General features: G+C 69.4%; 289 protein-coding genes, 4 tRNA genes and 1 riboswitch (1 of these 294 cut by a window edge). Of the genes, 142 read left to right on the top strand and 151 right to left on the bottom strand.

All coding sequences use genetic code 11. The annotated features are described in order from the left end of the window. Positions 1 to 347 precede the first annotated feature (347 nt). The 4 genes from BIX52_RS13430 to BIX52_RS13415 all read right to left on the bottom strand — a co-directional run bounded on the left by BIX52_RS13430 (position 348) and on the right by BIX52_RS13415 (position 5,304). Entirely contained in the window at positions 348 to 1,142 is a 795-nt protein-coding gene (locus BIX52_RS13430) for a hypothetical protein (protein ID WP_139312771.1), read from the bottom strand. A 107-nt stretch (positions 1,143 to 1,249) separates the two neighbouring features. Then, the gene (gspM, locus tag BIX52_RS13425) at positions 1,250 to 1,915 is read right to left on the bottom strand and encodes a type II secretion system protein GspM (protein WP_157956258.1); all 666 of its coding nucleotides are present in this window, start codon (positions 1,913 to 1,915) and stop codon (positions 1,250 to 1,252) included. Positions 1,916 to 2,465: 550 nt separating this feature from the next. After that, positions 2,466 to 3,482, bottom strand: coding sequence for a PilN domain-containing protein (locus tag BIX52_RS22885; protein WP_075221550.1), 1,017 nt, complete (start codon positions 3,480 to 3,482; stop codon positions 2,466 to 2,468). Positions 3,483 to 3,513: 31 nt separating this feature from the next. Then, on the bottom strand, positions 3,514 to 5,304 hold the full coding sequence (locus BIX52_RS13415) for a GspE/PulE family protein (RefSeq protein WP_205647821.1): 1,791 nt from the start codon (positions 5,302 to 5,304) through the stop codon (positions 3,514 to 3,516). A 383-nt stretch (positions 5,305 to 5,687) separates the two neighbouring features. On the opposite strand from BIX52_RS13415, the gene gspD reads away from it, so the two are divergent. The 8 genes from gspD to BIX52_RS13375 all read left to right on the top strand — a co-directional run bounded on the left by gspD (position 5,688) and on the right by BIX52_RS13375 (position 12,686). Then, positions 5,688 to 7,811 carry a type II secretion system secretin GspD gene (gene gspD, locus BIX52_RS13410; protein ID WP_157956257.1) on the top strand — a complete coding sequence of 708 codons (2,124 nt, stop codon included), beginning with the start codon at positions 5,688 to 5,690 and terminating at the stop codon, positions 7,809 to 7,811. After that, positions 7,808 to 8,377, top strand: a complete 570-nt coding sequence (locus tag BIX52_RS13405; RefSeq protein WP_205647820.1) for a prepilin peptidase — start codon at positions 7,808 to 7,810, stop codon at positions 8,375 to 8,377. The genes gspD and BIX52_RS13405 overlap by 4 nt, the downstream gene beginning before the upstream one ends. Positions 8,378 to 8,416: 39 nt before the next feature. Then, positions 8,417 to 9,622 carry a type II secretion system F family protein gene (locus BIX52_RS13400; protein ID WP_075221548.1) on the top strand — a complete coding sequence of 402 codons (1,206 nt, stop codon included), beginning with the start codon at positions 8,417 to 8,419 and terminating at the stop codon, positions 9,620 to 9,622. 8 nt (positions 9,623 to 9,630) lie between these two features. Further along, on the top strand, positions 9,631 to 10,107 hold the full coding sequence (gene gspG, locus BIX52_RS13395; RefSeq protein WP_075221611.1) for a type II secretion system major pseudopilin GspG: 477 nt from the start codon (positions 9,631 to 9,633) through the stop codon (positions 10,105 to 10,107). After that, positions 10,104 to 10,640 carry a GspH/FimT family pseudopilin gene (locus tag BIX52_RS13390; protein ID WP_075221547.1) on the top strand — a complete coding sequence of 179 codons (537 nt, stop codon included), beginning with the start codon at positions 10,104 to 10,106 and terminating at the stop codon, positions 10,638 to 10,640. The genes gspG and BIX52_RS13390 overlap by 4 nt, the downstream gene beginning before the upstream one ends. Before the next feature lie 20 nt (positions 10,641 to 10,660). Continuing rightward, the gene (locus BIX52_RS13385; RefSeq protein ID WP_075221546.1) at positions 10,661 to 11,038 is read left to right on the top strand and encodes a prepilin-type N-terminal cleavage/methylation domain-containing protein; all 378 of its coding nucleotides are present in this window, start codon (positions 10,661 to 10,663) and stop codon (positions 11,036 to 11,038) included. A 146-nt stretch (positions 11,039 to 11,184) separates the two neighbouring features. Beyond that, positions 11,185 to 11,763 carry a hypothetical protein gene (locus BIX52_RS22880; RefSeq protein WP_075221545.1) on the top strand — a complete coding sequence of 193 codons (579 nt, stop codon included), beginning with the start codon at positions 11,185 to 11,187 and terminating at the stop codon, positions 11,761 to 11,763. Then, complete coding sequence (locus BIX52_RS13375) at positions 11,760 to 12,686, top strand: type II secretion system protein GspK (protein ID WP_139312770.1); 927 nt, start codon at positions 11,760 to 11,762, stop codon at positions 12,684 to 12,686. The genes BIX52_RS22880 and BIX52_RS13375 overlap by 4 nt, the downstream gene beginning before the upstream one ends. Before the next feature lie 50 nt (positions 12,687 to 12,736). Here BIX52_RS13375 and BIX52_RS13370 read toward each other — a convergent pair whose 3' ends face one another. The 5 genes from BIX52_RS13370 to rpiA all read right to left on the bottom strand — a co-directional run bounded on the left by BIX52_RS13370 (position 12,737) and on the right by rpiA (position 18,140). Continuing rightward, entirely contained in the window at positions 12,737 to 13,180 is a 444-nt protein-coding gene (locus BIX52_RS13370) for a host attachment family protein (RefSeq protein ID WP_075221543.1), read from the bottom strand. Positions 13,181 to 13,211: 31 nt separating this feature from the next. Beyond that, positions 13,212 to 14,282, bottom strand: coding sequence for a dipeptidase (locus BIX52_RS13365; protein WP_075221542.1), 1,071 nt, complete (start codon positions 14,280 to 14,282; stop codon positions 13,212 to 13,214). A gap of 156 nt (positions 14,283 to 14,438) precedes the next feature. Then, positions 14,439 to 15,437 carry a TRAP transporter substrate-binding protein gene (locus tag BIX52_RS13360; RefSeq protein WP_075221541.1) on the bottom strand — a complete coding sequence of 333 codons (999 nt, stop codon included), beginning with the start codon at positions 15,435 to 15,437 and terminating at the stop codon, positions 14,439 to 14,441. A gap of 26 nt (positions 15,438 to 15,463) precedes the next feature. After that, positions 15,464 to 17,341 (bottom strand): TRAP transporter large permease subunit, encoded by a 1,878-nt coding sequence (locus BIX52_RS13355; protein WP_139312769.1) that lies wholly within the window; start codon positions 17,339 to 17,341, stop codon positions 15,464 to 15,466. 112 nt (positions 17,342 to 17,453) lie between these two features. Continuing rightward, complete coding sequence (gene rpiA / locus BIX52_RS13350; RefSeq protein WP_075221539.1) at positions 17,454 to 18,140, bottom strand: ribose-5-phosphate isomerase RpiA; 687 nt, start codon at positions 18,138 to 18,140, stop codon at positions 17,454 to 17,456. A 127-nt stretch (positions 18,141 to 18,267) separates the two neighbouring features. Between rpiA and BIX52_RS22875 the strand changes: the two genes are divergently transcribed. Then, positions 18,268 to 19,293, top strand: coding sequence for a hypothetical protein (locus tag BIX52_RS22875; protein ID WP_139312768.1), 1,026 nt, complete (start codon positions 18,268 to 18,270; stop codon positions 19,291 to 19,293). Here BIX52_RS22875 and BIX52_RS13345 read toward each other — a convergent pair. From BIX52_RS13345 to BIX52_RS13330, 3 genes are all read right to left on the bottom strand, one after another. Continuing rightward, positions 19,178 to 21,760, bottom strand: coding sequence for a glycosyltransferase (locus tag BIX52_RS13345; RefSeq protein WP_108676565.1), 2,583 nt, complete (start codon positions 21,758 to 21,760; stop codon positions 19,178 to 19,180). The two genes, BIX52_RS22875 and BIX52_RS13345, sit on opposite strands and share 116 nt — an antisense overlap. A gap of 230 nt (positions 21,761 to 21,990) precedes the next feature. Next, entirely contained in the window at positions 21,991 to 23,019 is a 1,029-nt protein-coding gene (locus BIX52_RS13340) for a LysR family transcriptional regulator (protein ID WP_083548481.1), read from the bottom strand. A 443-nt stretch (positions 23,020 to 23,462) separates the two neighbouring features. Next, positions 23,463 to 24,269: a S49 family peptidase gene (locus BIX52_RS13330; protein ID WP_075221535.1), complete on the bottom strand. Its 807-nt coding sequence runs from the start codon at positions 24,267 to 24,269 to the stop codon at positions 23,463 to 23,465. A 202-nt stretch (positions 24,270 to 24,471) separates the two neighbouring features. Between BIX52_RS13330 and BIX52_RS13325 the strand changes: the two genes are divergently transcribed. The 3 genes from BIX52_RS13325 to BIX52_RS13315 all read left to right on the top strand — a co-directional run bounded on the left by BIX52_RS13325 (position 24,472) and on the right by BIX52_RS13315 (position 29,250). Further along, entirely contained in the window at positions 24,472 to 25,650 is a 1,179-nt protein-coding gene (locus BIX52_RS13325) for an FIST signal transduction protein (RefSeq protein ID WP_083660235.1), read from the top strand. Between the two features lie 88 nt (positions 25,651 to 25,738). Continuing rightward, positions 25,739 to 28,636, top strand: a complete 2,898-nt coding sequence (locus BIX52_RS13320) for a PAS domain S-box protein (RefSeq protein WP_170126423.1) — start codon at positions 25,739 to 25,741, stop codon at positions 28,634 to 28,636. Continuing rightward, positions 28,633 to 29,250: a response regulator transcription factor gene (locus BIX52_RS13315; RefSeq protein WP_075221533.1), complete on the top strand. Its 618-nt coding sequence runs from the start codon at positions 28,633 to 28,635 to the stop codon at positions 29,248 to 29,250. The genes BIX52_RS13320 and BIX52_RS13315 overlap by 4 nt, the downstream gene beginning before the upstream one ends. Before the next feature lie 112 nt (positions 29,251 to 29,362). Here BIX52_RS13315 and BIX52_RS13310 read toward each other — a convergent pair whose 3' ends face one another. Next, the gene (locus BIX52_RS13310) at positions 29,363 to 30,760 is read right to left on the bottom strand and encodes a Rossmann-fold NAD(P)-binding domain-containing protein (RefSeq protein ID WP_075221532.1); all 1,398 of its coding nucleotides are present in this window, start codon (positions 30,758 to 30,760) and stop codon (positions 29,363 to 29,365) included. A 288-nt stretch (positions 30,761 to 31,048) separates the two neighbouring features. Between BIX52_RS13310 and dusA the strand changes: the two genes are divergently transcribed. From dusA to BIX52_RS13275, 7 genes are all read left to right on the top strand, one after another. Continuing rightward, positions 31,049 to 32,029, top strand: coding sequence for a tRNA dihydrouridine(20/20a) synthase DusA (gene dusA / locus BIX52_RS13305; protein WP_281249203.1), 981 nt, complete (start codon positions 31,049 to 31,051; stop codon positions 32,027 to 32,029). 338 nt (positions 32,030 to 32,367) lie between these two features. Next, a complete protein-coding gene (locus BIX52_RS13300; protein ID WP_075221530.1) occupies positions 32,368 to 33,129 on the top strand; it encodes an adenosylcobinamide-GDP ribazoletransferase in 762 nt (253 codons plus the stop codon). A 287-nt stretch (positions 33,130 to 33,416) separates the two neighbouring features. Next, positions 33,417 to 33,872, top strand: a complete 456-nt coding sequence (locus BIX52_RS13295) for a retropepsin-like aspartic protease family protein (protein ID WP_425426684.1) — start codon at positions 33,417 to 33,419, stop codon at positions 33,870 to 33,872. Positions 33,873 to 33,881: 9 nt separating this feature from the next. Next, a complete protein-coding gene (gene cobT, locus BIX52_RS13290; RefSeq protein ID WP_075221528.1) occupies positions 33,882 to 34,898 on the top strand; it encodes a nicotinate-nucleotide--dimethylbenzimidazole phosphoribosyltransferase in 1,017 nt (338 codons plus the stop codon). Between the two features lie 252 nt (positions 34,899 to 35,150). Further along, the gene (locus BIX52_RS13285; RefSeq protein ID WP_075221610.1) at positions 35,151 to 35,744 is read left to right on the top strand and encodes a uracil-DNA glycosylase family protein; all 594 of its coding nucleotides are present in this window, start codon (positions 35,151 to 35,153) and stop codon (positions 35,742 to 35,744) included. Positions 35,745 to 35,807: 63 nt separating this feature from the next. Continuing rightward, positions 35,808 to 37,337 (top strand): cryptochrome/photolyase family protein, encoded by a 1,530-nt coding sequence (locus BIX52_RS13280; protein ID WP_075221527.1) that lies wholly within the window; start codon positions 35,808 to 35,810, stop codon positions 37,335 to 37,337. A gap of 96 nt (positions 37,338 to 37,433) precedes the next feature. Further along, the gene (locus BIX52_RS13275) at positions 37,434 to 38,237 is read left to right on the top strand and encodes a hypothetical protein (RefSeq protein ID WP_075221526.1); all 804 of its coding nucleotides are present in this window, start codon (positions 37,434 to 37,436) and stop codon (positions 38,235 to 38,237) included. A 38-nt stretch (positions 38,238 to 38,275) separates the two neighbouring features. On the opposite strand, the gene BIX52_RS13270 is transcribed toward BIX52_RS13275, so the two are convergent. Further along, on the bottom strand, positions 38,276 to 38,512 hold the full coding sequence (locus tag BIX52_RS13270) for an Lrp/AsnC ligand binding domain-containing protein (protein ID WP_075221525.1): 237 nt from the start codon (positions 38,510 to 38,512) through the stop codon (positions 38,276 to 38,278). Between the two features lie 296 nt (positions 38,513 to 38,808). Beyond that, positions 38,809 to 38,906, top strand: a riboswitch (TPP riboswitch). On the opposite strand from BIX52_RS13270, the gene thiE reads away from it, so the two are divergent. Both thiE and thiD read left to right on the top strand, forming a co-directional pair. Then, a complete protein-coding gene (thiE, locus tag BIX52_RS22870) occupies positions 38,901 to 40,343 on the top strand; it encodes a thiamine phosphate synthase (protein WP_139312767.1) in 1,443 nt (480 codons plus the stop codon). It overlaps the preceding riboswitch by 6 nt. Further along, the gene (gene thiD / locus BIX52_RS13250; protein WP_075221524.1) at positions 40,340 to 41,137 is read left to right on the top strand and encodes a bifunctional hydroxymethylpyrimidine kinase/phosphomethylpyrimidine kinase; all 798 of its coding nucleotides are present in this window, start codon (positions 40,340 to 40,342) and stop codon (positions 41,135 to 41,137) included. Before thiE ends, thiD begins: the two co-directional genes overlap by 4 nt. 42 nt (positions 41,138 to 41,179) lie before the next feature. On the opposite strand, the gene BIX52_RS13245 is transcribed toward thiD, so the two are convergent. Further along, a complete protein-coding gene (locus tag BIX52_RS13245) occupies positions 41,180 to 42,094 on the bottom strand; it encodes an SMP-30/gluconolactonase/LRE family protein (protein WP_075221523.1) in 915 nt (304 codons plus the stop codon). 36 nt (positions 42,095 to 42,130) lie between these two features. Beyond that, a complete protein-coding gene (locus BIX52_RS13240; RefSeq protein ID WP_075221522.1) occupies positions 42,131 to 42,517 on the bottom strand; it encodes a GFA family protein in 387 nt (128 codons plus the stop codon). A 137-nt stretch (positions 42,518 to 42,654) separates the two neighbouring features. On the opposite strand from BIX52_RS13240, the gene BIX52_RS13235 reads away from it, so the two are divergent. Continuing rightward, positions 42,655 to 44,373, top strand: a complete 1,719-nt coding sequence (locus BIX52_RS13235; protein WP_108676571.1) for an ABC transporter ATP-binding protein — start codon at positions 42,655 to 42,657, stop codon at positions 44,371 to 44,373. A gap of 89 nt (positions 44,374 to 44,462) precedes the next feature. On the opposite strand, the gene BIX52_RS22865 is transcribed toward BIX52_RS13235, so the two are convergent. Continuing rightward, on the bottom strand, positions 44,463 to 44,666 hold the full coding sequence (locus BIX52_RS22865) for a hypothetical protein (RefSeq protein ID WP_139312766.1): 204 nt from the start codon (positions 44,664 to 44,666) through the stop codon (positions 44,463 to 44,465). Positions 44,667 to 44,903: 237 nt separating this feature from the next. On the opposite strand from BIX52_RS22865, the gene BIX52_RS13230 reads away from it, so the two are divergent. The 4 genes from BIX52_RS13230 (at position 44,904) to BIX52_RS13215 (ending at position 49,822) form a co-directional block, all read left to right on the top strand. Continuing rightward, positions 44,904 to 45,437, top strand: a complete 534-nt coding sequence (locus tag BIX52_RS13230) for a hypothetical protein (protein WP_075221520.1) — start codon at positions 44,904 to 44,906, stop codon at positions 45,435 to 45,437. Positions 45,438 to 45,447: 10 nt separating this feature from the next. After that, positions 45,448 to 45,939, top strand: a complete 492-nt coding sequence (locus BIX52_RS13225) for a phage holin family protein (RefSeq protein ID WP_083660233.1) — start codon at positions 45,448 to 45,450, stop codon at positions 45,937 to 45,939. Continuing rightward, positions 45,936 to 47,693: a DUF3618 domain-containing protein gene (locus tag BIX52_RS13220; protein ID WP_075221519.1), complete on the top strand. Its 1,758-nt coding sequence runs from the start codon at positions 45,936 to 45,938 to the stop codon at positions 47,691 to 47,693. The genes BIX52_RS13225 and BIX52_RS13220 overlap by 4 nt, the downstream gene beginning before the upstream one ends. A gap of 242 nt (positions 47,694 to 47,935) precedes the next feature. After that, positions 47,936 to 49,822, top strand: coding sequence for a mechanosensitive ion channel family protein (locus BIX52_RS13215; protein WP_075221518.1), 1,887 nt, complete (start codon positions 47,936 to 47,938; stop codon positions 49,820 to 49,822). A gap of 87 nt (positions 49,823 to 49,909) precedes the next feature. On the opposite strand, the gene BIX52_RS13210 is transcribed toward BIX52_RS13215, so the two are convergent. After that, positions 49,910 to 50,143 carry a hypothetical protein gene (locus BIX52_RS13210; RefSeq protein WP_139312765.1) on the bottom strand — a complete coding sequence of 78 codons (234 nt, stop codon included), beginning with the start codon at positions 50,141 to 50,143 and terminating at the stop codon, positions 49,910 to 49,912. 143 nt (positions 50,144 to 50,286) lie between these two features. Between BIX52_RS13210 and BIX52_RS13205 the strand changes: the two genes are divergently transcribed. Beyond that, the gene (locus BIX52_RS13205) at positions 50,287 to 51,234 is read left to right on the top strand and encodes a dihydrodipicolinate synthase family protein (RefSeq protein WP_108676564.1); all 948 of its coding nucleotides are present in this window, start codon (positions 50,287 to 50,289) and stop codon (positions 51,232 to 51,234) included. Positions 51,235 to 51,460: 226 nt separating this feature from the next. On the opposite strand, the gene BIX52_RS13200 is transcribed toward BIX52_RS13205, so the two are convergent. The 5 genes from BIX52_RS13200 to BIX52_RS13180 all read right to left on the bottom strand — a co-directional run bounded on the left by BIX52_RS13200 (position 51,461) and on the right by BIX52_RS13180 (position 60,911). Beyond that, the gene (locus BIX52_RS13200) at positions 51,461 to 53,128 is read right to left on the bottom strand and encodes a TolC family outer membrane protein (RefSeq protein ID WP_083660232.1); all 1,668 of its coding nucleotides are present in this window, start codon (positions 53,126 to 53,128) and stop codon (positions 51,461 to 51,463) included. A gap of 82 nt (positions 53,129 to 53,210) precedes the next feature. Next, the gene (locus BIX52_RS13195) at positions 53,211 to 54,536 is read right to left on the bottom strand and encodes an HlyD family type I secretion periplasmic adaptor subunit (protein ID WP_083660231.1); all 1,326 of its coding nucleotides are present in this window, start codon (positions 54,534 to 54,536) and stop codon (positions 53,211 to 53,213) included. Further along, entirely contained in the window at positions 54,533 to 57,979 is a 3,447-nt protein-coding gene (locus BIX52_RS23480) for a type I secretion system permease/ATPase (RefSeq protein WP_205647818.1), read from the bottom strand. The genes BIX52_RS13195 and BIX52_RS23480 overlap by 4 nt, the downstream gene beginning before the upstream one ends. 108 nt (positions 57,980 to 58,087) lie before the next feature. Then, positions 58,088 to 59,308: a capsule biosynthesis protein gene (locus BIX52_RS13185; RefSeq protein ID WP_157956255.1), complete on the bottom strand. Its 1,221-nt coding sequence runs from the start codon at positions 59,306 to 59,308 to the stop codon at positions 58,088 to 58,090. A 487-nt stretch (positions 59,309 to 59,795) separates the two neighbouring features. Next, a complete protein-coding gene (locus tag BIX52_RS13180) occupies positions 59,796 to 60,911 on the bottom strand; it encodes an alkene reductase (protein ID WP_075221606.1) in 1,116 nt (371 codons plus the stop codon). Between the two features lie 216 nt (positions 60,912 to 61,127). Here BIX52_RS13180 and BIX52_RS13175 point away from each other — a divergent pair, with 216 nt between their 5' ends. Together BIX52_RS13175 and BIX52_RS13170 are read left to right on the top strand one after the other, a co-directional pair. Next, positions 61,128 to 62,918 (top strand): IlvD/Edd family dehydratase, encoded by a 1,791-nt coding sequence (locus tag BIX52_RS13175; protein WP_108676563.1) that lies wholly within the window; start codon positions 61,128 to 61,130, stop codon positions 62,916 to 62,918. A 167-nt stretch (positions 62,919 to 63,085) separates the two neighbouring features. After that, positions 63,086 to 64,027: a 2-dehydro-3-deoxygalactonokinase gene (locus BIX52_RS13170; RefSeq protein ID WP_211098179.1), complete on the top strand. Its 942-nt coding sequence runs from the start codon at positions 63,086 to 63,088 to the stop codon at positions 64,025 to 64,027. 279 nt (positions 64,028 to 64,306) lie between these two features. Here the strand turns inward: BIX52_RS13170 and BIX52_RS13165 are convergent, their stop codons facing one another. From BIX52_RS13165 to BIX52_RS13140, 6 genes are all read right to left on the bottom strand, one after another. Then, positions 64,307 to 64,552 (bottom strand): hypothetical protein, encoded by a 246-nt coding sequence (locus BIX52_RS13165; protein WP_075221511.1) that lies wholly within the window; start codon positions 64,550 to 64,552, stop codon positions 64,307 to 64,309. Between the two features lie 262 nt (positions 64,553 to 64,814). Further along, positions 64,815 to 65,522 carry a phosphoadenylyl-sulfate reductase gene (locus BIX52_RS13160; protein ID WP_075221510.1) on the bottom strand — a complete coding sequence of 236 codons (708 nt, stop codon included), beginning with the start codon at positions 65,520 to 65,522 and terminating at the stop codon, positions 64,815 to 64,817. 53 nt (positions 65,523 to 65,575) lie between these two features. Beyond that, positions 65,576 to 66,358: a ferredoxin--NADP reductase gene (locus tag BIX52_RS13155; protein ID WP_075221509.1), complete on the bottom strand. Its 783-nt coding sequence runs from the start codon at positions 66,356 to 66,358 to the stop codon at positions 65,576 to 65,578. 13 nt (positions 66,359 to 66,371) lie between these two features. After that, positions 66,372 to 66,776, bottom strand: a complete 405-nt coding sequence (locus BIX52_RS13150) for a DUF934 domain-containing protein (protein WP_075221508.1) — start codon at positions 66,774 to 66,776, stop codon at positions 66,372 to 66,374. Continuing rightward, entirely contained in the window at positions 66,763 to 68,433 is a 1,671-nt protein-coding gene (locus BIX52_RS13145; RefSeq protein WP_075221507.1) for a nitrite/sulfite reductase, read from the bottom strand. Before BIX52_RS13145 ends, BIX52_RS13150 begins: the two co-directional genes overlap by 14 nt. Positions 68,434 to 68,452: 19 nt before the next feature. Next, a complete protein-coding gene (locus BIX52_RS13140) occupies positions 68,453 to 68,746 on the bottom strand; it encodes a DUF2849 domain-containing protein (RefSeq protein ID WP_075221506.1) in 294 nt (97 codons plus the stop codon). Positions 68,747 to 68,974: 228 nt separating this feature from the next. On the opposite strand from BIX52_RS13140, the gene BIX52_RS13135 reads away from it, so the two are divergent. Beyond that, a complete protein-coding gene (locus BIX52_RS13135) occupies positions 68,975 to 69,493 on the top strand; it encodes an Lrp/AsnC family transcriptional regulator (RefSeq protein ID WP_075221505.1) in 519 nt (172 codons plus the stop codon). Positions 69,494 to 69,572: 79 nt separating this feature from the next. Here the strand turns inward: BIX52_RS13135 and BIX52_RS13130 are convergent, their stop codons facing one another. Beyond that, a complete protein-coding gene (locus BIX52_RS13130) occupies positions 69,573 to 70,568 on the bottom strand; it encodes a GGDEF domain-containing protein (protein WP_075221504.1) in 996 nt (331 codons plus the stop codon). A gap of 255 nt (positions 70,569 to 70,823) precedes the next feature. Further along, positions 70,824 to 71,249, bottom strand: coding sequence for a Fur family transcriptional regulator (locus BIX52_RS13125; protein ID WP_075221604.1), 426 nt, complete (start codon positions 71,247 to 71,249; stop codon positions 70,824 to 70,826). Positions 71,250 to 71,439: 190 nt separating this feature from the next. Between BIX52_RS13125 and BIX52_RS13120 the strand changes: the two genes are divergently transcribed. The 7 genes from BIX52_RS13120 (at position 71,440) to BIX52_RS13090 (ending at position 78,171) form a co-directional block, all read left to right on the top strand. Then, entirely contained in the window at positions 71,440 to 72,225 is a 786-nt protein-coding gene (locus tag BIX52_RS13120) for a DeoR/GlpR family DNA-binding transcription regulator (RefSeq protein ID WP_075221503.1), read from the top strand. A 55-nt stretch (positions 72,226 to 72,280) separates the two neighbouring features. Continuing rightward, positions 72,281 to 73,813: a glycerol-3-phosphate dehydrogenase gene (glpD, locus tag BIX52_RS13115; RefSeq protein WP_075221502.1), complete on the top strand. Its 1,533-nt coding sequence runs from the start codon at positions 72,281 to 72,283 to the stop codon at positions 73,811 to 73,813. A 110-nt stretch (positions 73,814 to 73,923) separates the two neighbouring features. Then, complete coding sequence (locus BIX52_RS13110) at positions 73,924 to 75,027, top strand: ABC transporter ATP-binding protein (protein ID WP_075221501.1); 1,104 nt, start codon at positions 73,924 to 73,926, stop codon at positions 75,025 to 75,027. A 3-nt stretch (positions 75,028 to 75,030) separates the two neighbouring features. Then, complete coding sequence (locus BIX52_RS13105; RefSeq protein ID WP_075221500.1) at positions 75,031 to 76,098, top strand: ABC transporter ATP-binding protein; 1,068 nt, start codon at positions 75,031 to 75,033, stop codon at positions 76,096 to 76,098. Then, positions 76,095 to 76,964 carry a carbohydrate ABC transporter permease gene (locus BIX52_RS13100; protein WP_075221499.1) on the top strand — a complete coding sequence of 290 codons (870 nt, stop codon included), beginning with the start codon at positions 76,095 to 76,097 and terminating at the stop codon, positions 76,962 to 76,964. Before BIX52_RS13105 ends, BIX52_RS13100 begins: the two co-directional genes overlap by 4 nt. After that, complete coding sequence (locus BIX52_RS13095; protein WP_075221498.1) at positions 76,961 to 77,791, top strand: carbohydrate ABC transporter permease; 831 nt, start codon at positions 76,961 to 76,963, stop codon at positions 77,789 to 77,791. The genes BIX52_RS13100 and BIX52_RS13095 overlap by 4 nt, the downstream gene beginning before the upstream one ends. A 113-nt stretch (positions 77,792 to 77,904) precedes the next feature. Beyond that, positions 77,905 to 78,171: a DUF2160 domain-containing protein gene (locus BIX52_RS13090; protein ID WP_075221603.1), complete on the top strand. Its 267-nt coding sequence runs from the start codon at positions 77,905 to 77,907 to the stop codon at positions 78,169 to 78,171. A 23-nt stretch (positions 78,172 to 78,194) separates the two neighbouring features. Here BIX52_RS13090 and BIX52_RS13085 read toward each other — a convergent pair whose 3' ends face one another. Beyond that, positions 78,195 to 78,524, bottom strand: a complete 330-nt coding sequence (locus BIX52_RS13085) for a hypothetical protein (protein ID WP_075221497.1) — start codon at positions 78,522 to 78,524, stop codon at positions 78,195 to 78,197. 216 nt (positions 78,525 to 78,740) lie between these two features. Between BIX52_RS13085 and BIX52_RS13080 the strand changes: the two genes are divergently transcribed. From BIX52_RS13080 to flgF, 5 genes are all read left to right on the top strand, one after another. Then, positions 78,741 to 80,471, top strand: coding sequence for an ABC transporter substrate-binding protein (locus BIX52_RS13080; protein WP_075221496.1), 1,731 nt, complete (start codon positions 78,741 to 78,743; stop codon positions 80,469 to 80,471). 178 nt (positions 80,472 to 80,649) lie between these two features. After that, positions 80,650 to 80,733, top strand: a tRNA-Leu gene (locus BIX52_RS13075). Positions 80,734 to 80,940: 207 nt separating this feature from the next. Beyond that, complete coding sequence (locus BIX52_RS13070) at positions 80,941 to 82,995, top strand: calcium-binding protein (RefSeq protein ID WP_139312764.1); 2,055 nt, start codon at positions 80,941 to 80,943, stop codon at positions 82,993 to 82,995. 206 nt (positions 82,996 to 83,201) lie between these two features. Next, entirely contained in the window at positions 83,202 to 83,984 is a 783-nt protein-coding gene (locus BIX52_RS13065) for a DUF1217 domain-containing protein (RefSeq protein ID WP_075221494.1), read from the top strand. Then, positions 83,985 to 84,707, top strand: a complete 723-nt coding sequence (flgF, locus tag BIX52_RS13060; RefSeq protein WP_075221493.1) for a flagellar basal-body rod protein FlgF — start codon at positions 83,985 to 83,987, stop codon at positions 84,705 to 84,707. A gap of 81 nt (positions 84,708 to 84,788) precedes the next feature. On the opposite strand, the gene BIX52_RS13055 is transcribed toward flgF, so the two are convergent. Continuing rightward, complete coding sequence (locus tag BIX52_RS13055; protein WP_139312763.1) at positions 84,789 to 87,014, bottom strand: hypothetical protein; 2,226 nt, start codon at positions 87,012 to 87,014, stop codon at positions 84,789 to 84,791. A 276-nt stretch (positions 87,015 to 87,290) separates the two neighbouring features. Here BIX52_RS13055 and BIX52_RS13050 point away from each other — a divergent pair, with 276 nt between their 5' ends. Continuing rightward, positions 87,291 to 87,941 carry an HdeD family acid-resistance protein gene (locus BIX52_RS13050; protein WP_075221491.1) on the top strand — a complete coding sequence of 217 codons (651 nt, stop codon included), beginning with the start codon at positions 87,291 to 87,293 and terminating at the stop codon, positions 87,939 to 87,941. 6 nt (positions 87,942 to 87,947) lie between these two features. On the opposite strand, the gene BIX52_RS13045 is transcribed toward BIX52_RS13050, so the two are convergent. Then, complete coding sequence (locus BIX52_RS13045; protein WP_075221490.1) at positions 87,948 to 88,604, bottom strand: haloacid dehalogenase type II; 657 nt, start codon at positions 88,602 to 88,604, stop codon at positions 87,948 to 87,950. 193 nt (positions 88,605 to 88,797) lie between these two features. Here BIX52_RS13045 and BIX52_RS13040 point away from each other — a divergent pair, with 193 nt between their 5' ends. Together BIX52_RS13040 and BIX52_RS13035 are read left to right on the top strand one after the other, a co-directional pair. Continuing rightward, positions 88,798 to 89,652, top strand: a complete 855-nt coding sequence (locus BIX52_RS13040; RefSeq protein WP_075221489.1) for a branched-chain amino acid aminotransferase — start codon at positions 88,798 to 88,800, stop codon at positions 89,650 to 89,652. A gap of 141 nt (positions 89,653 to 89,793) precedes the next feature. Continuing rightward, positions 89,794 to 90,390 (top strand): superoxide dismutase, encoded by a 597-nt coding sequence (locus BIX52_RS13035; RefSeq protein ID WP_075221602.1) that lies wholly within the window; start codon positions 89,794 to 89,796, stop codon positions 90,388 to 90,390. A 477-nt stretch (positions 90,391 to 90,867) separates the two neighbouring features. Here the strand turns inward: BIX52_RS13035 and BIX52_RS13030 are convergent, their stop codons facing one another. The 3 genes from BIX52_RS13030 to msrB are packed head-to-tail and all read right to left on the bottom strand — an operon-like array spanning position 90,868 to position 93,725. Then, a complete protein-coding gene (locus BIX52_RS13030) occupies positions 90,868 to 91,188 on the bottom strand; it encodes a hypothetical protein (RefSeq protein ID WP_075221488.1) in 321 nt (106 codons plus the stop codon). After that, complete coding sequence (locus BIX52_RS13025; RefSeq protein WP_075221487.1) at positions 91,185 to 93,308, bottom strand: S9 family peptidase; 2,124 nt, start codon at positions 93,306 to 93,308, stop codon at positions 91,185 to 91,187. The genes BIX52_RS13030 and BIX52_RS13025 overlap by 4 nt, the downstream gene beginning before the upstream one ends. Continuing rightward, a complete protein-coding gene (gene msrB / locus BIX52_RS13020; RefSeq protein WP_075221486.1) occupies positions 93,309 to 93,725 on the bottom strand; it encodes a peptide-methionine (R)-S-oxide reductase MsrB in 417 nt (138 codons plus the stop codon). It lies immediately after the preceding gene. A 140-nt stretch (positions 93,726 to 93,865) separates the two neighbouring features. Here msrB and BIX52_RS13015 point away from each other — a divergent pair, with 140 nt between their 5' ends. From BIX52_RS13015 to BIX52_RS12960, 11 genes are all read left to right on the top strand, one after another. Continuing rightward, positions 93,866 to 96,223 (top strand): putative monovalent cation/H+ antiporter subunit A, encoded by a 2,358-nt coding sequence (locus BIX52_RS13015; protein ID WP_075221485.1) that lies wholly within the window; start codon positions 93,866 to 93,868, stop codon positions 96,221 to 96,223. Then, complete coding sequence (locus BIX52_RS13010) at positions 96,220 to 96,633, top strand: Na+/H+ antiporter subunit B (protein WP_075221484.1); 414 nt, start codon at positions 96,220 to 96,222, stop codon at positions 96,631 to 96,633. Before BIX52_RS13015 ends, BIX52_RS13010 begins: the two co-directional genes overlap by 4 nt. After that, complete coding sequence (locus BIX52_RS13005; RefSeq protein WP_075221483.1) at positions 96,633 to 97,235, top strand: NADH-quinone oxidoreductase subunit K; 603 nt, start codon at positions 96,633 to 96,635, stop codon at positions 97,233 to 97,235. Before BIX52_RS13010 ends, BIX52_RS13005 begins: the two co-directional genes overlap by 1 nt. 4 nt (positions 97,236 to 97,239) lie before the next feature. Beyond that, on the top strand, positions 97,240 to 98,871 hold the full coding sequence (locus BIX52_RS13000) for a proton-conducting transporter transmembrane domain-containing protein (RefSeq protein ID WP_083660228.1): 1,632 nt from the start codon (positions 97,240 to 97,242) through the stop codon (positions 98,869 to 98,871). After that, on the top strand, positions 98,871 to 99,347 hold the full coding sequence (locus BIX52_RS12995; protein WP_075221482.1) for a Na+/H+ antiporter subunit E: 477 nt from the start codon (positions 98,871 to 98,873) through the stop codon (positions 99,345 to 99,347). The genes BIX52_RS13000 and BIX52_RS12995 overlap by 1 nt, the downstream gene beginning before the upstream one ends. 44 nt (positions 99,348 to 99,391) lie before the next feature. Next, on the top strand, positions 99,392 to 99,667 hold the full coding sequence (locus tag BIX52_RS12990) for an MrpF/PhaF family protein (RefSeq protein WP_425426683.1): 276 nt from the start codon (positions 99,392 to 99,394) through the stop codon (positions 99,665 to 99,667). Continuing rightward, positions 99,664 to 100,017, top strand: coding sequence for a monovalent cation/H(+) antiporter subunit G (gene mnhG / locus BIX52_RS12985; protein ID WP_075221480.1), 354 nt, complete (start codon positions 99,664 to 99,666; stop codon positions 100,015 to 100,017). Before BIX52_RS12990 ends, mnhG begins: the two co-directional genes overlap by 4 nt. A gap of 242 nt (positions 100,018 to 100,259) precedes the next feature. After that, positions 100,260 to 100,703: a Ros/MucR family transcriptional regulator gene (locus tag BIX52_RS12980; protein WP_075221479.1), complete on the top strand. Its 444-nt coding sequence runs from the start codon at positions 100,260 to 100,262 to the stop codon at positions 100,701 to 100,703. 839 nt (positions 100,704 to 101,542) lie between these two features. Beyond that, on the top strand, positions 101,543 to 101,947 hold the full coding sequence (locus BIX52_RS12970; protein ID WP_083660227.1) for a helix-turn-helix domain-containing protein: 405 nt from the start codon (positions 101,543 to 101,545) through the stop codon (positions 101,945 to 101,947). After that, positions 101,944 to 102,714, top strand: coding sequence for a DUF6456 domain-containing protein (locus BIX52_RS12965; RefSeq protein WP_205647817.1), 771 nt, complete (start codon positions 101,944 to 101,946; stop codon positions 102,712 to 102,714). Before BIX52_RS12970 ends, BIX52_RS12965 begins: the two co-directional genes overlap by 4 nt. A gap of 58 nt (positions 102,715 to 102,772) precedes the next feature. Further along, complete coding sequence (locus BIX52_RS12960) at positions 102,773 to 103,189, top strand: SufE family protein (protein ID WP_075221476.1); 417 nt, start codon at positions 102,773 to 102,775, stop codon at positions 103,187 to 103,189. A gap of 84 nt (positions 103,190 to 103,273) precedes the next feature. On the opposite strand, the gene BIX52_RS12955 is transcribed toward BIX52_RS12960, so the two are convergent. Then, complete coding sequence (locus BIX52_RS12955; RefSeq protein ID WP_075221475.1) at positions 103,274 to 105,973, bottom strand: hypothetical protein; 2,700 nt, start codon at positions 105,971 to 105,973, stop codon at positions 103,274 to 103,276. 299 nt (positions 105,974 to 106,272) lie between these two features. Between BIX52_RS12955 and BIX52_RS12950 the strand changes: the two genes are divergently transcribed. Both BIX52_RS12950 and BIX52_RS12945 read left to right on the top strand, forming a co-directional pair. Continuing rightward, positions 106,273 to 107,991 carry a thiamine pyrophosphate-requiring protein gene (locus BIX52_RS12950; RefSeq protein WP_075221474.1) on the top strand — a complete coding sequence of 573 codons (1,719 nt, stop codon included), beginning with the start codon at positions 106,273 to 106,275 and terminating at the stop codon, positions 107,989 to 107,991. A 93-nt stretch (positions 107,992 to 108,084) separates the two neighbouring features. Continuing rightward, on the top strand, positions 108,085 to 108,933 hold the full coding sequence (locus tag BIX52_RS12945; protein WP_075221473.1) for a fumarylacetoacetate hydrolase family protein: 849 nt from the start codon (positions 108,085 to 108,087) through the stop codon (positions 108,931 to 108,933). A 49-nt stretch (positions 108,934 to 108,982) separates the two neighbouring features. Here BIX52_RS12945 and cnbZ read toward each other — a convergent pair whose 3' ends face one another. From cnbZ to BIX52_RS12870, 15 genes are all read right to left on the bottom strand, one after another. Next, positions 108,983 to 109,735 (bottom strand): 2-amino-5-chloromuconate deaminase CnbZ, encoded by a 753-nt coding sequence (gene cnbZ, locus BIX52_RS12940; protein ID WP_075221472.1) that lies wholly within the window; start codon positions 109,733 to 109,735, stop codon positions 108,983 to 108,985. A 95-nt stretch (positions 109,736 to 109,830) separates the two neighbouring features. Next, positions 109,831 to 110,550, bottom strand: a complete 720-nt coding sequence (locus BIX52_RS12935; RefSeq protein WP_075221471.1) for an ABC transporter ATP-binding protein — start codon at positions 110,548 to 110,550, stop codon at positions 109,831 to 109,833. Then, entirely contained in the window at positions 110,543 to 111,316 is a 774-nt protein-coding gene (locus BIX52_RS12930; RefSeq protein WP_075221470.1) for an ABC transporter ATP-binding protein, read from the bottom strand. Before BIX52_RS12930 ends, BIX52_RS12935 begins: the two co-directional genes overlap by 8 nt. Continuing rightward, positions 111,313 to 112,293, bottom strand: coding sequence for a branched-chain amino acid ABC transporter permease (locus BIX52_RS12925; RefSeq protein WP_075221469.1), 981 nt, complete (start codon positions 112,291 to 112,293; stop codon positions 111,313 to 111,315). Before BIX52_RS12925 ends, BIX52_RS12930 begins: the two co-directional genes overlap by 4 nt. A 10-nt stretch (positions 112,294 to 112,303) precedes the next feature. Continuing rightward, entirely contained in the window at positions 112,304 to 113,170 is an 867-nt protein-coding gene (locus BIX52_RS12920) for a branched-chain amino acid ABC transporter permease (RefSeq protein ID WP_075221468.1), read from the bottom strand. A 204-nt stretch (positions 113,171 to 113,374) separates the two neighbouring features. Next, entirely contained in the window at positions 113,375 to 114,622 is a 1,248-nt protein-coding gene (locus tag BIX52_RS12915) for an amino acid ABC transporter substrate-binding protein (protein ID WP_075221467.1), read from the bottom strand. A 138-nt stretch (positions 114,623 to 114,760) separates the two neighbouring features. Further along, positions 114,761 to 115,660 (bottom strand): LysR family transcriptional regulator, encoded by a 900-nt coding sequence (locus BIX52_RS12910; RefSeq protein WP_075221466.1) that lies wholly within the window; start codon positions 115,658 to 115,660, stop codon positions 114,761 to 114,763. 22 nt (positions 115,661 to 115,682) lie between these two features. Further along, complete coding sequence (speB, locus tag BIX52_RS12905; RefSeq protein ID WP_075221465.1) at positions 115,683 to 116,627, bottom strand: agmatinase; 945 nt, start codon at positions 116,625 to 116,627, stop codon at positions 115,683 to 115,685. A 1-nt stretch (position 116,628) separates the two neighbouring features. Next, the gene (gene speB, locus BIX52_RS12900; protein WP_075221464.1) at positions 116,629 to 117,642 is read right to left on the bottom strand and encodes an agmatinase; all 1,014 of its coding nucleotides are present in this window, start codon (positions 117,640 to 117,642) and stop codon (positions 116,629 to 116,631) included. Further along, positions 117,639 to 118,505 carry a polysaccharide deacetylase family protein gene (locus BIX52_RS12895; protein ID WP_075221463.1) on the bottom strand — a complete coding sequence of 289 codons (867 nt, stop codon included), beginning with the start codon at positions 118,503 to 118,505 and terminating at the stop codon, positions 117,639 to 117,641. Before BIX52_RS12895 ends, speB (BIX52_RS12900) begins: the two co-directional genes overlap by 4 nt. Before the next feature lie 337 nt (positions 118,506 to 118,842). Further along, entirely contained in the window at positions 118,843 to 120,084 is a 1,242-nt protein-coding gene (locus BIX52_RS12890; protein WP_075221462.1) for a cytosine deaminase, read from the bottom strand. Continuing rightward, positions 120,081 to 121,136, bottom strand: coding sequence for an ABC transporter ATP-binding protein (locus tag BIX52_RS12885; protein ID WP_075221461.1), 1,056 nt, complete (start codon positions 121,134 to 121,136; stop codon positions 120,081 to 120,083). The genes BIX52_RS12890 and BIX52_RS12885 overlap by 4 nt, the downstream gene beginning before the upstream one ends. After that, positions 121,133 to 121,909 carry an ABC transporter permease gene (locus BIX52_RS12880; RefSeq protein ID WP_075221460.1) on the bottom strand — a complete coding sequence of 259 codons (777 nt, stop codon included), beginning with the start codon at positions 121,907 to 121,909 and terminating at the stop codon, positions 121,133 to 121,135. Before BIX52_RS12880 ends, BIX52_RS12885 begins: the two co-directional genes overlap by 4 nt. Next, entirely contained in the window at positions 121,909 to 122,754 is an 846-nt protein-coding gene (locus tag BIX52_RS12875) for an ABC transporter permease (RefSeq protein ID WP_075221459.1), read from the bottom strand. Before BIX52_RS12875 ends, BIX52_RS12880 begins: the two co-directional genes overlap by 1 nt. Before the next feature lie 72 nt (positions 122,755 to 122,826). Continuing rightward, complete coding sequence (locus tag BIX52_RS12870) at positions 122,827 to 123,954, bottom strand: polyamine ABC transporter substrate-binding protein (protein ID WP_075221458.1); 1,128 nt, start codon at positions 123,952 to 123,954, stop codon at positions 122,827 to 122,829. A 213-nt stretch (positions 123,955 to 124,167) separates the two neighbouring features. On the opposite strand from BIX52_RS12870, the gene hemN reads away from it, so the two are divergent. From hemN to BIX52_RS12825, 5 genes are all read left to right on the top strand, one after another. Beyond that, positions 124,168 to 125,520, top strand: a complete 1,353-nt coding sequence (gene hemN / locus BIX52_RS12865; RefSeq protein ID WP_075221457.1) for an oxygen-independent coproporphyrinogen III oxidase — start codon at positions 124,168 to 124,170, stop codon at positions 125,518 to 125,520. 303 nt (positions 125,521 to 125,823) lie between these two features. Next, positions 125,824 to 126,492, top strand: a complete 669-nt coding sequence (locus tag BIX52_RS12860) for a protein-L-isoaspartate O-methyltransferase family protein (RefSeq protein ID WP_075221456.1) — start codon at positions 125,824 to 125,826, stop codon at positions 126,490 to 126,492. 291 nt (positions 126,493 to 126,783) lie between these two features. Next, the gene (locus BIX52_RS12855; RefSeq protein ID WP_205647815.1) at positions 126,784 to 128,100 is read left to right on the top strand and encodes a TolC family outer membrane protein; all 1,317 of its coding nucleotides are present in this window, start codon (positions 126,784 to 126,786) and stop codon (positions 128,098 to 128,100) included. Positions 128,101 to 128,343: 243 nt separating this feature from the next. After that, on the top strand, positions 128,344 to 131,979 hold the full coding sequence (locus BIX52_RS22475) for a calcium-binding protein (protein WP_083660224.1): 3,636 nt from the start codon (positions 128,344 to 128,346) through the stop codon (positions 131,977 to 131,979). A 790-nt stretch (positions 131,980 to 132,769) separates the two neighbouring features. Continuing rightward, entirely contained in the window at positions 132,770 to 135,940 is a 3,171-nt protein-coding gene (locus tag BIX52_RS12825; RefSeq protein WP_083660223.1) for a S8 family serine peptidase, read from the top strand. A gap of 95 nt (positions 135,941 to 136,035) precedes the next feature. On the opposite strand, the gene BIX52_RS12820 is transcribed toward BIX52_RS12825, so the two are convergent. The 4 genes from BIX52_RS12820 to BIX52_RS12805 form a co-directional block, all read right to left on the bottom strand. Next, positions 136,036 to 139,191 (bottom strand): efflux RND transporter permease subunit, encoded by a 3,156-nt coding sequence (locus BIX52_RS12820; protein WP_075221454.1) that lies wholly within the window; start codon positions 139,189 to 139,191, stop codon positions 136,036 to 136,038. Then, on the bottom strand, positions 139,188 to 140,870 hold the full coding sequence (locus BIX52_RS12815; RefSeq protein ID WP_170126422.1) for an efflux RND transporter periplasmic adaptor subunit: 1,683 nt from the start codon (positions 140,868 to 140,870) through the stop codon (positions 139,188 to 139,190). Before BIX52_RS12815 ends, BIX52_RS12820 begins: the two co-directional genes overlap by 4 nt. Positions 140,871 to 141,163: 293 nt before the next feature. Continuing rightward, positions 141,164 to 142,885, bottom strand: a complete 1,722-nt coding sequence (locus BIX52_RS12810; RefSeq protein WP_075221452.1) for an AMP-binding protein — start codon at positions 142,883 to 142,885, stop codon at positions 141,164 to 141,166. Further along, positions 142,882 to 143,739 carry a phytanoyl-CoA dioxygenase family protein gene (locus tag BIX52_RS12805; RefSeq protein WP_075221451.1) on the bottom strand — a complete coding sequence of 286 codons (858 nt, stop codon included), beginning with the start codon at positions 143,737 to 143,739 and terminating at the stop codon, positions 142,882 to 142,884. The genes BIX52_RS12810 and BIX52_RS12805 overlap by 4 nt, the downstream gene beginning before the upstream one ends. Before the next feature lie 221 nt (positions 143,740 to 143,960). Here BIX52_RS12805 and BIX52_RS12800 point away from each other — a divergent pair, with 221 nt between their 5' ends. After that, positions 143,961 to 144,791, top strand: a complete 831-nt coding sequence (locus tag BIX52_RS12800; protein WP_075221450.1) for a GntR family transcriptional regulator — start codon at positions 143,961 to 143,963, stop codon at positions 144,789 to 144,791. On the opposite strand, the gene BIX52_RS12795 is transcribed toward BIX52_RS12800, so the two are convergent. Beyond that, entirely contained in the window at positions 144,742 to 145,494 is a 753-nt protein-coding gene (locus BIX52_RS12795; RefSeq protein ID WP_205647814.1) for an SDR family oxidoreductase, read from the bottom strand. The genes BIX52_RS12800 and BIX52_RS12795 overlap by 50 nt on opposite strands. A gap of 348 nt (positions 145,495 to 145,842) precedes the next feature. On the opposite strand from BIX52_RS12795, the gene BIX52_RS12790 reads away from it, so the two are divergent. From BIX52_RS12790 to BIX52_RS12735, 12 genes are all read left to right on the top strand, one after another. Further along, the gene (locus BIX52_RS12790) at positions 145,843 to 146,802 is read left to right on the top strand and encodes an oligopeptide/dipeptide ABC transporter ATP-binding protein (RefSeq protein WP_083660220.1); all 960 of its coding nucleotides are present in this window, start codon (positions 145,843 to 145,845) and stop codon (positions 146,800 to 146,802) included. Next, positions 146,799 to 147,653 (top strand): ATP-binding cassette domain-containing protein, encoded by an 855-nt coding sequence (locus BIX52_RS12785; RefSeq protein ID WP_075221449.1) that lies wholly within the window; start codon positions 146,799 to 146,801, stop codon positions 147,651 to 147,653. The genes BIX52_RS12790 and BIX52_RS12785 overlap by 4 nt, the downstream gene beginning before the upstream one ends. Beyond that, the gene (locus tag BIX52_RS12780; protein ID WP_075221448.1) at positions 147,650 to 149,293 is read left to right on the top strand and encodes a GMC oxidoreductase; all 1,644 of its coding nucleotides are present in this window, start codon (positions 147,650 to 147,652) and stop codon (positions 149,291 to 149,293) included. Before BIX52_RS12785 ends, BIX52_RS12780 begins: the two co-directional genes overlap by 4 nt. 120 nt (positions 149,294 to 149,413) lie before the next feature. Then, entirely contained in the window at positions 149,414 to 150,673 is a 1,260-nt protein-coding gene (locus BIX52_RS12775) for a metal-dependent hydrolase family protein (protein WP_157956254.1), read from the top strand. A gap of 299 nt (positions 150,674 to 150,972) precedes the next feature. Beyond that, complete coding sequence (locus BIX52_RS12770; protein WP_075221446.1) at positions 150,973 to 152,232, top strand: aminotransferase class V-fold PLP-dependent enzyme; 1,260 nt, start codon at positions 150,973 to 150,975, stop codon at positions 152,230 to 152,232. Then, positions 152,229 to 153,218: an ABC transporter permease gene (locus BIX52_RS12765; protein ID WP_075221445.1), complete on the top strand. Its 990-nt coding sequence runs from the start codon at positions 152,229 to 152,231 to the stop codon at positions 153,216 to 153,218. Before BIX52_RS12770 ends, BIX52_RS12765 begins: the two co-directional genes overlap by 4 nt. Next, on the top strand, positions 153,215 to 154,177 hold the full coding sequence (locus BIX52_RS12760) for an ABC transporter permease (protein WP_205647813.1): 963 nt from the start codon (positions 153,215 to 153,217) through the stop codon (positions 154,175 to 154,177). The genes BIX52_RS12765 and BIX52_RS12760 overlap by 4 nt, the downstream gene beginning before the upstream one ends. 155 nt (positions 154,178 to 154,332) lie before the next feature. Further along, positions 154,333 to 155,880 (top strand): ABC transporter substrate-binding protein, encoded by a 1,548-nt coding sequence (locus BIX52_RS12755; protein WP_075221594.1) that lies wholly within the window; start codon positions 154,333 to 154,335, stop codon positions 155,878 to 155,880. An 87-nt stretch (positions 155,881 to 155,967) separates the two neighbouring features. Beyond that, positions 155,968 to 158,058 carry a hydantoinase/oxoprolinase family protein gene (locus BIX52_RS12750; protein ID WP_075221444.1) on the top strand — a complete coding sequence of 697 codons (2,091 nt, stop codon included), beginning with the start codon at positions 155,968 to 155,970 and terminating at the stop codon, positions 158,056 to 158,058. Beyond that, complete coding sequence (locus tag BIX52_RS12745) at positions 158,055 to 160,088, top strand: hydantoinase B/oxoprolinase family protein (RefSeq protein WP_075221443.1); 2,034 nt, start codon at positions 158,055 to 158,057, stop codon at positions 160,086 to 160,088. Before BIX52_RS12750 ends, BIX52_RS12745 begins: the two co-directional genes overlap by 4 nt. 7 nt (positions 160,089 to 160,095) lie before the next feature. Continuing rightward, the gene (locus BIX52_RS12740; protein ID WP_075221442.1) at positions 160,096 to 161,214 is read left to right on the top strand and encodes a 2-aminoethylphosphonate--pyruvate transaminase; all 1,119 of its coding nucleotides are present in this window, start codon (positions 160,096 to 160,098) and stop codon (positions 161,212 to 161,214) included. An 8-nt stretch (positions 161,215 to 161,222) separates the two neighbouring features. Continuing rightward, entirely contained in the window at positions 161,223 to 162,260 is a 1,038-nt protein-coding gene (locus BIX52_RS12735) for a C-terminal binding protein (protein ID WP_075221441.1), read from the top strand. A 141-nt stretch (positions 162,261 to 162,401) separates the two neighbouring features. Here BIX52_RS12735 and BIX52_RS12730 read toward each other — a convergent pair whose 3' ends face one another. The 7 genes from BIX52_RS12730 to BIX52_RS12700 form a co-directional block, all read right to left on the bottom strand. Next, a complete protein-coding gene (locus tag BIX52_RS12730; protein ID WP_245803191.1) occupies positions 162,402 to 164,207 on the bottom strand; it encodes an ABC transporter ATP-binding protein in 1,806 nt (601 codons plus the stop codon). Positions 164,208 to 164,221: 14 nt separating this feature from the next. Beyond that, the gene (locus BIX52_RS12725; RefSeq protein ID WP_083660215.1) at positions 164,222 to 165,136 is read right to left on the bottom strand and encodes an ABC transporter permease; all 915 of its coding nucleotides are present in this window, start codon (positions 165,134 to 165,136) and stop codon (positions 164,222 to 164,224) included. Continuing rightward, entirely contained in the window at positions 165,133 to 166,074 is a 942-nt protein-coding gene (locus BIX52_RS12720; RefSeq protein ID WP_075221439.1) for an ABC transporter permease, read from the bottom strand. Before BIX52_RS12720 ends, BIX52_RS12725 begins: the two co-directional genes overlap by 4 nt. A gap of 244 nt (positions 166,075 to 166,318) precedes the next feature. After that, entirely contained in the window at positions 166,319 to 167,875 is a 1,557-nt protein-coding gene (locus BIX52_RS12715) for an ABC transporter substrate-binding protein (protein ID WP_245803190.1), read from the bottom strand. Between the two features lie 56 nt (positions 167,876 to 167,931). After that, positions 167,932 to 168,645 carry an SDR family NAD(P)-dependent oxidoreductase gene (locus BIX52_RS12710; RefSeq protein WP_075221438.1) on the bottom strand — a complete coding sequence of 238 codons (714 nt, stop codon included), beginning with the start codon at positions 168,643 to 168,645 and terminating at the stop codon, positions 167,932 to 167,934. Between the two features lie 149 nt (positions 168,646 to 168,794). Beyond that, positions 168,795 to 169,955: an NAD(P)/FAD-dependent oxidoreductase gene (locus tag BIX52_RS12705; RefSeq protein WP_075221437.1), complete on the bottom strand. Its 1,161-nt coding sequence runs from the start codon at positions 169,953 to 169,955 to the stop codon at positions 168,795 to 168,797. Then, a complete protein-coding gene (locus BIX52_RS12700) occupies positions 169,952 to 171,292 on the bottom strand; it encodes an NAD(P)/FAD-dependent oxidoreductase (RefSeq protein ID WP_075221436.1) in 1,341 nt (446 codons plus the stop codon). The genes BIX52_RS12705 and BIX52_RS12700 overlap by 4 nt, the downstream gene beginning before the upstream one ends. 442 nt (positions 171,293 to 171,734) lie before the next feature. Between BIX52_RS12700 and BIX52_RS22470 the strand changes: the two genes are divergently transcribed. The 3 genes from BIX52_RS22470 to BIX52_RS12690 all read left to right on the top strand — a co-directional run bounded on the left by BIX52_RS22470 (position 171,735) and on the right by BIX52_RS12690 (position 177,096). Next, on the top strand, positions 171,735 to 173,813 hold the full coding sequence (locus BIX52_RS22470) for a hydantoinase/oxoprolinase family protein (RefSeq protein WP_108676561.1): 2,079 nt from the start codon (positions 171,735 to 171,737) through the stop codon (positions 173,811 to 173,813). A gap of 10 nt (positions 173,814 to 173,823) precedes the next feature. Further along, positions 173,824 to 175,467, top strand: coding sequence for a hydantoinase B/oxoprolinase family protein (locus BIX52_RS22465; RefSeq protein ID WP_083660214.1), 1,644 nt, complete (start codon positions 173,824 to 173,826; stop codon positions 175,465 to 175,467). 132 nt (positions 175,468 to 175,599) lie between these two features. After that, positions 175,600 to 177,096 carry an amidohydrolase family protein gene (locus BIX52_RS12690; protein WP_075221435.1) on the top strand — a complete coding sequence of 499 codons (1,497 nt, stop codon included), beginning with the start codon at positions 175,600 to 175,602 and terminating at the stop codon, positions 177,094 to 177,096. A 71-nt stretch (positions 177,097 to 177,167) separates the two neighbouring features. Here the strand turns inward: BIX52_RS12690 and BIX52_RS12685 are convergent, their stop codons facing one another. Both BIX52_RS12685 and BIX52_RS12680 read right to left on the bottom strand, forming a co-directional pair. Then, entirely contained in the window at positions 177,168 to 177,632 is a 465-nt protein-coding gene (locus BIX52_RS12685) for a nuclear transport factor 2 family protein (RefSeq protein WP_075221434.1), read from the bottom strand. A gap of 154 nt (positions 177,633 to 177,786) precedes the next feature. Beyond that, a complete protein-coding gene (locus BIX52_RS12680) occupies positions 177,787 to 178,335 on the bottom strand; it encodes a carboxymuconolactone decarboxylase family protein (RefSeq protein WP_075221433.1) in 549 nt (182 codons plus the stop codon). A gap of 106 nt (positions 178,336 to 178,441) precedes the next feature. On the opposite strand from BIX52_RS12680, the gene BIX52_RS12675 reads away from it, so the two are divergent. After that, positions 178,442 to 179,359, top strand: a complete 918-nt coding sequence (locus BIX52_RS12675) for a LysR family transcriptional regulator (RefSeq protein ID WP_075221432.1) — start codon at positions 178,442 to 178,444, stop codon at positions 179,357 to 179,359. 71 nt (positions 179,360 to 179,430) lie between these two features. Further along, positions 179,431 to 180,696, top strand: coding sequence for an ArgE/DapE family deacylase (locus BIX52_RS12670; protein ID WP_075221591.1), 1,266 nt, complete (start codon positions 179,431 to 179,433; stop codon positions 180,694 to 180,696). A 6-nt stretch (positions 180,697 to 180,702) separates the two neighbouring features. On the opposite strand, the gene BIX52_RS12665 is transcribed toward BIX52_RS12670, so the two are convergent. The 7 genes from BIX52_RS12665 to BIX52_RS12630 all read right to left on the bottom strand — a co-directional run bounded on the left by BIX52_RS12665 (position 180,703) and on the right by BIX52_RS12630 (position 189,601). Continuing rightward, a complete protein-coding gene (locus tag BIX52_RS12665) occupies positions 180,703 to 181,470 on the bottom strand; it encodes a maleate cis-trans isomerase family protein (RefSeq protein ID WP_075221431.1) in 768 nt (255 codons plus the stop codon). Positions 181,471 to 181,478: 8 nt separating this feature from the next. Then, positions 181,479 to 182,909: an amidase gene (locus BIX52_RS12660; protein ID WP_075221430.1), complete on the bottom strand. Its 1,431-nt coding sequence runs from the start codon at positions 182,907 to 182,909 to the stop codon at positions 181,479 to 181,481. A gap of 9 nt (positions 182,910 to 182,918) precedes the next feature. After that, the gene (locus BIX52_RS12655; protein ID WP_075221429.1) at positions 182,919 to 184,226 is read right to left on the bottom strand and encodes a TRAP transporter large permease; all 1,308 of its coding nucleotides are present in this window, start codon (positions 184,224 to 184,226) and stop codon (positions 182,919 to 182,921) included. 46 nt (positions 184,227 to 184,272) lie between these two features. Then, on the bottom strand, positions 184,273 to 184,827 hold the full coding sequence (locus BIX52_RS12650; RefSeq protein WP_075221428.1) for a TRAP transporter small permease subunit: 555 nt from the start codon (positions 184,825 to 184,827) through the stop codon (positions 184,273 to 184,275). Positions 184,828 to 184,885: 58 nt separating this feature from the next. Then, positions 184,886 to 185,920, bottom strand: a complete 1,035-nt coding sequence (locus BIX52_RS12645) for a TRAP transporter substrate-binding protein (RefSeq protein ID WP_075221427.1) — start codon at positions 185,918 to 185,920, stop codon at positions 184,886 to 184,888. Between the two features lie 852 nt (positions 185,921 to 186,772). After that, positions 186,773 to 186,849, bottom strand: a tRNA-Arg gene (locus BIX52_RS12635). Between the two features lie 208 nt (positions 186,850 to 187,057). Then, positions 187,058 to 189,601, bottom strand: a complete 2,544-nt coding sequence (locus BIX52_RS12630) for a heavy metal translocating P-type ATPase (RefSeq protein ID WP_075221425.1) — start codon at positions 189,599 to 189,601, stop codon at positions 187,058 to 187,060. Between the two features lie 104 nt (positions 189,602 to 189,705). Here BIX52_RS12630 and BIX52_RS12625 point away from each other — a divergent pair, with 104 nt between their 5' ends. Then, positions 189,706 to 190,107, top strand: coding sequence for a MerR family transcriptional regulator (locus tag BIX52_RS12625; RefSeq protein WP_075221424.1), 402 nt, complete (start codon positions 189,706 to 189,708; stop codon positions 190,105 to 190,107). 68 nt (positions 190,108 to 190,175) lie between these two features. Here the strand turns inward: BIX52_RS12625 and BIX52_RS12620 are convergent, their stop codons facing one another. The 13 genes from BIX52_RS12620 to BIX52_RS12560 form a co-directional block, all read right to left on the bottom strand. After that, positions 190,176 to 191,081 carry a F0F1 ATP synthase subunit gamma gene (locus tag BIX52_RS12620; RefSeq protein WP_075221423.1) on the bottom strand — a complete coding sequence of 302 codons (906 nt, stop codon included), beginning with the start codon at positions 191,079 to 191,081 and terminating at the stop codon, positions 190,176 to 190,178. Then, positions 191,074 to 192,723, bottom strand: a complete 1,650-nt coding sequence (locus BIX52_RS12615) for a F0F1 ATP synthase subunit alpha (RefSeq protein ID WP_245803189.1) — start codon at positions 192,721 to 192,723, stop codon at positions 191,074 to 191,076. Before BIX52_RS12615 ends, BIX52_RS12620 begins: the two co-directional genes overlap by 8 nt. Continuing rightward, positions 192,710 to 193,438: a F0F1 ATP synthase subunit B gene (locus BIX52_RS12610; RefSeq protein ID WP_075221422.1), complete on the bottom strand. Its 729-nt coding sequence runs from the start codon at positions 193,436 to 193,438 to the stop codon at positions 192,710 to 192,712. Before BIX52_RS12610 ends, BIX52_RS12615 begins: the two co-directional genes overlap by 14 nt. A 1-nt stretch (position 193,439) precedes the next feature. Further along, a complete protein-coding gene (locus tag BIX52_RS12605; RefSeq protein ID WP_075221421.1) occupies positions 193,440 to 193,685 on the bottom strand; it encodes a F0F1 ATP synthase subunit C in 246 nt (81 codons plus the stop codon). Next, the gene (locus BIX52_RS12600) at positions 193,682 to 194,374 is read right to left on the bottom strand and encodes a F0F1 ATP synthase subunit A (RefSeq protein ID WP_075221420.1); all 693 of its coding nucleotides are present in this window, start codon (positions 194,372 to 194,374) and stop codon (positions 193,682 to 193,684) included. Before BIX52_RS12600 ends, BIX52_RS12605 begins: the two co-directional genes overlap by 4 nt. Further along, on the bottom strand, positions 194,367 to 194,858 hold the full coding sequence (locus tag BIX52_RS12595) for a hypothetical protein (RefSeq protein ID WP_075221419.1): 492 nt from the start codon (positions 194,856 to 194,858) through the stop codon (positions 194,367 to 194,369). The genes BIX52_RS12600 and BIX52_RS12595 overlap by 8 nt, the downstream gene beginning before the upstream one ends. After that, on the bottom strand, positions 194,855 to 195,202 hold the full coding sequence (locus BIX52_RS23675) for an AtpZ/AtpI family protein (RefSeq protein ID WP_083660212.1): 348 nt from the start codon (positions 195,200 to 195,202) through the stop codon (positions 194,855 to 194,857). Before BIX52_RS23675 ends, BIX52_RS12595 begins: the two co-directional genes overlap by 4 nt. Next, a complete protein-coding gene (locus tag BIX52_RS12585; protein WP_075221418.1) occupies positions 195,199 to 195,621 on the bottom strand; it encodes a F0F1 ATP synthase subunit epsilon in 423 nt (140 codons plus the stop codon). Before BIX52_RS12585 ends, BIX52_RS23675 begins: the two co-directional genes overlap by 4 nt. Next, positions 195,618 to 197,129 carry a F0F1 ATP synthase subunit beta gene (atpD, locus tag BIX52_RS12580; RefSeq protein WP_083660250.1) on the bottom strand — a complete coding sequence of 504 codons (1,512 nt, stop codon included), beginning with the start codon at positions 197,127 to 197,129 and terminating at the stop codon, positions 195,618 to 195,620. Before atpD ends, BIX52_RS12585 begins: the two co-directional genes overlap by 4 nt. Before the next feature lie 9 nt (positions 197,130 to 197,138). Further along, the gene (locus BIX52_RS12575) at positions 197,139 to 198,548 is read right to left on the bottom strand and encodes a bifunctional enoyl-CoA hydratase/phosphate acetyltransferase (protein ID WP_075221417.1); all 1,410 of its coding nucleotides are present in this window, start codon (positions 198,546 to 198,548) and stop codon (positions 197,139 to 197,141) included. 3 nt (positions 198,549 to 198,551) lie between these two features. Then, positions 198,552 to 199,328 carry an enoyl-ACP reductase FabI gene (gene fabI / locus BIX52_RS12570; RefSeq protein ID WP_075221416.1) on the bottom strand — a complete coding sequence of 259 codons (777 nt, stop codon included), beginning with the start codon at positions 199,326 to 199,328 and terminating at the stop codon, positions 198,552 to 198,554. Positions 199,329 to 199,336: 8 nt separating this feature from the next. Continuing rightward, positions 199,337 to 200,998, bottom strand: coding sequence for a PHA/PHB synthase family protein (locus tag BIX52_RS12565; RefSeq protein WP_245803195.1), 1,662 nt, complete (start codon positions 200,996 to 200,998; stop codon positions 199,337 to 199,339). A 597-nt stretch (positions 200,999 to 201,595) separates the two neighbouring features. Further along, entirely contained in the window at positions 201,596 to 202,423 is an 828-nt protein-coding gene (locus BIX52_RS12560) for a universal stress protein (RefSeq protein WP_075221415.1), read from the bottom strand. A gap of 255 nt (positions 202,424 to 202,678) precedes the next feature. Here BIX52_RS12560 and BIX52_RS12555 point away from each other — a divergent pair, with 255 nt between their 5' ends. Together BIX52_RS12555 and BIX52_RS12550 are read left to right on the top strand one after the other, a co-directional pair. Then, positions 202,679 to 203,035: a hypothetical protein gene (locus tag BIX52_RS12555; RefSeq protein ID WP_075221414.1), complete on the top strand. Its 357-nt coding sequence runs from the start codon at positions 202,679 to 202,681 to the stop codon at positions 203,033 to 203,035. 169 nt (positions 203,036 to 203,204) lie between these two features. After that, positions 203,205 to 203,615 (top strand): hypothetical protein, encoded by a 411-nt coding sequence (locus BIX52_RS12550; RefSeq protein ID WP_075221413.1) that lies wholly within the window; start codon positions 203,205 to 203,207, stop codon positions 203,613 to 203,615. Here the strand turns inward: BIX52_RS12550 and BIX52_RS12545 are convergent. The 3 genes from BIX52_RS12545 to BIX52_RS12535 all read right to left on the bottom strand — a co-directional run bounded on the left by BIX52_RS12545 (position 203,612) and on the right by BIX52_RS12535 (position 206,112). After that, positions 203,612 to 204,541 carry a trypsin-like peptidase domain-containing protein gene (locus BIX52_RS12545; RefSeq protein WP_075221412.1) on the bottom strand — a complete coding sequence of 310 codons (930 nt, stop codon included), beginning with the start codon at positions 204,539 to 204,541 and terminating at the stop codon, positions 203,612 to 203,614. The genes BIX52_RS12550 and BIX52_RS12545 overlap by 4 nt on opposite strands. A gap of 4 nt (positions 204,542 to 204,545) precedes the next feature. Then, complete coding sequence (locus BIX52_RS12540) at positions 204,546 to 205,325, bottom strand: hypothetical protein (protein WP_075221411.1); 780 nt, start codon at positions 205,323 to 205,325, stop codon at positions 204,546 to 204,548. A gap of 277 nt (positions 205,326 to 205,602) precedes the next feature. Continuing rightward, entirely contained in the window at positions 205,603 to 206,112 is a 510-nt protein-coding gene (locus BIX52_RS12535; protein ID WP_075221410.1) for a 2'-5' RNA ligase family protein, read from the bottom strand. A 289-nt stretch (positions 206,113 to 206,401) separates the two neighbouring features. On the opposite strand from BIX52_RS12535, the gene aspS reads away from it, so the two are divergent. Both aspS and BIX52_RS12525 read left to right on the top strand, forming a co-directional pair. Continuing rightward, a complete protein-coding gene (aspS, locus tag BIX52_RS12530) occupies positions 206,402 to 208,207 on the top strand; it encodes an aspartate--tRNA ligase (protein ID WP_075221409.1) in 1,806 nt (601 codons plus the stop codon). A gap of 16 nt (positions 208,208 to 208,223) precedes the next feature. Continuing rightward, entirely contained in the window at positions 208,224 to 209,525 is a 1,302-nt protein-coding gene (locus BIX52_RS12525) for a cation:proton antiporter (RefSeq protein WP_075221408.1), read from the top strand. A 530-nt stretch (positions 209,526 to 210,055) separates the two neighbouring features. On the opposite strand, the gene BIX52_RS12520 is transcribed toward BIX52_RS12525, so the two are convergent. Continuing rightward, complete coding sequence (locus BIX52_RS12520) at positions 210,056 to 213,784, bottom strand: vitamin B12-dependent ribonucleotide reductase (protein ID WP_075221407.1); 3,729 nt, start codon at positions 213,782 to 213,784, stop codon at positions 210,056 to 210,058. 669 nt (positions 213,785 to 214,453) lie between these two features. Between BIX52_RS12520 and BIX52_RS12515 the strand changes: the two genes are divergently transcribed. Continuing rightward, positions 214,454 to 214,873, top strand: coding sequence for a DUF3830 family protein (locus BIX52_RS12515; protein WP_075221406.1), 420 nt, complete (start codon positions 214,454 to 214,456; stop codon positions 214,871 to 214,873). 35 nt (positions 214,874 to 214,908) lie between these two features. Beyond that, positions 214,909 to 214,985 (top strand) — tRNA-Pro (locus BIX52_RS12510). A 238-nt stretch (positions 214,986 to 215,223) separates the two neighbouring features. Here BIX52_RS12510 and BIX52_RS12505 read toward each other — a convergent pair. From BIX52_RS12505 to BIX52_RS12485, 5 genes are read right to left on the bottom strand one after another with little or no spacing between them, the layout of a single operon-like run. Further along, the gene (locus BIX52_RS12505) at positions 215,224 to 216,465 is read right to left on the bottom strand and encodes an energy transducer TonB (protein ID WP_075221405.1); all 1,242 of its coding nucleotides are present in this window, start codon (positions 216,463 to 216,465) and stop codon (positions 215,224 to 215,226) included. Further along, on the bottom strand, positions 216,465 to 216,881 hold the full coding sequence (locus BIX52_RS12500) for a biopolymer transporter ExbD (RefSeq protein ID WP_075221404.1): 417 nt from the start codon (positions 216,879 to 216,881) through the stop codon (positions 216,465 to 216,467). Before BIX52_RS12500 ends, BIX52_RS12505 begins: the two co-directional genes overlap by 1 nt. Beyond that, positions 216,878 to 217,282: an ExbD/TolR family protein gene (locus BIX52_RS12495; RefSeq protein WP_157956253.1), complete on the bottom strand. Its 405-nt coding sequence runs from the start codon at positions 217,280 to 217,282 to the stop codon at positions 216,878 to 216,880. Before BIX52_RS12495 ends, BIX52_RS12500 begins: the two co-directional genes overlap by 4 nt. A 37-nt stretch (positions 217,283 to 217,319) precedes the next feature. Continuing rightward, positions 217,320 to 218,042, bottom strand: coding sequence for a MotA/TolQ/ExbB proton channel family protein (locus BIX52_RS12490; RefSeq protein ID WP_245803188.1), 723 nt, complete (start codon positions 218,040 to 218,042; stop codon positions 217,320 to 217,322). Further along, positions 218,039 to 218,485, bottom strand: a complete 447-nt coding sequence (locus BIX52_RS12485; RefSeq protein ID WP_075221403.1) for a hypothetical protein — start codon at positions 218,483 to 218,485, stop codon at positions 218,039 to 218,041. Before BIX52_RS12485 ends, BIX52_RS12490 begins: the two co-directional genes overlap by 4 nt. A 465-nt stretch (positions 218,486 to 218,950) precedes the next feature. On the opposite strand from BIX52_RS12485, the gene BIX52_RS12480 reads away from it, so the two are divergent. The 4 genes from BIX52_RS12480 (at position 218,951) to BIX52_RS12465 (ending at position 223,088) form a co-directional block, all read left to right on the top strand. Then, positions 218,951 to 219,874, top strand: a complete 924-nt coding sequence (locus BIX52_RS12480; RefSeq protein ID WP_075221402.1) for an aminotransferase class IV — start codon at positions 218,951 to 218,953, stop codon at positions 219,872 to 219,874. Between the two features lie 120 nt (positions 219,875 to 219,994). After that, a complete protein-coding gene (locus tag BIX52_RS12475; protein WP_075221401.1) occupies positions 219,995 to 221,422 on the top strand; it encodes an amidase in 1,428 nt (475 codons plus the stop codon). Between the two features lie 194 nt (positions 221,423 to 221,616). Beyond that, positions 221,617 to 222,501 carry an MBL fold metallo-hydrolase gene (locus BIX52_RS12470; RefSeq protein ID WP_205647812.1) on the top strand — a complete coding sequence of 295 codons (885 nt, stop codon included), beginning with the start codon at positions 221,617 to 221,619 and terminating at the stop codon, positions 222,499 to 222,501. Further along, positions 222,498 to 223,088 (top strand): pyroglutamyl-peptidase I family protein, encoded by a 591-nt coding sequence (locus tag BIX52_RS12465; RefSeq protein WP_075221399.1) that lies wholly within the window; start codon positions 222,498 to 222,500, stop codon positions 223,086 to 223,088. The genes BIX52_RS12470 and BIX52_RS12465 overlap by 4 nt, the downstream gene beginning before the upstream one ends. 75 nt (positions 223,089 to 223,163) lie before the next feature. Here BIX52_RS12465 and BIX52_RS12460 read toward each other — a convergent pair whose 3' ends face one another. Next, positions 223,164 to 224,189 carry a DnaJ C-terminal domain-containing protein gene (locus BIX52_RS12460; RefSeq protein WP_075221398.1) on the bottom strand — a complete coding sequence of 342 codons (1,026 nt, stop codon included), beginning with the start codon at positions 224,187 to 224,189 and terminating at the stop codon, positions 223,164 to 223,166. Positions 224,190 to 224,283: 94 nt separating this feature from the next. Here BIX52_RS12460 and pdxH point away from each other — a divergent pair, with 94 nt between their 5' ends. Continuing rightward, complete coding sequence (gene pdxH, locus BIX52_RS12455; RefSeq protein WP_245803187.1) at positions 224,284 to 224,898, top strand: pyridoxamine 5'-phosphate oxidase; 615 nt, start codon at positions 224,284 to 224,286, stop codon at positions 224,896 to 224,898. A 142-nt stretch (positions 224,899 to 225,040) separates the two neighbouring features. Here the strand turns inward: pdxH and BIX52_RS12450 are convergent, their stop codons facing one another. The 15 genes from BIX52_RS12450 to BIX52_RS12380 all read right to left on the bottom strand — a co-directional run bounded on the left by BIX52_RS12450 (position 225,041) and on the right by BIX52_RS12380 (position 242,016). After that, positions 225,041 to 226,543, bottom strand: coding sequence for a methyl-accepting chemotaxis protein (locus BIX52_RS12450; RefSeq protein WP_075221396.1), 1,503 nt, complete (start codon positions 226,541 to 226,543; stop codon positions 225,041 to 225,043). A gap of 82 nt (positions 226,544 to 226,625) precedes the next feature. Next, complete coding sequence (locus BIX52_RS12445) at positions 226,626 to 227,942, bottom strand: glycoside hydrolase family 3 N-terminal domain-containing protein (RefSeq protein WP_083660207.1); 1,317 nt, start codon at positions 227,940 to 227,942, stop codon at positions 226,626 to 226,628. A 212-nt stretch (positions 227,943 to 228,154) separates the two neighbouring features. Continuing rightward, positions 228,155 to 230,233, bottom strand: a complete 2,079-nt coding sequence (gene parE, locus BIX52_RS12440) for a DNA topoisomerase IV subunit B (RefSeq protein WP_075221395.1) — start codon at positions 230,231 to 230,233, stop codon at positions 228,155 to 228,157. Positions 230,234 to 230,448: 215 nt separating this feature from the next. Beyond that, positions 230,449 to 231,147 (bottom strand): sterol desaturase family protein, encoded by a 699-nt coding sequence (locus BIX52_RS12435; protein WP_075221394.1) that lies wholly within the window; start codon positions 231,145 to 231,147, stop codon positions 230,449 to 230,451. Between the two features lie 265 nt (positions 231,148 to 231,412). Beyond that, positions 231,413 to 231,505, bottom strand: a tRNA-Ser gene (locus BIX52_RS12430). A 196-nt stretch (positions 231,506 to 231,701) separates the two neighbouring features. Then, on the bottom strand, positions 231,702 to 233,144 hold the full coding sequence (locus tag BIX52_RS12425; protein ID WP_425426679.1) for an NAD(P)-binding domain-containing protein: 1,443 nt from the start codon (positions 233,142 to 233,144) through the stop codon (positions 231,702 to 231,704). Beyond that, entirely contained in the window at positions 233,138 to 234,454 is a 1,317-nt protein-coding gene (locus BIX52_RS12420; RefSeq protein WP_075221392.1) for a TRAP transporter large permease, read from the bottom strand. Before BIX52_RS12420 ends, BIX52_RS12425 begins: the two co-directional genes overlap by 7 nt. Further along, a complete protein-coding gene (locus tag BIX52_RS12415) occupies positions 234,451 to 235,032 on the bottom strand; it encodes a TRAP transporter small permease (protein WP_075221391.1) in 582 nt (193 codons plus the stop codon). Before BIX52_RS12415 ends, BIX52_RS12420 begins: the two co-directional genes overlap by 4 nt. A 3-nt stretch (positions 235,033 to 235,035) precedes the next feature. Then, positions 235,036 to 236,049, bottom strand: a complete 1,014-nt coding sequence (locus BIX52_RS12410; protein ID WP_075221390.1) for a TRAP transporter substrate-binding protein — start codon at positions 236,047 to 236,049, stop codon at positions 235,036 to 235,038. Positions 236,050 to 236,115: 66 nt separating this feature from the next. Beyond that, positions 236,116 to 237,093: an NAD-dependent epimerase/dehydratase family protein gene (locus tag BIX52_RS12405; protein ID WP_075221389.1), complete on the bottom strand. Its 978-nt coding sequence runs from the start codon at positions 237,091 to 237,093 to the stop codon at positions 236,116 to 236,118. 140 nt (positions 237,094 to 237,233) lie between these two features. Further along, the gene (locus BIX52_RS12400; RefSeq protein WP_075221388.1) at positions 237,234 to 238,508 is read right to left on the bottom strand and encodes a TRAP transporter large permease; all 1,275 of its coding nucleotides are present in this window, start codon (positions 238,506 to 238,508) and stop codon (positions 237,234 to 237,236) included. Then, positions 238,505 to 239,053, bottom strand: a complete 549-nt coding sequence (locus BIX52_RS12395) for a TRAP transporter small permease subunit (RefSeq protein ID WP_208990390.1) — start codon at positions 239,051 to 239,053, stop codon at positions 238,505 to 238,507. The genes BIX52_RS12400 and BIX52_RS12395 overlap by 4 nt, the downstream gene beginning before the upstream one ends. A 33-nt stretch (positions 239,054 to 239,086) precedes the next feature. Continuing rightward, positions 239,087 to 240,157, bottom strand: coding sequence for a TRAP transporter substrate-binding protein (locus tag BIX52_RS12390; RefSeq protein WP_075221387.1), 1,071 nt, complete (start codon positions 240,155 to 240,157; stop codon positions 239,087 to 239,089). An 11-nt stretch (positions 240,158 to 240,168) separates the two neighbouring features. Beyond that, complete coding sequence (locus BIX52_RS12385; protein WP_075221386.1) at positions 240,169 to 241,068, bottom strand: putative hydro-lyase; 900 nt, start codon at positions 241,066 to 241,068, stop codon at positions 240,169 to 240,171. A gap of 72 nt (positions 241,069 to 241,140) precedes the next feature. After that, the gene (locus tag BIX52_RS12380; protein WP_083660205.1) at positions 241,141 to 242,016 is read right to left on the bottom strand and encodes a LysR family transcriptional regulator; all 876 of its coding nucleotides are present in this window, start codon (positions 242,014 to 242,016) and stop codon (positions 241,141 to 241,143) included. A 696-nt stretch (positions 242,017 to 242,712) separates the two neighbouring features. On the opposite strand from BIX52_RS12380, the gene BIX52_RS12375 reads away from it, so the two are divergent. The 11 genes from BIX52_RS12375 to BIX52_RS12325 all read left to right on the top strand — a co-directional run bounded on the left by BIX52_RS12375 (position 242,713) and on the right by BIX52_RS12325 (position 259,181). Then, positions 242,713 to 244,992, top strand: coding sequence for a DUF2497 domain-containing protein (locus tag BIX52_RS12375; RefSeq protein WP_211098177.1), 2,280 nt, complete (start codon positions 242,713 to 242,715; stop codon positions 244,990 to 244,992). A gap of 180 nt (positions 244,993 to 245,172) precedes the next feature. Next, positions 245,173 to 246,411, top strand: a complete 1,239-nt coding sequence (gene ccmI / locus BIX52_RS12370) for a c-type cytochrome biogenesis protein CcmI (protein WP_075221384.1) — start codon at positions 245,173 to 245,175, stop codon at positions 246,409 to 246,411. Between the two features lie 140 nt (positions 246,412 to 246,551). Then, positions 246,552 to 247,076 carry a cytochrome c maturation protein CcmE gene (ccmE, locus tag BIX52_RS12365; RefSeq protein WP_075221383.1) on the top strand — a complete coding sequence of 175 codons (525 nt, stop codon included), beginning with the start codon at positions 246,552 to 246,554 and terminating at the stop codon, positions 247,074 to 247,076. Between the two features lie 232 nt (positions 247,077 to 247,308). Further along, positions 247,309 to 249,294: a heme lyase CcmF/NrfE family subunit gene (locus BIX52_RS12360; RefSeq protein WP_075221382.1), complete on the top strand. Its 1,986-nt coding sequence runs from the start codon at positions 247,309 to 247,311 to the stop codon at positions 249,292 to 249,294. Then, on the top strand, positions 249,291 to 249,824 hold the full coding sequence (locus BIX52_RS12355; RefSeq protein ID WP_245803186.1) for a cytochrome c-type biogenesis protein: 534 nt from the start codon (positions 249,291 to 249,293) through the stop codon (positions 249,822 to 249,824). Before BIX52_RS12360 ends, BIX52_RS12355 begins: the two co-directional genes overlap by 4 nt. 111 nt (positions 249,825 to 249,935) lie before the next feature. Further along, complete coding sequence (locus BIX52_RS12350) at positions 249,936 to 251,168, top strand: bifunctional alpha/beta hydrolase/OsmC family protein (protein ID WP_075221581.1); 1,233 nt, start codon at positions 249,936 to 249,938, stop codon at positions 251,166 to 251,168. A 144-nt stretch (positions 251,169 to 251,312) separates the two neighbouring features. Further along, positions 251,313 to 252,866 (top strand): Do family serine endopeptidase, encoded by a 1,554-nt coding sequence (locus tag BIX52_RS12345; protein WP_075221381.1) that lies wholly within the window; start codon positions 251,313 to 251,315, stop codon positions 252,864 to 252,866. Positions 252,867 to 253,147: 281 nt separating this feature from the next. Further along, complete coding sequence (locus BIX52_RS12340; RefSeq protein ID WP_075221580.1) at positions 253,148 to 253,828, top strand: response regulator transcription factor; 681 nt, start codon at positions 253,148 to 253,150, stop codon at positions 253,826 to 253,828. Between the two features lie 42 nt (positions 253,829 to 253,870). Next, complete coding sequence (locus tag BIX52_RS12335; RefSeq protein WP_083660204.1) at positions 253,871 to 255,376, top strand: sensor histidine kinase; 1,506 nt, start codon at positions 253,871 to 253,873, stop codon at positions 255,374 to 255,376. Continuing rightward, entirely contained in the window at positions 255,366 to 258,197 is a 2,832-nt protein-coding gene (locus BIX52_RS12330) for a bifunctional [glutamine synthetase] adenylyltransferase/[glutamine synthetase]-adenylyl-L-tyrosine phosphorylase (RefSeq protein WP_075221380.1), read from the top strand. The genes BIX52_RS12335 and BIX52_RS12330 overlap by 11 nt, the downstream gene beginning before the upstream one ends. Before the next feature lie 219 nt (positions 258,198 to 258,416). Next, positions 258,417 to 259,181, top strand: coding sequence for an HpcH/HpaI aldolase family protein (locus BIX52_RS12325; RefSeq protein ID WP_075221379.1), 765 nt, complete (start codon positions 258,417 to 258,419; stop codon positions 259,179 to 259,181). A 68-nt stretch (positions 259,182 to 259,249) separates the two neighbouring features. Here the strand turns inward: BIX52_RS12325 and BIX52_RS12320 are convergent, their stop codons facing one another. Together BIX52_RS12320 and pepN are read right to left on the bottom strand one after the other, a co-directional pair. Further along, positions 259,250 to 261,757, bottom strand: coding sequence for a PAS domain-containing sensor histidine kinase (locus BIX52_RS12320; protein WP_245803185.1), 2,508 nt, complete (start codon positions 261,755 to 261,757; stop codon positions 259,250 to 259,252). A 530-nt stretch (positions 261,758 to 262,287) separates the two neighbouring features. Beyond that, positions 262,288 to 264,858, bottom strand: a complete 2,571-nt coding sequence (gene pepN / locus BIX52_RS12310; RefSeq protein ID WP_075221377.1) for an aminopeptidase N — start codon at positions 264,856 to 264,858, stop codon at positions 262,288 to 262,290. Positions 264,859 to 265,047: 189 nt separating this feature from the next. On the opposite strand from pepN, the gene BIX52_RS12305 reads away from it, so the two are divergent. After that, a complete protein-coding gene (locus BIX52_RS12305; protein ID WP_108676569.1) occupies positions 265,048 to 266,262 on the top strand; it encodes an acyl-CoA dehydrogenase in 1,215 nt (404 codons plus the stop codon). Positions 266,263 to 266,334: 72 nt separating this feature from the next. Here the strand turns inward: BIX52_RS12305 and BIX52_RS12300 are convergent, their stop codons facing one another. Next, positions 266,335 to 268,125, bottom strand: coding sequence for an aminopeptidase P family protein (locus tag BIX52_RS12300; protein ID WP_075221376.1), 1,791 nt, complete (start codon positions 268,123 to 268,125; stop codon positions 266,335 to 266,337). 206 nt (positions 268,126 to 268,331) lie between these two features. Between BIX52_RS12300 and BIX52_RS12295 the strand changes: the two genes are divergently transcribed. Further along, entirely contained in the window at positions 268,332 to 268,553 is a 222-nt protein-coding gene (locus BIX52_RS12295; protein WP_075221375.1) for a hypothetical protein, read from the top strand. A 65-nt stretch (positions 268,554 to 268,618) separates the two neighbouring features. Here the strand turns inward: BIX52_RS12295 and BIX52_RS12290 are convergent, their stop codons facing one another. From BIX52_RS12290 to BIX52_RS12250, 9 genes are all read right to left on the bottom strand, one after another. After that, on the bottom strand, positions 268,619 to 269,485 hold the full coding sequence (locus tag BIX52_RS12290; RefSeq protein ID WP_075221374.1) for a 50S ribosomal protein L11 methyltransferase: 867 nt from the start codon (positions 269,483 to 269,485) through the stop codon (positions 268,619 to 268,621). A gap of 167 nt (positions 269,486 to 269,652) precedes the next feature. Beyond that, the gene (locus BIX52_RS12285; RefSeq protein ID WP_075221373.1) at positions 269,653 to 270,264 is read right to left on the bottom strand and encodes a glutathione S-transferase family protein; all 612 of its coding nucleotides are present in this window, start codon (positions 270,262 to 270,264) and stop codon (positions 269,653 to 269,655) included. A 117-nt stretch (positions 270,265 to 270,381) separates the two neighbouring features. Further along, positions 270,382 to 270,867 carry a F0F1 ATP synthase subunit B family protein gene (locus BIX52_RS12280; protein WP_075221372.1) on the bottom strand — a complete coding sequence of 162 codons (486 nt, stop codon included), beginning with the start codon at positions 270,865 to 270,867 and terminating at the stop codon, positions 270,382 to 270,384. Next, complete coding sequence (locus tag BIX52_RS12275; protein ID WP_083548338.1) at positions 270,860 to 271,501, bottom strand: F0F1 ATP synthase subunit B; 642 nt, start codon at positions 271,499 to 271,501, stop codon at positions 270,860 to 270,862. Before BIX52_RS12275 ends, BIX52_RS12280 begins: the two co-directional genes overlap by 8 nt. Positions 271,502 to 271,507: 6 nt before the next feature. Beyond that, on the bottom strand, positions 271,508 to 271,735 hold the full coding sequence (locus BIX52_RS12270; RefSeq protein ID WP_075221371.1) for a F0F1 ATP synthase subunit C: 228 nt from the start codon (positions 271,733 to 271,735) through the stop codon (positions 271,508 to 271,510). A 50-nt stretch (positions 271,736 to 271,785) separates the two neighbouring features. Further along, positions 271,786 to 272,553: a F0F1 ATP synthase subunit A gene (locus tag BIX52_RS12265; protein WP_075221370.1), complete on the bottom strand. Its 768-nt coding sequence runs from the start codon at positions 272,551 to 272,553 to the stop codon at positions 271,786 to 271,788. A gap of 61 nt (positions 272,554 to 272,614) precedes the next feature. Beyond that, positions 272,615 to 272,980, bottom strand: a complete 366-nt coding sequence (locus BIX52_RS12260; RefSeq protein ID WP_075221369.1) for an AtpZ/AtpI family protein — start codon at positions 272,978 to 272,980, stop codon at positions 272,615 to 272,617. 577 nt (positions 272,981 to 273,557) lie between these two features. Then, positions 273,558 to 274,643, bottom strand: a complete 1,086-nt coding sequence (locus BIX52_RS12255; RefSeq protein ID WP_075221368.1) for a calcium-binding protein — start codon at positions 274,641 to 274,643, stop codon at positions 273,558 to 273,560. A 788-nt stretch (positions 274,644 to 275,431) separates the two neighbouring features. After that, positions 275,432 to 276,748: a glycoside hydrolase family 3 protein gene (locus tag BIX52_RS12250; RefSeq protein ID WP_083660201.1), complete on the bottom strand. Its 1,317-nt coding sequence runs from the start codon at positions 276,746 to 276,748 to the stop codon at positions 275,432 to 275,434. Positions 276,749 to 277,174: 426 nt separating this feature from the next. Between BIX52_RS12250 and BIX52_RS12245 the strand changes: the two genes are divergently transcribed. The 10 genes from BIX52_RS12245 to BIX52_RS12200 all read left to right on the top strand — a co-directional run bounded on the left by BIX52_RS12245 (position 277,175) and on the right by BIX52_RS12200 (position 288,172). Next, a complete protein-coding gene (locus tag BIX52_RS12245) occupies positions 277,175 to 279,598 on the top strand; it encodes a hypothetical protein (protein ID WP_075221367.1) in 2,424 nt (807 codons plus the stop codon). Positions 279,599 to 279,696: 98 nt separating this feature from the next. Next, positions 279,697 to 281,232, top strand: coding sequence for an ATP-dependent DNA helicase (locus BIX52_RS12240; RefSeq protein WP_075221366.1), 1,536 nt, complete (start codon positions 279,697 to 279,699; stop codon positions 281,230 to 281,232). Positions 281,233 to 281,352: 120 nt separating this feature from the next. Continuing rightward, the gene (guaB, locus tag BIX52_RS12235) at positions 281,353 to 282,852 is read left to right on the top strand and encodes an IMP dehydrogenase (RefSeq protein WP_075221365.1); all 1,500 of its coding nucleotides are present in this window, start codon (positions 281,353 to 281,355) and stop codon (positions 282,850 to 282,852) included. After that, positions 282,849 to 283,349 (top strand): hypothetical protein, encoded by a 501-nt coding sequence (locus BIX52_RS12230; protein ID WP_075221364.1) that lies wholly within the window; start codon positions 282,849 to 282,851, stop codon positions 283,347 to 283,349. Before guaB ends, BIX52_RS12230 begins: the two co-directional genes overlap by 4 nt. Positions 283,350 to 283,415: 66 nt before the next feature. Further along, entirely contained in the window at positions 283,416 to 284,702 is a 1,287-nt protein-coding gene (locus BIX52_RS12225) for an RsmB/NOP family class I SAM-dependent RNA methyltransferase (protein ID WP_075221363.1), read from the top strand. Between the two features lie 4 nt (positions 284,703 to 284,706). Beyond that, positions 284,707 to 284,916, top strand: coding sequence for a DUF1289 domain-containing protein (locus tag BIX52_RS12220; protein WP_075221362.1), 210 nt, complete (start codon positions 284,707 to 284,709; stop codon positions 284,914 to 284,916). A 55-nt stretch (positions 284,917 to 284,971) separates the two neighbouring features. Then, a complete protein-coding gene (locus BIX52_RS12215) occupies positions 284,972 to 285,601 on the top strand; it encodes a 2-dehydro-3-deoxy-6-phosphogalactonate aldolase (RefSeq protein ID WP_075221361.1) in 630 nt (209 codons plus the stop codon). Beyond that, the gene (locus tag BIX52_RS12210) at positions 285,601 to 286,527 is read left to right on the top strand and encodes a sugar kinase (protein WP_075221360.1); all 927 of its coding nucleotides are present in this window, start codon (positions 285,601 to 285,603) and stop codon (positions 286,525 to 286,527) included. Before BIX52_RS12215 ends, BIX52_RS12210 begins: the two co-directional genes overlap by 1 nt. A 287-nt stretch (positions 286,528 to 286,814) precedes the next feature. Further along, positions 286,815 to 287,234, top strand: coding sequence for a VOC family protein (locus BIX52_RS12205; protein WP_075221359.1), 420 nt, complete (start codon positions 286,815 to 286,817; stop codon positions 287,232 to 287,234). Next, positions 287,231 to 288,172, top strand: a complete 942-nt coding sequence (locus BIX52_RS12200) for a 2-hydroxyacid dehydrogenase (RefSeq protein WP_245803184.1) — start codon at positions 287,231 to 287,233, stop codon at positions 288,170 to 288,172. The genes BIX52_RS12205 and BIX52_RS12200 overlap by 4 nt, the downstream gene beginning before the upstream one ends. Before the next feature lie 6 nt (positions 288,173 to 288,178). On the opposite strand, the gene BIX52_RS12195 is transcribed toward BIX52_RS12200, so the two are convergent. Continuing rightward, positions 288,179 to 289,951, bottom strand: coding sequence for a TRAP transporter permease (locus tag BIX52_RS12195; RefSeq protein WP_075221358.1), 1,773 nt, complete (start codon positions 289,949 to 289,951; stop codon positions 288,179 to 288,181). Positions 289,952 to 290,023: 72 nt separating this feature from the next. Then, positions 290,024 to 291,013 carry a TAXI family TRAP transporter solute-binding subunit gene (locus BIX52_RS12190; RefSeq protein ID WP_075221357.1) on the bottom strand — a complete coding sequence of 330 codons (990 nt, stop codon included), beginning with the start codon at positions 291,011 to 291,013 and terminating at the stop codon, positions 290,024 to 290,026. Positions 291,014 to 291,427: 414 nt separating this feature from the next. Here BIX52_RS12190 and aceE point away from each other — a divergent pair, with 414 nt between their 5' ends. The 7 genes from aceE (at position 291,428) to BIX52_RS12155 (ending at position 301,048) form a co-directional block, all read left to right on the top strand. Next, on the top strand, positions 291,428 to 294,082 hold the full coding sequence (gene aceE, locus BIX52_RS12185) for a pyruvate dehydrogenase (acetyl-transferring), homodimeric type (protein ID WP_075221356.1): 2,655 nt from the start codon (positions 291,428 to 291,430) through the stop codon (positions 294,080 to 294,082). Positions 294,083 to 294,107: 25 nt separating this feature from the next. After that, the gene (gene aceF, locus BIX52_RS12180; protein WP_245803183.1) at positions 294,108 to 295,379 is read left to right on the top strand and encodes a dihydrolipoyllysine-residue acetyltransferase; all 1,272 of its coding nucleotides are present in this window, start codon (positions 294,108 to 294,110) and stop codon (positions 295,377 to 295,379) included. Between the two features lie 10 nt (positions 295,380 to 295,389). Next, complete coding sequence (lpdA, locus tag BIX52_RS12175) at positions 295,390 to 297,144, top strand: dihydrolipoyl dehydrogenase (protein ID WP_075221354.1); 1,755 nt, start codon at positions 295,390 to 295,392, stop codon at positions 297,142 to 297,144. Positions 297,145 to 297,333: 189 nt separating this feature from the next. Beyond that, the gene (locus BIX52_RS12170) at positions 297,334 to 298,236 is read left to right on the top strand and encodes a metal ABC transporter substrate-binding protein (protein WP_075221353.1); all 903 of its coding nucleotides are present in this window, start codon (positions 297,334 to 297,336) and stop codon (positions 298,234 to 298,236) included. A 165-nt stretch (positions 298,237 to 298,401) separates the two neighbouring features. Next, positions 298,402 to 299,274 (top strand): manganese/iron ABC transporter ATP-binding protein, encoded by an 873-nt coding sequence (locus tag BIX52_RS12165; RefSeq protein WP_075221573.1) that lies wholly within the window; start codon positions 298,402 to 298,404, stop codon positions 299,272 to 299,274. A 35-nt stretch (positions 299,275 to 299,309) separates the two neighbouring features. Beyond that, positions 299,310 to 300,200, top strand: coding sequence for a metal ABC transporter permease (locus BIX52_RS12160; RefSeq protein ID WP_083660248.1), 891 nt, complete (start codon positions 299,310 to 299,312; stop codon positions 300,198 to 300,200). After that, complete coding sequence (locus BIX52_RS12155; protein WP_075221351.1) at positions 300,197 to 301,048, top strand: metal ABC transporter permease; 852 nt, start codon at positions 300,197 to 300,199, stop codon at positions 301,046 to 301,048. The genes BIX52_RS12160 and BIX52_RS12155 overlap by 4 nt, the downstream gene beginning before the upstream one ends. 99 nt (positions 301,049 to 301,147) lie before the next feature. Here the strand turns inward: BIX52_RS12155 and BIX52_RS12150 are convergent, their stop codons facing one another. The 12 genes from BIX52_RS12150 to BIX52_RS12095 all read right to left on the bottom strand — a co-directional run bounded on the left by BIX52_RS12150 (position 301,148) and on the right by BIX52_RS12095 (position 317,685). Beyond that, entirely contained in the window at positions 301,148 to 301,471 is a 324-nt protein-coding gene (locus BIX52_RS12150) for a hypothetical protein (RefSeq protein WP_075221350.1), read from the bottom strand. Next, the gene (locus BIX52_RS12145) at positions 301,471 to 303,861 is read right to left on the bottom strand and encodes a chemotaxis protein CheA (protein WP_083660200.1); all 2,391 of its coding nucleotides are present in this window, start codon (positions 303,859 to 303,861) and stop codon (positions 301,471 to 301,473) included. The genes BIX52_RS12150 and BIX52_RS12145 overlap by 1 nt, the downstream gene beginning before the upstream one ends. Before the next feature lie 70 nt (positions 303,862 to 303,931). Beyond that, positions 303,932 to 305,611, bottom strand: a complete 1,680-nt coding sequence (locus tag BIX52_RS12140; protein ID WP_083660199.1) for a chemotaxis protein CheW — start codon at positions 305,609 to 305,611, stop codon at positions 303,932 to 303,934. Positions 305,612 to 305,655: 44 nt separating this feature from the next. Continuing rightward, positions 305,656 to 307,569 (bottom strand): methyl-accepting chemotaxis protein, encoded by a 1,914-nt coding sequence (locus tag BIX52_RS12135; protein ID WP_075221571.1) that lies wholly within the window; start codon positions 307,567 to 307,569, stop codon positions 305,656 to 305,658. A 553-nt stretch (positions 307,570 to 308,122) separates the two neighbouring features. Beyond that, positions 308,123 to 310,444: a xanthine dehydrogenase family protein molybdopterin-binding subunit gene (locus BIX52_RS12130; protein WP_108676558.1), complete on the bottom strand. Its 2,322-nt coding sequence runs from the start codon at positions 310,442 to 310,444 to the stop codon at positions 308,123 to 308,125. A gap of 3 nt (positions 310,445 to 310,447) precedes the next feature. Next, positions 310,448 to 310,900: a (2Fe-2S)-binding protein gene (locus BIX52_RS12125; protein ID WP_075221348.1), complete on the bottom strand. Its 453-nt coding sequence runs from the start codon at positions 310,898 to 310,900 to the stop codon at positions 310,448 to 310,450. A gap of 75 nt (positions 310,901 to 310,975) precedes the next feature. Further along, the gene (locus BIX52_RS12120) at positions 310,976 to 311,449 is read right to left on the bottom strand and encodes a hypothetical protein (protein WP_108676557.1); all 474 of its coding nucleotides are present in this window, start codon (positions 311,447 to 311,449) and stop codon (positions 310,976 to 310,978) included. Next, on the bottom strand, positions 311,446 to 313,185 hold the full coding sequence (locus BIX52_RS12115; RefSeq protein ID WP_075221346.1) for a methanol/ethanol family PQQ-dependent dehydrogenase: 1,740 nt from the start codon (positions 313,183 to 313,185) through the stop codon (positions 311,446 to 311,448). The genes BIX52_RS12120 and BIX52_RS12115 overlap by 4 nt, the downstream gene beginning before the upstream one ends. Positions 313,186 to 313,372: 187 nt before the next feature. Continuing rightward, on the bottom strand, positions 313,373 to 313,975 hold the full coding sequence (locus BIX52_RS12110) for a QcrA and Rieske domain-containing protein (protein WP_075221345.1): 603 nt from the start codon (positions 313,973 to 313,975) through the stop codon (positions 313,373 to 313,375). A gap of 338 nt (positions 313,976 to 314,313) precedes the next feature. After that, on the bottom strand, positions 314,314 to 315,240 hold the full coding sequence (locus BIX52_RS12105; protein ID WP_075221569.1) for an efflux RND transporter periplasmic adaptor subunit: 927 nt from the start codon (positions 315,238 to 315,240) through the stop codon (positions 314,314 to 314,316). A gap of 5 nt (positions 315,241 to 315,245) precedes the next feature. Beyond that, positions 315,246 to 315,449 (bottom strand): DUF1656 domain-containing protein, encoded by a 204-nt coding sequence (locus BIX52_RS23265; protein ID WP_157956252.1) that lies wholly within the window; start codon positions 315,447 to 315,449, stop codon positions 315,246 to 315,248. Next, positions 315,439 to 317,685 (bottom strand): FUSC family protein, encoded by a 2,247-nt coding sequence (locus tag BIX52_RS12095; protein WP_157956251.1) that lies wholly within the window; start codon positions 317,683 to 317,685, stop codon positions 315,439 to 315,441. Before BIX52_RS12095 ends, BIX52_RS23265 begins: the two co-directional genes overlap by 11 nt. A gap of 473 nt (positions 317,686 to 318,158) precedes the next feature. On the opposite strand from BIX52_RS12095, the gene BIX52_RS12090 reads away from it, so the two are divergent. The 6 genes from BIX52_RS12090 to BIX52_RS23670 are packed head-to-tail and all read left to right on the top strand — an operon-like array spanning position 318,159 to position 326,178. After that, positions 318,159 to 319,778, top strand: a complete 1,620-nt coding sequence (locus BIX52_RS12090; RefSeq protein ID WP_139312761.1) for a flotillin family protein — start codon at positions 318,159 to 318,161, stop codon at positions 319,776 to 319,778. Further along, positions 319,775 to 321,061, top strand: coding sequence for an urea ABC transporter substrate-binding protein (locus BIX52_RS12085; protein ID WP_342743832.1), 1,287 nt, complete (start codon positions 319,775 to 319,777; stop codon positions 321,059 to 321,061). The genes BIX52_RS12090 and BIX52_RS12085 overlap by 4 nt, the downstream gene beginning before the upstream one ends. A 54-nt stretch (positions 321,062 to 321,115) precedes the next feature. Continuing rightward, positions 321,116 to 321,985, top strand: a complete 870-nt coding sequence (locus BIX52_RS12080; RefSeq protein WP_075221341.1) for a branched-chain amino acid ABC transporter permease — start codon at positions 321,116 to 321,118, stop codon at positions 321,983 to 321,985. Next, a complete protein-coding gene (locus BIX52_RS12075; RefSeq protein WP_075221340.1) occupies positions 321,982 to 323,022 on the top strand; it encodes a branched-chain amino acid ABC transporter permease in 1,041 nt (346 codons plus the stop codon). The genes BIX52_RS12080 and BIX52_RS12075 overlap by 4 nt, the downstream gene beginning before the upstream one ends. Positions 323,023 to 323,026: 4 nt before the next feature. After that, positions 323,027 to 323,755: an ATP-binding cassette domain-containing protein gene (locus tag BIX52_RS12070; RefSeq protein WP_075221339.1), complete on the top strand. Its 729-nt coding sequence runs from the start codon at positions 323,027 to 323,029 to the stop codon at positions 323,753 to 323,755. Further along, positions 323,752 to 326,178 carry an amidase gene (locus tag BIX52_RS23670; protein WP_245803182.1) on the top strand — a complete coding sequence of 809 codons (2,427 nt, stop codon included), beginning with the start codon at positions 323,752 to 323,754 and terminating at the stop codon, positions 326,176 to 326,178. The genes BIX52_RS12070 and BIX52_RS23670 overlap by 4 nt, the downstream gene beginning before the upstream one ends. A gap of 25 nt (positions 326,179 to 326,203) precedes the next feature. Here the strand turns inward: BIX52_RS23670 and BIX52_RS12060 are convergent, their stop codons facing one another. Continuing rightward, entirely contained in the window at positions 326,204 to 327,259 is a 1,056-nt protein-coding gene (locus tag BIX52_RS12060) for a YeiH family protein (RefSeq protein WP_083660193.1), read from the bottom strand. Positions 327,260 to 327,374: 115 nt separating this feature from the next. On the opposite strand from BIX52_RS12060, the gene BIX52_RS12055 reads away from it, so the two are divergent. After that, a complete protein-coding gene (locus BIX52_RS12055; RefSeq protein WP_075221338.1) occupies positions 327,375 to 328,280 on the top strand; it encodes a LysR substrate-binding domain-containing protein in 906 nt (301 codons plus the stop codon). Here BIX52_RS12055 and BIX52_RS12050 read toward each other — a convergent pair. The 10 genes from BIX52_RS12050 to BIX52_RS12005 form a co-directional block, all read right to left on the bottom strand. Then, positions 328,277 to 329,500, bottom strand: coding sequence for a hypothetical protein (locus BIX52_RS12050; protein ID WP_075221337.1), 1,224 nt, complete (start codon positions 329,498 to 329,500; stop codon positions 328,277 to 328,279). The two genes, BIX52_RS12055 and BIX52_RS12050, sit on opposite strands and share 4 nt — an antisense overlap. Beyond that, the gene (locus BIX52_RS12045) at positions 329,497 to 330,483 is read right to left on the bottom strand and encodes a glycosyltransferase (protein ID WP_075221336.1); all 987 of its coding nucleotides are present in this window, start codon (positions 330,481 to 330,483) and stop codon (positions 329,497 to 329,499) included. Before BIX52_RS12045 ends, BIX52_RS12050 begins: the two co-directional genes overlap by 4 nt. A 128-nt stretch (positions 330,484 to 330,611) precedes the next feature. Further along, positions 330,612 to 332,720, bottom strand: a complete 2,109-nt coding sequence (locus BIX52_RS12040; RefSeq protein ID WP_075221335.1) for a 3-hydroxyacyl-CoA dehydrogenase NAD-binding domain-containing protein — start codon at positions 332,718 to 332,720, stop codon at positions 330,612 to 330,614. Positions 332,721 to 332,816: 96 nt separating this feature from the next. Next, positions 332,817 to 333,443 carry a CoA transferase subunit B gene (locus BIX52_RS12035; protein ID WP_075221334.1) on the bottom strand — a complete coding sequence of 209 codons (627 nt, stop codon included), beginning with the start codon at positions 333,441 to 333,443 and terminating at the stop codon, positions 332,817 to 332,819. Continuing rightward, a complete protein-coding gene (locus BIX52_RS12030; protein WP_075221333.1) occupies positions 333,443 to 333,763 on the bottom strand; it encodes a hypothetical protein in 321 nt (106 codons plus the stop codon). Before BIX52_RS12030 ends, BIX52_RS12035 begins: the two co-directional genes overlap by 1 nt. Next, positions 333,763 to 334,467 (bottom strand): CoA transferase subunit A, encoded by a 705-nt coding sequence (locus BIX52_RS12025; RefSeq protein WP_075221332.1) that lies wholly within the window; start codon positions 334,465 to 334,467, stop codon positions 333,763 to 333,765. Before BIX52_RS12025 ends, BIX52_RS12030 begins: the two co-directional genes overlap by 1 nt. Positions 334,468 to 334,654: 187 nt before the next feature. Beyond that, complete coding sequence (locus BIX52_RS12020) at positions 334,655 to 335,554, bottom strand: CAP domain-containing protein (protein ID WP_075221331.1); 900 nt, start codon at positions 335,552 to 335,554, stop codon at positions 334,655 to 334,657. A 119-nt stretch (positions 335,555 to 335,673) separates the two neighbouring features. Next, positions 335,674 to 336,996, bottom strand: coding sequence for a PQQ-dependent sugar dehydrogenase (locus tag BIX52_RS12015; RefSeq protein ID WP_075221330.1), 1,323 nt, complete (start codon positions 336,994 to 336,996; stop codon positions 335,674 to 335,676). A gap of 180 nt (positions 336,997 to 337,176) precedes the next feature. Continuing rightward, positions 337,177 to 338,025, bottom strand: a complete 849-nt coding sequence (locus tag BIX52_RS12010; RefSeq protein WP_075221329.1) for a sugar phosphate isomerase/epimerase family protein — start codon at positions 338,023 to 338,025, stop codon at positions 337,177 to 337,179. Between the two features lie 329 nt (positions 338,026 to 338,354). Continuing rightward, complete coding sequence (locus BIX52_RS12005; RefSeq protein WP_083660192.1) at positions 338,355 to 339,317, bottom strand: hypothetical protein; 963 nt, start codon at positions 339,315 to 339,317, stop codon at positions 338,355 to 338,357. Between the two features lie 175 nt (positions 339,318 to 339,492). Here BIX52_RS12005 and BIX52_RS12000 point away from each other — a divergent pair, with 175 nt between their 5' ends. The 7 genes from BIX52_RS12000 (at position 339,493) to BIX52_RS11970 (ending at position 344,835) form a co-directional block, all read left to right on the top strand. Continuing rightward, the gene (locus tag BIX52_RS12000) at positions 339,493 to 340,464 is read left to right on the top strand and encodes a YihY/virulence factor BrkB family protein (RefSeq protein ID WP_075221328.1); all 972 of its coding nucleotides are present in this window, start codon (positions 339,493 to 339,495) and stop codon (positions 340,462 to 340,464) included. Positions 340,465 to 340,601: 137 nt separating this feature from the next. Further along, positions 340,602 to 340,865: an usg protein gene (locus tag BIX52_RS11995; RefSeq protein WP_075221327.1), complete on the top strand. Its 264-nt coding sequence runs from the start codon at positions 340,602 to 340,604 to the stop codon at positions 340,863 to 340,865. A 181-nt stretch (positions 340,866 to 341,046) separates the two neighbouring features. Beyond that, positions 341,047 to 341,430, top strand: a complete 384-nt coding sequence (locus BIX52_RS11990) for a PH domain-containing protein (protein WP_075221326.1) — start codon at positions 341,047 to 341,049, stop codon at positions 341,428 to 341,430. Between the two features lie 118 nt (positions 341,431 to 341,548). Further along, positions 341,549 to 341,926: a PH domain-containing protein gene (locus BIX52_RS11985; RefSeq protein WP_075221564.1), complete on the top strand. Its 378-nt coding sequence runs from the start codon at positions 341,549 to 341,551 to the stop codon at positions 341,924 to 341,926. Next, the gene (locus BIX52_RS11980; protein ID WP_205647810.1) at positions 341,923 to 342,435 is read left to right on the top strand and encodes a class I SAM-dependent methyltransferase; all 513 of its coding nucleotides are present in this window, start codon (positions 341,923 to 341,925) and stop codon (positions 342,433 to 342,435) included. The genes BIX52_RS11985 and BIX52_RS11980 overlap by 4 nt, the downstream gene beginning before the upstream one ends. A 207-nt stretch (positions 342,436 to 342,642) precedes the next feature. Next, positions 342,643 to 343,578, top strand: a complete 936-nt coding sequence (locus BIX52_RS11975) for a hypothetical protein (protein WP_075221325.1) — start codon at positions 342,643 to 342,645, stop codon at positions 343,576 to 343,578. A gap of 276 nt (positions 343,579 to 343,854) precedes the next feature. Further along, positions 343,855 to 344,835: an acetamidase/formamidase family protein gene (locus BIX52_RS11970; RefSeq protein WP_075221324.1), complete on the top strand. Its 981-nt coding sequence runs from the start codon at positions 343,855 to 343,857 to the stop codon at positions 344,833 to 344,835. Positions 344,836 to 344,997: 162 nt separating this feature from the next. Here BIX52_RS11970 and BIX52_RS11965 read toward each other — a convergent pair whose 3' ends face one another. Continuing rightward, positions 344,998 to 347,535, bottom strand: a complete 2,538-nt coding sequence (locus BIX52_RS11965; RefSeq protein ID WP_075221323.1) for an SH3 domain-containing protein — start codon at positions 347,533 to 347,535, stop codon at positions 344,998 to 345,000. A gap of 320 nt (positions 347,536 to 347,855) precedes the next feature. On the opposite strand from BIX52_RS11965, the gene BIX52_RS11960 reads away from it, so the two are divergent. The 3 genes from BIX52_RS11960 (at position 347,856) to ureC (ending at position 351,889) form a co-directional block, all read left to right on the top strand. Further along, positions 347,856 to 348,944, top strand: a complete 1,089-nt coding sequence (locus BIX52_RS11960) for an AI-2E family transporter (protein ID WP_157956250.1) — start codon at positions 347,856 to 347,858, stop codon at positions 348,942 to 348,944. Between the two features lie 137 nt (positions 348,945 to 349,081). After that, positions 349,082 to 350,020: a SphA family protein gene (locus tag BIX52_RS11955; protein WP_075221321.1), complete on the top strand. Its 939-nt coding sequence runs from the start codon at positions 349,082 to 349,084 to the stop codon at positions 350,018 to 350,020. A gap of 171 nt (positions 350,021 to 350,191) precedes the next feature. Then, on the top strand, positions 350,192 to 351,889 hold the full coding sequence (gene ureC, locus BIX52_RS11950; RefSeq protein ID WP_075221320.1) for an urease subunit alpha: 1,698 nt from the start codon (positions 350,192 to 350,194) through the stop codon (positions 351,887 to 351,889). A gap of 7 nt (positions 351,890 to 351,896) precedes the next feature. Here ureC and BIX52_RS11945 read toward each other — a convergent pair whose 3' ends face one another. Then, on the bottom strand, positions 351,897 to 352,463 hold the full coding sequence (locus BIX52_RS11945; RefSeq protein ID WP_075221319.1) for a hypothetical protein: 567 nt from the start codon (positions 352,461 to 352,463) through the stop codon (positions 351,897 to 351,899). Positions 352,464 to 352,595: 132 nt separating this feature from the next. Here BIX52_RS11945 and BIX52_RS11940 point away from each other — a divergent pair, with 132 nt between their 5' ends. Together BIX52_RS11940 and BIX52_RS11935 are read left to right on the top strand one after the other, a co-directional pair. After that, complete coding sequence (locus BIX52_RS11940) at positions 352,596 to 353,228, top strand: urease accessory protein UreE (RefSeq protein ID WP_075221562.1); 633 nt, start codon at positions 352,596 to 352,598, stop codon at positions 353,226 to 353,228. Continuing rightward, positions 353,194 to 353,984: the 5' portion of an urease accessory protein UreF gene (locus BIX52_RS11935; RefSeq protein ID WP_075221318.1), read on the top strand. 358 nt of this gene lie beyond the right edge of the window; only the first 791 of its 1,149 coding nucleotides appear in the window; it begins with the start codon at positions 353,194 to 353,196; its stop codon lies beyond the right edge, outside the window. Before BIX52_RS11940 ends, BIX52_RS11935 begins: the two co-directional genes overlap by 35 nt.

The following is a 353,984-nucleotide window of genomic DNA, read 5'->3' as shown; positions in this document are numbered from 1 at the left end:
GACGAAGATCGCCAGAGAGCAACTTGGGCATGGTGGCTGGCCCTCCACCGCCAGCCACCATGTTGAATCAGAATGCTGCTGATTCGGGAATCCCCTGCCGATTCACTCTGAGCGCGAAGCGCTCTAATCGAGGCTCGTCTACGCCTGCTGTGCGCCCTGCATCGCGGTCCCTCGATCACGCCGCGCAGTCTCGATCCCGCGGCGCCGAGGCGGGGGGCCTAAGCAAGCGCGTCGGCGGCGGCGACGGAGCGGCCCATTGCCTGACGCCGCAAATGGTGGGGCAAAACCGACCGTTGTGCCGCCTCCCGCGGTGGGTGCCGGGCGTGCCCCCGCGTGCCGAGAGGGCGTCAGCGTTCGATCTTCAACTCGCCGCGCAGGATTTTCACCAGCGTGTCACTGGAGACGTCGGAGAGGGCGTGCCGCGGATAGGGGGTCGGATTGTCCGGCTCCGGGTCGGGCGCGTCGGCATGTGGGCGGCCTGGATCGAAGAGTTGCAGCGCCACACTCTGGTCGCCGTCCGAAAGGGTGATGCTGTCCGCTGCGACCGCCTCCACCGTCCAGCGGCCGACGATGTCGCCCGGCTGTAGCGAGACGGTCGTTCCCTCCTCGAGATCCTCAACAATGGCAACGACGCGGCCGCTGAGCTCCATCACGCCGATGAGGACGAGCTCCGGCTCGGCCTCGACAGGCGCGGGCGGCAGCACGACGCGGCGCGGCGCGGCCGAGGGCGGCCGCCGCGTCGGCGAGAAGAGGGGGCGCGCACGGGCCGCGGCGCTGAGGTCCGCCCCGCGACCCGCCAGCGGATGCGCCGCCGTGCCGACGTCGCCGCCCGTCTGCGCCGTAGCGCCCCCCGCGGCGAACAGCGTTGCGGCGAGGATAAAGATTGCACGCAAACCGAAGGCGCGCACGCAGGAGCCACCGCGCGCGAGCAGAACCAAACCGAGCCGTGAGGCGATTAGCGCTACCGGACCGCCCATAAGGCGACCGCGGGCGGCCACGGCAAGTGCGGGCAGATGCATCGCGTGCTTGAGCTGGGGGGCAACGGCACACGCGGCCCTGGCGACTACGGGAGCGGCGACTGCTGGCATCGCGAAGGCGAACATGGCGAGCGTGAGGCGGGTGACCGTGGCCAGAGCGACCACGACGCAACCGCTTAGGACCGAAGGCGGCGCGGGAAGGCGAAACGCGGGGAGCGGGATCGGACGCAGCGCAATCGGGGCGACGAGAAGCGTGGAGCAGGTGGATCTGATCATACCGCATCCTCGGGACGGAAACCGCGAACGACAAGTTCGACCCGGAGGCGAGGCTCACCGGGCGTAGCCTCTCCGGCGACGGGCGAAGCGGTCATCGACAGCGCGTCGATTTTCAGAAGCGGCAGCGTGGTTTCGATCGCCGTCAGCGTGTCCAGCATCTGCCCGTTGTTGGCCTCGAACGTCACCCTGAGGCGGATGTCGCCCGGCCCCTCGGCGGGTTCCGGCTGGAAGGCGGCGATGGCGGCCCCGCTGGCGGTCAATATCGCGCTGAGCCGGGCCTGCAGTGCCGCCCCCGCCAGCGCGGGCGAGGCGCCGGGGAGGTAGATCGCGCTCTCGTCCGGCGCGCCCGGACCGGCCAGCCGGCCGATGCGCGCCCGCAGGGGTGCCATCTCGACCGCCCGCCGTTCGATCGCCGCGCGGGTCTCTCCCAACGTGACGAGATTGACCGCCGCTACGGAAAGAAACGCGAGAGGTCCGCCGACGAAGAGCGCCGTCGCCGCAATCCGCATGCCGCGGGAGGCCAGCGCGCGGGGGGCGGTGGTCCGGCCTTCGAGAGGCGCGCCGCCGCGTACGGGTTGTCGGCTGAGCATGGGGGCATGCCCGTCGGCGGGGTCGCTGCCGGCCACGGGGTCGCGTCCAGCGACCGGCTCGTGTCTGGGCATGGGCTCACGTTCAGGCAAAGGGGCATGCTCGAGGACGGATCCCCGGCCGGGCATTGGGGCACGTGCGGGGACGGCATCACGTCCAGGGAAGGGTTTGTTGCCCATCACGGGGTCGTGTCTGGGTACGGGCCCACGTCCAGGCACGGAGACATATCCGAGGACGCCTTCGCGGCCGGGCAGGCGGTGCATGCGGGCACGGAATTGTGTCCAGGCACGGGGTCGCGGTCGTGCAGGGAGGTGCGTCCTGGTGCGGATCCGCGTTCGGGGACTGGGGCATGTCCAAGGGCGGAACCGCCGACGGACACGGAGCCTCGTCCGAGGACGGGGTCGTGTGGCGGGGTGGCGTCGTGGAAGGGAACCGGGTCGCGTCCGGGCACAGGGACGAGTCGGGGGCCGCGGACAGGAACGGGATCCCGTCCCGGCGCACGAACGTGTGTGGGGTCGCGGTCGCGGCAGCGCTGCAGGACGCTGCGGCGGACGGCGCCGCGTCTGGGCACGAGGTCGCCTCCGGTGGTGGGGGCGCCGGTGGGGTGCCGGGGCGCGGCGGGCGTCATTGGGGGGGCTCCGCGGTGGGGGCGGGTCGTGTGGCCAGTATGTCGAACCGGTCCGCGCCGCTGTCGGTTCGCACGACCGGGGCGCCGAAGCGCACGTCCGTCAGGCCGGTGGTGCCGTCAGCCCCGCCCAGGCCGTCCAGCAGGGCGACGAGGCCGGGGGCGTCGTTCGTCAAACCGGCGAGATGCAGACTGTCCGGTTCGATCTGAAGCGCCGTGAGGTACGTGGCGTCCGGCAGCCGCTCGGCCAGCGCATCGATCAGAACGGTGACGCTCCACGTCTCGCCCGCCGCGGCGAGAAGCCCCGCGGCGCGGTCCCCCCCGCCGCTCGCGGTCCGGGCGACCAGCGCCCTGCGCAGACCCGCAAGGTCACGCTCGACTGTGGCGAGGGCGGTCTCCTCGGCCCCGCGCAGCACCTCCGTCGTCACCGCAGCCGCGCCCGTCAGCACCAGTGCGAGCGCGCTGTAGACCGCCACCGCTCGCCTCAGCCCGGCATGCGACGGGGCGCGGGCGCCGCCATGAAGGTCGATGAGGAGAGGCGCCTCGGGCGCGCCATCGTCGACGCCGAGGGCGGTCACGGTGAGCCCGAGGTCCGCCATGGCTCTGTCCGCCGCGGCGGCGGTGGCGGCTGAGGTGGCGGCGAAGGCGACCTCCATCTGCCTATCCGCCCCCGGCGCACCGGCGGCGGCGTAGCCGAACACCACCTGCGACGGATCCCACGGGGTCAGCCTGTCCAGCCGGTGCCGCAACAGCGCTTCAGCGAATTCGCGGCCCTCGGCGGGGAGGGAGACGGTGCGCGTCAGCACCTTGTCCGGTGCGAGCCGCACCTCCACGGTGCCGCGATGGCCCTTCGCCTCGGCCGCCGTCACGGGCACGGCGCGGCCGCCCTTCACGCGCACGAGCGCATAGCCCTCCGCCGTCTCGCGCGCGACGAGGCGCACCCCGCCGCCGCGCACGGCCAGCGGCGCAATCACCTCCGCGAAGGCATCAACGAGACGACCCGTCAGACTGACCATTCACACATCCACTCTCGCCGCATCGCCCGCCTCAGCCGGCGATGCGCACGACCTCGTCCACCGTCGTCATCCCGTCCGCCACCTTGGCGAGACCGTCCTCCAGCATGGAGCGCATGCCGGCCGCCCGCGCCGCCGCTCCGATCGCGTCCGGGTCCGGCACTCCGCGCACCAGTCCGGCGATGGCCGGGGTCACGCCCAGGACCTCGAAGATCCCGACCCGCCCGCGATAGCCCGACTGGCCGCACGCCGCGCAGCCCTTCGCGCGCATCCCCCGCGCGTCCGGCGGGACGGCGCCCGGAACGCCGAGCGATGCCGCCACCGGGGCCAGCGCCTCGCCCGGCTCCGCGCACCGCAGGCACAGCCGCCGCACCAGCCGCTGCCCGACCACACCGCGCAGGGTCGACGCGATCAGGTAGGGCGCCACCCCCATGTCCACCAGCCGCACCACAGCGTCGGCGGCGCTGTTGGTGTGCAGCGTCGTCAGCACCAGATGCCCCGTCAGCGCGGCCTGGATGCCGATCGCCGCCGTCTCACCGTCGCGCATCTCGCCCACCATGATGACGTCGGGATCGTGCCGCAGGAAGGCCCTCAGCGCGCTCGCGAAGGTCACGCCGATGGCCGGGCGCACCTGGGTCTGATGAACGCCCGCGATCTGGTACTCGACAGGGTCCTCCACCGTCACGATCTTGCGCGCCGGGTCGTTCAGCATGCCGATGATGGTGGCGAGCGTCGTCGTCTTCCCGCTGCCGGTGGGGCCGGTGACGATGAGGATGCCGTGCGGCTCGGCGATGAGGTCCGTCACCGACGCGCGGTCCGCCGCCCCCATGCCGATGCGCGACAGGTCCAGCAGACGTGTATCGCGCAGCAGGATGCGCAGCACGGCCGTCTCACCGTGCATGGTGGGCATGACGGCGACGCGCAGATCCGCCTCCGCCTGGCCGATGCGCACGTTGGCCCGCCCGTCCTGCGGCAGGCGCCGCTCGGCGATGTCGAGCCCGGCGAGGATCTTGATGCGTGACAGCACCGCCGGGGCCATCGCCCGCGGCAGTGCCGGTTCGGCGCGCAGCAGGCCGTCCACCCTGAGGCGCACCTTCAGGTGGTCGCGCTCGGTCTCGACGTGGATGTCCGTCGCGCCGAGCTCCACCGCGCGCTCCAGCAGGCCGTCGACCAGCCGCACCACGGGGGCGCCGCGGGCGAGGTCCTTCAGCGTGTCGATGGACTCCTCCAGCACCAGCGCCGGGTCGGCGGCGGGCGCCACGGCGGCGGGCGGGGGGCTTTGCGCCGGTGCGGCGGCGTCCGCCCCGTCCAGCAGCACCTCGATGTCCTCGAACGAGGCGACCGCCAGCGGCAGAGCCTCGCCCGCCGCCATGCGCACGGCTTTGATGGCGTCGCTCGACGACGGGTCGGCGACCAGAAGCAGCCCGCCCCCGGCACCGTCGGCGAGGGGGCAGATGTGGGCCTCGCGCAGGAAGCGGCGCGACAGGTTGGCGATGGCGGGGCGCAGCGCGCCGAGCCCCTCGATGTCGCGGCAGTCGAGGCCGGAGGCGGCGGCGGCGGCCTCGGCGATGGCGTCCGCCGGGGCGGCACCCGCCCGCCAGGCCGTTTCGAGGTCGCCGTGGCTGGCGAGGAGCGCGGCGAGATCGGCCTCGCCGCTCATCGTGCGGGACGGTGCGGCAGCGGACACCAAGGGCCGTGGCGCGCCGGGCTCGGTCGCTGGCGACATGGGCGAATGCTCGGGTGAGGGCGGCGCGGACGAGGGAGACGCGGGTGAGGGCGGCGCGGGCGAGAGGGACGGGCCGAGGCCGCCGGGGTGGTCCGTCATGGTGCCGCCTCCTTCCCGCCGTGCTCCACTTGGCGCGCCCGGCGATGGATACGCCCAAGTCATACCGTGGCGACATGTCGATGTTTTCGCGCCGGACGGGTCCGACACAGATATGACCAAGGCCTGCCTGGTGTCGCGCCCTGAATAAGCGCACCTTGTTGCCAAGATACATCGCGCGGCACCGAATGTCCGGCCCGAAGCCGCCACCATTCACCTTTCGTGCATGAACCGCGTATAACTATTGCGCTAAGAGTTGGCCAGTGCGGTGTCTATCCCGGTGCCGCCGATGTGGAGTGTCCGCCAACGCCGGTCCGGCGCGTGCGGAGGAGGGTGGCGTGAGTTTGCGCGCGGGTGCGGCACATTTGCGGGCGGTCGTGTGCCTTGTGGCCGCGGCTGTTGTCGTCCTCGCCCTCGCCGGATGCGGCGCGCGCGGCCCCGCCGCCATCAACGGCGCGTTCCAGAACGAGCCTATCTTCGGCGACCTCAGCGCCCGCTCGGCCAAGAAGGTCGCGCCCGCCACGGCCCAGGGCCTCGTCCCGCTCGACGGCACCATCGGCACCACCCAGACCTTCACCGAAACCGCCGGAACCGACGCCCCCGGCGGCGGCGCCCGCGGCGGGTCGGCTGCGGCGCAGGCGTTGGGCTCCGCCGAAACCTTCCGCCTCAACTTCGACAATGCCGATCTCGCCCAGGTCGTGCGCTCCATCCTGGCCGATGCGCTGCAGGAAAATTACACCACCAGCGGCACCATCTCCGGCACGGTGACGATCTCGTCCGAGCGCCCGGTGCGGCGCGAAGAGCTTCTCGCGATCCTGGAGAACCTCCTCGACGGGGAGGGCTATGCGCTGGTCAAGACCGCGTCCGGCTACCGTGTCGAGCCGAGCGGATCGTCTCCCGGCCGGGTCGACCGCGGGCGGGAGCTGCCGGGCTACGGCGTCTCCATCGTGCCGCTGCGCTACGTGTCGGTGGATACGATCTCCACCATCCTGCAAGGCTTCGTGGTGCCGACCGACAACCTGTCGATCAGCGTGGCCGAGAACGCCATCGTCGTGCGCGGACCCAGCGGCAAGCGCGCCGAGGTGGTGGAGGCGGTGCAATCCTTCGACGCCGATTGGATGCGCGGTCAATCCGTCTCGATCTTCGAGCTGCGCCGGGCCAAGCCGGCGGACGTGGTGAGCGAACTCAACACCATCTTCGCCAGCGAGGAAGAGAACGTCGCGGCGGGTGCGATCCAGTTCAAAGCGCTCAACCGGGTGAAGGCGGTGATGGCGGTGACCAAGAGCCGCGATCTGATGCGCCGCGCCTCCTCCTGGGTCCGCCGTCTCGACATCGGCAACGCCAAGACCACCGAGAACGTCTTCGTCTACCGCGCCAAGCACCGCAATGCGTCCGAGCTGGCGAGCGTGGTGGGCGGGCTCTTCAACGCCGACACCACGACCTCGCGCCAGCCGGAACGTGGGGCACGCGCCACGGTGGAGAGTGCCTTCGCCGCCGAGAGCACGGGGCTGCGCGACCGCTTCGCCGACGCCGCGTCCGCGCTGACGGGCGAGGAGGTGGCGACCGACATCGACCTCACCACCGGCAACCCGGACAGCCCCATCAAGGTCAGCGCCGACGTCGCCAACAACGCGGTGGTCGTCTACGCTGACGGCGCCACCTACGAGAAGATCCTCGCCACCTTGAAGGCGCTCGACGCGACTCCGGTGCAGGTGGCGATCAACGTCACGATCGCCGAAGTGCGCCTCACCGATCAGCTCGAATTCGGCGTTCAGTACTTCGTGAAGAGCAGGAGCGTGGGCCTCGACCGCGACGTCGGCTCCGCCTCGCTCTTCACCGAAGTCGCCAACACTCTGCAAAAGCAGATCCCCGGCTTCAACTTCGTCGTCGGCTCCGACGCAAATCCCGACGTCATCATCTCCGCGCTCGACGCGATCACCGACGTCGAGGTCCTCTCCTCGCCCTCTCTGGTCGTGGTGGAGAACGAGACGGCCTCGCTCCAGGTGGGCGATTCGGTGCCCGTCACCGTGCGACAGGCGCAGAGCGTGGAGAACGTGGACTCGCCGATCGTCAATCAGGTGGAGTTCCGCGACACCGGCATCATCCTGGAGGTGACGCCGCGCATAGGTGACAACGACATGGTGACGATGAAGGTGAGCCAGGAGATTTCCGCCGTCGCCTCGGACGCCGGCAGCCTGACGCCGACCTTCTCGCGCCGCCGGGTCAACAGCGCCATCTCGGTCGCCAACGGGCAGACGGTGCTGCTCGCGGGAATGATCTCGGCGCGGCGGGAGTCGGGCGATCAGGGGATCCCGGTGCTGAAGGACGTTCCGGGGGTCGGCAAGCTCTTCTCGGACACCTCGAAGGGGTCGCAGCGCACCGAGCTCGTGGTGCTGATCCGCCCTGTGGTGATCCGCTCCGGCAACGATGCGCAGTCGGTCGCCGAGGAATTGCGGATGCGCATGCCGATCCTGTCCGGCCGCGACGCGCCGGTCGCGAAGAAGAATTGACGGCTCTGCCGGGCGATCACGGCATCGCGGCGCCGACCGCCGCGGCGGCAGGGGCGGGCCTTTGGACGGCCGTGATGCTGTCGGCCGTACCGGGCGCCGCGCCGTGGGCGATCGGCGGCGCCGTGTTCGGCCTCCTCGCCTGGGTCACCGTTGAGGACGCGCGCAGTTTCACCATCCCGGACCTCGCACTGGCGCCGCTCGCCGGCATCGCCGGAGCCGCGGCGTGGGATGCGGGTGTGCCGCTGTGGCAGATGGCGCTCGGCATCGTCGCGCCCGCCGCGGCGCTGTGGCTGGTGCGTGAGATGTTCTACCGCCGCCGCGGGGTGGACGCTCTGGGGTTCGGCGACGTGAAACTTGCCGGCGTGCTGGGCCTCCTCCTTGGGGTAGAGGGGTTCGCGTTGGCGCTCCTCGCGGCAAGCATGGCGGGGCTCGCCTTCGCCGGGGCGTTGCGCCTTGCCGGGCGGGACGTGACGGCCGAGACGAAGCTGCCGCTGGGCGCCTTCCTCGCCCCGGCGGCCTTTGCTTTATGGTGCCTGCCCGGCGGCGGCACGGCGGCGCTCTGGTAAGGCCCGGCGCCCGGAACGAGGGAGCCCGAAGGAGAGGCAATGGCGCGGTTCGACTACCGGGCGATCGACGCGGCAGGCAACCTCGCGGGCGGCTCCATCGAGGCGGGGTCCGCGGGCGAGGCGCTGGAGGCCGTGCGCCGTGCCGGCCTCACCCCGCTGGAGGCGCGACGGGCCGCGACGCGCCGCACCCTGCGTGACCTCCTCGCCCCGGACCCCGGCGCCGCCCCCGTCACCACCTTCACCACCGACCTTGCGATGCTGCTGAAGGGCGGCGTCACGCTCGCCGACGCGCTGCGGATCCTCGCCGAGCTGGAGCCGCGGCGTTGGCTGCGCGCGCTGATCGCGGCCATCCTCGCCGACATCACCGCCGGCAAGAGCCTGTCCGAAGCGCTGGCCCGGCACCCCAAGGCCTTCCCGCCCGTCTACGCCAAGACGGTGGAGGTGGCCGAGGCCGCCGGGCGACTGGAGGAGGCGCTGACCGGCCTCGCCGCCGAGCGCACCCGTGCCGAGGCGCTGCGGCGCAAGGTTTCGTCGGCGGTCGCCTATCCGGCCTTCCTGGTGGTGGCGGCGCTCGGTGTGCTCGCCTTCGTGCTGCTCTACGTGATCCCCCAGTTCGAGACCGCCATCGCCGGGTTCCGCGGCCAGATGACGGGGTCGGCGCTCCTCGTCTTCGACCTGTCGGCAGCGGTGCGCGCCCATGCCGACCTCATCGGCTCCGGTCTTACGCTGGTGCTGGCAGCGGCGCTTCTGGCCGGGCGGATCGGCGGCGGGCGGGGCCTTTGGATCGGCCTTGCCGCGCGGCTCCCGGTGACCCGGCCGATCGTGGCGCATGCCGAGGCGATGGCCTTCTGCCGCACGCTCGCCGTCCTCACCGGCAACGGGGTCGACATTTCCACCGCGCTCAGGCTGATCCGCGGGGTGATGCGCCGTCCGGGCGCGGCACGGCAGGTGGATGCGGTCACCGCCGAGGTGCGCCAGGGGCGGCGCCTGTCGGACGCGCTGACCGAGGCGGGGCTGATGTCGCCCCACGTGGTGCAGATGCTGCGGATCGGCGAGGAGGCGGGCGAGCTCGGCCCCGCCGCCGCCCGTGTCGCGGCCTTCTACGAGGTGAAGCTGGAGGCGGCGCTCGGCCGGCTGACGGCGGTGCTGGGACCGGCGCTGATGATCCTCGTGAGCCTCCTCATCGCCTGGGTCATCATCTCGGTGATGTCCGCCCTCATCGGCATCAACGATCTTCTCCTATAGTGGGCGTCATGAACCCTTCTCGTCTCCGTACCCGCATTCCTACCCCGTGCCGCTCCCTTGCTCGCCCCGCCGGGCGCGCGCCGCGGCGGGATCGTTCGGCCGGCTTCACGCTGGTGGAGCTACTCGTCGTTCTCGTCATTCTGGCGCTGGTGATGGGGCTGGTGGCACCGCGGGTGCTCGGCTACCTGTCCTCCTCGCGCGAGCGGGCCGCGGCGTTGCAGATCCAGTCGCTGGGCGCTGCGCTGGACCTCTATTTCATCGACGTCGGCCGCTATCCGAGTGCCGCCGAAGGGCTGGGCGCGCTTGTGCAGCGCCCGGGCGGGCTCGCGCGTTGGAACGGTCCCTACCTGCAACAAAATACCGTTCCGCTGGACCCCTGGGGCAACGCCTATGCCTACGCCGCCGAGGGGCCGCAGAGCTACACCATCGTCTCCCATGGGCCGGACGGGCGGGCCAGCGGCGGCGACGACATCGCCCCGCGATGACCCCGCGGCACCGCGCCGACATCCCTCCGCCGCTCCCCACTGCCACCGGTCTGCGGCGGCTGAACGGCGCGGGGGCGGTGGCGGCAGCGCGCCGCGGCACCGCGGGCTTTGCGCTGGTGGAGGCGATGCTGGCGCTGGTGCTCGTGGCGTTGGTGGCGGCGCTGGTGCTGCCCTGGGCCGGACCTGCGCGCGGCCGCATGACGCTCGACGCGGAAGCGCAGAGGGCGGCGGCCCACCTGAAGGCGGCGCGCGACGTCGCCGAGCGCACGGGTTTGCCGGTCGCCGTCAGCCTGAACCCGGCCGGGGACGCGCTGGTGGCGAGAGCGGACGGGCAAAGCGGGTCCACAGTCGGTGGGGCCGGAACGCTGGCCCTCGCACCCGGCGTCACCGCGAGCCTCGCCGCGCAAAGCGGGCGCATCGTCTTCGGGCCGGGCGGGGCGGCTGAGGCGGGCACCCTGCGCCTCCTCTTCGGGGATCGGTCCGTCACCATCGCCGTGCGCGCTTTTACCGAGGCGGTCGAGGTCGTCCCGTGACGAGGCGCAGGGCGTGCGGGGTGGACGGGTTCACCCTGGTGGAGGTGCTCGTCGCGCTTGCGGTGCTGGCCGCGGTCGGCATCGCCATCCAGCGCGGCATCGTCGCCGCCACGGGTACGGTGGCGCGTGCCGCGGAGGTCGCCTCCGCCGAGCGCGTCGCCCGTACGCTGCTCGACACGCCATTGCCGCCGGGTGCCGCGTTGGCGCCGCGCTCCGGCACCGCCGGCCCGCACCGCTGGACGATGCGTTTCGAGCCGCTGGCCTTCGCTCCCGCCCGTGTCGGTGAGGGTGCGGACAGCGTCACCTGGTCGCCGGTCCGGGTGCGCCTGACCGTATCGGCCGGGGCGGCAGCGCCCGTCACCGTGGAGACGGTGCGGCTGGTGGCGGACCGTCCATGAGGCGGCCCGTTTCGGAGTCGTACGACGCCGCAGCACGCGGGCCGCGCTGTGTCGGCCGGTGTCTGCCGGCACGCGAGCGGATCGGCCGACCGCCGCATGCCGAGCGATCCCGGAATGGACGGCGGGACCGGGCGGGCGGCTTCCTCATGGTGGAGGCGCTGGCGACGCTTCTCCTCAGCGGGCTCATCCTTCTCGGCCTCGCCTCGCTGCTCTCGCTGATGGCGGCCGCATCCGACCACGCCGCGGTCCGTGCGCAGCGCATGGAGCGGGACGGGCGTCTGGCGATCGCGCTCCGGCGCGACTTGGCCGCCGCGCTCCCGTTACGCGGGGCGGACGGGCTGACGATCTTCGACGGCGCGGCCGACCGTGTGACCTTCGCTGCCGCCGCCCCCGGCGGGATCGTGAGGGTAACGCTGCAGGCCTCGAACGGCGGCCTCCTGCGGGCCACGAGCGCGCTCACGGACGCCGCCGCAGGGACCGCGCCTTCCATGATCGCGCGTCAGCCGGTGCGCTTCCGTTTCGCGGGACGGGCCGCGCCGGGGGGAGCCGAATTCCTCGCCGACACATGGCCCAGCGGCCCGCGTGTGCCGGACGCGGTTCTCGTGGAGTTCGGCGGTCTCGTCGACCGCGTGGCGCTGAGGGCGAGCGCGGATCCGGGATGCGCCGCCGCACCGGATGCGGACATCGCCTGCGCCGAGCGACCCGCTCCAGAGGTCCCCCGATGACCCCCCCGCGCGCCGCCCGCCTGGACGCCGCCCCCTCGCGCGCCACCCGCCCGCGCGCCGCCCCCTCGCACGCCGCCCGCCCGCACGCCACTTGCCCGCCGGGACGCGGAGATGCCGGCTTCGTACTTGTCGCGGTTCTTGTGGTCCTGGCGTTGATGGCGGGGATCGTCGCGGCAGCGTCCCTGGCGGCGCGCGGGGCGGCCGGCAGTGTCCGCCTCGGCGCCGACATCCTGGCGGCCGATGCGATGGCGGACGCCGCCGTGAACCTCGCCGCCTTTCAGCTCTATGGCCTGAACCTTGGTCTGGCGGAGGTAAACGGTCAGCGCATCGTCTTCGACAACGGCACCGCCAGCATCACCGCCATCCCCGAGGCGGCGCGGATCGACCTCAACGCCGCCGCGCCGGAGGTCCTCGCGGCGCTGTGGCGGGGGCTTTCTCTGGGCGGGTCGGGCGAGGCCTTCGCGGCCGCCATCGAAGCGCGCCGCCAACAGGCCGCAGCGTCCGCCAGCGACGCGGCGCCCCGCCCGCCCGCTGTCCAAAACGTGGCGGCACTCGGCTCGCTGGGGGGCGTCGGTCCGGACGCGCTCGCGGCGCTGGACCCTTATGTCACGGTGTTCAATCCCGGCGGGGGTGTCGATCTGCTGACGGCGCCGCGGGCCGTCCTCGCCACGCTTCCGGGGGCGAGCCCGGCCGCGATCGACGCGGTGATCGCCCGTCGCGCCGACGCGCGCGATGCCGCTGAACTCGGCGCGCTGCTGCCGGCGGCGGGGGATCAGGCCGCCACCGGGCGCGCCCACCGGCTGACGGTGACGGTGGAGCATCCCGCGCTGGCCCCGCGGCGGACCGAGGTGGTGATTGCGCGGGGCGCTCGCCCGGGCGCGCTCTACCACGTCCTGGCGTGGCGGTGGCTCGCGGGCCCATGAAAAAAGGGGCGGGCCTGCGGCCGCCCCTCGTGCTTCCTGGCCTTCAGGTGTCAGGCGTTGATCAGCGCCTTCTCGATCTCGTCGATCGGGTGGTTCGTCAGTGCCTTCGGCACGTCGAAGACCAGACGTTCCTCCACCTCTTTGTGAAGGTTTTTCCGAAGCTCGCCCAGCACCTGCGGCGGTGCGGCGATGATCAGCTTCTGATATTCGCCCCTGTGCGCGGCCTTGTAGAGCCGCTCGGCGATCTCCTTGGCGAAGCGCTCCTTCTCCAGACGGTGCCAGTCGGTCTCCTCCACCGCGCTCTTGTGGCCGATGCCGTTGTCGGCACGGCGGCCGGGCGTGTCCGTCCCTTGCTCGCGCGTCGGCGGATTGTCATGCGCCATCTCGCGCACGACCGAGAGGTTCGGATGCGCGTCGTCGCTGCCGTTTTTCAGGAACAGCGCCTTCTCGCCGTCGCCGACCATGACCCATGCATCTGCTGGGATCGTATGCATGATTGATTGCCTCCCGTTAGTTGGCGGGGAGTCAATGAGCGGGCGGGGCGGCGGTTCCTGCGGTGAGAGCCTGGGTGCGTGACAAGATGTCCATCCAATTGCGGTAGCAGATGGCGTCGATCAGGTCGGCTCCATACCCGGCCTGCTGCATCAGATCGACCAGACGAGGAAGGCCCGCCGCGTCGCCGATGCCGGCCGGGATTACCGCGCCGTCGAAGTCCGAGCCGAGCGCGACGCCGCGCGGGCCGAGTTTCTCGAGCATATGGTCGAGGTGCCGGCGCATCGCGTCCAGCGGCGTGTCGGGGTCGCGCCGGGCATCGTCGCGCAGGATGAAGGTGGCGAAGTTCAGCCCGGCGACGCCCTCGCTGTCGCGGATGGCGTCCATCTGCGCATCGGTCAGGTTGCGCGAGCCGGGAGAGAGAACGTGGGCGTTGGAGTGGGTGGCGACGATGGGCGCGCGCGAGTGCCGCACCACGTCCCAGAAGCCCTTCTCGTTGAGGTGGCTCATGTCGAGCATCACGCCGAGATCGTTGCACGCCTTCACCAGGGCGATGCCGCGGTCGGTCAGCCCTTCGCCGATGTCGGGCGTGGAGGGGAAGCGGAAGGGGACGCCGTAGCCGAACACGGTGGGGCGGCTCCACACCAGGCCGAGGGAGCGGACACCTGCGGCGTAGAGGGTCTCGAGCTCGTCGAGGTCCGGGCCGATGGCTTCGGCGCCCTCCATGTGGAGCATCATGGCAAAAGCGCCGGCCTCGTTCGCGGCCTCCACCTCGGCCGGGGTGCGGCAGATCTTCACCGCACCACGGGACCGGCGCTCGATGCGGAAGGCGATGGCGAGTTCGGCGAGCGTCACCTCCAGCGCGCGGGGCTGGGCAAGGCCTGCGGGCGGCGCGTCGACGCTGCCTTGCGGCGCGGGCTTGGCGCGCTGCGGCTCCTCCCACACGAAGGTGGCGAAGATGCCGCCCATCATCCCGCCTTGGCGGGCGCGCGGAAGGTCGAGATGGCCGTCCGCATTCGTGCCGAGGAAGCGCTCGCCCGTCCGGTCCTTCTGCCACAGGCGCAGGAGGGCATCATTGTGCCCGTCGAAAATCCGCTGAGTCATCCGCTCCGTCCATGGCCTCCGTGAGGGTGGGTGAGCCGGCGTGCCGGTCTGCCGAGCCCGCAGGACCGTGGCCCGGCACGCTGTCGTGTCCGGATCGGCGCTGCCCGCAGGCCACCGCCGTTCCGGGTGCGAGTGTCGGCCGCCGGGCGCGCCGCGTCAACGCGCCGCTTCGATCGCCTTCAGAGCGTCCGCGGCGGCGGGGGACAGCGTGGCCACATACTCTTGCACGAAGGGCGCGACGGCCTCGCGCCAGGGCGCCTGATCGACCTTCACCAGGCGGGCGCGCTGGCCCTCGGCGCGGGTCATCGCCTCGTCCTGCTCGGTCTCGGTGAGGGTGTTGAAGTAGGCGGCCGCCTGCTGCGCCGCGCTTTCGAAGAGCGCCTGGTCCTCCTCGGACAGGCCGTCCCAGAAGGCGCGGTCGAAATAGACGACGCCGATCGCCCAGATGTGCGCCGTCTCCGACAGGACCGGCGCGACCTCGAACAGCTTCAGCGCTTCATAGCCGGATTTCGTCATGTCCATCGCATCGACGACACCGGTGCCGAGCGCGGTATAGGCCTCGGTGATCGGGAGTGCGGTGGGCTCCGCGCCGAGATAGCGCCACAGGGCGATGTGGAGGTCGCTCTCCAACGAGCGCATCTTCAGCCCCTCGAGCTGATCGGGTGTGGTGATCGGCTCTTTGCCCAGGAGGTTGCGGGCGCCGAAGATGATGAAGGCGGGCGTCTCGAACCCCTGTTCGCGGTAGGCGGCGCGCAGCTTGGCGCCGAGCCCGCCCTTCATCGCGGCCATGATGTGCTCGCGCCCGGTGAAGACGAAGGGCAGGTCCAGCACCGTGCCTTCCGGCACCCAGGTCGTGAGGTTGGCGACGGTGGAGAGGGCGCCGGTGATGGAGCCGAGTTGCACCCCCTCGGCCTCCTCCTTCTCGCCGCCGAGCGCACCGTTGGTGACGATGTTGAAGGTGTAGGTGCCCGGCCGGCCGGCTTCGACCAGCTCGGCGAACCGCTCCCAGAACAGGCTCTGCGGTTTCTCGGGCCCGTATTGGGACGTGACGGTCAGCGCCTCCGTGGGCGCCGCGTCCTGCGCCATGACGGGCGGAGCGGTCGCGATGGCGGCGAGGAAGGTCGCAGCGAGGGCGGCCGTGGCGGTGCGGAACATGGGCGGCTCCTTGGGTCAGACGTGGCTCAGAAGAGCCTGGCGAGGCCGGACGTGAGGGCTGGCAGAGCAATCAGCAGCGCGAGCCCCCCTGTCAGGGCGGTGAGATAGGGCAGCACCGCCCGGTAGACCCCCCCGATATGGGTGATGTCCTTTACCACGAGAACAAGGATGCCCACAGGCGGCGTCAATCCGCCCAGGAGAAGCGCGACCGTGAGGACGAGGGTGGTGTGGATCATGTCGCCGCCGGCGGCCGGGACGAGGACGGGGAGGAGGAGGAGGATGGCGGCGCCGACGTCGAGCACCGTGCCGATGACGAGGGCGATGGCAGCGGCCGCGGCGAGGACGAACCAGGGCGGGCCGTCGGGCAGGAAGGCGGCGGCGTTGAGGCCGCTGGTGGCGAAGACGAAGCCGACCGGCGCCGCGGCGCCGATGAGGAGGGCGACGCGGCCGGATTGGCGCGCCGCCTCGCCGAGCGCGTCGACGAGCGCACGCCCGCCCGCCTTGGCGGCGAAGAGGGCGGACATGAGCGCGGCTGCGAGCCCCGCCTCCACCGATGTGACGAGGCCGAAGCGCAGCCCTCCCAGCACAGTGACGGCGATGATGAGCGGCGGCACGAGGCCCCAAAGCACCGCCGCCCCCGTCTCCGCCGGTGGTGCGGCCGCGCTCACGGGCGCCGTTCGCGCCGCTGCCGCTTCGGCCGGTTTGATCCCTGCGACGGGATTTGCCCAGCGCCGGGGTGCAGCGTCCGCGTCTGTCGCGCCGGTGGGTGTGGTGGTGGCGCCCGCGGGGGGCTCAGCGGGAGACGCGACCGCAGCGGACGGGGCGGTGACAGGCGTGATTCTGACCGCGAGCCACAGCGCGGCAGCGAGGACGAGGCCGCCGCCGAGGCCCGCGATCCACAGCGCGCCGACCGACTGGTCGGTGGCCGCCGCCGCCAGAAGCAGCGCGATGGACGGCGGCAGGATGTTGGGGAGCACCGCCGAGGCCGCGGTGATGGCCGCCGCCCGCGCGGCCGGATAACCCGCCGCCACCATCGCCGGAACGAGCAGCCGTGCCCCCAGCGCCGCATCGGCGATGGAAGAGCCCGAGACGCCGCCGAAGAAGGTGCTGGCGATCACGTTCGCCTCGCCGAGCGCGGTGCGTCGCCGCCGTGCGAACCAGGTGGACGCCGCGACGAGCTTGTCGCCGACGCCGCCCGCCAGCATCAGCGAGGCGGACAGGATGAAGAGCGGGATGGCGAGGAGCACGTAAGGCGACAGGCCGCGCATGACGTTCTGCGCCAGCGCCGCGTCGGACAGGCGGCCGGGCGCGACGGCCACGCCGGCGACGAGGGCGAGCGCCACCGGCACCCTGAGCGCGAGCGCGAGCGCGAAGACGGCGGCTCCGGCGAGCGGCCCCTGCGGCGGCAGCGGCGCCACTGCGGCGGCGATGCCGAGCGCCGCGCCGAGGGCGGTCCACGGCCCGTGCAGCGTGCCGGCGAGGGCGGCGATGGCGAACACGGCGCCCGCCACATAGCGCCAGCCGCGCGGGATGGCGAGCACCGCTTCGGTCCCGCCGAGGCGTGTCGCCGCGCCGATCAGCCCGGCGGCGATCGTCGCCACCGCGAAAGCGGTGAGGGCGGTGGCGAGGGTCCCGCGCGGCCCGTCCGGCACGTCACCCATCAGCGACGGGAGTGCGGAGAAGGCGAGTGCGGTGAAGATCCACCCCGCCACCAGCGACGCGCCGACCACCGGCAGCCCGAACCAGCGCGCCGCGATGTTGAGGGCGAGCGCGGCGACCAGGCCGCCGAGCAGCAGCGCCCCGGCCCCGTCAGCCAGGCGCGGCAGTAAACCCGGTCTCCTGAGCGTTACGGCGAGGAGTGCTCGAAGCGGCCCCCGCCGGTCCGCCGCTGCCGCAGATGGCAAGGTGTCCGCGGGTGAAGCCGCGTCGGTGGGAGGCGGGGCCGCCGCGTCAGGGGGCGCGTCGGCGGAGGCGGGAGCGTCGGCGGGAGGGGGGCGGCGGGCGATGGCGGCGACCTCAGACCGGGGTCAGGCGCCGCACGTTCTTGCCGTCGGACACCAGAGCCTCGCTGGCCATGCCGATGAACAGGCCATGCTCCACGACACCGGGAATGGCACCCAACGCCGCCGCCACCGCCTCCGCGTCGGCGATCCGCCCGAAGGCGCAGTCGACGATGAAGTTGCCGTTGTCGGTCTTCAGCGTCTCGCCGCGCACCTGGCGCAACTTCGGCTCCACGCCCAGCCGCTGGCGGATCAGATGCGCCGTCGACGCCCAGCCGAAGGGCGTGATCTCCACCGGCAGCGGGAAGGCGCCCAGCGTGTCCACAACTTTGCTCTCGTCGATGATGACGACGAAGCGGGCGGCCAGCGCCTCGACGATCTTTTCGCGCAGCAGCGAGGCGCCGCCGCCCTTGATCAGCCGCAGCGTCGGGTCGGCCTCGTCGGCCCCGTCGACGGCGAGGTCCAGGGTCGCGGGCGCGTCCGGGCCCATCATGTCGACGATGGCGATGCCGGCGCGGCGGGCGGCCTCTTCCGTGGCGCGCGAGGTGCAGGCGCAGGGCGGCAGGGTGAGCCCGCCCGCCACGCGCCGGCCCAGCGCCTCGACGAAGAAGGTCGCCGTGGAGCCCGAGCCGAGGCCGAGCCGCATACCGGGTTCCACCAGGTCCGCCGCGGCCTCCGCCACGCGCCGTTTCGCATCGCTCATCGCGTCTCCTGCCAGCCCATCATTGCCGTGTGTTGATCCGAGCCCGAGATTGGCCCTATGCACCCTAGCGTGACCTTCGGGGCGGATCCGTTCTTTCCCGGTGTGTGATCTACTATGGAGTGTCCGCTTGGACAACGAAGCGCCCCCATCTGCCCCCGGCGAAAAGACGGCTGCCCCCGGAGAAAACAAGTCCGCCCCCGGCGAGCCGAAACGGGTCGTCATCCATATCGGCTCGACGAAGACCGGAAGCTCGGCGCTTCAGACCGCGCTCTTCAAGCGGCGCGAGGAGCTCAGCGGCCAGGGCGTGCATTATTCCAAGCTCGGCGTGCACTTCAACCACGAGGGCGTGCCGTCCGGCGCGCACCATCTCCTGTCCGCGGCGATCCACCCCGGCGCGTGGCGGATGCATCTGGCGGACCTGCCGGAGGACCGCGAGGCCTACTTCCGCGACACCGCGCGCCAGATCGTCACCGACGCGGCGGCGGAGAACGCGCACACGATCGTTCTCTCCAGCGAATATTGGTGGGGGTCCTGGCCGATCCCGATGTACCGGGCGATCGCCGCCGCCTTCGCCCCGGCACGGTTCGAGGTGGTCGCCTTCATCCGCCGGCAGGACGAATGGGCGATGTCGTCCTACCTCCAGGCGGTGAAGTCGGGCGAGACGCGCGACTTCCGCGACTGGGCCGAGCGGGCGCTGTTCAAGCCTGGATCGGGGCTGAACTATTTTCGCGTGATCAATCGCTGGTCCTATCTTCTGGGCGCCAAGGCCACCCATGTGCTGCGCTACCAGGACACCAAGGACAACGTCTTCGCCGCCTTCTGCGACACGCTGGGGATCGACGTCGACCGCTCGATCCCGGTCGCGCGCGTCAATCCGTCGCCCTCCGCCGAAGGGGTGCAGAAGCTGCTCCAGGTCAACCGCGCGGCGGACATGGACGATGCCGCCAAGCGAGCCGCACGGGCCGAGGTGATGGGCGCCCACCGCTCCACCGGCCCGCTCGCCATGCTGCTGACGGCCGAGGAGCGGGAGGCGACCTTCAGAGAGTCGCGGGAATCGGACGCTCTAATCGTTCGCCGCTTTCTGAAGCGGGAGCTTCCTCTGTTCGACATCGAGGATCTGGAGCGGGCAGAAGAGCCGGCGCCCGCTCCCTGAACCACTCCACCACCGGGCTCGGGTTGCCGTGATTGTGCGGCACCTCGGGCTTCCACGCCGCGTCGAGGTCGATCGCGAGCAGCGCGTCGTTGAGGGCGAGCGGATCGTCCTTCAGGTGCGCGTCGAGCAGGACGCCGCGCGGATAGGCGGCGACGCGCTCGCCCTGGGCGCCGAGGTCCAGCGCCGCCGTCGGCAGGTGCAGCGCCATCGGCACCGACAGGGTGAACACGTAGGTTTCCGGCCAGATCGACGAGATGAGGGCGAGGTCCGGCTGCAACGCGGTCAGCTTGCGGATCGCGTCCGCCTCGCCGGCATAGCGGCCGTGGACGGTGACGTGCTTGCCGGTCTTGATCTCCTTCAGCGACGTGTAGCCGATGATGTCGATGTGGATCGGCAGGTTGCGGTGCTCGATGTCCTTGATCATCGCGTGGATGAGCCACGCCCCCTTGTGCGGGCCGATGGCGCCGACGATGGCGATGCGCCGCACGCCGTCGCCGCGTGAGGGCTTCTCCAGCGGCACCGCATCGTCCAGGTCCGGCTCCGGGTGGGGGTGGACGGCGACTTTGGCGACGTCCGTGATGCGGCGGGCGCGCAGGGCGGCGGCCTCGGTCGGCGCGCTGACGACGTCCGCATCGGCGAGATAGTCGCGGAAGAGGGCGCGCCAGTCGTCGATCCTCACCCACTCGAACGCGCTGGAGGAGGAGGCGAGGCACGAGACGCAGCGGCTGGCGTCGGTCTCGCCGCAATAGGTGCCCTCGGCGTCGAGGAAGGTGAGGCGCGGGCACAAGGGCTGGTGGTCGTGCCAGACATGCCAATAGGGCTTGCCGGAGCGTTTCAGCGCGGCCATGAGCTGGCCGATGGACCCGGCCGTCAGCCCCGCGAAGGTGTTCATGTGGACGAGCTCGGGGTCCAGCACCTTGATGATGCGGTCGAGCAAACTGTTATGCCGCTCGATGTTCAGCTCTTCGAGGTTGGGCAGGTACGGAAGGCCGCCCTCGTTGAATGCGGACACCTTCACGAAGCCCTGCACCTGCGTCTGCACGACGATGGCGCGGTCGGCGACCTCCTTCATCCCGGCCGCGATCAGCGCGGCGTAGGTGTTCTTCAGGTAGGTCTCGATCCCGCCGCCGCGTGTGTGGGTGAAGAACAGGATGGAGATCGGCCCCATCGCCTCACGCAGGCGGGCGATGTCGAGGAGGATGCGCGAAGGGAGCAGCGGGTCGGCGGACACGTGGCGCTGCACGCGGCCGGCATAATCCGGGTGCTTCTGGGCCAGAAGCTCCTGCGCCTTCTGCGAGCGGCCGGACTGGCTGGGCCCGAACGAGGCGGACCCGAAGTGGCGCACATAGATGCCGGTGGCGAACACGTTGCGCCAGCCGTTCTTGGTGGCGCGCATGGAGAAGTCGCACTCCTCGCCGTAGCCGAGGCCGAAGGTTTCGGCGTCGAACAGGCCGACCTCGCGCAGCGCGGTGCGGCGGATCGCCATGCAGAAGCCGACCCCTGTCGGCACGTCGACGATGGTGTTGCCGTTCGCCTCGAACGCCAGACGGTCGAGCGTGGCGGAGGGAACCTCCAGCTCGAAATTGTTGTCGACGGCGTTGATCGGATAGCTCGCGATCGTCGCGTTGTTGGACATCGGCGTGACGGTGGCGATGCTGGGATTGTCGCGCAGCGGCTGCATCAGCCGGTCCAGCCAGCCGTCGTGGACGTAGGTGTCGGAGTTCAGGAGCACCACGTCGCGGTGGTCGTTCTCGGCCATGCCGCGGTTGACGGTGCCGACGAAGCCGAGATTGGTCTCGTTGACGAGAAGGCGGATGAGGCCCTTGGCTTCCAGCATCTTCAGGAAGGCGCTGACCTCGGGCTCGGGCGAGCAGTCGTCGATGACGAGGCATTCGCACGGCGTCTCGTTGCGCGCGGCGAGGACGGACCAGATCGTCGCCGCCGTATGCGGCAGGCTCTTATAAACCGGGATGATGACGTTGACGGCCGGCGCGGTGGGCGGGTCCACCTTGGCGGGGGCGAGGCTGTCCCACGCGCTCTCGTCCGGAACGGGCGGCAGGATCAGGCCGTCGCACGGCGCTTGCAGGGCAACGCGGCGCGCGCGTGAGACGGTGGCGCTGCGGCCTTCGTTGCGGCCGTGGGTCACCCAGTGGCGGAACGGGTTGATTCCCGCCGCGGCGACGTCGCCATAGGTTTCGAGATAGTCCCGCGTGGAGAAGAGTTCGGACGGGTCGCGCCCCTCTTTCCACCCGATCATGATGTAGTGGCGCGCGGGTCCGAAGACCATCTTGCGCAGCTCGGGATAGGTCTCGAGGTAAAACTGATTGTCGAAGTGTTTGATGATGTCGCGCCGCTCGGCCATGTAGCGCCTGGCGTTCATCGTCCACTGGATGTGCCAGACGATGGACTGCGGATGACTGGCGAACCCTTTGAGGGTCGACCAGCGCAACAGGAAGGGGAGCTTCAACGCGACCACCTCACGGCCGGCGCCGAACCGGGCGCCACGGGACACTCGACGGCCGTGGGTGCAGTGCAAGGGATGAACGGCGGATGAAGATCATCCGCGATCGTCCCCGTTGACGAGATAGGACGTGCGATGCGCACCGTGGGCCTCCGAAACGATGGCGGAGGCTTACGGTGACCCATGAGGCCGATCAACCCTCCGCATCGATCCGCGGACGCGATAGGAGGGCTGCTTCAGGCGAGACGCTGTGACGGGTCCGCAGGAGGAGTGCGGTCGGCCCCGGCCGCCACAGCCGTCTTAGGGGTGAAGACGGGACCGCGTTCCGAATAGCGTTCGGCGCCCGGCCACAGCTCCTCGTCGGCCAGTTCGCGCACCACCGCCTTCAACTCCTGGATGACGGCGCGCGTGGTCTGCGACACCGGCCGCTGCGAGGATGTGGCGAGGATGAGCGTGCGCCACAGCATCGGCTCGGAGATCGGCCGCACCATGAGCCCGTCCTCCGGCGTGACGGCGCCGCGCGGCAGGATGGTGGCGGCGTGGTCCTCGCGCACCATCGACTTGATGGCCTCGATGGAATCGACCTCCGACCGCACGACCAGCGTCAGACGGGCCTGGGCCGCGGCGCGCTCCACCATCAGGCGAAGGCCGTGGCTGCGGCGCGGCAGAACGAGGCCGTGGTTGGCCGCATCGGTCAGGGTGATCGGCGCGGTGGTGCGCTCGGCCGTTCCGTCGGCCACGGCGAAGACGAGTTCTTCGCGCAGCAGCGGCTCGGTGAGGAAGTGCTGCGTGCGGGTCGCGTCGTGGAGGATGGCGACGTCGAGCAGGCCGTTGGAGAGCCATTCGTTGACGTAGCCGGAGAAACCCTCGGTGAACTCGAGGTCGAGTTCGGGATGGGTCTTGGCGACGCGGCGCAACAGCGGCGGGGCAAGGTAGCGGATCACCGTCGGCGTGGAGCCGATGAGGAGCGTCCCCTTGGCGACGCCCACCGTGTCGCGCACGTTCTGCTCCGCGTGGCGCACGGCCTCCAGGATCTCGCTGGTGTGGGCGTAGAGCTGCTTTCCGGCTTCGGTCAGCTTCACGCCGCGCCCGTTGCGGAAGAAGAGAGGCGTGCCCAGCGCCTCTTCGAGATTGGCGATCTGCCGGCTGACGGCGGGCTGCGCCACGGACAGCGCGGCCGCGGCGCGCGAGACACTCCCCGCATCGGCGACACGCTTGAAATAGCGAAGCTGCTTGATTTCCACTTGGCGGACCCTCGCGGTCAAGGATGGACGCCGGGTGGCTCGGCGGCCCTTGGTGTTGATGTTCTCCTCGGATCACAGATCCACGGACGGCCCCGGCCCCTGCACGCGGCAGGGCGGCAGCGTTTGGCGACGCGCCAGGGTGGTGTCGGGATCGGACGTCATGTCAGGGCAGATCATCACCATGACGCCCGGCAGCCGAACCGCCGGGCGGGGAAATGCGGCCGGCTTGCTGGCCGCCGCATTCGTGCGCATCATCGCTTTGTGGACACTATGCGGCGTGCATTGTGCGAGGATTGCCTGCCGAACGACGATAGGAAGACTAGCCGCTAGTCGCCTCTTCTCGTCACGCGATGGCAGATAGATGCCGCGTGCCGGCCCGGCCGATGCTCGGCTGAGCCGGACCCGTCAGTCACCCGAGCGCCGGAGGGGCAGCGGCAGAGGCCGGAACGCCGGGGACCGAAGCCTCAGAGGCCGAAGCGCTGCCACATCAGGTGAGCGTGGGTGGCGCCGATCAGCGCCTCGGCGGACGGAGTGGCCGCCAGCCCCAGCCGCCGCAGCAGCGACGGGCGCGTGGTGGAGACCGTCTTGAGCTTGATCTTCTCGCCATAGCGCGCCGTGAGGACGCTGCGCATCTCGCCGAGCTGGTCGACCAGGCCGAGCGCGAGACCCGCCTCGCCGGACCAGAAGCGGCCGGTGAAGAGGTCCGGATCGTCCGACAGCCGCGCCCCGCGCCGCGCCTTGATGGCGCCGACGAAGGCGGCATGAACGTCCGCCTGTACCGCGTGCAGGATCGCGATGTCCGACTCCTTCTCGGGCTTGAACGGGTCCAGCACAGACTTGTTCTCGCCGATCGTGTAGACGCGCCGCTCCACGCCGATCTTCTCCAGCAGCTCCGGAAAGCCGAAGGTGGCGGTGACGACACCGATGGAGCCGACGATGGACGAGGGGTCGGCAACGATCTCGTCCGCCGCCGCGGCGAGCCAGTAGCCGCCCGAGGCCGCCACGTCCTCCACGAAGGCGATGGTGGCCTTGTCGTGCTTCTTCGCCAGCGTCTGAATGCGCTGGGCGATCAGCGAGGACTGCACCGGCGAGCCGCCCGGCGAATTGACGACGATGGCGACAGCCGGCCCCTTCATCGCGAACGCCTTGTCGAGCGCGCTCTCCACCGCCGCCAGCGAAAGGCCGGGGCGCAGCGGCGAGCTTTGGCCGATCACCCCCGCCAGCCGGACCACGGGAACAACGGGTGCCTTCCATCGGGGCCAGATGCGCATGCCTTGCCTTTCAACGCGGTCGCGGCGGCCGGGGCGGGCGCCGCACCGTTCGTACCTATGGTGCCGCGCCGGAGGGCGCCAGTTGCCGGGCCTTGGTCCAGGCTGTCGCACCGGTCCTTGCGTGCAGGCGGCCCGCGGTCCGCGGCAAGGCCCTCGCGACGGGTTCACCTTATGACGGGGGAAGGGTCTGTCAGGGGGCGTGATGCACATCGAGATCAAGGTGTCGACGGCTGAGACCGCGGCGGAGGCGGTCGCGGATCTCGGCCTGGGTCCGGCCCCCGATTTCCTCGGCGCCTACTTCACCCAAGGTCACGAGGCCGACGGGATCGTCCGCGCGCTGGCCTCGTTGAACGCACGCGCCCTCCACGGTGCGACGTCCTGCCGCGGCGTTCTCAGCGCGGCGGGAATGACCGCGGGCGGCACCGTCCTCGGCGCCTTCGCCGTCTATGATCCGGACGGCGACTACGGCACCGGCCTCGCCGCCAAAGGCGAGCATCCGCGGGCGAGCGCGCGGCGGGCGATCGGCGAGGCGCTGTCGGCCGCCGGGCGCCGCGGCGAGGTGCCCGATCTCGTCTGGCTCGCCACGTCGCCCGGCGAGGAAGAGGCCGTGATCGCCGGGATTCACGACGAGGTGGGGGCGGATGTCCCCATCCTCGGCGGTACCGCGGCGGACGACGGCGCCGAGGGCCGCTGGCGCGTCCTCTCGTTGGCCGGGGCGCTCGCCGACGGCATCGTCGTCTCCGTGCTCTTTCCCTCGCAACCGCTGAACTTCGCCTTCCACTCCGGCTATGCGCCGACCGAGTGCCGTGCCGTGGCGACCCGGACCGAAGGCCGGCGCCTCCTCAGCCTGGGCGACCGGCCCGCCGCCGACGTCTATGCGGCGTGGATGGGCGATCCCGCCTGGGCCGCGCGCAACGGTATGGTCTCCAAGGTCATCGCCGAGACGTCGCTCGCCCCGCTCGGCCTACCCGCCAGCAGTGTGGCCCAGGTGCCTTATTATCGTCTCGTCCACCCTGTCGCGGTGCACGCCGACGGGTCGCTCGAACTCTTCGCCTCGGTCGCGGAGGGGGAAGAGGTGGTGCTGATGCGCGGATCGGCCGACGGTCTCACCGCCCGCGCGGGGCGGGTGGTCCGCCGCTCGGTCGACGCGGGGCGGCAGCGCGCGGCGCCGCTCGGCGCTCTCGTCGTCTATTGCGGCGGGGCCATGATGGCAGTGCCGGACCGCATGGACGAGGTGGCCGCCGACATCGCCCGCGCGCTCGGCGGAGCGCCCTTCCTCGGCGTCTTCACCTTCGGCGAGCAGGGGCGCATGGGCGACGGGGACAACCGCCACGCCAATCTGATGATCTCATGCGTCACCTTCGGCGTGGGTGACGCATGAGCCGTGTCGCCCACGGTCGGGTGCACGGCGCACAACGCCCGGCCCAGCTGCCGGTGGTCGAATGCGCTCCCACATGGAGACGACGGCGATGACCGACGACGAAGCGCTGCGCGAGGCGCTTCTCGAAATCACGCATCTGAGGGCGCGCGAGGCGGCGGCCCTGCGCGAAGCGAACGCTTTGCTGCGGGGGATCCAGCGGATGAACACCGCGCCCACCCCCGGCGCGGCTCTGATCGAGCTTTTGCACTCCATCGCCTCCACCATGCAGTGCGATTGCGTGGCGGTGGTGCACGACCACGATGGCGACGCGCTCTTTCACCCCAAGGTTGGGGGTAAGCTCGGCCGCATCCTGCCGGGGGCGGGGGCGCAGGTGACGAAGAAGTCGCGCCTCGTCCTCGACCTGGCGCTGACGACGTGGTGGGCGCAGGAGACGGGGCCCTATCGTAGTCTCGCCCTGGTGCCGATCGCCATCAACGGCGAAGCGGCGGCGATCGCCTGCTTCTCGGCGATGCCGGGCTCCTTCACCAAAGCCGACATCGCGCTCCTCAACCGCCTCAGCGAACTCGCGGCGCAGGCCCTGGCGACCCAGGAACTGGCCGAGCGCAACGCCCTCCTGGCCGCGGTGATCGACGGCGCGCCGCTCTCCGTCACCATCGCCGACGCGACGCGCCAGGACGCCCCGCTGATCTACGTGAACGACGCCTTCTGCCGGATGACCGGATACGAGCGGCGCGAGGTTCTGGGCAGGAATTGCCGGTTCGTGGCGGCCGATCCGCCCGCCTCGCCCGAGCGCCAGCGCCTCAGGCGCGCCGTGGAGACGCGCGGCACCGGACAGTTCGAGCTCACCAACAGGCGCCGCGACGGCTCGACCTTCAACGTCGACCTTACGCTCTATCCCGTCGTCCTTCAGGGCCAGCGCCACTATCTGGTGGCGAGCCAGACCGACACGACGGAGCGCCGCGCCGCCGAGCGCGAGCGTGACGATGCGCGTCACCGGATGGTGGCGGCGCTTTCGGAGGCGTCGGAGGGCTTCCTCATCCTCGACGAGGCGGGGAAGGTGGTGCTCGCCAACGCGCCATGGCGCTCCTTTTTCCCCGGCGCCCCGTGCGGCTGGGCGGAGGGGCGCCAGTTCGTCGACATCTGGGCCGACCGGCTGATCATCGAGGGACTGGGACGCGCGGAGGCGACGGAGCGGGCCGCCGCTCGCCTCGCCGCGATGCGCACCGGCCGCCGCGACCACGAGGAGGTGCTGTCGGACGGCCGCGTGGTGCTCCTCTCCGAGACGGGATTTGCCGGCAGCCAATGCCTGTGCGTCGCCACCGACGTGACGCGGCTCGAACGGTCCAAACGGGAACTGGCGCTGCGTGCGGCGGCGATCGAAGGCGCGCAAGACGGCATCGCCATCACCAACGAGGCGGGGCACATCCTCTACATGAACTCCGCCTATCTGGCGATGTTCGGCTATGACCATGGAGAGGTTCTGGGCCGGCCCTGGCTGATGCTCTACGGGACGGAGGAGGCCGACCGGCTGCAGCGCCACGCGGTCCCGCTGTTGACGTCGAGCGGAAGTTGGCGCGGCGAGATCCCCGGCCGCCACAAGTCCGGCGCGAAGATCGACCAGGAGCTTTCGCTGACCCTTCTGCGAGGGATCGGGCTCGTCTGCCTGACCCGCGATATCGGCTCGCGCAAGCGTCAGGAGGCGGAGAATCTGCGCCTGCGCGAGCAGCTCCACGCCGCCCAGCGCCAGGAGGCGATCGGCGTGATCGCCGCCGGGGTGGCGCACGATTTCAACAACGTGATCGCCGCCATCGCCGGATCGGCCACCCTGGTGGCCGAGAGCGAGGAGGTGGGCGAAGGCGACCGCGCTCATGCCAGACGCATCCTGACGGCGAGCGAGCGGGCCAAGAACCTCGTCGGCCGGCTCCTCGATTTCGGCAAGCGTCGCAGCACCGCCAAACGCATCAACGTCGCCGAGTCGCTCGCCGAGGCGTCCGATCTCATCGCCGCCTCCGTCACCGCGGCGATCGATGTGCACCTCGAAATTCCCGACGAAGCGGTGCCGGTGGTGATCGATTCCACCGACTTCCTGCAGATCGTCCTCAACTTCGTCATCAACGCGCGCGATGCGATCACCGCGGCCAACGGGCAGATCACGGTCGAGTTGGTGGCCGAAGCCGATCCGGCGGCGTTCGGGACGGCGGTCATCGGGTCCGCCCGGCCGGGGACGCTCTATTCGGCCGTCACCGTGACCGACAATGGCAGCGGGATCGACCCAGGCAGGTTTGGCGCAATCTTCGAGCCTTATATTTCGACGAAGGGCAAGGACGGGACCGGTCTCGGCCTTGCCGTCGTGGCCGAGCTCGTGCGCGAGGCGGACGGGATCATCGCCATTCGCTCGACGCTGGGAGAGGGAACCGTCTTCACCGTTCTGTTGCCGTGCGCCGACCAGCCCCGATCGGACGAGCCGCCCACCGGGTTGGGGGCGGGGACGAGGACGGGAGCGGGCAGGGGGACCGGCGCCGGGAGGGATAGTCTTGCCGACCTTGGCGAGGGCTGGAAGCCGGCCGAGCGGACCGCTCTCAACCCCATGACGGGAAGTGCGCCGGACCTTGCGGGCCGCATCCTTCTCGTCGTCGACGACGATGTTGAGGCGGGTGCGGCGACGGCCGCCGCGCTGGAGCGGATGGGCGCCGAAGTCGCCCAATGCAACGACCCCGAAGATGCGCTCGACGCGGTGCGCGACGACCCGGAGGCGTGGGACGCGCTGATCACCGATTTCGAGATGCCGAAGCTGAATGGCGGCGCGCTGTGTGCGGCGGTCCATGCGCTGCGGCGGGAACTGCCGTGCGTCTGCGTGACCGGACGCCGGGACGTGCGCCTGTCGGACGCGCCGTTCGCGGCGGTTCTGACCAAGCCGGTCAATCCGTCCGAGCTGGCCGCCACGGTGGCGGCGGCGCTCATCAGAAAGGAAAGGGTGCTGCAATGAAGGTGCTCGTCGCCGACGATCACGAGCTGGTGCGGGACATGCTGGCCGCATTCCTCGAGCGTGAAGGGGACTTCGAGCTCACCACGGTCTCCGACTATGAGAGCGCGGCGGAGGCGATCCGCACGACCGGCCCCTTCGACCTCGTGCTGCTCGATTATCAGATGCCGGGAATGAAGGGACTCGACAGCCTGACGGCGGCGATGGCGTTGAACGCGCCGCTTCCCGTCGCGCTGATGTCGGGGACGGCCGACAAGCGCATCGCCGAAGGGGCGCTGAAAGCGGGCGCGGCCGGGTTCGTGCCGAAGTCGATGCCGGCCAAGTCGTTGGTCCACGCGGTGCGCTTCATGCTGGCCGGCGAGCAATATGCGCCGATCGCCTTCATGACCGCGCCTGAGGCGGAGGAGGCGGCGCATCCCCTAGCGGACAAGCTGTCGCCGCGCGAGTTGGAGGTCCTGGAAGGGTTGTGCAACGGCCAAGCGAACAAGGAGATCGCGCGTGATCTCGGCCTCGCAGAGGTAACGGTGAAGCTGCACGTGCGCACGCTGGGCCGCAAACTGGGCGCCCGTAACCGCACCCACGCGGCGATGATCGCCAAGGAATCCGGCATGTTCTGACCCTGTCGGCGGCGCGCCCCATGGAGCCGGCCGGCCGCAAGAAGCGCTCGCGCCGGGCCGGCAGCCAAGGGCGCGGCCAAGGATGGTGCCGCGCGTCACGCGAGGCGCCTCCTCAGTGGGAACGGCACTCCGGTCCGGCATCATCCAGCGCGCAGGCGTCGATGATCGGGATCAGCCCGGCGCGCGCCGCGAACCTCTCCGGCCCGGCCCCGCTCTCCTCCACCTCGTCCAGCCGGCAGCCGACGGCGCCGATGTCGTGAAGAGCGCACGGACGGGCGAGGATCAGAACATCCGCCCACTCGGCCACATCCTGCGCCGTGGGCATCATCATGTCGTCGAGCGTGAAGGCGAGCGCCCTCAGCGTCGGCCCGGAGTGGCGGCGCATGGCGATGTCGTCGACGAACGGGAGCACCGTCGTCACATCCTCGTCGTGCACCGCGACGTCGATGCCGCATTCCTTCAGTTCGGCGATGACGTCGAAAATCGCGCTGTCGCCGGGCGCGCCCGCCTTCAGCGGCAATCCCACGATGCCGACCCGCACGGGCGCCCATGACCTCGCCTGCGCGACGATCTCCATCACCTGCTGCAACTGACAGACCGGCGCGTCCTCGGCGGGCCCGGGATCGTCCTCCACCTCCACCTCTACCTCCTCCTCCGGCGGGACGAGGACAGCGGCCGCCGAAGGGCCGAAGGCAGCCGCCGGCACGATCGGGCGAACGGGTTCGGCGGTCGCGGCGGCGATGCCGAAGGGATGGCGCACCGAGCCGCCCGCCGCCACAAAGGGCCGTCCCGCGACCTGCCACGCCCCGTCGATAGTCTTCATCATTTCGGCGATGGTGATCGTGGTCAGCGTGGGCAGGGGGTCGAACACCGAGTAGACCCGCTCGACGAGGGCGGACGCGCGCCGGTCGGATGCGCCGATCACCGTCTTCGCCGGGTCCCGGAAATCCGACACCGCGTGACCGGGGCGCACGAAGTCCGGCACGAAGGCGACGCCGAAATCCACCCCGGCGGCGAGGCCGGATGCCGCCTCGATCCGAGGCACGAGCGCACCCATGGTGGTGCCCGCGGGAACGGGCGTCCGCATCACGATCACGTGGTAGTCGCGCCGCCGGGCGAGGCCTTCGCCGATGCGGTCGGCCAGCAGAAGCAGCGGCGTCGTGTCCGGTTGGCCCGCCCCGTCCTCTTCCAGGTCGAGGGCGATGATGGAGAGTTCGGCGGCGGCGACCGCGTCGGCGACCGAGGTCGTGGCGGTCAGCCGGTCTGCGTGCCGCGTCCTTTCGATGAGGGCGAAGAGGCCGGTCTCGTCCACCGGTGAGCGCCCCTCGTTCAACGTCGTGACCCGCGCGGGGTCTGTGTCGGCGGCGTGGACGCGGTGCCCGGCGCTGGCGAGGCACGCCGCGGCCACCGTGCCGCCACGCCCGAGCCCCAGCACGGCAATGGACGGAAGCCCCGAGAAGATGGTCTGGGCCAACCCGGTCACGCGGGGGAAGCTCATCGTCGGCGTCATGGCTGTGTCCTCGCTTCATTGACGTATGACGACTTTAATCGGTTGCCTTCTGCGATCATGCGCGGCGAAGGTTAGGAGCGAGGCGCGGCAGGCGCACGGCGCTGGACGAAAGGCGAGCGCTGCAAGGCGCGTGTCCCATGCGGTCAGCGGCGTGACGTGCGGCGGACAGCGTGACGCGAAATCGTGCAGCCGGTCCCTGACCTTTTGGCGAAAAAGTCGCGTCCGGGTGTTCGCTCCGGGCGCCGGGTGACGATATGAAGGCGAACCCCCGACCGCTAGTGGATGCCCGTGACACGTCAAATCGCCGTCGCCCCGATGATGGATTGGACCGACCGCCATTGCCGTGTCGTCCACCGCCGCCTGAACCCGGACCTTCTCCTCTTCACCGAGATGGTGACGGCGAAGGCGGTCATCTTCGGCGACCGCGCCCGCCTGTTGGACTATGACGCGGAGGAGCATCCGCTGGTGCTGCAGCTCGGCGGCAACGACCCGCGCGAGCTGGCCGAGGCGTCGCGCATTGCCGCCGAATGGGGCTACGACGAGGTGAACCTCAATGTCGGCTGCCCGTCGGACCGGGTGCAGGGCGGCGCCTTCGGGGCGTGCCTGATGCGCGAGCCGGAGCGGGTCGGCGACTGTCTGGCGGCCATGGGCGAGGGCGGCCTGCCGGTCTCGCTCAAGTGCCGCCTGGGGGTGGACGATCAGGACATCGAGACCGCGCTAGACGCCGTGGCCGACCGGGCGGTGGCCGCGGGCGTTTCGGCCATCTGGGTGCATGCGCGCAAGGCTTGGCTGGAGGGCCTCTCGCCGGCGCAGAACCGGGACATTCCGCCACTCGACTACGGCCGCGTCCACCGGCTGCATGCGCGGCTGTCCACTTTCGTCGGCATCAATGGCGGGATCGGCGACGCGGCGGCGGTGGCCGAGCAGCTCGCCGTGGTGGACGGGGTGATGATCGGCCGCGCCGCCTATCAGCGGCCGGGTCTTCTCGCCGAGCTCGCCGGGCGCGGCGCCCTGGCCGAGCGGATCGCCGTGGCGCGGTCGATAGTGGATTATGCCGCGCGCTGGTGCGACGGGGGCGGGCGCCTTGCCCCGGTGCTGAAGCCGCTGCTGGGGCTCTTCCACGGTGAACCCGGCGCGCGCCAGTTTCGCCGTACCTTGTCGGAGGAGGGCCACCGGGCCGAGGCGGGGCCGCACGTCCTCGCCGGCGCGCTCGACCGTCTGGAGGACGAGGCGGCACGGGCCGCGGCCCGCCGCGCCCTCGCCGCATGACGCACCGCGTGCCGTCGCCGGCCCATCCATTGCCGTCGCACCCGGCGCTCCGCCGCGGGGCGGCTGACCGGCCGACGACGGGCCGCTCGACGACCGGACGCCCCACGATCGGCCACACCATGACTGGACGCGCTGTGACCGGACGCCTCGTAGCCGGCCGCACCCTGACCGGACGCCCCGACACCGGACTCGGCATGACCTGCCGCCCGGCGCTCCACTGCCGGGCGATTGGCCGCCGGGCGACTGACCGCTCGACGGCAGACCGCATCACAACCCGCCGCCCCGCGCCGCTCCGCCAAGCCGCTTCGCCCCCCACGCCTCGAACCTGACGCCCGCACATGACGCCCGCATTCTCCGCGATCCGCGCGACGGTCGCCTTCTATTCCCGCCTGCCGGTGCCTTATCCGCAGGGCGTTTCGCTCGCCCGGTCCGTGTGGGTGCTGCCCGTCGCGGGTGCGCTCATCGCGCTCGGCCCGGCGCTCCTCGGCGCGCTCGGCCTGTGGTTCGGCCTGTCGTCATTCGCCGCCGCCTTCATTACGGTGATGGGCCTCGTCATCGTCACCGGCGCGCTGCACGAGGATGGGCTCGCCGACTGCTGCGACGGATTTTGGGGCGGCTCGACCCTGTCCCGGCGGCTGGAGATCATGGCCGACAGCCGCATCGGCACCTACGGCGTGCTCGGCCTCGTCGGCGCGGTGGGGCTGAAGGTGGCGCTTCTGGCCGATCTCGTCACCGCGCTCGGCGGGTGGGCGCTGCCGGTCTTCGCGGCGGCGGCGGCGGCGGCGCGCGCGGTGGCGCTGTTCCCGTGGGCGGGTCTGCCCAACGCGCGCCCCGGCGGTCTCGCCGCCACCATGGGCCGCCCCAGCGCGCGCGAGTTCCGGGCCGCCATCTTCATCGCCATCGGTGTCACCGCGGTGCTCACGCTCCTCATTTCGCCGCTCGGATTCTTCCTCGGCGCGATGGCCGCCGCGGCCGCTGCCAAGGGCGTCGCCAGCCTCGCCGATTCCAAGATCCGCGGTCATACGGGCGACGTCATCGGCGCCGCAGTGGTCATGGCCGACCTTTCATATTTGGCCGCCTTCACTATCTCTCTGCCCTAGAGGGCGGGGGTGGCATGGGTTTGACGGCAAAGGCGGCGGCAACATTTTTCCGGACGGGAATCGCCGGGTTGGCGCTGCTGACGGCCGCCATGTTGCCCGCCGCGGCCCAGTCGCCTGCGGGAGCCTCGCCCGATATCGTCTCCATCGACAACTCCGGACCGATGGCGGTGAAGCTCGTCATCATCCTCGCCGTGCTGCTCGTCGTCGTCTTCGCCGCGCGGCAGGTGCGCATCGGCGAGCTCATCCGCACCGCGGTCTTGTGGATCGCCATCTTCGTCCTCGTCGTCATGGGCTACACCTACCGCCATCATCTGGAGGGCGTCGGGCGGGACATGATCTCGGTGCTGATGCCCGGAACGCCGATCACGCGGGGCGAGAGCGTGACCGTTCACCGCGGCTTCGGCGGCCAGTTCGTTCTCGCCGGGGAGGTGGGCGACACGCCGATCACCTTTTTGTTCGACACCGGGGCGAGCACCGTCGTCCTCTCCGCCGCCGACGCCCGCCGCGCCGGCTTCCACGGGGAGCGGCTGGACTACCGCATCCCCGTCATGACCGCGAACGGCATGACTCAGGTCGCTCCGGTGCGGCTGTCGGAGATCTCGATCGGCGGGATCACGGTGGAGGACGTGCGCGCGGCGGTCGCAAAGCCCGGCGACCTTGACTCAAGCCTCCTCGGCATGACCTTTCTCAACCGGCTCGAGGGGTACGAAGTGCGCCGCGACCGCCTCGTTCTCAACCCTTAAAGTTCCTTCGTGACCCAGACTTCGCCGTTCGACGATTTCCGCGCGCTCGCGCACACCCCTTCGCCCGACACCGCCGCCGCCGTCGCCGCCACCGCGGCGCGCGAGGCGACCCTCACCAAGCCCGCCGGATCGCTGGGGCGGCTGGAGGAGATCGCCGCATGGCTGACCGCCGTTACCGGGCGCGCCCCGCCGAAGGTCGATCACCCGCGCGTCGTCGTCTTCGCCGCCAGCCACGGTGTGGCCGAGCGCGGCGTGTCGGCCTTCCCGTCCAGCGTGAACGGGCAGATGTTGGCCAACTTCCGCGCCGGCAAGGCGGCGATCAACCAGATCTGCGGCGCCTACGGCATCGGCCTCTCGGTGTTCGACCTCGCGGTGGACGTACCGACCGGCGACATCGTCGAGACGGACGCCTTCGCCTCCGAGCGTGACACCGCCGCGACGATGGCCTTCGGGCTGGAGGCGACGGCCAACCGGGTCGACCTCCTCGGCCTCGGCGAGATGGGGATCGGCAACACCACCGTGGCCGCCGCCCTGTGCGCTGCCATTCTCGGAGGCACGGGGGCCGAGTGGGTCGGCCCCGGCACCGGCGTCACCGGCGCAGCGCTGACCGCCAAGGCCGTGGCGGTGGACGCCGCCGTCGCGCGCATCGCCGGCGAGCGGGACCCGCTCAGGATCCTGATGCGCCTCGGCGGGCGGGAGATCGCGGCGATGGTCGGCGCGATCCTCGCTTCGCGCACGCAGAGCGTCCCGGTGGTGATCGACGGCTTCGTCGCCACCTCCGCCGCCGTCGTGGTGCATGCGATGGACCCGTCCGCGATCAGCCATTGCCTCTTCGCCCACCGCTCGGCCGAGACGGCGCACGGACGAGCCCTCGATGCGCTCGGCGTGGCGCCGCTCTTGGATCTCGGCATGCGGCTCGGCGAGGGGACGGGTGCGGCGCTCGCCATGTCGATCGTGAAGGCGGCGGCAGCCTGCCATTCGGGCATGGCGACCTTCGCCGAGGCGGGGGTGGACGGCCCCGCCTGACCCACCGCAGCATGCCGCCGAAGCTTGCGACCTCATAGGCCCGCCGGAGCCGAGATGCCCCGTCCCACCGACACGCCCCGCCGCGCCGACACGCCCCGCCGCACCGAAGCACCCGGCCCGGCCGACACGCCGCGCCGGCAACGCGCGCAGCGCCGCGCGGGTGCGTTCACCGGGCCGGCCGTGACGGAGGCGGCGACCCGCTCCTGCGCGGCCGCGGCGGGCGATCCGGCGCTGGCCAAGCTCACCGGGGCCATGGCCGTGTGCCGGATCTGCGCCGACCGCCCGCTCGGTGCGCCATTGCCGCACACGCCGCGGCCGATCTTCCAGATCTCGCCCACCGCCCGCATCGCCATATGCAGTCAGGCGCCGGGCAACCGCGCCCATATGGCGGGGCGGCCCTTCTTCGACCCGTCGGGCGTGCGCCTGCGCGCCTGGATGGGCCTTTCCGAGGCGACCTTCTACGACCCGGCCCAGGTCGCCATCATCCCCATGGGTTTCTGCTTTCCGGGCTACGACAAAGCGGGAGGCGACCTGCCGCCGCGCACCGAATGCCGCGCCACCTGGCACGACGAAGTGTTCGCCGCGATGCCCTCGCTCCGGCTGCTCCTGTGCATCGGCCGCTACTCGCTCGCCTACCACCTGCCCGAGACGCGGCGCCTGTCGTTGACCGCCATCGTCGGCGCCTGGCGCGAGATTGCCGAGAGGACCGCGCCGCGCACCGTCATGGCGTTGCCGCACCCGTCCTGGCGCAACAATGCGTGGCTGAAGAAGAACCCGTGGTTCGAGGCCGAGCACCTGCCGGACCTGCGCGCGCGCATCGCCGCGATCCTGGCCGCGCCGGCCTGACCCCTCGCCACGCCCGCCGGCGGCGCTAATTGCGACGGTCCGCAATCCAAGGAAGGGGCGAGGATGACGGTGCTGCGCTTCGTGCTCGGCGATCAGCTGGACCGCAACGTGTCCGCGCTGGCGGACCTCGCGCCGGGCGACGTGGTGCTGGGCTGCGAGGTCGCCGCCGAGGCCACCTATGTGCGCCACCACAAGCAGAAAATCGCCTTCCTGTTCAGCGCCATGCGGCACTTCTTCGCCGGGCTCGAGGCGGACGGATACGTCGTCGACTATCGCCGCTACGGCCGCCACGCCACGTTCACCGAGGCGGTGGTGGCGGCGGTGAAGGCGCATGGCGCGACCCGCGTCGTCGTCACCGAACCGGGAGAATGGCGCGTGCTCGAGGAGATGCGCGGGTTCGAGGCGGCGGCGGGCGTGCCGGTGGAGATCCGCTCCGACGACCGCTTCTTCGCCGACCACAGCGATTTTCGCCGCTTCGCCGAGGGGCGCAAAGAATTGCGGATGGAATATTTCTACCGCGATTTGCGCCGCACCACGGGCATCCTGATGGACGAGGACGGCAATCCGGCGGGCGAGCGGTGGAACTACGATCAGGAGAACCGCAAGGCGCTGCCGAAGGGGGCCGCCGCGCCCGCGCGCCCGTCCTTCCCGCCCGATGAGGTGACCGCCGAGGTGATCGCCTTCGTGGCGGAGGAGTTCGCCGACCATTTCGGCACGCTGGAGGCGTTCGACTGGCCGGTGACGCGGGGTGACGCGCTGGTTGCGCTCGACGCCTTCGTCGACACGTGCCTGCCGACCTTCGGCGATTTTCAGGACGCGATGAAGGCGGGCGAGCCGCACCTTTTCCATTCGCTGCTGTCGCCGATGATCAATTGCGGCCTCTTGCGCCCACGCGAGGTGGTGGACCGGGCCGTCGCCGCGTGGGAGGCGGGGGCGGCGCCGCTCAACGCTGTGGAGGGCTTCGTGCGGCAGATTCTGGGCTGGCGTGAGTTCATCCGCGGCGTCTACTGGCTGAAGATGCCGGCCTATCGGGACACCAACGCGCTCGGCGCCGCGCGGCCACTGCCGTCCTTCTACTGGACGGGCGAAACGGACATGCGCTGCATGGCCGAGGCGATCGGCGCCACCCGCGACCACGCCTATGCCCACCACATTCAGCGGCTGATGGTGACGGGCAACTTCGCGCTCCTTGCCGGCATCGCTCCGGCGGAGATCGAGGAATGGTATCTCGTCGTCTATGCCGATGCCTATGAGTGGGTGGAGCTTCCCAATGTTCACGGCATGGCGATCTTCGCCGACGGCGGCGTGTTCGCATCCAAACCTTATGCGGCGTCGGGAAGTTATATCGACAGGATGAGCGATTATTGTGGCGGTTGCCGGTACGACGTGAAGGCGAAGGTGGGCGAGGAGGCCTGTCCCTTCAACTACCTCTACTGGAACTTCCTGATGGAGGCGCGCGAGAGGCTGGCGCGCAACCCGCGTGTCGGGATGATCTACCGCACGTTGGACAAGATGGACGATGATCGCGTGGCGGCGATCCGCCAGTCGGCCAAGACATTCCTGGATGGAATGGACGATCCGCCCTTAACCTAAAAGTAAGCTTGTCGATCGTGTGGCGCTTGACGTCTGGAATGCGTTCACTTTTGGCCTTATATTGGCGTGCGTTTGAGCGTGGTGAAGGGCAATGGTATGAAGTACGACGTCGTCCGGTTGTGCACAGGCGTGTTACTGCCCGTCGTCCTGTCCGCTGCCGCCATCGTGCCGGCCTCGATGCTGTCCGCAAGCACCGCGAGGGCGCAGAGCCAGGACCTTCCCCCCGCCGCCGCCGAGACGCGCGACACAGGCCGCATCTTTCTCGACGGCCGGGTGAGCGACGTCTATGTCGACAATTTCAAGACCATCGTCATCATGGCGCAGGCCCCGCAGTCGAACTGCCCGTCGAACCAGTACGTGTACGAGCGGGACCGTCCGAAGTGGCTGTACGAGACCGGGCGTCTCCTGGTCGCGGCCGAGGAACAGGCGGACATCCGCATCTCCTTCACCTGCTATAGCGGGCTTCAGAGCATCAATGCGCTGCAGTTCTTGTCGCCGGCGACACGGCGGATGGTGGCCGGAACGCCCGGACAGGGGCGCATCGTGCCGACGTCGGCCAACCCGCAAGGGATCGTGATCCCCGCCTCGCGCACACCGGGCACACGGCAGCCCACCCGCGCGCCGGACGCCAGCGCCACGGCGACGAGCCGGGCCGATGTCGGCCTCGTCGTGCGGCCGGGAACGGGCATTGCCCCGCCGCCTGCGGTCGAAGGTCCTGCGCCGAACCCGCTGCCGAGCGGCGGTGCGGCCCAAAGCGGCGCCTTCCCGCAGACCCCGCAGGGCATGGCCGCGCCGCCCGCCGGAACGCGCCCGTCCGGCGGCATACCGAGCGCTGGCATGCTGCCGCCTCCGGGGAGCACGCTCTCCGGCAGCGGGCAGGCGCTTCCGCTTCCCAACTGAGCCTACGGCGCCGCCGGAGAAGCCGCGGCGACGCGCCTTCAGAAGGCCTTGAAGGTGATGATCGTCTTGGTGTCGAGGATGCCGGGGATCGCGTGCACCTTCTCGTTCACGAAATGGCCGATGTCGCTGTCACGGTCGACGTAGAATTTCACGATCAGGTCGAAATCACCGGCCGTGGAATAGATCTCTGAGGCGATTTCCGCATCCGCCAAGGCGTTGGCCACTTCGTAGGCTCGGCCGAGCTGGCATTTGATGAGGATGAAAAACGGCGTCATGGGCACCTCCGGTTCCGGCTAGATGCGCCCAAAGAGGGACCGCCGGCAAGTCCTGAGCGCCGGTCATCAAGCACTGCACGCCGCTCATCGCGCCCCGCCCGTGCGCTTGGGGGGCGCACCGTCTCGATCCTCCGGCCGAACCTTCCGCCGTCCTCCGCAACGCCCCGGCCACCGGGCGGATCGGCCGGTGCGCCTCCCGCGCAAAAACCCGCCGACCCACCGTGCGCATCTGCCGCGCGCGGCATGGTGCGCCGCGCGAGGGGAGTTGGCGCTGGGGCCAAAATTCCGTACAGATGATGCCCCCAAGGGGGTGCCTCCGGGCTGAGAGGCCACGCGCCGACCCCTCGAACCTGCTCCGGGTCATGCCGGCGAAGGGATTGGAGAACAGGTGAAAGAGACCACCATCAACGCGCTGCGCTTTGCCGACGACCGAGCCAGCGGCGCCGCCGCACCCGCCGCCCCCGAGCCGTTCGACCCCATGCACGTGGCCAGCACCCTCGGCCGCCTCGTCATGGCCCACCCGCGCATTCACGCTCTCGTCGCGCCGGTGGCCCAGCCTCTCGTCGCCAACATCGCGGCCAGCATCGGCATCGACATCTCGATGACGATCGACTCCGACGAGGTGCGCCCGATGGCCGCCGGTTCAGGCGCGCTTTGCATCAACCTCGGCATGCTGGACGGACCGCGCCGCGCCGGAATCCTGGCGGCCGTGCGTACCGGCCAGCCCTTCATGCTGGACCCGGTGAAGATCGACCGCGTGCCCGCCCGGCTCGCCTTCGCGCGCGAGCTTCTCGCCTACGGGCCCAAAGTGGTGAAGGGCAACGCGGCGGAAATGGCCGCCCTCGGTGCCGTGCCGGACGGGACCGTCGCCGTCACCACCGGGGCCGTCGACCGCCTGTCCGTGCGCGGTCCGGCCGGGGATCGGACGATCTACCTCGCCAACGGCACCTCCAAGCTGGACCGGGTGATCGCCACCGGCTGCTCGGCGGGCATGCTGATCGCCGCCGCCCTCGCCATCGAGGCGGACCCGCTGCTCGCGGCGATCGCCGGCCTCAGCCTCCTCAACGTGTCGGCCGAGATGGTGGCCCCCGCCAATCCCGGCCCCGGCTCCTTCACGGTCGCTCTGCTGGATGCCGTGGGCACCGCCGATCCGCATGATATCGCCGCGCGCATCCGCGTCGCCAAGCCGCCGCTGGACCCGCGCCTCTACCTCGTCCTCGGCCCCAAGGAGCCGGACCCGGTGCGGCTCGTGCGCAGTGCCACCGCCGGCGGCGTCACCCTCGTCCAATGGCGTGACAAAGGCGGCGACACCGCCGTTCAGGTGGCGGCCGTGCGCGCCCTCGTCGCTGCGACCAACGTGCCCGTCCTCGTGAACGATCGGGCCGACGTGGCGCGCGCGGCCGGTGCGGCGGGCGTCCATGTGGGACACGGCGACCTCTCCGCCCGCGAGGCGCGCGAGATCGTCGGCCCGGCCGCGATCGTCGGTCTCACCATCCATTCGATGGCCGAGGCGGAAGCGGCCGACGATGCGCCGATCGACTACGCCTCCGTGGGCGGCGTGTTCGAGACGACGAGCAAGGTCAATCCCAACCCGCCCATCGGCATCGACGGGTTCGCCCGCATCGCCGCGCGGCTGCGCCTGCGCCGGCCGGATCTTCCGGTCGTCGCCATCGCCGGGATCGACGAGGCGCGGGCCGAAGAGCTCGCCGCCGCCGGGGCGGACGGTGTGGCCGTCATGGGCGCCATCACAAAGGCCGCGGCACCGGGTGAGGCGGCCGAAAAGCTGCGCCGCGCCTTCGCCCGCGGCAAAACGGCCGAGGTGCAGTCATGATCGCGATGACCATTGCGGGCTCGGACTCCGGCGGCGGCGCCGGCATCCAGGCGGACCTGAAGACCTTCGCCGCGCTCGGCGTCTACGGCACCAGCGTCATCACCGCGCTGACGGCGCAGAACACCGTGGGCGTGCAGGGGGTCTATCCGATCCCGGCCGACTTCGTCGCGGCCCAGCTCACCTCGGTGTTGAGCGATATCGACGTTGCCGCCATCAAGATCGGCATGCTGGCCGACGTCGCCGTCATCGACCGCCTGGCGGACATGCTGGCCGCGGTCGCCGTGCCGGTGGTGCTCGACCCGGTCATGGTCGCGACCTCCGGGGACCGGCTGGTGCCCGACAACGCCGTGGCGGCCCTGCGCGACCGGCTGTTCGGGGTCGCCACCATCGTCACCCCCAACGTGCCCGAGGCGGCCGTCCTTCTCGGCACGGCCGCGGCGCGAGGCGAAGCGGAAATGCGTCAGCAGGCCCTGGCGCTCGCCGATCGAGGCCCCGCGATCCTCCTGAAGGGCGGCCATCTCGACGGCGGCGAGAGCGTCGACATCCTGTGCATGGACGGGCGGTGTGAGCGGCTGACCTCGCGCAGGGTTGCCACCCGCAACACCCACGGCACCGGGTGCACGCTGTCTTCGGCGATCGCCGCCTATCTTGCGCGCGGCGCCACGCTGGCGGAGGCGGTCGCAGGGGCGAAAACCTACATCTCCAAGGCGATCGCCGCCGCGGACGACCTCGACATCGGCCGCGGCCACGGACCCGTGCACCACTTTCACGCGCTCTGGCAGGGGGTGGAATAGCCCCTGCCTGTCGCCGCCGCTTAGGCCGCCATCCGCGCCGGGTCAGACCGGGTAGGGCATCCCGTTCGTGGCGAGGTATGTGGCGTAGAGCGAGGTGGTGCCGCAGATGTAGAGCCGGTTGCGCTTTTGCGTCCCCCAGCACACGTTCGCCACCACCTCCGGCACCTTGATCTTGCCGATCAGCGCGCCGGACGGGTCGAAGCAGTGCACCCCGTCGCCCGCGCTGGACCAGATGTTGCCGTACTCGTCCAACCGGAAGCCGTCGAACAGGCCATAGTCGCAGGTGGCGAACACCTCACCGCCGGACAGCGCGCCGTCGTCCACGGAGAAGCGGCGGATATGGCGCGGACCGTCCGGCACGTGGCTGAGGCCGGTGTCGGCGATGTAGAGCATCGAGTAGTCCGGCGAGAAGGCGAGGCCGTTCGGCTTCACGAAGTCCGTCGCCACCGCCGCCAGCGCGCCCGACGCCGGGTCGAACCGGTAGACGTATGACGCGCCGATCTCCGACACGGCGCGCGCCCCCTCATAGTCCTTGTCGATCCCGTAGGTGGGGTCGGTGAACCAGATCGACCCATCCGCGTGGACGACGACGTCGTTCGGCGAATTGAGGCGCTTGCCGTCGTAGCGGTCGGCGAGGATGGTGATGGAGCCGTCGTGCTCGGTACGGGTGACGCGCCGGCCAGAATGCTCGCACGTGACGAGCCGCCCCTGGGCGTCGCGCGTGTTGCCGTTGGCGTGGTTGGAGGGCGAGCGGAAGAGGCTGACGGTCTCGCTCCCCTCGTCGTAACGCAGCATCCGATTGTTGGGGATGTCCGAGAAGACGAGGCTGCGCATGCCGGCGAAATAGGCCGGGCCCTCCAGCCAGCGCCCGCCGGTCCACAACATGTCCAGCGCGCAGTTGCCGAGGATCAGCTTGCGAAAGGCGGGGTCGAAGATTTCCAGATGATCCTGGATCATGGGCAGTCCTCCATCGTCGTTTGTTTTTATGGCGGCTCAAGGCCGGTTGCGCTCGTATTGCTCTGCGCCGGGAAGGGGGGCGAGCCAAGCCGCACGCCGGTCGACCCAAAGCTCGAACGTTGGGATGAGGCCGGACGCATCGTCGAGCGCACCCAGACGCACCTCGGCATCGGGATCTCCGTCCATCGTGGCGAAGAGGGGCGTGCCGCAGCGGGGGCAAAAGTGCCGGTGATCCGTCGTCTCGCGCCAAGAGGCGGTCGTGCCGGTGACGGTGAGGGCGGCCAGGCCCACGACCATGTAGGCCATGAAAGGTCCGCCCGTCTCGCGCTGGCAGGTGGTGCAGTGGCAAAGGCCCACCGCCTCGGGCTCCGCCGCCACGCTGAAGGTGACGGCGCCACAATTGCATCGTCCTCGGCGCGCCATCCGCGGCACTCCCCCTTTGTGGCGGCCCGCGCGGCGCCTGCTGCAAGGCAGGGTCCGGCCGGCATCCGTTGCTCGCCGTCTCCGCGGCGCTTACACCGGGGCACCTTGCCCCACCTGCCGTCTCCGGTCACGCCATGATCTTGCGAAAGTTCTTCGCTTATTACGCCCCGTTCAAAGGCCTTTTCGTGTTGGACTTCGGCAGTGCCGTTCTGGCCGGACTCCTTGAACTCGCCTTTCCCATGGCCATCAAGGTCTTCATCGACCGGCTCCTTCCGGCGGGCGACTGGCCGCTCATTCTCCTCGCGGCGGGCGGGCTCCTGGTCGTCTACCTCTTCAACGGGGCGCTGATGGCGGTTTGCACCTATTGGGGGCACATGCTCGGCATCAACATCGAGACCGAGCTGAGGCGCCGCGCCTTCGACCACCTGCAGAAGCTGTCCTTCTCCTTCTACGACAGCGCCAAGACCGGGCACCTGACCGCGCGCGTGACGAAGGATCTGGAGGAGGTGGGCGAGCTTGCCCACCACGGGCCGGAGGAGATCTTCCTCGCGGTGATGACGTTCGTCGGCGCGCTCATCCTGATGCTCTCGGTCAACGTGGAGCTGGCGCTGATCGTGGCGGCGATCGTTCCCTTCATCGGCTGGCTCACGATGGCCGTCGGAACGCGCATGACGAACAATTTCCGCCGCCTGTTCCGCAGCATCGGCGCCTTCAACGCACGGCTGGAGGAGAATATCGGCGGCATGCGCGTGGTGCAGGCCTTCGCCAACGAGGCGCACGAGACCCGTCTCTTCGCCGCCGACAACGCGCAATATCGCACCATCAAGCTGCGCGCCTACCGTCTGATGGCGGTGAACACGGCCATGTCCTATCTCGGCCTCAGGCTGATCCAGCTCATCGTGATGGTGGCGGGCACGTGGTTCGTCATCGCGGGCGAGCTGACCGCGGGCGGCTTCGTCGGCTTCTTGCTGCTGGTGACGGTGTTCTTCAAGCCGATCGAGCAGATCAACCGCGTGATGGAGATGTATCCGAAGGGGATCGCCGGCTTCCGCTCCTACCTCGATCTTCTGGCCATTGCGCCGGACATCACCGACCGGCCCGGCGCCAAGGACGCGCCGCCGCTGAAGGGGGACATCCGCTTCGAGGGGGTCGATTTTTCCTACACGCGCGGTCTTCCGGTGCTGAAGGGGATCGACCTGACCATCAACTCCGGGGAGACGGTGGCCTTCGTCGGCCCCTCCGGCGCGGGCAAGACGACCATCTGCTCGCTGCTGCCCCGTTTCTACGAGCCGCAGGCCGGGCGGATCCTCGTCGACGGGATCGACGTGCGCGACATGACCACCGCGTCGCTCCGCCGGCAGATCGGCATCGTCCAGCAGGACGTGTTCCTGTTCGCCGGGACGATCCGCGAGAACGTGGCCTATGGGCGTCTCGGCGCCAGCGAGGCGGACATCGAAGCGGCGGTGCGCGCGGCCCGGATCGAGGACATGGTGGCCGCGCTGCCGGACGGCCTCGACACGGTGATCGGCGAGCGCGGTGTGAAGCTGTCCGGCGGGCAGAAGCAGCGCCTCGCCATCGCGCGCATCTTCTTGAAGGACCCGCCCATCCTGGTGCTGGACGAGGCGACCTCGGCGCTGGATTCGGAAACCGAACGGCAGATCCAGGCGTCGCTGGCGGCGCTGTCGGAGGGGCGCACGACCCTGGTCATCGCCCACCGTCTGGCCACGATCCGCGGGGCGGATCGCATCGTCGTGGTGACGCCGGCCGGTGTGGCGGAGGAGGGCCGCCATGCGGATCTGATCGCGCGCGGCGGGGTCTATAGCCGCCTGCACCGCACGCAATTCGCCGCCGAATAGAACGGCGCCGCCGGTTCGCCGCCGCGGTCGCCGGCGCCACCGCCGCCCGCGATAATGAACGCGGCGGGCAGCCTGCCCCGCCGTATATCTCACCCGCACCCGGTGACGCCGCCGAGGCCGCCGTGAGGTGCCACGCCTTCCATCCTGCATGCGGTGCTGCCCCGCCGATGTCGGCCGTCGCTTTCATCCGCGATCACATTGGGAACGAAATCCGCTTTTCCAGATTTCTCCGCTGATAGGGGGAGAGGTGCGGCCGTGCGTATGCCGGCTGCCGATGCGATGTCGAAGGACATGATCTTTTGTCCATAACCCCACTCCCTACGGAACCGCGCCACGGGCCGCGACGTTCAAGACATAACTGTCTCGCGAAATGAACGAAAAGGAGAAAGCCGGTGCATAGCCTCATCTATTTGGTCGGCTTGGTTGTGGTGGTCCTCTTCATTCTCAGCCTGTTGGGCCTCGCCTAAACCGTCCCGGCTCATCCTAGCCACATCTTGGCATTGCCAGACAAAGCCTGAGGAGCAGCTCCAATGTCGACGAAAGAGAACTTCGAGCGTGAGGCCCAGTCCGCCAGCGACAAGCTGCACGAGGCCTCCGACACAATCAAATCGTCCGCCCACGAATATGCGGACGAAGCCAAGCGGACCGCCAACGCCTATGCCGAGCAGGGCATGGCGACCGCGGCCGGACGGCTCAACGATTTCGCGTCGGCCGTGCGCCGCGCATCCGACGAGCTGAACCAGCGCGATCAGGATTTCGCCGCGCGCCTCGTCTCCCACGCCGCCTCGAGCCTCGAGGACATCGCCAGCTCGGTGTCGCACACCTCGATGGACGAGGTCGTCACGTCGGTGAAGGGTTTCGCCCGGCGCAACCCGGCCGTCTTCGTCGGCGGTGCGGTTCTGGCGGGTCTTGCGGCAGGACGCTTCCTGCGCGCCAGCGGCGAGCGGCCGCATTATCCGCCGACCGGGCAGGCAGCGCCGCACACCGGCTACACGCCGCCCGCATCCTACACGCCGCAGGCGGCCCGTCCGCCCGTCGCCCCCGCCAACTCCACCCCGAAGTGAGGCGCCATCCATGACCTATCATGCCCCTCACCGCCCCGACGAGCCGAGCGCGATGGCCGAGGCCCTTGCCCATACCCGCTCGCTGCCGGACCTTCTGACGAAGCTTTTCCGCGACGTCTCCGATCTCTTCCGTAAGGAAGGGGAGCTGATCCGCTCGGAGATGCACGACAAGGTGAACCAGCTTCAGATGGGCGTCGGCAAGATTGCCGCCGGTGCCATCGTCGTCCTGGTCGCGCTGATCGTTCTGACCCAGGCGCTGGTGGTGGCCGTTGCCAACCTCATCACCGCCGTGGCTGCGAGCGGTGCCGAGAACACCGCCGCCGACGTGGTGGCCGCCAACACAGGCTGGGCCTCTCTCATCGTCGGCGCCATCTTCGCGGCCGTCGGTGCGTTCCTGATCCGCTCGGGCACGACCGACCTCAATGTCGAAAATCTCACGCCGGACCGCACGGCCCTCCAAGTGCGCCGCGACGCCGAGCTTGCGAAGGAGCAGATGCAATGAGCCGTTCCACCACGCAGATCGAGCGCGAAGTCGAGGCCCAGCGCTACGAGGTCGAAGAGACCCTCGACGCTTTGCGCGCCAAACTGTCGACCGCCAACATCGTCGACAGCGTCACCCGGTCCTTCACCTCCGCCGGAGGCCAGGGCGGCGAGTTCCTGAACAATCTCGGCCGGCAGGTGAAGGAGAACCCGCTGCCGATCGCGCTGACCGGAGTCGGGCTGGCCTGGCTCCTGATGAGCCAGAACAAGAAGCCTGCGCCTCTTTATGCCGGTAGCCCGACGGCCCAGGTCGCCTATGACCGCGCCCGCTTCGCCGCGGACGAGGCCCGCTTCGGCGCCGAATACGCCATTGCGCAGCTGAAGTCCGGCGCTTACGCCATGCGCGGCACGGCGACGGCGGCCGGGATCGGCGCCTACGACCGGGCCCGCTACGCGGCCGATGAGGCGCGTCACGGCGCCCAGTACGCCGCCGCCCAGCTTCGTGCGGGTGCCTATTCGGTGCGCGACACGGCCGCCTCCGCCGGGCAGAGCGCCTATGACCACGCGCGCTACGCGGCGGACGAGGCGAAGTACGGCGCCCAATATGCCGCCGCGCAACTGCGGTCCGGTGCCTACGCCATGCGTGCTGCCGCCCACGGGGCCGGGCAGAGCGCCTACGACCACGCCCGCTTCGCCGCCGACGAGGCCAAGCACGGCGTCGACTACGCGGCCGCGCAGCTGAAGTCCGGGGCCTATGCGGTGCGTGACACGGCCGCCGTGGCCGGTGCCCGTGCCTACGACCAGGCCCGCTTCGCCGCTGACGAGGCCAAGCACGGCGCTCAGTACGCGGTCGGCCAGCTGAAGGCGGGGGCCTATGCGGTGCGCGACGCCGCCGCCGCCGCGGGCGCCGTCGCCTATGACCGCGCGCTTTATGCCGCCGACGAGGCGCGTCACGGCGCGGAATATGCGGTGTCGCAGCTCAAGGCCGGCGCCTACTCGGCCAAGGCGGCCTCCCGCCAGGCCTACGACCAGGCCCGCTTCGCCGCCGACGAGGCCAAGCACGGCGTCGAATATGCGGCCGGTCAGCTGAAGGCGGGGGCCTACGCCGTCTCCGCGTCCACCAAGGAGACCGCGCGGGCGGCCTACGATCAGGCCAAGTTCGCTGCGGACGAGGCGCGGCACGGTCTCGCCTATGCCGGCGACCAGTTGAAGGCCGGCGCCTACGCCGTGAGCGACGCTGCGACGGCGGCGCTCGACACGATCTACGACCACGCCCGCTTCGCCGCCGACGAGGCGCGCCACGGCCTCGACTACGCCAACGCGCAGCTCAAGTCCGGTGCCTATGCGGTGTCGGATGCGGCGTCCTACGCCTACTACAGCGCCCGTGACGCGGCCTACGAGGCGGCCGACCACGCCGCCTATTATGGCCGCCGCGCCAAGCGCAACGTGGTCGACTTCGTCACCGAGGAACCGCTGGCGGCCGCCGCCATCGGCATCGCCGCGGGCGCTTTGATCGGCGCGCTGCTCCCCTCGACCCGTGTCGAGGACGAGTATGTCGGCCCTTATCGCGACACGCTGCGCGATGAGGCGATGGACTTCGCGGCGCAGCAGGCCGAGCGGGCCGAGCGCGCCGCCGAGGCCGCAGTCTATGCAGCCGAGAAGTCGGCCAAGGAGGAGGGTCTCCTGCCGCAGGACGACGGCAAGACCGTCGCCGAACGGGCCGAGCACGTGGTCGACGAGGCCAAGAAGGCGGCAAAGGAAAAGGCGAACGTCTGAGGACGCCGCTGCCCGGCGATGCTGGGATCGAGAAGAGGGAAGGGGCGCTTCGGCGCCCCTTTTTTCGTGCGCGGATCGCGGCGAGAGCCTGCGACCGGGACGATCATCGGAACGATCACCGCCGATCTGCCGTTGGCTGAGCGAGCACGTGTGGTCTCGAAGGGGGAACCCGGCGGACCGCCCCCAGGGCTGCGCCCGGACATGGTGCCGCGCCCCCGACCCCGAACCGACGAGGACAGAGGATGACGCGAGGCCGCTTCGCCGCCATACTCATCTTAGCGAGCGCCATCGGCATCGGCGCCTTGGTCAATACCGCCGCCGCGCAAAGCTCGGAGAATGACGGCGGTCCGACCTTCCGCATCGACGTGTTGAACGGCGGTCTGCCCGCCGCACCCGAAATCCTGGATCTCACGACCCCGCGCTCGGCGATGGAATCCTTCGTCAGCGCCGTGAACCGGTCCGACTTCGCCGCCGCCGCCCATGTGCTCGACCTCTATTTCGTCGACGAGGAGGAGCAGCGCACGGTGGGCCCGCGCCTTGCCGAGCAACTCTCCTTCGTTCTGAAGCGCAAGATCCCCGTGGACTTCGGCCGCCTGCCGGATCGGCCGGACGGCATGGACACGACGGGCAGCGACCGCGAGCCGATGGTGGGCACCGCGCGCAAGAGCCTGCAACTGGGCACGCTGGACCTTCCGTCGTGGCCGGTCACCGTGCGCCTCAACCGTGTCCAAGTCGGCGACCAGGACCCCGTGTGGGTGATCGCGCGCCAAAGCGTCGAGCATATTCCCGGCCTTTATGCCCGGTACGGCCCGACCGCGTTCGAGCGGGCGCTGCCGGAGGTGCTGCGGGCCGAAACCTTCGCCGGCATCCTCCTTTGGGAGCTGATCGCGATCCCCCTCCTGGCGGTTTTCGCGATCGCGTCCGCGTGGCTGACGTGGACGGTGATGTCGAAGGTGGCGCAGCGCATTCCGATCGCCGGGGTGGCGGCGGCGATCTGCCGGGGACGTCTGCCGACCGCGCTCTTCGTGATCGGCGTCCTTCTGCAGATCACGGTGACGTCGCTGTTCGAGTTTTCCGCGGCGACCGATGCGACGATCTCGGTCATCTTCTGGATCCTCATCATCGCGGCGCTGGTGTACGGGGTCTCGCGGACGCTGGACACGATCATCGACTTCACGTCGAACCGCTATCTGTCCAACATCGACACGCCGGAGAACACCAGCGCGCGCCAGTGGTACACGAACCTGTCGGCCGCCAAGCGCATCGGCGTCATGTTTGTGGTGGTGGTGGGGCTGGCGGTCGCCTTCTCCTCGCTGCGGGTCTTCTCCAACTTCGGCATGTCGCTTCTGGTCTCGGCCGGTGTGGCGACGGCGATCTTCGGCCTCGCGGCGCAGACGGTCCTGGGCAACATCCTCGCCTCGCTGCAACTGGCGCTGGCCAAGCCCATCCGCATCGGCGACGCGGTCTATTATGACGACCATTGGGCCTATGTGGAGCAGATCAACTACACCTATGTGCAGCTGCGGACCTGGGACCTGAAGCGGTTCATCGTCCCGGTGAAGCACTTCGTCTCGAACCCGTTCGAGAATTGGACGATGGCCGAGCCCAAGATGATCCTTCCGGTGCTTCTGAAGCTCGATCACTGCACCGACGTCGAGGAGCTGCGCCAGGTGTTCCAGCGCTTCGCCGCCGAGGACGAGGAATGGTCCGAGGGCGAGGAGCCGAAGGTTCAGGTTATCGACCATGACGAGGAGTCGATGTCCGTGCGCTTCTATTGCACGGCGAACAACCCCACCGCGGCGTGGGACCTGCACTGCCGCATGCGCGAAAAGCTGCTGGCCTATCTTCGCGACAAGGGCGCGCCGCAGGTCCTGCCGCATACGCGTCTCTCGATCATCGCGAACAACGCGGCGGGCACCGGCGATGTTGGCGACATGAGCGACACGGGCGGCGACACGGGCGACGGGCGCGAGACGGACGGCGACGGCGGGAGGGACACCGCCCTTCGCCGTGCCGACGACGTGAACGAGGAGACTCGCAAGAACGCGCAGCGCCCCGGCGGCGGGCCAGACACGATCAAGCGGTCGGCCGAGGACGCCGACGGAGAGGACCTCGACGCCGCCGAGTAGCGGGCGTCACGAGAGCCGCGGTGGGCCGGGGCGCGCCGCGGCGGGTCGGACGGCGCGCGCGGCCGCGGTGGTGCGCCGGTCCCGGCCTCACCGGTAGAGGTTCCGGCCGTGGCCTTTGGTGACGAACATTTCGCGGTCTCCAGTGAGGATCCAGACCAGCTCGTCGATATTCGAGATCATCTGGTCCGCGGAGGCGCGGGCCAGGGAGCGCGGGGGCGAGCCAGCCCGAAGCTCGATCATGGCCTGGCGGCAGTGTCCGAGACGGGCGACGACGGTGTCGCGGTCGACGAAGGGGAGTGAGCGGCGTGTCATGCTGACCATGAACCACATGTTCCGCATTTGTTCTAGATGCGATTTGGCCATGGCGCCATTTTGACCATGCTGCCGCTGGAGGCTGGCTTTGAGCGCGCCATGGGGGCATGGTAGGTGGCAAAATATGTGATGATCGTCTCAGGAGGAAACAGGTGGCTCATCGTTTGACGGAGGAGGCGCGCGGCGTCTTCATCATTTCGGCAACTCCGTTTCTCGACGACGGCGCCATCGACCACGCCAGCATCGACCGGCTGACCGACTTCTACCTGTCGACCGGAGTCGACGGCATCACCATCCTCGGCATGATGGGCGAGGCCCCGAAGCTGACGGGTGCGGAGTCCGAGGCGGTGCTGAAGCAGGTGCTGCGCCGGGTGGACGGGCGCGTTCCGGTGGTCGTCGGCGTGTCGCAGGCCGGGTTCGACAACATGTTCGCCCTGGCGCGCACGGCGATGGACGAGGGCGCCGCCGGCGTGATGGTCGCTCCCAACGCGGCCGCCAAGACCGAGAGCAACGTCATCTCGATGTTCGAGTCGATCGGCAAGAGCCTGGGCGACACGCCGATCGTCTATCAGGACTTCCCGCTCACCACGAACATGCCGATTTCGCCGGGCGGCTTCGTCACCCTGGCCGAGGCCGTGCCGACGGTGGTGATGCTGAAGCACGAGGACTGGCCGGGCCTGCCGAAGCTGACGACGATCCGTCAGACGTCGGAGAAGCGCGGCACGCGGCGGGTGTCGATCCTGTGCGGCAATGGCGGGCTCTATCTGCCGCAGGAGCTGGGCCGCGGCGCCGACGGTGCGATGACCGGCTTCGCCTATCCCGAGATGCTGGTGGAGGTGGTGAGGCGTCACCATGCCGGCGACGTCGACGGGGCCGAGGACGTGTTCGACGCCTACCTCCCGCTGGTGCGTCACGAGCAGCAGCCGGGCTACGGCCTCGCGGTGCGCAAGGAGATTTTGCGCCGGCGCGGCATCATCACCTCCGCGGCCACTCGCGCTCCCGGCCCCAAGCTGGACCCGTTCGGCCACCAGGAGCTGACGCGCCTGATGGACCGCCTCTCGCGCCGCCTGGACGGGCGGATGGCCACCGCCGCGCAATAAGCGCGGCGGCCGGACATGGGCCGCGCCCCGTTGCGCGGCGGCCTGAAAGCGGCCGCGCAACGGGGCGCGGGCTCGAGTGGACGGCCCGGCAGGGGGGGGCGTTGAAAGAGCCGGCCAGGCGTCGCTGATGCAAGGTGAGGCCCGGCCAGGAGAAGGCCCTACTCAGCACCGCCGATCCGAGGACGCGGCGGGTGGGGACAGCGGCGGGCGAGCCGGGGCGCCGGCGTCAGCGGCCGTCCGGGGTGCGAAGGCCCGCCCAGCGGTCGGCGACGGCGGTATAATGCTCGGCCGGGTCGTAGCGCGGTACCGCGAGGCCCAGAACCGAGGGGTCGAGCTGGCCGAGTTCACGCAGAAGCTGGAAGCCGGCGGCATCGCGCTGCCGCTCCGCCTCCGCCTCGATGATCTGCACCCGGATCAAATCGCGCTGCGCATCCAGGACGTCGACCGTCGTGCGCTGGCCCACTCGCAGCTCCTCCAGGATCCCGTTCACCGCGCGCTGGGCGACGCCGATGGACCGGCGCGCCGAGTCCAGCGCCTCAAGGGCCGTGCCGTAGGCCGCCCACGCCGAGGCGATGTCCGATCGCGTCTCGTTGCGCGCCACGTCCACCCCGATGCGCGCGCTGCCCAGTGATTCCTTCGCCTGCCGCACCCGCGCCGAGACGCCGCCGCCCTGGTAGATCGGCACGGACACGTTCACCCGCACCTCGGCCGACTCGGTGCGGTCGGCGCTGCTGGTGCCGGCCTGCACGCCGACGCGCCCGGTCAGGCTCACCGTCGGCAGCCTCTCGCCCTCCAGCGTGCTCACCTGAAAGCTCGCCGCGTCCACCTCGTGCATCGCCAGTTGAATGTCGGGATTGTTCGTCTGGCCCTGCGTCAGCGCCTCGGACAAGGACTGCGGGACGAGGTGGCTGAGGTCGATGTCGAGCTTCAGGTTGCCGGGGTCGACATTGCTGAACTCGCGAAAACGGGCCTCTGCGGCGCGCGCCTGGGCGCTCTCCTGCAGGAGCAGCGACTCCACTTCGCCGAGCCGCGCCGTCGCCTGGTCGACGTCCGTGCGCGTGCCCTCGCCGAACCGCTGGCGGTCGCTGGCGGCGCCGATCTGCTCGCGCAGGAAGTCCACCTCGCGCCGGCGCAGCACCTCGCCCCGGCGGAAGCGGCGCACGTCGAGGAACGCCACCGCCGTCGCCAGGATCACGTCCTGCTCGGTCGCACGCAGGCGCTGCCGCTCGGCCTGCACCCCGGCATGGGCGGCGCGGGTCGCGTTGCGCGTGCGGAAGCCGCGGAAGAGGGGCTGCGTGACCTCCAGCGCCACGATGCCGTCCGGCCGGTCGTCCGTCACCGTTCCCGAGCCCGTGGAGGTCGGCACGTTGACGTTGCGCTCGGTTCCGAGCCCTCCATTGGCGGTCAGCGCGATCGTCGGCCGGTTCAGCGACTTGGCGATCGCCACCTCCTCGTCGGCCGCGCGCAGGTCGGACCGGGCGCGGTTGATCACGGGGTTGGTCTGGTAGGTGGAGCGGAACGCGTCCGAGAGCCGGCCCGCGGTCTCCACGCCGTCGCGGGGCGGCGCGGGGGAGGTGAGGGAGGCGGGGGAACGCACGGCGCCCGGCGGCACCGGGTCGTCGTAGCGGACGAGGGGGTCGCGATCGTCCGGCATCGGGTGGACGGTGACGCTGGTGCGCGCCTCCATCAGCTCCGTCTCGGCCGTCGCGGGGGCCGCGATGGTGGGGGAGTGCAAGGACTGGGGGGCAACGAAAAATTGGGCGCTGGAGGTCACGGCGGCGGACGAGGACAGGTCGGCTGACTCGATGGCCGCCAGTTGAGGTCCCGGTCCGGACGCGCGCGGCCCGCACGAGGCGACGCCCACAGCAATCAGGCAAAGGAGTGAGACACGCATAAAACCGCCTTCAAAAGACGGCCTTAGGGTGAATGGGCATGGTTAACGGGGCGCTAACCCCGCGGCGGCCGGGGCGTTATCCTCAGCTTTCGGTAAACGTGATGTGCGCCGCGTTGATGAGGGGTTCGATCAGGTAGTCGAGCACCGTGCGCGAGCGGGTCTGGATATAGACCTCGGTCGGCATGCCCGGCACCAGGACGGCGTTGCCGAGTTTCTCGCGCTCGCTCTGCGGCAGGGTGATGCGGCTGGAGAAGTAGGGCTGGCCGGTGGACTGGTCGATCGTGCGGTCGGCGGAGATGCTGCTCACGGCGCCCTTCAGCCGCGGGGTCGTGCGGCTCGGCAGGCCGCTGAAGAGAACGTCCGCCTCCTGGCCGATCGACACCTCGTCGACGTTGATGGGGGCGATGCGCGCCTCGATGACGAGGTCGTCGCTCTGCGGCACGATCTTCATGAGGAGGCCGCCCGGCGCCACCACGCCGCCGATGGTGCTGACGGCGCTTTCGTGGACGATGCCGCCGACCGGGGCGCGGATGGCGACGCGGCTGAGCTCGTCATCGGCGGCGACGTTGCGTTCCGACAGGGTGGCGATCTCGGTCTGCAGGTCGGAGATTTCGGACAGCACGGTGCGCTGAAACTCGGTCTCGATCTGGAGCACCTGGACGCGGATTTCGGCGATGCGCCCACGCGCGGCGGCGATGCGGGCGACGAGGTCGCCTTCCTCGCCGCGCAGCCGGGTAGCTTCGCGCCGCCGCTCGGTCACCCGCGCGCGCGGGACGAGGTCGCGCCGTTCGAGCTGGGTCAGGTCGTCGAGCTCTGCGGTGACGAGTTCGATCTCGTCGCGCTTGGCGCCGAGCTGGGCCTCCATGCCGCCGATCTGCTGCTCGAGCTGGGCGATCTGCTCGCTGAGTTGGGCCGTCTGGCCGTCCAGCGTCGCGCGGCGGACGCGGAAGACGGAGCGCTGGCCGTCCAGAAGCTCGGCGACAAGCGGCTCGTCCGCGCGCTCCAGCAGGGTGGGGGCGAAGGTGATCGCGTCCGACTCGTCGCGTTCGGCGGCGAGGCGGTCCATGCGGGCGTTGAGGGCGGTGAGCTGGGCGGCGACGAGATCGCGTCCGGCGCGCGGCTGCGTGTCGTCGAGTTCGACGAGGAGGTCGCCGGCGGCGACCCGGTCGCCGTTCTCCACGTAGATGGCGGCGACGATGCCGCCTTCTCGGTGCTGGATCTCCTTCACGCGGCTGTCGACGGCGACGACGCCTGAGGAGACGACGGCGCCGGAGACGTTGGCGACGGCGGCCCATCCGCCGAAGCCGAAGACGAGGGCGGCTGCAGCGATGGCGCCGAGGCGCAGGTAGCGCCCTGTGGAGACGGCGAAGATGGGCGTGTTCGGATCGTCCTCGGCGGCCATGCTCATTCAGCCGCCTCCGGCTTGCCGGCCGGGCCGTGCGGGGAGGCCGGTTTCACGGCAGGCACCGCCTCGCGCGGACGGGCCGTTGTGGCAGCCGTGACGTGCGGTGCCGCACCGCCGGCCACACCCGTGCGGCCTGGCGTATCGGCGTTGCGGGACGCGGTGGCGCTGCTGACTTCGGACGCTTCGCCGGGCGCATCGGAGTCGCCGTGGACGCTGGTGTTGCTGGCCGCGGTGGTGTTGCCGGACGCGTCGGCGTTGCGGACCGCGGACGCTTCGCCGGGCGTGTCGGCGTTGCCAGGCGCAGCAGTGTAGACGGGGGTAGCGGCATGGCCGGGCGATGGGGGTGGGGTGGACTGCGTGGCGTCGGGAGCGGGCGCCACATCGGCGCACAGCGCCGCGGTGTAGGCGGAGAGGTAGGGGGACAGGGCGTCCGGCTGCCAACCCACCGCGGTGGGGGCGGTCTGCGCGTCTGGCGCTGCAGAGGCATGATTTGCGGGCCGTTCGGGCGGCCAGCGGGTTTGCGGCGTGAAGGGATCGTCGGCGGCCCAGTCGATCGGTCCGCGCAGGTCCTCCGGCGGACGAGGCGCCGCGCGAGGGCCGGGTGCATCGCCGGGGTCGAGGGCGAGCGGTTGGACGGGACGCGCGTCGCGGGCGGGCCGTGGCGCCGTCGCCGTGGCGGTTTCGGGCGCGGCCGGGGCGGGGCCCGGCCGGTTTTCGTCGAGGGCCTCGTCGTCGGTGGGGATCAGCCACGCCTTGTCCGGGCTGCGGCGCCTGCGAAGGCGCAGCGGAGGCGTGGAATGATGCACGCTGTCGGTCGCAGATGATGCGGCGACGGGCGCCGTGGGGGCGGCCTGCGAACTCGCGCCCTGCCTTTCCGTGCCGGTCGCGGGCGCCTCCGCCGCAATCGGCCCCGGAGAGGACGGCTCGACTTCGGCAGATGCGGTTCCGGTCGGCTTGGTTTCGGCCGTCATTGTTTCAGCCGGCACTGTTTCGAGCGGCCTTGTTCCGGTCGACGCTGTTTCGGGCAGCCCTGTCTCGGGCGTCCGGAGCGCGGTCGCCGGGGCGCCCGATGGCTCGGTTGCGGGCGGCGCCGCGGGGGCAGTGGCCGTTGCGCTCGGCTGCGGGATTGGGGTCGGCGATAGAGGCCGCTCGGGCGCGGTCGAGGTCATCGTCGCCGGGGCAGCGCCGCCGTCAGTCGTTGCCGGTTCGGCGGGCGAGGTGGCATCGGCCTGCGGGACGGGCGAGGTTTCCTCGCGCGGCGGGCCGGCCGCCGGCGGAGTGGCCGCCGGAGCTGGGGCGACGGGCTCTGCTGTGGCGGCGACGTCGTTGGAGCGGAGCGCCGTTGCAGCGACCGGGGCGGCGGTCGGCGCAGGCGTTGCGGCAGGTGGTGGGGCGAACGGCGCGACGGCCTGCATCACTGTCGCCGCGGAAGTGCCGTAGAAATTCGGGATCGGATGAAGCACGGGTCCGCGTGAGGGCGCGGCGGCGGCTGCGGAGGACGGCACGGCGGCAGACGGCGCGGCGGAAGACGGTGGTGCGCTGTGGACGAGCGCGAGGCCGGACGCCTCGCCGCCACCGGCAAAACGTGGCTGCGGGCGGGCCGTGGTACCGGGGCCCGTCGCGGCCACCCCGCCCACCGGCACGCTGCCGGGCATCCCACACCCGTGCATCCCACCGCCGCGGACCGGAGCGCCCGAAAACGGGGCGCCGGGCATCATCATGGCCGAGGCGTAGGCGGGGGGAGCGGTCGGCGGCGGTGCGGAGACATCGGCCACCGGGCGGGTGACGCGGCTCAGCACCTCGTCGCGGGTGCCGAAGTCCTTCACGCGGCCGTCCGCCAGCATCATCAGGTGCCCACAACTGGCGACGGCCGAGGGACGATGCGCGATGACGATTGCGATGCCGCCACGCTCACGCACGGCGAGGATTGCGGTGCGAAGCGCCTCGTCACCCTCCGCGTCGAGGTTGGAGTTCGGCTCGTCCAGCACCACCAGGAACGGGTTCTTGTAGAGTGCGCGCGCCAGGCCGACACGTTGGCGCTGCCCGCCGGAAAGGGCCGCCCCCGCCTCGCCGATCATCGTGTTGTAGCCCTGCGGCAAGGACAGGATCAGCTCGTGCACCCCCGCCTGGCGCGCGGCGTCGACCACGTCGTCCGGCGCGAAGTCGGGGTCGAAGCGGGCGATGTTGTCGGCCACTGTGCCGGGGAAAAGCTCCACGTCCTGCGGCAGGTAGCCGATGTGCGCGCCCAGCGCCCCGGCCGGGTATTGGTTGATCGGCGCGCCGTCCAGCGTCACCGCACCGCGCACCACCGGCCATACGCCGACGACGGCCCGCGCCAACGTGGACTTGCCCGAACCCGACTTGCCGATGATGCCGAGCGCCTGCCCGGCGTCCAGGCGGAAGGCGACATCGCGCACGATGGGCGTCTGCGAGCCGGGGGCGATCACCGTGATCGTCTCGGCCGCCAGCGTTTTGGTGGGGGCCGGCAGCGCCATACGCTCGATGTCCTCCACCGCCTCCACCGTGGCGCTGAGCCGGCGGTAGGACTGCCGCGCGCTGAGGAATTGGCGCCAGTTGCCGACCGCCGATTCCACCGGCTGAAGCGCACGGCTCATGATGATCGAGGCGGCGATCATCGCGCCCGGCGTGATATATTGATGAACCGCCAGATATGCGCCGAGGCCCAAGACCGCCGACTGCAGGCCGAGCCGGAACACCTTGGTGATGACGCTGGACGTCGACACGATCTCCGCTGCCCGGCCGTTGGCGCGCAGGAAGGCGCGGTTGACGCTGCGCCAGACCGAGCCCAGCCCGTCCAGCATCCCCATACCGCGCACGACTTCCGCATTGCGCCGCGTCGCCTCGGCAAAGCGCGACCGGCGCAGCCCCGCGGTGTTGGACTGGGCGACGGCGCTGCGCGCGGTCCTGTCGGTGATGATGGCGATGGCGAGGAGGATCAGCGCGCCCGCGGTCGCCAGCAGGCCGAGCGCGGGGTGGATGAGGAAGACGACGGCGAGGTAGATCGGCATCCACGGCACGTCGAACAGCGCGGTCATGCCGTTGGACGAGAAGAACTGGCGGAGCTGGTCGACATCGCGGATCGGCTGGGCCTGCTCGCCCATGGGGCCGAGCTTCATCGGCGCGTCGACATAGGTGGAGAAGGCGGTGTAGCCAACCTCATCGTCGATCGTATGGCCGACGCGGATGAGGATGCGCTGGCGCACCAGGTCCAGGATCGCCATGAAGACGTAGAGGATGACGACGATCGCCGACAGGGCGACCAGGGTCGGCACGGAGCCCGACGCGAGCACCCGGTCGTAGATCTGCAGCATGTAAATCGGCCCCGTGAGCATCAAGAGGTTCACGAGGCATGAAAAGAGCGCCACGCCGATCAAAGCGGACCGGGCGGCCTTTAAAATACGCGACTGTAACGATGTGCCGGACATTAAAACCCACTCCACGCGAGCCTGTGGCCGACGAACCGTAGCACCGAACGCATGTGCGGCACGAATCGCGGCGGACCCCAGGTCCGCGCAATTTAGCGGATCGCGGCTTTACCGCACATTGACGCCCATGGCGCGCGCGCCTTCGAGGCGGGGTGGGGGCATCACGAACATGTCGCTGAGGCCGATCTCGGCCTTCACCCGGCGCACCACCTCGGCCGCGCCGACCTCCATTCCGAGCGGGTGATAGAAGCTGCCCTTGAGCTGGGTGGCCCGTGCCAGCGCCTTCACGAAGGTGGCGACATACTCCGTGTCGGGCTCTTTCGGGTCGCTCCAGAAGGTGTCCAGCGGCTGCTGATCGGTGAGGTCGGGCAGGTTGTAGACGGCGCTCCCCAGGGCCTTGGTCGGCCGTCCGGCCCGCAGCGCATAGAGCCCCACGGTGGAGTTCACCAGGATGACGCCGGCCGCGTTGTCGAGCATGTCCTGCAGCGACCCGGCGGCGATCATGCGGATGCGCCCGGTCAGGGCGTGCGTGCGCTTGATGCGCTTCAGCGTGTGGCGCCAGTTCTCCAGCCCGCTGTCCAGCGGATGGATCTTCACGAGAACGGACGTCTCCTTCGGCGCATGGGCCGCGAAGGAGGCGAACACCTCGTCGATGAATTCCGACAGCTTGCGGTAGGGGGAGTTGTCGCGGATCTGGTAGTCGACCTCGAGCTGCAGCGGCACCAGGAAGTAGGGTTTGTTGTTGGCCAGTATCCGCTCGAGCTGGCGCGGCGCGCGGTTGCGGGCGATCTGCCGGCGGACGAGCTGCGGGATCCACGCGGCGTACTCGCGCACGGGGCTCGTCGGCTTGTCGTCGTCGAAATGGCGGTAGACCAGCGAACCGGCCAGGCGCGAGAAGTTGTAGGCGACGTCGTGGAACGCCTCGTTGGTGAAGAGGTGCCGGTAGCGGATGACGTCGTCGATCGGCGGCGCGTCTGCGGCGATCCTCTCGATATGGGCGCGGTCGATGGGAAAGCGCGAGTAGCAGCCCATGCCGCCCGGCTCCAGCGTCAGCCAGTCGGGCCTGAGGTAGCCGTTTTCGATCGCGTAGGGCACGACGCCGACATCGCGCGCCACCCGCTCGGCCACCCGGTGGTAAGGCAGGCGGTCGGCGAAGTAGATCGTATCCGTGATGCCGTGCTCGGCGATGATCCGGCGCAGGAAGGGCTCGAACGCCTCCAGCCGGCCGCGGAAGGAGATGCCGCGCCCGCCCGCCAAAAGCCAGTCCCCCGCGTGCAGGAGGATCCGGGTGACGGGAATGCCGTCACCTTCCAGATGGCGCTCGAGCACGGAGAAGAATCTGGTTGGCGGGCCTTCAAGGAGCAGGACCCGCCGCGCAGAGGTTAGCGACATGACGGGATCGGACCTCGGACGACATTCACCCGTGTTGTCCAACGCCACGCCGTGCCGCTTTGCAAGACGTTTGAAGGTAAATAATTGAGCATACGGTTACCGCGCGCGCCTCGGGCCACGCGGTCCGGCGCGGGCGGCACCCTAGTGCGCGGCACCCGGCCGCGGGCTGATTTGGCTCAAATCGCCGCCTGCCGCGCGGAGATTTCCGGCCGAGGCGGGCGGCGTGATGCGCGGCCGGCGCGCCCGGCCGGTCGGCACAGGCCGCGCCGGCCGGCGAGGCGCTATGCGTTATGGGCAACGCAAGCGCACCTGCCTGTCCACAGGCTGTGACCGCCCGAACACGCGGACCGCGCCGTCTTCGAGCGGCGCGGTCCGTCCGTCGCAGCGATAGGGTCGTCGCAGCGGCTGGGGCGGCCGCAGTGGGTCAGGCGGTCGCAGCGGCGGGGGCGCGCGGATAGTCCGTATAGCCCTTCGCGCCAGCGCTATAGAAGGTGGACGGGTCGGGCGCGTTCATCGGCAGGTCGTGGGCAAGCCGGGTGACGAGGTCGGGGTTGGCGATGAACGGCCGCCCGAAGGCCACCAATTCGCCCTTGCCCGCTGCGAGATCCGCCTCGGCACGGGCCGCATCGTACCCGCCCGAAAGGATGATCGTGCCGCCGAACGCGCCGCGGATGGCATCCTTGATCGACTGCGGAACCTCCGGCGCGCCCATCGCCGAATGATCGACGATATGGATGTAGGCAAGGCCGAGGCTGCCGAGTTCGGCCGCGAGCTGCGTGAACTGCGCGTCCTCCCCGTCGTGGTGGCCGAGCCCGTTGAAGGCGCCGTAAGGGGAGAGGCGGATGCCGGTGCGCCCCGCACCGATCGCGTCGGCGGTGCGGCGGGCGACCTCCACGGCGAAGCGGTTGCGTGCCTCGGCCGAGCCGCCCCAGCCGTCGGTCCGCTGATTGGTGATCGGGTTCAGGAATTGGTCGATGAGGTAGCCGTTCGCGCCGTGCAGCTCCGCACCGTCGATTCCGGCGGCGACCGCGTTCTTCGCGGCGCTCACGAAATCGTCGATCGCGGCATGAATCTGCGCTTCGGACATGGCGTGCGGGGCGGGGTGCGGCTGCGGGCCCTCCTCGTCGGTGTACATCTCACCGGGCGCGGCGATGGCCGAGGGGGCGACACCCACACCACCGTCCGGCAGGTTGAGCGGGTGGAAGATGCGCCCCGAGTGCATGAGCTGCATGAAGATCTTGGCCGGGCCGGAACGGTGCACCGCGTCCGCCACTTTGCGCCAGCCGGCCACCTGTGCGTCGCTGTAGATGCCGGGGATGCGCGGATAGCCGAGCCCGTTGCGCCCGGGCGCCACGCCTTCGGTGATGATGAGGCCGGCGTCCGCGCGGGCGCCATAATATTCGGCCATCAGGTCAGTCGGGATGTTGCCCTCGGCCCGGCGGGTGGCGCGCGAGCGGGTCATCGGCGCCATGACGACACGGTTGGCGAGCGGGATACCCGCCAGATCGAACGACGAGAAAAGGTGCGGATAGGGCGGCATCGGGATCTCCATTCAGCCGTTCAACCACGGTGTGCGGGGCTGAAGTGGGGCGTCCGGAGGCGAATGCAATAGCAACAAATGTCGTGGCACACATTCCGGTTTGCACGACCTTCACAGGCCGCGGCGGCGCGCAACTTGCGCGAACGCATCCGCTAATTGGTTGTGCGAGTCCTGGTCCGGGTTTAGTGAAATTCCAACTTCTGGGGGATTCTGTCCGTGGCCGACACATCAAAAAAACTACGCAGCCGCGCTTGGTTCGACGACCCGTCCGACCCGTCCGCGACCGCACTATATCTCGAGCGGTATCTGAACTGGGGTCTGACCCAGGAAGAGCTGCAGTCCGGCAAGCCCATCATCGGCATCGCGCAGACCGGCTCGGACCTTTCGCCCTGCAACCGGCCGCATATGGAGCACGCCAAGCGCATCCGCGAGGGTATTCGCGAGGCGGGCGGCATCGCGCTGGAATTTCCTGTCCATCCCATCCAGGAGACCGGCAAGCGGCCGACCGCGGCGCTCGACCGCAATCTAGCCTATCTCGGCCTCGTCGAGGTGCTGTTCGGCTACCCGCTGGACGGCGTGGTGCTGACGATCGGCTGCGACAAGACCATGCCCGCCTGCCTGATGGCGGCGGCCACGGTGGACATTCCCGCGATCGCCTTCTCCGCCGGGCCGATGCTGAACGGCTGGTACAATGGTAAGCGCACGGGCGCGGGCACCATCGTCTGGGAAGCGCGCCGGCTGCTCGCCGCGGGCGAGATCGACTACGAGGGCTTCATCGACCTCGTGGCGTCCGGTTCACCGTCGCCCGGCTACTGCAACACCATGGGCACGGCGACGACGATGAACTCCCTTGCCGAGGCGCTGGGCATGACGCTGCCGGCCCAGGCGGCGATCCCGGCCCCGCACAAGGAGCGGGGGCAGATGGCCTACCGCACCGGCCTTCGCATCGTCGACATGGTGAAGGAGGACCTGAAGCCGTCCGACATCCTCACCAAGGAGGCGTTCGAGAACGCGATCGTCATCAACTCGGCGATCGGCGGCTCGTCCAACGCGCCGATCCACATCAACGCCATCGCCAAGCACATCGGCGTGGAGCTGTCGCTGGCCGATTGGGAGCGTTGCGGGCTGGACATTCCGCTGCTGGTGAACCTGCAGCCGGCGGGCGAATATCTCGGCGAGGACTATCACCACGCGGGCGGCGTTCCCGCGGTGGCGGCCGAGCTGATGCGCCACGGCAAGCTGCACGAGGGCACCATCACCGCCAACGGCAAGACCACGGGCGAGAACTGGAAGGCGGCGCAGAACAAGTGGCCCGACGTCATCCGCTCGTTCGACACCGCGCTGAAGCAGCATGCGGGCTTCCGCGTGATGAGCGGCAACCTGTTCGACGCGGCGATCATGAAGCTCTCGGTGATTTCGCCGGAGTTCCGCGAGCGCTACCTCTCGAACCCGGACGATCCGGACGCGTTCGAGGGCCGCGCCATCGTGTTCGACGGGCCGGAGCACTACCACCACGCGATCGACGATCCGGAGCTGAAGATCGACGCCACGTGCATTCTCTTCATCCGCGGTGCGGGTCCGGTGGGCTATCCGGGCGGCGCCGAGGTCGTGAACATGCGTGCGCCGGACTATCTCATCAAGGCGGGCGTCAACGAGCTGCCGTGCGTGGGTGACGGGCGGCAGTCCGGCACGTCGGGCACGCCGTCGATCCTCAACGCCTCGCCGGAAGCGGCGGTAGGTGGCGGTCTGGCACTCCTCAAGATGAACGACCGCGTGCGGATCGACCTGAAGAAGGGTACCGCCAACATCCTCATCTCCGACGAGGAGCTGGCCGCACGTAAGGCGGCGCTCGAAGAGGCGGGCGGCTTCCAATATCCCGAGCATCAGACCCCGTGGCAGGAGATTCAGCGCGGCTGCGTCGACCAGTTCAACGAGGGCATGGTGCTGAAGCCGGCGGTGAAGTATCGCAAGATCGCCCGCACCTTCATGCCGCGTCACAGCCACTGACGCGGATCGTCACCACGAAGGCGGCCCGTTCCGGTGGTCCGGGACGGGCCGGCCGTCGACCCTCCTTCCACGCGACGCCGCACCGCCGCTGATCGCGGCCGGGCGGCTCCCCCTCTGCCGAGAGCCACGACCATGACGAGACATCGGCGCCCGCTGGCGTCCCCGCTGTGCCCCGTGTCGGCCTCATGCTGATCGGCGTCGACTGGGGCACGACCCGGCTGCGGGCCTACCTGATCGGCGCGGACGGCTGGCCCGTCGCCCGCAAGGACAGCGACGACGGTCTTCTCAACGTCAAGGACGGCGACTTCGCCGGGGTGTTGGAGCGCACCGTCGGCCCCTGGCGGGAGGATGCGCCGGAGGACACGCCGGTGCTGTTGTCGGGCATGGTCGGATCCCGCCAGGGCTGGGTGGAGGCGCCTTATGTGGGCGTTCCGGCGACGGCCGAGGCGCTTGCGGCCCATTGCGCCACGGTGGAGACGCCGCTCGGCCTGGTGCGCATCGTTCCCGGAGTCGCCATCGGCCAGACGGTCCCGCGCGGGGGGCTTGCGCGCGGCGACGTGATGCGGGCCGACGTGATGCGCGGCGAGGAGACCGAGGTGATGGGCGCCTTGGAGGCGCTCGGCGGTGATGCCGGCACCTTCGTGCTCCCCGGCACGCACTCCAAGTGGGTGACGGTGGAGGGCGGCGCGATCACCGACTTCTCCACCTACATGACCGGCGAGATCTTCGCCGCCATGAAAAACCACACCATTCTGGGCAAGATGATGAGCCGCGATGAGGCGGACCGCGAGGCCTATCTCGGCGGTGTCGCGCGCGGTCTGGCGCTGGGGCCGGGCGGCGAGCTGATGTCGGCGTTGTTCGGCGTGCGTGTCGAGGGTCTGATGGGCCGCCTGCGCGAGGCGTCGGCGGCGAGCTATCTGTCGGGCCTTCTGATCGGCGCCGAGGTGGGGGCCGCGTCGCGGGGCGCATCGTCGGTCACCATCGTGGCGGCGGCGGCTCTGGCCGAGCGGTATGCGCGCGCGCTCGAGGTGGCGGGTGTCGAGGCGCGCGCCGCCCCGCCGGACACCGCCGCGCGGGGCCTGGCAAAGATCGCCGCCGCGCTGAGCTGACGGCCCCGCGCGCCGCTGACCTGCGAAAGAGGCCCGGAGCACAGACGACCGGCGAGAGGCTGGGCAACGCGCACCGGCGAGAAGTCAGGCGCCGAGCGCACGCGGGACAGTCGGAGCGTCGCACGCCGGCAAGTCACCGCACCCTAGCGGGAAAGCCAAGCACCGCGTTCCTGCGCTTCGTACAGGCCGGAGAGGCCGGAAGCGAGGACAGGCGCCGCACGTACGTGGGATACGGTGAAAGTCCCATCCGCGAGAAGCGGACGCCGCCGGTGAAAAGGGTTAGGCGCCGCGCTGCCAGCGGCGCATCAGGATATAGGCGACGCCCAAAGCGGCGACGGCGGCCACCGTGAACGGGGCCGCGAACAGGGTGACGGCGCGGTCCAGAGGGATCGCGCCGTGCTCGGCGAAGGCAAAGCCACCGCCTGCGGTGATCTGACGTACCGCCAACACGAGGGCGAAGACGTCGGCGGCGCAGACCGCCAGAAGAGCGGCCAGCCACGTGGATTCCGAACGCCATTTCGCCATCTGGGCCTCTCCCTCGTACGGGACGGCCTACGGTGCGGGGCCGTCCTTCCGATCGGACGCCGAACCGCGTTCGCCCGCAAGGCGACGCGCGGCAAACCCGTTTTCGCCCTTGGAATGGGGTGGACGAATGGCTGGGGCTGAACGGGCGGGCCTTGCGTGACGACCGGCCGGGCGGCGGGATTTTCACCGGCGGCTCGTAGCCGACCGGGCGGGAGGGAACGGCGGGCGGCGCGGTCGGCGCAGCGGTGTCAGCGCTGGGCGGTCAGCGCATCCAGTGGATGCCGCATTCCGTCTTGCCGGAGTCGCCCCAGCGGCCGGCGCGGGCGTCCTCGCCGGCGGCGACCCGCGCGGTGCAGGGGGCGCAGCCGATGGACGGATAGCCGTCCGCCACCAGCGGATGGCGCGGCAGATCGCGCGCGTCGATGTAGGCGTCGACATCCTCCTGCGACCAGGCGGCGATCGGGTTCAGCTTCACGTGCCGCCCGTCCGCCTCGATCACCGGCATCTGCCGCCGCGCGAAGGTCTGATGGCGCCGCCGCCCGGTGATCCACGCATCGTAAGGACGCAGCGCACGGGCCAGCGGATGCACCTTGCGGATGGCGCAGCAGGCGTCCTGATCGCGGGCGTGGAGCGTCCCGTCCGGGTCCTCCTTCGCCAGCGCCAGCGGCTCCGGGTAGAGGTCGATGATGTTGGTGAGGCCGAGGCGCTTCGCGATCTCGTCGCGGTAGCGCAAGGTCTCGTCGAAGTGTTTGCCGGTCTGCAGGAAGAGGACGGGCAGGTCCGGCTTCACCTCGGCGACGATCGACAGCATGGTGACGGAATCCGCCCCGAACGACGACACCAGCGCCATGCGTTCGGGGAAGAAGTGATAGGCCATGGTCCCGATCAACTCGGCCGGGGACAGTTCGCCGTAGCGGCGGTTGAGGTCGTCGGCACGGTCCTCGACCGAAAGTGTGCAGGTGTCGAGCATGGCGCTCTCCTCGGAAAGTCCGAAGAAAAGGCGGCGGGCAGGGGCCGGTCAGCCTAGCCCACGAACGCCTTTTCGATGACGTAACGTCCTGGTCGCGAGACGGAGCCTTCATCGAGGCCGGCCGCTTCGCACAGGTCCTTGGTGTCGTTCAGCATTGCGGTGGAGCCGCAAATCATCACGCGGTCGGTGTCCGGCGACCAGGGCGCGGTGCCGGTCACCTCGAACAGGTCGCCCGAGCGCACGAGGTCGGTACAGCGCCCGACGAGGGTGTTCGGCCCCGGCTCCTCGCGCGTCACGGTGGCGACGTGGTGCAGGCGGTCGCCGACCAGCTCGGACAACATCTCGTCGCGGCGGATCTCGTCGACGATGTCGATGCCGTATTGCAGCTCCGCCATCTGCCGGCAGGTCTGCACCAGGATGACCTTCTCGAACCGCTCGTAGGTTTCCGGATCGCGCGCCACGGAGGTGAAGGGCGCGATGCCGGTGCCCGACGAGATGAGCCACAGATTGCGGCCCGGAATGAGCGCGTCGTGGATCAGCGTGCCGGTGGCCTTGGGGCGCAGCAGGATCTCGTCGCCCGGCTTGATGTGCTGGAGGCGAGACGTCAGCGGCCCGTTCGGCACCTTGATCGAGTAGAATTCCAGCTCGTCCGCCCAGTTGGGGGAGGCGATCGAGTAGGCGCGCAGAAGCGGCTTGCCCTCGTTCATCAGCCCCAGCATGGCAAACTCGCCGGAGCGGAAGCGGAAGCCTGAAGGACGGGTGGTTTTGAAGGAGAACAGATCGTCGGTATAGTGGTGGGTCGACAGAACGGTTTCCGTCGGAATCACTGCTGCCATGGGGCGCTCCGTATTACTGACCGTGCCTTGCGGCCCAAAGGCCGTGCTCGGGTCCACGGCTGCCGCGCCTTGGCGTATACAACTCTCGCACCGTGAGGGACATGGCGTTGGCCCATGCCGCCTCACCCATGCGTGCAACGCTCTCATCCGTCACGGCGATGGCGTCGAAACCGGACTGGAAGGCGTGGCGCGCCTGGTCGGGAACCAGCGGACCGGCGGCGATGAGGCGGCCCTGATATCCCAACGCCCGCAGCGCGTTCGCGACCGAGTAGCCGCGACCGTCGCCATAGCCGCCGAAGCGCACGGTGACGACCGGCTCGGCCGGCAGGGTGTCGGGCACCGTGTCGCCGGAGAGCTCGAGGCCCAGCTCGATCGCCTCGTGACGGGCGAACTCGCCTTCGTGTTCAAGCAGCCACATGGAGAGGCTCCTCATAAATGGCGGTCTTGAAGACGGCCTTGCCGACGCGCTCGTAGGTGGCGACGAAGCTCTCGTTCGCCGTCCTGTGCTCGCGCCAGGTTGCGATGATGCGGGCGATCACGGCGGGGACCTCCTCGGCCGCGAAGCCGGGGCCGAGGATCTCGCCGACGGCGGCGTTCTCGTCCGCCCGGCCACCCAGCGTGATCTGGTAGCTTTCCTTCTCCGCCTTGTTGAGGCCGAGGATGCCGATGTTGGCCGCATGGTGATGGCCGCAGGCGTTGATGCAGCCGGAGATGTTGATCGTCGGACCGGACGGGTCCTCGCCCTTGGCGCGGGCGTCCGCCTCGATGGCGGAGATCTGCGCCGAGAGGGCCTGCGCGATGGGGATCGAGCGGGCGGTGGCGAGGGCGCAATAATCAAGGCCCGGGCAGGCGATGATGTCGCTCGTCAGGCCGATGTTGGCGGTCGCGAGGCCGGCCTCCACCAGCGCCGCGAACAGCGCCTTGAGGTCGGCCTTCCGAACGAAGGGCAGGACGACGTTCTGGCGGTGCGTCACGCGCAGCTCGGCGCGCGAGTAGCGCTCGGCCAGCGCCGCCAGCGTGCGCATGTCCTCGCCCGTGGCGTCGCCCGGAATGGCGCCCGGCGCCTTGAAGGAGACGGTGACGGCGGCATAGCCCGGCAGCTTGTGGGCGGTGACGTTCTGGTCGAGCCAGGCCGCGAAATCGCCTTCCGCTTCCAGCCGCACGTCTGCTTCGGCCGGCACGTCTGCGATGTCGAAGTGGGCGGCGATCCGGTCATATTCGGCGCCGGCGACGTCGAACACTGAGAGGTCGCGCCCCTCCATGTCGGCCTTCACTTCGGCACGGTATTCCTCGAGGCCGAGCTCGGCGACCAGGATCTTGATGCGCGCCTTGTACTTGTTGTCGCGCCGACCGTGCAGGTTGTAGACGCGCAGCATGGAGTCCAGCGTCGGCAGCAGGCGCTCGAAGGGAACGCCGGCCTCGAAGAGCTGGGCCACGCGCGGCGTCCGCCCCTGGCCACCGCCGACCCACACGTCATAGCTCGGACGGCCGCCGTCCACGCCCGGATAGGCGGTCAGGCCGATATCGTGGAACTTCATCGCCGCGCGGTCTTCGGCGGCGCCGATGACGGCGATCTTGAACTTGCGCGGCAGGAAGGCGAATTCCGGGTGCAGGCTGGACCATTGGCGCAACAGCTCGCACGTCGGGCGCGGGTCGATCAGCTCGTCCCCCGCGACACCGGCATAGGCGTCGGTGGTGACGTTGCGGATGCAGTTGCCCGAGGTCTGGATCGCGTGCATCCCGGCCTCGGCCAGAATGTCGAGCATGTCCGGCACGTCTTTGAGCTGCGTCCAGTTGAATTGCAGGTTCTGGCGCGTGGTGAAGTGGCCGTAGCCGCGGTCGTAGCGGTCGGCGAGTTCACCCAAGGTGCGCATCTGGTCCGCCGACAGGGTGCCGTAGGGGATGGCGATGCGCAGCATGTAGGCGTGAAGCTGCAGATAGAGGCCGTTCTTCAGGCGCAGCGGCTTGAACTCGTCCTCGGTCAGTTGACCGGCGAGGCGGCGGTTCACCTGGTCGCGGAACTCGGCCGCGCGCGCGGCGACGAACGCCTGATCGTATCCGTCATAATGGTACATGATGGGTCCCTTGAGGGGCTTAGGCGGCGGACGGGAGGGCGATGGACGGCCCCGCGAGGCGATGGCGCTCGCGCAGAAGCACCGGCAGGTTGGTGGCCGGGTCGAGTGCCATCAGATAGGCGCCGACGACGCGGTTGCCATCCTCTTCGCTGCGGGCGATCTCCTCGAGCGCGGCGCGGCCGTCGGGGCCTGCGCGCTCAGCCTTGGCGATGTCGGTCGACCAGTCGTCGCCGGTCCAGTAGACGATCGCGCCGGTCATGATCTCGTTCGCCGTCAAGACGGAGGGGCCTTGCAGCCGCTTGTCTTTCGCCATCGGTCCAACTCCACCTTTTCCTTGTCCGCATGCCCGCATGGGGTCGGACGATGCGTCGCGATGCGCGGGGGCCGAGAGAGACTCGCTCTGGCCGCGATCGTGAGGTTAAAGATGACTTTGTCCCGTCCGAGTGACAATATTCGGAACGAAATAAGACGGTTCGCTATCGCGGGCCGGCTGCCGCGGGAAAATTTCCCGGCGGCTCATCGATGAAGGAAATATCCCGCGATGGACGATCTCGATCGCAGAATTCTCACCATTCTGCAGCAGGACGCGACGCTGCCCGTGGAGCGGATCGCCGCCATGGTGAATTCGTCCAAGTCCCCGGTTTGGAACCGGATTCGCAAGCTGCGGGAGATGGGGATCATCGACCGGCAGGTGGCGATCCTCGACCCGCAGAAGGTGGATCGGGGCGAGACCTTCTTCGTGATGGTGAAGACGTCGCAGCACGCCAAGGACTGGCTGGACCGCTTCGCCAAGGCGGTGGAGGAGATGGGCGAGATCCTGGAGGCGCACCGGCTGGCGGGGGAGATCGATTATATTCTGAAGGTGCGGGTGCGCGACACGCGGGCCTTCGACGCCTTCTACAAGCGCCTGGTGCGGGATGTGGAGCTGTTCAGCGTGACGTCCCAGCTTTCCATGGAGACACTGAAAGAGACGACGGCGCTGGATCTTACCGCGGAGCAGGAGTCCGGCGAGGCGGAAGGAGCGGCGAAGCGCGGCGGGCAGGACGCGCGGGGGCAGTGACGCGCGGAAAGGATGCGCGGGGGCAGGGAAGAGGCGGCGGCGAAGCGCGGTCCGGTGGACGGGGCGGGTCGACTGCCGCTCACCCCATGGCCGCGACGGCGGACCAGGGGAGCGACACCGGATCGGCTGCGGTCCCCTTGGCGGGGACGCTGTTATAGCCGACGCGGATCTGGTTGCGGCCGCCTTGTTTGGCCGCGTAGAGCGCCGAATCGGCGGCTTTCAGCCAGGCCGAGACGTTGACGACTTCGGGAAAGAGAGGGGCGACGCCGAAGCTGGCGGTGATGCGCAGGCCCTCGACCCCCGGAATCGCGAGCCCTGCGATGGCGCGGCGCGTATGATCGAGCAGCGCCATCACCTGGTTGAGCGAATGGCCGGGGAAGACCACGGCGAATTCCTCGCCGCCCAGACGGCACAAGATGCCGTCGCGACCCAGAATGCGCCGCAGCGCTTCGGCCACGGTGCCGAGGGCGATGTCGCCGATCGGGTGGCCGTGCTCGTCGTTGATGCGCTTGAAGTGGTCGAGGTCGATGATGGCGAGCACCGCGCCGGTGGTGCGCTGGCGCGTCTGAAACAGGGTGCGCAGCTCGTCGATGAACGGGGCACGGCGGGTGAGGCCGGTGAGATCGTCCGTCTCGGCGCGGTCGCTGAGGTCGAGCTTGCTGGCGATGCAGCGGGCGAAATGGTTGAGGATCACGCCGTCGCGCTCGGCAAAGGCGCGCGGGCGATCGTCGGCGGCGATCACGGCGCAGCGCTCGCCGCGCGCGGTGACGATGGGGGCGCCGAGCAGCGCTCCGGCGGGGACGAGGCCGCCCGCGTCGGGAGCCGTCTCGGACAGGTTCTTGAAGATGGGGACGGGGCTCGCGATCGCCTCCGCGCTGAACGCGGCGAGGAGGGGACTGACACCGTCGTCGTGTCCGAGCGGGGTGGGGGCGAAGACGAGGCTGGCCGACGGGACGTCGAGGACGAGGCGGATCGTGTCGAGGATGGGCTCGCAAAGGCGCTGCCGTGCGTCCACGTTGGCAGGGCTGAAGCCGGGCGGTCGGCCGAAAATGATCGTCCTGGCCGTATCGATCAAAACCCTTCCTCCAGGTGCAAGTCTATCATCTTGGAGAAGGATGCGGCGCGGCCCTTTCGAAGCGATGTCCATCCCCGGCTCAATCCAATCCGGGTCCGCTCCGACCGGGCCGAGGCGATCCTCCGGCACCGGTGAATTATGGCAAATCCTTGATCGGATGAAAGTCCATCACGGGTGACTTTGTCGCACTGGTAAACAATGGCGTTCATAAATTGCGCCAAACCTGCCGGGCCTGCCGTCACCCTCTTGTCCGCGCTAGGGTTTCCTGATCCGCCTGCAGTAGAGTTCGAGACGGTGCCGCACCACCTCGTAGCCGAGCTCCTTGGCGATTTCGGCCTGCAGGCGCTCGATTTTGTCCGACGCGAACTCAATGACGTCGCCCGTGTCGATGTCGATGATGTGGTCGTGATGGGGTAGATCGGCGGTCTCGAACCGGGCCGGTGTCCCCTCGAACACGTGCCGGTGGACGATCCCCTGGGCCTCCAGCGCGGCGAGGGTGCGGTAGACGGTGGCGAGCGAGACCGTCTCCTCGATGTCCTTGGCGCGGCGGTGGAGCTCGTTGGCGTCCGGATGGTCGCCCGATTCGGACAGCACCTTCAAAATGGCGGCGCGTTGGCGCGTGATGCGTACGCCGTCAGCCCTCAGGGCTTGTTCCAGTCGGTCTGCTGCGGCCTCGTCCATGGCCGCACCATACTGGCTCGCGGCGGCGCGGCAAAGCGGGGGCTTGCGGCCCTCGGCCGGACGCCGGGCGCGGCGCGGGGCGGCTTGCATTGTCGCGCGGGCAGCGCGCACATTTCGCGGCAGATTCGGCGGGGATGCGGGCAATGCGTCCCGCGGGCGGCCCGGCCGCGCCGGGCGACGGAGGGGGGACATGGTGGATCTGACACGCCCGGCGGACGTGGCGCAGCGCCAGGACGCGATCGTCGCCCTGGCGCGCGAGCAGGGGCGGGTGACCGTGGACGGCCTCGCCCTCCACTTCGACGTGACGCCGCAGACGATCCGGCGCGACCTCAACGACCTCGCCGCGCGGCAGATCCTGCAGCGGGTCCACGGCGGAGCGGTGTTCTCGTCCGGCGTCGCCAACCTTGAATATGAGAAGCGGCGGCAGATGGCGGCGGCCGAGAAGGCGGCGATCGGCCAGGCCGCGGCGGCGCTGATCCCGGACGGGGCCTCGCTCTTCGTCAACATCGGTACCACCACCGAGGCGGTGTCCGAGGCGCTCGCCGGGCACGACGCGCTGATGGTGATTACCAACAACATCAATGTGGCGAACCGCATGCGGCTGCACCCGAAGTTCGAGGTGGTGATCGCCGGCGGCGTGGTGCGCGGCTCGGACGGCGGCATCGTCGGCGAGGCGGCGAGCGACTTCATCCGGCAGTTCAAGGTTGATTACGCGGTGATCGGTGCGTCCGCCATCGACGCCGAGGGGGCGCTGCTCGACTATGATTTTCGCGAGGTGAGGGTGGCGCAGGCGATCATGGCGAACGCGCGACACGTCATCCTGGTGAGCGACGCGTCCAAATATGAGCGGTCGGCGCCGGTGAGGATAGGCCACATCAGCCAGGTGCGCTCGTTCGTGACGGACAGGGCGCCGGACGCGCTTGCAGCCGTGTGCCATGCGCATGACGTGAGGCTGATCGAAACCAGCCGGGGCTAGAACGAACGCGCGTCATGTTCATTTGACATTCGGTTTGGGTTCACCTAACCGATGAATGAGGGAGGCGCGCGTGGATCAACACGATCAATATGACGTTCTGGTCATCGGTGGCGGCATCAACGGCTGCGGCATCGCGCGCGACCTCGTGGGCCGCGGCTATTCGGTGATGCTCGCCGAGAAGGTGGACTTCGCGTCCGGCACCTCCTCCTGGTCGACCAAGCTGATCCACGGCGGCCTGCGCTATCTGGAGCATTACGAGGTGCGCCTCGTTCGCGAAGCGCTGATCGAGCGTGAAGTGTTGTGGGCGATGGCGCCGCACATCATCCGCCCGCTGCGCTTCGTGCTCCCGCATCACAAGGGCCTGCGTCCGGCGTGGATGCTGCGGGCGGGGCTGTTCGCCTACGATCATCTGGGCGGGCGCAAGATGCTGCCGCCGACCGACGAGCTCGACCTGCGCACCCACCCCGCCGGCGCACCGCTGAAGGACGAGTATGTGCGCGCCTTCGAATATTCCGACTGCTGGGTCGACGATGCGCGCTTCGTCGTCCTCAACGCGCGCGACGCCGCCGACCGCGGCGCCGATGTGCGCACCCGCACCGAGGTGGTGAAGGCCGAGCGGGAGGGGAACAGCTGGGCCGTGACCCTCGCCGGGCCGGACGGTGAGGAGGCCGTGCGTGCGCGCTGCCTCGTCAACGCCGCCGGGCCGTGGGTCGACCATGTGCTGGGTTCCGCGCTCGGCCGGGCGGATGCCCACAATGTCCGCCTCGTCCAGGGCAGCCACATCGTGGTGAAGAAGCTATTCGACCACGACAAGGCCTACATATTCCAGAATGAGGATGGGCGGATCATCTTCGCGATCCCCTACGAGGGCGCTTTCACGCTGATCGGCACCACCGACCAGGACTATGAGGGCGAGCCGCGCGACGTGGCGATTACCGAGGCGGAGACGGATTACCTGCTCGCCGCCGCCAGCGAATATTTCAAGCGCCCGGTGGAGCGGGACGCCATTGTGTGGACCTATGCCGGCGTGCGGCCCCTGTTCGACGATGGCGCCTCGAAGGCGCAGGAGGCCACGCGCGACTATGTGCTGAAGGCCGAAGGCGGGCACGGCAAGCCCGCGCTCCTCAACATCTTCGGCGGCAAGCTGACCACCTACCGCAAGCTCGCCGAAGCGGCGGCGGAGAAGGTGGGCGCGCTGATCGGCGTGAAAGGCAAGAGCTGGACCGCCAAGGCGCCGCTGCCGGGGGGCGACATGCCCATCTCCATCGCCGCCGCCTTCGGGGAGCGGCTGCGCCAGACCTATCCCTGGCTGGACGGCGCGTTGGCGGACCGCCTCGCCCGGCTCTACGGCGTGAAGGCGCAGGACATTTTGCGCGGTGCCACCGGCCCGGCCGACCTGGGGCGGGACTTCGGCGCCGGGCTGACGGAGCGTGAGGTGAGCCACCTCATCGAGACCGAATGGGCGCGGACCGCCGAGGACATTCTGTGGCGGCGCACCAAGCTCGGCCTGGTGATGGCGGCGGACGATCAGGCAGCGCTCGCCGCCTACATGAAAGAAACGACGGGACACGCGCAAAACGCGGCCTAAGATAACGGTTGTGGCACTGGCGGGGGACAACCTCTGCGGCGCCGCCCACCGCGACGACGATGCCGGAACCAACCGGCGGATGCGGCCAACCTGCCGCGAAGGGAGAGGCGATGCTGGAATTGCGCAGCGTGGGCAAGCGCGTGGGCGAGGAGACGCACCTTGCGGACATCTCGCTGCGCCTGGAGCCGGGCTCGCTCAATGTGCTGCTCGGCCCGACGCTGTCCGGCAAGACCAGCCTCATGCGGCTGATGGCCGGCCTCGACAAACCCACAAGCGGCACCGTCCACATGGACGGCAAGGACGTGACCGGCGTTCCCGTGCGCAAGCGCGACGTCGCCATGGTCTACCAGCAGTTCATCAATTATCCGGCGCTGTCGGTGTTCGAGAACATCGCCTCGCCGCTGCGGATCGCCGGCAAGCCCAAGGCCGAGATCCGCGCGACGGTAGAGCGGGTGGCGGCGCTGCTGAAGCTGACGCCGTACCTCGACCGGCAGCCGCTGCAGCTTTCCGGCGGGCAGCAGCAGCGCACCGCGCTCGCCCGCGCGCTGGCCAAGAATGCGCGCCTGGTGCTACTCGACGAGCCCTTGGCCAACCTCGACTACAAGCTGCGCGAGGAGCTGCGGGCCGAGCTGCCGAAGATCTTCGCCGAGTCCGGCGCGATCTTCGTCTATGCGACGGCGGAGCCTGAGGAGGCGCTGCTTCTCGGCGGCCATACCGCCACCATGAAGGAGGGGCGGGTGACGCAGTTCGGCCCCACCGTGGACGTCTATCGTCGTCCCAACACGCTGGACACGGCGCGCACTCTCTCCGACCCGCCGCTGAACTATGCGTGGGTGCGCAAGTCTGGCCGCCGCCTGCTGCCTGAACTGGCCGACGCGCGGCAGCCCGATTTCGACGAGATCCCGCTGCCGGAGCACTATGCCGGCCTCGGCGACGGTAGATATGCCCTGGCGATCCGCCCGCATCACCTGCGCCTCCACCGCGAGGGGCCGAACGACGTGGAGCTGACGGGATCGGTCGTCAGCACCGAGATCACCGGGTCCGAGACCTTCCTGCATGTCGATCTCATCGACCGCTGGATCATCCTGGCGCCGGGCATCCACGACCTGGAGCCGAAAGCGATGGTGAGCGTCTACTTTTCGCGGCAGGACATCATGCTGTTCGGCGATGACCTGAAGGCGGCGGACACCGCGCCCCTGTTCGAGGGAGCCTGAGCCATGGCCGAAATCACGCTCGACCATATCGGCCACGCTTACGGCCCCGCCAAGAGCCGGTCCGATTACGCGCTGAAGGAACTGCACCATGTGTGGAGCGACGGCGGGGCCTATGCGCTTCTCGGCCCCTCCGGCTGCGGCAAGACCACGCTCCTCAACATCATTTCCGGCCTGTTGACGCCGTCCGAAGGCCGCGTGCTGTTCGACGGGCAGGACGTGACGCATCTGCCGCCCGAAGCGCGCAACATCGCCCAGGTGTTCCAGTTCCCCGTGGTCTACGACACGATGACGGTGGCCGAGAACCTCGCCTTTCCGCTGAAGAACCGGGGCGTCGCGCGGCCGGTGATCGCGGCGCGGGTGGAGCGCATTATCGCCATGCTGGGTCTGACGGCGGAGGCGAACAAGCGCGCCGCCTCGCTGACGGCGGACATGAAGCAGAAGATCTCGCTCGGCCGCGGCATGGTGCGCGAAGACGTCGCCGCCATCCTGTTCGACGAGCCGCTGACCGTCATCGACCCGCATTTGAAATGGCAGCTCCGCTCGCAGTTGAAGACGCTGCATCGCGAGTTCGGCCACACCATGGTCTACGTCACCCACGACCAGACCGAGGCGCTGACCTTCGCCGACACCGTCGTCGTGATGTACGAGGGCGAGGTGGTGCAGGTCGGAACGCCGCAAGACCTGTTCGAGCGTCCGGCCCACACCTTCGTCGGCTACTTCATCGGCTCGCCGGGCATGAACGTCCTGCCCGTGGCGTTGGACGGGGCGGTGGCGCGCCTGGGTGGCGAGGCTGTGGCGCTGCCGGGCCGTGCGGTGGCCGCCAAGGGGGCCGTGACCGCGCTCGGCGTGCGGCCGGAATTCGTCGTGCTGGGGGACGACGGTCTGCCGTTCACCGTCGTGCGGGTCGACGATATCGGCCGCGAGAAGATCGTTCACGGCACCATCGCCGGGGTGGCAGTGGCGGCGATCCTGCCGGAAGGCGCCGCGGTTCCGGCAATGCCGCGCGCCAGCTTCCGCGCCGAAGGCATCAACGTCTACGCCGACGACTGGCGCATCGAGGTGGCGGCATGACCAAGACCGAAAACAACCGCGCCTGGTTCCTCGTCCTGCCGGTGCTGCTTCTGGTGGCGATGAACGCGATCCTGCCGCTGATGACGGTGGTGAACTACTCGCTGCAGGAGAGTTTCATCGCCGGCTTCTGGGACTGGGTCGGCACCCGCCATTATCAGGACGTTCTGGCGTCCGAGCGCTTCCATGCGGCGCTGATCAGGCAATTCGCGTTCACGTTCATCATCTTGATCATCGAAGTGCCATTGGGTGTCGCCGTGGCGCTGGCGATGCCGAAGAAGGGGGCGTGGGCGTCGCTCTGCCTCGTCCTGATGGCGCTGCCGCTGCTCATCCCGTGGAACGTGGTCGGCGCGATCTGGAACATCTTCGCGCTGCCGGAGATCGGCCTGCTGGGCTGGGGCCTCAATGCGCTCGGCTTCGACTACAACTACACCAACCAGCCGATTTCCGCCTGGATCACCGTCATCCTGATGGACGTGTGGCACTGGACCTCGCTGGTGGTGCTGCTCGCCTATGCCGGGTTGCAGTCGATCGACGAGGCTTATTATCGCGCGGCGAAGATCGACGGAGCGTCCCGCTGGGCCGTGTTCCGCTACATTCAGCTCCCGAAGATGAAGACGGTGCTGATCATCGCCTTTCTTCTGCGCTTCATCGACTCCTTCATGATTTACACCGAGCCGTTCGTGTTGACCGGCGGCGGGCCGGGCAACGCGACGACGTTCCTGTCCATCGACTTGGTGAAAGCGGCGGTGGGTGAGTTCAACCTCGGCATCGCGGCGGCCATGTCGATCATTTACTTCCTGATGACGCTGCTCGTCTGCTGGCTCTTCTTCACGCTGATGACCAAGGACAAGGAGGGCCAGGCATGAGCGCGCCCGCCCGGCCGACCGCGCGCCGCATCCCGCTGAAATGGCTGGTGCCGACGCTCTACATCCTGTTCCTGATGCTGCCGATTTATTGGCTCATCAACATGAGCTTCAAGACCACGAACGAAATCCTCGGCGGGTTCAGCCCGTACCCGAAGAACTTCACCGTCGACTCCTACGTCGAGATCCTGACGAACCCGGCGTGGTACATGGGCTACGTCAACTCGATGATCTACGTGGTCCTGAACACGGTGATCTCGGTGACGGTGGCGCTGCCCGCGGCTTACGCCTTCTCGCGCTACCGTTTCATGGGCGACAAGCACCTGTTCTTCTGGCTGCTCACCAACCGGATGGCGCCGCCGGCGGTGTTCGTCCTGCCCTTCGTCGAACTCTACTCCTCGATGGGCCTGTTCGACACCTATTGGGCGGTGGCGCTGGCACACTGCCTCTTCAACATCCCGCTGGCGGTGTGGATCCTGGAGGGCTTCATGTCCGGCGTGCCGAAGGAGATCGACGAGACCGCCTACATCGACGGTTATTCGTTCCCCAAGTTTTTCGTGAAGATCTTCATGCCGCTGATCGCATCGGGCATCGGCGTCACCGCCTTCTTCTGCTTCATGTTCTCGTGGGTGGAGATGCTGCTCGCAAAAAACCTCACCACGGTGGCCGCCAAACCCATCGCCGCGGTAATGACGCGCACCGCGTCCACCTCCGGTTACGAGCTTGGACTTCTGGCCGCGGCGGGGGTGCTGACGATCATCCCCGGCGCGATCGTCATCTACTTCGTGCGCAACTATATCGCCAAGGGCTTTGCCCTGGGGAGGGTGTGATGTCCGCCACCTTCACACGCCTCGCCGTCGCGGCGGCGGCGGTTCTGGTCACCGCCCCGGCCTTGGCGCAGGCCGCCGACCCGACGATCGCCGAACGCCTCGGCCTCGGCTGGATGGCGTGGACCTGGCAGACGGCGGTGTTCTTCGCCGCCATCGCCGCGTCGCTCCTGGCGATGACCTTGTGGGAGTGGGTGCGCCCCGGCGGTCACCCGCGCCACGGCGTCCTCGGCCTCACGACAACGCGCGGAGACCGGCTGTTCATCTCGCTGCTCGCCGCGGCCTACATCCACCTCGGCTGGCTCGCCCTCGCCACCGGGCCCTTGTGGATGGCCTCGCTCATCGCGCTCGCCGTGGCGCTCCTCGTCTTCCTCTTCGTATGACGGGGATGGCGCGGCTTCCCGCCTCAGGTGCGCCGGCAGGCCATCGAATTGCCGCCCTTGTGGTCGTGCAGGGTCAGGCTGCGCCGCGTCGTCTCGAACACGGAATAGTGGCCGCCGTCGGTGGTGAAGAGGCCGTAGTCGGCGTTCCCGCCGGTCTCGATCCAGGCGATCTTGCGGCTGTCCTCGCCGACGGTGACGGCCTGGCTGGTGAGCACGACCTCGGTCTCGCCGCAGCGCCAGTCGCCGACAAAGGCGTCGCGGCCGAGGTCTTCCTTGCCGCTCATGCAGCCGGCGACGAGGCCGACCACGGCGGCCCCCGCCAGCCAGAAGGTGAAGCGAACTCCAAAACTCATCGCGTCCTCGCTGTGTGCGAACCGGCCTTCTATAGCGCGGGCGCGGCCCCGCCGTCCGAGGCGGCGCGGCCACACCGGCACTTTCTCCCCGCAATCATGGCGCCCGCCGAGGGTGCCGTGCGCGGTCTCCACCCCCGCCGCCTGCGGGTCCCTCCGGCGTGCCCAGCGCGGCACCGGCACGCCCCCACACCAACGACAGTCTAGGGAAGGACAAACATGAAAAAACTACTTCTGGCCTCCACCGGCGCGCTGGCGCTGGCCGCGGCCACACCGGCACTCGCCGACATGGCGGCCGCCGAACGCTGGATCGACGACACCTTCCAGCGCTCCGCCCTCTCCAAAGAAGAGCAGATGGCGGAAATGCAGTGGTTCATCGACGCCGCCGAGCCCTATCGCGGCATGGAAATCAACGTGCTGTCGGAAACCATCCCGACCCACACCTGGGAATCGGAGGTGCTCACCAAGGCGTTCGAGGAGATCACCGGCATCAAGGTCAATCACCAGCTTCTCGGCGAGGGCGAGGTGGTGCAGGCGGTCCAGACCCAGATGCAGACCAACCGCAACCTCTACGACGCCTACGTCAACGACAGCGATCTCGTCGGCACCCATGCGCGACTGCAGGCGGCGGTGAACCTCACCGACTGGATGGCGGGCGAGGGGGCGGACGTCACCAATCCCGGCCTCGACCTCGACGATTTCATTGGCAAGGACTTCACCACCGGGCCGGACGGCGCCCTGTGGCAGCTTCCCGACCAGCAGTTCGCCAACCTCTACTGGTTCCGCAAGGACTGGTTCGACGACGAGGCCAACAAGACCGCCTTCCGCGAGAAGTACGGCTACGAGCTCGGCGTTCCGGTGAACTGGTCCGCCTATGAGGACATCGCCGAATTCTTCACCAACGACGTGAAGGAGATCGACGGTGTGCGCATCTACGGCCACATGGACTACGGCAAGCGCGCGCCGGACCTCGGTTGGCGCATGACCGATGCGTGGCTCTCCATGGCGGGCGCCGGCGACAAGGGCCTTCCCAACGGTCGCCCGGTCGACGAATGGGGCATCCGCATGGAGGAGGGCTCGTGCAATCCGGCCGGCGCCTCGGTCACCCGCGGCGGGGCGACCAACGGTCCGGCGGCGGTCTACGCCATCGCCAAGTGGGACGAATGGCTGCGCGGTTATGCGCCCCCTGCTGCGGCGTCCTACGATTTCTACCAGTCGCTCCCCGCGCTCAACCAGGGCAACGTGGCGCAGCAGATCTTCTGGTACACCGCCTTCACGGCCGACATGGTGAAGCCGAAGTCGGAGGGGAACCAGACCGTCGACGACGAGGGGATGCCGCTGTGGCGGATGGCCCCGTCGCCGCATGGCCCCTATTGGGAAGAGGGCATGAAGGTCGGCTATCAGGACGTCGGCTCGTGGACCTTCCTGAAATCGACGCCCGTCGACCGGCGCAAGGCGGCCTGGCTCTACGCCCAGTTCGTGGGGTCCAAGACTGTGGACACCGAGAAGAGCCACGTCGGCCTGACCTTCGTGCGCGACTCCACGGTGAACCACGAGAGCTTCACCGAGCGCTCGCCGGCGCTGGGCGGGCTCGTCGAGTTCTACCGCTCGCCGGACCGCACGCGCTGGACCCCCACCGGCGTCAACGTGCCGGACTATCCGAAGCTGGCGCAGCTCTGGTGGCAATATATCGGCGACGTGAACGCCGGGAACTACACGCCGCAGGTGGCGATGGACCGTCTCGCCGGTGAGATGGACCAGATCATGGCCCGCATGCAGCAGGCGGACGAGAAGGCCAACGTCTACGGCGGCTGCGGCCCGCGGCTGAACGAGGAGACCGACGCGCAGGCTTGGTTCGACAAGCCCGGCTCGCCCAAGCCGAAGCTCGATAACGAGAAGCCGAAGGGCGAGACGATCGCCTACGAAGAGATCATCAAGCAGTGGCAGTGAGCCACGTTGCGTGATCGGGCGGGGCGCCGAGGCGCCCCGCCACCTGCGCCGCGCCGGCCCTTGGCATGACGCGGGGGGGCGCGCTAAGACCGGCGGCGGAAGGGCCCGCGCCGCGCGCGCCGCGCCGCTTCCCGCCGAGAGATCGTGGCAGACGAAAATCGCCTGCGATTTCAACGCTGCGGGCGTGATGGAATGGTAGACATACCGGACTTAAAATCCGGAGGCGTAAGCCGTGCGGGTTCGAGTCCCGCCGCCCGTACCAGTTTCACCGCCTGCGATACGCCATACCGTTGACGCTAAAGGCGGATCGCGCCTTCGCGAAATCTTCCCGCTCCCTGCGATCTCATGCGCCTAAGCAAAACGTGAAGGCGCCACCGCAAGAAATCGTTGAACGAACACACGCCGCATTGTACCGCGATTTCTATACGTTGCCGCTATTTTCGGCGGTTGCTTCTGCGGGAGTGCGGGCGTGCCAGATTTCGAGTCTGCGTTTCCTCTTGGCGTATCGTCCTTGTCGCTCGGCGACACCGGCACCCGTCCCTCCCTGATCGGCAACGCCGGTTGGCTGACCGACGTGCCCCGCCCGAGCGAGGCCCTTCTGTCGCCCGGCGCCGCACCGTCGACCGAGAAACTCGGCCTGCAAATTCTCGTCTACGATCCCGTCACCGGCGCGGTGGAGGACCTTACCGAAGGCGCCCGCGGTTTCGGCAACTCGTCGCTGCGCTATGCTTGGTCGGTCGAGCAGATGGACGGGGACATCCTCGTCGGCACCAACTATTTGAACACCGACGCGCTCGGTTACATGAAGTTCTTCTTCAGGCTCGACGCGGGTCTTCTCACCCCGGAGGATCTCGCCGACCGGCGCGCGGTCATGTCGACCATCGGCTACGGCGCCGATCTCGAGGACTCCGACTTCGGCATCTACCGCCTGCGGGACGGGGAGTGGACGCAGGTGCTGGGCTCGTCCATCGAGCCTGACTTTTCCGGCGCGGGCGTGCGCGAGATGCGCCAGATCACCGTCGACGATGGCGGCACCGCGCGCACCTTCCTGTTCGCCGGCCTCACCAACGACGCCATTCCGGGCGCGGCGACCGACGACACGGCCCAGTTCTGGGTCAGCGAGGACCGCGGCGACACCTGGGATCAGATCACCACGGGCCCCTCCGCGCCCGGCTCCACCAACTCCGGCTACCGCAGCATCGTGGTGTGGAACGACGTGTTGGTGATGGGGACGCAGGACGCCAGCGGCGGCGCGCTCTGGTCCTACGACCCCCTCACAGGCGAGTGGGTGCTGATCGACATCGTCGAGGACATCGACATCATCACCATGCTGCAGGTTGTGGAGGAGCCGAGCGGGCAGCAGGCGCTTTATTTCGGCGCATCGTCCGGCGTCATCGTCGAGCAGCCGGTGCGGCTCTACCGTTATGTGGAGGCGGCGGGTGTCTGGTCCGGCGAGGAGGTGACCCCGCACAGCTTCACCCGTCAGGACGGAAGCCGCATCCACCGCGTCGGCGAGTCCGGCGGCGCGGACGAGGACGGCAACCCCCTCGGCCTGATGGAGAACCCGTTCAACGACGACAGCGTCATCGAGATGTGGGTGGCCAACGGCAAGCTCTTCTACGGCACCGCGGACGACGACGGCGCGGCGGCCGTCGCCTACGTCACCTTCGCCGACCGGCCAGGCAATCCGGTCGACGCCGACGCGTGGACCCTCGTCACCGCGGACGGCTTCGGCAACCCGAAGAACGCGTACATCTGGTCCTCGGCCGTCGACACCTCCGGCGGGCCGGGCGAGGACGTGATGTATATCGGCACCTTCGACAAGAGCTTGGGGTTCGACATCCTGACCTCGACCGACGGTGATACGTGGGAATTTCTGACCGAGGACGGGCTCGGCACCGTCAACAACTGGGGCGCGCGCGAGCTCGATATCTACGCTACCGACCCTACCAAGCTCCTGGTCGGCACGGCGAGCACGTTCTATCCCCCGGCGATGGACGAGGCGCCCAATGACGACCTGATGGACCGCCGCCAGGTCGCCGAGGGCCGCGCGCCGCTGGAGGGCGACGGACGCGCCGACTGGCTGATCGGCAAAGTCCGGGCGGATGTCCTCATCGGCAACGGCGGTGACGATTTCATCACCGGCGGCGGCCGCGGCGACAGGATCGAGGGCAACACCGGCAACGACGACCTGTCCGGCGAGGGCGGGAACGACGTCATCGACGGTGGCTTCGGCAACGACTACATCGCCGGCGGGGCCGGGCGCGACATCATTCACGACGGCGACGGTGAAGACGTGATGGCCGGCGGGCGGGGCCGTGATCATTTCATGCTGACGGTGGACGGCACGCTCGACGTGATCGTCGACTTCGATCCCGCGCGCCGGGGCGACCGGCTGAGCTTTGCCGGCGTTCCCTCCTGGTTGCCTGAGGCCGTGCAGGGCGCGCACGGCGTGGAGTGGCATGTGAACGGTGTGGCGGAGGTGGTTCTCCTCGGCCTCAGCCTGGACGACCTCACGCTCTGACGCGGCGCCTTCCACACGTGGAGAAGCTGCGGCCCGCGGGGGCCGAACCGCCGCCGGGGCCTGCGGACCTGTCCCCGGCGTGGCGCCGCGGATCGCGCGTGCGCCGGCCCCAGCCTCACGCAATCGCTTCAAAGCAGGTTGTGCCCCGCGCTGGGCTTGAAAGGAGTGTCCGAGTCGCCGCAGCGCGCCTTTCAGGAGGACGAACGATGTCCGTCGCAGTGACCTACAGGTTGTACGCCTCGAACCTGGACCGCCAGCTCGAAATCACCGCCAAGCAGGGCCCGGTCCGGCTCGAGGCAGAATATTATCTCGAAAATTACAGGAATGTGACGTCGCTGGACGAGTTCCTGGACGACACGCGCTTGTTCACGACCGCGATGAAAGCGTTCGGGCTCGAGGAGATGGCCTTCGCCAAAGGCTACATGCGCAAGATCCTCGAAGAAGGCATGACCGACCCGAACTCCCTGGGCAACCGCACGACGGACCCGCGGATCAAGGAGTTCGCGCGCGCGTTCGACTTCGAAACCTTCGGCGATCTCACCATGGCCCGCCAGAAGACCGGCCAGGAGGTGGTGGACAAGTTCATCCGCCAGCAGATGGAGGTGAACGCCGGCGAGCTCGACGGGGAAGGGGTGCGCCTCGCGCTCTACTTCCAGCGCAACGCGGGCGACATCAAGAGCCCCTACGACGTGCTCGCCGACAAGGCGCTCACCAAGGTGGTGCGGACCGCGCTCGGCCTGCCCGACGCCTTCTCCAGCGCCGACATCGACCGCCAGGCGGCGGTGTTGGAGGAGCGCCTGAAAGACTACGACTTCAAGAATGTCGAGGATGTGAGCAAGTTTCTCACGCGCTTCACCGCGCTGTGGGACGCGACGCAGGTGACGACCCAGGACCCGATCCTGGGGCTGTTCAACGTGGGCGGCAGTTCTCCCACCGTCTCCCTCGACCTTGCGATGACCCTATCCAACCTACGCCTTGGAGGTGCCTGAGTGGCATCGGAACTTTATGTGTCGCTGTCTGGCCAAAAGGTCATGGAGACGCGACTTGCGACGGTGGCGAACAACGTCGCCAACATGCGCACCGGAGGCTTCCGTGCCGAAACGGTGAACTTCGATACCGTGCTGTCCGACTACAAGTCCGACCGCGTCAACTTCGCCGCGCTCGGTCAGACGCACATCGACCGCGCCCAGGGGCCGATCGAGCCGACAGGCAACCCGCTCGACATGGCCATCGTGGGCGACGGCTGGTTCGGCATCGAGACGCCGGCCGGCCTCGCCTATACGCGCGATGGGCGCTTCACGATCAGCCCCGAGGGCGACCTGAAGACGATCACCGGACACGGCGTGGTGGACGAGGGCGGCGCTCCGATCCAGCTCAACGCCAACGGTGGGCCGGTCGCCGTCGGGGGCGACGGCTCGATCATGCAGGATGGGCGCAATGTCGGCGTGTTCGGTCTCTTCGTCTTGCCGGAGAGCGCCAACCTCAGCCGCTACGGTGATTCGGCGCTGCTGTCGGACGTGCCGGGCGAGCCGGCGGTGGACCGTCTCACCAACGGCGTGCGGCAGGGCTATCGTGAGGGATCGAACGTCAATCCGATCAAGGCGATCGCCGATCTCATCCAGATTCAGCGCGCTTTCGATCATGCCACGAGCGCGGTGGGCGACCGTGAGGAGAGCCTGCAACGCGCCGTGCGCACCTTGGGCGCGGACTGACGCGAGGGCGCATTCCAACGGCGCTGCCAGGTGGCGATGAGACCAAGGCCGGGCGTTCCGCCCGGCCTTTTCGCGTTTCGATCAGTCGTAGCCGAGCAGGGCGCAGGTCCGGCGGTAGTCCGGGTTCGTGGTGAGGCTGTGCATCATCTCGTCCGACACGGGGCGGCGCGGGCGGGGAGCGATGTCGGCCGAACGGCGCCCGCTGTCGCCGGTGATCTTGCGGTAGTCGGCCCACGTGGCGGACCATTCCGGATCGAACGGAACGCCCAAGGTCGTAGTGGCGGCGCGCAGCCACGCCTCCGGCGCCTCGGTGAAGGCTTCGTAGGTCATGAAGCCGTTGGCGGCGGCGTATTCGGCGAAGCGGGCGAAGCCTTTCATCACCGGCGCCAGCATCTCCGGCTTGGCGAAGCGGGAGGAGAGCATGCTGAGCCAAACGTCCAGAGGGTGGCGGGTGGTGATCAGAAGCGTGGTCTCGAAGCGGGGGGCGAGCAGGTCCACCAGGCTGGGACGGTAGGACGGGGGGAGGCCGCCGCCGCCCAGATAGTCCACATAAGCCCAGTCGCGCAGGACGAGCCGGGTGCCGCGCCGTCCCGCGTCACGGGCGAGCGCGTCGATGATGTCGACGACTTCCGCGGTGCCGCTCTCGGCGATGTGGCGAAGGTCGGTCTTCAGCGCGTCGGACAGGCCGAACCAGCGTTGGTATTGGTAGAGCGGGTTGAAGGCGCCGAGGGCCACGCTGGCGTGCGGATGGATCTCGCTGAGCAGCGTCACCCCGCCCATGGTGCCGATGCATTTGGAGATGGCGGTTCCGCCGCTGCTGGCGAGGTGCGAGACGATGCCGATCACCGGCCGCTCGCCGCGCGCCGCCGGGCGGACCAGGGGCAGAGGTTGGGGCAGGGGGGACGTGCGGCGATAGTCCGGCACCAGGCGCGCAGGCACCGAGAACCGCGAGTGCACGGCCTCGTGACGCAGCCGCCGCGACAAGGCGAGGCTCGCGGCGGCAAGGCCGTCGGACCCCGATGCGGCATGGCCGAGCGCCGCGGACGCGGCGTGCCCTTGGTCTACGGAAGTGGCTGCTGCTGCGGGGGTCGTGCCATCGTCCTGCGCGGGCGCATTTGCCCGGCCGACCCGTGCGGGCGTAGGGGGCAGCGGATGGGGCGGCCCGGCGTCCGCGGGAGGAGCGTGCTTCGCTTCGTCCAGCGCGGCGAGGCGGGCGGCGTTGCGCGTCAACGTCTCATCCAGGCTGGCGATGACGGCGGCGAAATCCTTCGCGTCCATCTCGGCGAGGCGGAGGAGTTCCTGGGCCAGGATGTCCAGCCGCAGGTTCGGCTCCATCACGTCGTCATAGGCCTCGTCGAGCACGGGGCCGAAGGTCTCGAAGCCGAGCGCACGCACGAGGCGCAGCGCATGCGGGCCGCCGAGCACCACGAAGGGCAGGCGCTGGGCGATCGCGCTGCGCACCAGCGGCGGGATGCGGATGACGCTGCCATAGGTCGCCGCCTCGTCGGCGATCACGGCGAGATGGCCGGCCGGTGCCGTGGCCCGCGCAGCGCGATCGTCCGCGGCCGGCGGCATGGCCGCTGCGAAGGCCGCGACGCGCTCGGACAGCTTGTTGGCGGGCGTGGCCTTGTAGCGCTCGATCCGGTTGATCAGCGACGCGGACACGTCGAAAGCGCTCCCCGTGCCGTAGTCCCGCCCGGCCAGCAGGCCCCCTTGGAGCAGGGTCGCGCCGAGGATCACGCCGTGCGCCGTGTTGATCGCGCCGGCGAGACTGAAGCGCAGATCTGGACGGTCGGTCGAAACCGGCGGTTCGGCCTCGCCGGGGATCGGACCCAGCAGCACCAGCCTGCAGGGTGGCGCTTCGCCCTCGGCGGCGGCGTCCACCTGGTGGATGACGGCGAGGTTGGACGTCGCGAGAGTGATCGCCCCCGGCGGCAATGCGCGGGCCCTCAGCGCTTCGGTGAAGGCGGTGAGGGCGGCGGCATCGCGCTGCAGCGGCGGTCCGGCATTGGCGAGAACGAGGGCGAGGTCCCCGGCCCGCATCATCGCCTCCATGGGCGGTGTGACGGCATCCAGCGCACCGCTCAGCGCCGGCACTGTGTTGGCGGCGACGAGGAGCACGCAGGACGGGTGCTCTCCGCCGGATGTTTCGCGCGCGGACCCTCGATCGGCCACATCCGCCGCGAGCCAGCGCGCGGCGTGTCCTGCAGCGTCCGCCAGCGGCAGCAGCGGTGCCGCGGGTGGCCACCCCAATGCGGCGAGGAGGCGCGATGCGGCAGCGGGGGGCAAGTCGGTAAAAAGCGTCACGTCAATCGTCCGATGGCACCGCGTGAGGGGGCGGCGCGGTACAGCCCGTCGCCGTGCTTGCTACACCCGCACGGCCCGCGAGGCCAACGCGCCCGTCGCATCCGGCCGCCGCCCCTCGTGAGCCGCGCCCCCGTGAGCCGCGGAACGCCGGCACGCGGATGGATCTGCCGCGACGCTCACGCGAATTTTGGTGCCACAGCGAACTTTTGACATGGCGGGAACGGTCTGAAAGACCCATGACTTCCTAAAAGCTTTCCTTATTGGATCGGAACCGACATGACCGTCCCCACAGCATCCTACCGCGACCCGCTCTACGGCGACCTGACCCTGAACTGGAAATGGATGCTGGGGCTCGGCCTTCTGATGGCGGTGCTCGGCATCATCGGCCTCGGCATGACCTATGCGTTGACGATCGTCGGCGTGGTCTGGTTCGGCGTGCTGGCCCTCATCGGCGGCGTCGCCCAGGTCTTCGATGCCTTCAAGTACAAGGGCTGGAAGAGCTTCGGCGCCCACCTGCTGCTCGGCCTTCTCTACCTCGTCGCCGGCGTGGTCCTCATCGTCATGCCGGTGCAGTCGGCCTGGTGGCTGACGCTGATGATCGGCGCCACATTCATCGTTACCGGCGTGCTGCGCGTCTTGATGGCCTTTCAGATCCGCGGCGGCGGCGCGGCGGTCCTGTGGCTCGGCCTGACCGGGGCGGTGTCTGTCGTGCTCGGCATCCTCATTTTCGGCATCGTCGATTTTCCGAGCGCCGAGCAGATCGCGACGCCGGAGGCCGCCGCCACGTGGTTCCAGCAGTGGGGCTGGATCATCGGCCTCTTCATCGCCATCGAGTTCATCGCGCAGGGTGCGGCGCTGGCCGGTCTGGCGCTCGCTGCGCGCAAGTTCGGCTCGATGGGCGGGCCGGGCGCCGGCAGCGCCGCCTGATACCGCTCAGACGCCGGCAAGGCCCGTCAACGACGAGAGAGTCACCGCGGGGGCCATGTCCCGATATTCGTCGGGCGCGCCGCCGCGGTTGATCCACACGGTGCGGAAGCCGAAGGCCGTCGCCCCGGCGATGTCCCAGCGGTTGGACGACTGGAACGACACCGCTTCGGGATAGACGCGGAAGCGGTTCGTCACCAGCTCGTAGACCGCGGGAAGGGGCTTGTAGGCTCCCAGCGTATCCACCGAGAGGATATCGTCGAGCAGCCCGCCGATGCGCGCCGCCTTCACGGCGAGCTCCAGCATCGCCTGGCTGCCGTTGGAGAGGATCGCGGTCTGCGCGCCGGCCTCGCGCAGCTGCGTCAGGACGTCGATCACCTCCGGGTAGGCGTCGAGCTCGCGGTAGGCGTCAAGCAGCGTCTCGCGCATGGATGACGGGGCGGAGGGGACGGTTTTCAGCGCCGTATCCAGTGCATCCTCCGTCAGCGACCAGAAATCGCGATAGCGCCCGGCGAGGCTGCGCACCCAGGAATATTCGAGCTGCTTGGTGCGCCACACGGCCGACAGCGCATCGGCATCAGGACCCACCTCCGCCGCATGGCGCCGCACGGCGGCGTGAACGTCGAACAGGGTGCCGTAGGCGTCGAAGACGTAGACGGAATGCATGACGGTCCTCCTCGCTCATGGCTAGCCGATCGGCACCGCCGCGGCCAGCGCGGAGCGGGGCCTCACGTCGAGCCGATCGACGCAAAGCAGGATGGAGACGCCGCCGTTGCACCCTTTTGCGCCCAGCCGCACACATGGCGTGCTTTTCATCAGGCGAACCAGCCCTTAAACCTTCATGCGTTGGAGGGCTCTCATGGCTGAATGGTCGCAAACTTGGACGTGGATCGACGGCGCTTGGCACGCGGGCAATCCGCCTTTGCTGGGGCCGCGGTCGCATGCATTCTGGCTCGGCTCGTCGGTATTCGACGGGGCGCGCGCCTTCGAGGGGGTGACACCCGACCTCGATCTGCATCTGGAGCGCGTCAACGCCTCCGCCCTCGCGATGAACCTGAAGCCGACCATGAGCGTCGGCGAGATGATGGAGCTGACCGCCGAGGGCGTCGCCAAGTTCCCGTCCGGCACGCCGCTGTACATCCGGCCGATGTATTGGGCCGAAGAGGGCGGGGCCTCCGCCGTGGCGCCCAACGCCGATTCCACGCGCTTCCTTTTGTGCCTCTACGAGACGGCGATGCCGGAGGTGAAGAGCTACGCCATCACCGTGTCGCCCTTCCGCCGGCCGACGATCGAGACCATGCCGACCAATGCGAAGGCGGGCTGCCTCTATCCGAACAACGCCCGCGCCATCCTGCGCGCCAAGGAAAAGGGGTTCGACAACGCCCTGGTGCTCGACATGCTGGGCAACGTCGCCGAGCTCGGCAGCTCCAACATCTTCATGGTGAAGGACGGGATGGTGGTCACCCCGCGTGAGAACCGCACCTTCCTCGCCGGCATCACCCGCACCCGCACCATGGCGCTTCTCGAGGCGGCCGGCTACCGCGTCGAGGCGACGACGCTCTCCGTCGCCGACTTCATGGACGCCGACGAGATCTTTTCCACCGGCAACATGGGCAAGGTGCTGCCGGTGACGCGGATCGAAACGCGCGAGATGCAGCCCGGACCGGTCTTCCACAAGGCGCGGCAGCTTTATTGGGATTATGCCCACGCCTGAGATGGCCCTCATCCCTTGCGATTTATTGCGCGTTCCCGTGGGTGCAGGGCGCCCGACCGTTGAAGCGCTCCTGGGACGTGCTACTTGCAGGGGGATCGAAATGCCGCGCTTATGCGCGGCGCGATGACTGGAGAATATAACGTGGCTTTCGAACTCCCCGAACTGCCGTATGCGTACGACGCCCTGGCGCCCTACATGTCCGCCGAGACGCTCGAGTTTCATCACGACAAGCACCACCAGGCGTACGTCACCAACGGCTCCAAGCTTCTGGAAGGCTCGGGCCTTGAGAACGAGTCGCTGGAAGATATCGTGAAGAAGAGCTTCGGCACCAACGCCGGCCTCTTCAACAATGCCGGTCAGCACTACAACCACATCCACTTCTGGAAGTGGATGACTCCGAACGGCGGCAAGGGCACCATGCCCGGCGAGGTCGCGGCCAAGATCGACAGCGATCTGGGCGGCTACGACAAGGCCCGCGCCGACTTCCTCGCCGCCGGTGCCGGTCAATTCGGGTCCGGCTGGGCCTGGATCGCCGTGAAGGACGGCAAGCTCGAGATCATGAAGACCCCGAACGGCGAGAACCCGCTGGTGTCCGGCGCCACGCCGATCCTCGGCGTCGACGTGTGGGAGCACTCCTACTACATCGACTACCGCAACGCCCGCCCGAAGTACCTGGAAGCCTGGTTCGACAACCTGGTGAACTGGGAATATGTCGCCGAGCTGATGGGCAAGGCGTAAGACCTTCGGCCGGGCCTCGCGCCCGGCCGTTTCGTTTTGGCGTCTGGGTGGCCGGCGGAACCCTGCGTGCGCATCGGCGGCCGCCTTCCCGCGCCAGCGCCCCGCGAGGGCGTTCCACCGGCGCACAGGCGGCGCCGTTCCCGCGGCAGCGCCCCGCGAGGGCGTTCCCCCCTCGCGCTCCCCCTGAAGTCGGCTGTTGCCGACTTCAGCATCCATGATGCCCAACTGCGCAACAGCGCAGTTGGGTTCGCCACCGGGCAGGGGTCAGTTCGGGCTGAAGAAGCCCGAGCCTGACACCCTGTAGCGAGCCTTCCGAAGTGGTGTGACGGCATCAAGCACCCATGCTCCCCATGCTCGACCGGCCCCCAAGAGGCCGGCCTGCGCGTGGGTCCGCGTGGGTGCTTGACCCCGCCCCACGTCTTCAAGCGCTGAGATGCTCTGGCATCGTGTGGGTCTTTGGCGCCGACCGCGCTGCCCTCAGCGGCGCTGCTCGCACTGGTTCAGGATGATGCGGCCCATGTTGCCGACGATCCAGAGACGCCACGCGGTGCAGGCCTCCAGCGTGTCGAAGCAGCCGACATAGGACAGGCCCGTCGTCGCCATGCCCGCTGATTCGCCCGATATGCGGCCGACGATCGGCGCATTCGGATGCGTCCGGCAGTCGGGCGTGCGCTCAGCCGCGGTGTAGGTCCACGGATTGTCGGCGTCGATCCGGCCCGCCGACACCGGACCGGCCGCCGCCAGCGACAGAGCGGTCGCCGCACAAATCGCCAGAAGACGAGGGGCGATGCGTGTCATGTCGTCTCCTTTTCGCCGGCCTTGCCGAGCACGGACAAGACGAAAGCCTGCACCAGCGCCACCTCGCCGAGCCGCTTGAACCGGCCCGATGCGCCGCCATGCCCGGCTTCCATGTTGGTCTTGAGCAGAATGAGCGGGTCGTTGGTGGCGCTCGCCCTGAGGCGCGCCACCCACTTGGCCGGCTCCCAATAGGTCACCCGCGGGTCAGACACACCCGCCAGCGCGAAGATCGCCGGGTAGGCCTGCGCGGTCACGTTGTCGACCGGGGAGTAGCCCTTCATCCGCAGGAAGGCGGACGGGTCGCGGATCGGATCGCCCCATTCCGGCCACTCCGGCGGGGTGAGGGGAAGCGTGTCGTCCAGCATCGTCGTCAGCACGTCCACGAACGGGACTTCGGCGACGATCGCCCCGAAGCGGTCCGGCGCGCGGTTGGCGATGACGCCCATCAGCATGCCGCCCGCCGAGCCGCCCTGCGCGGCGATCCGGCCCTTCGCGGTGTAGCCCTCGGCGATCAGATGGTCCGCCGCGGCCATGAAATCGGAGAAGGTGTTCTCCTTGTGCGCGCGCCGGCCCTGGTCGTACCAGTCGAACCCCTTGTCCATGCCGCCGCGCACATGGGCGATGGCGTAGACAAAGCCCCGGTCCACCAGGGAGAGCGAGTTGGCCGAGAAGGACGCCGGGATCGTGATGCCGTAGGAGCCGTAGCCGTAGAGGAGGCACGGCGCGGTGCCGTCGATCGGCGTGTCGGCGCGGTGGTAGAGGCTGACCGGCACCAGGGCACCGTCCGGCGCGGGCGCCATCAGGCGGCGCGTGACGTACTGCCCCGCATCGTGGCCGGACGGGATGACCTGGCGCTTGCGCAGACGCCTCTCGCGCGTCGCCATGTCGTAGTCCCACACCTCGGTCGGCGTGGTCATCGACGAATAGGTGAAGCGCAGCCGGTCCGTCTGGAACTCGTAGCCTTCCGAGATGCCGAGCGAATAGGCCTCCTCGTCGAAGGCGATCTGGTGCTCGTCACCGTCGGCGAGGCGGCGGATGACGATGCGCGGCAGCGCGTTCTCCCGCTCCAGCCAGACGAGATAGTCCTGGAAGACGATCATATCGACGATGAGGACGCCCGGACGGTGCGGGACGATGTCCTCCCAGTTCTCCCGTCCCGGCGCGTCCACCGGCGCGCGCACGATGCGGAAATCACGCGCATCGCGGTTGGTGCGGATGAAAAGCTGCTCGTCGATGTGGGCGATGTCGTATTCTTCCTCCTCGAGACGCGGCGCCACCAGCACCGGCTCCGATGAGGGGTCGTGCGCATCGACCAGCCGCACCTCCGACGTCTGATGGTCGTGGCTGTCGATCACGATGAAGCGGCCCGACAGTGTCCGCCCGACCGAGACGAAGAAGCCCGAATCGGCCTCCTCGTAGAGCGTCCTCGGCTCTGCCCCCGGCTCCAGCGCCAGCACCTTGCCGGGGCGGTGGTTGTCATCCACCTCGATCGCGAGGACGGTCCGGTTGTCCCCGGCGACGGTGACCGACGGCGTCACCCTCTCGTGCAGGATCGTGTCGGCGCCGGTGGAAAGATCGCGCCAGGCGAGGGTGAAGAGCTCGCCGCCGGAGCGGTCCGAGGTCCAGGCGAGGTGCGTCTGGGCCGGGGAGTGGGCCGCCGAGCCGAGTTTGAAGTAGCCGGCCCCGGCCGCCTCCTTGTTGGCGTCCAGCAGGATCTCGTAGTCGCTGGGCGGGGCGTCCGGTGCCGCCGCGTCGCCGAGGTGGCGGTACATGCGGATGAGGCGCGGCTGTTCGTCGCCCTCCGCGTAGGTCATGCCGTAGGCGTAGTTGCCGTCCGGCGTCGGGACCGACCAGTCGTCCTCGGCGATGCGGCCGCGCAGTTCGGCCACCAGCGTTTCCTTCAGCGCCTCAACCGGGGCGAGTACCGCCTCGGTATAAGCGTTCTCGGCGCTGAGATAATCGTGGATATCGGCGGCGAGGACGGACGGGTCCGCCATCACCTCGCGCCAGTTCTCCGCGCGCAGCCAATGATAGGGGTCTTCGAGCGTCACGCCGTGATGGGTGACGGTGACGGGGCGCCGGTCCGCGACCGGCGGCTGGCTTGCGCGCTTGTTCAGCATCTACTCGTCGTCGGGTTGGAAGGTCAGGGCAGCCCCGTTCATGCAATATCGCAGTCCCGTCGGTCGAGGCCCATCGGGAAAGACGTGGCCGAGGTGCGCATCGCATTTGGCACAACGGTTCTCGGTCCGCCGCATGAAAAGCGAGCGGTCCGCGTGGTCCTCCACCGCGTCTTCGGTGATCGGGGCGAAGAAGCTGGGCCAACCGGTGCCGGAATCGAATTTCGTTTCCGATCGGAAGAGCGGCGCGCCACAGCACACACACGTATAGGTTCCGGTCCGCTTTTCGTTGTTGAGCGGACTCGTGAAGGCCCTTTCGGTCCCGTGCCGCCGTGTGACGCGGTATTGCTCAGGCGTCAGGGCGCTGCGCCATTCTGCATCGGATTTTTGGACTTTCGTTTCGTCGTCTGCCGTGGACATACTTGTGCTCCATCACGTTCGTCATGCATATGCGCCGCTCGATAGTGAACTTGTAGTGCCGAAGCGTCGCGTATGATCTTTGGCGCCCTCATCGTCTGCCGACCGACGGAGCCCGCTCTTTGACTGTCCCTGCCGACTTGATGCTGTGGGTCGCGCTCGCCCCCTTCGGGGCGGCCGCCCTGGCGCCAACGCTCGTCCACAAGCTGGGCGCCAAAGCCGGATGGATCCTCGCGATCGTCCCGGCGGCCCTCTTCCTGGGCTACGCTTCCATGATTCCCGAGGTGTCGCACGGGGCGACCTTGCGGGCCGGCGTCGACTGGGCGCCCGCACTGGGCATCCGTTACGCACAGCTCATCGACGGGCTGTCCCTCACCTTCGCCCTCCTCGTCACCGGCATCGGCACCTTCATCGTGGTCTATGCGGGCGGCTATTTGAAGGGGCATCATCACCAGGGCCGGTTCCTGTCGTTCCTGCTGTTGTTCATGGGGGCGATGCTGGGGCTTGTCGTCGCAGACGACCTCATCTCGCTGTTCGTCTTCTACGAGCTGACCTCGATCACGTCCTTCCTGCTCATCGGCTTCGACCATACCCGCGAGCCGGCCCGCCGCGCCGCGGTGCAGGCGCTCGTCATCACCGGCGGCGGCGGCCTGGCGCTGCTCGCAGGGCTGATCCTCATGCGCATGGTGTCGGGCGAGACGTCGGTGGCGGGTCTCCTCGCCTCGCCGGACGTCTTGCGCGAGGCTCCGGCCTACACCGCCATTTTCATTCTTGTCTGCCTCGGCGCCTTCACCAAGTCGGCGCAGGTGCCGTTCCATTCGTGGTTGCCGAACGCCATGGAGGCGCCGACCCCGGTGTCGGCCTATCTGCACTCGGCCACGATGGTGAAGGCGGGCGTGTTCGTTCTGATGCGCTTCGCCCCGACGCTGGACGACACGGCCCTGTGGCACACGGTGCTGCCGCTGTTCGGCGGCGCCACCTTCCTCACGGGCGTCATCCTCGGCATCCGCCAGACGGACCTGAAGCAGATCCTCGCCTACACCACCGTAGCCTCGCTCGGCCTTCTCGTCATGCTGACGGGCCTCGGCACGCAGTATGCGGTGGCGGGCGCGGTCGCCTACCTCTTTGCCCACGCGCTCTTCAAGGGCGGCCTCTTCATGGTGGCGGGCTGCATCGACCATGAGACCGGTACCCGCGACATCCGCCTGCTCGGGGGCCTTGCGGGCAAGATGCCGGTCACCTTCGTCGCCGCGCTGCTGGGCTGCCTCTCCATGGCCGGCCTGCCGCCGATGATCGGCTTCGTCGCCAAGGAGGTGATGTATGACGGCGTGTGGCAGATCGGCGGGGTTTCGGTCGCCACCATCGTCGCGGTCGCCGGCAACGCGCTGATGTTCTGCATCGCGCTTTCGCTGCTGCTCCCGTTCTTCAAGAAGCCCGGCGAGATGCCGAAGAAGCCGCACGAGGGCTATCCGTCGCTGTGGCTGGGGCCGATCGTCCTCGGCGGCGTGGCGCTCGGCTCCGCGCTCATGCTGGAGACGACGGTTCATGCGCTGATCGGGCCGATGACGGGCGCCGTTCTCGGCGAGGCCGTGGAGCTTCACCTCCATTTGTGGCCCACAGGGCTTTATCCGCCCGTGGTGCTCACTCTGGTGACGGTCGGGGCCGGGCTCGTCCTCTTCGCGCTCTACACGGTGGTGCGCGGCGGAGTGGGCGCGGCGCTCGACGCCATCGGCTGGGGGCCGGACCGCGGGTTCGACCAGCTCCTCGGCGCGCTCATCGGCCTTTGCGTGCGGGTAACCCACCTCGTCCAGCCGGGGCTGATGCAGCGTTATGTGACGACCACCTTCGTGCTCCTCGCCATCGCGCTGCTGGCCCCCATCGCCATCGACGGTCTGCCGGCGCTCTCGCTTCCCTCGGACCTCTCCGAGCCGCAATATTTCGTGGTCATCGCCTCGGCGATCGCCGGGCTGTGGATCGTCATCATCGCCAAGTCGCGCCTGGTGGCGATCGTCTCCCTCGGCGTGCAGGGCGTGATGGTGGCGCTCATCTTCATGCTCTACGGCGCGCCGGACCTGTCCTTCACCCAGTTCATGGTCGAAACGCTGTCGGTGATCATCCTCGCGCTGGTGATGACCCAGCTCGATCTCGAAATCGAGGATCACCGCCTGAAGGGTCACATGATCAAGGACGCCACCATCGCGTTGGCGTGCGGCCTCGGTTTCGCCATCGTCCTCTATGGTGTGGTGCAGCAGCCGCTCGACCTGCGCCTGTCCGACTTCTACATGACCTACGCCTACGACATCGCTCACGGCCGCAACGTCGTGAACGTGATCCTGGTGGACTTCCGTGCCCTCGATACGCTCGGCGAGATCGCCGTGGTGATGGCCGCGGGCTTGGCGATCCTGGCGCTGCTGCGCCTCGGCCCGCTGGCCCGCTCCGAGCCGTCCGACAGCACGATGACCGCAACGCGCAAGGCGTCTTCCGGTGAGGTGACCTCATGAATTCGCTGATCCTCCGCACCATCGCGCCGTTTCTGGCGGCGCTGATGATGCTGTTCTCGGTCTTCGTGCTGCTGCGCGGTCACAACGAGCCGGGTGGCGGGTTCATCGGCGGTCTCATCGCCGCGTCCGCGCTCGCCATCTACGGCATCGGCTCCGGAGTGGACACGGTCCGGCGGGCGATCGTCGTTCATCCGAACGCGATCGCGGGGGCGGGTCTCCTGATGTCGGCCGTCGCCGGTCTTTCGGCGATGTTCATGGGGCGCCCGGTCCTCACCGGCCTCTGGTGGATCCCGGTGGTGGAGGGGATCGAGATCCCGCTCTCCACCGTCCTCGTCTTCGATGTCGGCGTTTATTTCGTCGTCCTCGGCTCCCTCGCCTCGATTGCACTGACCCTGGAGGAGGGCGACTGATGGAAGCGATCTTCAGCCTGGTGGTCGGCCTCTTCTTCGCCGCCTCCATCTATCTGATGCTGTCATCGCATCTGGTGCGCATCCTTCTGGGCGTGTCGATCTTCGGCAACGCGGTGAACCTCATGATCTTCACCGCCGGGCGTCTGGGCGGGCCGGCCCCGCCGGTGCTGGCGGAAGGGACGCATCACAGCGTCTACCCCGAGGGGGCGGCGTCGGCGCCGATCGGCCACACCGGCGAAGGCCTCGTTCCCGGACCCGAAGGCGCCGCCCCGGCGCACGGTGGTACTCTGGCCGGCGCCGACATGGCGGTGGCGCCCGGCGCCGATGCCGCGGTGCCGAGCGTCGGCATCGAGCCGACCGGGGCGGTCAGCGATCAGATGTCGAGCCTGGCCGGCGCGGCCTCTTCGGCGTCGGACATCCTGGGTGCGACGGCCAATCCGCTGCCCCAGGCCCTCATCCTCACGGCGATCGTCATCTCCTTCTCGATCTTCGCCTTCCTTCTTGTGCTCACCTTCCGTGCCTATCAGTCGATGGACACCGACAACGTGGACGATATGCGCGTTGCCGAGGTCGAGCCGGTCCGACCGCCGCTTGGGTACTGACGACATGCGGAAACTTCTTCTCCCGGCCACGGCGCTCGCCGCCGCCGCCCTGTTCACGTCCGCGGCCGCAGCGGCGCCCACCGGCGACTTGCGCGCCGAGGCGATGATGCCCGGCAGCACCCCCTTCACGCCCTGGCTGACGGTGCTGCCGATCCTCATCCCGCTTCTCGGCGCGGCGTTGACGATGATGCTGCGCCACAAGGTGACTTGGCAGGCGCCCATCGCGATGGCGGCGGTCGGCCTCGCCACGCTGTTCGGCTTCCTCCTGTTCGCCGAAGTCGCGGTGAATGGGCCCTTGATCATGGCGGCGGGCAACTGGCTGCCGCCCTTCGGCATCGTCATGACGGTCGACCGCCTCGGCGCGCTCTTCGTGGTGGCGACCGCGGTGGTGGGGCTGGCCGGCCTCATTTATGCCCGGCGCGATATCGACGAGAGCCGCACCCGGTTCGGCTTCTACACCTTCTACTGCCTGCTCATCGCCGGGGTGTGCGGCAGCTTTTCGACCGGGGATATCTTCAACCTCTACGTCTGGTTCGAAGTGTTCCTGGTGTCCTCCTTCGGACTGATGATCCTGGGCGGGGAGAAGCTGCAGCTCGACGGCGCGGTGAAATACGGCGTGCTCAACCTCATCGCGACGACGATCTTCCTGATCGCGGTGGGGCTGCTCTACGGCTTCACCGGGACGCTCAACATGGCCGACATCCGCGCCGTGATCGCAGCGTCCGACGGTGCGCCGGTGGCAACCGTCGGGGCGCTCTTCGTGATGGCCTTCGCGATGAAGGCCGCCGCCTTCCCGATGCACTTCTGGCTGCCGGCCTCCTATCACACGCCGCGCGTGGTGGTCGGGGCGATCTTCGCGGGTCTCCTCACCAAGGTCGGCGTCTATGCGCTGCTGCGCGTGCTCGTCATGCTGTTCGGCGCCGAGGGCGAATTGTTCTATCCGCTGATCGGCTGGCTCGGCGTCTTCACGGCGATCATGGGCGGCATGGGCGCGCTGGCGCAGACCAACCTGCGGCGGATGGCGGCCTTCCTGGTCGTCTCAGGCATCGGCGTCATGCTGGTGGGGCTCGGCCTCGGCAGCAGCGCGGGGCTGACGGGGGCGGTGGTCTACGCCGTCCACTCCATCCTCGCCATGATGGGGCTGTTCCTGGCGATCGGTCTCGCCGAACGCTTCGGCGGCGGGGCGACGGCGGCCGGCGCCGACATCTATGCCCGCTCCAGCCTCGTGGCGGGGCTCTTCCTGGTGTTCGGCTTCGCCGCCGCAGGGTTGCCGCCCTTCTCCGGCTTCTGGCCCAAGCTGATGCTGGTCCAGGCGTCGCTGGAGACGTCCGGTGTCCTCGGGATCGCCGGCGTCGTCGCGATCATCCTGTCCGGCTTCCTCACCACGGTCACGGCGGGCAAGGCCTGGGCTCTCACCTTCCTGAAGCCTGCGGCCGAGCGCGGCCCGGCGCCGGTGGCGGCCGCGGCGGAGGCGGTGAGCGTGCCGCGCAGCGGGCAGGCGGCCGTGGTGCTCCTCGCCGCGCTCGTCCTTCTCCTCGGCCTCGTTCCGCAACTCGTGATCGTCCCGGCGGAAGAGGGGGTGGCGGGGCTGCTTGATCCGTCGCTCTACATCACCCGCGTTCTGGAGGCGCACTGATGGCCACCATCCTGGTCAACATCATCCTGGCGCTGGCCTGGGGGGCGGTGACGGGGTCGTTCACCACGGTGAACCTCGTGTTCGGCTTCATCCTCGGCGGTCTGGCGCTGGCCATGATCCGCGAGGACGCCGGGTCCACCAGCCATTTCCGCCGCGCCTTCGGTGCCGTCGCACTCGCCATCACCTTCGTCTACGAGTTGATCAAGTCGTCGGTGAACGTGGCGACCATCGTTCTGTCACCGTCGCGCGAGCTGAACCCGGCCATCATCGCCTATCCTCTGGATGTTCGGACGCCGGTGGAGATCACCTTGCTCGCCAACATGATCACGCTGACTCCGGGGACGCTGTCGGTCGACGTTTCGGACGACCGATCGACCCTTTACATCCACGCCATCGACGCGCCGGACCCCGAGGCGGTGGTGCGCGACACGAAGGCGAGCTTCGAGCGGAAAATCATGAAGGTGTTTGCGCAATGACCGGCCCGGCATTTCTGCAACTCTGCTTTGTCCTGTCCTTCGGGATGTTGGCTGTGGCGGTGATTCTGATTATTGCCCGCGTTGTCATCGGACCGACCTTGCCGGACCGGATCCTGGCGCTCGATCTTCTGGTGAATGGCGGCGTCGGGTTCATCATCGTCTTCGGAATCCGCACCGGCTTCTCGATCTACGTGGACATCGCCATTGCGCTCGGCCTCGTCGGCTTCCTGTCGACGGTGGCGTTGGCGCGATTCGTTCACCGGCGCGGCGACGTGTCGATGGCGCGGGCCGAGGGTGACGCGGAAAGGAGCACGCTGTGACGACGTTGATTCCGTATGTGGCGGGCATTCTTTGCCTGCTCGGAGCCTTTTTTGTGCTGGTCGCGGCGATCGGTCTGATCCGTCTCGATGATTTATACATGCGGATGCATGCGGCGAGTAAGGCGGGAACCGTGGGTGTCGGCGGACTTTTTGCGGCACTGGCGCTCTACTTCGGCGAAGCGGATGTCGCGTGGCGTGCGCTGGCAGGTTTTGTATTCTTTTTGTTAACGGCGCCTGTTTCTGCACACTTGTTGGCAAAAGCTGCTTATACAGTTGGGTACAAGCCCTGTGCGCAGACCAAGCATGATGCATTGTCGCGCCGCGATTCCCAAGAATATACCCCAACCTGAAGCGGTGGCGGGTTACTCCTGTGCGCTGTGAGGGTACTGCAAGAGTTACAGATCTGGCCCTGACATGAGTTGCAAGTGCGGGGTCAGTTCAAAAGGTCTATAAGCGCAATCAATTTTGGAAATCTAAGCGGGGTGATCTTGCGGCAGGGTGGGATGTGGAATAAATATCCCGCGTCCCCTGCAGTCGCCGTCTCCCTCTCTGTCCGACGGTCTAGACGCTCTTTTATAAGAACGAGTGGCAAATGTCCGAACCGGTCCAAGATTCGAATCTTATCGATCTGGCGGCAGAGATTGTCTCAGCATATGTGAGCAATAATTCCGTTGCCTCGCACGACCTGCCGAACTTGATCGGCGAAGTCTACGCAGCCCTTCAGAAGACCAATGGCGGCGAGCCCGAGCCCGAGCCCGAGCCGCTGAAGCCCGCGGTGCCGATCAAGAAGTCCATCACGCCCGATTACCTGGTGTGCTTGGAAGACGGGAAGAAGTTCAAGTCGCTGAAGCGTCACCTGCGCACGCACTATAACCTGTCTCCCGAAGAGTATCGCGACCGCTGGAATCTCCCGGCCGACTATCCGATGGTGGCCCCCAACTACGCCGCCGCGCGGTCCGAGCTCGCCAAGCGTATGGGCCTCGGCCAGCAGCGGAAGAAGCCGGCCCCCCGCGGCCGCAAGACCGCGGCGAGCTGATCGCCCGATCGCCTGCGCGGGCCGCCCCCGCGCACCCATCAGCGTACCGCCGCGCCGCGCGCACGGCAGCGCACCCGATCCCAATCCCAGCCGCGCTGGCTGAAGCCGCGACACCGCTTCACCGCGCAGCCGAGAGAGACAAACGCCCCGTGTGACGCCGTTCACGCGGGCGTTTTCGTGTCGGGACGTCGGATGTCCCCGCCGCATCGCCGCCGCGGTCCGTCCCGGTCCCCGAAGCGCCTATCGCCGCGCTCTGCCCGGCGCCGATCCCGCCCTGCTCGGCGGCGCACTTGTCCCCGCACCCGGCAATGATTTCAGCGCGCTGAACCGCGTCTGTCCCCGCGTATGCCACGGCCGTGCATCGCGCCGCCTCCTCGGCGGATTTCAGGTCCTTCACCAGCATCAGGTGGCGCGCCAGATCGTAGCTCCAGTGGCCGCAGCGACCCCGCGCCCGCTCCCGCCGCAGCTCCCGCCGCAGCCACGCCACAGACCGGGGCGCGGCCCAGAGACTCTCGTGTAGATCCGCAGTATCCGCGGCATTTTCAAAACAATCAGGGGTTAACGCCGCGATCGATTGTGTCGCGTCTGCGGCGTGAGTCTGCGCGTTCATTGCAATTCCTCGTTGTGGTGGCCGAGGACCAAGCTAATGGGGCACGCGAAGACGGGGATAGGATAAGCCCCCCACAAAGCCTGAAGAGCCGGCCAAAATTAAGCTCAACGCTTCGCAGTTATTTGGCGGGGACTTGATCTTATCCCCGTCTTCCTATCCAACCTTAAATTGAGGTAACGGCAGAACAGCAACCCGCCTTCATGTGGAAAGGCGAAAAAGGCCGAAGCTAATGCATACAAACGAGTTGGCGGTCATTGAAGCGCGACCGCTGGGATACCCGCGTAAGACCATTGATCGGCGTATCGTGCGCCGCATGATTGAAGTGACCGTGGCCGCCGCCCTGAACTTGCCGGTCGACGAATTGGCCGCAAAGACCAGGCGGACAGCGCCGATTGCATTTGCACGACAGATTTCGATGTATTGCGCTCATGTCACCTTCGGCTGGTCTTTGACCGAGGCCGGAGCCGTCTTTTCCCGCGACCGGACGACCGCAGCTCATGCCTGCCGCGTCGTCGAAGATCGTCGGGACTGTCCGCGGATCGACGCGGTGGTGACCGCCGTGGAAGAGCAACTCATGGGCTGGCTCACCGCCATGGAATACTGCCGCCAGACGGTGGAAGGGGCTCTGGAATGAAAGATGCCACCATTTTGCGCCGCGTGGGTAAGGGTTCCTTAACACTGTCGCACGATGGCAGCCTTAACCTTCCCGCGACCGAGAAATCGGCGGCCCTCACCATCCCGGCGGCCGAGATCGCTCGGCTGGTGTCCGCTGATCTCGTCGCCGTCACTAAGGGGCGTGTCGGCCGTACGCCGACCGGGGACATGTATCTGCGCCGGTCCCTCGCGGCGATGCCGGACGACGCCTTCATCGCGCAGCACCGCGACATCATCGTCGAGAGCCGCGGCGGCGCGGAGGGGCTCGCCGTGAACGCTGCGGAGAGCCCGCTCGGCTGGCTCGCCACGCGGCGCGACAAGGCCGGCAATCCGATGTTGAGCCGCACCCAGCTCGAGGCCGGGCAGCGCCTGGCGCGCGATCACGAACGCGGCGCCCGGCGCGAGCGCGTGACCCAGTCCTGGGATGCGTCCGCCGTGCGCGGCGATCGACCGCGCGACGGTCTGACCCTCAGCGAGGCGGCGCACGATGCGCGCGGCCGCGTCACCCGCGCGCTGGACGCGGTGGGGCCGGACTTCGCGCCGGTGCTCGTCGCCGTGTGCTGCGAGGAAAAAGGGTTGGAGACGGTGGAGAAGACGCAAGGCTGGCCCGCCCGCTGCGGCAAGGTCATCCTGCGCCTGGCGCTGGACCGGCTCGCGCAGCACTACGGCATGGCGCCGTCGGTGTCCGGTGCGGCCCGCGCGGGGCTGGTTCACTGGGGATCGCCGGACTATCGCCCTGCCGCCTGACGCCCGGCCCTGACATAAGCCCTCTGACGCCCCATCTTGCGGGGAGCGGAGGGCCACTATGACGAACGCCGAGGACATCGCCGACGCCTTCGAGTTCATCGACGACTGGGAAGAACGCTACCGGTACGTCATCGAACTCGGGCGGGAGCTGCCGGACTTTCCGGACGCCTTGAAGACCGACGCCACGAAGGTGGAGGGCTGCGTCTCGCAGGTCTGGCTGATGACCGGCGTGAAGGACGGCCGCATGGAGCTTTTGGGCGACAGCGATGCGATGATCGTGCGCGGCCTCGTCGCCATCCTCATCGCCTTCTACAGCGGGCGCCCGGTGGCCGAGGTTCAGGACCTCGACGTCAACGCCTTCCTGACGCGCCTGCAGCTTGCCGAGCATCTGACGCCGCAACGCTCCAACGGCCTCAACGCCATGGTGAAACGCATCCGCGGCGAGGCGCTGCGTCTGTCGGCCGAGGCGCACTGAGGCGATCGGCGCTCCCCCGGTGCTGCGGCGTCTGAGATGGCGCCTGGCGGCCCGCGCGAGGCGTCGCCGCGTTGAGGCGGCGGGTCAGAAGGGCGAGCGGGACGCTTGGGGCAGCGCAGCCGGGGAGGGGGCGAGCGTCATCGGATGCGCCTCCAGCGGAGCGGCGCGCCAGTCCGCCACCATCCGCTCCACCGCACCGCCGGCGAAGGCTTCCAGTATGGCCTCGTCGGTCGGCAGCACGAGGTGGTGGGCGGCGCGCGCGGCCAAGTCCGCCCCATTGCCGGACGCCTCCAGCGCGATCACCGCCGTGCCCGCCGCCAGCGCCGCATGGGCCGCGACCGACAGCGGCACGGGCCAGCCGGGTGCGGCCACCACGATGTCCACCGCCTCCGCCGTGAAGGCCGTGGCCAGCGCGGCAGGGTCCGCCGCGTCCCCCACCGGCACCTGGGTGATGAAGTGCGGCAGATCCCTCCGCGCGGTGAAGGTGATGAAGCGGAAGCGTCCGTCGAAGGCGTGGCGTCGGGCGATCTCCTGGAACAGCGGCCAGCCGCAATCGTCGAGCCCGTCCGCGGCGTAGGCGACGCGGATCGGCCCCTCAGGTGCGGCCCGCTCCACCGGTTCCGCCGCGCCCAGCGTCAAGGGGGCCGCCACGCGGATCTGCTGCGGATCGCCCACCGGCAGGCGCTTGGCGCTGCGCTTGGCGGCCAGCGACGGCGCCAGCACTGTGAACGAGGTGTCCGACAGGAAGCTCGCGATGCGACGTTGATGCTCGGCGCGCTGGTCGTCGAACCGGCAGCTATGGGGCGGCTGGCCGGTCGCGGGGTTGGTGGGGCGGCCGTCCGGGTTGATGAGCCGCCGGCAGGGGCACGCGAGGAAGAAGTCGTGCAGCCACAGGATGCGCCGCCCGCCGGACAGGCCGAGCGCCGCCGCCAGCCGCTCCGGCTGATGCCCGGCGAGGCCGTGAACCACCACGTCGATCAGCATCGTATAGCGCACCGCCATCAGCGCCTCGACGAAGGCGGACGTCTTGCACGCGCCGATCAGCCCGTCCGCCCCCTTCAACCGCAGCACCGGGTCCTCGGCCCGTCCGGCCAGCGACGGGCGCGGCGCCTCGGGATGCACGTTGAGCGTCGGCCGGCCGGATGCGGCGGCGGCGGAGGCCTCGCCCTCCAGCGCCACGGCCGCGCCGCCAGTGGTGTCCGCAGGGTCGACGTCGGTGATCGTGACGACGAGCGCGCCTTCCGCTCCCACCATCTCGATGATGCGGCGCGTCACCAGCGCGGCGGACAGGAGCGTGGCCGCCGGCGGATAGGCGGGCGGTGCGGGCAGGCCGTCCGGCTTCGCGGCGGTGGCGTTCCAGCGGTTGAACGGCCGGCGGACGGTGCGGCGCTCGTCCCGCCCCTTGGTGATGTAGTGGACGAAGGGGTTGGCGCCGGACTCCGCAACGTCCGGATTGAACTCCAGATAGGCGCGGGTGGAGAACCAGGGCGCGGGGTCCCGCCCCTCGGTCCAGCCGTGTTCGAGATAGTGGAGGATGGGGTCGGTCGCGTCGTCGATGTCGGGGTTGATGCCGCGGTAGAAGGGAATGTCGAACGCCTCGGCCACGGCCTCGCGCGCTTCGGCGATGGACTCCACGCTGAGCGCAGGGCGCCGCGGCGCGCGCCGTCCCTCCGCCCGGCCCACGGCCAGGTAGTGGGAGAAGGGCTCCAGCCCCGCCTTGGCGACGTCCGGGTTTTCCTGAAGGTAGCCGGTGGGTGAGAACCAGGGCGCCGGGTTGCGCCCCTCCGACCAGCCGTGGCGCAGGTAATGTTTGATTGCGTCCGCATCGGCCGCCACGTCGCGGTTGGCGGCGCGGTAGAAGGCCTCGTCGAACGCGGTGGCGATGATCGCCCGCCGGTCCGCATCGCTCATCTTCGCGAGGTCGATCCGCTTGGCCGTCCCGCTGCGGGCGATCAGCGCGTGGACGAACGGGTTGACCCCCTTGCCGATCAGCTCAGGATGCCGCGCGAGATAGACGGCGAGAGAGAAGTCCGGCGCAGGGTCGCGCCCCTCGCGCCAGCCACGGGTGAGGAAGTGCTCCAACAGGTCGCTCGTGGCGGCGAGGTCCGGGTTCCTCTTGGCGTAGGTGCCGGGGTGGAAGGCGGCGGCGGCGATGGCCCGCTGCTCGTCGATCGACGGGCCGCTGCGCGCGGGCGCCGACAGGTCCCCCTGCGTGGCGCCGAACAGGATGTGGTGGACGAACGGGTTCAGCCCGGTCAGCGCCACCACGGGGTGCGCACCCATGTACTGGGCGATGGAGAAGTCGGGGCGCGGGTCGCGGCCCTCGCGCCAGCCGGCGGCGAGGAAGTGCTCCAGCGGGTCCAGCCCCGCCGACACCACGTCCTTGTTCGTCTCGGCATAGAAGCGGGCGTCGAACCTCTCGGCCACCAGGGCGCGCAGCTCCGGCACGTGCGCGGTCGGGTCGGCATCCTTGCGGGCGGTGCGCCCCTCGTCCCGCCCGTGGCGCAGATAGTGGATGAACGGGTTGCCGCCCGACGAGGCGACGTCCGGGTTGAACTCCAGATAGTCCGCCACCGAGAAGTAGGGCGCTGGGTTGCGGCCTTCCTGCCAGCCGTGGCCCATGAAGTGGCGCAGCGGGTCCATCCCCGCGGCCGCCACGTCGGGATTGTTGGCGAGGTAATATTCGGCGTCGAAGGCGGCCTCCACCAGCGCCATGTCCGCCTCGGCGCGGGTCTGGGGCTTGGATCGCCGCCGCGAGAACAACGAGATGCGAGCGGGCTTCATGGGAGGGCTCCCTGGGGTCGAACGAGGCGGCGCGGCCGGCCGGACCGGACGCGGCGCGGCCGTAACGGCGGTGCGGGTGACGGCAGCAGCGCGCGGGCCGGGTCAGCCGTGGCCGCGCCCTCATCCATACGCCAGCCATCCGTCTCGATGCTATTGGCGTAGCGCAGACGTGATGTGCAAGCGATTCTTCGCGCGACCGGGCTTGGTTCGGCCATCCCTTTGTGGCCACTTGTCGCCCAAGGCGCCGACCGCTGCGGATCAGGCGCCGCAACACGACCAAGGACGACCGGGGAAACGCGATGACGCATCACGGAACGGGGCGGATGACCGCAGGCGGGGCCATCTTCACCCGTCTCAAGGCGCTCGGCGTCGACGTGGTCTTCGCCAACTCCGGCACGGACTTTCCGCCGATCATCGAGGGGCTGGCCGAGGCCGCCGCCGCGGGGGTGGACCTTCCCGCCGCCCTCGTCATCCCGCACGAGCACGCTGCGATGGGGATGGCGCACGGCTATTTCCTAGTCACCGGGCGGCCGCAGGCGGTGATGCTGCACACCAATGTCGGCCTCTCCAACGGCGCCACCGGGGCGATCAACGCCGCGTGCGAGCACATCCCGATGATCCTCATGTCAGGCCGCACGCCGGTGACGGAGGCGGGGCGCTTCGGCGCGCGAACGGTGCCGATCGCCTGGGGGCAGGAGATGCGCGACCAGACCGCCCTGGTGCGCGAGGCGGTGAAGTGGGACTACGAGCTGCGCTATCCCGAGCAGATTGCCCCTTTGCTGGACCGCGCCTCGGCCATCGCCATGTCGACGCCGAAGGGGCCGGTCTATCTCTCCCTCCCGCGCGAGGTGCTGTGCGAGCCCGTCGCCGCCGAGGATCTCGCCGCGCCCGCCAGCATCGCCCCGGTGCGGGTGGCGCCGGACCCGGCCGCCGTCGCCGCCGCGGCCGAGGCGCTGGCCGGGGCGCGGGCGCCGCTGGTGATCGCCCAGCGCGGGGCGGGGGACGCGGAAAGCTTCGCGGCATTTGCGGCGTGGGCAGAGGAGTGGGGGATCGCCGTCTCGTCCTGGTGGGCGACGCATCTCGCGATCCCGACCGACCATCCCTGCCACGTCGGCGCCGACCCCGGCCCGTGGCTCGCCGAGGCGGACGTCGTGGTGATCCTCGACGCGCTCGCCCCCTGGTGGCCGGACATCCACCCGGTGCCAGCGGCCGAAACGGTGGTCACCATGGGGCCGGATCCGGTCTTCTCGCGATTCCCCGTGCGCGGTTTCCGCAGCGACATCGCTCTTCGGGGCGAGAACGCGGACACCATCCCGGCGCTGATCGCCGCGATGGACCGCCTGCCGCGCCCGTCCGGCGTCGCGGCGCGCCGCGCGCGATTGGCCGCCGCCTCCGCGGCCGAGCGCGCCAAGCTGGAGGCCGCCGCCGCCGACACCTCGCGCGGGATGACGAAGGCTTTCGTCAGCGCCGCCCTCGGCCGTGCCTTGGAGGCGCGGGAGGTGGCGGGGCAGGCGACGTCCGTGTTCTCCGAACTCGGCACCAAGCTCGGCTTTCTCTCCCGTCGCGCGCCGCTGTCGTGGTTCCAGGAGCCGCATTCGGGCGGCCTCGGCTGGAGCTTTCCGGCCGCGATGGGCGCCAAGCTCGCCGACCCCGCCCGCACCGTCGTCGCCACCATGGGGGACGGCTCCTACATGTTCGCCAACCCCACCGCCTGCCACCAGGTGGCCGAGGCGCTGGGGCTCGGCGTGGTCGTCATCATCCTCAACAACGAGGAGTGGGGGGCGGTGCGTGCCTCCGTCGTCGGGCTCTACCCGAACGGCGCCGCCGCCCGCGCCAACCAGATGCCGCTGACCGCGCTGAAGCCGACGCCGGACTTCGTGCGCACCGCCGAAGCGAGCCGCGCCTTCGCCCGCCGCGTCACCGACCCCGCCGACCTCGCAGCCGCTCTTGAAGCGGCGCTCGAAGCAGCCGATACCGGGCGTCAGGCCCTGCTCGACGTCGCGGTTCTGCCCGACTGACGGCGCCCGGGCCCAACCATCGCCGCCCGTGACGCTTGCGCATTTCAAGCGGGTGGCTAACCGTCTCCCGGAATGCGCCTTTGGAGGATCCCCATGCGATTCGTGTCCTATGTCCGGCTCGGCCGGCCGTCCTTCGGTGCCTTGGTGGAGGGCGGGATCATCGATCTCGCCAAGCTCATTCCGGGCATCGACACTCTGGCCGAAGCGATCGCCGAGGATCTCCTGGCCGACGCCGCCCGCGCCGTGCACGGGCGCAAGGCCGAATTCGCGATGTCGGACGTCACGCTGCTGCCGGTCATCCCGAACCCCGGCAAGGTCCTGTGCGTGGGCGTGAACTACGTGGCGCACCGCGAGGAGACCGGCCGCAAGCCCGTCGGCCATCCGACCTTCTTCACCCGCTTCGCCGATTCGCTGGTGGCCGACGGCGCGCCGGTGATCAAGCCGAAGGTGTCCGACAACCTGGACTATGAGGGCGAGCTGGCGCTGGTGATCGGCCGCGGCGGGCGCAACATCAAGCCGGAAGACGCGCTCGACCACGTCGCCGGTTACGCGCCCTTCATGGACGGCTCGGTGCGCGACTGGCAGCGCCATACCGCCCAGTTCACGCCGGGCAAGAATTTCCCCGGCACCGGCGCGTTCGGTCCGGCTCTGGTGACGCCGGACGAGATCGGCGACGTGACGGCCCTGCCGATCGAGACGCGCCTGAACGGCGAGGTTATGCAGAAGGCGACACTGGCGGACCTGATCTTCTCGATCCCCGACGTGATCGCCTATGCGTCGACCTTCACGCCGCTGTCACCCGGCGACGTGATCGCCACCGGCACGCCGGGCGGCGTCGGCGAGCGGCGCGAGCCTTCGGTGTGGATGAAGGACGGCGACGTGGTGGAGGTCGACCTCGGCCCCGCGGGCCTTCTGGTCAACCGCATCGTCGCGGAGCAGTAAGCCGGACGGGCTGCGGGGATCTCTCCGCAGCCCACAACCGAACCCCGGATCAGGCCGGGATGACGCTTTCCGAATAGACCCCGCGCGTGTCCATCTCGTAATCGAGCTGGACGATGGGCGGGCGGGCAAAATGCCAGGTGGCACCGTGCCGCGCCGCACCGCGGGCGACCAGCTCGTCGGCCAGGAAGGCGTGGATCGGAAACACCGTGTAGACCTGCGCCGCGGTCACGTCCGCCCAGCCTTTGCCGAAGGCGGCCATGCGGCGCTCCATCTCGCCCAGCACATGGCGGGCTTTGGCGGTCATGCCGGCCGGGCTCTGGTCGCCGCGCGCCACGACGTGGTCGAAATAGTTGTTCTTGCCCTCCGGCACCTCGCCGCTGCCGGCGATGGCGAAGGTGCCCGCGACGTCAGACGGCACGGTGTAGGCGAAGGCGTGGAAGGACGGGGTCGCGGGCGCGTCGATCTCGGGACACACGTTGGAGCGGGCGACGGGGTTGATGCCGTTCTTGTAGATGCCCCATTCCTCCAAGGTGCCGCAGTAGAGCTCGTTGAAGGCGCGGAAGCCGTCCTCGGAGAACTGGCCGGGGGAGCGCAGCTCGCACTGGCAGAAGGCGGTCAGCGGGCGCCCCTCGGCCTCGATGTGCGCCTTGGCGCGGGCGAACCCTTCGGCCAGCGGCACCGGGTTGGCGAAGCGCACGCGCTTGATCTCGAAGCCCGGCTGGGCGGCGACGCCGCATGAATATTGGAACACGCCCGGCATGTAGTCATAGCCGCCCGCGTCCATCGCCACGGTGTCGGTCATCGTTCGTCTCCTGAGAGGGGGATCGGATGGCCGCCAGTCGCGGCGGCCACTGAAAGCACGGCCGCCCGCGCGGGGCGGCCACTGAAAGCACGGCGTCAGGCGCCGATATAGGCCTCGCGCACCTCGGGCGCTTCGGCGAGAACGTCCGGCGTGCCGCTCATGACGACGCGACCGCGGTCGAGAACGAAGCCGCGGTGGGAGATCTCGAGCGCCGTCATCACGTCCTGCTCGATGAGGAGGATCGTGGTCCCGGCCCGGTTCACCTCCACCAGGGTCTCCGACAGAAGCTCCACCGCGCGCGGGGCGAGGCCGAGCGACAACTCGTCGATCATCAGCACCTTGGGCCGGCTCATGATGCCGCGGCCGATGGCGCACATCTGCTGCTCGCCGCCCGACAAGGTGCCCGCGTCCTGCCGCGCCCGCTCGGCGAGGCGGGGGAACATGGTCATCACGCGGTCGAGGTCGGCCTTCACCTCGGGGTCCTTGGTGTCGCGCAGGTAGGCGCCCATGAGGAGGTTGTCGGTCACGCTCATGGTGCGGAAGAGGCGCCGCCCTTCAGGCACGTGGGCGATGCCGGCCGCCAGCACCCGGTCCGGCTCAGCACCCGCAAGCTCGGTCCCGCCGAGGCGCACCGACCCGGCGGTGGCGGTGACGAGGCCTGAGAGGGTCTTCAGAAGCGTCGTCTTGCCCGCGCCGTTGGAGCCGACCAGGCAGACGATCTCGCCCGCCATCACGTCGAGGTCGACGCCCCAGAGGATCTGGATGTCGCCGTAGCCCGATTGCAGGCCCGAGACGGTGAGAAGGGGCTCAGCCATGGGCGCCTCCCGCGGCGGCGGCGGCCCGCTCGGCCGCCCGCTTGGCGTAGCGGTTGCCCAGATAGGCCTCGATCACCGCAGGGTCGGACGTCACCGTGTCCGGCGCCCCCTCGGCGATCTTCGCCCCGTGGTGGAGGACGACGATGCGTGTGCAGAGGTTCATCACGACCTTCATCAGATGCTCGATGATGATGATGGTGACCCCGCGCGCGGCGATGCGCCGGATGAGGTCGACCGCAACGTCGATCTCCGCCGGGTTGAGCCCCGCGTTGACCTCGTCCAAGAGCAGCACCTTCGGCTCCATGGCGAGCGATTTGGCGAGCTCCAGCCGCTTGCGTCCGGCGAGCGTCAGGGAGGAGGCGCGCTTGTCCTTCTCGGCGCCGAGGCCGACGAAGTCGAGCGCCTCCGCCGCCTTCTCTCGCGCGGTGGTGAGCGAAACGCCGGCATGGGCGAAGGTCGCCGGTGCCATGACGTTTTCGAGCGCCGTCATCTCCGGGAAGGGCTGCACCACCTGGTAGGTGCGCGCGACGCCGAGCCGGCTGATCTGGTAAGGCTTCAGCGCCTCGATCCGCTGACCGTCGAAGACGATCGTCCCCGTGCCGCGATAGACGCCGGTGATGACGTTGACGAGCGTCGTCTTACCCGCACCGTTGGGGCCGATGAGGCCGACGACCTCGCCCGGCATGACCGACAGCGTCACGTCGTCCACCGCCGTCAGCCCGCCGAAGCGCTGGGTGACGTTGGTGAGTTCCAGGATCGGGCTCATGCCGCGCCTCCCTTCACTGCGCTGTTCGAGGTCGTCTCGCCCTTCTTGGCGACGACACGCCGCTTGCGCTTGCCGGTGACGAGGCCGAGAAGCCCGCCCGGCAGGAAGAAGATCAGCGCCACGATGAGGAGGCCGAGCGCGGCGGCGTGGATCTGGAGGAGGTTGCGCCACACGAGTTCTTCCATCGCGAGGAAGAGGACCGCGCCGATCGCCGGGCCGAGCACCGTGCCTGCGCCGCCCAGCATCGCCATGACGATGGGCTTCACCGAGGTCAGCGTGGCGAACACGTCCGGCGGCTCGATGTAGAACACCCACGAGGCATAGAGCGCGCCCGCCGCGCCGACGAGCACCGCCGAGAGGGCGAACGCCGTCACCTTGTAGAGCGTGGTGTTGATGCCCACCATCGACGCCGCGTCCTCGTTCTGGCGGATGCACATGAGGCCGAAGCCGAGCCTGTGGCGCGACACCCAGTAGTTCATGCCGAGCGCCATGACGGCGATGGCGAGCATGGACCAGAAGAAGAGCCGGGCCTGCGCGTCGATGGAGATGCGGATGATGGGAAGGTTCAGCCCCATGCCGCCGCCGGTGAGGCTCGTCCACGAGGTGGTGATCTCGAGCAGCACTTCGGCCACCACCAGCGAGGCGATGGCGAAGTAGTGGCCCTTGAGGTGAAGGATCGCGAGGCCGAGAAGCGTTGCGAAGGCCATGGCGATGAGCCCCGCCGCCACCCAGGCGAGCGGCATCGGCAACCCGGCCCCCTGCAGGATGGCGCCCGAATAGGCGCCGAGGCCGAAGAAGGCCGCCGTAGAGAAGGACGGATAGCCCGCGAAGCCGCCGATGATGTTCCAGGACAGGGCGAGGATCGCGTACATCGCACCCATGGTGCCGAGGCGCAGCAGGTAGTTGTCCGACAGCGCCGGAAGGGCTGCGATCAGCGCCACGGCGATGAGGGTGAGCGCAACCGCGACGCGGTGCATGGTCTGCCCCTTATTCATAGCCGCGCCGCCCCATGATGCCGGTGGGCCGGACGATGAGAAGAAGGATGAGCAGCGAGAAGGCGATCGTCAGCCCGTGCTGCGGGCCGATGAGGAGCGCGCCGAAGCTCTCGATGACGCCGAGCGCCAGGCCGCCGACCATCGCCCCGGCGATGGAGCCGAGCCCGCCGAGCACGCAGACGACGAAGGCGATGCCGAGAAACTCGGTGGAGTTGAGCGGCGAGATGGGGAAGACGACCGACAGCAGCGACCCCGCCGCGCCCGCCATCAGCGCGCCGACGCCGAAGGTCACCGCATAGATGCGCTTCACCTTCACGCCCATCAGCGCGGCGGCCTCCGGGTCCATGCGCACGGCGACGATGGAGCGGCCGATCTTCGATTTGGCCAGCATCAGATAGAGGAGGCCAGTGAGGGCGAGGGCGAGGAGCGTCGCCATCACCCGCTCCATCGGGAAGACGATGCCGCCGATGATCTGGCTGCCCATGGGGTTGGCGAGCTGCACCGCGCGGTAGTCGGCCGAGAAGGCGACGAGCACGGCGTTGTTGAGGAGGAGCTCCAGCCCGAAGGTGAGCACCAGCGTCGTCAGCACCGGCGCGGCGATGACGCGGTTGATGAGGCCCGCCTGGATCACATAGCCGAGCGCGAACAGGAGCGCGCCGGACAGGACGATCGACAGGAAGGGGTGGATGCCGAGGTGAACGTAGGCGAAGTAGGCCACGTAGGAGCCGAGCACGACGAACGAGCCGTGCAGGATGTTGATGACGTTGAGCACCCCCCACACCAGCGAGAAGCCGACGGCGATGCAGGCATAGAGCCCGCCGAGGATGAGCCCGTTCACGAGGATCTGAGCGTAGAGCATGAAGCGTCCCTGAAGGCCGCGCCGGGTGCGGGCTGCGGCGGGGGCGTTGACCGGACGCTGGCGGCGCCGGGGACGGACCGGCGCGCTGCGGGCGCCGGATGGCGGGGCGAGGAAGCCTGCCGACAAAGGGGACCGGCCCGGACGGATCCGGGCCGGTGGAGGGACCCCCGGCAGGCCGGAGCCTGGCCGGGAGGCGGGGGAGATTTATTTGATGCCGCCGATGACGAGGTCGGTCTGCTTCACCGCCTCGGGGAAGACCACCTTCGTGGTGCCGTCCTGGATCTGGAAGACCGGCGGTTCCAGCGACGTGATCTGCCCGGTCTCACCGAACTTGACCGGGCCGTAGAAGGTCACCGCGTCCATCTGCGCCAGCGCCTCGCGCACCTCCTGCGGGTCGATCGACCCGGCCGCCTCGATCGCCATGCCGAGGATCGCGCCCGCAGCGCTGGCCGAGGCTTCGGCATAGTCCGGCGTCGCGCCATATTCGGCCTCGAACGCGGCCACATAGTCGGCGGTGGTGCCGAAGATGTCGTCCCCGTCATAGGCCACGGCCGGGTGCCACCAGGCCGCGCTCGACACGTTGTCGGCGAGCGGCCCGGCCGCCTCGATGAATTCCTTGTAGGCGGGGCCGGCGATCATCGACAGCACCTTGGGGGCGACGCCGAGGTCGGCGAGCTGCCGGCGGATCAGGATCAGGTCGTTGATGTAGCCGGTGACGAAGACCCAGTCCGGTTGACGCGTGCGCATCAAGGTCAGCGCCGAGGCGTGGTCCATCGTGCCGATGGCATATTCGTCGAAGGACAGGACATCGAGCCCCTTCGCCTTCGCGGCCGCCTCCGCCTCGTGGGCGATGGCGAGCGGGAAGAGGTCGTTGCGCGCATAGACGGCGATCGTCTTGATCGTGTCGTCGGCTTCGAGCACGAGGTCGGTGAGCGGCGTCGTCAGCGTGTCGTTCGGCGTGAAGGTGCCGAAGAGATACTGGTAGCCCTGGTCATAGACCGAGGGGGAGGAGGCCGTCGCCGCGATGGTCGGGATCTGGTAGCGCTCCGACACGCTAGAGGCGGCCTTCGCCGCGCCCGAGCCGAAGGGCGAGAAGAGGAAGTTCACCTCGTCCTCGGTGATCAGGCGCTCGGCCGACTGCACCGCACGCGGCGTCTGCGATTCGTAGTCGACGTAGACGATCTCGACCTCGTAGGCGGTGTCGCCCACCTTCAGCCCGCCGTCGGCGTTGACGGCCTTGGCCCACAGGTCATAGCCGCGCTGCTGCTTCAGCCCTTCGGGGGAGAGGGCGCCGGTGAGGGGAAGCGGCGCGCCGACCTTGATCGTCTCCTGCGCGAAGGCGGCAGGCGCTGTCAGGGCGGCTGCCGCAAGTCCGGCGGCGATGGCGGCCGGGAGCATCAGCCGCGAGGCCGAGAGGCGGGGGACCGAGAGACGAGAAGGGGATCGACGCATCCAGCCGCTCCATTCGTGTGCATGATTAAGAATGAAGCTAACCGTCATCGGTGACCGGCGGAAGCGTCAAATGTGGCCCGCCGTGTTGCATCTTGTGCAACACCTTCCGCGTTCCGGCCGTCTGTGTCCGCGCGGCTCTCAGACGGGGCGGAACCCGTCCGGCCTGGCGTTGAGGATGATGTCGAGCATGCGCCGCGCGGCCCACGTCAGGCTGCGCTCGGCGTGGATGCACACCTTCGCCGTGGCACTTTCCAGGTTCGAATCGGCGATGGCGATGCCGACGAGGCTGCCCGCCGCCGCCTCCCGCTCGAACGCGAAGGCCGGCATGAAGGTGACGCCCATCCCGGTCAGCGCGAAGTGGCGCATCATGTCGATGGAGTTGGTCTCCATGTGGAGCGCGGTGATACCCGCCCGCTTGGCCGCCCGGTCGACCGCCTGGCGGATGCCGAAGGTCTTGTCCGGCAGGCACAGCGGCTCGCTGGCAAGGTCGGCCATGGTGATCCCGTGCCGCCCCGCCAGGGGATGCCCGGCACCGACGACGGCCAGCACCGGCTGGCGCATCTGCGCCACCGTGGTCACCCCGCCGCGCGGCTGCGGCTGGAAGGCGATGCCGATATCGCAGCGGTCCTCGGCGACGGCGGCGACGACGTTGTCCGTCCCCGCCACCACCAGCTCGTGGGTGATGCCGGGATAGAGCCGCGCGAATGTGGCGATCGCCCCCGGGATGAAGCCGCCCAGCATCCCCTCTACCGTGAACAGCGAGACGTGACCCCGCTCCACCGCCTTCAACTCGTTGATGGCCGCGCGCAGGCGCTCCAACTCGCGCGTGCGGTCGGCGATGAAGCGCAGCAGGAGCTCACCCGCAGGGGTGAGCCGCACGCCGTCGGTGCGCCGGTCCAGCAGCGGCGCGTCCAGCGAGTGTTCCAGCCGCGCGATGTGGCGGCTGACGGAGGCCGCCGACAGGCCGAGCCGGTCCGCCGCCTTGCGGATCGATCCCTGCCGCGCGACCTCGGCGAAGAGGGCGTAGAGCTGTTCCATCGCGGGTCGGCGCGCCGCCGCCTCAGCGGGCCGCCATGATCCGGCCGATGAGGTTGAGGAGGATCTGTGCCGCCAGGATCGCCGTCGACCCCGAATGGTCGTAGTCCGGCGCCACCTCGACGAGGTCGACGCCGACGATGGTGCCGCGCTTCGCGAGCCCCGCCAGAAGCTCCAGCACCTCGTAATAGTGGAAGCCGCCGTGCGACGGGGTGCCCGTGCCGGGCGCGATCGACGGGTCGAAGCCGTCGATGTCGATCGTCACATAGTAGCGCGCACCGGCGGGGACGCGGGCGAGCACGGCCTCGGCGCCCAGCGCGCGGATCTGGCGCACGGAGAGGATGTCCGACCCCATCGCGCGGGCCGCCTCGTAGCCCTCCTTGGCGGTGGACGACACGTTGCGGATGCCGAATTGGGAGAGGCCGGTGACGTGGTCCTGTTCGGCGGCGCGGCGCATCGGGTTGCCGTGGCCGTGGCGCACGCCGTGCCGCTCGTCCACGAAGTCCAGATGCGCATCGAACTGGACGATGTGGATCGGCCCGTGATCCGAAAAGGCACGCACGCAGGGGATGTTGATCGAATGGTCGCCGCCGATCACCACCGGAAGCGCCCCCGCCGCCAGGATCGCCCGCACCCCGGCCTCGATGTTGGCGTGGCTCGTCTCGGTGTCGGTGTGGACGATGTCCGCGTCGCCGAGGTCGACGATGCGGGTGTCCGCCAGATAGGTCGTGTCGTCCTCGTGGTCGTAGGCGCCGGCATGGCCGAAAGAGAAGAGGGTGGACGCCTCGCGCACCGAGCGCGGGCCGAACCGGGCGCCCGCGCGCCACTGTGTGCCGAAGTCGAACGGCGCGCCGAGGATGGCGACGTCCGCCTCGCCGGGGGCGAGCGTGGTGACGTAAGGCGCCTTGGCGAAGGTGCAGATGCCGACGAAAGGAAGGTTCAGCCGCCCCGTCTCGTAGCCGTGAGCCATCTCACGCGCCCTTCAGGTTGGCGCACAGCACCGGCTCGCGGCCTTTGCGGCGGGCGGTGGCGGCGGCGACCACGCACAGCATCTCGAACAATATCGACGCGCCGTGCCACGCGGTGCCGCCCGCGGGGTCGAGGCCCGGAGCCACCTCGACGAGGTCGCCCGCGACGATGTCCACCCCGTCCAGCGCGCGCAGCATCACTTGCGCCTCGTAGGCGGTGAGGCCGCCGATCTCGGGCGTGCCCGTGCCGGGGGCGATGGTGGGGTCCAGCGCGTCGATGTCGAAGGAGAGGTAGGTGGGGGCGCTCCCCACCACGTTCCGCGCCTCGGCCATCACGTCCTTAGGCCCGCGCTCGCGAAACTCCTCGATGGTGACGATGCGGATGCCGTTGGCGGCTGCAAAGGCGCGGTCCTCGCCGTCATAGGTGGTGCCGCGGATGCCGATCTGGATCATCCTCTTCGGGTCGAGCAGCCCTTCCTCCACCGCGCGCCGGAAGGGGGTGCCGTGGGTATAGCGCATGCCGCCGAAGTAGCTGTCGAAGAGGTCCGTGTGCGCGTCGAAGTGGACGAGGCCAAGCGGGCCGTCCGCCGCCGCCCGAGCCGCACGGAGCGCCGGGAGGGTGATGAGATGGTCGCCGCCGATGAGGAGCGGGACGACGCCGCCTGCGCGCAGCGCCGCGGTCTGCGCCTCGATCAGTGTGAGGGTGTGGGTGAGGTCGGCAAGGTTCACCTGCGCGTCGCCGAAGTCGGCCGCGCGGGCTGTGTGGAACGGCGCCGCCGCCGTCGCCTGGTTGACCATGCGGATCATCGTCGACGCGTCGCGCACCGCCCGCGGGCCGTGCCGCGCGCCCGGCCGGTTGGTGGTGCCGCCGTCGAACGGGATGCCGAGGAAGCCGATCTCCGCCCCGTCCGGCGCCGCCGCCGTGCGCACCGGCAGGCGCATCACCGTGGCGAGACCGGCGAAGCGCGGCACGTCGAACGCGGAGACGGGGAGGTAGGCGGGGTCGACAGGGGTCACGCGGGGTCTCCTTCGGCGATGGTGTCCACCCGGAGCAGGTCCCGGTGGCGCGCGGCGTGGGCGGCGATCTCCTCCAGCGGCGCGAACCATGTGTCGCCCGCCTCGACCAGCGGGGCAAGCCACGCCTCCATCGCCGCCCAGCGCGCCAGACGGCCGGTCAGGAAGGGGTGCAGCACCGGCATGAAGAAGCCGCCCGCGGCGTGCATCGCGGCATACTCCTCCTGGAAGGCGCGGATGCCGTCCGACGGGGCGCGCACCGGCATCAGGTAGCCGATTTCCTCGAAATGGGCGAAGGGCGGCCAGTCGTCCGCCCCCCAGTGTGGCGGCAACTCGATGATCTCGCCCTTGGGATGGCGCATCAGGTACGGGATCTCGTCGGCCATCAGGGAGGAATCGTACAGGAACCCTTCGTCGATCAGCCGGCCGATGATGGCGGGTGTGGCGTTGTAGACCGGCGCCCTGTAGCCGCGCGGCTTGGTGCCGGTCATCCTGACGTGCGTGTCCATCGCGCGGCCGAAAAGCTCCGCCTCGCGGTCGTCCGAATGGCCGAGCGGGTCCTCGTGGCGCCACGAGTGGTGGCCGATCTCGTGGCCCCCCTTCAAAATCGCCTCCACCGTGGCGGGATAGGTCTCCATCACCCACGCCGGCATGAAGAAGGTCTGGCGGATGCCGAACCTTTGCCACGTGTCCAGAATGCGCGGCACCGCCACCGTGGGGCCGTAGCGGCCCATGGTGACGGGGTGGAGCCTCAGGTGCCCGTCGTCCGGTCGCGCGTTGCGGATGAGACTGTCCGCATCGACGTCGAAGGTGATGGACGCTGCGAGGCGCTTGCCGGTGGGCCAGGGGAGGGGGTGCAGCAGCATCAGGGCCTCCCTTGGGGGCGCCGCCGCAGCCTCCGGCGGGCTCGGGTCCCACCAATGGTCAGCGGGCCCGCCTGACCACCGGACCCACCGTCGCCCTGCACCGCATGGCAGAGACGGCGGCACACGCGCAAGGACAAGCGGCTAAAGCCGGCCTGCGGCTCCTTGCGCGCGTACCACCGTCTCCGCCAAGGGATTGGCGCGACGGCGGCCCTGAAGTCCGCTCTTGCGGACTTCAGCAGCAAATGAAGGGAACTGCGCAACAGCGCAGTTCCCTTGGTCAGGCTAGCGCGGCACCCGACCGTGAGCGCCTCACAGGGCGCCGAGAAGAACGAGAGCATCAGAAGCTCGCCGTCACGGTGGAGACAGCCGGGGCGGTGCGTGAGACGACGCGGCCGTTGGAGATGACCGCGAGACGGGCCGGGCGCAGGCGCAGCGCCTCGATCGGGTCGGCCGCGTCCAGCACCACGAGGCTTCCGCGGTCGCCGGTCGTCAGGCCGAAGTCGAGGCCGAGGATGGCGGCCGGCGTGTCCGTCACCATCGCGAAGGCGCGGCGCATCGCGTCCGGCGAGGTCATCAGCGCCACGTGTAGCCCCATGTGCGCAACGTCCAGCATGTCGCCCGAGCCGAGCGGGTACCACGGGTCCATAACGCAATCCTGACCGAACGCCACCGTCACACCGGACGCCGCCAGCTCCGGCACCCGCGTCAGCCCGCGCCGCTTCGGGTAGGTGTCCATCCGCCCCTGCAGCGTGATGTTGATCAGCGGGTTGGGGATCGCCGCCACCTCGGCCTCGGCAATCAGCGGGATGAGCTTGGCGACGTAATAGTTGTCCATCGAGTGCATGGACGTGAGGTGCGAGCCTGCCACACGGCCCTGAAGGCCGCAGCGGATCGTCTCGGCCGCCAGCGTCTCGATGTGACGGCTCATCGGGTCGTCGCTCTCGTCGCAGTGGAGGTCGACGCGAAGGCCCCGCTCCGCCGCCAGCTCGCACGCCGCCCGCACCGCCGCGAACCCGTCCGCCATCGTCCGCTCGAAATGCGGGATGCCGCCGACGACGTCTACCCCGGCATCCAGCGCCCGCACCACGTTGGCGCCGCCCCCCTCGGCGCGGAACCAGCCGTCCTGCGGAAAGGCGACGAGCTGCAGGTCCAGCGTGTCCTTCACCGCCTCGCGCACCTCCAAGAGCGCCTCGACCGTGGCGAAGGACGGGTCCGTCACGTCCACGTGGCTGCGGATCGCGAGGACGCCTTTCGCGACGGCCTGGCGGCAGTAGGCGAGCGCCCGCTCCACGATGTCCTCGCGCGACTGGATCGCCTTCAGTTCGCCCCACAGCGCGATGCCTTCGAGGAGCGTGCCCGATGCGTTCACCCGCGGGCGGCCGTAGGAGAGCGTCGCGTCCATGTGGAAGTGCGCGTCCACGAAGGGCTGGGCGACGAGCTTGCCCGACGCGTCGATCACCTCGCCCGCCTCGGCGGTGATGGCGTCGTCCACAGCGGCGATGCGCCCGTCCGCGATGGCGATGTCGGCCACCCGCCCGTCCGGCAGGGTGCCGCCCTTCACGATGATGTCGATGTTCATGACTGACCTGTCATCACGTGCGCCGACTCGGGCGCCCAGGTGAGATAAAACCGCGCGCCGGGTGCGGGGTCGAGCGCCTCCAGCTCGTCCTCGCTCACCTGCGCCTTGAGTTCCTCGCCGCCGGGGCCCTCGAAATAGCAGATGATGCCGGTGCCCGCGAACTCCTCCGACACGAAGTCGGCGGCGAGCGCCGGTGCGGCCGGCGCCTCGCGCGAGATTTTCATCCGGTCCGCGGCGACGACGATCTCGGCCGGGCCGTCGGCGGCGCCAGGCAGCGGCACGGTGATGGGGCCGAGGTCGATCGCCCCGCCGGAGACGGTGCCGGACAGGATGTTGTTGCGGCCCACGAACTCGGCCACGAAGCGATTGCGCGGGGCGCGGAAGATCTCGCGCGGGCGGCCGATCTGCGCGATCTCGCCATGGCCCATGATGACGACGCGGTCCGCCATCGCGAACGCTTCGGACTGCGAGTGGGTGACGTAGACGAAGGTGATGCCGAGCTCGCGCTGCAGCTTCGTCAGCACCCCCTGCATGCGGATGACGAGGTGCGCGTCCAACGCCGACAGAGGCTCGTCGAGGAGGAGGATCGGCGGCTCGGTGACGAGGCTGCGGGCGAGCGCCACGCGCTGGCGCTGGCCGCCGGAAAGCTGGTCCACCCGCCGCCGGGCGAAGTCGCTGAGGCCGAGCCGGTCCAGCCACGTCGCCACCTTCTGGCGCCGCTCCTTCGCGGGAACGCCGCGCATCTTCAGGCCGAATTCCACGTTCTGGGCGACGTTGAGGAACGGGAAGAGGGCGAGCGACTGCCACACCAGTGGCGTGTCGCGCGCGTGGACCGGCACGTCGTTCATCACCTTGCCGTCGATGGTGACGGTGCCTTCGGTCGGCGTCTCCAGCCCCGCCAGCATGCGCAAGGTGGTGGTCTTGCCGCAGCCGGACGGGCCCATGATGGCGATGAACTCGCCCCGGCCGATGGCAAGGTCGATCCCCTTCACCGCGACGCTGTCCCCGTAGGACTTCTTGACGCCCTCGAGGCGCACGAGCGGGGCGGTCATGTGGAACTCCGGCGGATGATGAGAAGCTGAGCGGCGATCACGAGGGTCATCGAGGTGAGGAAGACGAGGGTGCCGATGGCGTTGATCTGCGGGTCGACGTTGCCTTGCAGGATTTCCAGGATCATCACCGGCACCGTCTTGTTGAGGCCGGAGACGAACCAGGCGACGATGAACTCGTCGAACGACACCGCCGCCGTGAGGCAGAAGGCGGAGACGAGGGCGGGGGCGCAGAAGGGGATGACCACCGCGCGCATCGCCCTCCACTGGGTGGCGCCGAGGTTCCAGGCGGCGGGTTCCAGCGCGGCGTCCATCTGGTTGAGGCGCAGGCGGCAGATGGCCATGGCGAAGGGCGCCGCCATCACCGTGTGGGCGATGACGATGCCCGTCAGCGTTCCCGACAGGCCGAGCCGTCCCAGCCACGCCAGCATGGCGAGCCCCATGATGACGACCGGGATGGTCGGCGGCAGCAGCGCCAGCGCCAGATAGGCGGTCTTGAAGCGGAAGCCGTAGCGGTAGTCCGTATAGGCGGTGGCAAAGCCGATGAGGGTCGACAGCGTTGCCGCACACGCCGCGACGATCAGCGAGTTCTGGATCGCCGTCCACACCTCCGGCCGTGCGAAAGCGGTGCGGTACCAGTCCCACGTGAAGTGGCCGAGCGGCACGGTGGGGAAGCGGTCCGAATTCACCGAGAACACCATGCTGGTGACGATCGGCGCGAACACGAAAACGAAGACGGCGGCGATGTAGAGCCTGAGGAGGACGCCGGAGCGCATCAGCCGTTCCTCCGCCCATAGGCCGCGCCGACGGCGGCGAAGGCGACCACGAACAGGGTGACGATCATCATCACCGCGACCACAGCCGCGCGCGGCCACTGCTGGCCGGATTTCGTGGTGTCGATGATGAGGATGGAGAGCGTGGGCGGTTTGGAGCCGCCGAGATAGAAGGGGCTCACGAAGTCGCCGAAGGAGAGGATGAAGGCGAAGACCGCGCCCAGGATGAGACCCACCTTGGCGGCGGGGATGATGACATTGAAGAGCCGCTGCGCCGCCCCGGCGCCGAGGTTCGCGGCCGCCTCGATGAGGTTCTTGTCGATCGCCGCCAGGCTGAAGGTCTGCAGGATGACGACGAGCGGCAGCACCAGCGTCATGTAGCCGACCATGGCGCCGAAGCCGGAATTGAGCATCGTGAAGGGGCCGAGCCCGGCGAAGCCGAGGACGGCGTTGATCGGCCCGCTTTCCGCCAGCAGCACCTGCCACGCGTAGACCCGCACGAGGTAGGAGGTGAAGAACGGCACGATGAGGAAGAAGATCGCCCAGCGCCGCGTCGTCTCCGACACGCGGAAGGCGAGCGCGAAGGAGGCCGGGAAGGCGATGAGGCTCGCCAGCGCCGCCGCCACCGTGGCGCGCAGGAACGTCACCTCGTAGGCGTTCCAGACGTAGCCGCGTGTCAGCATCCGCTCCCAGTTGTCGAAGATGAAGTCCGGCGTCATGCGGTAGTTGCGCACGAGCCAGAAGGACATCGCCACCATCAGAAGCAGCGGGACGACGAAGAAGAGGCCCTGCCAAAGGATCAGCGGCAGGCGCCAGACGTATTTATAGACGTCGGTGCGGGACGGCATGCGGGACTTTCACCGGCGGAACGGGTGAGGGGCCGCGCACGGCCCCTCGGTGTGGGCAATGGACGGGCGAGGTCAGGCGGTCTTGTACTCGGACCAGAAGTCGTTCCAGTCCTCCAGCGACTGCTGCTGTGGGATGTCGCGGAAGAAGAGCCGGCCTTCCTCCAGGAGCTTGATCGGGCTCTGGTCGTGGCCTTCGATCAGGCCGGAGCGCTCCGCCTCGGCGGGGTTCGCCTCCTGGATCGCCGTCCACCCCGACTTGGTGGGCGACAGGCCAGGATAAGCCGCCATCTGGATCGACCGCACCTGCCCGCGTGGCGACAGCATGTACTGGATGAACTTGTTGATGATCTCGTGCTTCGTCGTGCCTTTGCCGATGGAATAGCTCTCCGTCCACTGGATGCCGCCTTCCTCGGGAATGACCGAGGCGACGGGGGCGCCGTCCTTCTGCAAGACGCCGGTGATCCAGTCGCCGATGCCGCACATGGCCAGCATTTCGCCGTTCTTCAGCGAGGCGAAGGTTCCGCCATAGTCGAAATAGCCGCCGACCTGCGGCTTCAGCGACAGGGTCTTCTCCATCACCGCCTCCCAGGCGGCCTCGTCGATGTCGAACGGGGAGGGGTTGTTGTTGCCGTTCAGCAGCGAGATCTGGCCGAGCGAGGGAAGGTGCCAATCGAAGTGGCCGACCTTGCCCTTCACCTTCTCGTTCCAGAAGGCGTTGTAGCTCATCGCTTCGTCGCGGGTCAGCGCGTCGGTGTTGTAGGAGACGCCGAGGAGGCCGAAGCGGACCATGACGGACCAGAGCTGATCATCGGTCCAGTGGCCGGGGAACTTCTGGTATTGCGGCCAGAAATCATCGAACGGGAACAGCGAGGCGTCCATCTCCTCGATGTATCCGGCGGCGTTGAGCTGCTGCACGAACTCGGCGTCGGACAGGATGATGTCGTAGGTGCCGACCGGAGACTGCGCGATGAGGGCCAGCATGTTGTCGCCGCCCGCATAGTACTTCGGGATGAACTTGACGTTGTTTTCGGCCTCGAACTCGGCCACCATGTCGGGCTCGGCATGGCCGTACCAGGCGAGCATGTTGATGGGGGTCGGATCCTGGGCCCAGCCGCGATTGATCATCGGTGCGGACAGGACAAGGCTGGCCGAGCCGGCCAGCAGGCCGCGCCGCGTCAGGGAAAACGATGATGTGCTCACGGGTGCTCCTCGGTTGTCGTTGCTGCGCCTTGGCGGCGCGTCTTCTGCCCTGAAGCACGTTCTGGGCCAGGGGTGCCCTGTCGTGGCGGCGACAGGATGCAGCATCGCCCGGTTCGTTGACTTGCATCAAGGCAGCGTCTTCTCCGTTCGGTTGTAAGCGGTTCCCGTCCTGACGACCCGTCGCCCTCCGTCAGGCCCCATCTGGAGGCGCGTGTGACACAAGAGCTCGCCAAGTATCTGACGCTGAGCGTTCCGCGCTATACGAGCTACCCGACGGCGCCGCACTTTCACACCGGGGTCGATGCGGACACCCATCGCGATTGGCTTGCCGCGCTCGATCCCGCCGCGCCGGTGTCGCTTTATCTCCACGTCCCCTTCTGCCGTCAGATCTGCTGGTACTGTGGCTGCAACATGAAGCTGGTCGGGCGCCGCGACGGGCCGGTGAGGGACTATGTCGACGTGCTGTTGGCCGAGGTCGCCCTCGTCGCCGACGCGCTTGCGGGGCGGATGAAGGTGTCGCACATCCACTGGGGCGGGGGGACGCCCACGGTGCTGGCGGGGGATGATCTCGCCAAGGTGATGGCTCTGATCCACCGCCGGTTCGACGTGCTGGCGGACGCTGAAATCGCCGTCGAGTGCGATCCGCGCAGCTTCGATCGGCCGAAGGCGCATTGGCTGGGCGCGCTCGGCTTCAACCGGGCGAGCTTCGGCGTGCAGGAGTTCGACCACAAGGTGCAGGCGAGCATCAACCGCATTCAGCCGTTCGAGATGGTGGCCGAAGCCGTGGACGCTCTGGCCGCGGCGGGGATCGAGCGGGTCAATTTCGACCTCATCTATGGTTTGCCTCACCAGACGGCCGAGATGCTCCTGAAGACGGTGGAGCAATGCCTGATGCTGGCGCCGAGCCGCATCGCCCTGTTCGGTTATGCGCACGTGCCCTGGGTCGCCAAGCGGCAGCGGATGATTGCGGCGGATGCGCTGCCCGGCGCGGCGGAGCGGTTCGAGCAGGCGGCCAAGGCGGCAGAGGCGCTGGTTGCCGGCGGCATGGTGGCAGTCGGCATGGACCACTTCGCCGCGCCGGATGACAGCCTCGCCGCGGCGGTGCGCTCGGGAACCCTGCGGCGCAACTTCCAGGGTTATACCAACGACGGGGCGGGCGCGCTCATCGGCATCGGCGCGACGTCGATCAGCCGGACCCCCGCCGGATACGTGCAGAACATCGCCGAGACGGGCGCTTGGGCGGAGGCGGTGACGGCCGGCTGCCTGCCCACCGCCAAGGGTGTCGCCTTCGCCGGTGAGGACATCATCCGCGGCCGCGCGATCGAGGCACTGATGTGTTTCGGCACGGTCGATGTGGCGGCCCTGTCGCGCGAATTCGGTGCCCCGGCGTCGTGGGCGGACGAGGCGCTGGCAGCCCTCGCCCCGCTGGAGGCGGACGGGCTGGTGACGCGCTCCGGCCCCATGGTGACGGTGACCGAAGCGGGGCGGCCCTTCGTGCGCGTCGTCGCCGCGGCGTTCGACGCCTATGCGGCCGCGGGGGCCCGGCGCCACTCCGTCGCGGTCTGAACGGGGCCGTCATGCGCCGCCTCGGTGCTGCGGCGTGGCTGGTTGTGAGCGGCGGAGCGGGCACGAACGGTGGAGAATGAGCCGCTTGGCGGGTTTCGCGGCCGGGCGGCTGGTGCTATCCATTCCGCGGCACGTGCGGGCGGGGCGACCCTTCGCGCGCTTGCTCACGGGAAGCCGCGGGCGCCTGGGAAACCGGGCCGGCCCACCGCTTCCGGGTGAGCGTTGCCGGACGAGCGAAGGCACTTGGGCGATTGCACTTGGGCGAACCGCGGCGCGCCGCGGGCCCCGTGATGGAGAACGACGATGGGCGACGAGGCGATCCTGCGCACTCGGATGGTGAACAACCAGCTACGTACGTTCGATGTCACGGACCACCGGATCCAGGACGCGATGCTCACCGTGCCGCGCGAACATTTCGTTCCGGCCGATCTGAAGGCGATCGCTTATTCCGACGAGGCGCTGCCGATCCAGCGGGACGCCATTGGCCGCCCCGTGAGGACGATGACGCGGCCGGCCGTCCTCGGCCGCATGCTCCAGCTCGCCCAGCCGACGGAGGACGATGTCGTGCTCCTGGTGGGCGCAGGTCTCGGCTACACCGCCGCCGTTCTCGGCCAGCTCGCCGGTTCGGTGATCGCGCTGGAATGTGACGAGGACCTCGCCGCCACCGCCTCGGCCGACCTCGAGGAGGACGTCTCCAACGTCGTCGTCGTCACCGGTCCGCTGGAAGCCGGCTGGCCGAAGGAAGCCCCCTACGACGTCATCTTCGTCGACGGTGCGATCTTGACCGAGCCCGCGGCGCTGATCGAGCAGCTCAAGGTCGGCGGTCGCCTGGTGACGATCTTCGGCGAGGGCCTTTCCGGCCGTTCACAGATCTTCACCAAGGGCGAGCACGGCGTGTCCATGCGCTTCGCCTTCAACGCCGCCGCCACCGTGCTGCCGGGATTTGCCGCTCAACCGTCCTTCGTATTTTGATTCGACGCCGCAGCGCAGAGGGGAGAATACAACTCCCCGTCTCGCACTAGGGTTGTCCACAATTAACCTTCACTTCATGTATCGTTCACATCTCGTTGCAGGAAAGACGCACCGTTGAACGACGAAGGCCAGTAGACCCCCGCGGACGGAACTGGGGTCTGGCTGAAGTGATTCTCCTTCTCCTAAAACATGCTCGGGTTCTTTGAGGGCGAGAGCATGCCAGGTCGTATTCGAGTTTTAGCCTTGGCCGCAGCGGTGACGGTCGTCAGCGGGGCAGCGTCCGCGCAGACGATGACCGAATCCCTGGCCGCCGCCTACTCGACCAATCCTCAACTGAACGTCGCCCGCGCCCAGCTCCGCGCGATCGACGAGAACATCGCCATCGCCCGATCGGGCAACCGTCCTCTGGTTCAGGCCACTGTGGAGCAGGCCTACACCACCTCCCGCGCCTACCTGAACGACCTCGGATCCAACACCGGCAGCGTCAACAACCAGGTGGCCTTCGGCGTGCAGCTCACGCAGCCGTTGTTCCAGGGGTTCCAGGTCCGCAACAACATCCGCCAGGCCGAGGCCGCGGTGCGTGCCCAGCGCTCGCAGCTCGAATCGATCGAGCAGTCCATCCTGCTCGCCACCGCGAACGCCTTCATCGACGTGTTGCGCTATCGCGAGATCGTCTCGCTGCGTCGCAACGACGTGGAATTCCTCGGCGAGCAGGTCCGCGCCGCCCAGGACCGCTTCGAGGTCGGCGAGGGCACGCGGACGGACGTGTCGCAGGCCGAAGCCGCCCGCGCAGAATCGCAGACCCTCCTCGCCCAGGCGGAAGCCAACCTCGAGGCCGCCCGCGCCGCCTACCAGCGCCAGACCAACCTCGTCGCCCGCGACCTGCGCGACAACTACAACGTCGAGCGCCTGCTGCCCCAGACTCTGGCGAGCTCGGTGCAGATCGGCCTGCAGACGCACCCGGACATCATCTCCGCGCTGCACGACGTCGACACGAACATCTTCAACGTCGCCTCGTTGGAAGGGCAGTTCCTTCCCACCTTGAGCGCGACCGCCTCGGCCAACTCGACCCTCAACGCCTTCACCAGCGAGAATAGCTCCAATCCGCGGCGGCGTGACTCGGCCAGTGTGGGTCTGAACCTCACTATCCCCATCTATCAGCGCGGTCAGGCGTCGGCCCAGGTGCGCCAGGCCAAGGAGAGCCTCGGCGCCTCCCGTCTGCAGGTCGACCTGACGCGCAACATCGTGCGTCAGTCCATCGCCTCCGACTGGGCGACCTTCCAGGCCGCGCTGCGGTCCATCTTCAACGCGCAGACGGGCGTGTTCTCCGCCCAGCTCGCGCTGCAGGGCGTCATCGAGGAGCAGCGCGTCGGCCAGCGCACCACGCTCGACGTTCTCGACGCCCAGCGCACCCTGATCAGCAACCAGATCACCCTCGTGACCGCCCAGCGCACGAAGGATGCCGCCGCCTTCCAGGTGCTCGCCGATATCGGCCGTTTGAACGTGCGCAACCTCGGCCTGAACATCGACCAGCTCTACGATCCGAAGGAGCACGCCGACGCGGTGCGCGGCAAATGGTACGGCACGAAGACGCCCGACGGCCGCTGAGGCCCGAGGCAGCGAACCCCTGCGAACCCCAAAGCGGCCTTCGGGCCGCTTTTTTCGTTCGGCAACGTCGCCCGGCGCGGCATCTTCTCCGGTTGCGCGTCGGAGTATTTTCAATTTTAAGGTGATGTGGTTTGATCCGGCTCGCTTAGTCGAGGCCTTTGTCCGTGCCCTGTGTCCTGCCCGCCGCCCGCCGGCCTGTCTTGCGATCTCCCACGTTCTGCCGGTCAGCGCAGAGCCGCGCCCATGGCTGAGCGCGGCACCTCCGGCGCCGTCGGCAACGCGGCGGACAACCAGATCGTCGCCGACAGCCCCAGCGGCGGCGGCACGTTCGACGGCGGCGCCGGGGTCGACGTTCTCATCCTGCGCAGCGACACGCTGGACATCATCGACGTCGACCTCGACGAGGAGACGATGGAGGTGGACCGGGTCCGCTATGCCGTCCTGAATTTCGAGGGCTTCAGCTACTCCGGCAACGCGCCGGTCAACATCATCGGCACGCGCTTTGCCGATTCCATCACCACCGGCAACGGCAACGACACCATCTTCGCCGGCTATGGCAGCGATACGATCCGCTCTCAGGGCGGCGCCGACTCGGTGCAGGGAACCTATGACAGCGACGTCATCAACCTCGGCTCCGGCGACGACTACGGGATCGGCAGCGACGGCGACGATACGATCTACGGCGAGAACGGCAACGACACCATCAACGGCGGGTTCGACGACGATCTGATCTTCGGCAGCGGCGGTCATGACGAGATCCGCGGCAGCTACGACAACGACACGCTGGACGGCGGCGACGGCAACGACTTGCTGGATGGCGAGGCCGACGCCGACCTTCTGCGCGGCGGCTCCGGCAACGACACCCTGCTCGGCGGCGCGGGAGACGACACGCTGGACGGCCAGGGCTCGGCCGACGCCGTCTATGGCGGCAGCGGCGATGACAGCGTGGCCGGCGGCGGCGGGACCGATACGCTGGATGGCGAGGACGGCGAGGACACCCTCCGCGGCGGTGACGCGGACGACCTCCTCTTCGGCGGCCTCGGCAACGACGATCTGAACGGCGAGGGCGGGCGCGACACGCTCTATGGCGGCGACGGCGACGACACGATCCGTGCCGGGGCCGACGCCGGTGAGCGCCATTACGGCGAGGAGGGCAACGACACCTTCGTGAAGTCCGCCAATGCAGGGCCGGACGGCGTGACCTGGGACGGCGGCTTCGGCAGCGACACGCTGGACCTTGCCATGACGGCAACCGCCGCCGCCGGCTGGTCGATCAATCTGGAGCTCGGCCGGATCGACCGGAACGGCGTGCGCCAGGACCGGCTGATCAGCGTCGAGAACGTCATCATCCGTCAGGACGCGCCGGTGATCGGCTCGTCCGCCGACAATGTCATCACCGCCGTCGGCAGCTACGCCAACCGCATCGAAGGCGGCGGCGGCTCGGACACGATCGACGGCGGCGGCGGCAACGACACCATCCTGGGGGGCGGCGGGCCGAGCCTGCTCTACGGCGGCGCCGGCAACGACTCCATCACCGGCGGTGCCGACCGCGACACGATCGACGGCGGCGACGGCAACGACACCATCGTCGGCAGCGGCTTTCGCGCGTCCGACCTCTATGGCGGCGGGGCGGGGGACGATCTGTTCGTCAAGAATTCCGGCACCGGCGCGGCTTCGGCCACCTGGGACGGGGGCAGCGGGTCGGACACTTTGGAATGGCGCACGTCCGACGTTCCGATCGACACCAATTGGACGGTGCATCTGGGCACCGGGCGCATCGAATATCAGGGCGAGGGGCGGGACTGGCTGGTCGGCGTCGAAAACGTCACCGTGTACAACGGGGCGCAGCTCATCGGCGACAATGCCGACAATATCCTCGTCTCCATCGGCGATTTTGCCACGACCTTGGCCGGCGGCAACGGTCACGACAGCCTCGATGCCGGAGCGGGGGACGATTCCCTCGTCGGCGCGGGCGGCAACGACACGCTGAACGGCGGCACCGGCACCGACACCATGATCGGCGGCAACGGCAACGACACCTACGTGATCGACAGGGCCGGCGATGTCATCGTGGAGGAGCCGGACCAGGGGAGCGACACCGTCGCCACCTTCATCGACTTCACGCTGACCGACGATCTGGAGAACCTCACGCTCCTCGGCTCGGTGCTGGTGGGGATGGGGACGAACGGCCCCAACGTGCTCATCGGCAATGCGCAGAACAACACGCTGGACGGCAAGGGTGCGGCCGACAGCCTGGAAGGCGGGGCGGGCAACGACACGCTGATCGGCGCGGCCGGGCGGGACACCATGGACGGCGGCACCGGCAACGATTCCATGGTCGGCGGCATCGGCGACGATACCTACGTGATCGACAGCGCCGGCGACATCGCCGACGAGAAGGCGGACGAAGGGTACGACGTCATCGTCTCCTTCCTCGACGGCTTCACCATCGGCACCGAATTCGAGGAGCTGCGCCTCGCCGGCAGCGCGGTGACGGGGAACGGCAATTCCGGCGACAATCTTCTCGTCGGCAGCGACGGGCCGAACCTCCTGCGCGGCTTCGCCGGACGTGACACGCTGATCGGCGGCGGCGGCGCGGACACGCTGGACGGCGGCGACGGGGTCGACAGCATGGAAGGCGGAGCGGGTGACGACGTCTATGTCGTGCTCGCTTCGAGCGACGTCATCGTCGAACAGGCGAACGACGGGCGGGACACGATCCAGGCCTACTTCAACTATACGCTGAGCGACAACTTGGAGCGTTTGGAGCTTTTCGGCAACGCCACCTATGGCAGCGGCAATGCCGGCGACAACACGCTGTTCGGCAACGCTCTGGACAATACGCTGCTCGGGCGGGACGGCAACGATTACCTCGTCGGCCGCGCCGGCAACGACGTCATCAACGGCAATGACGGCGACGATACGATGATCGGCGGAACGGGAAACGACACCTACACGGTGGCCGCCGCGGGCGACGTCGTGCAGGAGGCAGCGGGGGAGGGAAGGGACCTCGTCATCGCCTTCCTCGACTATACGCTCGGCGCGGACGTCGAAGACCTGACCATCCTGGGGACAGGATCGCGGTCCGGCACCGGCAACGACCTCGTCAATCGGATCATCGGCAACGACGCGAACAACAACCTGTCCGGCCTCGGCGGCGACGACGTGATGGAGGGCGGCGGCGGAAACGATACGTTGAACGGCGGCGCAGGCAGCGACACCATGTCCGGCGGGGCGGGCAACGACGACTATGTGGTGGCGGCCTCAGGCGACACGGTGATCGAGGCGGCGAACAAGGGGATCGACACCGTCCTCTCCTACAATCCGAGCTACACGCTGCCGGACAATGTCGAGAATCTGACGCTCGGTTCCGGCCGGCCGGTGGGGACCGGCAACGCGCTCGCCAACGTGATCCTCGGAAACACCGAGGACAATCGCCTGTTCGGCCGCGGCGGGGCCGATTCCCTCACCGGCGCGGCCGGCAACGACACGCTGATGGGCGACGAGGGGAACGACACGCTGATCGGCAATTCCGGACAGGACATGCTGACCTTGGGTGCCGGGGCGGACCGCGCCACTTACCTGTCCTACGGCGATTCCAAATCGACACCGGAGGAGCGCGACACCATCACCGATTTCAACCGCGGGCAGGGTGACAAAGTGGATCTGTCCGCGCTCGACGCGGACCGGACGATCTCCGGCAACCAGGCCTTCACCTTCATCGGCACGCGGCCGATCACGGAGCCGGGCCAGATGAATTACTATAACTTCGGCACCACCACGATATTGTACATCAATACCGATGCCGACCTCGAAATCGAGATGCAGATCAAATTCAACAATCTGACCTATCTCACGGGCACCGACTTCATTCTATAGTGTCCGCCCGCGCCTGAAACGGCGGACATGAGCGGGCGTGCCCCGCCGTGGTACCGCGCGTTGCTTCCGCGAGGGTCCGAAACCTCGTTCGCCCACCCGCACCAGTCCACCCGCTCCCGCGCCCGCTCTCGGGCGACGGATCCCGGCCGTCGGCGCAAGCTTGCGTGATGCTTGCTCCATCTCCGTGGCGGCGGCGATAACAGCGCACCGCCCATCGAGATTCCAGCCTCGTTCCATCGACGGTCCCTAGCGTCCCCTCAGGCAGTTGAGGTCGCGACGGCGCTCTGATCCGCCGCGGACGATTGGTCCGCAGCGACCAGAACGCCGCGCACCCCCGTCGGCCGTGCGTTCGGCTGCGGCCGGTCGCGCGCGGTATCGGGCCACTGCCGCCAGAGGAAGCGACGTCGCGCGGGACATCCCCCGCGGCGTCCGATCGACACCGGTGGACCCAGGTCGACGGCCTGGGTTGCCGGAGGGGCGTGCGGCGCCCGGCGGACCGCTGCATCGGCGCGCCGCCGGGCCGGCCATGAAGGCTGATGCCGTCCGGCGGGCGAGGATCGTCCCGCGGGGCAAGACCGCGAGGCAGGGTTCGGGAGGCCGATGACGGGCCGCCCGCACCCGAGCGCAGCGCGTGACTGCGCGAGGCAGGCGTTCCGCACGGCCGCATGGCCGGCGCCGTCCGGCCGTCCCCGACCCACTGCCACATCGTGCCGCTTCGGCGGCTGGTCCCGGAACCCATGGGTCGCCGCTGCCAGCACTGGCGCGCGCCCCATCGAGAGGTCGTGCGCCGATGCCCGTGACAACTCTTGGCGGCCAGAGCCCAACCCCGTCTTCGGTGCGCGAGGGCGCTGGTGCCGTCGCGATTGACGGCCTCGCGGCAGAGGCGGAGGCCTCGCGCTTCGCCCTCGATACGCTGCCGGCGGACGCGTGGTTCACCGCCCAATATCATCTCGCCAACAGCACCTACGGCCAGCGCGACCTGCGCCTCGTGGACGGCAAGGATTCGGTCTGGAACGACTATACCGGCGCCGGAGTGCGCGTCGCGGTGTTGGACGACGGGATCGATTATCTCCACCCCGATCTTCTGCCCAATTACGCCTTCGCGCTGGAGGCGCGCGGGGTCGACGGCTACCACCCTGATCGCGACGGGGCGCACGGCACCGCCGTCGCCGGCATCATCGCCGCGGCGAACAACGGCAGCGGGACCGTCGGCATCGCCTACGACGCAGCGATCTTCTCGATGCCGGGCATTCCGCCCTCGGACCTGTCGGGCGACGGCACGCACGTGGGGCCGACGGTCGGACTGTCCGCCGCCTTCGCCAACTTCGCCAACTACGACGTGATCAACAACAGTTGGGGCTACGTCACCGCGTTCTACGATTCGGCGCAGAATCTGGCCCAGGCCGGGCTCCACGACACGCTGGACGATGCGGTCGCCTTCGGGCGCGGCGGGCTCGGCAGCATCATCGTCAAATCGGCCGGCAACGGCCGCGGCAGCTTGGACAACACGGCCGGATCCTGGACCACCTCGCACTGGGGCACGATCGCCGTGGCCGCCGTGGAGCGCGACGGGGACGTAACGACCTATTCCACCGAGGGGGCGGGGCTCCTGGTCGCCTCCTTCGGCGGTCCCGTACCGGGGGACGTCGTCACCACCGACCGCACCGGGCACCTCGGCTACAACCGCGGCGGCGCGTCGGACCTCGTCACCACGGGCTTCAACGGCACGTCCGCGGCCGCGCCCATGGTGTCGGGTATCGTGGCGCTGATGCTGGAGGCCAACCCCGACCTCGGCTACCGCGACGTGCAGGCGATCCTCGCGGCGACCGCGCGCCACACCGGCGGCGACACCTTCGACGGCGGCGGCCTGACCGGGAACGAGCGCTACGCCTGGGACTGGAACGGAGCCACCGATTGGAACGGCGGCGCCATGCACTTTTCCGAGGACTACGGCTTCGGTCTGGTGGATGCGCTGGCGGCGGTACGCCTCGCCGAAAGCTGGACGCGCACCAGCACCGAGGCCAACCGCATCACCATCGCGGACGTCGCGGCGGATCAGGCGAGCATGACCATCGTCGACCAAGACACGGTGGAGATGACGTTTCAGGTGACGGGTGAGATCGACATCGAGCGGGTCGCCCTCTCGCTCGGCCTCACCCACACGTGGCTGAGCGACCTCGAGATCGAGCTGGAGTCGCCGGACGGCACCATCAGCGAGCTGATGCGCGACAATTTCGGCAGCGCCGACGCCACCGACTACGGCACGCAGGACATGACCCTGATGAGCAACGCCTTCCGGGGCGAGGCCAGCGCCGGCACGTGGACGCTGCGGTTCACCGACGACTATCTGGGTGACGCCGGCCTCGTGTCGAATGCGACGATCACGCTGTCCGGCCGTCGCGGGACGGACGACGTCTATATCTACACCGACGAGTTCAGCGACTACGCGGGGGCGGCGCCGGCCCGCCGCGTGGTCACCGACACGGACGGCGGGCGGGACGCGATCAACGCCGCCGCCGTTCGTGCGGCCAGCGTCATCGACCTCACCGCAGGCGCCGCCGGCCGGATTGACGGGGTCGCCATCAGGGTCGATGCCGGCGCGACCATCGAGGATGCCTTCACCGGCGACGGCGACGATCAGCTCACCGGCAATGGGCTCGGCAACCTCATGTCCGGCGGGCGCGGCAACGACAGGTTGGATGGCGGGGCGGGGTCCGACACCCTCGTCGGCGGACAGGGGGACGACCGCTTCATCGTCGACGGGTTGGGTGATCTCATCGTCGAGGAGGCGGGCGGCGGGCTCGACACGGTTGAAGCGCACGTCAACCTGACGCTGCCCGCCCACGTGGAGCGGCTGGTCCTGCGCGGCGCGGCGTGGTCCGGCATCGGCTCGGCGGACGACAACACGCTGATCGGCAACGGCGTCGACAGCCGCCTCATGGGCAAGGCGGGCGACGACTACATGGTCGGTCAGGCCGGCCGCGACACGCTGGATGGTGGCGGCGGGGCCGACACGATGATCGGCGGGGCGGGCGACGACCGCTACACCGTCGGCAACGCGGGCGACATCGTGCGCGAGGAGGCGGGCGAGGGCTGGGACACGGTGCGCAGCTTCATCGACTATGCCCTGCCGGAAAATGTCGAGCGGCTGGAGCTCCAGGGCACTGCCCGAAGCGGCACCGGCAACGGGTCTGTCAACACGCTGATCGGCAACGCCGTCGACAACCTCCTCAGCGGCGACGCCGGCAACGATTATATGCGCGGTGAGGCGGGGGCGGACACGCTGAACGGCGGCGCCGGCAACGACACGATGATCGGCGGCAGCGGCAACGACCTCTACATCGTCGGCGTGCGCAACGATGTGACGGTGGAGCAGGCGGGCGAAGGCTACGACGCGGTGCTGACCTATGCCGGCACCACGCGGCTCGGCGACAACATCGAGCGGCTGGAGTTCGGCGGCGGGGCGCGCGTCGGCTACGGCAACGACGGGCGCAACACCATCATCGGCAACGCCGACGCCAACTATCTGCGCGGGGAGGGCGGCGCCGACCGCCTGTTCGGCGCGGGTGGGCGCGACACGCTGATCGGCGGTGCGGGCGACGACACGCTGGTCGGCGGCACCGGGGCGGACACATTCGTCATGGACGAGGGGGCGGACGTCGCGGTGATCGGCACAGGCGACACGGGCTACGGCTTTCAGCGGCGCGACATGGTGACCGGCTTCGTGCGCGGTGAAGACCTGATCGACCTGTCCGGCGTCGACGGCGACACGGCGACGATGCGCAGCGAGGATCTGACCTTCGTGGGGCAGACGCGCACGCCAGGCACTGCGGAAGTGTCGTTCCTGGTCTACGGCGCGATGACGATCGTCAGCATCAATATCGACGACGACGCGGCGATCGAGATGCAGCTTCAACTGAACGGCGTGTCGTCCCTCGGCGTGTCGGACTTCATCCTCTGAGGTGGCGGCAACGCGAAAAAGAGAGGGCGGCGCCGGTGTTCCGGTGCCGCCCTCTCGTCGTGCCGTGCCAGAAGGGCGCGGGAGTGCCGCGGGGACTATTCCGCCGGGGCGGCCTCGCCTGGAGGCGGTGCGCCGCGCTCCACCGTCTTCTTGCCGCTCACCACGTCGCCCAGCCACTGGAACATGACGTAGAGGCCGGGGATGAAGAGGATGCCGATGACGGTGGCCGCGACCATGCCGCCCAGCACCGTCACACCGAGGACGAAGCGGGACACCGCACCCGCGCCCGACGCCGTCACCAGCGGGATGACGCCGAGGATGAACGCGAAGGCGGTCATCAGAACGGCGCGGAACCGCATCTCGGCCGCGGTGCGGGCGGCCTCGTAGCGGGTGTGTCCGGCCTCCCGCGCCTCCTTGGCGAATTCCACGATGAGAATGGCGTTCTTCGCCGCGAGACCCACCAGCAGAACAAGGCCGATCTGCACGTAGACGTTCAGCGCCACGCCGAGGAAGTAGATCGTCCCGATGGCGCCCGCCGCCGCGATGGTGACCGAGCCCAGCACCGCGAAGGGGTTCATCCAGCTCTCATAGAGCCCGACCAGGAAGAGGTAGCCGAAGAGCACCGACAGCCCAAGCAGGATGCCGAGCGCGTTGCCCTGCCCCTGTGACTGATAGGACATGCCGGACCACGAGTAGGAGTAGCCGGCCGGGAGCACCTGTGCGGAGATCTCCGTCATCGCCTCCATCGCCTGACCATCCGAGTAGCCTGGGGCGGCCGAGCCGTTCACGCCAGCCGAGATGAACTGGTTGTAGCGGTAGGACAGGTTCGGGCCGAGCTCGAAGCGCGGCGTGGCGAGGGTGGAGACGGGCACCATGTTGCCGTCGGTCGAGCGCACGTAGATCTGCGACAGGTCGTCCACGCTCTTGCGGAAGGGCGCGTCGGCCTGAATGTTCACCTGGAAGACGCGGCCGAGATAGGTGAAGTCGTTCACATATTGCGAGCCGAGTTGGGCCTGCAACGTGTTGTAGAGGCTCGACACCGGCACGTTCAGGCTCTCGGTCTTCTCGCGGTCGACCTCGAGATAGACCTGCGGGACGTCGGCCGAATAGCTCGAATAGGCGCGGCCGATGCGCGGGTCCTGGTTGGCGGCGACGAGGAGCGAGCGCAGCGTCTCGGTCATCTCCTGCGGCGTTTGGCCGGTGAGGCCCTGAAGGCGGTAGTCGAAGCCCGCAGCGGTGCCGAGGCCGGGAATCGGCGGCGGCGGGAAGGCGAACACGTTCGCCTCGGGAATCTGCGAGAAGGCGACGGAGAGGCTGCGGTAGATGGCGCCCAGTTGCAGGTCCGGCGTGGTGCGCTGGTCCCACGGGTCCATCACCACCACGGCGAGACCGGAGCCGGAGTTGGGCGCGCCCGTCAGCAGGCTGTAGCCCGACACGGTGATGACGTTCGCCACGCCCGGCTGGGCGCGGGCGATCTCGGTCACCTGGGCCATCACCTGGTCGGCCCGCGGCAGGGCGGCGCCGGAGGGCAGGGACACGTCGACGAAGAGGGCGCCCGCGTCCTCGTTCGGGATGAACGCGCCGGGCACCTTCTCCAGCATGATGTAGGACGCGCCGCCGGCCGCCGCGATGGCGATACCGGCGATCAGCGAGCGCCGCGCGATGACGCCGACGAGGCCGACATAGCCGCCGCGCACCCCGTCCAGCAGCTTATCGAAGAGCGCCAGGGGCAGCATCTTCTTGGTGTTCGGGCTGAGCACCAGCGCGCAGAGCGCCGGCGACAGCGTCAGCGCGTTGATCGACGAGATGGCGACCGCGGCGCAGATGGTGACGGCGAACTGGCGGAAGAGCTCGCCGGTGATGCCGGGGAAGAAGGCGACCGGACCGAAGAGGGCGAAGAGGACGAGGGTGGTGGAGATGATCGGCCCCTGCACCTGGCGCATCGCCTCCAGGGTGGCGGCGCGCCGGTCGAGCCCCTCTTCCTCCATGATGCGGCTGACGTTTTCGACCACCACGATCGCGTCGTCCACCACGATGCCGATGGCGAGCACCACCGCGAAGAGGCTGATGGTGTTGGCCGAGAAGCCGAAGGCCAGAAGCACGATGAACACGCCGATCAGTGACACCGGAATGGTGGCCGCCGGAATGATCGTCGCGCGCAGGTTGCCGAGGAAGATGAACGTCACGATGATCACGATGGCCGCCGTGATGCCCAGCGTCATGATGATTTCATCGATCGAGGCCGAGACGAACAGGGTGGAGTCGTAGACGACCTCGTATTTGATGCCCTCGGGGAAGCGGGCGGAAAGTTGCTCCAGCTCCGCGCGCACCGCGGTCATGGAGGCGAGCGCGTTGGCGCCTGGGGCCTGATAGACGGCGATGGAGGCGGCCGGCTGGCCGTTGAGGCGCGAGGTCGACGAATAGGTCTGCGCGCCGAGCTCGATGCGGGCGACGTCCTTCAGGCGGACGATGGCGCCGTCCTGGCCGGTGGCGACGATGATGTTGCCGAAGGCGTCCGGGTCTTCGAGCTGGCCCTGACCTGTGATGGTGTACTGGATCTGCTGGCTGTCGGCGATCGGCGGGCCGCCGATGGTGCCGAGCGAAGCCTGGATGTTCTCCGCCTGGATCGCCGAGGCGATGTCCGACGCGGACAGGTTCAGCGCGGCCAGCTTCAAGGGTTGCAGCCAGACGCGCATCGAATAGTCGAGCGCGCCCAGAAGGGTCGCGTCGCCCACGCCGTCCACGCGCGACAGCGGGTCGCGCACGTTGATGGTGGCGTAGTTGGAAATGTAGACCGGGTCGTAGCTGCCGTCCGGCGAATAGACGTTGATGAGGCCCAGCATGTTGGTCGACTGCGCCTGTGTGGTGACGCCGAGCGACTGCACCGTCTGCGGCAGGCGGGCGAGCGCCTGTGACACGCGGTTCTGCGTGTTCACCTGGGCGATGTCGGGGTCGACGCCGATATCGAAGGTGACGCTGAGGTTGTAGGTGCCGGAGGATGAGGAGGTGGAGGACATGTAGATCATGCCCTTCACGCCGTTCACCTGCTCTTCGATCGGGCCGCCCACGGTGTTGGCGATCGTCTCGGCGTCGGCGCCCGGATAGGAGGCCGTGACCTGGACGAGGGGCGGGGTGATCTCCGGGTATTGGGCGACCGGCATGGCGTAGAGCGCCAACATGCCGGCGATGGTCAGGACGAGCGAGATGACGATGGAAAGTCGCGGGCGCTCGACGAAAGTCTTCGAGATCATTGGTTCGTCGCCGTCCCGTTGGAGGAGGAGGCGTCACCGGATGCGGCCGGGGCGTGAGCCGGATTTTCGAGCGGCAGGGCCGCTGTGCCGTCCGACATGCGGTCACCGGCAGGGACGGGGCTGGACGCGGCGGCGTCCGTCCCGGCCGCGGAGTCGGTCGCGGTGGCGGAGTCGTTCGCGGTGGCGTCGGTAGTGGGTGCATCGGATGCCGCGGGTGCGGGATCCGCGGCCGGTGCCGTGTCCGTCGCCGTCGTGCCGGATGAGGATGCGGGCGCGGGGGAAGCCGGTGTCGCGCTTGTCGTGTCCGAGCCCGTCGAGGCCGGGGCGGTGCCAGACGCTGCAGGGGCGGCGCTGCCGGACGATGCCGGAGCGCTGCTGCCGGTCGCGGGAGCGGAGCCGCCCGACGGGGCCGGGGCGGCGGCCGTCGTGCTGCCGGACGAGGCGGCCGCGCTGTCCGATGACGACGCGGGAGGCGCGGCCGGCGTCGGCGTCACCTCGATGCCGGGGCGCACCTTCTGCAGGCCCTGCACGATTACCGTGTCGGTCGTCGTCAGGCCGTTGGTGACGGGGAAGACGTTTGCCGTCTGCTGTTCGGTGTCGATGCGCCGGACTTCGGCCTTGTTGTCGGCGTTGACGACGAAGACGTAGCGGCCTTGCCGGTCCTGCAGCACGGCCGACACCGGAACGACGGGAAGCACTTTGCCTTCCGCCTCGGCCACCACCACGTCGACGAAGCCGCCCGGAATGAGGACGCCGCGCGGGTTCGGAAAGTCCGCATAGATGACGAGCGAGCCGGTGGAAGCGTCGATCTGGTTGCTGGCGAAGCTGATCTTGCCGTCCTCGCCGTAGGTGGTGCCGTCGGACAGGACGAGATGGGGTGTGAAGAGATCGGCCTGTCTGCCGTTCCCGTCCGGCTGCCGGTCGGCAAGACGCGTCAGCAGCGTTTCGGGGATCGAGAAGGCGATGCGGATCGGATCCACCTGCACCACGGTCGCGATGGTGCCGCTGGCGGTGTTGACGAGGTTGCCCTCGGTGATCGCGACGAGACCCGTGCGCCCGGTGATGGGGGCCTTCACGTCCGTGTAGGAGAGGTTGAGCTCGGCGGTCTGCACCTGGGCCTGGGCCTGCTGCACGGCGGCCTGGGCGGACTGGACCTGCGCGGCCGCAACGTCGCGGCTCGCCTGCGCATCGTCGCGCGTCGCCTGGCTGACGACGTCGCGTTTGACGAGGTCGTCCTGGCGGGCGAGCACGGTGTCGGCGTTCTTGAGCTGGGCCTGGGCCGCCGTCACCTGCGAATTGGCGGAGGCGAGTTGCGCTTGCGCGGCGGCGAGCGCGGCCTGATAGGGCGCCTTCTCGATCTCCAGCAGCGTGTCGCCCTGATTGACCATCGCGCCTTCCTGGAAGTTCACCTTCTCCAGAAAGCCTTCGACACGGGCGACGAGGTCGACCGACTGGATCGCCCGCACGCGGCCGACGAAACGGTCGGAGCGGGTGACGTTCTGCTCGGTCACCGGGGCGACGACCACGGCGGGGGGCGGGGCGTTGTCCTGCGCGCGGGCGGGAAGCGTGGGACCCGCCGCGAGAACGGCGGCGAGACACGCCGCGACCCACCTTTTCGCCGGGGCGCAGGGGGAGATAAGGATCGGTCGGAGTGTCGGAGGCAGGGCTCTATCGAACACGGTGTTTGTCATCTTTCGCCGGTCGAAGGGATAAGCTGAGGGCAGCGTGGCCACAGTGCCCATCAGAGGCGAGCGTGACAACCCGGCGTCCATCACGGTGCCGCTAAGTCACAACGTTGTGGGGAGAATCACACGCCTGCCGGGCGATGCACGACGGCCGATGCAGGGGCCGGACGGTCGCAGCTCCCGGCGGAGCGCGCCCCGTCCCGCCGCCCATAAGATTTTGCCGCCCGACGCATTAGGCCCGCCGGGCGGGACGGCACTTCGGGCCCGCCGGGGCCGTAGCGGGACGCTCAGTGGACGCTCGGGGAACCCTGCCCGGAAGAGCCGCCGGAAGCGGAGGCACCGCCGGGGGCGGGTGCCGCGGCGGTGGGACATGCGCCCGGCGGAGACTGGGGGGCGGCCTGCTCGGCGTGAAGCCGCTCGGCAAGGCGGGTGGTCGCCACGGTGTCGAGCTTGCCGGTTCCCAGCAGCGGGATCTCGTCCACCGTATAAATGCGCGCCGGAAGGTAGCGCTCCGGAAGGCCCTGGCGTGCCAGCTCGGCCTGAAGGTCCTCCCGCTGCGGTTTCGGGTTTTGGGTGAGGAGGACGATGATCTCGCCTTTGGTCCCGCCGGGGATCGCCGCCGCGGCGTGCTGAAACTCCGGCCAGACGGCGCCGGCGACGTTCTCCACCGTCACCAGCGAGGTCATCTCCCCGCCCAGCTTGGCGAACCTCTTTAGACGGCCGCGGATCGCCAGGAACCCGCTCTCGAAGGCCACCACGTCACCGGTGTCGTGCCAGCCGTCCGGCGGCGGGGTCAGCGTTCCGGCGGCGGTGAGATAGCCCTGCATCACGTTGGGGCCGCGCACGTGGAGCCGCCAGCCGTCGGTCAGCCCCGCGACCGGCTCCAGCCGTGCCTCCAGCCCCGGCACCATGCGCCCCACCGTGCCGTCGCGGATCTCGTCCGGGTGGTTCACCGCGATCACCGGGCTCGTCTCGGTGACGCCGTAGCCCTCCACCACCTCGAACCCGAAGCGGCTGCGCACCAAGTTGCGCGTCTCGGCCCGCACGCGCTCGGCACCGCAGACCGCGAATTGCAGCGAGGAGAGACTGCCCTTCGCCCCCGCGCGCGCATATTGGCGCAGGAAGGTGTCGGTGGTCAGGAGCACGTTGGCGTTCGTCTCGGCGATCCGCTGGGTGATTTCTTTGATGCGCAAGGGAGAGGGGTGCAGCACCAGCTTCATGCCGAAGGACAGCGGCAGGATGAGCCCCGGCCCCAGCCCCAGCGAGTGGAAGATGGGCAGCGGATTGAAGAACACCTTCACCACCCCGAGCGGCAGGTGGTGGTGCACCTGGCTGCAGTTGGCGAGGAGGTTGCGGTGGGAGAGGACGACGCCCTTCGGCTGCCCTTCCGAGCCGGAGGTGAAGATCACCGCGGCGGTGTCGTCCGGGTCCGGCCGCGGCAGCAGGCGCAAGGGGTGGGCCGCGGCGGCGAAGATCTTGTCCGCCAGGCCGACGCGGCCGCGCATCTCCTCCAGCATCAACAAGGGCGCGGCAGAGGCGATCTCGTCCGCCAGCGGCCGCAATCCTGCAAGCTCCAGAAAGCGGTCGGCCGTCAGCACGGCGGAGGCGCCGCAGGTGGCGATCGCCCCGCGCAGGATGCCAGCGCCGGCGGTGAAGTTCAGCATGGCCGGCCGAAGCCCCGCGGCCAAAACGCTGTAATAGGCGACCGCCCCCGCCGCGCTGGACGGCAGCATGATCGCCACCGTGTGCGCGTCCTTCGGCAGGCTGCGTTTCAGCACCCTGGACAGCGCCGACGCCGCGCGCACCAGCTCGCCATAGGTGAGGCGGCGCTTGTCACCGTCCTCCAGCGCCACCGCGTCCGGCCCGACCCGGCCGAGCGTCTCGCGCAGCGCACACAAGACGCTGCGCGCCGCGTGCGCGTCGATCGCCGCACGCTCGGCCGCGTCGCCCTGGGCGGGGACGTGGATGCTCCCGTCGTCGAGGAGACGCCCGCCCGGCGGCAGCGTCATGGGCGGTACTCTTTGCGGTCCGTGCCCTGGTAGACGGCCGCGACCTGCGCCCCCATGGCGACCGCATGGGCGGCGACCGCGTCCGGATGAAGGTCGGCCACCGGCTGCGGTTCGTGCGCAAAGTGGCCGTAGATGTCGCGTCCACGCATCAGCATCGCCCAATCCTTCGTCTTGGTCTGGGCGAGGCGGGTCGGAATGAAGCGCAGGGCGAAGCCGATCCGCCGGTCGGCCGTGGTGTTGGCCTTCGACCCGTGCACCAGAAGCACGTGGTGGAGGCTCATCTCACCGGCCTGAAGCGGCACGTCGACGCCCTCGTCCTGCGGTACGTCGACGGCGATCTCCTGCCCGCGCGACAACAGGTTGTCGGCCGCGAAGGTGTCGGTGTGCGGCAGTTGCAGTTTCAGGTGGCTCTTCGGCCAGAAGGTCATCGCCCCCGAGGCGACGGGCGCATCGGCGAGCGCCACCCACGCGGTGACGATGTCCGACCCGTCCAGCCCCCAGTAGGTGGCGTCCTGATGCCAGGACACGTAAGCCGTCGTCCGCGGCTCCTTGATGAAGAAGGACGAGCCCCACAGAAGAATGTCCGGGCCGAGGATGCGCTCCACGGCATCGAGGATCGTCGGGTTGTGGGCGATCTCGTTCGCCCAGGTGAAGAGGAGGTGGGATTTGTGGCGCAAGTTGCCGGCGATCGGCCCGCCTTGGGCCGCCTCGAAAGCCTCCAACTTGGCGCGGTAGGCCGCGGCGTCCTCCCGGCTCATCACGCGGATGGGGAAGACGTAGCCTTCGCGCCGATAGTGCTCCAGCGCCTCGTCGCTCAGTCCGCCCGTGGCGGCGGCCGTGTCCTGTCCGCTCATCGTCGTCCTCCCGGATGTGCTCACGTTTATTTTGCCTCACAACGTGGCGCCGGTCCGGCTGCGGCGCAAGCGGCACAACCCATGCGCGCCGGCAGGGGGCAGTGGCGGGTGCGGCTTGTAATCGCCGTGGCGGCACGCCACAAAACGAGGCCGGCGTCGCCCGCCGGAGCCTCGACGGGCCTGACCAGGTCCGCCACCTTCTGATGATGAGAAAGACCGGAATGGCGCCAGCCTCGACCTTCAAGCGCGCCGAGGCCCTTCCCGAGGCCATCGCCAACCATATCGCCCAGGCCATCGCCGCGCGCGAACTGGCGGACGGGGAGCGTATCGTCGAGACCGCGCTCGCCGCTGAGCTCGGAGTGAGCCGGGTGCCGGTCCGCGAGGCGCTCAAGATCCTCGCCACCCAAGGCATCATCGATGGGGGCGGCCATCGCGGCTACAAGGTCGTCACCTTCTCGCAGCAGACCGTGGCGAGCGTGCACGAGGCGCGCTTCGCGGTCGAAACGCTGTTCACGCGCGAGGCGATCGCCGCCTGGCGGGAGGGGCGCTCCGACCTCACGTTGCTGGATGCGGGGATCGAGGCGATGGCCCGCGCCGCCCGCAACGGCGATACGACGGAGATGCTGGAGGCGGACGTCGCCTTCCACACCCTCATCTGCGAGGCGGCGCAGAACCCCATCTACATGACGTTGTGGACCGCCATCGCGCGGCACGTCCTCATCATCCTCAACCTCGCCCGGTTTCGGGACGTGGATCTGTGGGTCGTGGTGCGCCGCCACGAGGCGTTTCGGGACCGGTTGAAGGACGCCGTCGCGGGCGACCTCAGCGCCGACCAGATCCGCGACATCTTGCGGGACCACATTCTTCCGGAGCGCCGGGGCTATGGGGCCGCCGGCGGCCATGCGCTCGATCTCGACGCGGAGCCTTTGGGCGGACCGGGCGGCACCGCCGGGACGACGCTCGCCGCGTCGGCCGACAGCGGCAAGGGCGCGGGCGCGGCACCTACCCGGCGAGCCACCCGCCGTCGGCCATCAGGCACGAGCCGGTCGTGAAGGACGCCTCGTCGCTGGCAAGGAAGAGCGCGGCACGCGCGACCTCGTCCGGCTGGCCGAGCCGCCCCATCGTGTGGCGCGAAATCGAGCGTGCACGCGCCGCCTCCGGGGCCGGCGCCCGCGCGAAACTGCGGCGCAGCATCGGCGTGTCGATCGCCCCCGGCACCAGCGCGTTGACGCGGATGCCGTCCATCGCATGATCGTTGGCCATGCATTTTGCGAGGCTGACGACGGCGCCTTTGGCGGCGATATAGGCAGCATTGCCGCGCGATCCGGCAAAGGCCAGTTGCGAGGCGACGAAGATCAGCGAGCCCGGCCGCTGCACCGCGGTGAGGGCGTTCACCACCTCTCGCGCCCACAAGAAGGTGCCGGTGAGATTGGTGGCGATCACCGCGTTCCAGGACGCCAGATCGCAATCGGCCGCGCGGTGCCCGGTGGACCAGCCGGCAGCGCACAGGAGCACGTCCGGCGGCCCCATCGTCGTGGCGATCTCGGCGGCGTGGGATTTCACCACCGCCTCGTCGCCCACGTCGCCGCACAAGGTGAGGTGCACCGCTGCGCCGATCTCGGCCTTGGCCGCCGCGAGCGCGGCCGCGTCGCGATCCACCAGAGCGAGCCGTGCGCCCTCCGCGGCGAAGATCCGCGCCGCGCTGAGGCCGATCCCCGACCCTCCGCCGGTGATGACCGCAATTTTATCCGCCAATCTCAGCAAATTTTTCGTCCTTCGTTGCTTGTCTCACTGCCGCTTCGTTCAACCGTCCGGCTGGACGAGGCGCGCGGTCCGCGGATTGTCAATTCAACCCGTTATGTTAGCTTGTTATACAAATTTTGGGCCGGAGCGACCCCAGCCCCCACGCGCGACGGCCCGGAAAGAGCGGGGTTGTGCCCACCCTTTCCGACGGGAAATGGCATACCCTTTGCCTCGATCCTGGGCGGTTTCGGCCGGGGTCGGTCCTCGCCGCACCGGCCATCCACGTGTGAGGTCTACCTGCCGTTGATCAGCCCTTCTGACAGTGCCGCGGCCCCTTTCGACAGTCCCGCGGCCCCGCCGGTGCTAGGCGTTCGCGACCTGAGCGTCACCTTCACAACCCGCCGCGGCGCGCTCACCGCGCTCGACCGCGTGTCGTTCGAGATCGCGCGGGGCGAGGTGCTCGGCGTCGTCGGCGAATCGGGGGCGGGGAAGTCCGTGACCGGGGCCGCGGTCATCGGCCTGCTCGCCGGAGGGGGCCGGGTCACGGGCGGAGAGATCCGCCTCTCGGGCAGCCGGATCGACAATCTGAACGCGCGGCAGATGCGCCCGATCCGCGGCCGGCGCATCGGCATGGTGTTTCAGGACCCCTCGGTCAGCCTCGACCCGTTATTGACCATCGGCGATCAATTGATCGAGACCATCCGCACCCATCTCAACCTCGACGCGGCCGGTGCGCGGCGCCGTGCCGTCGCCCTCCTCGAGGAGACCGGCATTCCGGACGCCGCCGGACGGCTCGCCTCCTTCCCGCATGAATTTTCCGGCGGGATGCGTCAGCGGGTGGTGATCGCCTTGGCGCTGGCGGGCGAGCCGGAGCTGATCATCGCCGACGAGCCGACGACGGCCCTCGACGTGTCGGTCCAGGCGCAGATCCTCGACCTCCTCAGCGGTCTCTGCCGCGAGCGCCGCACGGCGCTGATGCTGATCACCCACGACATGGGCGTGATCGCCCGCATGGCCGACCGGGTGGCGGTGATGTATGCCGGCCGCGTCGTCGAAACTGGGCCGGTGGACGAGGTGGTGCGCCGCCCGCGCCATCCCTACGCCAAAGGGCTGATGGCGGCGATCCCGCCCCTTTCCCACCGGCCTGAGCGGCTGGTCTCCATTCCGGGAGCCATGCCGCGATTGTCGGCGATCCCGGCGGGCTGCGCCTTCCACCCGCGCTGCGCCGCCGCCGTCGCGCCCTGCAGCGTCACGCGTCCCGCCAGCGTCGCCGACGGCGCGGTGCGCGTCGCCTGCCACCTCTACGGGGGCGCTTCATGACGGGGGCGCCGTTCCTCGCCGTTTCGGGGCTGACCAAGGTGTTCGCCCCGCGCCGGACGCTGCCGATGCGCCTCGCCGGTCAGCGCCCGCCCGCGTTGACGGCGGTGGATGCGGTGTCCTTCACCATCCGCCGCGGCACGACCTATGCGCTGGTGGGCGAGTCGGGGTCGGGAAAATCGACCATCGCGCGCATGGTGGCCGGCCTGCTGGCGCCGACGAAGGGGCAGATCAGCCTCGGCGGGGCGCCTGTGACCGGGGCGGGGGCGCAGGAGAACGGCGCGCGGCGGCGGATGCAGATGGTCTTCCAGGACCCCTATTCGAGCCTCAACCCGCGCTGGAAGGTGGACGACATCATCGGCGAGCCTCTGCGCGGCCCCGGCCAGCGCAAAGGCCGCGCGGAGACGCTGGAGACGGTCGGCCAGCTTCTGGAGCGCGTCGGCCTTCACCCGGCGGACGGCACCCGCTTTCCGCACGAGTTCTCCGGCGGGCAGCGCCAGCGGATCGCCATCGCGCGCGCCATCGCCACCCGCGCCGACTTCATCATCTGCGACGAGCCCACCTCGGCCCTCGACGTTTCGGTGCAGGCGCAGATCCTCAATCTGATGCGCGACCTGCAGGACGAGCTCGGCCTCACCTATTTCTTCATCAGCCACAACCTCGCCGTGGTGCGCTACATGGCCGACGATATCGGCGTGTTGTCGCGCGGGCGGCTGGTGGAGGACGGACCCGCCGCGCAGATCCTCGATGCGCCGACCCACGCCTATACGCAAAGCCTGATCGCCGCCGTGCCGACGGTGGAGGCCGTGGAGGAAGCGGACACGCACCGCGCGGTCGAGGAGGCGGGCCGATGACAGCGCGCGGCGCGTGCGACCTCTCGGCGACGGCCGACCGCACGGCGACGGACCGGACGGCGACGGAAGGCGCGTCGGCCCACCGCACCGCGATGGACGGCGCGGCCACGGAGGGCGCGGCGTCAAGGCGCACGGCCTCGGATCGCCCGATCGAGGCGGAAGTCGTCGTCGTCGGTGCCGGGGCCTGCGGCGCGGCGGCCACATGGCGCCTCGCATCGGCGGGGGTCGACGTGGTCGCGGTGGAGGCGGGGCCGTGGCTCGGCGCGCAGGACTTCGGTTTTGCCAGCGCGGACTACGCCGCGCGCCGCGCCGGGCCGCTGCACGAGAACCCCAACGTGCGTGCAGGGACGTGGGATCTTCCGGTGGACGACGCCGACAGCCCGATCAAAGCCTCCACCGGCAACGCGGTGGGCGGAACCACCTTGTGGTGGGCGGCCCATATCCCGCGCTTTCGCGAGGGCGACTTCCTGGGCCATACCGGCGGAGCGGCCTGGCCGATCACCCATGACGACATCGCCGCCCACTATGCTGTGAACGAGGAGATGATGGGCCTCGCCGCCCACCGCGGCGACCCCGCGGGTCCCGCCCGCGACGCGGCGCAGGCGCTGCGGCAGCTGCCGCCGCTGGGCCCTCTCGGCACGGCGATGTCCGCCGCCTTCGACCGGCTCGGATGGCACCATTGGCCGGTCGAGCTGGCGCGCGGGGCAGGAGACCTCTGCACCCACGATGGGCCGTGCGATGCCGGGTGCCCCGCACGCATCGCCGCCGGGGCGGACCGCTGCTACATGGCGCCCGCCGTCGCCGCCGGGGCACGCGTCCTCACCGGGCTGAGGGCGCAGCGGCTGGAGCTTTGGGACGGGCGCGTCTCCGGCGTCCTCTGCGCCACGGACGGGGGAACCGTGCGGCTCGCCGCGCGGCGCGTCATCCTCGCCGCGGGCGGGCTCGGCACGCCGCGCCTGCTCTTGCTGTCGGAGGCGGCCAACCGGTCCGGCCAGGTCGGCCGCAACCTCATGCTGCACCCGCACGCCCAGGTGGAGGGTGCGATACCCCTTCCCGCAGATGCCGCCATCGCCCGCGGCCAGAAGGCGGGGCTCGTCTGCCTGGAATTTCTGCGGCCCGATCCGGCGCGCCGCCTCTCCGCCGGGTTCAAGATGCAACTTGTTCCCGAGGCGGCCCGCACCGAAGCGCCGGGGAGGGCCGGGCCGGGGACGGTGCGCGCCCGTCTTAACATCTGCGTCGAGGATCGGCCGGAGGAGGGGAACGAGGTCACCCTGTCGGGCCGGCTCGCCGACAGGGACGGCCTGCCTGCCGCGCGCATGTCCTACCGCCTATCCGCCGAGACGCGTGGCGCTCTCGACTTCGGAATCGCGCGGGCCGACGAGCTGTTGCGCGTCGCCGGTGCGCAGGCGGTGGCGGTGGAGCCTTTGAAGCGCCAGGCCGGATTTCACATCATGGGCACTGCGCGCATGGGGACGGATCCCGAAACCTCCGTGACCGATCCGTTCGGGCGGTGCCATGATGTCGCGAACCTCTTCATCACCGATCCGAGCGTATTCGTGACGGCGAGCGCGATGAACCCCACCGCCACGGCGCAGGCCCTCGCCTTGCGGACCGCGGACCACATCCTTGCGGAGCGCTGAGCCGATGCCATTCCGCCGGCCCAGCCCACCACCGCGGCGCATTTCATGACACCCTTCGAGGACCCTCCGATGGCCCATGTGCCTCACCCTTTTGCCTCCCCGGCACGCACGCGTCTCACCGTGATCCGGGCCAACATATTTACCGCCACCGGCGACAAGCCTTTTTACGGCGCCGTGCTGCTGGCCGGTGACCGCATCGCCGCCGTGGGTGCGGCGGACGAGATCGGCCACCCGGACGGCGCCCGGCTGATCGACGCGCCGGGCCGCACGCTGATCCCCGGCCTCATCGATGCGCATGTTCACCTTGCCTATAGTGGTGCGGCCACCAAGGCCGCCTTCCGCAACGAGCATGCGGAATTGTCCTACCCCGCCATCGCGCTGCGGGCCGCCGGCTATGCGCGGGCCACGCTGGACCACGGCATCACCGCCGTGCGCGACATGCACGCGCCGGGCGGCGTCGTCATCGACCTGCGTGATGCGATCGAGGCGGGGCAGGTGGATGGCCCGCGCATCAAGGCGTGCGGGCGCGGGCTGACGGTGACGGGCGGCCACATGGACCAGCCCGGCTGGGGCGACCAGACGCACTTCGAGGGGCTGACCCAGCCTTGCGACGGGCCGGACGGGTTCCGGCACGGCGTGCGCCAAGAGGTCAAGCGCGGGGCGGACTTCATCAAGCTGAACACCTGCGGGCCGGCCTATGGCGGGCCTGGCGCCTGGTGCCGGCTGGAGATGGCGGCGGACGAGATCGAGGCGGCCTGCGACGAGGCGCACCGCTGGGGGCTCCACGTCGCCTCGCACACCACCGGGGAGGTGCCGCTGGCCGAAACCATCCGCCGCGGCGTCGACTGCGTGGAGCACGCCCATTTCACGGACGATGCGGTGATCGCGCTGATGGCCGAGCGCGGAACGGTGCTGGTGCCGACGCTCCTCGTCAACGAGCGCAACTTCGAGCTGGACCCGGCTGCGCAGGGGGTGCCGCCGCGTCACTGGCGCTGGCTCGAGGCGTCGCGCGACGCCAAATGGGAGACGCTGGAGCGGGCGAAGGAGGCCGGAATTCGGATCGCCTGCGGCACCGATGCCGGCTTCCAAGTGGCGCACGGCTCGATGTTCTGGCGCGAGTTGGCCTACCTCGTCAAAGGTGGGCTGACACCCGCCGAGGCGGTGACGGCCGCCACCGCGACGAACGCCGACCTTCTCGGCATCGAGGCCGGACGGCTCGTCGTCGGGCGGCTCGCCGATCTCGTCCTCGTCGACGGCGATCCCTTCGCCGACATCTCCATTCTGGGCGATCCGGGTCGTCTGACGGTGTTCAAAGGCGGCCGGCAAATCCGCTCGGGCGGGGGCGGGCACGATATATGCCTTGATCATATGCATGGCTAATTGTTATACAGTCTAACGCATAGACGAAGCGGGTGACCATGATCGCTCCGGCGCCTTCCAGCCTGTCGCACGAGCCGTCCCGCGGCGAACCGTCCTGCGCCGTTGCGGCGAACGGTCCCCGCGAGACGGTGGCCGCCGCGGCTACTCCCGCTTCGGGGGCTCGGGCGGAGGGCGCTCGGGGTGAGGGCGTTCGGGGGCCGGGCGGTCGGCGCCTACTCGCGCAGGATCCAGCTCGTGGGCTGGCGGCGTTGGGCGAGGATGCTCCCGGCGACGATCCGTCCGGCGAGGAAGCGCCAGGGATGGAGGCAGCCAGCGCCACCCCGCCCGGTGCGCCGCCGTCCGGGTCGAACGGTGGCGGAGCGGCGGGCCGCCTCGACGCGCGCCACCTGTTCGCGCTGGAAGAGGGTACGCGCCATCTCAACCACGGCGCCTTCGGGGCGACACCGCTCAGCCTTTCCGCCGAGCAGGCCGAATGGCGGGGGCGGATGGAGGCGAACCCCACCCGCTTCTTCATGACCATCTTGCCCAAAGCGTTGCGCCACGCTGCGGAGGCGGTCGCCCCCTTCCTCGGCACCGAACCGGAGCGGCTCGGCTTCGTCGCCAACGCCACCGAGGGCGTCGCCACCGTGCTGCGGAGCCTCGCGCTCGGGCCCGGCGACCAGATCGTCGTCACCGATCACCAATATAACGCGGTGCGCCAGCTCCTCGCCTTCATGGCGCAGGCGACGGGGGCGGAGATCGTCACCGTGCCGCTCGGCCTGCCGCTGGACCCGGCCGAGGCGCCCGCCGCCATCGCCGCGGCGATCGGCCCGGCCACCCGTCTCGTCATCGTCGACCACGTGGCGTCGGGCTCGGCCGTCACCTTCCCCGTGGCGGACATTGCCGCTTTGTGCCGCGCGCAGGGCGTGCCGCTTCTCATCGACGGCGCCCATGCGCCGGGCCTTCTCGCGCTCGACATCGACGCGATCGACGCCGACTATTATGTCGGCAACGGCCACAAGTGGCTGATGGGGCCGAAAAGCTGCGCCGTGCTCGCCGTCTCGCCCTCCGCCGCGCCGGTCCACCCGCTGGCGATCTCGCACGCTTTCGGCCAAGGCTTCGCGGCCGAGTTCGACAAGCAGGGCACGCGCGACATGTCGGCCGCGCTCACCCTCCCGTCGGCCATTCGACTGCACGAGGCGCTGGGCGGGGAGGACCTGCGTGCCGCGAATCGCGCCCTGGCGCTCGCCGCCGCCACCGACACCGCGCGCGCCATGGGCACCGGCCTCGGCGCCACCCCGTCCGCGTTCCAGTCCATGGTGACGATCGGCCTGCCGCGCCCGCTTCCGGCGACGCGCGAGACTTTCGCCGCGCTGTCGGCCCACCTGTCGGAGAACCACCGCACCGAGGCCGCCTTCACAGCCATCGCCGGAACCGTGTGGCTGCGCATCTCGGCCCAGGTCTATAACACGTTCGAGGACTATGAGGGGCTCGGCCCGGCGGTGGCCGAAGCGGTCGCAGCCGCCGCCGAAGCCGCCGAAGCCGCTGCCGCGAAGGCGGCCGGGCAGGGGGCGGGATGATCGTCTTCCTCCTCCAGCGCGTCGGTCAGGCGCTCGTCGTCGTCTTCACGGTGATGGTGCTCGCCTTCCTGATGTTCCGCTTCCTCGGCGATCCGCTGCTCGCGATCCTCGGTGCCAACTCCACCGGCATCCAGCGCGACGTCCTGCGCGCCGAACTCGGCCTCGACCGCTCCCTCGTCATCCAGTTCGCCGACTATGTGTGGCGCACCGTGCAGGGTGATTTCGGCCTCTCCTACCGGCTCGGCACCCCTGTCGCGCGGGTCCTGGCCGAACGCGCCCCCGCCACCATCGAGCTCGCCGCGACGGGCATGATCCTGGCGCTCGCGGTCGGCATCCCGGCCGGCATCTATGCCGCGCTCCATCGCGGACGCTTCGGCAGCCATCTGGCGCTGGCGGTGTCGCTGGTCGGCATCTCCATGCCGTCCTTCTTCATGGGCCTCATTCTCATCTGGATCTTCTCGGTGAAGCTCGGCTGGCTCTCCTCCTTCGGCCGCGGCACCGTCACCGATCTCGGCGGCGTTTGGACGACCGGCCTCCTCACGGCGAGCGGCCTCAAGGCGCTGATCATGCCCGCCATCACCCTCTCGGTGTTTCAGATCGCGATGATCATGCGCCTGGTGCGCGCGGAGATGCTGGAGGTGATGCGCATGGATTATATCCGCTTCGCCCAGGCGCGCGGCCTCTCCTCCCGCTCGGTCTACGTCAACCACGCGCTGCGCAACACGCTGGTGCCGGTCATCACCGTGGCGGGGTTGCAGCTCGGCTCGGTCATCGCCTTCGCGGTGATCACCGAGCAGGTGTTTCAATGGCCGGGGCTGGGGCTTCTCTTCCTGCAGTCGGTGGCGGCGGCGGACGTGCCGTTGCTGGCGGCCTACCTCATCCTCATCTCGGTCTTCTTCGTCCTCATCAACCTCGCCGTCGACCTCGCCTATTACGCGATCGACCCGCGCCTTCGCGCCGACGTGGCCGCCGGGGGGCGCGCGTGAAGGGCGCCTCGGCCGCCGCCCCGGTCCGGCGTCCGCGCACCGGCCCCGTGGCAGCGCTCGCCGGCGCGGCGCGGAGCGACGTGGTGCGCGACCTTCTGCGCAGTCCCGTGGCGCTGCTGTCGCTCCTCGTCGTCGTCCTCTTCATGGTGGCGGCGGCCTTCCCCGGCCTCGTCGCCCCGCACGATGTGCGCGATCTCTCCTCGCTCGACTTCTCCGACGCGTTCCGCCCGCCCGCCTGGCTGGAGGGCGGCTCCTGGTCGCTCCCCCTCGGCGGCGACGACCAGGGGCGCGATATCCTCTCCGCGATCATCTACGGGCTCAGGATCTCGCTCTTCGTCTCCATCGCGGCGGTGGCGTTGTCGCTCCTCATCGGCGTGGCGCTCGGCCTCCTGGCGGGCTTCCGCGGCGGTGTGTGGGACGCCATCATCATGCGCGTGGCGGACGTTCAGCTCACTTTCCCAGCGATGCTCGTCGCCGTGCTGTTCGACGGGGTGATCCGCGCAGCGCTCGGCCAGGGCGCCCACGCCACCTTCGCCGTTCCGGTGATGATCCTCGCCATCGCGCTCGCCGGATGGGTGCAATATGCTCGCACCATCCGCGCCGCCACGATGGTGGAGGCGCGGGCCGACTACGTGGCCGCCGCGCGCATCATCGGCCAATCGTCCGGCTTCATCCTGTTCCGCCACATCCTGCCCAACGTGATGACGCCGGTCTTCGTGCTCGCCACCATCCAGCTCGCGGTGGCGATCATCCTGGAGGCGACGCTCTCCTTCGTCGGCCTCGGCCTGCCGCCGACGCAGCCGTCGCTCGGCACACTGATCCGCGTCGGCAACGGCTATCTCCTGTCGGGCGAATGGTGGCTCGCCATCTTCCCCGGCCTCGCGCTTCTCATCCTCGTTCTCGCGGTCAACCTCTTCGGTGACTGGCTGCGCGATGCCCTCAATCCCCGGCTGCGATGATGTCCGTCGCACCGTTTCTGCCCCTCGAACGGACCGAAAGGACGCCCATGAGCGGACGACCCCCCATGACCCTTCGCACCGGAAAGACCCTTCGCACCGGAAAGACCCTTCGCACCGGAGTGACCCGTCGCGCTGCCCGGCGTGCGAGCCTGCTGATGGGCGCAGCCGCGCTCACCCTGCTCGCCGGGGCGGCGAGCGCGGATACCCTGCGCATCGGCGCCCAGGCCGACGCCGGGACGATGGATCCGCAGGCCCAGAACATCCAGACCACCATCACCGTGCTCTCGTGGATCTACGAGCCGCTGGTGACGCGCGACGAGAACATGGCCAAGGCGCCGATGCTGGCGACCGCCTGGGAGCAGACCGACGACACCACGTGGCGCTTCACCCTGCGCGAGGGCGTCACCTTCGCCGACGGTGCGCCCTTCACTGCCGACGACGTGAAGTTCACCATCGAGCGGAGCCAGGCGCCGAGCTCGCAATTCTCCGGCTACACCGCCGGGCTGACGGTGAACGTGGTGGACGACCTCACCGTCGACGTCGTCACCCCGAAGCCCGATCCGCTGCTGCCGGACCGTCTCGCCAACATCCCCATCATGGACAAGGAGTGGACCGAGGCGAACGGCGCGCTCACCCCGCAGGACCTGAAGTCCGGCGAGGAAAGCTATACGGCGCTCCACGCCAACGGCACCGGCCCTTATGTGCTGGAAAGCCGCGCGCCGGACTCCAAATCCGTCTTCACCCTGCGTGACGATTATTGGGGCGAGATGGCCGACGATATCGAGACGATCGAGTTCAACCCGATCGCCTCGGACCCCACGCGCATCGCCGCGCTCCTGTCGGGCGAACTCGACCTCGTGATCGACGTGCCGAGCCAGGCCGTCGCGCGGCTGGAGGCTTCGCCCGGCATCAAGATCGAGCAGGTGGACGAGTTCCGCACCATCTTCTTCGGCTTCGACCTCGCCAATGACGATCCGCAATATGTCGAGGCGGAGGGCAACCCCTTCAAGAAGAAGGAGGTCCGCGAGGCGATCTCCTACGCCGTCGACCGCGATGCGATCGTGAAGACGGTGATGCGCGGCCTCGCCTCCAAGACGAACCAGATCCTGGCGCCGAAGAACAACGGCTACCTCGCCGCCAACGACGAGGCGCCCGCCTACGACCCCGAGAAGGCGAAGGAACTCCTCGCCGAAGCCGGCTATCCGGACGGGTTCGCCTTCACCCTCGACTGCCCGAACAACCGCTACATCAACGACGAGCAGGTGTGCCGCACGCTGGTGACGATGCTGTCGCGCATCGGCCTCGACGTGACGCTGAACGCCATGCCGCGCGCCCAGTATTTCCCCAAGCTGTGGGAGCGCGATACCTCCGCGTTCATGATGGGCTTCAACAGCCCGTTCGCGGACGGCATGTATGCGTTGGAAACGATGCTGATGAGCCGCAACGACGACGCGGGCGAGGGCATCTACAACTACAACCAGTACGCCAACCCGGAGCTGGACGCGAAGATCCGCTCCGCGCGTGACGAGCTGGACGCGGCCAAGCGCACCGCCCTTATGGAGGAGATCTTCAGCGAGATCACCGACGAGGTGCTCTACGTGCCGCTCTACAATCAGGTGCTGGTCTACGCCATGAAGGATACCGTCACCGCCCCCGTCCGGCCGGACAACTGGCTCGAGATCCGCTGGGTGACGATGGACTGACGGCCACGTCGGACGAACGGCCCTCGGGTCCCCCGTCCGCGCGGCCCTCTGCGCGGACACCTCTCCCACATCGCTTGAAAGGCCGTCATGAGCGACGCCTCCTACCGCATCGGCATCGACGTCGGCGGTACGTTCACGGACTTCGTCCTCGCCCACCGCACCCGCGCAAGCCTCGCCTTCCACAAGGAGCCGAGCGTTCCGGGTGATCCGTCCCTGGCCGTGGAGCGGGGCCTCGCCGCGCTGTTCGCCTCTCATGGGGTCCGCCCGGACGAGGTGGAACTGATCGTCCACGGCACCACCATCGGCCTCAATGCGATCATCCAGCGGCGCGGGGCGCGCATGGCCCTCGTCGTCTCCAAGGGCAACCGCGACCTCCTCGAGATCGCCCGCCTGCGCCTGCCGAGCTCCTACGACTTCACCGTCCCGCGCGAGGCGCCGCTTGTCCCGCGCGACCTGGTGTTCGAGGTGTCGGCGCGCATGCGGTCCGACGGCAGCCTCATCACCCCGCTGGACCCCGCGGAGGTGGACGCGCTCGCCGAGCAGCTCGCCGCCGCCAAGGTGGACGCCGTCGCCGTGGTGCTCCTCAACGCCTACCGCGATGCCTCGCTGGAGCTGGCGCTGGCCGAGGCGCTGGCACCGCGCCTGCCGGACGTTCTCGTCACCTCGTCCGGCACCATCTGGCCGGAGGTGCGCGAATATGAGCGCGGCCTCGTCGCCGGACTGAACGCCTACATCCACCCGCTGATGACGCGCTATTTCGACCGGCTGGAGAGCCGCGTGGCGGGGAAGGGCGTCACCGCGCCGATCTACATCACTGCCAACAACGGCGGCACGCTGAGCCTCAAGACCGCGCGCGAACGGCCGATCGACACCGTTCTGTCCGGCCCGGCGTCGGGCGTCGTCGCCTCCACAAAGGTGGGCGGGGCGGGCGGCCGCGCCAAGCTCGTCACCTTCGACATGGGCGGGACCTCCGCCGACATCGCCGTCTGCCAGGCGGGCGTGCCTGAGTTCACCACCACCACCTTCGTCGGTGATTTTCCGCTGATGATGCCGGTGGTCAATGTGGGCGCCATCGGGGCGGGGGGCGGCTCCATCGTCTGGGTCGACAAGGCGGGGCTCCTCAAGGTCGGCCCGCTGTCGGCGGGCGCCGATCCCGGCCCCGTCTCCTACGGCCGCGGCGGCACCGAACCCGCCATGACGGACTGCTACATCACACTCGGCATCATCGACCCCGCCACCTTCCTCGGTGGCCGCATGGTGCTCGACGTCGCCGCCGCCAGGGCCGCGCTGGAGGGGATCGCCGACACGCTGGGCTATACCGGGGCACCCGGCGGGCCGGACCGCGCCGTGCAGGCCGCCACCGCCGCCGTCGACGTCGCCAGCGCCAAGATGGCGACCGAGATCACCAAGCTCCTCGCCACCGCCGGCGTCGACCCGCGCGACTTCGCCCTCGTCGCCTATGGCGGGGCCGGGCCAACCCACGCCAGCCTCCTCGCCGAAGAGGCGCAGATGGGCACCGTCCTCGTCCCCACAGCGCCCGGCACCTTCTGTGCGCTCGGCGCCATCCTGGCCGACGTGCGGCGCGACTATGTGCGCACCGCCCGCCACACCATCGGTGCCGTCGCGCCCGGCCGGTCCGGCTGGCCCGCCATCGCCGCCATCATCGACGAGCTGGAGGCGGAGGCGCGCGCCTGGCTCGCCACCGAAGGAAACCTCGTCGGCGAGGCGGACGTGTCGGTGTCGTTCAACCTTCGCTACGGCTGCCAGGCCTACGAGATCGAGATCATCGTGCCCCCCGCCGAGCGGGACGGGATCGACGAGGCCGGCATCACCGAGCGCTTCCACGCCGAGCATGACCGCCTCTACGGCTTCCGCGAGGACGAAACGCCCATCGAGACCGCCACGGTGCGCCTCGGCGTCATCGGCCGCGTCGCCCCCGTGGCGCTCCCCGAACCTGATGCCGCGACGCCCGAGCCGCGCGGCCACCGCCCGGTCTGGCACCGCGGCGCCCAGGTGCGGGCCGCCGTCTACCAGCGCGCCGACATCGGCCGCGGCGCGGTGATCGCCGGGCCCGCCATCGTCGAGCAGCTCGACACCACAACCTTCGTGCTTCCCGGCTGGCGCGCCGTCGCCGACCGCCTGGGCACGCTGCACCTGTCGCGGGAGGCGGCGCAATGAGGCTCGACCCCGTCCTCGTCGAAATCATGTCCCACAAGGTGACGGCCATCGCCGAGGAGATGGCGATCGCCCTCCAGCGCACCGCCCGCACCACCTACGTGAAGGAGGCGGGCGACTTCGGCACCGCGCTCGCCACGCCGGACGGCCACTTCTTCGCCTATCCCAAGGTGATGGGCGTGTCCGGCTTCCTCGACAGCAACGTCGGCCCGACCCTGTCGCGCGTGCCGGACCTTCGCCCCGGCGACGTCGTCATCACCAACCACGCCTACCTGTCCGAGGGGCTGGCGACCCACATGCCGGACCTCCATTTGATCCGGCCGATCTTCCACGACGGGACGATCGTCTGCCACGCCTGGGACTTCATCCACTCGGCCGACATCGGCGGCGGCGTGCCGTCCTCCATCTCGCCCCGCTTCTCGGACAATTTTCAGGAGGGGCTGCAGATCCCGCCTCTGAAGCTCGTCAAGGAAGGGGTGATGAACGAGGACGTACTGGCCCTCTACCGCGCCAACTGCCGCACGCCCGAAGTCAACCTCGGAGACATCAAGGCGATGCTTTCCGCGCTCCTGGTGGGCGAGCGGCGGGTGAAACAGCTCATCGCCCTGCACGGCGTCCAGACCTTCCTCGACGCGCAGGCCGACCTCGGCGAGGTCGCCGCGCAGAAGGCGCTGGCGGTGCAGAAGATGATCCCGGACGGGTCCTGGACCTTCTGGGACCTGATGGACGACGACTACAATTCCAAAGTCCCCATCCGCGTCCGCTGCACCTTGACCGCCAAGGACGGCCATATCCATCTCGACTTCACCGGGTCGGACCCGCAGGTGCTGTCGGCCTACAACATCCCCACCGGCGGCCACCGCCACCCGTGGCTGACCTTGAAGCTGATGCATTTCATCTTCAGCCACGACAAGACGATCCCGCTCAACCACGGCATCTTCGAGAACATCACCGTCAACGCCCCGCGCGGCTCGGTGATGAACCCGGCGCCCGGCGCGGCCGTCGGCATCCGCTCCGCCACAGCGATCCGCCTCAACGAGGCGCTGGTCGGCGCGATGTCCTCCGCCAAGCCCGGCGTGATGCCTGCGGCGAGCGGCGGCATCATGATCCCCGCCGTCCTCGTCGAGGAGGACGAGCGCACGGGTGACCGCCGCGTGATGGTGCTGCAATCCCTCGTCGGCGGAACCGGCGCGCGTGACGGCGCCGACGGGGTCGACGGGCGCGATTCCTCGCTGGCCAACCAGCGCAACACGCCGATGGAGAAGACCGAGGAGGAGGCCGAGGCGATCATCACCGAATACGCGCTGCGCCCCGACTCGGGCGGCGCCGGGATGTGGCGCGGCGGCACCGGAGTGGTGTTTCAGGTGAAGATCGCCAAGGCGGGCAGCGCGGTGCTGGGCCGCGGCATGGAGCGGTTCGTGTTCCGCCCCTGGGGCATGGCGGGCGGCCTGCCGGGCGAGAAGGCGCGCGTCGTCCTCAACCTCGGCACCCCGGACGAGCGGGACCTCGGCAAGCTCGACATCTTCCACCCCGAGCCAGGCGACACCGTCACCATCATGACCCCCGGCGGGGGCGGCTATGGCGACCCGCTGGAACGCCCCATAGCCATGGTGGTGGAGGACGTGCGGCTCGGCTACGTCACGCCGGACGCCGCCTGCCGCGACTACGGCGTCGTCATCATCGACGGCGAGCTTGACGAGGCGGAGACCGAATCCGAGCGCGCCTCGCGCCGCGCCGACCGCGACGACGACGAGCCCGTCGCCGCCTTCGGCTTCGGCCCCGAGCGCGCCGCCTGGGATGCGCTGTTCGACGACGCCACCATGGTGGAGCTGAACGCGGCGCTGATGGCGCTTTCGCCCGGCCACCGCCCGCTGCGCCGCCGCGCTTTGTTCGAGGCGGTGGTTCCGCGCCTCGCCGAGGCCGGTCCTGTGCCGATGGACGAGGTGATCGGCGACCTTTCCGCCGCCCGCGCGCGGCTCGATACCGAGATGAATAAGCTCCGCGCCGCCCTTTCGGCGACGGATGCGGCATGAGGGACGGATGACGAAACCCGAGAAACGCTACCTACTGACCCCCGGACCGCTCACCGTCCCGGCCGAGATCAAGGCCGAGATGCTGACCGACCACAGCCCCAACGCGGCGACGCACCAGGGCATGACCCGCGCCATCCGCGCCTACATGCTGGAGCTGTGCAACGGCGCCGCCACCCATGAATGCGTACCGCTTCAGGGCAGCGCCACCTACGGCGTCGAGGCGGGGCTGCACACGCTGGTCGACCGCGAGAAAAGCCGCATCCTCGTCATCGAGAACGGCTTTTACGGCAAGCGCCTGACCGAGATCGCCACCGGCGCGAGGTTCGACGTGACCACGCTGCAGCTTCCCATGCTGCCGCTGCCGACCGAAGCCGACATCGAGGCCGCATTGGCCGCCGATCCGGCGATCACCCACATCATGATCTGCCACGCCGAGACCGGGACCGGGGTGCTCAACCCCGTCGCCATGGTGGCCGAGGTGGCCAAACGCCATGGCAAGCTCCTGATGGTGGACGCGGTCGCCTCGTTCGGCGGATTCCCGCTCGACGCTGCGGCGATGGACGTCGCCGCCATCTTCATCTCCCCCAACAAGTGCCTGGAGTCCGTGCCGGGCGTGGCGCTGGTGGTGGCGCGGCGGGATCTGCTGGAGGCGTCGGCCGGTCGCTCGCCCTCCGTGGTGCTCGACCTTCACGCCCAGTGGGCCTTTCTGGAGGCCAACGGCTTCTGGCGCTGGACACCGCCGACCCATGTCGTCGCCGCCCTCGCCAAGGGGTGCGAGCGGCACCGCGCCGAGGGGATGGAGGCCCGCGCCGCCCGCTACCGCGCCAACTGGCGCCGCCTCGTCGACGGTCTGCGCCAGCGCGGCTTTCAGACACTGCTGCCCGACGATGTGGCCGCGCCGATCATCGCCACCATCGTCGACCCCGAAGACCCGGCCTATTCCTTCCCCCGCTTCTACGAGGCGATGGAGAAGCGCGGCTTCATCATCTTCCCCGGACGCCTGACCGCCGCCGGCACATTCCGCATCGGCTGCATGGGCGACCTGGGCGAGAGCGACATGACTCTGGTACTCGCTGCCATTGACGAATCCCTCGCCGAGATCGGCGTGGCCACCGAACCTGCATGAGTGCCTCCATGACCCGCATCGCCATCATCGACCCGCAATTCGATGGCACCCCCGACATCGAGCTCGACGAAGCCGGGGCAGACACAGAGTTCACCATCCTGCGCCCCGGTTACGACCCCGTGGACCCCGCCGCGCTGGACGGTGCGGACGCGCTGGTGAACTGCCGCAGCCGCCACTACATCACCCGCTCCCTGGTGGAGGCCTTCACCACGGTGAAGGTGGTGGTGCAGGCCGGTGTCGGCTTCAACCACATCGACCTCGACGCCTGCGCCGAGCGCGGCATTCCGGTCTGCAACACGCCCGACTACGGCACCATGGAGGTGGCCGACCACGCCATCGGCCTGATGCTGGCCCTGTCGCGCGGCATCCCGACCTATGCCGAGCGGCTGTGGACGCGCGACGATGCGTGGGGGACGCACGCCCTGCCGCTGCCCCCGGTGCGGCGCCTTTCGGTGCGCACCTTCGGCGTGTTGGGGCTGGGGCGGATCGGCACCGCCGCGGCGCTGCGGGCGCGCGCCTTCGGCATGCGGATCGTGTTCTATGATCCTTACCTCCCCGCAGGCGCCGAGCTGGCGTTGGGGTTCGAGCGCGCCGCCAGCCTGGAGGCCTTGCTCGCCGAGTCGGACATCGTCAGCGTCCACTGCCCGCTGACGGCCGAGACGACCGAGATCGTGGACGACGCCTTCATCGCTGCGATGAAGGAGGGCGCCGTCCTCATCAACACGGCGCGCGGGGGAACGATGGACCTGTCCGCCGTCGAGCGCGGCCTTCGCTCCGGAGCCCTGTGTGCGGCCGGCCTGGACGTTCTGCCGAAGGAGCCTCTCGACCGCTCCCACCCGCTGATCGTCGCGTGGGGCGCGCGCGAGCCGTGGCTGGACGGGCGCCTGATCATCACCCCCCACGCCGCGTTCTACTCTCCCGAAGGCCTCGCCGACATGCGCCGCCTCTCCACCCGCGCGGCGATGGCGTACCTGACCCACGGCACCGTGCGCAGCTGCGTCAATGCGCGGGAGCTGGAGCGGCACGGCTTTTCGGTCGGGGGCTGAGCCGCCGAGCGGAGCCCCGGCACCTTCGAGAGCGGGACGCTCCGCGAGGGGCTTCCCCCTCGCGCTCCCGTTGAAGTCGCCTGTTGCCGACTTCAGCATTCATGAGACCCTGGAGGCGTTCACAGACCTCAGTCCGTGGTCTCAGTGCTCCATCACGAAGTGCTCGGGCGCGACCTCGATCATGCGGCGCGGTTCAGGCTCGTAGTCGAGCGGGCGAACGGCGCTGCGGATCTCGTCCGTCATCAGACCCTTGCGGGCCTGGCGTTCGGCGGGGTCGGCGATCGGCACCGCCTCGATCAGCTTCTGCGTATAAGGATGGCGCGGGGAGGTGAGGACAGACGCGCGCGGGCCGATCTCCACGATCTCGCCGAGATACATTACCGCCACCCGGTGGCTGATCCGCTCCACCACCGCGATGTCGTGGCTGATGAACACGAAGGCGAGGCCGAGATCGCGCTGCAGATCGAGGAGAAGGTTGACGACCTGCGCCTTCACCGAGGCGTCCAGCGCCGAAACGCTCTCGTCCGCCACCAGCAGCGACGGGTTCAGCGCCAGCCCCCGCGCGATGACGACGCGCTGGCGTTGCCCGCCGGAAAACTCGTGCGGGAAGCGCAAGGCGTGCTCCGGCGTCAGCCCGGCGCGCTGCAGGAGATCGGCCACCCGCGCCTCGGCCTCGGCCGCGCTGCCGAGGCCGTGCACCATGATCGGCTCGCGGATCGACGCGCCGACGGTCTTGCGCGGGTTCAGCGAGCCGAACGGGTCCTGGAAGATCATCTGCATGCGCCGCCGCACGGTGCGCATCTCGGCCGGGGTGGCGGCCATCACGTCGCGCCCCTCGAAGCGGATCGCGCCGGAGGCGGGCTCGATCAGCCTGAGCAGCGAGCGCCCGGTGGTGGACTTGCCGCACCCGGATTCGCCCACCAGCGCCAACGTCTCCCCCTCGCGCACGGTGAAGGAGACATTTTCGACCGCGTGGACCTTGCCCACCATGCGCCCCAGCACGCCACCGCGCACGGCAAAGCGCGTCGTCAGCGCGTCGACGGTGAGGATCGGCGCGCCGCGCTTATCCGGCTCCTGCGGCGGCGGGGCAGGGGCGGCGTCCACGGCCGCCGCCTCGGCCGAGAGGTCGGCGAAGCGGCGCGGCGTCAGCGTGTCGCCGAGGGCGCCGAGGCGGGGGACGGAGGCGAGAAGCATCCGCGTATAAGGCTCGCGCGGGGCGGCGAACACGTCCGCGACCGGGCCTTCCTCCACCTTGTCGCCCTTCAGCATGACGACGACGCGGTCGGCGATCTCCGCCACCACGCCCATGTCGTGGGTGATGAACATCACCGCCATGCCGATCTCCTTCTGGAGGTCGGCGATCAGCGAGAGGATCTGCGCCTGGATGGTCACGTCGAGCGCGGTCGTCGGCTCGTCGGCGATGAGGAGTTTCGGCCGGCACGCCATCGCCATGGCGATCATCACGCGCTGCCGCTGGCCGCCGGAGAAGGTGTGCGGGTGCTGGTCAAATCGGCGCGCCGCGTCCGGGATGCGCACGAGATCGAAGAGCCGAAGCGCTTCCCGCCGCGCATCGCCGCGCGACAGGCCGCGATGGCGCCTCAGCGCCTCCGTCACCTGGAACCCCGCCGTCAGCACGGGGTTGAGCGAGGTCATCGGCTCCTGGAAGATCATGCCGATGTCCGCCCCGCGAACGTCCCGCATCGCCTGATCGGAGAGCCCCGTCAGCTCGGTGTCACCCAGCGTGATGCGGCCCGACAGGCGCGACACGTTCTTTTGCAGGAGCCGCATGATGGACAGCGCCGTCACCGATTTGCCGGAGCCGGACTCGCCCACCACCGCCACCGTCTCCCCGGAGTCGATATGGAAGGAGACGCCGTTGATGACCTGCACCCACCGCCTCTCGGAGCGGAAGGACACGGTGAGGTCGTCGACCGTGAGAACCCGCATGGGCTGCCCCTCCGTCATTCTTCGCCCTTCAGGCGCGGGTCGATGGCGTCGCGCAGACCGTCGCCGAGGAGGTTGAGCGAGAAGACCACGATGAGGATCGCGATCGAAGGGAAGACCGCCAACCAGAACGAATCCAGGATGTTCTCGAAGCCTTCGCGGATCATCCCGCCCCAGGTCGGCGTCGGCGGCGACACGCCGAGGCCGATGAAGGCGAGTGAGGCCTCCACGCGAATCGCCGTGGCGAGGTAGAGCGAGCCCATCACCATCACTTCCGGCAGGATGTTCGGCAGGATGTGCCCCGCGAGCAGCCGCCGGTTCGAGAAGCCGAGCGCGCGCCCCGCCTCCACGAACTCGCGTTCCTTCACCGCGATCGTCGGCGCGCGGGCGATCCGGGCGAATTGCGGGATCGCCGTCACCGAGATGGCGACGATGAGATTCTCGATCGACGGCCCCAGCATGGCGACGATGAAGAGGCCCAGGATCAGCGACGGGAAGGCGAGCAGGACGTCCATGATCTGCATGAGGATGACGTCGAGCGCGCCGCCATAATAGCCGGCGATCATGCCGATCGTGGTGCCGACCACCAGCGCCAGGCCGATCGCCAGAAGCCCGATGGTGAGCGAGATCTGCGCCCCGTAGAGGATGCGCGACAGCGTATCGCGGCCATAATAGTCCGTGCCGAACCAGTGCGCCTCGGACGGCGGCTTCAGCCGGAACAGGATGGACTGGTCGATCGGGTCATAAGGCGCGATCCACGGGGCCAGGATGGCGAGGAGGCACACGGTCAGGAAGATGCCGAGGCCCACCCAGGACGTCTTGTTGGCGTTGAACGCCTTGAAGAGGCCGGTGCCGAACGCCGACAGGGTGCGCCGCGCATAGGCCAAGCGCGAGGCGGGGCGGGCGGCGGGGCCGAGGTGAGGCGCGCTCATTGATATTTGATCCTCGGGTCGATCAGCCCATAGACGAGGTCGGTCACGAGGTTCACGAGGACGACGATCAGCGTGTAGATGACCATCATCCCCTGCAGCATCGTATAGTCCCGCTGGTTCAGCGCGCCGACGATGAGCTTGCCGAGCCCCGGCCGGTTGAAGACGATCTCCGTCAGCACCGAGTTGCCGATGAGGTAGCCGAGGTAGAGCCCCACGACCGTCACCACCGGGATCAGCGCATTTCTGAGACAGTGGCGCCAGACGATGACCGCGAAGGCGAGGCCCTTGGCTTCGGCGGTGCGCACATAGTCCTGGTTCAGCACCTCCAGCATGGCCGAGCGGGCGACGCGGGTGATGTAGGCGGCCATGATGAGGCCGAGATTGATCGCCGGAAGGGCGAGGTCCGACGCGCGGTCCGCGAAGGTCGTCCCCCGGCCGGACGAGATGACCGGGAACCACCTCAGCTGAATGGCGAAGGCGATGAGGAGGAGGATGCCGGACACGAAGGCCGGCAGCGACAGCCCCAGGAGCGACGTGATGCGGATCACGTAGTCGGTGAACTTGTTGCGGCGCAGCGCCGACCAGATGCCGAGCGGGATGCCGAGAACGGTGCCGATGACCAGCGAAACGAGGGTCAGCTCGATGGTGGCGGGGAGGACGTTCAGCACCTCGTCGATCACCGGGCGGCCGGACACCAGCGAGTTGCCCCAGTCGCCGACGATGACGCCGCCGAGGAACTCGAAATATTGCACGATCATCGGCTGGTCGAGGCCGAGCCGGGCGCGCAGGCTCTCGATGGAGGCCTGGCTCGCCTGGTCACCCAGGATGATCAGCGCCGGGTCGCCGGGCAGCACCCGCACGATGAAGAAGACCACCGTCAGGACGCCGAACAGCGTCACACAGGCGAAGCCGAGCCGCTTGAGGATGAACGCCGTCATGAGGCGCGGTGTCCGCTCGTCGTGCGGCGCTGCGCAGAGCGGCGCGGCGGCGTGACGGCGGTGCGGCAGATGGCGCGGGCCGTGGGCGTCATGAGGCGGTCTCCATCGCGGGCCGTCGGGCGCAGCCGCGGGCGCGCCGCGGCGGAACGGTCAGGCGGGGGAAGGCGGCGGGAACCACCGCCAAGGACCCCGCGCGAATGGGAGACGGCGCTCACCGTCCCCCGTCCGCGCGAGGCCGGGACGACTACTCGGTGAAGTGCGCCTTCTCCGTCACCGCAGGCGACAGGTTGAGCGAGCCGGTCATCTCGTAGCCGAGGTCCAGCGTGTCCTTCCACGCCCAGAGCTGCAGGTTCTGGTAGATCGGCACCGCGCACACCTCCTCGGCGATCTTCTGCTGTGCCGTCGCCCAGAGCGCCGCCTGCGCTTCGGGATCAGTCTCGGTCCGGGCCGCCTCGATCTCCTCGTCGGCCACCGCGCAGTGGGAGAAGTTCGTAACGGCGGTGGGGGTGCCGACGATGGAGTCGGAGTGGAAGAACTGCGTCAGGTACACGTCCGCCACGGGGAAGCGGGCGGCCGAGTAGTGGACCACCTGGCTGGCGTCCTCGCGGATCTGGCTGTGGAAGGTCGCGTGCTCGACCGTCTGGATCTCCATGTTGATGTCGGCCTCGCGCAGCAGCGCCTGAATGGCCTCCATCGTGGTCAGCATGCCCGGCAGCGTGGTGTGGATCGCGTTGATGGTGATCCCGTCCGGATGCCCGGCCTCGGCCAGAAGCTCCTTCGCCTTCTCCACCGAGAATTCGTAAAGCGGCACGTCGTCCGTGTAGCCGAGATAACCCTCCGGCACGACGGACACGGACGGCAGCGTCACGTCCGCGCCCTTGAAGGCCACCATGGTGTCGCGGTCGATGGCGTGGGCGATCGCGCGGCGCACGCGGATGTCGTCCAGCGGCGGCATCGTCATGTTGAGGTGGATGACCGACATTTCGCCCGGCACCATCACGGCGACCTTGGTCCCCGGCACCTGGCTGATGCGCTCCACCCACGTCTGGTCCTGGCGGCCGTAGATCATGTCGATCTCGCCCGCCTGGAAGGCGAGGTCGCGCGCAGCGTCCGACGGGATGTAGCGGTAGTTGATCTCTTTGATCGCCGGTTCGCCGCGGAAATATTCCGGGTTCGCGACAAGGCGCACGAACTGCTGCGGCTGATACTCGGCGAACATGAACGGGCCGGTGCCGATCGGGTTGGTCTTGAAGTCGTCGCCCAGCGCCTCGACCGCGTCCTGGCAGACGATGTTGCCGCCATGATAGGGCACGAGCAGGCCCAGCAGCGAGGGGATCGCGTGCGCCAGCGTGATCGTCACCTCATAAGGCCCCGTCGCCTCGATGGAGGTGAGCGGCGTGTAGTCCTTGGCGAAGGACGACGTGTCCGGGTTCGCGGCCCGCTTCAGCGAGTAGACCACGTCTTCGGCGTCGAGGTTGCCGTAGTCGCCGTGGCACTCCACGTCCTCGCGCATCTTGAAGACCCAGGTGAGGCCGTCCTCGGACGTCTCCCAGCTCTCGGCGATGTCGGGCTCGATGAACTCCGGGCTCGCCTTGCCGGGTTCGATGCGCACGAGGCCGCTCATCATCCAGTAGAGCAGGCCCTTGTCCGGCGTGGTGGTGGCGACGTGCGGGTCCAGCGTTCCGGCATCGGCGGTGCCCATGCCGATGTTCAGGGTGTCGCCCGCGGCCTCAGCGCCGGTGCTCAGACTGGTGGCGACGAGAAGGCCCGTCAGGCCTGCGAGAATGGCTTTTGTTGTCACGCTTACTCCTCCTTCAAAACTGTTCGGGTCGTGGTGGTGGCCCGGTGCGGATGAACTCAAAACAGGTCTTCCAGGCGGCAGTTGACGAGCATTTCGGCCATCACCGCGGTGTTCGGCAGGGCGATCGCGGTGGCCATCAGCTCGGCAAGGTCGTCGGGTTGGATCATCTCCTCGCGCGCCACCTTGGTGACGCCGGCGGTGAGGTCGGTGGCGACGAAGCTGGGGCAGATGGAGGTGGCGCGCACGCCGTCCTCCCAGCCGATGCGCCGTGTGCCGTGGGTGAGGGCGATGAGGGCGTGTTTGGTCATCGCGTAGGCGATGTTGTCGTTCTTCACCCGCTTGCCCGACAGAGAGGCGACGTTGAGGATCCGCCCCGCGCCGGTCTTGCGCAGATGCGGCAGGACGAGCCGCGTCATGTAGAGCGGCCCCTTGATGTTGATGGTCAAGAGCTGGTCGAGGTCGGCGTCCTCGCCCTCTTCGATGCTGAAGCGGTTGGAGGTGCCGGCGTTGTTCACCAGCGCGTCGATCCGGCCGAACTTCGCCAATGTGGCGTCGACCCAGGGCTGGTAGGTGGCGCGGTCCTCGGCGTCGAACCGGGCGGCGAGGAGGCGGTCCGGCGCCGCGTCCGGCAGCGCGGCGGCGACCTTGGCGGCATCGCGGGCGGCGGCGGAGACCGCGTAACCCTTTGCGAGCAGCGTTCGGGCGAGGGCGAGGCCGATGCCCCGGCTCGCGCCCGAGATCATGACGACGCGGCCGGCCGGATCAAGCATGGAAACCGTCCGCCGCGATGGTGCGGCCGGCGGGCGGACGCGGACGGCGCGGCAGATGCGGGATCGTCAGCGGCGGCGGGATGAACGGCCGAGCGGGCGGCGTGGCCGGATGACGAGAGGGCGAGGGCGTTTGCGTCATCCGGAAAACCTCATCCGTGGAGCGTCAGTTGGGCGGCGGCGGGGTCCTGCCCGGACAGCCGGTCGAAGCGGAAGGCGTCGATGTCGAGGCGGGGCGGGTGACCGCGGGCGATGTCGGCGGCGAGCGCGCCCGTCACCGGGCCGATGGCGAAGCCGTGGCCGGAGAAGCCCGCCGCCACGGCGGCGTTGGCAAGTCCCGGCACGCGGTCGATGACGGGGAGCGAATCCGGCGTCACGTCTAGAAGACCGCCCCACACCGCTTGAAAAGGCGCTTCGCCCACGGCGGGCAGAACGTTGGCCACCTTGGCGATGGTGTTCATCACCTGCACCGTGCGCGGCCGGGCGAGCGGGCGGCCCTCCTGCGTGATCAGCGGTCCGTCGAACGGCTCGCGCCCGCTGGTGAGGCGGAAGGAGCCGTTCGCCTCCTGGCGCACCGCGAGGTCCGCGTTGGCGACGCCCAGAACGGGGCCGAGCGTCGGCGCAACGGGAACGGTCTGCACCACGGTGACGATGGGCACGATCATCGGGATCGCAGCGCCCAGCGGGGCGAGGAGGTCGTTGACGTGGATGCCGCCCGCGATGACGACCGCGCCGGCCGCGATGCGCCGCGTCGGCGTCACCGCGTGGGTAAAGCGCCCGCCCTCCGCGTGGAGGGACAGGACCGGCTCGCCGAAGGAGAGGGTCGCCCCCGCGCGCTCGGCGGCGGCGAGGGTGGCGGTGACGGTGGCGACCGGGTCGGCGTGGCCGTCTGTGGCGCAGAAGGAAGCGGCGATCACCCTGTCCGACAGCGCGGGGGCGACGGCGCGCACATCGCTGAGGGTGGGAAGGAAGGCGAGGTCCAGTCCGGCCGCCGTCTGGTCCGCGACGAGGCGCTTGATCACCTCCACCTCGTCCGCCGTGCGGGCCAGGCGCAGGTTGCCCATCTGGCGGTAGTGGGTCGGCGCGCCGAGCCGCTCGGCAAGGTCAGGCCAGAGCGCGACGGCGGCCTTGGCGAGCGGCAGCTCCGCCGCGTGCCGGCCGGATTGGCGCACCCCGGCGAGCGTCCACCCCGAGGCCATCGCCGCGGGCCCGTATGTGTCCACCACCTCGACCGTGAGGCCCGCCTCGGCCAGCTCCAGCGCCGCGCTCGCCCCGGTGATTCCGGCGCCGATGACGAGAACGTCGACGCTCATGCGGCGGCCTGCGTGGCGGCGGGTTTGGCGGCGGCGGAGCGGAAGGCCTTGAAGCGGGCGAGGGCGAACGGGGCGGGATCGGCGAGCGGCGTGCGGCCGGTCATCAACTGCGTCGCCATCCGCCCGACGCCGGGGCCGATGCCGAACCCGTGGCCCGAGAGGCCGGTCGCGATCCACAGCCCCGGCGTTCCCGGCGTCTCGTCGATGATCGGCACCTCGTCCGGCGTCACGTCGATCATGCCGCCCCAGGCGCCGGCGATCTCGACATCCTTCAGCGCCGGGTGCAGGCGCTTGGCGGTGGCGAGGATGTCGCCCAGAAGCGCCATGTCCGGCGCAGGATCCAAGACGCGCACCCGCTCCATGGGGCTTTCCCGGTCGAGGTCCCAGGCGCGGTGTCCGAGCGGGCCGAAGAACTCCGTCCCCAACCGCACCTTCGTCATCCCCCAGCGGTGGGTCAGGATCGGCAGGAAGGTGAAGAGGTGACGGAAGGCGGCGGGGATGATCTGGAAGGTGGACGCGTTGGTGCGGCCCACGGTGTAGCCGCCATCGGGCCGGCGGCGCAGCGAGGCCCCCGTCGCGCCGAGCCCGCCGGGGTGGATTTCGGGCGCCGCCGTGGTCCTGCACGCCTGCGAACGCACGGCGAGCTGCGGGATGAAGACGCCCATGTTCTCCAGCAGTGTGCGCGACCATGCGCCCCCGGCGATGACGGCCTGTGAACAGGCGATCGTCCCGCGCTCGGTGACGACGCCGGACAGCCGGCCGCCCGCCTTGTCGAACCCGCGCGCGGCGCAGCCTTCCACCACCGTCACGCCCGCCCGCGCCGCGGCCCGCGCGAAGGCGGGGACGGCGAGCGTCGGCTCGGCGGTCATGTCGGACGGGGTGTGGAGGGCGCCGGCGAAGGCGCGGTCGTCCCGCCCAAGCAGCGCGTCCGTCTCGGCGGGGGACAGCAATTTCGTGTCGAGCTGGAAATCGCGCACGGAGTCCAGCCATGCGGACCGGTCGGCAAGCTCGGCTTCGTTCTGCGCCAGGTAGGTGGTGGAGTGGCGCCCGAAGCCGATGTCCTCGCCCGTCTCGGCGGCGAGTTCTTCCCACAGCCGCGCACTCTCGATCATCAGGCCGAGCTCGCGCGCGTCACGCCCCTGCTTGCGGATCCAGCCCCAGTTGCGGGACGATTGCTCGCCGGCGATGCGCCCCTTCTCCAGCAGCACCACGCTGTGCCCGTCGCGCGCCAGGAACCACGCCGTGGTGACGCCGACGATGCCGCCGCCGATGACGACCACGTCGGCGGCGCGGGGAAGGGCGGTGTCGTGCGAGGCGGGGCGTTCAGGCTCTGTCACGGTCGGGCATCACGGGCTTTGCGCTTTTAGGTCAGCGCCTTGGTGCAAGAGCCCGGCCAGTTGGACCGCCCGGACGCGAAAGGGTGAGAGCCCGGAGCGAGCGGCGAACACTTGTCGCATCCGCCGTTCCGGGGTGCATGCAAGGGTGGGCAATGCATGACGCATACATGACGATGTTTCACACGCATTTTGTCAACCATGCTTGCGGCTGCGCGGCGGCGGGGCCGTCAAGTCACCGAAATGCTTCGGGTTTCGTGTCGTCCGAGGAGCGTACGGGTCGGCCGTCACCCGGGCTTTGGCATTCCATTTGCGCAACCATTGCGCCGTTTGTCACCAAAATCATCCGCCGCTGCCCTTTATTTCATGCTTATAGAAATTGGCACGCGTTGACCGTTTCGCCGCGCCAAACCTACCCTCGCGGCTTGGTTTGCGATGGTGAAATATGCTGCGGCTCGGCGTCGATATCGGCGGAACATTTACCGACTTCGCGCTGGTGGACGGTGCCGCCGGGCGCTCGGCGATCCACAAGCGGCTGACGACACCGGGGGAGCCGGCCCGCGCCGTGATCGAGGGTGTCGCCGCCATCGCCGCGCAGGAGGGCATCAGCCCGGCCGATATCGGCGAGATCGTCCACGGCACCACGCTCGTCACCAACGCGTTGATCGAGCGGCGAGGCGCGACGGTCGGCATGCTGGTCACCGCGGGCTTTCGCGACACCTTCGACATCGGCCAGGAGCAGCGTTACGACCTCTACGACCTGCGCCTGAAGTTCGCCGACCCGCTTGTGCCGCGCCGCCGCCGGGTGGAGATCGCCGAGCGCCTGCGCCACGACGGTAGCGTCATCCGCCCGCTCGACGAGGACGAGGTGGCGCGCGCCGTCACCGGCCTCGTGGCGGACGGCATCGAGGCGCTCGCCATCTGCTACCTCCACGCCTATGCCGACCCTGCCCACGAGGCGCGTTCGGCCGAGATCGCCCGCGAGGTGGCGCCGCAGCTCTATATCTCCACCTCGTCCGGCGTCTTTCCCTTCGCGCGCGAGTTCGAGAGGTGGACCACCACCACCGCCAACGCCTACGCCCAGCCGATGGTGGACGCCTATCTGGCGCAGCTCGAGGCGGGGCTTCAGGGGCTGGGCTTTGCCGGGCGGCTCGCCATCATCGCGTCAGGCGGCGGGCTGATGACGCTCGCCACCGCGCGCCAGTTCCCGGTGCGGCTTCTGGAGTCCGGCCCTGCGGCGGGCGTGCTGATGGCCGCGCGCGTGGGCGAGGTGGAGGGAACGCCGGACCTCATCGGCTTCGACCTCGGCGGCACCACCGCCAAGGGTGCCCTCGTGCGCGGCGGGCGGCCGTTCAAGACCTACGCCTTCGAGGCCGCCCATTCCTACAAGCACAAGACCGGCAGCGGGCTGAAGCTGCAGATCCCGGTCATCGACATGGCCGAGATCGGCTCCGGCGGCGGCAGCATCGTCACCGTCGACGAGCTCGGCCTCTTGCGCGTCGGGCCGCGTTCCGCCTCCGCGGTTCCGGGCCCCGTCTGCTACGGGCGCGGCGGCACGGAGCCGACCCTCACAGACGCCAACCTGACGCTCGGCTATCTCGACCCCGGCTTCTTCCTCGGCGGCAAGATGGCGCTGGACGCTCCGGCCGCCGCCGCCGCCATCGCCGCGCGCACCGCGCCCTTGAAGCTCGACACCGTGCGCGCCGCATGGGGCATCCACGACATCGCCAACGAGGACATCTGCCGCGCCTTCCGCATGCACGCCACCGAACGCGGGTTCGACTATCGCCGCTCGGCCATGGTGGCGTCCGGCGGCGGCGGGCCGATCCATGCCGCCCGCATCGCCCGCAAGCTGAAGGTGCCGCGGGTGATCTACCCGGCCGGGGCGGGCGTCATGTCGGCGTTCGGCATGCTGGTCGGTGCCACGTCGTTCGAGATCGTCCGCTCCTTCCGCGCCAGCCTCGCCGCGTTCGACGCGCCCGCCTTCGCCGCCACGCTGGCCGAGATGGAGGCCGAGGCGACGGAGTATCTCTTGAAGGCCGGGCTCTCCCCCGCCGACATCACCATCGAGCGGCGGCTGGACATGCGCTACGCCGGCCAAGGCTACGACATCGAGGTGACGCTGCCCGCGGACGTCACCCCGGACGAGATGCCCGGCCGCCTGCCGGACGTGTTCGCGGCCGCCTACCGCGCCACATTCGATACGCTGCTGGACCAGCCGCTCGCCATCGTCGCTCTGAAGGTGGAGGCGGTGGGGCCGCGCCCAGGCATGCCGGCGGGCCTTGCGGGGGGCGACGAGGCGGGCGCCGCCACCGCTGCGCTGAAGGGGAGGCGCCGCGCCTTCTTCCCCGCGGCGGGAGGCATGGTCGACTGCCCCGTCTACGACCGCTACCTGATCGCGGCGGGCGAGACGATCGCCGGCCCGGCGCTGATCGAGGAGCGCGAATCCACCATCCTGATCGACGCCGGCGACACCGCGACCGTTCAGCCGAGCGGCGCCGTCGTCGCCGCGATCGCCGCCTGAGGAGAGACCGATGCCAGCTTTCAACGCCGTCGACCTCTCGATCCTCTGGGAACGCCTCGTCTCGATCACCGACGAGGGCGCCACCGCGCTCATCCGCACCTCGTTCTCCACGTTGGTGCGCGAGGGCTTCGACCTCTCGGTGCTGATCTTCGACCGTGACGCGCGGATGATCGCCCAGTCCACCAAGTGCATCCCGGTGTTCATCGGCACCGCGCCGATCACCCTGAAACACATGCTGGCGAAGTTTCCGGGCGAGACGCTGGACCCCGGGGACGTGGTGGTGTCGAACGACCCCACCATCGGCACCGGCCACATGTACGATCTTGCCGTGATGCGCCCCATCTACCGCGACGGGGCGCTGGCCGGATACGCGATGTCGATCACCCATCTGCCAGACATCGGCGGCATGGGCTTCTCCGTCTCCGCCACCGAGATCTATCATGAGGGGCTGCGCCTGCCGATTACTAAGCTGGTGAAGGCCGGGCGGCTCGACGATGACCTGATGGAGCTGATCAAGCTCAACGTGCGGGTGGCCGACCAGGTGGCGGGCGACATCCACGCCAACCTCTCCTGCACCTCGGTCGTCGTGCGCCAGGTGCTGGACTTCATGGACGAATACGGCCTCGCCAGCCTCACCCCGCTGGCGGACGAGATCCTGGCCCAGTCCGAGAACGCCGTGCGCCAGGCGCTGCTCGCGATGCCGGACGCGGAATATGTCAGCGAGGCCGAGGTGGAGGCCTATGACGAGGTGCGCACGCTGAAATGCCGCGTCACCAAGCGCGGCGACCGGCTGACGGTGGACTTCGACGGCACCGGCCCTTGCGTCGGCGCCGGGATCAACGTGCCGTTCCCCTACACGCGGGCGATGGCGCTTTATGCGCTGAAGTGCATCACCACCCCGGCGATCCCGAACAATGACGGGGCGACGGCGCTGATCGACGTGGTGGCGCCGGTGGGGTCGATCCTCGCCGCGGTGCCGCCGTCGCCCTCCGCCGGGCGCCACACCATCGGCCATTTCGTCGTGCCGCTGATCTTCGACGCGATGGCGCGCATCGTGCCGGACCGGGTGACGGCGGCGAGCGGCCTCATCGACATCATGACCTTCCAGGGCCGCCATCCGGACGGGCGCCAGATGTCCGCCAACTACTTCGTGTGCGGCGGTTTCGGCGGGCTGAAGGACATGGACGGGCGCCAGACCACGCCGGGATCGTCCAACATGGGGACGACGCCGATCGAGGTGTTCGAGCCTTTGTCCGGCCTGGTGGTGGAGGAGAAGGCGCTTTTGGCGGACTCCGGCGGGGCGGGCGAGTGGCGCGGAGGTGCGGGCCAGCGCGTCGTCATCCGCAACGATACGGGGCATGATCTCGTCCTCTTCTCCATGGCCAACCGGACGATGTTCGCCGCGAACGGCATGTTCGGCGGCGCGGCGGGGACCAAGCGCGTCCACCTCGTCGACGGCGAGCCTGTGGTGGGGCAGGGGCGTCACGTGATCGCCCCCGGCGGCCGGGCGGAGCTTCGCCAGGCGGGCGGCGGCGGCTACGGCCCGCCGGATGCGCGCCCGCTCCCCGCCATCGCCCAGGACATCGAAGACGGCTTCCTCACCCCGGAGGGCGCCGTTGCGGCTTATGGCGAGCGTGCCCGCGGGCTCGGCTGAGCTGCCGCGCCGCCGCCGGACCCTCGCTAAAGCCTCGGCGACACGTCATCCTGCCACGTCCATGTCCCAGAAGGGGGCCGCCTTGCTTGCCATCCTCGCCACATGCCCTGCGCCGCGCTGCGTGGTGACCCTGTGAGCGCCCGCCCAGTCGTCATCCGCGGTGGCCGCCTGGTCGACATCGCCGCCCACACCGCGCCCCTCGCCGACATTCTGGTGCTGGACGGAACGATCGCCGAGATGGGCGCCCCCGGCCTCGCCGCGCCGGACGACGCCGAGGTGTTCGACGCGTCCGGCATGCTGATGCATCCCGGCCTCATCAACGGCCACACCCACGGCCACGGCGGCCTCTCCAAAGGCATGGCCGACCGGTTCACGCTGGAGATCCTGCTGACGGCGGGGCCGTGGATGTCTGGCCCGCGCCAGGTGGAGGACAAATATCTCTCCACCTATCTGGGCGCGGCGGAGATGCTGCTGAAGGGCTGCACCGCCTGCTACGATCTCACCTACGAGTTCCCGGTCCCCACCACCGACGGTCTCGCCGCCTGCGTCAAAGCCTATGCCGATGTCGGCATGCGCGCGGTCGTCGCGCCGATGGTGGCGGATATCTCCTTCTTCGACGCCATTCCCGGCCTTCTGGATGCACTCCCCAAGGCGCTGCAGAAGGACGTGGAGGCGATGCGCATGGCGCCGGGCGACACGACGCTGGCCGCCATCCGCGCCGGGCTGAAGGCGTGGGCAGGGCCGTCCACCATCCGCCCGGCCGTGGCGCCCACCATCCCGCACCACTGCACCGACGCTTTCCTCACCGGCTGCCGCGACATCGCCCGCGAGCATGGGCTCGGCCTTCACAGCCACGTCGCCGAATCGCGCATGCAGGTGGTCGCCGGGCGTACGCTCTACGGCATGACGCAGCTTGCGCACATGGACCGGCTCGGCCTCGTCGGCCCCGATTTCGTCGTCGCCCACGGCGTGTGGCTGAGTGATGAGGACATGGCGCTTCTGGGTGGCCACGGCGGGTCCGTGTCGCACAATCCGGGCAGCAACGCGCTTCTGGGCAACGGTGTCGCCCATGCGCGCAAGATGCTGGACCGCGGCGTGAACCTCGCCATCGGCACCGACGGGTCGAGCTGTTCGGACAATCAGAACATGTACGAGGCGATGCGCACCGCGGTCTACATGAGCCACGCGCGCGGGCCTGACGCTTATGCGGAGTGGCTGTCCACCTCCGAGGTCCTGACCGCCGCCACCGCCGGCAGCGCGCGGGCGCTGGGGCTGAGCGACGTCGGCCGCATCGCGCCGGGGTACAAGGCCGACATCGTGTTCCTGGACCTGTCGTCCATCAACCTCATCCCGCTGAACGATCCGGTGAATCAGATCGTGCAGTCGGAGGACGGGCGTTCGGTCCACTCCGTCATGGTGGACGGGCGCGTGGTGGTGGCGAACGGCAAGCTCGTCGGCGCCGACATGGCGGGCCTCGCCGCATCCGCCGAGCGCGCCCGCGAGCGTCTGGAGGCCGCCACCCACGACAAGCGCGCCCTGTTCGAGAAGCTGCTGCCCGTGGTGGGGTCCTACTGCCCCGGTCTCGGTCGCCAGCCTCTGGCGAACGAGCGGCACCTGCATATCCACTGACCCCGCGCGGTGACGGTTCCGGCGGACGGGCGCGCCGGTACCAATGTCGGGGGCCGTGGAGGCCGGTAGGGTCAGAGGCCGAGCGCGCTGAGGCCGGGATGATCGTCCGGGCGGCGGCCGAGCGGCCAGTGGAACAGGCGGTCCGCCTCGGCGATGGCGAGATCGTTGATCGAGGCGTGGCGGCGGCGCATCAGCCCGCCCGCGTCGAACTCCCAGTTCTCGTTGCCGTAGGAGCGGAACCAGGCGCCGGATGCGTCGCGCCACTCGTAGGCGAAGCGCACGGCGATCCGCTCGCCCGCGTGCGCCCACACCTCCTTGATCAGCCGGTAGTCCTGCTCGCGCGCCCACTTGGCGGCGAGGAAGCGGGTGATCGCCTCGCGCCCTGTGATGAACGTGTCGCGGTTGCGCCAGACCGAATCCGGCGTATAGGCGGCGGCCACGCGCTCCGGGTCGCGCGTGTTCCAGGCATCCTCGGCCATGCGCGCCTTGGCGGCGGCGGTCGTGGCGGTGAACGGGGGCATGGGCGGGCGGCTCATGGGCATCTCCAAAATGCGGGAGGGCGTGCGGGTCCGGGAGGCCGACGGCTGCCGACATGGCAGCGCTGAAATGGCGGCCGTGATCAACGGGGGGCAGCGTGCGGCACCGGCGGAGCAAGCCACCGGCGCCGCGCTGCACGTGGCGTCGGAGCGGTCAGGCGGCGACCGTATCGACGGCCGGGAAGTCGACCTCGGTGTTCGCGACTTCGTTCAGGTAGTTGGTCAGAACGTTCAGCGCGACGTGGGCGACGATCTCCACCGCCGCGGCATCGTCATAACCGGCGTCCTTCAGCGCGCCGAGATCGTCCACGTCGATGTGGCCGCGGTTCTTGGCGACGGCGACGGCGAAGCGCACGGCCGCATCCGCCTTCGGGTCGGTGGAGCGGCCGTTGCGGTTGGCGGCGATCTCCTCGGCGGGCAGCTTGGCGAGGTGGGTGCCGAGATAGGTGTGCGCCGCCAGGCAGTAGGTGCAGCCGTTGTAGGCGGCGACGGCGAGGGCGATCCGCTCGCGCGTGGCGGCCGGCAGCCGGCCCTTGCCGAGCGCGCCGAACAGGCCGAGGAAACCCTCCAGCGCCGCCGGGCTGACGGAGGCGAGACGGAAGAGGTTCGGCACGCTGCCGAGCTGCTTGCCGACACCCTCCAAGAGCGGGCGGGAGGCTTCGGGCGCGGCGTCGACGGTGGCGGGATAAGCGATGCGGGACATGACGTGTTCCTTTCGGGCTTCGGTTGGTGAACCTCAGCTAGACCCTCTCGCCCCCGCCAAGTAGACTGCGCTTTCGGGAACACTCCTCCCGCAAATTGGAAGGGTCATGGACCGGCTCGACGCCATGCGCCTGCTCGTTGCCGCCGTCGATGCAGGGAGCCTGTCCGGCGCCGCGCGGGTGGCCGGTCTGCCGCTCGCCACCGTCAGCCGCCGCGTGGCGGACCTCGAGGCCGCGCTGGGGGCGCAGCTCCTCAACCGCTCATCGCGCGGCCTGTCCTTGACCGATCCGGGGGCCGACTATCTCGCCGCCTGCCGCCGCATTCTGGAGGATGTGGCCGAGGCCGAGCGTGTGGCCTCGGGCGAGTTCAGCGCCCCGCGCGGGCTTTTGACGGTGACCGCGCCCATCGTCTTCGGCCGGCTTCACGTTCTTCCCGCGGTGGCCGCCTTCCTCAAGACCTACGCCGAAGTGGCGGTGCGGCTGGAGCAGACGGACCGCGTCGTCAGCCTTGTGGAGGAGCGGGTGGATGCGGCGATCCGCATCGGCGCGCTGCCGGACAGCGGGCTGAGGGCGCGCCGCGTCGGGGCGGTGCGCTGGGTGGTGTGCGCCGCGCCCGCCTACCTCGCGGCGCGCGGGCGGCCGGACCGCCCCGCCGACCTCGCGGAGCACGACTGCGTGACCTTCGCCAGCCTGATGCCCGCCGACCGCTGGCGTTTCGGCCCCTCGTGGGCGCCCGGCCGGGCCGACGAGACGGTGCGCATCCACTCGCGCCTGATGACCAACACCGCGGAGGCGGCGATCGCGGCCGCGGTGGACGGTCTCGGCCTCACCCGCGTCCTCTCCTATCAGGCGGCCGACGCGGTGGCGTCCGGTGCGCTTCGGGTGGTGCTCGCCGAGCATGAGCCGGAGGAATGGCCGGTCCACCTCGTCTACCCCGCCGGGATGGTGCCGCAGAAGGTCCGCGCCTTCATCGACTTCGCCGCCCCGCGCATCGAGGCGAGCCTGGCGGGGGCCGCTTCCCGATGACCACCGACCCATTCACCGCCCTAATCAGCACCGCACAGGAGCGCGATGTGAACACCACGCTGTCCGCCGACATGAGCCGCGCCATCCTCGCCGAGGTGCGCAAGGGGTTCGCCGATCAGGTCCGCTTCACCGAGGACCTCGTGCGCTTCCCGTCCCTGCGCGGGCAGGAGCACACGGCGCAGGACTTCATCGCGCGCGAGCTCGCCAAGCGCGGCTACGGCGTCGACCGCTGGCGCATCGACCCCGAAGAGATCCGCCACCATCCCGGCTTCTCCCCCGTCGCCGTGGATTATTCCAACGCCTACAACGTCGTCGGCGCGATGCGGCCGCGTGAGGAGACGGGCCGCAGCCTCATCCTCAACGGACACATCGACGTGGTGCCGACCGGACCGGCGGACATGTGGTCGGCCCCGCCCTTCGAACCGCGCGTCGAGGGTGATTGGCTCTATGGCCGCGGGGCGGGCGACATGAAGGCCGGGCTGGCGGCCAACATCTTCGCCGTCGACGCCCTGGCGCGGCTCGGCTACCGGCCGGCGGCCACGCTCTACCAGCAGTCGGTGGTGGAGGAGGAGTGCACCGGCAACGGCGCGCTGGCTGCCCTCCTGCGCGGCTACACCGCCGATGCGGCGATCATCCCTGAGCCGGAGGACAACCGCCTGGTGCGGGCCAATGTGGGCGTCATCTGGTTCCGCGTCCACGTGCGCGGCGCACCGGTCCATGTACGCGAGGCGGGCACCGGGGGCGACGCCATCGGCGCGGCCTACACGATCATCGCCGGGCTGCGCGCGCTCGAGGAGCGATGGAACGCCATGAAGGGCGAACACCGCTTCTTCGAGGACGTGGACCACCCGATCAACTTCAACGTCGGCAAGATCGAGGGCGGCGACTGGGCGTCCACCGTTCCCGCCTGGTGCTCGCTCGATTGCCGCATCGCCATCTATCCGGGTCAAGACCCGCACGAGGCTGCGCGCGAGATCGAAAGCGCGGTGCGCGATGCTGCGGCGGGGATCGCCTTCCTCGCCAACTCGCCGCCGCAGGTGGAGTTCAACGGCTTCTTCGCGCGGGGCTATGTGCTGGAGCCGGGCAGCGAGGCGGAGGGGCTGCTGGCGCGCTGCCACCTGGCGACCTTCGATGCGCCGCTGGAAAGCTTCGTCACCCCCGGCTATCTCGACGGGCGCGTGTTCGTGATCTACGCGGACATGCCGTGCCTGGTCTACGGGCCGGTGTCGGAGGCGATCCACGGGTTCGACGAGAGGGTCAGCCTGTCGTCGACCGAAAGGATCACCGGGGCCATCGCCCTCTTCATCGCCGAATGGTGCGGGCTGGAGCGGATCTAGGCCCCGTCACCCCGCCTCAAAGAGCCGCCCCTCGGCGCCGAGGGGGGCGGTGTCGATCCCGGCGAGACGCAGGCACTGCCACAAAGTCACCGCGATGGAATCCAGCACCGGGATGCCGAGTTCGGCCTCCAGCGCCGCGACGTGACGGGTGCCGCGGAAGTTGGTGCAGACGATGGCGATGGCGTCGGGCTTCGCCTCGGCGGCGCGGCGCACGAGGTCGGCCACCAGAGCGTCCGAATATTCGGCGAAGGTGAAGTTGCCGGGATCCTCCAGGTGCTCTTCGGACACCACCGTCAGCCCGGAGGCCGCATAGTTGGCGGTGATCTTCTCCTGCACCTCGGCAAGATAAGGCGTGACGAGGCCGATGCGCTTGGCGCCGAACACGCCGTACGCCTCGCGGAAGGCGAGCGATGTGGTGGTGGCGCGCGCGCCGGTCGCCGCCTCCATGCGGGCGACCATCGCCTCCTCGCCGGCAAGGCCCAGCCAACTGCCGGACGTGCCGTTCCAGGCGATCACGTCGCAAAAGGCCTCGGCGAGCTGGGCGGCTGCGGCGAGCTGGGCGGCGTCGCCGAACTGGTCCTTGGAGGCGCCGGACAGCGAAATCTCGGTGACCTTCAGCCGCGCGAAGTGGGCCGTCACGCTGTCGCCCAGCGGCCGCAGCATCGCCGCCGTATAGGGCTCCAGCACCGTGTTGGACGACGGCACGATCATGCCGAGGCGCGTCCACGTGCTGCGCGGGTAGTCGCGCCGCAACGAAGGGTCGGTGGGGGTCATCGGGTCCGTCATGAGAGAGCGCTCGCCATCGCCGGCCAGCGCGGGAACAGGTTGACCTCGGCGGCGTAGGCGTTGGCGAGGTCGAGAAGCAGGCTCTCGCCGCCGAGGTCGGCGATGAACTGGGCGCCGATCGGCAATCCCTCGTCTAGCGGGCAGGGCAGCGACATGGCGGGGTGACCTGCTGCGTTCACCCACCCGGTATAGACCGCGTGGCCGCGCGGGCCGACCGCGGTGCCGTCGATCTCAGGCGGAAACACCTCGGCGAAGGGCCACGGCATCGCCGCGCAGGCGGGCATCAGGACGAGGTCGCAGTCCGCGAAGACGGCCGAGGTCTGCCGCTTCACCAGCGCCACGGCCTCGATGATGGCGAGGAGATCGGCGGCGCTGCGGCCGGCGCCGCGTTCGGCCATCCCGATATATTTCGGCATCGCCTTGGCACGGAAATCGGGCTCGGTCTCCATCAGCCGCGCCAGGCCGATTTCGGCGATCGCGCTCCAATGGGTGGCGAGGTGGGCGGTGTCGACGGGAAGGTCGCCGGGGACGACCCGGTGCCCCATGCCGGAAAGGACATCGCCCGCACGGCGAACGGCGGCGAGGATCGCCGGATCGCACGGCGCATCGTCCAGCCGCTCGACCAGGCGCACGGTGAGGGGGCGGTCCCCAGCGCCGAACCCGGTGCCCGGATGCGGCGCGACGCGCGGGCGCGAGGCGGGGTCGGTGCGGTCCGGCCCCGCGAGCGCCTCGAACAGCAAGCGGTTGTCGGCGGCGCTCCGGGCGAAGGTGCCGATCACCTCGAAGTCCATGAGGATCTGCGGCAGGCCGCCGGCGCGGGCGATGGTGCCGATGCCGGGTTTCAGCCCCACGAGGCTGGTGTAGGCGGCCGGGCGCCGGGTGGAGCCGCCGCCGTCCGTTCCCAGCGCCAGAGGGACGAGCCCCGCCGCCACCGCCGCCACCGAGCCGCCGGACGAGCCGCCCGGCGTCAGGTCGAGGTCGAACGGGTTCTTGGTGTCGCCGAAGAGGGCGTTGCCGGTGTAGCCCTCACACGCGAATTCGGGCGTGTTGGTCTTGCCGACGATGATCGCCCCGGCCGCCCGCAGCCGCGCCACAGGGAGTTCGTCCGCCGCGCACGGGTGGCCCGCATAGAGCGCGCTGCCGAAGGTCGCCGGCATGCCCGCCACGGCGATGTTGTCCTTCACCGCCACCGGCACACCATCGAGCGGGCCGATGGGGGTGCCCGCCGTCCAGCGAAGGGCCGAGGCCGCGGCCTCCTCCCGCGCGGTGGAGGACAGCGCCACGAAGGCGTTCAACGCCCCGTCCAGCGCGGCGATGCGCGCAAATGTCGCCTCGATCACGTCCACCGGGGACAGGGTGCGCGCGGCGTAGGCGGCGAGGAGTTCGGTGGCGCCGAGGCGCCACACTTCGTCATGAGCGATGGTCATGGCGCGTCTCTAGCGCACCTCCGCCGGAAGCCACAGCACCACCTCGGGCACCATGATGAGGAAGATGGTGAAGAGGATCATGATCACCGCATAAGGGATCGCGCCCTTCACCACGTCGCCGAACGGGCCGCGGTCCGTTCTGACGCCCTGAACGACGTAGAGGTTCATGCCGACCGGCGGCGTGATCATCCCAAGCTCGCACATCAAGACCACGAAGATGCCGAACCACACAGGGTCGATGCCGGCCGCGGTGATCACCGGCAGCGCGATCGGGATCGTCAGCACCTGCATGGACAGAACGTCCATGAACATGCCGAGCACCAGGTAGAAGACGATCAGCACCAGGAGGAGCGACGTGGCCGACAAGCCGAAGGAGGCGACCCACGTGGTCATCGCCTGCGCCGCGCCGCCGAGCGCCAGGGTGACGTTCAGCATGAAGGCGGCGACGACGATGAGGAGGATCATCCCCGTCGTCTTGGCCGACTGGCGGAACGAGACGTCGAGCAGTGCGAAGGTCAGCCGGCCGGAGAAGGCGATGAAGATCAGCGCCGCCACCACCGCCAGCGCCGCCGACTCGGTGGGCGTGGCGATGCCGAGATAGATCGACCCCATGACGACGAGGAAGATCATCATCGGCGGGATGAGGTGGACGGCGAGCTTCAGCCGCTCCTTGATCGGCAGCAGCGTCTCGCGCGCGTCCCGCTCGGCCGGGTCCGGGCTGATGATGCTGTGAATGGCGATGTAGGCCATGAAGCACAGCGTGAGGAGCACGCCCGGAACGATGCCGGCGATGAAGAGCTGGCCGATGGAGACCTCCGCCATCGACCCGTAGATGAGGAGGTTGACCGACGGCGGGATGAGGATGCCGAGCGTGCCGCCCGCCGCCAGCGACCCCAGCGAGCGGCTGGGGCTGTAGCCGCGCTTGGTGAGGTTGGGGAGGGACACGGTGCCGATGGTGGCCGCCGTTGCGACCGACGAGCCGGAGGTGGCCGCGAACATGGCCGATGCGCCGATGTTGGTGTGGAGAAGCCCGCCCGGGAGGCGCACGAACCAGACCGCGAGGGCGGTGTACATCTTGTCCGCGAGGCCCGAGCGCAGCAGCAATTCGCCGAGCAGGATGAAGAGCGGCACGGCGGTGAGGATGTTCTCGTTGAGGACGCCCCAGGAGACCGGCCCCATGGACATCACCAGCGGCCAGCCGAAGATCAGCACCCCGCCGATAACCCCCGTCACCACCATGATGACGGCGACCGGGAAGGAGAGGAGCAGCATCGCGATCATCGCCGCGAAGCCGATGAGGACGGCGGATGCGCTCATGAGGTGACCGCCGCGGGACGGTGGCCGGGGTCGAGGAGGAGTCGGGTCATCGGGACTGCACGTTTTCCAGTTCTTCGCGCACCTCGTCGGCGGCGCCCTTGGGGTCGAAGCTCTCGCTGATCTTGGAGAGGCGCCCGGTCACCAGAAGCGCCGTGGCGTAGATGGCGAGGCCGCAGGAGGCGGTGGCGAACAGCACATAGCCGGCGAACCAGCCGCTTTGCGGATAGATGAGCGGGGTGGCCCAGGGGCTCTGCGCGGTCGATCCGTAGGCGATCGTGTCGCGGATGACCGAGGTGCCGATATAGACGAGGAAGATGCCCAGCGCGGCGAGCGAGACGGCCGACAGCCAGTCGAGAATGGCGCGCACGGGGGCGGGGAATTTGCCGTGCAGCACGTCGATGCGCACGTGGGCGCGCTCCACCAGCGCCACGGTGAAGGACAGCGCCGCGCCGATGGCCAGAACGTAGCCGCCCAGCTCGTCCGCGCCCTCGAAGGAGACGTTGAAGAGCTTGCGGCTGACCGTTTCGGCGGCCACGAACAGGGACAGGGCGACGAGGGCGAGGCCGAACAGCCAGCTTGCCGCGCGGGAAAAATGCTTCATGGCGCCTTCCGGTGAGGAGAGAAGGCCCGGCCGCCTGAGCCGCCGGGCCGCCGTTGTCTTATTCGAGGCCGAGCGCGGCGCCGACCGTCGCCATCCAATCGGCCGAGCAGGTCGGGTTGACGGCATCGCAGATCTCTTTCCACGCCGGGAAGGAGATGTTGGTGAGGGCGCCCTGGATGATCTCCTTGTCCGCGTCCGAGATCGGCACGCGGGTGAGGTCGTAGAGCTTCACCGTCTCGCAGGGCTCTTCGCCGACGTTGCAGCGCACCGCGTCGTTGAAGATCTCTTCCGAGTAGGCCCAGATCTCGCCGGTCAGCTCGTCGAACGCGGCCTGGATCTTCTCCTGCTCTTCGGCGGAAAACTTGTTCCAGACGTTGAGGTTGATGCCGTAGCCCTGCACCGCGACCTGGAAGGCGATCGGCAGCATGTAGCTGGTCTCTTCCGGCCAGCCGGCGGTGTTGGCCGAGGACGGGCCGGTCACGGCGCAGTCGATCACGCCGCGGGCCAGCGACTGGTGCACTTCGGAGAAGCCGATCGGCACCGGCGTGCCGCCGACGGAGGAGATGAAGTTGGCGAGCGACTGGTCGTAGACCCGCACCTTCTTGCCGGACAGATCGGCAAGCTGGGCGATTTCCGGCTCGCAGAAGAGCACCTGCGGCCCGAACGGCCACACGCCGAGCAGCTTGGTATTGAATTTGGCCTGAAGCTGCTTGTCGACGACCGGCATGAAGGCGGTGATCGTCTTCTTCGCGGTCTCGTAGTCGGGGTTCTGGCCGACGAGGTCGAGGCCGAGGATGGTCGGCTCGTCACGGCTGACCTGGCCGAGGCGCAGGCCGATGATGTCGAACAGGCCGGACTTCAGGAGGCGAAGCTGTTCGGGCTCCTTCACGCCGGTGACGTCGACCGGGGTGTAGGTGACGTTCGCATCGACGCCTGTTTTTTCGGCAAAGTTCTCGAAGAAGGGCTGCTCGAAGTTCTTCATGATGAGGCCGGTGGAACCGGGTTGCCCCATGACTTTGAGGTTGACCTGGGCGTGTGCCGCGCCGGCGGTCAAGGCGACCGCCATGGCGATGGCAGGAAGTCGAAGGTCCATGAAGGGGCTCCTTGGTGCGGCGCCGTGGTGGGCGCCCGGTTTTGGATGGCATTCCAAAATGCACACCCTGTGCCAGGAGGCCGCAGAGAGGCCGCAGAGCCTGTGGCTACGCGCTGCAAAGCAGATGTTCAGTTTAGATGGTGCGCGGGGAGGGGGCGGGCCGGTTGATCGTGGTTCGGCGGGGGACGGGGGGTGGCCGGCAGCCGGCGACCGTGGTGGCGGGTGGCGGCCGCCACGCCGCGTGGCAGTGGCGCCGGCCGTGGGTGCTGAGCGGTGCGTCGCGCCTCATGCCGCGTGTGGGCCGCATGCCGCGTGTGGGCCTCATGCCGCGCGTGCACCTCGTACCGCGCGTGGGCCACATGCCGCGGGGGTGCCGCAGCGGGCGGGGGTGGCGCATGCAGTGAAGGTTCCCCACGCCGCGGGGGCCGCAGGCCGCGAGGATGCCGTGGCTCCTCGCGGGCGCGCGAAGGCGCTGGGGACCAGTTTCGATCCACGCTCCCGCGTAAGCGGTATTTCCTCGCGGGGGCGCGAAGGCGCTTGAGCGCTCCGGTAACAGCCGCGCTCTGCTGGAAGAGGCACGAGGCGGGCTGTCGCGGCGGCGCAAGGAGGCGCGGTGGCGGCGCCCGCGGTGCGCGGTGACGGCCTGACGCTGTCACGGGCGGCTTGACTGGGCGCTCGCGCAGCGCCTGTTGGTGACGAGCGAATACGCGGGACGGACGCGAAAGCGGCCGCGACGCGGAGGGACGTCCCGTCGCGAACGAGCGCTGCGGTCCGAGCGGATGGTCAGCCGGTGCCGGTCGTAAGCGGTGTGGTAGGTGGAGTGTGCGGTGTGCGCTAAGCCATTGTGACCAATGGCGCGCCGGGGAGGATTCGAACCCCCGACCCCCAGATTCGTAGTCTGGTGCTCTATCCAGCTGAGCTACCGGCGCGGGCCTCAGCAGCTTCGGGCGGGGCCGAAGTGCGTCGGTGGGCGTGATCTATCGCTCCCCCCGGCCCAATGCAAGCGCCATCGTCACTCCGGCGCGAAAAACTTGCCCGGTTGTCCACAGAGGCCGCCTGCCGGACCCGGTGGTCGAAAAAATTAAGGAGCGAAGACAAAGGGTTGGGCGCGGGCCTCCCCCGCGCCCCCGAGAGCGGTCAGATCCGCGCCGCCTTCAGACGCAGCGCATTGCTGATCACCGAGACCGACGACAGGCTCATCGCCGCCGCCGCCACCATCGGCGACAGCAACAACCCGAACACCGGGTAGAGCACCCCCGCCGCGATCGGCACCCCCGCCGCATTGTAGACCAACGCGAAGAAGAGGTTCTGGCGGATGTTGCGCATCGTCATCAGCGCCAGCCGCCGCGCCCGCACGATCCCGGTGAGGTCGCCCTTCACCAAGGTCAGGCCCGCACTCTCGATCGCAACGTCCGCGCCCGTGCCCATGGCGATGCCGACATCGGCCGCCGCCAGCGCCGGGGCATCGTTCACGCCGTCGCCCGCCATCGCGACCGTGCGGCCCGCCGCCTTCAGCTCGGCGATGATCGCCGCCTTGCCCTCGGGCGACACCTCGGCGCGCACGTCGTCGATGCCGAGGCGGCCGGCGATGGCGGCCGCCGTGCGCGCGCTGTCGCCGGTCGCCATCACGATGGTGAGGCCGAGCTCGTGCAGCGCCTTCAACGCCTCCGCTGTCGTCTCCTTCACCGGATCGGCCACGCAGATGAGACCGGCGCACACACCGTCCACCGCGGCGATCATCACCGTCTCGCCCGCATCGCGCCGCGCACCGGGGTCCACCGCGTCGATGGAGATGCCGAGCGCCTCCATCATCGCCTCGTTGCCGAGGGCGACGGTGCGGCCGTCCACGGTGCCGCTCACGCCGCGCCCGGTCACCGCCTCGAATCCTTCCGCCTTGGTGAGCGTGACCCCGCGCGCTTCGGCCCCCTTCACGATCGCCTCCGAGAGCGGGTGCTCGGACCCCCGCTCCAGACTGGCGGCGAGGCGCAGAAGCTCCACCTCGTCGAACCCGGCCGCGGGAAGAACGGCGACGAGGTCGGGCCGCCCCGCGGTCAGCGTGCCGGTCTTGTCGACCACCAGCGTGTCGACATTGGCAAATCCCTCCAGTGCCTCGGCGTTGCGGATGAGAACGCCGGCCTGGGCCCCGCGCCCGGTGGCGGCCATGATGGACATGGGCGTCGCCAGTCCCAACGCGCACGGGCAGGCGATGATCAAGACCGAGATCGCCGCGACGAGCGCGTAGGAGAAGGACGGGGAGGGGCCGAACACCGCCCAGACGGCAAAGGCCAGCACCGCGACGCCGATGACGGCGGGCACGAAATAACCCGCCACCCGGTCCGCCACGGATTGGATCGGCGCGCGCGAACGCTGCGCGCTCGCCACCAGCTCGACGATCTGGGACAGCATCGTGTCCTTACCGACGCGGCGCGCTTCGATGATCAGGGAGCCGTTGCGGTTCAAGGTGGCGCCGGTCACCTGGTCGCCTTCGGATTTCTCCACCGGCAGCGGCTCGCCCGTCAGCATGGATTCGTCGACCGAGGATCGCCCTTCGGCCACCGCACCGTCGACGGGGATCTTCTCGCCCGGTCGGACTCGCAGGCGGTCACCGACGGCGACGTCCTCCAGCGCGATCTCCTCCTCTCGCCCGTCCGCCCGTACGATGCGCGCCGTCTTGGGGGCGAGGTCGAGAAGGGCGCGGATCGCCGTGCCGGTCTGCTCGCGCGCGCGCAGCTCCAGGATCTGGCCGACGAGGACGAGGACGATGATCATCGCCGCCGCCTCGAAGTAGACGCCGACGCTGCCGTTGTGGCCACGGAAACTGTCCGGGAAGAGTCCGGGCATCAGCGTCGCCACCACGCTGAAGGCGTAGGCGGCGGCGACACCCATTGCGATCAGGCTGAACATGTTGAGGTTGCCGGAGCGGAAGGATTTTGCCCCGCGCACCAGGAAGGGCCAGCCGCACCACAGAACCACCGGGCTCGCCAGCGCCAGCTCGGCCCAGCGCGCCGCCGTGGCCCCGATGAGGCCATGCACGTCGAGCCCCACCATGGGGCCCATGGCGATGACGACGAGCGGCACCGTCAACACCGCGCCGATCGCCGCGCGGCGCTGGAAGTCGATCCGCTCCGGATTGGGGCCGACGTCGCCGGTGGGGACGCCCATCGGCTCAAGCGCCATGCCGCAAATGGGGCAGTCGCCCGGCCCGACCTGCTGGATCTCGGGGTCCATCGGGCAGGTGTAGATGGTGCCCTCCGGCATCGGCTCCGGCGCCGGACGGTCGCCGAGATAAGCGGACGGGTCGGCGGTGAACTTCTCCTCGCACCGGGCCGAGCAGAAGTAGAAACGCTCGCCCTCATGCTTGGTCATGTGTTTCGCGGTGGCGCGGTTCACCTTCATGCCGCACACCGGGTCGATCGCGGTGATGTAGTCGTCGGGCGCCGCGGCGAACTTCTTGCGGCAGCCCTCGCAGCAGAAATGGTAGGTGTGGCCCTCGCGCTCGAAGGTCGGCTTGCCGGCGGCGGGGTCCACGGTCATGCCGCAGACCGGGTCGCGGATCACCTCGTTCGCCTGAGGCTTGCCCGCGGCGCCGGAATGGCCGCCGCAGCAGCCCTGATGATCGGCCGCGTGGCCGCTTGAATGATGGCCGCCTTCGTGGTGGCCGCCCGCACTATGCTCGCTCATAAGCGCGCCTCTTTCGTTCTTGCGGAAAGGCAGATGGGGCTTCCAGCCACTGGAAGGTCAAGGGGCGGGGGCCTATCTCCGTGCGGACAGGACAGGGGGAGCCGATGAACATCTCCGAGGCGGCGGCCGAAAGCGGCGTGCCGGCCAAGACCATCCGCTATTATGAGGACATCGGCCTGGTGCGGCCGCCGCGCCTTGCCAACGGCTACCGCGTGTTCGGTGCGGCGGAACTCGCCGCGCTCGCCTTCATCGGCCGGGCCCGCTCCCTCGGCTTCAGCGTCGAGGACTGCCGCACGCTTCTGGCGCTGGAGCAGGGCGGCACCAGCCACGACGTGAAGGTGATCGCCGAGGAGCACCTCACCCGCATCGCCGCCAAGATCGCCGAACTCGAGGCGATGCGCGGGACGCTGAAGGCTCTCGTCTCGCGCTGCCGGGGTGACGACGGCGCCGATTGCCCGATCATGGACGACCTCAGGCGCCCCGCCCACGCCACGCACGCGGCCTGACCGGCCGCACCTGATGAACGCCGCGGGGCGCCCGAGCCGCGCGGCTCGACCCGCTCTGGCCGATGGCCTCAGCCCCGTGCGGCCTCGGCTCCGGCGGTCAGCTCGATGATCTCGGAGGTGATCTCCGCCTGGCGCAGCATCCGCTCGGTGCGCTTCAATCCGGCGAGGCGTTGCTCGATATTGCTGCGGGCGGCGGCCATCGCCCTCAGCCGCGCCTCGTTCTCGGCCGCAAAGGCGTGGAGCGCGGCGCGGCAGAGCGCGGCGAACACATACTCCATCGCCAGCCGTTCGACGAGCATGGCGGGCGCGATCGTCGTCAGCGGCGCCGCCCCAGCGGAAGGGGCCGGGAAGGCCGTGTGGTCCAGCGGCAGCACGGACCGGCGGTCGGCTTCCATCCCCCCGTCCTCGCCCTGGCGGGTGAAGAGGACGTCCACACGGCTCGATCCCGCGGCGAGGAGCGGGACGAGAAGATCGACGAGGGACGAGGCGAGGCGCTCCACCTCGTCCGCCCGGCTCGGCATCGCGGCGCTGGCGGCCACCTCGAGGCCCCGCTCATGCGCCGCCGCGATACCGCGGGTGCCGACGACGATGAGATGATCGGCCCCCCGCGGCGCGCCGCTGGCGGTGGCCGCGTCCAATATCCGCTCGCTGAAGGCGCCGGCAAATCCCTCTTCGGCGCAGAACGCGATCAGTACCGTTCCGGCCTCCGCGGGACGGCGAGAACCCTCGCGGCCCGCTCCCGGCGCGCCTGCGGACTCGGCAGTGGACCCGGTACCCGATCCGCCGTCGCCCGCGGCGGACGAGGCGCGCCCGATCGCGTCCGCCACCTGCCGCGAAAAGGCGTCGATCGCCGGCAGAAGGCTGCGGGCGTGCTGAGCGCGGGCGGCGGCGATCCCGCGCATCGCCGTCACCACCGCCTGCAACTGGCCGACGAGGGTGATGCGGGCGGCGATATCGGCGTGGCGCTCAGCCATCGGCGTGGCGCTCGCCCGGCCGGCCGGGGCTCAGGGTTGCGGCGAGCCGGGTGAGGGCCGCGGTGAGTGCCGCCTCGTCCGCCTCGCCGAGCGTTCCGTCCGCCTCGATGGAGGCGACCGCACCCGGCGCGCCGGTGTCGATCGCCGCCGCGAGCCCCTCTTTGAAGGCATCCATGGCGTCGAGCGGCACGGCGTCCAGCAGGCCCGACTGCAGGGCGAGGACGAAGGCCACCTCGTCGGCGAGGCGCAGTGGGGCATATTGGCCCTGCGTCAGCCCCGCGCGGATGCGCCGGCCGCGGGCGATCCGCGCCTCCACCGCGGCGCTCGTCACCCCGCCGAAGCGGGTGAACATCTCCACCTCCAGGAACTGCGCATAGTCCAGCCTCAGCGCGCGGGCGGCGTGGCGCAGCGCGGGCGCCTGCGTCTTCCCGCCGACGCGGCTGACGCTGAGCCCCACGTCCACCGCAGGCTTCTGGCCGCCCTGGAACAGCGCCGAGTCGAGGACGATCTGCCCGTCCGTGATCGAGATGAGGTTGGTGGGGATGTAGGCCGACAGATTGCCGGCATCGAGCTCGGCGATGGGGAGTGCCGTCAGCGACCCGCCGCCGTGCGCGGCCGACAGCTTCGCCGCCCGCTCCAGAAGCCGCGCGTGGACGTAGAAGATGTCGCCCGGAAAGGCGTCACGCCCCGGCGGCTGGCGGGTGATGAGCGCGATCTCGCGGTGGGTGGCGGCGTGCTTGGTGAGATCGTCGATGACGATGAGGGCGTGGCCCCCGGTGTCGCGCACATATTCGGCCATGGTGGTCGCCGCGAAGGGGGCGATCCACTGCAGACCCAACGCGCTGGAGGGCGAGGCGACGACGATGATCGTGCGCTCCGGCGCCCCGTGCGCCGCGATCGCCTCCACCACGCGCGCCACCGTGGACGACTTCTGCCCCACCGCGACGTAGACCGAGATGATGTCGCTGCTGCGCTGGTTGATGATGGCGTCGACACCGACAGCGGTCTTGCCGATCGCGCGGTCGCCGACGATGAGCTCACGCTGGCCGCGGCCGAGGGCGAACAGGGTGTCGATGACGAGGATGCCGGTCTTCACCGGCTGGGTGACGAAGTCGCGCGCCTCGATGGGCGGGGCGGGCCTTTCGGCCGGGTCGTGACGGGCCGCAGCGACGGGGCCCTTCCCGTCGAGCGGGCGGCCGAGCGGGTCGACCACGCGGCCGAGGAGGCCGGGGCCGACCGGAACCCGCACGACCTCGCCGGTGCCCGAAACGCGGGTGCCCGCGGTGACGGCGGACGGGTCGTCGAGGAAGACGACGGCGGCGGCGTCCCTGTCGAGGGCGGTGACGTAGCCCGTCTCGCCCCCCGCGAAGGTGACGAGTTCGTCCAGCCGCACATTGGGGAGGCCCGAGACGAAGGCGATCCCGTCGGCGATGGAGAGGACTTCGCCGATTTCCGCGCGCGCCGGACCGACGGCGGCGGCGGCAAGCGCGGCCTGCGCCTCATCGAGGAGAGGCGTGGGGCTGGGAGAAGGTGCCTCGCCGGGCCGGGCCGCGCCGCCTCTGACCGGGTCACCGGTGATCGGCTCGCCGATGGGGGACGTGTCGGTGAGGGACGTGCCGGTGGGTGCTTCAGGTGTGCTCACGGCGGAACTCCTTTGCGATCCGGCCGAGGTCCGCCCCCCATGCGTTCTCGACGAGAAGGCCGGGGGCGGTGAGGGTCAGCCCCGCCACCAATCCCGGGTCCACCGCCGTTTCGAAGGCGGCGGCGCCGAGGGGGGCGAGGGCGGCGGCGAGGGCGGCGCGGTCCGCCTCGGCGAGCGGCGCCGCGGTGGTGACGCGCACCGGACCTTCGGCCACCTGCGCCTGTTCGCCCGGAGTGAGGGCGCCGAGCTCGGCGGCGAGCCCGTCCGCGAAGGCGGCGTTCAGGCTGGCGGCGGGAAGGCGCGCGACGAGGCGGCGGGCGATGGCGAGCGCCAGCCGCTCCGCCTCAGCGCGGGCATGGTCCTCGGCGGCGGTGCGGGCCCGCGCGACGTCCGCTGCCCCTTGGGCGGTGATGCGCAGCGCCTCCTCGCGCGCCGCGCCGGTGAGGGCGGCCCCCTGCCTCTCGGCCTCGGCGCGGGCGGCGGCGATCAGCCGATCCCGCTCGGCGTCGACGGCGTCAAGCTCGGCCTGGCGCGTGGCCATCAGCCGGTCCGCCTCGGCGCGGGCGGCGTCGGCGTCCGCCAGCCGTGCCGCGATCTCGGCCTTGCGGGCGGCGACGGCGGCCGCGACGGGGCGGAAGAAGAAGCGCCCCAACAGCGCAACCAGGACGACGACGTTGATCGTCTGCAACGCCAGCGTCCACCAGTCGATCGTCATATCAACCGGCGTAGGGGTTCGCGAACAGGAGCAGCAGCGCGATGACGAGGCAGTAGATCGCCGTCGTCTCGATCATCGCAAGGCCCACGAAGAGCGTGCGCGAGATCGTACCCGCGGCCTCCGGCTGGCGCGCGATGGCGTCCATCGCGGCGGCGACGGCGCGCCCTTCGCCCAGCGCCGGACCGACCGCGCCGCACGAGACCGCGATGGCGGCGGCGATGATGCTCGCAATCTCCACCCAATTCATGACGTGATACTCCTGCCGGTTTGCGGCCGCCCTTCGTCGAGAGCGCTTGCGATGAAGACCATGGTGAGGGCCGTGAAGATGTAGGCCTGGACGGAGCCGGTCAGAAGGTCGAGCGCCATCAAGGGAATGGGGACGAGAAGACCGGCGAGCGACAAGACGATGGCGATGATGAAGACCCCCGCCATCACGTTGCCGAACAACCGCACGATCAGCGAGAAGGTGCGCGTGAACACCTCCACCACGTTGACCGGCAGCATGATGATGGTCGGCTCCATGAACGTCTTGGCGTAGCCGGCGGGGCCCAATGTGCGGATGCCGAAATAGAGCGTCGCTACGAAGACGATGAGGCCGAGCGCGGCGTCGGTCTCGAGGTGCGCCGTGGGCGGCTCCACGCCGGGGATGAGGCTCGACCAGTTGGCGGTGAGGATGAACAGGAAGAGCGTGCCGACGAGGGCGCGGTAAGGCTGGGGCTCCGCCCTCATCGTGGAGCGGATTTGATCGTCGATCACCTCGGCCACCATCTCGAGCACCGTCTGCAAGGTGCCGGGCACCAGGGTCAGCCGCCGTGTGGCGAGGGCGGCGCCGCCCGCCAGCAGCGCGATGATGGCCCAGGTGATCACCACCGGCTCGGTGACCGGCACCGGGCCGATGGAGAAGACGACGCGGGCGACGAGGGGCGTGCTATCCATGCCCGCTCACCTCCGCCAATTCGCTGAGCTTCTCCGAAGCGCTCGACGTCTCGGACCGGGTGGCCTGCGTCACCTCGCCGACCTCGCTTGAGTGCCCGGCCTGCGTCACGCCGTTGGCCTGCGTCACGCCGTTGGCCTGCGTCACGCCGTTGGCCTGCGTCGCGCGGGCGGCCTGCGTCGCGCCATCGGCCTCATCCATGGCGCCGGCCTGCTTCCTGCCGGCGACCCGCGGCATCAGGAGTTTTCGGGCGCCCAAAAGACCGGCGGCGAAGGCGATGAGCCCCGGACCGCCCCCCAGCCACACCGCACCGAAGAGGGCCGCCGCCACCACCAGATGGCGCCCCACCTGGAGGAGCACCGGCGCCCACACCTCGCCTGCCGCGATGCGCCGCACGCTGGCCGCGAGCGTCAGAAGGTGCGCCGCGCCCAGAGCGGCACCGGCGGCGAGGGAAACGAGCAGGGTGAGAGCGGCAGAGGCGGTCATTGGCGGTGCATCCAGCGCCAGGCGGACCAGCCGCCGGCGGCGACGCCGAGCATCAGAAGCGGCGCGGCGAAGAAGATCTTCGTGCCGGCCTGCCCGTCGAGCCAGCGTCCCAGGAGGAGGCCGAGGAGGGCCGGGGTGACGATGATCCACCCCAGGATGCCGATCTGGCCGACCATGCGCATGGTGCCGAGTGCACCTTCTTCGCGTCCCCGCCGTTCCCGCACGCGCTGGCGGCGGGCGGCCGTCGCCAGCGCCGCATCGGTCTCGCTCGTCTCGGCGGATGCCGCTGCCGGCCGCGCGGCGGCGTCTCCGGCATTATTGCGGGCCTCGTCGCGGTGGGTCATGCGCTGCCCCCCATGATCGCGTCGGGGCGGGTGCCGAGGTGGGCGACGATCTGGCGGATCGCCTTCATCTGCAGCTTCAGCCCGGCGGTCCGCTCGGCGCGCTCGGCATCGGCGCGGCGGGCGAAGGCGGCCACTATGTCGCCCTCCAGCGTGGCGAGGCTCTCGCCCACGACGGCATCGCGCGTCGCCACGGCAACATGCGCGCCGCCGATGACGGTGAAGACGCCGCGCTCCACGGCGGCATGACGCCACGGACCGCCCTTCGCCTCGCGCCAGCTCACCACCGAGGGGCCGAGCGCGGTGACGAAGTCCGCATGGCCGGGGAGGATGCCGAAGCCGCCCGTCTCGTCCTCCGCGCGCACGCTGACGGCCTCGGTGTCGACAACGATGGCGGTGGGGGTGGTGATCGTCAATTTCATGCCGCCGCCTCGGCGTTGGTGGAGGCGCCGGCCGCCTCGTGCCTTGCGCGGGCCTCGTCCAGCGTGCCGACCATATAGAGGTCCGCCTCGTCCCAGTCGTCGCAGGCGCCGTCCAGGATGGCGCGGCACCCGGCCACCGTGTCGGCCCGCCTGACCGAGCGGCCCGGCATGCCGGTGAACGCCTCGGTGACGGTGAAGGGCTGGGTGAGGAACCGCTGCAAGCGGCGCGCGCGGGTGACGGCGCGCCGGTCGGCGGTGGACAGCTCCTCCACGCCCAGCAGCGAGATGATGTCCTGCAACTCGCGATATTGGGCGATCGTGGCGCGCACGGCCTCCGCCACCTCGTAGTGCTCGCGCCCGACCACGGTGGGGTCGAGCAGCACCGAGGAGGAGCCGAGCGGGTCCACCGCCGGATACATGCCTTCCGCCGCCATCGCCCGCGACAGCACGATCGTGGAATCGAGGTGGCTGGAGATCGCGGTCACGGCGGGGTCGGTGAAGTCGTCGGCCGGAACGTAGACGGCTTCGATGGCGGTGATCGCCGCGCCCGCCACGGAGGTGATGCGCTCCTGCAACTCGGCGATCTCGGTGGCGAGCGTCGGCTGATAGCCCACCCGCGACGGCAGCCGGCCGAGGAGGCCCGAGACCTCGCTGCCCGCCTGAACGAAACGGAACACGTTATCCATCAGGAGCAGCACGTTCTGGTGCTTCGCGTCGCGGAAATGCTCGGCGATGGTGAGGGCGGTGAGGCCGACGCGCCAGCGTGCCCCCGGCGGCTCGTTCATCTGGCCGAACACCAGCGCGCACTGGGCGAGGACGCCGGACGCGGCCATGTCGGCCAGCAATTCGTGTCCCTCGCGCGACCTCTCGCCGATCCCGGCGAAGACCGAGATGCCGTCATAGCCGGCAACCATCGCCTGAATCAGCTCCATCACGACCACGGTCTTGCCGACGCCGGCGCCGCCGAACATCGCCGCCTTGCCGCCTTCTGGCAGCGGGGCGAGGAGGTCGATCACCTTGATGCCGGTCTCGAAGATGGCGGTGGACGCCTTGCGGGCGGCAAGCGGCGGGGCGGGACGGTGGATCGGCCGGCGCGGCAGATCGGCGGGGAGGGGCGGGCCGCCGTCGCGCGCCTCGCCCATGACGTCGACGAGGCGGCCGAGCACGGCGGCGTCGGCAGGCACGGTGATCGGCCCGCCGCGCGGGGTGACAGGCGTCCCGCGTTTCAGCCCGATGGTGGAGCCGAGGGCGACGGCACGCACGGTCGAAGCGTCGATATGCGCCGCCACCTCGACGACGAGGGGGCCGTCCTGGTCCCACTGAACCGTCAGCGCATCGTTGACCGGCGGAAGCGCCCCGGTGAAGGCGACGTCCACCACCGCGCCGCGCACCGCGACCACGCGGCCGGCTTCGGGCGCTGCGCCTGCTGCTTTCGCCCCGTCGGTGCCCGCCGGATTGCCGGATCGGGCCGCTCCGGTTTGCGCGGCGGAGGTGTCGGGGGTGGCCATCGCGGTCACCTACTCGGCCGCGCGGGGGCTGGGAGAGGCGGCCTGCCCTGCGAAGGGGCGGCGCACCAGAAGCTTGGCGAGCGCGGCGGCGGCCAGTGCCGGGAGCGCACCGCCGGTCCGTCCCGCGACGATCACCGGTACCTTGAGGCCGAGGACGATCCCCGCCGCATCCGCCCCGGCGAGGTGGATCAGCTCCTTGACCAGAAGCGCCCCCGCTTCGAGGTCCGGCACCAGGAGAATGTCGGCATCCCCGGCGACGGGTCCGAAATGCCGCTTGGCGGCCACGGCACGCGAAATCGCCGTGTCGAAGGCCAGCGGGCCGTCCACCATCGCGCCGGTGATCTGGCCGCGCTCGGCCATCTTGCACAGCGCGGCCGCGTCCAGCGTGGAGGGAAGGCGCGGGTCGACCGTCTCGCTGGCGGAGAGGACGGCGACTTTCGGCGCGCGGATCCCCATCGCCTGCGCCAGTGCGGCCGCGTTCGCCACCATGTCCCGCTTCTCGGCCAAGGTGGGCGAGGGGACCAGCGCGGCATCGGTGACGAGGAGCGGCTTGCCGTAGGTCGCGACGTCGAGGATGTGGACGTGGGTGGCGCTCGTCTCGCGCCCCAGCCCTTCGTCCGCCGCGGTGCGAACCAGGGCGGCGAGATCGACCGCGCCTTTCATCAGCGCGTCGAGGGTACCGGACTTGGCGCGCGCGGCGGCGATCCGCGCGGCGGCCATGGCGTCCGGCGCGTCCTGCACGGGGATGGCGCCGAGGGGCACGCCCGCCGCCGCGGCCGCCGCATGGATCGCGCCCGCCGGGCCGATCAGGACCGGGTCGATCAGCCCCGCCGCCTTCGCCTCGGCAACGTCCGTCAGTGTGTCGCCGTCGACCGGGTGGACGACGCCGACCCGCACCGGCACGCCGGCCGCACGGGCGATCACGTCGCGCAGATGCGTGCCGCGCGCGTTGATCCGCACCGCGGGCAGCGCCACGCGCGGGCGGCGGACCTTCTCGCTCGGCGCAATTACCAGCGCCTCGCCGATGATCACCTTCTCGCCCGCCTGGTTGAGGCACAGGCATTCGAGCTTCAGCCGCTTCGACTCGGCGATCTTCTCGGCCACGGTGACGCGCACGGTCACCGTGTCGCCGAGGCCCACGGGGCGGCGGAACTTCAGCGTTTGGTCGAGGTAGATCGTGCCCGGCCCCGGCAACTGCGTGCCGAGCACCGCCGAGATCAGCGCGCCGCCCCACATTCCGTGGGCGATCACCTTGTGGAACATGTCCGCCGCCGCATAGTCGGCGTCCACATGGGCGGGGTTCACGTCGCCGGACATCACAGCGAAGAGCTCGATGTCCTCGTGACGCAGGGTGCGCGTCAGCTCGGCGCTGTCGCCGACGGCGAGCTCGTCGAAGGTGCGGTTCTCGATGTAGTCCATCGCTCAGGCCATCACGTTCATGCCGCCGTCGATGTAGGCGACGTTGCCGGTCACGCGGGCGGCGTCGTCGCTCACATAATAGCGGGCCATGGCGCCGATATCCTCGATGGTGACGATCTGATGGGCCGGGGCCCTGAGGCGCGCCGCATCCACCAGCGCATCGAAATGGGCGATGCCGGAGGCCGCGCGCGTCTTCAGCGGCCCCGGCGACAGGGCGTTGACGCGGATCCCCTTCGGCCCGAGCTCGGCGGCAAGGTAGCGCACGCTGGACTCCAGCGCCGCCTTCACCGGGCCCATGATGTTGTAATTGTCGACCACCTTTTCAGCGCCGTAGTAGCTGACGGTGAGAGCGCTGCCGCCCGCACTCATCAACGGCTCGGCCCGCTTCAGAAGGCGGAAGAGGGAGTGGACGGAAACGTCCATCGCCTCGGCGAACCCGTCGCGCGAGGTGTCGACCACGCGGCCGGTGAGATCGTTCTTGCGGCAATAGGCGATGGAGTGGAGCAGGAAGTCGAGCCGGCCCCATTCGGAGGCGATGCGGGCGAAGACGGCGTCGATCTGCGCCTCGTCGGTCACGTCGAGCGGCATGACGATCGGCGCCTCCAGAGCGGCGGCGACGGGCTCGACATATTTCAGCGCCTTTTCGTTCAGGTAGGTGACGGCGAGATCGGCTCCGGCTTCACGAAAGGCGCGGGCGCAGCCGGTGGCGATGCTGTCGGCATTGGCGATGCCGACGACGAGGCCCTTGCGCCCGGCGAGCGGCGTTGCGGAAAGGGTCATGACGCGGCCTATCGCATGAGGACGTAGGTGCCGGGCGCGTCGCACACCGGGGCATAGCCGGCGGCCGGGGCGCCCATCGGTGGCGGGGCGGTGCGCTCGCCCGAGTGGGCGCCGAAGAAGGCGGACAGTTCCGGCCACCAGGAGCCCTCGTTCACCGGCGTGGAGGCGATGTAGGTGTCCGGGTCGACATAATGGTCGTCCACCCGCGTGGTGCGGATGCGGTAGTGGCGCCGCTTGTGGCCGGGCTCTGAGACGATGCCCGCATTGTGGCCGCCGCTGGTGAGGACGAAGGTCACGTCCGTGTCGGCGAGGAGGTGGATCTTGTAGGCGGAACGCCAGGGGGCGACGTGGTCCTGCTCGGTGCCGACGGCGAAGATCGGGCAGCGGATGTCTCCGACCGAGATCGTGCGCCCGCCCACTCGGTAGCGCCCTTCAGCCAGGTCGTTGTTGAGGAAGAGGTGCGTCAGGTACTCGATGTGCATGCGGTAGGGCAGGCGTGTTGCGTCCGCGTTCCAGGCCATCAGGTCGATCATCGGCGCCCGTTCGCCGAGGAGATAGTCGCGCACCACCTTGGACCAGATGAGATCGTTGGAGCGCAGGATCTGGAACGCGCCCGCCATCTGCGACGAGTCGAGATAGCCGCGCTCCCACATCATGTCGTCGAGGAAGGCGAGTTGGCTCTCGTTGATGAAGAGGGTGAGCTCGCCCGCCTCGGTGAAGTCGGTCTGCGCCGCGAACAGGGTCACGGAGGCGAGGCGGTCGTCGCCATCGCGCCCCATGGCGGCGGCGGTGATGGAAAGGAGCGTGCCGCCGAGGCAGTAGCCCACCGCGTGCACCTTCGTGTCCGGGACGATCGCGCCGATCGCCTCAAGCGCCGCGTGCGGGCCTTGGGCGACGTAATCGTCCATGCCGACGTTGCGGTCCTCGGCGCCGGGATTGCGCCAGGAGATCGCGAACACCGTATGCCCCTGGCCGACGAGGTAGCGCACCAGCGAGTTCTGCGGCGACAGGTCGAGGATATAATATTTCATGATCCACGCCGGGACGATCAGAACCGGTTCGGGATGCACGGTGCCGGTCGCGGGGGCGTATTGGATCAGCTCCATCAGGTGGTTGCGGAAGACCACCTTGCCGGGGGTGATCGCCACCGTTTCGCCGGGGCGGAAGGTGCCGGTGCCGGGCGGGTCGTCGTGGGCGGCGGTGGCCACCATGTCCTTGAAGGCGTTCTGGGCGCCGCGCAGGAGGTTGGCGCCCCCTTCGTGGATCGTGCGCGCAACGATCTCGGGGTTGGTCGCCGCCTGGTTCGAGGGGGACACCGCGTCCAGCATCTGGCGGGCGCAGAAGGCGGCCATCTTCTCGTGCTGGCGGGTGACGCCGTGCACCCCGCTCGTCGCCTCCTCCCACCACGCCTCGGCGGTGAGAAAGCTCTGCTGCATGACGTTGAAGGGCCAGTTCGCCCAGCCCTTCGCCCTGAAGCGGTGGTCCTGCGGCAGCGCGGTGGCGACAGGCGTGTTCGCCTCACCGAAGGCGGCGCGGCCGGCATAATCCGTCAGGCGCGTGAATTTGGAGAAGGCGGAGGCGGCCAGCTCCATCTGCTTTCCGGGCGAGAAGGCGAGGTGCGAGGCCCAATCGAGATAGGCGCCGGCGAGGGCGGCGGGGGAGAGGCCCATCGTCAGCTTGGCGGCGGAGGCGTGGACCGAGCGGTCGATCAGCTCGTACACGGTGGGGTCGGGCGCAGGCGAGGCGTCTCGGTGTACGGACCGCTCATCGGGGTCCGCGGACGGCGTGTCCCGGGACTTGGCGGGTTCGGGGGTCTGGCGCGGTGGCCGGTCTGCTGTCTTCGCTTCCGCCGTGTTCGCTTCCGCCGTTTCTGACGTGGAAGGGTCGGTCGGGGCCTGGACCGTTCTGGGCATGACGCACTCCAGCGTTCCTGAAGTGTCAGCCCTCGCCCGTGGCCCTCCGCGGCACCTTGATCAGGATCAATATTACATCTTTGCCACGTTGCGAAATCGCCCGTGATATCAACGGACTTGAGGCAAACGCATATCAGCGGTGCAGTGACGTCATGCGGTAACGTCGGCACGGGTCGTCTGACGAAAACAGATGACGCTGCGTCAAAATGACGTTTCTGAAGAGCGACAGAAATAAAAACTGCAAATATTTTAGTATAGATGGGCGTGAAAGCATTGCCGCGATGAATTGCCTTGCGGCAGTCGATCGTTCGCGTACCCGGCGGGCGCGGCGGCAACCCCGCCGCGCCCGACCCCTCAATGGGCCATCAGCAAGGGCCTGTCGCAGCCGGCCAGAAGGTCCCGCGTGACCCCGCCGAGAATGATCTCGGTGAGGCGCGAGTGGCCGTAGGCGCCGGAGACGATGAGGTCCGCCGAGGCGGCGGCGGCCTGGCGCTTGATCGCATCGGCGACCGACAGCCCGGCGGAGGGGATGGAATCGACCGTCACCGGAAGGCCGTGCCGGGCGAGGCTGGTGGCAAGGCCGGAGCCCGGCTCCTCGCCATGCGCGCCGGGGCCGACCCGCGGATCCACCACGACGACGCGAACCTCCTCGGCGCCGGCCATCAAGGTGATGGCGTCATGGGCGGCGCGCGTCGCCTCCGCGCCGGGATCCCAGGCGATCACGACGCGCGACCCGATCCCGGCGAAGGAGGCGCCGGGCGGGACGATCAGCACCGGGCGGCCGCTAGCGAAGAGCGCGGCGTCGGCGATGTCGGCACAATCGGCATCGCGCGGCAGGAGGGCGATGTCGGCGTAGCGGGCCTGAGCGGCGAACGTGCGTCCGGCTTCTCCCGCCGGAACGACGGCCCCGCGCACCTCGAACGACACGCCCGTTGCGGTCAGCGTCTGCGTCGCCGCCGCCATGCGGGTTTCAACGCGGGCGCGCACCGCGGCCATCTCGTCGGCATAGACGGAGGGCGGCAGGTCAGGCAGGCCGGCATAGGCGATCGTTTCCTGCCGGCCGATGGTCAGCGCGATCAGATGGGCCTCGTGACGCGCGGCGAAGGCTGCCGCTTCCTTCAAAAACGATTCACTGGCGTCGTTGTTTTGTGCAAGCGCCAGCACGGTCTTTACTGCAGGCATGTTCACCTCCCTGCGAAATACTGAGCCCGCTCTACCAGACTGACAGACGAGGGCCTTGATTTTCATCAATACATGGGCACCTGATACTTGCTCTCATCGCTGTCGGGTACGGGATGGGTCGTCGGATCGTGGGCCGGCATCGCGCCGCCGGACCCGATCGGCCGCCTCGCGTGCCGGATCCAATCGTCGCGACCCTTCGGGGTCCATGCCGGGAATGACACAAGAGCAAAGCTCAACACATTGGGGAGACAGGCCATGCAACAGCTGGTCATGGGCGAGACACTGTCACCGAAACTGGCCATGTCACCGCCGCTCGGGGCGGCTGACGCCTTGTCGCGCTCGGCCTACCATGCGTCGAGCGAGATGATGCGGGAGGGAGCCCGCTTCGTCGGCCTTCGCCTGCAGCGCTACGCGGAGCTGGAGCTGGCGCTGATGCGCTCGCCCAACATCTTCGCCTCGTGGAGCTGCATGATCGAGTTTCAGCGCCTCTCGATGCTGGACTATACGCGCGAGATGGACCGCATGCCGGGGGTGATCGGCAAGGTGTCCGACGATGCGCTGCTGGCGATGGAATCGGAGCGCACGGCCGAGCCGGCCCCGGTCCTGGTCTGATCCGCCGCCCGCCGCGGCGGCGCCTGTCCACCTGCCGGCGCCGCCGCACTGCGCGGGCGGACGCCGCGTGATGACCGCGCGGAAGGCCGCTCCGCCGCCGGCAGGGTCGCCCGCGCGCCTTGGGCCCCGCGGGACCGCCCGCGCCCGCCCGGAGCGCCCGCGGGGGCGGATGAGCCTGGGCCGTGCGCTCGGACGCGGCGCCGCGGGGTCCGGCATCGCCGCGCTCACCGCGTGGGCCGTCGCGACGGTGCTGATGAGTACCGCCGCCGCCCTCTCCGGCACGCTGTGGCGCGGTGAGCCGCTGCTGCGAGAATGGGCCGCGAGCCTCGTCCTGTTCGGGGTGTTCGGTGCCATCTTCGGCGCGGCACCCGGTTTCGTGATCGGCCTGCCCGTCTGGCTTCTCATGGACCGGCGCGGCCTGACGCGGCGCGGCGGTGCCATCGCAGGCGCCGTCGTCGGGTTCGTCATCGGTGCCGCTTTCCTCGGCACCCTTCTGGCGCCGCTCGGCCTCGTCGCCGGGGCGATCGGCGGCGCGGCCGCGGTCCACCTCGTGAACCTCTGGGTCCCCGCGCGGGCCTAATCGAGGACGACGCCGAGCTGGCGCAGCCGCGCCTTGAGGGACGGGCTGAACACCGACACGCCCACGCCGAGGTCGTTCGGGTAGGGGCCGTCGACCCGCGCGAAGACCGCCGAGGGCATCCCGGCCACGGCGCCGCTCCCGGTCCCGCCGGCGAGCATCACCGGCCCGCCGCTGTTGCCGAGCCGCGCTGCGCAATTCATCGCGTGGGTGGACGGCGTATGACGCTCGCCGCCGCGCCGCGTCGCCCGCGCGGCGATCGGCGCCGCGCACAGACGCGGCCGCCCGCGGCGCACCGCCTCGGCGTCCTCCTGGCAGGTCTTGCGGCTCTTTCCCGCCGCCTCGGCATAGCGGCACCAGGCGTCCAGATCGCGGCAGGTGAAGAAGGTGGGATGCAGGAGCTGCTTGCGCGGCAACAGGGTGCACCCCTCCGACAGCATCAGCGCCCCGCCGAACCCGAGCGGGAAACCCACCACCTGCAACGGGCGGCCGATGCCGGGCGTGGCCGCCGCAATCCTCAGCGGCCGCACCGAGCCGTATGTGATCCCCCGTCCGAAGGTCACCTCGTAGACCGCGACGTCACCGTCCTTCATCAGAAGCTGGGCCGACGACGCGGTGCGGCCGCGGAACACGAACACCGGCGCGGCGCCGACGACATGGGTCGCCGTCATCACCAGAAGGCGCCGCTCGCGGTTGGCGAGGAAGAAGGCGCTCGCCTTGGCGCTGGATCGGCCGCGTTCCCAGGCATGGACCATGGAGGCGGCATAAGCGCCGGTGCGGCGGAAATGGCTGCTTTCGAACTGCGTCGCCGCGGCCGGGAGAGGCACGGCCGCCAGCGCCGTCAGCAGCGCCGCGAGGAGGCAGCCCGCAAGGCCCGTGCGCTGGCGTCCGCCACGGGCACCCGGCAGCGAAAAGGGGCGCCAGCCCATCGCCTCAGCCGCACTGCGGGGCGTGAACGTAGATCAGCGTGCCGCGGGTGATGTCGACGCCGCCATTCTTCTTGATGGCGTCGATCACCTGCTGCGTGCCGCCCCGCTCGAACCCCAGGCTGCCCTGGCCGACATGCTTGGAATAGACGAGCCGGACGTGGTCGTGCAGCGTCACCCCGCCCAGCGCCTGGCCCTCCAGCGGCTTCACCTGGATGCCGTAGCCGGTGCAACGGTCCGTGCGCACCGTGGTCCAGCCCTCGTTGGCGTTGGGGTGGCAGCCGCCGGTATATTGCCAGCCCGGCCGCGTCATGTGGGTGGAGCCGCCCTTCACCGTGTTGCGGCAGGTGGTCAGCATGCCGGGCTCGGTATTGAGGTTGATGCGCGTGTACCAGGCCTGCTTGGCGTTGCTCCACGCCCAGCTCGGATCGGGCCGCTCCTTCTTGTAGAGGTACCAGGCGCCGCCATGGATGATCCGGCTCTTGTGGATGATCTTGCACGCCGGAAGGTCGACCACATAGAGCCGCTCGGCCGTCTGATGCTTGGTGTAGTCGATCAGGATCACGTGGCGCTTGTTCCCGATGGCGCTGCGCCCGTAGTAGCGCGGCAGCTCGGCCGCCATGGCTTTGAAGGCGGCGGAGGACTGGCGCATCTTGGAAAGGCACGCCGCCGCAGCGTCGGCCGAGATGTCCTGGGCCGCGGCGGGGGGCGCCGCCAGCGGCAGCCATGCGGCGAGGAGGACGGCGAGCACGGCACCCGCGCGGGTGAGGACGGACGGCGACTTCATGCGGGAACGGCTCCGGTTGGCCAGCACGGTGGTTCGCCAGTCTGAGAGTTTGCCGCCGCCGCGCAATGGCGCCGTGGCTTTGCTGCGCCGATATTGGGCCGCTGTGGACCCGCGGCCACGCCCGGCCGGCCCACGGCCCGCCGATCGTCACTGGTCGGGGTGCCGGCCCATCGCCGCCGGCTGGAGTGCCGGCCACCGCCATCGGCTGGGGGTGCCGACGATCGTCGCCAACCGGGGCCCGGCCTCCGCCATGAGCGATGCGGCGCGGTGGCGTGTCTCAGCCGCCCCGTGCGAAGCCGACGGCGCCGATGGGCGACCATGGTCCGCCGTCATAATGCCAGAGCTGCAGCCCCTCCGCCGTCGCCACGAAGGGGGTGAAGGTGCGCTCAAGCTCCGCCTTCAGCGCGCGCGCCTCCTGCGGGTCCACCTTGTTCTGCACTGTCACGTGGGGGCGGAACTTCTCGCGGTCCTGGCGGGTCAGCATCCCGTCGAACCGGCGGGCGAGGTCGGCGCGCACGGTGAGAAGCCCGCCGCCGGAGACGGCGTAGGCGACGCCGCGCCCCAACGCCATCAGCCCGTCCACGTTGACGCGGAAGGCCGGGCGCGCGGCCGACTCGGCGCAGGCGCGCATCACCTCGTCCTGCGCCTCGCCGGGGAGGGCGTGGAACAGCGTCAGGTGGGCCGGGATCCTGTTCAGCGCCGGCGGGAAGTGACGGCGCCGCTCCGCCTCGAAGAAATCCGCCGCCGCCGCGTCGAACTGAAGGGTGATGATGATGGGCCGGGTCATCTCTCCCCCCTTGTCGGCGTCGGTCCTGGCGAAATGTCGTGCAGCGGGTGCCCGGTCAAGCGGAGCGCGCGGTGATTTGCCGATCCCATACCGCCGTAAGCCGCGACCCCCGCAGGCGCTTTCTTCAGACGGAAGCCCCGGCGCATCCGGCTGTTGTCGCCGGCCGTGAAGCACGCTCCGACCGCCGCCCCGCGGTGCATGGGAGGCCGGCAGATGCGCCGCGACCTTGACATCATGGCGCTGCGGTGGGCAATGCGCGGGCGATTGTTCCCTCTTCAAAGGCCCTGTCATGCACCGTTACCGCTCCCACACGTGCGCCGACCTTCGCGCCGGCGATGCCGGCTCGAATGTCCGCCTCTCCGGCTGGGTGCACCGTGTGCGCGACCACGGCGGCATCATCTTCATCGACCTGCGCGACCATTATGGCATCACCCAGGTCGTCATCGACCCGGATTCGGCCGCGTTCAAGACCGCCGAAACCGTGCGCGCCGAATGGGTCATCAAGATCGACGGTGAGGTGAAGGAGCGCGAAGAGGCGTTGAAGAACGCCCGCCTGCCGACCGGTGAGGTCGAGGTCTTCGCCCGCGAGATCGAGGTTCTGTCCACCGCGCCCGAGCTGCCGCTGCCGATCTTCGGTGAGCCGGACTATCCGGAGGACATCCGCCTCAAATACCGCTTCCTCGACCTGCGCCGCGAGACGATCCACAACGACATCGTGAAGCGGTCGAAGATCATCTCCTCGATCCGCAACCGCATGGTGCAGCAGGGCTTCACCGAGTTCCAGACGCCGATCCTCACGGCCTCCTCGCCGGAGGGCGCGCGCGACTTCCTGGTCCCGTCGCGGCTCCACCCCGGCAAGTTCTACGCGCTGCCCCAGGCGCCGCAGCAGTTCAAGCAGCTGTGCATGATCGCCGGGTTCGACCGCTACTTCCAGATCGCGCCCTGCTTTCGCGACGAGGACGCCAGAGCCGACCGCTCGCCCGGCGAGTTCTACCAGCTCGACATCGAGATGAGCTTCGTCGAGCAGCAGGACGTGTTCGAGGCGGTGGAGCCGGTGCTGCGCGGCCTGTTCGAGGAGTTCGGCGAGGGCAAGCCCGTCACGCAGAAGTTCCCGCACATCAAGTACAAGGACGCGATGGCGAAATACGGCTCCGACAAGCCGGACCTTCGCAACCCGATCGAGATGGGCGACGTCACCGAGCACTTCGACGGCTCGGGCTTCAAGGTCTTCGCAGGCATGATCGCGTCGGACCCGAAGGTGCGCGTGTGGGCGATCCCCGCGCCCGGCGGCGGTTCGCGCACCTTCTGCGACCGGATGAACTCCTGGGCGCAGTCCGAAGGGCAGAAGGGCCTCGGCTACATCTTCTGGCGCACGCCTGAGGGCGGCGGCGACATGGAGGCCGCCGGGCCGATCGCCAAGAACATCGGCCCCGAGCGGACCGAATCCTTGCGCAAACAGCTCGGCCTCGGCACGGGCGACGCGGTGTTCTTCTGCGCCGGCAAGCCGGATCAGTTCCTGTCCTTCGCCGGTCAGGCGCGCACGAAGGTCGGCCGCGAGCTGCAGGAGCTGTCCGGCGGTACCTTCATGAACGAAGACCAGTTCGCCTTCTGCTGGATCGTCGATTTCCCGATGTTCGAGTGGGACGAGGAGAACAAGAAGGTCGACTTCAGCCACAACCCCTTCTCGATGCCGCAGGGGGGCCTGGAGGCGCTGGAGACCAAGGACCCGCTGACCATCGACGCCTTCCAGTACGACATCGTCTGCAACGGCATCGAGCTGTCTTCCGGCGCCATCCGGAACCACAAGCCGGAGATCATGAAGAAGGCCTTTGCGATCGCCGGCTACGACGAGAAGGTGCTGCACGACAAGTTCGGCGGCATGCTGTCGGCGCTGGAATATGGCGCGCCGCCGCACGGCGGTATTGCGCCGGGGATCGACCGCATCGTGATGCTGCTGTGCGGGCGCGAGAACCTGCGCGACGTGACGCTGTTCCCGATGAACCAGCGCGCCGAGGACCTGATGATGGGCGCCCCGTCCGAGGTCACCCCGGCGCAGCTTCGCGAGCTGCACATCCGCCTGAACCTGCCGAATTGACCGGCGGCGCGCGCTGATGGGGATGCCCGACCTCCTCATCATCGCGCTCGGCGTGTTCCTCTACGGCCTCTTCTCGCGCTGGGGCGAGAGAGGCAGCCTGACCGGGCCGATGGTGTTCACCGCCTTCGGTCTCGTCACCGGCTCGGCCGTGCTGGGCGTCGTCAGCCTCAACGTGAACGGCGCGGTCATCCATAGCCTCGCCGAGATCACCCTCGTCCTCGTCCTCTTCACCGACGCGGCGCGCATCGACGTCTCACGCCTCAATGCCGAGCATGACGTGCCGTTGCGGCTGCTCGGCATCGGTCTGCCGCTGACGATGGTGTTCGGCACCGTGGCCGCGCTCCTCGTCCTGCCGGGGCTGGATGTGTGGCAGGCGGCGCTCCTCGCCGTCATCCTGTCGCCGACCGACGCGGCGCTGGGCCAGGCGGTGGTGAACAATCCTGCCGTGCCGGTGCGTATCCGCCAGGCGCTCAACGTGGAAAGCGGCCTCAATGACGGGCTGGCCTTTCCCGTCCTCGTCATCGTCCTGTCGCTGGCGGTGGAGGCGGAGGAGGCGCGCGGCGTCGCGGCGTGGGGTCTGTTCACCGCGGGCCAAGTGGTGGTGGGGCCGCTGGCGGGGATCGGCGTTGGCGCGGCGGGGGCCGCGGCGGTCGCCTGGGCCCATCGCCGCGGCATCATGAACCGCGTCTTCGTGCAAATCTCGGTGCTCTCGCTCGCCATCATGGCCTTCGGCACGGCCGAGCTGATCGGCGGCAACGGCTTCATCGCCGCGTTCGTGGCGGGCATGGTGGTCGGCACCCGGTCGCGCGTTCTCCTCGACGCGGTGGAGGACTTCGGCGAGACGGAGGGTCAGCTCCTCAACCTCGTCGTCTTCATGATCTTCGGTGCGGTGCTTCTGCCGGTCGCCTTCGCCGAGGTCGGAGTCCGGCACCTCCTCTATGCGCTGCTCTCGTTGACGGTGCTGCGGATGGTGCCGGTGGCCGTCAGCCTCATCGGCACCCGGTTGATGCGGCGCAGCGTGTTGTTCATCGGCTGGTTCGGTCCGCGCGGTCTCGCCTCGCTGCTTTACGTCCTCATCATCAGCGAGGGCGCTGGGGCCGGTCTTGCCGGGTTGCACGACGTCACCGTCACCGCGTTCCTCACCGTGGCGCTCAGCATCGTACTCCACGGTGTGAGTGCCGCCCCGCTGGCGCGGCGCTATGGCCGCTCGGTCGACGGCGGGCCGGCCAGCGGCGAACGCCAGTCCGTCTCGCCGTTCCCGACGCGCTTGCGGGGCCACCATGGGGACCGCGACCCGGCACGAGAAGGCGGCGGTTGAACACCGCGGCCCCAGTGCAGAACACGATAAGCTGGACGGACGGAGGCGCCGCGGCGGGCACCCGTCGCCCCATGCCCGAGCAGCCGAGAGGCGCCGCGCGAGCGCCGCTGCGTATGACCTACCGCGCGCCATAACCCACCGCCGCTGTCTTCGCGGGCGCGCCGCTGGCGTTCCCACTCCGGTGAAACGAGGCGCACCCCGGCGCCCTTCCGGTCGCCGGGGTTTTCGTGTGCGACGACGTCCCGACGCAGACACGGCCCCTCGGCCTGCCGTTCCCACCGCGTCCTCGGCGTCTCGACTGCGACGTCCACCGCTTGCGACGTCCACCGCCTGCCGCGCCCGTCATCTGCCGCGACCACCGCCTGCGACGCCCGCCGCCTGCCGTGACCACCGCCTGCGACGCCCGCCGCTTGCCGCGTCCACCGTCAGCCGTGCGGCACCCGGCAAACGAAGCGGCGCGCCGGAGGCCGGCGCGCCGCGTGTCGTCTCAATCGTGCGCGGCGTTCACCGGGCCGGCGACGTCTCGCAGATCACGAGCAGCCCGAGGTGGAGCCGCAGGTGTCGCACTTCAGGCAGGTGCCGTTGCGCACCAGGGTGAAGTTGCCGCACTCGCCGCACGGGTCGCCCTCGAAACCCTTCAGGCGGGCGATCATCGCCTGCTCGCTGCTCGTCGGCGCGGCGGGCTTGGCCGCCGCGGCCGCGGGTGCCTCCATCTCGGCGCCCAGCAGAGCGGCCACCTCGGCGCGCAGCTCGTCGATCGGCGAGCGCTCCCCGGCCGGGCTCGCCTCTTCCAGCGGCGCCAAAGCGGTGGCGGCATTGCCGTGCGCCGCGGTCCGCGTCAGCGCGTGGGCGATCACGTCCACCGCGCGGGCCTCCGGCGCATCGGCGCGGATGAGGCGGAACTGCTGGCCGCGCACCAGACCGCGCGACACCATCTGCTGCTGCGGCTTGTCGCCCTTCACGCCGTGGCCGAGCGCGGTCGCCCCGCCGACGTCCTCGGGCGTCACGTGCGCCAGATCGTTCCGGCCCAGGTAGGAGATGGCGAGCTCGCGGAAGATGTAGTCGAGGATCGACGTGGCGTTCTTGATCGCCTCGTTGCCCTGCACCAGGCCCGCCGGCTCGAAGCGGGTGAAGGTGAAGGCGTCCACGAACTCCTCCAGCGGCACGCCGTATTGCAGGCCGAGCGAGATGGCGATGGCGAAGTTGTTCATCATCGCACGGAAGGCGGCGCCCTCCTTGTGCATGTCGATGAAGATTTCGCCCAGGCGCCCGTCGTCGAACTCGCCGGTGCGCACATAGACCTTGTGGCCGCCGATGATCGCCTTCTGGGTGTAGCCCTTGCGCCGGTCGGGCATCGACTCGCGCTTGCGGGTGATCACCTCGCGCTCCACGACGCGCTCGACCAGCTTCTCGGCCACCTTGGCGGCACGGGCGGCCACCGGCGCCTCGATGATCTCCTCCACCTCGTCCTCGTCGTCGGAGATGAGGGCGGCCGACAGCGGCTGCGACAGCTTGGAGCCGTCACGATAGAGCGCGTTGGCCTTGATGCCGAGCTGCCAGGACAGCTCGTAGGCGGCCATGCAGTCCACCACCGCGGCGTTGTTCGGCATGTTGATCGTCTTGGAGATCGCGCCGGAGATGAACGGCTGGGCGGCCGCCATCATGCGGATGTGGCTCTCCACCGACAGGAAGCGCTTGCCGAGGCGCCCGCACGGGTTGGCGCAGTCGAACACCGGCAGGTGCTCGGCCTTGAGGTGCGGCGCACCCTCCAAGGTCATCGCACCGGCGACGTGGATGTTCGCCGCGTCGATCTCCTTCTTCGACCAGCCGAGCGCGCTGAGGACGTCGAAGGCGGGATCGTCGAGCTTGGCGTCGGCGCACAGCATCTGGCGCAGCACCTTCTCGCCGATGGTCCACTTGTTGAAGGCAAAGCGGATGTCGAAGGCGGAGGCGAGGCTGTCCTCGACCGCGGCGATCGCCTCGGCCGGGAAGCCCTTCTCAGTCAGCGAGTCCGGGTTGATGTGCGGGGCGCCGGACAGCGAGCCGTGGCCGACGGCGTAGGCGATGATCGCCTCACGCTGGCTCTGGCTGTAGCCGAGCGCCTCGAGCGCCGCCGGGACCGCGCGGTTGATGATCTTGAAGTAGCCGCCGCCGGCCAGCTTCTTGAACTTCACCAGGGCAAAGTCGGGCTCGATGCCGGTGGTGTCGCAGTCCATCACCAGGCCGATGGTACCGGTGGGGGCGATCACCGTCGCCTGGGCGTTGCGGTAGCCGTACTTCTGGCCGAGGCCGAGGGCACGGTCCCACGCCGCCTCGGCGCGCTCCACGAGCGCCGCATCCGGGCAGGCCGCCTTGTCGAGCGGAACGGGGCGGGTGGCGAGCTTCTCGTAGCCGCCATTCTCGCCATGCGCCGCGCGGCGGTGGTTGCGGATGACGCGCAGCATCGCGTCCTGGTTCTCGGCGTACTTGGGGAAGGGGCCGAGGTCGCGCGCCATCTCGGCCGAGGTCGCATAGGCGACGCCGGTCATGATCGCGCTGATGGCGCCGCAGATGGACCGTCCTTTCGAGGAATCGTAGGGAATGCCGGACACCATCAGGAGGCCGCCGATGTTGGCGAAGCCGAGGCCCAGCGTGCGGTAGTCGTAGGACCGCTGGGCGATTTCGGCGGACGGGAACTGCGCCATGGTGACTGAGATTTCCAGCACCATCGTCCAGAGCTTCACCGCGTGCTCGAACAGCTCGGTCTGGAAGGCCCCGTCCTCGGCGCGGAACTGCATCAGGTTCACCGATGCGAGGTTACACGCCGTGTCGTCGAGGAACATGTACTCCGAGCAGGGGTTGGAGGCGCGGATCTCGCCCCCCGCCGGGCAGGTGTGCCAGTCGTTGATGGTGGTGTGGAACTGGATGCCGGGGTCGGCCGAGGCCCACGCCGCATAGCCGATCTTCTCCCACAATTCGCGCGCCGGCAGCGTCTTGGCGACGGCGCCGGAGGTGCGCCAGGTGAGGTCCCAGTCGCGGTCCGACTTCACCGCGTGCAGGAAGTCGTCCGTCACGCGCACGGAGTTGTTGGAGTTCTGGCCGGAGACGGTGAGGTAGGCCTCGGAGTCCCAATCGGTGTCGTAGGTCGGGAACTCGATCGAGGTGTAGCCCTGCTTGGCGAACTGGATGACGCGGCGGACGTAGTTCTCCGGCACCATCGCCTGCTTGGCGGCCTTGATCTCGCGCTTCAGGGCCGGGTTCTTCTCCGGCATGAAGCAGTCGTCGCCGGAGCCTTCGCAGTTGACGCAGGCCTTCATCACCGCGGTGAGGTGCTTCTTGACGACCTTCGAGCCGGTGACGAGGGCGGCGACCTTCTGCTCTTCCTTCACCTTCCAGTCGATATAGGCTTCGATGTCGGGGTGATCGACGTCGACCACGCACATCTTGGCCGCGCGGCGGGTGGTGCCGCCGGACTTGATGGCGCCGGCCGCGCGGTCGCCGATCTTGAGGAAGCTCATGAGGCCGGACGACTTGCCGCCGCCGGCCAGCTTCTCGCCCTCGCCGCGGATCGACGAGAAGTTGGAGCCGGTGCCGGAGCCGTACTTGAAGAGGCGCGCCTCACGCACCCACAGGTCCATGATGCCGCCGTCGTTCACCAGATCGTCGGCGACGGACTGGATGAAGCAGGCGTGCGGCTGCGGGTGCTCGTAGGCGGTCGCCGAGCGGGTCAGCTCGCCGGACTGGAAGTCGACGTAGAAGTGGCCCTGGCTGGGGCCGTCGATCCCGTAGGCCCAGTGCAGCCCCGTGTTGAACCACTGCGGCGAGTTGGGGGCCACCTTCTGGGTGGCGAGCATGTAGCGGATTTCGTCGTAGAAGGCGCGGGCGTCGTCTTCGGTGTCGAAATATTTGCCCTTCCAGCCCCAATAGGTCCAGGCGCCGGCGAGGCGGTCGAAGACGGCGCGGCTGTCGGTCTCGCCGACGGTGCGCTCGTTCTGCGGCAGCGCGGCGAGCGCCTCGTCGTCGGCCTTGGAGCGGGAGAGCCACACCGGAACCTGGTTCTCGGTGTCCTTCACCAGCTTGGCGGGAACGCCGGCCTTCCGGAAATATTTTTGCGCGATGATGTCGGTGGCGACCTGCGACCAGGACGCGGGCACCATGACATTGTCGAGGCGGAAGACGACCGAGCCGTCCGGATTGCGGATTTCGGAAACCGCGGTCCGGAACTCGATACCGTCGTAGGGGGACTTACCGTCCGTCGTGTAGCGCCGATCAATCCGCATCGTTCGTCCTTCACCAAACTAGGCCCGTCTGGGCGACAGAAGGTGCTCAGGAGGGGGTGGGGTGGCTAGGGGAGAGGGGTGCCTCGCCTGTGGACGGACGAGGTTATCCCCGGCTTCCCGAATCATCCCCACACACCACATATGGTGTCTGAGCGCCGCGATGCCACCTAAATGGCGGGTCAGCTCTTAATGAATAGTAAATTATCATGGCCGGAACGAAGGGTAAACATCGGGGCCCGACGTCGATGCGGGCGGGCTCGCTGTGGATGGCCCGGCGCCGCGGCCTTGTGGATGGCGGTGCGGCCACTCGGAGCGCGTACGGCGGCCCGCTCCGGTCCCTTAAGGTTCACCCTTAAGCGCCTGCTTGCACACCTGTTCGAGCGTTATCGGCCACTTATCAACATCGTTGTGCGCTGCGCCTTGCCAGCGGCGCGGATCCGATCCGTGGCCGCCGATTCGTGACGGCGCGATGACGGTGCCTTTACCCGCCGCGTCATGCACAGGCAGCGCGCGGCACGACGCGGGTGATTGACTGTGCGGGGCCGTTGAGACTGTGCGGTCCTGTCGTCGGGACGTGCGGCGCGGGGCGTGCATGGCGTTCGAGCGGGCGGCGGGCTATGGCGTCCTGAGACTGCGCCCCGGAGCGGCGCCGACAAGATGAGGATCACGATGACGAAGGTGAAGGTCGAGGCCGGGCCGTTTGTGTTCGAGGCGGTGCTGGAGGAGGAGAAGGCGCCGAAGACGTGCGCGGCCTTCAAGGCGAACATGCCGTTCGAGAGTCAGTTCGTGCACGTGCGTTGGAGCGGCGAGGGCGTGTGGGTTCCGCTGGGCGAGCGCGACTTCGGCGTCACCTACGAGAACCATACCAGCTATCCCGCCCCTGGGCAGATGATCCTCTATCCGGGCGGAATTTCTGAGACCGAAATCCTTCTCGCCTATGGAGGTGTGCATTTCGCATCGAAAATGGGACAACTGGCCGGAAACCATTTCCTTACGCTCACGAGTGGGCTAGAGAGCCTCCACGCCCTCGGGACGCGGTGCCTCTGGCACGGCGCACAGCCGTTGAAAATAACGCTGGCTGAGGGTTGAGCTGACAGCCGAATCCGGCTAGATGGCTCGGCACACGGAGTGTAGCGCAGCCTGGTAGCGCACCTCGTTCGGGACGAGGGGGTCGCAGGTTCAAATCCTGCCACTCCGACCACTCAATTCAATGAAAACTGGTGGGGACCATGCACTGCGCAAGTTGATGCGCGCGGTGTGACGACGATCCGTTGAAAGCCGTGCGGCGGGCAGTGATCTGTCCCGCCGCACGGCTTTTTGCGTTTCGCGGTCGGTCGTCGTCATGGCGCTGCGCTGGCGCGGGAGCCCGTCGCACGCTCTGGCGCCTGCGCGGGGCCCAACGCACGAATGCGGCGGGCCGCCGCGCCCTACTGGACGCCCTACTGGACGCGGAGGGGAATGGCGAAGGACAGGCTCGCCCGCGTGACCGAGGCGGGAAAGGCGGGGAAGCGTGTGTTGAGGGCGGCGAGGGCGGCACGGTCGATGCCGCGGTCGCCGGAACTCTCGACCAGCGTCACACCCGACACCGCGCCGTTGCGGCCGACGGTGAAGCGCACCACGGCGCGGCCGCGACCCCGCGCGCCCTGCCGCCCGAACGCCTGTGCGACGCGGGAGCGGACGGCACGCCCGTAGGCCGCCTCCGCGGCGGCGGCCTGGGCGCCGGATGTCCTTCCGCCGGTGCGCGCGGCACGGCGCGTCGTGCGCGCCTCCGCCGCCGCGGCACGGCGGGTCGCCGCGCGCTGCGCCTCGGCCTCGCGGCGCTCCTGCGCGGCGCGGCGCGCCTCGGCCATCCGGCGGGCCTCACGCGCGCGGAACCGCGCATCGGCCGCGGCTCGCTCGGCGGGCGTCGCGGGGTTGAAGAGCGGCACGGGCACGCTCTCGAAGGCGGCCATCTCCTCGGCGGTCGGCGGCTCCTGCGGCGCGTCGGGGGAGGGGCGCGCCATCGGGAAGGCGATCGTCGGATCGGCCGGGCGCTGGGCGATATCGGGCACGGGCTCGACTGTAGCCGCCTGCGTGTCTGCCTCGCCGGCGTCCTCGGCGGGCGCGGGGGGCGGCGCTTCGGCCACCGGCTCTGCCGGCGGTTCGGGGGCCGCCATCGCCACCTCGACCGGGGTGGGATCGACCGGGGGAACCTCGGCCACCTCCAGTTCGAGCGGCGCGGCCTCGGCGACCGCCACAGCGTCCGCGGGCACGATCTCTGCAGGGGCCGGCTCGGTGACGACTTCGACCGTCTCCACCGGCGCCGCGTCCACCTCGGCGGCGTCCGCCTCGACGACCTCCGCATCCACGGCCGCGGCGTCCACCGGCGCAGGGTCCGCGTCCGCCACCGGCTCCGCTTCGCTCGGCTCGACCGGGGCGGCCTCGTCCGCGTCCGCGATCTCCGCCTCGAGCCCCTCGTCGGGCGCGACGGCGGCGGCCTCGATCGCCTCCGCCTCGGCCGCCTCCGTCGTCACCTCCTCCAGCGCGGTCGGTTCCACCACGATGGTGACAGGCGTCGCCGCCGCCTCGCTCGGAGCGGGGGGCGTTCCCGTCTCGGTCATCGCCAGCGCGATCGTCAAATGGATGATCAGCGACAGGACGACGGCGGCGATCCACGCGCGGGGCGAAATGCGCAAGGCCATCAATCGGCCTCCGTGCGGCGGCGGGTGAGGATCGTCAGCGGCCGATCCGTCGCCGCGCGCAAGGCGGCGAGGCGGGCCAGCATATCGCGCGCGTCGAGCGTACGGTCGGGCACGATGGTGAGCGGCGCGCCGGGCTCCGGCGTCGCAACCGCCTCAACCCGCGCGATGGCCTCCTCGGCGGCGACGGCCTCACCCATCACGCGCAACTGTCCCCCGGCGTCCACGTAGATCGCGGCGGGGTCCAGCGCGGCGGGGTCGAAGGCGGTCGAGTCGGCGAGCTCCACCGCGGCATCGCGCGGCGCCGACAGCGTACCGGCGACGAGGAAGAAGACGAGCAGCAGGAAGACGACGTTGATGAGCGCGATCGTCGGCTCGCCCTTGTCGGCCTTGCGGGCGGGGGCGCGCAGGCGGCTCACGGCGTCTCCTCCGGGGGGGCGGCGAGGATCACCGGCAGCGCCCCGGCCTCCACCACCTCCAGCACCTCCACCAGCGCCTGAACGGAGGCGCCGCGGTCGGCGGTGAGGATCAGCCGCGCGATCCCGTCCCCAGGCAGCGCCGACAGTTCCGCGGCGAGGTCGGCGAGCGCCACGGTGCGGGGGCCGAGCGCCAGCGTACCGTCGAACCTGAGCTTCAGGAGTGCCGTGTCGCCCGCGGGCGCGGCGGCGCGGGGCGAGGCACCCGCGGCGGCGGCCACTTCGACATCGGCAAAGCGCAGGAAGGTGGACGACAGCATGAAGAAGAGGAGCAGCAGGAAGATGACGTCGATCAGCGGTGTCAGCGGCAGGCGGCGCCTCTTGCGCACGGGCGCGGCGATCACGCGCGCCTCGTCGTGCCGGCCGGGTTGAAGGCGCCCATCATTCGGCCGCGAGGGCGGCGGCATCGCCGGGGCCGCGGGGACCGGCGCCGCGCCGGGCGGGGTGGGCGAGGCGGCCGGCGCGCGACCCCGTCGCCAGGCGGCTGATCAAGGTGTCGAGCGCCACCCGCTCGTTCTCGATCCGCGACTCGAACCAGGACGAGATGACCGACGCGGGCATCGCCACCGCGAGGCCGACCGCGGTGGTGAGGAGCGCCACCCAGATCCCGCCCGCCAGGATCGACGGGTCGACCGCGCTGCCCGCCCCCTCCAGCGCCTGAAACGCCTCGATCATCCCGAGAACGGTGCCGAAAAGGCCCAGCAGAGGCGAGATCTGGGCGATGGTGTCGAGGAGGTTCACCAGTTTGCGGAGCTGGTGCAGGCGCAGCGCGGCGTAGCTCTCGGCCGCCTCGCGCGCGTCGGCGGTGTTCGTCCCCTCGGCGATCTGCAGCGCGATGACCTGGCGGCTCAGCGGGCCGCCGGAGCGCTGACGCCCGTCCGCCTCGCCGCGCAGCGCCGTCTCGACCGCACGCTCCGCCGCACCGTGGCGACCGACACCGGCGCGCGCGAACTGGGCGAGCTTGATGAGGCTGACCGCGATCATCACCACCGACAGGGCGACGAGCAGCATGACCACCGGCCCGCCGAGGGCGAGAACGGACAGGATGCCGTCCTCGGCCTGGAGCCGGGCGACGAGGCTCTGAACGATCGTTTCGAAGTTCACAGGCTGAATCCGGTGTCGGTGTTGGAGGTGGCGGTGATGGCGCGCAGGCAAACCAGCGGGTCGAGCCCGTCGCCGTCGCACGCGGTGACGTCGTTGATGAGGATCGCTTCGACGGCGGTGCAGTCGGTGCCGGCGAGGTCGAACTGGCGCACGCGCGTCTTGCCGTCGAGGAAGTGGCCGAGATTGAGCCGCATCAGCCGCTCCAGCGCGCCGCCTTTGCGGAAGATGGCGACCTCGATGCCCAGATCGTCGACCTCCACGCCCATGGCGTTGGTGGCCACGAAGGTGACGCGGCAGGCGCTCCCCTCGGTCTGCAGGCTGTTGAGCGACAGGCCGAGATTGGGCGCTGCGGGCGTCGGCGCGGCCGTCTCGGCCCACGCCGGACCGGCAAGCATCGCCGCAACGATGAAGGACGCCGCGAGGCGCGTTGAGATGAGGGTCATGCAATCGTCCGCAGGCCGGAAAGTGGAAAGGCGCCGCTGCGACGCAGGGCACCGCAAAAGCGGACTATTCCAGTCCAGAGACCAAGGCAAGCGCCGGCACTTCATCTATAATTGGAGGGATTATAAGGTGAATTTCTCTTCGTAACGATCCGAAATAGAGATGCATTCCAAGTCAAAGCGTCGGGTCGCGGAGGGCGCCCTCACACCGACATACGGACGGGCGACGGCGGCAGCGGCCAGCCGGACAGGGCGGGGGCGCGTCCGTCACGCCGGCTGACGGGAGCCGATTTGCCGCACCCGGATGCGCGCCGCACGCCCGGCGGAACGGACCATGCATGAGCGAGAACGAGGCCGGAGGCGCGGCCCGGCCGCGAGAAGTCCGGCGATGACACGGGCGCGCCGATGCACCACCATGGGCCGCCGCGGGACGATGCGGGCCGCCGGGACTGGAAAGAGAGGGATCCGATGAGCGACTACACCAAAGGCGCCGCCTATATCGACGGCAGCTACATGCCGCTGAGCGAGGCGAAGATCCCCGTCACCCATTGGGGCTATCGGCGGTCGGACGTGACCTATGACGTGGTCGGCGTGTGGGACGGCGCCTTCTTCCGGCTCGACGATCACCTGGCCCGCTTCCGCGCCTCCATGGAGCGCATGCGCATGGTGCCGAAGGAGAGCGACGACGAGATCCGCGCCATCGTCCACCGCACGGTGGCGCTGTCCGGCCTCACCCGCTCCTATGTGGCGATGGACTGTCTACGCGCCGCGCCGCCTCCGGGTGCGCCGCGCCAGCCCTCGCAGGCCCCGTCCTACATCATGGTGATGGCGATGCCGTGGGCCTGGGTCGCCCCGCCCGAGGTGCAGGAGCGCGGCGTGCGGCTGATGATCCCCACCGTGCGGCGCATCCCGGCCACGAGCGTCGACCCGCGCGGCAAGAATTTTCACTGGGGCGACCTCACCGCCGGACAGTTCGAGGCGGAGGAGGCGGGGGCCGACTTCGCCGTGCTGCTCGACCATGACGGCAACGTCACCGAGGGCGCAGGCTTCAACGTCTTCTGCGTGACGGACGGGCGCGTCGCCACCCCCGCGCGCGGCACGCTGGAGGGCGTGACGCAGAAGTCGGTGATGGAGCTGTGCGAGGAGATGGGCCTGCCGCTGGAGGTGCGCGACATTTCCGCGGAGGAGTTCCGCGAGGCAGACGAGATCTTCCTCTCCACCACCGCCGGCGGGATCATGCCGGCCTCGCGAATCGACGGGCGCATGCTGGGCAACGACAGTCCCGGCCCCGTGTCGCTCGCCCTGAAGGCGCGGTTTTGGGAAAAACGGGCCGAAGGCTGGCACGCCACGCCTGTGGATTACGCCGCGGCCGAGGCGAGCGCTGCGGCCTGACGGGCGCCGCACGGCCTGAGACGGGGGCGGACGGCAACGAAAGCGATGAAATGGAATGCCGCCCCTTTCCCTGTGGGGCAGGCGGCGCCATGATCCCGGCCCGTTTCAGGAGACCCTTCAATGACTGAGCCCGCAGATCTCGACGCCACGGAGGCCCGCCGCCTCATTGGTGCCAAAGCCTTGTCGCCTGTGGAGCTCCTCGACAGTTGCCTGGCCCGCATCGCCGCCACCAACCCGAAGGTGAATGCCCTCGTCACCGTCGACGAGGAGGGGGCGCGCGCCGCCGCCAAGGCCGCCGAGAAGGCGGTGATGGAAGGCAAGCCCCTCGGCCGGCTGCACGGACTGCCGATCGCGGTGAAGGACAACCGCGACGTGAAGGGCATGAAGACCACCCACGGCTCGCTGCTCTACAAGGACAACGTGGCGACGGAGGACGACCTCGGCAGCCAGCGCCTGCGCGCCGAGGGGGCGATCCTGTTCGCCAAGTCCAACCTGCCTGAATTCGCGGCCGGGGCGAACACCACCAACCGGCTGTTCGGCCCCACCGGCAACCCGTTCGATCTGACGAAGACGTCGTCCGGATCGTCGGGCGGCTCGGCGGCGGCGTTGGCGGCCGGCATGTGCCCGCTCGCCACCGGGTCGGACTATGGCGGGAGCCTCAGAACGCCGGCCGCCTTCTGCGGTGTGACCGGCTTCCGCCCGTCGCTGGGCCTCGCCCCGTCGCCTGACATGGGCGCCTATCTCTCCCCCTGGGGCGTCAACGGGCCGATGGCGCGCACCATGGCCGATGCCGCGCTGCTCCTCTCGGTGCAGGCGGGCTATGATCCGCGCGATCCCTTCTCCCACCCGGCCGACGGGGTGGAGCCGAACATTCCCGCCGTCGACCTCGCCAGCGTGCGCCTCGCCGCCTCGGCGGACTTCGGCATCGCCCCTGTCGCGGGCGAGATCAAGGACGTCTTCAACGCGCGGGCGGAAGGGCTCGCCGGTGCGGGTCTCACCGTGGAGGCGGCCTCGCCCGACTTCGGGCCGGCCCACGAGATCTTCGAGATCACCCGCGGCATCGCCTTCCTGGTGCAGCACCACGACCGGGTGATGACCCAGCGCGGCGACCTCGACCGCAACGTGATCGACAACACCGAGCGGGGCCTTACCTTCAAGGCGGTCGAGATCGCATGGGCGCAGCGTGAGCAGGCCGCCCTCTATCGCCGCTTCGTCGCCTTCTTCGAGCGTTACGACGCGCTGATCGCCCCGGCGGCCGCCGTGTCGCCCTTCCCGCACAGCGAGCTCTACGTGAAGGAGATCGACGGGACGCCGATGGAAACCTACATGCGCTGGCTCGCGATCACCTACATTCCGACGATGGCCTTCGCCTGCGCGGCGGCCATTCCCTGCGGGCGCGACGGGCATGGCCTGCCGTTCGGCCTTCAGGTGATCGGCCCGCGCGGGGCGGACCGCAAGGTGATGGCGATCGCCGCAGCGCTGGAGGCCCACTTCGCCGCCTCGGCCGACACGGCGCGCCCGGTGCCGGACTTCGCAGCGCTCGCCTGACGCCGCGGGCGTAGACGCAAAGCGCGGCGCCTCGGGCCGACCCATAGGCGGCCACGGGGTGCCGCCTATGGCGAGCCTATGTCATCACGGACCGCCGTCCCGGCGACGATTGGAATGGAACGTGTATCGCGAGCACCATGCAAGAGAGCCGGATGCAACAACGCCGGATGCCACAGAGCCGGAGGATACGACGCTTGAGTTTTGACCCGCGCCATGGCGAGGCCGTCGACCTCGGCAACGGCATCGTGCGCATCACGGCGGCCAATCCCGGCCCCTATACCGGGGCGGGAACCAACACCTACCTCGTCGGCCGGGACCGGCTGATGCTGATCGACCCCGGCCCGCATCTGCCCGAGCATCTGGCCGCGCTGGACCGCGCCATCGGTGGGCGCACCGTGTCACACATCCTCGTCACCCACTCCCACCGTGACCACATCGCCGGGCTCGCACCGGTGCGGGAGATGACCGGCGCGCCGATCGTCGCGGAAGGGCCTGCGCGGCTGGGGCGTGCGCTTCATCCGGGCGAGGATGACCCGACGCCGGGCTACCAGGACCGCCTGTTCCCGATCGACATCGTCGTTTCCGACGGCGACGTGGTGGACAACGGCGAAGTCAGCCTCACCGCGGTGACGACGCCCGGCCACGCGCCCGACCACGTCGCCTTCGGTTACGGCGACGACTTCTTCAGCGGCGACCACGTGATGGGCTGGTCGACCACGGTCGTGTCGCCGCCAGAGGGGTCGATGCGCGCTTACGTGGCGTCGCTGGAAAAGCTCATCCCCATGGGCCACACCCGCTACATGCCCGGCCATGGCGACATCATCGAGGACCCTTCGCGTATCGTGTCAGGCATCCGCAGCCACCGGCTGATGCGCGAGCGGGCGATCCTGCAGCGCCTCGCCGAGGGGGACCGCACGATCAGCGACATCGTCTCCAGCCTCTATGCGTCGATCGACAAGCGCCTGTTCGACGCCGCGGCGATGTCGGTGCAGGCGCACTTGGAGATGCTGCTGGAGGAGGGCCGCGTGTTCGCGGACGGCTACGGCCGCTCGGCCCGCTGGCGGCCGGTGGCGGCATGATCGTCACGCTGCGCCCGCGCCTTCTGGTGACCGGGTTCGGCTCCTTTCCGGGGATGCCGCAGAACCCGACCGAGCGGCTGGTGACAACGCTGGCCGAGGCGCCGCCCGCCGGGGTGGACACCCTGCGGCTCGACACGCTGTGGAGCGTGAGCGAGACGCTGCCGCCGCTCGCCGCGCGTTACGACGCGGTGCTGATGTTCGGCGTCGCGGGCGGCGAGACGATGATTCGCTACGAGCGCGTGGCGACGCCCTATGCGTGCGACAAGCCGGATGCGGCGGGCAAGCGCCCCGGCCGCCTGGCGCGCCACCGCTACACCATGTTCGACGTTCCGGAGCTGGTGCGCGAGGCGCGGGCGGCGGGCTTTCCCGTGCGCCTCAGCCACAGCGCGGGGGACTATGTGTGCAACGCCGGGCTGGGCGCGGCGCTGGCGGGCAACCCGAAGGTTCTCTTCGTCCATGTGCCGATGACGACGCCGCGCGGCCCGCTCAGCGATGCGGGGCTTGTGCGCCACGCCCGCTGGCTGATCACCGAGGTGATGGACATTTTGCGCCACGACACGCGCAAGGCCGTCCCCGCCACAGCGTGAGCGGGCGCCTGCGCGCCGCGGACGTGTATCCGGTCAGCGGCTAAGGCAGCCGCCGAGGGGCCAGCCGCTGAGGCGTCAGCCGCTGCGGGGTTGGTAGGGGGCGTCCTCACGCCAGCGGCGCATCATGTCGAGGAAGTCCTCGGGCAGGTCGTCCGGCAGATCGATCTGCAACGTCACCAGAAGGTCGCCTCGTCCGCCCGACTTGGTGGGGAGGCCGAGCCCGCGCAGCCGCAACGTCTTGCCGCCGGAGGAGCCCGGCGGGACGGTGATGTTGACCGACCCGTTCAGCGTCGGCGCCCGCACCTTCGCTCCCAATGCCGCGTCATAGAGCGTCACCGGAAGGTCGAGGCGCAGATTCTGCCCCTCGCGCTGGAAGATCGGATGCGCCGCGATGCGCAGGGTGAGGATCGCGTCGCCGGGGCTCCCGCCGCCGGGGCTCTCGTGCCCCAGCCCGCGCAGACGGATCTGCTGGTCCTGCTCCGCGCCCGCCGGAATTTTCACGTCCACCGTGCGGCCGGTGGGCAGCGACACGCGCAGCTTCTCGTCGCTCGCGAGATCGTCCAGGGTGACGGTGACGACGACGTCGAGGTCCTGGCCGCGTTCAGCCGCACCGGCGCCGCCGAAGCCCGCGCCGAAACCGCCTGCGCCGCCCCCTGCGCCGCCGCGCTCGCCCCGTGCGGCTCCGCCCATGAACTCGCGCAGGATCTCGTCGACCCCGGCCGCGCCTTCACCGCCGCCGCCGGAGGAGAAGCGCCACGTGCGCCCGCTGCCGCCGGTGTTCTGCGATCCGCCGCGCCCGAAGCCGGAGAATCCGCCGAATCCGGCGAAGGGATCGCCCGAGGACGCGCCGGAGCCGAACCCGGCGTGGAAGCGCGGCTGTCCCGCCGCGTCGATCTCGCCGCGGTCGAACTTGGCGCGTTTGTCCTTGTCGCCGAGGATCTCGTACGCGGCATTGACCTCCGAAAAGCGCTCCTGCGCCTTCGGGTCACTCGAATTCGTGTCAGGATGGTAGCGCTTGGCCAGCCTGCGGAAAGCGGACTTGATCTCGCTCTCCGAGGCTGACTTCGATATGCCAAGCACGGTATAGGGGTCGCGCGCCATCACTGGTCCAATCTTAGCGGCACCGGCGGTCCGGCGCCTCTCCATCCATTTGAGGTGCTGTCATGAAGACACCCATATGTAGTGCGGCTTGGTCGTGACCTCTAGCCTTACCGACGAAGTGATCGCAGCGGGGCAAACGCCCGACCCGTTCGATCTGTTCACCGTGTGGCTGCAGGAAGCGAGCCAGACCGAGCCCAACGACCCCACCGCGATGACGTTGGCGACGGTGGATGGCGCGGGCCTGCCCGATGCCCGCATCGTCCTGTTGAAAGGGCACGACCACGACGGCTTCGTATTCTACACCAATCGTGAAAGCACCAAGGGGCTGGAACTGAAGGCAAATCCGCGGGCGGCGCTGCTGTTCCACTGGAAGACGCTGCGCCGGCAGGTCCGGATTCGCGGGGCCGTCAGCCTGGTGACGGACGCCGAATCGGACGCCTACTACCGCTCCCGCCCCCTCGGCAGCCGGATCGGCGCGTGGGCGTCGGACCAGTCGCGGCCGGCTGCGAACCGCGACGAGCTCGTCGCGCGGGTCGCCGCGCGCGAAGCCGAATTTGGGGATAACCCGCCGCGCCCGCCTCACTGGGGCGGCTACCGCGTCACCCCGGAGACGATCGAATTTTGGGTGGATGGCGAATTCCGCCTCCACAACCGATTCGTCTACCGGCTGGAGAACGGCGGCTTCACGGTGCAGCGCCTCTATCCCTAAACGCGCCGGACGCCGCACGCCGAGCACCCGGCGCGCGCGCCGAACACGAAAAGGCGCCGGGCGATCGCTCGCCGGCGCCCGTCTGCGTCATCATCGGCATCCGCGCGGGGCTGCGCCGCGCGGATCGTCTTCGGCGCGATCCTCAATGGACCGCGTCGGACACCTTGATGGACCTGTACATCTCGCTGCCTTCGCGCGCGTAGCCGTTGGCGCTCGCCACCGCCGTGGAAATGCGGCTGAGGTCGTCCGTGATCCCGTGCACCGAGGCTGCGGCCTGGTTCATTCCGGCGGCGATGTCGCGCGCGGCGGTGGTCTGCTCCTCGACCGCCTCCGCCGCCACGTTGACGCTTTCTTCCACGTCCTCGATCGCACCGGCGATGCCCTTCAGCACCGACACGACGTCTCCGGCGACGGACTGCACCCGGTCGATGTCCGCGCCGATCTGGTTGGTGGACTTCTCCACCTGATCAGCGAGCGACTTCACCTCGGACGCCACGACCGCGAAGCCCTTGCCCGCTTCGCCCGCACGCGCCGCTTCGATCGTGGCGTTCAGCGCCAGAAGATTGATCTGCCCAGCCACCTTGGAGATGATCTCGACGATCGACGTCATCGAGTTGGCCGCCTCGGAGAGGGCGGAGATGTGCCTGTCGGCGGTCTCCGCCTGCGAGTTCACGTGGCCGACGGCCGAGCGGGACTTCACCATCGCGTCGGCGATGCGCCGGGTGGTGGCCTCGAAATCCTGCACCGCGTCGGCGACCTGGCGGACCATCTGCGAGGTCTGCGTGGCCGTCGAGGAGGCGGACGTCGAGCGGTCGTTGGCGCTGGAGACCGCCTCGACGATCTCGCCGAGCTTCTTGTCCACCTGGGTCGCGACGGTGGCGGAGTTCTTGCGCAGCAACACCTTGTCGGTGATGTCGGTCGCGATTTTGACGACCTTGAAGGGGCGGCCGTTGAGGTCCAGCACCGGGGAGTAGCTCGCCTCCAGGAAGAGCGGCGAGCCGTCCTTGCGCAGCCGCTCGAACTCGCCCGCCTTCACTTGGTTGTTCAGCAAGTCGGCCCAGAAGTTCTTGTAGTCGCTGTCCGACATGACGTGCTGGGGCACGAACATCCGGTGATGTTTCCCCGGCAGCTCGTCCTTGCGGTAGCCGATCGCCTTGCAGAAGACGTCGTTGGCTTCGATGATCTTTCCGGCCGTGTCGAACTCGATCACGGCGTAGGCGCGGTTGATCGCCTTCACGCGGGCGAGGCGGGCCGCCTCCTCGGCGTAGGCCGCGGTCATGTCCGTCGCCATGACGACGTGCTTGATCTTGTAGCGCGCGGCCTCGACACCATACCAGCGGATGTTGATTTGGCGCGTATCGCCGGACTTCGTCCTCATCTGCCCCAGGCGGATCGCGAATTGCGACTTCTTGACGTGTTCGAGGATCGCCTTCTCCGCGGCGGCAGCGTCACCGGTCGGCGTGAACACGTCGAAGAAGGGCTTGCCGACGGGATTGTAACCGAGAACATCGAGCGTATTCTCGTTGCATTCGACGATCTTATAGTTGCCGTCGAGCAGGAGCTGGACGTTGGCTGCCGTCAGTCCTTCGAGAAGAACCTGGCGGGCACTGCCGGACAGCGCTTTGCTGAAGAAACCTTTCGACATAGTAACGTCTCACCCTCCTACCGGTGGTGAGAGAGTGCGCGATCCAGCTTGGCCGGACCTTGAGACGGGACCGTTCAGTCCGTCATGGCAGGCCGGCGGTGTCGATCTCAGTCGAAAGGGGGCTGGGCCGCCACTCCGTCAGGTCCAGTTTCAGATTTGCGATGCGCGCATAGGCCTGGCGGATCTTCGCCGCGAACTCCGGCGATTGGCGCGCATGTTCGGCCAAGGCGGACGAGATGGCGTCGATCACCTCGTAACCCTGCCCGGTGCCGAGCGACAGGAGGGCGAGGTCGCCCCCGGCCTCGACCATCATGGTGACCGCCTCCACCGCGTCCCACCGCGAGGACACGGCGTCCATGGCGAGATCGTCCGACACCACCACGCCGTCGTAGCAGAGCGTTTCGCGCAGGAAGCCGGTGATCGCGGACTGCGACAGCGAGGCGGGGATGTCGGCTTCGGTGACGCCCTTCAGCGTGAGGTGGCCGGCCATCAACATGTCGGCCTCGCCGCTGGCGATCATGTCGCGGAAGGGCAGCATCTCCTGGCGCGACCATGTGGCGGTCAAGTCGATGGCGCCTTCGTGGCTGTCGTCGGTGGATGAGCCGTGGCCGGGGAAGTGCTTCAGCGCGGTGCCGATCCCGGCGGCGCGGTGAGCCTCGGCGAAGACGGTGGCATAGTCGGTCACCGTGGCCGGATCGGCTCCGAAGCTGCGGCCGAAGCGGGCAATGACGGGATTGTCAGGATTGCTGGCGAGGTCCACGACGGGGCCGAAATTGGCGTTGAAGCCCAGCGTGGCGAGGGCGGCGGCCATGTCGTCATAGGCGGCGCGGGCCTCGTCCTCGGACCCGGCGGCGATGTCGGCGGCGGCGGGTGTGGAGGGTGCCCCTTCGGACGGCTTCACCCGCATGACGAGGCCACCCTCCTGGTCGACGGCGATGATCGGCGGAAGGTCCGGCCGCGCCTCCATGAAGGAGCGGTTGACGGCGGCGATGTCCCCCGCCGAGGCGATGTTATGGCGGAAGGTCAACACGCCGCCGATGCGCGATCGGGCGATGGCATCGCGCGCCGCGGCAACCCCCGCATCGTCCGGCCGCGTGCCGCCGTAGCTGACGACGAGGAGCTGGCCGATCATCTCCTCAACGGTGGCGCTGCGGAACTGCTGCGGCAGGCGGAACCAGGCAAGCTCGGGGTCTACCGGCTGGCAGGTCGAGGCGAAAGACTCGCTGATCGACGGTTTGGCAACGGGGAGGGGCTGCCACCCGGCCGGCCGGGTGATCAACTCGTCCTCCTGCGCGGCGGCGGGGACGGCAAGGCAAACACAAAGCGCGAGGGAGACCGCCGGGGCGGCGGCACAGCGGCGCGCGGAACGGTTGAAACCGTGCGGGACGGTTCGGGCCATGGGGCAACTCCCTGTCGACACGTCTGACGCAAATCAGATGATCGGCTGGCGGGGACGCATGGTCTACCCCGCCGCGGTGACCCTCAACACATTGTGCCGCCGATGGCCAGTCGCATCATCTGCGAACTTCGCGCCAAGATTGCGCCCGGCTGCGCTCCGGCCGAGGCTCGGCGCCTGATGGCGAGGTGCCGAGCGGTGGGTCGCCGCGCGGGTCAGATGTCCAGCGCTTCGGCGGATGCGAACTCGGCGTGCTCCTGGATGAAGGCGAAGCGCGCCTCGGGCTTGTTGCCCATCAGCCGGTCCACGGTCTTCTTCGTCTCGTCGCCTTCCGAAACGATCGCGACGCGCAGAAGCGTGCGGGTCGACGGGTCCATCGTCGTTTCCTTGAGCTGGCCCGGCATCATCTCGCCGAGGCCCTTGAAGCGGCCGATCTCCATCTTCTGGTTCGGCTTGAACTCGGTCTTCAGGAGCTTCTCGCGGTGCGCATCGTCGCGCGCGTACAGCGTCTTCGTGCCCTGGGTGAGCTTGTAGAGCGGCGGGACGGCCAGGAAGAGGTGCCCTGCGTCGATCAACGGCCGCATCTCGCGGTAGAAGAAGGTGATGAGCAGCGAGGCGATGTGCGCGCCGTCGACGTCCGCGTCGGTCATCACGATGACCTTTTCGTAGCGCAGCTTGTCGAGCGCGAAATTCTTGCCGCTCTCGCAGCCGAGCGCCAGGATGAGGTCGGCGATCTGCTGGTTGGCCATCACCTTGTCGCGCCCGGCATTGGCGACGTTGAGGATCTTGCCCCGCAGTGGCAGCACGGCCTGTGTGGCGCGTTGGCGGGCCTGCTTGGCGGAGCCGCCGGCCGAGTCGCCCTCGACGATGAAGATCTCCGTGCCCGCCGCCTTCTGCTGCGTGCAGTCGGCGAGTTTGCCGGGGAGGCGCGTGCGGCGGGTGGCGGTGCGGCGGGCGACGTCCTTCTCGGCGCGGCGGCGCAGGCGGTCGTCGGCCTTCTCCACGACCGCGTCCATGACGAGGCCGGCCCGCTGCGGGTCCTTCGCCAGCCACTCCTCGAATGCTTCGCGCACTGCCCCTTCCACCTGGCGCGTCGCCTCGGTGGTGGAGAGCTTGTCCTTGGTCTGGCCGACGAATTCCGGCTCACGCACGAACACGGACAGCATCGAGGCGATGGAGGCCATCACGTCGTCGCCCGTCACGGTGCCGATCTTCTTGTTGCCGACGCGCTCACCGTGGGATTTCAGCCCCTTCAGTAGCGCTTGGCGCAGGCCCTGCTCGTGGGTGCCGCCCTCGGGGGTCGGGATGGTGTTGCAGTAGGAGCGCGAAAACTCGTCCACCGGAACGAAGCCGATCGCCCATTCCACCGAGCCCTTGCGGCCCGCCTGGCCGGCATTGCCCGCGAAGAGCCCGTCGAGCACGGTCGGCTTGCCCTTCAGCTCGGCGGCCAAATAGTCGGCAAGGCCGCCGGGGAAGTGGAACTTGGCTTCGGCCGGCGGGGCGTCGGCGCCGGTGAGGAGCTCCGGATCGCAGGACCAGCGCAGCTCGACGTTGGCGAAGAGATAGGCCTTTGCCCGCGTCATCGCGAACAGGCGCTTGGGACTGAATTTCAGCTCCTTGAAGATCTGCGGGTCCGGGTGGAAGGCGACGCTGGTGCCGCGCCGGTTGGGGGCCGCGCCGACCTCGGCGAGCGGCGCTTCGGACAATCCGCGCGAGAAGGACTGGCGGTAGAGCTTCTTGCCGCGCGCGACCTCGACGACGAGCTTGTCCGACAGCGCGTTGACCACCGAGATGCCGACGCCGTGGAGGCCGCCCGAGGCCTCGTAGGCCTTGGAGTCGAATTTGCCGCCCGCGTGCAGCGTCGTCATGATGACTTCGAGCGCCGACTTGTCCGGAAAGCGCGGGTGCGGCTCCACCGGGATGCCGCGCCCGTTGTCGATCACCGTGAGGAAGTCCTTGGAAAGCTTCACCTCGATCCATGTGGCGTGACCGGCCACGGCCTCGTCCATGCAGTTGTCGAGCACTTCGGCGAAGAGGTGGTGGAGGGCGCGGTCGTCCGTGCCGCCGATGTACATGCCCGGGCGGCGGCGCACCGGCTCCAGGCCTTCCAGCACCTCTATGTCGGCGGCGGAATAGCCGCCGTCGTCGGCAGTGGCGGCGGGGCGGGCGGCTTTCGGCTTCGACGCGGCGGGGGCCGGGGTGGTTTTCGGCGCAGGGGCCGCGCTCGACGGGGCGGCTTCCTTGTCCGGTCCGCCGGGTTGAGCCTTGCCGCCGCCGAAAAGGTCCTGATCCATCCGTGTCCCCTCGTCGTCGGCACCCACTACGCGCCGGCAAAACTACATGAGCGGGCGGCCTGTTGCGATGGCTGCCCGCAGGTTCACCCCAGGAAAGGGGCAGGTGGTGCCGCACCGGCGGCGATGCGCGCCCCGTCTCGCGCCCCGATCCGCGCCCGGTGCATCGTCCATTGGCGGGGCGCGGAGCGTGCGCCGTGAACGCGCGGCGGTGCCGGTCAGCGTGTCTCGGTGGACGGCTCTTTGGCGGCGGAGGTCTTCGCTTTCTTGGCCACCTGTTCGTAGGAGGTGCCGAGGAGGCGGTCCCAGAAGGTCCAGAACAGGCCGAAATTGGCGTCCTCGCTGCGATAGTGGTGCAGCATGTGGTGACGCTTGACGATGTTGAGGACGCGGTTGTTCATCGGCATGTGGTGGGTGCCGAAATGGATCAGCTCCTGGGCGATATAGTTCATCGACCCCGCCACGCAGGAGGCGAGCCAGGCCGCCTTCAACCCCTCGGGCATGATGAAGACGAGGAGCGCCAGCCCCGAGCAGAGCAGGATCACCGGCGTCTGCACCGCGTTGATGGCGGCCTTATAGTCGGACGGCTCGCGGTGATGGCGCATGTGGTGGCGCCCGACATCCGCTGTGATGAAGCGGATGAACGTGTTCTCCGGCTCCCAATGGTACAGGAAGCGGTGCATGAGATATTCGACCAGGCTGTAGACGAGGACGCCCCATGCGGCGCCGAGCACCAGCTCCAGCGGGCCACCCGCGAGCCAGACGGCGGCGGCGCCGACGGCGAGCCAATAGGGCACCCACAGCTTCACCAGCTTGGAGGTGGTCTTATACTTCAGCAGGTCGATCAATGTGCGGGTGCGGGGGGCCGTGGAGAGTTTCACGCCGCGATCGTCGGTCACCGCCCGTTGGTCCGTCATCACACTTCCTTACGCGCTGATGAAGCTTATACGCTGATGAAGGCCGGCCGCCGCACCGCACCGGGTTCACGGGACCCTCACTCGTTGACGGCCCTATATCAGGGAAACCACCTCGCCGATGCAATGGGGCCCCGCAATTTGCCCCGTACGCGACCTGCTCCGGGCGCGCACGCTGTCGCGGGGCCTCTGCAACGCCGGGCCGAACGCGGCGCGTACCCGCAGAAGGCACCGGCGGCGGTGGATCAGCCCGTCCTCGAGAAAAGTCTGGCGGAGCCGGAGGGATTCGAACCCTCGAGACGGGTTGACCCCGCCTGACGGTTTAGCAAACCGCTGGTTTCAGCCACTCACCCACGGCTCCGCTCGAACCGGCAGGGGAACTGCCACCGTATCTGCCTGAAGTGGCTGGCCACAGGCACGAGAGGCAACTGCCGATCACTGAAAGTCCGGTATCACACAGTGCGCGCGATCCACAAGGGCGGCCGCGCCATCAGGATCAATTCGCGCACAGCTCCGCCGCGGCCCGGACCACGCGGCCTGACAGCTCGAACGCAGCCTCAGACCTTCACCCGGCCATGGTCGATGACGGCGCTTTCAGGCACCACCGCCTGCGGCACGTCATAGGCGACGATATCGGCGTAGTGCGCCGCCGCGTCCTCGCGGAACAGGCCGCGCGTGACGCCGGAGACGAGCCGCGGCACCGCCGTCGTCATCGCGTTGATCGACGACCCGGACGGGCCGAAGCTCATCGTCGCCGCGATGCCGAAGAGGTGGATGCGCGACACCAGCGGCGTCACCCCCGGCACCTTCTCCTGAAATGCGAAGTCGCCGCCCAGATAGGGGAAACGGCCGAGACGCGGGTTGGCCTCTTCTTCGGGCGGGGTGTAGCGGTCGGCCCAGGTCGCGATGTTGTGCGCGAACCCGGCAAGCTCCGGCCGCCCGGCGAAGTCCATGTCGACCCCCGTCCCGGCGATCACGTAGTCCGCCTTCATCGGCCCGCGCGGCGTCGTCACCACCACGCCGCCGTCCGCCTCAGCCACCGACAGCCACGGCGCACCGACGTGGAGGTGGAACCCAGCGTGGCGCGCGCACCGGTCGTAGGTGTGCTGCGGAAATCCTTCGCGCAGCGACAACACGTGGTTCATGATGCGCCAGCGCCACGCATCGTCGAGGTCGGCGAGGTGGCGCATGAACCCGGCGAAGGTGATCGCGCGGTAGGGCTGGATCACCTGTACCCTGTCGCGCCGGGTGAAGAGGTGAACCTCTGCGCCCGCCTCCAGCGCCGTCGCCGCATTGTCGAAGGCCGAGGCACCGGCGCCGAGCACGAACACCGTCTTGCCCTTCAGCGCGGCGAAATCGATGTCCTCGCAGGTATGGGCGCGCAGATGGCCGGGCAGCGCCGCGACCTCCGGCGGCAGCGTCCACGCCCCGGCGCTCTCCTGACCCGTCGCCAGGATGATGCGCCGCGCGTAGATCACCCGCTCGCCCGAGGCGTCCCGGACGGTCGCCGCCAGCAGCCCGTCCGCATCGGCGATCCCGGTCAAGGTGACGCCGTTTTCGACGCGTGCGCCGGTCATCTTGCGGACCCACAGGAGATAATCGGCCCAGTCGATCCGGTCGATCAGCTCCAGCGCCTCCCATGCCGCGGCACCATATTTGGCCGTGTGCCAGGATTGATAGGTGAGGCTCGGCACGTCGAGATCGGGGCCGGTATAGTCCTTGGGGCTCCTGAGGGTCGGCATGCGCGCATAGGTGCGCCACGGCCCCTCGTCGCCCTCCGCCTCCTTGTCGATCACCAGAACGTTCTCGACCTTCGCGCGCTTCAGCCCGAAGGCGGCGGCGATCCCGCCCTGACCGGCGCCGACCACGAGGACGTCGAGCGCCGGGGCACCGTCCGGCGCGGTGATGGGCTTCACCCACGGAAGGCGCGGATGGGCGATGAGGTTCAGGTCGCGGCGAACATCGGCTTCGAGCCGGGCGAGGGGGTCCATATCTACCATAGTCCTGGAAGCCAGAGGCTGATGCCGGGGAAGGCGATGAGGAGCGCGAGGCGGACCGCATCCGACAGGCAGAAACCCGCTACACCCTTGTAGGTCTGGCCGAGCGGGACCTGCGGCGCCAATCCGTTGATGACGAAGAGGTTGAGGCCGAAGGGGGGCGAGATCATCCCCACCTCCACGGCGACGAGGACGAGGATGCCGAACCACACCAGCGTCTGCGTCGGGTCCATGCCGAGGTCGAGCTGCAGCATCACCGGCACGAACACCGGCAGCGTGAGGAGCACCATGGCGAGCGATTCCATCGCGCAGCCGAGCACCAGATAGATCGCGACGATGATGATGACGATGGCGAGCGGCGGGAGCGGCAGCTCGGCCACCTGGCGCGACAGCTCCTGCGGCATCTGCGACAGAGCGAGCGCGGCGGAGAAGAGTTCGGCGCCGAGCAGGATGAGGAAGACCATCGCGCTGATCTCGGCCGTCGCCCGCAGCGCGTCGAAGAAGTCGGGCAAGGTGAGGCCGCCGGACGCCACCGCGATGACGCCGACCGCGAAGGCGCCGACCGCCGCGCCCTCGGTGGGCGAGAACCAGCCGAAATTGATGCCGCACACGACGAGCAGAAAGACGCCCGCCGACGGCCACACGGTGCGCGTGCGGCGCCACCGTTCGGCCCAGCCGACGCGCTCGGCCCGGGGCGCTGCGCCCGGCGCGACGAGCGTGTAGATCCAGATGACGGCGACATAGCCGAACGCGGCCAGAAGCCCCGGTATCGCTGCGGCGAAGAAGAGGGCGCCGATCGATTGCTCGGTATAGATCGCGTAGATCACGAGGATCACGGACGGCGGGATGAGGATGCCGAGCGTGCCGCCCGCGGCGAGCGTCCCCGTCATCAGCGCGCCGGAATAGCCGCCGGCGCGCATCTCCGGCTCGGCCACCTTGGTCATGGTGGCGGCGGTGGCGAGCGAGGAGCCGCAGATTGCCCCGAACGCCGCGCAGCCGAGGATGGTGGCGACGCCGAGCCCGCCTCGTCGATGCCCGACGAAGCCCCGCGCCGCATGGAACAGCGCCGCCGACATGCCCCCCTTGGTGGCGAGCTCGCCCATCAGCAGGAAGAACGGGATGACGCACAGGGTGTAGCTCGAGAACCGGCTGAAGGTCATCGTCTTCAGCGTGTTGAGGAGCGGCGACCAGCCGATCAGCGATGCGTAGCCGAGGATGCCGGCGACCAGCATCGCCACCCCCACGGGCATCCTCAGCATGATGAGGATGACGGCGCCGGCGAACATCGCGACACCGATATCGAACGAACTCATTGGCTCCTGCCGCTTGTGTCATCGCGGGAGAGGCCGCCCGCCGGTTGCCCGCCGCCGATTTCGTCGAGGGCGCCGATCTCGTTCAGGGCCACCGCCCGCTCGCCCTGGACGAAGCGCCCGAAGGCGGCCTCCACCGCGCTCATCAGGCAGACCGCCGACCACAGCACCATGGCGAGCGCCGCCGGCGCATAGCCCCACCACTGCGGCAGCGTCAGGAACATCGAGGTGCGGCCCCGCTCGAACGCGGTGATGCCGCCCAGCACCAGCCGCCAGGCCAGCACCGCGACGACCACCGCGAAGGCGAAGGCCATCACCGCGTCCAGCCCATCGCGCAGCCGCGCGGGGAAGCGGGCGGTGAAGAAGTCCACCACCACGTTGGCCCCGCGGATCTGGCACCAGGGGAGGAAAAAGGCGATCGCCACCCCGACGAGAAGCTCGACGATCTCGTTATGGCCGAGGATGGGACTGCCGAGCCGGGCCGCCACCACCGCGACCACGGTCACGACGATGGCGGCGCAGACGATCAGGCCGCCAAGGAGTGCGAAGGCCTCTGAGACGGCCGTGAGCGTCCGCCGCATGGTTTATTCGCGGCCGTATTTCGCGGTGATTTCGAGGAGGGACGCCAGCAGCGCGTCACCGTCATAGCCGCGCTCGGTCATCTCGTCGGCCCACATCTGGTAGACGGGCTTCACCGTCTCCTTCCACTTGGCGAGCTCTTCGGGCGACAAGGTGACGATCTCGTTGCCGACCTCGATCGCGACGTTGCGCGCAGGCTCGGTCTGGCTGTCCCAGATTTCGCCCATCTTCTTGGCATATTCGATGCCCGAATTGGCGTCGATCACCGCCTTCAGGTCGTCCGGCATCGCGTCGTAGCTGTCCTGACTCATCAGCGTCATCAGCATGGTCTGATAGAGCGAGGGCTCGGTGTGGCAGTCGGTCACCTCGGTGAACTTGTACGGCTTGGTGATCGCCCAGTTCAGCAGCATGCCGTCCACCTGGCCGCGCGCCGTCGCCTCGTAGACGCCGGGCAACGCGATGCCGACCGGGGTGCCGCCGAGCGCCTTCACCGCCTCGCCGATATATTTTCCCGACACGCGGATCTGCTTGCCGGCGAGATCGTCCATGGAGGCGATGCAGCCCTTGGTGTGGAACAGCGCGCCGTCGGTGGCGTGGACGGCGATCACCTTGATGCCCTCCATCTCCTTGGCGAGGTTGGCCTCGATGAATTCCATCGCCGCCGGGCTCATCGTCGCCGACTTTCCGGTGTGCATGAACGGCAGCTCCAGCCCCTGCGTGCCGGTGAAGCGGCCGGGGGTGAAGCCGGAGACGGTCCAGATCATGTCGACCACGCCGTCTTCGAGCTGCTGGACGAGATCGGCGGGCGCGCCGCCGAGCTGCATCGCCGGGAAGACCTGAACGTCGATGCGCCCGTCCGACTCCGCCTCGACCGCCTCGGCCCAGCGGTCGAGGTGCATGGTGTGGTCGAGCGCGGTGGGGGACGAGAAGGAGTGGAGGCGGATCGTCACCTCCTGGGCCGAGGCCGGAAGGGCGGCCGCGACGAAGACGGCCGAAGCAAGGAGCGCGGACTTGAGCATGGGATCTCCTGACATGATCAGTGAAATTTCAAAGCAACCGGCATGCCAAATTGCCTTTCTCAAAAGCTACTTGCCGCTGACCGCTGCGCCGTAGGTCTTCCACCATTGCGCGTAGGCGGCCGCCGATGCCGGAGCGCTCGACCGGGCGGCGCGCGGCAGGTCGGCCGTCATGCGGTCGATGTTCATCGGTGCACGGTCGCGGGCCTCGGATACGACGATCGTCGCCGTCTCGCCGGGCTTGGCGAGGCGCGCGGTCGTGCCATGGGCCGCGGCAATCCGCTCGGCGAAGTCGAGAACGGTCCAGGTTTGGCCGGTGGAGATGTGATAGAGCGGGAATTGCGGCGCCGGATGGTTGGTCAGCGCGGCGATCGCATCGCCGACGTCCGGTGCATAAATCCAATCGCGCACCGCCGCGCGGTCGAGGATCAGCGGCTCACCGCGCGACAATGCCTGCAGCGTCTTGAAATGCGCACTCAAGGTGTCGCGGACGCCGGTGTCGCGCTCCCAGGGGCCGAACACGGCGGACAGGCGAACGACGCGCACGTCCAGCGACCAAAGGTCGCCGAGGCGCCGGGCGATCCGCTCGGACGCGTATTTGGTGATGGGGTAGAGCGCCACCGGGTCGCAGGGCGTGTCCTCGAAGAGTTCGTCGTGGGTGAACCCGGCCTCGCCGAACGCAGCGCCCGACGACAGAATGACCGCGCGGCTCATCCCCTCGTCCCGCGCCGCCTCAAGGGCGGGCACCAGCGAGCCGTTGTTGACCGCGAGGATCAGGCCGGGGTCGCTCGCCTCGCGCGCCGGGCCGGCGGTGATCGCCGCCCCATGGACCAGCGTATCGCAGCCCTTGGCGGCGGCGCGGACGGCGGTCGCCTCCGTCGCGTCGCCCTCGATCACCGAGAGGAGGTCACTGCCGCGGTGTGCCTCCATGAAGGCCGGCGGCGGGGCGCTGCGGTCGAACAGCACGGCTTTGCGGCCGGCCGCCATCAACGATTCGGCGATGTTGAGGCCGACGAAGCCGGCCCCGCCCAGAATGAGGGTCGTCACATCGAGTGTCCCGGTGCGAGGGGAATGGGATGCCAAACCTTTACGGCGCGGCCCCTTGCGTCAACCGCGTTCGCACGAAGATGTGGCATGCGCACAGATGCGGCAGATGCGGATGAAGGACGCTAGGGATCGCCGGCGCATCACCCCGGCAGCCAGAGGGCAAGGCCCGGCACCGCGATGAGAAGCCCCGCCATCGCCAGCATGACGAGAACGTAGGGGAAGGCCCCCACCATCACGTCCGACAATCGCCCCGATTTGCGGGCGCCGTGGACGACGTAGAGGTTGAGGCCGACCGGCGGCGTGATCAGCGCCATCTCGATGAGGAGGATGAGGAGGATGCCGAACCACACCGTGTCGTAGCCGAACCCGGCGATGATCGGCACCACGATGGGGATCGTCGCCACCATCAGAGACAGCGTCTCGATGAAGAAGCCGAGGACGATGTAGAGGGCGACGATGACGAGAAGGGTGGCGAGCGGGCCGAATTCCAGCCCCGTCAGCATGGCGCTGAGCTGCCGCCCCAGCCCCGCCGCGGCCAGGCAATAATTGAGGAAGGACGCCGCGGCGATGACGAAGACCAGCATCGCCGTCACCTTCACCGTGCCGAGAAGCGCCTGGCGCACCCAGCCCCAGCGGATGCCGGATTGCACGGCGGCGATGAGGAAGGCCATCGCGACGCCGAGCGCCGCCGCCTCCGTAGGTGTCGCCCATCCGGCATAGATCGAGCCGACTACGGCGCCGAAGAGGACGACGATCGGCCCCAGCGCGGTGAGGCCGCGCAGCCGCTCACCCCATGTCGCCTTCGTGGCCGGGCCGCCGAGCTCCGGCCGCAGCGTGCAGATGATCGCGGTCAGGACGATGAAGCCAAGCGCCAGCAGCAGGCCGGGGACGAGCCCCGCGAGGAAAAGGCGCGGGATCGATGTCTCTGTCAGGAAGCCGTAGACGATGAGGTTGATCGACGGCGGGATCATGATGCCGAGCGTGCCGCCCGCGGCGATCGACCCGGCGAACAGGCGCTGGTCGTAGCCGAGCTTTTCGGCCTGCGGCATCGCCACGGTCGCAACCGTCGCGGCGGTGGCGACCGACGAGCCGGACGTGGCAGAAAACATCGTCGCGGTGCCGATATTGGCGTGGATGAGCCCGCCGGGAAGCCACGAGAGCCAGGCGTTGAGCGCCCTGTAGGTGCGCTCCGCGACGCCGGCATGGACGAGCACTTCGCCGAGGAGGATGAAGAAGGGGATGGCGATGAGGAGGGACGAGTTCATCGCCGACCACACCACCTGGCCGAGACCACGGATGAGCGGGAAGGCCGAGCCGAACTGGTCCACCCCGACGCCGAGCAGGAAGAGGACGACGCCGACCGGCAGCGACAACGCGAGGAGCGCGAAGAGGCCCGCGGTGACGCCGCCGATCATGCCAGCTCCTCCGCCTCGGTGACGAGGCCGACGGCGCGCTCTGCCGCCTCTCGCTCACCCGCCGCGACCAGCACGGAGGCCGCCACGAGAAGCGCCAGCGCGGACAGTGTGAACCACACCCAGCCGCCGAGCCAGATGGACTGCGGGATCCACAGCGGCACCTCCAGCGCGGTGTTGGAGCGGCTGCTTCGGGCGATCGTCTTGGCGAGCACGCCCCAGCCGTGGAAGGCGACGAGGCCGGCGACGGTCGCGAGCGAGGCGATGGACAGAAGGTCGAGCGCGGCGCGACCCCGCGGCGGCAGACGGCGGTGCAGGATGTCGATGCGCACGTGCGCCCGCTCCAGCAGCGCGTAGGCGAAGCCCCACGCGGCGACACCGGCCATCACGTAGCCGGAAATCTCGTCGGTGCCGCCGAGCATGCCGGCGGAGGTGGCGCGCATCGTCACCTCGGCAAGGATCAGCGCGGCGGTGGCGAGGAGGGCGATGCCGAGGAGGACGGCCATCGCCCGGTTGGTCCGTTGCAGGAGGTGGACGGCGCGGACCACGCCATCCGTGGTGGGCCCGCGCGACGCCAACTCTTATTCGCCGAGCTTGACGCCGACGACATCGCCGACGCTGGCGTTCCAGGCGGCGGTGGCGTCCGGCCCGGCCCGCTCGGCCCAGTCGGGGAGCACCTCGGTCTTCAGCACCTCTTCGGCGGTGGCGATGTCCTCGTCTGACGGCTCCACCAGGGTCATCGCGGCGGGGTCGCCCATCGGGCAGTCGCCGTTGCCGGTGAGGCAGGCGATGTCACCGTCGAGCGCCGCCGCTGCGCCTTCCCAGGCCTTCGTCTCCAGCTCGGCCTTGGCGAGCGTTGCGATCAGCTCCTGCGTGGCCTCGGGAAGGGCGTTCCAGGTGTCGAGGTTCATGGCCGAGATCACCGGGTCCCAACCGCCCAGCGGCAGCGTCATCAAGGTATCGGCCGATTCCCACCAGCCGGCATTGTAGCCGGAGCCGGAACCGGTGATCGCGCAGTCCACGACGCCGCGTTCCAAGGCGCCCGGCACCTCGCCGAATGCGACGTTGATGCCCTCCGCCCCAAGCGCGTCGAGGAATTTCGTGGTCATGCGGCCGGAGCCGCGGACCTTCTTGCCGGCGAGATCGGCAAGGCTCGCGACCTCGCCGCGGCAGAACACCACCTGCGGCGGATAGGGCGAAATGGTGAGAAGCTTGGCGTTGAACTTCTCCGCGACGATCTTCTCCACCATCGGCCAGGCGGCCTCGACCATCGCCCGCGCGTCCTCGGCGGAGGTGGCGACCAGCGGCACGTCGAGCCCCTCCAGCGCCGGCGCGTCGCCGACGATGTAGTCGGCCACCGTGGTGCCGACGTCGAACACGCCGTCGCTGAGCAGGCGGTAGACGTCGCTTCCGGCGACGCCCATCTGGTCGAACGTCGTCAGCTCCACGGTGATGGCGCCGTTGGAGGCGGCGGGCAGCGTCTCGGTCCAGAAGGGCGCCTCGAACGACTTGTGGAGCGGCAGGCTGGACCAGGAGCCGACCACCGACAGGGTGACGGGCTCGATGTCCTGCGCGGCGGCGGGCACGGACCCCGCGGCGAGGGCGCCGAGCGCGGTGGCGGCCAGGAGGGAGGCGGCAAGGCGGTCAGTCATGGGCAAGCTCCTCACGGGATTGGTGGGCCTAAGGTTGGCGCGTTGGGGGGATGGCGTGGTGGGGTGATCCGTCGGCTCGTCGGGGTGGGGAAGGTGGTCAGCCCCTCGGCGATGAGGTCGGTGACCAGCATGAAGCCCGGCGCGTGGGTGATCGCGAAGGGCACCTTGGCGGCCTTGAGGGCGCGCTGCGGCGTCACCCCGCAGGCCCAGAAAACGCAGATGTCACCGTCCATGATGACCGGCGGATCGCCGAAATCGGGCGCCGTCACGTCGGCGATGCCGAGCGCGGCGGGATCGCCGATGTGGACAGGCGCGCCATGCGCCATCGGCTGGCGGTCGCTGAGGACGACGGCGCGGATCGCGGCCTCCGGCGGCATCGCGCGCATGGAGACGACCATCGGCCCCTCGAACCGGCCGGCGGGCTGGGTGGCGCGGTTGGTCACGTACATCGGCACGTTGCGTCCGGCGGCGCTGTGGCGCACCGGCAGCCCTTCGGCGATCAGCGCCTCCTCGAACGAGAAGGAGCAGCCGAGCGCGAAGGTGACGAGATCGTCCCGCCACAGGTGGGTAATGTCGGCGACGTCGCCGGCCGCCTCACCGTCGCGGAAGACGCGGTAGAGCGGCACGTCGGTGCGCAGGTCGAGATCGTCCGCCACCATGGGAAGGTGCGGCGAGCCGGGGTCCGACACGCCCACCAACGGACACGGCTTGGCGTTGCGCGCGGCGAAGGCGAGGAACTCGTCCGCCGCCTCCTTGGGCAGCATGACGAGGTTGGCCTGGAGCGCGCCGGGGCATTGTCCCGCGGTCTGGCCGGTGAAGGCGCCGCTGCGGCAGGCGCGGCGAAGCACCGCCGGGTCGGCGAAGAAAGGCCGATGCGGATCGGCGGAGGGACCATTCACAGCGACGTTCATAAGGGGAGCTTTGGATAGATACCCGATGCTGTCAACGGATGAAATGACCCGCTAATTGATCACTTGAAGTGATCATTCGGGCTCGCACAGCGAGGCCACGGCACCGTCCAGCGTGGCCCCCAAGCTCTTCATCCGGCACAGCGCGAAGTGGAGGTCCGACGGCGCGAGCGCGGGCTCCACGGCGACGGGCACGATGCGCCCGGCGGCGACGTCGCGCGCCACCATCTCGGCCGGCAGGGTGCCGATGCCGAGGCCGTCCTCCACCAGCGACAGAACGGTGGCGAGAGAGGCGCTGCCGTGGAGGATGGGCGGGTCGATCTCGGGCTGGGCGAAGAGCCGCTCCACCTCCCGATAAGGCGGCGTCCCGCGCGAGAAGCTGACGATGGGGTGGCGGGCGAGGGCGGCGAGGCTCAGCGGCTCGCTGCCGAGGGCGAGACCGGGCGCTGCGTACCAGCCGAGCGAAGTCTTGCCGATCGGCCCTCCGGTGGCGCCCGCGGGGACCGACTGGCGCAGCATCACCGCAAGGTCGATCTCGTCGCCCACCAGCATGGCGGCGAGGCGCTCCGACACCTCGACCGACAGCTCGATCCTGAGCGCAGGCGCCGCCTCGCCCAGCACCTTGACGATCTTGCGCAGGCGCGTGTGGACGATCGTTTCGGCGACGCCGAGGCGCAGCGTCCCGGCGATGGAGGCGCCGCTGATCCCTTCCGCGATCTGGTCGCGCAGGGCGATCAGGCGCTCGCACTCCTCCAGCATGCGGCGGCCGACGAGGGTGAGGCTGGCCTGCCGCCGCGAGCGGTCGAAGAGGAGGACGCCGAGCCGGCGCTCCAGCGCGGCGATGCGGTTGGAGACGGCGGACTGGGAGAGGCCGAGCGCGTCGGCCGCGGCGCGGAAGCCGCCCGCGCGCACAACCTCCCGCAGCATCTCGGCGTCTCGCAGGTCGAACAAGGCGGCCTCCCGTGGCGGTGGATCGGAGCGTGGCGGCGCGAACCGGGTCAATCTGCGGTAGCGCCGCCGCGCCACGGAACTGTGAATGAAACCGCCCGATCGCGACAGTCCGGCCCAGTGGCGGCAACGCAACTGTTACCTTTCCGTTCGTAACCCCGATTCGCGGCCGCGGCGTCGTGACACTTCTGGTCGTGGCAGGGAGAGAGCGCGATGGATGACCTCTTGGCCTCTATACGCAGGATCATCGCCGACGATGAGCCGCGGACGGCGCATGGTCGCGCGGAAGGCCGCGAGGACGCCGCGCCGGACGACGTGGCCGGGACCGACGACGACACGCCGCTGCCGCGCATGAAGAAGCGGGTGAAGACACTCGATCCGACGCCGGAGCTCGTCGAGCGGTCCTTCCGCACCGCGCTCGCCAATGCGGGCAGGGCACCGGCGAGTGCTGGGGCCGACGCTGGGCGGACGGCGCCTCGTGCGGGCCGGCCAGAGCCCGCCGCGGAGATGACGTTGTCCGAGGCCGACAAGGCGATCGCCGAGGCGACCCGCATGGCCTTCGCCGCGGCGATCGACCAGTGTGACACCGAGGAGGCGTCGCCCCTTTTCGAGGCGGATTTCGGCGATGGCGCGGAGACCGCGACCGGGCGCGACGGCGCCGCCTATTGGCACGCGGCCGGTGGGCGCGAGGGGGCGCGGGTGCCGGCCGAGGACGGCGATGATGCCGGTCCGCTCATCTGCCCGCCCGAGAGCAGCGGGCCCGATTGGGCAAGCGGCGACGACGGCCTCGACGATCTCGAGGTGCGTAGCCCGTTGGCGCTTTCCGGCCCCGGCTCGCGCCAGAGCGTGCAGTCCCCGCCGCGTTTGCGCGCCTTGCCCGCACCCGAGGCCGACGACGAGGCCGCCGTCTGGGGCGAAGCCGAGGCCGCCGACGAGACCTTCCCTGACGATCCGTTGCCCGACGATTGCTTTTCCGATGATAGCTTTCCCGATGATGCCGTGACCGACGACGAGGTGGCCGAATACATGGCGGCCGAGGACGACGGACCCGCGGACGAGGCCGATGAGGGCTGGTACGCGCCGTGGGCGGCGGCTGACACCGCGGAAAACGAAGATGTCCGCGCCGACGAGGCCGACGAAGAGCCTGCGGCGTTCGATTCGCCGAACGGTGAGGCGCCGGAGAGCGCAGACGACAGCGGCTGGACCGCCCACGCCGATGAGACGCCGCGCGTTCGCCCCGTTGAAGCGGTGGAGGAAGCTGGCGATGAGGGCGCGGACGGCGTTCTGTCCGAGCCGGACATCGCCGAACTGCCGCCCCAGCCGCAACGCAAGCTGCCGCTGACCGTCGCCGCCCGCCGCATCGCCGACGCCTTGAGGAGCAGCGCCCGCGCGGCCAAGGCCGAACCGGAATTCGACGTCGCCGATATTCCGCCGCGTCGCGGTGCGCCCATGCCGAGCGTCGCATCCGTTCCGCCCGCCGATGAAGGGACGAGCGGGACCGTGGTGAGCGAACCGGCCCCCCCTTCGCGCGCCAATAAAGACGCCGCAGCCTGCGAGAGCGGTGCTGCCGGCGAGGAGGCGAGCGCCTTCGCGGACACCGCCGCCACGCCCAGCCTCTCGACGGACACGCACGCTCCGGTTTTGCAGGGCGAGAAGCTGGCGCTCGGCGAGGACCTGGCCCTCAGCGAGGACGGGGCGACCCGCGGGGACCTGACGACCCGCGAGCATCTCTCGATCGGGGAAGATTTGGAACCCGGCGAGGACATGAGCCTCGGCGAGGAACAGAGCCCAAGCGAAGGGGTTGGCGGCGGCGCTGCGGCGGATGGCATGATCGACGGTGAGGATCCTCGCGCTGGCGCGCTCGGCACCGCCTATGGGCCCATCGCCATCGCCGACTTCAGCGAACATCTCGGCCTCATCGAAGAGGAAGACCTCGCGGACGAATTCCTGCCGCGGCCGGCGGCGGCTGCGGAGCGGGTGGACGAGGTCTCTGCACAAGCCCCGGCGCCGCGTGGACAGACCGCATCACCGCTCGCTCAGGCCATCAGCATCTGGCCGGACATGCGCTCTCTCGCCCCGCGCACGGTGCGCGCCGATGCCGGACGCCTGCCGGCCGCCCCCGTGGCGTCATCGCCCGCGCCGTCCGCTCCCGCGCAGTCTCCGCCGCAGCCCGCGCCGCAGCACAGACATGACGAGGGGCGCTCCGAGGCACCGATGCCGCTGAGGACGGGCGGTCAAGAGGTGTGGCCGCAGATGCTGAGCCCATCGGCCCGCGCGGCGTTCCACCGCTGGTCCGACGCGGCCCCGGGCGCGCAACCCCGCCCGTCCGCCACCGAAAGCCCGAGCGCGAAGCGGTCCTGGGAGCGGCAGCAGGCCGGCGACGCGGCGCAGGCGGACCGCGCGCATCCGCCCGCCGAACTGCGCCAGACGGCCGCCACGTCCACGCTGGAGGCGGAGCCGCAGCGGCCCGGCGGTTGGGACCGCGTGCGCGACGCGGCGCAGCGGCCGACGTTCCAGGCGATGGCGGAGCGGATGAAGAATGCCGCATCCGCGGCGCGGGCCTCGACAGGCGAGGCGCCGGCGGGCGGCGCGTCCTCGCGCCATGGCGCGCAGGGCCCAGCGCCGCTCGGCGGGCGCGCCGCAGCGCCGGTCACCAGACGCCCGGCGCCCAAGGATCGCGCGCCGGAGCGGACCCCTTTGCGAGACACGGCTTTCACCCGCGACCAGACTCCCCCGATGGAGGCGACCGATTTGATGAGCCAGACCACCCGTCTTGCGGCCGGCGCCGCGTTCGAGGAGCTGTCACGCTCGCTCCAGGCCCGCGACGGGGCCGAGCCGAGCCGCGGCACCAACCCGCTCGAAGATCTCGTGAAGGAGGCGATGCGCCCGATGCTGCGCGAGTGGCTGGACGCCAATCTCAACGGCATCGTCGAACGGCTGGTCCGCGAAGAGATCCAGAAGGTCACCGGCCGCCGCTGACGGCCGCGCCGCCGCGGTAGGGCGCGCTCGCCCGATCCCGCGGGAAGGGTCGCCGCGCAAGCGGGGTCGAAGCGCGGGCAGGGTCACGGCGTGGGATGGGCGGCCGTTGGCGACAATTTGCCGGATCGTCTCATGCGATCCGGCCTTGCATTCGGCGGACGGCCCAATCAGTAGAGTCGTATGGTGTTGTGGATCATCTTCGCCGGGCTCTCGCTCGTCACTTTGGCCTTTGTTTGCCGCCCCTTGCTGGCGGGGGGCGCGCCGTCCCTCGGCGGGTCGGACGAGGTAATCTACGCCGCTCAGCTCGAAGAGATCGAGGCCGATCGCGCCCGTGGAACGCTGCCGGACGATGAGGCCGAGGCCGCGCGCGCCGAGGTGGCGCGCCGCCTGTTGCGGGCCCATCGCGGCGGCGGCGCCGCCCCGTCGTCCGGCGGGCGGCGGTGGCTCACGGCGGCGCTCCTGTTGCTCATCGTCCCGGCCGGGGCGGCCGCCGGTTACGTCGCGCTCGGCTCGCCCGGCTATGGTGACCGCCCTCTCGCCTCGCGCGATGCGACAGGAGCCGGCGACGCGGCGAACCTCGTCGCCGATGCGGAGCGCCGCCTGACCGCCGATCCGGGCGATGGCGAAGGCTGGGCCGCCATCGCGCCGGTCTATCTCAGGATGCGCCGGTTCGCCGATGCCGCGGACGCCTACCAGCGCGCCATCACCCTGGTGGGACCGGACGCGCGCTACCTGACCGGGCGCGGCCAGGCGTTGATGTTCGCCGCCGGCGGCACCGTGACCGACGAGGCGCGGGGTCTGTTCGAACAGGCGGCGGCGACCGAGCCGGATGCCGCCGCGCCGCAGGTCTTCCTCGCCGTGTCCGACCGGCAGCGGGGCGACATGATCGCCGCAGCCCGGCGCTGGCGGGCGCTTCTGGAAGGCAGCGACGGAAGCGAAAGCTGGCTGCCGATCGCGCGCGCCGAGATCGGCGAGATCCAGGCCGCCGAGACGGCGCGATCCGGCGATACGCCCTCCGGCGGTGCGCCTTCAACTGATACGCCATCGGGCGATGCGCCCTCGAATACTCCGCCCTCCGGCGATCCTGCCAGCCCTGATTTCGCGCCGCCCGCGGCCGCGATGGGCGCCATCGCCGCGCTTCCCGCCGCGGAGCGCGCGGCGCAGATCGGCGCGATGGTCGACGGCCTCGCCGCGCGGCTGGAGGCGGACGGAGGCACGGCGGCCGAGTGGGCGCGGCTGGTGCGCTCCTACCGCGTCATGGGCCGCGACGACGAGGCAGAGACAGCGATCCAGTCCGCCCGTGCCGCACTGACGGGGGACGAAAGGTCAGCCTTCGACAGCGCCATCCGCGACACGGCGGGCGAGGCGGGCAATGAGGCGCGGCGGGCTACCGGCGCACCAAAGGCCGGGGCAGACTGAGTGGCGACGATGCTGCGGCAAGGACCGCGACGGCCGCAACAACCGGGGGAGACTACGCACGTGCAGGCGCAAGGGTCGCGTGACGCGAATGGGATGACGAAGCGCCCGGCGACGGGCGGTCCTACCGCTGGAGGCGCGCGGTGACCCGGCGCGGCCGCAAGGCACGCCGCCTCGCCCTCATCGCCGTGGCGGGCCTCGCCATCGCCGGGGCGGCAGCCTTGGTCCTCGTCGGCCTCGGCGACAGGATCACCTATGCCGCCACGCCGACCGAGCTGAAGGACGAGGTCCACCCCGCGGGCGTGCGCGTCCGCCTCGGCGGCCTCGTCGAGGACGGGTCACTCGTCCGCGGTGCCGACGGCGACGTCGCCTTCGCGGTCACCGACACCGTCAACCGCGTGCCCGTCCGGTACACGGGCATCCTGCCGGACCTGTTCCGCGAAGGGCAAGGCGTCGTCACCGAAGGCGTCATGGACCCGTCCGGCACGCTGATGGCCGACACGGTGCTTGCCCGCCATGACGAGAACTATATGCCCAAAGAGGTCGTCGATTCCCTCAAGGCGCAAGGGCGCTGGAAGGAAGGCGAGGGCGCGCGCACCGGCATGGAAGGCCGCGCGACGACGCCGGGCGCCACCGCCCCCGTTACGAGCTCGGCCGCAACCCAGTGAATCGGACCGAACATCGAAGACCCTCTGCCGACATCCGGGCGCACGAGTGAGCCGATCAGACGTTTGGATGAGCTGATCCATCAGACGAAAGCCCTTAGGGTTCGAACCGCTTGGATCGAACCGCGAGGTGCACCGCAGATCCGTCGCGGCGCCCACCTTGTCGCTGCCGGCCCGGCGCTTGTGGCAAGGCCGGCCCCATGCGACGGAGACGACGGCACGAAGAGGACGCGCGATGCTGAATGAAGTCGGACACTTCGCCCTTGTGCTGGCGCTCGCCATGGCGCTCGTGCAGTCGGTTCTGCCGATCGTCGGCGCGCAGCGGGGCGACACGCGGCTGATGGCGACGGCGGCACCCTCCGCAGGCGCCGTGTTCGCCCTCGTCGCCTTCGCCTTCGCGGCGTTGACGGTGGCCTATATCCGCTCCGACTTCTCGGTCCTCAACGTGTTCGAGAATTCCCATTCCGCCAAGCCGATGGTCTACAAGATCTCCGGCGTGTGGGGGAACCACGAGGGGTCGATGCTCCTCTGGGTGCTGGTGCTCGCCACCTTCGGCTTCCTCGCCGCCGTGCTCGGCCGCAACATGCCGCTCAGCCTGCGCGCCACGGTGGTCTCGGTGCAGGGGTGGGTGTCGACCGCCTTCCTCGCCTTCATCCTCGCCACCTCCAACCCGTTCGAGCGGCTTTTTCCGGCGCCGTTCGAGGGGCAGGACCTCAATCCGCTGCTGCAGGACATCGGCCTCGCGATCCACCCGCCGCTGCTTTACGTCGGCTATGTCGGCTTCTCGATCGTCTTCGCCTTCGCCATCGCCGCCTTGATCGAGGGGCGGCTCGACGCGGCGTGGGCGCGCTGGGTGCGGCCGTGGATCCTCGGCTCGTGGATCTTCCTCACGCTCGGCATCGCGATGGGCTCCTACTGGGCCTATTATGAGCTCGGCTGGGGCGGCTGGTGGTTCTGGGACCCGGTCGAGAACGCCTCCTTCATGCCCTGGCTGGCGGGCACGGCGCTGCTTCATTCCGCAGCCGTGATGGAAAAACGCGACGCGCTCAAGGTGTGGACGATCCTTCTCGCCATCGTCGCCTTCTCGCTGTCGCTGCTCGGCACATTCCTGGTGCGCTCGGGCGTTCTCACGTCGGTGCACGCCTTCGCCTCGGACCCCACGCGGGGGCTCTTCATCCTGATGATCCTCGCCGCCTTCATCGGCGGGGCCTTCCTCCTCTTCGCGCTGCGGGCGGGGACGCTGAAGGCCGGCGGCGCCTTCGCGCCGATGAGCCGTGAAGGGGCGCTCGTCTTCAACAACGTCTTCCTGACGACGGCCTGCGCCACCGTCCTCGTCGGCACGCTCTACCCGCTGGTGCTGGAGACGGTGACGGGCGGCAAGATCTCCGTCGGCCCGCCCTACTTCAACATGACCTTCATCCCGCTGATGGTGCCGCTCTTCCTGGCGCTTCCCGCGGGGCCGCTGCTCGCCTGGAAGCGCGGCGACGCGGCGGCCGCCGCGGTGCGCCTGCTGCCGGCCATCGTGGTGGCGATGTTCGGTGCGGCGGCGTCGGCCTGGCTCGCGGGCGAGGAGACGGCGCTCACGGCGGCGTTCGGCATCGGCATCGGCCTTTATCTCGTCGTCGGCAGCGTGGCGGAGCTGTGGCTGCGCACCGGGCGCGGTGCGGCGGGGGCGCGGCTTGCCCGCCTGCCGCGTTTGCCGCGGGCGATGTGGGGCACGGCGTTCGGCCACCTCGGCGTCGGCGTCACGGTGATCGGCATCGCCGCCCTGTCCGCGTTCCAGACCGAGGTGATCCGCGACATGGGGCCGGGGGACACCGCGTCCCTCGCCGGGTACGAGCTGACCCTGGCGCGGGCCGAGCGGGTGGAGGGACCGAACTATACCGACACCGTGGCCGTGTTCGACGTGCGGCGGGGCGGCCGGGTGGTCGACACCCTGCGGCCGGCCAAACGGCATTATCCGGCGCGCAACATGCCCACCACCGAAGCGGCGATTAAAACCATGGGGCCGACGCAGCTTTATGTGACGCTGGGCGAAGTGGCGGACGGCAAGGTCGTGGTGCGCCTGTTCTACAAACCCTTCGTGCTCTTCATCTGGATCGGCGCGTTGATCGCGGCCTTGGGGGGCGTGCTCTCGCTGGCCGACCGCAAGTTGCGGATCGGCCTTCCCGCTCCGGCGCGGCGGCGTGTGCCGCAGGGCGCCGCGGGAGCGGGCGCATGACGGGCGGCGGCATGATGGGCCGGGGCATGAGGGCGCGCATCGCCGCCCTTTTCGTGCTGCTGCTGGCGTTCGCGGGCCCGGCGCTGGCGGTGAACCCGGACGAGCAGCTCGCCGACCCGGCGCAGGAGGCGCGGGCGCGCGAATTGTCGAAAGAGCTGCGCTGCGTCGTCTGCCAGAACCAGACGATCGACGATTCGGATGCCGACATCGCCCGCGACCTGCGCCTTCTGGTGCGTGAGCGGATCACGGCCGGCGACAGCGACGAGGAGGTTCTCGCCTTCCTCACCGACCGCTACGGCGACTTCGTGCTGCTGCGCCCGCCCTTCAACGCCGCGACCGTGGCGCTTTGGGCGATGCCGGCGCTGCTTCTCGTTCTCGGCCTCATCGCCGCGACGGTCTATCTGCGCCGCCGGCCGGAGCTTGCCGTGGGCGAGCGGGGCCTCACCGCCGAGGAGGAGGCTGCGCTGGCCGACGTGCTGGCCGCCCGGCGCGCCGCCAGGGAAGGGCCGCCGCCGAGCGATCCGGCCTGAAGTGATCCGCCTCGAGCCGCGAACATGCGGACGCGGGCGGGGTGAGGGAACGCGCGGCGGATCGCTCGCCGTCGGGCGGAAGCGGTTGCGATGGACGAAGAGGCGGTTGCCATGGGCGAAATGAAAGTGACGGGCAGCCACGGCGCCACGCTGTCGGCGGCGGTCGATCTGCCCGCGGGGCCGGTGCGCGGCGTCGCGCTCTTCGCCCACTGCTTCACCTGCGGCAAGAACGTGCGCGCCGCGCGCACCATCACCCGGCGCCTCGCCGAGAAGGGGATCGCCGCGGTGCGGTTCGACTTCACCGGCCTCGGCAGCTCGGAAGGCGATTTCGCCTCCACCGACTTTTCCTCCAACGTCGCCGACCTCGTGGCCATGGCCGATGCGATGCGTGGCGGCATCGGCGCGCCGACGCTTCTCATCGGTCACTCGCTGGGCGGCGCTGCGGTGCTGGTGGCTGCCGCGCGCATCCCCGAGGTGAAGGCGGTCGCCACAATCGCCGCCCCGTCCGATGCGGATCACGTGATGCACACATTCGGCGCCGATCTCGCCCGGATCGAAGAGGACGGCGAGGCCGAGGTGACCCTGGGCGGCCGGCACTTCACCATCCGCTCCAGCTTTCTGGACGACCTTCGCGGACACAAAGTCACCGATGCGGCGCGGATGCTGAAGGCGGCGCTCCTCGTGATGCATGCCCCGCGCGACGGGCAGGTGGGGATCGACAACGCCACGCGCCTCTTCGTGGCCGCCAAGCACCCGAAGAGCTTCGTTTCACTGGGCGATGCGGACCATCTACTCAGCGCGCCGGACGACGCCGCCTATGCCGCCGACGTGATCGCCGCCTGGGCGGGCCGATTCGCACTCGGCGCCGCCGCCACTCCGGACACAGCCGAGGTCGCGCCGCAGGACGGCGTGCGCGCCAGCGATGCCGGCGGCGCCTTCCGCACGGCGATCGCCGCCGGGGGCATCACGCTGATGGCCGACGAGCCGGTGTCCGTCGGCGGCGAGGCCAGCGGTCCGACCCCTTACGATTATCTCGCCTCGGCCCTCGCCGCCTGCACCTTGATGACGATGCGCATGTACGCCGCGCGCAAGGGCTGGGTGGTGGACGCGACCGTCGATGTCCACCACGACAAGGTGCACGCGGCGGACTGCGCCGAATGCGTCGGTCTGGAGCCGGGGCCGGGCGGCAAGGTGGACCGCTTCCGGCGCATCATCACCTTCGGTCCGGGAACCCCCGCGCAGCATCGCCCGCGCCTCATGGAGATTGCCGACCGCTGCCCGGTTCACCTGACGCTTCACAGGGGGGCGGCCATCGTCACCACCCAAGCGGCGGCGGGCGGCTGAGCCGGCGCGGACCGAGGCTCTGTCCCGAGGGTGGGGACAGGCTGTGAGCTTACCAAATTGTCACACCGCGGACAGTGCCGCGTAATCTCACCTCTCCTACCTTCATAGGCGAAGACGAGGATCCCCATCCGACAGGAGATTTGAATGGGATTGAACATCGCCAACGCCGGTAAGCGCCGCGTCGCCGCGCTGATGGCCGGGACCTTCCTGATGGGTGCTGCCGGTGCCGCGGTGGTGGACGGTGTCGGCTCCACGCCGGCCCACGCGCAGAACCTTTCCGCCCAGGTTCCGGGCACCGTCCAACAGAACACGCCGAGCTTTGCCGACGTCGTCGACAAGGTGAGCCCCGCCGTCGTGTCGATCCAGGTGAAGAGCCGTGTCGCCCCGCGCCTCTCCAACTTCCGCGAAGGCTCGCCCTTCGACTTCTTTGAAGAATTTTCCGAGCGCTTCGGCCGCCGCGACGAAGGGGGCGACCGCAACCCGTTCGGCAACCGTGAGCGCGGCAATCGCGGCCGCCAGTTCTCGATGGGCCAGGGTTCGGGCTTCATCATCTCCGGCGACGGCTATGTCGTGACCAACGGCCACGTGGTCGACGATGCCGAGGAAGTCACCGTCATCCTCTCCGATGGTGAGACCCACGAGGCGACCGTCGTCGGCGTCGACGAGAAGACCGACCTCGCGCTCGTCAAGATCGAGGGCGACCACGACTTCCCCTTCGTGACCTTCGCGAGCCAGGAAACCCGCGTGGGCGATTGGGTGATGGCGGTCGGCAACCCGTTCGGCCTCGGCGGCACGGTGACGGCGGGCATCGTCTCGGCGCGCGGCCGTGAGATCGGCGCGGGCCCCTACGACGACTTCCTGCAGATCGACGCGCCGATCAACCGCGGCAACTCCGGCGGCCCGACCTTCAACCTCAACGGCAACGTGGTCGGCGTGAACACCGCCATCTACTCGCCGTCCGGCGGCTCGGTCGGCATCGGCTTCGCGATCCCGGCCTCCATCGCCGAGGACGTCATCGCCGACCTGAAGGACGACGGTTCTGTGACGCGCGGCTGGCTCGGCGTGCAGATCCAGTCGATCACCCCGCAGCTCGCCGAATCGATCGGCCGCAACAACGTCACCGGCGCTCTGGTGACCGAACCGCAGGACGGCAGCCCCGCCGCCGACGCCGGCATCGAGCCGGGCGACGCGATCGTGGCCGTCGACGGTGAGCAGGTGGAGAGCCCGCGTGACCTCGCCCGCACCATCTCGGCCAAGCAGCCGGGCTCGAAGGTGGCGATCACCGTGTGGCGCGACGGCAAGGAGCAGCAGGTCGAGGTGACTCTCGGTACGCTGGCGGAGACGCAGACCGCGAGCCGCGACAGCGACCGCCGCCCCGACCGTAACCAGGAGGCGCAGGAGACCGCGCAGGTTCTGGGCATGACTCTGGTTCCGGCCCGCCAGACCGGCCTCGACACGGACGGCCTCGCCGTCATCAGCGTCGACCCGGACAGCGCGGCGGCCGAGGCGGGCATTCGCTCCGGTGACATCATCATGCAGGCGAGCGGCGAGGATGTCGCGAGCCGCTCCGATTTCGAGGAGGGCATGGCGATCGCCCGTGAGGAAGGCCGCAGCAACGTCTTCCTGCGCATCCAGTCCGGCGAGAACGCGCGCTACGTCGCAGTGCCGGTCGAGGAGGCCGAGGCCGACCGCGGCTGACACCCGCACATGGGGGACGCCGGCCCGTTCCGGCGTCTTCCCTGGCACACTTACCGGTCCCGGCTGGCCTCGCGGCCTCAGTATTGCGTTCCGCGAGCCCGGCCGGGGCCGTTTCCATGTCCGCTGCGACGTAAGGTTCGGCCGGAACCGCGGTGCGGCGATTGCCGGCCGGCGACGGGCGGACGATGTAGACCGAGGAGCGGGCCGCAAGAGCCCGTGTGATGATGCGGATGAGCCGGGCCCAGCAATGGGTTGAGCCAAGAGGGATGTTGGACGTTGCCATGAAGGTGCTGATCGTTGAGGACGACCAGGAGGCGGCGCGTTATCTGGCCCGCGGTCTGGGCGAGGCAGGTCATTCCTGCGACACCGCCGCGGACGGCGAAGACGGCCTCGAAATGGCGCTGGATGCGGACTACGACGTTCTCATCGTCGACCGCATGCTGCCCAAGCGGGACGGCCTGTCGCTCATCGAAAAGCTGCGCGAGACCGACAAGCAGGTGCCGATCCTGGTCCTCTCCGCGCTCGCCCAGGTGGACGACCGGGTGAAGGGCCTGCGCGCCGGTGGCGACGACTATCTCACCAAGCCCTACGCCTTCACCGAGCTTCTGGCGCGCATCGAGGCGTTGGGGCGGCGCAAGCAGACGGCCGATTTCGAGGCGGTCTACAAGGTCGGCGATCTGGAGTTGGACCGGCTGTCCCACACCGTGCAGCGGGCCGGCAAGTCGATCATCCTGCAGCCGCGCGAATTTCGCCTGCTGGAATATCTCATGCGCCACGCCGGGCAGGTGGTGACGCGCACGATGCTGCTCGAGAACGTGTGGGACTATCATTTCGACCCGCAGACCAACGTGATCGACGTTCACATTTCCCGCCTGCGCGGCAAGATCGACAAGGCGTTCGACCGTCCGTTGGTGCACACGGTGCGCGGGGCGGGCTATGTGATCCGCGCCGACGCGGATTAGCGGGCGGCCGCGCCACCCATCCGGCCGCCGAGGGAGAGACGAGTGAGCGAGACGACGGCCCCGGAGGCGACTGCGCCCCGCCGCGCCGACCGGGCGGCACGGGGCGGCGACACCTCCCCCAGCAGCGACGGCAGACGCGCCAAGAGCCTGCGCCGCGCGCGGCTGGTGCGCACGACCGCCTTCAAGCTGACGATCGTCTATCTTCTCGTCTTCGGCGGGCTGGCGCTCGGCCTCATCGCCTACATCTCGAACACCACCAAGGACATCATCGACCGCCAGCTCGAATCGGCGATCGAAGGCGAGACGGTGGAACTCGACAACGAGTACCGCCGCGCCGGACTGTTCCGGCTGATGCGCATCGTCGAGCAGCGCTCCATGCGGCCGGACGCCAATCTCTACCTGATCACCGATTTCAGCGGCAATCCGATCGCCGGCAACGTCGCCGAGCTGCTTTACGACCCCTCCAAGGCGACGCCTGGCGCGGCGTTTCCGGTGCTCTATACCCGCCTCGTCCCGTCCGAGGGGGCGGAGGGGCGCACCCACCGCGCGCTCGCCCGCCTTTCGGTTCTGGGCGGCAACTACCGCCTTCTCGTCGGCCGGGATGTGGAGGACCGCATCGAGTTTTCGGGCATCATCTCGCGCGCGATCCGCGGCGCGATGGTGGTGGTGGCGGTTCTGGCGCTGCTCTCCTGGGCGTTCATCTCCCGCGTGGTGCTGCGCAAGGTGGACGCCATCGCCGGCTCCACCCGCCAGATCGTCGCGGGTGACCTGTCGCGCCGCCTGCCGACGGACGGGTCGGGCGACGAGTTCGACCGCCTCGCTGCCGGCGTCAACACCATGCTGGACGAGATCGAGCGTCTGCACGCTGGGCTGCAGGAGGTGTCGCAGAACATCGCCCACGACCTGAAGACGCCGCTGACGCGGGTGCGCAACCGGCTGGACGAGATGATGCGCTCCGCTCCCGAAGGCGAGGAGCGCGAGGCGATGCTGGCGGCCACGGTGGAGGAGTGCGACCAGCTCATCCGCACCTTCGACGCGCTGTTGACCATCGCGCGGGTGGAGAGCCACACCACGGCGGTGGCGCTGGAGCCGACGGACCTGTCGGCGGTGGTGGCGGACATGGCGGAGTTCTACGAACCTGCTGCCGAAGATGCGGGCATGTCCCTGGTGACAAAATTTGCACCTGGACTTCGTATCCCCGGAGAGCCCACACTGCTGCGCACGATGATCGCGAACTTGCTCGACAATGCTATGAAATACGGCACCAGCCCGACCAACGTCGTCGACCTGACCCTGGCGCGCGAGGGCGACTGGGCGGTGTTGACCGTGCGCGACCACGGCCAGGGCGTCGGCGACCGCGACCGCGCGCGCCTGACCGACCGATTCGTGCGGATGGATGCCGCGCGTTCCAAGCCCGGCGCAGGGCTCGGCCTGTCGATGGTGAAGGCGATCGTCGGCCACCACGGCGGCCAGTTGGCGCTGCAGGATGCGGCGCCGGGCCTTGCGGTGCGGATCACTCTGCCTCTGGCGGGTGCAGATGCGCGCTGACGCGGCGCTCGGCGGTCAGCTCACGCCGCTTCCCGGCCCCGGCGACGCGCAGTTCGACGAAACGATCCGCGCCACCCCCGTCGCCGCGCTTCCGGAGGACGTCAAGGCCGCGCTCTCCACCGTCGCCTCGGTCTCGCCTTACCTGAAGCACCTCATGCTGTCTCACCCAGCCGACCTTCTGGCCGTGCTGGACGCGCCTCTGGCCTCCACGGTGGACGCCATGCTGGTGCCTCCGTCGGCCGATCTCGCGGCGGTCGGCGCGGCGCTGAGGGCGGCCAAGCGGCGCATATCGCTCGCCGTCGCTCTCGCGGACCTTCTGGCGGGGGCGGACGTCGCCACCGTCACCGCCGCGCTCAGCCAGACGGCCGACCGCGCCATCGACACGGCGCTGGCGAGCGTCCTTTTGGAGGCCGGGCGCCACGGGGTGAAGCCGGACCAGGAGACGAGCGGGCTCATCGTCCTCGGCCTCGGCAAGCTCGGCGGATGTGAGCTCAACTATTCCAGCGACGTGGACCTCGTCGCGCTGGTCGACCCGGATCGGGCTGAGCCTGCGGGGATCGACCAGAAGCGCGCCGTTCGCCTCATCCAGGGCATGGCCAAGCTGCTGCAGGAGCGCACGGCGGACGGGTACGTCTTCCGCGTCGACCTCAGGCTGCGGCCGGACCCCGGCGCGACGCCCGTCGCCGTCTCCACCTGGGCCGCGATCGCCTATTTCCAGACGCGCGCCCGCTCGTGGGAGCGGCAGGCGATGATCAAGGCGCGGCAGGTGGCGGGCGACCGGCGCGCCGGCACCGCCTACCTCTCTGCCGTCGCCCCGTCCACCTGGCGCGCGGCCTACGACTTCACCATCATCGACGACACGATGGCGATGCGCGAGCAGATCGCCGCCGTGCGCGGGGCGGGCACGTTGACTGTGCCGGGCCACAACGTGAAGCTCGGCCGCGGCGGCATCCGCGAGATCGAGTTCGTGGTGCAGAGCCTGCAGCGGATCGCCGGCGCGCGCGACAGGCGGCTGCGCGGCCGCTCCACGGTGGCGATGCTGGCCGCACTCGCCCGTTCCGGCTGGCTCTCCGCAGAGGCCGCGCAGGAGCTGACCGAGGCCTACGAGGTGCTGCGCCGGGTGGAGCACCGGGTGCAGATGGTGGCCGACGAGCAGACCCACGAGCTGCCGCCGGAGGACCGCCTACCCGCCATCGCCCGGATGATGCGCAGCGACGACCTGAAGGGCGAGCTGGCGGCCGTCTTCGCCACCGTCCACCGGCGTTTCGGCGAGCTGTCCGGCACCATCGGCCAGACCAATCCGCTGCTGAAGGGGATGGTGAACTCGCCCCAGGTGCCGGACCGGGTGGCCGAGGCGTTCGCCGCGAAGATGGGGGATTGGACGTCCGATCGCTACGGCGCGCTGCGCAGCGAGCAGGCGCAGAAGCTCCTCACGACGCTCGCCCCCGCGCTGAAGGCGGCGCTGGCGGACACCGTCGATCCCGCCCACACCATCGAGGCGTTCGACGATTTCCTGGCGCGTCTGCCGCGCGGGGTGGAGTTTCTGGCAAGGCTCGACGCGCACCGCGAGCTGATCCCGGTGCTGGTGCTCATCGTTGCCTCCGCGCCGCGTCTGGCGGGTGAGCTCGCCCGCCGCTCGCACCTGCTGGACGTGTTGATCGACCCCACCTTCTTCGGCCGCCTGCCCAATGCCGAGGAGCTGGAGCAGGGGCTTGCCGCCGCGCTCTCCGCCGAGGACGACTACGAGGCCAAGCTCGATGCGATGCGCACCTTCGGCCAGGAGCAGGCGCTCTTGATCGACGTGCGCATCCTCACCGGGTCGCTGATCGGCCCGGATGCGTCCCATGCGCTGAGCCTTTTGGCCCAGGTGGTGACCCGCCATGCCCTCGCCGTCGCCGCGGACGCCTTTGCCGAAGCGCACGGGCGGCTGAAGGGCGGTGCGGTGGCGCTTGTCGCGCTTGGCAAGTTCGGCAGCGCCGAGATGACAGCCACCAGCGACCTCGACCTCGTCTTCCTCTACGGCTGCGCCGAGGATGCGGGCGGGTCGGACGGACGCCGCAGCCTGTCCCCCGGCCATTATTATACCCGCCTGGCCCAGCGTCTGATCGCGGCCCTCTCGGCGCCGACCGCCAAGGGCATGCTCTACGAGGTGGATTTGCGGCTGCGACCCGCCGGCCGCGCCGGGCCGATCGCGACGCACATCCGCTCCTTCGACACCTACCACGCCGAAAGCTCGTGGGTGTGGGAGCACATGGCGCTGACGCGCGCGCGCGTGGTCGCCGGGGACGACGCATTGGGCGAGGCGGCGCTTTCGACCATTCGCGCCGCGCTGGCCGCCGACGCGGCGCGCGAGACGCTGGCCGAAGACGTCGCCGCGATGCGTGCGCGCATGGCCGAGGCGCATACGGACGGGCTGAAGCACATGACCGGCGGGCAGGTCGACATCGACTTCCTCGCCCAATATCTCCAGCTTCGCCACGGCGTCTGCGACGTCGGTGGCGACACGTCCACTGCCGCCGCGCTGGTGCGGGCGCGCGAGGCGGGCGTGATAGCCGGTGACGATGCGGAGGTGCTTCTGGCGGCGAGCGCGCTCTACCAGCGCCTCTCGCAGGTCCTCGCGATCGCGTCGGAGACGGCGCTGAAGCTGGAGGACGCACCTCTGGCGCTGCAGCGCATCCTCATCCGCGCGGGGGAGGCGCCGGATATTTCGTTCCTCATCGCCGACCTGGCCGAGCGGCAGGCGGCGGTCCGCGCCCTGTTCGAGCGTCTCGTGGCCCCGCTCCCCGCCGTCCACGACGAGAAGACGCCGCTTCCAGCCTGACCCGTCCCGCCGGCGGCGCGCTTTAGCGGTGACGCGCTCCGTTTGGGGCAGGCTTCGACGATGACGCCGGCCCGGCCCGAGGAAGCTTGGGGCAGGGCGGCCGGGGCGAGGCGGCGGGAAAAGCTTGCGCTGGCGGCCGGGCGGCCATCATGGTGGGCGGCGCAGGTGGCGTCACCTGGCTGACAATAAACGCATCAAAGAAACGCGCGAGGATCGCCGATGGACCTTCCCGTCAACCGCTTCAAGGCCGCGCTCGCGAAGGGCGAGCGGCAGATCGGCTTCTGGTGCCAGATGGCCGATCCCGGCGGCATCGAACTTCTGGCCGGGGCGGGTTTCGACTGGCTGATGATCGACACCGAGCATTCGCCCATCAATCACCGCAGCGTCGTGCCGCTGCTTCACGCCGCGGCGGCCTATCCGGTGTCGATGGTGGTGCGCCCCGGATCGCTCGACCCGGCCGAGATGAAGAAGCTGATGGACGGCGGCGTGCAGACTCTGCTGGTGCCCTTCGTGCAGAACGCCGACGAGGCGCGCCAGGCAGCCGAGGCGGTCGCGTATGCGCCGCAGGGCATCCGCGGCATGGCCGGCCTCTCGCGCGGCGCCCGCTACGGCACCATCCCGAACTATTTTGCCCGCGCGCGGGACGAGATCTGCCTCATCGTGCAGATCGAGACCCAGTCCGCGCTGGACGATCTGGACGACATCTGCGCGACGCCGGGTGTGGACGCCGTCTTCGTCGGCCCGGCGGACCTTGCCGCGTCGCTGGGCTATCTCGGTGAGCCGGGCCACCCGGAGGTGCGCGCCGTGGTGAAGGACGCGGTGCGGCGGATCCGTGCCGCCGGCAAGCCGGCCGGCTTCCTCAGCCCCGACACCGGCTATGCGCAGGAGGTGGCCGACGCGGGGGCGAACTTCATCGCCGTCGGCATCGACCAGCACGTGTTGCGGCAGGGCGCACTCGGCCTCGTCTCCCACTGGAAGGGGTAGCGCCGGGCGCCGCCGCCCGGTGGTGAGAGCGGCGGGGCGACCGGCCCCGCCTCAGGCCCGTTGCGCCGTCAGGCCACCTTGCGCGGCAGGCGGACGGTCACCGTGGTGCCTTCGCCGACTTCGGATTCGATCACCATCTTGCCGCGGTGCAGCTCGGTCAGCGAGCGGGCGATGGCAAGGCCGAGGCCCGAGCCCTGATAGGTCTTGGTGAGCTGGGTCTCCACCTGCACGAAGGGTTGGCCGAGGCGCGCCAGCTCGCGCGCCGGGATGCCGATGCCGTTGTCCTCCACCGCGACCACGACGGCGTCCTTCTCCAGCTTGGCGCGGGTGGTGACGCGGCCGTCGTTCGGGGTGAACTTCACCGCGTTGGACATCAGGTTGAGAAGGATCTGCTTCATCGCCCGGCGGTCGACCTCGATGCGCATGTCCTCGGCGATCTCGGTGACGAGGTTGATCGACTTCTCCGCAGCGATCGGCGTCATGATGCGCGTCGCCTCGTTGAACAGCTCCGGCAGGTCGACCAGCTCCATGGAGAGATCCACCTGACCCGCCTCGATGCGGCTCATGTCCAGGATGTCGTTGATGACGCCCAGCAGGTAGCTGCCCGAGTGGTGGATGTCCTGCGTATACTCCACGTATTTCGGCGCGCCGAGTGAGCCGAACATCTCGCTCTTCATGATCTCCGAGAAGCCGATGATGGCGTTCAGCGGCGTTCTGAGCTCGTGCGACATGTTGGCGAGGAATTCCGACTTCGCCTTGTTGGCGTCCTCGGCGCGGTTCTTCTCCTCGGCATACTTTTCGGCGAGTTCGGCGAGCTGGCGCGTCTGATTCTCGGCGGTGCGGCGGGCGGACTTCAGCTCGACGACGTTGGCCTTCAGCCGCTTCTCCGATTCCATGAGGCGTTCCTCATGGGTCTTCAGCGTGGTGATGTCGGTGCCGACCGAGACGAAGCCGCCGTCCTTGGTGCGGCGCTCGTTGATCTGCAGCCAGCGCCCGCCGGCGAGTTCGGCCTCGTAGGACCGCTCGGTGTCCGGCCCGTCGGAGCGCGAAATCATGTGGCTGGACACCACCGGCTGACGCGCGGCGTTGATGACGACCGTGTAGGGCGTGCCGGGCGCCACGGCCTCGTCCGGCAGGTTGTGCATCTCCTGATACTTGGTGTTGCACATGACGAGGCGGTTCTGCGCGTCCCACAGGACGAAGGCTTCGGACACGGTCTCGATCGCGTCGCGAAGGCGCATGTCGGCGGTGGCGCTGAGCTCCTGCAGGCGCTTCTGCTCGGTGGTGTCCAGCGCGACGCCGATGAGGTGGGGGCGCCCCAGCTCGTCGTCGTGCACCAGCTCAGCGCGGAACCGCATCCAGATCCAGCGGCCGTCCGCGTGGCGCATGCGCAGCGTGCGGTCGAGCACCTTCATGTTGGAGTTGAGTTGCCGCTCGGCGATCTCGTAAAGGCCGCCGTCCGCCGGGTGGACCAGCGCGGCGACTTCGCGGAAGCCGATCAGCTCGTCCCGCGGTTCCATGCCCAAAACCTCGAACATGGAAGGGGTCCAGAACATGCGCCCGCGCGCGACGTCCCAGTCGAACAGGCCGCAGCGGCCGCGCGACAGGGCGGTGTCGATCCGCTCGGACGTCGCGCCGTAGATGTGGTCGGCCGTCTGCGCCCGCGCCGACTGGGCATAGAAGGCGTAGACGACGACGATGATCACTCCCGCCGTGGTCATGAAGAGGACGGCGTTGGTGCTCATCTCGTCCCGCCAGGCGGTGAGCACGCGCTGTTTCGATTGGGTGACGGCGACGGACGCCGTCTGATCGCTGATGTGGTGGACTGTGGCGAACTGGGTGCCGAGCGCCGAGTTCACCTCCATCACCCCGGCGCGCCGGCCGAATGTGGTCATCGGCTGGTTTTCGCCCAGCAGGAAGGCCGCCGGCTCGCCGATGAGGTCGGTGCGGAAGGGGGAGGTGGCGGTGATCCGCCCGCCTTCCAGAAGCGCGACGAGGCGGCCGTCCTGGGTCGCGCCGTCCGGCAGGCTGAGGGCGAAGATGTCCGACAAGGGTTGGTCCGACGTCTCGGCGCGGCGGCCCATTTCCGACGCCAGCGCGGAGGCGACGAGGGTGATCTCACCCTGTGCCTGCGCCTCGTCACGCGCCTTGTGGTCCAGCGTGATGGCGATGCGGTAGGCGGCGATGACGAGGACGAAGATGATGGTGAGAAGCGGAATGGCGCGGCGCAGCAGCGGCTCACGCGCCAGAAGCTGGCCGTAGCCGGGGGCGGCGAGAAGCTGGACGTGGCCGTTCATCTCGGACCGGCGGGCGCGGCTGGCATCGCTGCGGCGGCGCGGTGCGGCCCGCCCACCGTCGGCGCGGGCGCCGTCCGCGTGCGCCGGTTCGGCCCGCTCAGCGGCAGAGCGTGGCGCGGCTGCGGACGGGCGCTCGTCCTGCGGCCCGTCGAAGTCGTCGTGATCATCGTCGCGCTCGGTGCCGTCCATCACGCCCTCGGACAAGCCATCGTCGGACATATCACGGTCGGACAGGTTGCGGGCGGCCCCATCACGGTCCGCCGCGTCGTGGTCGGCCATGGCGTCCTCGCCCATCCGCACGAGGACTTCATGCGGCCTGGAGCCAGCGCGTGGCTTACCGGCACTTGATTTGGCAGCGCTCGATTTGGCGGTGCCCGATTTCCTGGTCGCGGCCTTGGGGGGACTCACGGGCGCAGCGGTGGCGGAACGTGAGGATGGCGTGCGCGATGGACCAGACGCGGCACTTTGTGAGGGTTTCGCCGGTGCGGACGGCGTGGCGCCGGGGCGCGGCACGGCGGTCTTGGCGGTCCGCGGCGGCGCGCTGCCGGCGGTGGAGGCGGGGCGCGGCCGCGCGGCGGGGGCCGGGCGAGCGGCTGGGGCCGGACGGGGAGCCGCTTCGGCGCCAGGGCGCGCGGCATCGGCCGCCGCCGGCGTGGCGGCGGGCGATACCGAAGATCGTTGCCCGCTTTCGGCTGATTGCGGCCGCGTTGCCATTCTGCCCCGACTGGTTGCCCGACTCGGGCGGGAGTGTAAGCGCCCGCCCGAGCATCTCCAAGTCGAGTTAAGGCTTCGTTCCTGCCTGTCCCGGCTTATTGTTTGGCGGTCAGCCGCCGCGCAATGTCGACGACATCCGAAGACGTGGCCGATTGAAGCACTCCGCCGAGCACGTCTGCGGCTTGTTCACGTTGCTGCGAATCAAACCGGCGGACATCGGAAAAGGACGTCAAGAGGCGCGCCGCCACCTGGGGATTCGACTTGTCGAGCGCGGTCGCGACCTCCGCCACCAGCCGATAGCCCGACCCGTCCGCCTTGTGGAAGGCGCCGACATTTTGCGCGAAGGCGCCGATCAGGCTGCGCACGCGGTTGGGCGTCTTCAGGCTGAACTTGGGGTGGCTCATCAGCCCGCGCACCCGCGCTTCGGCGCCGTCGTCCGGCCGCATCGCCTCAAGGGCGAAGTATTTGTCCAGCACCAGAGGTTCGCCGTCATAGGCGGCGGCGAAGGACTTCAGCGCCTCGTCCGCCTCCGGGGCATTGGCGAAGGCGAGGGCACCCAGCGCGGCGAGGCGGTCCGTCATCGTCGTGCCGTTGGCGGCCTGGTCGACGGCGCGGCCGCTATCTCCGGCGGCGGTCAACAGCGTCAGCGCCGCGTTGCGCAGCGCCCTGTGGCCGGCCGCCTCCGCCGACACGTCGTCCGGCGCCGGAAGCGGCGATTCGAACAGCCGTTCCAGCACGTCCTTCATGTGGCTGCCGATCGCCGCCGAGAGACCCTGGTGGGCCGCTTCGATGCGGACCGGGTCGACGTCGCTGCCGATCGCCTCGATCAGCGCCTGGCGCGTCGGCAGGATGAGGGTGAGGGCGCGGAAGGCCGGTTCCTGGTCCGGGTTGGTGGCGAGCGCGGAGAGCGCCTCGGCGAGCCCTGCCTCGTCCGCCTCGGTCCCCTCGTAGCGCGCCCGCATGGCGGCGAGTGCGATCCGCTGGGCGGCATCCCAGATGTTGAAGGGGTCGTCGTCGTGGGCGATCAGGAAGAGGTCGCGCGCGGTGTCCGGCGTGCGCTCGATGATCACCGGGGCCGAGAAGCCGCGCATCACCGAGGCGACCGGCGCCGTCGCCTGGTTCGGCACGCTGATCGTCACCTTGTCGGTCAGGATGATGTGGCCGGGGCCGACCTGGCCGCCGGTGATGGTGGCGGTCGACGGGTCCACGAACTCCGTGCCGGACAGCAGCGCGAGACGCACCGGGATCGGCTTCAGCCCGGCGCCTTCGGCCGGGGTCTGCGTCATCGTCAGCGTGTAGGTGCCGGCCGCGAACTCTTCCGTCACCGTCACGCGCGGCGTTCCGGGCTCCTGATACCAGGTCAGGAAGGCGGCTTTGTCGGCGATGGGGAAGCAGTCGATGAACTCTTCGATCGTCGCCGCGGTGCCGTCATACTTGAAGAAGTAGAGGTCCATGCCGACGCGGAAGGCCGCCTCGCCGATCATGGTGTGGATCATGCGGATCAGCTCGGCGCCCTTGTCGTAGACGGTCGCCGTGTAGAGGTTGGAAATCTCGTCGTACTTGGACGGGCGGACACAGTGACGCAGCGGCGAGGCGTCCTCCGGGAACTGCGCCGCGCGCAGGCGGCGCACGTCGGCGATGCGCTTCACCCCGCGCGAGCGTTCGTCGGAGGTGAACTCCTGGTCGCGGAAGACGGTGAGGCCTTCCTTCAGGCAGAGCTGGAACCAGTCGCGGCAGGTGATGCGGTTGCCGGTCCAGTTGTGGAAATATTCGTGGGCGATGACGGTCTCGATGCCCGAATAGTCCTGGTCCGTCGCCACTGCGGGGTCGGCCAGCACGTAACGGTCGTTGAAGACGTTGAGGCCCTTGTTCTCCATCGCCCCCATGTTGAAATCGCTGACGGCGACGATGTTGAAGATGTCGAGGTCGTATTCGCGGCCGAAGCGCACCTCGTCCCACGTCATGGAGCGCTTCAGCGCGTCCATCGCATAGGTCGCGCGCGGCTCCTTGCCCTTCTCGACGTAGATGTTCAACGCCACCTTACGGCCGGACTTGGTGGTGAACGTGTCCGACACCGCGCCGAGATCACCGGCAACGAGCGCGAACAGGTAGGTCGGCTTGGGGAAGGGGTCGTGCCACTGCGCCGTCATGCGCCCGCCCGACACCTCGCGCTTCACGAGGTTGCCGTTGGACAAAAGCAGCGTGTCGCCTTCCGCATCGGCGACGATGTAGACGTCGTAGACCGACAGGACGTCCGGCCGATCGTAGGCGTAGGTGATGCGCCGGTAGCCTTCCGCCTCGCACTGGGTGCAGTAGACGCCGTTGGAGCGGTAGAGGCCCATCAGCTCGGTGTTGTCGTCCGGCGAGACCACCGTGACGAGAGTGAGCGAGAAGGCGCCCTTCGGGATCGTCTTCAGCACGAACGAATCAGGTGTCGCCTCGTAGGCGCTGGCCGGGGCCTTCTTGCCGTCGATCTCCACGCCGACGAGGTTGAGCCCGTCGCCCACGAGCTTCAGGGGGCCGCCCGTCACCGGCTCGAACACCGTGGTGGCGCGCACGACGGTGCGTGTCGGGTGCAGCGCGAACATGAGCGACACGTGCGGCGCGCGGTAGGGCGTCGGCTGATAGTCTTTGAGATAGACCGTCTGCCCGGTATCGGTTCGCATGGCTTATCCTCTTCCCATCGGCGTTCCGCGTTGCCGCGAAATGCGGGCGCGCAATCGGCCCTGGATTTCAAGGCCGCCTCGCTTCATTAAGGCATTCAGGCCGTACCCGATGCCCCCATCTTTGGCGAGATGGGCGTGATCGCCTATGTTGCCATCAAATTCAACGCCGACACCATGTCAGGGAGCGCTATGTCAGCCGCTGCGGAACTTCACGCGAACGATAAAAAGGTCGCCTTCCAGTGGGACGATCCGTTTCAGCTCGAGGCCCAGCTCACCGAGGACGAGCGCCTGATTCGCGAGACGGCCTACGCCTACGCCCAGGAAAAGCTGCAGCCTCGCGTTCTGGAGGCCTGGCGCAATGAGACCACGGACCGCGCGATCTTCAACGAGATGGGCGAGCTCGGCCTTCTCGGCGTGACGGTGCCCGAGGAGTACGGCGGCGTGGGCGCGTCCTACGTCTCCTACGGCCTCGTCGCGCGTGAGGTCGAGCGCGTCGATTCCGGCTACCGCTCGATGATGAGCGTGCAGTCCTCCCTCGTGATGTACCCGATCTACGCCTATGGCGACGAGGCGCAACGCAAGAAGTGGCTGCCGAAGCTGGCGTCCGGCGAGTTCGTCGGCTGCTTCGGCCTCACCGAGCCGGACGCCGGCTCCGACCCCGGCGGCATGAAGACCCGCGCCGTGAAGGTCGACGGCGGCTACTTGGTGTCCGGCGCCAAGACGTGGATTTCCAACTCGCCCATCGCCGACGTGTTCGTGGTGTGGGCGAAGAGCGAGGCGCATGACGGCGCCATCCGCGGCTTCGTGCTCGAGAAGGGCATGAAGGGTCTCGACGCGCCGAAGATCGAGGGCAAGATCTCGCTGCGTGCGTCCGTCACCGGCATGATCATGATGGACGAGGTGTTCGTACCGGAGGAGAACCTCCTGCCGAACGTGTCGGGTCTGAAGGGGCCGTTCGGCTGCCTCAACCGTGCCCGCTACGGCATCTCCTGGGGCGCGATGGGCGCCGCCGAGGACTGCTGGCACCGCGCCCGCCAGTACACGCTGGACCGCAAGCAGTTTGGCAAGCCGCTGGCGCAGACGCAGCTCGTGCAGAAGAAGCTCGCCGACATGATGACCGAGATCGCGCTCGGCCTGCAGGGCAGCCTGCGCGTTGGCCGGCTGTTCGACGAGGGGCAGATGGCGCCGGAGATGATCTCCATCGTCAAGCGCAACAACTGCGGCAAGGCGCTCGACATCGCCCGCCAGGCGCGTGACATGCACGGCGGCAACGGCATCTCCGAGGAGTACCACGTGATCCGCCACATGGTGAATTTGGAGACCGTCAACACCTACGAGGGCACGCACGACGTGCACGCGCTCATCCTGGGCCGCGCCCAGACCGGGCTGCAGGCCTTCTTCTGATGTCACGCGGCTGCGGCGCTTCGGCGCCGCAGCCCTCCGCCCCACGGAAGGGGCGTGCGACGCGCCGCAGCGTCAGGCGAGCGGGCAGGTCCGCGCGGCGAGCCAGTCGCGCTCGGCGGCGTTCAGGTCGCCCACCAGAGCGCCGCGCACGCGGGCGTGGTAGCTGTCCAGCCAGCCGATCTCGTCCGCCGTCATCATGGTCGGGATGATCGGCCGCGTGTCGATCGGCGCCAGCGTGATCGTCTCGAACCAGTGCATCGCCTCGCCGCCGCCTGAGGGAATGCGCGCCTCGCGCACCAGACACAGATTCTCGATGCGGATGCCGTAGGCGCCGGTGCGGTAGTAGCCCGGCTCGTTGGAGAGGATCATGCCCGGCTCCAGCGGCACCCGGCCGCGGCGCGAGATGCTGGCCGGCCCCTCGTGCACCGCGAGCGCCGCGCCGACGCCGTGGCCCGTCCCGTGCTTGAAGTCGTCGCCTGAGCGCCACAGGGCGGCGCGGGCGAGGGGGTCGATGTCTGATCCCATCGCCCCGGCCGGGAACAGCTGCCGGGCGACGGCGATGTGCCCCTTGAGGACACGCGTATAGTGGACGCGGAAGTCGTCCTCGCCCGCGCCGCCGCCGGCGACGAAGGTGCGGGTGATGTCGGTGGTGCCGTCCTCGAACTGGCCGCCGCAATCGATCAGCACCGGCTCGCCCGCGCCGATGGTGCGGTTGGTGCTCTCGTCCACTCTATAATGCACGATGGCGCCGTTGGGGCCGGACCCGGAAATCGTATCGAACGAGACGTCCGTCGCCCCCGCCTCGCGCCGGAAGGCTTCGAGCTGGCGCACGAGGTCGATCTCGGTGGCCCCCACGGCGTTCCCCTCGCACCAGGCGAAGAAGCGCACCACGGCCACGCCGTCGCGCTGGTGGGCGGCGCGCATCCCGGCGATCTCGGCGGCGTTCTTGATCGCCTTCAGCCGCTGAACCGGGTCGGTGCGGGGGAGCAGCGTGCCCTCGCTCTCGATCGCCGACAGCGCCGCGTCCGACGCGCGGGCGGGATCGGCCATCACCTTGATACCGGCCGACAGGGCGGCGAGGCGGGCGAGCATCGTGTCCTCGGCCGCAAGGGTGGCCGTGCCGGCAAGGGCGCCCGCGAGATCGTTCGGCACCTTCTCGGGGTCGACGAAGACGGTCACCTCACCCTCGCGCGGGACGAAGGCGCGGGAGAGGACGAGAGGTGTGTGGGCGACGTCGGCCCCGCGCCAGTTGAGGAGCCAGCTCACCGTGTCGCTGTCGGCAATATAAAGGGCGTCGCCCTCCATGGCGGCGCGTATGTCGGCGATCTTCTGCGCCATGGTGCGTCCGGCAAGCGCCTCGGGGTGGGCGCGCACACGTCCGCGCGGCGGGGCCGGGCGGTCCGGCCACACGGGGTCCACCGGGTTGCGCTCCAGCGGCACCACGGTCAGCCCTTCGGCCAGCGCGCCGATTCGGGTGAGGTCGGCCCGGGTGTGAAGGTGCGGATCGACGCCGATGCGCTTTCCCGCCAGCGCCTCGCGCGCCCATAGGGCCGCATCCGCCTGCTCCGAAACAATGTGGAAGAGCGGCGGAACCTGGGACTGAGCTTGCAAAGTGTAACGGCCATCCGTCACAAACATGGCAGCGTCCCGCAAAACAAAGGCGCGACCAGAAGAACCCGTGAAGCCCGTCATGTACTGCAGGCGGTCCTCGGACGGTGGAAGGTACTCGCTCTGGTAGGCGTCCTCGTGCGGGATGACGACGCCGTCGACGCCGAGGGCGTCAAAGCTATCCCTCAGATTTTGAACGCGCTTTTCGATTTCGGCGGCAGGTGTGGAAGCGGCGTGGAAGGTCTGGAAGCTCATTGAGGCCCCGCGTTCGTCGATAAGCTGAAGGATGTGTTGTTCGGCATGGGCGCAGCGAGCCCTGCATTTTGCGTTGCACCACGCGGTGCCAGCCATGCAGGTCTGTGCATTGAGATTGCGGCGGACTCTCGTACCTTCCGTGGTGTCACGCGCCGCAGTGAAAGAGTTCGTAAGTTGTTGCGGCGCACAAACCAGGGATTCATCACATGGCCATCACCGCTACTCAAGATTTCGCTCAGGACCGTGCTCCCGCCTCCAAGGGCTTCCTGGCCCGGATCGGCGACAAGGTCATGGAGTCGCGCAAGCGTCAGGCCGACCGTGCGGTTGCCGCCTACCTTCTGAGCCTCGACGATGCCACGCTGACCAAGCTCGGCTACGAGCGCAACGAGATCGCCAAGCGCGATCCGCGCGGCTACCCCTTCGTCTAATCTGCGCGCGGCGCTCCGAGCGGCGCCGCTGCGACGACGGGCGGCCCTGATGACCATGCCCGGCTTCATCTCAGAGGCCGGTGCAGCGTCAAGGTCGCCCAGTCCTCGATTATGATCTGGTCCGCCACCACGAAGCCTTGGGCAAGGTAGGCGGCCTTCACCGGGCGGACATGCGCCGTCCGAAGCCCTGACAGAATGAGCGTACGGCCTGTGGCCAGGGCCAGCTCATGGGCCATCGCGATCAAGGGTCGCGCCAGAATGTTCGCGATCGTCGTCTCGGCGATCGCGAACGGTCCCGCCTTCACCACGACCGGTATGGGTCTATGCGTCCGGTTGGCGGCGATGTTACGGCGGGCCACCTCTACAGAGACCGGATCGATATCGCCCGCCATGACGGCCCGCGCGCCCAGCCGGTCGGCGGCGACGGCGAGAATGCCGGTGCCCGTTCCAACATCCGCCACCGTGGTCAGAGGCCGCCTCTTGGCCAGCGCCTCCAGCGCGATGAGGCAGCCGCGCGTCGATGCGTGATGCGCGGTGCCGAAGGCGCGCCCCGCGTCGATCTCGATCCGCCACTGGGTCGGCTGCATCTTCGCGCGGTCGTGCGATCCGAACACCATGAAGCGCCCGGCATAGATCGGGTGGAGCTGGCGTTGGCTCTCGGCCACCCAGTCGCGCTCGGCCACCGGGTCCTCCTCGAAGGGGGGGAGCTCCGGCAACAGGTTGCGCGCCTCGGCCAGCCACCGCGCACGGGCCTCGGGGTCCTTGTCGACGAACATGATGTCGATCAGCCATTCGCCGTCCTGCTCCGGCCGATAGGCGGAGAGGATGGGCTCTCCCTCGTCCACCAGCACATCCAAGACGGCGATCATCCGCTCGGCGATCGTCTCATATTCGTCGCCCACCCCGAGGGTGGCGAAGGCGCGCGTGACCATGGTGTCTCCCTTTTCGCGCCCCCTTGTCGCGCCGTTCACCGGCGGCGGCAAGTGAGGAGGCGAGGGGGCCGCCATGCCGCTGGCGCGCTCTGCCGCGCGCTCGGGCTGCCGTCCTCGGGCGCCGGCTCGGCGGGCATTGGCACCGGCGCGGACTGCTCGCGGCGGTATCAGTCCAGCGGTGTCGCGATGAAGGCCGGCAGCGATTCGGCGCGCAGGCCGAAGGCGGTCAGACGCGGATAGTCGGACGTGTCCACCCGCCCCGGCAGCATGTAGTGGGTGAAGCGCCACACCACGGCCAGGGTGATGTCCGGCTCGCACAGCGTTTCCCCGCATTGCCAGCCGTCCGGATCCACCATCTCCTCCAGCGCATCATAGGCGGCCTTTAACTGGCCGTCGACGCGCTCCAGCCACGGGTCATGCCGCTTCTCCTGCGGCCTCAATTGGTGCTCGTAGACGATCTGAACCGTCTTCTCGCCGGCGGCCAGCGCCAGGCCGGTCAGACGCAGCCCCCTCACGCGCGCGGCCGGGTCGTGAGGGCGCAGCGTCCGCCCCGGCCCCGCCACGTCCTCGATGTGTTGGAGGATGAGCGTGGAGTCCATGAGGACGGTGCCGTCATCCGTGATCAAGGTCGGCGCCTTCACGACGGGGTTGATGGCGGCGAACCGGTCGAAATGGCGGAACACCGAAACCTGGTCGATCTCGAACGGCAGATCGAGGCATTTGAGGGCGATGGCGACGCGCCGCACGTAGGGCGAATCCAGCATACCGTAGAGTTTCATCGCCGGGCTCCTTGGAGCGCCTCCGGCCGTTCAGGCGACGGCGCGGCGGGCGCAAGGGCAAAAAAAAGCGGCCGCCGGAGCGACCGCTTGGATGGTGTCACAGATGGGATGGTCCCATCAATTGAGCCGCTGCCGCACGGTTTCGATCGAATCGCTGACGAGGCGGTCGGCGGTCGCACCGGCAACGCGCGCCTTCAGGATATCGGTCGCCGCCGCGATGGCGAGCTCGGACGCCCGGCCACGGATTTCCGCCGTGGCGTGGGCTTCGGCCTGGGCGATTTTCGCCTCCGCCGATTTCGTGCGCCGCTCGACCATGTCGCGCAGCTTTTCGTTCGCCTCCTCCGTCAGGCGGCGGGCTTCCTTGCGCGCCTCCTCGACGATGGACTGGGCTTCCGCTTCCGCATCCCGTCGGCGACGCTGATATTCGGCGAGGAGAGCCTGGGCCTCCTCACGCGCTTTGCGCGCCTCGTCGAGTTCGGTGCGGATCCGGTTCGTCCGCCCATCGAGGGCGCGCGCAATCATGCCCGGCCCGCCGACGGCGATGATGATCCCGACGAAGATGATCAGCGCGACGAGCGCCCAGAAGGTATCACTGTTAAGCACGGGACCCCTCCGCCTGGCTCACCGCCGCGCTGGCGTCTTCGGACGGAACGGCAACGCCGGTCAGCTTCTGGACGATGGCCTGGGCCGCGTCCGTGGCGATGGCGTTGACGTCGGCGAGGGCGGCGTCACGGCGAGCCGCGATTTCCGCCTCGGCCTCGGAGATGCGCGTGTTCAGCGCCTCTTCGGTCTCGGCCTGCTGGCGCGCCTGTTCGGCCTTGATCTCCTCGCGGCGTTCGTGCGCGATGGCGTAGGCCCGCTGGCGGGCCTCCGTCAGCTCGCGCTCATAGGCCGCGATCACCTCGTCCGTCTCGCGCGAAAGCCGTGAGGCTTCGCCGAGATCGCTGGCGATCCGGTCACGGCGATCCTCCAGGATCCCGCCAACTTTAGGCATGATGACCTTGTTGACGAAGAAATAGAGGATGCCGAACGAGATCAGCAGCCAGAAGAGGTGAGACGGGAAGGCGTCGAAGTCGAACGGAGGGAACACACTGTCCTCGCCCCCGTGGATCGGCTGAACGACCGACCCTTCCGGATGCGTGATGTGTTCCCCGGTCGTCCCGGTGTCCACGACGTCACCCACGTGAACGTCCTCCTCCGGCCCGACATTAACCTGGGCCAGTTCGAGCTTCGACATTACCGATTAGACCGCGAAGAGCAGCAGCAGTGCGATCAGCAGCGAGAAGATGCCGAGCGCTTCGGTCACCGCGAAGCCGAAGATGAGGCGGCCGAACTGGCCATCGGCAGCGGACGGGTTGCGCAGGGCGCCCGACAGGTACTGGGCGAACATGTTGCCGAGGCCCATCGCGGTTCCGGCGAGACCGAAACAGGCGATGCCGGCACCAAGATAACGGGCAGCTTCCGCTTCCATGGGGGGCTCCTTGTGTGCGCTCAAATAAGGTTGTGCAGCGCGGGTTAGGGTCAGTGGTTAGGATGAACGGCGTCGTTGAGGTAGATGCAGGTCAACACCGCGAAGACGTAGGCCTGCAGACCCGCCACCAGGAATTCCAGAGCCGTGATCGCCACGGCCATTCCGAGCGGCAGCACCGCGCCGATGACGCCGATCGCGCCCAGAGCCGACATCTGAATGACGAAGGCTGCGAACACTTTCAGCATGATGTGGCCGGCCAGCATGTTGGCGAACAAACGAACCGACAGCGAAATGGGGCGCGACAGGAACGAGATGACCTCGATCGTCGACACCAGGGGGACGATGTAGCCCGGAACGCCGGACGGAACGAACACCCCGAAGAAGGCCAGCCCGTGCTGGCGGATGCCCGCGATCACCACCACGAGGATGACGAGGAGGGCGAGAGCGAATGTCACGATCAGCTGGCTCGTCACCGTATAGAAATACGGGAACATGCCGATGAAGTTCGCGACCACGATGAACATGAAGAGAGAGAACACGAGCGGGAAGAACTTCATGCCGCCGGCGCCCGTGGAGGAGCGCAGCATGTTGCCCGCGAATTCGTAGCTCATCTCGGCAAGGTTCTGCCACCGGCCGGGCACCAAGGCGCGGCGCGAGGTGGGCAGGAGCATGAGGGCGATGGTGACCGCCACCGTCGCCACCATGTAGAGCGAAACGTTCGTGAACGAGAGATCGACGCCGCCGACTTCGATGTCGAACAGCGGATGCACTTCGAACTGATGAATGGGGTCGAGCCCGCCGCCTTCAGCCGTTGCCACGTGAAGAGAAGTCCCGGTTGGCCCGCCGATCCGGCGGAAGTGTACTATTGTGGCGGGCGATTCATCGTCCGCCGGGGCGTCTCTTGCCCGGCTCTGGCGTTTGAATCAAGCCCGCCGAGCGTAAAACGTTGAGGACGCCCGCCGCAAATCCGAGCAGAAGGAAGATCACCATGAAGAGCGGCAGCGTCCCGGCGACCCAATCGAGCCCCCATCCGATGGCCAGACCCACCACCACGGCGCTGACGAACTCGGTGGAGAGGCGGAAGGCGACAGCATAGCCGGTGGTCGAGCGGGCGCGTTTCTCGATTCGCTCATTCTCCGCGCGCTCGGCTTCTTCGCGCTCGGTCAACTGGGCGCGCAGGCGGGCGTGGCGGGCGGCATAGTCGTCATCCGCGCCGGAATCCGGGCCTGCCGGGGGTGGGGTCATGGTGGCGCTCCTCGGGCAAACCTCATGGTGGCGGCTCCGCGGCGGAGCGCCCTGCCGGTCTGGGATGACACATAGCGTCCCGCGGCGGCCGGGCGAGGCACACCGGGTGGTCGGATCTCGGCGTGCATGTATCCGATGCGCAAGGGGCGCGAAAGCCGCGTCTCTCTCATCGTTACCCTCATGGCAGCCCATGCGGCAGGGAGGACGGGTGGCACGGGTGTCATAAGCGCGCAGGTGGCGCGAGAATGCGATTGGGAGGGGCCTCGTCGCAAGAGGCGGCTCAAGGGCGGTGCTCGGCGAGTCACGTCCGACGCTGGGCCTGCGCCGTCTCGGCGGCCGGAGCGCTGTCCTGCGGCGCAGGCAAGCGCATGTGGCCGGCACGGGGCGCGCAAGGGCACCTCAGGGCACGCAACGGGCGACGACGAAGGCGGTGAGGGGATGGGACCCGGCGGGCGCGAGCGGTCTCCTTGTGGCCGGCCCGAGGCGCCGCGCTGCCCCCCAAACAAAAAATGCGCCCCGAGGGGCGCATTTGTCGTTCGGCAAAGCGGGGACGGCCGGAGCGTCCCCGCGTCGCCGATTAGCCGAGCGGCACGAACGAGGTGTCGATGTCGGACGCTTCAAGCACGCCCTGCGCGATGAAGTACTCGGTGGTGACGAAATCGTCCTCGCCGGTCACCTGGACGGAGACCAGGCCATACTCCTCGGAGAGCACCGAGATGAGCACGTCCTCTTCCGTGATGCCCTCGCCGAACGACACGGTGATGGTGTCGTTGACCGAGTCGTAGTCGGTGACGAGGTCGTATTCCATCTCGCCCCAGGCCATCAGGAAGCTGTCCGCACCTTCACCGCCGGTGTAAGTGTCGAAGCCTTCGCCGCCGTCGAGCTCGTCGGCGCCCGCGCCGCCGATGAGGACGTCTTCGCCCGAACCACCGAGCAGAACGTCCTCGCCTTCACCGCCGGACAGGATGTCGTTGTTGCCGCCGCCGATGATGGAGTCGTTGCCCGCGCCACCGTCGATGATGTCACGGCCCTCGCCGCCGTCGGCGGTGTCGTCGCCAGCACCCATGCTGATGATGTCACGACCTTCGCCGCCTTCGATGACGTCTTCGCTGTCACCGGTGACGATGTTGTCGTTGCCCTGACCACCGTACACGGTCACGTCTTCCAGCGCGTAGTTGTTGGCGAGGAAGATGGTGTCGTTGAAGTCGGTGCCGGTGAGCTCGAGACCCTCGACGTCGCCGACGACGGAGCCGTCGCTGATCGTCATCGAGTTGCTGGAGCCGATCGAACGGACACGGCCGCCGAAGCCGTTGCCGAACACGGACATGCCGCCGTCGAGGTCGGAGCGGTCGATGTAGGCCATGTCGTAGCCGTCGCCGCCGTCGATCAGGTCGGCACCGCCGCCGCTGTGGAAGACGTCGTCGCCTTCGCCGCCCAGCATGGTGTCGCTGCCGGAGTCGGAGGAGACCGCGGTCTCACCGGAGTCGTCGTAAACACCGCCGTAGAACGTGTCGTTGCCTTCGTCACCGATCATCAGATCGTTGCCGGAGTCGACGTCGTCGTCACCGATCAGAAGGTCGTCGCCTTCGTAACCACGGATCAGATCAGTGCCATTGGAACCGCGGAGTCTGTCTCCGACGCTCGTACCAAACCTAATAGCCATCCGGCATTCCTTCTCATGCGATCGCGCTATATGTCGACCGGCCCTCGAAGGGATGGTGTGCCACCCCCGCTTCAGTCATTCGGCGCCAGACTGAGGCTTTTCGTTTGATCGAATTGCCGAATGACATACGCAGCTGAGAATCCAGTCCGCAGCCGTTCTGGAAGACCTAGCTTAAGTAGTCAAGCATTCAGTTTTTCCAGAAATCACCGTCGCAAAAACCGCGAAATCTCTGACGCAAATTTGCATCCTTTGGTTGAAAAAGATTGCGAAAATGTTGCACTCGTCGCAGTCCATTTCATAAAATGCATGTAAATTGAAACATGCACTTATGAAGCAGCCCCAAATGGGAAAGTGCCGCTGCGCGCCTGTGTTTTTTGGACAACACAGGGCCGTTCACCATGCTTGAGACAGATCAGATCGGGACGCCAAACCAGCCATTCCCAAGGGAAAATTGGGGTCCCAGACATGGCATGCAATCGCCTGTGATCGCAGGGTGATTTGAAGTCGCGTTACACTAAGTTAAACCGAGATTTACTTCTAAGGCAGCGGACGGTTGGTTAAGATAGGATTGTGTTCGCATTTCCATTAGACGTAAATTAACCCTGCGGGTCGGTTGTAGCCGCTCGAACCGCCCCGAAACGCCGCAAAAGGTGCCTCGGCGGCTCTTCATCCGGCCAAAATAGGCGGCAGCGGTCGCTCCGGCGCTCACGGAATCGTCGTCGATGCGGCTCGGGATGGATCGGATCGCGGCAAGGTGAGGGCGCCTGACGACGCGCCGCCGCGGTTCCTCAGCGCGCAGGACGAGGCGCGAGGCGGTCCGCCTTCATCGCCATCACGCGGCGGAAACTCTGCGCGACCCGGCCGTGAAGGACGGGATCCGCCGCCGCGGCACCGGCAAGGCTCGTCTGCAAGGCGTCGACGATATCGTCCTGCCCGGCCGCGCCCCCGGCATAGACGATGATGTCGTTGCCCGCGGCCACCGCCTCGGCCGCAAGGTCGATCGGGTCGCCCAGACGGGTGACGGCGCCCATCTCCATATCGTCCGAGATCACGACACCCTCGAACCCCAGCGTGTCCCGCAGGAGGCCCTGGATGAGGTCGCGCGACAGCGATGCGGGCTGGCCCTCTGTTCCATAGGGGCTGAGGTGGACGTGCGCGACCATCACCATGTCGGCGAGCCCCTCGGCGATGAGGGTGCGGAAGGGCGCAAGCTCGATCTCGCGCCAGGACAGCGAGACGTCCACGAAGCCCTTGTGCGTGTCGCCGTCGGACGAGCCGTGGCCGGGAAAGTGCTTGAGGGACGTGAGGATCCCGGCGGCCCGGTGCGCGGCGACGAAGCGGCCCGCCAGCGCGGCGACGGTGGCGGGATCGCCCGAAAAAGCGCGGCCGAGGCGGGCGATGATCGGATTGTCGCGATCCGCACCGAGGTCCACCACAGGGGCGAGGTTGACGTTGAAGCCCCAGTCGGCCAGCGCGCGAGCAAGGTCGCCATAAATGCGGGTGGCCGCCTCCTCGCCATCGTCGGCGACGCGGCGGGCGGACGGTGTGCTGGCGAACCCGACCTTGGTGGTCAGCCGCTGCACCTTGCCGCCTTCCTGGTCGACGGCGATCAGCACCGGCAGTCCCGGCGGAGCGGATCGGCGAAACAGCGCCGTCAACCGCTTCACCGCCGCCTCGGACTTCACGTTCTGGCGGAAGAAGATGACACCGCCGAGGCGCCCGGCCTCGATCTGGCGCGCCACGCGCAGCGGTCCGGCCTGGTCGACATCGTCGCCCTGGAAGCCGACCATCAGCATCTGCCCGGCCATGACCTCGAACGCCGGGTCGGACCCGTCGGCGGGGACGGGCGTTGCCCGCGCAAGGTCCGGACGGCGGCGCGGGAATGCGGAGCGGACGCCGCCGTCGGTCAGGCCGAGGTCCCCCGATTTGTTGCCGGTGAGGGCGAGAGCAGCCGTTGATGTGAGTGGGTCGCCCGCCAGCGCAGGAACGTGCATCGCGGCGTTCGGCCCGGTATCCAGCTCCTGGCGCGGTTCCGTCGCCTTCGCCGCGATGACGCCCGCGACAACGGCCGCGATGAGGCCGAATTGGAACGTGCGTCGGATCATTGATCTCTCGCGCAGATGCGGGGGGCGGGGCGACGGGCGATGCGGTCCATGGCTTGGTGATGCCGGACGGGACGGGCAAGTTCCACCGCGGCGGTGCGCGGGCCGAGCTGGGGGACCGGCTGGGGCGTCTTTTACGGCCGGCCGTTGCCTTTTGGGCACGGATCGGCGGGCGCGAGCCTAGAACTCGCGCTCCCTTGCGCTCGGGCCGCGTGTCTCGACGGGCGGGGCACGCTGTCTCCGGGCTTGCGCCGAAGCGCCGGGAGATCGATTCGTGCATCCGTGCAGCGCCTTGGTCCGGCCCGGCAAAGTGCGGCGTCGGTGACGTCTCCCGACGGTTGCTGCAAGCAGCGACTCTAACCAGGGGTTGACCAAGCGCACCTCCCGCTCCCAGTCTTTTGCGACCGAGGATGGCAGCGGAGAGGGGCGATGCGCCTCATCGTGCAGATGGCCGGGATCGCGGCGGCGTTGGCATTCGGCCTCGGGTCGATCACCGGCGTGGCCGCCTATGACCGTGAGAACTGCAGGGAGATCCGTGCGCTCACCAACAACGAGGTGCTGGCGCAGATCCTGCGCGACCGGCCCGAGGTGGGGCTGCGTGAATGCCTCGTGCGCGTATCTCTGCTGCGTCTGGGGCGGCTGAGCGGGGCGGATTTCGACGACGGACGCAGCGCCCGCGCCGCCTATCTGGCGGAGGTGCGCCCCTTCAACACCGCGAGCGGCGCATATCCCGACGCGCTGTTGGACGCGCTTGCCCGCGACCTCGAAGCCAACCCGTCGACGATGCGCGATGAGGTGTTCACACGCGCCTTCGTGAAGCGCCGCCTGTCCGGGGGCGCCGGCACGCTGACGGGCGCGCCGGCGTTGTCGGGCGCAGAGGTGGTGCCGGGTGCGTCGGGGACGGTGCTGGCGCCGCTCGGTCCCGGCGGTGCGGCCATCCCCGCGGAAGGCGAAATGGCGTTCGCCTCGTCGTCCGGCCGCGCACCGCCGACGGCGGCGGCCGCGAAAACCGACCGCGCGATGGCGCCGAGCGCGCCCGCCGCCGGTTCCGCCCGGCCGGAGGGTCCGGTGCCACAAGCCGACACCGCACAGGCGTTCGTGCAAGCGGCGGGCGCGCACACTCTTCGGGATGGCGCCCGGCCGGACGCTGAACGGAAGGCCGAACCGGAACGTGGCGCCGACACCGATTCTGTCCACCAAGCCCGGATCATGGCCATGGCGGCGACCATGGCGGTACCCGGCGCGCCAGCACCCGGCGCGACGCTCCGATGGCTCGAAGAGGGGGACGATCCGGCTTCGGCGGAACCCGTTCCATCGCCCTCATCGTCCGCTCCACCTGGGGCGGCGGTGAATGTCGCGCCCGGTCCGGCCGTCTTCATCAACGGCACACCCGTGCCGCGCCCCAGGCCCGGACCCGTCACGGCACAGCACTCGAGCGCCCAGAAGTCGAGCGCGCAGCAGGAGAGTGCGCGGCAGCCTAGCGCGCAGCAAGAGAGGGCGCCTCAATCGACCACGCCGCGAGACCTCGCCCGCGCCGCGCTGATCGCCAAATTTGCGGATGCCGCGCCGCCTGCCGCCGCTACACCCGCCCCGACGACACCCGCTTTGGCGCGGGCCGCCACCACCATGCCCGCCGCCACTACACCCGCTACGACGACACCCGCTCAGGTGCCGTTCGCCACGAACGCGCCTGCCACCACCCAGAGCGCCACCACCACGCCCGCTGCGCCCACACCCGCGTCGCTCGAAAGTGCAGGATCCGATCCGGTGGCGGCCAGCCATGACGCCGTGCCGGGTGCGGGCGGCGCGTCCGATCCTGACGCCGCCGCACCGGTATCCGCCGCGTCACCTCCCGCGGAAAACATCACCCAAACGAGCGCGACGGAAGCCGGCCCCGCCGCCCTCGATGCCGCCGCAGCGGACAAACGCCCAGACGTCGCGTGGTTTCCCCGGCCCAACCCGCGCGCCGCGGCCTCGCGCGCCCGTTTCGCACCCCTTCCGGCGGCGGACCAACGGCCTGCGGACCACAAGGCCGGGCAGGAGGACGCCACGTTGCGCGGTACAGCGCCGGGGGAGCGCGCCGGGTGCCGCCCCGTCTCCGGCGAGACCGATCCCGACCTCGTCCGCAACGCGGCGAGGATCGACGCTGCGGGCCTTTGCATCACCCACGTCCAGCTTCCGGAAAACGGTGCCACCTTCGCCTTCGTCTCGGTCGAGAACCGTGCGGCGCCGGAAGGCCCGATCTGGTATCTTCCCCACGACGACGAGGACGAAGCCTTCGACGCGGCCCTTCGCGCCGTCACCCGCTACGGCGGCCGTCTCGTCGCCGCCCAGGCGAACGAGGAGCGGCTCGCCATGGGCGCCGATCTCAACCGGATGTTCGCCGCCACCGCCGCCGACGCCCGCCCCTGCGCCATCACCGATCCCATGCCCAACTACACCGCGTTCGTGATGGGCCTTTATGACGGGCGCCCGCACATCTTCTCCACCCACAACAACACCGACGGCGGAGGCATCACCGCCGATGTCTGGACCGACAAGGAACAGGGCTACCCGATCACCAGCGGCCGCTTCGGCGATGCGGACAATCTCATCTATATCGCCGGTCAGGGGCCGTTGGCGCAGGATCGCGCAGCATCGGCCCTGCGCGTGCGGCTCAACGGCGCCGGCCTCGGCGTCGTCTACGAGAAGGTGACGCGGCAGAACAGCGACTGCTCATTCTCCAACCACGTCGTCCTGAACGACGGCCGGCCATACTATAATGTGGAGGCCGAGCACGACTCCCCGGTCCAGGGCGAGATGGTCGAGCGGCTGCTGCAAATCCTTGGCTATCAACCGCTGGACGGGGCATGACGTCGGCGTGCGGCCGGCGCGCGCCCATCACAATGGTCGAAGTCGGCCGGACCTTTCGGCTATGGTAGGGCATGGTCGATTCGAAGGGACGGAACATTATGGCGGAGGCGCAAGGGGCAAGCGACGCGTGCCCGCATGGTGACTTCGCGCCCGACCAGTCGGCGGCCTGGTCGCGCGTCGCGGCGCTTCTGAAGAGCCGCGGTGTCGACATCGTCGACGGCGGAACGCAGGAGGCGGGCGCGGCCTCCGGGGTCGTCGCCGTCGTGGGCAAAGCCGGGTCCGGCAAGACCCACGTCCTCGCCCAACTGGTGAAGGACCTCACCGAAGCCGGTGTCGACATCGCCGCGCCCGACGACGGCAAGAAGCGCAAGGCCACCGACCGCAGCCTCGCCATCGTCACCCCCACCAACAAGGCCGCCAGCGTGCTGCGCCAGCGCGGTGTCCCGGCCGTCACGCTCCACCGGCTCCTCTACCGCCCGGTGTTCGACGATCATTATCAAGCCCTCGTCGACTGGATCGCCGGAGAGAAAGAAGAGAAGCCGGAAGGGTTTTCCGAAGAGATCCTCCAGCGCGCCGCCGCCTTCTACAAGACCAACAAGTCCGTCGTGGGCGCGCTCGCCATGGCGGGCCTGCGCGGATCCGACTTCATCACCGGCTGGGCGCGGCGCGACGAGACGATGGACATCGGCTTCGTCGACGAGGCGTCGATGCTGTCCGAGCAGCAGCTCGCCGACCTCAAGGAGCTGTTTCCGACGCTGATCCTGTTCGGCGATCCGGCCCAGCTCGCCCCCGTGAAGGGCGGCGACATGGTGTTCGACAAGATGCCCGAAAGCGAGGTGGTGCGCCTGGAACGGATCCACCGCCAGGAGGCGGGCAGCCCGATTCTGGACCTCGCCCACGCGCTCGCCGATCCGAACCTTTCCTTCCCCGCCTTCGAGGCGATGGTGGAGGACGCTGCCCGGCGGGACGACCGCGTCGTCGTCTCACCGCGCGTCAATTCCGACCTGATGGCCCGCTCGCCCGTCCTCGTCTGGCGCAACCAGACGCGCATCCGCCTCATCACCGCCTTCCGCGGCGCCTACGGGGCGGGGGACGACGAGCTTCTCCCCGGCGAGCCGCTCCTGTGCGACGGTATCGAGCTTCCCGCCAAGCGGCAGAACGACCGCATCGAGCTGGAGGCTCGCGGCCTCATCCGCGGCGCCCAGGTCATCTTTCGCGGCCCCGGCAAGAAGCCGGGCCTGTCGCGCATCCACGTCGTCGGGGCGGACGAGCCGAACATCGTCGTCGCCTCCATCGTGAAGATCGAGCGGGTGGGGGAGGAGGAGCCGTGGTTCCCCTTCGTCGCGCGCATGGGGGCGACCTTCCTCCACGGCGCGGCGCTGACCATCCACAAGGCGCAAGGATCGCAGTGGCCGGACGTTCAGGTGTTCGCGCCTGACCTCAAGGCCGCGGCCCGCGCCGGCATCGTCGACGGCGGCATGCCGCTGTGGAAGCGCCTCGCCTATGTGGCGCTGACCCGCGCCCAGGAACGGCTGCATTGGGTGGTCTTCGCCCGCCTGTCGCGCCCCACCCAGCCCCTCAGCGTGGACGATCTCACCGGCGCCAAACCCGTCGATACCGCCAAGGCTGCATAGCTCCCCCGTTACATCTGCAACTTTGGTGCGTTGAAGTTCGCGCGGCCTGCCGTTATGGGGACGGACGGCGGACCCGTCCGCCGGCCCCGTGCGACGGTGCCGGGGGAAGGGGGACGAGACATGGCAGAGTTTGTGAGCCTCGGGACGATCGAGGCGCTCACGTTCGACGACGTTCTATTGATGCCGGGGCTTTCCGAAGTCCTGCCGGGTGAGACCAACGTGGCCACCCACGTCACGCGCGAGCTGCCGCTCAACATCCCGATCCTATCGTCTGCGATGGACACGGTCACCGAGGCGGAACTCGCCATCGCCATGGCTCAGGCCGGCGGCATCGGCACCATCCACCGCAACCTCACGCCGATCGAGCAGGCCGCCATGGTCCGCCGCGTGAAGAAGTACGAAAGTGGCATGATCGTCGACCCGCTGGTGATCGGCCCCGACGCCACCCTCGGCGACGCGCTGGCTCTCATGGACCAGCACAAGATTTCCGGCATCCCGGTGGTGGAGAATGGAGGCCTCGGCGGCCACATCCGCGGCCGTCTGGTCGGCGTCCTCACCAACCGCGACGTGCGGTTCGCCAGCGACCCGTCCCAGCCGATTCGTGAGCTGATGACGTCCAAGAACCTCGTTACCGTGCGTGACGAGGTGGGCCAGGACGAGGCCAAGCGGCTGCTCCACCAACACCGCATCGAGAAGCTTCTGGTGGTGGACGAGGCGGGCAACTGCACCGGCCTCATCACCGTGAAGGACATGGAGAAGGCGCGTGCCTATCCGAACGCGGTGAAGGACGCCAAGGGCCGCCTGCGTGTCGCCGCCGCCACCAATGTGGGCGATGCCGGCATGGAGCGCGTCGAGGCGCTGGTGGATGCCGAGGTGGACCTCGTCGTCGTCGACACCGCGCACGGCCATTCCCAGAAGGTGCTCGACACGGTGGCGCAGGTGAAGCGCCTCTCCAACCAGGTTCAGGTGCTGGCCGGCAACGTCGCCACCCCGGACGGCACGCGCGCCCTGATCGACGCGGGCGCGGACGCGGTGAAGGTCGGCATCGGCCCAGGCTCCATCTGCACCACACGCGTCGTCGCCGGTGTGGGCATGCCGCAGCTCACCGCCATCATGGAGGCCTGCAAGGTCGCCTCCGGGCAGGACATCCCTGTGGTGGCCGACGGCGGGATCAAGTTCTCGGGCGATCTTGCCAAGGCGCTGGCGGCGGGGGCGTCCTGTGCCATGGTCGGCTCGCTTCTGGCGGGCACCGAGGAGGCGCCGGGCGAGGTCTATCTGCACCAGGGCCGCTCGTACAAATCCTATCGCGGCATGGGATCGCTGGGCGCCATGGCCCGCGGCTCGGCCGACCGCTACTTCCAGGCCGAGGTGCGCGACACCATGAAGATGGTGCCGGAGGGCATCGAGGGGCAGGTGCCCTACAAGGGCCCGGTGGGCAACGTCATTCACCAGCTCGTCGGCGGCCTGCGCTCGGCGATGGGTTATGTCGGCGCCAAGGACCTTGCCGAGCTGAACGAGAAGGCCCGGTTCGTGCGCATCACCAATGCGGGCCTTGCCGAAAGCCACGTCCACGATGTCGCCATCGTGCGCGAGAGCCCGAACTACCCGAGCGCGCGTTGACGGACGAGGACGGCGCAAACGCCCGTAACCGGCTGCGCGCGGCGCTCCACGCCTATGTGGAGCGGTCGCCGCGCGCGTCGGCCATCGGCATCGCCGTCCCCGGCACGGCGGCGGCGGACACCGGCCCGGTGGCCGTCGCCGAGATCTTCGACGCGGCGGACGTCGCGCCCTGCCTGCTGCGCTACCGCCTCCACTGCGCCGAGGGGGAGCCGTTCGGCGCGGCGGACCTCCTCATCGGCCTCGGCGACACCGCCCCGGCGGAGCGCGATGCGGTGATGGCGGACCTTGCCGCGGTGGCGCCGCGCTGGGCCGTGGTGGCGCCGCATGGTGAGGCGGGCGTCTCGGTCTCCCTGCCGCTTCCGTTGATGACACCGCGCGGCGGGTTCGAGGCGGAGACCGCCGAGCTGGCGCTTCGCTGGTTCCGCATGCTGGCCGACTGGTGGCACCGCACCGGGCGAAGCGCTATCCCTTCCGCCACCGCTCCCGACCGCGCCTGACACCCGGCCACGCCCGACACCCTGATGCGGTCGACCCTGACCGCGCCTGACCGACGAGAAGACAAAATGAAACCCGCAGGCCGCATCGCCGCCGCCATCGAGGTCCTGACCGACGTCGAACAGCGTCACCGCCCGGTGGCCGACGCGCTGAAGGACTGGGGCCTATCGCACCGGTTCGCAGGCTCCGGCGACCGCGCGGCCATCGGCAACCTGGTGTTCGACGTGCTCCGCTGGCGCCGCTCCTCCGCCTTCCGCGCCGGTGAAGATACCGCCCGGGCCGTGACGCTCGCCACCTTGCGCTTTCACTGGGGCGTCGGCCTTGCCGACCTCACCGACCTTTGCACCGGCACCCACGGCCCCGGCGAGCTGACCGAGGCCGAACGCGCCGCCCTCGCCACCGACCGCCTGGCCGAGGCGCCCGCCGACGTCGCTGCCGACATCCCGGACTGGCTCGCCCCCGCCTTCGAGGACAATTTCGGCGACGACTGGGTGGCCGAAGCGGCGGCGCTCGCAGCCCGCGCGCCGGTGGACCTGCGCGTCAACACGCTGAAGGCCGACCCCGCCAAGGTGCTCGCCGCGCTGAAGCGGTTCGGCGCCGAGAAGGGCGCGATCAGCCCCGTCGGCATCCGCCTTCCGGCCCGCGACGGGTGGGAGAGGGCGCCCAACATCACCCGCGAGGACCTCTACCAGCGCGGCCAGGTCGAGGTGCAGGACGAAGGCAGCCAGGCCGCCGCGCTGATGACGCTCGCCCACCCCGGCGAGCAGATCCTGGACCTGTGCGCAGGCGCCGGCGGCAAGACGCTGGCCCTGGCGGCGCAGATGGACAATCGCGGCCAGCTCCACGCCACCGACGCCGACCAGAACCAGCTCGCCCCGATCTTCGAGCGGCTGAAGCGCGCCGGTGTGCGCAACGCCCAGGTCCACCGCGCCGGGTCCGACCTTTCGGCCCTCCGCGGCAAGATGGACAAGGTGCTGGTCGACGCGCCGTGCTCGGGTTCGGGCACATGGCGCCGCCGGCCCGAGACGAAGTGGCGCCTCACCCCCGAGGCGCTGGAGAAGCGCACCGATCAGCAGGCCGACGTGCTCGACACCGCGCGCCAATTCGTGCGCCCCGGCGGCACGCTGATCTACGTCACCTGCTCGGTGCTGCCGCAGGAGAACGAGGCGCAGATCGCCGATTTCCTCGACCGCGCGTCCGACTTCACGCTGACCTCGATGGCCGACGCCTGGGTCGACGTCGCCGGCTCATCGGCGCCCATGCCTTGGAGCGCGGAGGGGTTGATGATGACGATGACCCCCGCCGCCACCGGCACGGACGGCTTCTTCGTCGCCGCCCTGAAGCGCACCGGTTGAGCCGATGAGCGCCCCACGAAGCGCGGCGAGCGACAGCCCGTGCACCAAGGTCTGCCAGATCGCGCCTGGCCCCGGCCTGTGCCGCGGTTGCCAGCGTACCATCGACGAGATCGCCGGATGGGCCACCATGAGCGCGGCCGATCGGGCCGCCGTCCTCGCCGATCTGCCCGCCCGGCGCCAGCGCATGGCCGCCTCGGGAGAAGCCGTGCGTTGACAGGCCCGCAGCTTCGCTTCACGTCCTGCGAGACAATTCTGCAAGGGGTCCCCCGATGACGCTCGATGACGCGCTGAAATCCATGCCGGTCGTGGCCGTGCTCCGCGGTCTTTCGCCGGATGAGGCGGAGGGCGTCGGCCAGGCGCTCGTGGATGCGGCGATCCCAGTGATGGAAGTGCCGCTCAACTCGCCGGAGCCGTTCAAGTCGATCCGCATCCAGGCGGACAAGTTCTCCGGCACCTCCATCGTCGGCGCCGGCACCGTGCTCTATCCCGAGCAGGTCGCGCGTGTGGCGGACGCGGGCGGCACCATCATCGTCTCGCCGAACTTCAATCCGGAAGTCGTGCGCGCCACCAAGCGGTGCGGCCTTCTCTCGGTGCCGGGCGTCTTCACCCCGTCTGAGGCCTTCCAGGCGCTGGACGCGGGCGCCGACGCGTTGAAGCTCTTCCCCGGCGACGGGCTGAGCCCCAAGGTGGTGAAGGCGATGCGCGCCGTGCTGCCGAAGGGTACGCGCCTCATCGTCACCGGCGGGGTGGACGCCAAGAATATCGGTGAGTGGCTGGCGGGCGGGGCGGACGGTGTCGGCATCGGCTCCGCGCTCTACAAGCCGGGCAAGACGGTGGCCGAGGTCGCCGCCGACGCCAAGGCATTCGCGGACGCCACCCGCGCGGCGATGGGCCGCTGATGGGCGCCGCGGCGATGGACATCGTCTGCCTCGGCGAACCGATGATCGAGTTCAACCGGCAGTCCGACGGGCGCTGGCTGGAGGGCTTCGGGGGTGACGTGTCGAACGTCGCCATCGCCGCTGCGCGCCAGGGGGCCAAGGTCGGCATGATCTCGGCGCTGGGCCGCGACCAGTTCGGCGACATGATCATGGACCTGTGGCACACCGAGGGCGTGGACACCCGCTATGTGACGCGCCATGCCGAGGCGCCGACCGGCATCTACTTCGTCGACCACGGCGAGGCGGGGCACAGCTTCTCCTACCGCCGCGCGGGGTCGGCGGCGGCGCTGATGGGACCGCAGGACATCCCGCCCGCCGCCATCGAGGGGGCGCGGCTGTTGCACCTCTCCGGCATCAGCCAGGCGATCTCGTCGACGGCGTGCGACGCGGGCTTTGCGGCGATGGAGTGCGCCAGAGCGGCCGGCGTCACCGTCTCCTACGACCTCAACTACCGTGCCCGGCTGTGGCCGCTGCCGCGGGCGCGTGCCGTCATCCATCAGGCGCTGCGCTCGGCCGACATCGCGCTGCCCGGGTTCGACGATGCGTCCGTCCTCACCGGCCATACCGCGCCGGATGCGATCCTGGACGTCTACGCTGCGCTCGGCCCATCGGTCATCGCGCTGACGCTGGGGGCCGACGGGGCCGTGGTGCAGGAGGGCTCGGCGCGCCACACCATCCCGGCCGTCCCCACCGAGGCGGTCGACGCATCGGGCGCGGGCGACTGTTTCGACGGTGCGTTCCTCGTCAAATGGCTGGAGACCAACGATGCGGCCGCGGCGGGGCGCTATGCGGCGTGCGCGGCGGCATTGTCGGTGCGCGGCTACGGTGCCGTGGCGCCGATCCCCACCGCCGACGCCGTCGCGGCGATGCTCTCCTCCGGCGCCTGATCCACGTCCGGCGGCGGCGATGCGATTCGCCGCCTCCCTTCGCCAGTGCGGGCCGAAGCTGAGCGGGATAGGCGCCGATTCGGGCATAAAATGCATCGAAACCGGGTTTTTGGCCCATGGGTGACGTTTTGGTGACCACGCTCACCGCGAGAGAGCGCCATGCATGGCTGCCTTGCGGCGGGCGGGGGCGCGGCTCGGTGGCATGGCGCGGCGGCTTGTTTGAAAAGGGGCGCATCTTCCCACCGCGGGTGGCCTCCCGCCCGTCCTCAGACCGCCAAGGACCGCAGATGACCTTCAAGCCGCTCTTCCACCTCGCCTTCCATGTCGACGATCTGGCCGAGGCGCGCCGCTTCTACGGTACGCTGCTGGGCTGCAAGGAGGGGCGCAGCACGGACACCTGGGTCGATTTCGACTTCTTCGGCCACCAGATCTCGCTGCACAAAGGCGCCCCGTTCCCCAGCGAGGCGACCGGCAAGGTGGGCGACCACATGGTGCCGATGCCCCACCTCGGCGCCGTGCTGCCGCTGACCCTGTGGCGCGAGGTGGCCGGCCGTCTGACGGAAGGCGGCGTCGACTTCATCATCCCGCCCACCGTGCGTTTCGAGGGCCAGCCCGGCGAGCAGTGGACGATGTTCTTCCGCGACCCCGCCGGCAACCCGATCGAGGTGAAGGGGTTCGCCGAAGAAGCCGCGGTGTGGGCCGCGTGAGCGAAACCATCCCCTTCTTCAACCGGATGGGGGATGAGGAGCGCGCCGCGTGGACGGGCGCACTCCGCTCCGTCCTGCCGGGCCACACCATCGCCGCCCCGGCCGAGATGTCCGACGAGGCGGCGGCGGCAGCGCGCGTCGCCATCGTCGCCAACCCCGACCCGGCCGAGATGGCACGCTTCACCGGCCTCGTGTGGGTGCAGAGCGTGTGGGCGGGCGTGGAGCGCATGGTGGGAACGCTGCCGGAGCGCATCGGCATCGTGCGCCTCGTCGACCCCGTTCTGGGCGAGGCGATGGCCGAGGGCGTCCTCACCCATACGCTCTACCTGCACCGCCGCGTACCGGAATATCTCGCCTTTCAGCGCCAGGGCGTGTGGCGGCAGCTCGACCACCCGCGCGCGTCGCGCCGCACGGTGGCGATCCTGGGCCTCGGCGAGCTCGGCCGGGCCTGCGCCGCCACCCTCACCGGGCAGGGCTTCAAGGTGATCGGCTGGTCCCGCTCGGCCCGCAGCGTTCCGGGGGTGGACTGCCGCCATGGGGATGCCGCGCTGCCGCTGGTGCTGGCGGAGGCGGACATCGTCGTCGTCCTGGTGCCGCTGACGGAGGCGACGCGCGGCCTGCTCTCCGCTCGCATGCTCTCTTACTGCAAGGCCGGGGCGGGGCTGATCAACGTGGCGCGCGGGCCGATCGTCGACCGCACGGCGCTGCTGGCGGCGCTCGATTCCGGGCGAATCGGCCACGCGGTGCTGGACGTGTTCGACACCGAGCCGCTGCCGGCGGACGATCCCTTCTGGTCCCACCCCAAGGTGACGGTGATGCCCCACGTTGCGGCGATCACCGACATGGAGAGCGCCAGCGCCATCGTGGCGGCGAACCTGGCGGCCTTCTTCGCCGACGGGACCGTGCCGCCGACGGTGGACGCCGCCCGCGGCTACTGATCAGCGTCAGATCAGCACCGGCGCGAAGATGACGAGGCCGCCGCCGACGAGGGCGGCGGCACGCGCCGGCAGCCGCCAGCGCGAGATGAGGCCGAACGAGACGCCGGTGAGGCCGATCGCCATCTGCACCCCGACGAGCAGCGCCATCAGCGGGCGGTCGGCGATGTCTATGAGCGCCGGGTTGGCGATCATGCCGAGCGGGATCACGTAGAGGCCGACGCCGAGCGCCATCGCCGCCATGGCGACCTTCAGCCAGTTTTCACCCACCATGCCGGCGGCGATGAACACCGCCCCGCATACCGGCGGCGTGATGGTCGACAACAGCGCGAACCAGAACACGAAGAGGTGCGCCTGCAGCGGCTCGATGCCGAGGCCGGTGAGCGCGGGCCCCGCGACCGACACGCAGATCACGTAAGCGGCCGTGGTGGGGACTTCCATGCCCAGGATGAGGCAGGCGAGGGCGGTCAGCAGCAGCGTCGGCCAAACCTCGCCGCCGGACCCGGCGATGATGGCGGACGTCAGCTTCACGCCGAGCCCGGTGATGCCGAGAACGCCGATGACGATGGACGCGCACAGGATGATGGCGGCGATCATGGCGATCTGCCGGCCGCAGGCGACCATCGCCCCGGCGACGCGGGTGAGGCCCTGGCGCGGGGCGAAGCCGCGGTGTCCGTCGAAGAACAGCGCGACGAAGGCGAGGAGGACGGCGAGCGCGGCGGAATATTGCGGCGTGTAGCCGAGCACGAACATCGCCCCCAAGAGCACCGAGAAGGGGACGAGGAAGAAGAGCGATGTGACGATGACGTCGCGCTTGGAGGGCTGATCGTCGGCGGGCAGTCCCCGCAGCGGGTGACGCGAGGCGAAGGCGTCGATCCCGACCCAGACGGTGAAGAAATAGAGGATCGCCGGAAGGAGCGCGGCGAGGACGATCTCGGTATAGGGAACGCCCGTCAACTCGACCATGACGAAGGCGCCGGCGCCCATCAAAGGCGGCATGATCTGCCCGCCCGACGAGGCGACCGCCTCCACCGCTCCGGCGATCCGGCGGGGGTAGCCGAGGCGCGTCATGGCCGGCAGCGTGATCGCCCCGGTGGAGGCGACGTTGGCGGACGCCGAGCCCGAGATGGACCCGAACAGCGCGGAGGACAGCACCGACACCTTGGCCGCGCCCCCGCTGAGGCGCCCCGCGGCGGCGGACGCGGCGTTCATGAAGCCTTGTCCGGCCTCGCCCGCGTTCAGCACCGCGCCGAAGATGACGAAGACCGACACCACGCCCACCGACACGCCGGTGAGGCTGGACCAGATGCCGCCTTCGGTGATGGTCAAGGTGCCGAGGAAGCTCGCCAACGGGGTGCCCGCGTGGCCGAACTCGCCGGGGATATATTGGCCGAACAGGCCGTAGGCGAGGGTCGTGAGCGCGACGAGGGGCAGCGGCCAGCCGATCATCCGCCGCGCGCCCTCGATGACGATGGCGAGAAGCACCACCGCCATCGCGATCTGAAAGCCGTTCTCGAGGAAGCCGTATTGGTTGGAGAGGCTGACGTGGTTGAGTGCCACCCACAGGCAGCCGCCGAGGCCGAGCGCCGTGATGACCGTGCCCACGGCGAGGCCCGCCCGCGTGGTCGCCGGGGCGATGAAGACCCACGGCAGGATCAGCGCCATGTGCAGCGGCCGGCTGACGAGGTTCGGCACGAGGCCGTGAAACACGAGGCCGAGGTGAGCCACGACGGAGAGGGCGCCCAGTGCGATCCACACGAAGGCTGACGGCGGGGAGAACATGAAGGGAAGGGGTCCGTGGTCCCGGCCCGCGCGGCGCGCCGGGACCCTGTCAGATGGTGGGGGAGGTGCGGACTATTGGCCGGGGACGGAGGCGCCGATTTCCGCGTAGTAGCGCAGCGCGCCGGGATGGATCTCGGTCGTGACGGTGTCCATCATCTCCGGCGACACGGCGGCCCACCAGCGCGAGACGCCCGCGAGTGCGGCCTGCTCTTCCCAGAAGGTCTTGGTGAGGAGATAGGCGGTGTCGTCGCTCATCTTGCTGGTGGCGAAGGCGACCACGGGAAGCGAGGTGGTGACGACGTCCTCGTCCTGCCCGGCGTAGGTCCCGGCGGGGATGACGGTGCGGGTGCGCTTGGTCTCGGCCACCTGATCGTCGGTCATGGAGATGACGTTGACGTCCATCGACGCGGCGGCCTCGATGACGTTGGGGGCCGGGAAGGAACCCGCGGTCACGAAGGCGTCGATCTGGCCGTTCTTCAGCGCGGCGACCGCGTTGGAGAGCTCGGCATTGGCGATGGTGACATTACCGTCCAGCCCGAAGAGGGTGAGGTATTTCTCGCCCTCGGTGGCGCCGAAGCTGCCGCTGCCGAGGAGGATGGTCTTGCCGGAAAGGCCGGCGAGGTCGGTTGCGCCGCTGTCCTTGGAGGCGACGAAGTGCATCGTCAGCGAGGGGATGGGGAAGAGGGCACGGATCTCGGCGAAGGCGGGGCTGGAGCGACCTTCGAACATCGCCTTGCCGGATTGGGCGAGGGCGACGAGGGCGGGCGGCGTGGTGAACACATAGTCCGCGCCGCGAGCCCGCACTTCCATGACGTTCTGGACCGAGCCCTGGCTCTCTTCCAGCGTGACGCTGACGGCGCCGTCGGTGCCCTTCTTCATGGCCTCGGCGAGTTCGACGCCCATCTGGTAGTAGGACGAGCCGGCTTTGGCGGACTTGTAGGTGATCCGCTCCTGGGCGGCGGCGCCGGTGGTATGCGCCGTCGTGGCGGCGAAGGCGAGGACGGCGGCGGCTGCTCCGAGCCGCTTCAGGACGGTGCGGGCCGTCCTGTGACGCTGCAACATGGTGTTTCCTCCGGGTGATCGATTGATGATCGTTTCTGGGCCGCGCGGGAACGCCTGCGGTCGAAAGGGCCGCGGCGCGAGAGGGAAGGAACCCTTTTGCATTGCCGGCCGCCGCGCTTCAATGTGCCAGCGCAGCGCGCTCGGCGGCTGCCGTGATTTAATGCAATTCACGTGCATCAGGCGCATACCATCCACATCCAGTTATGCGCTATGCTCATGCCTCCGTCCCGGATTTCTGCCAGCAACCTTTTGTAGCAGCACGAAATTGACGTGAAAGATCAGCGATTCAGCGCGGTTCTGGATGAAGGCGCTTGCGCGGCGCCTTGGTCTATCGTGTGATCGCCCAAAATAACGGTGTCCGCAAAGCGGATTACTGACAATAAAGCGGTCTCGTTGGAGCCGAGGAGGAACGGCATGAAGGGCACGGTGGACATCGATCCGCTCGAGAGCCAGGAGTGGCAGGACGCCATCGAGGATGTGATCCAGCGGGACGGTGCGGACCGAGCCCATTTCCTGCTGGACAAGGCAGTGCAACAGGCCCGCGCGAATGGGGCGACGCTGCCCTTCTCCGCGACCACGCCCTACCTGAACACGATCCCGGCCGACGAGGACCTCGACCTTCCGGGCGATTCGGAGGTCGAGCAGCGCATCCGCAACATCAACCGCTGGAACGCGATGGCGACGGTGGTGCGGCGCAACAAAGAGTCATCCGAATATGGCGGCCACATCGCGTCCTTTGCCTCGTCGGCGTCGATGTACGATGTGGGGCTGAACCACTTCTGGCGCGCCAAGTCGGCGATTCACGGCGGTGATCTGGTGTTCTTCCAGGGCCACGTCGTGCCGGGCATCTACGCCCGCTCTTTCATGGAAGGGCGGCTGTCGGAAGAGCAGATGGCCAATTTCCGCTCCGAAGTGGGCGGCAACGGTCTCTCGTCCTATCCGCACCCCTGGCTGATGCCGGATTATTGGCAGTTCCCGACCGTGTCGATGGGTCTGGGGCCGCTGATGGCGATCTACCAGGCGCGGTTCATGAAATACATGCACAACCGCGGCATGATCGACATGGCCGACCGGAAGATCTGGGTCTTCCTCGGCGACGGCGAGATGGACGAGCCGGAGAGCCTCGGCGCCATCGCCCTGGCCGCGCGCGAGAAGCTGCACAACCTGATCTTCGTCATCAACTGCAACCTGCAGCGTCTCGACGGGCCGGTGCGCGGCAACGGCAAGATTATTCAGGAGCTGGAAGGCAACTTCCGCGGTGCGGGCTGGGACGTCATCAAGCTGATCTGGGGCGCCGGCTGGGACGAGCTCTTGGAGCGCGACACCTCCGGCCGCCTGCGCCAGTTGATGGACGAGACGCCGGACGGCGACTACCAGACCTACAAGTCCAAAGACGGCGCCTATGTGCGCGAACATTTCTTCAACCGCTACCCGGAGACGGCCGAGCTGGTCGCCGATTGGACGGACGAAGAGATTTTCAACCTGCGCCGCGGCGGGCACGACACCCGCAAGATCTACACCGCCTTCAAGCGCGCCGCGCGCAACGAGGGCGACCAGCCCACCTGCATCCTCGTCAAGACAGTGAAGGGCTACGGGATGGGGTCGGCCGGCGAAGGCCAGAACATCACCCACCAGCAGAAGAAGATGGCCGAGGACCAGCTTCGCGCCATGCGCGACCGGTTCGACATCCCCGTCGCCGACGAGGACATCGCCAAGGCCCCCTTCGTGATGCTGAACAACGCCCAGAAGGCGTACCTCGCCGACCGGCGGCGTGATCTCGGCGGCGCATTCCCGGCGCGCAACACCACCGCGCCGAAGCTCGACGTGCCGGACCTGTCGGCGTTCGAGGCGCAGTTGAAGGGCACGGGAGACCGCGAGATCTCCACCACGATGGCCTTCGTGCGCATCCTGACGACGCTCTTGCGCAACAAGGAGATCGGCAAGCACGTGGTGCCGATCGTTCCGGACGAATCGCGCACCTTCGGCATGGAAGGGCTGTTCCGCTCGGTCGGCATCTACAATCCGGAGGGGCAGAAATATACGCCCGCCGACGCCGACCAGATGGCCTTCTACAAGGAGAGCGAATCCGGCCAGGTGCTCCAGGAGGGCATCAACGAGGCCGGCGCCATGGCCGACTGGATCGCCGCCGCCACGTCCTATTCGACGCACGGCGTGCCGATGATCCCGTTCTACATCTATTATTCGATGTTCGGCTTCCAGCGCATCGGCGATCTCGCCTGGGCGGCGGGTGACAGCCGGGCGCGCGGCTTCATGCTGGGCGGCACCGCGGGCCGCACCACACTGAACGGCGAGGGGCTGCAGCACGAGGACGGCCACAGCCACATCCTCGCCGGGACGATCCCGACCTGCATCTCCTACGACCCGGCCTTCCAGCACGAGGTGGCGGTGATCGTCCACCACGGCCTGGACCGCATGTTCGTGCAGCAGGACGACGTCTACTTCTACCTCACACTGATGAACGAGAATTACGTTCACCCGGACATGCCCATGGGCGCCGAGGAGGGGATCATCAAAGGTCTCTACCGCCTCACCAAGGTGGAGAAGCCGGGCGACAAGCACGTCAACCTGATGGGCTCGGGCACCATCCTTGTGCAGGCCATCAAGGCGGCCGAGATGCTGAAGGACGACTTCGGTGTGACGGCCGATATCTGGTCGGCGACCTCGTTCAACGAGCTGGCGCGCGACGGGCAGGACTGCGCCCGCCACAATCGCCTCAACCCGTTGGACGAGCCGAAGGTGCCGTTCGTCACCCAGACTCTGAAGGCCGCGAAGGGTCCCATCGTCGCCGCGACGGACTACATGAAGAATTATGCCGAGCAGATCCGCGCCTTCGTGGAGGCGCCCTTCACGGTGCTCGGCACGGATGGCTTCGGCCGGTCCGACAGCCGCGTGAACCTGCGCCGCCACTTCGAGGTGGACGCGGCCCACATCGCCGCGACCGCCATGGTGGAGCTCTACAAGCTCGGCCACGTCTCCAAGGACGAGCTGACCAAGGCGCTGAACACCTACGATATCGACGGCAACAAGCCCAACCCGCGCCTCGCCTAAGCCGGAAAGAAGAGGACAAGAAACGATGGCAACGGAAGTCAAAGTTCCGGATATCGGCGATTTTTCCGACGTTCCGGTGATCACCGTCCTGGTGTCGGTGGGCGATACGGTCGCCAAGGAAGACCCGCTCTTGGAGCTGGAGTCGGACAAGGCGACGATGGAGGTGCCGTCCTCCGTCGCCGGCAAGATCACCGACATCAAGGTGTCGGTGGGCGACAAGGTGTCCGAAGGCTCGGTCATCATGCTGGTGGAGGCGGAAGGGGCGGACGACGCGCCTGCTCCCAAGCCCGAGGCGAAAGAGCCGCCCAAGGCCGAGGCACCCAAGAGCGAGGCACCCAAGAGCGATGCGCCCGCACCCGCACCCGCGCCGGTGGTGACCGACCACGCGGGCGGTAAATTCCACGCCTCTCCCTCCGTTCGGGCCTTCGCGCGCCAGGTCGAGGTGGACCTCTCCAAAGTCAACGGGTCCGGCCGCAAGGGCCGCATCCTGCGCGAAGACGTCATGAAGGCGGTGAAGGCGGCGGCGCCAGTCGCGGCCGCCGGCGGAGCTGCGGGCGGCATGGGCATCCCGCCCATCCCGGCGGTCGACTTCTCCAAGTTCGGCCCGGTCGAAAACGTCGAGATGAGCCGGATCAAGAAGCTGTCCGGCCCGGCGCTCCATCGTTCGTGGCTCAACATCCCGCATGTGACCCACAACGAGGAAGCCGACATCACCGACCTCGACCAGTACCGCAAGGAGCTGGACACCGAGGCGAAGGCGGATGGTTACCGCGTCACGCTGCTCTCCTTCATCATCAAGGCCAGCGTGTCGGCGTGTAAGAAGCATTGGGAGTTCAACTCGTCGATCCACCCGGACGGCGACAAGCTCATCAAGAAGTCCTACTACAACATCGGCTTCGCTGCGGACACGCCGCAGGGTCTCGTCGTCCCGGTCATCAAGGACGCGGACCGTAAGGGTATCGTCGAAATCTCCAAGGAGCTCGGCGAACTCTCGAAGCAGGCGCGGGACGGGAAGCTGAAGCCGGCGGACATGCAGGGCGCCACCTTCACCATCTCCTCGCTCGGCGGCATCGGCGGCACCTCGTTCACGCCGATCGTCAACGCGCCGGAGGTGGCGATCCTGGGGCTGACGCGCTCCAAGATGGCGCCGGTGTGGAACGGCTCGGAGTTCGAGCCGCGCAACATGCTGCCGATGAGCCTGTCCTACGATCACCGCGCCATCGACGGGGCGCTGGCCGCCCGCTTCTGCGCCCACCTCAAGTACCTGCTGGCCGACGCGCGCCGGCTGATGCTCTAAGGGGGCCGTGATGGACGTTAAAGTTCCCGATATCGGCGACTTCAAGGACGTACCGGTCATCACCGTTCTGGTGGCGGTCGGCGACACGGTGGCCGCGGAAGACCCGCTCGTCGAGCTGGAGTCGGACAAGGCGACCATGGAGGTGCCGTCCCCCGCGGCCGGCAAAATCACCGCGATCTCCGTTTCGGTCGGCGACAAGGTGTCGGAAGGCACCGTGATCATGCAGATCGAGGCCGAGGGCGCGTCGGAGGCCCCCAGCGCCCCCAAGGATGCCCCGAAAGAGGCCCCGAAGGCGGAGAAAACCGCCCCCACCGCGACAAAGGCGACGGGCACCGCCAGCGGCAAGGGCGACGTTCATGCCGAAGTGGTCGTGCTCGGCGCGGGCCCCGGCGGCTACACCGCCGCCTTCCGCGCCGCCGATCTCGGCAAGTCGGTGGTGCTGATCGAGAAGGACCGCACGCTCGGCGGCGTCTGCCTCAACGTCGGCTGCATCCCCTCCAAGGCGCTCCTTCACGCCGCCAAGGTGATGACCGAGGCCGAGGACATGGGCGGCCACGGCATCACCTTCGCCAAGCCCGACGTCGACCTCGATAAGCTGCGCGGCTGGAAGGACTCGGTGGTCAAGCAGCTCACCGGCGGCCTCGACGGGCTGGCCAAGGGCCGCAAGGTCAAGGTCGTGAAGGGCATGGGCAAGTTCACCGGCCCGAACATGATCGCGGTGGAAGGCGAGGGGGGCACGACGACGGTGTCCTTCGACAACGCCATCATCGCCGCAGGCTCCGAGCCGGTGACGCTGCCCTTCATCCCGCATGACGACCCGCGCGTGATCGATTCCACCGGCGCGCTGGAGCTGGCGGACGTGCCGAAGCGCCTGCTCGTCCTGGGCGGCGGCATCATCGGCCTCGAAATGGCGTGCGTCTACGATGCGCTGGGGTCCAAGGTCACCGTGGTTGAGCTGATGGACCAGCTCATGCCCGGCGCCGACAAGGACATGGTGAAGCCGCTGCAGACGCGCATCGCCAAGCGTTACGAGGGCATCCTTTTGAAGACCAAGGTCGTCGCCGTCGAGGCGTCGGACGCGGGGCTGAAGGTCACCTTCGAGGACGACAAGGGCGACAAGACCACCGACACCTTCGACAAGCTGCTGTGTGCCGTCGGCCGCAAGCCCAACGGCAAGCTGATCGACGCGGCAAAGGCGGGCGTTTCGGTGGACGATCGCGGCTTCATCGCCGTCGACCACCAGCAGAAGACGGGCGTTCCCCACATCTTCGCCATCGGCGACGTGGTCGGCCAGCCGATGCTCGCCCACAAAGCGGTGCACGAGGGCAAGGTCGCGGCCGAGGTCGCCGCCGGCCACAAGCGCGCCTTCGACGCCCGGGTGATCCCCTCCGTCGCCTATACCGATCCCGAGGTGGCCTGGGCCGGGCTCACCGAGGCGGAGGCGAAGAAGAAGGGCATCAAATACGAGAAGGGCGTCTTCCCCTGGGCCGCCTCCGGCCGGGCGCTCACCAACGGGCGCTCTGACGGCGTGACGAAGCTCCTGTTCGACCCCGAGGACGACCGGGTGATCGGCGGCGCCATCACCGGCACCAACGCGGGCGAACTCATCGCCGAGGTGGCGCTCGCCATCGAGATGGGGTCCGACGCGGTGGATCTCGGCCACACGATCCACCCGCACCCGACCCTGTCGGAAACGGTCAACTTCGCCTCCGAGATGTTCGAGGGCACGATCACCGACCTGATGCCGCCGAAGAAAAAGAAGTAGAAAAACAGGAATGGGGCAATTGGTCCCATCCGGTGTTCCGAAGGCCGTGCAGCCCCGCTGCGCGGCCTTTTTTCATGCACGCGCACCACTGCCACGCACCTCGCCAGTTGCAAATCATTCGCATGAAACTTGACAGATGAGAATGGATCGCAATATCAGTTAACGATACCGCAGTTCGGAGTAACCGCGATGAAGTCCGCCATTCCTTCCCTCCTCGCCGTGGTGCTGACCGCGATGAGCATGGGCAGCGCAGCCCACGCGGCGGATCGCATGAAGGTCGTCACCACCTTCACCGTTCTCGCCGACATGGCCCGCAATGTGGCCGGCGACGCGGCGGACGTGGTGTCGATCACCCGCCCCGGCGCGGAGGTGCACGGCTATTCGCCCACACCGCGTGACATCGTCGGCGCGTCGGACGCCGACCTCGTCCTGTGGAACGGGCTCAACCTGGAGCGCTGGTTCGAGCAGTTCATCGACAATCTGGGCGACATCCCGTCCGCCACCTTGAGCGACGGGATCGACCCGATCCCCATCAGCTCCGGCAGCTACGAGGGCCTCGCCAATCCGCACGCTTGGATGGGCCTGCAGAACGCGCTGCATTATGTCGACAACATCGCCGCCGCCTTTTCCGAGGCGGACCCGAACAACGCGGCGATCTACGCCGCCAACGCCGCCGCCTACAAGGCCGAGATCAGCGCCACTTTGGAGCCGCTGCGGGAGAAGGTGGCCGCTATTCCCGAGGATCAACGCTGGCTTGTCACCTGCGAGGGGGCGTTCAGCTATCTGGCCCGTGATTTCGGACTGAAGGAACTCTATCTCTGGCCCATCAACGCCGATCAGACCGGCACGCCCCAACAGGTGCGCGCGGTGATCGACGGGGTGCGCGAGCACGAGATCCCCGTCGTCTTCTGCGAAAGCACGGTGAATACCGCGCCCGCCCAGCAGGTCGCGCGGGAGACGGGTAGCCACTATGGCGGCGTCCTCTACGTCGATTCCCTGTCGGAGGCGGATGGGCCGGTGCCGACCTATCTCGACCTCCTGCGGGTCACAGCGACCACCGTCGTGCACGGCCTCACCGCGGCAGGACGCTGACCTGAACCCACGGCCGCCGCGCCCCGTCGGGGCCGGCCCAGCCGCCCCGAATGAAACCGCCGCGACGGCCGGTGAAAGGAGAGCATCGTGCTCCAGACCGAGACCTCTGCCGCTCCTGCCGCGACCGCACCAGGCGCGGACACGGCCGGACGAGATGCTGCCGGGCTGGACGCGGCCGGGGCGGGCATCGACGTGCGCAACATCACCGTCACCTACCGCAACGGCCACACCGCGCTGGTGGACGCCACCTTCCGCATCCCGCGCGGCACGATCACGGCGCTCGTCGGCGTAAACGGTGCGGGAAAGTCGACGCTGTTTAAGGCCATCATGGGCTTTGCCCCCGCCGCGCGCGGTGAGATCCGCCTGCTCGGCCGCTCGGTCCGCCAGGCGCTGAAGGAAAAGCTCGTCGCCTACGTGCCGCAGTCCGAGGAGGTGGACTGGACCTTCCCGGTCCTGGTGGAAGACGTCGTCATGATGGGCCGCTACGGCCACATGAACTTCCTGCGCCAGCCGCGCCGGGTCGACCGGGAGGCCGTGGCCGAGGCGCTGGACCGGGTCAACATGGCCGACTTCCGCCACCGGCAGATCGGCGAGCTTTCAGGCGGGCAGAGGAAGCGGGTCTTCCTCGCCCGGGCGCTGGCCCAGAACGGCCAGCTCATCCTCTTGGACGAGCCCTTCACCGGGGTCGACGTGAAGACCGAGGACCAGATCGTCACCCTCCTGCGCGAGCTGCGCGACGAGGGGAGGGTGATGCTGGTCTCGACCCACAATCTCGGCTCCGTGCCGGAATTTTGCGACCGCACCGTGTTCGTGAAAGGGACGGTTCTCGCCTACGGACCGACCGAAACCACCTTTACCCGCGCCAATCTGGAGCGGGCGTTCGGCGGTGTGCTGCGCCACTTCACCCTCGGCGACAGGGCCGGTGACCAATCCGGCGAGCGCGAGGTGAGCATCATCTCGGACGACGAGCGGCCCTTCGTCGACATCGGCGCTGCGGCCGCGCCCGCCGCCGTTCCCGCCCCGGAGGGCCGCCGGTGATCGAAACCCTCGTCGCCCCCTTCACCTACGGCTACATGACGAACGCCATGTGGGTGTCGGCCCTGGTCGGTGGGCTGTGCGCCTTCCTCTCGGCCTACCTGATGCTGAAGGGCTGGTCGCTGATCGGCGATGCCTTGTCCCACTCGGTCGTTCCTGGCGTCGCGGGGGCCTATATGCTGGGCCTGCCCTTCTCCATCGGCGCCTTCCTGGCGGGCGGGCTCGCGGCGGGCTCCATGCTCTTCCTGTCCGAACGGTCGGGGCTGAAGATCGACGTCATCATCGGCCTCATCTTCACCGCCTTCTTCGGGCTCGGCCTCTTCATGGTCTCGCTCAGCCCCGTCTCGGTCTCCATTCAGACCATCGTCATGGGCAACATCCTCGCCATCACGCCCGAGGATACGCTGCAGCTCGTCATCATCGGCGTGGTGTCGCTCGCCGTCCTTCTGGTGAAATGGCGCGATCTGATGGTGGTCTTCTTCGACGAGACGCACGCCCGCTCCATCGGCTTGCGTCCCGGCCTCCTGAAGGCGGTCTTCTTCGTGCTCCTGTCGGCGGCCACGGTGGCGGCGATGCAGACGGTGGGGGCCTTCCTCGTCATCGCCATGGTGGTGACGCCTGGCGCAACGGCCTACCTCCTGTGCGACCGCTTCCCGCGGCTCATCGCACTTTCGGTCGCCATCGGCACGGTGACGAGCTTCGTCGGCGCCTATGCCAGCTTCTTCCTCAACGGGGCGACGGGGGGCATCATCGTCGCGCTGCAGACGGCGATCTTCCTTGCCGTGTTCGTCCTGGCGCCAAAGCACGGCCTTCTGGCGGCGCGGCGCAAGGCGGCCGAGGCGCTGCGCCCCGCCCGGCCCGATGCTGCCGGCCCGCACAGCGCTCATGACGCTGCCCCGGCCGTTGCCCGGCTGAAGGTGCAGTCATGAGCCTCGACACGGCGTTGATGCCGTTCCAGTTCCCCTTCATGCAGAACGCCTTCCTCATCGCGGTGATCGTCGCGGTGCCGACGGCGCTGTTGTCCTGCTTCCTCGTCCTCAAGGGCTGGGCGTTGATGGGCGATGCGGTCAGCCACGCGGTGCTGCCCGGCGTGGTGCTGGCGTGGATCGCCGGCATCCCGCTCATCGTCGGCGCGTTCGCCGCCGGCATGGTGTGCGCGCTGTCCACCGGCTTCCTGTCCCACAACAGCCGGGTGAAGCGCGACACGGTGATGGGCGTGGTCTTCTCGGGCATGTTCGGCGTCGGCATCGTCCTCTACACGGCGATCACCACCGACCAGCACCTCGACCACATCCTGTTCGGCAACATGCTCGGCGTCGGCACCGACGACCTTCTCACCGCGGGCGCCATCTCGCTCGCCGTGACTGTGGTGTTGGCGCTGAAGTGGAAGGACTTTCTGCTGCACGCCTTCGACCCGGCACAGGCGCAGGCGTCCGGCCTTGCGACGGGCCTCCTCCACTACGGCCTCCTCGTCATCCTGTCGTTGACGATCGTGGCGACGCTGTCCTCGGTCGGCATCATCCTGGCGGTGGGGCTGTTGATCGCGCCCGGTGCCATCGCCTTCCTGTGGGTGAGGAGCTTCGGGGCGATGATGCTGGTGGCCGTTGGCGTCACCATCATCGCCATGGTGGCGGGCACCTATCTCAGCTTCTTCATCGACAGCGCGCCAGCGCCGACGATCATTCTCGTCCTCACCGGTGTGTTCGTCGTCGCCTTCGTGCGGCGCGAGCTTTTGACCCGCGCCGCCTCCCGCCGCACCGTGACCGCCCAAGCCTAGGCGCGCGGTGCGGGACCGGGACGCGGGCGGCTGATCATCGTCCACCCCGGACGCGCCACAGGTGCCAGACCATGGTTACAGCGCGCCGGGCTCCGGCCGTCAGGCGGCATCGGCGGCCGCGTCGGAGGGCGGCTCGCGCACCGGGGCGGTGGCTTGACGCGACAGGCTTCCCGGCCGTGCCTGCTTGGAACGCTCCAGTGCCGGTGCCAGAACCTCGCACAGGAGCGGATCGCGCGGGGCGGCGCTGATGATGGCGTTGGTGGCGAGCAAGACCTGCACGATCGCCGTGTGAACCTGCGCCGCCTCGCCGAGATCGACCAGCGCGACACGCCGCGCGTTGAGCCAGTTCAGCAGCGGCCCCGCCTCGTCGACCGTGCACACGCCCTCGCAGACGGCCGTGACATTGAGATAGCCGATCGGCATCAGGCGAACTCCTTCACATCCAATACGATGCAGACCCGTCCCTCATCCGTGAGCGCGGTTCCGATGGAGCCGGGAACGTCCGCCAGCACCCCATCCAGCGGTGTGATGACCACGTTCGCGGGGCCGTGAAAGGCGTCGACCGCGAGGCCGATGCGCTCAGTGCCGACGGCGACCATCATCACCGGCTCGTCACCCTCGGCAGGGAGGGGCGGGCGCAGGGCCATCCTGTCGGAAAGGCGGACGATCGGAACGACCGCGTCGCGCCATAGGGCGATGTCCCGGTTCGCCACCTTGTGAAGGCCGTTCGTCGGGATCCGCAGCGTCTCGTGGACGAGATCCATCGGCACGCCGTAGAGGTTCCCGGCACATTCGACCGTCATCACGCGGGTCGTGGCCGGGCGGCGCGTCATCGGTAGGGACAGGCGGATGCGTGTGCCTTTGCCGCGCTCGGACGAGAGCGAAACGGTCCCGCCAGCCTCCACGATCTCCCTGCGCACCGCGGCGAGATCCGAGCCTGCACGCTCCGCCGCGCGGTCGGCGGTGGCGACACCGGCCGCGAAGACGAGCGCGGCGGCGTCTTTCTCGGTAAGGTCGGCGGCGCCCGCGCCGTCGATGAGGCCGCTCTCGACCGCGCAGGTCCGCACCCGGTCGGTGTCGATCCCCGCCCCGTCGTCGCCGATCTCGATGACGATACGGTCACCGTCCTGAACGGCCGCGATATGGATGGTGCCGACGTCGGGCTTTCCCGCCGCCACGCGCACGTCCACGGGCTCGATGCCGTGGACCACGGCGTTGCGAAAGATGTGCAGGATCGGATCGGCGAGGCTTTCGAGGACCGTCCTGTCCGCCAGCGTCTCCTCACCGCTCACGACGACCTCGACCTCCTTGCCGAGAGTGGCGGACAAGTCGCGCACCATGCGCGGGACGGGGCGCAGAATATCGCCGACCGGACGCATGCGCACGGCGGTGACGGCCTCTTGCAGCTCGCGGACGATCCTGTCGACCACGCCATGGTGCTCTTTCAACGCATGGCTCATGTCGCTCCAACCGTGGACCTTTCCGGCGCGGCGGGCGAGGGCGGGGAGAGCGTTCTTCGCCGCGGCGAGCTCGTCGATGAGAGCCGTCATCCGGTCGATATGGGCTTCGTCGATCCGCAGGGGTGCATCCTGCTCGGCACCCGTGTGCGGATTGCCGGCGGGGCTACGCTGGGCGTCGTGCGGCGATGCGTCCCCGCGGTCGCTCGCCGATGCGGTGTCGCCGTCGTCGGCCGGGGCGGCGCCGAGGAGATCGCCGGGGCCGGCGGCCGAAGCTTCGGAAGTGGGGCGCGGAGCAGCCCAATTGAGGGGACAGCCCTCGCCGATCGCGGTCACGAGTGCGCCGACCCAGTGCGGGACGGTGTCGGCGGACAACGCGACCCGAAGGCCGCGCAGCAGCGTCGCCTCGCGCGCCGCGTCGGGTGTGCGCGCCAGGAAGGCGTCCGTCGCCTCGCGCACATCGTCCCAATCCGGCGCGGCCTTGGCGAGGAGAGGCGCCACATCCGCGGCGAAGGTCGCGCATGCCGCCGCGTCGGCGAGGTCGCCGGCCGGGCGGATCCAATCCTCCTCGGCCACCGCCACGATGTCGGTCTGGTGGGCCACGTCGCGGAACTGCGTCGTCAGCGTTTCGTGGTCCGCGGTCGTCAGGATCTCGAAGATCAGGTTGCACACGAAGGGGTCGAGTTCGGCGGCCGTGGGCCAGGGCGCCGCCGCGGTCGCGCGCGTCAACAAACGGTGCGGCACCTTGCCGACACGGTGGAGCGGGTCCTCACCGTCGGCGAAGGCCTGCGCATCCGGCGCGTAGCGGATCGCGTGAACGGGCGCGCCGGTGTCGAGACAGGTTGCCAGCGCGGCGAGCCGGTCCGCCTCGGGGATATGGTCCAGCCAGGCGGGGGCCGAACCCGGCCCGCTCAGCGCTCCGGGATCGCCACCACCATCGCCGCTGCCATCGCCAGCCGCGGCCTGTGCGCCGGCGGCGAAGGCGGCCAGCGCGGCGATCTGCGGTGCCGCTTTCTCGGATGCGTCCTCCGGGAGCGCGCCCTCGATCTCCAGATCTCTCAGCCAGCTCGCCACCTGGTCCAGCGAGGCGCGCAGCAGGTTCACGATGTCCGGCGTCAGCTCGAGCCGTGCCGCATGAGCCATCGCCAGGAGGTCTTCGCTCTCGTGAACCAGCCGTGTCAGCGGTGCGATCTCGAACAGTTTCGACGCGCCTTTCAGCGTGCGTACCGCGCTGACGGCGGCGTGCACCAGCTCCGCATCGTCCGGCGTGCTCTCCAACACCCCGAGCGCGTCGCAGGATTGGGTGACGAGATCGCGCGCCTCGGTGACGAACTGTTCCAAGAGGGCATGTGTCATCTCAATGCTCGGCCTTGCGATCGGGTGCGATGCGCAGGGTGGGGGCGACGGATCGGTCGGTCATGGTCGTTCAGGCGGCCTCGGGGACGGCGTCCGCGGCCCCGTCGTCCCGCGCGAGCAGGCTGTCCACGTCGAGCAGCAGGATGACCCGCTCCGGCGCCCCTGTGGTGACGATGTGGCTGACCAGGCGCGCATGCGGCTGCGGCAGGTAAGGCGCGGGACGGATCAGGCTGCGCTCGAAAGTCGCCACACCCGTGACCTTGTCGACGATGAACCCGGTGTCTTTGCCGTCTACCCTCAAGACGATGACGCGCTGGCGGTCGCTGCGGGCGCACCGGCCGAGCCCCAAACGGGCGCGCTGGTCGACCACCGGGATCACTTTGCCGCACAGGTTGGCGACGCCTTCGACGAAGCTCGGCGCCCGCGGCACCTTCGTGATCTCGGGCGGGACGCGGACGATGGCGCTGACGGCGCTGATCGGCAGTCCGTACTGACCTCCGGCGAGGTCGAACACCAGGACCCGTTGCCTTTCGGACGGATCGTGCCGGAGACCGCCCTCGTCCTGGGGCACGGCACCGGCGCTGTCTGTCTCAGACCCCTCGGCCGGGGTTGCGTCAGCCGGGACGAGCGGGGGCAGGCCCAGCCCGCCCAGCAGGCGCTGCGGGGAGAGGACCGAGACGAGGCGACGACCTTCACCGCGCAGGAAAAGGGCCTCGACCGCATCTTGGCTGCTGTGGCGAACGATGGCGGGCGGCAGCGCATCGACCCGAGAGGGAGGGACGCGCAGCACCTCTTGCACCCGGTCGACGACGACGCCGACGGGGCTCGTCCCGCCGCCTTGCCCCGGCACGCGCACGACGAGAATGCGGTGATGCGCCGTCCCCTCCGGCAGCGGCAGGCCGAACAGCCTGCGGAGGCTGACGAGCGGTAGAAGCCGCTGCTGCAGGGGGATGACGCCGAGAACTCCGGGCACGGCACCCGGCACCTCGGCCAATCTCGCCGGCAGGGGGAGAATCTCCAGCACACTCGGGGCGGGGAATGCATAGTCCTCGCCCGCGACCGAGAAGCACACGAGACGTGCATCGTGATGGATTGCCGCGGGTTCGGTGGTGCCGTCGCCGGTTGCGCCGTCCCCGGCGTTGCCGTCGCCGATCGTGTCGTCATGGACTGCGTCGCGGGCGGCTTCCACTGTGGCGGCGGAGGGTGCAGCACCGTTCGCGGTCGGGGACGCGGCATAGGGACAGCGATGCCCCTCCTGGCCGATCAGCCGCTGCAGGTCGATGATCATCATCACCTCGCCGCCGTGCTCGATCATGCCGGTCGTCAGCGGTGCCGTTGCCGACGTGGTGTCCTCGGTGCGGTGCGGTTCGGCCGAGACGGTGCCCGCCACGCGGTCGACGATGACGCCGATCGGCCTCTCGCCGTCGACGACGACCACCCGGCTCTGCTCGTCGTGAGCCCTGTCCTCTCTGTCGAAGATCCGCCGCAGCGAGAGGATGGGCAGCGTCGTGCCGCGCCATTCGGCAATTCCGGCCAGCCGCGCCGGGCCCATCGGAACCGGAACGAGGTCCGGCACGCGGATGATTTCCTGCACCGCGGTAAGCCGGATCGCATAGCGCTCGCCCGCCACGTCGACGATGACGAATGGCAGGCAACGCCCGCTCCGGCGCGGCGGCGGGCCCTGCGGCTGCTCGGCCGTAAGCCGGAGGTCGACGCGCTCCGCACCGTGCGGGATGGCATATGTATCCACGGGATCGCTCCTCTCATCGTCCGGGTTGCGGGCGCGGCCTTTACTCAGGCGGACGGTTGCAACTCTGCGGCGAGGGTTGCGATCTCCTCGGCGGACCCGGCGAGATCGTCGCAGGCGCGGCCGGACCGGCGCGCGGCCTCTCCGGCCTCCGCGCTGGCCTCGCCCGCCTGCTGCGCTGCGGCGGCACTCTGCGCGATGCCGCGCTTGGCCTCCTCCAGCGCCTCCGCCGTCCCGCCCGCGCCTGAAAGAATGACCTCGCCCGCCTCCACGATGCCCGCCACATCCGCGGCGAGGCGGTCGATGGTCAGCGTGGTGGATGCGTTGCTCTCCATCTCGCGCATGGCGGCGGCCGCGATATCGTCCAGATCACGCCGGACGCGCGTGATCTGGTCCTGGATCGGCCGCACAAGATCCTTGATCTCCTCCGCGGTGGCGGACGAATCGAGCGCGAGGGCGCGCAGGTCGGCGGCGACGGCCATGAAACGCGGGCCGAATTCACCGGCGCGGCCGGCCTCGATCGTCCCGGTGACCGCGAGCATGTTCGTCTTCACCGACGCGATGGTGACGGCGTCGGCGATCTTGTCGATCCGCCGGGCGAGCTGCTCCGGCGCGGTCAACGCCTCACGTATGCGGCGGGTTTCGGCCAGAACGGTGGCCGCCATTTCGCCCAACGCCGCCGCGCCGGTGCGGATCTCACGCAGCCACGATTGGAGCGCGACGGCCTTGTCGTGCGCGTCGCGGCCGTGGGTTTGGGTCAGCGTCGCCGCGGCTGCGATCTGCTCGATGGCGGCGCTGGCTTCGGCCGTTGCGGCGGAAATCGTTTGGCCGGACTTTTTGATCTCCTCCGCCGCGGTCAGCACCCGGTGGGAGGCGCGGGCGGCCCCCTCCATGGTGGCGGCCAAGTCGTCCGCGGCGGCCGCGATGTCGGGCCTGGACGGGGTGTCGGCGGTGGAATGTCGCAGCTCGTCGCATACGTCCTGAAGGTCGGCTGCGGCCTGTTCGCCTTGCGCCAGGGCGGCGGCCTGCTGCTCGACGGTCTTGACCGCCCGGTCGCAGGCGCGGGCTTGCTCGGCGGCGGTATCCGCGGCCTCTGCCGTGCCGCCTCGCGCCTTCGTGAGGGCGTCTGCGGACCGGGTTGCCGCGGCGAGACAGGCGTCCGCCCCGGCGCGGACCGCGGCCATGTCTAGCCTTATCGCTTCGAGGGTCCTCTCCGCGTCGTGGCTGCGGTGGAGCTCTGCCTTCACCGCACGGGTCGAGACGGCGATGCCTTCCGCGGCGCGGCCGAACTCGGCCTGCATCTCGCCGGCGAGCTGGTGGATGTCGCGCGCGGAGGCTTCGCACGCTTCGGCCAGGTGGTGCACCTCGTCGGCGACGACGGCGAAGCCCGTTCCGCTGCCGCCGGCCCGCGCCGCCTCGATCGCCGCGTTGAGGGCGAGGAGGTTCGTCTCGTCGGCGATGTGCGCGGTGGTGCGCGCGACCTTGCCGATGTCACCGGCCTGCCGCTCCATCTCGGTGACGTGGGCGAAGCTGTCGCCTTGCCGGTCCGATGCTGCGGACATCGCGCTGACGGATCCGCCGATATGGGTCGCGACGGACGCGGCGAGCTCCTGCAGGGCGGCGATCCCCGTCCCCATCGTCCGGGCGGCGTCGCGGATCTTGGTCGTGCGCTCGCCGATGGTCTCGATCGCGCGCCGGGTATCGTCGGACGAGGCGGCGGCCTGGCGCGTGCCTGTGGCGGCGCTCCCCAACAGGGCGCGCATTTGTTCGGTGGTGGCGACAGCGTCGGCGATGGCCGGGGCGAGCCCGGTCGCCGCGGAGGTGACACGTTCGGCGGCCTTTTGCGTGCGCTGCCGGGCGCGGCTGGACTCGGGAGGGCGGACACGGGCCGGTGGAGCGACGGCCGCCGCGTCGACGCGATCGAGCCGTGGTGAGACGTGGTCCGTCTTTTCGAGAGCCATGAACATTCCCCCGGAGAAAGTGCGTGGAGGCCCGCCGCTTGCGTTGCGGTACCGCATAGTTGCAATCGCATGGGCGGGTTGTGTCAGCCTTGCGCCTGGGTTGTGCGGGGGCGATGCAGCGCGGCGCCGGCCGGGTCAGCGCGGACGCGGGGGCAAGCTTCACACCACCGATCGGCCGAGCGTCATCGGCGGGAAGACGCCGATGGGTGCGGGCGGAGTGCGACGGTCCCGCGCGGATCGCCGCGCCGTGAACCAAGGCGGCGGCGCAAAAAAAGGCTGCGCGCCGGGCGTGCAGCCTTTGGAGTAGCGAAACGGCCGCGGTGCGACGCGCTTCGCTGCGGGAGGACTCGCGGGAGGCCTCTGGCGGCCTCGGCCGTGGGTCGGGGCCGATCCCTTCGCGTCCCTTCGCGGGGGTCCGCCGCTCTGCGTGGCCGCCTCCGCGACGGCCCGGCAGGTCGCCGGCGTGAGGGCGGCCCGCCTCGTTCGGGTATCGGCCGGGCCGTGGCCCTGCCGGCCGACCCGGCAGGGGCAGGCCCGACAGGGGCGGCGTTCCTCAGCCGATCGTTTCGCCGAACGGCATGTCGCGCAGGCGCTTGCCGGTGGCGTTGAAAATCGCGTTGGCGAGCGCCGGAGCGAACGGGGGCACACCCGGCTCACCCACGCCGGACGCATGCACGGAGAACGGATTCTCCACCAGATGCACCGTGACGTTGCGCGGATAATTCTCCGCCCTGATCACGTCATAGTCGTAGAAGTTGCTCTGCACCACGCGGCCGTTCTCGAAGGTGATGCCGCTCTTCAGGGCGAGCGTCATGCCCATCACCGCCGCGCCCTCCATCTGCGAGCGGATGCGCTCCGGGTTCGCCGCGTAGCCGCAGTCCATCGCGAAATGAACCTCCGGCACGGTGATCAGCCCGTCCACGATCTTGGTGCGCAGCGCACAGGCCACGTAGGTGACGAAGCTCCGGTGGACGGCGAGGCCGATGCCCTCGCCCTCCGGCAGCTCCTTGCCCCAGCCGATCGCGTCCGCCGCCATGTTGAGCGTGTTCGTCAGACGTCCGGTGTCGATCGGATAGTTCTCGTAGACCTCGCCATAGTTCCAGAAGTCGTCCGGGATGCCTTCCGCCGCAAGGTCCAGCTTGCGTGCCGGGCCGAGGAGTTCGAGGAGCACCTCTTTCTGGTCGCGCCCCAGCTCTTCGGCCAGCTCCGCCGCGAAGGACTGCACCGCAAAGGCACGCGGCACGTTGGACACCGAGCGGAACCAGCCGATGCGCGTATGGGCGAAGGCCTCGCCGTTGTCGGCGCGGATGTTGGCGATATCGAACGGCATGTCCATGTGGCCCATGCCGCTTTCGATCGGGAACTGATGCCCCGAGTCCGGCGCGAAGGTGGAGAGGATGGAAGGCGCGGTGGAATTGTGCTTCCAGCCGGTGACCTTGCCCGCCTCGTCCAGCGCCACCTCGATCCGCTCCACCGAGGTGGTGTGGTAGAAGGAGTGCTTCACGTCGTCCTCGCGGGTCCACTGCACGCGCACCGGGTGCCCGGTCATGCGCGACAGCTCCGCCGCCTCGATGACGAAGTCGCACTTGGACTTGCGCCCGAAGCCGCCGCCCAGAAGCGTCACGTGGACGGTGACGTCCTCCGGGTCCATCTGCAGCGCGGCGGCGACGTCGGTGCGCGTGCCGTAGGGGCTCTGCACCGGCGCCCAGATCTCGCACTTGCCGTCCTTGACCGAGGCGATGGCGACCGGCGGCTCCATCGGGATGTGCGCCATGTGGGTCTGCGTATATTCGGCCGCGAAGGTCTTCGCCGCGCCCGCGAAGGCGCCGTCGACGTCGCCCTTTTCGCGCATCACCTTGCCGGGCTTCTTGGCCGACTCGCGCATCGCCGCCATGAAGGTGTCGCTGTTGTAGTCGCCGTGCGGGCCGTCCTCCCACTCGATCTCGAGGAGGTCGCGGCCCTGGATCGCCGCCCATGTGTTGTCAGCGATCACCGCGATGCCGCCGAGCGGGGCGAACTTGGCTGGCATCGTATAGCCCTGCAGGCCGAGCACGGTGACGACGCCGGGCACCGCCCGCGCCGCCGTGTCGTCGTAGCGGATCGGCTTGCCGCCGACGACCGGCGGGCGTGCGATGACGGCGACCTTCATCCCCGGCAGCGACACGTCCGCGCCATAGACCGCCGACCCGGTGGTGATGTCGTGAAGGTCGGTGATCGGGATGTTGCCCTTGCCGATGTAGCGGAACTCGGCCTCGTCGCGGAACTCCAGGTCCTCGAACTGGGGCAGGTTCACATAGGGCATGTCCGGCTGTTCGCGGACGAGATCCTCGGCCAACTCGCCGAAGCCGAAGGACTGTCCGGACGCGGCGTGCGTCACCTCGTGGACGCCGGTCTTCACCTCGGAGCGCGGCACGTCGAGGCGCGCGGCGGCGGCCTCTTCCAGCATGTAGCGCATCGCCGCGCCCATCTGGCGCATGGACTGGATGTGGTGGCGCAGCGAGCGCGAACCATCGGTGTCCTGGTTGCCGTATTTCGGCTCGTCGCCCGGCGCCTGGACGATCTTCACCTTGGCCCAGTCGGCGCCCATCTCGTCGGCGATGATGAAGGGGAGCGTCGTGCGCGAGCCGGTGCCCATCTCCGATCGGTGGGCGACGATGGTCACCGTCCCGTCGGAGTCGAGCGTGACGAAGATGGACGGGTCGGTGCGAAGGCCGTGCGGCATCGACTCGCCGCCGGTCTTGTACGGCGCGAAGGCCGACGCCGGACCCGCGAAGGCCGCCAGCGCGAAGCCGGACGCCGTCACGCCGAGGAAGGAGCGGCGCGAGACGTTGACGAGGGCGACGCGCGTCGCCTGCTGGTTGAGATAATGCAGCATGGCTCAGGCTCCCGTGGAGGCTTCGCGCACGGCGGCGACGATGCGCTGGTAGCAACCGCAGCGGCAGACATTGCCGGACATGGCCGACAGGATCTCGTCGTCGGACGGGTTCGGAGTCTCGGCGAGGAGGCTGGCCGCCTGCATGATCTGTCCCGCCTGGCAGAAGCCGCACTGGGGAACGTTCATGTCGCGCCAGGCCACCTGCACCGGGTGGTTGCCGTCCTCGGACAGGCCCTCGATGGTCGTGACCGTCTGCCCTTCGACCGAATCGATGGTGGTGACGCAGCTGCGCACGGCCTTGCCGTCGACATGGACGGTGCATGCGCCGCACAGACCCGCCCCGCAGCCATATTTCGACCCGGTCAGGCCGGCGATGTCGCGAATGGCCCACAGCAGCGGCATGTCGGGCGGGGCGTCGATCTCGGTGTCGACCCCGTTCAGTGTGAAGCGCGCCATTTGCGTCTCCTCCCGGTTCTTCTTGGTTGGCCCATGAAAAGGGCCGCGGAGCCTTACAGGGCGCCGCGGCGGAACTTAATCGTCGTCGTCTTCGTCGAAATTGCGCACCACAAGGGCGATGCGGAAGGCGTCGTCCTTGCGCCCGGCGAGGAACACCGAGGTCGGCGGCTTGCCCGTCGCGTCGACCGCAGGCTCGTCATAGACGACGCGCACGATGTGGCTGACGGGAAGGTTCAGCGTGTGCCGTCCGTCGGCCAGCATCCGGTCCAGAACGTGCTGGTCGAACGGCTCCACGGTGAGCGAGGCGACCTTGCGCCCGAGACCGCTGCGGATCTGGAAGGCGACGATGCGCTTCTTGATGGTGCCGGCATCCTTCCAGAAGACCAGCTCTTCCATCGCGTCGTAGTCGCGCGCCTCGATCGCACCGCGGATGGTGTCGGCGAGCGCCGTCTCGGTGACCACCGGCGGGGCGGCCAGAACCGCCGCCCCGAAGGGAGCGGCGGCGAGGCCGGCGACGAGGCAGAGGCTCGTTGCCAGGCGTTTCATCATGCGTCGTCCAGCGCGAAGACCCAGACCACACCGCCCTGCGGCACGTTGTGGACCCGCCCTTCAGGCAGCATGTCCTGGAGCAGCGCCCGCATACGCTCGGAGTCGACGCCCCAGCCGGACTGCACGGCGATGTACTGCTTGCCGTCCACCTCGAACGAGGAGGGCACGCCGGTGATGCCGGAGTTGGTCGGGAACTCCCACAGGACGTCGCCGGTCTTGGCGTCGAAGGCGCGGAACATGCGGTCCTGCGTGCCGCCGGTGAAGACGAGGCCGCCCTTGGTGGTCAGGATCGGACCCCAGTAGGCCGTATCCATGAAGGAGTGCTCCCAGGCGAGCTCGCCCTTGGAGAGGTCCCAGGCCTGCAGCTTGCCGATCGGCACCGGCTTGGAGGTGTCCACGCTCTCGTGAAAGCGCAGCGAGGAGAGGATCACGTCGAGCGGAACGCCGATCCACAGTTCGCCGGGCTCGCGGGCTTCCATCGGCGCGCCGCCGAGTTCGGAGCACAGGTTTTCGTGGGACGGGATGTAGAAGAGGCCGGTGTCCGGGCTGTAGGCTTCCGGTACCCAGTCCTTGCCGCCCCAGAGCGAGGGGCAGAAGGTCACGGTCTTGTCGGTGCCGGGCGTCTTCGACTCGTCGTAGCTCGGGCGGCCGTTCTCATCCAGCCCGGTGAAGACGTTCTGGCGCACGAACGGCTCGCCGGCGACGAATTTGATCGGCCCTTCCGGCGACCGCTCCATTTCCCACAAGTAACCGTTACGTCCGGCGTGGACGAGACCTTTGATCTCCCGGCCGTCCTTCTCGTAATCGATCAGTAGCGGTGCGGACACCTCGTCCCAATCCCAGGCATCGTTCCAGTGATACTGGTGATGGCCGATGATCTTGCCGTCCTTCATGTCGAGGGCGACGGCGGAGGTGGTGTAGAGGTTGTCGCCGGGGCGTGTGTCGGGCATCCACGGCCCGCCGTTGCCGGTGCCGAAGTAGGCGATCTTGTTCTCGGCGTCGTAGTTGCCCTGCATCCAGACCGAGCCGCCGCCGGTCTTCCAGGCGTCGCCCTTCCAGGTCTCGGACCCCGGCTCGCCGGGCTCCGGCACGGTGTAGGTCTTCCACGCTTCGGCGCCGGTTTCGGCATCCAGCGCGGTGATGTAGCCGCGGATGCCGAACTCGCCGCCCGACACGCCGATGACCACCTTGCCGTCCGCCACCAGGGGCGAGAGGGTGGAATAATAGCCGTCCGTATAGTCGCCGATCTCGGTCTCCCACACGACTTCGCCGGTCATCGCGTCGAGCGCGACGACGTAGGCGTCGACGGTGGCCATGTAGACCTTGTCGCCGTAGAGGCCGACGCCGCGATTGGTCGGGTGGAGCTGGAAGAGATCGTCCGGCAGCGGGCGGACATAGCGCCACTTCTCCGCGCCCGTCGCCGCGTCGAAGGCGATCACCTGGTTCTGCGGGGTGGAGACGAACATGATGCCGTCGTTCACCACCGGAGCGGCCTGGTGGCCCTCGGTGACGCCGGTGGAATAGGTCCACACCGGCCGCAGCGACTTGACGTTTTCCGTGGTGATCTGATCGAGCGGGCTGTAGCCCCAGCCTTGATAATTGCCGCGGAATTGCAGCCAGTTGCCGGGCTCGGGATTGGCGAGGCGCGCGTCGGTGACGGCGTTGTAGGTCTGGGCGTGCGCCGGCAAGGCGAGGGCGCACCCCGCCGCGGCCACGATGGGCAATATCCGCCTCATGCGGTCCTCCGAAATTATGGTGTGACGCGCCTTTTTGCGGGCGCTTGATCGCCGGGCCTTGGCGATACGGCAGCCGGAGGCGGGCCGCCGCGAGGCGACCACGCTCGATCTGCCGCCGGAGCGGTCCGGTATAAAGGCCGCCGTGATCGGGCGGCGGGGCGTCGGGGCGTTGAAAAAGCCTCGGCGACTAGGTCTTGGCGCCGCCGGGTTTGGCGGTGAAACCGCCCGCCGCGACGACATAGCCGTCCGCATCCAGCGTGACGGGAACCATCGGAAGCTGCCGGCGGGCTGGGCCGGAGCGCACCGCGCCCTGGTTCAGCGCGGCAAATTCGGACAAATGGCAGAAGCACTTGAGGTGCTGCGTCTCGGCGTCCCACGTCTCGATCGTGCACCCTTGATGGGTGCAGATGGCCGAGTAGATGAGGACCCCGTCCGCACTGTAGCGGCGCGTCTCCTCGTCCATGTCGGCCGGGTCGAGCCGCAGCGCGAGCACGCGGTTGAGGCGGTTGCGGCTGCGCTCGGTGTCGGACGCGGGGTCGAACGGGAAGGCTTCGATGCAGTTGGCGCCCGTTTCCAGCATGTCGGGCGTCAAAAGCTTACCTTTGTTCGGGCCGTCCCGCAGCATCATTCGGTCCCCGGCCTGGACCGGCTCGCGCTCCGGCCGCGGCTTGGCGGCGAGGGCGGGGCGCGGTCCGATCAGGGCGGCGGCGGACAGTGCACCTCCACTGGCGATCAACGTGCGACGGCTCACGCCCGCAGAGCGGGACGTGTCCTTGGGCGAAGAGGCCAAGGTTTTCCTCCGTGTATCTCGGGCGCGCACCTTGCCGATGTCGCCGGAACCTACTGTTACCGGGCGCCCTGTCTTTCTCTTCTTCTTGTTCTAAGTGAGAACTGAGGCGATACAAAGGAAAAATTGGGCATGTGATGCCGAAATTGATCCAATATGCCCAAAGGCTATGCGAATACGAATGAATGACTTGGCTTCACGCGGCGGCTTAATGCCTTGCGCAGGCGGCTGATTTTGGCTGCGCAAAATCGCCGCATGCGGCAATTTCGCTGCAAGACGCCCATATGAAAAGCCTATCGCGATGCGTGCAGTCCCCCGGTTTCGCCTCTCACGCGGGAGGCTCAGCCGGCCAGTCCCAGCACCCTGCGGCCCCCGTCCATCAGGCGCTGCCACAATGGCGCCTCTTCGCCGGACGGCTCGACGATCACCGTCACCGTCGTCCCGTTGATCAGCGGCACCGAGGTCGGCAGCGTGTCCAGCGAGACCTCGACCGGTACGCGCTGGGCCAGCCGAACCCATTGAAACGACGGCTCCGGCGCCTGCAGCATCGACCCGGAGCCGTCCTCGCCGAAGGAAATGCCGGCCGAGATCCCGGTGACGCGCCCGCGCACCACCTCTCCGCTCGCCATCAGCCGGATGCGCGCCGAATCACCCGGACGGATGCGCGGCAGCTTGGTCTCCATGAAGAAGGCGTCGACGCGGAAGGACGCGGTGTCGACGACGGTCAGCGCCGGGCTGCCGGTGTTCACATAGTCGCCGGTGTCGGCCGTGAGGTTGGTGATGCGCCCGGTGACCGGGGCCAGCACGGTCGTGCGCTTCAGGTCCGCCTCCGCCCGCTGCAGAGCCGCGCGCGCCTGGGCCAGGGACGCATTGGCCGACTTGGCGGAAAGTTCGGCGTCCAGCACGTCGACATCGGCGACCGAGGCGCTGCCGCTCGCCTTCAGCCGCCGGTAGCGGTCGGCGCGCTGGCCGGCGTCGTCGGCCGCCGCCTCGGCCGCATCCATCGTCGCGCGCGCCTCCTCGAGGGCGAGTTCGTAGTTCACCCGGTCGATCTGGAACAGGACGTCCCCCTCGCTCACCATCTGGTTGTTCGACACCGCCACCTCGGTGACTGGGCCCGACACCTGCGGCGCGATCTCCACCAGGTCGGCGCGGATGTGCGCATCGCGCGTCCACGGCTCGGCGAAGATGTTGGTCCAGAGGAAGATGCCGCTGAACACGGCGGCGACGACGATGACGATCGTCAACGTGAGGCGGATGATGATCATGGCCTTCAAAAGTCCGGTGCGACGGCGCCGGTGAGCGCCAGAATGATGATGTAGAGCGACAGCCGGGCGAGGGGCGGGTGGAGGAAGATCCGCCAGATGCCGAAGCGCAGCATCAGCCCGTCCACGATGAACCACAGGACGGCGGCGGCGACGGCGCACAGGAGGAGGCTCGGCGCAAACAGCCCCAGGACGGAGAACTCATGATGCACGATGCGTCTCCCCAGATGCGGACGGGACAGCGGACGATGCGGGGGACGGCCCCGGCGGCACGGCGGAGGAGGCCGGCTCCACCGCAAGCTCGCCGCGCACGATGATGTGGCGGGTGAGCGAGACGAGCGCACCCCAACGCAGGGTGGCGATGCGGGCAGGGCCGTCCATCTCGCCCGCCAGAAGGTCGGCGACCATCCCGCCGGCCGTGTCGAACGGGGCGAGCACCGCCGCGCCGCTCGCGGTGGTGGGACATGGCGCCGCCGGCAGACGGGCGGCCGCCATCACCGCATCGCGCACCTGTGGGCCGAGGGCCGCCAGCCGGTCCGGCAGGTCGCCGCAGGCCTCCAACGTGCGCATCTCATAACCGTCCAGCCCGGCGATCAGCGTGGCGCGGGCGCGGCCGCGCAAATGGCGCCCCACCGGATCGTCGGCGGCGATGGAGCCGCCATAGTCGCCCAGAACGTCGACGATGTCGGACACGAACCTGTCGCGCTGGACCGGATCACGGCGCATCGCGCGCTGCAGGATGTCGCCCACCGCCCGGCGCAGGTGGCGCCGCAGCCAACCGGCATCTTCGGGGAAGATGATCGCGAGCCCCGCCATGAAGGCGACCGGGACGATGGCGATCGCGATCACCGCGTTGATCAGCGCCGCCGCGTCGTAGGTCTGCGTGTTGGCGGGGGCGACGCCGATGACGATGGGCAGCATCGCCCCGATCGCCACCGGCAGCAGCGTGATCTCCTGCGCGACGTAAAAGACGGCGAACACCACGCCGCCGACGAGGAGGGCGAAGGCCGTGAACCCCTCGACCATCGGCAAGGTGACGATGAGAAGGAGCGCGCCCACCGTGCCGGCGACGAGGCCGTAGAGCTGCTGCACGCCGCCGGCCATCCGCGCCGGGCGCGGCGCCAGCACCGGGATGAGCAAGGTCAGCGCTGCGGCCACCATGGTGACGATGCTGCCGAGCGGCCACGCCGTCGCCAGCCAGACGACCGACAGAACGACGAACACCGCCGCAGGACGCAGACCATATTGCAGCGCGGCGATGTGATCATGGTAGCGCCCGCCCAACGGGTCCACCGGGGCGGCGGGAAGGCTGGGGTCGGCGAGCGCCGCCTCGTCCCGCAGCAGCGCCGCCAGCGCGACCGCCACGCGGTGGAGGCGGAAGACCGCGTTGCCCACATCGGCCTTGGTGCCGGCGTGGGGGGCGTCCGGTTCGCCCGGCGCCCCGTCGGCCCGCCAGGCGGGGCGCATCCTGGCGGCAATGGCGTCGACCTCGTCGGCGGCGGCGAGGAAGGCGGCGGCGTCGGGCGGCATCGTGTAGATATTGCGCAGCGCCTCCACCAGCGCCCGGCGCGGCGCGCTGAGGGCGGGCGCGTCGACCCCCGCCGGAAGCCGCCCCAGAGACAGACGGGCCGACTCGGCGAGCACCACGATCCCCTGCAGCCCCATCGCCACGCGCGTCAGGCGCGGCCTCAGCCAACGGCGCCGGTTGCGCTCGAACAGGAGGCTCCTGAGGTCGTTGTGGACGAGGGCGATGAGGTTGAGGAAGGCCGTCTCCTCGGCCGGGTCGATCTCCGCCTTGTCGTCGATCCCGTCGGCCACCAGCTTGGCCGCCAAGGTCCGCGCCGCCTTCAACTTGGCGCGCGCCTCCTCGCTCGCCGAACGCGGGAACACCACCAGCATCACCACGAAGGCGCACAGGATCGGGATCAGCGTCTCCGTCGCGCGGGTGATGGCGAGCGTGAAGGCGGTCTCCAGATGCGGCCCCGTGTCGATGGCGATGACGAGCGCGGTGAACCCGGCCACGCCATAGGCATAGGCGTCGTTGCCCTTTTCGACGCGCGTCATGTACCCGACGGCAAAGAGAACCAGGGCCAGCGACACGATGAAGGTCACCTCCGACTGGCCGAAGCACACGGCCATGACGAAGCCGCACAACGCGCCCATCACCGTTCCGGCGATGCGGGCGGCGCTGCGCCACACCATCGACCCCGCGTCCGGCCGCACGATGAACGGCACGGTGAGCAGCGCCCAGAAGGTGTGCTCGAGGTTGATGAGGAAGGCGAAGTAGAGCGACATCACCGCCGCCAGCGCCACCTTCAGCGGGTAGACCCAACGCGGATGAGCCGGCGGCATCGCCTGCCGCTGCGCCTCGGGACGACCGAAGCCGCGCGCGATGCGCCGGCCAAGGGGGGAGCACCCGGTGTCTGCAAGGTCTGTGGCATGCGCCATGGCGAGCCGTGGGGGTCTGCGGCGGCGGCGGGCGCGGCCTTGGGTTGAAGTGTCGCGTGAGCGGGGCGGGACGCGGGGCAGGGCCGGGGCGCCGCCTCGCGAGGCCGCTGCCTCATTCGTGAGCGTTAATGTGTCACATGGCCGCGCGGGCGAGGGCCGACCAGTGCGCTGCGCGCATTGCCGAATTGTGCCGACACGGACCCCTCCGCCGTTCACTGGCCGCCAAAGCTCGTCCGACGGGCCGGGGCGGCGCTGCGACCCATGGCACCGGCGCATCGGACATAAGCAGAGTTTGGCATGCCAAAATGCGCCGCCGGGCCGTATCCTGAGCCGATCCCAAGCGCCTGAAAATTATACCTTCGTTGCGCGCCGCCTGACTGTGCGGACGATCGCGGTAAACCGCAAACGGCATCCCATCGGCAGCAAATGGCATAAGCGTTGCAGCGGACCGGCACGAAACGTGGAGGGTGTCCGTGGGCTGGATCATCGTGCTTCTGATCCTGATCGTCGCCGTGGTGGCGATCCTTTTCCTCAATCGCTTTTACGTGAAGGCCACCCGCGAAACGGCCCTCGTGCGCACCGGCCTCGGCGGTCAGCGCGTCGTGCTTGACGGCGGCGCGCTGGCGCTTCCGATCCTCCACCGCGTCGCCGAAGTGAACATGAAGACGATGCGCCTGGAGGTGGAGCGCACCGGCGAGACCTCCATCATCACCAAGGACCGCCTCAGGATCGACGCCACCGCCGAGTTCTACGTCCGCGTCCGCCCGACCGACGAGGGGGTGGCGACCGCGGCCCAGGCGCTCGGCGGAAAGGTGCGCGCGTCCGACGTCGAGGACCTTCTGGAAGGCAAGCTCGTCGACGCGCTGCTGTCGGTCGCCGCGACCTATACGATGGACGCCCTGCAGGACAATCGCGGCAAATACGTCGCCGAGGTGACCGAGGCGCTCGCCGAGCGCGTCGCCGCCAACGGGCTGACCCTGGAGGCCGTTTCGCTCACCCGGCTCGATCAGACGCCGTTCGGCACGCTGGACCAGAACAACGCCTTCAACGCAGTCGGCATGCGCCGCCTGGCCGAAGTCATCGCCACCAACCGGCGCGAGCGGGCGGAGATCGAGGACGCGGCCGATGTGGCCGTGCGCCAGTCCCACCTCGACGCGACGAAGCGCAAGCTGATCATCGAGCAGGAGGAGGAGGAGGCGCAGCTCGCCCAGAACCTCGCGATCGAGAGCCATCGCGCGCGCACCATGGCCGAGACCGCCGAGAAGCAGTCCGAGAGCGAGGAGCGGCGCGAATATGCCCGCATCCGCCGGGACATGGAGGTGCGCGCCAAGGAGATCCAATCGGCGCGTGAGATCGACGAGTTGAGCCTTCAGTCGCGCCTCGCCGTGGAGGCCGCGCGGGCCGACACCGAGGTGAAGCTCGCCGCCAAGAAGGCGGAGGAGGCGGCCGCGACGGCCAACGCCCAGGCCGCGATCGCCGAGGAGGCCGCCGCGCGCGAGGACGTCGCCACCGCGCGCGAGAAGGCCGTCGCCGAACGCACCCGTGCCCTCGCCGTCATCAAGGCCCGCGAGGCGGCGGAGGTGGACGACACCCGCGTCGCGTCGGAAGCCGGCACCGTGCGCGCCATGGCCGCCGCCGAGGCCGAAGCCACCCGCACCAAGGCCGAGGCGCTGAAGGCCGAGCTGCTGGCGAAGGCGGAGGGCGAGAGCGCGCTCTACGCGGCCGAGAACGCCCAGTCCGCCGAGATCATCAAGATGAAGCTCGACCTCGCCAAGGTGGAGGCGCTGCCCGAGGTGGTGCGCGAGATGGTCCGCCCGGCCGAGAAGATCGAATCCATCCGCATCAACCACGTGTCCGGCTTCGGCCCCGTGTCCGGCGGGGGTGGCGGCTCCGGCGGCGGCGACGGGCCGATGGTGAACCAGGTGGTCGACGGCATCCTGTCGATGGCGCTGCAACTGCCCGCCGTCCAGAAGCTCGGCGAAGACATCGGCATGAACATCTCCGGCAGCATGGACCGCGTCACCAGCGGCCTGGCCGGCAAAACCGGCGGCAAGACCACCGCCAGCGACGGCACCAGCGAGGCGGCCGAATGAGCCGCGCCACGCAACGAGGGGGACAGACGATGACGATGAACCGCCGCACGCTTCTCAAGAGCGCTTCCGCCGCGTCCCTGGTGCTGGCCGCGCCCGGCATCGTCGGCCGCGCCCGCGCGAACGACACCATCAAGCTGGCGGCGATCCTCGACCAGTCCGGCGGGCTGGACCTCCTCGGCCGGCCGATGCTGGCCGCCACGAAGATGGCCGTCGACGAGATCAACGCCGCGGGCGGCCTCAACGGAGCCGAGGTGGAGCTGATCAGCTACGACCCGCAGACCACCATCCAGTTCTACACCCAGTTCGCCACCCAGGCGGCGGCGGGCGACCGGGCGGACGTGGTCCACGCCGGCATCACGTCCGCCTCGCGTGAGGCCATCCGCCCGCTCCTGAACCGCTACCAGTCGCTCTACTTCTACAACACGCTCTACGAGGGCGGGGTGTGCGACATGAACAACTTCTGCACCGGCTCCACCCCGGCGCAGACGGTGGAAAAGCTGGTGCCGTTCGCCATGGAGCGGTTCGGCAAAAAGGTCTACGTGGTCGCCGCCGACTACAACTACGGCCAGATCACCGCCCAGTGGGTGAAGAAATACGTCGAGGACAATGGCGGCGAGACGGTCGACATCGAGTTCTTCCCGCTCGACGTGTCCAACTTCGGCCCGTCGATCCAGAAGATCCAGGCCGCAAAGCCCGATTTCGTCATGTCCGCTCTCGTCGGCGCGGCGCACATCTCCTTCTACCGCCAATATGCCTCGGCGGGGCTGACGACCGAGATCCCGCTCGCCTCCACCACCTTCGCGCTCGGCGGCGAGCACCTCCTCGTCTCGCCCGAGGCGGCGGAAGGCATGCTCCTCGCCTACGGCTACTTCGAGGAGATCGACACCCCCGCCAACGCGGAGTTCGTCGAGAAGCTGCGCGCCTCCTCGTCCGAAGAGATCCCCTATATCGGCGAGACCACGGCGCGCTCCTACGAGGGCGTGATGTTGTGGGCGGAAGCGGTGAAGAAGGCCGGCACCAAGGACCGCATGGCCGTCATCGACGCGCTGCGCAGCCCCGTCAGCTTCGACGGGCCGTCCGGCACCATGACCATCGAGCCGAAGACGAACCACGCGTTGCAGAACGTCTATATCGGCGAGATCAAGAACCAGAAGATCGAGATCATCGAGGAATTCGAGGCCCAGCCGCCCGCCGATACGCTGCTCGTCTGCGACCTCGACGAGAACCCCAACCAGTCGACCTTCTATTTCGAGAACGGTCTGGCCGCCGCCGGCATCGAATAACGACCCCGCGGCGGCCCCGCGGCCGTCGCTTCCTCCCGCATACCGGAGTTCTGGGTGGACTACGCCGCCGTCATCGTCCTGCAGGTGGCCTATGGGATCGCGAACCTCGCGCTCATCGGCCTCGGCCTTGCGATCATCTTCGGGATGATGCGGGTCATCAACCTCGCCCACGGCGAGTTCCTGATGCTCGGCGGCTACACCGTCGTCGTCGCCACCAACAACGGGGTGAACCTGTGGTTCGCCATGCTGATCCTGGCGCCGGTGGTGGTGGGGCTGATCGGCGTCGTCGTCGAGCGGGTGCTGATCCGCTTCCTCTATGGCCGCATGGTCGACACGCTGCTTGCCACCTGGGGCCTGTCGCTCTTCCTCATCGGCCTGGTGACCACCATCTTCGGGCCGACGACGACCACCACCGTCTCGCCCCCCGTCGGCGCGCTGAAGATCGGCGACTTCTTCACCTCCGGCTACGAGCTCTTCCTCATCGCCGTCACTCTGGCGCTGTTCGCCCTCGTCTACGCGGTGCTGAAGTTCACCAAACTCGGCCTTCTCGCGCGCGGCACCATGCAGCGGGCGGACATGGCGGCCGCGCTCGGCGTGTCGACCTCCACCATCTACATGATCACCTTCGGCCTCGGCGCGGCGGTGGCGGGCCTTGCGGGGGCGCTTCTGGCGCCGATCACCGGCGTCGTCCCCACCATCGGCGCGGCCTATATCGCCAAAGCGTTCATCACCGTGATTTCCGGCGGCGCGGCGATCCTTGCGGGCACGGCATCGGCGGCGGCGCTGCTCGGCTTCATCAACCAGGCGATCACCTTCATCACCGGCCCCACGGTGGGTGAGGTGGCGCTCCTCGTCGCCGCCATCGTACTGCTGCGGCTCCTTCCCACCGGCATCACCGGCCGCTTCTTCAGGCGCGGCCTGTGAACCGCTGGCCCGACAAAGGGCGCCTCGTCGCCGTCGGCCTCATCGGCCTCGTCTTCATGTTCGGCGCGCCGCAGGTGCTGCAGCTCTTCACCGTCATCAACCTGACGACGGCGATCGCGCTCGCCGTCCTCGCCCTCTCGCTCGGCCTCGTCTGGGGCTTCGGCGGCATCCTGTGCTTCGGCCAGACCACCTTCTTCGGCCTCGGCGCCTATGCCTACGCGGTCGCCGCGCAGAACTTCGGCGACACCACGGGCGCGGTGATCGTCGCCATCCTGGTCGCCGCCGCCGCCGCCGCGATCCTCGGCTACTTCATGTTCTGGGGCCGCATCTCGGACGTCTATCTCGGCGTGATCACGCTGACGGTGACGCTGATCCTCTTCAACCTCATCCGCCGCACCTCCGGGCCCGAGTACAAGATCGGCACCGCGCTGCTGGGCGGCTTCAACGGCACCTCCGCGCCGCCGCTGCAGGTGCCGTGGTCCGGCGCCATGCTGTTCCCGACGCAGATGTTCTACGTCGCCATGGGGGCGCTGCTCATCGCTTATTTCGGCTGCATCTGGCTGACGCGCACCCACTTCGGCCGCGTCTGCGTGGCGATCCGCGAGAACGAGACGCGGGCCGAGCTGATCGGCTACGACACGCGCCTCTACAAGCTCGGCCTGTTTTCCATCGGCGGCGGCCTCGCGGGCCTCGCTGGCATCTTGATGGCTAACGGCATCGGCCGCGTCACGCCGGACCTCTTCGGCCTTCCCTATGCGGCGCAGGCGATCATCTGGGTGATCGTCGGCGGGCGCGGCACCTTGATCGGCCCAGTGCTGGGCGCCTTCGGCATCTTCTACCTCACCTCGTGGCTCGGCACGCAGCAGACGGTGAACGCCAACATGGTGCTCGGCCTCGTTCTGATCGGCTTCGTGCTTCTGCTGCCCAAGGGCGTGGTGCCGTGGGTGATGGAGCGCGTCGCGCGGCCCCGCCGCTCGGCCAAGGCGGGGCGGGCCCGTGTGCGCGCAGGCCGCCGCGCCATGCAGCCGGCGGAGTAGGGCCATGGCACGTCAACGGCGCGAAACGGTCTTGGAAACGCAGGACCTCACCATGCGGTTCGGCGGCGTGGTGGCCAACGAGCGGGTGGATTTCCAGCTCGACAAGGGCGAGCTGCGCTGCCTCATCGGCCCCAACGGTGCGGGCAAATCGACCTTCTTCAAATGCCTCACCGGTCAGTTGAAGCCGACCGAAGGCACCGTGACCATCAACGGCGTCGACACCACGGGCGCCGATCCGCACCAGGTGGCCGAACTCGGCGTCGGCATCAAGACGCAGGTGCCGAACGTGTTCGACGCGCTGTCGGTGGAAGAAAACATCTGGCTGGCGAGCCGCCGCTTCCACCCGGACAAGAAGGCCGCGGCGCTGACGGCCGAGACCGTGGAGCGCGTGCGCCTCGGCGACATCCGCCGCCGCCAGGTCGGCGCGCTCGCCCACGGTCAACGCCAGTGGGTGGAGCTTGCCATGGTCGTCGCCGCCGAACCCTGGCTGGTGCTTCTCGACGAACCCGCCGCCGGCATGACCGACGAGGAGACCGAATTCACCGCGGGCCTCATCCGCGCCATCAACGAGACCGCCACCCTGATCGTCGTGGAGCACGACATGAACTTCATCCGCGCCATCGCCCAGAAGGTGACGGTGTTCCACCGCGGCGCCATCCTCATCGAAGGCACGATGGACGAGGTGTCGGCCGACCCCACCGTGCGCGACGTCTACCTGGGGCACAAACATTGACCGCGCAGGACGTCGACCGCCCGGTGCGCGCCCCGACGCTCCTCAACGTCAAGGGTCTGCGCGCTGGCTACGGCCGCGTTCCGGTGCTCCACGGGGTGGACGTGTGGGTGGGCGAGGGCGAGATCGTCGGCATCCTCGGCCACAACGGCATGGGCAAGACGACGCTGCTCAAGACCCTCATGGGCCTCGTCCCCGCCACCGGCGGCAGCGTCCACTTCGACGGGATGGACATCACCCGCGAGAAGTCCCACGCCCGCTCGCGCCTCGGCATGGGCTACGTGCCGCAGGGGCGCGGCATCTTCCCCATGCTGTCGGTGCGGGACAATCTGCGCATGGGCATCGCCGCCCACGGCGCCGCCGACGAGGGCGCGGCGATCGACGCCATGCTGGCCGAGTTCCCGCAGCTCGAACGGCTGCTGGACCGTGCCGGCGGCGCGCTGTCGGGCGGGGAGCAGCAGTTGCTGGCGCTCGCCCGCTGCCTCGTCTCCGGGCCGGAGCTTCTGCTGCTCGACGAGCCGACCGAGGGCATCCAGCCCTCCATCGTCGACATGATCGAGGACAAGCTGCGCGAGCTTGCCAAAGTGCGCGGCCTCTCCATCCTGCTGGTCGAGCAGAACCTGGAATTCATCACCGACCTGTCCGACAAGCTGGTGCTCCTCAACAAGGGCCAGGTGGCCGGGGTGATCGACCGCGCCGACTTCAAGGACGCGCCGCTGATCGCCGAATTCACCGGCCTCAACGCCAAGGGGGGCCGCGCGGCGCCCAAGCCGACCGCGCCCAAGCCGACCGCGCCCAAGCCCGCAGCGCCCAAACCTGCCACTGCGTCGGCGCCGAAACCCGCCGCACCGAAGACCGCCGCACCCGATCTCTTCCGGCCCGAACCTGTCCAAAGGCACGCCCGCATGACCGTCCAACGCCCGTCGCTGGCCCAGATGAAGGCCATCACCGAAGACTTCGGCATGCACCTGTCCGACGAGCGGCTGAAAGAGTTCATGGCGCTGATGGAAGCGTCGATCAAAACCTACGACATCCTCGACGCGATGCCGGACAACCTGCCGGAAGTGCTCTTCCCGCGCACCTCCGGCCACCGCCCGGCGCCCGAGGACAACCCCTACAATGCCTGGTACGTGAAGACCGACATCAAGGGTGCCCCGCGCGGGCCGCTCGCCGGCAAGACCGTCGCCCTGAAGGACAACGTGTGCCTCGCCGGGGTGCCGATGATGAACGGCGCCTCCACGCTGAAGGGATATGTGCCGGACGTGGACGCGACCATCGTCACCTGGATGCTGGAGGCGGGCGCCACCATCAAGGGCAAGGCGCACTGCGAATATTTCTGCTTCTCCGGCGGCTCGCACACCAACGCCACCGGGCCTGTGCAGAACCCGCGCAAGATGGGCCACACCACGGGCGGCTCCTCGTCCGGCTCCGGCGCGCTGGTGGCGGCGGGGGAGGTCGACATCGCTATCGGTGGCGATCAGGGCGGGTCGATCCGCATGCCGGCCTCCTTCTGCGGCATCTACGGCATGAAGCCGACCCACGGCCTGGTCCCTTATTCGGGGGTGATGCCGATCGAAACCACCATCGACCACACCGGGCCGATGACCGCCAACGTGCACGACAACGCGCTGTGCCTGGAGGTGATCGCCGGAAAGGACGGGCTGGACCCGCGCCAATATGCGCCCAAGGTGGACGCCTACCGCGCCGCGCTCGGCCGCGGCGTGCGGGGCATGCGCATGGCGCTGGTGCGCGAGGGCTTCGGGCGGCCGGAGTCCGAACAGGTGGTGGATGCCTCCGTGCGCAAGGCGGCCGACCTCTTCCGCAAGCTGGGCGCCACGGTGGACGAGGTGTCCATCCCCTGGCACGCCAAGGCGATGGCGGTGTGGCTCCCCATCGCGGCCGAGGGCGGCACCAACCAGATGATGCGCGGCAACGGCATGGGCACCGGCTGGAAGGGCCTGCACACCACGAGCCTGCTCGACTACCACGCCAACTGGCGCTCACGGGCGGACGAGCTGGCCGACCCCTTGAAGATCACCATGTTCGTCGGCGAATATTTCCAGCGTTTCCACCGCGGCCACTATTACGCCAAGGCGCAGAACCAGGCCCGCAACCTGCGCGCCGCCTACGACAACATGCTGGCGAGCTACGACATCCTCATCATGCCGACCACGCCGATGCGCGCCCCGCCGATCCCGCCCGCGGACGCCCCGCTCGGCCTCGTCGTGCAGCGCGCGTTCGAGATGATCGAGAACACCGCCCCGTTCGACATCACCGGCCACCCGTCCATGTCGATCCCGTGCGGCATGGAGGACGAGCTGCCGGTGGGCATGATGCTGACGGCCAAGCACTGGGGCGAGTCGACGATCTACCAGGCCGCCGCCGCCTTCGAGGGCGCGGGCGACTGGACGGCGATGCGGGTCTGAGACCCTCTCCGGGCGCCGTGGCCGGTCAGGCGGTGAGGGCGACCATCACCCCCGCCGCGACGGCGATGAAGACCCAGGCGAAGGCGCCGAGAAGCAGCGGCCGCACGCCCTTGAGGCGGAGCTTCTTCAGGTCCGTTTCCAGCCCCATCGCGCCCAGCGCCATGGTGAGGCACAGGAGGGAGAGCGTGCCCGCCCCGCTGACCGCCGCGCCGGGCAGCGCCACCGCCGAGTTGAGCGCCACCACGGCGAGGAAGCCGAACACGAACCACGGCAGCGGCGCACGCGGGGCGGCACCATTAGCACCGTCCGGGCCGCGGCGGCGCGAGGCGAGGGCGCCCAGTGTGAGGAGCAGCGGCGCCAACAGGATCACCCGGCCGAGCTTTGCCACCGTGCCGACCTCGCCCGCCACGTCGCCGTGGGCGAACCCGGCGCCGACCGCCTGCGCCACTTCGTGGATGCTCGCCCCCGCCCACAGCCCGTAGGCCTCGGCCGAGAAGCCGAGCGGGGCCGCCAGCAGCGGGAACAGCAGCATCGACAGCGAGCCGAACACCGTCACGCAGGCGATGGCGTAGGCGACATCCTCATCCGGCGCGCGGGTGACGGTGTTCACCGCCATCACCGCCGATGCGCCGCAGACGGACGTTCCCGCCGCGATCAACTGACCGAGGCCGCGCTCCACGCCCAGCACCCGCGCCGCCAGCGTGGTGGCGAGGAAGGTGGAGACGAGCGCCACCGTCACCACCGCCGCGCCCGACAGGCCGATGGCGCCGAGGTCGCCGAAGGTCAGCCGCGCGCCGAGGAGGACGATGCCCGCCCGCAGCACCGGGCGCATCGCCACCTTCAGGCCTGGCGTCAGCCCCGGCAGCGGTCCGGCAACGTTGCGGATGAGGATGCCCGCCACCATCGCCAGCACCATGGGGCTGACCAGCGGCGACCCCGTCAGCCGTGCCGCCGGCACCGCCACCGCCGCAAGCAGCGCCGCGACGCCGAGGCCCGGCAGCAGCGGCGCGAGCCGATCCTGCACGGCAACCGCAGCGCCCGGTGTGGATGCCGGGGCGGGAACAGGGGCGGTGATCGGCATGGCGGATCCTCCGGCGCGCGAAACGAGGGGCGATGACGCCAATGTGACAGCGCCCGACCATTCGATCCAATTGAATATACTTGGCGAACCAATCGATTTTGCCGATGATTGGGCCATGACACTCGATCAGGTCCGCATCTTCCTCGCCGTTGCCGAACGCCAGCACGTCACCCGCGCGGCCGAAGCGCTGAACCTCACCCAGTCGGCGGTCTCGTCCGCCGTCGCCGCGCTCGAGGCGCAGCACGGGGTGAAGCTGTTCGACCGGGTGGGGCGCGGCATCGTCCCGACCGAGGCGGGGCGCACCTTCATGGACGTCGCCCGCCGCCTTCTGGGCGAAGCGCAGAGCGCCGCCCTCGTGCTGGACGATCTCGCCAACGAGACGCGCGGTCGCCTGCGCATCTTCGCCAGCCAGACGGTCGCGAGCTACTGGCTGCCGCCGCATCTGATGGCCTTCCATGCCGATCACCCCGGCGTCGACATCGCGCTGACGGTGACGAACACGGCCGGCGCCGCCGAGGCGGTGATGGCGGGCACGGCGGACGTCGGCTTCGTGGAGGGCGAATTACCGGACAGCGACCTCGTCCGCCGCGTCGTGGCACGGGACGAGCTGGTGCTTGTTCTGGCGCGCCAGGCCGAGGCCGCACGCCGACCGGCCTTCACCACCGACGACTACCGCGCCATGCGCTGGGTCTTGCGCGAAACGGGGTCCGGCACGCGCTCGGCGGTGGAGGCGCACTTCGCGGCCATGGGGCTTGCCGCAGCCGATCTCGACGTGGCGCTCGAGCTTCCCTCCAACGAGGCGGTGTTGGCGGCGGTCGGTGCGGGCGGGGGCGCGGCCGGTGCGGGCGTCGTCGGGGCGATCCTGTCGCGCCGGGCGGTCGGGGCGTTTCGTTCGCGCCGCCTCGCCCTGCGGCGCATCACCTGGGCGCCGCGACCGGTGCGCCCGTTCGCGCTGCTGACCCACCCGCAGCGCCACAAAACCCGCGCCTCCGCGGCGCTGATCGCCCGCGTGACCGCCTAACCGGCGGTGATCCGCGTGAGGGTCAGCGCCGTCAGCGTGGCGGTGCCGCGCGCGTCCTCGGCGGGATCCAGCGCGATGGTCAGCCGTTCGTGCGGCGCGAACACCGACCACGACACCGTCTGCGGCCCGGTCAGCGAGAACCGCTCGCCGGCGACCTTGACGTTGAGCCGCTTGCCGACCGCGGCGAAACTCATCGTCACCCTGTACCGCCCGCCGCGGTCGACGGGGGCGACGATCTCGCCCGCGCCGCCATAGGGCGCGCCGTTGCGGCTGAGGCGCCAGCCCGCCGCCGTGCGCTCGAACGTGGCGGGCGACTTGGCGGCGACGCTGACGCCGGCCGCCGCCCCCTCCGCCGACAGAAGCGTGCGCACCGGGCGATAGCCGCCCGCTCCCGCCGCCTCGGCGTGGAAGATGTTGCGGATGCCGCGGCGGATATCCTCGCGCAGTCCGCCCGTCACGGCGGCGGCGTCCGCACCGTCCCCGCCGCCGGCTGCGTCGCTATTCAAAATGTCGTTGGTGAAGCGGGCGAAGCTGGTGATGGTGGCGCCCGTCACCTCGGCCCCTTCCATCAGGTCGGGCGCGATGTCCTTCAGGCAGCCGAGGCCGATGTCCTGGTAGGCGACCTTCGACCAGCGCTGCGCATGGACCACGTGGGGGAAGGCGGCCCCGTCCACCCGCCGCACGGTGTGCCCTGCGACGATGGCGAAGAGCGGCACCATGTAGTCCCACCACGGCATGCCGAGGGCGAGGTCGTCCCTCTCCAGCACGCCGAGCGCGGAGGGAGTGAAGGCGAACACGTCGAACCCGTCGGTATAAGGCTGCAGCGCCGTGCCGTCGGACTTCACGTCCAGCCGTGAGGCGAAGGCGAGGTCGGCCGGCGCGGTGAGGATAGCGGCGGCGTCCTCCGCGGTGCGCACCATGATGTCGGAGTTGGTGAAGAGGTAGCGCGAGGCGTCGGCACGGGCGGCGGCGAGCATCCCCGCCATCAGTGCGTGAAGCGGCAGGTAGTCCCGCCCGAAGGCGCGCGTGAAGGGGGCCTCTACCGGAACCACCCAGGGCGGAATTTCGGCCCTCAGCGCGTCGATCTCGCGCGGGTGGTTGACGGTGAAGACCGGGCGGCCGTGGACCGCGTGCCATGTGGCGAGCTTCTCCACCTGCGCCGCGATGCCGACCGGGGCGATGCTGGTGAAATGATCGAACGGTGGCAGCGTGTCCGTCATGCGTCCACTTTTTGCGCGACGGCGGCGAAGGCTGCGGCGAGCCGGGCGCCCGGATCCGCGGCGTTGCCGGTGGCATGGTCGGTGTTGGCATCCACCGCGCGGCGCAGCGCCCTGAGGTCGGAGAGGACGGCGCCCTCGAAGGCGGCGCGTCGGGTGAGGGCGGCGATCCCGTCGCGCACCGCCTCGCCGGCGCCGATGGCGGCCAGGGCCGCGCCCAGCATGCCGATCGACTCGGCGCCGAAGCGGGTTGCCAACATGTCGCCGTGGGCAAGGACCGCGCGGGCGAGGTCGAGCGCCGCCGCGCCGGGCGTGACGCCCGTGGGGCGCGGGCGGGCGATGTGCCCCGTGCCGTCCAGCCGCACGAAGGCGGAGGCGAATCCCGTCAGTTCCAGCGCCAGCGACCATATGGCGAAGGGGCCGAGCCGCGCGTCCGCCCCCAGCGTGCGGCCATAAAGGGTGCGCGTGATGGTGATCTGAGCGGGGACGGCGGACGGGTCGGCAGCGATGTGGGCCGTCAACGCGCCGCCCTTCAGCGTGCCGAGCGGGGCGAACGGGAAGGCGACGGTGCCGACAGCGAAGGTGCGCTCCTCCGGCGCCACCACGACGGCGCGCGGGTCCGCCGTCAGCGCCGCGTGGGCCGCCTTCAAGGTGCCGGGGGTGAGCACCGTGTCGGCATCCAGCGTGGAGAGGACCGGATGGGCCGCCGCGGCGAACCCCGCCGCCAGCGCCGCGCCTCGCCGTGCGGGCGCGCGGACCATCGCCGACGGGCCGTCCGCGGCGAGACGCTCGGCCCGCAGCCGGTCGGCCGGGCCGGCGCCGGTGTCGACGAACACGACTTCCGCCGCGACGCCCGCCTGCGACCAGACCGAGGCCGCCGCTGCCTCCAGCCCCGCGTCGGCTCGGGCGAACGGGAGGATCACGCTGACGCCATGCCGCTGCGCCCGCACGGCCGCCCGGCCCGTGGTCGCGGGATAGCCGATCATCGCGGGTCTTACGGCGGCTGTTGGATAGCCGTCACCTGCCGCCACCGGGGCCGCACTGGCGGCGCGCGTCCGGCGTGCGGGCGCGGTCGGATCGGCAGGCGCGGACGTGTTGGCCACGCTGTGCCGGATCAGCTCGGGCGCCAGTCCGACAGGCGGGCGCCGGCGGCCGCGACATCGCGCAGGAGCGGCGCCACGGTCCAATGGCCGTGCGCGTTGCCGAAGGTCTCGGCGAAGCGGTCCATCGCCGCCACCACGTTGGCGATGCCGATCTCGTCCGCCATGAAGATCGGGCCGCCGCGCCAGGCGGGGAAGCCGTAGCCGGAGGTCCACACCACGTCCACGTCGCCGGGACGGTAGGCGATGCCCTCCATCAGGATCAGCGCCGCCTCGTTCACCATCGGGAACAAGAGCCGCTGGAAGATCTCCTCGTCCGAATGGGCGCGCGGGGCGACGTGGTGAAGCTCCGCCATCTCCTTGGCCAGCGCGTCCGTCGCCGGGTTCGGGATCGGCTTGCGCCCATCGTAGGTGTAGTAGCCCTCGCCGGTCTTCTGGCCGAACTTGCCGAGGTGGAAGAGGGCGCGGCACACGGCGCGGTAGGACGGCGCCTGCGGACCCTCGCCCGACTCCACCCACTCGTTGACGATGCGTGCCATCACGTCCACGCCCGCCATGTCGCCCATGCGGCACGGCCCCATGGCGAGGCCCAGCCACGCCGGGTTCTCCACCACCTTGTCGATCTGCGCCGGGGTGGCGCCTTCCATCAACATGGCGTCCGTCTCGCGCAGATAGACCTCGGTCATCCGGTTACCGATGAAGCCGAAGCACACGCCCGACACCGCCGCGGTCTTCTTGATCGTCTTGGTGAGCGTCATCACCGTGTGCAGCACTTCGGGCGAGGTCTTGTCGCCGCGCACCACCTCGAGCAGCTTCATGATGTGCGCGGGCGAGAAGAAGTGCATGCCGAGCGAATCGGCCGGCCGCCCCGTCGCCTCGGCGATGCGGTTGACGTCCAGCGTCGACGTGTTGGTGGCGATGATCGCGCCCTTTTTCGCGATCTCGCCCAACTTGCCGGCGATGTCGAGCTTCAGCGCCATGTCCTCGAACACGGCCTCGATGATCACGTCCGCCTCGGCCAGCGCGTCGAGCCCGGTGGCGCCGGTGATGAGGTCCATGCGCTCGCGCATCTGCTCCTCGGTCATGCGCCCACGGCTGACGGTCCCGGCATAGTTCTTCTCGATGATGCCGAGGCCGCGCTCCAACGCGGCGTCCGTGGTGTCGATGATCGTCACCGGGAAGCCCGCATTGGCGAAGGTCATGGCGATGCCGCCGCCCATGGTGCCCGCGCCGACGACGCCGACGGTCTTCACCGGCCGCGGCTTCACGTCCTTGGAGAGGCCCGGGATGCGGGCCGCCTCGCGCTCGGCGAAGAAGATGTGGCGCAGCGCGCGGGAGGCGGCGGTGGCGCGCAGGCGCTCGAACCCTTCCGCCTCGGCTTTCTCGCCCGCGGCGAAGCCGACCGTGCCGGCCTCCAGCGCGTTGGCGATCTCGGCCAGCCACGGGAGCCAGGGCTTGGCGTCGGCGGCGGCCTTGGCGGCGGCGATCACGTCCGCGGCCTTGTCGGCATCCGGGATGGGAAGTTCGCTCGCCCGGCGCGGCGCCTCGCCAGCGAGCACGGCTTCGGCGACGGCGTGGACCGCGGCGGGGATCGGCTCATCGGCGAGATGGTCGATGATGCCGTGGCCCACCGCCTTCTCGGCCGGGATGGGCGCGCCGGATGAGATCATCTCGAACGCGGTTTCGATGCCGGCGAGGCGGGGCAGGCGCTGCGTGCCGAGCGAGCCCGGAATGAGGCCGAGCGTGACCTCCGGCAGGCCCACCTTGGTGGCAGGGTGGGCGATGCGCATGTGGCAGGCCATGGCGAGCTCCAGCCCGCCGCCGAGCACGGTGCCGAAGATCGCCGCCGCCACCGGACGCGCCGAGGCTTCGATCTCGGCGATCAGCGCGTTGAAGGGCGCGGCGGAGAAGGCCGGATCGTTGAAGGTGGTGATGTCGGCGCCGGCGACGAAGGTGCGCCCGGCGCAGGCGATCACGAGGCCCGTCGCCTCGCTCTGCTGGAAGGCGTAGAAGCAGGTGCGAAGCCCCTCGATCACCGCATAAGACAACGCGTTCACCGGCGGGTTGTCGATGGTGATGACGGCGATCGGGCCGTCGAACGAGAGGGTTACGGGCTCGGTCATTCTCTTCCTCCGGCGGGCTGCTGGCCTACGCGAGCGAGCAGGATAAGTCCGCCGGCCAGACCGGCCGGCGGTGTCATTCGTGATGCGGCGCGCGCCTCAGTTGACGAGGGTCGCCTTGGTGGCGGCGCGGAACTCTTCTTCGCTCACGCCGTCCGCCAGCTCGACGAGCTTCAGCCCGCCTTCGACCACGTCCATCACGCCGAGATTGGTGATGATGCGGTCGACGACGCCGGTGCCCGTCAGCGGCAGGGTGCATTCCTTCAGCACCTTGGATTCACCCGCCTTGTTGGTGTGGTCCATGACCACGATCACCTTGCCGACACCGGCGACGAGGTCCATCGCCCCGCCCATGCCTTTGACGAGCTTGCCGGGGATCATCCAGTTGGCGAGGTCGCCGTTCTCGGCCACTTCCATCGCGCCCAGGATGGCCGCCGCGATCTTGCCGCCGCGGATCATGCCGAACGAGGTCGCCGAATCGAAATAGGCGGTGCGGGCGAGCTCGGTGATCGTCTGCTTGCCGGCGTTGATGAGGTCCGGGTCTTCCTCGCCCTCGAAGGGGAAGGGGCCCATGCCCAGCATGCCGTTCTCGGACTGCAGCGTGATGTCCTTGTCACCCACATAGTTGGCGACGAGGGTCGGGATGCCGATCCCGAGATTCACGTACATTCCGTCTTCGAGTTCCTGCGCCGCGCGCGCGGCCATTTGATTGCGGTCCCAGGGCATCAGCGTGTTCTCTTTCGTTTGGCGGGCGGCGGGGGCGGGGGCACGAACTCGTCGTCCTCATCGTCGAGCTCGTCGTCGTCGAGGATCTCGTCGTCGAGATCTCCCAGCGCGGCCATGGCGGCGTCGTTGCTGCTGGTCAAAGCCAGCGTCGAGAATGTGGAAGAACAGGTCGCGATGTAGGCGGCCAGCACGGCGGGGTTCTCTTTGGCGTACCCCGCCCCGAACACGGCATCGAGCTTAGCGATGCCGGCATCGACGAACTGGTCCGTCACCGCGGCGGCCTCGGCGGCGGAGCCGTCAGACTCCTCGGCCGCTGACATCAGGCGGCCTCACGCTTGCGCGTCGTGCGCTGCTCGATCCGCTTCTCGTGCTCGCCCTGGATGATGCGGTGCACGTAGATGCCGGGCAGATGGATCTCGTCGCCCGACAGCGCGCCGGTCTCGACGATCTCTTCCACCTCGACCACGCAGACCTTGCCGGACATCGCCGCGGGCGGGTTGAAGTTGCGCGCCGTCTTGCGGAACACGAGGTTGCCGGTCTTGTCGGCCTTCCACGCCTTCACGATGGCGAGATCGGCGACGATGCCGCGCTCCAGGATGTAGGTGACGCCGTCGAAGTCCTTGTGCTCCTTGCCTTCGGCCACCAGCGTGCCGACGCCGGTCTTGGTGTAGAAGCCCGGAATGCCGGAGCCGCCGGCGCGCATCCGCTCGGCCAGCGTGCCTTGCGGGTTGAACTCCAGCTCCAGCTCGCCCGAAAGATATTGGCGCATGAACTCGGCGTTCTCGCCCACGTAGGACGAGATCATCTTCTTCACCTGCCGCGTTTCCAGGAGAACGCCGAGGCCGAACCCGTCCACACCGGCATTGTTGGAGGCGACGGTGAGGTCCTTGGTCCCGGCATCGCGGATCGCGGCGATGAGAAGCTCCGGAATTCCGCAGAGGCCGAAGCCGCCGGCCGAAATCAACATGCCGTCAAAGAGGAGCCCGTCGAGAGCCTCCTTCGCCGAGCCGTATACTTTTTGCATGCATGCCCTCCCGTCATGGCAATCCGGTTCTCTGCGGCGCACCTAGCACGACTTGGCTGGCTGCGTCGCACGAGAAAATCGAGAATGGTGAGCCGAGGCATCAACTTGCCCAGTCTGTGGCTGGCGGCAAGCGGGGCGGACGCGAAAGCTGCGAATTCTTAAGCTGGCGCGGGCCGGGGCGCGACGGTCAGTGAAAGCGCCGGCCGAGGACGATGACGGCGGTCTTGGCACCCAGCCCATCGGCAACCAGCGCCTGACCGGCCGCCTCCGCGGGGCCGAGGATCGCCGCGCGCGCCATCGGCTCGGCCAACAGCGAGGCGGCGAAGGTGTCGGCGTCCGCCTCGGTGAACGTGGCCCCGCAGGCCGTGCAGGACGCGGCGTGAACCTCGAGCCGCTCCCACCGCGGCTGTTCGTAGAGGGGGAGGAGGCCGAAGAGGTTGGACGAATGCGGGATCGGCAGACCCGCCCGCGGCGGCAGCATCGAAGCGGCGACCCCGTCGAGAACAGCATCCGCCGCCAGCGGCACGGTGCGCGCCTCGTTGAGGCGCTGCAGGATACGCCGCGCCGTCGCCGCGATGCCGGCCGCCGGGGACGCGCTGTCACTGCCGAGCGGCGGCGGGCCGCTCTGGCTCGTCCACCACGGCGCGCCCGCTCCGCCGAAGGTCTGCACGGCGAAGACCCGGTCACCCGCTCCGGCGATCCCGAACCCGAAGTCCTGATAAGCGGGCGAGAGGATGGCATCGCGGTGGGACGGGCTTCCCATCCAACCGGATTGGAAGTCGTGCACGTCCCCGGCCGTGGGGAGCGGGGCGCGATAGTCGATCCGGGCGATGTTCTCCCCGGTCACGGCATAATTGCGCGCCCCGGCGGCGCGGATGCGGTCCTGCGGGGTGGAGCCGTCAGGTGCCGTGTGGCCGTAGGCGCCGGTGATCGTCATCACCTCGGCATGACCCTGCGCGGCGCGGCAGAGAGGAGCGGCAAGGGTGAGCGGCACGAGACCGGCGCGTCCCCGAGCCCCGTTCACCAGGGCGTGGGCGAGTGCCTGGAGGTCGCTGAGCGGGCCGGTGAGGATCGTTTCGTCGGTCACGCCCGCTCCGCATCATCCGGCCCCATCCGAAGCCACCGTTCTGCCGGCCCCCGCATTCCGACCGCCTCGCACCCGTCTGCCGGGAGCTTGGCGCCGTCACGCCACGGGGCGCGAGCGTGCTACGAGCCGGAACCCGGCGTCAACTTCACGATCCGGCTGCTGGTGTTCGTCTCGGTCACCGCATAGACGAGGCCGTCCGGCCCCACCTTCACGTCGCGAACACGCATCGCCATCGGCACCCACTCCTCGGTGACGACGCGGCCGTCCTCCACGTCGACGACCACCACGGCCTGGGTGCGCAGCCCGCCGATGAGGAAATGGCCCTGCCAGGCCGGGAACGCATCGCCTCGATATTGGTCCATCCCCGAGGGGGCGATCACCGGATCCCAATAATAGACCGGCTGTTCGGTGCCCTCGGCCGCCGTCACGCCGCGGCCGATCGGCTGGCCGCCATAGGAGACGCCGTAGGTCACCACCGGCCAGCCGTAATTGCGGCCGGGCAGAGGTGCGTTCAGCTCGTCGCCGCCGCGCGCCCCGTGCTCCACCGTCCACAACGTGCCGTCCTGCGCCACCACCGCGGACTGAATGTTGCGATGCCCGTAGGACCAGATGGCCGGCTGCGCTCCGGGGGTGTTCGCGAACGGATTGTCCGCGGGGATGCTGCCGTCCGTGTTGATGCGGAACACCTTGCCGAGGCCCGAGGCGAGGTCCTGCGCCTGGTCGCGGATGGGCTGGTCCGACCGCTCGCCGACGGTGACGAAGAGCGTCCCGTCCTGCGCGAAGGCGAGGCGCGAGCCGTAGTGCCGCGTGCCCGCATAGCCCGGCGTCTGCTCGAAGATCACCGTCACATCGCTGAGCGAGCCTGTGTTGCCTTGGCGCAGCTCCAGCCGGGCCCGCGCGACGGCGGTGCCGTTGACGCCGTCCCCGCGCGGCTGGCTGAAGGAGAAGTAGACGAGGCCGTTCTCGGCGAAGTTCGGGTCCAGCGCCACGTCGAGAAGGCCGCCCTGGCCGCGCGGGTCGACGTCCGGAACGCCCGCGATCTCCGGCCCCACGTGGCCGTCTTGGGTGACGATGTGCATCGCCCCGTCCTTGGCCGTCACGAGCATGCGCCGGTCGGGCAGGAATTCCAGCGCCCAGAGGCGGGGGAGGTCACGAGCGACGATCTCGCCGGTGGCGGCGGTCGCATCGTCCGGCTGCGGGGCACGGGTCTGCGCTGCGAAGGCCGGCGACTGGCCGGGGGCGTTGGGCGGGCCGGTTTCCACCGGCGGGCGGGACTGGGCGTGTGCGTCCGCGACAGTCACGGCTTGCGCGGCGATGAAGGCCGCCGGGCCGACGACGGCCGCCGGTGCGAAGGCTGTCGCCGGGGCGAGGGCGGTCGCTTTTGCGAGGGCGGTCGCTTTTGCGAGGGCGGTCGCCAGGGCACGGGAGAAGCGAAGGCGCATGGGATCGTCCTTATGGGTTGCCGGTCTGAGACGTCCGGATGACCCGCAAGGAGGTGGCGCCTCACCAAAGGCCCGCAACGGGCCGCGCCTGTGCCCATTGCGCGCATGCGTCGTGCGGCCGCGCGCGTGGACCGGCCCGGCCCGCCACCGAACGCGCGCTGAAGAACCGCGCCCGTGCGATCAGTCGCTCGGCAGGTTCTCCTGGAGAATGTCCATCATCGCCGGGATGGTCTCGTGCGCGCTCAGCGATTGATGCGGCAGATCCACGCAGATGAGCTTTTCATAGCCCGCATCGTCGAGCGCCTTGAGGACGCCCGCAAGGTCGAGCTCGCCTTCGCCGAACGGGCGGTGCGTGTGGACGCCGCGCACCATGTCCGCCAGCGACACCGCTGCCAGCACAGGCGCGAACTCCTTCACCGCCGAGGCGGGGTCGCGCTCGTTCGTCACCAGGCAGTGGCCGGCATTGAGCGACAGCACCGGCGGGACGTCCACCATCGGCTTCAGCGCCTCGCGCAGGAGGGCGAAATCGTCGAGCGTGCCGATCATGTCGCCCGGCACCGGCTCCAGCGCAACGGGAATGCCCGCGGCGGCGCCGATTTCGGCCACCTTGGTCAGCCCGTCGATCAGGAAGGCGCCGGCATTCTCCTGGCTCACGGCGCGGCGGCGCCGCCCGGTGGAGAAGGTCACCGCCTCGGCCCCCGTGATGCGGGCGATGTCCACCGCGCGGCGCACCAGGTCGACGCGGCGCGCGCGCCCCTCGTCGGTCGGATGCAGCAGGCTCGGCTCCGACGCGTCGCGCGGATCGAGGAGGTAGGGCGCCGCCGTGTCGATCACGACGCCGAGGTCAAGCGCCTTCAGGCGTGTGGCCAACCGCTCGGCAGCGGCCTCGTAATCGTCGGCGAGAGGGTCGAAATGGTGGGCGTCCAGCGTCAGGGCGACGCCCTGATATCCGGCCTCGGCGATCAGCTCGAGAGCATCGTCCAGGCGGTGATAGGCGCAACCGTTCGTGGTGTAGGCGAAGCGCAGCATGAGGTCGTCGGCAATCGTGTCACAATTTCGGCGGTGAAGCTGGCATTACTCCAACACACGGGTTCATTCCGATACCAGCGCACATCGTCAAACCATGGATTTCCCACAAGGTAAAACGATGGCTGTAGAGCGCAGCTTATCGACGGCAGCGAAGGATTTGCCAACCCGCCCCGCCGGCCAAGGCATCGAAATACGTGCTTTTCCGCCATGCTGCGACTTTCGCGCCCAGTCGATCGCGGGACTGATCGGGGGCGTGACCGCCGCAATTGCCCCCCGCACGACGGATCGCGCGCCGTCCACCCGTGGCGCCCGTGGCCCGATCGGCACAGTCAGAAGGTGAGGCGGAAGCGGGCGAGAATGTCGAGCTGGAAGTCCTGCAGCTCCGGCGCGGTGACGAATTCGCGCGCGTCCATCGCGTCGGAGAGGGAGAATCCGGCGGCGTTGGCATAGTGGCGCTGCTGCAGCACGCGGTCGATGAGGTCGGCCGCGACGAACGCCTCCGCGCCGGGGTCGGCGAGGTCGTGGCGGCGGAGCATCGCGGATTCGATCGCCGTCGCCAGAGGCGCGGGGCAGGGGTCCAGCGCGCGGGCCAGTGCCCGCGTGGCCGCCCGCTGGGACTCCGCGGCCGGCATGGCATCCTCGGTGCGGCCGGGGAGGGCGTAGGCGTCCGGCAGATGGTGGGCGAGGCCGGTGAGGAAGGCGTTGCCCGGCGAAAGGCCGCGCCGGATCTGCAGCAGCGCGCCGATCACGGCGACGCACCACGCATGCTCGGACTGCATTTCCTCCGGCGGGCGCACGATCCGCGCGGCCTTTTCGCTGAGCGCCCCGCCGCGCGGCTGACTGCACAAGAGGTCCACCGCGTGGAAGGCCGGCGTCTCGGGGGCGAGGCCGTCCAGCGCATCGGCCAGCGACGCGGCGAAATCGTCGTCGAGCGGGCCGAGGCTGCGCGCGGCGGCCCGCGCATAGAGGACGCGCCGGTCGTCCGGGTCGAGCCCGGCGGCGATGAGCTGGGGCCCGTTGACCGGGGCGAGCGCGATCTGCGCCGCGGCCGCCGCCACTTCGCGCACCGCCACCTCGTCGGCATCCTCATGGGCCATCAGCGCGGCGAAGGCGCGGCGGAACCCTTCGTCGGCCATCGACCTGTGGCCCTGAAGCCGTGCGGGCCGTCGCTTCAGCTCGGCGATTTCGCTCAGCGTCGGCGCCAGCGCGGCGTCGAGCGGCGGCCTCTCATGCCGTGGCGACGGGGCGGCGGCCGGCAGAGCGGTGCGGAAGGGCGACACGGGCGACGGCATGGCGGGCGGAGCGAGAGCCTATCTGAGCGCTGAACCGGCGCGTTGCGGAAAAGGGTGCGGGGCATATGGGGTAGGACGGGCCGCGACGCATCCCCGCCGGCGTAACCGTTCCCGCTTGCACGGGAACCGTCCGGCCGCGACAGGGGTTGCGCTGATACACACGAAGGGGAGCACCATGGCGCAGACCGATCTCGATGCCGGACCGGACGGGCGATATGCGGAAGGCATCTTCGAGATCCCGTGGCCGGCCTGGCGCGCGATTCTGATGCGCGTCTTCACCGACATCAACACCAACAACATCTCGCTGATCGCAGGCGGAGCGACGTTCTTCCTTCTCCTGGCGATCTTTCCGGGGCTGGCCGCCTTCGTGGCGCTCTACGGCCTCGTCTTCGACGTGTCGCAGGTGCACGACCATGTGGCGGCGCTGTCGGGCGTGTTGCCGACGGACGCGGTCGGCCTCATCACCGAGCAGCTCAGCCGCCTCGCCTCGCAGCGCGACGGGGCGCTCGGCATCGGCTTCGTGGTCGGTCTTCTGGTGGCGCTCTGGAGTGCCAATGCCGGGGTGAAGGGCCTCTTCTCGGCGCTGAACGTCGTCTATGGCGAGACCGAGAAGCGGGGCTTCTTCAAGCTCACTCTGGTGTCGCTGGTGTTCACCCTTGCGGCGATCGTCGGCGCGGCGGTGCTCCTCGGCGCCATCGTGGTGGTGCCGGCGGTGATGGGTGTGCTTGGCCTCGCCTCGGCCGGGGAACGGCTGATCGCACTCGCCCGGTGGCCGGTTCTCTTCGTGGTGCTGATGATGGGGCTCAGCCTGCTCTTCCGCTACGGTGCGTCGCGCCGTCCGCCGCGCCTGCGCTGGGTCATCTGGGGGAGTGCGTTGACGGCGCTCCTGTGGGTCGTCGCCTCCGCGGCTTTTTCGTTCTACCTGTCCCACTTCGCCAACTACAACGCCACCTATGGTTCGCTGGGTGCCATCATTGGTTTCATGATGTGGCTCTACGTGTCGCTGATGATTCTGTTGCTCGGGGCCGAGCTGAATGCGGAGGTCGAGCACCAGTTGATCACCGACACCACAGTGGGTCCGATCAGGCCGATGGGCGAGCGGCGAGCGGTCGTGGCCGATAAGCTGCCGGAAGACGGGGGGCTATAAGCTTCAGCAGACGGCAATTAGCACTCTCCTGCACTGCTGCTCGCCAATCTGTTGTCCAGCTTGCATAAAATTCCGCCGTGGTCTTGCAAAGACGCAATCTCATGGCAGACTTTTACTTGTCTGATGGGGAGTGACCGATGGCTTCAGCGTTAGAACGGCAACTGGCGGGCTACAGCCTCACCACCGCTGAAATCTACTACCGGATGCCAGACCATCCGGGGATCCTTCAAAGCTACATCTGGCAGGAATACGACTGCGCGCCCGAATTTCCGGTGCTGGAAACGTTCCTCGACTTCTGGAAGCGTGAGATCGAGGGCAAGTTGCACTCCGTGAACATCAGCTACCAACGTCTCATCTCCGCCGGCTCGTGGCGCACGGTGACCATGCAACGCATGCACTGAGTGGTTCGGCGCATGCACTGAGCGGTTCGGCGCGCCGCGCGTCCGGCGCGGCCACCGTCGGCGGCCACAAGGCCGGCGCGAGGCGCAGCCGAACCCGTCACCGCCTTGGCGGTTCGGGGGTATGCGGGGAATATCCGGTGCTTATAATGCCGGGGACCCGACCCAGCCCCGGACCTTGCGTATGAGCACCCCCATCTACTCCGCCCACCCGACGATGTTCGCCGACGAGCCGGGGCGCTTCATCCTCGCGTGTCTCCTCATCCCCGTCGGGGTCGGGATCATCTGGCTGTTGGTCTGGTACATCATCAACCGCAGCACCCACGTCATCATCGACGATGAGCGAATCAGCCTGCGCCGCGGGGTGTTCTCCAAGGAAAGCGTCGACGTGGAGATGAGCTCCATCCGCACGGTGCGGGTGGACCAGACCTTCATCGACCGGATCTTCGATTGCGGCATCCTCAAGGTCTATACCGCAGGCGACAACCCGGACCTGGAACAGGGCGGGCTGCCGGACCCGACCCGCCTCAGAATGGCTCTGCGCACCGCACGCGAATCCGGCATCTGACCTTGCGTCTCACCGCGGAGGCAACAATTGTGTTGCCTCGCGGGTTCTGTTCCGTAAGGGGCGCTGGACCTGGCAAGCCCCGACCGTGATCGACAATGAGCGCAAAGAGCCGATGACCATGTCCGACAATGTCCCCAAGCCCCGCTACCAAGAGCACCCGCGCATGTTCGCGGACGAGCCGGGCCGCTTTCTGCTCGCCTGCCTGCTCATTCCCGTCGGCGTCGGGATCGTCTGGCTGGTCGTGTGGTACATCAAGATCAAGTGCACGCTCCTCACCGTGGGCGACGAGCGCGTCTTGCTGACCCGCGGCGTCTTCAACAAGGAGCGGCTCGAGATCGAGCTGGAATCGATTCGCACCGTGCGGGTGGATCAATCCTTCGTCGACCGCATCTTCAACTGCGGCATCCTCAAGATCTACACCGCGGGCGACAATCCGGAGTTGGTTCAGCCCGGCATGCCGGACCCCGAACGGCTGCGCAGCGCTCTTCGCGTATGAGCCAGCCGGCCAGCCGGCCCATCAGCCGGCTCGACGTCTTCATCGCCCGCATGACGGCGCAGAAGGCGTTTCTCGAACAGGTCGCCGCGGCGCTCGACGTCGCGGGGCCGGTGCTGGAGCTCGGCCTCGGCAACGGGCGCACGTTCGACCATCTGCGCACCATCCTGCCGGACCGCGAAATCTTCGTGTTCGACCGGGCGGTGACGGCCCATCCGGCCTCGATCCCCGACGGCGATCACATGATCGTCGGCGAGATTCGCGACACGCTCGCCTTTTGCGGGCCGCGGGTCGGGGCGCTGGCGGCGCTGGTCCACTGCGATCTGGGCACAGGCGACCCCACCGCCGACCTCGTCAAGCGGGCCTGGCTGTCGCCGCTGATCGCCGAGCGCACCGCTCCGGGTGGTTATGTGGCCTCCGGAATCGCGCTCGACATGGACGGGTTCGACGAGCTGCCGCGCTCCGATGCCGCCGAGCGCGGGCGTTATTGGCTCTACCGCAAGAGCCGCTGACGCCGCATCCTGAACGCCGCCGAAGGGCGCGGCCGACGGACCGGGAAGCGACCCGGCCCGTCGCGGCCTCGCGTCACTTCGGGTGCGATCACGCTTGCCGTTTGACCGGCGTGCCCGTTGGTGGCATTCGCCGAGAACCGATGAACCAGGAGGCGCCGGTTGGCCTCACGAGCCTTCTTTCGTTGCCGCGGGTGCGGCGAACCGGTCGTGTCCGGCGCCTACAGGTGTCCGGTCTGCGGGATCGATTTTCCCACCGGAACGCCCAACACGCCGACCACGCCCGATTCGCCCGCCGCCGTCGATCCGACGAAGCGGACGCGCCAGCGTGCGCCCGCCGGCGAGGACACCCGCGCCCGCTCCGCCGCTCCGCAAGACATCGCCTCGCGCCTCCAGGGCGCGCTCGATGACGAGCTGACCGCGCCCGATCCCGCCGACGACCCCGCCGCCGATGCGCGCGAAGTCTGGGTCGACGTGGGGACAGGGCGGGGCGATCTGCCGCGCGCCGAGCGCACCCGCGGCGCACCCCCGGTAAGCGCCGCCGACGATCAGGACGCATGGTCCGACGCGGATGACGCTGCCGATGAGGAGACGGACCCCGCCGCCGATTCGGACGAGGAGCGCGGACGCGCCGACCTCGACGCCGGGACAATCGTTCCCGGACAGGCTCGCGCCTCCGCTCAGCGCAGCGCATCCGGTCTCACCGTGGCCCCCAAGCGAGAGCCGCGCGTCGTCGTCGCCGAGCCGCGCACCCGCGAGATCATGGTCGTTCCGCGCAGGCGCAACATCGCCAAGACGCTGGGCGGCACCGTGGTCATGGGACTGATCGCCGTCGTCGCCCTCGCCGGGGCGGCGGTCTACCTGGAGCAGAACGGCCTCGCCCGGTTCGGCTTGTTCGAGGCCTCGCGGACGGCGGCGACGGGACGGTCCCTCTCCATCACCGCCGAGGACGGGTGGGTGGCCGTCCCGGCCGAGCCGGGCGCCGTCATCATCTCGGCCGACGGCACCTACCGCGTGCGGCTCGACGGGAAGGTGTTCACCGGTGGCCCGGAGCAGCGCCTGCGCGTGCCGATCACCACGGGCACCTCGCTCTCGGTCCGCAGCGTGCGCGCCCCCACCGTCGCCACCGTCACCCGCGCCGACTGAGCCCGCGACGCCGCTTCGGCCGAACGTTAAGGCGGCCGGGCCGGGCTGGGCGCGGCTGCCGCTGCCTGGGCGGAACACGCGGGCCTGGAGCGGACCAGCATGGTCACCGTCGCCCGCTGAGCGCGATCCGTTTGGCGTGACCGAGCCTCGCCTCGCTGCGGTCCTCCCGACCTGGTGCAGCGGCGGCGGCGCATCCCGAAACCGGGCATTTCACTAAAACGTGTATGAATCCGCGGGGCGGGCGGTAGGATGGCGGCGCTGACCCGAGGAGCCGCCATGTCCACCCGGACCACCCCGCCCGCCGCGCCGACCACACCCTCCGCCACCCACCACGAACTGCCCGCCTTGCCGCAGAACATTCATTGGGGCCACCACGATGCGGCGCTGCCGCCGGTGCTGACCGTGGCGTCGGGCGACACGGTTCACCTGACGGCCTGGGCCGCTGGCGGGGCGGAGTGCATGCCGCCCGACGCAAGCCTGGTCTCGCCCGGTCACCGCAGCGCCGTCGAAACGTGCGTGCGTGACGGCACCACCCACATGCTCACCGGCCCCGTCTACGTGGAGACCGCCGAACCGGGCGACGTGCTGCAGGTCGACATCCTCGACGTCGCGCTGAACGAGCCCTGGGGCTTCGTGCAGATCGTCCCCTTGAAGGGCACGCTGCCGAACGAGTTCGACAGCCTCACGCGGATCCACCCGGCGATCGACACCGCCGCCCGCACGGCGCGCCTGCCCTGGGGCACCGAGATCGCCCTGTCGCCCTTCTTCGGGGTGATGGCGGTGGCGCCTCCGCCCCATTGGGGGCGCATCCCGTCGATGCAGCCGCGCAAGTTCGGCGGCAACATGGACAACAAGGAGCTGGTCGCGGGGTCGACGCTCTACCTGCCGGTCTTCGCCGAAGGGGCGCTCTTCTCCGCCGGTGACGGGCACGGTGTTCAGGGGGACGGCGAGGTGTGCATCACCGCGCTGGAGACCGGCCTCACGGGCACCTTCCGCCTCACCGTGCGCAAGGACCTCGACTACGCCTATCCGTTCGCCGAGAACGCCACGCATCTCATCAGCATGGGGATGCACGAGGACCTGGACGAGGCGGCCCGGATCGCCCTGCGCCAGATGATCGAGCACATCGGCCGCCGCACCAGCCTCACCCGTGAGGAGGCCTACATGCTGTGCTCGCTGCAGGGCGATCTGCGCGTGACCCAGACCGTCGACGGCGAGAAGGGTTGCCACATGATGCTCGCCAAATCCGTGCTCTGATACGTCAGCGGCGGCGGGAGGGCCCGCCGCCACACGTCACGAGAGCGCCGCCGGTGCCGCTGTCGGCGCTTGTAGCGCGCCCAGCCGCCGCGGTGACCGGCGCGCTTGCCGCCCGCGAGCGGCGCTGTCCACCGGTAGCGCCAGGCGCCACCGGCCGCAGCGTCATCGCCGGCGGCCGCCGCCGAAGCGCCCGCCGCCGCCGAATGAACGGCCGCCGCCGGCACGCTCGAAATTGCCGCGGGCGGGGGAGCGGGCGAAGTCGCGCTGGCGCATCTGGTTGAGGTTGCCGGCCTGTCGGCCGCGCATGTCCGCCTGCAATTGCGAGCGGACGGCCTCGGGTCCCTGTGCCGAGGCACGCGGCCTCTGCGCCGCAGGACGGTTCGCGGCCGGCCTGTTGGCCGCGGGCGCCCGTTCCGCGGGACGCTGCGCCGCCGGACGATCTCCCGCCGGACGATTCGCCGCCGTCCGATCCGCCGGACGAGCCGGGCCCGCAGCGGCCGTCGCGCCGGCGGGGCGGTTCGCGCCGGTCCACCCGTCGCCCCGGTCGAACTTCTGCCAGCCGTCGCCGGTGTTGCGGTACACGTTCCCGTCGCGCCCGGCATAGATGTTGCCGTTGCGCGTGTCGCCGACGAAGCCGGATCCGCCGCCCGACGTGTTCCAGCGCAGCCCGCCGCCGCCGGCATCGTTGCGCCCGCCCGAAACGCGCGCCCAGGCCGAGCCCCGCTGGATCCCCGCCGTGCCCCACGAGCCGTAGATGTTCTGCCCGCCATGGGCGCCCGCCCGCGTGCCGGTGCGCGGATTATAGGCCGTCATGAAGCCGCGGCTTCCCGCCGGCCCGTAGATCTGCCCGCCGCGCACATAGGTTCCCGTGCGCGGGTTGTAGCGCGCCCCGGCCGCGATGCCGCGATAAGGCCCGTAGGCATAGCCGTAGCGCCCATAGGTCCCGCGCACGGGGTTGTAGTAGGCGCCCATGCCGTAGGTCACCGGACGCGGGAAATAGCCGGGATAGGGCCTCACCCCGCGATACCAATAGGGATCGTACCTATAGCCCGTGCCGTAGACGAACGTGCCCCAGGCGAGATAGCCGGTCAGATAGCCCATGGTGTAGCCGAACCACACCGCGCCGGGCTCGGTCTCGTACACGCGCACATAGGTGGTGTTGTAGACCGGGGAGGAGGGCGGGATCGTATAGATCGTGTCCGGAACCGTCTGCGCCACGGCCCACGGCCCGGTCGGGCTCGCGCCCACGAACCACACGCCGTTCTGCAGCAGGAAATATTGCTCACCCACCTTGATGACGTCGTCGTTGGTGTTGACCGCGTAGGTCATCTGGGTGCCGTCGATCGCCTCGAACTTCGGGTCGCCGTCATAGGCCACCTCGTCCGGCGTGACCGAGCCGATCTCCACGCGCGCAGTGCGCGGAATGCTCGCCTTCAGCCGCGCCTCGTCGCTCTCCGACGTGCCGGGGACGGCGTAGCGCACGCTATAATATGGCGTGTCCGCGGGGAGTTTGTGGAAGTCGTCCGGCAGGTTGGGCGTGGCGAAGGTCCACGGCCCGTCCAGCGATGCGGCGCTGAACCAGCGGCCCGATAGGAGCACGTACCAGGTCGAGGTGGCGGTGTCGAAGAAGAGGTCGGTCTCGGTGTTGGAGACCCATTCGAGCGCGGTTCCGGGGACGGCCTCCTTCTTCGGCGGTCCGTCGAACAGGATGAGCTCGGCCGGCTGGGTGCTGTAGAACACCTTCGGCGCCCCGTTCTGGAACGGCTTGGGCGGGATCGCGGCGCGCGCGTCGGTCCAGCTGTCATCATCCGCCGGCAGGCCCGAGAAGGCGGCGGGAAGGGTGTCCACCGCGCTCCATTCCCCATCGAGCGACGTCGCCGACAGCCAGGACTGCTCGTCGCGCAGATAGTAGGTGGATTGGCCGGTTTCGGTCAGGATGTCCCAGTTGGAGTTGACGACGAAGCTGAGCCCTGTCGTGTTCTGCACCGGCGCCAGCGAGGCGTCGCCGTTCGTCTGCACCAGAATGGCCGGCGTCTCGGAGTGGAAGATCGGCGGCGCGTCGGACTTCAGCCCGTCCACGTCGGCCACCCGCTTGGAGTCGGCGAGGCTGGCGACGAGGCGCTGCTCGGCCACCGTGATCGGCCCCGTCGGCAGCACCTGGCCGACGTCGACGTTGAGCGCATCCATCCCTTCGCGGTCGAGCGCGGAGAAGTTCAGCTCGGTCACGGTGATGTCGCTGATCACCACCTCGTCGTTCGCCTCGTCCGCCTCGGTCTTGCCCGTCACGCCGATCACGCCGTAGACCGCCGACGCATTCGGGCCGCTCACATATTCGGCGGCGATCAGCGCGTCGATGGTGCGGAAATCCTGCCAGTCGGTGACTTGCGGCTGGTAGAGGATGATCTGTCCGCCGCTCTGCGTCGTGAAGGAGCGCGGCCAGCCGCCGGGATCGTCCTTCATCTCGATATATTGGCCGCTCATATAGCCTTGGCGGCCGTCGACGGTGACCGAGCACCACGCCCCGGAGGCGTCGCAGTCGCCGAGGTCGATGTCCGTTCCGCTGTCGATGGTTCCGAGCACCTCGTAGGTGGTTCCGGGCCCCGATCGCATGTTCACGTTCGCGGTGGTCACAGCAGGGCTCGCCGCCACCGGCGTCACGGCGATCACCGTGGCCAGGAGAATGGCGATAGGTTTACGCATAGAGTCTCAACCCCCCATAGGCCGCCCGGTCTGAGAGCCGGCGGTTCTCGAGTAGAGCGGTTTCGTGGCAGCTTCGGGGCAGGGGCCCGCGCCGCCGCCCGCCGCGACCGCGCGACGATCGCTCGGCCCGTGCGCGCGAAACGTCAAGTCATCTTATCGTTTGACCCGGCCACCCGAATGGCCGCGCCGCCTGGATCTTGATGTTCAGCGCATAGTCGGGCTTGAGTGACGGCGATGGGAACGGCCGTGATTCCGGCCCGGCCGCGACGGGCTGGGCGGAACGGCCTGGGATGCGGGCGGGCCCCGCGCCGGGAGGGTTCATGCGCATTGCCGTTCTGATCGCGGCAACGATCTGGATCCTGGAGACGGCGGAGAGTGTGCTGCGCCCGCTGGCGACGGGGCTCCTCGTTTGGCTGGTCCTCAGTGCGACCTCGGCGACGCTCGTTCGCCTCGTCCCGCGCCGCTGGCGTCACCGCCGCACGACGGCGCGCGCGGTCAGCGTCATCGGCATCACCCTGATCGTCGGGCTGATCGCCATCCTCTTGGTCGAGGCGGTGGCCAATTTCCGCGAGAACCTGCCCGTCTACCAGAGCAACGTCGACACCCTGCTGGCCGGAGTGCAGAACTATGTCGGCTCCAACGAGCATGTGCGTCTTGTCGATCTGTTCCGCGAGATCGACCTGCGCCAACTGCTGATCAACCTCGCCGGGTCGACGGCGGCCTACACCTCGGCCTTCTTCATCGTCTTTCTCTACGTGATGTTCATCTTCGTGGAAGCGCAGTCGTTCGAGGGCAAGCTCGTCGCCTTGTCCGGCGATCGCGACCGGGAGCGGCGCTTCCGCCGCGTCGCGCTGGAGATCAAGGACGCGGTCGACGAGGTGCTGAGCGTTCAGGTGCTGGTGGGGCTGGTGCAAGCCGTTCCCACCTTCATCGTCATGTGGCTGGTGGGGGTGGACGCGGCCATTTTCTGGGCCGTCCTTGTCTTCTTCTTCAGCTTCATACCGACGATCGGCTCCATCTTCGGTATCCTGCTGCCGACCTTGATGACGTTGCTGCAGTTCCTGTCCCTGTGGCCGGTGGTGATCGTTCTCACCTGCGTCGGCATCGTCCAGGTGCTCGGCACCAACGTCTTGATGCCGCATCTGATGAGCCGTTCGCTGAACCTCTCGTCGCTGGTGGTGCTTCTGGCCGTGTTCGCGGGCGGGGCACTCTGGGGGATCGTCGGGGCGCTCATCGCGGTCCCGGTGCTGACAATCGCGATCATCGTCTGCTCGAAGGTGCCGTCGCTGCGCTGGGTGGCGGTCTTGTTCTCCGCCAACGGCCAGATCCCGCCGCTCGACGTGACGATCTTCGAGGAAAAGCCGGACCACGACGAGGACGAGGCCGGCGCGGCGGCTCATCCGGCATAAGACATTCGGGCAGGACCGAGGCTGCACAATGTTGCCTGTGTGTCACGCAGGCGGCATTCGTGAACGCATTCGGCCGCGGCGCCTCGCGGCACTCCGGAGGCTTTGCTAATCTTGATGCAATTCCTAAGGAGGTCGCGGTGCGTTTATTCCTGTTCGGCATTGCATTGAGTTTGGCTGCGATCACTGCGGTGTCGGCCGAGGAAGCGGGATCGGGACACTATATCCCCGGTGTCTCCGCGACCCTCATCGACCTGCAACCGACGGAGCCGGGCTTCATCGCCGCCGTGAACGCCTTCCACTATCACGGCGATGCGGAGGGCTCACTTCAGGTGCTGGACGGGGGTCTTCTCACCAACGGGCTCGACGCTGAAGTCTCCGCCGTGACGATCGGCGGCTTCTATACGTTCGACGAGAAGATCGCCAACGCCTTCGTGTCCGTCGGCATGGTGGTGCCGTTCATGGACCTGAAGGTCGACGCGACGGTGCGCACCCCGTTCGGCGACTTCCCGGCGACGGACAGCGACTCCGGGATCGGTGACATCACCCTCATTCCGGCGATGCTGGCCTGGAAGACGGGCAACATGCGCGTGGGCGTGTCGCTCCCGGTGACGTTGCCGACCGGCTCCTACAAGCCCGGGCGCCTGGCCAACATCGGCAAGAATTACCTCACCGTCGATCCCACGGTGGCCGTCTCCTACAGCAACCCGACGAACGGGTTCAACGCATCCGGCTTCGTCGGCCTGACGATGAACACCGAGAACACGGCGACGAACTATCAAAGCGGTTCGCTTCTTCACATGGAGGGGAGCGTCCAGCAGCTTCTGCCGCTCGGTCCGGGCTACGTGGGGATCGGCGCCGAGGCCTTCTACCTCCAGCAGGTGACCGACGACGAGGGCGCTGGCGCACGCCTCGGCGCCTTCCGCGGCCATTCGCTCGGCATCGGCCCGGTCGCCACCTACCTCCTCGCGACCGAGAAGGTTTCGGCCATGATCGAGGCGAAGTGGCTGCCCGAACTTGCCGTCAAGAACCGCGTCCAGGGCGATTTCTTCTGGCTGAAGGGCGTGATCCAGTTCTAGGTTCAGGTCTCGCCCCGGTCGGACGGCGCCGTCCCGACCGGGCCGCGACCCGAACTCGGCCCATGGGAGCCGCCGCTCACGGCCGAGAGTTGCGATGCTCGGCCCTACCGCATCCGTTGCACTTGCCTGCCAGACAAGACATTCTCGCTCCGACGTCCGTTGGAGCCCGCGATGCCCGCTAAGATTTCCCGCCGCGACTATGCCGCCATGTTCGGCCCGACCGTCGGCGACAAGGTCCGCCTTGCCGACACCGAACTCATCGTCGAGGTGGAGACGGATCACACCATCTACGGCGAAGAGGTGAAATTCGGCGGCGGCAAGGTGATCCGCGACGGCATGGGCCAGTCCCAGGCGACGCGCGAGCAGGGCGCCGTCGACACCGTCATCACCAACGCCCTCATCGTCGACTGGTCCGGCATCGTCAAAGCCGACGTCGGGCTGAAGGACGGCAAGATCGTCGGCATCGGCAAGGCGGGCAACCCGGACACGCAGCCGGGCGTGACCATCGTCGTCGGCCCCGGCACCGACGCCATCGCCGGCGAGGGCAAGATCCTCACCGCCGGCATCATCGACAGCCACATCCACTTCATCTGCCCGCAGCAGATCGACGAGGCGCTGGCGTCCGGCATCACCACGATGATCGGCGGCGGCACCGGCCCGTCCACCGGCACCAACGCCACCACCTGCACCCCCGGCCCCTGGCACATAGCGCGGATGATCCAATCCGCCGACGCCTTCCCGATGAATCTGGGCTTCGCGGGCAAGGGCAACGCCTCGCTCAAAGCGCCGCTGGCCGAGCAGATCCGCGCCGGCGCCATGGCGCTGAAGCTGCACGAGGACTGGGGCACCACCCCCGCCGCGATCGACACCTGCCTGACCGTCGCCGACGAGATGGACGTTCAGGTGATGATCCACACCGACACGCTGAACGAGAGCGGCTTCGTCGAGGATACCATCGCGGCGATGAAGGGCCGCACCATCCACGCCTTCCACACCGAGGGCGCGGGCGGCGGCCATGCACCGGACATCATCAAGGTGGCGGGGCTCGCCAACGTCATCCCGTCGTCCACCAACCCGACGCGGCCCTACACCGTGAACACGCTCGAGGAACACCTCGACATGCTCATGGTCTGCCACCACCTCGACGCGTCGATCCCCGAGGACATCGCCTTCGCCGAATCGCGCATCCGGCGCGAGACGATCGCCGCGGAGGACATCCTGCACGACATGGGGGCGATCTCCATCATCGCCTCGGACAGCCAGGCGATGGGCCGCGTCGGCGAGGTGCTCACGCGCACCTTCCAGACCGCCCACAAGATGCGCGTCCAGCGCGGGCGCCTCGCCGAGGAGACCGGCCAGAACGACAACATGCGGGTGCGCCGCTACATCGCCAAATGCACCATCAACCCGGCGATCGCGCACGGCATCTCGGCCTATACGGGCTCGGTGGCAGTGGGCAAGCGCGCCGACCTCGTCCTGTGGGACCCCGCCTTCTTCGGCGTGAAGCCGGACATGGTGCTGATCGGCGGCACCATAGCCATGGCGCAGATGGGCGACCCCAACGCCTCCATCCCGACGCCGCAGCCCGTCCACGCCCGGCCCCAGTTCGGCGCCTTCGGCCGCTCCATGACCGCATCCTCCGTCACGTTCGTGTCCCGCGCCTCCGCCGACGAGGACTGGGGCTGCTACAAGGAGACGCTGCCGGTGGAGAATTGCCGCGGCATCGGCAAGAAGGACATGAAGCTGAACGACGCGCTGCCGGTGATCGAGGTGGACCCCGAGACCTACCGCGTCACCGCCGACGGCGAGGTGCTCACCTGCGAGCCGGCCAAGGTGCTGCCCATGGCCCAGCGCTACTTCATGTATTGAGCGTTTTTCACGTCTGGCGCCGGCAGGTGACGGTGTGCGCGTCACCGTGCTCGATGAAGGTGTCGCGGTCAAGGACGGTGATGGGCGAGGCCTCTTCGCCATAGGCGGAGAACTGCGCCTGCAACTCGTCGATCAGCGCCTGCTCGACCGGGACGCCGTCCGCCTTCACGCTGGTGAGGGTGATGGACGTGATTTGCTCGCGCAGGATCGCCCCGTCGAGCGACCAGGTCTGCTCGCCGCTGCCGATCAGCGTGACCGGAACGCCCTTGATGGTCAGCGTGGCGTCGAGCGCGAAGGAGGCGGTGCCGTCGGCCCGGTAGCCGATCTCGCCCCAGGGGGCGCCGGCCTCGTCGTCGGTGCAGAGCCAGGTGCCGACCATGTCGGCGGCGGTGAGGAGCGGCACCGGCCCGGCGGGCCGGGCGACGGCGGCCACGTCGCCATCCTGCGCCGCGGCCGGGGTAGGGCTGAGGCCCGGGACGATCGCGAGGGCGAGGGCGGGCAGGAGGAGAGCGCCGGTCACCCCCATGCGGGCGGCCAGCGGTCGAAGAGCGCGAAAGACGGCGGATCGCATCATGTTCACTCCCCCCTTGGGCGGCCCCGTGACCGGCGACGGCGGCCAGCCCCGCCGATACGCGCGATCTTGCTACGAGGAAAGCCATTGCCGCAGCGCAAAGTCTCGCCCACAAGCGGGCGATGGAGGATGACCATGATCCGCGCCCACACGATCCTGCCTGACGCCGCCGGTCCGGCCGACCTCACCGCCGAGCTCACCTTCGACGACCGCCACCGCCGCCGCATCGTGGTCGCCACGCGCGAAGGTGAGGACGTGCTCGTCGACCTGGCCGAGGCGACGCGGCTCGCCGCCGGCACCCTGATCGCCATGGAGGACGGGCGCACGCTCCAGATCCTCGCACTGGACGAGGCGGTCGCCGATATCACCGCGCCGGACCCGCTGCTGGTGACGCGTCTCGCCTGGCACCTCGGCAACCGCCACACGCCGACGGCGATCCTGGCGGGGCGGCTGCGCATCCGCCGCGACCACGTTCTGGAAGCCATGGTGGAGCGGCTGGGCGGCACGGTGACCTCTCTCAGCGGGCCCTTCGATCCCGAATATGGCGCCTATCACGACGGCGGCGGCCACGGCCACCACGGTCATGATCACCATGATCACGGGCACCATGATCACGGCCATGACGATCACGGCCACCACGATCACACGCATGACGGCGACGCCCACGCGCACGGCCACAATCACGACCATGAACACGGCGGCGGCCAAGCGCACAGCCATGACGAGGGCAACCATGCCCACCACGGCCATGGCCACCACCATGGCTGAGGCGGCGGGGGCCGATCCGCAGCGCCACATGGCGGGGGCGGGCGACCCGGAGCATCACCTGGCACTGCTCCTCACATGGTTTTCGCCGGCTTTTCCGATCGGCGCCTTCTCCTACTCGCACGGCCTTGAAACGCTGTTCGAGAAGGGCGGCCTCGACAACGCGGCGGCCACTCAGAGCGCCATCACAACCGCGCTCTTTGACGGGTCCGGCCAGAGCGATGCCATCATCGCCGCCCACGCCTGGCGCGCGGCTCGTGCCGGTGACGCCGCCGGCATCGACAGCCTGTCCACACTCGCGCTTGCGCTCAGCCCCTCGCGGGAGCGCCGCGAGGAGACCCTGCGCCAGGGCAACGCGTTCGCGGAACTGGTGGATACCGTGTGGTCGGCCGCACGAGACGAACGCGTGTGGTCGGCCGCGCAGGATGAAAGCGTGTCGTCTGCTACACGCGACGCAGGTGTTGGTTCGGCTGCGCTGGACGAAAGCGTGTGGTTCGCAGCGCGAGGCGAAAGCGTGTGGTCGGCTACACGCCACGAAGGCGTGGGGTCGGCTCAGCCGGACGGAGGTGCGGTGTCGGCTGCGCCAGATGTTGGCGCGTCGTGGGCTGCGCGAGGCGAAGCCGTAGGGTCGGCTACGCCAGGCGAACGTGCGTGGTCGGCCTTAAGAGGCGGGGGCGCATGGTCTTCTGCGCCGGGCGAAAGCCTGGGGGCGGCCGCGCGGGGCGGAGGCGGGGGAGGCACCGCGGGAGGGGATGGGCC

Source organism: Acuticoccus yangtzensis, assembly GCF_001927245.1.
Classification (GTDB): Bacteria; Pseudomonadota; Alphaproteobacteria; order Rhizobiales; family Amorphaceae; genus Acuticoccus; species Acuticoccus yangtzensis.
The sequence above is the reverse complement of the archived record's forward strand: the minus strand, read 5'-3'. Positions and strand labels throughout refer to the sequence as shown.

Coding starts and splice junctions, on each gene's coding strand:
- BIX52_RS12885 (WP_075221461.1), bottom strand. CDS start 121,136: ATGACCGCCCCGCTCGTGCGCCTCGAGGGCGTCAAGAAGTCCTACGGG.
- BIX52_RS11960 (WP_157956250.1), top strand. CDS start 347,856: ATGCGCATTGCCGTTCTGATCGCGGCAACGATCTGGATCCTGGAGACG.
- BIX52_RS12945 (WP_075221473.1), top strand. CDS start 108,085: ATGCGATTCGTGTCCTATGTCCGGCTCGGCCGGCCGTCCTTCGGTGCC.
- BIX52_RS12270 (WP_075221371.1), bottom strand. CDS start 271,735: ATGGAAGCGGAAGCTGCCCGTTATCTTGGTGCCGGCATCGCCTGTTTC.
- BIX52_RS12685 (WP_075221434.1), bottom strand. CDS start 177,632: ATGAGCCGCCCGCCCATGCCCCCGTTCACCGCCACGACCGCCGCCGCC.
- BIX52_RS13025 (WP_075221487.1), bottom strand. CDS start 93,308: ATGCTGAACAAGCGCGCAAGCCAGCCGCCGGTCGCGGACCGGCGCCCC.
- BIX52_RS12015 (WP_075221330.1), bottom strand. CDS start 336,996: ATGCGCCTTCGCTTCTCCCGTGCCCTGGCGACCGCCCTCGCAAAAGCG.
- BIX52_RS12005 (WP_083660192.1), bottom strand. CDS start 339,317: ATGCCGTCGCCCGTGTCGCCCTTCCGCACCGCTCTGCCGGCCGCCGCC.
- aceE (WP_075221356.1), top strand. CDS start 291,428: ATGAAGGGCACGGTGGACATCGATCCGCTCGAGAGCCAGGAGTGGCAG.
- BIX52_RS12805 (WP_075221451.1), bottom strand. CDS start 143,739: ATGAGCGGACAGGACACGGCCGCCGCCACGGGCGGACTGAGCGACGAG.
- BIX52_RS12260 (WP_075221369.1), bottom strand. CDS start 272,980: ATGACCCCACCCCCGGCAGGCCCGGATTCCGGCGCGGATGACGACTAT.
- BIX52_RS13095 (WP_075221498.1), top strand. CDS start 76,961: ATGAGCGCGCCCGCCCGGCCGACCGCGCGCCGCATCCCGCTGAAATGG.
- BIX52_RS12215 (WP_075221361.1), top strand. CDS start 284,972: ATGACGCTCGATGACGCGCTGAAATCCATGCCGGTCGTGGCCGTGCTC.
- BIX52_RS12025 (WP_075221332.1), bottom strand. CDS start 334,467: ATGCAAAAAGTATACGGCTCGGCGAAGGAGGCTCTCGACGGGCTCCTC.
- BIX52_RS12960 (WP_075221476.1), top strand. CDS start 102,773: ATGACGAACGCCGAGGACATCGCCGACGCCTTCGAGTTCATCGACGAC.
- BIX52_RS13010 (WP_075221484.1), top strand. CDS start 96,220: ATGAATTCGCTGATCCTCCGCACCATCGCGCCGTTTCTGGCGGCGCTG.
- BIX52_RS13065 (WP_075221494.1), top strand. CDS start 83,202: ATGTCCGTCGCAGTGACCTACAGGTTGTACGCCTCGAACCTGGACCGC.
- BIX52_RS12525 (WP_075221408.1), top strand. CDS start 208,224: ATGGGGATGCCCGACCTCCTCATCATCGCGCTCGGCGTGTTCCTCTAC.
- ccmI (WP_075221384.1), top strand. CDS start 245,173: ATGGTGTTGTGGATCATCTTCGCCGGGCTCTCGCTCGTCACTTTGGCC.
- BIX52_RS12205 (WP_075221359.1), top strand. CDS start 286,815: ATGACCTTCAAGCCGCTCTTCCACCTCGCCTTCCATGTCGACGATCTG.
- BIX52_RS12800 (WP_075221450.1), top strand. CDS start 143,961: ATGGCGCCAGCCTCGACCTTCAAGCGCGCCGAGGCCCTTCCCGAGGCC.
- BIX52_RS13215 (WP_075221518.1), top strand. CDS start 47,936: ATGACGCGAGGCCGCTTCGCCGCCATACTCATCTTAGCGAGCGCCATC.
- BIX52_RS13110 (WP_075221501.1), top strand. CDS start 73,924: ATGCTGGAATTGCGCAGCGTGGGCAAGCGCGTGGGCGAGGAGACGCAC.
- BIX52_RS22865 (WP_139312766.1), bottom strand. CDS start 44,666: ATGTCCTTCGACATCGCATCGGCAGCCGGCATACGCACGGCCGCACCT.
- BIX52_RS13365 (WP_075221542.1), bottom strand. CDS start 14,282: ATGACTCAGCGGATTTTCGACGGGCACAATGATGCCCTCCTGCGCCTG.
- BIX52_RS11945 (WP_075221319.1), bottom strand. CDS start 352,463: ATGATGCGATCCGCCGTCTTTCGCGCTCTTCGACCGCTGGCCGCCCGC.
- BIX52_RS13240 (WP_075221522.1), bottom strand. CDS start 42,517: ATGGCGCGCCGAGGACGATGCAATTGTGGCGCCGTCACCTTCAGCGTG.
- BIX52_RS12145 (WP_083660200.1), bottom strand. CDS start 303,861: ATGACACATGCCCTCTTGGAACAGTTCGTCACCGAGGCGCGCGATCTC.
- BIX52_RS13400 (WP_075221548.1), top strand. CDS start 8,417: ATGGCGCGGTTCGACTACCGGGCGATCGACGCGGCAGGCAACCTCGCG.
- BIX52_RS13210 (WP_139312765.1), bottom strand. CDS start 50,143: ATGGTCAGCATGACACGCCGCTCACTCCCCTTCGTCGACCGCGACACC.
- BIX52_RS22475 (WP_083660224.1), top strand. CDS start 128,344: ATGGCTGAGCGCGGCACCTCCGGCGCCGTCGGCAACGCGGCGGACAAC.
- BIX52_RS13050 (WP_075221491.1), top strand. CDS start 87,291: ATGACCGTCCCCACAGCATCCTACCGCGACCCGCTCTACGGCGACCTG.
- BIX52_RS12135 (WP_075221571.1), bottom strand. CDS start 307,569: ATGGCTCTCGAAAAGACGGACCACGTCTCACCACGGCTCGATCGCGTC.
- BIX52_RS12565 (WP_245803195.1), bottom strand. CDS start 200,998: ATGGGCCTCTCCCCCGCCGCCCTCGCCGGCGCCTATCTCGATTGGGCC.
- BIX52_RS12745 (WP_075221443.1), top strand. CDS start 158,055: ATGAGGCTCGACCCCGTCCTCGTCGAAATCATGTCCCACAAGGTGACG.
- BIX52_RS12210 (WP_075221360.1), top strand. CDS start 285,601: ATGGGCGCCGCGGCGATGGACATCGTCTGCCTCGGCGAACCGATGATC.
- BIX52_RS12390 (WP_075221387.1), bottom strand. CDS start 240,157: ATGACTGACCGCCTTGCCGCCTCCCTCCTGGCCGCCACCGCGCTCGGC.
- gspM (WP_157956258.1), bottom strand. CDS start 1,915: ATGCCCAGACACGAGCCGGTCGCTGGACGCGACCCCGTGGCCGGCAGC.
- BIX52_RS22465 (WP_083660214.1), top strand. CDS start 173,824: ATGCCAGCTTTCAACGCCGTCGACCTCTCGATCCTCTGGGAACGCCTC.
- BIX52_RS13080 (WP_075221496.1), top strand. CDS start 78,741: ATGAAAAAACTACTTCTGGCCTCCACCGGCGCGCTGGCGCTGGCCGCG.
- BIX52_RS13105 (WP_075221500.1), top strand. CDS start 75,031: ATGGCCGAAATCACGCTCGACCATATCGGCCACGCTTACGGCCCCGCC.
- BIX52_RS13295 (WP_425426684.1), top strand. CDS start 33,417: ATGGGCTACACCTACCGCCATCATCTGGAGGGCGTCGGGCGGGACATG.
- BIX52_RS12585 (WP_075221418.1), bottom strand. CDS start 195,621: ATGAAATTGACGATCACCACCCCCACCGCCATCGTTGTCGACACCGAG.
- BIX52_RS12750 (WP_075221444.1), top strand. CDS start 155,968: ATGAGCGACGCCTCCTACCGCATCGGCATCGACGTCGGCGGTACGTTC.
- BIX52_RS12515 (WP_075221406.1), top strand. CDS start 214,454: ATGACGAAGGTGAAGGTCGAGGCCGGGCCGTTTGTGTTCGAGGCGGTG.
- BIX52_RS13245 (WP_075221523.1), bottom strand. CDS start 42,094: ATGATCCAGGATCATCTGGAAATCTTCGACCCCGCCTTTCGCAAGCTG.
- BIX52_RS12920 (WP_075221468.1), bottom strand. CDS start 113,170: ATGCTCTACGCTCAGATCCTCGTGAACGGGCTCATCCTCGGCGGGCTC.
- BIX52_RS12680 (WP_075221433.1), bottom strand. CDS start 178,335: ATGTCCCGCATCGCTTATCCCGCCACCGTCGACGCCGCGCCCGAAGCC.
- BIX52_RS12045 (WP_075221336.1), bottom strand. CDS start 330,483: ATGATCGGCTATCCCGCGACCACGGGCCGGGCGGCCGTGCGGGCGCAG.
- BIX52_RS12540 (WP_075221411.1), bottom strand. CDS start 205,325: ATGAAGTCGCCGTCCGTCCTCACCCGCGCGGGTGCCGTGCTCGCCGTC.
- BIX52_RS12000 (WP_075221328.1), top strand. CDS start 339,493: ATGGCGCAGACCGATCTCGATGCCGGACCGGACGGGCGATATGCGGAA.
- BIX52_RS11970 (WP_075221324.1), top strand. CDS start 343,855: ATGTCCACCCGGACCACCCCGCCCGCCGCGCCGACCACACCCTCCGCC.
- BIX52_RS13135 (WP_075221505.1), top strand. CDS start 68,975: ATGGACGATCTCGATCGCAGAATTCTCACCATTCTGCAGCAGGACGCG.
- BIX52_RS12085 (WP_342743832.1), top strand. CDS start 319,775: ATGAGCCGCGCCACGCAACGAGGGGGACAGACGATGACGATGAACCGC.
- BIX52_RS12385 (WP_075221386.1), bottom strand. CDS start 241,068: ATGAACGTCGCTGTGAATGGTCCCTCCGCCGATCCGCATCGGCCTTTC.
- BIX52_RS12935 (WP_075221471.1), bottom strand. CDS start 110,550: ATGGCTGAGCCCCTTCTCACCGTCTCGGGCCTGCAATCGGGCTACGGC.
- BIX52_RS13085 (WP_075221497.1), bottom strand. CDS start 78,524: ATGAGTTTTGGAGTTCGCTTCACCTTCTGGCTGGCGGGGGCCGCCGTG.
- BIX52_RS12550 (WP_075221413.1), top strand. CDS start 203,205: ATGAGCCTGGGCCGTGCGCTCGGACGCGGCGCCGCGGGGTCCGGCATC.
- BIX52_RS12195 (WP_075221358.1), bottom strand. CDS start 289,951: ATGTTCTCCCCGCCGTCAGCCTTCGTGTGGATCGCACTGGGCGCCCTC.
- BIX52_RS12120 (WP_108676557.1), bottom strand. CDS start 311,449: ATGATGAAACGCCTGGCAACGAGCCTCTGCCTCGTCGCCGGCCTCGCC.
- BIX52_RS13360 (WP_075221541.1), bottom strand. CDS start 15,437: ATGTTCCGCACCGCCACGGCCGCCCTCGCTGCGACCTTCCTCGCCGCC.
- BIX52_RS12915 (WP_075221467.1), bottom strand. CDS start 114,622: ATGCGTCGATCCCCTTCTCGTCTCTCGGTCCCCCGCCTCTCGGCCTCG.
- BIX52_RS12040 (WP_075221335.1), bottom strand. CDS start 332,720: ATGACCGAGCCCGTAACCCTCTCGTTCGACGGCCCGATCGCCGTCATC.
- BIX52_RS13285 (WP_075221610.1), top strand. CDS start 35,151: ATGGCCGTGTGCCGGATCTGCGCCGACCGCCCGCTCGGTGCGCCATTG.
- aspS (WP_075221409.1), top strand. CDS start 206,402: ATGCACCGTTACCGCTCCCACACGTGCGCCGACCTTCGCGCCGGCGAT.
- BIX52_RS12630 (WP_075221425.1), bottom strand. CDS start 189,601: ATGAGCGAGCATAGTGCGGGCGGCCACCACGAAGGCGGCCATCATTCA.
- BIX52_RS12755 (WP_075221594.1), top strand. CDS start 154,333: ATGGGCGCAGCCGCGCTCACCCTGCTCGCCGGGGCGGCGAGCGCGGAT.
- BIX52_RS12545 (WP_075221412.1), bottom strand. CDS start 204,541: ATGGGCTGGCGCCCCTTTTCGCTGCCGGGTGCCCGTGGCGGACGCCAG.
- BIX52_RS13125 (WP_075221604.1), bottom strand. CDS start 71,249: ATGGACGAGGCCGCAGCAGACCGACTGGAACAAGCCCTGAGGGCTGAC.
- BIX52_RS13220 (WP_075221519.1), top strand. CDS start 45,936: ATGAGCCGTTCCACCACGCAGATCGAGCGCGAAGTCGAGGCCCAGCGC.
- ureC (WP_075221320.1), top strand. CDS start 350,192: ATGCCCGCTAAGATTTCCCGCCGCGACTATGCCGCCATGTTCGGCCCG.
- BIX52_RS12990 (WP_425426683.1), top strand. CDS start 99,392: ATGTTGGCTGTGGCGGTGATTCTGATTATTGCCCGCGTTGTCATCGGA.
- BIX52_RS13280 (WP_075221527.1), top strand. CDS start 35,808: ATGACGGTGCTGCGCTTCGTGCTCGGCGATCAGCTGGACCGCAACGTG.
- thiD (WP_075221524.1), top strand. CDS start 40,340: ATGATCGCGATGACCATTGCGGGCTCGGACTCCGGCGGCGGCGCCGGC.
- BIX52_RS12160 (WP_083660248.1), top strand. CDS start 299,310: ATGACGAACGCCATGTGGGTGTCGGCCCTGGTCGGTGGGCTGTGCGCC.
- BIX52_RS12360 (WP_075221382.1), top strand. CDS start 247,309: ATGCTGAATGAAGTCGGACACTTCGCCCTTGTGCTGGCGCTCGCCATG.
- BIX52_RS13230 (WP_075221520.1), top strand. CDS start 44,904: ATGTCGACGAAAGAGAACTTCGAGCGTGAGGCCCAGTCCGCCAGCGAC.
- BIX52_RS12190 (WP_075221357.1), bottom strand. CDS start 291,013: ATGTTGCAGCGTCACAGGACGGCCCGCACCGTCCTGAAGCGGCTCGGA.
- BIX52_RS13370 (WP_075221543.1), bottom strand. CDS start 13,180: ATGCATACGATCCCAGCAGATGCATGGGTCATGGTCGGCGACGGCGAG.
- BIX52_RS12220 (WP_075221362.1), top strand. CDS start 284,707: ATGAGCGCCCCACGAAGCGCGGCGAGCGACAGCCCGTGCACCAAGGTC.
- BIX52_RS13005 (WP_075221483.1), top strand. CDS start 96,633: ATGGAAGCGATCTTCAGCCTGGTGGTCGGCCTCTTCTTCGCCGCCTCC.
- BIX52_RS12765 (WP_075221445.1), top strand. CDS start 152,229: ATGATCGTCTTCCTCCTCCAGCGCGTCGGTCAGGCGCTCGTCGTCGTC.
- BIX52_RS12415 (WP_075221391.1), bottom strand. CDS start 235,032: ATGCGGCGGACGCTCACGGCCGTCTCAGAGGCCTTCGCACTCCTTGGC.
- BIX52_RS22880 (WP_075221545.1), top strand. CDS start 11,185: ATGGTGGAGGCGCTGGCGACGCTTCTCCTCAGCGGGCTCATCCTTCTC.
- BIX52_RS12305 (WP_108676569.1), top strand. CDS start 265,048: ATGTCAGCCGCTGCGGAACTTCACGCGAACGATAAAAAGGTCGCCTTC.
- BIX52_RS13165 (WP_075221511.1), bottom strand. CDS start 64,552: ATGGCGAAATGGCGTTCGGAATCCACGTGGCTGGCCGCTCTTCTGGCG.
- BIX52_RS12355 (WP_245803186.1), top strand. CDS start 249,291: ATGACGGGCGGCGGCATGATGGGCCGGGGCATGAGGGCGCGCATCGCC.
- BIX52_RS13090 (WP_075221603.1), top strand. CDS start 77,905: ATGGCGTGGACCTGGCAGACGGCGGTGTTCTTCGCCGCCATCGCCGCG.
- BIX52_RS12410 (WP_075221390.1), bottom strand. CDS start 236,049: ATGCTCAAGTCCGCGCTCCTTGCTTCGGCCGTCTTCGTCGCGGCCGCC.
- BIX52_RS11995 (WP_075221327.1), top strand. CDS start 340,602: ATGGCTTCAGCGTTAGAACGGCAACTGGCGGGCTACAGCCTCACCACC.
- BIX52_RS12010 (WP_075221329.1), bottom strand. CDS start 338,025: ATGCTGCGCTTCGCCTACACCACGAACGGTTGCGCCTATCACCGCCTG.
- rpiA (WP_075221539.1), bottom strand. CDS start 18,140: ATGAGCGATGCGAAACGGCGCGTGGCGGAGGCCGCGGCGGACCTGGTG.
- BIX52_RS12475 (WP_075221401.1), top strand. CDS start 219,995: ATGACTGAGCCCGCAGATCTCGACGCCACGGAGGCCCGCCGCCTCATT.
- BIX52_RS12610 (WP_075221422.1), bottom strand. CDS start 193,438: ATGACGATCGACTGGTGGACGCTGGCGTTGCAGACGATCAACGTCGTC.
- BIX52_RS13045 (WP_075221490.1), bottom strand. CDS start 88,604: ATGCATTCCGTCTACGTCTTCGACGCCTACGGCACCCTGTTCGACGTT.
- pepN (WP_075221377.1), bottom strand. CDS start 264,858: ATGCGAACCGATACCGGGCAGACGGTCTATCTCAAAGACTATCAGCCG.
- BIX52_RS13330 (WP_075221535.1), bottom strand. CDS start 24,269: ATGCGCATCTGGCCCCGATGGAAGGCACCCGTTGTTCCCGTGGTCCGG.
- BIX52_RS13320 (WP_170126423.1), top strand. CDS start 25,739: ATGACCGACGACGAAGCGCTGCGCGAGGCGCTTCTCGAAATCACGCAT.
- BIX52_RS12105 (WP_075221569.1), bottom strand. CDS start 315,240: ATGATCATCATCCGCCTCACGTTGACGATCGTCATCGTCGTCGCCGCC.
- BIX52_RS12070 (WP_075221339.1), top strand. CDS start 323,027: ATGGCACGTCAACGGCGCGAAACGGTCTTGGAAACGCAGGACCTCACC.
- BIX52_RS12955 (WP_075221475.1), bottom strand. CDS start 105,973: ATGAAGCCCGCTCGCATCTCGTTGTTCTCGCGGCGGCGATCCAAGCCC.
- BIX52_RS12150 (WP_075221350.1), bottom strand. CDS start 301,471: ATGCCGATCGGCTATCTCAATGTCACGGCCGTCTGCGAGGGCGTGTGC.
- BIX52_RS11990 (WP_075221326.1), top strand. CDS start 341,047: ATGAGCACCCCCATCTACTCCGCCCACCCGACGATGTTCGCCGACGAG.
- BIX52_RS12725 (WP_083660215.1), bottom strand. CDS start 165,136: ATGAGCGCGCCTCACCTCGGCCCCGCCGCCCGCCCCGCCTCGCGCTTG.
- BIX52_RS12435 (WP_075221394.1), bottom strand. CDS start 231,147: ATGACGGACCAACGGGCGGTGACCGACGATCGCGGCGTGAAACTCTCC.
- BIX52_RS12300 (WP_075221376.1), bottom strand. CDS start 268,125: ATGAGCTTCCAGACCTTCCACGCCGCTTCCACACCTGCCGCCGAAATC.
- BIX52_RS23480 (WP_205647818.1), bottom strand. CDS start 57,979: ATGTCCGGCACATCGTTACAGTCGCGTATTTTAAAGGCCGCCCGGTCC.
- BIX52_RS12295 (WP_075221375.1), top strand. CDS start 268,332: ATGGCCATCACCGCTACTCAAGATTTCGCTCAGGACCGTGCTCCCGCC.
- BIX52_RS11965 (WP_075221323.1), bottom strand. CDS start 347,535: ATGCGTAAACCTATCGCCATTCTCCTGGCCACGGTGATCGCCGTGACG.
- BIX52_RS13390 (WP_075221547.1), top strand. CDS start 10,104: ATGACCCCGCGGCACCGCGCCGACATCCCTCCGCCGCTCCCCACTGCC.
- BIX52_RS12730 (WP_245803191.1), bottom strand. CDS start 164,207: ATGCGGGTTCTCACGGTCGACGACCTCACCGTGTCCTTCCGCTCCGAG.
- aceF (WP_245803183.1), top strand. CDS start 294,108: ATGGCAACGGAAGTCAAAGTTCCGGATATCGGCGATTTTTCCGACGTT.
- BIX52_RS12770 (WP_075221446.1), top strand. CDS start 150,973: ATGGAGGCAGCCAGCGCCACCCCGCCCGGTGCGCCGCCGTCCGGGTCG.
- msrB (WP_075221486.1), bottom strand. CDS start 93,725: ATGTCCACGGCAGACGACGAAACGAAAGTCCAAAAATCCGATGCAGAA.
- BIX52_RS12155 (WP_075221351.1), top strand. CDS start 300,197: ATGAGCCTCGACACGGCGTTGATGCCGTTCCAGTTCCCCTTCATGCAG.
- gspG (WP_075221611.1), top strand. CDS start 9,631: ATGAACCCTTCTCGTCTCCGTACCCGCATTCCTACCCCGTGCCGCTCC.
- BIX52_RS13140 (WP_075221506.1), bottom strand. CDS start 68,746: ATGGCGAAAGACAAGCGGCTGCAAGGCCCCTCCGTCTTGACGGCGAAC.
- BIX52_RS12600 (WP_075221420.1), bottom strand. CDS start 194,374: ATGGATAGCACGCCCCTCGTCGCCCGCGTCGTCTTCTCCATCGGCCCG.
- BIX52_RS12050 (WP_075221337.1), bottom strand. CDS start 329,500: ATGACGGACACGCTGCCACCGTTCGATCATTTCACCAGCATCGCCCCG.
- cnbZ (WP_075221472.1), bottom strand. CDS start 109,735: ATGACCGACACCGTGGCGATGGACGCGGGCGGCTATGACTACATGCCG.
- BIX52_RS12245 (WP_075221367.1), top strand. CDS start 277,175: ATGCGCCTCATCGTGCAGATGGCCGGGATCGCGGCGGCGTTGGCATTC.
- BIX52_RS12650 (WP_075221428.1), bottom strand. CDS start 184,827: ATGAAGCATTTTTCCCGCGCGGCAAGCTGGCTGTTCGGCCTCGCCCTC.
- atpD (WP_083660250.1), bottom strand. CDS start 197,129: ATGGCCACCCCCGACACCTCCGCCGCGCAAACCGGAGCGGCCCGATCC.
- BIX52_RS13325 (WP_083660235.1), top strand. CDS start 24,472: ATGCACATCGAGATCAAGGTGTCGACGGCTGAGACCGCGGCGGAGGCG.
- BIX52_RS12910 (WP_075221466.1), bottom strand. CDS start 115,660: ATGGAACAGCTCTACGCCCTCTTCGCCGAGGTCGCGCGGCAGGGATCG.
- BIX52_RS12225 (WP_075221363.1), top strand. CDS start 283,416: ATGAAACCCGCAGGCCGCATCGCCGCCGCCATCGAGGTCCTGACCGAC.
- BIX52_RS12345 (WP_075221381.1), top strand. CDS start 251,313: ATGGGATTGAACATCGCCAACGCCGGTAAGCGCCGCGTCGCCGCGCTG.
- BIX52_RS13120 (WP_075221503.1), top strand. CDS start 71,440: ATGGTGGATCTGACACGCCCGGCGGACGTGGCGCAGCGCCAGGACGCG.
- BIX52_RS12060 (WP_083660193.1), bottom strand. CDS start 327,259: ATGCCGATCACCGCCCCTGTTCCCGCCCCGGCATCCACACCGGGCGCT.
- BIX52_RS13195 (WP_083660231.1), bottom strand. CDS start 54,536: ATGAGCATGGCCGCCGAGGACGATCCGAACACGCCCATCTTCGCCGTC.
- BIX52_RS12125 (WP_075221348.1), bottom strand. CDS start 310,900: ATGGCGCGCTTCACACTGAACGGGGTCGACACCGAGATCGACGCCCCG.
- BIX52_RS13000 (WP_083660228.1), top strand. CDS start 97,240: ATGCGGAAACTTCTTCTCCCGGCCACGGCGCTCGCCGCCGCCGCCCTG.
- BIX52_RS12660 (WP_075221430.1), bottom strand. CDS start 182,909: ATGACCATCGCTCATGACGAAGTGTGGCGCCTCGGCGCCACCGAACTC.
- BIX52_RS12930 (WP_075221470.1), bottom strand. CDS start 111,316: ATGAGCCCGATCCTGGAACTCACCAACGTCACCCAGCGCTTCGGCGGG.
- BIX52_RS12605 (WP_075221421.1), bottom strand. CDS start 193,685: ATGAATTGGGTGGAGATTGCGAGCATCATCGCCGCCGCCATCGCGGTC.
- speB (WP_075221465.1), bottom strand. CDS start 116,627: ATGGCTCACGGCTACGAGACGGGGCGGCTGAACCTTCCTTTCGTCGGC.
- BIX52_RS12645 (WP_075221427.1), bottom strand. CDS start 185,920: ATGGACCTTCGACTTCCTGCCATCGCCATGGCGGTCGCCTTGACCGCC.
- BIX52_RS13030 (WP_075221488.1), bottom strand. CDS start 91,188: ATGACACGCATCGCCCCTCGTCTTCTGGCGATTTGTGCGGCGACCGCT.
- BIX52_RS12880 (WP_075221460.1), bottom strand. CDS start 121,909: ATGCGCTCCGGCGTCCTCCTCAGGCTCTACATCGCCGCCGTCTTCGTT.
- BIX52_RS13315 (WP_075221533.1), top strand. CDS start 28,633: ATGAAGGTGCTCGTCGCCGACGATCACGAGCTGGTGCGGGACATGCTG.
- BIX52_RS11985 (WP_075221564.1), top strand. CDS start 341,549: ATGTCCGACAATGTCCCCAAGCCCCGCTACCAAGAGCACCCGCGCATG.
- BIX52_RS12240 (WP_075221366.1), top strand. CDS start 279,697: ATGGCGGAGGCGCAAGGGGCAAGCGACGCGTGCCCGCATGGTGACTTC.
- BIX52_RS23675 (WP_083660212.1), bottom strand. CDS start 195,202: ATGACCCACCGCGACGAGGCCCGCAATAATGCCGGAGACGCCGCCGCG.
- BIX52_RS12285 (WP_075221373.1), bottom strand. CDS start 270,264: ATGAAACTCTACGGTATGCTGGATTCGCCCTACGTGCGGCGCGTCGCC.
- BIX52_RS12325 (WP_075221379.1), top strand. CDS start 258,417: ATGGACCTTCCCGTCAACCGCTTCAAGGCCGCGCTCGCGAAGGGCGAG.
- BIX52_RS13150 (WP_075221508.1), bottom strand. CDS start 66,776: ATGTGGCTGCTTGAACACGAAGGCGAGTTCGCCCGTCACGAGGCGATC.
- BIX52_RS12560 (WP_075221415.1), bottom strand. CDS start 202,423: ATGCCTGCAGTAAAGACCGTGCTGGCGCTTGCACAAAACAACGACGCC.
- BIX52_RS12350 (WP_075221581.1), top strand. CDS start 249,936: ATGGGCGAAATGAAAGTGACGGGCAGCCACGGCGCCACGCTGTCGGCG.
- BIX52_RS12255 (WP_075221368.1), bottom strand. CDS start 274,643: ATGGCTATTAGGTTTGGTACGAGCGTCGGAGACAGACTCCGCGGTTCC.
- BIX52_RS12030 (WP_075221333.1), bottom strand. CDS start 333,763: ATGTCAGCGGCCGAGGAGTCTGACGGCTCCGCCGCCGAGGCCGCCGCG.
- BIX52_RS12420 (WP_075221392.1), bottom strand. CDS start 234,454: ATGAGTTCGTTCGATATCGGTGTCGCGATGTTCGCCGGCGCCGTCATC.
- BIX52_RS12450 (WP_075221396.1), bottom strand. CDS start 226,543: ATGTCGAAAGGTTTCTTCAGCAAAGCGCTGTCCGGCAGTGCCCGCCAG.
- BIX52_RS12620 (WP_075221423.1), bottom strand. CDS start 191,081: ATGGCTGAGCGCCACGCCGATATCGCCGCCCGCATCACCCTCGTCGGC.
- BIX52_RS12170 (WP_075221353.1), top strand. CDS start 297,334: ATGAAGTCCGCCATTCCTTCCCTCCTCGCCGTGGTGCTGACCGCGATG.
- BIX52_RS12460 (WP_075221398.1), bottom strand. CDS start 224,189: ATGGCGCGCGACCCCTATACCGTGCTTGGCATATCGAAGTCAGCCTCG.
- BIX52_RS13155 (WP_075221509.1), bottom strand. CDS start 66,358: ATGGCAGCAGTGATTCCGACGGAAACCGTTCTGTCGACCCACCACTAT.
- BIX52_RS13300 (WP_075221530.1), top strand. CDS start 32,368: ATGACGCCCGCATTCTCCGCGATCCGCGCGACGGTCGCCTTCTATTCC.
- BIX52_RS13100 (WP_075221499.1), top strand. CDS start 76,095: ATGACCAAGACCGAAAACAACCGCGCCTGGTTCCTCGTCCTGCCGGTG.
- BIX52_RS12535 (WP_075221410.1), bottom strand. CDS start 206,112: ATGACCCGGCCCATCATCATCACCCTTCAGTTCGACGCGGCGGCGGCG.
- BIX52_RS12275 (WP_083548338.1), bottom strand. CDS start 271,501: ATGTCGAAGCTCGAACTGGCCCAGGTTAATGTCGGGCCGGAGGAGGAC.
- BIX52_RS12720 (WP_075221439.1), bottom strand. CDS start 166,074: ATGACGGCGTTCATCCTCAAGCGGCTCGGCTTCGCCTGTGTGACGCTG.
- BIX52_RS12425 (WP_425426679.1), bottom strand. CDS start 233,144: ATGGTAGATATGGACCCCCTCGCCCGGCTCGAAGCCGATGTTCGCCGC.
- BIX52_RS12655 (WP_075221429.1), bottom strand. CDS start 184,226: ATGAGCGCATCCGCCGTCCTCATCGGCTTCGCGGCGATGATCGCGATG.
- BIX52_RS13310 (WP_075221532.1), bottom strand. CDS start 30,760: ATGACGCCGACGATGAGCTTCCCCCGCGTGACCGGGTTGGCCCAGACC.
- BIX52_RS12810 (WP_075221452.1), bottom strand. CDS start 142,885: ATGACGCTGCCGCCGGGCGGGCGTCTCCTCGACGACGGGAGCATCCAC.
- BIX52_RS13415 (WP_205647821.1), bottom strand. CDS start 5,304: ATGACGGACCACCCCGGCGGCCTCGGCCCGTCCCTCTCGCCCGCGCCG.
- BIX52_RS12445 (WP_083660207.1), bottom strand. CDS start 227,942: ATGGCCCGAACCGTCCCGCACGGTTTCAACCGTTCCGCGCGCCGCTGT.
- BIX52_RS12035 (WP_075221334.1), bottom strand. CDS start 333,443: ATGCCCTGGGACCGCAATCAAATGGCCGCGCGCGCGGCGCAGGAACTC.
- BIX52_RS12485 (WP_075221403.1), bottom strand. CDS start 218,485: ATGACCCTCATCTCAACGCGCCTCGCGGCGTCCTTCATCGTTGCGGCG.
- BIX52_RS12965 (WP_205647817.1), top strand. CDS start 101,944: ATGAAAGATGCCACCATTTTGCGCCGCGTGGGTAAGGGTTCCTTAACA.
- BIX52_RS12625 (WP_075221424.1), top strand. CDS start 189,706: ATGAACATCTCCGAGGCGGCGGCCGAAAGCGGCGTGCCGGCCAAGACC.
- BIX52_RS12855 (WP_205647815.1), top strand. CDS start 126,784: ATGACCGAATCCCTGGCCGCCGCCTACTCGACCAATCCTCAACTGAAC.
- BIX52_RS22885 (WP_075221550.1), bottom strand. CDS start 3,482: ATGGTCAGTCTGACGGGTCGTCTCGTTGATGCCTTCGCGGAGGTGATT.
- BIX52_RS13180 (WP_075221606.1), bottom strand. CDS start 60,911: ATGCCGCCCTATCCGCACCTTTTCTCGTCGTTCGATCTGGCGGGTATC.
- guaB (WP_075221365.1), top strand. CDS start 281,353: ATGGCAGAGTTTGTGAGCCTCGGGACGATCGAGGCGCTCACGTTCGAC.
- BIX52_RS12480 (WP_075221402.1), top strand. CDS start 218,951: ATGAGCGACTACACCAAAGGCGCCGCCTATATCGACGGCAGCTACATG.
- BIX52_RS12340 (WP_075221580.1), top strand. CDS start 253,148: ATGAAGGTGCTGATCGTTGAGGACGACCAGGAGGCGGCGCGTTATCTG.
- BIX52_RS12825 (WP_083660223.1), top strand. CDS start 132,770: ATGCCCGTGACAACTCTTGGCGGCCAGAGCCCAACCCCGTCTTCGGTG.
- parE (WP_075221395.1), bottom strand. CDS start 230,233: ATGGATCAGGACCTTTTCGGCGGCGGCAAGGCTCAACCCGGCGGACCG.
- BIX52_RS13145 (WP_075221507.1), bottom strand. CDS start 68,433: ATGTACCATTATGACGGATACGATCAGGCGTTCGTCGCCGCGCGCGCG.
- BIX52_RS12820 (WP_075221454.1), bottom strand. CDS start 139,191: ATGATCTCGAAGACTTTCGTCGAGCGCCCGCGACTTTCCATCGTCATC.
- BIX52_RS12740 (WP_075221442.1), top strand. CDS start 160,096: ATGACGAAACCCGAGAAACGCTACCTACTGACCCCCGGACCGCTCACC.
- BIX52_RS12665 (WP_075221431.1), bottom strand. CDS start 181,470: ATGACCCCCACCGACCCTTCGTTGCGGCGCGACTACCCGCGCAGCACG.
- BIX52_RS13375 (WP_139312770.1), top strand. CDS start 11,760: ATGACCCCCCCGCGCGCCGCCCGCCTGGACGCCGCCCCCTCGCGCGCC.
- BIX52_RS12860 (WP_075221456.1), top strand. CDS start 125,824: ATGGGCGACGAGGCGATCCTGCGCACTCGGATGGTGAACAACCAGCTA.
- BIX52_RS12290 (WP_075221374.1), bottom strand. CDS start 269,485: ATGGTCACGCGCGCCTTCGCCACCCTCGGGGTGGGCGACGAATATGAG.
- BIX52_RS13015 (WP_075221485.1), top strand. CDS start 93,866: ATGCTGTGGGTCGCGCTCGCCCCCTTCGGGGCGGCCGCCCTGGCGCCA.
- BIX52_RS13275 (WP_075221526.1), top strand. CDS start 37,434: ATGAAGTACGACGTCGTCCGGTTGTGCACAGGCGTGTTACTGCCCGTC.
- BIX52_RS12995 (WP_075221482.1), top strand. CDS start 98,871: ATGGCCACCATCCTGGTCAACATCATCCTGGCGCTGGCCTGGGGGGCG.
- BIX52_RS12980 (WP_075221479.1), top strand. CDS start 100,260: ATGTCCGAACCGGTCCAAGATTCGAATCTTATCGATCTGGCGGCAGAG.
- BIX52_RS12465 (WP_075221399.1), top strand. CDS start 222,498: ATGATCGTCACGCTGCGCCCGCGCCTTCTGGTGACCGGGTTCGGCTCC.
- BIX52_RS11980 (WP_205647810.1), top strand. CDS start 341,923: ATGAGCCAGCCGGCCAGCCGGCCCATCAGCCGGCTCGACGTCTTCATC.
- BIX52_RS12925 (WP_075221469.1), bottom strand. CDS start 112,293: ATGCACCGCGTCGCGGTTGCGCTCACCCTCATCGCCGTGGCGCTGATC.
- BIX52_RS12320 (WP_245803185.1), bottom strand. CDS start 261,757: ATGGCCGACCACGACGCGGCGGACCGTGATGGGGCCGCCCGCAACCTG.
- BIX52_RS12555 (WP_075221414.1), top strand. CDS start 202,679: ATGCAACAGCTGGTCATGGGCGAGACACTGTCACCGAAACTGGCCATG.
- BIX52_RS13040 (WP_075221489.1), top strand. CDS start 88,798: ATGGCTGAATGGTCGCAAACTTGGACGTGGATCGACGGCGCTTGGCAC.
- BIX52_RS11940 (WP_075221562.1), top strand. CDS start 352,596: ATGATCCGCGCCCACACGATCCTGCCTGACGCCGCCGGTCCGGCCGAC.
- BIX52_RS12520 (WP_075221407.1), bottom strand. CDS start 213,784: ATGCGGATTGATCGGCGCTACACGACGGACGGTAAGTCCCCCTACGAC.
- glpD (WP_075221502.1), top strand. CDS start 72,281: ATGAGGGAGGCGCGCGTGGATCAACACGATCAATATGACGTTCTGGTC.
- BIX52_RS12785 (WP_075221449.1), top strand. CDS start 146,799: ATGACGGGGGCGCCGTTCCTCGCCGTTTCGGGGCTGACCAAGGTGTTC.
- BIX52_RS12675 (WP_075221432.1), top strand. CDS start 178,442: ATGGACCGGCTCGACGCCATGCGCCTGCTCGTTGCCGCCGTCGATGCA.
- BIX52_RS12895 (WP_075221463.1), bottom strand. CDS start 118,505: ATGCTGCTGCACCCCCTCCCCTGGCCCACCGGCAAGCGCCTCGCAGCG.
- BIX52_RS12780 (WP_075221448.1), top strand. CDS start 147,650: ATGACAGCGCGCGGCGCGTGCGACCTCTCGGCGACGGCCGACCGCACG.
- BIX52_RS12875 (WP_075221459.1), bottom strand. CDS start 122,754: ATGCCGTCCCGCACCGACGTCTATAAATACGTCTGGCGCCTGCCGCTG.
- BIX52_RS12670 (WP_075221591.1), top strand. CDS start 179,431: ATGAGCCGCGCCATCCTCGCCGAGGTGCGCAAGGGGTTCGCCGATCAG.
- BIX52_RS12710 (WP_075221438.1), bottom strand. CDS start 168,645: ATGCTTGATCCGGCCGGCCGCGTCGTCATGATCTCGGGCGCGAGCCGG.
- BIX52_RS13225 (WP_083660233.1), top strand. CDS start 45,448: ATGACCTATCATGCCCCTCACCGCCCCGACGAGCCGAGCGCGATGGCC.
- BIX52_RS12705 (WP_075221437.1), bottom strand. CDS start 169,955: ATGAGCGTCGACGTTCTCGTCATCGGCGCCGGAATCACCGGGGCGAGC.
- BIX52_RS13270 (WP_075221525.1), bottom strand. CDS start 38,512: ATGACGCCGTTTTTCATCCTCATCAAATGCCAGCTCGGCCGAGCCTAC.
- BIX52_RS12595 (WP_075221419.1), bottom strand. CDS start 194,858: ATGACCGCCTCTGCCGCTCTCACCCTGCTCGTTTCCCTCGCCGCCGGT.
- BIX52_RS12095 (WP_157956251.1), bottom strand. CDS start 317,685: ATGGCGCATGCCACAGACCTTGCAGACACCGGGTGCTCCCCCCTTGGC.
- BIX52_RS22470 (WP_108676561.1), top strand. CDS start 171,735: ATGCTGCGGCTCGGCGTCGATATCGGCGGAACATTTACCGACTTCGCG.
- BIX52_RS12055 (WP_075221338.1), top strand. CDS start 327,375: ATGACACTCGATCAGGTCCGCATCTTCCTCGCCGTTGCCGAACGCCAG.
- BIX52_RS12970 (WP_083660227.1), top strand. CDS start 101,543: ATGCATACAAACGAGTTGGCGGTCATTGAAGCGCGACCGCTGGGATAC.
- BIX52_RS12115 (WP_075221346.1), bottom strand. CDS start 313,185: ATGAGGCGGATATTGCCCATCGTGGCCGCGGCGGGGTGCGCCCTCGCC.
- BIX52_RS12400 (WP_075221388.1), bottom strand. CDS start 238,508: ATGATCGGCGGCGTCACCGCGGGCCTCTTCGCGCTCCTCGCGTTGTCG.
- BIX52_RS13200 (WP_083660232.1), bottom strand. CDS start 53,128: ATGCGTGTCTCACTCCTTTGCCTGATTGCTGTGGGCGTCGCCTCGTGC.
- fabI (WP_075221416.1), bottom strand. CDS start 199,328: ATGACCCTTTCCGCAACGCCGCTCGCCGGGCGCAAGGGCCTCGTCGTC.
- BIX52_RS12575 (WP_075221417.1), bottom strand. CDS start 198,548: ATGGACTACATCGAGAACCGCACCTTCGACGAGCTCGCCGTCGGCGAC.
- lpdA (WP_075221354.1), top strand. CDS start 295,390: ATGGACGTTAAAGTTCCCGATATCGGCGACTTCAAGGACGTACCGGTC.
- BIX52_RS12735 (WP_075221441.1), top strand. CDS start 161,223: ATGACCCGCATCGCCATCATCGACCCGCAATTCGATGGCACCCCCGAC.
- BIX52_RS12505 (WP_075221405.1), bottom strand. CDS start 216,465: ATGGCCTTGCGCATTTCGCCCCGCGCGTGGATCGCCGCCGTCGTCCTG.
- BIX52_RS13160 (WP_075221510.1), bottom strand. CDS start 65,522: ATGCTCGACACCTGCACACTTTCGGTCGAGGACCGTGCCGACGACCTC.
- BIX52_RS12330 (WP_075221380.1), top strand. CDS start 255,366: ATGCGCGCTGACGCGGCGCTCGGCGGTCAGCTCACGCCGCTTCCCGGC.
- BIX52_RS12130 (WP_108676558.1), bottom strand. CDS start 310,444: ATGCTGCATTATCTCAACCAGCAGGCGACGCGCGTCGCCCTCGTCAAC.
- BIX52_RS12950 (WP_075221474.1), top strand. CDS start 106,273: ATGACGCATCACGGAACGGGGCGGATGACCGCAGGCGGGGCCATCTTC.
- BIX52_RS12250 (WP_083660201.1), bottom strand. CDS start 276,748: ATGATCCGACGCACGTTCCAATTCGGCCTCATCGCGGCCGTTGTCGCG.
- BIX52_RS12890 (WP_075221462.1), bottom strand. CDS start 120,084: ATGAACATCGACATCATCGTGAAGGGCGGCACCCTGCCGGACGGGCGG.